This is a genomic window from Jiangella sp. DSM 45060 (genome assembly GCF_900105175.1).
GTDB lineage: Bacteria > Actinomycetota > Actinomycetes > Jiangellales > Jiangellaceae > Jiangella.
In genome coordinates, this window is record NZ_LT629771.1 from 3,894,303 (window position 1) to 4,355,675 (window position 461,373).

Consider the following 461,373-nt stretch of genomic DNA (forward strand, 5'->3'; position numbering starts at 1 on the left):
CCTCCTTGACCCGGCGGTTCTGCGAGAACACCGCCACCAGCACGGCGGTGACGACGCCGGCGACCGCACCGCCGATCACGAGGCTGCCCTGCAGCACGAACGCCACCGCCAGGCCCGGGAAGACGGCGTGCGCCACCGCGTCGCCGATGAACGCCATCCCGCGCAGCACCACGTGGCACCCGACGACGCCGCAGACGATGCTCGACATGACGGCGATCAGCAGCGCCTTGGGCAGGAACGCGAGGTCCGGGTTGGTGAGGTCGGCGAGGAACTCGGGAATCGACACGGTCTCAGACCACCTTCAGGATCTTCAGCAACGGACTGTTCTCGCCCACCCCGAACGCCCGCATCCACGGCTGCGGGTCGAGCAGCTCACTCGGCGGCGCGTCGGCCACGATCGTCCGGTTGAGCAGCGCGATCCGGGTGCAGGTGTCCAGCGCGGACACGAGATCGTGCGTGGTCATGAGCAGGATCCGTCCCTCACTGGCCACTTCGGCGAACAGGTCTGTCAGCAACTCCTGGGTGGGCAGGTCCAGGCCGGTGAACGGCTCGTCCAGCAGCAGGACGGTGGGACGCACCGCCAGCGCCCGGGCCACCAGGACCCGCTGGCGCTGCCCGCCCGACAGCTCACCCACCGGCCGCCGCGCCAGCTCGGACATGCCCACCCGCTCCAGCGCCTCGCCCACCGCCCGCCAGTCGTCCACGCCGGGCCGGCGGAACAGCCCGAGCCCGCCGGTGCGGCCGGACATGACGGCGTTCTCCACCGAGATCGGGAAGTCCCAGGCGAACTCGTGCCGTTGCGGCACGTACCCGATCCCGGAGCGTCCCAGCCGGACCGGGCGGGCGTCCACCAGCACGCGGCCCGACGCCGGCCGCACCAGCCCGAGGACGGTGCGCAGCAGCGTCGTCTTCCCCGCGCCGTTCGGCCCGATGAGCCCGACCAGTTCCCCGCCCGCCACCGTCAGGTCGACATCGCGCAGGACCGAGCGGCCACCCAGGGCGACGGCCACGCCCCGGACGTCCAGGACGCTCACGGCCGTTCCACGGACATGGCCGCGGCCCGGCGCTTGGCGGCACGGCCGCGGACCAGGACCACCACCAGCACCGCGCCGAGGACGACCGCGGCGGCTCCGGCGGCGAGAACGGCCGCCGCCGGTCCGCCGTCGTCGTCTGCGTCGCTCGCCGCAGCGTCGGTGGACTCGGCCGGCTCGGCGGCGTCGCCGGTGTACTCGGCGGCCAGCGCCTCGTCGGTGCTGGTGCCGTCGCCGACGGCGAAGCGGAGCACCTCGGTGTCCGACTCGGACTCACCCGACACGAGGTCGGCGGAGACCTCGACCGCGACCAGGTAGACGCCCGGCTCGGAGAACACCCAGTTGGCGTGCGTGTGGGTGTTCACCTCGACCCAGAGGTCCTGCGGGTACGGCTCGCGGCTGTCCCACAGCACCTCCGGCTCTCCCAGCGTCCCGCTCTGCAGGAACATGAGGACGTCACCGGGGCCCTGCACGCCGCGCAGGGTGAGCGTCGCGCCGCGGTCGATGGTGTCCATGACGGTGGGGTCCTGCGTGTTCCAGCCCACCCAGATCACGCCGGGCTGCTGGGCCTGCGGCACGACGTGCACGTCGGTGCCCGCGGCGGCGGGCAGGAACGCGTAGTCGGGGTTGTCCGGGACGGTCGTCAGCGACACGTCGCCGACCTGGAACACGGTGTCCGGCATCGTCCGCCACACCGGGACGTCCGTGGTGCCGTCGTGGACCAGCAGCGTCCACACGCCGTCGACGTAGCGCGGGCCGATGTCGACGTGGCCGTCGCTCAGCACCGCCTGGCCGGTGGCGATCGGCTGGCCGGCCTCGATCTCCTGATCCAGGCTCGGGTCCTCGGCGGCGGTGACGGGCAGCGGCGCGGCGGCCGTCGCCAGTCCGGTCAGCATCGCCGCCGCCAGGGTCCTGCGCAGCGCCGTTGGTCGTCGCGTCATTCGTCTCTCCCGGCTGGTTCGGACAGGCAGGTGTGCAGCGACTCGGCGTTGAACCGCATCATCTCGACGTAGGTGGTGACCTCGTCGTCGAACGTGTCGCCGTAGATCGCGCACACGTCCACCCCGAGGTCCTCGGCGACCTCGGTGAGGGTCGACGACCGCGCCAGCAGGTTGGGCTCGAGGAAGACCGCGGGGATGTCGAGGTTGCGGATCGTCTCGGCCAGCTTGCGGCGGTCGGCCAGGCTGGGCTCGGTCGCCGGGTTCGGCGTGACGAATCCGGATATCCGCACGTCGTAGGCGGCGCCGAGGTACCCGAACGCGTCGTGCGTGGTGATCAGGTGCCGCCGCGACTCCGGGATCCCGGCGACGGTGTCGCGCACGTACCGGTCGAGCTCCTCCAGCTCGCCGATGTAGCGCGTGGCGTTGTCCCGGTACGCGCGGGCGCCGTCGGGGTCGACGTCGATCAGCGCGTCGCGCATCAGCTCGACGTAGGAGATCGCGTTGCGCACGTTCTGCCACAGGTGCGGGTCGATCTCGCCGTGCACGTGCCGGCCGAGCACGGCCTGCGGCAGCTGGAAGATCTGGTCGCCCGGGCGGCCGAGGAACCGGAAGCCCTCGTCGGCCGGGACGTCGTGCAGGGCCTTGTTCGGCACCTCGATGACGGTGCTGGCCGGGTCCAGGACCTCCGAGTGGGCATGGTCGTCGCCGTGCGGGTCGACCAGCAGGTACAGCTCGCCGGTGTCGATGTCGACGGTGACGTCGGCGTGGCCCGCGTTCAGCACGTCGGCGTCCGCCAGGTCCGGCACGGAGTACGGGTCGACGCCGACGGCGAAGGTGAACGTCTGCTCGCCGAGGCCGACCGGCCGTTCGTCCGGAGACGCCGCGAGGCTCGCCCGCATCGTCAGGCGGTACACCCCTGGCTCGGTGAACGCCCAGCTCATGTGCGTGTGCGCGTCGGGCGGCAGGGTGGCGGTGTCGTCACGGTAGCCGTCGGCGGCGTCGAACCCGTCGGTGGAGTCCACGTAGAACGCCGGGTCGCCGAACGACTCCGTCAGGTAGGCGACGAGGTCGCCCGGCCCGTCGACGGCGGTGCCGCTGAGGTAGACGTCGGAGGCCCGGCCGGCGCCGTACTGCTCGCCGGTCCCCCGCACCCGCATGCCCAGCCAGATGGTGTCCAGCGCGACGTTCTCGACCAGCGGGATGATCTCCGCCGCGTACTTCACCGCACCCTCGGCCAGCGAGATGTTCGGCACGTCGCCGGGCAGGTTCGCGTCCAGTGCTTTGATGATCGCCTGCTGCTCCAGCAGCAGGTAGTTGCTGAACGCGACGTCGGCGTACACGACGTTGCGGATGTCGCGCAGGCTCGGCTCGTACGAGTGCGGGTCGGCCTGGTCCGGCACCAGCGACGCGACGCTCACGCGGTCGCCGCCGACGTTGCGGACGAGGTCGGCCAGCAGTCCGGTGGTGGTGATCACCTGGATGCGGTCGTCGCTGGTGCTGAGCGTGGCCGGCGCCGCGCAGGCCGTGAGGGCGAGCGCGGCGCCGGCCAGCCCGGTCGCCGCCCTAGCCGCGGACGGCACGACGATCGCGCCAGTACGCCGCCGTCGCCACCGCTCCGGCGGCGACCAGCAGCCCGCCGAGGACGGTCAGCGCCGGCGTTCCCGACGTGCCCGTGCTCGCGAGGTCGCAGTCGTCGCCCGCCGCCGGGGTGGTGGCCGGGGCGGTGGCCGACGGCGTCGCCGTGGGGGTGGGCGTGGCCGACGGGCTCGCGTCGACCGGCACGATGCGGGCGGCCGCGTCGTGAACCGCCGGCGCCACGACGCCGTCCGCCATGGCCGCGCCGTTGCGTGCTCCGGCCAGCTCACCGACGACGAACGAGTACTCGACCGGGCCGGTCGTGGCCGCGCCACCGCCGGTCAGGGCCCCGCTCACCTCGAACGTCAGCGTGTAGCTGCCCGCGGCCGAGAACGCCCAGTTGGCGTGGACGTGCTGGCCGACGCTCTGCTGCCGCGCCGGCAGCGACTCCTCCGAACTGAAGATCCGGCTGATGTCGCCGAACCCGGTCGTCTGGAACACCTCGACGGTGCCAGGACCCTCCGCGCCCACGAGCCGCAGCTCGACGGCGTCGCCGGCGAGCGTGCCCGCAGCCAGCTCCTCCGTGGACCAGCCGGCCCACACGACCTCCGGGTTCTGCGTCTCCGGTATCAGCCACAGCGGCGAGCCGGCCGACCCGAGGAACCCGTAGGTGTCGCCGCTCGGCACGGTGCTCTGCGCCGCCGGACCGACGTGGACCAGCACGTCGCCCGGATCGTAGAACGTGTGGTCGGTCGCCGACCCCACCTTGGCCCGCAGGTCCAGGCCGGAGCCGTCCAGGCGCGGCGCCAGCAGGTCGACGTGCTCGTTCGTCAGCACCACCGGATCGCCGGACGTGCCGCCCGGGTTCGACGGGTTCGCACCGGGCGTGCTCGAGCCACTGGGGCTCGGGTTCCGCGCGGGCCGCGGGACGCACACCTCGCCCGTCGGCGTGGTCGTCGGCTTCGGACCCGTTCCGCCCTCGTCGCCCCCACTCGCGCCGCCGGCCGTGCCGGCGCCGCCGTCAGCGCCGCCGTCGGCGCCGCTCTCGGTCCCGCCGTCGGCGCCGCCCCCGGTGCCGCCGGTGCCCGCGTCCGTGCCTTCGCCGCCGGTCTCGCCCCCACCGGTCTCGTGGCCACCGGTCTCGTGGCCACCGGCGTCGGCGCCGTTCTCCCCCGACTCGGTGCCGTCCTCGCCGCCCGGATCGCCCGGGTCGCACTCGCGGTCGCCGACGACGACGGCGTAGTCGACCTCGCCCGTGCTGACGTCGGTGCCGTCGGCCAGCACCGCGGTGACCTCGAACGTCAGCGTGTACTCACCCAGCTGGGTGAAGGCCCAGTTGGCGTGGACGTGCTGGCCGACGCTCTGGGTCCGCGGCGGCAGCGGGTCGGCCGAGCTGAAGATCCGCGTCGGCGCCGCGCCCAGCCCAGCGGTCTGGAACACCTCGACCTCACCCGGACCGGTGACACCGGTCAGCGTCAGCTCGACCGCGTCGCCGCTCAGCGCACCCGGGGCCAGTTCCTCGGTGGACCAACCCGCCCACACGATCGCGGGGTTCTGGGTCTGCGGGATCATCCAGAGCGGATCGCCCGCCGTGCCCAGGAACGCGTACTCCGCACCCGCCGGGACCGTGACGGCCGCCTCCGGGTCCTTCAGCTGGACCACGAGGTCGGCGGGGTCATGGAAGGTGTGGTCGGCGGCCGTCCCGACCTTGGCGCGCAGGTCCAGGTCCCCGTCGTCGAGCACGGGCGCCAGCAGGTCGACGTGCTCGTCCGTCAGCACCGTCCGCGGATCCTCGCACTGGCCCGGCGGTTCGGCGACGGTCAGCGTGTAGGGAACGGACACCGCCACGTGCGTCCCGTCGTCGGTGTAGAGCGCCGCCCGGTACTGCCGCCCGTCGTCCGCCGCCGCGGCCGTGACGGTCAGGGTGTCCGTCGTCGCCCCGTCGACGGCCTGGAAGTCCAGGGCGCCGGGCGCGCGGGTGGACCAGCGGTACGCCGTCAGCCCCGCCGGCGGGTCCTGCGTCGCCGTCAGAGTGATCTCCTCGCCCGCGGCGACCGCACCGCCGGGACCCGTCACCGTCACCGTCGTCGCCGGCGGCACGCCGTCGTCCTCGCCGACGGTGACGATGACCGGCTCGGCGGTGGAGGGCGCGTAGAACTGCGGTTCCTGCGACGTGTACGTCGCGGTGATCTCGTGCTCGCCGGGGGCGTCGAACACGACCGGCAGCGCCGCCCTGCCGTCGACGATGCCGGTCCGGCCGAGCGAGGCGCCGGCGTCGTGGAACTCGACGTGTCCGCCCGGAGGCGGCGGCGCGTTGCCGCCGGTGTCGGTCGCCACGGTCGCCTCCAGGACCACCTCGTCGCCGGCGGTCGCGTCCGGTGGCGCCGCGACGGTCGTCGTGGTCGACGCGGGCGCGGGGAGCGTCCCGTCGTCGCCGCCGACCACCCACGTGTAGTCGACCGGGCCCGACGTGACCGGCTCGCCGCCGACGGTCGCGGCGACCTCGAACGTGAGCGTGTAGACGCCCGGCTGGGTGAACGCCCAGTTGGCGTGCACGTGCGCGTTCACGCTCTGCCGCAGCGTCTTGTGGTCCTCGTCGGAGCTGAAGACGCGGATCGGCTCACCGAACGAGCCGGTCTGGAAGACCTCGACGTCGCCGGGCCCGCGCACGCCGGCCAGTGTGACGTCGACGACGTCGCCGTCGACCACTCCGGCCGCGAGCTCCTCCGTGCTCCAACCCGCCCACAGCACGTCCGGCTGCTGGGTCTGCATGACGAGCCAGGCCGAATCGGCGCCGATGAACTCGGCGTACTGCTCCGGCAGACCCGCGACCCGCCCGAGGTCGGAGAGCTGGAAGACCAGATCGTCGACCTCGACGTGCTCGACCGGCGGGCTGATCTTCGAGTTCACCGTGAGCCGCTCGCCGTCGTAGCCGACGTTGAGCGCGTCGACGTGCTCGGTCGTGAGCACCCTTCGCTCGTCGGTGCCCGGCGGCGGCCCGGGCTCGGCGCCGGCGAGCGGTACGGCGGCGGGCAGGACCGCGAGCAGCGTGGCGCTGCCGGCGACGCCCGCGAGGTTTCGGAGCAGGGAACGGTGCATGAGAACAGGACTCCTGACAGCGGCGCGGGAAGATCGTGAACCACGACGTGGCTGTCAATATAGATAACCATTCTCAATTCCGCTAGTTCTGCACCGTGCGCCCTGGTTCGCGCGGAATCACCCCGCAGCGGCGAGCGCCGCGCGGCCGGTGGGGAACGATTGGCTCGCGGCCGAGCTGCCGACGTCCGCCGCTGGAGAGGCGGGTTCAGCCCGCCCGGTCGGCCCCGAGGCGCTCGGGTCCCCGGCGCAGGGCGTGTTCGATGCGGGTGAGCGCCTCGGTGAGGATGGCGCGGGAGGTGGCGAAGTTGAGCCGGATGTGGCCGCCGCCGCCCAGGCCGAAGACGTGGCCGGACGTCACGGCGACCCGCGCGTGGTCGAGCAGGTACTGGGCCGGGCCGTCGAGCTCCGTGACGACGCCGGCCGCCCCCTGGGCGGCGTCGTCGTGCAGCCCGAGCGTCCGGCAGTCGATCCAGGCCAGATAGGTGCCCTCCGGGCGGAGGAACCGCAGCTCGGGGAGATGTTCGGCGACGAAGCCGCCGAGGGCCGCCCGGTTGCCGTCGAGGCCGGCGAGCAGCGCGTCGAGCCAGTCGCCGCCCGAGGCGAAGGCCGCGGTGTGTGCGATGACGCCGAGATGGCTGGGGCCGTGGCCGACCTCCTCCGGGATGCGCCCGAGGTCGGCCGCCGCGGCCGGGCCGGCCAGCGCCAGCGCGGCCTTCAGCCCTGCGAGGTTCCAGGCCTTGGAGGCGGACATCAGGCTGAACGCGTCGTCGGCGCCCGCGACCGAGAGGTACGGCACGAACGCGGCGCCCGGCAGGACCAGCGGCGCATGGATCTCGTCGGCGACGACCCGCACCCCGTAGCGGCCGGCCAGCTCGGCCACCGTCGTCAGCTCGTCCTCGGTGTGCACCGCACCGGTGGGGTTGTGCGGGTTGCACAGCAGGTAGACCACGCGTTCGTGCTGCCGGGAGAGCTCCCGGAAGGTGCTGTCGAGGCGGTCGAGATCGATCCGCCCGCCGGCGGTGAGCGGAGACTGCACCACCCGCCGGTCCGCGTGGGCGACGAAGGCGTGGAAGGGCGGGTACACCGGCGCGTTCACGACGACGGGGTCGCCCGGCTCGGTCACCACCCGCAGCACCTCGACGATGCCTATCATGACGTCGGGCACGACGAGCGCGCGGTCGGCCGCGACCCCGGCCCAGCCCCAGCGGTCCTTCGCGAAGCCGGCCAGCGCCTCGACGTAGCCGTCGCCGTGCGGATATCCGGTGTCCCCGAGCTCGACCGTCTCGCGGAGCACGTCGGCGATCGGACCGGCCAGGGGAACGTCCATCTCCGCGACCCACAACGGCAGCACGTCGCCGGGATGGGTGCGCCACTTGGCGCTCGTGCGCCGGCGCAGCCGGTCGATCGACAGCTGCTCGAGGGGGTTCTGCGTCACGACGAGCTCCCTTCCGGCGGCACGGGCCCCACCCTAGGGACCGACCCGCGGTGGCGCACGCCGCAGGTCGCGCACGGCCGGGATCGCCAGCAGCAGGGTGCAGGTGACCAGCGCCGTGGCCGCGGACACGAACAGCAGCGGCACCGTGCCCACGACGACCGCCAGCGGCCCCGCCACCGCCTGCCCGACCGGTTTCATCACCAGCGAGCCGGCCGCGTCGTAGGCGTGCACGCGGCCGAGGACGTCCTGCGGGATGTGCGTCTGCACGCTGGTGTGGAACATGACGATCCAGAACGCCTGGCCGGCGCCGCTCACCGCGTAGCACGCGGCCACGGCGGGCGCCGGGAGGCCGAGCGCCACGCTCAGCGGCATCAGCGTCCACAGGATGATGGCCAGGGCGCCGGCCCGGAGCGGAAACCGCGGGCGCAGCCGCGTCGCGACCAGCCCGCCCAGCACGCTGCCCGCGCCGAGCGCCGACATGACCACGCCGAACGTCGCCGATCCGTGCTCGGTGACGAGCGTGCTGTAGCCGAGGGTCATGATCGGGCCGGCGCCGGCCAGCTGCCAGAGCATGTAGACGACGATGACGCTCCACAGCCAGGTCCTGGCGCGGAACTCCCGCCACCCCTCGACGAGATCGGCCCGGAACGACGACGGTACGTCGCCGCGCCCGGCCGGGCCCATCGGGACCGACCGGAGCCGGAGCAGGCAGGCGCCGCTGACCGCGAACGTCAGCGCGTCGAGGGCGACCACCGCCGCGGGCGAGGAGACCACCAGCAGCAGACCGGCCAGCGACGGGCCGATCACGGCGGTCACGGACTCGGAGATACGCAGGGTGGCGTTCGCCCTCTGCACGTCGCGGGCGATCAGCGGGGTGATGCTGGCGATCCCCGGCTGGAAGACCGCGCTGCCCGCCCCGACCAGCGCCAGCAGCACCAGGATCTGCCACAACGGCGGCGTGCCCAGCAGGAACAGCAGCGCGAGCACCGCTTGGAAGCACAGCCGCGCCGCGTCGGAGATCACCATCAGGCGCCGCGCGCCGAAGCGATCGGACAGCACCCCGCCGAAGATGATCAGCGCGGCGAACGGCGCGATCAGCGCGGCCAGCGCGTAGCCCACGCCAGTGGCCCCGTAGCCCGCCCGGATCACAGCGGCCGTGATCGCGACGGGCAGCATGACGTCACCCAGCAGCGAGCTGGTGCGCGCGGCGAAGAACAGCCGGAAGTCCGCCGTCCACAGCCCAGCGTCAGCCACCGCTCACCGTCCTCGATGCCTCGATCACGATGAGGGCGATCCTCCCGCGTGGTGGCCTCCCAGCACTACCCGGCGGCCTCGGGCGCCGGCATCGCCACCCTGGGCGGTCGCGTCACCGACGACTCCGTCATGATGGCGGCCAGCGCACTGGCGATGGCCCGCCACTCCGGACTCAAGTGAGGATGTTCATGCCCGAACTCACGGTCGGCCTGGTCGGGGCCGGCGGCATCTCCCGTGCCCACGCCGCGGCCTGGCGCGCGCTCGGCGCGAAACTGGTGCTCACGTCGCTCGACGGCGCCGAGCGGCTGGCCGCGCAGTACGGCGGCACGGTCGCGGCATCGCTCGACGACCTGCTCGGCCGGGCCGACCTCGTCGACGTCGTCACCCCCACCCCCACCCACCGCGACATCGTCCGCCGGGCCCTCGACGCCGGGCGGGCCGTGGTGTGCGAGAAGCCGCTCGCCCGCACCGGCGCCGACGCGGCCGGCCTCGTACGTCAGGCCGCCGCCGCGGGTCTCCCGCTGTACCCCGGCCACGTCGTGCGCTACTTCCCCGAGTACGCCGCCATGCGGGCCGCCGTGGCCGCCGGGCGCATCGGCCGGCCCGCGGTGCTCCGGTTCAGCCGGGGCGGCATGTTCCCCTCGTGGGCGCCGTGGTTCTCCGACGTCGCCGAGTCCGGCGGCCTGCTGATGGACCAGATGATCCACGACCTGGACATCGCCCGCTGGGTCGCCGGCGAGGTCGTCGAGGTGTTCGCCCGCGCGCACACCGCCGAGCGCGACGGCCACCCCCTGCAGACCGCGCACGTCACGCTGACCCACGCCTCCGGCGCGCTCAGCCACGTCCAGGGGCTGTGGGGCGCGCCGCACCTCGGGTTCCGCACGTCGTTCCACGTCGCCGGCGACGACGGCGTGCTCGGCTACGACAGCGCCGTCACCCCGGCCGTCCGGCTCGATCTCGCGCCGGTGCCCGCCGGCGGCGAGGACCACCCGGAGGCGCCGACCGGCGAGAGCCCCTACCTCACCGAGCTGCGCGAGTTCGCCGACGCCGTCGCCGGCGGGCCCGCGCCCCGGGTGAGCGCCGCCGACGGCGCCGTCGCGGTCTGGCTGGCCACCGCCGCGCTCGACTCGCTGCGCTCCGGCGCCCCGGTGCGCCTCGACACCGCCGAGCTGCTGGAGGAGATCGCATGAAGGTCGCGCTGCTGTCGTTCGCCCATGTGCACGCCGGCTCGTACGCGTCGCTGTTGTCGGACTGGCCCGGGGTCGAGCTGCTCACCACCGACCCCGGCGGCGCCGCGGCGCCGCCGGGCGAGCTGCGCGGGCGGGCCCTGGCCGACCACCTGGGCGTCGCCTACGCCGATACCTACGACGACGCGCTGGCCTGGCAGCCCGACGCCGTCGTCGTCTGCGCGGAGAACAGCCGGCACCGCGACCTGACCGAGCGGGCCGCCGCCGCCGGCGCGCACGTGCTGTGCGAGAAGCCGCTGGCCACGACCGCCGCCGATGCCGAGGCGATGATCGAGGCGTGCGAGCGCGCGGGCACGTTCCTCATGACCGCGTACCCGGTGCGGTTCAGCACCGAGTTCGCCGCCCTGAAGTCCCTGCACGCCAGTGGCCGGCTCGGCACGGTCCTCTCCGCCACCGGGACGAACAACGGCCACATCCCGATCGGCGAGCGCGCCTGGTTCACCCAGCCGGAGCTGTCCGGCGGCGGCGCCCTCGTCGACCACGTCGTGCACGTGGCCGACCTGCTCGACGCGCTCCTGGAGCAGCCGGCGGTCGAGGTGCGCGCGGTCACCAACCGCATCCTGCACGCCGACCAGCCGATCAACGGCGTCGAGACCGGCGGCCTGGTCGCCGTCACCTACGCCGACGGCACCATCGCCACCATCGACTGCTCGTGGAGCCACCCCAGCAGCGCGCCGAACTGGGGCGGCCTCACCCTCCAGGTCGTCGGCACCGAGGGCGTCGCGGACATCGACCCCTTCGGCACCCACGTCGGCGGCTTCGCCGGCGGCGGACCGGCCTGGCTCTCGCTCGGCGCCGACCTCGACCGCGCGATGCTCGCCCACTTCCTCGACGGCGTCCGGTCCGGCCACGCTCCCCAGCCCGACGGCGCGGCCGGGCTGCGGACGCTGCGCATCGTGCTGGCCGCCCAGGAGTCGGCGCGCGCCGGAACCGTGGTGCCGATCCCCCAGCTCACGCCCTGACGACGGCCCCGCCTAGCCGGTCCGCTCGCGAGGGATGAGACCCGCGACGATCACGGCCACCAGACAGACGGCCGACCCGGCGAGCAGGGCCCGGACGAACCCTGCTTCGCCCGGCCAGGCGGAGGTGTTCGAGGTCGCCGCGGCGAGGAGCACGGCGGCCGCCTGTGACCCGACGGCGCCGCCGACGAGCCGCATGAAGCCGTTGACGGCAGTCGCCTCACCTACGCGGTGCGGCGGAACCGAGTCGAGGATGACGTTCGGCAGCGCGGCCAGGACCTGCCCGAGCCCGACGAAGCCGACGACCGTCCAGACGGCGACCTCGGCGAGGCCGTCGTGCCGGGCGGCCAGCCCGAGCTGACCGGTCGCGGCGATCGCGCAGCCCGCCACGACCGGGGCCTTCGGCGCGAAGCGCTGGGCGATCCGGCCCGTGATCGGCGCCACGGCCAGCATGGCGATCGTGCCCGGCAGCAGGATCAGGGCGCCCGCCAGAGCCGGCTGCCCGAAGCCGAATCCCGTGCCGCGCGGCAGCGTCACCAGCTGCGGCACCACCACGAAGATCGTGAACAGGCCGTACCCGCTGAGCAGGGCGATGACGCTCGTCGCCAGCGCCGTCCGGGTGACGAGGGCAGGGGCGGCGCCGGCCCGCCCGCCCCGCGACGCCGGAAGGGCGGGAACGACGACGCGGACCATCGCCAGGGTGACGGCGCCCATGACGACCGCCAGGAGGAAGATCCAGCGGTACGAGCCGGCGTCGACGATCAGCCCGCCGAGCACGAGGCCGATCCCGCCACCGGCCGACATGGTGCCGGTGAGGAGGGCGATGGTCACCGGACGACGCGCCTCGGCGATCGTGCCGCGGACGATGCTGTAGCAGATGGGCAGGATCGCTCCGCCCACGCCCTGGAGCCCTCGGCCGACGACCAGGCCGGCGATCGAGGACGAGGCCGCCGCGGTGGCGGCGCCCGCGGTGAACAGCGCGAGCGTGACGATCAGCAGGCGCCGGCTGCCGAACAGGTCCGACAGCCGGCCGAGTACCGGCGTCAGGACCGCCGCGGAGATCAGGTAGGCGGTCAGGACCCAGGTGGCCTGGTCGATCGTCACCTGTCGGTCGTGCGCGATCGAGCCGATCGCCGGGATCACCGCGGTCTGCGACAGCGCGAACGCCAGCACCCCGAACAGCAGGACGACGGTGGCCTGGCGCGGCCGGCCGGGTGCCATCGCGGGAGCTCAACGGGGACCGGGATACCACGGCCGGGGCAGGCCGAGGTCCTGCTGCGCGATGAGGCCCCGGAAGACCTCCACCGTGCCCAGGTACGTGGTGGTGCCCTGGGCGTACCGGTGCACCTGCTCGGCGTGCCCGTCGCCGGCGGCGTCCGCGTGCAGCAGACCGGCCGGGCCGAGCAGATCGACCAGCTCGGCGACGCCGTCGACGGTGGCCTCGGCGCCCTTGACCCGGCCGGCCGGCCCCGGCGTCGCGAGTGCGGCGGCCAGCTGCACGGCCACCCGGCCGAGCCGATGGGCGACCAGCGGGTCGTCCGCGGGCCGGACGCCGTCCGGGCCGGGCGCCGCCGCCCACGCCGCGGCCGCGGTCAGCGCGAGGTGCAGCCGGCGGGCGAAGACCGCGCCCATGGACGGGTCGTCGAGGCCGTCGCCGGCGCCGGGCCCGAGGTCGTGCTCGGCGTCGAGCGGCCCGCGCAGCACCGCCCAGCCGTCGTTCACCTCACCCAGCCGGTAGGCGTCGGGGACCCGGACGTCGTCGTAGTGGACGATGGTGGTGCGGCCCCCGCTGAGCGTCCGGACCGGCTGGATGTCGACACCGGGCGCGTCCAGCGGCAGCAGGAACATGGTGAGCCCGCGGTGCTTCGGCCGGGTCGGATCGGTCCGGGTGAGCAGGAAGCAGTACTGGCTGTCCTGCGCACCGGTGGTGAAGATCTTCGTGCCGCTGACGATCCACTCGCCGCCGTCCCGGGTCGCCCTGGTCCGCGCCGCCGCGACGTCGGAGCCGCCCTCGGGTTCGGTGTAGCCGAGGCAGAACCGCACGGATCCGCGGGCGACGCCGGCCAGGAGCTCGTCCCGGACCGCCGGGGACGCGTGGCGCTCGACCGCGGGCAGGACCAGGCGGGTGATGCCCAGCGTGGTCATCGGGACCCGCGCTCGCGCCAGTTCCAGGTCCAGGATCCGGGCGCCCAGCCGGTCCAGCCCGGCCCCGCCCCGCTCGGCCGGCCAGGTCGGCACGATCCAGCCGCGCCGGCCCAGGGCGAGATGGAACGGCTCGTCGAATCCTTCGCCGCTGGGCCGCTCCCCCTCGCCCGGCCGCTGCGTCCCGTACTCGCGGACGAGCCCGCGCACGTCTCGCCGCAGCGCCCGATGGGCGTCGTCCACGTCGATCACACCGAAGTCCACCGGCGCTCCTCTCGATCGGGCCGGCCGGCCGCCGCCAGGAGCGCCGCGCCGGCGGCGAGGACGTCCCGGGCCGGGTCGCCGGCGCGCAGCGTCCAGCCCTTGGCGCGCAGGAAATAGCGGCTGACGTCGGACTCGACGGCGAAGCCGAGGCCGCCGTGGGCATGCAGGGCCGCCGTGACGCCGTGGCTCGCGACCTCGGCCGCGTAGGCGAACGCGATCCCGGCGAGGTCCGGCTCCGCCTCGGGCTCGTGGTCGAGGAACCAGGCGGCCCGCCGGCAGAGATTCCGCGCACCCGCCACCCCGATCGCCACGTCGGCCAGCGGGAACGCGACGCCCTGCAACGAGCCGAGCGGCACACCCCGGGTCTCCCGGGTCTGGACGAAGCTCACGGCGAGCGCCAGCGCGCCCTCGGTCAGCCCGACGAGCGCCGCGGCGGTCAGCACTTTCAGCTCGCGCCGGGCCCGGTCGGCCAGTGCGTCGGCCGCGGCGACCGGAACCTCGAACCCCGGCTCGGCGCTCAGGTCCCGCCAGGCCGACGGCAGCCCGGCCTGGTTGGCGGCGTGCGGCCGCGGCCCGCCCGTGGCGGCCACGACGGCCCCGGTGCGGTGGCCGACGACCGCGTCGGCCACCGCACCTGACGACACCAGTTGCGGCGCGTCCCACCGGCCGAGCCCCAGCCCGAGAACGCACGTCCCCCGGGCCGCGTCGGCCAGCAGCGCGGCGGTGAGATCGCTGCGCCCGCACGCGGCCAGGAGCCGGGCCGCCACGACGTGCTCGACGAGCGGCACCGGGGCGATCCGCCGGCCCAGCTGCTCGGCCAGCAGAGCGGCCTCGACGAGGCCGGCGCCGTCGCCGCCGGCCTCGGCGGGCAGCGCCATCGACATCGCGCCCAGCCCGGCCGCCGCACGCCACAACCGAGGGTCGTGACCGGCCGGCTCGGCCGCGCGGACGACGTCCATCGGGCATTCTCTGGCGAAGAACCCCGCGAACAGGTCGCGGAGCTCGACCTGATCACCGTCCAGCGCGTAGTCCTGCCGCCGCAGCTCGTACGGGTCCACCCCTAACTCCCGCGCCGGAAGGCGGCCAGCCGCTCGGCGCTCTCGTCGCTGGTCGACGCGAGGCACAGCAGCTCGGTCTCGAGCGCGAGCCCGGCCTGCAGCGGCAGCTCGGCGGAGGCCCGGACGGCCTGTTTGGCCAGCGTCAGGGCGGGGCGGGCATGGCGGGTGATCCGGCCGCACAGCTCCCGGGTGGCGGCCTCCAGCTCGCCTGCGGGCACCACCTGCTCGACCAGGCCGAGCCGCAGCGCCGTGGCGGCGTCGATCCGGTCGCCGGTGAGGATCAGCCGCATCGCCTGGCCCAGCCCGACCAGCCGGGGCAGCCGCTGGGTTCCGCCGCCGCCGGGGATGATCGCCAGCGCGATCTCGGGCTGTCCGAACACCGAGTCCGCGGAGGCGATCCGCAGGTCCGCCGACATGGCCAGCTCGCAGCCGCCGCCCAGGCAGTAGCCGTCGATCATCGCGATGACCGGCACCGGGCACTCGGCGACCGCGTGGTAGACGCGCCGCTCTCTCAGCATGGCCCGCATGGCGAGCGGGTCGATCCGGTCCGTCTCGCCGAGGTCGGCGCCGGCGGCGAAGGAGCCGCCCGTCCCGGTGACCACGACCGCCCGGACGTCCGGCGTCGCGCCGGCCCAGTCGAGGCAGGCGATCAGCTCCGCCCGGGTGGCGGTGTCCAGGGCGTTGCGCTTCTCCGGCCGGTCGATGCGGATGGTGGCGACGGCGTCGTCCACCGACAGGACGACGGTGGTGGTGGCCGGCTCCGGCGGGCGACCCGCCATGGTCATTCCGCCGTGTACAGCACGATGGGCCGCGACAGCATGGCCGGGCGGTCCTGGCCGACCACGTGCACCGCCATCTCGTAGCTGAGCTTCGTCCCGCGAGGGTGCTCGTCGGCCGCGATCAGCCGGCCGCGGGACCGGATGGTCGCCCCGCTCAGGACCGGGGCGAGGAAGCGGACGGCGTCGGACCCGTAGTTGAGGATCTTGGCGTGTCCGACGACCTCGAAGTCAGCCGGCGGACGGATGCGCGGGGTGATGGCCAGCGTCAGCAGACCGTGCGCGACGGTCGTGCCGAACGGCCCGGACCGGGACCGCTCGCGGTCGACGTGGATCCACTGGTGATCGCCGGTCAGGTCGGCGAACTGGTCGATGAGGTCCTGCGTGATGTGCAGACCCTCGCTCCAGGCGCCGAACTCGCCCCCGCAGACCGCTCGAAGAGCCGGCAGGTCGTCGAACCTGATCTCGCGCATGTCTCGCCTCTTCCCGTCCGTGGATAAATCTTGCGGAAACAGTAGTTCCAGCTTGGAATCATGTGTAATGTCGTTCCAACTTCGAACTTGATAGTTCGAGCATAGAACTACCCCACGGATCGTGGCAACCACCTGAGAAGGGAGCACTCCGATGAGCAGACTCGCCGGTCGCGTCGCGATCGTCACCGGTTCCGGCCGCGGCATCGGCGCCGCCGTCGCCCAGGCCTTCGCCGCCGAGGGCGCCTCGGTCGTCGTCGCCGATCTCGGCGTCGAGCTGGACGGAACCACCGAGGGCTCCGATCCGGCGACGGAGGTGGTCGAGGCCATCACGGCGGCCGGCGGCACGGCCGTCGCCAGCCGCACCGACGTGTCCGACCACGGCCAGGCCGAGGAGCTGATCGCCACGACGATCGAGCGGTTCGGCCGGCTCGACGTCCTGGTCAACGCCGCGGGCATCCTCCGCGATCGCATGATCTTCAACATGGAGGAGGAGGAGTGGGACGCGGTCATCAGGGTCCACCTGAAGGGCGCGTTCAACACCACCAAGTTCGCCGCCCGGCACTGGCGTGAGACCAGGCGGCCGGACTGCCGGCTGATCAACTTCACGTCGGTCGCGGGCCTGCAGGGCGCCCCGTCGCAGCCCAACTACGCCGCCGCGAAGATGGGCATCGTCGGCCTGACCCTGTCGTGCGCCAACGCGCTCGGCAAGTACGGGGTCACCGCCAACTGCATCTCCCCCGGCGCCGCGACCCGGATGACCGACACCATTCCGGCCGAGGTGATGGCCAAGTACCTCGCCTCCACCCGGGACAGTGACCCCGACGGCCGCCGGCGCGCCCCCGAGAACGTCGCCGCACCCCTGGTGTACCTGGCCAGCACGGAGTCGGGCTGGATCAACGGCCGGGTCCTCGGCGCCCAGGAGTACCGCGTGTCCATGTGGTCGACGCCGCAGATCCAGCGCCAGATCGTCGGGCAGCAGCCGTGGGAGCTCGACCGCCTCTTCGACGAGATGACCCGCGCGTTCAAGCCCTACGTCGAGGGTCGCGGCCGCCTGGACGAGGCGGGCTGACCATGACGCGAGTCGCCATCGTCGGCATCCACGAGTACCCGTCCCGGCTGACGGACGGATCGGTCGACGCCCTGCGGATCAAGGCGCACTCGGCCGCCCGGGCCCTCGACGACGCCGGGCTGAGCTGGAGCGACGTCGACGCGCTGTACGACACCGGAGACGGTCTGGCCTGGCCCGGGCTGTACATGCCGGAGTACCTCGACCTCGACCTCAGGATCCTCGACACGACGGCGGTCGGCGGCAGCGCCTACGAGTTCCAGGTCGGGCACGCCCTCGCCGACCTCGGGACCGGGCGGGCCGACGTCGCGCTGCTGACCTACGGCGCCACCACCCGCAGCGCGAACCGCAAGGTCGGGCTCAACTCGGCCTCGATCCGCACCGAGCCGGACAACCCGATGACCGACATGGAGGAGTGCTGGGGCTCCACGCTGGTCGCCGACTACGCCATGGTCGCCGCCCGGTACATGCACGATCACGGCACCACCGCCGAGGACCTCGCCGAGATCGCCGTTACCGCCCGCTACCACGCCATGCGCAACCCGGCCGCGGTGCAGGCGATCAGTGACCTGAGACTGCGCCCCGGGCCGGGCGAGATCACCATCGACGACGTGCTGTCCTCGCCGCTGGTGGCCGATCCGCTGCGGGTGCTGGACTGCTGCGTGGTGTCCGACGGCGGCGGCGCGGTGGTGCTCGCCACCGAGGCGGTCGCCCGCGGCTGCCGCAGCCGGCCGGTCTGGGTACGCGGAGCCGGCCAGACGTCGCGCTTCCGCCGCAATCGCGACGACCTCACCGTCACCGGGGCGGCCCGGTCCGGTCCGACGGCCTTCGAGGAGGCCGGGATCACCCCCGAGGACGTCGACGTCGCGATGATCTACGACTCGTTCACCATCACCGTGCTGTCGACGCTGGAAGACCTCGGCTTCTGCGGCAAGGGCGAGGCCGGCGACTACATCAAGGGCGGGCGGCTGCGCTACGACCAGCCGGGAGCGCCCGCGCTCAACACCGACGGCGGCGGGCTGTCGTCCAATCATCCCGGCCAGCGCGGCCTCTTCCTGCTCATCGAGGCGGCCCGTCAGCTGCGCGGCGAGTCGACCGCCCAGGTCCCCGGGGCGAGCATCGCGGTGGCGCACGGCACCGGCGGCACCCTCGGGCGCCGGTACGCCTCCGGAACGGTCGTGCTGGGGAGGGACGCCGCATGACGACGACGCCACCGGCCCTGCCCCGGCCGCTCCCCCGGAACCCGAACCTCGACACGCGGCCGTTCTGGCAGGCCGCCCGCGACCACCGCCTCGTCTACCAGCGCTGCCGGGCCTGCGACACGGTGATCTTCTACCCGCGCGGGCACTGCACCGCCTGCACCGGCATCGACCTCGGCTGGCACGAGTCGGCGGGTACCGGAACCGTCTACACCTGCTCGGTGGTCCGCCGCCCCCTGCACCCGGCGTTCACGGACCTCATCCCGTACAGCGTCGCGTGGGTCGACCTCGACGAGGGCTTCCGGATGCTCACCCACATCGTCGACCCCGCCGGCCGGCCGATCACGTCGCACATCGGCCAGCGCGTCACGGTGCACTGGCTCGACGTCGAGGACGTCACGCTGCCGGCGTTCACCCCGGCCGCCCAGCAACCCACGGAGGACCGATGACCGGCGCCGACGACGCGACCCCGTTCGTCCAGGTCCTCGCCGGCCTCGCCGCGGCCGATCCCGAGGCGGTGGCGCTGGTCTCCGGCGGATCGACCATGACCCGGCGCGAACTGGACGAGCAGAGCAGCCGGCTGGCCCGGGTGTACCGCGACCACGGCGTGCGCTCCGGCGATCTCGTCACGATCGAGCTGCCGAACGGCCTGGACTGGTTCGTCGCCGGCCTGGCGGCGTGGAAGCTCGGCGCCACGCCGAGCCCCATCTCCCCCGGCCTGCCGCGCGTCGAGCGGGAGGCGATCCTGACGCCGGCCCGCCCGGCGCTCATCGTCGGCCTGCCCGAGGGCGAACGCAGCGAGCTGCCGTCCCTGCCCCGGGGCTACCGTCCCGGCCCCGGCGTCTCGGCGGCGCCGTTGCCGCTGGTGGTCTCGCCGGTGGAGCGCGCGCTCGCCTCCGGCGGCAGCACCGGACGGCCCAAGCTGATCCTCAGCAGCAGCCCGGCGGTCCACCACCCCGACGGGCCGATGGCCCGGCTGTTCACGCCGCGGGCCTGCGGGCTGGTTCCGGGTCCGCTCTACCACGGCATCCCGTTCGCGGCCGCCTGGCGCAGCCTGCTCGCCGGCGCGACGGCCGTCGTCCTCGACCGGTTCGACCCCGAGGAGTGCCTGCGGCTGATCCAGGAGCACCGCGTCGACCGGGCCTGGTTCGTTCCCACCATGCTGTCGCGGATCGCCCGGCTCCCCGACGACGTGCGGCTCTCGTACGACCTCAGCTCGCTGCGATTCGTGCTGACGGCGGGCGCTCCGTGCCCGGCGTGGCTGATGCGGCACTGGATCGAGTGGGTCGGTCCCGAGGTCATGCACGAGGCGTACGGGTCGACCGAGCGTCTCGGCGGCACCTTCATCACCGGCGTCGAATGGCTCGCCCATCCGGGCTCGGTGGGCCGGCCGGTGGCGAGCGAGATCAAGATCTTCGACCCGGAGTCCGGCGCCGAGCTGGCTCCGGGCGCGACCGGCGAGGTGTACCTCAGACCGGCCGGCGCGGCCAGCACCTACCGCTACGTCGGCGCCGAGGAGAACGCCTCCCGCGACGGCTGGCAGAGCCTCGGCGACATGGGCCACCTCGACGAGGACGGCTACCTCTACCTCGGCGACCGCCGGACGGACATGATCCTGTGCCGGGGCCGCAACATCTACCCGGCCGAGATCGAAGCCGCCCTGGAGTCCCACCCGCGCGTGCGCTCCAGCGCGGTCATCGGCCTTCCCGACGACGATCTGGGGCAGCGCATCCACGCCATCGTCGAGTCCGAGCCGATCGACCACGACGAGTTGCGCGGCCACCTCGCGGAGCGGCTAGCCCACTACAAGCTGCCGAAGGCCTTCGAGTTCGTCGACCGGCCGCTGCGCGACGACTCGGGCAAGGTCCGCCGCTCGGCGCTGCGGGCCGAACGCCTGCCCACGACCACGGGGAGAGGAGAAGGAGCATGACCGGTCCACTCCACGGGCTCAAGGTGATCGAGATCAGTGTCGCGATGGCCGGGCCGTTCTGCGGCATGGTGCTCGGCGACCTCGGCGCCGAGGTGGTCAAGATCGAGCGGGCCGACCGCGGCGACGACAGCAGGGACTGGCCCCCGCACTTCGCCGGCACGATGTCGCACTACTTCGCGTCGGCCAATCGCAACAAGCGCAGCCTCGCCCTGGATCTCAAGTCCGACGCCGGCGCCGGCATCGCGCGGCAGCTGATCGCCGGCGCCGACGTCGTGATCGAGAACTACCGGCTGGGCGCACTCGAGCGGGCCGGGCTGGGGTACACGGCCATGGCCGAGCTCAACCCGCGGCTGGTGTACTGCTCGATCAGCGGATTCGGGCGGACCGGGCCGCGTCGCCACGATCCGGCCAACGACCTGTTCATGCAGGCGTTCTCCGGCGGCATGAGCATCACCGGCGAGCCCGGCGGCGCGCCCGCGAAGATGGGCATCTCCGTCGCCGACATCGGCGCCGGCATGTTCGCGGCGATCGGCATCCTGGCCGCCCTCTCCGTCCGGCAGGACACGGGCCGCGGGCAGCACGTCCGGACCTCGTTGCTGGAGGGCCAGCTCACCATGCTCTCCTACCACCTGATGTCGTACTTCGCGACTGGCCAGCCGCCTCGGCGGCATGGCTCCGGCACCCAGTTCGGCATGCCCTACCAGGCCTTTCCCACGGCGGACGAATGGATCGTGGTCGCCGTCTTCAACGACGCGATGTGGCGGGCGTGCTGCGCGGCGATCGAGCGTCCCGCATGGGCCGACGACCCACGGTTCAGCACGGTGGCCGGACGGGTCGATCATCGCGAGCTCCTGGCCGCGGAGCTGACCGAGATCTTCACGACTCGCCCCGCCGCCGCCTGGGAGGAGGTCATGGTGAGAGCGGGCGTCGCGTGCACCGTGGTCAACCCCGTCGACAAGATCGTCGCCCATCCCCAGGTCCAGGCCGGTGAGATGATCACGCAGGTGGACGTTCCCGGCATCGGCCCGATGCCCATGGCCGACGTCCCCATCGACTTCAGCGCGACCCCGGGAGGCATCGCCCTGCCGCCACCACACCTGGGCGAGCACTCGCGGGCGATCCTGCGCGAGCTCGATCTCGGCGCCGACGCCATCGAGGCGCTGATCGCCGCCGGAGTCGTAGGGGCGGGCGCGCCGTCGCGTCCAGCGCGGCCGGAGTGAGCCCGGCCGCTAGTCTGGGGTCCGACGTCCTACGAGGTGCCGCAGCCATGAACCCCCCATCCGACCCACTCGTCGCCGCCATCCGCACCACGATCCGGCTGGCCCGCCTGGCGCAGCAGGTCTGCGACGAGAACGGGCTCACCCTTCCGCAGTACCGCGGGCTGAGCATCGTGGTCGCCGACCGGCGGCGGGCCCACGAGATCGCCAGCTACACGTCGACCAGCCGGCCGGCCATCGCGTCCCTGACCGCCGGTCTCGAGCGCATGGGCCTGGTCGAGCGCGAGACGGCCGAGAGCGACCGTCGCGGCGTCTACTACACCGCCACCGACAAGGGCCGGCTGCTGATCGCCGAGATCGACGCGACGATGGCGGCCAAGTTCACCGAGGTGCTCGGCGAGAACACCGCCCTCCTGCACACCCTCGCCAGCGAGCAGATCGAAGCCGCGCTCGACGCGCAGATCGCGCACGACTTCGGGCCGGAGGTCACGGCGTAGGACCGAGCCCGGAGCAGCCCGCGATCGTGACCGAGACGAGTGGGGCGCCGAGGTCGCGGACGGGAGGTCAGCCGATCGGGACGTCGCCCCGCGGAGTCGTCAGCACGGCGGAGATGCCCGGGGTGGCCGCCCCGACGACCTCGGCCCAGCCGTCGAGGCCCAGCGCCGTGAGCGCCTCGCTCACCTCGTCCGGCCGGGGGTGCCGCAACGTGAGCCGGCTCAGCGACATGGACGACGACAGCCCTGCCGCCGGGTGCGGGCTGTCCAGCCAGTCGATCACGAACGGCACGACACCGCCGAAACCGCCCTCGGGCGGGGTCAGCCGCCAGCTGAGCAGGGTGCCGTCGGACGTGCGGCGCGACATCTGCGCCACGTCGCCCGGGTCGTACCCGCGGTCGCGGGCCGCCGCGACGCGCCCGTCGATGTCGTCGGTGCGCACCGCCCATCCGACGAGCGCGGCATCTGTCAGCCCGTCGACGCGCATGGGCCGCGGCCGGGACGGCTCGGGCTGCCCGGGGTCCGGCCCGAGCAGTTCCAGGTACCGGCCGGAACCGAGCCCGACCAGGTAGTTGTGCGTGCCGCGGCCCTCGTGGCGCCCGCCGTAGACGGGCGTTGTTCCGGTCTGCGCCGCGACGTGCTCGACCAGCCGGTCGAGATCGGGGCCGGCCCACACCAGATGGTCGACGTCGACATCCATGGGCCCACGGTAGCGATCCCACGTGGCGGCCCACGAATAAGGATGGCTTATGAGATGCCTAAACCATTGCCGTCTTGCTTTTCGCCTGGCGTGCTGGCCAGAGTGAGGGGCAACGTCTACGAGCCGGAGGTCGTTCAGTGGTCAGCCACCCCACGAGCGCGCAGGACATGCGCGCCGCCGTCGTCGTCGAGCGCGGCGGTCCCGAGGGCCGCGTCGTCCAGAGTCACCCGCGCCCGACGGCCGGGCCGCGCGACGTGCTGATCCGGGTGCGTGCCTGTTCGCTCAACCACCTCGACGTGTTCGTCCGCAAGGGCGTTGCCGGCACGCACCTGCCGCTGCCGCACATCTCCGGCGGCGACATCGCCGGCGAGGTCGCCGAGGCCGGCGCCGAGGTGTCCGGCCTCGAGGTCGGCCAGCGCGTCCTCGTCGACCCGTTGATCGACGGGAAGGCGCTCGGTGAGGACCTGCAGGGCGGCCTCGCCGAGTACGCGGCGGTCCCGGCCGAGAACTGCATCCCGCTGCCCGACGACGTCGCCTACGAGCAGGCCGCCGCGCTGCCGATCGCCTACGGCACGGCCCGCCGGCAGCTGATCACCCGGGGCGGGCTGCGGGCCGGTGAGACCGTGGCGATCCTCGGCGCCGCCGGCGGCCTCGGCACCGGCGCCGTCATGATCGCCAAGGCCGTGGGCGCGACGGTCATCGCGTGCGCCAGCTCGCCGGACAAGCTGAAGCGGCTCACCGAGCTCGGCGCCGACGTCGTCATCGACAGCAGCGCCGACGACTGGGGCGCGCAGATCTGGAAGGCCACCGGCAAGCAGGGCGTCGACCTCATGGTCGACAACACCGGCGCCGCCACCTGGCAGCAGTCGATCCGCGCCACCAAGCCCGGCGGCCGGGTCGTCACCTGCGGCGCCACCAGCGGCTACGAGGTCACCCAGTACCAGCCCTACGTGTGGGTGCGCGAGCTGGACATCCGCGGCAGCAACGGCTGGCGGCGCGAGGACCTCGTCGCGCTGCTGGAGATGGTCCAGGACGGGCGGCTGGAGCCGGTCATCGACCGGGTGCTCCCTCTCGACGAGATCCGCGAGGCCGAGCGGCTCATCGAGGAGCGACTGGTCTTCGGCAAGGTCGTCATCACGCCGTGACCCCGCCCGACGCCGACACCAATCTGGCGGTCCGGCTGCTGCGCCGAGCCGCCGGCGATCCGGACCGGATCGCGATCCGCCAGGGCGACCTCGCCATCGGCTACGCCGACCTGGACCGGTCGGTCCGGCAGGCCGGGGCGGCGCTGCGTCGCGCCGGCGTCGAGCCCGGGCACCGCGTCGCCCTGCTGTTCCCCAACGACCACCGGTTCATCGAGGCGCTCCTGGCCGCGATCCGCATCGGCGCCGTCGCCGTGCCGCTCAACACCCGGGCCGGCCTGGCCTCACTGCGGCACGTGCTGGCCGACGCGGCCCCCGCGGTGCTCGTCACCCACCCCGAGCTCGCCGGGCGTGCCGCGGAGCTGGCCGGGCCGGCCGGCACACCGGTCCTCGTCGCCGACGACGGCTGGGCGGCCACGGCTCCGGCGGCGGACGACGCCGCCCACCCCGTCTCCCCCGGCGACATCTGCCTGCAGCCGTACACCTCGGGCTCCACCGGCGCGCCGAAGGGGTGCCTGCTGACGCACGGCGGCCAGTACTGGAACGCGTCGACCGTGGCCGAGGTGTGGGAGCTCACCGACGACGACCGCGGCCTCATCACCGCGCCGATCTACCACAAGAACGCGATGATCTGCGTGGTCAAGCCGCTGCTGCTGGTCGGCGGCACCATCGTCATCGGCGAGTCACCCAGTCCGGCGGCCATCCCGGCCGAGGTCGAGCGTCATGGCTGCACCTACACGACCGGCGTGCCGGCGACGTACGAGTTGCTGCTCGACAGCGGCGAGCAGGAGAAGCACGACCTGTCGACGCTGCGCTTCGTGATCTGCGGCTCCGCGCCGCTGTCCGACGAGCTCGGCCGGCGCTTCGCCGACGGGCTCGGCGTCCGGGTCATCGAGGCGTACGGGCTGACCGAGGGCGGCCCGCAGGTGCTGATGAACCCACGCGCCGGCGAGCCCCGCTACGGCCACGCGGGGCGGCCACTGCCGGGGTCCGAGGTCCGCCTCCTCGACGTCGACGACATGCCGGTGGGCGGCCTGTCCGGCGTTCCGGAGGTGCCCGTCGGCGCCGTGGGCGAGATGTGGGTCCGCAACCCCGGCGTGACCAGCGGCTACTACCACCTGCCCGCCGTGACGGCGGCCCGCATCAGCTCCGACGGCTGGCTACGCACGGGCGACCTGGCCATCGCCGACGACGACGGCTGGTACCGGGTGCTCGGCCGGGCCGACGACATGATGAACGTCGGCGGCGAGAACGTGTACCCGATCGAGGTCGAGAAGCTGTTGCTGACCATGCCGGGAGTCCGGCAGGCCGCCGTCGTCCCCGTCCCGCACCCGCGCAAGGGCCAGGTGCCCGTGGCGTTCGTCAAGGCCGACGGACTCACCGAGGACGACGTCAAGGCGTACACCCTGGCCCAGGGGGCGCCGCACGCGCACCCGCGCCGGGTCTGGTTCGTCGGCGAGCTCCCGCTGGGCGGCACCGGCAAGATCGACCGCGGCCTGCTCGTCGAGTGGGCCACCGAACGCATGAACCGAACGGAGACGACGTGACGAACGCCGAGGTCGACCGCGAGCTGGTCGAGTCCCTGCTGACCGGGCCCGCCTACCACCAGTGGCTCGGCCTGGAACTGCTCGACGCCCGGCCCGGCGGCGTGGTCATCGGCATGGCCTGCCGGCCCGACTTCGGCGGCAACACGGACGGGACGTACGTGCACGGCGGCCTGCTCGCCACGCTCGCCGACATCGCCGGTGACTTCGCCCTGGTGACCGAGCTCGGCTACGGCCTGCCCACCATCGACCTGCGGGTCGACTACCTCCGGCCGGCCCAGCCCGGCGACCACCTGCGCGCCACCGGCACGGTCGTGCGCAGGGGCCGCACGCTCGGCGTCGCCGACGTCGTCGTGACCAACGGCGACGGCCGGCAGCTCGCCGTCGCGCGGGGGTTGTACAGCACCGCGGCGCCGTGACTCACGTCGGCGCCGACACCGGGTCGAGAGCGTCCTCCGCGCGCAGCTGACGGCTGACGGCGGCCAGTGCCTGCAACGTCGTCCGGACGGCGGGCACGGTCGCCAGCGCGGGCGTCGTGTAGGCACTGATCGCGCGGACGGGTGTGGGCGTGACCGAACGCAGTTCCAGCGTGCCCAGCCGGATCGACGAGAGCATCAGGCCGGACAACAGGGCCACCCCGAAGCCCTCGGTGACCAGGCTGTGCACGGCCACGTAGTCGTCGGTGGAGAACCCGATGTCCGGTTCGAAGCCGGCGTCCTGGCAGGTGTCCATCAGCTGACGGCGACAGCGCGGGCAGCCGGCGATCCAGCGCTCCCCACGCAGCCGGCCGAACGCGATGGGCCGTTCGTCGCCGGCCAGCCTGTGGCCCTGCGGGAGCGCCAGGTGCAGCGGGTCGTCGCAGAGCGGCACCCGCAGCAGCTCCGGCGGCTCGGACTCGGGCGGACGGCGGTAGGTGTAGCCGATGACGATGTCGCACTCGCCCTGGCGCAGCAGATCCAGCGACTCGGGCGGCTCGGCCTCCACCAGGGTGAAGTGGACGCCCGGGTGGTCGCGGCCGACCATGCTCAGCGCCCGCGGCAGGATCGTGGCGCTGCTGCTGGGGAACGACGCGAGCCGCACGGTACCGGTCTCGAGATCGGTGATCGCGGAGACCTCCTTGGTCGCCAGCGCCAGCCGCGCCAGGATGGCGTCGGCGTGCCGCAGCAACACCTCGCCCGCCTCGGTCAACCGCGTCCTGCCGGGATTGCGCAACAGGATCGGCGTGCGCACCGCCCGTTCGAGCGCCCGCATCTGCTGGCTCGCGGCGGGCTGGGAGAACCCGAGCTCACGCGCCGCCGCGGAGAGCGAACCCGTCGCGGCGACCTTCTGCAGGAGCTGGAGGTGACGGATCTCGATCATGCGGGCCTCCCATAAGCAGTACCAATGCAAACGCTAACAAATATGTGTCTTCCTTTGAGGTCGCCTCGGTGTCAGGGTGGCATCATGTCTGCGCTCGACCTCCCCGAACGTCACTGGCTGAACAACGCCCTGGCCGTGCTGGAGGCGGACCACAACCGCACCGGCGACACCCATCTGCTGCGCTTCCCGCTGCCACCGCAGTGGGGCGTGGACCTCTACCTCAAGGACGAGTCGGTGTACCCGACCGGCTCGCTGAAGCACCGGCTGGCCCGTTCGCTGATGCTCTACGGGCTGATCAACGGCTGGATCAGGGAGGGCACGACGATCGTCGAGGCGTCGAGCGGCTCCACGGCCGTCTCCGAGGCCTACTTCGCGCGGCTGCTCGACCTGCCGTTCGTCGCCGTCGTCCCGCGCCGCACCAGCCCGGCGAAGCTGGCCCTGATCGAGAGCTACGGCGGGCGGTGTCATCTCGTCGACGACGCCGCGGCGGTGTACGCCGAGGCGGCCCGGCTGGCGGACGAGCTCGGCGGCCACTACCTCGACCAGTTCACCCACGCCGCGGCGGCCAACGACGCCGCCGGCACGCCGGGGCTGGCGCAGTCGATCATGGACCAGATGCGGCTGGAGCGCCATCCGGTGCCGCGGTGGATCGTCGTCGGCGTGGGCACCGGCGGCACCAGCGCGACGCTCGGGCGCTACGTCCGGCGGCACCGGCTGCCCACCGGCATCGTCGCCGTCGACCCGGAGGGCTCGGCGTACTACCAGGCCTGGCGCACGGGCGACCAGACGGTCACCACGGCCGGCTCGCGGATCGAGGGCATCGGCCGTCCCCGCGTGGAGCCGTCGTTCGTGCCCGGGGTCGTCGACCGGATGCTGCCGGTGCCCGACGCCGCCTCCGTCGCGGCCATGCTCCAGTTGCGTGGCGCCACCGGCAGCGTGGCCGGACCGTCGACCGGCACCAACCTCTGGGGCGCGTTCCAGCTCGTCTCCGAGCTCGTGCGCGCGGGGATGACAGGCAGCGTCGTCACGCTGATCTGCGATCGCGGCGACCGGTACGCCGACACGTTCCACGACGACGCCTGGCGAGCGGCGCAGGGCCTCGACCCGGAGCCGCACCTGGCCGCGATCGAGGACTTCCTCTCCGGCACGCCGGTGCTCGAGCACGTGTGACCCCACGGGCTCGCACTATCGCCCGACGAGACCGCTGCCGCCGTCGACCGGGAGGATGACGCCGGTGATCCACGCCGCGTCGGCCGACACCAGGAACGCCACGGCGGCGGCGACGTCCTCGGGCCGGCCCACCCGCCCCAGCGGGTACTCGGCGGCGCGGCGGTCCAGCAGTGCGCGGTAGTCGGCGGGGTCCATGCCGCTCTCGATCCAGATGCGGCTCTCGACCAGCGAGGGGCGGACCGCGTTGACCCGGACCCCGTCAGGGGCGAGCTCCAGGGCCAGCGCGCGGGTGAACGTCTCGACGCCGCCCTTGGCCGCCGCGTAGGCGCTCACGCCGGCCTGCGGGCTGGCGGCGATGGACGAGCTCACGGTGACGATCGAGCCGCCGCCGGCGGACAGGGCCGGTGCGAACGCCCGGCACGAGTACATCGTGCCGAGCAGGTTGACCTCGACCTGGTGGACGAGGTCGTCGGGCGCCGCCGTGGCGAGCTCGCTCCGGCCCACGATGCCGGCACAGGTGACCAGCGCGTCGACCCGCCCGGTGTCGGCGAGCACGCGTGCGGCGACGGCCTCGACGGCGGCCGGATCGCTGACGTCCGCGCCGTAGCGGGCGCTGGTGCGCCCGACCGGCAGGGCCCGGTAGCCGTCCGCCTCCAGCCGCCGGCACACCTCGAGCCCGATGCCCGCCGTGCCGCCGGTGACGACCGCCACCGGCCGCTCATCGGCCGCGGTCATGACCGGACCCGTTCGGCGTCGTCGAACATGGCGAAGTGGCGGTCGAGATGGTCCCGCGAGGGCGGGGTCGTGACCAGGCTGCCGCCGACGAGGATCAGCACGCCGACGACGCCGGCCGGGAGCGCGGGGTTCCAGCCGCCGAGGTCGAGCGGGATCCAGCCCTGGTACAGGCAGAGGAACAGGCCCTCGGAGACCACCATCGACGCCACCGCCGCGACCGCCGTGGCGCGACGCCAGTAGAGCCCGGCCATCAGCGTCGGGAAGATGAGGAAGACCGCCGGCCAGGTGATACCGAGAATGATCGACAGGATCGTGCTCGGCCCGTAGAACGCCACCAGCAGTCCGCCGGCCACCAGCAGCGGCAGCATGACCCGCGTCGTCAGGGTGAGGAACCGGTCGGACTCGTCGCCGCCGCGGCGGCGCACGACCGGGGCGACGTACTCCTTCGCCACCATGGAGCTCATGGTGAGCACGATCGAGTTCGCCGTGCTCCCGGTGGCGGCGATGATGGCCAGGATGGCGATGAGCGTCAGCCACTCGGGCAGCACATCGATGATCATCGTCGGGTAGATGGCCTCCGGGGCGTCGAAGCCGGGCAGGGTGACGACGCCGACCATGGCGATGAAGAAGGCGAAGACGTAGATGATCGCGGTGCCGAGCGGCAGCGACAGCGCCATGAACTTCAGCGTGCTGTGGTTGCGGGCCGCCATCCACCGCTGCTGCAGCTGCGGCATCGTGAAGTGCGCCGCGGCGAAGATGACCATCACCGAGATCAGGTACGGCAGGCCGAAGACCCCGTTGGGGCCGGGGACGGACAACAGCTCGGGCGACTGCTCCTCGACGGCGTCCATCAGGTCGGTGAACCCGCCGGTGGCGCTGTAGACGAGGATCAGCATGGCCACGCCGAGCAGGATGTACATCAGCGCGCCCTGCACCACGTCGGTCCACACCACGCTGCGGAACCCGCCGGACATCACGTACAGGGTGACCACCACGGCGAGGAAGACCGCGCCGGCCCAGTACGGGATCCCGCCGCCGGTCACGGCCTCGAGGGTCAGGCCGCTGCCGCGGAACTGCGCGCCCATGTACGGCACCAGCGCGACGATCATGATGATCCCGGCCACCAGCCCGACGGAGCGCGCCTGGAACCGGTCGGACAGGTACTCGGTGACGTTGACGAAGCCGTAGCGCCGGGCCACCAGCCAGATACGGGTTCCCGCGAAGTACAGGATCGGGCCGACCACGGCGGTGCTGACCACCTGGATCCACGGCCCGATGCCGTCGGTGTAGTACTGCCCGGTGATGCCGAAGTAGGAGAAGGCGCTGAACAGGGTGGCGGTCACAGTGAAGAAGGCCGGGATCTTCCCGAGCTTGCGGCTGCCGAGGACGAAGTCCTCCATCGTGCTGCTCGTGCCGCGATGGCCCAGGTAGCCCAGGTAGACCATGACGCCGGCGAAGCAGCACAGAGCGATCCACATGGCGGTGACGGACATGTCCTGCCTCTCAGCTCTCGTCGTCGGACGACGGGGAGTTGCGCCTGACGATCTCGGCGTACGGGTCCCAGCGATACGCGATCCAGGCCACGTAGCCGACGGAGCCGGCGGTCCACAGGATCCAGAAGAACAGCGAGGCCGGCATCACCCCGAGGATGATCGGCTCGTGCTCACCCTGGGGCCACGGCGCGACCATCAGGCCGGCCAGGACGAGGCCGACGACCACCGCGACGACACGGCGACGTCGGGTGCCGGGGCCGGTCGGCTGGAGATCCTCACTCACAGTGCGTGGTCCTTCCGCGCGGGGGAACCTGCTGGTCATGTCGGCGGCGCTGACGTGTCCGGACACGGTCGCACGGGTCTGCGGCCAAGGCAATCCACATGATGTTTAACTCTCCCATAGGCAGCGCTTATGTCTGGACCTGGGCCCCGTGGATGACACGCGCTCGTCACGTCGAGTCCCAGCCCACCGCGGGCGCCGCATGGGCGTCGCGCGGTGGGCCGTGGACGTGGGAGACACCCCAGCGCGTCAGGCCCTGACGCGGTCCAGCGGGAGGTGGAGGACGGGCTGCGCGCCGGACGGCGGGTCGCCGGCGGCGAGCTCCGCGATCTGGGCGGCGCTGAGCTCCTGGTCGAACATCCAGACGTCGTCGACCGCGCCGTCGAGCGGGTTGTTGATGCCGTCGACCCGGGCGCCGACGCGGATGCCGGTGAGGGCGCCGGCCGACACCGAGCCCGCGACCGGCGCCGACGTCCCGAGCGGCTCGCCGTCGACGTAGAGCGTCACGGCGTCGTCGCCGCGGGTGAGGGCCACGTGGTGCCAGGCGCCGTCGGCGTAGTCGCCGGCCGCCGCCACGAACCTGTTCTCCGCGCCGGTGTTGACGTGGCCGCGGATGCGTCCCTGCGCCGGCTCCAGCCGGATCCACCACTTCGGGTCGACGTCGCGGTTGGAGTACGCCCACAGGATGGTCTGCAGCTCCGTGCCGTCGCTGCGGAACCAGGCCGCGGCCGTGAACGGGCCGTCGCCGAACTCGAGCGCGGGATCGGCCGGGGTCTCGACGTAGTCGCCGGCGAGCTCCAGGGCGGAGCCGACGACGCCGCCGACGCGCCGCGGCGTCCCGCTGACGACGGCGTCGAGCCCGTGGCCGGACGCGTCGGGCGTGGTGCTGGGCGGCGGCGACGGCGCGTCCAGGGTCGGCACGATCACCCGGGCGAAGCTGATGCGCTGGTGGTATGTCAGCGTCGCGCCCTCGCCCAGCCGGTCGCCGTTCTCGTAGATCACGCCGAGCCGGCGGGCGTTCCCGTGGCCGTCGATCTGGACCAGGTCGGAGTAGCCGGCCGGGCCCTCGTAGACCACCGGGCCGCGCTCCCAGCTGCCGGCGTCGTCGTCGCTGGTCCACAGCGTCAGGTTCTCGCGCGCCGTCCGGTGCCCGGGCGCGGCGAACACGAGCCGCTCGCGCCGGTCGGCGTCGCGCGACAAACCCAGGATCGAGCCCTGGACGACCGGCGCCACGAGGTCGGTGATCTCCTGGTACGGCGTGTCGAACGACGCGCCGCCGTCGCTGCTGACGGTGCCGGCGCGGGCGCCGACACTGGTGCCGTTCTGGTCGCGCGCGTTGAAGTACAGCGTGCCGTCGCTCAGCTCCACGACGGTGTTCTCGTTCGGGTTCACCACGCCCTCCGGTGTGGTGTCCACGCCGCCGAGATGCCAGGTGGCGCCGCCGTCGTCGCTGTACAGCGAGTGGGCGCCGAACAGCCGGTCGTCGGTGCACGCGATGCCCGAGCCGGGCGGTGGCGCGGCCGAGTGGTTGCCGGGGACGACCAGCCGGCCGGCGTGCTCGCCCTGGGTGATCTGGATCCCGTGCCCGGGTCCGCCGACGAAGTGCCGCCAGTCGGCCGGTTTGACGTCGGCGGTGATCTCCACCGGGTCGGACCAGGTGGCGCCGTGGTCGTCGCTGTACAGGACGAACGAGCGACGGGTCTGCTCGGCGTCCGCGCGGCCGCAGCGGATGTCGTCGCCGGAGACGTCGCCGCCGGTCCGGGTGACGTTCAGGACGATGCGCCCGGTGCGCTCGTCGACGATGGGAACCGGGTTGCCGAACTTGTCCGACCCGGCGTCGGCGACCACCTGCAGCGGCCCCCAGGTGCGGCCGCCGTCGGTGGAGCGCTTGAGGACCAGGTCGATGTTGCCGTCGTCGCCCGGGCTGTCGACCCGGCCCTCGGCGAAGGCCAGCAGGGTGCCGTCCTGCGCCTGGGCGACGGCCGGGATGCGGAAGGTGTGGTAGCCGTCCTGGCCGCGGCTGAAGACGGTGCTCTGCTCGATCGCCCGCCCGGGTGGGGCGCCGGCCGCCGATGGGGACCAGCCCGCGCCGGCCGGTCCGGGCACGCCTGCCAGGGCCAGACCGGCCAGGCCGGTCGCGGCGAGCAGGCGGGTGGTGCGACTTTTCGTGGTCGACATCGTGCTCCTTCCTCTCGAGGGGTGGGGCAGTGCGTCAGAACGTCTGCCAGGTGCCGCGCGGCGGCCGCTGGCCGGCGCCGGGCCGCGACCAGTCGCAGACGCCGGACGGGAAGATCTCGAGCAGCCGGGCGTACTCGGCCGGGGTGAAGTCGACGGTGTAGTCGCTCCGGTCGACGTCCTTGCGCCGGCACGCCACGACGTCGTCGGTGAGCGGCGCGCCGGCCACCAGCCGCGGGGTGGAGTAGGCGGGGTACAGCTCGCCGCACACGCCGGCGTTGTCCGGCGTGATCGGCTGGACGATCCGCCGCGGCTCGGCGTCGCGGCTCCAGCAGGCGTCGGTCAGCCCGGCCGGTTTGGCCCGGACCACCCGCCCGTGCGTGGGCGCCGCCTCGTCGCCGGCCAGCGCGGTCAGCCACTGGTCCATGGTGGTCAGCGCGTACCGGAGGGCCGGGCTGGTCAGGCTGAACCCTCCGTACCGGCTGTCCTCGACCAGGAGGACCTGGTTGTCCGCGTCGCCGTTCGCCGCCTCCAGCCGCGCCCGGGTGGCGAACCCGTGCGTCGCCATGTGGATGTCGCCGTTCGCGGCGTCCTCGGAGTACGCGCGGTAGTCGATGATCGGCGTCGTGGCCAGGCCCAGCCCACTGGACAGGATGCGTCCGCTGTCGTACGCGGCGCGCGTGGCGATCGGGTCGGCCACCGTGCGCCCCGTGGTCGGCCGGGCGTCCGCGTCCAGCCCGCCGATGCCCTCGTTGAGGTCGAGGAACTGCTCGGCGCTGATCGCGCCGGACTCGAGCGCGGCCAGGCCGTACTGCACACCCACGTTGTCCAGCGGCCGCCGGGCGAACCCGGTGACCGGGTCGCGTCCGTACACGTTGACGGTGTGGTCGTAGACGTCCCCGCGTGCGCCGCCGGGGTTGGTCAGCGCGTCGTAGCGCAGCTGCGCCGGCAGCTCCGCGGGGAACTCGGCGGCCGGGTCGAGCCGGTTCGCGCCGGCGCTGAGGTTGCCGATGCTCTGCCAGCGCAGGAAGCCGGCGATCTGCCGCTGCTGCTCCTGGCTGAACTCGCCGGGGGCGACGTCGGTGAAGTAGTGCTCGAGCAGCCGGGCGTCGAACAGGGTGAGGTTGGTCGCCGACGCGACGTCGGGAAAGCTGCGCCCGACCACGATGCCGTCGAGCAGACCCGGATAGTTGTCGGCGATCTGATGGCTCTGGTAAGCGCCGCCCGACGAGCCCCAGCCGATGGTGAACAGCGGCTCGCCGTACCGTTCGACGAAGCGCTCCTTCACCATCATCATCGTCTCGGCCGCCAGCAGGTCGTTGCAGTTGTTGCCGAAGACGTTCAGCGACGCCGACGCGACTGCGTAGCCGCGGCCCAGCATCCGCGGGTCCAGCACGCCGCCGGTGTCCGTGCCCTGGGTGTACCAGCCGCGCCGGCAGCCGCCACCGAAGGTGTAGATCAGCCGGTCGTTCCAGCCGGGGCCGCGGCGGTCGAAGGCGGGATCCGGTGTGGCCGGGTCGTGCAGCATGGCGATCTGGTAGATCGCCCGGTTGAGCGTGCCGGTCTCGATCCGGATCAGGAACGGCACGGTCTCGCCGGTGAGGGTGGTCGTCCAGGCGAGGTCGGCGGGCCGCGCGGACGGGTCCGGCAGCGGCTTCGTCTGCCCGCCGGTCGTCCGGTACGCGTAGTCGACCCGCGTGGCGGCCGAGCAGTCGTCGTCGAGCGGCGCACCCAGCGTGCCGCCGCCGACCAGCCGGAACAGGTCGGTCGTACAGGCGAACGGCGTCTGCTGCGGGCCGCTGATCACCGGTCCGGTGGCCGGGTGGTTCGTCATGTCGAGGCGGTCGCGCTGCCGCCCGGCGGTGGCGACGAGGTGGTTGCGGCCCGGCCGCAGCCCGTCGACCAGGCCGGTGAGGGTGTGCGTGGCGGTGTCGGGCCGGAACGCGCCGGTGACGTCGGCGCCGTCGAGGGTGAGCCGCACCTCGTCCAGCGGCGTGTCGCCCGGTACCTCGGCGGCGACCAGCACGTCGCCTCCCGTGACGACCTCGGCCCGGGCCGACAGCGGCACGAGCCGCAACCCGCCGGAACCGGCGGCCACCGGCGGCGCCGAGAGCACCGACGCGAGCGCCGCGACGGCACACGCGGCGGCCAGGATGGGGCGAGAACTCATCGTGGGCCTCCGGATTCCGCGTGGACGGAGAACTCGGCCAGCTGGGTGTTGAGACCCGGCTGGCTCGGATACCACCCCTGGGTGATGTGCAGCCGCACATGACGCGCCCGCGTCGCCGGGAAGATCGTGACGTTGAGGTCGCTGGACCTCGGCGCGTCCACCACCGACGCCACGGTCGTCCACTGCTCACCGTCCAGTGACGTCTGCACGTCGTACGTGCGTGGCGCCCAGTTGCCCCGTCCGCTCGTCCCCACCGACCCCACCGCCGTGGGGAGCCCGAGGTCGACGGCGACGACCTGGGGCCGCTCGGCGGTGGGCGCCTCCCCCGGCGTCTGGCCGTTCGACGCCCAGAACGTCGACGTCTGCCCGTCGGTCAGGAACGACGGCGGACGCTGGTACTGGTAGCTCGATGCCCACACGCGCGGGTACGGGCTGCCGGTCGTGTTGAGCGCCAGGTTGCCGGAGTGCCGCAGGACGACGTGTGCCTGGCCGCGCGCCCCGTTCGAGGCCGCGACGTCGACCACGAGGCCGGACGAACCGGTCTCGTTCGCGCCGTGCAGGGTCACCGTGGTCGTCGCCGCCGCCCCGCCCGGAACCTGCAGCCGCCGTCGCTCCGGTGCGGCGTCGACGCCGTCATCGGTAGTCACGTCGACCGACACCACCACCGGCCGCGGCGAGTGGTTGGCGATGCGCACGCGCGACCGGTTGACGCCGCCGGCCGCCAGCGGCAGCTCGCGTTCGAGCGCCTCGACGGTCAGGGTCGGCTGCGGCGCGTCGACCGGTGTCAGCCGCACCGGCCCGAACAGTCCGTAGTCCATCCGCGCCCGGCCGGCCGCGCCGGTGCCCGGCGCCGCCCGGACCGCGTTGAGCAGTGTCGACGCGACGCGCACCGTCATGGTGTTCTCGCCCGGGCGCAGGAGGTGGCCCACCTCGATGTGCCGGAGGTCCTGCGGGTCCAGCGGTGGCAGCTCGGTGTCGTTCAGGGTGACGGTCGCGGTGTCGACGACGGCGCCGAGGTCGAGCTGCGCGGTGCGGACGCCGTCCCACGAGTCGTCCAGGGTGAACGTGGAGGTGTAGGTCCCGGCGCCGGACACGTCGCCGAGGTCGACGTCGTACCCGTTCGCCGGGGTGACGGCGGACCACGGCGGCAGCGCACCGTGCTCGCCGGCGGTCAGCGCGGTGGCGGGGAGCTGTGCGCGGCCGGTGTCTCCCGGCAGCCCCGACTCGCCCCGGCTCCAGCTCTCGACCTGGAGCGTCCAGTCGTCCAGGACCACCGGGCCGAGCCCGTCGTTGCGAGCGGCCACCGGGTCCGTGCCGCTGCCGGCCGGCGGGCGGAACGTGTCGTCGTCGCGCGTGGTCAGCGCGATGACCCGGGCGTCGGCGGCTTCGAGAGCGACGTCGACCACCACGCCGTCCGCGGTCCGCCGGTAGTCGGTGAGCGGCGTGATCTCGCCGGTCCACGTGTCCAGCTCGTACGGCTGCCCGTCGCCGCTGAGCGTCACCTGCTGCTGTGTCGCCCAGGACCGCTGGTTGAACAGGTAGTAGTAGTCGACGTCCGGGTCGCTGCGGCGCACGCTCAGCACGTCGGCGGAGTCGGCGGCGGGTGCGGCGGCGGGCGTCACCCCGAGGCCGGCGAGCAGGTCCGGCACGGCGTCGAGGTCCGCGACCCGGTGCACGGCGGGCTGCTCGATCAGCTCGGCCAGGACGCGGCCCAGTTCGGCGTCCTGCGCCGCCGCGTCGTGGAAGCCCGGGGTCGACGCGGGCAGGTCGCCCACGACGACGACCGGCAGGCCGTCCCCGGCGAGGTCGAGCAGGCGGCGCGCGGTGTCGACCGCCATCGTCGTCTGGTTCGCGACGACGATGGCGCGGTGGCCGCCGGCGTCCGGGAACAGCCGCCCGTCCGCCACCCGCGCGGACGGCAGCCGCAGGTGGGCCGGGCTGAGGTACTCGTAGGTGTAGCCGTGCCGCGCCAGCGCCGAGTCGCTCTCCAGCAGGGCGTCCGGTCCGGTCAGCCGGGTGGCGGGCGAGCGCAGGCCGAAGTCCTGCAGGTACAGCGCCACGTCGAAGGACGGCCGGCCCTGTCGCAGCACCAGCTGCAGCCGGCCCAGGTGGTCGTTGATCGCCCGGTAGCCGGCCCAGTTCGGCCCGCCCTTGGCGCCCCACGCCTCGGCGAACGAGGTGTTGCCGCCGTACGACATGCCCGGCCAGACGGCCTGCTGGTCCGTACCCTCCCCCTTCGTCAGGTAGGGGTAGCCGTGCCAGATCACCTGCGTCACGCCGCCCGCGTAGCCGCGGTAGACCGAGCGCAGGTTGCCCGGGTCCCGCCAGCCCCCGGCGGTCGACGCCCAGACGCTCTCCCGGGCCGCGCAGCACTCGCTGGACACCACGGGCGTGCCGTTGAGGTGCGCGCCGACGGACACCAGGCGGTACGCCTCGATGTTGTCGTAGAAGACCAGCGACTCCCCCTCGGGCACGTCGACGTGGGTCGCCGCCTCCGAGGTGTCGATGGGCCCGCCGTAGGGCTGGCTGCGCAGTGCCATGCTGCGCTCGTTCGCCCACTGCCGCAGCGGGTCGAGGCGGGCGTCGATGTAGAGGTCGTTCCACGTCTGCCGGTAGTCGGTGCGGATGCGCTCACCGCTGCCGTCGGCGAAGTCGAAGAACGCCGCCTCGGTCAGGCCGCTGGACCCCGCGCCGGCCAGCGCCGGGAGCACGGAGATCGGCGAGTAGCCGCGCCGCCGCTCCCATTCCCCGGCGAAGTCCCACGTCCACTTCTGGTTGTCGCCGAGCTCGAGCGAGTCCTCGAAGAGGTCGACCCGGCCGACGCCCTCGAGCGCCTCGCGCACCGCGGGCGTGAGGATGGACGAGTCGTAGAACTCCGCCGTGGCCTGCACCCCCTGCTCGCTGAGGTGGTCGAGGACGTAGTTCGGCTTGGTGGTCGTGAAGTTGTTGCGCGCCATGCCGTCGGCGGTCTGGACGAAGGCGATCAGCACATAGGTGTCGCCGGCGTCGCCCGGCACGTCGACCCTGAGCGTGCCGTCGTCGCCGACGCTGCCGGTGAGGTCGAGCACGCTGCCGCGATCCAGCAGCCGCGGCCCGGTGTCCTGCGTGTCGCAGGCCGGGTCGGCGCACCGGGCCAGCAGGGCGGCGACCAGCGTGCGGTCCGCGCCCGCCGGCGGCCGCGGCTCGAAGTCGTCCGGCAGGGCGCCGTCGTAGCGGGTGCCGCCGTCGAGGAACGCGTGCGCGAACACCAGCTGTTGCGCCGCACGCGGGTCGTTGACATCGGTGACCGTGGGGACGATCGCCGGCCACCGCGGGCTGATGGTGAAGTCCAGGGCCAGGTCCAGCTCGTCCGCGCGCTCGGCCATGGTCTGGACCTTCCGTGCCCACAGAGGCGAGCCCCAGCCGTACTCGGCGAGGAACCCGGGGTCGAACGCCCTGGGGCCGGTGGCGGTCGTCGTCTGAACCTCCGCGCCGCCGGCCCCGATCGCCTTGATGTCGGCCAGTTCGGCCGCCAGCTGCTCGTCGTCGGTGAAGGCCATCGGCATCCACCAGCGGTACTTCGGCCGCACCTGCGGCGGCGGGTCGGCGAACGTCTCGGCGGTCAGCGCCGGAGCGAGCTCGGCGGCGGAGGCCGGCGGGGCCGGCGGGGCCGCTTGTGTCGGGGGCCCGGCGGCCAGGACGCCGCCGATCAGCGTCGCCGCGATGGAGCTCACGGCCAAGGCTGTACGCATCGTGAGCACCTCCTCAGGCGCCGGGCGGGATGACGGCGTTCATCGGCAGGTGGGCGGTGAGACCCGGGATGCCGTTGGCGTTGCGGGTACGCAGCCGGATCAGCTCGGCGGCGGTCAGGGCGCGGTCGTAGACGCGGAACTCGTCCAGCGCGCCGTCCAGCCGGTTGGCCCCGTCCAGCCGCTGCCCGAGATAGATCGGGGTCGGATCGTCCCCGCTCACCGCCCCGGCCGCCCCGGATGCCGACGCCACCTCGACCCCGTCGACGTGCAGCGACACCGTGTCGCCCTCGCGGCGCAGCGCCACGTGGTGCCACGCGCCGTCCGCGTAGGCACCGTCGGAGGCCACGCTCGCCGAACCGCCAGCCGTGGTCACCATGCCCCGGATCCGGTCCTGGCCGGGCTCGGCCCGCAACCACACCTGCGGCGCACCGTCCATCCCGTACGCCCAGAACAGCGCCTGGTCCCGGCTCGCGTCGTCATAGCGAACCCACGTCGACACCGTGAAGTCGCCCGCACCCAGCACCGGCGTCGTCCGGAACGGCAGCTGCACCCGGCCCCGGTCCCCGTCGAACGCGAACCCCTGGCCATACCGGCCCTGCGTGGTGGTCACACCGTCGAACACCAGCGCGGAGCGGCCACGAGCGTCCGTGGTGGTGGCCGGGGTGTTCAGATCCTGCGCGGTCAGCCGGACGAACGCGATCTCGGACCGGTAGTCAGTGGTGCCGCGCTCGTAGAGCAGCCCGAGCCCGCCGCCCGGCAGCTCGACCATGTCCGAGTAGCCGCCCCAGCAGGCGCACTCCTCCACCGAGACAGCCCGGTCGTTCGTCCCGTACACCTGAACACCCTCATCGGTGGACTCCAGCGGCGTGTCCACCGACTGCCAGGTCAGCCCCTCGTCGAACGACGACCGGATCGTCGGACGGATCCGCGGCTCCACGTTCACCGACGGCGCCATGGAGATGATCTGGTTGTAGCCGTCACCCTCGTCGGTCGCCCGCACCCGCAACGCCGACGACTGGATCGGCGGCGCCTCGAAGCCCGGCTGCAGCGTGAAGCCGCTCGCGTACGTCTGGCCGCCGTCCTTGCTGATCGCGACCGCCCGGTGCGGGCGGACGTAGGGGTCGGCCTCCTCCTCGGGCGTGCCGCCGCCCCAGTTCTGCCGCGTCCACGCGAAGACGTCCCCGTTGGCCAGCTCCACCAGGCTGATCTCCTGCGGGATGAGGCCCTCGCCGGTGGCGTACCGCGCCTGAGCGCCCTTGTGCCAGGTGACGCCGCCGTCGTCGCTGTAGACGAGCATGGCGCCGAACCCGTCGCCGGGGTCGTAGTTGGCGCCCGCGACGATCCGGCCGGCGTGCTCGCCGCGGGTGAGCTGGATGGCGTGCACCGGCCCGGTGGCGTAGTGCCCCCAGGCCGGGTCGTCCAGTTCGGGCAGGGCGCGCGGCGCGCTCCAGGTCACCCCGTTGTCGTCGCTGTGCACCACGTACGGGGTGCGCGGCGCGGTCCGGTGGTTCGAGCCGGGCGTCTCCGGGTTCACCGGGTTGTGCGTGCCCAGCAGCACGATCCGGCCGTCCGGCGCGTCGGTCGCCGGCGCGCCGGGCAGCCGCCGGTACACGACCGGACCCGGGTTGCCGCGCGTCGCCGGGGCCTCGGGATCATCGGCCTCGCCGCTGACCACCGTCTGCTCCGGCAGCCACTCGGTGGCGCCCGGTGGCAGCCGCCGGACCACCGTCCGGATGTGAGACTTGTCGGCACAGGTGTGCATCCGGCGCTCGGCGAACGCCAGCAACGAGCCGTCCACCGCGCGGACGATCGCCGGGATGCGGTGGCAGCCGGACGGCACGTGCGGGGTGGAGAAGAGCACGGTGGTCCGGTCCTGGAACGGGTCCACGGTCGAGGCGGCGTCGGCCGCCGCGGGCGCGTTCTGGACCGGCGCCAACGCCAGCGTCGCGCTCACCATGGCGGCGACCAGCACCGCGCCGTAGCGGATCGAACGATGAATGGTCATGGTCCACTCCTCCTCAGGCGCCGGGCGGGATGACGGCGTTCATCGGCAGGTGGGCGGTGAGGCCCGGGATGCCGTGGGCGTTGCGGGTGCGCAGCCGGGTCAGCTCGGCGGCGGTCAGGGCGCGGTCGTAGACGCGGAACTCGTCCAGCGCGCCGTGCAGCCGGTTCGCGCCGTCGAGGCGCTGCCCCAGGTAGATGGGCGTGGGGTCGTCCCCGCTCACCGCCCCGCCCGCGCCGGACGCCGACGCCACCTGCGCGCCGTCGACGAACAGCTCGACCACATCGCCCTGCCGGCGCAGCGCCACGTGGTGCCACGCACCGTCCGCGTAGGCACCGTCGGAGGCCACGCTCGCCGAACCGCCAGCCGTGGTCACCATGCCCCGGATCCGGTCCTGGCCGGGCTCGGCCCGCAGCCACACCTGCGGCGCGCCGTCCATCCCGTACGCCCAGAAGACGGCCTGGTCCCGGCTCGCGTCGTCGTAGCGAACCCACGTCGACACGGTGAAGTCGCCCGCACCCAGCACCGGCGTCGTCCGGAACGGCACCTGCACCCGGCCACGGTCCCCGTCGAACGCGAACCCCTGGCCGTAGCGTCCGGCCGTGGTGGTGACGCCGTCGAACACCAGCGCCGACCGGCCCGGCACATCGGGCGTCGTGCCCGGCGTGTTCAGGTCCCGAGCCGTCAGCCGCACGAACGCGATCTCGGACCTGTAGTCGGTGGTGCCCCGTTCGTAGAGCAGCCCGAGCCCGCCGCCCGGCAGCGCCACCATGTCCGAGTAGCCGCCCCAACAGGCACACTCCTCCACCGAGACGTCCCGGTCGTTCGTCCCGTACACCTGCACACCCTCATCGGTGGACTCCAGCGGCGTGTCCACCGACTGCCAGGTCAACCCCTCGTCGAACGACGACCGGATCGTCGGACGGATCCGCGGCTCCACATTCACCGACGGCGCCATGGAGATGATCTGGTTGTAGCCGTCCCCCTCGTCCGTGGCCCGCACCCGCAACGCCGACGACTGGATCGGTGGCGCCTCGAACCCGGGCACGTTGGTGTACTCGCGGTGATAGGTCTCGCCGCCGTCGCGGCTGATCGCGATGGACCGGTGCGGCCGCACGTACGGATCGGCCTGCTCCTCCGGGGTGCCCGCGTTGTGGTTCTGCCGGGCCCACACCAGGATGTCGCCGTTGACCAGCTCGACCAGGCTCAGCTCGCCGAGGTTCTGCTGCTGCGAGGGCGCGTACTCGACCATGGCGCCCTTGTGCCAGGTGTCGCCGCCGTCGTCGGTGTAGGCGAGCATCAGCCCGAAGTGCTGACCGGCGGTGATGTAGTTGACGCCGGCCACGATGCGGCCGGCGTGCTCGCCGCGAGTGAGCTGCACGGCGTGCACGGGCGCGGTCTGCATGTGACCCCACGTCGGGTCGTCCAGCTCCTCGTACAGGTTGCGAGGCGGGCTCCAGGTGGCGCCGTTGTCGTCACTGTGCACCACGTACGGCGTGCGCGGCGCGGTCCGGTGGTTCGACCCGGGCGTCTCCGGGTTCACCGGATTGTGCGTGCCCAGCAGCAGGATGCGGCCGTCCGGCGCGCTGGACTCGGGCGCGCCGGGCATCCGGCGGTAGACCACCGGGCCGGGGTTGCCCCGGGTCGCGGGGGCGTCGGCGTCGTCGTCCTCGCCGCGCACGACGGTCTGCGCGGGCAGCCATTCGGTGGCGCCGGCCGGCAGCCGCCGCAGCACCACCTCCATGTCGGACTTGTCCGCGCACGTGTGCAGCCGCCGTTCGGCGAAGGCCAGCAGCGAGCCGTCCACCGCCTGCACGATCGCGGGGATGCGATAGCACCCGGACGGGACGTTCGGACTGCTGAACAGGACGGTGGTCCGGTCCGCGAACGGGTCCACGGTCGAGGCGCCGGACGACGCCGGAGCGCTCTGCAGCGATGTCAGCGCCGTGGCGGTCACGACGGCGGCGACCAGCGCCGCACGGAATCGGGTCGAACGATGAGTGGTCACGATCGTCGGGTCCTCTCTTCGTCGAGCGTCAGGGTTCGGTGCGGTACCTCTCGACGGCGCCGGCGAACAGCTGCTGCCGGGCCGCCCGGTCGTCGGTGACCACGCCGCGCTGCGGGGCGGCGTGGTCCACGTAGGTGGGCGGTGTCGCGTCGTACAGCGCCCACCGCGCGGCGGCCTCGCGCAGGCGCCGCAGCGCGTCGTCGTGCGCGGGGTCGTCGATGACGTTCGTCAGCTCGTGCGGGTCGGCGGCCAGGTCGAACAGGGCGTCGCCGGCGACGTCGGACCAGAGCAGCTTGTGCCGTCCGGTCCGGATCATGCCCGCGACGCCGTGCCGGCGGTCCTCGGCGAGGACGGCCTCGTGCCCGGCCGCCGGGTCGGTCAGGTCGGCGCCCGGCAGCGGCGCCGACGGCCGCAGGCCGCAGGTGGCGAGCACCGTCGGCGCGACGTCGATCAGCGAGACCAGCGCGTCCGAGACCTCGCCGCGTCGCCGCTGCCCCGGGAACTTGACCAGCAGCGGCACCTTCACCACCGGGTCGTACATCGGCCCGTCCTTGAGCAGCAGGTGGTGGAAGCCGAGGTACTCGCCGTGGTCGGCGGTGAAGACGATGAGGGTGTCGTCGTAGAGCCCGCGCTCGCGCAGCAGGTCGAGCAGGCGCCCGACCTCGTGGTCCAGGTGCGTGATGGTGGCGTAGTAGTGGGCCATCACCTGCCGCAGCCGCGGCAGGTCCAGCGGCGCGTAGTCGAAGTACTCCCGCCGGTGGCGCTGGTCCGCGGCCGGGATCGTGTCGGTCCAGCCCGGCAGCGGCGTCAACGCCGCCGGGTCGTAGAGGTCGTCCCACCCGGCGGGCGGGTCGAACGGGTGATGCGGTTTGACGAACGACACGTGCAGCAGGTGGTCGCCGGCCTCGGTCCAGCCGGCGATCACTCGCCGGGCCCGCTCGCCGATCCAGCTGGTGGAGTGCCACTCCTCCGGCAGGTTGGACCGGCCGGTGCCGAACGTGTCCCAGTAGGCGTCCGGCGCGCTCGCCCGGAACTCGCGCTCCTGGTCGATCAGGTCGGTCACCGGCGCCAGCCCGGCCGCCGCGAGGTCCCGGTGGTAGTCGTCGTCGTACCGGCCGGGCCCGTCCTGTTCAGCCAGTTCCAGCTGGTCGTAGCCCACGTCGAGATAGGTCGGCGTGAAGTGCATCTTGCCGACGGCGGCCGTGCGGTACCCGGCGCGCCGCAGCGCCCGCGGGAAGGTGTCGATGCCGGGCGCGAGCGTGCAGCGGTTCGTCCAGCCGCCGTGCTGGCGGACGTGCAGGCCGGTCAGCAGCGAGTACCGCGACGGGGTGCAGACCGGGAACGAGCAGTACGCCTCGCGGTGATGCACGCCGTCGGCGGCCAGCCGGTCCAGGTGCGGCGTGCGCACGTCGGGGTTCCCGGCCACGCCCAGACAGTCCGCCCGGAACTGGTCGGCCTGGATGATCAGGACGTTCGGCACCGTCAGCGGTCCTCGTCGAGGAACCCGAGCTCCGTCACCTCGGCGCGCAGCACGGCCAGCTGCTCGGGCCCGGGCGACACAAGCGGCGGGCGGCACGCGCCGCAGTCGACCCCGGTCAGCGCGCCCAGCGCCTTGAAGCCGGCCAGTTCCCCGCCGTACCGCGACGCCGCGTCGATGACCTGGTGCGCCAGCTGCTGCGCGGCCCGTGCCTGCTCCACCTCGCCGCGGGCGGCATGGTCGAGCAGCCGCCTGAACAGCGGGCCGGCGAAGTTGTACACCGACCCGATGGCGGCTCGCGCGCCCCACTGCCACGCGGCCAGCACCAGTTTGGCGACGCCGACGAACACCTCGTGGTCAGTGCCGGCGAGGTGCAGGCAGCGCTGCAGGTCGACCATGTCGTTGTGGGCGAACTTGACGCCCGCGAACGTCGGGATCTTCTCCCGCGCGACCACGAGCACGTCGCTGGCCCGCAGGTCCACCCCGGTCATCGAGGGGATGTGGTAGTAGGTGAACGGCAGTGACGGTGCGGCGTCGGCGATGGCGGCGCAGGCGTCCACCAGCGCCGCCACCGTGTCCGGACGGTGGAAGTAGGGTGCGACGGACGAGATCGCCCGGGCGCCCACGGACTCGGCGTGCGCCGCCAGCCGGCGGGCCTCGGTGAGGCTGGCATGGCCCACGTGCACGATGACGTCGAGCCGTCCGTCGGCGACCTCGCACCACCGCTCGGCCAGGGCCATCCGTTCCGCCGTCGAGAGCGAGGCGCCCTCACCGGCGGTGCCCCCGATGTAGGCCGCCGCCGACCCCCATCCGAGCAGGGCGTCGGCCTGCTTCGGCACGGTGTCGAGGGCGACCTCGCCGGTCTCGGTGAACGGGGTGAACACGGCGGTGAGCAACGCCATGTCGGGGCCGTCGGCGGAGTAGCGCAACCCGGTCATGTGGTTCCTTTCGGCAAGGTCAGCCCTTGGTGTCGGTGAGGTTGACGAAGTCGCGGGAGTCGGTGACCAGCCCGGTGATGCGTTTGTCCAGCGCGAACAGGGACGGCACGGTGGAGATGCCGATGGCCCAGGACTCGTCGACGATCGCGCTGTTCAGCGCGGCGTAGGCGGCCTCCTGGTCCTCCGGCGTCATGGCCGAGCCGGCCGCGGCCACCGCGGCGACGTACGCCGGCGGCACGTTGGGGCCGAACGTGGTGTTCGCCTCGGTGGTGAGCATCTGCCGGCCGCGGGCCACCAGCGACGGGCTCTGCAGGTTGTTCGGCTGGAACGCGACGGTGCACTGCAGCTGGCTGGCGAACAGCGCCTCGAGGTAGGCCGCCTCCTCCTGCGGGGCGATCTCTAGGTCGAAGCCGATCTTCTTCAGGTCGGCCTGGATGATCTCGAGCGTCTGGACCGCCGGCGTCCCCGAGGCCACGCCCGCGACGGCGTTGCGCACGTCGCCGGACTGCTCCAGCAGCGCCGCGGCGGCGTCCAGGTCGAACGACCCCGAGTCGAGGTAGGACGGGTCGAACGCCGGCGAGGACGGCATGAAGGGCGCGTAGACCGGGTCGCCGATGCCGAAGTTGACCTGCTCGAGGATGCGGTCGCGGTCGATCGCCCGGGCGAGCGCCTGGCGCAGCAGCTTGTTGTCGAACGGCGGGATGAGCGCGTTCATGAAGAACAGCGACATCCGGCCGTTGCCCTCCACCAGCGTGAACCGGTCACGCAGCCGGTCGGCGTGGCGGAACCCGATGTACGCGGCGCCGTCGACCGAGCCCGACTCCAGCCCGGCGATGAGCGCGTCCTCGTCGGTGAAGAAGCGGTACTCCACCTCGTCCAGGTACGGCTTGCCGGAGTCCCAGAAGTCGGGGTTCTTCTCCAGCACGAGGCGCTGGTCGCGGCGGAAGTCCGCGAGCCGGAACGGGCCGGAGCCGGCCGGCTCGTGCTCCAGTTGCTCCGGGGTGTTGCTGGCCGCCAGCACCAGCGGGAAGGCGAACATCCAGTCGAGCACGAGCGACTCGGGCGTGGGCTGCTTGAAGTCCAGCCGCACGGTCTTCTCGTCGACCGCGGTCGCCGCCGCGATGAACGCCGTCGGCTGGGCGAGGGTGAACGCGGCGTCCGGGTCCTGGGCCCGCTGGACGCCGGTGACGACGTCGCCCGCGGTCACCGGCTCCCCCGAGTGGAAGGTGGCCTGGCGCAGCGTGATCGTCACCGACCTGAAGTCGGGTGCGAACTCCCACGACTCGGCCCCGGCCGGAAGGGGCTCGTAGGTGCCGTCCGGCGGGTAGTCCAGCAGGTACGTGTAGAAGGAATGGATGTGGATGTCGGTGTTGGTGAGGTAGGGATCGAACTGCATGATCTTCGTCGTGCCGAGCGTGATCTTGCCGGTCGCGTCGCCACCCGTGCTCTCGCTGCTCCCGGAACCACAGGCGCTGAGCAGGGGCGCGCCGGCGATCGCGCCGGCCGCGAGGAACCCGGCCCGCAGCAGCGTGCGGCGGGCGATCAGGCGGGACTGGTACGGCGAAACGGGCATGATGATGCCTCCCGAGGTTCAGGACGGGTGGAGCTCAGGTCAGCCGGATACGTGGATCCAGAACGGCGTAGAACACGTCCACCAGCAGGTTGAGCAGCAGGAACGTGGCCACGACGAACAGCACACCACCCTGCACGAGGGCGTAGTCGCGTTCGCCGATCGCGGTGTAGAGCAGCCGTCCCAGCCCGGGGTAGTTGAAGACGGCTTCGATGACGACGGTGCCTCCGAGGAAGCTGCCGAGCTGGAGCCCGACGATGGTGACGGTGGGCAGCGACGCGTTGCGCAGCGCGTGGCGGCGGATCACGTCGCGTTCGGGCACGCCCTTGGCCCGGGCGGTGCGGATGTAGTCCTTGCCCATCACCTCGCCCAGCGAGGTCGCGAGGAAGCGGGCGGTGACGCTGGAGGTGTGCACGGCGATGGCGATCGCCGGCAGGATCGTGGCGTTCACGGCCCCGGCCGGGTCGCGCCAGATCGGCACGAAGTCGCTCGACGCCGGCAGCCACTGCAGCTGCACGGCCAGCACGATGATCAGCAGCAACCCGAGCCAGAACGTCGGCACCGCGAGGCCCGCCGTGAGGTAGCCCTGCAGCACCCGGCCGGCCACCGAGTGCGGCCGCAGCGCCACCACGATGCCCACCGGCACGGCGATGAGCAGGGTCAGCGTCATCGCGAACCCGGCCAACTGGATCGTCGCGGGGATGCGGTCGAGCAGCTCGCGGACCACCGGCTGGCCGGAGTAGTACGAGGCGCCCAGGTCGCCGCCCACGGCGTGACCGATCCAGGAGAGGTACTGCTCGACGACGGAGCCGTCGAGGCCGAGCCGGGCGCGGGTCGCGGCCAGCTCGGACTCGCTGGCGTCCGGGCCGAGCAGCACCGTCGCGGGGTCGCCGGGCAGCGCGAACGTGAACGCCCAGACCGCGATGGAGCCGAGCACCAGCACGACGGCGAACTGCAGCAGCCGGCGAATCAGGTGGCCGTACATCTAGACCGCACCTCCGCTCGTGACGCGCGTCCCCAGGTGCTGGCTGCCGCCGCTCACCGCCAGTTGCAGGCCGCGACCGATGCGGTCGAGGCAGAACACGGTGAGGACCAGGCAGAGTCCGGGGAACAGCCCGTAGCTCGGGCTCTGGTACAGGTACGAGCGCGCGTCCTGGAGCATGCCGCCCCACGACGGCGCCGGCGGCGGAGTGCCCAGGCCGAGGAAGGCCAGACCCGCCTCGACCACGACCGCCATCGACGCGGTGACGACCACCTGGATGACGATGGGGCCGAGCACGTTTGGCAGCACCGTGCGCAGCATGGTGTCGGGCGTGCTGGCGCCCATGCCGCGGGCCGCCAGCACGAAGTCGCGGTCGCGGATGCTCAGCGTCGCCACCCGCGTCAGCCGGGCGAACTCCGGCACCGCGCCGATGCCGATGGCGAGGATCAGGTTGAACCGGCCGGGCCCCAGCACCACGATCATGACCAGGGCGAGCAGGATCCCCGGCACCGCGAGCAACAGGTCGACCAGCCGCATCGCGACCGCGTCGACCCACCGTCCCAGGTAGCCGGCGAGCAGCCCCAGCGGCACCCCGATGCCCGCGCCGACCGCGGCGGCCCCGGCCGCGGCGATGAGCGAGGCGCGGGCGCCGTAGATCAGGCGGGACAGGATGTCGCGGCCGAGCTGGTCGGTGCCGAGCAGGTGCGCGCCGGACGGGCCCAGCAGCGGCTCGCCGTCCTGTGCGGCCGGGCCGTATGGAGCGACCAGCGGCGCCAGCAGCGCGACCGCGACCAGCAGCAGCAGGCCCACCGCGCCGACGACGGCGGACCGGGACCGGGCGAACCGGCGCAGTGCCGCCAGTCGCCGGCGTCGCGCCGGCGCGGAGGCCGGCGTGGTCGTGGGCGGGTTCGGCGCCGCGCTCATCGGGCCGCCTCCGGCGTCAGCTCGGCCGTCTCATCAGCGAAGTGGCAGGCGGTGTGCCCGCCAGCGACGAGACGCAGCGGCGGTTCCTTCTCCGCGCAGATATCGGCCGCGATCGGGCAGCGGGTCCGGAACCGGCAGCCCGACGGCGGATCGACCGGGCTCGGGACGTCGCCGCCCAGCGGCACCCGCCGCCGATCGGCCCGGCCGATGGGATCGGGTACCGGCACCGACGCCAGCAGGGCGCGCGTGTACGGGTGGCGCGGGTCGTCGTACACCCGCCGCACCGACCCGGACTCGACGATGCGGCCCAGGTACATGACGGCGACCTCGTCGGCGACCTGACGGATCACGGCGAGGTCGTGGCTGACGAACAGGTACGCCATCGACGACTCGCGCTGCAGGTCGGCGAGCAGGTTCAGCACCTGCGCCTGCACGGACACGTCCAGCGCCGACACCGGCTCGTCGAGGATCAGCAGCCCCGGCCGCGACGCCAGCGCCCGCGCGATGGCGACCCGCTGGCGCTGGCCGCCGGAGAACTCCGACGGCAGCCGGTCGGCGTGCTCCGTCCGCAGCCCCACCCGGGCGAACAGGTCGGCGACCTGGCCGCGCCGCCGGGCGTAGGGCACCCCTTGCAGCCGCAGCGGCTCGGCGACGTTGTCGCCGACGCTCAGCCGGGGGTTGAGCGAGGCGTACGGGTCCTGGAACACCATCTGCGCGCTGCGCCGGATCCGCCGCAACTCCGACCGGCCCGCGGCGCCGACGTCGCGGCCGTCGACCAGGATCTGGCCGCCGGTCGGCTCGACGAGGCGCAGGACCAGCCGCGCGAGTGTGGTCTTGCCACAGCCGGACTCACCGACGAGGCCGAGCGTGCGCCCGGCCGGCACCCGCAGCGACACCCCGTCGACCGCGTGCACCCACGCGGACGGGCGGGCGAGCACGCCCGAGCGCACCGGGAAGCGCGCCACGGCCTCGTGGACGTCGAGCACGGGCTCCCCCAGGTGCGGGGCGCCGCCGGCCTCGGGAGCGTCGGCGTCCCCGGTGCCGTCCTCCCGGGTGATCAGCGCCGCCGCCTCGGCGGGAAAGTGGCAGGCGCTGACGCCCACGCCGTCGGGGCCGGGCAGTGCCTCGGGCCGCTGCTCGGTGCAGACGGCGCGGCCGCGGGAGATCGGGCACCGGGGCGCGAAGGCGCAGCCCGGCGGGAGCTCGCTCGGGTCCGGCGGCTGGCCGGGGATCGGGAGCAGCCGGCCGGCCGCGGCGTCGAGCCGCGGCAGCGCGCCGAGCAGGGCGGCCGTGTACGGGTGCCGCGGCCGGGTGAAGATCTCGGTGACGTCGCCGGACTCCACGATGCGCCCGCCGTAGGTGACGCTGACGCGGTCGGCGGTCTCGGCGACCACCCCGAGGTCGTGGGTGATCAGCACCACCCCGGCGCCGGTCTCCTGCCGGGCCACCCGCAGCAGGTCCAGGATCTGCGCCTGCACGCTGACGTCCAGCGCCGTCGTGGGCTCGTCGGCGATCAGCACCTTCGGGCGGTTGGCGATGGCCATCGCGATCATCACCCGCTGGCACATGCCGCCGGAGAACTGGTGCGGGTACTGGTCGTAGCGGGTGTCGGCGTGCGGCACGCCGACCATGTCGAGCAGTTCGACCACCCGGGCCCGCGCCGCCGCGGCGGTCAGCGCGCGGTCGTGCACCCGCAGCGCCTCGGCGATCTGGTGACCGACCTTCTGGACCGGGTTCAGCGCCGAGATCGCGTCCTGGAAGATCATCGCGACGTCGCGTCCGAGGCGCCGCCGCAGCTCCGGCTCGGGCAGCGTCAGCAGGTCGACGTCGCCGAGCAGGGCCGCACCGGACACCCGGAGCAGGTTCGGCGTGCGGAGCAGGCCCAGCGCGGCGAGCACCGACACGCTCTTGCCCGACCCGGTCTCGCCGACGACGCTGAGCGTCTCGCCGCCGAAGACGTCGTAGCTCATGCCGTCGACCGCGCGCACCACACCAGCCGGCGTCGCGAACTCCACGACCAGGTCGCGCAGGCTCAGCACCGGCCGGCTGGAGTCGTGACCAGCCAGGACGGCCTCGTCCCGGGTCGCACCGCCGAGAGCTCCACCAGACACCCGCCGACCTCCTCGTCGCTCACCGTGGACCGCAGGTTTCTGCAAGATGTCCTACAGTTTTCGCTACCGTAGAGTCGAGGCTTGATGGTGTCAATACTCGCAAGATATCCTACAAGTCAGTTTCGACAGGGAGGGCAGCCAGAGCGTGGCGACTCAGCAGGACGACGTTGAGCCGGACTTCCGGCGACTGGACGACAGGGCTCCCCTGCACCAGATCGTGCAGCACGAGATCAGGAACCACATCCTCAAGGAGGGGCTGCGCCCCGGCGACCCCCTCAAGTCCGAGTCCGAGCTGGCCCGGCTGTTCGGGGTCAGCCGCAACTCGGTGCGCGAAGCGGTCAAGGCGCTGGAGTCCACCGGCGTCCTCGAGACGCGCCGCGGCAGCGGCGTCTACATCCGCGACTTCTCCTTCGCCCCGCTGCTCGACCACCTCCCCTACGGCCTCATGCAGGGCCACCGGGCACTGCGCGAGCTCGCCGCGTTGCGCAAGACGCTCGAGTCCGCCCTCATCACCGACGCCATGCAGGCCATGACGCCCGAGAGCGTCGCGGCCCTGCGCGAGGTCCTCGACACCATGCGCGGGCTGGCCGAACGCGGCGAGCAGTTCGCCGAGCACGACCGCCGGTTCCACCAGCTGCTGTTCCGCGATCTCGACAACACCATGCTGCTGCGGCTGTTCGACCTGTTCTGGCTGGCGTTCCACGCGGCGGCCCCGCCCACGCGCGGCCGCACGCCGATGGACGCCTACCGGGGCCACGCCGCCATCCTCGACGCCATCCTCACCGGCGATCCGGACCAGGCGCGCGAGGCGATACAGGACCACTACGTCGGCATCGAGTCCAAGCTCACCGAGGATCCCCCGCCCGACCCCGCCCCGTAGCCCCCGCCCAGGAGGTCACCCATGCCGGCCGTTCGGACCCCCGCCCCCTCCCGTTCCCGAACCCGCCGGCTGGCCGGCGGCTGCGCTGTCCTGGCCGTGGCCGCCGCGACCATGTCCACACCCGGCGGCGCCGCGGCGGAGCCCGCCGCCGCGGAGCCTGCCGCCGACGACCGGACGACGTCCTGCGACGCCGAGGCCGCGGGCTACCGGCTGGTGCGGGTGCTCGACCTGCCCACCGCCGCTAACTGGCGCGACACCACCCCGCCGTACGCGTTCGACGACACCGCCGGCCTCACGGGCGGGTTCGACCGCGTCGGCTACTGCCTGGAGCTGACTACCGACGCGGGCACGACCTGGGTGTGGACGTCGTCGGAGGCGCTCGGCGACGACCCCGCCGGCCTCGGCCTGCCGACGTACATGGAGCAGGCGCGGCACCAGTACGTCGACGACCTCACGGTCGCGTCCAACGTGCCCGGCGTGCGGCGGCTCGACGGCGGCTCCGGCTGGGTCGAGCTGTGGCCCAACCAGTACGACGGCACCGGGTCCGGGCAGGTGCCGGGCGCGTCGCGGACCGCCCGCGACTCCGACGACGCCGTCCTCTGGGCGAACGGGTACGGCTCGTTCCAGGTGCACGCGTTCGCCGATGCCCGCGACGCCCGCGGCCCGCGCGCCGCCGACGCGCCCGCCGCGACGCCGGTGCTGGCCGTCAACGCGTTCACCGCCGGGCCGCAGACCATGGACGTCGGCATCGGCGCCGCGCCCAGCGGCGAGCCCGACTGGACGTTCGCGCAGAACGCCGGCGACTACACCGGGCGCCGGCTCAGCGTCTTCGCGCGGCCGGCGCTGGTCCGGGTCGACGCCGCACCGCGGTCCCGGCAGCTGGTCCCCCGTCCCGGCCGCACCACCGGCCGTGTCACGGTTCCGGTCAGCGGCGTCGCGACGGACCCGTCCGTCGTCGCGGTCGAGCTGCGCACCACGCGCGACGGCGCGACCTCGGTCCGGCGGGCGCGGGTGTCGCCGGCGTCGCCGCGGTTCTCGTTCACCGTCTCGCTGCCGGTGGCGCTGACGTCGACCGACCTGGAACTGGTGGCGATCACCGGCGACGGCGCCCGCTCCCGGGTGAGCCGCGCGGTGGACGTCGTCGCCGGCGACGTCGTTGTCGTGCAGGGCCAGTCGAACGCGCAGGCCGGTCGGCAGCCGCGATCGACCACGTCCGACGCCGACCGGTCCCGCTGGGTCCGCACCTTCGGCACGTCGAACAACAACAATCCGCGGCTGGCCGGCGCCATCGGCGGGTGGACGTACGCCATGGGCGACGACATCCAGCGGGTCGCGGCGATCGGCCAGTGGGCGGTCCGGATGGGCCAGGTGATGTCGGCCGAGCTCGGCGTCCCGATCGCCGTCGTCAACGGCGCCCGCGGCGGACAGCCGATCGGCTACTTCGCCCGCAACGACACCGACCCCGGCGACGGCTCCACCAGCTACGGGATGCTGCTGCGCCGGCTCACCCGGGCCGGGCTGGCCGGGCCCGACGCCATCGACGTCATGCTCTGGTACCAGGGCGAGGCCGACCGCGACGACGCCGCCACCCACGTCGCCGGCTTCACCGACCTGGTCGCGGACTGGCGCGAGGACTACGGCGCCGGGCTGCCCGTCTACGTCCACCAGGTGCGCACCTCACCGTGCGGGCAGTCCGGCCCGGTGGCGCTGCGCGACGCCCAGCGGCGGCTGCCCGACACCGTCGACGGCCTGCGGGTGGTGTCGACCACCGGCCTCAACGGCCACGACGGCTGCCACTTCGACTACGTCGACGGCTACCGCACCCTCGGCGAGCACGTCGCCACCATGCTGCTCGACGACCTGTACCGCCCGGGCACGCCGTCCATCGCGCCGCCCGGCCCCGCCGCGGTCCACCGGGTCGACGACGCGCCGAACCAGCTCACGGTGACGCTGCGCTCCCCCGCCACCCCGCTGACCGTCGAGGACGGCGCGGCGGCGGACTTCCGGGTGTCCGGCGCCGTCGTCGAGTCGGTGCGCTGGCAGCGCGGGCTCGGCCTGGTCCTGACCCTCGACCGGCCGGCGCCCGCCGGCGCCTCCGTGGCCTACCTCTCCCACAACGGCGCCGGCCCCCGCGTCGTCGACGCCCGCGGCATGGGCCTGCTCGCGTTCCAGCTCACCCTCGAATAGGGCGCACAGGCGCCGCGACGGCGACGGCGACGGCGACGGCGACGGCGACGAGCTCAGGTCAGCCAGCCGCTATCGGCGATGACGGGGTCGGGGGCGACCTGGGTCTCCTCGAACGGAAGCTGCGGCCACGAGTCGGCGTCGGGATGCCGCTCGAGCTCGTCCAGTCCGAGTTCGGCGCCGGCGGCGACGAGCGCCGTCTGGAGCTCGGGCACCGGCACCGAGCGGACGTCGCGGCGTGACAGCGCGGCCAGCGCGGCGGCCGTGCCCGCGGCCTGTCCCTCGGCGATGCAGATCGGAATGACTCGCGTGGAGGCGATGGCCTCGTGCGTGGCGGAGATGCACTTGCCGGCCATCAGGAGTCCGTCGACGTCTCGGGCGATGAGCGAGCGGAGCGGGATGCCGTAGGCACGCACGTTTGTGGAGCTGACCCAGCTGCCGCTGGGCCGGTGGATGTCGATGTGGTAGCCGCCCATCGCGACGTCGTCGTCATGGCGCGCGCCGGTGACGAGGTCGTCGGCCGTCAGCAGGTAGTCGCCCATGATCCGGCGCGACTCGCGGATACCCAGCATCGGCGCGATCTCGACGAGGTGGGCCCGCTCGCAGCCGGGTACGTAGGTGCGGAAGAACCGGATGAGTTCGGGGACCTGCTCGTAGACCCGCGCGTAGGCCTCGCTGAGCGAGTCGACGTCGGTGGGGTCGAGGCCGAGGACCCGGGTCATCACGACGCTCAGCTCGTGCGGGGTCTCTCGGGTGTGGAGCTTGACGCCGACGATTCGGGTCTGTGGCACGTTCAGGTCGCCGGCGCGGCGCGCCTGTTCGACGACGCCGGCGAAGCCACCGAGGACGTAGGTGTCGACCGTCTCGAGCTTCTCGGCCATCTGGGCGAACAGGTGCGGGTAGGGAGCGAGCCACTCGCGGTAGTTGAAGGCGGGGTCCTGGCAGGCCTTGCGGAAGGCGTCGTCGTCGATGCCGCCGAGGCGGAACACCAGGGTCGGCGACTGCACCAGGCCGTCACTCGTGCGGCCCTTCTCCCAGGCCACTCCCCCGCGCGCCGCGACGTCACCGTCGCCCGAACAATCGATCACCATATGGCCCGTGATCGTCTCGCGGCCGGACTTGGACTCGATGACGACACCCGTGATCCGATCGCCGGACCTGACGGTGTCGACGAACACGGCATGCATGAGAACCGCGACCCCGGCCTCGCGCAGCAGCCGCAGGGCCAGGATCTTCCAGTAGTGCGAGTGGACGGCGGCGAGCGAGCCGCATTTCGGGTCGAGCGTGATCGGGGAGGCGTGGCCCGAGCGGGCGAGCGTCTCGACGAACTCGCCGGCCAGGCCGCGGACGACCCGCCGGTAGCTCTGGTCGTGGAATCCCAGCCAGGGCAGCGTCGCCGACACCCCGCCGACGAAGCCGGCTCGCTCGATCAGGAGCGTCCGTGCTCCTGTCCGGCCGGCCGCGAGTGCGGCGGCAATGCCGGCCGCTCCGCCTCCGACGACCACGACTTCCCATTCATCGCTGTGCATCAGGTTCGTCCTCGAGTCAGTACGGGGCAACGCGGGGCCAGGAGAGCTCCACGCCGCGTGCGACGAGTGTTCGCTGGAAATCGGCACGGCGGGCCGCGGACTGCCGGACGCCGATCGGATCGGCGCCGCCGGTGACGCAGAACGCGGCCAGCGTGCCCGCCGCCTCGCCGACGTTCCATTCGACCGGGTGGACGCGGTAACAGCCGTTCGTGATGTGCGTCGTCCCGATGTTCTTGGCGGCGGCGACGAGGTTGTCGACGTCCGGTGACAGCAGCGCGCCCAGCGGGATCTGGAACGGCCAGGCGGCGTCGTACTTGCGCTCCCCGCCGTGCGTCGACGGGTGCAGGTCGATCTTGTAGCTTCCGACGCCGACGCTGTCCTCGTACTCCCGCGCCCCGGCCGTCCCCCGCACCGACGCCGCGATGTCGTTCTGCGTGATGGTCTCGAGTGCGCGCAGACGCCGGCCCTCGCGGATGTAGGGCGCCATGGCCAGGCCGTCCTCGGTGCCCGTCACGTCGCCACGCAGGCGCAGTCCCGGGAAGCCGGTGCCGCCGTCGGCGCGCGGCGCCTCGGTCTGCAGCCAGTAGAGGAAGCTGAGGCTGAGCTGCCGGGCTCCTTCCAGGTGCGCGGCCGCTACCTCGGGCTCGACGTCGACGATGGAGCCGGCGATGTAGTCGTTCGCGGAGCAGTTGATCAGAGTGATGTCGCTGGGCGGCGCCGGGTCGAAGTTTCCGCGGGCCACGAGCCTGCGGAAGCGCCAGATGTCCTCGATCGGACTGTAGTCGCCGTTGTCGCCGAACCGCCCCTGGTGACTGGCCGAGACGATGACCGCCGGGTCGGTGGCCGGATCGGGGTTCGGCCTGAGCACGCGGCGCCCGCGTTCGGCCGGGTCGGCGGACGGCGCCGGCCAGCCGATCTGCGGCGCGGGGCGTACTGGTGCATCCGGCACCGTCCACCGGTCGTACTGGGCGGGCCGGTCGATCACGTGGTTCTCGCCGGCGACGTGGTCCATGGCGAAGCAGACGGTGAACCCCTGCATCATCTGCGGGTCGCCCACGTCGGGAGCGTCGGGCTCGCCGGTCTCGGCGGCGGACTCGGTGCCGGTGACGTACGGGATCCCGGCCAGCGCGAGCAGCTCCCCCGTCTCGGTCGCGTCGAGAACGTAGCGGCCGGTGAGCCACTCCACCGTTCCGGAGGCAGACCGGAAGGCGACACCGGTGATCCGGCTCCCGTCGCGCTGGACCCGGCAGGGCGTGAGCTCGGTGCGCACGGCCAGCCGGTTCGAGCGCTGGTGCGGCGCGAGCATCGCCTGCAGCACGGCGAGCGCGACCCGGGGTTCGTGGCACAGCGCGCTGACCGCGCCGTTTCCCGGGTTCAGGTGCAGCGCCGACCTGGCGGACTCGGACAGCGGGTACCACCGGCGGTAGTGCCGGCGGACTTCGTCGCGGAACCGGCGGTAGCTCGCGGTCGCGCCGAACTGTTCGATCCACGGGTGCTCGTCCGGCGGCACCGCCTGCGACGTGAACTGGCCGCCGATCCAGCGGGTCGCCTCGGTGAGGATGACCGTCGCCCCGGCGTCGGCGGCGGCGAGCGCGGCGGCGACGCCACCCACCCCACCGCCCACGACCAGCACGTCGGCCTCCACCAGCGTCATGCCGGCGTCCCGAGCAGCCCGAGCGTCGTCAGGACCCGGCGCACCTCGTCCGACCCGCCTGGATCGAGCGGAGGCAGCGCTGTCCCGGCGGTGTCACCGGTGATCCCGAGCTCGGCCAGCGCCGACTTGAGCGAGGTCAGCCAGAACCCGGACCGGTAGAGGGTGCACACGTCGTCCAGCCGGGCCTGCAGGGTGCCGACCTGCGCGGCGTCACCGCTCAGGCCGGCCCGCACGAGTGCGGTGGCCAGCTCCGGGACGACGTTGGCGATCCCGGGCACGGCGCCGTCGGCCCCGGCGAGGAGGCTGCGCCCGATGAGCGCCTCGGCGCCCTGAAACACCCGGAGCCCGGCGGCGCGGGCGGTCTGCGCCAGAGCGGCGTAGACGTCCCAGCTCCCGGACGACTCCTTGAGCGCCACGACAGCATCGATCGCGCCGATCTCGCGCAGCGCCCGCGGCGTGATCGGGTGGTGCGTCAGGTGCGGGATGTTGTAGACGACGAGCGGCAGGCTGGTCGCCTCGGCCACCGCGGTGACGTGGCGGATCACGGCGCCGTCGGTCTCGGCGTCGAAGTACATGGGCGCCATCACAACCAGTGCCTCCACCCCGAGCTGCTCGAGGCCCACAGCGGCGCGCACGGCCCGCTCGGTGCTCGTCTCGCCGACGCCCGCGAGCACCGGGACGGCCCCGGCCACCGCGTCGACGTAGGCCGTGGTGATCGCCGCGGCGACGTCCGGTTCCAGGGTCGGGCCCTCGCCGCAGGATCCGAGCACGAAGACGCCGGTGGCGCCGCCGCCGACGACATGGGCCGCGAGGCGTCGCACGGCGTCGATGTCCGGCCGGTGCTCGGCGGTCAGGGGCGAGACGACCGGGGGGATCATCCCCGACAGCTGCTGCGGATTCATGACGGCCCTTCTGATCGTTGCGGTCACGCCTTCACCGCGCCGGCGGTGAGGCTTCCGATGAACTGGCGCTGCATGACGAGCAGGCAGAGGATGAGCGGCACGATCGAGATGACGGTGCCGGCGGTGATCGCGCCCCACGGCGACTGCTCGACGATGCCGAAGTTGAGCTGCGAATGCAGGAAGGCCAGCCCGATCGGCATGGTGAACTGGTCCGAGTTCGTGAGCATGACCAGCGGCAGCAGGTACGCGTTCCACGCGTTCAGGAACAGCAGCAGGCCGGCCGCGCCGAGCCCCGGGCGGACCAGCGGCACGGCGACGGTCCAGAACAGCCGGAACTCGCCGCTGCCGTCCAGCCGGGCCGCGTCGAACAGCTCCTCGGGCAGTTGCGAGAAGTACTGCCGCAGCAGGAACAGCACCAGCGCGTTGGCCGCGAGCGGCAGGATCACCGCCGCCCAGGTGTTGAGCAGGCCGAACTGGCGCATGATGGTGAACTGCGGCAGCACCAGGGCGTACTCGGGAATCGCCAGACTCGCCAGGACCATCCCGAACAGCACCGAGCGCCCCCGGAACCGGTAGCGGGCGAACCCGAACCCGGCCAGCGCGGCGACCGTCACACCCAGCAGCGTCGTGAGCAGCGCGATGCCGAAGGTGTTGAGCAACCACCGCGGGATCTGCGTGTCGAAGGCGGCGACGTAGTTGTCGAGCGTCACGACCGACGGGATCAGCGCCACCTCACCGAGCCGGGTGCTCGGCTTGAGCGAGGAGATGAGCAGCCAGTACAGCGGGAACGCCGTCACCACCACGATCAGCCCGACGACGGCGCCGCGCCCCAGCCGTTGCGCGATTGCTCCGCTAGACACGGTCATCACTCCTCAGCAGGCGGCTCGCGACGGCGGTGCTGACGATGATCGCGACCGCCAGCAGCACGGAGGCGGCCGCGCCCTTGCCGAGGTCGAACTGTTCGAACGAGGCCCCGAAGATGTACATGACGGCGGTGAGCGTCGACCTGGCCGGCCCGCCGTCAGTGAGCACCTGGACCTCCGCGAACAGCTCCCACGCCGCGATGCTCGACGCGACGAGGACGAACAGCGTCACCGGCTTCAGCAGTGGGAACGTCACGTGCCGGAAGCGCTGCCAGGCACCGGCGCCGTCGAGCTGCGCGGCCTCGTAGTACTCGTCCGGGATCGACTGCAGACCGGCGTAGAGGATGACCGCGTAGTAGCCCAGCACCCGCCAGATGCGCAGCGCGATGATCGACCAAGGCGCCAGGTCGGCGTCGGTGAGGAACGGGACCGGGCCGACACCCACCAGGTCGAGTACGCCGTTCACGAACCCGACCCGTTCGTTGTAGAGCAGGTCGAAGACGAGCGCGACGGCGATCAACGACATGGTGATCGGTGCGAAGATCACCACCTGCACGAAGTTCGCCGTCTGCCGGCGCAGCTGCTTGAGCAGCACGGCGACGAACAGGCACAACGGGAGCAGGGCCAGCAGGAACCCGACCAGCATGTAGAGCGTGTTGCCCATGGCCTGCCCGAACAGCGGGTCGTCCAGGACGGTCGTGAACTTGTCGAGCCCGGCGAACTCCGGCGACTGACCGAGCGGCCAGTCCACGAACGCGATGCCGAGCGCCAGCAGTACCGACCCCGCGCCGAACGGGATGAACAGCACGAAGAACGGCGCGATGAACAGGTACGGCGCCGAGGCCGGGTACTTGCGGGCGCCGCGGCGGGCGGTCGCGGTCACAGTGCGCTGAGCTCCGCGACGATCTGCTCCACGGCTTCCTCGGGGCTCAGGTCGCCGGCGTAGGCCTGGTCGACGGCCGCGGTGATCGCCGCCTCGGTCTCCGGCCAGTGGAAGAAATGGAACGGCGGGTAGGGCACGGACGCCAGCTCTTGACGGACGTTCTGGCCGCCGAAGTACGGGTCCTCGACGTCGAGGTCGATCTCCTCCGCGGCCCGTTGGTACGAGACCAGGCCGAGGGTGTCGGCCTGCGCCTGAAGTCCCTCGGGGGTGAGCCACCACATGATGAAGTCGCGCGCCCCCTGCGGGTTGTCGGCGCCGTCGAGCCCGGCGTAGAGGCTGCCGCCGAAGACGCCCGTGCGCTGCTCCTCGCCCGCGGCCCAGGTCGGCCAGGTCACGAGCTGCCACTGTCCGGACTGCTCCGGCACGTTCTCCTGCAGGCTGGTGCTGCCGACGCCGAAGTTCATGGTCCAGCCGACGATCTCCTGGTTGCGGATCGCGTCCCAGTAGGTCGCGTCGGTCCACACGCCGTGGTAGACGAGGCCCTCCTGGTCGAGACCGACCATGAACTCGAGCGTCTGTGTCGCGAGGTCCTCGTCGACGGCCAGTTCGCCGTTCTCGTCCCACCAGGTGCCGCCGCGCGAGTTGTAGAACGCGTTGAACATGTTGGCGCCGTTGGTCGCCGGTGGCTGCACGAACAGGTACTGCGTCCCGCCGGACGCCGTCTCGAGCTCGCGCGCAACGGCGACGACGTCGTCCCACGTGGGGTTCTCGGGGATGGCGAGGCCGTGCTCGGCGAGGGCCGCCTGGTTCACCCAGAGGCCCATGTTGCCCGGTCCCATCGTGAACGAGTTGATCTCGCCGTTGCCGCCGACCAGGATGCCGTCGGCGAAGTCGTCCTCCATCGGGCCGAGTTCCTCGGACAGGTCCAGGAACTGGCCGGTGGAGAACAGCCCACCCGACTCGCGCAGCGGGAGCTGGACGACGTCCGGCAGGTCGTCGCCACCCTGCAGGGCGACGACGAGGCGCTGGGTCACGTCGGCGATCGGTATCTCCACGACCTCGACGTCGTACTGCGGGAACGCGGCGGTGAAGCCGTCCTCGATGACCGGGGGCGCGGAGCTGGAGAAGACCCAGATCTCCAGTTCGCCGGTGCTCCCCTCGTCGCCGGTCGACCCGGCGTCGTCGGAACCGCACGCGGTCAGGACGACGGCGACCGCGGCGACGCCGCACACGACGGCCTTACGTTTCCAGGCGCGGTTCATCGCTCCTCCTTGAGCTGAGAATCAGAACGAAAGGGCGCAGCGGTTCTAGAGCCGCGTGCGGATGTTCTCGAAGTGGCGGTACATCGCCTCGACCTCGCCGCTCTGCGCGGCGACCGCGTCGACGATGTCCAAATGCATCCGAGCGAGCTCCGCCGGAGTGGACGGCTCGGCGACCGTCGCACGATGCAGCCGGTGGAACATCTCCCAGAACAGATCGATCACCTGGCTGACGAGCGGGTTGTCCAGGGGTTCGTACAGGCGGCGGTGGAACCGCCGGTCCAGGGCCGCGTGCTCGTCGGGCGTGCAACCCTCGGCGCCCATGGCCGTCGCGATGCCGCGCAACTCCTCGACATCGCGACGCCGGATCCACTCCGACGCGCGGGCGATGAGCCCCTCCTCGAGGGCGGCGCGGAGCTCGAGGAGGTTCAGCAGGTCGCGCCCCTCGACCTGGAAGGCGTACGGCAGGTTCTCGAGGATCGGCGCGAACGAGAAGGGTTCGACGTAGGTTCCGCCACCGTGGCGGGTGCGCACGACACCGACGGTCTCGAGGCCCTTGATGGCCTCACGCAGCGACAACCGGCCCACGCCGAACACCTCGGCCAGTTCCGCCTCGGGAGGCAGCTGATCGCCTGCGCGCAGTCCGTGCTCGGCGATGTAGGCACGCAGCTTGAGCTGCGTTTCGCGGTACTTGGGCAGTGCGGACATGACGCGCCTTCGGGTCTCGTGACGGGACAACTGAAGACTAGGGCAAGTGCTCTGATGAATCAACCCCAGTCACTGTATTGATCAGATGAGTCGCTCGCTCATATGATGTCTGCGCCCTGTGAGCGCTCGATCCAACGACGATCGGCCCCGAGACGCGGTGAACATCGCCGGCGTGCGGCGGGGCTCAGAAGGGATTCACCATGAAGCGACGGAGCTTCCTCACCGGAGCGGCGGCCGGCATCGGCGCCGTGCTCCTCCCGGATGTCACGCGTCCCCTGCGTGCCCGGGCCCAGACAGGCGGGATGTTCGAGGACGTCGGCCAGATCTCCGCGGGTCACCACCAACTGCCCACGATCATCGCGACCGGGCCCGACGCCCTGACGATGGTGGCGCAGAGCCGGTACCCGGTCGCGGCGGGCGTGAACGTCGACAAGGGCGCCGCCGACATCGTCACCTTCCGGAGCCTGGACGGCGGCCGCACCTGGTCGCCGGGCGCGCCCGTCCACGAAGCCGGCGGGGCCGACGGCGACTGCGGGTACGCGAGTGTCGTGACGATGATCGGCAGACGCCTCACGGCCCTCTACACGGTCGGCCCGCAGAACTGGGAGCCGGCCGACCTCGTCGTGCACTGCCGCACGAGCGACGACGGCGGCCTGACCTGGTCCGAGGTGTCGCACCCGTCCGTCACCAGCGATCACGCCAACGGCCTGCCCACCAACGGCGGCAAGGGCTTCACCCTGGCGACCGGCCGGATCGTCCTCCCGGGCCGGATGTGCGTGCTCTACAGCGACGACCGCGGCCGGAGCTGGACCGCGACACCCGAGTTCGCCGAGACCGTCGAGACGAAGACCCAGCCCGCCAGGGATGGCCTGACCGCCCTCGTCCCGTGGCGGACGCGCGACAAGATCGGCCGCATGGGGCGGGTGCGGCTCGGGCACGAGTACGCCTATCGCGGGACCGTGGTCCACGACTTCGGCGCGGACACCAACCTCGGCTTCGTCCGCTACGACTACCGCACCCTGCTGATGTCGGTCACCCGGTCCAACCAGCTCTACATTCGCCGCAGCGTCGACGAGGGCCGCACGTGGATCGACGAGAAGAACATCACGGCGAGCGCGCCGAGCGCCCGCTACTCCGACATCGCCGTGACCGGCGACGGCGCCATCGTCGTCGGCTACATGAGCAACCGCCGTGTCGTCGCCAACGCCGCGCCGCTGCATGTCGTCCGCCTCGACCTCGACTGGCTGACGAGCTGACCCGAGCCCGCTGCACCCGAGGGGTGGCCCCACTCGCCGTGGAGCCACCCCTCGGCGTCAGTTCACCGGGCGACAGAGAGCTCGCTGATCTGCACGTTGCGCGCCGGGCGGATCGGGTCCCAGGTGTCGGTGATCCACAGCCGCAGATACCGCGCGGTGACCGGGGCGAACGACGTGGTGCCGCCGGTGGCGGGATGGTCGGCGACGGCGACGGTCCGCCAGGACACGCCGTCGTCCGACACGTCGATGGTGTAGTCGCGCGGGCCGAGGTGGGTCGCCCCATCGGCTCGTCCGGCGACGGTCACCGAACCGAACGTGACCGGCGCGCCGAAGTCCAGCCCGAACGTGGACGGGTTCGCCTCGGTCGGCCCCAGCCCGGCCGTCTTCCCCCAGGACGCGTAGTACGACGCCGGCGATCCGTCCACCGCCAGGTGCTCGGGGAAGCGGTCCTGGGCGGTGGTGGTCTCGGGCAGGATCCTCGGGAACCGCGTGAGCTGGGAGTTGAGCGCGAGGTTCGCCGAATGGGTCAGGGTCAGGTTCTCCGTCGCCTCCAGGCCGTTGCCGGCGCGCGCTGTCACGGCGAGGGTGCTCGTGCCCGAGGCGAGACCGGTGTTGCGCACCGCGACGGGAACCGTCACCGAGCCGCCGGCCGGAATGGACGTGGCCGCCGGAGCGGTCGCGGCGATGCCGTCCGCTCCGGTCGCGGTCAGCGTGGCGCTGACCGGACGGTCGGAGGCGTTGGTCACCAGCAGCTCGGCCTCGTTGTACCCGCCGTCGGCGACCGGCAGCGAACGCTGCTGCGCCTCGAGCGTGAGCACCGGCGCCGCGGCGGCATACGGCTCGATGGTGACGGGGCCGAGCAGCCCGTAGCGCATCCGGTCCCGGTCCCCGGCGTCGACGCCGGGAGCGATCCGGACGGCGTTGAGCAGGGTCGACGCGGCCCGCACTGTGATCGTGTTGACGCCGGGGCGCAGCCGGTCGCCGACGTCGATGTGCCTCAGGTCCAGCTGGTCGATCGGCGGCAGTTCCTCGCCGTTGACGCTCACGCGGACCGTGTCGACGACGGTGCCGAGATCGAGGCGGGCGCCGGTGACGCCGTCCCAGCCGGCGTCGAGCCGGAACTCGGCGCTGTAGGTGCCGATGCCCGAGACGTCGGCGAGGTCCGGGCCGAGCTCGGACCACGCCGGCAGCGCGCCGTCCGCGGTGGCCGTGACCTCCACCGGTCCGATCGCCGTGTGCGCCGTGTCGCCGGGCAGGCCGCTCGGGCCGGGCGTCCAACTGTCCACGCTGAGCGACCAGTCCGTGAGCCGCAACGGCTCCGGGGCGGCGCCGGAGGACGCCGCTGGCACCTCGTCGCTCGGCGCGGGGCCGCGGAAGGTGGCGTCGCGGCGCGGCGTGACGGCGATGACCTCGGCGTCGTGGCCGGCCAGCCGCACGTGGACGGTGACGGTGCCCGGACCCTCTTGGTAGTCCGAGATCGGGGTGATCTCGCCCGTCCACGTGTCGAGGCGGTACGGCGTGCCCTGCCCGGCCAGCGTCACGGTCTGCGACGTCGCGGTCGAGTGATGGTTGAACAAGTAGTAGTAGTCGACGCCTTCGGCGCGGCGGCGGACGTCGAGGATCGCGTCGGACGGCGTCGTGTGCGCGGCGGCCGCCTCGACACCCGCGCGCTCGAGTGCCGCGGGCAGCTCACTCTCATCGTCGACGCGTGTGACGCCGGGCTGGCGGAGCAGCTCGGCGATGACGGCGCGCAGCCGGACGTCCTGGTCGGGCCGGTACCCGGGGGTCGTGGCAGGCAGGTCGCCCAGGATCACCACCGGGAGTCCCCGGCGGACGAATCGCAGGATGCTGTGCGCGGCGTCCAGCGGCATCGTCGTCTGGTCGTTGAGCAGCAGGGCGTTGTAGGCCGAGGCGTCGGGGAACAGCACGCCGTCGCGGACCTTCGCGTCCTCGAGCCGCAACTGCGCCGGGCTGACGTACTCGTAGGTGTAGCCGGCCGCGGCGAGCGCGGACGAGCTGGGGATCAGGGTGTCCGACGTCAGGCCGGTCAGGCCGAGACCGAGGTCATGGCGGTAGACGGCCAGGTCGAACGCCGGCTTTCCCTGGCGCAGCACCAGCTGCATGCGGGCCAGGTGGTCGTTGACCTGCCGGTAGTCGGCCCAGCTGGGGTCGCCCTTGGCGCCGAACGCCGCCGAGTAGGAGTCGTTGCCGCCATAGCTCATGCCCGGCCACAGCGTCTGCTCGCCATGGCCGGCCACGCCGCGGCTGAGATAGGGGAAGCCGTGCCAGACGATCTGGTTGACGCCGCCGGCGTAGCCCCGGTAGACCGCCTGCAGGTTGGACCGGTCGGTCGCCTCCCCCACGGTGGCCCCCCAGACGTGTCCCCGGAACGCGCAGCACTCGTCGGAGACGACGGGCGCGCCGGACAGGTGCGCGCCGGAGGCGACGACCTTGTAGTTCTGCACGTTGCTGTGGGCGCTGTCGTTGCGGCCGAAGGCCAGCGACTCCCCCTCCGGGACGTCGACGTGGCCGGCCGCCTCGGAGCTGTCGATGGCTTCGCCGTAGGGCTGGACCCGGGTCTTCAGGTCGCGCCCGTGGGCCCAGTCGCGCAGTACGTCGAGCCGGTTGTCGATGTAGAGGTCGCTCAGGGTCTGCCGGTAGTCGTGGCGCACCCGGTCGCCCACGCCGCCGGCGAAGTCGAAGAACGGCTCCCCCGGGAATCGTCCGGGCAGGCCGCCCTGTGCGCCGGCGCCGGCCAGCGCCGGCAGGAGCTCGATCGGCGAGTAGCCCCGGCGCGTGGTCCATTCGTCGACGAAGCCCGTCGTCCACTTCTGCCCGCCCAGCTCCAGCGAGTCCTCGAAGAGCTCGGCGGTGCCCATCTCGTCCAGCAACGACCGGACGGCCGGGGTCAGGATGGCGTCGTCGTAGAAGTCGGTGCTCGCCCTGGCGCCGGCCTCGCTCAACGTGTCGAGCGAGTAGTTGTCGACGGTGGCGGTGTAACCGGACAACGTGTGCCCGTTCGCGGTCTGGTAAAAGGCGATCAGCGCGTACGTGCTGTCCGCGTCGCCCGGGAGGTCGAGGCTCAGCTCGCCACCGGCGTCCACCTGCGCCGTGACGTCGACGACGGTGGACTGGTCGAGCAACCGCCGCGACGGCTGACTCGCGCAGCCAGGGTCCTCGCACTTCGCCACCAGCGCCGCGACGAGCGTCATCCGCGCGCCTGCAGGCGGTGCGGTGTCGTAGTTGGCGGGCAGCGGCCCGGAGCGGGTCGTGCCGCCGGCGTGGAACTCGTGCGAGAAGACCAGCTTCTGCGCCGCTCGCGGATCGTTCACGTCGGCGACCGTCGGCACGGTGGCCGGCCACCGCGGGCCGAGGCTGAGGTCGAGGCTCAGGCCGTTCGCGTTCGCCGCCGAGAGCATGGTCTCGACCTTGTCCGCCCACAGTGGCGTTCCCCAGCCATACGTGCTCAGGTGTTCGGCCTCGTAGTGGCCCGGGCCGTTCGAGCGCTGAAGGCTGACCTCGGCCCCGCCCGCGCCGACCTGTCTCAGCTGCTCCAGCTCGGCGGTCAGCCGGCGGTCGTCGGTGAAGGCCAGGGGCTGCCACCAGCGGTACCTCGGCCGGACCTCGTTCGGCGGGTCGGCGAAGGTGTCCCGGGTGAGCGGCGGCGCGGAGGCCTGCCGTTGATCGGGCTCAGGCGCGGGTGCGGCGGCCCCGGCGTGCTCGCCCAGCATCTGGCTCGCGGCGACGACGGTGCTCAGCGCCAGCAGGCAGGCGACGGCGCGCAGTCGCCGTCTCGGGTAGGGGTGGGCGTGGGTCATCGGTTCACTCCGATCACATCGCTGGGACATGAGTGCGACATCGGACGCCTGCTCGTCGGCGGGGCGCACCGGGCGAATGGTCTATGCCATTCGCCCGTCGGCCACTGACCGCCTCGTTCGTGCACGCCGGCGTCCTGGCAGGTCTTGACCGTGGTGGTGCGGGCTCCTACCATCTCCGACATCTGATGAATCTTCAAGACTTCTGATGTCATTGGTCTAGAACTCTGATGACTTCGATCCTGTCCGACTGCGAGAGAGGACGGCCGCCATGGATGCCGACGACCTGACCAGACGAGCCTTCATGAAGTCGCTCGCGGCCTCGGCCGCCGTTGCCGGGTTCCTCGGCGGCACCGGTGCCGCAGCGGCCGGGCCGGCCGGAGCGCCGGCGGCCGGAGCGATCACGGCCGGCACCGGCCGGCGGATCGCGATCCGCGAGCACCACGGCGCACCGGCGATCATGATCGGCGACCAGGCGCTGCCGGCCATCGCGTACATGACGTATCTCCCGCACCGCGGGCAGTACGAGGACTTCGCCGGCGCCGGGTACGGCGTGTACAGCGTGGCCTGCTACTTCGGCGACCGCGGCATCAACTCCACCAGCGGGATCAAGCCGTTCCGGCCCGGCCTCTGGGTGGGACCCGGCGACTACGACTTCTCCGCCGTGGACGAGGACCTCGCCCGCGTCGTCGGGGCGCAACCGAACGCGCTCGTCATCCTGAGGGTCAACCTCGACGTCCCGCAGTGGTGGGAGTCGCGGCACCCCGGCGAGCTGAGCGTGTCCGCCGACGGCGGCACGCTGCGGCAGTCGTTCAGCTCGGCCGTCTGGAGGGACGAGGCCGGGCAGGCTCTCGTGGCGCTCATCAGGCACATCGCCGCCTCGCCCTATGCGGACAACCTCATCGCCTACCACCTGGGGGCGGGACAGACCGAGGAGTGGATGTACCACGGCAACCGTGACCGGCTGCCCGACTACAGCGAGCCGCACCAGCGGGCGTTCCGTTCCTGGCTGCGCCGGACGTACGGGTCCGACGCCGCGCTGCGCGCCGCCTGGCACGATCCGGCCGTGTCGCTCCCCACCGCCACCGTCCCGGACGCGGCCGCCCGGACCGGTGATTCGGCCCGGCTCTTCCGCGACCCGGACTCCGAGCAGCAGGTGATCGACTACTACCGGTTCCATTCGTACGCGGCCGCCGACGCCGTGGTCCACTTCTGCCGCACGGTCAAGAAGGAGGTCGGCGACTCCGCACTCGCCGGCGCGTTCTACGGGTACATCTTCGAGACCACCCATGTGGACGTCGGGCAGCACGCGCTGCACCACATCCTCACGTCGCCGTACGTCGAGTTCCTCGCCAGCCCGAGCAGCTACATCCGCCGCCAGCCGGGCAACGACTGGCCGTACTTCAGCCTCACCGACTCGGTCAAGCTGCACGGCAAGCTCTGGATGAGCGAGGCCGACACCCGGACGCACCTGACGGTGGGCCTGTCGATCGCTGCGCCCGAAGTCAATCCCACCGGCTCCGTCCCCGGCCCCTACGACACCGCGCTCTGGCATGGGCCGGACGATCCGCGGATCACGATGTCGTTGTTGCGGAACAATCTCGCCCGCGCCATCACCAACGGCGCCGGGCTGTGGTGGTTCGACATGTGGGGCGGCTGGTACGACGACCCGGAGATGATGGCGTTCATGGCGAAGGCACGCGACCTGGTCGCGGAGTCGCTGACCGCCGACCGCCGCTCGACGGCCGATGTCGCCGTGTTCGCCGACGAGGCCAGCATGGCCCACTTCGGCTACAGCCGGAACCACAACCAGCAGTTCCTCTACGGCCAGCGGCTCGAGCTCGGGTCGATGGGCACGCCGTACAACATCTTCCACTTCCAGGACCTGCCCGACGAGCGCACCCACGACTACTCGCTCTACGTGTTCCTCAACACCGTCAAGGTCGACCGCGACCTACGCCGAGTGGTCCAGCGGCTGCGCGATCGGGGCAAGAGCTTCGTGTGGGGTCACGGCGCGGGCTGGTTCGGCTACGGGGACACCCCCGGCGCCGGCGGCGTCACCGACCTCACGGGCGTCGAGATGACGACGACGGAGCAGGCGGCGCGGCTGCGGGTGACCACCGTCGAGAGCGCGTCCGCCGCCCTTGCCGGCATCGCACCCGGCACGACGTTCGGCACGACGAGCGCCGTCGGCGCCCCGCTGATCCATCCGACCGGCGGCAACGGCGAGGTGCTGGCCACCGTCGAGGGAACGTCGACACCCGGCGTCGTGCGGGTCGCGCACCGGCTCGGTGGTCATTCGACGTACTCGGTGGCGCCGCGGATGCCACCGCGGCTCCTTCGCAACGCGGCGAAGGAGGCCGGCGCGCATGTCTACGTCGACAGCGACGACGTCGTCTACGCCAGCCGTCGCTTCGTCGCCCTGCACGCGACCTCCGACGGCCCGCGCACCATCCACCTGCCCAGCGTGGCCGAGGTCGTCACCGACGCCTTCGCCCGCAGCCGGAGTCCGATCGCACGCCACACGGACAGGGTCACGATCGAGTGCCGCCAACATGAGACCTACCTCTTACGGCTCGAGCCGTAGCCAGTCGGCGTGGCTCGCGGGGTCGCTACCGCGCTCAACTGTCGGCGATCCGGGCCGCCGTCGCGCAGCAGTCCAGCGCCAAGCGACCGACGTCCGATGTCGAACTCCGACCCTGTGGATCGAACGTGGTGCGAGCTGGAGTGGATCAGCGTGACGCATGTGCGACTCCGCAGCGCACGCCAGCGATCGCCGCAGGTGAAAAGGTGGGCGCAGTAGGGTTCGAACCTACGACCCCTGGTTTGTAAGACCAGTGCTCTACCGCTGAGCTATGCGCCCCGTCGTCGTGCGAAGGGTCAGGGTATCGGGAGAACGGCGGGACGCCGAAATCGGTGTCAGGCGGCGCCCTCGGGTGGCGCCTTCTGTGGTTCGGACGCGGCGAGGGCGTCGGCGATGGCCGACTGCGTGGGTCTGGCCGGTGCTCGGCCGAGGACGCGGTCGATGGCGCTGGCGACGTCGGCGGAGAGGTCGCGGCTGTCGGTGCGGCGGTGCCGGCCGGGGCCGGGCATGCGGATGGCGAAGCCGCGGTCCATGGTGGTCTCGACGGCGAGGAACTCGGCCGTGGCCGACGCCTCGCAGGAGCGGCACACGGTGTGCCCGAGCCGGCGCACGAGCGTGGTGGCGCCGCAGACCGAGCAGTGGTCGAGGTCGGTCGACCAGCCCTTGTTCTGCTGGCAGTCGGGGCAGATCAGCACCTGCTCATCGGCCCGGACGCCGCGCACCCACAGGTTCGTCCCCCGGGCGGGGTCGGACTGACGGGCGCCACAGCGGTAGCACGGCACGAGCGAGCTCCCTTCCTGCTGTCGTTCTGGACCGCGGACGTCGGAGGCGCCCGGACCGTCAGGCCGCGCCGAGCGAACCCAGCACGCGCCGGTAGTCGTCGACGTCCCGGGCATCGGGAAGCGAGTTGACGACGTCCCAGCGGACGGTCCCCCCTGCGTCCACTACGAAGGTACCCCGAACCGCACAGCCGCGGTCGTGATCGAGGACACCGTACGCCGCGGCAACCGCCCCATGTGGCCAGAAGTCGGACAACAGCGGGAAATCCAGCCCGGCGCCGTCGGCGAAGACCCGCAGCGCGAACATCGAGTCGCACGAGACGGCGAGGACGTGCGCGGTGTCGCCGACGGCGGGGATCAGGGAGTCGCGGATGGCGGCCAGCTCGCCCGTGCACACGTCCGTGAACGCGAACGGGAAGAACGCCAGCACGACCGGCCGGCCGCGCAACGAGGAGAGCCGGACTGCCGAACCGTGCTGGTCCGGCAGTTCGAAGTCCGGTGCCGGGGCACCGACCAGGCTCACTTGCGGGCCGACCCCTTGGGAGCGACCAGTTTGGTGCCGGACCAGTCCTCGGCCGCCGACACGGTGGACGTGGTGGACAGGCCGGCGGTCAGCGCGGCGTCGGCGATGTCGCTGGCCTCGACGGAGCCGTCGCGGCCCACTTTCGGGGTCAGCAGCCACACGACGCCGCCGGGCGCGAGGTCGGTGGTCGCGCCGATGAGGGCGTCGGTGAGATCACCGTCGTCCTCGCGCCACCACTGCAGCACCACGTCGGCGACCTCGCCGGACTCGCCGTCGAGCAGCTCGGTGCCGGTGACTTCCTCGATGTCGATACGCAGATCGTCATCGCAGTCGTCGTCCCAGCCGAGCTCCAGGACCACCTGGTTGGGACGGAAGCCGAGCTTGGCGGCCGGCCCGTCGTTCTGGTCCGAGTGGCCCGCGATCTGGCCCACCGATCGTCCTCCTCGCAGTCGTCGCGGCCCGCCCCCTGCGTTCCGCGTTTGCTGTAGTCCACCCAAGGACGCGCCGTCGCGCAAGTGAACCCGCCAGACCAAGCCTGACACGCTTGCCCGAACGGGCCTATGGTGCCCCTGCTCAGCGCGCTTGGAAAGACGTCCGGGGGTCCGAATGTGACGTACGGCCGCCGAGCGAGCAGGATAGGGACCAGTGACCATCACGAAGGGACAGTCGTGGCTGCCGACCGCTCGCCGATCATCATCAACGGCCTTCCGAGCCAGCTCCCCGACATCGACGCCGACGAGACCCGGGAGTGGCTGGAGTCGTTCGACGCCGCCATCGACCAGCGCGGACGCAATCGCGCGCGCTATCTGATGCTGGCGCTGCTGCAGCGCGCGCAGGAGCGGCAGGTCGGTGTCCCGAGCCTGCGCAACACCGACTACATCAACACCATCCCGCCCGAGGCGGAGCCCTGGTTCCCGGGCGACGAGTTCGTCGAACGCCGCATCCGGGCCTATATCCGGTGGAACGCGGCCATGATGGTGCAGCGCGCCCAGCGGCCTGGTGTGGGCGTCGGCGGGCACATCTCGACGTACGCGTCGTCGGCGGCGCTGTACGAGGTCGGGTTCAACCACTTCTTCCGCGGCAAGGACCACGCCGGCGGCGGCGACCAGATCTACTTCCAGGGCCACGCCTCCCCCGGCATGTACGCCCGCGCCTACCTCGAGGGCCGGCTGTCCGAGAGCCAGCTCGACGGCTTCCGGCAGGAGCTGTCGCATGCGGGCCTCGGCGGCGGGCTGCCGTCGTACCCGCACCCGCGGCTGATGCCGCAGTTCTGGGAGTTCCCGACGGTGTCCATGGGCCTGGGCCCGCTGAACGCCATCTACCAGGCCCGGTTCAACCGCTACCTGCACCACCGCGGCGTCAAGGACACCAGCCAGCAGCACGTGTGGGCGTTCCTGGGCGACGGCGAGATGGACGAGCCCGAGACCATCGGCGCCATCGGCGTGGCCGCCCGCGAAGAGCTCGACAACCTCACGTTCGTCGTCAACTGCAACCTGCAGCGCCTCGACGGCCCGGTGCGCGGCAACGGCAAGATCATCCAGGAGATGGAGGCGCTGTTCCGCGGCGCCGGCTGGAACGTCATCAAGGTCATCTGGGGCCGCGAGTGGGACCCGCTGCTGGCCGCCGACACCGACGGCGCGCTGGTCAACCTCATGAACGTCACGCCCGACGGCGACTACCAGACGTACAAGGCCGAGTCCGGCGCGTACGTCCGCGAGCACTTCTTCGGCCGCGACCCCCGCACCCGCAGGATGGTCGAGGACATGTCCGACGACGAGATCTGGGGGCTCAAGCGCGGCGGCCACGACTACCGCAAGCTCTACGCGGCGTACAAGGCGGCCACCGAGCACACCGGCCAGCCGACCGTCATTCTCGCCAAGACGATCAAGGGCTGGACGCTGGGCTCGCACTTCGAGGCCCGCAACGCCACCCACCAGATGAAGAAGCTGACCGGCGACGACCTCAAGCTGTTCCGCGACCGCCTCTTCATGGAGATCCCCGACTCCGCGCTCGAGGACGTCTACCACCCGCCGTACTTCCACCCGGGCCAGGACTCCGACGAGCACGCCTACATGATGGAGCGGCGGCAGAAGCTGGGCGGCTTCCTGCCCGACCGCCGCACCACGGCGAAGCCGCTGGTGCTGCCCGGCGACAAGGTCTACGAGGTAGCCAGGCGGGGTTCCGGCAAGCAGGCGGTGGCCACCACCATGGCGCTGGTACGCCTGGTGAAGGACCTGCTGAAGGACCCCGAGATCGGCAAGCGGCTGGTGCCCGTCATCCCCGACGAGGCCCGCACGTTCGGCATGGACTCCCTGTTCCCGACGCTGAAGATCTACTCGCCGCACGGGCAGAACTACACCCCCGTCGACCGCGAGCTGTTCCTGTCCTACAAGGAGGCCAAGGACGGGCAGATCCTGCACGAGGGCATCAACGAGGCCGGCTCGGTGGCGTCGTGGACCGCGGCGGCCACGTCGTACGCCACGCACGGCGAGCCGATGATCCCGCTGTACATCTTCTACTCGATGTTCGGCTTCCAGCGCACCGGCGACGGCTTCTGGGCCGCGGCCGACCAGCTGGCCCGCGGCTTCGTCCTCGGCGCCACGGCCGGGCGCACCACGCTCAACGGCGAGGGGCTGCAGCACGAGGACGGCCACTCGGTGCTGCTCGCGTCGACGAACCCGGCGGTCGTGCACTACGACCCCGCGTTCGCGTTCGAGATCGGGCACATCATCAAGGACGGCCTGCGCCGCATGTACGGCGAGGAGTCCGAGAACATCTACTACTACCTGACGATCTACAACGAGCCGTACGTGCAGCCGGCCGAGCCCGAGAACCTCGACGTCGAGGGCCTGCTCAAGGGCATGTACCTCTACCGCCCCATGCAGACGGCGCCGGGCGACGACGTCCCGTACGCGCAGATCCTCGCCTCCGGCGTCGGCATGAACTGGGCGCTCGAGGCGCAGCAGCGGCTGGCCGAGGAGTGGCAGGTCGCCGCCGACGTCTGGTCGGTCACGTCGTGGAACGAGCTCCGCCGCGAGGCGCTCGACGCCGACGAGTGGAACCTCATGCACCCCGGCGAGGAGCCCCGCGTCCCGTACGTCACGGCGCGGCTGCGCGAGGCCCGCGGCCCCGTCGTCGGCGTCAGCGACTACCTGCGCGCGGTGCAGGACCAGATCGCGCCGTACGTGCCGGCCGACTACTCGTCGCTGGGCACCGACGGCTTCGGCCTGTCCGACACCCGGGCGGCGCTGCGCCGCCACTTCAAGGTCGACGCCCAGTCCATCGTCGTCAGCGTGCTGACGCTGCTGGCGCGGCGCGGCGAGATCCCGTGGGAGACGGTCAAGCAGGCGCACGAGCGCTACAAGCTCGACGACGTCAAGGCCACCACCGCCGAGGAGGCCGGCGGCGAGTCCTGACGGTCAGCCCGCGGCGGCGTGCATCTCCCAGACGAGCAGCTCGGCGGCGCCGCGGGCGGTCACCGTCCGGCCGCCCTCGTCGGTGAACCGGACGGCGTCGCCCTCGTCCAGGCGCCCCGCGGTCTCGACGTCGGCGCCGCCGCGGGTGACGTAGACGTGCACGAACGGCGCCGACGGCAGTGTCACCTCGTCGCCGGCCTCTAGCCGTGCGACGTGCAGGGCGGCGGCCGGCTGCCCGAGCCCGACGGCGACGTCGGCGGCGTGCCGCCGCAGCCCGCTGACCACCGGCACCAGCCCGCCGCCGGCGAGGTCCGCCGTCACGTCCGCCTGCCCGTACGACGGGTCGGCGCCCGGCGCGCCCGGCGGCACCCACATCTGCACGAACCGCGCGCCCGCGCCGGTGGCCAGCTCGGAGTGGCGGACGCCGCGGCCGGCGCTCATCCGCTGCACGACGCCTGGGACCAGCGAGCCGCCGTGCCCCGCGGTGTCCTCGTGCGCCAGCGCGCCCGACAGCACCCACGTGACGATCTCGACGTCGCGGTGCGGGTGCACCGGGTACCCGCCGTGCGGCCGCGCGACGTCGTCGTTGGCCACCACGAGCAGGCCGAACCCGACGTTGCCCGGGTCGTAGTGCGGCCCGAACGAGAACGAGTGCCGCGACACCACGCCGTCGCCGGGCGTGACGAACCGGTCCCCCGCCCGCCGGACCTCGACGCTCACAGCCCGGTGCGCGCGCCCGCCGACTCCATGCGGGCCAGCCACTCCCGCATGCGGCCGGCCGTCGGCGCCGTCAGCAGCAGCCCGGCGACGCTGAACAGCGCGCCGATGGCCACCGGCAGCCACACCCCGCGGGCGAACGAGTTGACCAGCCCGATCAGCGTCGGCAGCTCGGCGAAGACCAGGCTGATGAAGGCCGCGCTGCGCAGCTGGCCGGACGCCTTCACCTCGTCGGGCTCGGCGCTGACCGGCCACGGCCGGACGACGCGGCGCGGGACGAGGAACGCGGCGGCCAGGAAGACCACGCTCACCACGATCTGGCCGAACGCGTCGGTGCCCGTGCCCGGCTCGTCGCCGACGGTGAAGATCGCCACCATCGCGATGGCCACGACGCCGCCCAGCATGGCGAGACTCACCAACCGCAGCGCGCGGCCCAGGACGTCGGTGGGTGCGCCCTCGCCGGGCGATGTGGGGGTCGACATGGCCCGCAGCCTAGTGCCCGGCCGGATCCGGGCCCGACGCCGGACCGCCGCGATTGTGCGGTCACCACAACGGCAGCGGCCCTGGTCCACCGCCGCGGCGCCCCGGCCGCGTACGCTGCCGAGCATGCGGTCCACCTCCGACGCCGAGCTGCCCGGCGCCCACGGCACCAGCCGGCACGAGCGCTCCGTGCACCTCCTGGAGCGCGCGACCGGACGGCTCGCCACGGCGGCGATCGCCCGCATGGAGGACACCCTCAGCTGGTACCGCGCGATGCCGGCGGAGCAGCGGTCCTGGGTGGGCTTGGTGATCCAGGCCGGCATCGCCGCGTTCGTCGACTGGTACCGCAACGCCGACGAGTCCCGTCCCACCCCGACGGCGGACGTGTTCGGCACCGCGCCGCGCGACCTCATTCGCTCGATCAGCCTGCAGCAGACCGTCGAGGTCGTCCGGGTCGCGATCGAGGTCGTCGAGGACAACGTCGAGGACGTCGTCGGGCCCGACGACGTGCGCGACGTCCGCGAGGGCGTGCTGCGCTACTCCCGCGAGGTCGCGTTCTCCGCGGCGCACGTCTACGCCCGCTACGCCGAGGCGCGCGGCTCGTGGGACGCCCGGCTGGAGGCGACGGTCGTCGACTCCCTGCTGCGCGGCGAGGTCGACGAGGACGTGCGGTCGCGGGCGTCGGCGCTGGGCTGGACGGCGGCCAGCGGCGTCGTCGTCATCATCGGCCGGCCGCGGCCCGACGACGGCACCTCGGCCGACGAGATCCGCCGCTCGGCCCGGCACGCCGGATACGACGTGCTCACCGGCGGGCAGGGCGACCGGCTGGTCGCGGTGCTCGGCCGGGTCGAGGACCCGATGCAGGCGGCCACGGCCATCGTCACGCACTTCGGCCCGGGCCCGGTGGTCGTCGGGCCGCTGGTGCCCGACCTCGTCTCGGCGGCGACGTCGGCCCGGCCCGCCGTGACGGGGCTGCTGGCGGCGGCCGGGTGGCCCGACGCGCCGCGTCCCGTCGCGGCCGGCTCCCTGCTGCCCGAGCGGGCCCTCGCCGGCGACCAGGACGCGCTGAACGACCTCGTCGGCGAGCTCTACGTGCCCATCGCCGAGGCGGGCCCGGTCATCCTCGAGACGCTGGCCGCGTACCTCGAGACCGGCGCGTCCGTCGAGGCCGCGGCCCGGCTGCTGTTCGTCCACCCGAACACCGTCCGGTACCGGTTGCGGCGGGTCACCGACGTCGTCGGGCTGACCCCCACCGACCCCCGCGACTCCTACACACTGCGCCTCGCGCTGTCGCTCGGCCGGATGAATCCGCCGGTCATCGAGTGAGGGGTTGTGGGAAACCCCCAAACTTAGTGGGACGACCTTGTGACAGCGGCCGACCCCTTCTACGCCCGGGTAGCCGCGAGGCTAAAGGGGTGCTTGTGATCGTCGCCCCCGGTCAGGGGTCCCAGACGCCCGGGTTCCTCACGCCGTGGCTGGAGGACCCGTCGTTCGCGGCCCGCATCGACTGGCTGTCCGCCGTCGCCGGGCTGGACCTCGCCCACTACGGCACCGAGGCCGACGCCGACGCCATCCGCGACACCGCCGTCGCCCAGCCGCTGCTGGTGGCGTCGGGCCTGGTCGCGGCGCTCGCGCTGTTCCCGCACCCGGCCGACGGGTTCGCGGCGGTGGGCGCGGCGGCCGGGCACAGCGTCGGCGAGATCACCGCGGCCGCCGCCGTCCGCGTCATCACCGCCGAGCAGGCCATGGTGTTCGTCCGCGAGCGCGGGCGGGGCATGGCCGAGGCGGCCGCGAAGGAGTCCACCGGCATGACCGCCGTCCTCGGCGGCGATCCCGACGACGTCCTCGCGACGCTCGGGCGGCACGGCCTCACCCCCGCCAACGTCAACGGCGCCGGCCAGGTCGTCGCCGCCGGCACCGTCGCCCAGCTCGAGGCGCTGGCCGGCGACCCGCCGCAGGGCGCCCGGCTGCGCGCGCTGTCCGTCGCCGGGGCGTTCCACACCACGCACATGGCGTCGGCGGTGAAGCGGCTGCGGCACTACGCGCAGTCGATCAGCACCCACGACCCCCGCACGCTGCTGCTGTCGAACCGCGACGGCCAGGTCGTCCACGACGGCCGCCAGGTGCTCGACCGCCTGGTCGACCAGGTGTCCAACCCGGTCCGCTGGGACCTCTGCATGGAGACCATGGCCGACCTCGGCGTCACCGGCGTGCTGGAGATGCCGCCGGCCGGCACGCTGACCGGCCTGGCCAAGCGCGCGCTGCCCGGCGTCGAGACGTTCGCGCTGAAGACGCCCGACCAGCTCGACGCCGCCCGCGCGTTCGTCGAGCAGCACGGCGGCCAGCCCAGCGCGCTGGCCACCAACCCGACGTGGCGCCTCGTCATCGCGCCGGTGAAGGGCACGTTCGCCGCCGGCGGCGCCAAGACCGGCGACCACCTGGCCGCCGGCGACACCGTCGGCACTGTCAGCTCGCTGCGTGACGCCGTCGAGGTCACGGCCGGGCACGGCGGCACCATCATCGAATGGCTGGTCGAGGACGGCGATCCGGTCGCCCCCGGTCAGCCGCTGGTCCGGCTGCACCCCGAGGCGGTGGCGTGAACATGAGCGCACTCACGATCCAGTCCGAGCGGCAGCCGCGTGCTTCGCGCGTCCTCGGCATCGGCGGCTACCGGCCCACCCGGGTCGTCACCAACGCCGAGATCGTCGAGCAGATCGACTCCTCCGACGAGTGGATCCGCACCCGCTCCGGCATCGAGAGCCGCCGCTGGGCCGGTGAGGACGAGACCGTCATCTCGATGAGCCTCGCGGCCGCCCGGAAGGCGCTGGCCGACGCCGGCATCCAGCCCGAGCAGGTCGACTGCGTCATCGTCTCCACCGTCACGCACCTGTACCAGACCCCGTCCGCCGCCGCCCAGATCGCCTACGAGCTGGGCACCAACCGGGCCGCCGCGTTCGACGTCTCCGCCGCGTGCGCCGGGTTCTGCTACGGGCTGTCGCTGGCGTCCGACATGGTGCGCGTCGGCACCGCCGGCCACGTCGTCGTCATCGGCGTCGAGCGGCTGTCCGACCTCACCGACCGCACCGACCGGGGCACGGCGTTCCTGTTCGCCGACGGCGCCGGAGCCGCGGTCGTCGGACCGGCCGCCGGCGCCGCCGAGGCCGGCATCGGCCCCGTCGTGTGGGGCTCCGACGGCCAGCACCTCGACCACATCAAGCAGAAGGAGAACTGGCGCGACGCCCTGTTCGGCGAGACCGGTCCGCAGATGCCGCACCTGGTCATGCAGGGCAACCCGGTCTTCCGGTGGGCGTCGTACGAGATGGCGAAGGTGGCCCAGGAGGCGCTCGACGCCGCCGGCGTCACCGTCGACGACCTCGACGTGTTCGTGCCGCACCAGGCCAACATGCGCATCACCGACGCGATGGCACGCCAGCTCAAGCTGCCCGAGCGGGTCGCCATCGCTCGCGACATCGCCACCCAGGGCAACACCTCGGCGGCCTCGATCCCGCTGGCCATCGAGCGCATGCTCGAGACCGGCGAGGCCCAGAGCGGCGACCTCGCCCTCATCATCGGCTTCGGCGCGGGGCTGGTTTACGCCGGTCAGGTGATCCGCATCCCCTGACGCCACGCCACGTGCCCGCCCGACGGCGTGCGGGCACCTACGATCGTCACCGACCACGAATCGGTCACGAGGCATCATCCACACCAACGAGGAGAACGACAGACATGGCCACCACCGAGGAGATCCGCGAGGGTCTTGCCGAGATCGTCAACGAGATCACCGGCGTTCCCGCCGAGGACGTGCAGCTCGAGAAGTCCTTCACCGACGACCTCGACATCGACTCGCTGTCGATGGTCGAGGTGGTCGTCGCGGCCGAAGAGAAGTTCAACGTGAAGATCCCCGACGAAGAGGTCAAGAACCTCGCCACCGTCGGCGACGCCGTCACGTTCATCGAGAAGGCAGGGTCGTAAGCAGATGTCGCATTCCCAGGCACGAGTCGTCGTCACCGGGCTCGGCGCCACCACGCCCGTCGGGGGCGACGTAGCGTCGACCTGGGAGTCCCTGCTCGCCGGTCGATCCGGCGTACGCAAGCTGACCCAGGAGTGGGTCGCCGACCTGCCGGTGCAGATCGGTGCGCCGGTCGCCGTCGACCCCTCCGAGGTCCTCCCCCGCGTCGAGGCCCGCCGGCTGGACCGCTCGGCCCAGTTCGCCATCATCTGCGCCCGCGAGGCGTGGGCCGACGCCGGATTCTCCGGCAAGGCCAGTGAGGCGGGACTGGACCCCGAGCGCGTCGGCGTCGTCTGTGCCTCCGGCATCGGCGGGCTCACGACGCTGCTGTCCAACTACGACCAGTTGCTCGCGTCCGGCCCGCGCCGGGTGTCGCCGCTGGCCATCCCCATGCTGATGCCGAACAGCCCGTCCGCGAACGTCAGCATCGAGCTGCAGGCGCAGGCCGGCGCGCACACGCCCGTCAGCGCCTGCTCGTCCGGTGCCGAGGCGCTCGCCTACGCCGTCGACATGATCCGGCTGGGCCGGGCCGACGTCGTCGTCGCCGGCGGCACCGAGGCGGTCATCTCGCCGCTGCCGATCGCCGCGTTCGCGAACATGATGGCGCTGTCCAAGCGCAGCGACGACCCCACGGCCGTCAGCCGCCCGTTCGACAAGAACCGCGACGGCTTCGTCCTCGGCGAGGGCGGCGCGCTGATGGTGCTGGAGTCGGCCGAGCACGCTGCGGCCCGCGGCGCCCGCGTCTACGCCGAGATCGCCGGCGCCGGCATGAGCGCCGACGCCCACCACATCGCCCAGCCCGAGCCGACCGGCCGCGGCGTCATCACGGCGATCCGCAAGTCGCTGACCGACGCCGGCCTGTCGCCCGACGACATCGGCCACGTCAACTGCCACGCCACGTCCACCCCGACCGGCGACGCCGCCGAGTCGGTCGCGCTGAACGCCGTCTTCGGCGACCGCACGCCGTCGATCCCGGTCACCGCTCCGAAGTCGATGATCGGGCACCTGCTCGGCGGCGCCGGCGCGGTCGAGTCGCTGGCCACGGTGCTCACGCTGCACCACGGCCTGGTCCCGCCCACGGCGAACGTCGACGACGTCGACGACGACATCAACCTCGACATCGTCCGAACCACCCCGCGAAAGCTCGACGACGGTCCGCTGGCCGCGCTGAACGACTCGTTCGGGTTCGGCGGCCACAACGTCGTCCTGGCCTTCAGGAGGACCTGATGACGGCTCTGGCAGATCGTGCGGCATCGTCCAGTTCTGCCAGCCCGGCGGCTCGGGTGCCACGGGACCAGGACCCACGGCACCCCCGGCACCGGCTCACCGCTCTCTTCGACGAGGGTTCGCTCGAGCTGATCAGCGCCGACGACCTCAGCGGCATGCTCGCCGCCGTCGGCACGGTGCACGGCACCCCGGTCGTCGCGTTCTGTTCCGACGCCACGGTCATGGGCGGCGCCATGGGCGCCGACGGCTGCCGCGTCGTCGTCGACGCGTACGAGCGGGCGCTGGCCGACGGCGTCCCGATCATCGGGTTGTGGCACTCCGGCGGCGCCCGGCTGCCCGAGGGCGTGCTCTCGCTGCACGCCGTCGGGCAGATCTTCGCCGTCATGACCCGCGCGTCGGGCACGATCCCGCAGCTGTCCGTCGTGCTCGGCCCGGCCGCCGGCGGCGGCGCGTACGGCCCGGCGCTCACCGACATCGTCATCATGGGGCCCGAAGGGCGGGTCTTCGTCACCGGCCCCGAGGTGGTCCGCTCGGTCACCGGCGAGGACGTCGACATGCTGCGCCTCGGCGGCCCCGAGCCGCACGGCCGCCGCTCCGGCGTCGTCCACGTCGTCGCCAGCACCGAGCGGGAGGCGCTGGACCGGGCCCGGTCGCTGGGTGCGCTGCTCGGCTCGCAGAGGTCGCTGGACGTCTCCGCTGTCGCCGACCGCGACCTCGGCGTGCACTTCCCGGAGTCGGCGAAGCGCGCCTACGACGTCCACCCGATCGTCGCCGATCTGCTCGACGACGACACCGGCATCGAGCTGCACCCGCGCTGGGCGCCGAACATCACCACCACCCTGGGCCGCTTCGGCGGCCGCACCGTCGGCGTCATCGCGAACAACCCGCTGCGCCTCGGCGGCTGCCTCGACTCCACGTCCGCCGAGAAGGCCGCCCGGTTCGTCCGCATGTGCGACGCGTTCGGCGTGCCGTTGTTGGTCGTCGTGGATGTTCCCGGCTACCTTCCCGGCGTCGGCCAGGAGTGGGACGGCGTCGTCCGGCGGGGCGCGAAGCTGCTGCACGCGTTCGCCGAGGCGACCGTGCCGCGGGTGACGCTGGTGACCCGCAAGGTCTACGGCGGCGCGTACATCGCGATGAACTCGCGAGCCCTGGGCGCCACGCGCGTTCTCGCCTGGCCGACCGCCGAGGTCGCCGTCATGGGCGCCGTCGCCGCCGTCCGCGTCCTGCACCGGCGGAAGCTGGCCGAGGTGGCGCCCGAGGTGCGGCCACGCGTCGAGGCCGAGCTGGCCGAGGAGCACGCCCGCATCGCCGGCGGCCTCGACCGCGCCCAGGAGCTCGGGGTCATCGACGAGATCGTCACGCCCGAACGGACCCGCTCCGCCCTCGCCCGCGCCATCGCCGACGCCCCCGAGCGGCGGGGCGCGCACGGCAACATACCCCTCTGATCTCCCCGACCCTCCCGCCTCGCCAGGGCCGTCTGGCGGGGCGGGAGTTTCGCGTCGCGCCACCCACACGACGGAGCGCCCCGGACCGCGTTGGTCCGGGGCGCTCGACGTGGTGAGGCCGCTGTATTTCCCGGTCACCGGGCCGGGGACAACCACCGATGCCGGAGCGGCCACGTCTTGAGGTGTGTTACTTGACCGTGACCATACCGAGGACTCGGCGTCTTGTGAAGGCCCTGCCGGGGATCAATTTCGCCCCGCACGCTGGCCTGCTCAGACGACCTGGTGCAGCCACCGCACCGGCGCACCGTCGCCCGCGTACCGGAACGGTTCGAGCTCCTCGTCCCAGGGCGCGCCGAGCAGCCGCCGCAGCTCCTCCTCGAGGTCGACCTCGCCCATGGCCGCCTTCACGACGGCGGCCTTGATGCGGTCCTCGGGGATCATGATGTCGCCGTGGACGCCGGTCACCGCGTGGAAGACGCCGAGCTCCGGGGTGTAGGAGTAGCGGGCGCCCTCGCAGCCGGGGCTGGGCTCCTCGGTCACCTCGAAGCGCAGGTGCATCCACCCGCGCAGCGCGGACGCGATCTTGGCGCCGGTGCCCGACGCACCCTGCCAGGACAGCTCGGCGCGATACATCCCGGGGGCGGCCGGCTGCGCGCTCCAGTCCAGCTTCACGCGCACGCCAAGAGCGCCGGCCACTGCCCACTCGATGTGTGGGCACAAAGCCGACGTAGCGGCGTGGACGTACAGAACGCCACGAGTCGTCACCGGATCCTCCTGCGGTTCGAGGGACGCCTTCCCCTGCGACCTCGTTCCGCCCAGGTGAACCTGCGACGGCTCCATTGTGCACGACGAATCTTCCCGCCGCTACGTTCCCCCGCGCCTCTCCCCCGGCGTGTCCCGGCGCGTCCGGGCGTGTTCCGGGCGTGCCCCGACGTCTTCCAGGCCCGCCCTGACGCACCCCCGATGGCCCTGCCCGACAGCTTCACGGCGTCCGACACCAACGGGATCGGCCCGGCCCGGCCCCGCCCGCCGCACCCCGACAGGTCCCGGCAACCGTCGCGGGCGGCGACAGGCGGCGACAGGCGACCTCGCGCGGCCCGGCCGCTCCAAGCACGGCTCCAACGGCTCCCGGCCGGCGCAGCCCGGGGTGGCGTCCCGTGGAGTGGTGGAGTTCGTGGCCCGCTTGAGCGTCGTCGTGTCGACGGTGGTGTTGGGCGGCCATCGTGCGACGGTCAGTGAGACCTAGCGATGGAACTCACGGAAGGACACGACGCACGATGGCCTTGGACCATGCTGCCCTACTTGAGGTGCTCGAGGTGATGCGGGCCGCTGATGTGGATGATCGGGTCCGTACCGCGGCGCAGGGGATGTATCAGGCGTTGATCGATGCCGAGGCGACGGCGGTGATCGGTGCTGGCCCGTGGGAGCGCAGCGCGGAGCGGACCGCGCAGCGCAACGGCTCGCGACCCAGGGTCCTGACCACGACCGCGGGGGATCTGGAGTTGCGGATCCCGAAGCTGCGCACGGGGTCGTTCTTCCCGTCGCTGTTGGAGCGGCGCCGGCGGGTGGACCAGGCCCTGTTCGCGGTGATCATGGAGGCGTATCTGCATGGGGTGTCGACCCGCAAGGTCGATGACCTGGTCAAGGCGCTGGGCGCGGACAGCGGGATCTCCAAGTCGGAGGTGTCGCGGATCTGCGCCGATCTCGACGAAGAAGTGGGTGCGTTCCGGGACCGGTCGCTGGGCGAGACGACCTATCCGTACGTGTTCCTCGACGCGACCTACTGCAAGGCCCGGGTGAACCGCCGCGTGGTGTCCCAGGCGGTGGTCATCGCTACCGGCGTCACCGCCGACGGGCGGCGCGAGGTGCTCGGGTTCGACGTCGGCGACAGCGAGGACGGCGCGTTCTGGACCGCGTTCCTGCGCTCGTTGAAGGCCCGCGGGCTGGGCGGTGTCCAGCTGGTCATCTCCGACGCCCACACCGGCCTCAAGCACGCCATCGCCTCGGTGCTGATCGGCGCGGCCTGGCAGCGCTGCCGGGTGCACTTCCTACGCAACGTGCTCGCCCAGGTCCCCAAGGGCAACGCCGAGATGGTGGCCGCGGCGATCCGCACGATCTTCGCCCAGCCCGACGCCGAGCACGTGCACGAGCAGTTCGACGTCATCGCCACCATGCTCGGCCGGCAACTACCCAAGGTCGAACAGATGCTGCGCGACGCCAAGGACGATCTCCTCGCGTTCACCACGTTCCCGATCAGCCACTGGAAGAAGATCTGGTCCACCAACCCGCTGGAACGGCTGAACAAGGAGGTCAAACGCCGCACCGACGTCGTCGGAGTGTTCCCCAACCCCGCCGCCCTGCTCCGCCTGGCCGGATCGGTCCTCGTGGAGGCCCACGACGAATGGCAAGTCACCGCCGAACGCCGCTACCTCTCCGAAACCTCCATGGCCCTGCTCAACGCGCCGGCAACCAACAAGGAGGTGGCCAAACCCGAACTCATGACGGCATGATCAGCACACTGACCCCGCACAGTGGTCGAAGAACTCCACCACCCAGCGGGACGTCACCCAGCCCGGCCCGCCCTGGCGGGCGCCAGCGGGCACCGGAACCGTCCGGCGGGCCCGGCCCCGCCCCGACAGATCCCAGCAACCCTCGCGGGCATCGACCGGCGACCTGGCGCGGCCCGGCCGCTCCAAGCACGGCTCCAACGGCTCCCGGCCGGCGCAGCCCGGCCCGCCCTGGCGGGCGCCAGCGGGCACCGGAACCGTCCGGCGGGCCCGGCCCCGCCCCGACAGATCCCAGCAACCCTCGCGGGCATCGACCGGCGACCTGGCGCGGCCCGGCCGCTCCAAGCACGGCTCCAACGGCTCCCGGCCGGCGCAGCCCGGCCCGCCCTGGCGGGCGCCAGCGGGCACCGGAACCGTCCGGCGGGCCCGGCCCCGCCCCGACAGATCCCAGCAACCCTCGCGGGCATCGACCGGCGACCTGGCGCGGCCCGGCCGCTCCAAGCACGGCTCCAACGGCTCCCGGCCGGCGCAGCCCGGCCCGCCCTGGCGGGCGCCAGCGGGCACCGGAACCGTCCGGCGGGCCCGGCCCCGCCCCGACAGATCCCAGCAACCCTCGCGGGCATCGACCGGCGACCTGGCGCGGCCCGGCCGCTCCCGGTACGACCCCGACAGCTCCCGGCCGGCCCGGCCGCCTGCCTGGCCGGAGCTGTCGGAACGGTCCGACGGGTCCTGGCCCCGCCCGCCGCAACCCGACAGCTGCCGGCGCGGCCCGGCTCCGCCTGGCGGGCGCCAGCGGGTATCGGAACGGTCCGCCGGGCCCTGGCCTGTCCCGTCCGGGGCCGACGGGCCCCGGTGCGGCTCGTCGGCGCCCTGGACCCGTGCTGGCGGGCATTGGCGAGTTGCGTCGGGGCCTCCGGCGAGCCAGGCCCGGCCTGGGTGCGTCGGCGGGTCCGGCCCAGCCCGGCGGCCGCCTTCGGGCCCGCGCTGCGGGCGCTGGCGGGTTGCGTCGCGGTCAGCTGCGTCCCGGGAACCCGTGCTGGAGGCCGTCGGTGACGTCCCGCTGGGTGGTGGAGTTCTTCGACCACTGTGCGGGGTCAGTGTGCTGATCATGCCGTCATGAGTTCGGGTTTGGCCACCTCCTTGTTGGTTGCCGGCGCGTTGAGCAGGGCCATGGAGGTTTCGGAGAGGTAGCGGCGTTCGGCGGTGACTTGCCATTCGTCGTGGGCCTCCACGAGGACCGATCCGGCCAGGCGGAGCAGGGCGGCGGGGTTGGGGAACACTCCGACGACGTCGGTGCGGCGTTTGACCTCCTTGTTCAGCCGTTCCAGCGGGTTGGTGGACCAGATCTTCTTCCAGTGGCTGATCGGGAACGTGGTGAACGCGAGGAGATCGTCCTTGGCGTCGCGCAGCATCTGTTCGACCTTGGGTAGTTGCCGGCCGAGCATGGTGGCGATGACGTCGAACTGCTCGTGCACGTGCTCGGCGTCGGGCTGGGCGAAGATCGTGCGGATCGCCGCGGCCACCATCTCGGCGTTGCCCTTGGGGACCTGGGCGAGCACGTTGCGTAGGAAGTGCACCCGGCAGCGCTGCCAGGCCGCGCCGATCAGCACCGAGGCGATGGCGTGCTTGAGGCCGGTGTGGGCGTCGGAGATGACCAGCTGGACACCGCCCAGCCCGCGGGCCTTCAACGAGCGCAGGAACGCGGTCCAGAACGCGCCGTCCTCGCTGTCGCCGACGTCGAACCCGAGCACCTCGCGCCGCCCGTCGGCGGTGACGCCGGTAGCGATGACCACCGCCTGGGACACCACGCGGCGGTTCACCCGGGCCTTGCAGTAGGTCGCGTCGAGGAACACGTACGGATAGGTCGTCTCGCCCAGCGACCGGTCCCGGAACGCACCCACTTCTTCGTCGAGATCGGCGCAGATCCGCGACACCTCCGACTTGGAGATCCCGCTGTCCGCGCCCAGCGCCTTGACCAGGTCATCGACCTTGCGGGTCGACACCCCATGCAGATACGCCTCCATGATCACCGCGAACAGGGCCTGGTCCACCCGCCGGCGCCGCTCCAACAGCGACGGGAAGAACGACCCCGTGCGCAGCTTCGGGATCCGCAACTCCAGATCCCCCGCGGTCGTGGTCAGGACCCTGGGTCGCGAGCCGTTGCGCTGCGCGGTCCGCTCCGCGCTGCGCTCCCACGGGCCAGCACCGATCACCGCCGTCGCCTCGGCATCGATCAACGCCTGATACATCCCCTGCGCCGCGGTACGGACCCGATCATCCACATCAGCGGCCCGCATCACCTCGAGCACCTCAAGTAGGGCAGCATGGTCCAAGGCCATCGTGCGTCGTGTCCTTCCGTGAGTTCCATCGCTAGGTCTCACTGACCGTCGCACGATGGCCGCCCAACACCACCGTCGACACGACGACGCTCAAGCGGGCCACGAACTCCACCACTCCACGGGACGCCACCAGGCCGTCGGCGGGTGCGGCTCAGCCCAGCGGCTACTCAGCCGCCCTGGTCGGCGTCGACGGGTCCGGTCCGGCCCGCTCACCGGCGCTCCACGACCTTCTGGCGTCCCTACCGGCGCAGTGGAGGCTCGATATTCAGTTCGCAGTGTCGATGAGCACCTCCTCTGCGTCGAAGTACCGGCGGATGACATCGGCGTCGGCGGCGATGGCGGGGTGGTCGGCCCAAGTGGGCGGCAGCCCGCCGAACGGCGACACCGTCAGGGTGAGACGGCCGCGGGTGGCGCGGCGCCGCCAGGTGCCGACGATCTCGCCGTCCCACAGGACGATGCCGGGATTGGCCGTCGCCGCCCAGACCTGCCGGCGGGCGGCGGGGTCGGGCAGGAGGAAGTCGCGGTCGGCCAGTTCGGTGAGCGGATCGTAGGGACCGAGCAACCGCGGCTCGCCGGGCTCCGGCGGAGCCTCGAGCAGCGAGAGGTCCGCCGCGAGCACCCAGCCACGCCGGCCATCGACCTCGACGTCGGTGAGGTCGGGCCCGGCCAGCGACCACCACCGCTTCGCCGCCGCCGGCGCGAGCGACAGCCAAGTCGCAAGGTGGGCCGGACGCACCGGCCCGGCCGCGTGGACGAATCGGCGGACGAGCTCGGCCCGCGCCGCGTCCGTCCCGCCGCCTGGACCAGCAGAGCCGCCCGCACCGCCCGAACCGCCTGGACCAGCCGATCCGCCCGCACCGCCCGAACCGGCAGCACCGGCTGAGCCGCCCGAGCCAGCCGAGCCGTCTGAACCGGCCGAGCCGCCCGCACCGCCTGAACCGGCCACACCGGCCGCGCCAACCGCACCGGCCGCCCCAACCGCCCCAACCGCGCCGCCCAGGCCGGCCCTCGCGTCGTCGGGGTCGGCGGTCAGCACCCGGAACCGGAACACCTTCGGCGACTCGACGTCGATGACGAGGGCGGCCTGCAGCGTGGCGTACCGGAACAGCGCGTCCTGCACGTGATGCACGCCGCACCCCTGACACCACGGCGCCAGCCGCCGGTCGACCCGGGGTGTGACGGCGCCGGACAGCTCGCCCTTGGTTCGCGCCACTCCGTCGGCCATGACGTCGCGCATGACGGCGGCGACGGTGTCGACGGCGGCGCCGAAGCCGGTGCCGAGGGCGGCACCGAACGGGCCGATCGCCTGCTTCGCCAATTCCGCTCCGTCGTCGATGCGCAGGGCGGCGGCCAGCAAGCCGAGGTCGTCCGATCGGTGCACATGCATGGCGGCTCGCACCGAATGCACCAGTACGCCCCGATCCGGAGCGGCCACAGACGCCCCGCGCAGGGCCAGCGCGAGCCGCGCCGAGGCACCTACCGGATGGTCCTGCACGCCCGTGAGCAGCACCGACCTCGGGCCCGACAGCCCGCCGGCCGCGGCTCGATAGGCGAGTACCTGCGCACGCGTGATCATGAGCCCACCCTGCCACCCGCCACCGACAGCCTCAGAATGCCATCCATAGTCTGTCGACCCATAGTTCCCACGACCCCGACCGTGGACGAGTGTCCACGACCGAGGAGTACGCCCGCGGCCTGCGCGAGGCGTTCGGCGCCCGGCTCCAAGAGCTGCGCGACGCCGCCGAGCCTGAGCTGAGCCAGGAGGCCCTGGCCATCGCCGCCGGCCTGGATCGCTCGTACGTCGGGATGCTCGAGCGCGCCGAGCGGACCCCGTCGATCTTCGTCGTGCACCTCCTAGCAGGGGCGTTGGGGCGATCGGCCAGCGATCTGCTGCCCGATCACCCGCCACCCGTTCTGCCCACTGTGCCCGAATAGCGCCCTCACCCAGACTCGCCGAACCCGGGCATGCTACTCATAGTCTGTAGATCTTGGAGGGGGCGACCCGCAGCGTAGACGAGTGCCCCAGCCTCCCGACGACGAGCGCCGCGCCCTCAGCGCGTTCGGCACTCGCGTCCGGGAGCTCCGCCGTGAGCTGGGCCTCAGTCAGGAGGACCTCGCCGACCGCGCCAACCTCCATCGCACCTACGTCGGCTCGATCGAGCGCGGCGAACGCAATGTGGCGCTGCTGAACATCCATCGGCTCGCCCGCGCCCTGGGAGTTACCGCCCGCGATCTGCTCTGACGCCGGCGGGTGCTCTCCATAGTCTGTCGACGAAACGATCATCATGCCTCGACGGTGAGGGGATGCCCGCACACGACGACGTCAAGACCCGCAAGGCCGAATTCCTCATGGCCTTCGGCGAGACGGCGCGCGCCCGCCGCACGGCGCTCGGACTGACGCAGCGACAGCTGGACGCCCGCATGGGCTACCGCGGCAAGTTCTCCGGCGGCGTCGAACGCGGCACCCGCAATCTGACGCTGGACAACCTCTACCTCTTGGCGGCAGCGCTCGAGACCAACCCGTGCGACCTGCTGACCGGCACCCAGCAGCCTCCGCCCGCCACCTGACGTCCGCAGCTGACGTCCGGCCCTTGCCGTCACAGACCCGGGTCGCTGTACGGACCCCAGCGCTCGAGTGAATCGAAACTGGCGTCGGCGAGCGCCGGATCGCGCAGGTCGACCACATACACCCCGCGCCACAGGTAGAAGCCGATGCCTTCCAGCAGCGCCCCCATCCGCAGGCAGGCCAGCTCGGCCGATACGCGGTCGGCGGCGGTGGCGCGGAAGTCGGCGGGCGAGAGGCGGCAGACGGCGAGCCGCGCCGTCGTGGCGAACCGCCCCAACGCCGCCGCGATCAGCGGTGCGGCCAGGCCGTGACCGCGCCACGACTCGGCCAGCTCGAACCGCTTCAGGATCACCATGCGCGGCAATCCCTCGCTGATCTGATCGTCCAGGTCGGGGACCAGGGTGCCTTCCGCGAGGTCGATGACGGTCTCGGCGATGAACTCCAGTGCCCACTCCCCCAGCTCGATGCTGTCGAGGAGGTTGCGGTCGCCGTTGAGATCGGCGACGACCAGGGCGAAGTCGCCGACGTGGCGGTGCTCAGCGCGGCACACGTCGAGCTTCCACACGTCCGCGGACACGTGCCAGTGCTCGGGAAGATCGTCCTCCTCGAGCGTCTGCCACCAGAGCATGCGGTGGGTGACGTTCAGTTCGATCGACATCGGGTTCGCAGGCAGCTCGGCCATGTCCGGTTACCTCGCTCGCACGGCATGGTGGGCAGACAGGGTCTCTGGCTGGCCGGGGTCGCAGCCGACAGGGCGATCACGAGCGGGTGTCGAGCACCTCACCACCTCGTTCGAGGTGACCGGGCGGGCTCCGGCTCTTGATCGACCATTCTCCTATGACACAGGCGATGCGCAACCTGGGGACGTGCCGTCGCCCGCCGGACCGGCGCCATAGGTCTGCCCGTGCCGCGGCGTGCGACCCCATCCCCGAATCTGCTACTCATCGTCTGTCGACTCGAAGTCTGCCACAAACCCGGATGCACGCCCACCGATTCAAGCGATTTTCGGCTACGTCGCCGTCAGACGATGGTGCCGCGGTCGATGGTGTTGCTACCCAGCCACTGGCGCCACGCGCACCCACCGCCCCAGCACGTACGCCAGCGTCGCCGCCGGCTCTCCATGCCGTCGACGCGCCGCGAGCCACCCTGACCTCATCCGACGCCGCGCACCGAGACGCAGGAGGGCCGCCGCGGACCGTGTGGTCGATGCCAACGCTCACGAGGAGCCGGCGCAGGCGTGGGTCGACGGGTCACCGGGAGCCACGAGGCAGTGTTGCCGTCACAGGCACCCCGTCGGCGCTCTGGCGAACCGAGGCGGGTCGATCGGGCCCCGGGAACGGGGCAAGATCGAGCACGTTTTGTTTAACGAAACTGATGCTCCACTTGGCAAATCTCGCTACGATTGACGGAGACCATGCCAGGGGCGAGTTCGCAGCGATGCCTGCGGTACGGATCAGGTGATGGGATCTGCAGGATTGCCGGCGTGACGGGTCCGCAAAACTGGCCCCTGGTAGATGATCTTGATTCCGGTATCTTCTGAAACTGCAGGTTCAGGTCCAGAACCATGGAGGCGGCGTCATGCCACGCAGTCGGCCCGCAGGCCGTAACTCAGACGATCTCGACCCCGAGTCCGCCGACGAGCACATCGATGTCCACGCCGCGCCCGATCCGGCCACCGCTACCCCGGAACAGGCCCGCAAGTACAACAACCGATCCGTCGAACGGGTCGTCTCGATGCTCAACGTGCTCCAGGAATCACCGGAGCCCATGTCGCTCGTCGAGATCCACCGCTCCATCCGCATGGCCAAGGCCACCGCGTTCCGCTACCTGTGGACGCTGGAGAAGCACCGCTATGTCGAGCGCGACGGCGACGGCCGCTACCGGCTCGGCCTCGGCTTCGTCGGTATGCAGTCCCGCGACCTCGAGGTCCTGCAGGACCGCGCCCGGCCATGGCTGGAGCGCTTGCGCGACGAGACCGGCGAGACCACGAACCTGGGTGTTCTCGACGGCACCGCTGTCCGCTACGTCGAGGTTGCCGAGAGCTCGCGCGCCGTGCGCATGGTGAGCGTCAGCGGCAGCCGCGACCCGCTGCACTGCACCGCGCTGGGCAAGGCCATCGCCGCACAGCTGCCCGCATCCCAGGTCACCGAGCTGCTCGAGCAGGTCGACCTCAAGCCGCGTACCAGCCGTACCATCACCTCGTCCGACCAGTTGCTCGACGAACTCGACCGCATCCGACGCCAGGGCTACGCGATCGACGACGGCGAGAACGAAGAGGACGGCCGCTGCGTCGCCGTCGCGATCCTCGGCACCCGGCTGCCCGCCGCGCTGAGCGTCAGCGCGCCGGCCAGCCGGTTCGCGATGGGCGACGTCCCGGGGGTCGCCGCCCGGCTGACCGAGATCGCCGATGCGCTGGCCGGCGACCCCAATGGCCAGAGCATCGGCGGCTGACCCGGCCCGCCCGCGGTGCGGAGGCGGGCGGCCCGGGCCGGTGGCCCGGACGAGATCGCGACGAGAGGACGGGCCAATCGACGATGGTGAACACGATCCAGCCGCGCCTGCTGGTCCACTGCCGCTCGGGCGTCGGCGAGGGTCCCGTCTACGACACCGCCACCGACACCCTGTACTGGGTCGACATCCCGGCCGGTCACCTGTGGCGCTGGGACCGCGCCAGCCGTGACGTCGCGTACCGGCAGATCGGTGAGCCCCTGGGCAGCATGGCGCTCATCGAGGGCGGCGGATACCTGCTCGCGAGCCGTCGCGGCCTCCTGGTGCTGCCCGGCTGGAACGATCTGCCCGTCCTGTGGCAGCAGATCGAACCCGATCGTGCCACCCAGTTCAACGACGGCAAGTGCGATCCGGGCGGGCGGTTCGTGGCCGGGACCGCCGCACACGACCCGCGCTTCACCGGCACGCTCTACCGCGTCGACGCCGACGGCAGCACAGCGGCGCTGGTCGACGGCATCGGCATGTCCAACGGCCTCGACTGGAGCCCCGACGGCCGCTGGTTCTACCACGCCGACACCATCGCGCAGACGGTCAACCGGTACCGGTGGGACGCCGTCGCGGGTGTCCCCTCAGATCCCGAGCCGTTCATCGAGATCCCGGCGGGCGACGGCCTGCCCGACGGCCTCACGGTCGACACCGAGGGCTGTCTCTGGCTGGCCGTCTGGGGCGCTGGCGAGGTCCGCCGCTACGCCCCCGACGGCCGCCCCCTCGGCGCCGTCTCCGTACCCACCCCGAACGTGTCCAGCTGCGCGTTCGGCGGTCCGCACGGCAACGAGCTGTACATCACGACGGCGGCCCAGGCGGCTCCGTCGTACGGCCGCCAGGGCCGGCTGGCCGGCGACGTCTTCGTCGTCACCACGCCGGTCCAAGGGCAGCCGCACAGGTCGTTCCCCCGGCACGGGATCCCGCAACGGCTGTTCGAGCCCCGGCCGTACGAGCTCGACTGACGCCGATATGCGAGCCGGGAGGCCGAGGGCCACTGCCGGACGAGGTGGTCCATGGCGGCGGGCAGCCGCCAGGACCGATCACGACGAAAACAGTCCCCACACCGTGGTGTCGATGATGGTCGCGCATTCGCGAGTCGGCGCGTTGTCGTCGACCAGCAAATCCTCGAGACGTATTCTCCTTCGGCTCATGTCGCACACTCCCAGTCGCATCACTGAGGTCAGCGTGACAACCTCCGGCCGACTCGGACAGGGAACGACTCTCACCCCGATACACGGTGCTGACCTGGTGAAACATCGACGTCAGCGGATGAACCGACTCTTTTCGCAAAGTGGACAGTGTTCGTCGCGAAGTGCACCGGCGAGGGAACGAAGGTCGCCGTAATCTCCGAGCAGGAGGCCAGCGCATTACCCCCGGAGCAGTGCCTCCGAAAGAGGTGTGTACAGACATGAACGCGGAATCGCACGGCGCACCTGAACAGCCCATCGGACAGATGATCCGCTCAGCCCGGCAGCGTCTGCGCATGAGCCAGTACACCCTGGCCGACCGCCTCGCGGCCATCTCCGGCAAGCCCACGATGGGTCGTGACCGCGTCGCCCGGTGGGAACGTGGCAGGCAGGTGCCGCGGCGCGAGTGGCGGAAGTGGCTCGCGGTGGTCCTCGAGGTCCCGGCCGAGCACCTCGACGCAGGGGCAGCCACGGCCCGGCGGCAGAGCCGGCTGGGACACGCGGTGGCGGTCGCCCCGCCACCGCAGAACGGCATCGCCCGTCGGCCGCAGGGCACGCCGGCGCTGCTGCCCGTGTTCCGATCGCGGGTCCAGGCCGGCATCCTCGCGGCCACCCTGCTGAACCCAGACCGCGCCTTCAGCCTGACGGAGCTGGCCGACCACGCCGGCGGCTCACTAGCGTCGGTGTCGAAGGAAGCCAAGCTGCTCGAGGATGCCGGCATCCTGACCAGGCGTAACGACGGCGCCATCCGGCTCATGCGGGCGGCCACCGACCGCACGACGATCGGGCCGCTCACCGAGTTGATCCGTGGCACCTACGGCGTGCCGCAGATCGTCGGCGAGGAGTTCGGCCGGGTCACCGGCGTCGCCCGCATCGCGCTGACCGGCACCTGGGCGGAGCGGTTCGCCGGCGTCGTCGGGCCGGAGCCCGACGTCATCCAGGTGCGACTGACCCCCGACGACGACCACACGCCCGGGCGGCCGGAACTCATCGCGGCGGCCCGCAGGGCCGAACGACGAATACATCGGCGGGTCGCGTTCGCTCTGATCGGGCGGCCGGACTACGGCGTCCGGCGGGTACCGGCCGGCCACGAATCGCAGCCGGCCGTGCGAACGCTCCCCCGGCCCCGGCCGTTGGAACGGCTGCGCATCCCCCGCCAGCGCGGTCGCGTGTCAGTGGTCCACGTCGCGCCGCCGGCATCAGCCGAGAGCGCGCCCGCCGCGTCCCGCGGCTGGCCGGACGGCATCGAGGTCATCGCGGAGCTGCTGGCCGGCAATCGGCTGGAGCTGTTCAGCGGGCCGGCCGCCGACGCACGGCCCTACCTCGACCTCGCCACGCACCACCTGACGGCAGCGGAGGACGTCATGGCGGCATCGGCGGGCTCGGCGTTCGTGCTGGTCTGCCAGGCGGCACAACTGGTGGGATGCGGACTGCTGGCGGCGCAGGGACTGCGGCCGGCGCCGGGCCGCGACGGCGAGGTCGTCGCACGGTCGGTCATCGCCCAGTTCGGCGACCGGTTCGGTCACCTGGAGCTTCTGCGCCAGCGGCAGCTGAGCCTGGGCCGCCCGGTCGGCCGGGACAACCGGGTCAGCGACGCCGACGTCGAGGCCGCGCTGACCGCCGTCCGGTCGCTGGTGGACGAGGCGCGCACGCTGGCGCCGCAGCTGGACCTGTTCGGCTGACGCAGGTCTGAGGCGACAGCGGGCAACGGACGCGGGACCATCACAGGCGGTCGAGTGGACGCGCTCAGATCGCCGCGTTGCCGTTCACCGCGCCAGTGTTTCCGATGGCAGCTCCCCGTACTGCTTGACGTACAAGGCGGCGAACCGGCCGGGATGGCCCAGGCCCCACCTGGCGACAACCCGGGCAACCGTCGTCGTGTCACGTTGGGAGGCGAGCAGTTCCTCACGCGCCCGCCGCATCCGCACCGACCACAGGTATTCGCGCGGTGTGACGCCGACGTGTTGCCGGAAAGCGAGTTGGAGGGCCCGCACACTCACCTGAGCCAGCTTGGCTAGGCTCGCGACAGTGTGCTCCCATTCGGGGTGGTTCTCGATCATCTCGCGGACCATGGTGACGGCACGATTCGGAATCGGACTGAGCTGCGACGCGGTCAGCAGGTGCGAGTAGTTGTGCGGCTGCGCAACGAGAAGTGAGGTCATGAGCAAGTCCTCGAGCTCAGTGAACACCAGAGGATTCGTGACCATGCTGCCGTCGGTGCGATCGAGCTCGTCGACCAGCAGGCGGAAGTGCCCCGCCCACATACGGCCGGATCCCGTGCTGATGTCCATACCGAGGTCGAACCGAAGCGGTTTCGGCAGTGGCGCGCCGGTGAGGTGACGCAGGTGCGCTTCGAGCGCCGGCCGTTCCAGGCGCAGGATGAGTTGCGCACAATCTGTCGACCAGCGCTGAGTGAGCGGGATCGTGGGCGAGACCACAGAAGCGGTATCGGGCGTGGACAGCAGTTCTTCGCCGCCGTACTGGACCAGGCTCTGGCCGGCCAGCGGCACCTGGACGACGAAGAAAGACCCTAGCTCGCCCGGTTCGATGAGTACGCCGCCACCGTAGGTCACATAGTTGGCCGCGAGGCGGTCGAGACGCTTCGTGTGCATGCGTGCGCGCACTTTCGTGCACCCGCCAGCCAGATCCAGTCGATGAGGCACGAAGACCTGGCCCACGAGGTCGCGGGCGTCGTCGAGATCCTCGGTGTAGAACAACTCGAACCGTTGCAACGGTGGTGCGATCATGGCGGGTTCCCCTGCGGATTCTCCCCGACCTCGGAGCGGGCACCCAGCCTCGGCCGCGAGAATGCCGCGCGGCGCGTCAACAGCCCTGGCCGGGCAGGACTCCGTCACGATAGCCCCGCACAGAGCCGGCCGTCACGACCGCAGAGTGTCACAGATGCAGGCCAATTGTCACAAGATCGTCGGTGTCTCGAATTGGCCCCTACCTGCGACGCTTCACGTTCGTACAAGCTTGATGACGTCGAGTCGCACCGCGCGAAGGGACTATCCGTGCCCGCGTTCATGGAGCCGTTCCGCATCAAGGCCGTCGAGCCGATACCGTTCCCCAGCCTGACCGAGCGCCGTCGCGCGCTGCGGGAGGCCGGGTTCAACCTGTTCCGGGTGCCGGCTCGCGCCATCACCATCGACCTGCTCACCGACTCGGGGACGAGCGCGATGTCAGCGGCGCAGTGGGCCGCCCTCATGGTCGGCGACGAGTCGTACGCGGGCGCGCGGTCGTACGAGCGGTTCGAGGCGGTGGTGCGTGAGCTGACCGGCTACCCGGAGGTGATCCCCGCGCATCAGGGGCGGGCGGCCGAGCGGATCCTGCTCGGCCGGTTGCTGCGGCCCGGCGACGTGTCGGTGGCGAACACGCATTTCGACACGACGCGGGCCAGCGTGGAGGCGGCCGGCGCCGAGGCCGTCGACCTCCCGGCCGAGCAGACCGGCCCGGCGCCGTTCGGCGGCGACCTGTCCGTTCCCGCGCTGCGCGATCTGCTGTCCGGGCCCGGCGGCTCCCGGGTGCGGTGCGTGGTGCTGACAGTGACGAACAACGCAGGCGGCGGGCAGCCGGTGTCGCTGGGCAACGTCGCCGCGGTCCGCGAACTGTGCGACCGGCACGGCGTGACGCTGCTGCTGGACGCGTCGCGGTTCGCGGAGAACGCCTACCTCATCACCGAGCGCGACCCGGCGCACGCCGGCCGGGCCCCCCGCGACGTCGCCCGCGAGGTGTTCGCCCTCGCCGACGGCTGCTGGGCGAGCCTGAAGAAGGACGGGGTGGCGAACATCGGCGGGCTGATCGCGCTGCGCGATGCCGAGCTGGCCCGCCGCTGCCGCGACGAGCTGATCGCCGTCGAGGGATTCCCGACGTACGGCGGACTGGCCGGGCGCGACCTGGAGGCGCTGGCCCAGGGCCTGCTCGAGGTGACCGAACCGGACTACCTGCGGTATCGCGCTCAGACGACCCGGTGGTTCGGCGACCAGCTGGCCGAGGCCGGCCTGCCCGTGCTGCAGCCCACCGGCTGCCACGCCGTGTACGTCGACGCCGCGGCCCTGCTGCCGCACGTGCCGCCGCACCGGCTACCCGCGACGGCGCTGGCCAACGAGCTGTACCTGGCCGGAGCGGTGCGGGTCTCCGAGCTGGGGACGCTGGTGTTCGGCCGACCGGCGCCGGACGGCGGCGACGATCTACCGGCGCCGCGCGAGCTCGTCCGGTTCGCGCTGCCCCGGCGGGTCTACACCAGGAGCCACCTCGAGTACGTCGCCGAGAGCGCGGCCACCGTCGTGGCGAAGGCGGCGGAGATCCCGGGCTACCGGATCGTCGAGCAGACCGGGCCGCTGCGGCACTTCACGGCCGTGCTCGCGCCCGGCGAGCCCGCCGGGCCAGCCGGGCGGCTCGAGCGGCCCGTTCCAGGTCCGACGAGGCCACGTCCAGGACCTGGCTGATCCACTGCCGCCAGTACGGGCCGGGGATGCGTTTGCCGCGCTCCCAGCGGGCGACCTCGTCGCGGGTGAGCGCGCCGTTGCCGGAGATGCGAACGAGCTCGTCGGCGACGCCGTACTGGCTGTAGCCGAGCCGGCCCCGGGCCTGGCGGATCACGGTGCCGACGGTCTCATCGGGGGACGTCGCGCCTGCGGTGCGGACGATCATCTTCACACATCGAGCCTGATCAATCGTGCGCGGGCATGCCAGGACAGAACACGAAGAGTCCTGTCCAGTTCGCGAAAAGCCGCAGGTCAGCGGGTCATCTCAGGCGAGTGCAGAAAATCGGCCCCCTCCCCATCGCGCTGCCTGGGTGTCACGCTGGATGATCGACTCCATCCCCGGGGAGGCGTACGTGAACCGCCCGCTCGTCACGCTGGTGAACCCGAATCTGGTGCACCCGCCCATCACGCCGTATGCGCTGGACATCCTCACCACGTCACTCGAGGCCGCCGGCTTCGAGGTGGACGTGGTCGACCTGACGCTGGTGCGCGACCGGTGGCGGCACACCGTCGCGGCCTACTTCGGTGAGCACCGGCCGGTGCTGGTCGGCATGACCTTCCGGAACACGGACACGATCTACCCGCAGGAGCAACGCGTCTTCCTCGACTCCCACCGCGACATCGTGCGCGAGGTACAGCGGTGGACGACGGCGCCGATCGTGGGCGGCGGGGTGGGGTTCTCGTCGATGCCGTTCGCGCTGGTCGACTGGTTCGGCATCGACTACGGCGTCAAGGGGCCGGGCGAGGTGACGCTGGTCGAGCTGGCGACGATGCTGGCCAACGACGACTCGCCGGCGAAGGTGCCCGGACTGATCATCAACCTCGGCCGCGGCGACGTCCGGCAGATCCCGCACCGCACGCAGCTGACGGCGGACGGCCGGGTCGACCTGGTGAACCGGTCGACGCCGTACACGCGGCGCTCCGGCGTGCCGGACAAGGTCGACAACCTCGCCTACTACGAGCGCGGCGGGCTGGGCAACATCCTGACGAAGAACGGCTGCACGTTCGCCTGCGCGCACTGCGTCGAGCCGGATGCCAAGGGCAACCGGTTCGCCCGCCGCGCCGAGGCTGCCGTCGTCGACGAGATGGAGCTGCTGACGGCGCAGGGCGTGCACGACCTGCACACGACCGACAGCGAGTTCAACCTCAACATCGCGCACAGCAAGGCGGTGCTGCGCGAGATCGTCCGGCGCAAGCGCACCGACCGGTACTCGCCGCTGCACGACCTGCGATTGTGGATCTACGTGCAGCCGGCGCCGTTCGACGAGGAGTACGCGGCGCTGCTGGCCGAGGCCGGCTGCGCGGGCATCAACGTCGCGCCCGACCACGTCCGCGACGACGTCCTGAACGGCTGGAAGGTGACCGGCCGCGGCACCCGGTTCTACGGCTACGCCGACGTGCAGCGGCTGTGCGAGCTGGCGACGCGGTACGGGATGCTGACGATGGTCGAGGCGCTGCTCGGCATGCCCGGCGAGACCGCCGAGACCATGCACGACTGCGTCGACGGCCTGCTCGCGCTGGACGCGACGGTGGTCGGCTTCACGCTCGGCCTCCGCGCGTTCCCGTACTCGCCGCTGGGCCGCGACCTCGCCGCCCGCAGCGGCGGCACCCGCGCCGTCCCCGGCCTGCAGTCCAACACCGCGACGGCGCCGATCCTGCTGTCGACGCTGGAGCAGTGCCACAGCCGGGTGGAATACGAGCGGCAGTTCATGTTCGACCCGATGGGCGGGTTCCGGCCGGTGTACTACTTCTCCCCCGCGCTGCCCGAGGGCGCCCGGAACACCCGCTCCGGCGACCGCTGGCTGACCAGCCTCGAGCTGCTGTGGGAGTGGGTGCCGCTGCGCGACCGCCCGCGGGTCATGCTGCCGACGGCGCCCGGCCTGACGCCGGAGGACAACAACTACGCCGACAACCCGTTCCTGCTCCGGCTGACGGAACTGGGCTACAAGGGCGCCTTCTGGTCACACTGGCCGCTGCGCGCGGAGATCATGGGCGGCACCGTCCCGGCCTGAACCCGGTGACGGTGCCGCCTGACCACGCTTCAGATGGTGCGGACGTTCTCCGCCTGCGGGCCCTTCTGGCCCTGGGTGATGTCGAACTCGACCCGGGCGTTGTCCTCGAGCGTGCGGAAGCCGCTGGATGCGATCGCGCTGTAGTGCACGAAGACGTCCGCGCCGCCACCGTCCTGTTCGATGAAGCCGAAGCCCTTCTCACCGTTGAACCACTTGACAGTGCCCTGCGCCATGCTGTGTTGCTCCTCTTCGTGGGTAAGTCTCAACCGCCGCAGACCCTAGCACGCCGCTGACCGGCCCTATTGCTGCCGCTCCCGGGCGCGTCGCTTGCCCTCGCGCATGGCGGCGACCCGCGCGACGGGAATGGTGTGGCCTTCGTCGACGAGGTCGGAGGGGAGGCGCTGGGGCGCCGGCATGGCCGCGGCCCAGGGATCGTCGCCGCCGAGGAGGGAGGGGGCGGTGTGGACGGTGAAGTCGAGCGGGGAGACGGAGTCGAGGCGGTCCCAGCCGACCGGGAACGAGACCGGCAGGCCCGGCCGCAGCCGCGGGCTGTACGCCGCGACGACGGTGGCGCCGCCGGCCCGGGTGGAGTCGAGGAACACCTTGCCGTCGCGGTCGTCCTTGATGTACGCCGTGGTGGCCAGCGCGGGGTCGAGCCGCTCGGCGCGGGCGGCCAGCGCGCGCGTGGCGGCGGCGACGTCCTCGTGGGAGTGCGGCTCGAGCGGCACGAAGATGTGCACGCCCTTCGAGCCGCTGGTCTTCACCGCGCCGGCCAGGCCGTCGTTCTCGAGGGCGCGGCGGACGAGGTGGGCGGCGGCCGCGGCGACGGCGAACGGCTCGCCCTCGGGCGGGTCGATGTCCATGATGAGGTGTGTGGGGACGTCCCACCGCTCGGCCAGCACCAGCGTCGGGTGGTACTCGACGGCCCGCTGGTTGGCGAACCACAGCAGCGTGCGGCGGTCGTTGCACAGCGCGTACGACACCTCGCGCTTGGACGCCTGCGCCCACAGCTTGACGGTCGGGATCCAGGACGGCGCGTACTTGGGCACGTTCTTCTGCATGAAGCCGGGCTGCCCGGGCCGGACCCGGACCACCGACAGCGGCCGGCCGGCCAATCCCGGCAGCAACCGCTCGTGCACGGCGTCGAGGTAGTCGACGAGGTCGCGCTTGGTGGCACCGTCGTCGGACAGCGGCTGGTCGAGGTGGGTCAGCGGGACGCCGTCGCGTTCCTCGTCGGCGCTCATGGAGCCAACCTATCCCGCGACGAGGCGCACACCCCAGGTGAGCGTCCACGTCTCGTCGGGCAGCAGCCAGCGCAGCGCCTCGCCGGTGCGCAGCGCGTTCGGCGGCGCCGTCATCGGCTCGACGGCGACGGCGTCGACGGGGCCGTCGGGGCCCGGGAAGTAGTCGGTGACCCACAGCTGGACGTAGCCGAACGCGGGCTCCTGCCACAGCTCCAGAGTGCGGCCGTCGGGCGCCCGCAGCGACGTGGTGACGACGCCGCCGGCGACGTCGAGGTCGGTGAAGCAGCCGTGCGCCGTCCCCTCGCCGGGCCGGACGCCGCCGCGCAGGTCGTGTCCGGTGCCGGTGACGTCGAACGTGCCGGTGGGGATGCTCCGCTCGTCCAGGTGGAAGGCCCGGCCGGCGGGCAGGGTGAGGGTGAGGTCGCGCGCGGGCACGTCGCCGATGCGCAGGTACGGATGCGCCCCGACGGCGACGGGCGCGGGCCCGCCGCCGGCGTTGCGGATGCGGTGCCTGACGTTGACGCCGTCGGGCGTCAGCTGGTACTCGACGGAGGTGTCCAGCGTGAACGGGTAGCCCGCCTGCGGCGTGATCGGCGCGGCCAGCGTGACGGACGCGGCGCCGCCGCCGGCCTGGGAGTAGCGGGTGGTCAGCAGCAGGCCGTGGACGGCGTGCCCGGCGGCCTCGGTGATGTTCAGTTGCTGCTCGACCCCGGCGTAGTTCCAGCGGCCGCCGTCGACCCGGTTGGGCCAGGGCACGAGGACGGCACCGGCGGCCAGCGGCGGCGGGCCGAAGGCGGTGTGCGGCTCGATCAGCTCGGTGCCGCCGACGGTCAGCGAGCGCAGCGCCGCCGCGAATTCGGACACGACCGCACGGGTGTCGCCGAGCTGGATCGCATGGGTGCTGTCCACGGGCTCTCCTCGCTCAGGTGACGGTGCCGGCCGCGGTCACTGTAGCCGGGCGCCCGATAGCCTGCCCGCGACGCCATCGACGCACGGAGGCCACGCATGCCGCTGATCGACGCGCACCAGCACTTCTGGGACCCGTCGGCGGTCGCGTATCCGTGGATGGACCCGGCCGACACCGTCATCCACCGCCGCTACGGCCCGGAGCACCTGGCGCCGCTGCTGGAGCGGCACGGCATCGCCGGGACGGTGCTGGTGCAGTCGGCCGACAGCGACGAGGACACCGACGCGATGTTCGCCGTCGCCGCGGGGTTCCCGGCCGTGCTCGGCGTCGTCGGGTACGTGCCGCTGGACGACCCGGCGCGGGCCGCGGACCGGCTCGCCGAGCTGGCGGCGCGGCCCGGCTTCGTGGGCGTGCGCAACCTCATCCACGACCGGCCGGACCCCGACTGGCTGCTGCGTCCCGAGGTGATCGACGGGCTGCGGCTGCTGGAGCGCGCGGACGTCCCGTTCGACCTGGTCGCGGTGCTCCCCCGGCACCTCGAGGTGCTGCTGGAGCTGAGCGAGCGGCTGCCTGAGCTGCGCGTCGTCGTCGACCACCTGGCCGCGCCGCCGTTCGGCGCCGACCCCGGGCCGTGGCGCGAGCGGCTGGCCGCGGTCGCGGCGAACCCGCGGGTGCACGCGAAGGTGTCCGGCCTGTACCCCGCGCCCGGCACCGACCTGCGCCCGTGGATCGACACCGCGATCGAGCTGTTCGGCCCGGACCGCCTGATGCTGGGCAGCGACTGGCCGATCGCCGAGCGGGCCGGCGGGTTCGACCCGGTGTGGTCGGCGCTCGTCGCGGTCGTCGACGGGTACGGGCCGGAGGTCGCGACACCGCTGCGGTCGGTGACGGCCAGGCGCTTCTACGGGCTCGGCGAGGGCGCACGGTGAGGCCCCGTACCGGTGGCCGGCGGGGCCTCGTCGCTGCTCGGGTAGTTTTCCCGTATGCAGAATCCCGCGGAAGAGCAGAACCCGTTCGACACGATCAGTGAGCTGCCCTACCGGCTGCCGCCGTTCGACCGCATCGAGAACGCCCACTACCGTCCGGCGTTCGAGCGCGGCATGTCCGACCAGCGGGCCGAGGTCGAGGCCATCGCCACCGACCCGGAACCGCCGACGTTCGAGAACACGGTCGTGGCGCTCGAACGCTCGGGGCAACTGCTGCAGCGGGTGGCCGCGGTGTTCTTCAACCAGGCGTCGTCCGACAGCGACGACGAGATCCAGGCCATCCAGGCCGAGGTGTCGCCGAAGCTGGCGGCACACTCCGACGCCATTCACCTCGACGGACGGCTGTTCGCGCGCATCGACGCGCTGCTGGCGTCGGCCGACGACCTCGACGCCGAGTCGCGGCGGCTGCTGGAGCGCACCCACCTCGCCTTCGTCCGCGCCGGCGCCGGGCTGAGCGCCGAGCAGCAGGAGCGACTGCGCGCCGTCAACGAGGAGCTGTCCGGCCTCGAGACGGCGTTCCAGAACAAGCTGCTGGCCGACACCAACGCCTCCGCCGTCGTCGTCGACGACGCCGCGCAGCTGGCCGGGCTGTCCGCCGACGCCGTCACGGCCGCCGCCGAGACCGCCCGCGAGCGCGGCCTCGACGGCAAGTACGTCATCACGCTGGTGCTGCCCAGCGGCCAGCCGGTGCTGACGTCGCTGACCGACCGCGGGCTGCGCGAGCGCATCCACCGCGCGTCCGTCGGCCGCGGCGCCAACGGCAACGAGCACGACACCCGCGAGACGGCCGCGCGCATCGCGACGCTGCGGGCCGAGCGGGCCGCCCTGTTCGGCCACCCCGACCACGCGACGTACGTGCTCGAGGACCGCACCGCGAAGACCCCGGCCGCCGTCCACGACATGCTCGGCAAGCTGACCCCGGCCGCCGTCGCCAACGCGCACGCCGAGGCGGCCCAGCTGCAGGCCGCCATCGGCGACGAGTTCGAGCTGCGGGCGTGGGACTGGGCGCACTACTCCGACCAGGTGCGGCGCGCGACGTACGACATCGACGCCGCCGAGCTGCGGCCGTACTTCGAGCTGAACCGCGTGCTGCGCGACGGCGTCTTCTTCGCCGCCGAGAAGCTGTACGGGCTGACGTTCACCGAGCGCGACGACCTCGTCGCCCACCACCCCGACGCCCGCGTCTTCGAGGTGTTCAACGCCGACGGCAGCGGGCTGGGCCTGTTCATCGGCGACTTCTTCACCCGCGACTCCAAACGCGGCGGCGCCTGGATGAACTCGTTCGTCGACCAGTCCGCGCTGCAGGGCACCCAGGCCGTCGTCGTCAACAACCTCAACATCGTCAAGCCGCCGGCCGGCGAGCTCGCGCTGCTGACGTTCGACGAGGTCAACACGATGTTCCACGAGTTCGGCCACGCCCTGCACGGCCTGTTCTCCGACGTCACGTACCCGACCTTCTCCGGCACCCACGTGCTGCGCGACTTCGTCGAGTTCCCGTCGCAGGTCAACGAGATGTGGGCGGTCTGGCCGGAGGTGCTGGCCAACTACGCCGTCCATCACGAGACCGGCGCGCCGCTGCCGCAGGACCTCGTGCGGCGGCTGCTCGACTCCCAGATCTGGGGTGAGGGCTTCGCGACGACGGAGTACCTGGCGGCGACGCTGCTCGACCTCGCGTGGCACGAGCTCCCGGCCGGGACCGTCGTCGACGACCCGCTGGCGTTCGAGGCGGCCGCGCTCGAGCGGGCCGGCGTCGCGTTGGACGCCGTGCCGCCGCGCTACCGCACGTCGTACTTCGCGCACATCTTCGCCGGCGGCTACAGCGCGGGCTACTACTCCTACATCTGGAGCGAGGTGCTCGACGCCGACACCGTCGAGTGGTTCAAGGAGAATGGCGGCCTGCGGCGCGAGAACGGCGACCACTTCCGGCGCACGCTGCTCTCCCGCGGCGGCAGCGTCGACGCCATGCAGGCCTTCCGCGACTTCCGCGGCCGCGACCCGCAGATCGAGCCGCTGCTGGTCCGCCGCGGGCTCACCCAGTAGGCACGTAGGGTCGGGGCATGGACAGCGTACGCATGGTGGAGCAGTGGCCGGCCGGGCACGCGGCGACGGCGGTCGTGCGCGCCGACGGCAGCCTGGCCGGCGCGCACGGCGACCAGCAGCGGCAGTTCCGGCTGGCGTCGGTGACGAAGCCGCTCACCGCGTACGCCGCGCTCATCGCCGTCGAGGAGGGCGCGGTGCACCTCGACGACCCCGCGGGTCCCGAGGGCTCCACCGTCGCGCACCTGCTGGCGCACGCGTCCGGGCTGGCCTTCGACGAGCACAAGGCGGCCTGGGCGCCCGGCCGGCGGCGGCTCTACTCCAACTCCGGGTTCGAGCAGCTGGCCGACCACGTCGCCAAGCGCTCCGGCATCCCGTTCGCCGACTACGTCCGCGACGGCCTGCTCGGTCCGCTCGGCATGACCGGCACGGTGTTCGAGGGGTCGCCGGCGTCGGGGGCACGGTCGACGGTGGCTGACCTCGCGCGGTTCGTCGCCGAGCTCATGGCGCCGGCCCTGCTCGACCCGGCCACCGTCGAGCAGGCCACGACGGTGCGGTTCCCCGGACTGGACGGCGTGCTGCCCGGGTACGGCATGCAGCGGCCGAACGACTGGGGGCTGGGCTTCGACATCCGCGACGGCAAGTCGCCGCACTGGACCGGCGCCACCAACTCGCCGCGCACGTACGGCCACTTCGGCCAGGCGGGCACGTTCCTCTGGGTCGACCCCGACCTCGGTGCCGCCTGCGTCGCGCTGGCCGACCGCGACTTCGGCACCTGGGCGGCGGAGGCCTGGCCGCCCTACAGCGACGCGGTCGTCGCCGAGCTGCGGGCCTGACGCCCCTACAGGACGTCGCCGAGGGTGTCGGCGGTGAGGACGCGGGCGGTCCAGCTCTCCAGCTGCGCGCTGGAGGCGGCGTGCACGGTGTCGAGGGTGCTCTGTGCGAGCGGGCCGAACTTGAGGGTCAGCAGCTGGACGAGAGCCTCGGCGCGACCTTCGGCGCGGCCGCGGACCTCACCTTCGGCGCGGAGCATGTCGGCAGTGGTCACGTATGCCTCCTCCTCTTCTGGTCCTAGTTGCGTGAACAGCTGGTGCAGTTGATCGGCAGGCGTCTCGCCTACGGTCTCAATGTACGTCAGCAGTGCGAGAAAGTCGTCGATGCCGCCCGCGCGGGTCAGGATCTGGCGCAGGTCGTCGGCCCAGTCCCGCAGGTCGTCGTCGAGACGGGGATTGCCGGCGGCGATCTTGAGCAGCAGCAGCGCGATCCGGGCGGGTGGAGTGAGTGGCCGAGCCCGCAGCGCCCGCCGGTCGAGACGGGCCAAGTCGTCGAGCAGGAAGCGGAACCGGGGCAGGTGCTCCCGGGCCGCGTCGATGACCTCACCGTCGAGATCGAGCACATCCACGATGTCGGCCGGGCCACTCCACGGGCGGCGGTTGTGGTGCACGACCAGCGGGATCACCGCGGGCAGGCGGGTCGCATCGGGATGCTCGGCGAGGTACCGCTCCCAGATGCGCACGACGTAGCGGAGCATCCGGAACGGCATCAGCGGATCGGTGCTGCTCTGGTGTTCGATCAGGACATAGAGGAACGCCTCGCGCCCCTCGACGGGTGCGGTGAACAACAGGTCGGAGTGCCGCCAGCGCAGCGCAGCGTCGACGAAGCTGCCGGAGACTCGGGCCAGCCGGTCGAGGTCGAGCCGGTCGGCCACACCGGCCGGCAGGACCGCACGCAGCTGTGATGCGGCGTTGACGGGTTCACCGAGGACCCGTCGAAACACCGCATCGTGCGGATTCGGCTGACTGGACATGGTGGGAAAGGTACGGGGCGGGACTGACAGGGTCGGGCCGCGGCTAGGGCAGAATGCGTCCGGTGCGCATCGGGATCCTGGGGCCGCTGGAGGTCCGCGCCGACGACGACTCGCCGGTGTACGTGGCCGGCGCGCGGCTGCGCACACTGCTCATCATGCTGGCGCTGGCGCCGGGGCGGCTGGTGCCGATCGCCCAGCTGATCGACGGCATCTGGGGCGACGAGCCGCCGGCCGGCGCCGCGAACGCCCTGCAGGCGCTGGTGTCGCGGCTGCGGCGGGCGCTGCCGGGGCTGGCCGTCGAGTCGCACCCGTCCGGCTACCGGCTGGCGCTGGACCCGGACGTCGTCGACGCGGGGCGGTTCGAGCGGGCGGCCGCGGCGGCCCATGCTGAGGGCGACGACGCGGCCACGGAGGACGGTCTGCGGGCGGCGCTGGCGCTGTGGCGCGGGCCGGCGCTGCTGGACGTCACGGAGTCGGAGTACTTCGCGCCGGCCCGCGCCCGGCTGGAGGAGCTGCGGCTGACGGCGACGGAGGACCGCGTCGAGGCGGCGTTGCGACTGGGCCGCGGCGCCGAGCTGACCACGGAGCTGACGACGCTGGTGGCCGAGTACCCGCTGCGTGAGCGGCTGGTGGGCCAGCTGCTGCGGGCGCTGGCCGCGGCCGGGCGCCCGGCGGCGGCGCTGGCGGCGTACGAGCGCACCCGTGAGGCGCTGGCCGACGAGCTGGGCACCGACCCGTCGGCCGAGCTGGCCGCGCTGCACACCGCCATCCTGCGCGGCGAGCTGCCGCCCGCCGAAGAGCCCGCGTCCGTGCCGGTGCCCGCGCCCGCACCCGCCGACCGGCCGGCGCCGCGGACCAACCTGCGGGCCGGGCTGACCAGCTTCGTCGGCCGCGACGCCGACGTCGCCCAGGTGCGCGCCCTGGTGGGCGAGTACCGCCTGACGACGCTGACCGGGCCGGGCGGGTCGGGCAAGACCCGGCTGGCCGGCGAGGCGTCGCGCGGGCTCGTCGAGGCGACGCCCGACGGCGTGTGGCTGGTCGAGCTGGCGCCGGTCGGGTCGGGCGCCGACCTGCCCGCCGCGGTGCTCAGCGCCCTCGACCTGCGCGACCAGATGTTCCCCGCATCCGCCGACGACAACACCGCCGACCGGCTCGTGGCGGTGCTGCGCTCGCGCACCGCGCTGCTGGTGCTGGACAATTGCGAGCACGTCATCGACGCCGCGGCCGGGCTGGCCGAGCGGCTGCTCGGCGAGTGCCCCGGCCTGCGCGTCCTCGCCACCAGCCGCGAGCCGCTGGGCATCACCGGCGAGGCGGTCTGGCCGGTGGAGCCGCTGGCGCTGCCGCCCGAGCACGACGGCGCCGCCGGCGACCTGCTGTCCTTCGACGCCATCCGGCTGCTGGCCGACCGCGCCCGCGCGGCGCGTCCCGGCTTCACCGTCACCGACGCCGACGCGCCCGCCGTCGCCCGCATCTGCCGCGCGCTCGACGGCATGCCGCTGGCGATCGAGCTGGCCGCGGCGCGGCTGCGCACGATGACGGTCGAGCAGCTGGCGGCCCGGCTGGACGACCGCTTCCGGCTGCTCACCGGCGGCAGCCGCACCGCGCTCCCCCGGCACCAGACGCTGCGCGCCGTCGTCGACTGGAGCTGGGGGCTGCTGCCCGAGCGGGAGCGGGCCGTGCTGCGCCGGCTCGCGGTCTTCGCGCACGGAGCGACGGCGGAGGCGGCGGCGCGGGTCTGCGGCGACGGCGCCGACGTGCTGGACGAGTTGGTCGCGCTGAGCGACAAGTCGCTGCTGACGGTGCACGACGACGGCGACGCGCCGCGGTACGCGATGCTGGAGACGATCAAGGCGTACGGCCTCGAGCGGCTCGACGACGCCGGCGAGCGCGACACCGTCCGCCGGGCCCACCTCGGCTACGTCACCGACCTCGTCGAGCGGGCCGAGCCGCACCTGCGCCGGGCCGAGCAGCTGGAGTGGCTGCGCCGGCTGGGCGCCGTCCACGACGACATCGCCGTCGCCCTGCGCGGCGCCGTGGCCGCCGGGGACGCCGGTGCGGCGGTCCGGCTGGCGACGGGCGCCATGTGGTATTGGTGGCTGTCCGGCCACCGGGCCGAGGGCAGTGAGCTGACGACGGAGGCGCTCGCGGTGCCCGGCGAGGTCGACGACACCGTCCGGGCGACCGCCTATGCGGGCCTGGCGATGATCGCCACGGCCGGCCTCGGCGACGAGCGGGAGGTCAAGGCCTGGGTCGAGGAGGCCGAACGGCTCTGCGGCGGCAACCGGAGCAACGCGCTGCTGCGCATGGTCGGCGGCCTCGCCGACTTCATGCGCTACGGCGACGACCTCTTCGCCGCGTCGATGGCGAAGCTGCTCGACGACGAGGACCCGTGGATCCGCGCGCTGGGCCGGCTCAACCACGTCCGGCTGCTGCCGTTCGGCGAGCGGCGTGCGCCGTGCGAACTGGCGCTGGCCGAGTTCCGCGGCACCGGCGAGCGCTGGGGCATCTCGTTCGCGCTGACCACGCTGGCCGACCTGCTCGCGAGGCAGGGCGACCTGGCGGCGGCACTGGGCCACTACGAGGAGGCGGCCGTCGCCGCCGGCGCGGTCGGCACCACCGAGGACCTCGTGTTCATGCGCGGCAAGGAGGCGCAGCTGCGCTGGCTGCTCGGCGACGCCGACGGCAGCGCGGCGGCGCTCGCCTGGGCCGAGCAGGAGGCGGCCGGCCTGGCCTGGCCGGACTCCGTCGCCGGGCTCGCGTTGTACGGCAGCGACCTCGCCCGCTGGGCCGGCGACCTCGGCGCCGCCCGCAGCGAGCTGGACCGGGCCGAGGCGCTGCTGGCGACGATCTCCGTCCATCCGCTGTTCTGGGCCATGGTGCACGACTCGCGCGGCCACCTCGCCGCCGGCGAGGGCGACCTGGCGACGGCGGGCAGCGAGCGCGCGGCGGCGGCCGGCCTGGCCCTGACCATCGGCGACGAGGAGGTCCTCGGCCGGGCGCTGGTCGGTCTCGTCGACCACGCGCTGCGGCTGGACCGGCCCACCGACGCCGCCCGGCTGCTGGCGGCCACGACAGTGCTGGCCGGCGGCCTGGACCGGTCGCGCGCCGAGCCCGGCGCCGTCGAGGCGGCCGTGCGTGCCGCGCTCGGCGACGAGGCCGCCGCCGAGCTGACCGCGGCGGCCGAGCGCGAGCTCGCGGCCCTGGACGCGACGACGGCCACCTCGCGGGTGCGCGAGCTGGCCGTGTCGGTGCTGGGCCGCGAGGTCAGCGGACCGGAGGACGGCGGAACAGCTTGAGCGCCCAGAGGTAGCCCGCGATCCCGATCGCCGCGGTCCAGGCCAGGGCGATGACGGCGTCGTTGCCGATCTCGGTACCCAGCAGCAGGCCGCGCACGGTCTCGATCACCGGGCTGAACGGCTGGTACTCGGCGAACCAGCGCAGTCCGGCCGGCATGGAATCCGTCGGGACGAACCCGCTGCCCAGGAACGGCAGCAGCACCAGCAGGGTGGGCAGGTTGCTGGCCGTCTCGACGCTCTTGGCCGCGAGTCCCATCGCGACGGCGAGCCAGGTCAGCGCGATGGAGAACAGGCAGATCAGGCCGATCGCGGCGACCCACTCGGCCGCGTTGCCGTTCGTCCGGAACCCGATCAGCAGGGACACCACGATGACGATGGCCAGGCCGACCAGCGTCTGCAGGAAGCTGCCGATCACGTGCCCGGTGAGCACCGCGCCGCGCGAGATGGCCATGGTCCGGAACCGGGCGATGATCCCTTCGTGCATGTCCATGGCGACGGAGATGGCGGTCCCCTGCACCGAGGCCGACACCGTCATGAGGATGATGCCGGGCACCAGGTAGTTGATGTAGTCGCCGCGGTCGCCGGCCGGGCCGCCGAGCCCGGCGCCGAGCGTCTCGCCGAAGACGTAGGCGAACATCAGCAGGAAGATCACCGGGATGCCGATCAGCTGCAGGGTCATCGCCGGGTAGCGCAGCCAGCGGCGCATGTTCCGGCGCAGCATCGTGCGCGAGTCGCGGGCGGCGAGGGTGAGCGCGCTCATCGGACGAGCTCCTTGTCAGTGGGGCGACCCGTCAGCGCGAGGAACACGTCGTCGAGGTCGGGGGTGTGGACGGTGAGCGACGCGACCTCGATCGAGGCGACGTCGAGGTGGTCGAGGACGGCGCGCAACGAGTGCACGTCGCCGTCGCTGGGGATCTGCAGGGTGAGCGCGGCGTCGTCGCGGGTGGATCCGGCGAACGTGCGGGCGGCGTGGTCCAGCTCGGCCGGGTCGGTGAACTGCAGCCGCAGGTGCCCGCCCGGGATCAGCCGCTTGAGCTCGTCGGACGTGCCCTCGGCGACGATCTTGCCGTGGTCGAGCAGCGCGATGCGGTCGGCCAGCTCGTCGGCCTCCTCCAGGTACTGCGTGGTGAGGAAGATCGTGACGCCGCCGGCGACCAGCTCGCGGATCGCCGTCCACATGGTGCGCCGCGTGCGCGGGTCGAGGCCGGTCGTCGGCTCGTCCAGGAAGATCACCTTCGGGTCGCCGACCAGCGTCATCGCCAGGTCCAGCTTGCGGCGCATGCCGCCGGAGTACAGCGACGGCGGCTTCCTCGCGGCGTCCACGAGGTCGAACCGCTCCAGCAGCTCGGCCGTACGGCGGCGGCCCTCGCGCCGGTCCAGGTGGTGCAGGTCGGCCATGAGGAGCAGGTTCTCCTCGCCGGTGAGCAGGTTGTCGACGGCGGAGAACTGGCCGGTGACGCCGATCGCGCCGCGCACGCCGTCGGCGTCGGCGCCGAGGTCGTGGCCCGCGACGCGGACGCTGCCGCCGTCGCTCTGGATCAGCGTGGAGAGGATCTGCACGGTGGTCGTCTTGCCGGCGCCGTTCGGGCCGAGCAGCGAGAAGACCGTCGCCTCGGGGACGGTGATGTCGATCCCGTCGAGGACGGTCAGCTCGCCGTACGACTTGCGCAGGCCGGTCGCGGCGACGGCCGTCGGGCGGTCGAGTGTCATGGCTCCTCGTTTCGTGGTGTCGCGGTGCTGGTGCGACCACACTGGGCCGAGCCCCTGATGCGGGCGTGAGACCGCGCTGACACGGCGCTGACACGGATGTGTGCTGAGGGTCAGTAGGCTGTGCCGGTGCCCCTTCTCCCGTCCTTGGCCGTCGCTGCGTTGCTCCTGGGGGCACCCGCCGACGGCGCCGCCGAGCCGCCGGCCGGCACCGTCGACGCGATGATCGAGCAGTTGCGCGACGACCCGATCCTGGTGCAGCCGTCGATGGCCATGGGCGATTCCGGCCTGGCGCACGACCTGCTCACCGAGGCGGCCGCCGACGCCGGCGTGCCGGTGTACGTCGTGCTGGCCGACACCCCCACCGACCTCGCCGGCACCGACTCGATGTCGGAGCAGGCGGCCGCGCTGTTCCGCGCCGAGCTGGGCGACGGGCTCTACCACGTCGAGTTCCGCGACGGCATCTCCTACACCCGGTCGTGGGGCGGCGGCGAGCTCGACGACGCCTACCTGGCGCCGGTCACGTACGCGATCGAACGGGCCGAGTCGAACGCGGCAGGCGAGTACCCGCGCGCGTCGGCCCTGCTCGAGGCGGTGCTGACGGTGCGCTGGGCGGCCGCGCCCCTCGACGAGCTGCCCGACTCCGTTGTCGACGACTACGCGGCGCAGCCGTGGGCGTTCGTCGCCGAGACCGACTACGACCGCGCCGACTCGGCGGCCGCGCGCTGGGTGGCACTGCTCGCCACGACGTTCGGCCTGCTCGTGGCCGGGGCGATCATCACGCCGGTCGTGCTCCGCGCGAAGCCCGCGACCGGCCGGGGCGGCGCGACGGGACGGCGGCGCGGGTCGGCGAGTGTGTCGGTGCCCGCCCGTAGGGTGGGCCCCACCCGGGCCGGGAGGGGTCTACCTACCACGTCCGCCGTGCCTGATGACATCGCCGCCACGGCCACGCGCCAGCTCGACGACGCGCGGCGGCGGCTGGCCGGGCTGTCGCCGGAGCAGCTCACCTCACCCGCCGGCACGGCCGCGGCCGACGCCCTCGAGGCTGGCGACCTCGTGCTCGCCACCGGCGACCCGCTCGACGCCGTCGGGGCGACGGTGCTGGCGGCGGTCGCCGTCCGCGAGACGGAGCGGGCCACGTCGCCGAAGCGGGAGCCGTACCGGCCGTGCTTCGTCAACCCGCTGCACGGCGAGGCCCGCAACACCGTGCGCATCGACGGCTCGTCCATCGACGCCCCGGTGTGCCGCGACTGCAACCGCGACCAGGACCGCTTCCTGGCCGTCAGGCGGCGGCTGCGCGGCTCGATGCCGTACGTCGAGACGTCCACCGTGTGGGCCCGGACCGGGTTCGGGGCGCTGGTCGGCGACCTCGCCGCCCAGGTCCTCGACGATCGGAGCGCGCGCCGATGAGACGGTGGATCGCGGGACTGCTGATCACGCTGGTCGTCGCGGCGGGCGGGGGCGCCCTCGCCTGGTGGCTGGCGACGCCCGACGTCGTGCCCGAGCGGCCGGTGCCCGAGCGGGCGCGGGCCGCGGCGGACGTGCTCGGCGACGCGCACGTCTACGTCGACCCGAGCGCCGCGGGCACGTACACCGACGCCGAGCTCGCCCAGCTGGAGGCGGCGGCCGCCGCGTCCGATCCCCAGGTCTTCGTCGTCGTGTGGCCGGCCAGCCGCGAGGCCGGCTACGGCTCGCCGTCCGACGTGCTGCACCGCATCGGCGACCTCACCGGACGGCACGGGCTGTACATCCAGGTCGACCCCGGCGTGGAGCTCTACACCAGCGACGTCGGCATCGAGGGCGAGCACTACTCCATCTACTCCGCGGTGGCCGACGCGACGCAGACCGAGGCGCCGGCGGTACTGCAGGCGATCGACGAGAACGACGGGCGGGAGTACGAGGTGGGCGAGGACACCAGCAGCCAGTACTGGGGCGGCACCGGCGGCACCATCGCCGCCGGCCTGACCATCGGCGGCCTCAGCGGCGTCGGCGCGGGGCTGCTCGGGCTGGCCGTGTGGGCGTTCGTGCGGCATCGGAGGGCGGCATGAGCGAGGTCGCCTACGAGCCCGACGCGGCGGCCATCGCGGCCGACCTCGCCGACGACGGCGTACACGTCGACGCGTCCCTCGCCGGGCACTTCACCACCGAGCAACTGGACGCCCTGCCCGGCCTGGTCGACGACGCCGCCCAGCCGGTGTACGTGCTGGTGGTGCCGCTGACCTACGACTCCGATGTGTCGGGCAACCAGCTGGTGTCACTGGTGCACCGCCAGTTCGACGAGAACGGCGTCTACTTCGTCGCGCAGCACTCCGGCTCCGACAAGTGGCGGGTCGAGTCGACCAGCTACAACGCGGTGACGAACAACGAGGACGCGCTGGCCACGTACGTCGCCGGCGACCGGTACCCGAGCGACCTCGCGCTCCAGGTGACGGAGACCGTCGAGGTCTTCACCAGCGGCGACGCCGAGCAGCAGTACGAGGAGCAGTTCCCGGAACGGCGCGACACCGTCACCAGCAGCGGCGACGACTCGTCGCAGGTCCTGGGGATGGACCCGCCGGTCGCGATCGGCCTCGGCGTCGTCCTCGTCGTGGCCGTCGCGCTGTGGCTGCTGCGGCGGCGCCGTCCGCGCGGCGAGGTCGCGCTGAAGCGGCGGGCGCTGCGGCGCATCTCGTCCGCGCAGACCCACGACTGGCGGCGCCGGGCCGAGACCGAGACCGCCGCGCTGGGCGAGCGCATCCAGGCGCTGGAGATCGAGCACGGCGACGACGGCGCCACCTGGGCGGCCGCGCTGGACCACTACCAGGCGGCGACGGCGATCCTGGACCGCTCCGACGCGGCGGCCGACTCCATCGGCGCGCTGGTCCTGGCCCGCCGCGGCGACGACGCGCTCAGCGCCGCCGCCGACGGCCGGTCGTGGACGCCCGCGGCGGCCTGCTTCTTCAACCCCCTTCACGGCCCGGCGACGACGAAGGCGCCGTGGAAGACCTCGGCGGGCACCCGCGACGTGCCCTGCTGCGGCGCCTGCCGCCGCGACCTCGGGAAGCGGCGCGAGCCGGAGATCCTCGACCTCCCTACCGGCGACACCGTCGTCCACTACATGGACGCCGGCGTCGAGCCCTGGGCCTCGACGGGGTACGGCGCGCTCGCCCCGGACCTGCTGGACCGCCTGCAGGAGCGGCCCCGCTAGGTGCGAGAACGGAGCGCCGGTGACGACCTACGACGAGGCCGAGATCGCGGATCGGCTCGATCCGAGGGAAGCCGCAGGGTGGGACGACCTACGGGAACGTGCTCGCGACGACGGCGTGGCCTGGGCGGCCACGCTGCCGGGCAGCGGTCGCTGATGGCCTGGATCGTGCGCCGTCGATCTACAGTTCGGAGCCGGCTCCGGCGACCTGGTTCGGGCGGAGTGAGCGGTCAGGCGCTCCTGGTGATCAGCGGGGCGCGGCGAGGTGGTCCGCCAGGATGGCGGTGACCGACAGCACGGTGTCGAAGTCCGGGACGAGGCGGGTCTTCGTCAGCGCGAAGGCGATCCCCCGAGCGGGGTCGGCGTAGGCGTAGCTCCCACCCCCGCCCGGCCAGCCGAACGCCACGGAGTTCTCCTCGGCGGGAGCGCCGATCCGGCCGATCGGGACGCCCAGCGCCATGCGCGCCGGAGTGCCGAAGACCTGGTCCGTCCCCTCGAACGCGGGCGCGGACAGCTGCGCCAGCCGCGCGGGGTCGACGAGCGTGCCCTGCAGCACGGCGTCGTACATCGCGGCGAGGCCGTGCGCGGTGGCGATGCCGACCGACGGGATGTCGGCGCGCAGGATCTCGCTGCTGTTGCCGAAATCGGCGCTCGGCCGGCTCTCCCACGGCGCGAGGATCGCGTCCTCGTCATCCGGGCCGGGCGGCCAGGGCCGCTGCTCCAGCCGCGCCAGCCCCGGCAGTGCCTGCTCCGGAGCGGCGAAGTAGAGCTGCCCGTCAAGACCGAGCGGCGCCGTGATCCACTCGCGCAGCAGCTCGTGCATGGGCCGTCCGGTCGCGCGGCGGGCCAGCTCGCCGACGAGGTAGCCGAAGGTGTACGAGTGATAGCCCACGGCCGCGCCCGGCCGCCAGCACGGCTCGGCGGCGGCCAGCGACTCGCAGACCCTGGACCAGTCGGGCAGCTCGCGCGGGGTGATCTCGCGCGGCATGGCCGGAAGACCGACGGTGTGGGTCAGGACGTGGCGCAGGGTCGCCGTCGCCTTGCCGTGGACGCCGAACTCGGGCCAGAGGTCCGTGACCGGGCTGTCGACGTCGAGGAAGCCACGCGCGACGAGCAGGTGGGCGAGCGTGGCCGACACGTTCTTGCCGGTGGAGAAGCTGAAGATCGGCGTGCCGGAGGTGAGCGGCCGCCCGGTGGCGACGTCGGCCGTGCCGGCCACCGCGTCGACGATCAGCGCGGCGTGCTGGTAGACGGCGACCTGCACGCCGGACTCCGCGCCGGAACCGACCAGCGCGTCGAGGTGACGCTGGATCCGGTCCTGTAGCTCACTCATGGGTGCCTAGGTGGTCGTCAGCGTCAGTTCGAACGTGTACATCGACGCCCGGTAGAGGTGCGAGCCGTACTCGACGGCGCGGCCGGTCTCGTCGTAGGCGACGCGGGTCATGGTGAGCAGCGGCGCGCCGGAGTGCTCGCCGAGCAGCCGGGCCTCGGCCGCCCGCGCCGACCGTCCGCCGATGGTCTGGGTGGCGATCTTGAGGTTGACGCCGGCGGCGCGGATGACGGCGTACAGGCCGGTCCGCTCCAGCGACTCGGCGTCGAGCCGGACGATGGCCGTCGGCACGTAGTTGCTCATGATCGACAGCGGCTCGTCGCCGGTGAAGCGCAGCCGGCGGACGGCGTAGACGGTGTCGCCGGCGGACAGGCCGAGCGCCTCGGCCACCACCTGGCTCGGCTCCTGCACCTCGAACGACAGGATCTCGGTGCGCGGGTGCTTACCGGCCGCCGTGAGGTCGTCGTACAGGCTGGACAGCTCGACCGGGCGGCGCACCTTGGGCTGCACCACCTGGGTGCCGACGCCGCGCTTGCGCACCAGCAGGCCGCGGTCGACGAGGTACTCGATGGCGCGGCGCATGGTCGGGCGGGACAGGCCGAGCTGGTCGGCCAGCTGGATCTCGTTGTCGAGCCGAGTGCCGGGCGGATACGCGCCGGACTCGATCAGCTGCTCCAGATGCTGCGCCACCTGGAAGTACAGCGGCACCGGGCTGGTGCGGTCGACCACGAGCTCCGGGATCCCCTCGGTCACGCCGTACCCCCTCGCCTCGCTGCTACGTACGTCAGTATGTTAGGACATTTGGCGCACGGATCGCGTGACCGACAAGCTGAGGTCCCAGTGAGGTCACAGCTCACAGAAGGTCTAGACCTCATCAGAAAGTCATGACAATCTGACAGCCGGACATCGAGGTTCGGTTGCTCTGGAGGGATCGATGAGGATCAACACCGGGCTCGGCGGCACGGCCGGCCTGCTCGCGGCGGCGCTCGTCCTGGCGGCGTGCGGTGGCGACGACGACGGCGGAGGCTCCGCCGGCGGCGACCCCTCGCAGAACGCCGAGGCCACCGAGGTCACGCTGACCATCACCGACAACGCCATCGCCGGCGGCAAGAACTCCGAGGGCGCGGCGTGGATCACCGACTACGTGATCCCCGAGTTCACCGCCATGCAGGAGGAGAAGGGCGTCGACGTCACCGTCGAGTTCGAGGAGAACGGCGTCGACGACGAGGACTACAAGACCAAGATCGCCCTCGACCTGCAGTCGGGCGGTGGCGGCGACATCATCAGCATCGACGGCATCTGGACCGGCGAGTTCGCCGAGGCCGGCTACATCAGCCCGCTCTCCGACGTCGTGGGCGACGCCGCCGACGACTGGGACGGCTGGGACCAGATCCCCGAGGCCGTCCAGCAGGCGATGTCGTTCGACGGCCAGGCCTACGGCATCCCCGTCGGCACCGACGGCCGCGTCATCTACTTCAACAAGGACCTGTTCGCGCAGGCCGGGCTGCCGGAGGACTGGCAGCCCACCAGCTGGGACGAGATCCTGGAGGCCGCGCGGGCGCTCAAGCAGCTCGACGGCGTCACGCCGCTGCAGGTCAACGCCGGCGTCCCGATGGGCGAGGCGACGACGATGCAGGGCTTCCTGCCGCTGCTGGCCGGCACCGGCGAGGAGATCTGGGCCGACGACACCTGGACCGGCGCGTCCGACGGCGTCACCGAGGTGCTCGACTTCTACGGCCAGGTCTACGGCGACGAAGCGCTCGGCGACCCGCTGCTGCAGCAGGAGGCCCAGGGCCGCGACACCTCCTTCCAGCTGTTCGCGTCCGGCCAGCTGGGCATGCTGATCGAGAGCGACTACCTGTGGCGCTCGGTCATCAACCCCGACGGCGGCATCGCGCCGATGGCGAACCGCGACGAGGTCGTCGGCTGGGCGAAGATCCCGGCCCGCGAGCCCGGCGCCGGCCTGAACGGGCAGGACTTCGTCAGCATGTCCGGCGGCACCGGCCGCGTCATCAACCCGAACACCGAGTTCCCGCAGCAGGCGTGGGAGCTGCTCGCGTTCATGAACTCCCCCGAGGCGTTCGCGGCGCAGATCGAGATCGCCGGCGCCCGCATCACCCCGCGCGACGACGTCAACGCGCAGGCCCTGGCCGGCGACCCGCTGATGGAGTTCATCGCCTCGGACGTGCTGCCGATCACGGCCTACCGCCCGGCGCTCGCGATCTACCCGCAGGTGTCGGTGGCGCTGCAGAACGCCACCGCGGCGGTGGCGTCCGGCACGTCCGCCGAGGACGCGGCGACGGCCTACCAGAGCGAACTGGAGGGCATCGTCGGTGACGACGGTTCCATCGCCGACTGACGTCGACCCGGCGGGCGCGCCCTCTCCGGAGGGTCGCGCCCGCCGGTCCCGCGCGGTCGACGACGGTGACGCCGCCGGTCTCGGGCGCTGGCGGGCCACCGGGTTCGTCGCGCCCGCGCTGCTGGTCGTCGCGGTCTTCCTGGTCTTCCCGGCGATCTGGACGCTCTACCTGGGGCTGACCAACTGGCGGCTGACCGGGCTCGCCGCGGCCGAGCCGGAGTTCGTCGGCACCGAGAACTACACCGACGCGCTGAGCGACCCGGCGTTCCGCAACTCGCTGATGCTGACGCTGGCGTTCGTGTTCTTCTCCGCGATCATCGGGCAGTCGGTCCTCGGCTTCGCGCTGGCGTGGACGGCGCGCCGGCTGCGGCCCGCCGTGCGCTCGGTGCTGGAGACCGTGGTCCTGCTGGCGTGGATCATCCCGGCGTCGGTCGTCGCGTTCCTGTGGCTGGCGCTGCTGGACCGGCGCGAGGGCACGCTGAACGCGCTGCTCGGCACCGACGGCACGGCGTGGCTGCTCGAGTACCCGATGCAGTCGATCATCGTCTTCAACATCTGGAACGGCACCGCGTTCTCGATGCTGCTGTTCAGCTCGGCGCTGGCGTCGGTGCCGCCGTCGCAGTTCGAGACCGCCAAGATGGCCGGCGCCGGCACCCTCGCGACGCTGCGCGACGTCGTGCTGCCGAACATCCGCGGCCACATCCTCACCAACACGCTGCTGATCACGTTGTGGACGTTCAACGTGTTCGCGCCGTACCTGATCACCGCGGGCGGGCCGCAGGGACGCACCGAGATCCTCGGCATCTACATCTACCGGGTGGCGCTGCGCGACGGCGCGCTCGGTGAGGGCGCGGCGCTGTCGCTGATCATGATCATCATCAACCTGATCGTGGCGTCGGTGTACCTGCGACTGCTGAGGGAGCGCCGGTCATGACGGTTCGTGAGGCGCTGGGGACCGTCGGCCGGTACGTGTTCGTCGGCTTCGTGTTCGTGTTCTTCGCGCTGCCGCTGCTGTGGCTGCTGACGGCGCCGTTCGACGCCGCGCCGTCGGTGCAGGTGTCGCTGCCGGACTTCACGCTGGAGAACTTCCGCACGTTGTGGGACAACCCGTACGCGATGCGGTCGCTGGGCAACTCGGTGATCATCGCCGCCGGGACGATGGCGATCACGCTGGTGCTGGCCGCGCTGGCGTCGTACGCGCTGTCCCGGGTCCGCATCCCCGGCCGCGACACCCTGCTCTACCTGCTGCTCCTGCTGTCGTCGATCGTCACCGGGACGGCTGCCATGGTGCCGACGTTCCTGCTGATGACGGAACTGGGGCTGATCGACCGGCAGCTCGGCGTCGTGCTGGTGCTGACCGGCGGGCTGCTGCCGACGGCGATCTTCATCCTGAAGGACTTCATGGACTCGACGCCGCGCTCCTACGAGGAGTCGGCGCGGGTGTTCGGCGCGTCGTCGCTGCAGATCCTGCGGCACGTGGTGGTCCCGATCGCGCGGCCCGGGCTGGCCACGATCGCCGTGTGGGCCGTGGTGCAGGTGTGGGGCAACTTCCTGGTGCCGTTCATCCTGCTCCGCTCCCCCGACCGGCAGCCGGCCGCCGTCGTCATGTTCACCTTCTACACCGAGGGCGGGCAGCCCAACCTCGCCCTGATCTCCACGTTCTCCCTGCTCTTCTCCATACCGGTGGTGCTCATGTACTTGTTCGTGAACCGCCGGTACGGCTTCCGCTTCCACGGAGGGATCAAGCGCTGATGGCGGCGATCACCACGCACGAACTGGTCAAGGAGTACCCGGGCGGCGTCCGCGCCGTCGACGGGCTCGACCTCACCATCGAGGACGGCGAGTTCTTCGCGCTGCTCGGCCCGTCCGGCTGCGGCAAGACGACGCTGCTGCGCACGATCGCCGGGCTGGAGACGGCGACGGCCGGTGGCCTGTCCATCGGGACGCGCGACGTGACGAACCTGCCGCCCGGCGAGCGCCGCGTCGCGATGGTGTTCCAGGACTACGCACTGTTCCCGCACATGACGGTCGCGGACAACATCGCCTACCCGCTGAAGATCCAGAAGGTGGACCGGTCGTCGCGGCTGGCCACCGCGGAAGAGGTCGCTGCCGGGCTGTCGTTGGGTGGGCTGACGGCGCGCCGGCCCGGGCAGCTGTCCGGCGGGCAGCAGCAGCGCGTGGCCCTCGCGCGCGCCGTCGCCAGCAAGCCCGACGTGTTCCTGTTCGACGAGCCGCTGTCGAACCTCGACGCGCGGCTGCGGCTGGAGGCGCGGACGTTCCTCAAGCGGCTGCAGGGCGACCTCGGCGTCACCACCGTGTTCGTCACGCACGACCAGGCGGAGGCGCTGGCGCTGGCGGACCGCATCGCGATCATGCGGTCGGGGAAGATCCAGCAGGTCGGGTCGCCGCGCGACGTGTTCCGCCGTCCCGCCAACACGTTCGTCGCCGGGTTCGTCGGGTCGACGCCGATGAACCTGCACCCGGGGGTCGTCGAGGGGTCCACCGTGCGCGTGGCCGGTGCGGCGCTGCCGCTGCCGCCCGGCGTCTCGGGCCTGGCCGACGGCGCGTCGGTGATCTGGGGCGGGCGGCCCGAGTACCTGCGCTGGTCGGCGTCGGCCGTGCCGGACGCCATCGGCGGCACCGTCACCGTCGTCGAGAACCTCGGCGCGTCGGTGCTGGTCACCGTCGAGGCCGGGGACGGCCTGCCGGTGCAGGTGGTCGTCGACGAGGACGAGGAGCCGGCGCCCGGCGCCCCGGGCTGGGTGGCCGTCCGGCCGGACCGGACGCTGCTGTTCGACGCCGAGACCGAGCAGCTGCTGGAGTCGGTGGCGGCCGCGGCATGACGGTGCTGCTGTCGCGGCGGCTGTTCCCGGCGGACCGGGCGGAGTCGCCGTACCTGTCCGTGCCGTTCTCGGTGCCCGACGGGACGTCGTCGGTGCATGTCTCGCTGGAGTACTCGGGCGAGGGCGCCGTCATCGACCTCGGCTGCTCCGGCGCCGCGGGCTGGCGTGGCTGGTCCGGTGGCGCGCGGCGGCGGTTCACCGTGACGCTGTCCGCCGCGACGCCCGGGTACGTGGCCGGTGAGCTGGAGCCGGGCGAGTGGTCGGTCGTGCTCGGGCTGTACCGCGTGCCGAAGGCGGGTGTGCCGGTGTCGGTGGACGTCGTGCTGGACGATCCGTCGTCGCCGCTGGACCCGGAACCCGAAGGCCCGCCTCCGCTGCCGTCGTCCGCCCGCCCGCCGCGGCGCGAACTGCCCGCCGACGCCGGGCTGACCTGGCTGGCCTGCGACTTCCACGCGCACACGCTGCACTCCGACGGCTCGCTGCCGGTGGCCGGGCTGGCCGCTCTTGGTTCGGCCGCCGGGCTGGACGTCCTCGCCGTCACCGACCACAACACCGTGGCGCACCACGCTCTGCTGCCGTCGGTGGGATCGCGGTACGGGCTGACGCTGCTGCCCGGCCAGGAGGTGACGACGGACCGCGGTCACGCCAACGCGTTCGGGTTCATCCCCTGGGTCGACTTCCGTCAGCCGCCGTCGACCTGGGTCTCCTCCGTCGACGCCGCCGGCGGGCTGCTGTCGATCAACCATCCGCTGGCCGGCGACTGTGCGTGGCACCATCCGCTGGACGTGCGGCCGCCGCTGGCCGAGATCTTCCACCACTCCTGGATGGCGCGCGAGTGGACCGGGCCGCTGGCGTGGTGGACGGCGTGGGGGCTGTCGACGGTGCCGATCGGCGGGTCGGACTTCCATTCGCCGGCGGACGGCCGGCCGCTGGCGCAGCCGCTGACGTGGGTCGCGGCGGCCTCGCCTGCGGTTCCCGACGTGCTGGACGCGCTGCGGGCCGGGCGGACGTCGCTCTCGTGGGGCGTGGCGTCGCCGGCCGTGCTGCGGGTGGACGGCGAACTGGTCGCGGTGGGTGGGGACGGACTGTTGCTCGCGGACGTGTGGGGGCGGCGCCGGGTGGTCCGGGGCGAGCTGGCCCGCTTCCCCGGCGCCGAGGGCCCGCACCGCCTCGAGACCCCCGCCACCGCCGCCGTCGTCGCAGTGACTCCGTAGCCGTCCGCCGCCGCTGACCCGTTCCATGATCATCAATGATCCAACCACCTATAGGGGGTCGGATCATTGATGATCATGGAGAACCAGACACGCCGTGGCGGAAGACGCGGACGAGGGTCTCGGTGGCTTTGTGGCGGGGCAGGGTGCCGGCGGACACGGACTCGGCCGTGACGTAGATGAGCGAGTACATGACGCCGATGACGAAGGTGGGGTCGATGGCCGGGTCGAGGTCGCCGGAGGACTGGGCGGCGCGGATGAGGTCGGGGAGGGTGTCGTCGTCGCTGTCGTCCCAGTGCGGGTTGCCCTCGAACCGGACCGGGTCACTGAACAGGAACAGAACGTGGTCGGCGAGGTCGACGACGGCGCCCATGATGTTCTCGATCGTCTCGATCGGGGTGGACGAAGCGGCGACCGCGGCGCCCCAGGCCTCGCCCATCCGGGTCTGCGAGTCCAGCAGCAGCGCGTCGACGAGGGCCTGGCGCTCGGGGAAGTAGCGGTGCAGCGTGCTGCGGCTGACCTCGGCGCGGTCGGCGATGTCGCCGAGGGACGCGGAGAAGTCGCGGGCCCAGAGGGTGGCCGCGGCCTCGAGGATGGCCCGCCGGGTGCGCTGGCGTACGCCGGTGTCGGTCGTCGTCACGCTCGCTTATATTACACAGCTCCGCCATAATAGAACACTGAACCTTGAGAATGAGACATCGATGTGTCATTCTGACTGCATGACGGACGATCGACCGACCCCTGACCTTCCCACCAGCGCCAAGGTCCGCCTGCTCTGGGGCTACGCCCGCCCGCACAAGCGCATCCTGATCATCGGACTGGTGCTGGGCCTGCTGGGCACCGGCGCGGAGCTCGTGACCCCGCTGGTGACGAAGAGCGTCCTGGACGGACTCGAGGTGGACGCGTCGCTGCGGGGGCCGGTGACGCTGCTGGCCGTCCTACTGGTCGCGGGCGCCGTCATCGGGCTGGTGCAGACGATCCTGCTGGGCACGCTCGCCGAGCGGATCATCCTGGCCGCCCGCACCGGCATGGTGCGACACCTGCTGCGGACGAAGGTGACCGAGCTGGGCATCCGCAGCGCGGGCGAGATGGTCACCCGGGTCACGTCCGACACCATGCTGATCCGCGAGGCCACGACGTCGAGCATCGTCAACGGCGTCAACGGGCTGGTGGGGCTGGCCGGCGCGCTGGCCCTGATGGCCTACCTCGACCTCGTGCTGCTGGGGACGACGCTGGGCGTCATCGTCGTGGTCGCGATCCTGGCCTCGCTGTTGATGCCCAAGCTCGCGAAGGCACAGCAGGAGGCCCAGGAGGAGGTCGGCGCGCTGGGCGGGCGGCTGGAAGGAGTGCTGCGCGCGCTGCGCACCGTCAAGGCGGCCCGGGCGGAGGCCCGCGAGACCTCCCGCATCGCCGGGCACGCCGAGCGGTCGGCTCAGAAGAGCATCCGTGCGGTCCGGCTCGAGGCGTGGGCGTGGACCATCACCGGCGGCGGCATCAACCTCGCCGTCATGCTGATCCTCGGCGTCGGCGCCTACCGGGTCGCGGCCGGCGACATGACGGTGACGACGCTGGTCGCGTTCCTGCTGTACGCGTTCCAGCTGATGATGCCGGTCATGCTGCTGACGATGAGCCTGACGTCGGTGCAGTCCGGCCTCGCGGCGGCCGCCCGCATCGGCGAGATCGACGCCATGGCGACGGAGTCGGACGAGCCGGGCGCGGGCCCCGCGGCGGGGACGCCGACGGCCGGCGCCGCGCTGGAGCTGCGCGACGTCGAGTACCGCTACTCCCCCGAGTCCGCGCCGGCGCTCGACGGCGTCAGCCTGACGATCCCGCGGCACGGGCACACCGCGATCATCGGGCCGTCCGGCGCCGGCAAGACGACGGTCTTCTCGCTGCTGCTGAAGTTCCTGCAGCCACAGCGCGGCGAGATCGTGCTCGACGGCCGCCCGTTCGCCGAGTGGCGGCTCTCCGACCTGCGCAGCCGCATCGCCTACGTCGAGCAGGACACCCCGCTGGTGCCCGGCACGCTGCGCGAGAACCTGCGCTACGCCGCGCCGGAGGCCACGGAGGACGAGCTGTGGGCGGCGCTCGCGACGGTCCGGCTCGATCACCGGGTCCGCAGCCTCGACGACGGCCTCGACACCGTGCTGTCCCCGACGACGATGTCGGGCGGCGAGCGGCAGCGGGTCGCGCTGGCCCGCGCCCTGGTGGCCGACGCCGAGCTGCTGCTGCTCGACGAGGCGACGGCGCAGCTGGACGGCCTCAGTGAGGCGGCCGTCGCCGAGGGCATCCGCCGCCAGGCCGCCACCGGCGCCGTCGTGACCATCGCGCACCGGCTGTCGACCGTCATCGACGCCGACCAGATCGTGCTGCTGGAGGCCGGCCGAGTCCGCGCCGTCGGCACCCACGAGCAGCTGCTCGGCGCCGACGAGCTCTACCGCGAGCTGGTCGCGGCGCTGCGCATCGCCACCCCCGAGCCGGCGGCGGTCACGACGCCGACCGCCTGACCCTGCCGCGGTTCAAGATCACGCCCCATCTATGCTCGAACGACCACATTTCCAGCAACTTCACCACCTGTCACACCATGTGGCCTTCGAGTAGAGAGCACCCTTGTGAATCGACGACGCACGTTCGCCGTCGCCGTCGCCGCAGCGGCCCTGACCGGGCTGCTCGGCACGGCTCCCGCCCCCGCCGCACCCACCCCCGCCGCGGACCCGGCCGACCCGGACCGGACCGCCGCGATCGACGCCTTCCAGCGAGCGTTCCCCGGCGTCGACGACGCCGAGGCGCTGCGCCGCATCGACGCCGAGGACGAGCGGGTCGCGCTGCTCGAGCAGCTGGCCGAGCAGTCGCCCGGCACCTACGGGGGCGCCTGGTACGACGGCGCCACCGACACCCAGCACCTGTTGTCGACGACACCGGCGGCCGCGGCCGAGTTCACCGAGGCCGCCACCGGCCGCGGCATCGACGTCGCCCTCCACGACGCCGACTTCAGCCTGGCCACGCTGCTGGCCGAGCGCGACCGTGTCAACGACGGCGCTCACCCGGACGTCCCGGCGGGCGCCACGGCCGGGATCGACCTGAAGGGCAACCGCGTCGTCGTCGAGCTGCCGCTGCGCACGCTGTCGGCCGTGCGCACGGGCGACGTCACTCTGCCGCCCACCATGCGGGCCACGGCGCGGCGGGTGCGCGTCGACGGCTCCGAGGCGTGCGACAGCCTGTACCGCTGCGGCCGCCCGCTGCGCGCCGGCGTCGAGCTGTGGCGCGGGCCGGACAAGAACTACTTCTGCTCGGTCGGGTTCACCGCCGACTCCACCACGAACAGCCGCAAATGGATGCTCACGGCCGGTCACTGCGGCCTCCTCGACAGCCAGTGGGGCCACGGCACCCAGGCGATCGGCCCCATGCGGGCCCGCTACAACAGCGGCGATGCCGACGCCGCGGCGGTGCGCATCGACAACGCGTACTGGCTGGAGAACGCCACGTGGGGCTGGCTGTACCACGAGAACCCGTCGAACCAGCGGCTGCCGGTGACCGCGCGCATCACGTCAGAGACCAGCATGCAGCCCGGCCAGACGGTGTGCATCGCGGCGCGCTCCAGCGTGTCCGGCATCCGCTGCGGCGTGCTCGGCGACGTCAACGACCCCGAGGCCCGCAACCTGGCCCGGGTCGACGGCATCGACACCTGCCCGGGCGACAGCGGCGGCGCCTGGTACCGCTACACGTCCACCGGCCGCATCGCGTACGGCATCCACCACGGCGGCAAGATCCAGCCGTCGACCTGCCACGGCGAAGACGTGTCGCTGTTCAGCACGCTGCCCGACATCACCGACCACATCGGCGTCATCGTGCACACGCGCTGACAGCACCTACGACACCCTGATCGTCGCGATCTCCCACGGCCCGAGCTCGACGTCGACGCGGTCGCCGTCGACGGGAAGCGGCTCCAGCGCCCGGCCCAGCAGGTCGGTGCGCCAGGCCGTGACGAACGCCCCGGTGACGGTGGCCGTCGTCGGCGCGGCGGACATGGCGACCAGCCGCAGTTCGGTCTCGTCGCCGCGGGACCGGATCGACGACGCGACGACGCCCGGCCCGCTCACGCCCAGCCCCGACGACGGTGGCGGGAGCTCGCCGCCCGCGGCGGCCAGCCCCGGCACCACCTGCGCGTCGTGGCGGAACTCCTCGGCCAGCCGGGGCGCCGACGCCGGTCCCCAGCCGCCGGCCCGCGGCACGACCGCCAGCCGCGCCCGCACCGGCACGCCGACGTACTGGGCGCCGGGTACCGGGAACTCCGACCCGGCCGGCTCGTCGCGCAGCGGGTGCAGGTTGACGCTCATCCAGCCGACCGCGCGCAGCAGCGTCAGCGCCAGCTCCGCGCCGTCGCCGGCCAGTTCGTACTCGGTGACGTGGTCGAGCAGCACGGTCGCGGGGCCCGCGGACACGAACGCCGACGCCGGGAACGTCGGCAGCGGGTACTCGCCCCAGCCGCCCTCCGACGTCAGCCCGCGCGCCGTCACCGCGAACTGCCCGTCGGCCGCCGACTCGGTGACCGGCGCGGGCAGCGGCACGTGCAGCCGCACGCGGTGGTCGCGGGCCGGGTTGACGAACGAGACGTCCAGCCGGACGTACGGCTCGCCGGCCCGCAGCTCGACCAGGGTCGTCACCTCGACCGGCACGGTCTCGGCGGCGCGCACGTCGAGGTCGGCGGACAGCGACACCGGCCAGTCGTAGCGGCGGACCACCCTCAGCACGCCGCGCAGCGGCCCGCCCTCGTCCACCGTCACGATGACCGAGGACGGCTTCTCGACCAGCACGTCGGCGGCGGGCGGGCCGTAGTTGTAGCTGTCGCCGCGGTCGCCGCCGGACACCAGGCGGCCGACGCCGCTCAGCTCGGTGCCGTCGGCGCCGCGCACCGTCAGCGTGCCGTCGTCCGCAACGTCGACGCGCACGTCGGCCGAGGTCAGCGACCGGTCCGTCACCTCGACACCCGAGGCGCCGGCCTCGGCGGAGTCCTGGGACGTCCGCACCGCGACCTGCCCGGACGCATCCAGCTGGACCGCGGCGAGCACCCGGCGGCGCTGCTGCGCGACCGTGCGCACCCGCCACTCCCCCGGCGCATGCGCGGCGGCCGCGGCCAGCTCGGCCCGCAGCGCCGCGAGGTCGAACTCCGGCGTCGACGGCACCCGCGCGACCGCGAAGTCGAGCGTCCCCGGCGTGACGGCGTACGACTCGATCTGCTGGCCGAACAGCTCGCGGCCGTGGATGCGCCGGATCACCTTGTCGAGGTCGGCGGCGGCCAGTTTCTCGTCACCCAGCAGGGTCGACGAGCGGCTCAGCTCCTGCACCGGCAGCGCCGTCCCGTCGGGCAGCGCGGCCGTCACCGGGCGGTCGGTGAGCGGCGCGGGGACGTCCAACTCGGCCAGCACGGTGCGCGGCCAGGGGACGGTGTTGACGACGGCGTGCGCGTCGGCCGGCACCCGCGCGGCGACCGACCGGAGCACCGCGGTGCGCACGGCGCGCCCGGCCTGCTCGGCCTCGGCCAGCCGGGCCGCGACCTGGGCGGCGGTCTCGTCGACGCCGCAGCCGGTGACGGAGTCGTGCGCCGTGGACTCGACGATCTTCCGCCAGGCCAGCAGGAACGCCTCGCGGTAGTCGGCGGACGGCTGGAACTGCGCGGCCAGCGCCTCGGCCTCGCCGACGACGCGCTCGGCGCGGGCCATCGCCTGCTTGAGCCCGACCCGGATCGAGATGACGCCGGGCAGGATGTTGCCGCGTGCGTGGCTGCGCAGCTCGCCCACCACGACCGGCAGGCCGGGGTCGTCGGGCCGGAACCGGGTGACGTACTCCGCCAGCCCGGACACCGTCAGCCCGGCGCCGCCGGGACCGCGGACGAGGTCCATCAGGTCCGGCCGCGGCGCGGAGTGGTCGGTGCCGAGCATGCCGAGCACCGGGTCGGCGCCGAACCACGAGCGGGTCTCGGCGCGGTAGGCGTCCACGGCCGGGCCCAGCCGCGACGGGATCGCGAACAGGTCCAGCGCGTTGCCGTAGCCGTCGAACAGGTACTCCACCCGCACCGAGCTGCCGTCGGGCGCCTCCCAGCGGAACCCGTGGGTCGTCAGCGCGCCGGGCGCCCCACGCCAGAGGGCCGCGTGCTCGATGCCGGCCCGGGCCAGGAGCTGCGGCACCTGGGCGGTGTGGCCGAACATGTCGGGCAGGTAGCCCACCGGCATCGCCCCGCCCAGCGCCTCGGCGCCCTGCCAGCCCAGCTCGAGGTTGCGCACGATCGTCTCGCCGGAGCACAGGAACTCGTCGAGCAGGATGTACCAGGGCCCGATGGACAGTCGCCCCTGCCGGACCAGCTCGGCGACGCGGTGGCGGTTCTCCGGGCGCAGCTCCAGGTAGTCGTCGACGGCGGCGAACTGGCCGTCGAGGGTGAACCGGAAGTCCGGATCGGTCTCGGCCCGCTCGATGACGTCGTCGAGGACGTCGGCCAGTTTCAGCCGGAACACCTGGAACGGCTCGTACCACTCGCGGTCCCAGTGGGTGTGCGGTACGAGGACGATCTCGGGCTCGGTCACGCGCGTGCCGCCTCCCCGCCGACCGGCTCGTCGCCGGCCAGCAACCGGATGATCCGCTGGCTGGTCAGGATGTCCGCACGGCCCTCGGCGACACCGGCCCGCGGCCGCTCGCCCGCCGTCACCATGCGGTGGAAGTCTGACAGCTCGTTCTCGAACGACTCGCCGGTGGAGGTGAACACCGAGCGGACCTCGCCGCCGGCCGCCGTCCCCGCGGGTGGCGCCTCGACCACCTCGAGCCGGGTCGGGTTGTTCAGCACGTACGGCGTCCCGAAGGTCACCCGCAGCGAGCCGCTGCCGTGGTGCACCGTCAGCGTCTCGGTGTACGCCGGGTAGTCCGGCAGGTAGTGCCAGCTCATCCGGGCCCGGACGGCGCCCGGCAGCTCGCCGGTGACCTCGACCGACCCGGGTTCGCGGCCCGGCTCGGCGCCGGCCGGCCATTGCCGCGCGCCGTCCACCGTCACCAGCCCGCCGAGCACCGCCCGCAGCAGCGAGGTGTCGTGCACCAGGCTGCCGAGGACGACGTTCGCGTACAGGTGCCGCAGCCGGTCGGACGTGCCGGCGCCGATCGCGGCGTCCAGCAGCCGCCCGGACTCCGCGGCCAGCCGGCTGACGGCGTCGGGGTCGACGTCGAGCGGGGCCGGGCGCAGGTTGGCGAACGCCAGCTGCGAGTCACCCGTCGGGTGCAGCACCTCGACCTCGACCGTGCGGACGTCGTCGACGCCGGCCAGCCGCTCGCTCAGCTGCCAGACGGCCTCGTCGTGCTCCTTCATGTACGCCAGCAGCAGCGCCGGCCGGCCCAGCTCGTGCTCGGCGGCGGCCAGTGCGTCGGCCTCGGCGGCGGTGTACGTCAGCGGCTTCTCGCAGAAGACGGCGACGCCGGCCCGCAGCGCCCGAAGCGCGGCCTCGCCGTGCGAGCCGGAGGTCAGCAGGACGACGCCCTCGGCGCCGCTCTGCTCGATCATCGTTCCGGCGTCGGCGTAGCGGCGCTCCTCGGGGACGCCGTACTGCTCACCGACGGCGGTGCGCAGCGACGGCGCGAGGTCGCAGACCGCGACCAGCTCGAACAGGTCCCAGCGACGGGCGATCAGCGGCAGGTGGACGGACTGCGCGACGGCGCCGAGGCCGGCGACGGCCAGCCGGACGCGGTCGCTCACGGCAGCCACCGGCGCAGCGCCTCGCGGTTGGCGCGCTGGTCGTCGATGACCCGCTCCGGCGGGTCGGACGGCGACGGCACGACGTCCTGCTCGACCACCAGCCAGCCGTCGAAGTCGCTCTCGAACACCGCATCCATGAAGCCGTCGAGGTCGAGGTCGCCGGCGCCCAGCTCGACGAACGCGCGCCGCTCCCAGACGTCGCGCATGCCGCCCTTCTCACGCAGCACCTGGTCGAGCACGGCGGTGCGGGCGTCCTTGAGGTGCAGGTGGTTGATCCGCGAGCCCCAGCGCCGCCAGCCCTCGACCGGGTCGCCGCCGCCGATGAGCAGGTGGCCGCTGTCGAAGGTCAGGCCGACGTCGGTGCGGGCCAGGAACTCGTCGATCTCGGCGGGCGTTTCGACATACGTGCAGGCGTGGTGGTGGAACGTGGGCTCCAGGCCGGCGGCGCGCACCCGCGCGGCGGCGGTCTCGACGTTGCGCGCCAGCCGTCCCCAGCCGGCGTCGTCGAGCGCCAGGCCGGGCGCGGCGCCGCCCGGGTTGGCGCGGCGCAGGTCGCTGCCCATGTCGGCCAGCGTCGGCAACGGCGTGCGGGCCGGGTCCAGCTCGGCCGCCGCCACGAAGATCTCCAGCGCGTCGTCGAGGCCGGGCAGCGCCGCCCGGAACGCGTCGTCGTCGGTGAACGGCAGGTCGACCCACCCGCCCACCAGCACCAGCTCGTACTCGCGCAGCCGGCGGCGCAGCTCCTCGCCGCGGCCGAGCCAGCCGACCGGGCCGAGGTCGACGCCGTCGTATCCCAGGTCGCGCAGCGGGCGGAGAATCTCCTCCGGGTCCGGCAGCGGCTGGTCCGCCGTCAGCTCGAAGACGCCGAAGCTCACCGGTGCCCCGGCAATGCCCTTCATCGCCACCATTCCCCAATCATCGGCGCTGACTTTGTCCTGACAACAGTACGTACAGTCAGCCTGCCATGTCCGACGGGGTCCGCGATACGGTCGCCGCGGGCAACGCGCTCTGCCCTGCGTCGCGTCTTTATCATGAGATTTCTCTCCTGCCCAGGGGGTGCCGGAATCTTTGTGGGGTCTCGTGCGTTGTGAACGTATGTTCGTTGATCGTGCGGGTACGGTCCGGACGCCGACTCGACACCGAGGGGGATCCATGGCAGCTGCACCGAAGGCCACCAGCGCGACGCCGCGGCGCCGCCAGGCGCGCTCCGAGGGCGAGCCCGACCTCGTCGGCCGCTACCTCGCGCAACTGGGCTCGACGCCGCTGCTCACGGCGGCCGAAGAAGTCGACCTGGCCAAGCGCATCGAGACCGGTGTGTACGCCGAGCAGTTGCTGGCCGGTGCCGTGCCCTCCAAGCGCAAGCTGACCCCGTCCTACAAGACCCAGCTCGACGTCCTGGTCCGCGACGGCGAGGCCGCCCGCGACCACATGATCCGCGCCAACCTGCGGCTGGTCGTGTCGGTCGCGCGGAAGCTGTCCGGGCGCGGGCTGCCCTTCCTCGACGTCATCCAGGAGGGCAACCTCGGCCTCATCCGCGCGGTCGAGAAGTTCGACTACGCCAAGGGCTTCAAGTTCTCCACCTACGCCACGTGGTGGATCCGCCAGGCCATCCAGCGCGGGCTGGCCGAGCAGACCCGCACCGTGCGGCTGCCGGTGCACGTGTCCGAGACGGTGGCCAAGCTGCACCGCATCGACCGCGACCTCCAGCGGCTGCTCGGCCGCGACCCCACGGTCGACGAGGTCGCCGAAGAGGCCGGCCTGCCAGTCGAGAAGGTCGTCGAGCTGCGCCGTGTCTCCCGCGACCCCCTCAGCCTCGACACCCCCATCGGCGACGACGGCGAGTCCAGCATCGGCGAGCTGATCGAGGACGACGACGCCGTCCAGGCCTCCGACCTCGTCGAACGCCGGGCGCTGAGCGAGCAGCTACGCAGCGTCCTCGACTCCCTGCCCACGCGTGAGGCGAAGATCATCGGCATGCGCTACGGCCTGGTCGACGGCCACGAGCACACCCTGCAGGACGTCGCCGACGAGGTCGGTGTGTCCCGCGAGCGAGTGCGCCAGCTCGAGAAGCACGCGCTCATGCTGCTGCGCGACCCCCGGCGCAACGAGTCGCTGATGGCCTGGGCCAGCTAGGGCCTGTTGAGCACGCCCCGGGCACCCGGGTGCCCGGGGCGTCGGCATGCCGGCGTCGCGGCGCCGGGCACCGAGCCGCGCGCTCGATGACGCCCACGACATCATCCCTGTGCGGGGTTCGACGCGCCTTTGCAATGAGCACCGATACGCATCGATGCGTATCGGTGCTCATTGCAAAGGCCCCCGGACGGTACGACCCAGCGATGCCTTCACTCGGGCGGCGTGAGCAGCCCGTCCACGTCGAGCACCTCGCCGGTGGCGATGGAGCGCCAGATCGCCTCGCCGGTCGCCACCGCGCGGGCGCCGTCGGCGGAGTCGGCGAGCAGCCCGAGGTCCAGCGACTCGCGGCCCGGCCCGACGAACAGGTCGTGCCGCAGCAGCGGGTCGGCGCCCTCGTGGCCGCCGGCGACCGTCGCGACCTCGATGGTGCGCGCCTCGCCGAACAGCGGCCGGTACGTGATGTCGTCCGAGCCGGGCAGCGCCCCGCCACCCGGCAGCCGACTGTGCAGCGTCTCGATCTGGCCGTGGGTGCCGTTGATGGTGACCCGGTAGCCCTCCCACGGCGACGAGAAGTCGATCGTGTACGAGAGCGCGATGCCGCCGCGGTACGCGACCAGCGCGCTGTAGGTGTCCTCGACGTCGATCTCGTCGTCGTAAAGGTACATGTCCTGGCCCGCCGGGTACTGGTGGCCGTAGGACAGCCCGAACAGGCCGACGCGATCGGCGGCGGCGCCGTCGGGGAAGGTGTTGCTGCCCAGCTGGGCCTGGTAGTACGGGTCGTTGTCGCGCAGCGCGGCGCCGGTGAGCGGCGCGCCGTTCTCGTCGCGCGGGCGGTGCGGGCTGTCCGGTCCGTAGTAGTGCCGGCCGCCGATCGCGAACACCCGCTCCGGCACGTCGTCGAGCCACCACGACACGAGGTCCAGGTGATGCGTGCTCTTGTGCACCGACAGGCCGCCGGACAGCTCGCGGCGCCGGTTCCAGCGCAGGAAGAAGCTGGCGCCGTGCCGGATGTCGACGTGGTAGTCGAGGCTGACGTGCGTCGGCCGGCCGATGGCGCCGTCGAGGATGAGCCGCTTGATGGTGCGGTGGCGCAGCGTGTATCGCAGGTTGTGGGTGACGCGCACCGTCGCCTTCGACGCCTGCTCCGCGGCCAGCACGGCGGCGGCGTCGGCGGCGGTCGTGACCATCGGCTTCTCGACGATGACGTCGACGTCGCGGCGCAGCGCGGCCAGCACGTAGGCGGCATGCGTGTGGTCCGGCGACGCCACCACGACGACGTCCGGCCGCACCTCGTCGACCATGCGGTCGAAGTCGTCCGGCGAGTACCACGCCAGCGGCGCGTGCCCCGGCGGCAGCAGCGACTCGTTGAACGCCGTCACCCGCGCCTCGTCCGGGTCCACCACCGCGACGACGTCGGCGTGCTCGGAGTAGTCCTCGGCGTTCTCGCCGTAGCCGAGCGCGGTGTCCGCGCCGCCCAGCGAGCCGAGGATGGGCCGCACGAAGCTCGCGACCCCGCGGTTGGACAGTCCGGCGATGGCGTAGCGGGTCATGGCCAGAACCCTTGCAAGGTTCGACTGCAAGTGTCAAGGCAATCTTGCAGTATGGGAAGCAAACGGGCAGTTCACAGCGAGACAACCGATTGCGATAGTGTGCTGCGGTGACTTCCACGCGGCTCGGCTTCGCACCCAACCTGGACGGCTACGTGGACGCCGCCCTCGACCTCCAGCGCCACGTCGAGGGGCGTACCCGGCGGCGGCTGGCGGAGTGGGAGGAGCGGGCCGCGCGGATCGCGTCGGCGGCGTCGGGCGCGCGGGCCGCGTCGGAGGCGGACGTGCGGCGCGAGGGCGAGCGGGTGCGGGCGGCGGTGCTGCGCGGCCTCGGCGGTCTGCCGCCGTCGGACGGGACGGCGCCGCCGGTGCGCTGGTGCGGCATGGTGTCCGGCCTGCCGGACGACGCGGGGTACGGCATCGAGCGGCTGATCATCGAGACCGCACCCGGCGTGCACGCCACGGCCAACCTCTACCGACCCACCGGCGACCGACCCGCTGGCGACCAGACGGCCGACCTCGGCCGATCCGCCGGCGACGCGACGTTGTCGGTGCCCGCCCGTAGGGTGGGGGCCCTCCCGGCCGGGCGGGGTGACACTCCTGCCGTCGTGTTCGTGTGCGGGCATGCCGACGAGGCGAAGGCGTATCCGCAGTACCAGGCGGTGTGCGCGCGGCTGGCCCGGGCCGGTCTGGTTGTGCTGGCGCTGGACCCGTTCGGCCAGGGCGAGCGGCTCGGTTACCTCGACGACACCGGGCGCCCGCTGGTCAACCCCGGCACCGCCGAGCACACGTACGCCGGCCTGCAGTCGTGGTGGCTGGGGCAGTCCCCGCGCGCTGGTTCGTGCACGAGGTGCGCCGGGCGATCGATCTGCTCGAGACGCTGCCGGGGGTCGACGGAAGCAGGATCGGCCTGACCGGCAACAGCGGCGGCGGCTGGCTCACGACGCTGGCGACGGCGGTCGAGCCGAGGATCGCCGCGGCCGCGCCGGCCACGTTCGTCACGTCGCGGGGCCGGTACCTCGACGGCGGGCAGCACCAGGACGCGGAGCAGGTCCTGCTCGGCGGCACCGAGCACGGCGTCGACCACGCCGACCTGCTGGCCGCCGCCGCGCCGCGGCCCGTGACGGTGCTGGCGGCGGAGTACGACTTCTTCCCGATCGAGGGCACCAGGGAGACCGTCCGGCGCGCCCAGACGACCTACGCGGCGCTCGGCGCACCCGACGCGCTCACGCTGGTCACGGCCGCGACGACGCATCAGTACGCGCCGGAGCTGGCCGCCGCGGCCACCCGGTTCTTCTGCACGGCGTTCGGTCTGCCGGCGCCGGACGACGAGACGGAGCCCGGCACGCTTCGCCTGGAGGCGCTGGCCTGCGGCGACACCGGCGAGGCGGCGGTCCTGCACGACCTCACCGCGGCCGGCTACCGGGAACCCCGCGAACCGGCCGACCCCACCGACTGGCTGCGCGACCGGATCACCGCCGGCCGCGACGTGCCGGACGAGCCCGGCGTGCGGTGGCTGCCCGGCCCGGCCGGCAGCCGGCACGGCTTCTGGCGCACCGAGACCGGCCTCTGGAACGCCGGCGTCCTGCTCGCCGACGAGACCGACGCCCGCCCGGGGCTGCGCCTCGTCCTGCTGCACGACGGCACCGCCGAGGCGACCACCGACCACCCGGTGCTGACCAGAGCCGCCCGCGACGACCGCGTCGGCGGGCCGCTGCTGGTCCTCGACGTCCGCGGGGTGGGCGCGCTCGCGCCGCGCGACCGGTCCGGACGGTCCCCGCTGAGCCACGACTCCACGATGTACAAGCTGCTCGCCGACCTGCTCTGGCTGGACGACAGCCTGGCCGCGGCCCGCGCGTTCGACGTTACCCGCGCCATCGACGTCATGCTGGCCGGGCACCCGGACCGGCCGGTGCACATCCACGCGGCCGGGCTCGGCGCCCACCATGCGATGCTGGCCGCGGCCGTCGACCCCCGCATCGTCGACGTGACGGTGTCCGACCCGGTGGTCGACCTCGACCGGATCATGACCACGCGGCTGCACGACGACGGACGGGGAGCGTGGCACGGCGTGCTGCCCGGCCTGGCCGTGCACGCGCCGGGACGACGGCTGCACGACCTGCTCGGCACCCGGCTCAAGGAGGTTCCATGACGCTCGACGCCCGCACCGCCCTCACCGGCCCGACGCCGGTCGACTGGCTGTTCACCGGCGACAGCATCGTCGCCGCGGCGAAGTGGACCGGCGTGCACCGCGGCTACGCCGACCTGTTCGCCGAGCGGGTCCGCTACTGGCTCGGCCGCCGCGACGACACCGTCCTGAACACGGCGGTCAGCGGCTGGCGGGTGCCGAGGCTGCGCGACGCGCTGGAGACGTCGGTGCTGCGGCACGCGCCGCACGTGGCGATCATCGGGCTGGGCAGCAACGACGCCAACGACGGGCCGGACGGGCGGGCGGCCTTCGTCCGCGAGTACACCGACGTCGTGCGGCGCATCCAGGCGACCGGCACCGACGTCGTGCTGCAGACGCCGCCGACGGTGGCGCCGACGCAGGCGCAGGCCCCGCACCTCGACTCCTACGCCGACGCCGTCCGCGAGGTGGCCGCCGACACAGGCGGCCACCTCGTCGACCACCACAAGACCTGGACGGCGGACGGCGACGAGGCGCTCGCGCTGCTGGTCGACGGGCTGCACCCGGGCCCCGAGGGGCACCAGAAGCTGGCCCGCGACCTCCTCACCGCCCTCGGCGACACCCACCCCACCTGGACCTGACGCGCCGCAAGCCGGGCAGCCCAGCCAGGTCGGCGGGCGGGGAACGCCGTCAGGGGTAGGCTGCGGGCGTCCGAGCGAGGCACGAGCGAGGCGGGCGGAGACGGCGTTCCCCGCCCGCCGACCGGACCGGCCCAGCGGATCAGGCCGCGGAGTCCTCCGGCTCGTACGCGACCCGCGAACGGGTGCCGCGCTCGCGCGGATCCGCCACCGGCACCGCCGACAGCAGCGCCCGCGTGTAGCCGTGCCGCGGCTCGGCGAACACCTGCTCGGCAGGTCCTTGCTCGACCATGACGCCGAAGTACATCACCGCGACCTGGTCGCAGATCCGCTCCACCACGGACAGGTCGTGCGAGATGAACAGGTAGGTGAGGCCGAGGTCGCCCTGCAGCTCGGCGAGCAGCTCGAGGATCTGCGTGCGCACCGACACGTCCAGCGCCGACACCGCCTCGTCGGCGACGACCAGCCGCGGCTCGGTGATCAGCGCGCGGGCGATGCCGATGCGCTGCCGCTCGCCGCCGGAGAACGCGTGCGGGTAGCGGCCGGCCATCGAGCGCTTCAGCCCGACCCGTTCGAGCATGTCCTCGACCCTGCCGTCCAGCTCCGATCCGGACGCCAGCCCGGCGACGCGCAGGGGCTCGCCGATGACCTGGCGGACGGTCATGCGCGGGTTGAGCGAGCCGTAGGGGTCCTGGAAGACCATCCGGATCTGCCGGCGGAACGGCAGCAGCTCCTTCTCGCTGAGCCGGGCGAGGTCGGTGACGCCGCCGTCGGCGCCGGCGTACAGCAGCTTGCCCGCGGTCGGTCGGTAGGCGCGCAGCACGCACCGGCCCAGCGTCGTCTTGCCGCAGCCGGACTCGCCGACCAGCCCGACGGTGCTGCCCTCGGGGATGTCCAGCGTCACCTTGTCGACGGCGTTGACCCGCTCGGTGCGGCGGCGGCCGAACATGGTGCCGGCCGCGGCCTCGAACGTCATCTCCAGGTCCTCGATCCGCAGCAGCGGCCGCGGCGACGCCTCCGCGGCCGGCTCCGGCTCCGGTGAGGGCGCCGCGACGGCGCCGCGCTGCGGCAGTGCGGCCAGCAGCTCCTGCGTGTACTCGTGCCGCGGGTGGTGGAAGATCTGGTCGACCGGGCCGTGCTCGACCACCTTGCCGTGTCGCATGACGACCACGTCGTCGGCGATCTCGGCGACCACGCCGAGGTCGTGGGTGATGAACATCAGCGTCATCCCCAGCGACTGCTTCAGCTCGGCCAGCAGGTCCAGGATCTGCGCCTGGGTGGTGACGTCGAGCGCGGTGGTCGGCTCGTCGGCGATCAGCAGCGACGGGCGGCAGACCAGCGCCATCGCGATCATCGCCCGCTGCCGCATGCCGCCGGAGAGCTGGAACGTGTACGCGCCGAACCGCTCTTCGGGCCGCGGGATGCCGACCCGGCGCAGGTCGTCGATGACGCGTTCGCGAGCGGCCGCCGGCGACAGCCGTTCGTGCAGTTCCAGCAGCTCGCCGATCTGGTCGCCGATGGTGTGCACGGGGCTCAGCGACGACATCGGTTCCTGGAAGACCAGGCCGATGTCGCGGCCGCGGATCGACCGGATGCCCGGGCCGGTGGCGTCCAGCGCGGCGAGGTCGACGACGGCGCCGTCGGGCGTCGGGCGGTACAGCACCTGGCCGGAGTCGACCCGGCCCGGGTGGTCGACGACCTGGATGATCGACCGGGCGGTGGCCGACTTGCCCGAGCCGGACTCGCCGACGATGCACGTGGTGGAGCCGCGGCGGATGCGCAGCGAGACGTCGTCGACGGCGTGCACGGCGCCCTCGTCGGTGTGGAACGTCGTGCACAGGTTCCGCAGCTCGAGGATCGCGTCCGGGTCCATCGACTCGCCGACGGTGGCCGCGGCGATCTCGCGGACGGCGTCTCGCTGCAGGTTGCGACGGCGCCACCTCATGTCGTCCTCCTTCCGTACGGGTCGGCGGAGTCTCGCAACCCGTCGCCGACGAAGTTGAACGCCACCACCGCCACCACGACCGCCAGACCGGGCAGCAGCAGCCACGGCGCCGTCGCCACCACCTGCACGCTCTGCGCGTCCTGCAGCAGCACGCCCCACGAGACCGCCGGCGCCCGCAGCCCGAGGCCGAGGAACGACAGCGACGTCTCGGCGAGGATCATCGCCGGCACCGCGAGGCTGACCGTCGCGATGATGTGCGAGAGGAACGACGGCAGCATGTGCCGCGAGATGATCCGCCGCGTGCGCACGCCGTCGAGCTTCGCGGCCAGCACGTAGTCCTCGGTGCGGGTCTGCAGCAGCCGGCCCCGGATCACGCGGGCCAGACTGGTCCAGCCGAGCAGCGACAGGATGATGGTGATCATGAAGTAGGTGCGGGTGGGGCCCCACTGCGGCGGGATGGCGGCGGCGAGGCCGAGCCACAGCGGCAGCGTCGGTATCGACATGATCAGCTCGATGATGCGCTGGATCACCGAATCGATCCAGCCGCCGAAGTAGCCCGAGATGCCGCCCAGCACCAACCCCAGCACCAGGGAGATCGCCACCCCGGCGAGGCCGAGCGAGAGCGAGATCTGCGCCCCGTAGATGATCTTCGACAGCAGGTCGCCGCCGGTGCGGTCGGCGCCGAGCAGGTAGAACCGCTCCCCCGGCTCGGTCGGCCCGAACAGGTGGATGTTCGTGTCGATGACGCCGAGCAGCGAGTACTCGTCGCCGCGGACGAAGAAGCCGAGGTTGACCACCCGGCTGGTGTCCTCCTCGAACACCCGGGCCAGCGTCTCCGGGTCGGTCGATCCGGTGGTCGGGTGAACGTAGAACCCCTCGGAGAAGGAGAAGCTGGGCAGCTGCGGCGGCTGGTAGGCGTGGTCGGCGCTGGTGGTGTCCTTCGAGAACGGCGCGAAGAACCCGGCGAAGATCGCCACGACGTACATCGCGATCATCACGTACAGGCCGGCCATGGCCAGCTTGTGCCGGCGGAACCGCCACCAGATCAGCTGGCGCTGCGACGCGACGCTGACGTCGGCGGCGTCGCGGCCGGTCTCCGTGGCCGGGTCGCCGGGCGTCTCGACGTCCTGGCTGGGCAGTTGGTCGGTGCTCATCGGCCTCACGCCTTCCCGAATCGCACGCGCGGGTCGATGGCGGCCAGCAGCAGGTCGGAGATCAGCGTGCCGATGACCGTCAACACCGCGATGATGAGGATGATGCCGCCGGCGAGGTACATGTCCTGCGACTTCAGCGCCTCCAGCAGCAGCGGCCCGATGGTGCCCAGCGCCAGCACCTGCGCCACGATGATCTCGCCGTCGAACAGCGACGGCAGGTGCCAGCCGGCGGTGGAGATGAACGGGTTCATCGCGATGCGCACCGGGTACTTCGTCACGAGCCTGCCCTCGGACAGCCCCTTCGCCCGCGCCGTGATGACGTACGGCTTGTTCAGTTCGTCCAGCATGTTCGCCCGGGTCACCCGGATGATCCCGGCGGTGCCGGCGAGGCCGATCACCACCACCGGGATCCACAGGTGGCCGAGCAGGTCGACGAACTTCCCGACGCCCCACGGCGCGTTGACGTACTCCGGTGAGAACATCCCGCCGACGCTCTGGTCGAACAGCGCGAACCCGAGGTACGCCAGCACCAGCGCCGCCAGGAACTGCGGCACCGCCAGCGCCACGAACCCGATGCCGGAGATCGTGTAGTCGCCCCAGGTGTGCTGCTTGATCGCCGAGTAGATGCCGGCAGGCAGGGCGATCGCCCAGGTGAACATCAGCGTGGCGATGCCCAGCGCCAGGGTGAGCGGCAGCCGGTCCGCGATCAGCGTCGACACCGGCTGCTGGAACTGGAACGACAACCCGAAGTCGCCGTGCAGCACGATGTTGCCGATCCACTTGATGTACTGCACCCAGAACGGGTCACCGATGCCGTAGCGATCCCGCAGCGCGTCCATCTGCGCCTGGTCGACGCTCTGACCGGCGGCCTCGAGCCGGGCCACCTGGGTGCTGAGGAAGTCGCCGGGCGGCAACTGGATGATGAAGAACGCGATCATCGAGATCGCGATCAGAGTCGGGATCACATGCAGGACCCGCATCGCTATGAAGCGCCACATCAGGGCGAGAGTCCTTTCGTCACTCGGCGAAGTAGAGCTGCTCCGGCTTGGAGATCCCCTCACGGCCGTAGTAGAAGGACAGCTTCGGCTCGTCGTCGCGGACGTTCTTCAGCGCGGTCTTCGCGATGACCGGCTGGAACGGCAGCCCGACCAGCCCGATCGCGTAGACGTTCTCGTCGTGTTGCTGCATGATCGCCCGGCCGGCCTCGATCCGGGCGTCGTCGGAGTCGGCGGTGCGCATGGCGTCCCAGGTGTCCATCAGCTGCTGGAACTCCGGGCTCGGCTGCATGCCCTCGGCCCCCGACGTCGAGTACCACTTGCCGTAGGCCGGCGCGGTGTGGCTGTTGTCGGCGGTCGGGACGAACCAGACCGGCTCGAGGTCGAAGTCGTCGGACGGGTGTGCGACGCCGTCGAAGTCGAAGTCGTTGGCCATCCGGATCTCGGTGTACAGGGTCTGGTCGACCGGCCGGCTGACGACCTTGATGCCGATCTCGGCCCAGTTCTTGCGCACCATCTCGAACACGTCGGTCGGGGCCAGCCCGGCGTCGAAGTCGAGGTAGGTGATGACGAACTCCAGCGGGGCGCCGTCGGCGCGCAACCTGGTGCCGTCGCCGTTGCGCTGGGTCAGCCCGATCTCGTCGAGCAGCCGGTTCGCCTCGTCGACGTCGTACTCGATGAACCGCTCACCGCTGCCCTCGACGTAGTAGTCGGAGGACTCGGTGGCGATCGGGTGCCGGATGACGCCCAGCCCGCCGAGCAGGGTGTCGTTCATCTCCTCGCGGTTGACGGCGTGCGAGAGCGCGGCCCGGAACCGGACGTCGCCGAACAGCTCGCGCAGCACGGGGTCGGCGTGCGAGAGGTTCGGGCAGATCGCCATCAGGCCGGCCGACGGCTGCCAGCGCAACACCTCGAACGCCTTCTGCTCGGCGTTCTGCAGGTACACCTGGGTGGAGTTGTAGCCGAGGTAGAAGCCCTGGAAGTCGAGGTCGCCGTTGGCCGCGCGCAGGTCCAGCGCGTCCTGGTCGAGCACCTGGATCTGCATGGTGTCGATGTAGGGCAGCTGCCGGCCGTCGGGGTCGGTCTTGTAGTAGTACGGGTTGCGCTCCAGCGCCGCGGTGCCGCTCTGCGCGTTGGCCGGGCTGGTGACCAGGAACGCGCCCAGGACCGGCCGCTCGACGTTCGTCCACCAGTTGTCCCGGTCGAAGAAGTACTGGTCCCAGGTGTCGAACCCGGCCGCGCTGGCCGCGGCGGTGACGGTGGCGGGGTCGGCGAGGTCGGCGTGGAACTGCTCCATGTAGTGCTTGGGCTTGAGGAACTGGAAGCTCACGCCGGGGTGACACAGGAACTTCTCGAACAGCGCGAACGGCTGGGTGAAGTTGATGATCACGGTCAGCTCGTCCGGCGTCTCGATGGTCGGCCGGGTCTGGCCGGCGTCGGAGAACCAGAACGCCGGCGACGGGAACAGCACGTCGTGGTTGAGCACGTGGTCGACGGTGAACTTGAGGTCCGCGGACGTGAACGGCGCGCCGTCGGACCACTTGAGGCCCTCGCGCAGCACGAACGTGTAGGTGCGGTTGTCCGGCGACTTCTCGAAGCTCTCCGCCAGGCTGGGCTGCGAGCCGTCGGCGGCCTTGTTCCACTCGATCAGGCCGGCGCTGGCGAAGGCCTGCAGCGCGCCGTCGTGCGTCGGCGTGGTCTGCGCGCGGCGCAGGTTGCCGCCGAAGCGCCCGACGCTGTCCCACGGCTCCACCACCATCGGGGTGGACGGCAACCGCTCGGCCAGCGCGGGCAGCTCGCCGGCGTCGACCCGCTCGGTCAGCATCGGCGACTCCAGCACGTCCGGGTCGCCGCCGGCGGAGCCGAACGGGTTGGGCGACTCGTCACCGCCCGAACACGCGGCCGTGCCGAAGACCGCGAAGGCGGCCGCAAAGCCGCCACCGGCCTTCAGCAACATCCTGCGCGAGACCACGATCTGTTCTGCCGACATCGGCAACTCCTCACTGTCCGGTGCTCATTCAGCAGGTCCGTCGCCCACCAGGGCGTTGACGCCGTACGCGGCGCCGCGGCGAGTCAGGCGTTCACCCAGATCAGGAACGCCGGTCGCGGAAGCGTTGGGGAGAACCTACCGACCGCAAGCGGTTGCCGCAATAGCAACAGGTTGCTGTTTCATTGCAACAGCGGCCGGTTCGGGGCCATCTCACCCTTCCCCGGGCGCCCAGGCCGGATCGAGCGGCTGCTGCGTCTCGAAGTCGGAGGTGACGTCGACGAACCGGCGCTGCGCCCCGGACTCCGCCACGGCCGCCGCGACGTCCAGCACATGCGCCGCGACCTCGGCGTTCGCCCGGTGCGGGCGGTCCGCCGCGATGGCCTCGGCCAGCTCCGCGACGCCCAGTCCGCGGCCCAGGCGGGCCCCTTCGGTGGGCACCTCCCGCCAGTCGTCGGTCCCGGCCGGGCAGAGCCGCAGCGGGCCGTCGAAGCGGTTGGGGTCTGGCAGCCGCAACGTGGCCTCGGTGCCGCCGATCTCCAGGAATCCGTGCCGCTTGCGCGGCGAGTCGAAGCTGAAGACGGTGGTCGCGACGGCGCCGGAGGCCAGCTCCAGCACGGCCGTGGTGTGCGTCGGCACCTCGGCGGCGAACCGCGTGCCGGCCCGCGGCCCGCTGACGACGACGCGTTCGGCCGGACCGTCGCGCTCCATCGCGGCGACCCGCCGCACCGGCCCGAGCAGCACCGTCAGCGCCGTCAGGTAGTACGGGCCCATGTCCAGCAGCGCGCCGGCGCCGGCAGCGAACAGGAACTCCGGCGCCGGATGCCAGCGGTCCGGCCCGGGGTCCTGGAAGCAGGCGATGGCCGACACCGGCCGGCCGATCGCGCCGGAGCGCACCAGCCGCAGCGCGGTCTGCACCCCTGCGCCGAGGAAGGTGTCAGGCGCGCTGCCGACCCGCCGCCCGGCCTGCCGCGCCGCGTCGAGCAGCAGGTCCGCCTCGGCCCGCGACCGTGCCAGCGGCTTCTCGCCGTAGACGTGGTGCCCGGCCCGGAGCGCGGCGACGCCGACCTCGGCGTGCGCGGCGGGGACGGTGAGGTTGACGACGATGTCGACGTCCGGGCGGCCGATGACGTCCTCCGGGCCGCCCGCGTGCGGCACACCGGCCGCGTCCGCCGCCGCCCGGGCCCGCTCGACGTCCAGGTCGCCGCAGGCCACGACGTCGAAGCCGGGAACGCGCGGCAGGTTCTCCAGGTAGGTCCGGCTGATCGTGCCGCAGCCGACGACGCCGATGCCGACGCGCGCGCTCACGCCGCCACCGCCTCGTCGAGCCGGGCGAGGGCCGCCCGGTTGCGGGCCAGCAGGTCCAGCACCGGCCCGGCACAGCGGTCGATCTCGAGGATCCGCGCGGCTCCGGGCGGCGCCGCGGCAAGGACGGCGGCCACCGGCAGGGTGCCGCGGCCCAGCTCCACCTGGTCGGCGGCGACGTCGCCCGGGCCGTCCTTGACGTGCACGGAGCGGACGCGGTCACCGAGCCGCTCCAGCAGCGCCGCGACGTCCGCGCCGCCGACGTGCGCCCAGTAGAGGTCGACCTGGAAGCCGACCTCCGGTGGCGTGGCGTCGGCCAGCACGTCCAGACCGTGCCTGCCGTCGGGCAGCAGCGCCAGCTCCCAGTAGTGGTTGTGATAGGCCAGCGCGAGCCCGGCCCGCGCGGCCTGCCGCCGCCACGCGGCCAGCCGGGCGCCGACGCGGCGGATGCCGTCGGCGTCGGCCCAGTCCTCCGGCTCCGAGCGCGGGATCACCAGCGTGTGCGCGCCCAGCGCGGCCACCCGGTCCAGCGTGGCGGGGTCGGTGTCGCGGGCGTGGACGCTCGGGATCGCGAGGCCGTGCCGCTCGGCGTCGGCGCGCAGGCCGGGCACGTCGCTCAGGTCGTACGGCTCGACGGCGTCGATGCCGGCCGCGGCCAGCGCGGCGAAGGCGCCGGCCCGGTCACCGGCGTCGCGCAGCGAGTACAGCTGCGCGCCCACCTGCGCGCTCATGCCGGCTGCCCGGCGTCGAACCAGGCCCGCACCTCGGCGTCCAGCGGCGGCACGTCCAGCGCGCCGCCGCCCGAGCGCAGCGACGTCGTGGCCGTCGCCGCCGCGGCCACCGCGGCCCGCGCGTCGACCGGCGAGGTCTGCGTCGTTCCGCCCTCCCGGACGAACCGGAGGAACTCGCGCAGCAGCGCCGGGTCGGCGCCGTGGTGCCCGCCGGGCGCATCGGGGATCGGGAACGTCTCGTCGCCGTCGGGCGCGAACTCGGTGCGCCGGTTCCACAGCCGCACGACGCCGCCCGGGCCGAGGCCGAAGTTCTCCAGCCGGCCCTCGGTGCCGATGACGGTGTAGTTGCGCCAGTAGTCCGGCGTGTAGTGGCACTCGGAGTAGGTGGCGTACACGCCGTTGTCCAGCGCCATCGTCATCATCGAGAGGTCCTCGACGTCGATCACCGGGTTCAGCCCGGTCTGCGCCAGCGGCGGCCAGTTGCGCTCGCGGTCCAGCCACTCGGTCACGACCTGGCCGGTCCGGTCCTGCCGGTCGGCGACCTGGCCGTACACCGTCAGCCCGCCCATCGCGCTGACCCGGCTGGTGTGCCCGCCGGCCAGCCAGTGGATGACGTCGATGTCGTGCGCGCCCTTCTGCAGCAGCAGCGAGTTCACCTTGGACCGCTCGGCGTGCCAGTCCTTGAAGAACCGGTCGCCGCCGTCGCCGACGAAGTAGCGGCACCAGATCGCCTTGACCTCGCCGATCCGGCCGCCGGCGATCAGCTCGCGCAGCAGCATGATGACCGGCATGTGCCGCATGTTGTGGCCCACGTACAGGCGGCTGCCGGTGCGTCGTGCGGTGGCGAGGATCTGGTCGGCCTGCTCGACGGTGATCGCCAGCGGCTTGTCGACGAACACCGCGACCCCGGCCTCGAGCAGGGCGCACGCGTGCTCGGCGTGCAGGTGGTCCGGCGAGGTGACGAACGCGGCGTCGACGCCGACGTCGATCAGCTCGTCGACGGTCGCGGTGGCCGCGACGCCGGGCCCGAACCGCTCGGCGGCGCGGTCACGGGCCCGCGGCAAGGGGTCGCACGCGGCGACGACCTGCGCCGACGGGTCCAGGTCGGCGGCGGTCTTCGCGATGATCCCGCGGTTGCCGTTGCCCACGACGCCGAGCCGCAGCGGGGCGTCCGGGCCGAGGGCGGGACGGTTCGAAGTGGTTGACGGAGCAGCCATGCCCAGGGACGCTACGTGACGCAAACGGTTGCCGCAAGGAACCATTGACGATCATGGCGACATGCAGTGTGAACGTGTCGCAAAATCGCTCGGGTGCGCTACGCTCGGCGTGTTTGCAGCACGATGCACCCCCGCGACCACGCAGGAGGAGACACCGATGAGCGTCACGCTCGCCGACATCGCGCGGGCCACCGGCCTGTCCGCCTCCACGGTCTCGCGCGCGCTGTCCGACCCCGACAAGGTGAACCCGCGCACCCGCGACCGCGTGCGCAAGATCGCCCAGGACATGGGCTACGTGCCGAACCAGGTGGCGCGCTCGCTCACGTCCGGGCGCAACGACCTCATCGGGCTGATCGTGCCCGACATCGCGAACCCGTTCTTCCCGCCCATCATCAAGGCCGTGCAAGCGCGGGCCAGCGCCAAGGGCAAGACGGTGCTGATCGCCGACGTCGACGAGCACCCGTCCGACGAGATCCAGCGCGCCCGGGTCATGCGCAAGCGGGTCGACGGCCTGGTCGTCGTGTCGCCGCGCACCCCCGACGACCGCCTCGACCAGCTGGCCGAGCTGCGTCCCATCGTGTTCGTGAACCGCGAGGTCAAGGGCGCGGCGAGCGTCATCATCGAGGACACCGAGGGCATGCGCGAGGCGGTCGAGCACCTCACCGCGCTCGGGCACCGCCGGGTCGGCTACCTCAACGGCCCGCGCCGCTCGTGGTCGAACACCCAGCGGCAGAACGCCGTGCGCGAGGCGTGCGCGGCGCACGGCGTCGACCTCGTCGAGTTCGGCCCGTTCGAGCCGCAGATCCAGGCCGGCGTGCGTGCCGCCGACCTCGTGCACGCTTCCGACGTCACCGCCGTCATCGCCTACGACGACATGATCGCGCTCGGCCTGATGGCGCGGCTGAACGAGCGCGGCGTGCGAGTCGGCCCCGACATCAGCGTCATCGGCATCGACGACAGCCCGATGTCCGGCATGGCCTACCCGACGCTCACCTCCATCCACGTGCCCGGCTCCGAGGCCGGCGCCCGCGCCGTCGACATCGTCCTCGACCTCGCCGACACCGCGGGCGACGCCGAGCCGTCCGTCGTCCAGCTGGAGACCCGGCTGATCGTGCGCAGCTCCACCAGCCCCGTCCGCGAGCGCTAACTCAGCTCCCCCGCCGTCGCGGCGGCGCCGTGGCGGGCCAGGTCGTCCAGGCACCGGGCGACGTCGGCCACCCAGGCGTCGTCGGTGGCCAGGTCGTCCGGGACGACGGCGGCAATGCGCAGCACCCGCGCGACGTCCGACGGGAGGACGGCGCGCAGGGCGTCGCGGGCCGGGTCGGTGACGGTGAGTGGGCGGCCGTCGTCGGAGCGGCCGGCCAGGACGAAACGCAGCCAGGCCGCCACCACCAGCGTCGCGGCGGCCGACGGACGACCGGCGGCGCGGGCGGCGAGGAGCGTCGGCAGCACCCGGACCGGCAGCTTCTGCGATCCGTCCGCCGCCACCTGGTCGCAGCGATGCCCGAGCGCCGGGTTGGCGAAGCGCCGCAGCACCGACGCCGCGTAGGCGGGCAGGTCCCAGCCGGGCGGCGCGTCGATGGTGGCCAGCACGTCGCGGTGCAGCGCCTCGACCGCGCCGCGGATCGCGGGGTCGGCGACGGCGGCGGCGATGGTCTCGTGCCCGGCCAGCGCGCCGAGGTAGGCGATCATCGAGTGCGCGGCGTTCAGCACCCGCAGCTTGGCCGTCTCGTGCGGTCCGACGTCGGCGACCAGCTCCGCGCCGGCCAGCTCCCACGGGGGCCGCTCGCCGGCGAAGTCGTCCTCGATCACCCACTGGCTGAACGGCTCGGCCGCGACCACCGCGTCGTCGGCGGCGCCGGTCAGCCGGAGCGCGTCGGCCCGGTCGGCCGGCGTGGTGGCCGGGACGATGCGGTCGACCATGGCGGACGGGAACCGGGCCGACGCCGCGATCCATCCGGCGAGGTCGCGCGCCAGCGGCGCCGGCAGCCGGGCCACGAACTCTCCCACCAGCGCACCCAGCCGCCGGCCGTTGCCGACCAGGTTGTCGCACGACAGCACCGTCACCGGGCCCGCGCCGGCCGCCATGCGCCCGTGCAGCCCGGCGGCCAGCAGCCCGAGTCCGGTCCGCGGCCGCTCCCCCGCCGCGACCGCCGCGACGTCGGCGCGCACGGCGTCGTCGTCGAGCAGCGCGCCGGTGACGGGGTCGGCGAGGTAGCCCTTCTCGGTGATCGTCAGCGTGACGACGCCGACCGCGGGGTCGGCGAACCGGGCGGCGACCGCGGCCCAGTCCGTCGGCGCGTGCCACGCCTCGGCGACGGACCCGACGACGTGCGCCGTCACCCGGTCACCGGAGCGGTCCAGCACCGTGAACAGCCCGTCCTGCCGGCGCAGCGCCGCGACGACGTCCGCCGAGCGCGGCGCCACCTCGACGATGCCCCAGCGCGGGTCGCCGGTCGCGGTTATCGCGCGGTCGGTGTAGACGGCCTGGTGCGCGCGGTGGAACGCGCCGACGCCGAGGTGGACGACGCCGGGCCGCGGCGCGGGCGTCGTCCGGGACAGCCGCGGCACCGTCACATCACCGCGCCGAGCTGCCACGGTGCGAACTCCTCGTCGCCGAAGCCGAGCGCCTCGCTGGCGGTCTGCCGTCCGGACGCGGTGGCGACGACGGCGTCGAAGATCTGCCGGCCCAGCTCGTCCAGGCCCATCTCGCCGTCGGCCACGGCGCCGCAGTTGAGGTCCATGTCCTCGGTCATGCGCTGGTAGACGGCGGTGTTGGTGGCCAGCTTGAGGCTGGGCACCGGCTTGCAGCCGTACACCGAGCCGCGTCCGGTGGTGAAGCAGACGATGTTCGCGCCGCCGGCCACCATGCCGGTGACGGAGACCGGGTCGTAGCCGGGGGTGTCCATGAACACCAGGCCGCGGCTGTCGACGCGCTCGGCGAACCGGCGCACCGCGCGCAGCGGCGTCGAGCCGGACTTCGCGACCGCGCCGAGCGACTTCTCCAAGATCGTGGTGATGCCGCCCTCCTTGTTGCCCGGCGACGGGTTGTTGTCGAGGCTGCCGCCGTGCTTGGCGGTGTACTCGCGCCACCAGGCGATGCGCTCCAGCAGCGCGTCGGCCACCTCGCGCGACTCCGCCCGGGCGGCCAGCAAGTGCTCGGCGCCGTAGATCTCCGGCGTCTCGCACAGCACCGCGGTGCCGCCCTGCGCGATCAGCAGGTCGGCGGCGACGCCCAGCGCCGGGTTCGCGGTGATGCCGGAGTAGCCGTCGGAGCCGCCGCACTTCAGCCCCAGCACCAGCTCAGACACCGGCACCGGCTGCCGCTGGACGTCCAGCCGGTCCAGCACGTCGGCGACGGCCTGGACCCCGGCCCGGACGGCGGCGGCGGTGCCGCCGGCCTCCTGGATGGTCATGCCGACGACGGGGGTGTGCTCGGGGAGGTCCAGCTCGGCGATCTGGTTGACCTCGCAGCCCAGCCCGAGCACGATCAGCGCGCCGAAGTTCGGGTGGTCGGCGTAGCCGGACAGCGTCCGCTTGAGCAGGTCCAGGCCCTCGCCGTCGGAGGCCAGGCCGCAGCCGCTGCCGTGCGTGATCGCGACGATGCCGTCAACGCTCGGGTGCGCCGCGAGCCGTCCGGACATCCGCACCTGGTCGGCGATCAGCTTGGCGACGGTGGCCGAGCAGTTCACCGACGTGATGATGCCGACGTAGTTGCGGGTGGCGACCCGGCCGTCGGCGCGGACGATGCCCTGGAAGGTCGCGGCCGGCACCGGCTCGGGCACGACGCCGCCGCCGATCGCGACGTCCTGGTCGACGGTGTCGTGGTAGCCGAGGTTGTGCAGGTGCACGTGGTCGCCGGGCTCGATCGGCGTCGTCGCGTGCCCGATGACCTGGCCGTACTTGAGCACCGGGGCGCCGGCACCGACGGCGCTCAGGGCGACCTTGTGGCCGGCCGGGACGAGCTGGCGGCTGACCAGCCCGGTACCGGGCACCGGCGTGCCGGCGGGCAGCGGGTCGAGCGTCACCGCCACGGAGTCGTCGGCGCGCAGCCGCACCAGCCGGGTGGGTTCGGGTGTCACAGGGGTCCTCCAGATGGTGATGCCGGCAGCCAGCGGCCACGCAGCACGGTGGCCCAGGGCCGGAAGCCGGGGTCGAAGATCGCCAGGTCGGCGTCCATGCCGGCGGCGACGGCGCCGCGGCGCGCGGACAGCCCGGCGACGGCGGCGGGCCGGCTGGTGGCGGCGGCGACCACCTCGGCGAGCGGCCAGCCGAGGTCGTCGTGCAGGTGGGCGAGCATGTCCGGGAGCGTGCTGGTGCTGCCGCCGAACGCCTCGGCGCCGGCCACCATGCCGACGCCGTCGCCGACGACGCACTCGACGGTGGCCAGCCGGTAGCGGTACCCGGCGGGCATGCCGGTGCCCGGGGTGCCGTCGGAGACCACGACGAGGCGGTCGCCGGCGCAGCGCCGGGCGATCTCCAGCAGCTCGGGCGGGAGGTGCCGGCCGTCGGCGATGACCTCCGCGGTGAGGTCGGCCGCGGCCAGCGCGCCCTCGAGCAGGCCGGGGACCCGCCAGGGCCCCTCGCGGCGGGTGGTGGACTGCCCGCTCCACAGATGGGTGACGTGCGTCAGCCCGGCGCCGGCCGCCTCGGCGAGCTGCCGCGCCGTCGCGTCGCTGTGCCCGGCCGCGACGACGACGCCCGCGGCGGCCAGCCGGCGGGTGGCGTCGACGGCGCCGGGCAGCTCCGGCGCGAGCGTGATCATCCGCAGCGTCGCCGCGTGCTCCAGCAGCACGTCGACGTCGCGTGAATTCGGCGGGGCCAGGACGGCGGGGTCGTGCGCGCCGCACTGGGCGGCCGCGAGGAACGGGCCCTCCAGGTGGACGCCGAGCACCCGGGCGGCGTCGGCGGGCGTTCCGGCGACGAGGCCGGACAGCGCCGCGACGCGCGCCGCCAGCACGTCGACCGGCGCCGACACCAGGCTCAGCTGGACGCTGGTGACGCCGGCCGCCGCGAGGTGCCGCAGCACCGCCGTCACCCCGGCCTCGCCGGCGTCGTCGAAGGCGTGGCCGGCGGCGCCGTGCACGTGCAGGTCGATCAGCCCCGGCGTGACGATGCGGCCGCCGACGTCGACGATCCGGGCGTCCGGCGGCACGGGCCCGGCGCCGACGGCGACGATGCGGCCGCCGTCGGCCAGCACCGTCCGGTCCGGCTCGACCCGGCCGTCACTCACCACCGTGGCGTGCGTCAGCGCCAGCATCGCTGCCACCTTTCAGCAACCGTTTGGATCGGGCTCAGCCGACCGGGACCTCCAGCTGACCGGCCGACTCGGGGTCGAGGAACAGTGTCGCGTGCCCTGCGGTCCGCAGGATGGTGGCGGGGCAGGCCGGGCTGATCTCGTCGCGCAGCGCGGCCGCGACCGCCGCCGCCTTGCGCTGGTCAGGCGTGCAGACCAGCACCTGCGTGCCGGACAGCAGCGCCGGCACGGTGAGCGAGATCGCGGTGGCCGGCACGGCGGCGTCGTCCGGGAAGTGACCCTCCCCGACCTGCTGCGCGCGCGACTCCGGCGTCAGCGTGATGACCCGGGCCAGCCGCTGGTCGGCGAAGTCGGCCTCGTTCGGCTCGTTGAACGCGATGTGGCCGTTCTCGCCGATGCCCATGCAGATGAGATCCAGCGGGCCCTCGCGCAGCAGGTCCTCGTAGCGCCGGCACTCGGCCTCGGCATCGGGCGCGTCGCCGTCGATGTAGTGCACCCGCTCGGGCTGGAACGGCTCCTCGATGCGCTCGCGGATCCAGCGCCGGAAGCTAGCCGGGTGGTCGGCGTCGATGCCGACGTATTCGTCCAGGTGGAACGCGGTCACGCGGTCCCACGGGACGTCCTGCGACCGCAGCGCCTGGACGAACGCGAACTGCGAGTTGCCGGTGGCGAAGACGGCGCGGGCCCGGCCGGTCCGGGCGACGGCGTCGCGGATGACGGCGGCCGCGCGCTCCGCTGCCGCCTGGCCCATCTCGGCGGTGCCGGAGTGCACCTCGACCGCGAGCTCGCCGGCCTGGAACTGGGTGATCGGTTCGGACACAGAGACCCTCCTGTGGGCATCGCTGGACGACGTCGCTGCAACCCTACTGCAAGTATTGACACAAATGCACAACCGCTTGCAGTATCGTCCGCACCCACCTCGCTCCCAGGTCTTGGAGGATCGATGAGCTCCCTTCCGGATGCCCGCCCCGACCGCACGGAGAACCACACCCTCACCCGCCGCGCCTTCACCGCGGCCGGCGCGCTCGCCGGCGTCGGCGCCTTCGTCGCCGGATCGCCCGCGTTCGCCGCCGTCCGCCGCGGCACCGCCGACGCCCTGGTCCCCGCGTTCCCCGGCGCGCTGGGCTGCGGCATGTACACCACGGGCGGCCGCGGCGGCGACGTCTACGAGGTGACCAACCTCGACGACTCCGGGCCGGGGTCGCTGCGCGAAGGGGTGAAGGGCAGCAACCGCACCGTCGTCTTCCGCGTCTCCGGCACCATCTACCTCAGCTCGCGCCTGGACATCAGCGGCTCGAACCTCACCGTCGCCGGCCAGACCGCGCCCGGCGACGGCATCTGCATCGCCGGCTACCCCACCCGCATCGCCGGGCAGAACGTCGTCGTCCGGTACCTGCGCTGCCGCATGGGCGACATCGCCGGCATCACCGAGGACGCGATGTGGTTCCGCCGCACCGCCGACGTCGTGCTGGACCACTGCTCGCTGACCTGGAGCACGGACGAGGCGCTGTCGCCGTACGAGAACACCCGGGTGTCGGTGCAATGGTGCATCGTCGGCGAGAGCCTGACGATGTCGGTGAACCCGGAGGGCAGGCACGGCTACGGCGGCATCTGGGGCGGCGAGAACGTGTCGTTCCACCACAACCTGATCATCCACAACTCCAGCCGCAACCCGCGGTTCGCGCCGGTCAACGCCACCGGACCGGACTACGCGCTGACCGTCGACCACCAGAACAACGTCATCTACAACTGGGGCTTCAACTCCGCGTACGGCGGCGAGGACTCCGCCGGCATCAACCTGATCGGCAACTACTACCGGCCCGGGCCGGACACGCTGGCCGAGGTGCGCGACCGCATCGTCGAGCCGACGGTGAGCACGCTCGGCGGGCCGGGGACCTGGTACGTCGCGGACAACCACATGGACGGCTCGCCCGAGGTGACCGCCGACAACACGCTCGGCATCGACGGCGACGTGCCGATCACGCTGCGCACCACGCCGGTGCCGTTCCCGCAGCCGCTGCCGGCCGAGGCGGCGACCGTCGCGTTCGATCGGGTGCTCAACGAGGCCGGCGCCATCCTGCCGCGCCGCGACTCCGTCGACGCCCGGCTGGTCGAGGACGTGCGGCGGCGCACGGGCCGGCTGATCAACTCGCAGACCGAGGTGGGCGGCTGGCCGTCGCTGGCCTCCGTCCCGGCTCCGGCCGACAGCGATCACGACGGCATCCCGGACGCGTGGGAGACGGCAAACGGGCTGAACCCGAACGACCCGGCCGACCGCAACACCGTCGGCGCCGACGGGTACACGAACCTCGAGCGCTACCTGAACTCGATCGGTGGCCCCGCGTCGTCGAACCCGTCCGTCACGCTGCTGCAGCCGGGAACGAACGCGCTGGTGGCGGCCGCACGCACGACCGGGCGGGTGGTGCTGAACGCGACCGCGACCGGCCACGGCGCCGCCATCGACCGGGTCGAGTTCTACGCCGGCGACGAGCTGATCGGCACCGCCACCAGCGCCCCCTACCGCGTCGAGTGGACCGGCGTCGCCGACGGCAGCTACTTCGTCACCGCCCGCGCCGTCGACACCGACGGCAACGCCACCTCGACCACCTCCACTCCGGTGCACGTCAACCGGATCACCCGCACCGCGCCCTGGGTCGGCGCCGACGTCGGCTCGGTGCCGGTGCGCGGCGCCACCTCGGTGTCCGGCGACGCGGTGACGGTGAAGGGGTCGGGCGCGATCGGCGGGACGGCGGACAGCTTCCGGTTCGCGTTCCAGCGCCGTGACGGCGACTGCGAGATCGTCGCCCGGATCGACGCCATCAGCAAGGTGTACCCGGAGGTGGCCGCCGCGGTGATGGTCCGCGCCGACCTCGCGCCGTCGGCGCCGTTCGCGATGATGGAGCTGACCTACCTGGGCAGCGGCAAGGTGTCGCGGTTCTCGGTCCGCTCCGCGCACGGCGCCGAGGCCGTCGTCACCCAGTACCCGGCCGTCCCCGAGGAGGTGCCGATCGACACCCCCTACTGGGTCCGCCTCACCCGCCGCGGCGCCACCGTCACCGGCGCCGTCTCGCCCGACGGCGTGACGTGGCACGAGGTCGGCGCCGCGGACGTCGCCCTGCCGCCGTCGGCCTTCCTCGGTCTCGCCGTCGACGGCCACCAGGAGAACACGGCCAACGCCCGCTACACCACGGCCACGTTCGGCGCGGTCACCGTGCGCTGACCAGCGCCGTCAGCTCGTCGTCGGGAAGGAGTAGCTGGCCGCGATCGAGTGATCGACTCGCGGCCAGCGCGACGTCACGACCTTGGCGCGGGTGTAGAAGGCGATCCCCTCGGGGCCGTGGACGTGCGACTGGCCGAACAGCGAGTCCTTCCAGCCGCCGAACGAGTAGTAGGCCATGGGCACCGGGATCGGCACGTTGATCCCGATCATGCCGACCTTGACGCCGCGCTGGAACCGCCGCGCCGCCTCGCCGGAACCGGTGAAGATGGCGGTGCCGTTGCCGTAGGGGTTCGCGTTGATCAGCGCGATCGCCTCGTCGACGTCGTCGGCGCGGACGACCGACAGGACCGGGCCGAAGATCTCGTCTCGGTAGACGTCCATCGACGGGGTGACGCGGTCGAGGACGGTGGGCCCGACGAAGAAGCCGTCCTCGTGGCCGGGCACGACCAGCCCGCGCCCGTCGACGGTGACCTCGGCGCCCTGCCGCTCGCCGCCGTCGATGTAGCCGGTGATCCGGTCGCGCGCGGCGGCGGTGACGACGGGGCCCATCTCGCTGGCCTCGTCGCGGCCGGGCCCGACCCGGACGGCGGACGCCTTGGCCGCCACCGCCTCGACCAGCCGGTCCGCGCCGCTGCCCACCGCGACCGCCGCCGAGATGGCCATGCACCGTTCCCCCGCCGACCCCATGGCCGCCGCGATCAGGTGGTCCGAGGCGAAGTCGAGGTCGGCGTCGGGCAGCACGACGGCGTGGTTCTTGGCGCCGCCGAGGGCCTGCACGCGCTTGCCGTTGGCGCTGGCCCGCTGGTGGATGTACTTGGCGATGGGGGTGGAGCCGACGAACGAGACGGCGGCGACGTCGGGGTGGTCCAGCAGCGCGTCGACGGCGGACTTGTCGCCGTTGACGACGCTGAAGACGCCGTCCGGCAGCCCCGCCTCGGCCCACAGCCGGGCCACCAGCTGCGACGCCGACGGGTCCCGCTCGCTCGGCTTGAGCACGAACGCGTTGCCGCAGGCGATGGCGACCGGGTGCATCCACATCGGCACCATGACCGGGAAGTTGAACGGGGTGATGCCGGCGACGACGCCCAGCGGCTCGCGGAACCCGTACACGTCGACGCCGGTGGACACCTGGTCGGAGTAGTCGCCCTTGAGCAGGTGCGGGATGCCGCAGGCGAACTCGATGACCTCGATGCCGCGCTGCACCTCGCCGAGCGCGTCGGAGACGACCTTGCCGTGCTCGTCGGCGATGATCTCGGCCAGCTCCCGCGCGTGCCGGGTGACCAGCTCGCGGAACGCGAACAGCACCTTGGTGCGCTTGGTGAGCGACGTCTGCGACCAGCTCTCGAACGCCTTGGCGGCGGCGGAGACGGCGAGGTCGACGTCGGACGGCTCGGCGAGCAGCACCTCGGCCTGCTGCTGCCCGGTGGCCGGGTTCCACACCGGCGCCGTGCGGGTCGACCCGGCCCGCGTCGTGGCGCCGTCGATCCAGTGCTCGATGGTCCTCATGCGTGGTTCTCCTCCGTCTGCCGCCCCAGCAGCGGCCGCTGCGCCTTCTTGTGCTGCTCGTACTCCGCGCGTGCCGCGCGGGTGGTGTCGAGCGCCGCCGTCTCGCTGACGGGGACGTCCCACCAGGAGTCGCTGTCCGGCGCGCCGGCCAGCGGGTCGGTCTCGACGTGGATGAGGATCGGGCCGCCGTCGGCCGGCGCCGCCTTCGCGTCGCGCAGCGCCGCGCGCAGCTCGTCCACCGTCGCCACCCGGACGACGGTGACGCCCAGGCTGGCGGCGTTGGCGGCGAGGTCGACCGGGAGCACGTCGCCGTCGAGCCGGCCGGACCGGTCGCCGCGGTAGCGGTAGGCCGTGCCGAACCGCTGCGACCCGAGCGACTCGGACAGCGAGCCGATGGACGCGAACCCGTGGTTCTGCACCAGCACGACGACGACCTTGACGCGCTCCTGGACGGCGGTCACCAGCTCCTGCGCCATCATCAGGTAGGAACCGTCGCCGACCATGACGAACACGTCGCGGTCGGGTGCGGCCATGCGGACGCCGACGCCGGCGGCGATCTCGTAGCCCATGGTCGAGTAGCCGTACTCGACGTGGTAGCCCTTCGGGTCGCGCGTGCGCCACAGCTTGTGCAGCTCGCCGGGCATCGACCCGGCCGCGTTGACGACGACGTCGCGCGGCCCGCTGACTTCGTTGACGGCGCCGATGACCTCGGTCTGCGCGGGCAGCGGCTGGCGGCCCGCGCCGTAGGCGGCGGTGACGACGGCGTCCCACTCGCGGTTCGCGGCGGCCGCGGCCTCGCGGTGGGCGTCCGGCGCCGACCAGCCGGCCAGCTCGGAGGTCAGCGCCTCGAGCGCGGCCCGGGCGTCGGCCACCAGCGGCAGCCCGGCGTGCTTGACGCCGTCGAACCCGGTGACGTTGACGTTGACGAACCGCACGCCGGGGTCCTGGAACGCCGTCCGCGACGCCGTCGTGAAGTCGCTGTAGCGGGTGCCGATGCCGATGACGACGTCCGCCTCGCGGGCGAACCGGTTCGCGCCGGGCGTCCCCGTCGCGCCGACGGCGCCGAGCGCGAGCGGGTGGTCGTACGGCAGGCTGCCCTTGCCGGCCTGCGTCTCGGCCACGGGGATGCCGGTGGCCTCGGCGAACGCCCGCAGCGCGTCCGTCGCCTCGCTGTAGACGACCCCGCCGCCGGCGACGATCAGCGGCCGCCGGGCGGTGCGCAGCAGCGCCACCGCGCGGGCCAGCGCGGCCGGCTCGGGGACGGCTCGCGGCACGTGCCACACGCGTTTCGCGAACAGCTCGGCCGGCCAGTCGTACGCCTCGGCCTGCACGTCCTGCGGCATCGCCACCGTGACGGCGCCGGTCTCGGCCGGGTCGGTGAGCACCCGCATCGCGCCGAGCAGCGCGGCCGGCAGCTGCTCGGGCCGCCAGACGCGGTCGAAGTACCGCGACACCGGCCGGAACGTGTCGTTGACGGTGACGTCCGGCCCGTGCGGCTGCTCGAGCTGCTGCAGGACGGGGTCGGCGACCCGCGTCGCGAACACGTCGCCGGGCAGCAGCAGCACCGGCAGCCGGTTGATCGTCGCCAGGGCGGCGCCGGTGACCATGTTCGTCGCGCCCGGCCCGATCGACGACGTGCAGGCCAGCGTCGACAGCCGGTTGCGCATGCGGGCGTAGCCGACCGCCGCGTGCACCATGCCCTGCTCGTTGCGGGCCTGGTGGTACGGCAGCGCGTCGGGGTCGGCCAGCTCGGCCTCCAGCAGTGCCTGGCCCAAGCCGGCCACGTTGCCGTGCCCGAAGATGCCGAAGCAGCCCTCGATCAGCCGGTGCTCGACGCCGTCGCGCTCGGTGAACTGCGCGGCCAGGAACCGGACGGTGGCCTGCGCGACCGTCAGCCTCATCATCGCTCCTTCCCCATGGGCAGCCGTGGGTCGGGCGCCTGCGCCGCCCACTCGTCGCGGACCCAGGCGTGCGCCGGGTCGTCGCTGATCAGCCACTCGCGGGTGGCGCCCGGACCGGCCATGACGTTCAGGTAGTACAGGTGGTACCCGGGCGCGGCGACGGACGGGCCGTGCCAGCCGTGCGGCACCAGCACGACGTCGCCGGTGCGCACCTCGGCCAGCACGTCGATCGGCCGGTCGTCGGTGCCGTAGACGCGGTGGAAGCCGAACCCGGCCGGGTCGCTGACCTCGAAGTAGTAGATCTCCTCCAGCTCCGACTCGACGCCGGGGAGGTCCTCGTCGTGCTTGTGCGGCGGGTACGACGACCAGTTGCCGGCCGGCGTGACGACCTCGACGGCGATCAGCCGGTCCGCGTCGAACGTGCCGGCCGAGCCGAAGTTGTGCACCTGGCGGGTGGAGCTGCCGGCGCCGCGGATCTCCACGGCGACGTCGCTCGCGGGCAGGTAGCGGGCGGCCAGCCGGTTCGTGCAGGGCGCGGCCGGCAGCGCGAACCGGGCGCCGTCAGCGTCATGACCGGCTGCGGTGACGGTGACGGACGAGTCGCGCGGCACGTAGACGGTGTCGGACGGGCCGCTGAACACGTCGGGTCGGCCGGCCAGCTCGAACCGCTCGCCGTCGACGTCCACCGTGCCACCGCCGTTCAGCGGCAGCACGAACAGCTCCTCGGCGCCGGTCTCGAACGTGTGCGACTTCCCGGGGCCCAACTCGAGCACCCGCAGCGACGTCCACCGCCAGCCCTCGACGGTCGACGGGGTCAGCTCGACGGCGTACGGGCCGCGCGCGGCGGTCCCGGCCGGGTGGTACCAGCTCATAGCAGGCTCACCGCCGTGTCGACCGCCGCCGCGACGTCGCCGTCCGGCGGGTACAGCAGCGTCCGCCCGACCACCAGGCCCAGCGCCGTCGGCAGCCGCAGCACCTTCTCCCACTGCCGGAACGCGGCGTCGGGGTCGTCCGGGACCTCGCCTCCGAGCAGTACCGCCGGCAGCGTCGACGCCGCCAGCACCCGCTCCATGCCGGCCGGGTCGTCGTCGACGACGGGCAGCTTCAGCCAGGTGTAGGCGGACGTGTTGCCCAGCCCGGCCGCGACCGTCACCGACCGGATGACCGCCTCGGTCGACAGGTCGTTGCGCAGCCGGCCGTCGTCGTCGCGGTAGGAGATGAACGGCTCGATCAGCGCGATCCTCCGGCGCTCGGCGAGATCGTCGACGGCGTGCCCGCAGGCCTGCAGCGTCGGCGCCGTCGCCGGGTCGGCGGGGTCGATGCGCAGCAGCATCTTGCCCATCTCGAAGCCCATGGCGTCGATGCCGCCGGCGTCGTAGCCGGTGAAGCGGTCGTCGATCTCGAAGACCGTGCCGGCCAGGCCGCCGCGGTTCATCGAGCCGACCACGACCTTGTCGTCCAGGGCGCCGAGCAGCAGCAGGTCCTCGAGCACGTCGGCGGTCGCCAGCACGCCGTTGACGCCGGGCCGGCTCAGCGCGACGACCAGGCGGTCCAGCAGCTCGCCGCGGTCGGCCATCGCCAGCGGGTCGGGCCCGGCCCGCAGCGCGCCGCGGGCCGGGTGGTCGGCGGCGATGACCATGAGCTTGCCGGTCGGGCCGAGCAGCGACGCCGGGCGCTTGCGGGCGGCGGCGGCCGCGGCGATCGCCTCGGGCCGGTGGATGCGCGTCTCGACGATGGTGCGCACGTGGTCAGCGGACATCGGCTGCCTCCAGGAACGCGGCTACCTCGGCCGTCGTCGGCATGGCGTCGGAGCAGGCCAGGCGGGTCGCGACGATCGCGCCGGCCGCGTTGGCGAACCGCACGGCCTCGCCGAGGGTGCGCCCGTCGAGCAGCTGATGGCACAGCGCGCCGCCGAACGCGTCGCCGGCGCCGAGGCCGTTGAGCACGTCGACGAGGATCGGCGCGACCTCGTGCTCGCCGGTGTCGTCGACGGCGAGCACGCCCTTCGGGCCCTGCTTGACGACGGCGGCGGCGACGCCGTGCTCCTCGCGCAGCGCCTTCGCCGCCGCGTGCGGGTCGCGGATGCCGACGGCCGTCTCGGCCTCGTCGACGTTGCCGACGGCGTGCGTGACGTGCCGGAGCGCCTCCTGGACGATCGGCCGGGCGGCCTCGCGCGACTCCCAGAACATCGGCCGCCAGTCGAGGTCGAGGACGGTGATGCCGTTGCGGCCGCGCGCCTCCAGCGCGGCCAGCGTCGCCGACCGGCTCGGCTCCTGGCACAGCCCGGTGACCGTCGCCCAGAAGATGCCGGCGTCGCGGACGGCGTCGAGGTCCAGATCGTCGGTGTGGATCTGCAGGTCCGGCGCGGTCGGCGTGCGGCCGTAGAAGTAGATCGGGAAGTCGTCCGGCGGGAAGATCTCGCACAGCGTCACGGGCGTCGCGAGGTCGTCGACGGCCGTCACGAAGCGGTCGTCGACGCCGTACCCCGTCAGCGCCCGGTGGACGAAGCGGCCGAGTGGGTCGGCGCCGGTGCGGGTGATGACGGCGGAGCGGCGGCCGTGCCGCGCGGCGGCGACGGCGACGTTGGTGGCCGAGCCGCCGAGGTACTTGGTGAACGTCGTGACGTCCTCCAGGCCCACCCCGGCCTGATTGGGGTAGATGTCGACCCCGACGCGGCCGATGGTCAGGACATCGTCGCTCATGCCCTGACCTCCTCGATCGTCACGACCCGGTTCTGCCGGCGCGAGAGGGTGGCGGCCTCGGCGACGTAGAAGCTCTCCAGCGCGTCGGCGACGGTGCACGGGCTCTCCCGCTCGCCCCGCGCGACGTCGACGAAGGCGGCGATCTCGGCCTCATAGGCGGGCCGGAACCGCGACCAGAACTCACGGAACGGCGTGCCGCCGGGGAACGTGACGCCGGGCTCGGCGGAGGTCAGCGCGGCGTGCTCGTCGAGCCCGACGACGTGGGTGCCGGCGGTCCCCGCGACCTCCATGCGCACGTCGTAGCCGGCGCCGTTGTAGCGCGAGCCCTGCAGCGTCGCCAGCGTGCCGTCGTCCAGCGTCAGCACGGCCGCCGACTCGTCGACGTCGCCGCTGGCGGCGAAGACCTCGGCGCCGCGATTCGCGCCGGTGGCGTACACCGTCGTGACCTCGCGGCCGGTGACCCAGCGCAGGATGTCGAAGTCGTGGATGTGGCAGTCGCGGTAGATGCCGCCGGAGGTGGGGACGTACGACGGGTGCGGCGGCTCGGCGTCGGCGGTGACGAGGTGCAGCCGGCGGACCTCGCCGAGCGCTCCCGTCCGCACCGCGTCCCGGGCGGCGGCGTAGCCGGCGTCGAACCGGCGCTGGAACCCGATCTGCGTCGCGACCCCCGCGGCCTCGACCGCGGCCAGGACGGCGCGCGTCCCGGCGACGTCGGGGGCGACCGGCTTCTCGCAGAACACCGGCAGCCCGGCGTCGGCGGCGGCGATCATCAGCTCGGCGTGCGCCGACGTGGCGGCCGCGATGACGACCGCGTCGACGTCCGTGAACGCCTCGGCCGGCGTGGCGACGGCCTCGACGCCCAGCTCGGCGGCGACCTTGCCGGCCCGGACCGGGTCGGCGTCGGCCACCCGCACCGCCGTCACCGCCGGATGGTCGCGCACCACCTGCGCGTGCGCCGCCCCGATGCGGCCGACCCCGACGAACCCCACACGCATGCCAGCTCCCTCCACTTTGTCTAGACAAACTAACATACTGACGAACGCTCCTCGTGTCGTCCTGCGACCCGCGACAGGCCGCGAGGTCTATCGTGGAAGCGCATTCCTTCGGACGACGGGAGAGTCATGGCCGAGCAACCGCGCGGTTCGGTCACGCTGATGGACGTCGCGGCCCGCGCCGGCGTCTCGCTGGCCACGGCGTCGCGCGCGTTGAACGGCAGCACCCGCAAGGTCGGCGACGACCTGCGCGAGCGCGTGCTCGCCGCCGCCCGCAGCCTCAACTATGCCGCGAACGCGCAGGCCCAGGCCATGGCGCGGGGGCGCACCAACGTCGTCGGCCTGGTGGTGCACGACATCGCCGACCCCTACTTCTCCTCCATCGCCGCCGGCGTCATGGAGGCCGCCGAGGGACACCACGTCCTCGTCACGCTCGGCAGCACGCTGCGCCGGCCCGAGCGCGAGGTCGACTACCTCGTCGCGCTGCGCGGGCAGCGCAGCCGCGCCGTCATCCTCGCCGGCAGCCGCATGGACGACAGCCCGGTCGCCGAGGCGCTGCGCCGCGAGATCGACATCTTCGAGAACGACGGCGGCAACGTCGTCGCCATCTCGCAGAAGCAGCTGCCGGTCGACACCGTCGTCATCGAGAACCGCCTCGGCGCCCGCGACCTCGCCACGTCGCTGGTCGGGCTCGGGTACCGCCGCTTCGGCGTGCTGGCCGGTCCCGACGCCATGCTGACGGCGCGCGACCGCGTCCACGGGTTCCGCGAGGGACTCGGCCGCTCCGGCATCGACCTCGACCCCGCGTTCGTCGTCCACGGCGCGTTCACCCGCGACGGCGGCTACCAGGCCATGAGCGCGCTGCTCGGACGCATCGGCGAGCTCGACTGCGTCTTCGCCGTCAACGACGTCATGGCCGTCGGCGCCATGGTGGCCGGGCGCGAGCACGGCCTCGAGGTCCCGCGCGACCTCGGCCTCGCCGGCTTCGACGACATCAGCACCCTGCGCGACGTCAACCCGGCCCTGACGACGGTCCGGCTCCCGCTCGAGAAGGTCGGCTCGTCGGCGTTCGAACTGGTGCTGAGCGCGGCCGACCGCACCAAGCCGCGGACCCGGCGCATCAAGGGCGAGGTCGTCCTCCGGCAGAGCACCCGCACCGTCGCGGACTGACCGGCAGCGCCACGCCCGGCCGTTCGCCGGTTTCCCGCCCACACCCCCACACCCCACACCCCCACGCCAAGTTGATCTTGGAGCAAGCGGCGAGTTTCCGCCCGATTCGCCCGATTGGTTCCGCGGTTTCTCCAAGCTCAACTTGGCGTCGGGCGTGGATGGTGCGACGTGCGGAGTCGGCCGCGCCGCCACCGCACCGGCCGCACCACGGGACTCCGCGTCCTGGTCTGGCGTGACGTCCTGGTCTCCCGTCGCGAGCACGAGCCGATATCGATCGTTTCGCGTCACGGCAGACCAGCACGCGACGCCAGACCGACCGGAGCGCCACGCCCGGGCCGTCCCCGGATTTCCCGCCCATCACCGGGTAAGCGCCTTCCCTATTTGGCCAGATGACACGACGAATTCGGCCCGAACCGCCTGCCACCTGGCGACATCCCCGTCGCACCAGAGGTTGCGCGCCCGCGCCGCCACGCCGTACGGTGTGTGGGCAAGCGCTTTCCACAGGAGGTGGCATGGCAGTCAAGTCGCTCGGTGTCGTGATGAACGGCGTCACCGGCCGCATGGGTTACCGGCAGCATCTGGTCCGGTCGATCCTCGCGATCAACGAGCAGGGCGGGGTCGAGCTGTCCGACGGCTCCCGCGTCACGCTCGACCCGCTCCTGGTGGGCCGCAGCGACGAGAAGCTGCGCGACATCGCGACGCGGCACGGTCTGGAACGGTGGACCACCGACCTCGACACCGCGCTCGGCGACGCCGCCAACGTCGTCTACTTCGACGCCCAGTTGACCTCCGTGCGCGAGGAGGCGATCGTCAAGGCGATCGACGCCGGCAAGCACGTCTACACCGAGAAGCCGGTGTCCGAGACCGTCGAGGGCGCGCTGACGCTGGCGAAGCGGGCCAAGACGGCCGGCGTGAAGAACGGCGTCGTGCACGACAAGCTGTTCCTGCCCGGGCTGCTGAAGCTGCGCCGGCTGATCGACAGCGGGTTCTTCGGCCGCATCCTGTCGGTGCGGGGCGAGTTCGGCTACTGGGTGTTCGAGGGCGACTGGCAGCAGGCGCAGCGGCCCAGCTGGAACTACCGCAGCGAGGACGGCGGCGGCATCGTCGTCGACATGTTCTGCCACTGGGACTACGTGCTGACGAACCTGTTCGGCCGGGTCGAGGCGGTCACCGCGCGCGCCGTCACACACATCCCGGAACGGTGGGACGAGCACGGCCGGCGCTACGACGTCACCGCCGACGACGCCGCGTACGCGATCTTCGAGCTGGCCGGCGGCGTCGTCGCGCAGTTCAACTCGTCGTGGGCGGTGCGCGTGCACCGCGACGAGCTGCTGGAGCTGCAGGTCGACGGCACGCTCGGCAGCGCCGTCGCCGGGCTGCACCACTGTGTCATCCAGCCGCGCACCGCGACGCCGCGGCCGACGTGGAACCCCGACCTCGCCGACGAGCAGCGCTACCGCGAGCAGTGGCAGGACGTCCCCGACAACGCGCCGCCGCAGAACGGCTTCAAGGCGCAGTGGGAGCAGTTCGTCCGGCACGTCGTGGAGGACGGCCCGCACCCGTACGACTTCCTCGCCGGCGCCCGCGGGGTGCGGCTCGCGCAGGCCGGGCTGCAGTCGTCCGACGACGGCTGCCGGGTGGAGCTGCCGGAGCTGACGCTGTGACCGGCCTCGAGCTGCGGCTGCCCGGCGCGGACGGCAAGCTGCGGACGTACACGATGAACACGCCGGGCGCGTGGACGCGGCCGGCCGCGCCGTTCGCGTCGCGGGTCGCGTTCGCCGCCGCGCACGTCGTCGCCGACCCGCTGGGCGAGAACCGGCCCGGCGCGCCCGCCGTCGTCGACTGGGAGCACACGCTGGCGTTCCGGCGGCACCTGTGGTCGTACGGGCTGGGCGTCGCCGAGGCGATGGACACCGCGCAGCGCGGCATGGGCCTGGACTGGGCGGCCACGCAGGAGCTGATCCGGCGCAGCGCGGCCGATGCGCGGTCCGCGGGCGGGCGCATCGCGGCCGGCGCGGGCACCGACCAGCTCACCGGCACCGCGTCCCTCGACGCCGTCGTGGCTGCCTACGAAGAGCAGCTCGGCGTCGTCGAGGACGCCGGCGCGCAGGTCATCGTCATGGCCAGCCGCCAGCTGGCCGCCGTCGCCACCGGCCCGGACGACTACCGCAAGGTCTACGACCGGCTGCTCGAGCAGGCGTCGGCGCCGGTGATCCTGCACTGGCTGGGGCCGATGTTCGACCCCGCGCTGGCCGGCTACTGGGGCGACGCCGACGCCTCGGCCGCCGCCGATCACGTCATCGCGCTGATCGAGGACCACGCGGCGAAGGTCGACGGCATCAAGGTGTCGCTGCTGGACGCCACGTTCGAGGAGGCGCTGCGGTCGCGGCTGCCCGCCGGCGTCCGGATGTACACCGGCGACGACTACCACTACCCGGAGCTGATCCGCGGCTCGTCCGACGCGCTGCTCGGGATCTTCGCGGCCATCGCCCCCGCGGCGTCGGCGGCGCTGCAGGCGCTGGACCGCGGCGACGTCGCCGCCTACGAGGCCGCCTTCGCGCCGACCGTCCCGCTGGCCCGTCAGGTGTTCGGCGAGCCCACCTATTACTACAAGGCCGGCATCGCGTTCCTCGCCTGGCTGTCCGGCCTGCAGCCGGGGTTCGTCATGGTCGGCGGGCTGCAGAGTGCGCGGTCGCTCCCCCACCTGGTGCGCACGTTCGAGCTGGCCGACGCGGCCGGCCTGTTCCCGGACCCGGGGCTCGCGGCCGCCCGGTTCACGTCGCTGCTGTCGGCCTACGGGGTGGTGTGATGGACCGGCTGTCGTTGAACCAGCGGACCACCGAGCGGTGGTCGGTCGCCGAGGCCGTCGACGGGTGCGTCCGGGCCGGCATCGGCTCGATCGGGCTGTGGCGCGAGCCGGTGCAGTCGTGCGGCGTCGCGGCGGCGGCCCGGATGGTCGCCGACGCCGGGCTGCGGGTGTCGTCGCTGTGCCGGGGCGGGTTCATCACCGCGTTCCCCGGCCCCGAGCGCGACGCCGCCCTGGACGACAACCGGCGGGCCATCGAGGAGGCCGCGCTCCTGGGCGCGGACTGCCTCGTCATGGTGGTCGGCGGGCTGCCGGACGGGTCGCGGGACCTCGCCGGCGCACGGGCTAGGGTCGCCGACGGCATCGGCGCGCTGGTCCCCGACGCCGAGGCCGCGGGCGTCCAACTGGCGCTGGAGCCCATGCACCCGCTCTACTGCGCCGACCGCGGCGTGCTGTCGACGCTCGACCAGGCCCTGGACCTGGCGGCCCCCTTCGCCCCGTCCTCCGTCGGCGTCGTCGTCGACACCTTCCACGTCTGGTGGGACCCGGTCGTCGAGGCCGCCATCGCCCGCTCGGCGGGGCGCATCTCGAGCTTCCAGGTCTGCGACTGGATCACCCCCTTCCCCGCCGACGCCCTGCTGTCGCGCGGCATGATGGGCGACGGCCACATCGACTTCCGGTACTTCCGCCGGCTGGTCGAGGCGGCCGGCTACGACGGCCCCATCGAGGTCGAGATCTTCAACGCCGACCTCTGGGCCGCCGACCCCGACGAGGTGGTCGCCCTCATGCGCAAGCGCTACGAGGAACACGTCCTCGGCTGACCCGAACCGATTGGGAACCGGACCCCCTCGCCTGCTAAAGTTCAGCGTCGGCCGGAACGTTCGGTTCGCCGATCCCGCATAGCTCAATTGGCAGAGCATCTGACTGTTAATCAGAGGGTTCCTGGTTCGAGTCCAGGTGCGGGAGCCAAGTACAACTGACCAGCGCAAATGCCCGAAGAGGGCAGGAGCGCTGGTCTTGCATGCCGTCGTCACAGCATCTAACTTAGCGTCTATGACGGACGCCAACAAGGCACTCCTGCGGTCGTTCACCCGCTCGCTGCGCATCGCCAGGCGCTCTGATCGGACCATCCAGTCCTACGCTGAGTCCGCCGACCTGCTGGCAGCCCTCTACCCCGGCGTCGACTTCGAGTCCATGACTCGCGAGCACGTCGAGACGTTCATCGAGGACCAGCTCTCCCGGCACAAGGTGACCACTGCCAGTGTGCGCTACCGGAACCTGCGGCGGTTCTTCAACTGGATGGTCCACGAGGACTACATCGAGCGCTCTCCCATGGCCAAGATGACCGAACCCTCGGTCCCCGAAGCCCCCGTGCCGATCCTCACTGAGGCCGAGCTGCGAGCCCTGTTGAAGGCCACCGGAGGCAAGGACTTCGAGAGCCGGCGCGACCACGCCATGATCCGGCTCTTCCTCGACACCGGGATACGCCGCGCCGAGATGGCGCGACTGTCGCTGGACGATGTGGACCTGGACGTGCACGACGTGATCCACGTGGTGGGGAAGGGCAACCGGGGTCGTGCGGTCCCCTTCGGGGCCAGGACTGGTCAGGCGCTCGACCGCTACTTGAGGGAGCGGTCGAAGCATCCCAAAGCTCGTCTCGTGGTCGAGCGCGACGGAGAGATGGTCACTCCGTTCTGGCTCGGGCAGAAGGGAGCCATGACCGACAGCGGCATCCAGCAGATGCTCAAGCGCCGAGGAGCCCAGGCCGGTGTACCCGACCTCCACGCACACCGGTTCCGGCACACGTTCAGTCACCAGTGGAAGGCGGCCGGCGGCGACAGCAACGACCTGATGCGCCTGACTGGCTGGCGCTCCCCCGCGATGGTGGCGCGCTACGGTGCCAGCGCCGCTGACGAACGGGCGCACACGGCTCATCGCAGGCTCTCCCCCGGCGACCGGCTCTAGGCCGCTCGGGCGCGGCTGGACTTGTACGCCAGGCTCGTCATGTGCTTGCGTCTGGCGCTCTCTGCGAGCTTGCGGCGGGTGCCCTCGGGCAACAGGCCGTCGGGGTCCACCTCGCGCTCGAACCGGGCCAGCAGGCCATCCTGACCCCGCCTGGCGTTCGCCGTGCGGTTGGCCTCCCTGCTCCACCTAGCGTGGGCGGCCAAACGTGCCCTCATGGTGCGCTGCTCCGGGGTCAGGGTCTTGGGTGCGGCCATGCTGGCGCGCCTCCCTCTCGGGTAGGCGCACCGGCCTCATGCGCAGGATGCTGGGCGCGACTCCAGCCTTGATCCGCTAAGCCTCGTGGTCAGTGATGCGTGTGCCGCTGGCGACGCAACGGTGCGTCGTGCTCACAGCGACGAGAGCCTTCAATGGACCCGCAGTCCCACACGCGGCCGGCGAACCGGCCGCACGCAGAGCAACGCAGAACCGCCACGGGGCGGCCTGGCTTGGTCCACGTTGTGCTCACACACAAAGCGTGACAGAGGTTGCATAGCGCTCGCAACCGACATCGACGGCGCAGGCCAAGGGGCGAACGCCTGGCGTCAAACGCCGTACATGCGGCGCTCCTCGGGAGTCATGATGGCCACCAACTCTTGCCACGTGATGACGCGCTTGTGGTCGCACGGCTCGCAACCACAGCCCTCCTTGACCACGTACCCTGGCGAGCATGTGATGCATGAGGGTGGGCAGGTCCATGCCCTCACTGGCCGCCTTCTCGCGGGCCATGGACACCAGGTCATCGTTGAGCAGGCCCGCCCGCCGTAGGCCGCAGAACGTCAAGCACGGAGTTCTCCCCTGTCGTTGATGGATGCCCCCCGAGGCTGGGAGATCGTGGCACCCACCGGCAGGAGTCAGGCAACGGGTTCGGGGAAACGCGGGCTACAGCCAGTCCTGTTTGCCCAACCATGTGCGTAACGTGTTGCGGTTGACGCCCGCGAGGGCGGCAGCCTGAGATTCTGAGATCTCACCCGCTTGGACCAGTCGCACGGTGGCAGCTCGAAGCTGCTCCGTGACCTCAGCCCGCTTGCGTGTCAGTGCCTCGCGCTCGGTGGCCAGGCGTCGAACCTCGCGCATGAGCTGGTCGTCTGGCACGTCGGTCATTGTGTCACCCCCGCTCAGCTATCGTCACAAGCAAGGGACCGGGCAGCTAGCCTCTGCCCGGTCCCGATCCCTTGCGCTCAGACGGCAGCCCGGCTGCGCTCGATTGCGGCGATCTCGGCGTTCATGCTGTCCAGCTCGGCCTCCATCTCGCGGATCGATGCCATGATCTGAGCCAGCTCGCCGTCGTCCTCGGACCCGTGCGCGGCCCGCTCGTCGGCGGGCAGCATGGCCAGGCACTCGGTCCAGGAGAGGACAGGCTTGCCGCCCCAGCAGCTCTCGTAGTAGGCGTCAGCGTCGAAGGTGTCTGCGGTGTTGATGTGCTTGGCCATGATGTCCTCCTGCGGTGGTGTGTTGCTGTCTAGGACTAGACAAGCACACCATGCGCCGACCTGTCTAGTACTAGACGCCTACGAGTTCATGGCAGCAGGTCAGCGGTGCTAGAAGGGCTGAATGTACGGGCGCGTAGCCTCTTACGCGTACAAATAATGGTGGGCGCGTTGCGCCATGCACCCAGGAATATTGATAACCAGTCTCAATACCCCTGCATCGGGTGTCATGAGCGTAGGCTTTGACGCTACTGTCATGCCACTTGCCGGCACATAGAGGGCCTAGGCCCGTGACCAGGGGTGTAAGTGAACCTGTGGGTCCAGCGTCGCCCTGGCCTGGCGTTCTGGCTCCGTTCTCGGCGTGTCGCGCGGCGTGTCGCCCGCTGACCAGGGGTTTTCTGCCACTTTTGGCAGGATCTTGACCCCCCGATGCTTAATCCCGGCCCGCGCTCTACATACTGAGGGCACTTCCAAATGTGCGTCAAACTTTGGGTTTCTGGCCCCGTGGTCCACACGTTAAACAGCCCCGCAATATGCCCTGCAAACTGGGTGGTAGGGGGTGCAAATACCGGGTACCAAAGAGGGTACAAACTAGGGGGTAGTAATCCTTGGCCCTGAACCCCCGCATCTAGGCCCCCAACAGACCCCGCATCGGGGCTCCTGGCTCTAGGGACGGCCGGGCTTGCGCCCGTCCTAGAACCTGGTGGGCACTCCATGGGAGATCTTCCGAACGTTCGGAAGATCTGTAAGCAATCGCCACGCGGCGGTAATCCAGGAGCGTTCGGTACTCAACGCCGATCTCGTCGGCGTAGTTTTCAGCGGCGACGGATGAAGAGAATGGGCCATGGTCACCGAGGCTCTGAGGTCGTCGCGCCAGCGGCGGCCGAAGAGCCGAGGGTACCGAGCAAGGAGCCTGGCCCTAGGGGACTGCCTGGCGGCAGCCCTTGCCGAGGTGCTAGGTCAAGGGCCTGGTCCAAGCGCTAAGTCTGGGGAGGGCGGTTACGCCCGACCCCTTGGCCCGGACCTTCTCCTTTCTCTGGTCGCTGCAAGCGGACCCCGACGGAGTCGGGTCCGCGCCTAGGACTCCTGGTGGCGCCGTCCAGCGCCCGGCGTACGCCGGTCAGCGCGCGGCGGGTCCTGGCAGACGGAGGCTAGACCTTGGCCATGGCTCTGGGGTCGCCTACGGGCGCAAGCGCCCTCGGCTCCCAGCATTAAGGCTTAGGTGACCATGCGGCGGCGGGCAGCGGCCTCGGCGTACGCCGGCCCCGCGATGCGCCGGGGCATGGCTCTAGGTGCGAGCGCGGCGAGCCGTAGGCGAGCTAGCGAGCCTTGGGACAAGGACAGGTTCTCTATAGGCGGTGTCCCATGTCCCAGCACCATTCCCGCAGGTCGAATCCAGAGTGCATGTTCTTAGTTCCTGGTCCGGAGTCGTTAGCTTGCAAGCGCTAATCACCGCATGGGACAATTCTATTGAGAGCAAATCGGGGGAGGTTGTCATGGGCAAGCAGAGCTATGAGCGCGGCCCTTTGCGAGCCGTTCTGGCTCGCAGTGTGAACATGTCGTCTTGCCGGGTTCCGGGGTGTAACCACGAGCATCGGCGCTCTGTTGTGCTGAACGGGATTCTGCACATCCCGGCCTGATCACTCCCGGTTATCAGCTCTTCGTCATTGATCAGAGGCGCGCCGTCGAGCGCGCCCATTGTGAAACGGGGAACACATTGTTGGGACCGCTGGAGGCTGTCATGGTGAGAGACATCGAGATCCCTGACGAGCCGCCTTTCATCATCGGTGAACTGGTGCACGAATCGGCCACGCTCTTGTACGGGCGACCCGAGGCGGGGAAGTCGTACTACGCCATCTCCATCGCCGCCGCTGTCACCACTGGATCGCCGTGGCTTGGTAAGCCGACGCAACAGCGTCGGGTGTTGTTCCTTGGGTTAGACCCTGGGCAGAACCGACAGACGCGCCGCCGTGTGGAACTCCTGCCCGCTGACGCCAACTTCCTGGTCTCCACGGTGCGGCCGGGGAAGGACGATGCCTGGTGGTCCGCCTTCGCGGACTGGGCTCAGGGCGAGGGCATCGGCCTGGTGATCGTCGACAACCTCAAGCGGCTGCTCTCTCGGGGCTCGGTCAATGACGATGCCGCCGTGGGCGAGGTGCTTGACCACCTGGACATGCTCGTGGACCGGGGCATTGCCGTGCTCCTGATCCACCACCAGGGCAAGGCCGGCGAGTCCGGACAGCCCAAGACGACGCCGATGGGCGCCAGCTGCATCGAGGGCTGGGCGCGGCACCTGATCCGCGTTGAGCGCCAGTCCGGCACACGCAAGTGTGACCTCATCGTGGAGGGCAACGACGTCGACCCGTTCAGCGTGACAACGATCCACGTTCCCGAGGGAGACGGCGAGCACGGCGCCTTCTTCACCGTTGCCGGTTCGGCGTCGTCGAGCAAGGTCAGCAGGATCGAGCAGGAGGTCACTCGTCCGGACTCGATGGTGCGGATTGCTCGCGCTGTCCTGGACGCGGGGCAGACGTTCATGAGCGTCAATGCCGCTGCGCGCCACCTCGCGGAGGTTGGCGTTGAGGGCGAGGAACCTCGCAACACAGAGGCATGGAAGAAGGCACTCCAGCGCGGCGTGTTCAAGGACCTGTACCTATTGGGCGGCAACGGCCAGCCCGTGCAGGCCGGTCCGACGCTTCAAAGCGTCGCGACGTGGAGGAAGCCCTCCGAAGCTGCCGCCTGATCCTCCAGCACCACCCCTGTGAATGCAGCCGGTAGCCACCCCGGCCGATACGTAGCCAGACCTGAAGCCAATGGAGAACTGAATGAGTGAGCCCTTGGGCGAGGACAAGGTCACGTTGTGGCCAGCTGTCGAGCGATGGCTGCGAACCGTGCTCCCGGAAGCCTCCGACACGTTCCGTCGCCGTCTGGTCCGCGCGATCATCGCCGCGGCTCGCAAGGTCGAGGACGTCGACCCCGGCGACGCCGCACAGCAGGGCCTCATGTGGATCGAGCGCAGCCCGGAGAAGTTCGCCCGATGGGCCGACGAGGGCAAGCCCGCCCGCTTCCTGCGGCGGGCGCTCAAGCGCAAGATGCGGGAAGCCTGTCAGGCGGAGCACCCGCGAATGGGCAACCTGCGGGTACGCATCCCTGACGAGGGAGCCTGGGATGATGCAGGCGCCTTGTCGGACGTCGAGATCGGCTGGGCCTACGCCACGGGCGAGGCGGACACGATCGAGGACGGACGCGAGCCAGACCCCCTCTACCGCCGCCACGTCATCCACCACGCGACAAACACAGCCGCCATCAACGCGATCCTCACCGATGCCGGCGAGGTCATCCCGGCAGGCACCCGGCGGGACTTCGACGTGATCCGCGTCGGCGGTCGTTGGGTCGAATCCCCGGTGTGGATCACGTCCATCACGGGTGACCGGTACCTGATCGGCCGGCTTCACCCGGCCGACAAGCACGCCAAGCCGTACTGGACCCGGATTACCGCTGAGCGGTACGAGACGCAGCGCGAGCGTGATGTGCTCGCCGCTGCGCTGGCGACGTTGACCACACACGAACGCCGGTTGCTGGCGGACCGATACGCCTCGGGAAAGAAGAAGCCATTCAGGGACATTGCTGAATGGAATGGGATTGACAAGGACACTGCGAGATCCCACATTCGGACAGCTGAGACCAAGGTCACAAAGTTTGTTGCCGAGAATGACTTGCCTTTCGGTGAAACGTAGGGCAATTCGTCACCCAGTAGAGTGAAGGGGAAAGCCCGGCTTCGGCCGGGCTTCTTCATTTCCACAGGCTCCACTGCGGATTGGCCGGCCCTGCGGTGAGTATCAAGTTACCGGCATGAGCGGGTGCGCATTCCTCCGTGCGTTACTCAGGCAACCAATGAGGAGAAGCCAATGACCGACGTGACGACGATGACCGAAGGCGAATTGAATGCTGGCGATTCACCCAGGGATTCCGACCACGGGACGCCATTGGATGTCCGAGATCTCGCGGACGACGCCAGCAAGCGCAAATTCAGGCAGGAGATCGGTCGCCTCACTGAGAGAGTCGGGAGATTGAAGGCGGCACTGCGTGAGTGCATGACGCATCGCGACGAGCACAAGAAGCAACGTGACGAAATGCTCGAAGCATGCGACCTCATGAGGGCCAGTTACCGGGCTCTTGAATCGCGTCTTGAAGAGGCGCTTGTGGAGAACTACCAGCTCCGCGCAGAACGACAGTCCAGGGAAGAGGCGGCCCCCGCATCCAGCGGGGACACCGCCGCCCAGGACTGAACCCCAAGAACTTGCCGGGCGCCCGTGGTGTGGGGTCCAGGCGCCCGGCAACCAGACCCCACATGGACCCCAAGGAGAACGAAGTGACCGAGTACCAGATTCCGGACATCCCGTCTGATTGGGAAGCCCAGACCGACGACGAGGCATGGCTGGCCGACAAGCTCAAAGCGTCGAACGCTGAGCTTGAGCGACTCCGCACCCAGGCTCAGGCGCCTGAGACAGCGGCCGTCGAACAGCAGGTCGCCACGCCGGCCGTGGATGAGTCCGCGCTACGGCAGCAGGTTGCCGAGGCCAAGTCGTACGAGGACTTGAACGCGGTCCTGGCTGGTGCCGCAGCGCCCTCGCGGCTAACGACGGAGCAGGTCGTTGCCCAGCGTCAGGCTGGCATGACCGAAGCCCTCCAGGCGGACTCGAAGGAGTCCTTCTATGCCGCGCTTGAGCGGTCGGGCAACGCTGGGAGCCAGCTCCGGTGACCACGGTGACGATCGACCTTGGTGCGACCCCCGAGCCGTTCGACGAGGCGGCGTGGCGTCGGCGCCTGACTGGCGTAGAGCGGGATCGCTACTACGAGCTGATGTCCGAGATGCAGGCCGCCCGCGAGGCGGCCCGGCTGTGGGATCAGGTCGAAGCCGGCATCGAGGCCTACGAGATCCTGACCTGCAAGGCGGTGACCGCATGACGTTCGCAGTGATCGTTGCGCCGCCGCACGGCAACCGTGGTGACAAGATCGAGACCGAAGCGGTCGGCGGGTTCGCCTCCGCCGAAGAGGCCAGGGCCTACGCCGCCCACGCCCACGCGAACCTTGATCACTGGCTGCGGTCCGGTTCCGACCTCCGGAGCTACCAGCCGATGGTGATCGAGGTCGCCGACCACGGCGACACCTCATGGCCGAAACGCTGGGCCGATCTGGTGAAGCAGCGTGAGGCGGTTCGGCGCGAGGAAGAGGAGCGCCAGGCAGTCGAAGCGGAAGAGCGCGCAAAGGCCGCCAAGGAACGCGAGATTGTCGAGCGGGCCGTTGCGCTCCAGCAGGAGGCTGCCGCCCAGGAGAAGGCGCACTTCCTCGATCTCGCCCGCGCTGAGATTGAAGGCGTCAAGGCGAAGGCCGCTAAGAAGTGACCTACTCGTTCGAGGTCGAGTACGCGAAGATGCAGGAGCGGAAGCGACTGCGTGAGATCGCCAAAGGCGACCAACGCGAGGCATTCGAGCAAGACGCTTGGCGACAGGCACGCTTTCTCGAAGCGCTCGGCTACGAGCCGCCACAGGCGACGGTTGAGGAAATCCTCGAAGAGCTGACAGGCGAACACAACTACTAATGGCTTGACCCCACATCGACGGGTGTGGGGTTCCGAGGCCCAGGGTTCTTGGCGATTGTGCCGACCCTGGGCCTCGGCCATTCCGGAATGGACATGATGAACAGATCTAGCACCTGGTGGGCGAATAGGGTCGGCGAAGCCGCCGCTGCCACCGTTTCCCCCGTCCAGCGTCAGCCGCTTTTCGGCGTCGCGCACGATATCGGCACGATGACCAGCCTCACGCCGTCGCAGCGTCAGGCTGCGCTAAACGCCATGCAAACCGTCTCTGAGGACGAGGCGCTGCGCCAGCAGCAGCTTCAGGGCATGCTCGGCTGGTTCGATGACCTGACCTCGCGCGTCCGTGGCCCCAAGAAGCGGACCATCTTCGACCGCATCCGTGACACGACGGCTTCGGCCTTCGGCGCTGTCGGTGATGCCCTCGGTGCGGTCAAGGGTGGCCTGGAGTCGGCCAACGAATGGCAGGCCGACCTCCTTGGCTACGGCGATGCCCAGGACCGCGCGCGGGAGATCTCCGGCGAGGGCCTGGAGAAGTACGACAAGTACGTCGCCACCCCGGTTGAGCGGGGTCTCTCCACCCCGCTCCAGCTCGGGAACATCCTGGACGAGGCCCAGCGCAACGAGTCGTGGTCGGACAGCTTCGAAGCCCTCCTGGATGGCACCACGTACGAAGAGGCGTGGCACCGCACGGAGGACGCCACCTTTGGTCAGTCCGTGGCGGACATGTTCACCGACCCCGAGATGCGCGAGCAGGCGTACGAGGCCGGTTTCGGTGAGGATGGCCTGCCGCTGGACGCGAACTACCGGGAACTGCGCCAGAGCAACACCGCCTACAACTTCGTCAGCGGAACCGCGGACTTCATGCAGGAATGGTTCCTCGACCCGCTGACCGTGGCCACCGCTGGTGCCGGTCGCATGCGCGCCACCATCGTGGGTGACCTGGACCGGATGCCGCGCGGGAGCGCGGCCACCATGCGCCGCATTGTCAGCGCCCCTGATGACGCCCTGGAGTCCCTGCGAGGCCGCGCCTGGAATCCGGTGGCCCAGCGTTCCCTCCAGCTCCGTGAGCGGATCGGCCAGCTCCGTGACCAAGTCCGGGCCGGCGAGATGGACCAGACGGACTTGATCGAGAACGTCCGTGCCTTCCGCACGGACCCCACAGCCGCGGCTCTGTTCTACGACTTGTCTCGGGCGCGCAAGTGGGACGCTGACAACCTGGCTTACGTGGACGAGTTCGACGACGACGTGTTCTATCACGGCGTCGGAGCGATCCTCGGCAGCCCAACGTCGATGGACAAGCTGCGGGTCGCGTTCGGTGACCCCGGCCGGCAGATCGCAGACCAGATCGACGTCTTGCAGAACAAGAGCCTCCCCGCCCTGGACGATGAGGTCAGGCTTGCTCAGACTCGCTTCGAGGATGCCCTGACCGACCCGAACATCTCGGGCTTCCAGGCGTACGACCGTGCGTTCAACGCCCAGAAGGACATCGCGACCCTTCGCCGCGAGGGCGAAGGTCTCCATGCGCAACTGGAGGAGTACGAGTCCTACGGCCGGTTCATCAACAGCCTGGACGACCGCATCGCGGGGGCCTCGACCAACGTCGTTCCCACGGCTACCGGCTCCATCGTCGACACCGCCTCGCACACGTACCGCTCGGGTCCGCATGGTCGGGTGGCGACCGTACTCAAGTACCCGTTGGCGGCTCTGCGGAGCCGGCCTGGGGTCATGGACCTCAGCCGCAACATCTACCAGGAGTCGGCGGCCTACCTGACCGAGGCCGGCGCCATCGCCGGCAACAAGGGTTTGGAACGGGTCATCGCCGCGAACGGCGGGAACCTCGACCTGGACGGCTGGCACCGGAAGCTCACCAACCACGCGGCAAGCGCCTCCAACGACGTCCAGCGCCGGGCGGTGGCCGCTCAGGTGGAGATGTCTGGCATTGACCTCGTGGCGGCCAAGCACGGCCTGACCGGTGACGAGGCCCGCGCTATCGCCTCCATGTACAACCGGCGTCGACACGAGCTGTTCCGCGACATCGAGCGCCAGGGCGCTGAGAACCGCGCCTACAGCGCGGCTGCTGAGGGCGAGACCATCAAGTACCGCTACTCGAACAACGGCGCCGAAGAGACCATCGAACTCCCGCTGACGCTGACGCAGCTCCAGAACACCTTCATGCCTATGGACTTGAAGGCCCTCGACAACATCCTCACGCAGCACGCGGGAGGGCTTCGGGGTCAGCTCGCCCGCAAGGGTGAGCAGGCCGACTGGGTGTACAACCTGTTCGCTCAGTACTGGAAGCCGATGGTCTTGTTCCGTGGCGGCTACGTGGTGCGCAACGTGGCTGACGAGAGCTTGCGCGCCGTCGCTGCTGCTAACTCGCTCCTGGCGCTGCCAGACATGGCCAAGGCCGGTCTCATCGGCATGGCCAACCTCGCGCCTCGCACGCTGAACCGGGTGTCGCGGACGTGGAACCGGGCAGAGCGGCGACGCTACCGGCGTCGCCAGCAGCAGAACCCGCTCATGGTCCGCGAGGGTACTGAGTGGGTCTACGAGGTCAACCCCGACCGGCTCAAGTCGGTGGAGAAGAACCTCACCCCGGTCGAGAAGTACAACAGGTTGCGCCTGGCTGCCGGCGCCAGTGGCAAGCGCCCGCCTCGCGCTCCTGCCGTGGTGTCCAAGCTTCAGACTGCGGCCGACGGCGGGCAGCCGTTCGCGTTCGATGTGGCCAGCAACAAATCTCGAGATTTGAGTACGGTCACCCGGCTTGAACTGGATGACGCCGTGGTCCCGGACGTCGCGGGCATCGCCCGCTACGCCGAAGAGCACTCGGACCTGCTGTCGCACGCTGACGGCGTGCTGACCGTGACCCCGGTCAAGGGTGGGTTTCAGGTCGGCATCGGCCGCCGTGGCGCCCGCTACGCCAACCTGTTCAGCACGATCGACCAGATCGGCTCCCGTGCTGGGACGGTCAAGGGCGTCAAGGGCGCGAAGCTCCAGCACACCGGAGCCTTCGAGCGGGGCTACGGCGACAACTTCCGTTCGGTCGCGTCGAGCGCCCCGTTCCACCGCGTGATGACCTCGACCTACGAGTCGGAGCTTCGGCGCCTGCGAACTGAGGCCGGCCGTGGAGTGTCTTCCACCATCGGTGAGCAGGACCACGCCGCGACGTGGTTGCGGATCATCAACGACCAGCTCCGCCAGGACCCCGCCGTCCGGGCCAGGCTCGAAGGCAAGTCCCTCGACACGTGGGTCAAGGGTGAGGGCAGGGAGCACGCCAGCCGCATCCCGTGGCGTAGTGCCCAGCCCTACGTCTGGGAAACGGAGCTGGACAACCACCTGAATGCCCTGCTGCCGACTGAGGCTCTGCGGGCCAGGGTGATCTCCGGCGAGGAGATCACGGAGCTGGATCTTCAGCGCATCATCGACTCGCGTCCGATGGATGCCCCGAAGGCGCTGGACTCCAACGCCGTCGACATGTCGGTGGGTGGTCGCCTGTCCCAGATGCTCAGCGGCGCCAGGGACAAGACGTACAACTTCCTGGCCACCCTGCCGACGGATGCGCTCGTGCGGCATCCGTTCTTCAACCGCATGTACAAGAACCGGCTCAAGGCGGCGGCGGACACCCTGGGTGCCGATGAGTTCGTGGAGAAGGCGACGCTCCAGACGATGGAGCGCCAGGCCCGCGAGTATGCGCTGAGGCAGACCCGGCGCTACATGTTCGCAGGCGACGAGATGACCGGCCTCACGCACAACCTTCGACACCTCACGGTGTTCATGGGCGCGTGGCAGGAGTCGCTGATCCGCTGGGCACGCATCCTCTCCGAGCGGCCCGAGCAGTTCGTCAGGCTCTACGCGAACGGGTGGCAGCAGATCGACGACACCGGCTTCGTCGAGTTCGTTGACGCGAACGGCCTCGGCAAGGACGACCCCGACCATGGGTCGCTGGACTACATCCGCGTGCCGTGGGCGGATGACTCGCTGAGGTTCTTCGACAAGCTGATGCCTGGTGACCAGAGCGCCGCGGCTGAGGTCTTCTCAGACTTCAAGATCAACAAGAACGGTTTGAACACCGTCATCCAGGGCAACCCCTGGTGGCTGCCGGGAACGCATCCCTTCGTTCAGGTGGCCGCCTCGTGGTACCTCAAGGACCATCCGGATCTTGCCGATGAGAACTCCTTCAGCTCGTTCCTGACGAAGTACCTCACGCCCCTGGGGCCGGTCGGGCTCAAGGAGACGTTCCTCCCTGCTGCCTGGCAGCAGCAGACGCTCCGCTACCTCCAGGGTGCGGACGATCCGGTGTTCAACCGGCAGATGCTCACCAGAGTCCACCAGCAGCGCCTAGCCGACTGGGAGGCCTCCGGCCGGCAGGGTCCGAAGCCGGAAGCGCAAGAGTCCCTGGACATCGCCAAGGGCGCTCAGGCTGCCTGGATCGTGGCCCGGTTCATGTCCCCGGCGTCGTTCACGCCCGAGGTCAAGGGTCAGTTCTACATCGACCAGGCGAACAAGATCCAAGCCGAGCTTGGGTACGACGACAAGGCGTTCCTGACGTACCTCAACGAGTTCGGCGATGACCAGTACATGTGGTGGCAGAGCACCACGCAGAACCACACTGGCGTCCCGGCCACTTCGTCAGGGTTCAAGCAGTCCGAGAAGTACAAGGCCCTCATCGAGCGCAACCCCGAACTGGGGTTGCTCCTGGTGGGCCTGGGCACCGAGACGGACGAGTTCAACTATCAGGTCTACCGGCATCAGTCCGAGACGCCGATCTCTGGCCTCGACTCCACCACACAGCGGTCACCGCTCGGTCCCGAAGCGGCCGCAGCCGCTGCTGAGGAGCGCAAGGGCTGGTCGGAGTGGCAGTACTGGAACAACAAGATCGACGCCGAGCTGTCGGCCAGGGGCCTTCGCTCCGTCGAACAGCGTGGAGCTGGGGACCTGAAGCAGCTAAAGGCGATCCTCCGCGATGACATCGCCACACGCTACGACGGCTGGCGCGAGGCCATGACCGCCTTCGACACCGACAAGTCCTACGGAATCGTCAACTCGGTCCGCCGCCTGATCGACTCCGGGGACGCTCCGGACCGGCCGGATTGGCGTGGGCTTGAAGAGTTCGTGGATTGGCACGACCGGATAGGTGCCGAGCTTGACGCCCGGTCCATGCTCGGTGGCTCCCGCAACATCGAGGCTGAGTCCAACCTCGACCTGCTGTACGCCTACCACGTCAAGGTCGGTGAGCTGAAGCAGGAGAACTTGATGTTCGCCGAGGTCTACGACCGCTTCCTCGACAACCACTCCATGACCCTCGGTTCAGGTCTATAACCACAAACCCCCAACCGCAAGGCCCGGAACGCTTCGTGCGTCCGGGCCTTTCCCATGCCCTCATTAAGGAACTCAATGGGTACCAGCGTTCGCTACGACGGTGCATGGCGCCGTATTTCGGGCGGCGATCCGCCTAGGGGCGGAGCACCGATCGATCCTGACGGCCCTCTGGACATTCCGTTCTCGGGTGGCCCTCTGTCGGATTACGTGCGGAACCCGACAGCCTTCATTGACCCTTTAGCGATGTCGCCCGGCTGCCGCATCCCGACCGAGGCCCTGGAGGTTCTAACTCCGGCCCAGGCCCGCACCAGGGCGATGAATACCGGTCGCCTGGACGGCGTACTGATCAATTCTCGCCTACAGATGAACGAGCCCTTCTGGGGTGATGTCGTGGGTGAGGACATCGTCATTTATGGCGATGCCGCTATCGGGGCCACCGATGGCTCCACGGTAGGCACGGGCTACGGCATCGAGGCGTGGTGGTCCAGCTCCTCCGTGTTGCCGCCCGCCGGCAAGCGTCCGCACTTCAAGCACATCACCATCCTGGGCAAGGCGGCCCAGCCTGGCTACGTCTTCAACGCCAGCGCCAACCCATACACGCAGCGCGGGATCATCGGCGGTCCCATTCGGCTGTCTGGCGTGCTCGTCCGAGGTTGCGGAGCATCCGCCCTGCTCCACACGCGGGACGTGCTGATCGAGCGGTTCAGGTTCATGGACTACACGCGAGGCAGCGGAACCTCACACGTCGGCGGCATGCAGGTCACTCACGCCAACGGAACCGCGATCTTCCGTGATGGACATATCAGCGGCTATTTCGGGCCGAACGCCGGCTTCAATGCCGAGGTCGGCCAGCATATCGGCTCTGCCTGCATCCAGAACGGCTCGACCCTGCAAACACAGATCAACCGGATGCTATTCGAGAATGTCGCCTTGTCCGGTGGCAGTTACGGAATCATCGGCCCGAGTGGCTGGAGAGGTGGCGTCACGCCACCCTCTGACGGCTTGGTATCTGATTCAGGCTGGGCCGCTCTACGGCACTGTAAATCCCTTCGCGATCACCGAGAGAGCGGCGTAGCCGCGGCCGGGAATCTCGGTGAATTCGACATGGATGAAACCAACGTCTACGCCGACAACGGCGCCCCCTGGTAAGGACATAATTCAATGGCTTTCATTGCAGCAGAAACCAACATCGGCGGCTCCGATGTTCCAGGCATCACCGTCCTGGTGCCGGCAGCCGCCTCGGCGGGTGACCTGCTCATCGTCACGGTCACCCTCCAGGCGGATGAGGTCACGAGCGTCACCTCTGGTTTGACCCTGGTTACCGAGTCATCTGGCACTACTCAATCCGCCGGTCGCATCGAGGTCTACAAGGGCACGGTCACATCCGGCGGCGCGCTGGACCCCGGTGACACTATCCTGCTCACCATTCCGTCTAGCTCCCCGTGGGCCGTTTCCTGCGAGGCGTACGACGACGATGACGTGCTGGATTTCGCGGTCAGCTACCCCGCGTCAGGCAGCGTCTCGACGGTGACCTCGCCGGGTGCAACGGCAACTCAGCCGTGCATCGCCAAGCACATGTACGGCGTCATCTCCGCTGCCTCTGTCACCGGTTCGCCGATCACCTGGACGGCGCACGCCAGCACGACCAAACGCGTAGACGTGTGCTGCACTAACGCTGTGGCCGGGGGTACCCGCCAGGGCCTCCACATGACCGCAGACGAGACAGTCTCCGGTGCGGGTGCTGTATCCGGTCGGCTCGCCACGCCGTCGTCCAACGTTCAGGGTCAGTCCATCACCCTTCTCATCGGCACAGCCGTGGCCCAGCCCACGGCCAACGCCGGCCCGGATCAGTCCGTCGCCGCGAGCGCTGTCGTCAACCTTGACGGCTCCGCCTCAGGCGGAGCGGGCGCACCGTTCACCTACCAGTGGACGCAGACCTCGGGCACCGCTGTCACGCTGAACGACGACACGGCCGAAAACCCGACCTTCACCGCTCCGGCCGCCAGCTCCGTGCTGGTCTTCAGTCTGGTGGTCGAGGACGTCAGCAGCGTTCCGTCCCCGGCGGACACGGTCACCATCACGGTGACCGGCGCTGAGGACATCGCGGTTCCCGTTGCTGACGTGGATGTCGCTGGCTGGACCTTTGTCGGCGCCGCCACTGCGTGGCAGGCGCTGTCCGATGGGACGGACGCCACCTACATCGTCAGCCCCGAGAACCCGACCGACGAGGACTGCCGTGTTGACCTGTCCGAGCTGACCGACCCCGATTCCGGGGATACCGTCCTGATCCGCGTGCGTGCCAGGCGGCAGGATGCCGCCAGCGCGACCGTGGGCGTTCAGATCGTTGAAGGTGCCAGCACGGTTCGAGCGACACTCACGGCTCAGGCCATCGCTTCCGGGGACACCTTCACGGAGTTCACGTATCAGTTCAGCCCTGCTGAGATCACGGGCGTTGTTGACTGGGCCGACTGTGCCGCCGTCCCGATCGTTACGGCGGTGGCGGCATGAGCGCGCCGCAGGTCGACATCTCGCAGATCACGGTGGAGCGTGCCGCGCCATACGTGGACATCTCTCAGGTCATCGTGGAGCGCGTCCCGGCCGATGAGGACGAGTCGTGAACCTCATCCAGTACTGCGAGACGCATCGTTCCCCGCACTGCAAGCCGGCCAAGTGCCCCGACGTCCGGCTCTACCACTGGCACCCGGCCACTCAGCACGAGGTGACGTGTCAGGGACCGCACTGCGGGAAGACCTTCACTGCCTCCCGCTCGACAGCCAAGTACCACGCCGATAGCTGCCGTCAGGCAGCCAACCGAGCCAAGCCGCGGTTGTCACGCTAAGCCCCCTGAAATAGGGCGCCGGGTACTCGCGTACCCGGCTGCCCTGCCAGGCGTTTCTGGCCCCACGGAGCGCCGGAAACAGGGGGTCTGCCCCCGCCTTAGCGTGACGCCTGGACCTCCAGGGGGACCACTCATGAACCGCCAACTCGTGATGCCGCCGAGAGCCATCGCGGCGTACGCCCACTACCTCAACGTCCCCGTCCGGGACGACGGGGTTGTCGTGGTCTGCGCCGAGCTGTGCCGGCCGATCTCATGCCGGCACGACCGGCTCACTGTCACACCGAAAGCCCAGGAGGAGAACCGTGCCCGAGTACCGATGGAGCCCACTGACACTGGGACGCCTGACCGAGTGCCCAGTGTGCGGACCCCCGGACGATGGAGACGAGCGCTCGACTGGCTGGCGGTGGCGCTGGGGCTCGGCTGACCCGAGTACTGCTGAGCGGGTCTGTGCATGGCACCTCGACCTGAGCGATTGGGCCGGCCAGTTGGGCCGGCTCCGCTGGCCCACACGGCTCGTGGTGCAGGGGCGTCGCAGGGTCGAGGGCAGTCGCAACTTCGTGTCGTTCACGTGGCACCCGGACGACTGGGAGGGCTCCAGCGGGAGCCCCACCCATGACGAAGCGGTCAGGGTCGAGGAAGTCAGCACCCTGGTCTACCCCATCGATGAAGAGGCCGACCTAGTCGCGGCGTAGCTCGCGGCGCACGTCCTCGGCACGAACCCACGCCAACACCTCCTGTCGAGGCCAGGACGGCGACGTGCCGGGGACCTCGAAGCTGACCATGACGTGGGTAGTCGTCCATCGTCTCGCGGTGGCGGCCTTGAACAACTCCCCGATCTCGGCGTCGACCAGCCGCACGAAGCACGGGATCGCGTCCTGGTTCCGCGCCGGGATACCCTGCGGTGGGTGCTCTTCGTTCGCGTACCGCCCTGCCATAAAAGCCAGAATAGAACTAGTGTTCGACTCTAGTCGAACGCTCCGACACTCTCGTCCGGGCACATGGCACTACCGGCCGCCGTGACGATGGATGCGTCCGCCTGGGCGCCCTGGCGGGCCGTCTCGGACATGAACCCATCCGCCGACCCGCCCTTGCTGAACCACGTGCATACCTCGATGCCTGCATCGATGAGCATCGCCTCGACGTCCGCATGTTCGCCCTGCAGTGCCATCGACCAGATGGGGTCCAGGAGCGAAAGTGCGTTCAGGTAATCGGCCTGCTGGTCAACTGTCGGCCGGTACTCGTCGGATGAGCATCCCGACAGTGCCAAGGCGACGCCAACCCCCATGATCCACAGTGCCCTCATGATGCCCCCCAGCTCATGACGATGACCTGCACGCTACTCCGCAGGTCGGACACATCAGAGACGCAGAACGCCCCTTCCCGGTTGACGCTGGGAAGGGGCGTTCTTTGCGTGTGGGCTAGGCAGTTGCGCGCTCGTAGATGGTGCGCACGGTCATGGCCGACCACCGCTTGGCCCGCCGGGGCTTGCGCCCCTCCTGGTCCAGAGTGGCTGCGATGGTGCGGTACGAGGTGCCGGCCTGGCGTAGCTCGACGATCCGGGCCTTGGTCACCTGCTCGACCGGGTCGGGCACCTCGTCTCGATCCCGGCCCTTGCCGTGGCCCTTGTACCCGAACGCGTAGCTGCCGGTCGCCTTCTTGCCAGCGGCGGCCTTCGCCGCCCGGCCGTCCTTGAGCCGCTTGACCACCATCAAGCGGTCAAGCTCGGCGAACACCCCGACCATCAGGCGCATGGCCGTGCGCATCGGGTCGGACGGGTCGTCCTGCATGACCTCGCCCTGGTCAGCCGTGAACACCCGGTAGCCCCGGCACCACACGGCGGCCAGGATCGCCTCCTGAGTGGTCACGGCACGGGCCAGGCGGCCCAGGTTGGCCACGATGAGGCCGTCAGCGCGTTCGAGGTCTTGGAGGGCGGCGGACAGTCCAGGGCGGTCCACGGCATCGGTGGCCCCAGAGATGGCGTCCTGGTGCCAGGAGATCACCTTGTGGCCGTTGGCCTTGGCCCAGCCCTTGATGTCCGCACGCTGAGCGTCCGGGCCGTAGGCGTCAAGCTGCCCGTTGCTACTCACCCGGAGGCAGGCCACGAGCTTCATCGCTGAACGTCCTTCGGGTGTGGGCTCATGTACCGGACCCGGCCACCGCACTTAGGGCAAGTGTCCGTGTGGCTGCCGCGAGAAACCGAGCCGCCGGGGCATGTGCAGATGTGCTCTGCGTAGCTAGGACGGTCGTAACCGTCCCAGATAGGGTCATCGTCAAGCCACCGGAACAGTCTTCTGAGCATGTCGCCTCCCTCAGATCCGAAGATCGACGACACAGCTCCTAACTGTTGTTCTCTCGCTCCCCCGATTCCTGCGTTTCCGCAGGTAAGCATGCCATTCGGGCAATGCTGACTGTTAATCAGAGGGTTCCTGGTTCGAGTCCAGGTGCGGGAGCCAAGGACATCTGACCAGTGCAAACGCCCGAAAGGGCGGAGGGCTCCTGACGCACGAAGGGGACCGGCTCTCGCCAGTCCCCGTTCGCTCCCTGGCGGCCCGGTGGTGAGCCGGCCCGGCCCAAGGTCACATCCGAATCAAGAACGCCACCGCGAACAACGGCCAGAGATCCCGAAGGATCTGACCCATGATCTTGGTGTGACGGCGGAACCTCTCCAAGCGCTCCAGCGTCGTACGTCCTCGCCTGCTGTAGTGGCTCACTAAGGATTCCTCCTGAGTGCTGAGGGCACCGAGTGGACCGCGTCAACAGTCCGCCCGGTAGCCCATCTCTGGACTACTTCGGGCGGATTCCCGATGTAGTTAGCTGATCAGCATGACACTGAGCCATGTTCCCCGTCAACGGGTAGGCTTGGTCATGGCTGGGTTAGGTGCGTCAACACCAGTGATCCCAGCTAAGCCCTGGTGCGTGCTGTAGTGGCTCCGCGCCAGGGCTTCTTCATGACCGCCTACCTTCCAGGTCGCGGGGCGACTCGCCAGACGTCCTAGCTCGGACCCACGCGAGCATGACTGAGTTGGGGAACGCCTGGTCAGCATGATCGACGAAGGACACCATCACGTGAGTGCGCGTCCAACTCCAAGCCTCACCCGGCAGGTATCGCTCCCCAAGTTCGGAGTCCACCAAGCGCACGAAGATCGGCCGTGACCGCCATCGCCGCAGCGATGGCGGTCACGTGGGTTGACCTGAGTCAGCGAAGCCAGAACGAGTAGAGGTCGGCGCCGGTGATCTCGAACCGGATCCGCACCTCCTGACCTTGCAGGGCCGACAGGTCGCGCTTGCCCGACCACGCCAGCACGCCGTCCAGGGTGTCCTTGCGCACGCGCACCGAGTCGGCCAGCGAGTAGCCCGGGATGACCGCGGCGTTCTCGTCCAGCAGTTCGGCCCGCACGCCGCCCTGACGGGCCGACGGCGCCACGTTCACGTGCAGCGACGACCCGTCGACCGTCACCGGCATGGTCGTCAGGAGCCCCGGCCGGTCGCCGGCGTTGCTCATGGAGACGAACCCGTCACGGCGCCAGGTGGCGATCGACGTGGTGGTGCGGCGGTCGAAGGTGCCGTGGGTGCCGTCCCAGCCGGTGTAGAAGACCCGGACCGTGGAGTCGTCGATGACGGCCTGCGACGAGGCCATGACCATGCCGTCGTCCCGATCGCCCGCGGCAGTACGCGGGATGAGCGGGTCGCGCGACGGACGGTTCCAGCCGGAGTCGAGGTCACGGCTCGCGGCCACCTGCACCTCGATCGTGCCGTCGCCTCCGCTGCCCGGGACGCCGGTGCCGGTGACCTCGTACATGGCCGGAAGACCGATGAAGATCCCCTCGTAGGCGAACGACGGCAGGCTGTACACCTGCATGTCCGAGGCGCCGCTCGCCGTGGCCTGAGCCTTGTCGCGGACGTCGGCCTCGAGCGACACCACCGGGTCGGTGAACGTCACGAAGTCGTCGGAGAACGAGATGAACTGCACCCGGTTCTCGGCGCCCTGCTGGTTGGGCGGCATCGGCTGCTTGGTGATCGCGTAGTAGCGCTGCTCGTAGGGGTCGTAGCCCAGGTTCTGCACGTCGCCGTTCGGGATCACCGGGTTGGCGGCGTTCGGCGTCCAGTGGATGCCGTCGGGCGAGGTGTAGGCGTGGTAGCCGCGCGGGTTCGGCTTGAACGCCAGCATCTTGTACCGGCGGTCGGGATCCGGGTCGGCGGGATCGTAGAGCACGGTGCCCGGCGCGTCCGTGGAGTAGATGTTGTTCGCCGTCGAGCCCTGGTACTCGTGCAGGCCCAGTTCGGGCTTGGTCCAGCGCACGCCGTCGACGCTCTCGGCGTAGAGCCCGTAGTTGTGGAAGTCGACCAGGCTGAAGGTGCCGTACCAGGCCTGGAACTTCCGCAGGTCGGGGTTGTAGAGAACGGTGTTGCTGTAGACGTAGTTGTTCGCCTCCCACGGCTTGTCCGCGGTCAGCGTGGGCGCGCTGCGCCGCGGCGGGTGCACGACGCGCTCCACGTCGGGCGACCTCGTGGCGATCCGGTAGTCGTCGACGAACAGTTCATGAGCGCCCGAGAGCGTGGGGTCGTAGTCGTCACGAGGGCCGGTGAGGGTGACGTCATCGATCAGGCTCACGCCGGCCGTCGTGGAGCCGCCGTAGAGCATCACCCGCATGCGGGTGGCGCCCATCGGCGCCTTCGCCGTCACGACCTGCTCGGTCCACTCCGTGAGCGTCCCGGGCCGTGTGTCGGCGGTGCCGACGAGCGCCCCGGCGTCGTCGTGGAAACGGATCGTCAGCCAGGCGGTCGTGCCGGACAGCGTCCGCATCCAGGCCGAGGCGCGCACGTCCTGCCCGCCGAGAACGTCGACGAACGAGCTCTGCAGGCAGACGATGCCCCCGGCGGTCGGGTCGGTGAGCTTCGCGCTGCGCTCACCCGAATGCGCGTCCTCGGTGGTCGGCTCCACGGTGGTGCCGCAGGCCGGTGACGTCAGCGGGAACCACCCGGCGATGGCGCCGTCCGCGGTGACGTCCTCGAAGCCGGGGTTGTCGATGCCGGCTTCGATCGCTGCGACGTGTGCCTCATCGGCCGGGCCTGCCGCGTCGGTACCGGATGCGGGCTGCACCATGCCTGCCGCGAGCGCGGTCGAAACCGCGATGATCCCCGTTCTTACGGCGAATCGTCTCATCATGCCGCGCAGTCTGGCAGACCACGGCACCCTTTGAAATCGATGGTTCCAGCTGCTGAAACCCCTAGCGGCGCACCGGGTAGCGCAGGTGCAGGGCCCGGCGGCCCTGCACGACCGCCGGGTCCTCGAGCAGCTGGTGGCCGCCGCCGAGGGTCGAGAAGTACGGGATGCCTTCGCCGAACAGCACCGGCACCAGGCTCACGCACACCTCGTCGAGCAGGCCGAGAGCCAGGGCCTGCTGCGTGACGTTGGCGCTGGCGATCGTGACGTCCTTGTCGCCGGCGATCTGCTGGGCCCGCTCGACCGCCGCCGCGACACCGTCGACGAAGGTGGTGGTGGGCCAGCGTTCGGCGGCGTCGGCCGGCGGCTGGTGCGTCACCACGACGACGGGCGAGCCGGCCGGGTGCTTGTCGCCCCAGCCGTCGGCGATGTCGAACAGCCGTCGGCCGGCGATCAGCGCGCCGACGTTCTCGGTGAGGTCGCGCAGCACCGTCGCACTCGCGTCGTCGACGGCGAAGCGGACGGTCTCGTTGGGGTTGTCGACGGCGACGTCGCCGGCTTCGTACCACTCGAACAGCTCGCCGATGCCGTCGTCGGGCTGGGCGATGAAGCCGTCGAGGGACATCGTCATGTGGCTCAGGACCTTGCCCATGGGGACCTCCTCGGTTTCCAGTCTGTACCGACCGCGTGCGGCCGGAGAACTCATCGCGGCAGTGCCGACCAGAGGCCGCAGCGGTGGTCGTCAGCGAACGGCGTCGGCGCGACGGCGGCGGACGACAGGCCGAGCACAGCGCCGGTCGCACCGAACTCGGGCCAGACCGGCCGGCCGGGGCCGTTCGGGTCACCGGTGCGGGCGAACGCCGTCCAGTAGTCGATCATCGTCGCGGACAGCCGCTGCTGGTCCGCGTCGAGCGGCGGGTACGGATCCCACGCCATGTCCAGGTCCCACAGGTACGACAGCTCCAGCCCGTGGAACGCGCCCATCGGGAAGCCGTCCTCGACCTCGCCGCTGTCCTCGGCGAACTCGTAGGCGTAGACCGGCTGGTGGGCCGCGGCGTCCTCGGCCGTGCGCAGCACCGGGCAGGTTCCGATACGGCCGCCCCAGTCGGTGAGCACGGTCGCCAGCGCGACCGCCGGGTCGTCGCCCGGCGGGTACTCGGCCAGCACCGTCTCCGCGTCGGTGCCGAACAGGCCGGTCAGCGCGGCGCGGTAGTCGTCCGCCGTCACCGTCTCGCCGACGACGAAGGCGCGCATCTCGTCCCGCGCGGCGCCGACGAGCAGCGGCACCCGCGCCGCCGACCCGTCCCGCAATGCGTCACCCGGCTGGACGGGCAGCGACTGCGTCCCGGCGACGGGGTTCCACGGGCCGTCCGCCACGCGCGACGTCAGTTCGGTACCGGTCCGGGCCAGGACGCGGACCAGCTGCTCCGGCGCGACATCGCGCAAGCATGCGGCGGCGTCGGCGTCGGCGTCGGCCGCGTCGGCCGCGTCGGCCGCGTCGGCCGCGTCGGCGTCGGCTCCGGCGGCGTCGGCGCAGCCGAGGTCGGCCGTCGCCCGCTCGCCGAACGCCTGCGCCGCGGCGAGGTCGGGCACGGGGTTGTCGCAGGCGCCGCTCTGCACGATCGCCCGGTCGAACAGGCCGCGCGCGTCGGGCGAGACGAGCTGGGCGCACACCGAGCGGGCCCCCGCCGACTGCCCGGCCAGCGTGACGTTGCCCGGGTCGCCGCCGAACCGGGCCGCGTTGCGACGCACCCAGCGCAGCGCCGCCGCTTGGTCCATCAGCCCGTAGTTGCCGCCCGCCGCGTCCAGTGCCGGCGCGGACAGGAACCCGAGCGCGCCGAGCCGGTAGTTCACGCTCACCACGACGACGTCGCCGGCGGTCGCCAGCCGCGCCGCGTCGTACTCGCGGGCGCCGCCGCTGGTGAAGCCGCCGCCGTGCAGCCAGACCAGCACCGGCAGCCGGTCGCCGCGCCCGGCCCGCGCCGGCTCGGCGCCGCTTCGCACCGGCTCGGCGCCGCTTCTTGCCGGCTCGGCGCCGCTTCTTGCCGGCACGGTGACGTCGAGGTACAGGCAGTCCTCCTGCCCGACGATGCCCTGCATGCCGCCCTGCGGACAGTACGGGCTCGGCGTCGTCGCGTCCCTGACCCCGCGCCACGGCCGCACCCCGGCGGGCGGCCGCCAGCGCCGCTCCCCCACGGGCGGGGCCGCGTACGGGATGGCGGAGTAGCTGACGTGGTCGTCGGCGACGGTGCCGCGCAGCCACCCGGAATCGATCCGGACGACGCCCGGCTCCGGCCACCCGACGTCCGCGGCCGCCGCGGGGGCGGCGGTGACGGCTGTGGCCGAGGGGGCGGTGACGGCTGTGGCCGGGGCGGCGGTAGCGGCCGTTGCCGGGAGGGCGGCGGCGACGGTGGCGAGGAGGGCGGTGCTGACGGCAACGGCGGGCAGGGATCGGAGGAGAGCACGCATCGACATGGCGGTCAGTCTTCGTGGCCGGGGCCGGCGGCGCGTCCGTCCAGCGGACCCATTTCCAGTACGTCGAGCCGCGTACTCCGTACGGCGATCCGCGTACGCTGACGCCGTGACCAGGTACGTGATCGGCGCCGACGTCGCGTTCCGGCTGGCCGCCGAGCGGAGCACCGTCGCGGCCGAGCACCAGCTCGTCGCGCCGACGCTGCTCCGGTCGCAGCTGCTGGCCGACCTGTACCAGGCGGTGCTGCGGGGTGAGCTGTCCCGCAAGGAGGCCGACGCCCGCCTCGACTACGTGCGCGGGCTGCGCATCCGTCTCCTCGGCGACCGCGTGCTGCAGGCCGTCGCGTGGACGATCGCGGCCGACCTCGGCTGGCCCGACACCTACGCCGCCGAGTACGTCGCATTGACCCGCCTGCAGGCCGACGCCTTCGTCACCCTCGACGCCGCCCTCGCCGAGGCGGTGCGCGACGTCGTCACCGTGGCCCCCTTCGAGTCGTTGCTCTGAATCGCGCCTTGCGAAAACAGTGTCCGCAGGACACTATTGTTCTCCATTGAAATAGTAGACCGGCGGACACAGTGACGCCGCCGTGAGGAGGAGGACGCCATGACAACCGGCAGCGGCAGGGTGACCTGCGATCTCTCGATTACCGCCGACGGCTACTCGGCCGGGCCGGGCCAGACCGAGGAGCGCCCGTTCGGCGCCGACGGTGGTGACGGCTGGGGCAGCAGGCTGCACGCATGGATGTTCGACGACCCCGAGCAGAGCCGGGCCGAGATCGACCAGATCAACGCCGCCCAGGCGTTCGTCATGGGCCGCAACATGTTCGGTCCCGTGCGCGGCGAGTGGGATCGCGAGTGGAACGGCTGGTGGGGCGACAACCCGCCGTTCCACGCCCCGGTCTTCGTGCTCACCCACCACCCGCGCGACCCACAGCCGATGGACGGCGGCACGACGTACCACTTCGTCACCGACGGCATCGAGCGGGCGCTCGAGCAGGCCCGCGCCGCGGCCGGCGACGGCGACGTGTCGATCATCGGCGGCGCGGCCACGATCAACCAGTACCTCACCGCCGGCCTCATCGACGAGCTGCGCCTGCACGTCGTGCCGATGACCCTCGGCGCCGGCACCCGCCTGTTCGACGGTGTGCCATCGCTGCGGCTGGAGCAGGTGGGGTCGCGCGCCGCGGCCGGCGTGACGCACCTGACCTATCGCGTGCTGCACTGAGCCATCCGCGCCCAGCTCGCTGCGCTGAGCTCGGGTCGGAGCGGCCAGGTCAGGGAACTCCCGTGACCAGACCGGACGCCGACCAGCGCGACGCGCGGCAGCCCAACGCCAGGCAGACCAAGGCACGGCCCGCCGGCCGACGCCGATCAGCGCTCCGCGCCCGGTCGCCGTGCGCCCTGTCGACGTGCGCCCAACCGGCGCGGGCGAGCCGGCGCAAGTCTGGCCTCCGCAGGGCGGGCCGGCGCGAGTCGGGCCGGCGCAGTGCCGGCCGGCTCGCCAGCCCGACCGACACCAGCGCGGCGCACACCAGGCGCGCGGCAGGCCGAGCCGGGGCGGGCGGCCAACACGGCGCGCGGACGGCCGCCCCGACCGAACACGGCGCGCGGCAGACTGGCAGGCGCCCATCAGGGCGGGGCGGAGCGGGCCAGCGCGATGCGCCGTCGTCCGTCCCGACCCAACACGGCGCGCGATGAGGCGGCGCCGATCAGGGCGGGGCGGGCTCAGGGCGGCTCCGCGAAGGTGTCGGCGGCCGCCTGGATGCGGGCGAGGTAGCCGCGCCACGCCTCGTCGTCGCCGAAGTCGTCGTGGTCGGGACCGCCGCGGCCGTCGATGAGCTCGCGGACGATGTCGGCGTGGCCGGCGTGCTGGGCGGTCTCGGACAGCATGCGGATGAGCAGCACACCGAGCGTGGTGTCGGCCCGCTCGGCCGGCCAGTGCGGCACCCGTCCGGGCGCGTCGAGGTCGAGCTCGGCCAGCGTGGCGTCGCCGTGGGCGCAGGCGCGGTGGTACAGCCCGAGGATGTACTCGCTGGACTGATCGGGCGTGACCCACATGTCGGCGCCGTCCCAGATCGAGCCGTCTTCCTCCCACGGCAGCGTCTCGGGTGGTGGCCGGCCGAAGGACGTGCCGAGGTAGACGTACTCGCCGCCGGCGACGTGTTTGACCAGCCCGAGCAGGTTGGTGCCACTGGGCGTCAGCGGCCGGCGCAGGTCGTACTCGCTCAGCCCGTCGAGCCGCGAGAGCAGCCCGGCACGCGCTTGCCGCAGTTTGTGGTGCAGCTCCGACTTGAGATCCGCCATGGACCCACCCAACCACCCGGCACCGACAAGGTCGGCGAGAATCGGACGGGTGAACGCCTGGGACCAGGACGGCTTCGGCGTCCGCGTCGACTGGGGGCCGGCCGGCGCGCGGCGGCTCGCTCTCCACGTCGCCTGCCTGGTCGTCGTCGACGTGCTGTCGTTCACGACGGCGGTGTCGGTGGCGGCCGACGCGGGCACGACGGTGTATCCGTACGCCTGGCGCGACGAGTCGGCGGCGACCTACGCGGACACCGTCGGCGCCCGTCTGGCGGTGGGCCGGCGGGCGACCACCGCGGCGCATCCGTGGTCGCTCTCGCCGGCGGCGCTGCGGGCGGCCCCGGCCCCGTCGCGGCTGGTGCTCCCGTCGCCGAACGGGTCGGCCATCGCGGCGGCGGCGCGGGACGACGGCGCGGTCGTGGTGGCGGGCTGTCTGCGCAACGCGGCCGCGGTCGGGCGGTGGCTGACGGCGTCGGGCTACGGCGCGGCGGACCGGCCGGTCGCCGTCGTCCCGGCGGGCGAGCGCTGGCCGGACGGCAGTCTGCGCCCGGCGCTCGAAGATCTGCTCGGCGCCGGCGCCATCGTCGGCGCCATCGGCGGCGGGCACCTCTCCCCCGAGGCGATCGCCGCCCGCGCGGCTGCCGACGCCGTCGAGGATCTGGGCGCGACGTTGCGGGAGTGCGCTTCGGGCCGCGAGCTGATCGCGTACGGCTTCCCCGCCGACGTCGCGATCGCTGCTGAGCGCGACGCCAGCGACCTGGTGCCGGTGCTGACGGACGGCGGGTTCAGCGCGGCGTGATCGACGCGGCTCGTACCGGCGTCGTGCGGAGGACGATGCGACCGGCGATGAGGTAGGTATGACCCGCCCCTCGAGGGAGGGTGCCCACCCTACGGGCGGGCACCGACAACGTCGCCGCGCTTGGGCGGCGCCGCCCGACCGGCTCACCATCGCGGCCGCGCCGCCCGAACGGCCGGGCCGCCGTGCGGCCGTGCGGCCGTGCGGCCGAGCCGCCGGACGCACGAGCCGAACCGCCCGCGTCGCCGTGCCGCCGAGCCGCCGGACGCACGAGCCGAACCGCCCGTGCCGCCGAGCCGCCGAGCCACCCGAACCGCCGGACGCACGAGCCGAACCGCCCGTGTCGCCGTGCCGCCGAGCCGCCGGACGCACGAGCCGAACCGCCCGTGTCGCCGAGCCGCCGAGCCACCCGAACCGCCGGACGCACGAGCCGACCCACCCGTGCCGCCGCGCGGCCGAGCCACCCGAACCGCCGGACGCACGAGCCGAACCGCCCGTGTCGCCGTGCCGCCGAGCCGCCGGACGCACGAGCCGAACCGCCCGTGTCGCCGTGCCGCCGAGCCGCCGGACGCACGAGCCGAACCGCCCGTGTCGCCGTGCGGCCGAGCCACCCGAACCGCCGGACGCACGAGCCGACCCACCCGCGCCACCGACGGCCGAGGCGCCGAGGCGCGGCACCGGCGACCTGGTGCCAGCGCTGACGGACGGCGGGTTCAGCCGGGCGTGACCTCTCGGAACGCCGCCGCGATCCGGTCCAGTCCGGCCGGCACGTCCGCCGCGTCGATCGCCCCGTACCCGAGCACCAGCCCCCCGCGCCCGCCCGCCTCTGCCCGATACCGGCCGAGCGGCTCGACGAGCACCCCGCCGGCCCGCGCCCGCCCGGCCACCGCGTCCGCCACCGCGTCCGCCGTCGCGGCGTCGCCGGAACGCAGCAGCGCGCACACGTGCAGCCCGGCCGCGGTGGCGTCCCGTGGAGTGGTGGAGTTCGTGGCCCGCTTGAGCGTCGTCGTGTCGACGGTGGTGTTGGGCGGCCATCGTGCGACGGTCAGTGAGACCTAGCGATGGAACTCACGGAAGGACACGACGCACGATGGCCTTGGACCATGCTGCCCTACTTGAGGTGCTCGAGGTGATGCGGGCCGCTGATGTGGATGATCGGGTCCGTACCGCGGCGCAGGGGATGTATCAGGCGTTGATCGATGCCGAGGCGACGGCGGTGATCGGTGCTGGCCCGTGGGAGCGCAGCGCGGAGCGGACCGCGCAGCGCAACGGCTCGCGACCCAGGGTCCTGACCACGACCGCGGGGGATCTGGAGTTGCGGATCCCGAAGCTGCGCACGGGGTCGTTCTTCCCGTCGCTGTTGGAGCGGCGCCGGCGGGTGGACCAGGCCCTGTTCGCGGTGATCATGGAGGCGTATCTGCATGGGGTGTCGACCCGCAAGGTCGATGACCTGGTCAAGGCGCTGGGCGCGGACAGCGGGATCTCCAAGTCGGAGGTGTCGCGGATCTGCGCCGATCTCGACGAAGAAGTGGGTGCGTTCCGGGACCGGTCGCTGGGCGAGACGACCTATCCGTACGTGTTCCTCGACGCGACCTACTGCAAGGCCCGGGTGAACCGCCGCGTGGTGTCCCAGGCGGTGGTCATCGCTACCGGCGTCACCGCCGACGGGCGGCGCGAGGTGCTCGGGTTCGACGTCGGCGACAGCGAGGACGGCGCGTTCTGGACCGCGTTCCTGCGCTCGTTGAAGGCCCGCGGGCTGGGCGGTGTCCAGCTGGTCATCTCCGACGCCCACACCGGCCTCAAGCACGCCATCGCCTCGGTGCTGATCGGCGCGGCCTGGCAGCGCTGCCGGGTGCACTTCCTACGCAACGTGCTCGCCCAGGTCCCCAAGGGCAACGCCGAGATGGTGGCCGCGGCGATCCGCACGATCTTCGCCCAGCCCGACGCCGAGCACGTGCACGAGCAGTTCGACGTCATCGCCACCATGCTCGGCCGGCAACTACCCAAGGTCGAACAGATGCTGCGCGACGCCAAGGACGATCTCCTCGCGTTCACCACGTTCCCGATCAGCCACTGGAAGAAGATCTGGTCCACCAACCCGCTGGAACGGCTGAACAAGGAGGTCAAACGCCGCACCGACGTCGTCGGAGTGTTCCCCAACCCCGCCGCCCTGCTCCGCCTGGCCGGATCGGTCCTCGTGGAGGCCCACGACGAATGGCAAGTCACCGCCGAACGCCGCTACCTCTCCGAAACCTCCATGGCCCTGCTCAACGCGCCGGCAACCAACAAGGAGGTGGCCAAACCCGAACTCATGACGGCATGATCAGCACACTGACCCCGCACAGTGGTCGAAGAACTCCACCACCCAGCGGGACGTCACCCCGGCCGCCGACGGCACCGGCTCGAGGTACGGCGCCAGCGCACCGTCCAGCCCGGCCAGCAGCGCCGACCGCCGCTCGCCGTAGACCTTCGCCGTCCGGCGGATGTGCCGCGCCAGCAGTCCCTCGTCCATGAACCGGGCCAGCGCGGCCTCCGTCGCGACCGGACCGTGGCCGTCGGCCAGGCTGCGGGCCGTGCGCACGGCCCGGTGCAGCCCCGGCGGCACGACGACGAAGCCGAGCCGCAGCCCCGGGAGCAGCGTCTTCGAGAACGTCCCGACGTAGACGACGCGCCCGCCGGCGTCGAGTCCGTGCAGCGGCTCGAGCGGCCGGTCGGCGAAGCGGTACTCGCTGTCGTAATCGTCCTCGACGATGCCCGCGTCGTGCGCGCCGGCCCAGGCCAGCAGCTCGAGCCGGCGCGGCAGCGACATCGCGACACCGAGCGGGAACTGGTGCGACGGAGTGACGTACACCAGACGCGCCTCGGCCGGCAGCCGCGACACCACCAGCCCGTCGCCGTCGACGGGCACGCCGACGACCCGCGCGCCGTACGCCGCGAACGCCTCCCGCGCGGGCGGATACCCCGGCTCCTCGACGGCGACGACGTCACCCGGCGCGAGCAGCACGCGCGCGACGAGGTCGAGGGCCTGCTGGGCGCCGCCGGTCACGACGACGTCGTCGGCGCCGGCCCGCACCGACCGCGCGTAGCCGACGTACCGGGCGACGGCGTCGCGCAGGCCGGGATGGCCGGCCGGGTCGGCGTAGCCGGCGGGCTCGCGTCCGTGCCGCCACTCGGCCGCGATCAGCCGCCGCCAGGTGTCGTACGGGAACAGCCGGGCGTCCGGCACGCCGACGGTGAAGTCGTACCGTGCGGCCGCCCGCGGCCCGGGCGACCACGGCGCCGCCACCCAGCCCGGCCGCGGCCGCAGTCCCCCGTCGCGCGGGGCCGGCGACGCAGCCCCGCCCGCCTGCCCCACCGCGCCCGCGCCCACATCCACGCCCGCGCCCGCGCCCGCCGCGACGAACGTCCCGGCGCCGACCCGGCCCTCGAGGAAGCCCTCGGCGGTCAGTCGCTCGTACGCCGTCGCCACCGTGCCGCGCGACACGTCCAGCGTGCGGGCCAGCTCGCGCGACGGCGGGAGCCGGTCGCCGGGCCGCAGCCGCCCGTCGCGCACGCCGTCGCGCAGGGACCGGTAGATCCGCGCGACGAGGTCGCCGCGGCCGTCGAGGCTGACGTGGAACTCCATTGGACCAATCAACTGGGCGTGAATTGTCACTGTGGCGAGACCAATGTAGCGCCGTACGGTGACGCCATGACACGCATGGACATCGCCGCGCTCGCCCCCGCGGCGTACAAGGCACTGATCGCCCTCGACAGCCGCTCCCTCCAGGGCGACCTCCCGCCCGGCCTGCTCGACCTCGTGAAGCTGCGGGTCAGCCAGATCAACGGCTGCGCCTACTGCGTCGACTCGCACAGCCACGACGCCGTGAAGGGCGGCGAATCCCCGGCCCGCGTCTACGCCGTCGCCGCCTGGGACGAGGGCCCGGCCTTCACCGAGGCCGAGCGGGCGGCGCTCGCGCTGGCGGAGTCGATGACGCGGCTCAGCGAGGGCGCACCGCGCGTGCCGGACGACGTCTGGGAGCGGGCCCGCGCCCACTACGACGACGCGCAGCTCGCCCAGCTGATCATGGTCATCACGACGATCAACGCGTGGAACCGGGTCAGCGTCGCCGTCCGCATGACCCCGGAGTCGTTCGCCTGAGTACCTTGCAGGTATGGGTGACGAGGACGCCGCGGTCGTGCGGGCCGTGGGTGCGCGGCTGCGTGGGCTGCGGCACCGGTCCGGGCTGACGCTGGCCGAGCTGTCCGGACGCACCGGCATCACACCGAGCACGCTGTCGCGGCTCGAGACCGGCCGGGTGCAGCCGACGCTGGGTCAGCTGCTGCCGCTGTCGCGGGCGTACGGGGTGCCGATCGGCGAGCTGGTCGACGCGCCCAGGGTCGGTGATCCGCGCGTGCACCTGCGGCCGGTGCGGCGGTTCGGCCTGACGTTCGTGCCGCTCACCCGGCAGGCGGGCGGCGTGCAGGCGTACAAGGTGCTGTACCCGCCGGCGGCGACGCTGCCGCCGCCGGAGCTGCGCACGCACGACGGTCACGAGTGGTTCTACGTCCTCTCGGGCGCCGTCCGCCTCGTCCTCGGCGGTGACGAGCACCTGCTGCGGGCCGGCGAGGCGGCCGAGTTCGACACCCGGACGCCGCACTGGATCGGCAACCCGGCCGACGGCGGTCTGGCGGAGGTCATCGCGATCTTCGGCACCCAGGGCGAGCGCGTCCACCTGCACGACACCTGACCCCGTTGCAGATCTGCACGACGGCGGGCGTCCGGGCCCGCGGGGCGCGGACACTGGCGTCATGGCACCCGAACGACGACGCGACCAGCCCCCGCCCCGGACCGGCTCCGACTCCGGCTCCGGCTCCGGCTCCGGCGAGAAGGACGTCCTCACCGGCTTCCTGACGTACCTGCGCGAGAGCGTCCTGGCCAAGGTGGACGGGGTCCCGGAACCGGAGGTCCGCACGCCGGGCGTCCCGTCCGGCACGAACCTGCTCGGGCTGGTCAAGCACCTCGCCCACGTTGAGCGCGCCGTCTTCCTCGGCGAGCACGTGCGCAGCTGGCCGGCGACCTTCCACGCCGGTCCGGACGAGACCGTGGCGAGCGTCGTCCAGGACTACCGCGACGCCATCGCCGCCGCCGACCGCGCCGTCGCCGCGTGCCCCGGCCTCGAGCACCCCTCGCACACCGGCCGCCGCGCGCCGTCGATGCGATGGGCGCTGACCCACCTGATCGAGGAGACCGGCCGCCACGCCGGGCATCTCGACATCCTCCGCGAGCTGATCGACGGCCGGACCGGACGGTAAATCGCTCGCCCGGACCGCGGCCCACACGCGACCATGCCGGCATGTCCAACGTCGAGTACGGCGACCCCGAAGTGGCGCTGCCCAACGAGATCCTTCGCTCGGTGGTCGGTTCCGGCGTGCACGGCATCGTGATCGCCGGCACCGACGATCACGACGAGATGGGCGTCTACATCGAGCCGCCCGACCGCGCCGTCGGGCTGCTGCAGCGGCAGCCGCACTACATCTGGCGCACACAGCCCGAGGGCGTGCGTTCCGGCCACGGCGACACCGACCTCGTCCTCTACTCGCTGCGCAAGTACCTCAAGCTGGCGCTCAAGGGGAATCCGACCGTGCTGCTGCCGCTGTACGCGCCGGACGCCGACCTCGTCGTGCGCACTCCCCTGGGTGACGAGCTGCGGGCGCTGGCCGGCGAGTTCTTGTCGCGGCAGGCGGTCGAGCGGTTCCTCGGCTACATGCACGCCCAGCACGAGCGCATGCTCGGCACCGGCAAGCGCAACCGGGTGTCGAACCGGCCCGAGCTGATCGAACGGCACGGCTGGGACGTCAAGTACGGCAGCCACGCGCTGCGGCTGGCCTACCAGGGCCGCGAGATCGCGCTGGACGGGCGGCTGAGCCTCCCGCTGCGCCCGGACGAGCGTGCGCGGGTGCTCGCGGTGAAGCGCGGCGAGGTGGCCCGCGACGAGGTGTCGGCGGAGATCAGCGCGGTCGAGGCGGAGGTGCGGACGGCCCTTGCCGGCGGCCGATCGCCGCTGCCGGAACGGGCCGACCACGACCGCATCTCCGCGTGGGCCGTCGAAGCGCAGCGGCGGCACTGGGGCTGGACGGCCTGATTCGCCGGCGTCGGCGCCGGCGTCGGGTTCGAGGGGGGCCGGGTTCGGGACGTCAGACGACCGGGAGGCCGGGGCGCCGCCGGGCCAGCCCAGCCGGCGGCGTCCCCAGCCCGGCCACCCAGCCGGGCCACCCGCCCGGTCGGCGCTGGTGACCGGCCTGGTCATCGGGGCGAAAGCGGGTATTGACGACCGTTTCGCGGTGAGTCATCCTGGGGTCGTCAGGCCCAATTCGTGTGAACGGCCCCCGATCCGCGCGGCACTTTCTCGCCGCCAGAACCGCCGGCCGCTGGGTGGCCGGCAATTCGCGTCGGCGCCACATAGGAAATCCCGGTCTGGGTCGACGTGCGCCCGGCATCGACGCTCCGTTCTCGGCGGCGGAGTGGGCCGGTCGCGGACTGGAGGGGTGCCGTGACTCCCGCGTTCACCGGACTGCGCTCGCTCGCGCGACTGCGCCGCTGGCTGCTCGGACCGGAGCAGCCGAACCTGAGCCTGCGGCTGTCCGCCGGCGTGGTGGCGGTGCTGGCGCTGCTCGTGATGGCGAGCGTTCGCTGAGGTAGGTAGACCCCGCCCGGCCCGGGTGGGGCCCACCCTACGGGCGGGCACCGACAGACTCGCCGCACGACGTGGTCGACGCGTGCCGCACGACGTGGTGGACGCGTGCCGGTCGACGGGGGCTGCGCGGGCTGCACGACGTGCTGGACGCGTGCCGGTCGACGGGGGCTGCGCGGGCCGCACGATGCGGTGGACGGGTGCCCGACGACGTGGGGTGCGCGGGCCGGTCGGAGCTGCCGTCGCAGCGCCGGCCGACTGCGGTACGGCCGGCGACGCGATCCGCGGGTGGCGCGGATCAGGGCGCCTACCGGCGACGATGCCGCCGTCACACCAGCGCGGCGCCGGACCGCCGGCCACTGGAACCTCAGCCGCCGGAGCCCCGGCCTGACGAGCGCCCGGCGCGCCCGGCCCAGCCGGCCCGACGAGCGCCCGGCCCATCCCGAACCGGTGGCGGACGGGTGACCGGAGCAGGACCGGTGGACGTGAACCGGTGTCCCTCGCGGCGCATGTGACCACCTCACCTCGGACGAGCGTCATCGCCCGGCGGCCATGCGGACCGCCGGTTGCGCTCGTCCGTGGTGGCGCGCCACAGGCTCCGGCCCTGCCCTGCGGTGACCCACACCACTGACGACTGGGACCGTACCGACGGCCGGTCACTGACACAACCGTTACCTCACGGTAACTTGCAAAAGTCCTTCGCCGCTCGACCTAAGTCCTCGACCGGACGGCCGCCCACCATGGCGCCGGCGGGAAACCGTCCCTACCGAACGCCAACACAGGCGACACCTGCGTCTTTTCGGCCGAATCGGATCTGGAACGCAGACGGCGCGAAGCGTTACCGGCCGGAGCATTTGTCGACGAACGTGAAACTTTCCGTTGACGTGCATGCAAAAGCCCCTTTACTGTGCGGAGCCATGTACGGGTCGGAGTGGATCAGCGACCGTCGGGGGTCGTCCATGCCCTGCGGTGGTGATGCCGGCCCCACCCCCGGTCTCCGGTGCTGGCGCCCCGGGACTCACGGAATGGAGACCCCATGGCTGACAACCCCGTCCGACGTGGCTGGCTAGGGCACCTGACCCGCCGGTCGGTGCTGGCCGGCGCGGTCGCGAGTGCGGCCTTCCCCGCCGTCGCCGCGGCCTCGAGCGCGGCGACCGCGAGCCCCGCGCCGGGAACGCGCACGGCCCGGGCGAGCGGCACGACCCACCGCGTGACGATGTACGCCGAGGCGCTGCCCGGCGGGCTGATCGGCTATGGCCTGGCGCCCGGCGAGGCGACCATCCCCGGCCCGCTGCTGGACATCGTCGAGGGCGACACCTTGGAGATCACGCTGGTCAACACGACCGACCAGCGGCTGTCCATCCACCCGCACGGCGTCGACTACGACGTCTTCTCCGACGGCTCCGCGTTCAACGCGTCCTACAACCTGCCGGGCGAGACCCGCACGTACGTGTGGCGCACCCGCGAGCGCACGACGACGGGCGGACGGGCCTGGCTGCCGGGCAGCGCGGGCTACTGGCACTACCACGACCACGCCTACGGCGACCACGGCACCCAGGGCCTGCAGAAGGGCCTGTACGGCGGCCTGATCGTCCGCCGCAAGGGCGACCTGCTGCCGGACAAGACGTTCGTCGTCGTGTTCAACGACATGACGATCAACAACAAGATGGCGCCCGAGACGCCGATGTTCGACGCCGTGCTGGGTGAGCGGGTGGAGTGGCTGGCGATCGGCCACGGGAGCATGGAGCACACCTTCCACGTGCACGCCCACCGGTGGGCCGACAACCGCACCGGCTACCTCGACGGCCCCAACGACCCCACCCCGGCCGTCGACAACAAGGACCTCAACCCCGGCAGCTCGTTCGGGTTCCAGGTGATCGCCGGCGAGGGCGTCGGCCCCGGCGCGTGGATGTACCACTGCCACGTGCAGTTCCACTCCGACGGCGGCATGTCCGGCGTCTTCCTGGTCCGCAACGAGGACGGCAGCATCCCCGACCACGCACAGGAGGCGATCGACCGCTACCACGCAGGACACGGAGGAGGACACGGGGGCCACGCCGGCTAGGCGGGACCGCCCGCACCACCACTGACATCCAGCAGGGCCGAGAACGCACAGGCACGAGCGCACCTCGATCGAAGGAGCAACGATGAGACGCACCAGCCTCGTCCGTCCGGGAGGAGGGCCACCGGCGAGATCCGCACGGTGGCGCCGGACGATCGTCCTGGCGAGCACGGCCGTCCTGGCGCTGAGCGTGACCGCGCTGCCCGCGCAGGGGCAGCCGGAGCCGGAGCCGGCCGAGCCCTCGCCGAGCGCCTCCAGTGCGCCGGCCGTCAAGGCCTCCAACACCGCCGACGACGCCAGCCCCGCCGCACGCCAGGCGCTGGCCGCCGCGAAGGCCAACGCCGCGGACGGTGCCGCCAAGGTGCTGGTCTTCCACGGCGCCGCCGCCGAGCAGGACGACCCCGTCGCGGCCGCAGTCGCGGCGGTGCAGGAACTGGGCGCGGCCAGCGGCATCGGCGTCGACGTGTCGTCGGACCCCGCCAGCTTCTCCGCGGACACGCTGGCCGGCTACCGCGGCGTCGTGTTCCTGTCCGCGATCGGCACCGAGCTGTCGCCGTCCCAGGAGGACGCGCTCGAGGCCTACATCGAGGACGGCGGCGGCTTCCTCGGCATCGGCGACGCCTCGCGCGCGCAGGAGCGGTCGGAGTGGTTCACCGGGCTGATCGGCAGCCGGCCGGTCGGCGCGCTGCCCGACTCGCTCGACGTCGCCTCCGTCAGCGCCACCGCCAACAACCCGCCGAACGAGGACGCGCCCAAGGTGGTCGACGGCAACGTCAACACCAAGTGGCTGGGCTTCGTGCGGACGGCGCAGATCACCGTCCGGCTGACCGAGCCGGCCGCGGTGAACCAGTACGCGCTGTCGTCGGCCAACGACTCCGCCGGCCGCGACCCGCAGGACTGGACCCTGCAGGGCTCGAACGACGGGACGACCTGGACCGACATCGACCGGCGGACCAACGAGGACTTCCCGGAGCGGTTCCAGACCAAGGCCTACGAGATCTCGAACACGACGGCCTACGAGTACCTCCGGCTGGACATCACCCGCAACTCCGGCGACACCATCACGCAGCTGGCCGAGCTGCAGTTCTTCGCCGGCGACATCATCGAGCCGCCGCCGGTGCCGGCGCTGGAGGCCACCGTCAGCATCGTCGACCGGCAGCACCCGGCCAACGACGGGCTGCCGCTGGAGCTGACGCTCACGGACCGCTGGACCAACTGGGCGCCGAACCCGGTCGGCACGGTGCACACCGTCGCGCAGGTCCAGGAGAACACCTATGACCCGGGCGAGGGCGCGAACGGCGCGTTCCACCCGGTCTCGTGGTGCCGTGACTACGACGGCGGCCGCTCGTTCTACACGAGCATGGGCGGCGCGGAGCAGAGCTGGAGCAACGCCGAGGTCCGCAGCCACATCACCGGCGCGCTGCAGTGGACCACCGGTCTCGTGCGCGGCGACTGCCAGGCCACCATCGGCGCGAACTACGAGATCGAGCGTCTGACGGCGCAGAACCAGCCGGGCCAGCTCGACCAGATCGGCGAGCCGCACGGCCTGGACGTCGCCGCCGACGGCACCGTCTTCTACATCGGCAAGGCGGCCTGCGCCACCGGCCCGATCGCGTCGTGGGACGACCCGAACGTCGGGCGCGGCTGCGGCACGATCCACCAGTGGGACCCGGAGTCCGGCGACGTCACGCAGCTGGCCTCGCTCGACGTGTTCGGCAACCGCGGCAGCGGGAGCGAGCTGGTGAAGGCCGAGGACGGCCTGGTCGGCATCGCGCTGGACCCGGCGTTCATGGACAACGGCTGGATCTACACCTACTGGATGCCGTACGAGTCGCTCGACCGTGAGCGCCGCGTCGGTGACCGGACCATCTCGCGGTTCACCTACGACCACGAGACGCAGGAGCTCGACCTCGACAGCCGCAAGGACCTGCTGTCCTGGGAGACCCAGATCCACAGCTGCTGCCACGCCGGCGGCGGCATGGACTTCGACTCCGACGGCAACCTGTACGTCGGCGTCGGGGACAGCAACTCCTCCGGCGGCTCCAGCGGCTACTCCGGCAACAACTGGACGCAGGAGTTCGGCGGGTACTCGTTCCAGGACGCGCGCCGCACGTCGGGCAACACGAACGACCTGAACGGCAAGATCCTGCGCATCCACCCGGAGGCCGACGGGACGTACACCATCCCCGAGGGCAACCTGTTCACCGGTGAGGAAGAGGGCGGCGGCAAGACCCGCCCGGAGATCTACGTCATGGGCGTGCGCAACATCTCGACCCTGTACGTCGACCCGGTGACGGACTACCTGCACGCCGCCTGGGTCGGCCCCGACGCCGGCGGCCCGAACGCCGACCTCGGCCCGGCCAAGTACGAGACGGCGACGATCATCACCTCGGCGGGCAACCAGGGCTGGCCGTACTGCATGGGCAACCGGCAGCCGTACCGCGACCGCAGCAACACCGACGCGTCGGTGCTGACCGACTGGTACGACTGCAAGGGCAACCTGATGAACACCTCGCCGCGCAACACCGGCCTGGTCGACATCCCGGACGCCCGCGACAACATGATCTGGTACTCCCCGCAGGGCGGTAACCCGGACTTCCCGGACCGCGGCGACGGCATCCCGACGTACGACAACGACGACGCCACCTACGGGTTCCCGTACATGCGCAGCGGCGGCTGCCAGGCCGTCATGACCGGCCCGACGTTCCGGGAGTCGCTGGTCGACACCGACAGCGGCATCTCGTGGCCGTCGTACTGGGAGGGCAAGTGGATCCTCGGTGACAACTGCGGCTCGAGCAGCCGGATCGCCGTCACCGTCGACCCTGAGGGCATCGAGGAGCAGGCGCCGCCGCTGTTCGCGGAGGACCTGCGCCCGATCATCCCGCACGGCGCCGGCAGCAACCAGCTGAACAGCTGGATGATGACGTCGCGGTTCGGCCCGGACGGCGCCCTCTACATGTCCGACTACAGCGGCGGGTTCTTCAGCCTCACTCCGAACCAGAAGCTGCTCCGCGTGGTCTACAACGGCGGCCCGGCCACCCCGGTGGCGACGGCGTCGGCGACGGCCGTGCAGAACAAGCCGCTGACCATCGCCTTCACCGGCGCCCGCTCCGGCGGCGTGTCCTACGCGTGGGACTTCGGCGACGGCGCGACGTCGGACGAGGCGAACCCGCGGCACACCTACGCCGCGGTGGGCAGCTACACCGCGACGCTGACGGTGACGTACGCCGACGGCGAGACCATGACCACCGAGGTCGAGGTCACCGTCGGGTGCGCGGTGCCGGACGACCGCTCCACGGTCTTCCTGCGCGACACCGACACCGGCGTGACGAACGACGTCGTCGGCGAGGGCTGCACGATCAACGACCTCATCGACGACGAGAGCAGCTGGCCGAACCACGGCCAGTTCGTCCGGCACGTCACCGACACCGCGAACGGCCTGGCCGCCGACGGCGTCATCACGGCGCGGGAGAAGGCCACGCTGTCGCGGCTCGCGGCGCAGTCCGAGATCGGCACGCCCGGCGACACCGGCTGGGACGCCATCTTCGACGGGACCGCTCAGTCCCTCGAGGGCTGGACCCAGGCGCCCGGCGGCTTCTTCGAGCTGCAGGACGACGGGACGATCATCAGCCGCGGCGGGCTGGGCATGCTCTGGTACGCCGAGAAGGAGTTCGCGGACTACTCGATCCGGCTGCAGTTCCGTGACGTGTCACCCGGCACGACGCGGGCCAACAGCGGTGTGTTCATCCGGTTCCCGAACCCGAACCAGCCGCTGGCGGAGCGTCCGGAGTGCGGTCGCGTCGGTTCCGCGGCGAACTCGCCGGCCTGGGTCGCGATCTACTGCGGCCACGAGATCCAGATCTACGACGGCGAGACCGGCGAGCCGCAGAAGACCGGGTCGGTCTACAACTTCGATTCGATCCAGCTGCCCGGTTCCGGCGCCACTCCGAAGGGCGAGTGGAACGACTACGAGATCCGGGTCGAGGGCCAGCACTACACGATCATCCGCAACGGAGTGGTGATCAACGAGTTCGACAACGTGCCTGGCATCGAGTCGTCTCGCGCGGGTGACCCGCCGACCGACCTGCGCCAGTTCCTCAGCGGATACGTCGGGTTGCAGAACCACGGCAACAACGACCAGATCGAATTCCGCAACATCCGAGTCCGGGAGCTGTAGGACCCCGGCGGCCGGCTGGACGGGCGCGACCTCACCCCCCGGGTCGCGCCCGTTCCGGCGGGCCTCGGCCGCCGGGACGCTCGGCGTCTCGCGGATTCACGAAAGAGGTGCGGCACTTCATGCTTCAACGACTCTGGGCGGACCTCACCGGCCGCCATCCTTCGACGGGCCGGTCCGGCCGCCGGCGGGTGACGCCCCAGGGCGTCGTCGTCGCGGTGCTGACCACGGCCCTCATGGCGGCCGGCCTGGCGCCGGCGGCGGCCGCGCTGCGCGGCGCACCGGCGCCCGCGTCGTCGTCCGTCTCCGGCAGCAGCGAGACGGCGGCCGCGCAGACCCTGACCTGGACCGCGAACAACAGCGTGACGGCGTACGCGTCGGCCCCGACCACGGCGGTCGCCGGGCCGACGACGATCGTCTTCGAGAACAGCGTGGCCACCGGCAACACCAGCGGCATGCCGCACACGCTGACGTTCGAGACCGGCGACCCGCAGTACAACCAGGACGTCGACCTCAACCTCACGGCGAACCCGTTCGACCCGAACGGCGGCCGGTACGAGGCCGAGGTCACCCTGACCCCGGGCGTGTACAAGTTCTACTGCGCATTCCCCGGCCACGGTTCGATGACCGGCCTGCTGGTCGTCACCGGCGGTACCGAGGACACCACCCCGCCTGAGGTGACGGCGACGGTGACCGGCGACCAGAACGCCGACGGCGACTACGTCGGCTCGGCCACGGTGACGGTGAACGCCACCGATGCCGGATCGGGCGTCGACACCATCGAGTACGAGATCGACGACACCGGGTTCAAGCCGTACACGGGCCCCGTCACCGTCTCCGAGATCGGCGACCACTCGGTGCAGTACCGGGCGACGGACAACGCCGGCAACACCTCACCGGACGGATCGGTGCAGTTCAGCGTCGTCGAGCCCGAGCCCGACGACACCACGCCACCGGACATCTCGGCGGCGGTCGCCGGCGAACAGGACGACCAGGGCAACTACATCGGGTCGGCGACGGTCACGGTGACGGCGACGGACGCGGAGTCCGGCGTCGCGTCGGTCGAGTACAACCTCGACAACGGCGGCTGGCAGGCGTACACCGCACCCGTGCAGGTGACGGCGATCGGCGCGCACACGCTGCAGTACCGGGCCACGGACAACGCCGGCAACGTCGCGCCGGTCGAGTCGGTGCCGTTCACCGTCGTCGAGCCGGAGCCCGACGACACCACCCCGCCGGACATCTCGGCGACGGTCACCGGCGACCAGAACGCCGACGGCGACTACGTCGGGTCCGCGACGGTCACCGTCACGGCGACGGACGCGCAGTCCGGCGTCGCGTCGGTGGAGTACAGCCTGAACGGCGCCGCGTTCGCCCCGTACACCGCGCCCGTCGTGGTGTCGTCGATCGGCGACCACACGGTGCAGTACCGGGCGACGGACAACGCGGGCAACGTCGCGCCCGTCGAGGCCGTCCAGTTCACCGTCGTCGAGCCGGAGCCCGACGACACCACCCCGCCGGAGGTCGCGGCGGCCGTCGCCGGCGAGCAGAACGACCAGGGCGACTACGTGGCGTCGGCGACGGTGACGATCACGGCGACCGACGCCGAGTCGGGCGTCGAGTCGATCGCGTACGCCCTGGACGGCGGCTCGTTCCAGCCGTACACGGCGCCGGTCGTGGTCTCGGCCGTCGGCGACCACGTCGTGCAGTACCGGGCCACGGACAACGCCGGCAACACCTCGCCGGTCGAGTCGGTGGCGTTCACCGTCGTCGAGCCGGAGCCCGACGACACCACCCCGCCGCAGACGTCGGCCACTGTCACCGGTGACCAGAACGCCGACGGCGATTTCGTGGGGTCGGCCACGGTGACGATCACCGCGTCGGACGCGCAGTCCGGCGTCGCGTCGATCGAGTACAACCTGGACGGCGCGGGCTTCACCGCCTACACGACGCCGCTGGTCGTCAGCGCGCTCGGCGACCACACCGTGCAGTACCGGGCCACGGACAACGCGGGCAACCTCGCGCCCGTGCAGTCGGTGGCCTTCACCGTCGTCGAGCCGGAGCCCGACGACACCACCGCGCCGGACGTGTCCGCGGCCGTGGCCGGCGACCAGAACCCCGACGGCGAGTACGTCGGGTCGGCGACCGTGACGATCACGGCGACCGACGCCGAGTCGGGCGTCGAGTCGATCGCGTACGCCCTGGACGGCGGCTCGTTCCAGCCGTACACGGCGCCGGTCGTGGTCTCGGCCGTCGGCGACCACGTCGTGCAGTACCGGGCGACCGACAACGCCGGCAACACCTCGCCGGTCGAGTCGGTGGCGTTCACCGTCGTCGAGCCGGAGCCGGACGACACCACCGCGCCGGAGACGTCTGCGGCCGTGACGGGCTCGCAGAACCCGGACGGCGACTACATCGCGTCCGCGACGGTGACGATCACGGCGTCGGACGCGCAGTCCGGCGTCGCGTCGATCGAGTACGACCTCGACGGCGCCGGCTTCACCGCCTACACGGCGCCGGTCGTGGTCTCGGCCGTCGGCGACCACGTCGTGCGGTACCGGGCCACGGACAACGCCGGCAACGTCGCGCCGGTCGAGTCGGTCTCGTTCACCGTCGTCGAGGTGGAGCCGGACGACACGACGCCGCCGGCGGTCTCCGGCGTGGTCTCGGGCGAGCAGAACGCGGACGGCGCCTACGTCGACTCCGCGACCGTGACCGTCACCGCGACGGACGCGGAGTCCGGCGTCGCGTCGGTCGTCTACTCGCTCGACGACGGGGCGTTCGTCCCGTACACCGCGCCGGTCGTCGTCGGCACCGTCGGCGAGCACACCGTCCGGTACCGGGCGACGGACAACGCCGGCAACGAGTCGGAAGTGGGGTCGGTGACGTTCACCGTCGTCGAGCGCGACGGCGACGCCTGCCCCGACTCCGACACCCGCCCGACGGTGGTCATCGGCGGCCTCGACTCGCTCGTGGCCAACGTCGACCGCGGTGACGGCTGCACCGTCAACGACCTCATCGACGACGAGGGCGAGTGGCCGAACCACGGCGCGTTCGTCCGGCACGTCACCGAGGTCGCGAACCAGCTGGTCACCGACGGCGTCATCACCAGCCGGGAGCGGGGCATGCTGACCCGCACCGCGGCCGCGTCCGACGTCGGCACCACGCCCCCGGCCGAGGCGGTGGCGGCCAAGGCGGCGGCCACGGCGGAGCCGGCCGAGCCGTCGATCGAGGAGGCGCTCGAGCACGCCGGGCACCACTAGGAAGGAGACCACGGACGCCCCGGGGACCGCAGCCCCGGGGCGTCCGCGCGTTCAGCGGCGTGGGGCCGGGGACGCCAGCAGGGGTAGGCACGGGCGTCCGAGCGAGGAACGAGCGAGGCGGGCGGGGCTGGCGTCCCCGGCCCCACGCCCGCACGCGACCGCACGGTCGGTTCAGCGCCGGATCCGCCGGCCCAGCCACCCGTCGTCCGTCGCCACCACCCGGCCGACGACCGCCGTCACGAGGAAGCAGAACGCGACCACGTACAGCCAGGCCAGGTACGTGAACGCGACGCCGATGGAGCCGAACCGGTCCGCGCTGGATTCCAGCGCCCGCGGCAGCCACACCGCCGACGCGGGGCGGACCGCGATCATCGTCACGGCGAACAGCAGCGCGCCGGGCAGCAGCAGCCGCGGCCGCACGGCGCCGGCCAGCAGCACCCACGGCAGGAACAGCGCGACACCCGTGTCCGCCGCGAACGCCGTCGCCGACTGCCACGCCCGCGGCTGCGGCAGCCCGTCGGCGAACGCCGCCAGCTGCCGCACCACCACGATCGCCAGCGCCAGCCCGACGACCGCGGCCAGCCAGCGCCAGGCCGAGCCGAGCCGGTTGCGCGGCCGCGGCAGCGACCACACCGCCGTGAACGCCCGCGTCACCGCGCGCGACAGGCTGGTCGCCGAGATCAGCACGATCAGCACACCGGCCACCCCGAACGCCGCACCCGACGACCCCTCCACCGCGTCGTCCAGCACCGCCTTCGACTCGTCCGGGATCCGCAACGCCTCCGCCGTCGCGTCCGACGCGCTCGCCCCGGCCCACGTCGCGAACAGGATCAGGATCGGCAGCACCGAGCTGAACAGCTGCGCCGCCACCGTCATCGCCCGATCGAACACGTCGATGCGCACACACCCGGCCGCACTGGTGATCGCGATCCGCCCCGGCCAGCGGTGCAACAGCCAGGCGGGCGCCCGGATCGGCTCGTTCTCCTCCATCGACACGGCCCATCCCACCTCGCCGCGCCCCGTTCCGGCCCACCCGCCGCGGGTGATGTCCGGCCGCCCGGCGAGGATGTGTCCATGGCCTTGGCGACGGCGTTCACGGACCTGTTCCACGTGCGGCACCCCATCGCGCTCGCGCCGATGGGCGGCTCGGCCGGCGGTGCGCTGGCCGCGGCCGTGTCGCACGCCGGCGGCTTCGGCATCCTCGGCGCCGCATTCGGCGACCGCGAGTGGCTGAACCGCGAGGTGCCGATCGTCGCGTCGCGGCCCGGACTGCCGTGGGGCGTCGGGTTTCTCACCTGGGGGATCCAGGACGGTGCGGTGGAGCACGTCCTGGAACACGGCCCGCGGGCCGTCATGCTGTCCTTCGGCGACCCCACCCCCTACACCGAGCGGATCCGCGCGGCCGGCGCGGCGCTGATCCTGCAGGTCACCGACCTCGAGGAGGCGAGGCAGGCGGTCGATCTCGGCGCCGACGTCATCGTGGCCCAGGGCACCGAGGCCGGCGGGCACGGTGCCCGGCGGGGACGATCCACGCTGTCGTTCGTGCCCGTCGTGGTCGACCTGGCGACACCGGTGCCGGTGCTGGCCGCCGGCGGCATCGCCGACGGCCGTGGCGTGGCAGCCGCTCTGGCCCTGGGCGCGGCCGGCGCGCTGATCGGCACCCGGTTCCAGGCGACGGCCGAGGCGCTGGTCGACCCCGGTATCGCCCAGGCGATCGTCGACGGCTCGGCCGAGGACACCGAGCGCAGCGCCATCCTGGACCTCGCCCGCGGCTCAGACTGGCCGTCGCGGTATCTGGCGCGCACGCTCGGCCACCCGTATCTCGACCGATGGCGCGGCCGCGAGACCGACCTCGCCCGCGACGCCCAGGCCCGGCAGGACTACCAGGCCGACGTCGCGCGCGGCGCGATTCCCCCACTCCCCGTCTGGGCCGGCGAGGGTGTCGACCTCATCACCGACCTCCCCTCCGCCGGCGACCTCGTCGCCACGCTGGCCACCCAGGCCGAGGACGCACTGGCCCGAGCGGCCCGCCGACCGCCGCCGGGGTAAGGTTCTCGGGCGCGAGCGTGTGCTCGCCGCTCCCGGGGCGGTAGCTCAGCCGGTTAGAGCAGGGGACTCATAATCCCTGGGTCGTGGGTTCGAGTCCCACCCGCCCTACACAGATTCGCCCAGCTCAGAGCGCACCTAATCCCTGAAGCCAGCGCAGCATGTCGCTGCGTGGTGCCTCTCGTGGTGCGAGTTGCCGTAGGATCGCCTCATGACGGCTCGCTCAGCGCCTCGCCGACGCTCCCGGGGGCAGGTCGAGGTACTGCCCTCTGGCGCACTCCGGGTCAAGGTGTATGCCGGCCGCGACCCTGTCTCCAAGCGCAGGTTCTACCTGACCGAGACGGTGCCACCTGGTCCGAAGCAGGAGCGAGAGGCCGAACAGGCACGCACAAGGCTGCTGAATCAGGTCGACGAGAAGCGGAATCCCAAGACCCGCGCCACTGTCGATCAGCTGATGGTGAAGTACCTCGACGTCCTCGATGTGGACGTGCAGACCATGCGCGGCTACCGGTCGAAGTATCAGAACCACATAAAGCCCCTGATCGGCTCGTTGCCGCTCAACCGCCTCGACGTCGAGGTGCTCGACTCTTTCTATTCGCAACTTCGGACGTGTCGAGACCACTGTCGCGGCCGGACCTACATCCAGCACAGGACCGACCGGACACACCAATGTGACGAGCACGAAGGCAACAGATGCCCTCGCAACAACCCAGAGGGCTGCCGGCGATGCCGCCGCATGTGCAAGCCACACGTCTGCAAAGGTCTCGGCAACTCGACGATTCGGCAGATTCATTGGATCCTGAGCGGCGCCCTCGAACGCGCCGTGGTCTGGAAGTACCTCTCGGTCAACCCCGCCGAGCAGGCCGACAAGCCAGGGCTACCCACTCCGAACCCCCAGGCCCCAACTGTGGCCGAGTCGGCCCGGCTGATCCTCGCCGCCTGGGAAGATGATCCGGAGTGGGGCGCGCTCGTGTGGACCAAGGCGACGACCGGTAGCCGGCGCGGGGAGATGCTCGCCCTACGATTCTCCGATCGCGAGCGCCGGCCCGACACAACATCCGTTCTTAAGGTCGAGCGGTCGATCTTCATCAACGATGACGGCCTTCTCGAGGAGAAGGACACGAAAACCCACCAGCAGCGACGGATCGTTCTCGATCCTGAAACGGACGCGGTCCTCGACGAGGTCGAGGACCGTGCGCGCCGCCGAGCCGCGCTTGCCGGAACTGACTTCGATCCCAATGCGTACATGTTCTCGCCATCGCCGGACGGCAGCATTCCTCTGCATCCGGACAGCGTTTCGAAGCGGTATGCGAGGCTCGCGAGACGCCTCGGGATCGATACGACGCTGAGAAACATGCGCCACTACAACGTCACCGAGCTCATAATGGCCGACGTCAACATCCGCACCGTTGCCGGCCGCGCCGGGCATAGCGGCGGCGGAACGACAACACTTCGGGTCTACACGGCGTGGTCATCGGAAGCCGCCCAACGCTCGGCCGGCATCCTCACACCCCGAATGCCACCCCGGCCCAGTTCGCACGAGTTCGAACACGACCCAGCGAAAGGCGCCCTACCGAGCCCAATCGACGACGATCTCCAGCCCTATCAGCGGATTGCGGCAGACCTTCGCGGGGCCATCGACAGCGGCATCCTTGCACCAGGCGACCGCCTCCCACCGGAAACCGCTCTAGCCGCCCGCTACGGCGTCGCGGCGAGCACGGCCCACCGCGCGATCGCCGCGTTGGTTGCGGCCGGGCTCGTTAGTCCCGCGCGAGGCAAACGTCCCACGCTTGTAATCAGTCTTGCGGCCGACGCTTCAGAGGAATCTGCCAGCGTCCTGCAGTTGAGACCGCACGCTTCCACAGACTGAAGCTAAGCCTTTGCGGCGGCGGCTTAACAGCGGGTGGGCACGGCGGGTGTCCGAGCCGCTTCGGCACTTGCGTCATGCCGCCGCGAACGTGACGCCCGGTCTCCAGCTGAGCAAACAGGCGGGTTCGTCGTGTGCCTTTCGGGGCGATCTTCGCCTTCGGCCGTCACCCGCGACTCAGCGCCGAAAACTCCGTGGCCCGCATCGGCGCAGCACGGGACACTTGGGTCTGTGACCGATGACCAAGTCTCCCGCCCACCGAGTGATGGAACGGTCGCGGCGAGCGGCGCCGCGCAGGCTCGGCTGCTAGAGCTCGCCGAGCTGTGCCACATCTGCCGGGTGGCATTCCATTTGACTGCCGATCGATTCCACTGGCGGCCCGCACTGGGGTCGGCGGCGGAGGTGCTGGCGGCGGCTCTGCCGAGTCCAGATCCGCTTCTGGCAACGCCGCGCATAGAGACCGGGCATCGACTGGTTGCGGGTGTCGTGCAGACGTACCTCCTCACTGCGGCTGGTCACCTTGGTGCACTGTCTGCCCTTTACCGCACCGGTGAGGTGCTGTTCACGCCGGGGATGGTGGTTCGCGGGGTCATCGAGTGCAGCGCCCGTGTCGTATGGGTGCTCGGCGACCGGGGCGACGTGCCAGAGGAACTACTGGTCCGCGGGTACCTCGAGGAACTTCTGAGCGCTGAGGAGGCTAAGAAGGCAGCCGGCCGGCTCGGCGGGAAGTCGACCGACCGGTACAAGAAGCTGGAGAAGACCTACAAGGATCTGAAGACGGAGATCGCCGGGCGGTTCCCAGGCACAACCCTTGATGACCTCAGCCGGTGGATGCTGGGCGGGCAGACCTTGGCGAGGCCGAGCGAGGTAGTTACCTGGATGTACGGGTTGCTGGAGCGTCACGCAGGTTCGATGGTCACCAGCAAGATGTCGGAGGGCATCTACGACTACTTGTCGAACGTGACTCACCCGACGCTGTACCCGACTCGCGATCTCCGTGAGTGGGTGCCGTCGCCGGATCATCCCGACGAGCTGGTCACCATCCTTCACGTGGAGACCGATTTCGTCGAGCGACAGACGGTGGCTGCGGTGCTCGCGTACTACAACGCGTTGTCGTCCGTTACGTCCTACTTCGGGTGGAGCACCGACATCCATGACCAGCTCACGGAGGCGATCGATCGGGTTCTTCCGGGTGTCCTGCAGGACCCAAAGTAGCGCCGGCCGGCCCTCGGGGGCGGCTCTGTGGCGTGGCTCGCGGCAGCGCGCGGAGTTGGGATGCTCCCCATCGGGGTGGCATCCGGTCAGATCCTCGCCGCCTGTCGTCGACGCCGACGCCGACCCGAACTCAAGAGTTGATCTTCGTACACAGGCCATCTAATTCCGCCCATTCCGCCGCCAACGCCCGTAGCTAACGTCGATCAAGCCCATGACGCCCGCGGAGGCGTTGCAACCCGCCATCATGGTCGCGCCGCTGGAGAGCGAGCGGTTGAGCTCCGCAGCCGCCAAGGCTCGCGGCCCTCTTCGCCGACTGGGAGGACAACTACCAGCACCTGGCACCTTGTTCGCGCTGAGCCTGCGGACTCGATGTCAGCCTTCGATCGCAAGCTTCGCCGACCTCCGAGCGCGTCGGCGGCGGAGCTGGTGCCACGGCGGGTCCAGGTAGTCCAGCACTGCGGCCTCGAGCGCCTTCAGCCGATCGGTCAGCGCGCGGTCCGGGACGACGTGGCCGACCTCTTCGTCGATGTACTCGGTCGCTTGCCAGATGCTCTCCATGGTGGTGCGGAGCGACGCAACCATGAACTGCGGCACGCCGGCAGACCGCAGCGTGGCGCAGAGCCGACCCAGCTCGGCGTCAGCCTCCGGCCAACCGGACTCCACGTTCGTCGGCATCCACATGATGCGGCGCAGGCCGGCCATCTCTGTGGCGGCCTGGCGTCGCAGCTCACCCCGCTTATCCACCTTGCTCGACGCGAGGCCGAGGGCGAAGGTCGCGACGGGCAACAGCTGGTCGAGCAGCTCGGAATCCACGACGGGCAGCGTAAGGTTCCGCATCGCAGACACACACTCAACACACGCTGCACGCGTTGCGATCGGGCGGGAAACATAACGTCATCGAACGGTGGGACCTAACGATTACACCAAAAGTGCGACATCGCTCTAGACGTAGGAATCTTCGCTGCTACTGTAAAAAATACGCGGACAGTCGTCTGCTGGTGGAAACATCAGCACCCGCATCGGCGGCTGTAGCCGGCTGACGCGTGATCAGAGGGCCGCCACCCACGGGTAGGCGGCCTTCGTCATGTCGTTGTACGGGTGCAACTTGAGGCCGTACGACGTGAGCGGCGCAGAGCCCCGGCGATACAGCAGCGGTGCGAGTTCCTGGAGGTAGCGCTGCTCAGTGTTCCCGAACCGGTCCTTCTCGAACGCCAGGGCCGTTGCAGATGCGACGCTGTCCGCGAGCTGCAGGTACTCGTTCCGACTCGGCTGATCGAGCGAACCGCCCGCCGGGTCGAGCGCCGGCCAGGCGATCTTGCAGGCCCCGTCGGGTTGACGGCGCAGCCGCTCCTCGTAATCGCGCAGCTTGGCGAGCTTGAAGCGCCGGATGTGAGCGAGGGTGTACTTCAGCTCGGCACCCTGGTCGCGAGCCAGCCACGACAGGCGCTCGAGGAGGAAGCGGAACGTGTACAGGTACGCCTGGTCGTCGTTCAACTGGGTCGACGCCGTCAGTGCGCGCTTGCAGACCACCACGTTGGAGACGGTCATCCAGTCCTGCGCTCCGATGGACTTCGCGACATGCAGGCGCTCGGGGTGGTGCTTAACGTTCCTCCAGTGCATGGTCTGGCCCGGCGCACGGCCGAGCTCCGACCGCAGAGACGCCAGGAAGGCCCTCGCGCGCGGCAAGTCACTCTCGTCAATGACGACGGCGGACATCACGAAGTGATCGCTCGACTTCGGACTGCTCGAACGCTGCCCGGACTCGTCGATATACGCGTGTATCACGGGCCGCGTCGACTGGACCACGAGGGGTAGGATACGCCCGCCGATCACCAACGTCCCAATCGTCACGGGGAAGATCAATATCGGCCTAGACCACCCGAAACGCTCCCTAGCAGGGCCCGTGCCGATGGGTGCGACGCGAACCGAGTTAGTGTCCGATAATCGGTACCGTCCGTGTCGCGTCAAGGCAGGGATCTTTGGTGGGCGCCATCGGGTCTGGCGGTCATGTCCCATCAGCCGGCGCGCGTACGTCGACAAGATCCTGGACCAACTTTCCCCGCGGTCGCTGCCGTCGCTGTCGATGCCCGGCCCGCGTCCTGCCACCCCCCGAACAGCGGTGGGCCAGTGGCGCATAGCGCTGCGCAACGCGGCCGCCCCGGGTGCCAACTACGCGCTCGTACTCCGGGACGACGGCTTTCGGCCATCGACATCCCGGCTGAACCTGGTCGAGATCTTCCTCGGGATCATCACCCGCCAAGCCATCCGACGCGGCACCTTCGCATTCGTCGAGGACCTCATCAGGACGACCGAGACTTGCTGCCAGTCAGTTCATCAGCGCAACGCTCAGGACCGCGATCAGCGCCAGCACGAAGAGGATTCCCGTCGCGCGCAGCCACCTCGTGCCTAGATGGCACAGGCCGAGGCCACGGGATCGGCGGGCCGTCAGGGCGACGAAGAAGAATGCCACGACGCCGGCGCAGCCGAATGCGACGATGCCCATGCCGAGGGCACCGCCAACCGCTTCAGGATCGCTCAGCGCGTACACCTTCGTCCGTCTTTACGTGGTCAGGTCGTTGCTCCTGCGCATCCTCGTCCAACTGCATGGCGCGGAGGGCGGCGAGTCGCCGCCGCCCGGTGGCTGGCGAGACGTTCAGGAATCGAGCGACGTCGTTGCCGGTCACACTACGGCCAGCGGCCCGCTCGGCGGCGAGCCACGCGCCGAGTTCCGGTTCGACGGCGGCCCGTCTCGGCGTCCCGGTTCGCGCTCGTCCGTGTGCTTCGGAGGTCACCTGGACGGGCGCGCTTGCCATTGCACGATCGGCCGCAGCCACTGCGCGGCTCACTCTGCCCCGCGCAGTGGTGTTGGAGCTCGGTGCTGCTCTCCTTGCTGAGTCCGAGCCATCCGACCAGCTTGCGGGCGGCGGGGGCGGTGAAAGCAGAACCACGAGAAGGTGGCTGGCGAGCAGCAAGGCCACCGCCGGCACCGCGCTCACGATGCTGGCCACCGTGACGCTGACCGCTGCTCGATTCGCATGGCCGCTGGCGTGCAGCGCGTTGCCCGCCACGCTGATCGCAGCGAAGACGATCAACGTGGCCCAGGGGTACCAGGTGACGCGCGGGCCGCGGTCGCGCAGGGCCACCGCCGCCGCTGTCGCGAGGAGGATGAAGCCGTCGACGATCAACGGCCACAGCCAGGCGATCGAGCGGTTGAGGCCGGCGACCGTGGCGAGCTCGCGCAATGCGTCGAAGCTGAGCGTGAACGCACCGATGGCGAGCGCCACTACCGTTGCGGCGATCATCGCGATCAGCCGTCTCGATGGCGCAGTTGCGCCGAATCCGCGCACGCGTGCGCGTTGCGCTCGCTCACGCGTCCGGTACTCCCCCACGGTGGGCTCGGAGCCACTGCGCGGCACGCGACCGCTCGGGTGAGCGACAAGTCGATCGCTCGCCGCATCGTTTGCGTGCGCGGCGACCGTCCCTGCGTTCAGCGTCTCGATGCTCATACACCGCTCCACTCCGGATTCATGCCAGCGCTCACCTGAGCGCCGCTCACCTATTGGGTGGCCCCTGCCGCGCACAATCTGCGAGGGAGTCTCGGTCTTGACCGTGCGTGCGCACGTGACGAAGGTCCGGAGGCCGACGATGGCCTAACGGCACGGCTCAGCGAGCCCGTGACGGCCGCGACGCCCGTGCCGAAGACTCAGCGAGCCCGTGACGGCCGCGACGCCCGTGCCGAAGACTCAGCGAGCCCGTGACGGCCGCGACGCCCGTGCCGAAGACTCAGCGAGCCCGTGACGGCCGCGACGCCCGTGCCGAAGACTCAGCGAGCCCGTGACGGCCGCGACGCCCGTGCCGAAGACTCAGCGAGCCCGTGACGGCCGCGACGCCCGTGCCGAAGACTCAGCGAGCCCGTGACGGCCGCGACGCCCGTGCCGAAGACTCAGCGAGCCCGTGACGGCCGCGACGCCCGTGCCGAAGACTCAGCGAGCCCGTGACGGCCGCGACGAGCACGAAAGTGCCTTACACCTCTGGCATCGAGTCGTCTAAGCCGTTTGCGCCCAAGTGTGACTGTGCGCGGCAGGGGCCACCCAATGAGTATGAGGGAGATCCGGCGAGGCCAGAAGCGGTGCTGGAACTGTGGCGAGGGATTTGAGCCGGAGCGCCTCACACAACGGTGGTGCAGTGATGACTGCCGCTTCGCAGCGGCGCGTAGACGGTCCCGGGAACGCAGGAAGGAGCAGCGGGCCGAGGCACAGGTGGCCGACCGGTGGTGTGCGTCCTGCCCGAAGCTGTTGGCCGGGAAGCGATCCGATGCGCGCTACTGCTCGGATCGCTGCCGCTGGCGGGCGTTCAAGGCCGCTCGGGCTGAGCGCGCGGGAGAGCGTGAGGTCGCTGGTGTTGAGCGGCTGGTGGTCTGCGCGATGTGCCCGACTGTGTTCCCTGCGCGGCGATCTGATGCGCGGCATTGTTCTGATCGGTGCCGAAAGCGCGCGCAGCGTGCCCGGGCTGTTGGTGAGCGCGTGTGATCTCGATCAAGGAGCTGCACGCTGGCGATGGCTACCGGTATCTGCTCAGGGGAGTCGTGGCCGACAGTGATCAGATGCCGGGTGTCGCGGCGGTGACGGCGTACTACACCGAGGCCGGTAACCCTCCCGGTCACTGGGTGGGATCCGGGCTGGTTGGCCTCGACCGTGGTCATGGCCTGGCAGTGGGCACGCAGGTGACTGAGGAGCAGATGGAGCGCCTGTACCGCTCGGGCGCGGACCCGGTCACCGGTGACCAGCTGGGTCAGGCGTACCGGGTGCCGAAGTCTTTCGACGACCGTGTCGCTGCCCGCGTGGCGGCGTTGCCCGCGGCGATGCCGGCGTCTGAGCGGAACCGGATGGTTGAGCAGATCGAGGCGGAGGAGCGGTCGCGCCGGGTTGGTCGTCCTGTGTCGGGTTTCGATGTGACGTTCTCGCCGCCGAAGTCGGTCAGCGTCATGTGGGCATTGGCCGATCATGGCGTGCGGGAGCAGATCTATGAGGCCCACCGGGAGGCTGTGGCCGACGTGATCGCCACGATCGAGCGGGAGGTTGCCCGGACCCGGATCGGGACCAACGGTGTGGCGCAGGTGGAGACCGCCGGGGTGATCGCGGCAGCATTCGATCACTGGGACTCCCGCGCCGGCGATCCGCAGCTGCACACCCATGTGGTGATAGCGAACAGGGTGCAGGGTCCGGACGGGAAATGGCGGACGCTGGACTCGCGTGGGTCGCTGTTCCCGGCCACGGTGGCGATGTCCGAGCTGTACGACAATCTGCTCGCCGACCACGTCACGGCCAGGCTCGGGGTCGGCTGGCGGGTGCGGGGTCAACCTGCGAAGTCGAAGAACACCGCGTGGGAGCTCGACGCGGTGTCGGATGACTTGGTCGCGGCGTTCTCCACCCGGTCGTCGGAGATCGAACGCGAGGCCGATCGGCTGATCGCCGACTACCGCAAGCGGCACGGCCGATCCCCCACCGACAAGGTCAAACTGCGGTTGCGGCAGATCGCGACGTTGGCGACCCGGCCGGCGAAGGAGATACGCACCCTGAGCGAGATGGCACACGACTGGCGCGACCGGGCGGCCGCGGTCGTTGGTCAGGATGCGCTCACCTGGATGCGGGCGGCGATCGAGAGTGCGACCGCACCGTCACGGCGCCCTCCGCTGCTGCGGGTCGACGACTTGGCCGTGTCGCCGCAGGCATCGCGCCGCAGCCGCCGGCCCAGTGAGCCGCCGGAGCTGGAGAAGCTCGCTCACGCTGCGTTCGTCGAGTTGGCGACCGAACGGACGACGTGGAAGACGTGGAACATCCGGGCTGCTGCGGCGCGGGCGGCGATGCGACACCGGATGGTGACCCCGGACGAGCGGGAGAAGCTGATCGCCGCCGTGAGCGCGCGGGTGGCGGAGATGTCGGTTGAGCTGACCCCATCGGTGACGGCCTTCACTCCGGCGGTGTTCACCCGCTCCGATGGGACGTCGATGTTCGTCCGCACGCACGCCGGCCTGTTCACCTCAGCGGAGGTCCTCGCTGCTGAAGAGCGACTGCTGAGCGCCGGGCGGTCTACGAACGCCGCGACGGTCAGCAGCGCGACCGTGGAGCGGGTCCTGGCGGCACCGACGGCGGACGGGTACTTCCTGGCCGACGACCAGGCCGACGCCGTGCGCGACATCACGGCCAGCGGCCGCCGCCTCGACATCCTGGTCGGCCCCGCGGGTGCCGGGAAGACCACCACCCTGACCGCCCTGCGTGCGGCGTGGGAGCTCGACCATGGGGAGGGGTCGCTGGTCGGGTTGGCACCGTCGGCAGCCGCGGCGGACGTCCTGGCCGAGTCGCTGGGCATCGCGACGGACAACACCGCGAAGTGGCTGCACGAGGCGGCCCGGCTACCCGACACCCGCAAGGAGATCGCCCACCTCACGGAGGTCCTGCAGCTCATCAACGCTGACGACCCGGCCTGGCGGAAGCACCTGGCCCGCTCCACCGAGGTGACTGACCGGGCCGCTGACTGGGCGGCGTTCATCGGGGCCGACAAGCCCCAGACCTGGTCCGTGGCACGGGGCCGAGGCGCCATGAAGAAGAGGCTGGAAAAGCTCCGCGCTGAGGAGCAGCGGTGGACCTTCCGGCCGGGGCAGCTGGTGGTGATCGATGAGGCGTCTCTGGCCGGAACCCTAGCCGTCGACGACCTCGTGACCCGCGCCACCCACGCGGGGGCCAAGGTCCTCATGGTCGGCGACTGGGCCCAGCTGGCGTCGGTGGACGCCGGCGGCGTTTTCGGCATGCTGGTCCGCGATCGCGGCGAAGGCCTCGCCCCAGAGTTGACCGGGGTGCGCCGGTTCACGCACGAGTGGGAACGAACAGCCAGCGTGCACCTGCGCCTGGGTGACACGTCGGCGCTGGACTCCTACGACGCCCACGGCCGCCTGGTCGGGGGCACCGGCGAGGACATGCTCGACGCCGCCTACCGGGCGTGGCGAGGTGACGAGCAGGCCGGACTCCAATCGCTGCTCATCGCCGGTGACAACACGACCGTGACCGACCTCAACCGCCGGGCGCGCGCCGACCGGGTCGCGGCCGGTGAGATCGACGAGGACGGCGTCAGCCTTCGCGACGGCACCGTCGCCGGCGTCGGGGACCGCATCATCACCCGGGATAACCAGCGCCGCCTGGTCGCAGGCAAGGGCTGGGTGAAGAACGGCGACACCTGGCACGTAAAGGCCGTCCACGGAGACGGCTCACTGACCGTGCGGCGAGCGAAGGGCCGCGGCACGATCACGCTGCCGGCCAGATATGTGGCCGACAACGTCGAACTGGCGTACGCGGTCACCGCGCACCGCGCCCAGGGCGCAACCGTGGACACCGCGCACGCCCTGGTGACCGGGGCGACCATGATGCGCGAGATCCTCTACGTCGCCATGACCCGCGCCCGCTCGGCCAACACCGCCTACGTGGTGACCGACGTCGACGAGGAAGAACGGCACCTGCGCGACGCCGATGATCCCGCCCCGACCGCCCGGTCAGTGCTCACCACGGTGCTGCGCCGCCAGGGCGCGGCGCTCTCGGCACGGGAGACCGCACGCGCCGAGGCCGAGAAGGCGCTGTCGATCGGGCAGCTCGCGGCCGAGTACGACACGCTGCATCGGGCCGCCGTCGCCGACCGGCAGGCCGCGCTGCTGCTGTCGTGCGGAGTGCAGCCTGCCGAGGCCGCCGACTCTGAGCACCTGGTCGCGCTCGCCGCCGCTGTGCACCGCGCCGACGCCCACGGGCTGAAACCGGACACGGTGCTGCCCAAGCTGGCGGCCGCCCAGCCGATTCCGGACGACGCGGACCCGGTGCGTGTACTGGCCGCCCGGGTCGCGCGGTGGACCGACCACGCCATGGAGGCCGCGCCCAGCGTCGTGCGGCGGCAACGTCGGCTGATCGCCGGCCTGGTCCCCGCGGCCGACGGCGTCACCGACCCGCAGATGCAGCGGGCGCTGACCGAGCGGGAGACGCTGCTCGAGGAGCGGGCCGCGACGATCGCCAGGCGGGCGATCAGCGAGCGCGCGCCGTGGCTGCGGTCTCTCGGGGCGGAACCGGTCAACGACGCGGAGCAGGCGCGCTGGCGCCGGTGCGTCGAGATCGTCGCCGCCTACCGCGAACGTCACGACATCACCGATACCGCATCCCCTGTGGGCGACCCCGGCTACAACTGGACACAGCGACACGACTACCGGCAAGCGGCCAGCGCTGTCCAGGCGGCCCAGCAGGCGGCCGGGGTGCTCAGCGAATCGACCGCGCAGCAGCAGGCCGCGCAGCAGTCGCCCCAGCAGCACACCGGTCGGGACCTCTGAACCACCGGGGGGAACGGTCATTCACAGACGTGCGGGAGGGCCGGCCGGGATCTTCCCGGCCGGCCCTCCCGCTCTCAGATCAGATTGACACCGATGCTGCAGGCGGCGCCTGTGGTGACGCCCTCCGGCTCGACGAACCGGAACGGCTTCGTTGCGCCGACGCGGCGGTGGCCGCCGCCGCACAGTAGTCCAACCCGGCCTCGACGGCCGCGGCCACCAGCGGTCCGAGATCGGCCGACCCGTTGTCGAGCGCACGGTTGGCGGCCCAGAACAGGGCGTTGTTGCGGTTGCCCTCGGGGGCGTTGCGGACGTGATCGACCAGGTAGGGCATGCGGCGGTCGGCTGAGGCATGCCCATGGACGGGGGCTGGCGGCGTCGGCGTCGGCGGCTGGAGCAGGTCGCGGGCCGCAGCCCAGCTGAAGGCCTGGACTCGGTCGGGGTCGCGGACTTCGATGGTCTCGTACCGGCGCGGCCCACGGTCGCGGTCGACGATCGACGGCGGGAGCAGGACGTACCCGCCGGCACCTCGATAGTCGATCTTGTGTCGGTACAGGGCGTGGTTGCCTTCGTCGGTGCCGGCGAAGTACAGGTGTAGGCCGCCGCTGGGGGTCTGGACGGCGTGGGACCAGCCCTCCAGCAGCCCCGCCTGCTTGAGGCGACGCAGCGCGGGGTATCCGGATTCGCCGTTCTTCATGTCGACGTCGAGGACGTCCCACAGCGGCGTCCCGGTGGGCATGGCGAGGTTGGCGTTGGGCCAGGTCCGCCACCAGGCTCGGACCTGGCCCAGGTCGGTGGTGGCTTCTTCGAAGCCGTGTTCGGTCAGCGGGTGCTTGGCGCCAGGCCAGCAGGGGAAGACGGGGATTCCGGCGGCCGCGAAGGCCACCGCTTCGTCGCCCATGGTCATGGCGAGACACCTCCTCCGAGGTGGGGTCAGTCGGGTCTGGTCAGCCCAGTCAGCGAGGACAGGTAGGCGTTGAATTCGGCCGCCCAGCCCGAGCGGTCGGGATCGTGGAGCCAGCCCTGCGGCTTGATGGTCCGCTCGCCGGGCGATCCACCGAGGCGGCCCACCCAGTCCTTCAGCCGGATCCGGGTGTTGAAGAACGTCATGTGCCAGTCGGCGGCCGCCGAGGCGGCCTGAGTCTGGTCGTAGGCGACGTCCCAGGCGCCCTTGAGGGCGGACAGTTCCTCGACGAGGGCGCCGTGGCGCCACCAGTCCGCCGGGAGTTCCCGGGAGTCCAGGACGTATCGGTTGCCGAGCCAATGAACCCACTTGGCAAGCTCCACGAGCTTCTTCGCCGTCGTGGTGTCGTCCAGGTCGGCCCACCGGATGGGGCGGGGGATCGTCGACCCGAGCGTGTCCTTCATCAGCGCGTCCAGCTGCTCCGGGGTCAGACCATCGCCGGGGCCGTCAGGGATGTCGGTCATCGTGCTGCACTCCAGTGCTCGCGTGGGTGGTCAGTTCCAGTGACGTCTCCCCCGGGGGTGGGGCGCGTGGCCGCGGCCCACCCCCGGCATTGGTAGACGAACCTGGCTCACACCGCCACGCCGTTGCCCGCCGTGCTGGTGGCCTGCTGAGGCCACCGCGGCCGCGAGTGCGTGTCCGCCGCCGGGGGCGGCGGCGGAGCCGGCACCGTGGCCGGCTGCTCGGCCTCCTGCGACGGAGCATCGACACCCGCGGCACGGTCGGCCTGCCGGGACCGGTCGATCGTGACCGTGACCAGGCGGGGATCCGGTGCCACCAGCCTGGCTACGATCTGGGTACCGGTCCGCTTATCGCCGCCTTGGCTCTCATAGGTGGTGAGCCGCAGCTCACCGGCCACGATGACGGGATCGCCCTTGCGGAAGAGCCGGGCGAACGTCTCGGCCGAGCGGCCGAACACGACGACGTCGTGGAACACCGTCTGCTTGGTGATCCACTGCCCGTCCGGGCCCTGGGCGCGGTCATCGACGGCCAGCCGGAAGTTCAGGCGCGGGTTCGCGCCGGCGACGAGCTTCGGGTCGGTCGCGATCCGCCCGGCCGGACTGGCCGGGAAGGCGTTACTCATGGTGGTCTCCTCCCACCTCGGGTGTTGGTCACTAGTAGGGGTGGCCCCTGCCGCGCACATTCACCCCGAACGCGAGGTCTCGTGCGTAAGCGTGGGTCCGGGGCGTCAGATGCCCAAGGTTGGCGGTGCCGGGCGGACCGGCTGCCGTTCGGTTGCGCCGTGGAGACGCATCCGGTGTTCCTCACGCTCGAAGGCCATGAGCTCGGCTGCGCGGACGTGCCGTGACCGGATGGCTCCAGCTGCCAGATCGAGGGCGTCAACGGCGTGGGTGAGTTCCGCTGCGGCGGCAACGAGTGGGTCGATGGTGCTGTGCGGCGCGCTCACCACGACGGAGAGACGCACCAGTTGGTGTGCAAGCTGCCCGGACCGCATCGTGATCGTGCTGGTGAGCGCGGCGGCGCTGGCCACCTCCTCTGGAGTGCTGCAGGTGAGTCCGTGCCCGGCGCGGGTGATGGCGGAGGCGGCGGATCTGAAGGTCTCGGGGATCACGTCCTGGTGGCCGTCGGGCTCGGCGGCGGCGTCGAGTTGGATCTGAGCTTCGACGATGTGGCTCTGCGCCGCATCGACGACCCGGCCGATCGAATCCGGTGTGCCCGCAACGGCGGCGCACGTGCGGCGCAGCATGTCAGTGAGGCGGGCAGTGGCCATCATGATTCTCGTGGCGGCGTAGGCGTACGGCCGTAGCTCACCGGGCGTGTGAGGCACCGCCTGCTCGGCGGCGGCGCCGACCGCGATCGCGGCCAGAACGAAGTCGTAGTGATTGTTTCGGGCTGGGCTGCTCGGCACTACGTCCTGCCCGTCGGCGTGGGCGGCCATGGCGTTCCCTTCGCTCAGGTGACTGTGTCGGCGTAGGGGTGGCCCCTGCCGCGCACACTTCGGTCACAGACCCAGCGCAGGTCCGGGTTTGCCGAGTTGGGTCTGCGGTCGAAGCGCCCGCGGCGCCGGGCGGGGAGTGTCCATGTCCTCTCCGGTGATCGCCGCCGCAACGGCGGCCATGAGGTCCCGCGCCGCGGGCGGGGTGACGGCGTTTCCGGCCATCCGGACTCGCTCGCGCCGGTTGCCCTCCCAGCGGTAGTTCTCGGGGAAAGCCATACCGGCGGCGACCTCGTGGGGCTCGAGCATCCGGAACATGCAGTCGTCCACCATCGCCTCGGCGCGCTCGATGTCGCCCGACGTCGGTCGGGCGCCAGAGTCTTGGGTGATGACCGACTGGTGACCGGCGGTGGTGAGGGTCCGGAGCACTTCGGACGGCGGGGTCATGTGCTCGCCGCCGTCGCCCCGGGAGCCGTTGTTCCGCATCACCAGGGCGTAGGCGTCGCGGGTGGTGAGCGCGCGCATCGCCTCGGCCGTGGGGCGGGCGTCGTCGTTCCACGACCCGCCGGCGGGCGTGACGAGTGCGTGGCGGTCGACCGTAGTGATGGTCGACAGCGCCTCGACGATCTCGCGGGCCTGGCCGTTGCTGTAGTACGGCGCGAGTAGCGACATGTTCCCGGCGTTGGCTGCGAGGGTGCGCAGCACCTCGTCAGGGATCGTGGTGTGCCGGGCCGGGTCGCCGCCGTCGATGCCGTAGTGGCGGGTGATCAGCGCGTGGTGGTTCCCGGCCGCCGTCACTGTCGCCATGGGGTCACCTGTCGGCCTGGCCGTCGATCCGCCGCCGCGCAGCTCGGCGATGAACGGCATCAGCGCCAGCGCGGTCTCGGCCCGCGTCGTCATGGTCCGCAGTGGGTCGCCCGCGATCCGGGCGTCCTTGCCGTCGCGGCCCTCGACGGGCACCACGAGTGCCTTGCTGGCGGTCGTGTGCAGCGTCCGCAGCACGTCATCGACGGACCAGGTGCGCACACCGGGTCGCCGCTCGTATGTGTTCCCGGCGGCCTCGGCGATGAACGGCAGCCAGTACTTGGCGATGCCGGCGGCGATGCGCGCGCGGGTCTTGTCGGCCAGTGGTTTGTCCCGGTCGCCGATGCGCTGTCCCTGGATGCTCCAGTCGATCGCGGCGGCCGCGGGCAGCCAGCCGGGCTCGACGGTGGTCCCGCATGCGGCGTGGACGTACACGTATTGGGCTCGGTATCGGCCGACGTTCCGTCCGGGTTTCCACGCCTGCTGGGACTCCACGATGGCGTCGCAGGGTGGGCAGTACGCCTGCGAGCGCATGAATCTGTCGATGTCGGGTGCGCGTTCGCCCTTGCGCCAGCACACGACGTACAGCCGGTCGCGGGACTGCGGTGCCGGGCTCCCGAGCGCCTGGGCGTGCATGCTGTTGAGGCTGACGACCTTGAATTGATAGCCGAGGTTCGCGAGGTCGTGGCGCCAGATCCGCCACGCGTTGCGATACTTCGCCTGGGTGGCGATGTCCACGACGTTCTCGATGACCATGGCGCGGTAGCGGTGGTGTTCGGCGAACCGGAGCACGTCGAACATCAGCAACCGGCTGCGGGTCGCGGCGTCGTCGGACAGCGGGTCTTCGAACAGGCCCTCCTCGATCGCCGGGCGGGCGGCCGCTCCGGCGGCCTGCGACCATTTCGTGCATTCCGGTGAGGCCCAAAGGATGTCGGTGCGTGCGAAGTTGCGGGGGTCGTCTTCGTGGAGGTCGACGTGTTTGTGCACGGTGTGGGGGTGGTTCGCGTTGTGGACGTCGAGGGCGAGTTTCCAATGGTTGGCCGCCTCGACAACCCGGATACCGGGGACGGCGATCATGCCGGTCGAGGAGCCGCCGGCGCCGGCGAACAGGTCCGTGACCGTGAGGTTGTACCCGGCGGTCGGGACCAGAACGGCCAACGGCGGGACGATGGGCTGGCCCAACAGTTGCGCGATGTGCCGTCTGAGGTCGAGCGTGGTCGACTGCATTACGGGTCTCCTGTTGTGCGTTGAGCGGCGCAGGGAGCGGTTGACTCTGTCGCCTTTTGGGGTGGCCCCTGCCGCGCACAAGACGGATCAGAGACCCAGGTCCGGCCCGGGCTGTCCGAGTTGCTTCCTGGGTGGCTGTTGCGCGCCTGGCCTGCGACTGGGCGGCAGGGCCGGGGGCGGCTGGGTTTCCGCCGCCGCCTCCCCTGCGGCCTGGTCGGTCATGGCTGCGACGATCCGGTCGAGTGCTTCGCGAGCCTCGTGCAGCGCTGCGGCGTGTTTGAACGGCGCTTCGAGCGCGGTTTCGGCGTCCTGCTGCTCGTTGACGGCGTCGACGCGCATCCGGTCGGTCTCGGCCAGGTCCGCCGGGATCGCCGCGACCCGGTTCTCCAGCACGCGCACGGTGCCAATGCCGTGGCCATCGGTGATCGTGGCAACCGTCACCGACGCGTCGCTGAGCGGCACGCCGCGCAGCCGCAGCTCGACCCGAGCGGGCTGCCCGAGGACGCTGCCCGGTGGCAGGTAGGTGGCTTCGATGGTGTGCCCGGCGATCTCGCCGAGGACACCGAGGTCGGCCTGCCGATACGGGTTGCCCGGCAGGTGTTGGGTGGCCCACCGGGCGATAGCTGCTGCGGCGTCGGTGCGTTTGGTGACCCGGGTCCCGTCGACGGTCATGGCGAAGGCGTCGCCGGCCACGGGGATGGTGCGGGCGATGGCGGCCTCGAGGATCGGCCGCTGCTGGTCGAGGTCGCGGATCCGGGCGGCGGCGAAGTTGCGGCGCTGGCGAAGGTTGTCCTGCTGGCGGTGGTGGGCACGGCGCAGGCGATCAAGGCGGGTGAGTTCGGCGTGGGCGTTGGCGCGCTCCAGGATGAGCGGGTCTCCGGCGGCGAGGGCTTTGACCTCGGCGAAAGACAGGGCGTTGTCGCCGACGTCATCGATGGCGCGGACGTCGAGGCGGCCGCGCATGATCTGGGCGATGAACTTCGCTTTGCGTTCGACGGTCTGCCAGAGGTAGCCGTCGAAGCTGCCCTCGGTGACGTATCGGTAGATCTGGATCTCGGCGTTCTGATTGCCCTGGCGTTTGATCCGCCCGTCGCGCTGGGCCAGGTCGGCCGGCCGCCAGGGGCAGTCGACGTGGTGCAGCGCGACCGCCCTGGCCTGGACGTTGGTTCCAACGCCCATCTTCGCCGTCGACCCGAGTAGCACTGCGATGTGCCCAGCCCGGGCGGCGGCGAACAGTCGGGCTTTCTCGGTGTCGTTGCGGGCCTCGTGCATGAACCTGACCTGCTCGCGCGGCAGTCCGCGGCGACCGAGCAGGTCCCGCAGCTCGTCGTAGACGTTCCAGTTCTCCTGCGGGGTGCCGAGGTCGCAGAACACGATCTGCAGCGCGCCCGGCGCCGGCGAGTACTCCTCGGTGCCCGGAGTCAGGTACCGGGCGTCGCGGTGATGGGCCCAGATCCTGGCGACGTTGTCGGCGACAACGTCGAGCTTCGTCGCGTCAGCGAGTGGTCGGTGGCCGGAGACCAGACGCATGTCCAGGGCAGCCTTGCGGCCGTCGGTGCTGATCTTCAGCATGTTGTCCGTGCTGCTGTCGACCTGGCGGTTCTTCACACGTTCCGCCCGCTCGCCGAGATCAGCCACATAGGCGGTGAGTTCGTCCGACGGCGGCACCACGGTCGTGACCGGTGCTCGTTCCCCGTCTTCGCGGACGGCGAGGTCCGGGGTGGGGAGGTTGAGGTCCTCGGCGGTCTTGACGTCGGCGAAGACGTGCCACATGCGCAGCATCTCGGGGACGTTCTGGAACTTCGCGAACCGGGTCTGCAGCCGGTAGCCGCCGGCCGGGGCCATCTCGATCTCGGTGACGGTCTGCCCGAAGGTGGCCGCCCACGAGTCGAAGTCACCCACGCCGGCCTCGTCGAGCAGGTCCGGGCGCAGGAAGCGCTGCATCACGTGCGCTTCGGTGACGGAGTTGGCGATCGGTGTGGCGGTGGCCGCCGTGATGACGCGGTCCCCGTGCTGGTCGCGCAGGTACTCGGTCTTCATGTGCAGGTCGCTGGCGCGGCGGCTGCCGACGATCGCGGCGTCGCGGATGTTGGAGACCGTGCGCAGGTTCTTGTAGTCGTGCATCTCGTCGACGACCAGGTAGTCGATGCCGGTCTGCTCGAAACTGATGCCCGGGTCGCGGGGCCCGTCCAGGCGTTCCTTCAGCCGCTCCTCAGCGGCCAGCACGGCCCTCTCCAGCCGTTTCACGCTCAGCCCGTGGGACTCGCGGGAGTTGGCCAGCATCGCTCGCAGCGCGTCCATCTCGCGCTCCTGATACGCAGCCTCGACATCGGGAGACACCGGGATGCGTTCGAACGCCCCACGGGTCATGATGACCGCGTCCCAGTCGTTGGTGGCGCAGCGTGCGACGAACAACCTGCGCTGATCGCCGCGAAGGTCATCGCTCGACGCGGCCAGGATGCGGGCCGTCGGGTAGAGCTGCAACCACTCACGGCTGAACTGCTCGAGCATGTGGTTGGGCACGATCACGCAGGGCTTGCGGACCATGCCCAGGCGCCGCAACTCCATCGAACCCATCACCATCTCCGCGGTCTTCCCGGCGCCGACCTCGTGGAACAGCCCGACCGCGGGTTCGGCGAGCATCCGCGCCACCGCGGTGCGCTGGTGCTCACGCGGAGTGAACGTCGCGGCCAGTCCCGGCAGGGTCAGCCGCTGCCCCTCGGAGGCGTAGTCGCGCAACACGATGGTGTTGAACCGGTCGTTGTACTCGCGCTGCAGCCGGGCCGCCCGCTCCGGGTCCTCCCACACCCACTCGGCGAACCGTTCCTGAAGCAGCCTGGCCTTCTCCTGCGCGGCCGCGGTCTCGACTGGGTTGATCACCCGCCCGCCGTCCTCGATCTCGTCGGTGACCTGGATCGGGCGCTGTTCCAGCGTCGCCTTCGCGATCGCCGTCGCCGGCATCCGCTCGGTGCCCCACTCCTCGCTGGCCGCGACCGACCACTTGTTCCCGCGCACCTCCCAGATGGCGCCGCCGGGGTGCTCGACCTGGACCGACGGATCGTTCAGCAGCTCGGACAGGAACCGCTCATGCGTGGCGGCGTCGATCCACGCCGCACCCAGCCGGGCCTCGATGTCGCCCGGCCCGAGGTCACCGGGCTGGACCTGACGCAGCGCGGCCACGTTCACCGCGTACCGCTCCGGGTCGGCCTCGACGGCCGTGACGGCGGCGTCGAGTTTCTGCCGGACGTTGCCAGACAGGTACTCCGCAGCGGTGAGCAGCTGCTTCGTCTGCGGGTCGTCGTACACGAGTTCGCCCAGCATGGCGCGGGCTTCGTCCTCGCCGACCCCGAGCAGTTGTGCCACCTGCATCAGGTCGACGCGGCCGTGCGCGTCCAGCACGACGGCCAGCGCCTCCTGCGGAGTGTCCGCTCCCAGGACGGGCACGCGGGGCGCGACGACTCGTTGTGTCATGATCGTGGCCGGGGTGGCGGTCTGGGAGGCGTCGTCGAACACCTCCAGCCCCTTCACCAGCGCGGCGAACGGGTCGGTGCGGAAGATCCGCATCACCGGCGGCGCGACCCGCGACGGCCGGGGCTCCCCGGTCGCGGGGTCGACGCGGCCGGTGGTCCGGGTGGTGAACCGGTTGATCGGCCCGTACCGGTCCACGTAGCGGTGGTACTGGTCGGCCAGGTCCGCTCGCAGGGCGGCGATCTCCGGGGTGTCGTCGAGGTCGGCGGCCTCGGCCGTCAGCAGCGCTCGGGCGACGTCGCGCAGCCCCAGCAGGGCCCGCAGTTCCCGCCGCTGGGTGGTCGGGACCGGGCGGTCCTCGAGCATGCCGTCGGTCACGACGCTGAACGTGTTGTCTTCGTTCGCGACCAGGTGCCCGTCCCACAGACCGTCCGGGGCCAGCGCCGCCGGCCGGGCCTCACCCTGCATCGCCGGCCTGCGGGCCGTCATCTGCAGGCTGTCGGTGCGGGCCGCCTCGGCGACGCCGGCGAGCGCCCCGGCGAGGCGTGCTGGCGTCTGGGCGAGATCGGCGCGCACGTGCAGGGTCTGCGCCCCGTACATGCCGAGGCCGACACCGAGATCCCCGAGGATCCGCTCCGGGTGGTGATCGAAGTAGGAGTTCACCCGGACGATCTCGCCGTCGACCTTGCGGGCGGTGACGGTCTCCCACAGCGTCGACCTCGGCGGGGTGTCGCGGTCGCGGCGGCGGAACACCAGCAGGTCCGTCACCACCTCCGTGCCCGCGGCGCGGCGGTGCGCACCGGACGGCATCCGGACCGCGCCGACCAGGTCAGCTAGGGCGTTCATCTCCCGCCGCGCGGCCGGGTTCTGCGCGTCCAGAGTGAAATGGCTCGTCAGCACAGCCACCAGCCCGCCCGGTCGGGTGAGGCCGAGGGACTTGATGATGAAGTGGTTGTGCAAAGCGTGGCCGCCGGCGTTGTGCTTCGGGTCGTGCAGGCGGACATCACCGAACGGGACGTTCCCGATGACGGCGTCGAAGTGCCCGTCCGGAAAGCGGGTGTCGGCGAACGACTCCGCCCGAACCTGCGCGCCCGGATACAGCGCGGCCGCGATCGCGGCGCTGGTCGGGTCCAGTTCCACCCCGGTCACACGCGCTGCGGTGGGCGCAAGGCCGATGAAGGTCCCGGACCCGCAGCCCGGCTCCAGCACCTCCCCGCCGGCGAGCCCGAGGCCGGCCAGCAGGTCCCACATCGGTTGCACGTAGGCCGGATCGGTGTAGTGCGCGTTGATCGTCGTGCGGCGCGCCGCCGCGTACGCCGAGTCGCCGAGCACCGACCGCAGGTACTCGCGCTCGCGCTGCCACTCGGACGCCTGCTCGTCGAACACCTGGGGCACCGCACCCCAGCTCGACCAGCGCGCCAGCACGCGGCGCTCCTCGTCGCTGGCCTGCCGCGCCTCCCGCTGCAGCAGCTGCACCAACGCGATCGCGTCGAGGTTCGCCCGCACCCGCGCCCGTGCACCCGACGGCGCGAGATCGTCCTGCCGCAGCGGCCGGAACGCCGCTACGTGGTCGGCTGGTCGTCGTCCTCGTTCGCCGCCCGATGGATCGCCCACAGGAATTCGTCGGTCCGGCTCGGCGGATCCGGCTCGTCCGTCGAGGCCTCCAGCCACACCAACTCGGCCAGAGCCATCTCCTCGGCCTGCAGGCGCGTCATGTTCAGCCGACCCACCTTCGCCAGGTAGTCCTCGCCCGGCACGTCCGGGCCCGCCAGCTGGTCCTGCAGCTCCTGCACCCGCCCCTCCACCTGCTGACCCAACGTCGAAAAGAACGCCGTCGGATCCTCCAGCTCCGCCACCCGCTGCGGGGCGACCTGCTGCCAGTGCTCCATCGCCAGCCGGCCGTACCTGTTCATCGCGCTCACTCTCCGAATCTGCCCACAACGATTCCAGACTCATCTGCCCGTCGATCTGCTTCTTGCGGCGAGCCATCAGCCCTCACGTCCCTCTCAACCAGTCGGTTCGAGAAGGGGTGGTGGCCCCTGCCGCGCACAGACCTACGGCGCAGGACCGTCTCGCAGTCGGTGCAGCGCGTCGACGAGGTGCTGCAGGCGCCGCTCTGCGGTCACCCGCGAAGCCGGATCCGCGGAGTCCAGTAGATCGACCAGGCAGGCCGCGACCGGAGCCGACCGTCCAGCGACCAGACCGCTCACGGCACCGACCACATCCGAAACGATCCGCAGTCTGACCGGCCCGGTCGGCTCCGCCTCGAGCCCATGGGCCGCGATCACAGTGCCCGCGTCGGCCTCTCGCACGTAGGCGTCGATCCCGTCACTGGGCCGGGCTGCGAGCGAGCCTGCCGCCGCAAGGCCGCGGGCACCTCCGATGCTCACTCTGCCGTCACTGAGAAGGCGGTACGCGATCGTCTCGGTGGCGGTGTAACGCCTGGTCACGGCGCGGCTCGCAAGCCACGACCGCCACCGATCCCCGCCAGGCGCGCGCCGCAGGTTCTCCACCAGGCGGCGCCGGGAACCTCCGACCATGCCAGCGGCGAGATCGGCTAGGGCACTGACCGGTGGCAGGTGCGGGTCGGAGGTAAGAGCGTCTATCGCAGTGATCACCCGCCAGGCATGCGGAGGCGCCAATGGACGGCCAGGGCCGAGCGCATAGGACCCCCGTTCTCGGATCGCGGTTGCGTCCACGAGCCACACCCCGGACACGCGCTCGCCGGGCAAGGCACCCGAACGCAGGAGTTGACGCACGCGGGCCTCGGACCGGCCAAGCCGGCGCGCAGCCTCGCCAACGCCGATCAGCTCCATGCGGTAATTCTTCCGTACGCAGAAGGTTTACCGCACGAGCTTGGCGGGTGAGCAGCGAATGGCTCGGGGTGTTGCGGTCTCCTTGGCCAGCGTAGGGCGCTTGCGGGCGAGCAGCCCCTTAGTGGAACTCTGCGCGAAGGCGGGCGCGGCCGATTGCCGCCATCCTCGATCGCCGGTGACGAGGTTGCCGCCGACTGTAACGTCGACGATTGCGTCCCACGGCTTGGTGTCGGTGGTCAGCATGGAGGGGGCCATCGAACCACCAGGTCACCGCCTGAGCGCTGTGGCAGCACGCCGTCCACTCGACAACCCCGTCGTCGACCAGGTCGCCACGGCGCACGTCTTTGGCGAGCGTCGGGTCCCCGCGCTCCTCGGGCTTGTCGCACATGAGTATGACGACGACCCCCGACAATTGCGGCCGTCAGGCAGATAGTTCGCGTGTCGACGTTCCCGCACGGGATTGTCGACCTACAGACCCTTGAACGCGTGATGGCCGAAGCGTGCCCTCTCGCGTCCACTCGCAAACGAGCTCCGGCCGAAGGGTCCAAGGGATCAGCTACATCAGCTTAGTTCACCTCAGCGGGACTGTTGATGCGTCGACACCGACGTTCTTGTAACCGCATGCCTTTAGGAGGGCTTCCACCGAGCTCATGTTGTTTTCCGCATGCAGCAATGGCCCTAATCGCACCGACTTTATTGGCAACTTGTCAGCCTCCACGATGCCATCATCCACATACCAGACTCGACCTTCCTTAGATGCCGACGCGACCGCTAGCCTCGCATACCTTGAAATCCCGTATTGCCCGGCACGGAAGGACAGATGCGGACCGGCCCAGGCAAAGGTAACGACAGTTCGCGCTTCCCTCTCACCGGCGAATCCGGGCTCCTTGATCAGTTGAGCAATTTTTTCCAGGGCAACGTGAACCGCAACTTCATATTCCTGTCTGTTGAGGTCCCATTGCTCCTCGCTTGAGGATGCATTCTCGAAGTACTCGGCAGAGCGATCCGCCCATTCAAGAAGGTCAACCATCGCAGCATCCTTCTCCTGATCGGAATACAGCACCTTCAGCCACGGACTTACCATCACCGAATCACGCATCAACTCGCCGAGATTGAGCGCATTTCGCCGCTCAGATTTCTTCTCGATTCGCTTACCTTTTGCGAGAACGGCGAGGGATGTTCCTGGATCGAGCTCAATCGCGTAGCCCCGCCCTCCAGCTGCATAGAGGCGCCATTGATTTGCGTCATCGCCGATCGTTGAAGACGACACGACGAATGCTTCCGTCTGAGATGGGCCGCCGACCGACCCGTCTTCACCAGCAAGACGTCGCAAGTAGCTTACCGTCTTGCTATCGCTCTGCTGGTCCAGCCAGTTGCGAATAAATTTCCATCCTTGCTTGATCTCAGCGAGGTCGTTAAGACTTGAGGCCTCGGATGCTCGCAGCGTGCCGCTCTCTACAATCCCGAGAAGTCCATCCGCGCTCGTATAATGATATACACTACGGCTTGCCTTGCCGATAGTCGACGGATTCCATTGCGACGCATCAAAGTCCATGATCGAGCAGCGTACGGCATTTCACGATCGAAGTGAGCCCCTGGTTCGTCGGGCCGCTGGCCGAGAAGCGGACTGTTGTCGACGGCCACTGGCTCGAGTTGTGCCTGGAGCGCGCGACGGTCCGTCAACTTCACGCCAGCGCCTACGCGGCCGGCGTACCGGGACACACCCCTTGACGTCGTAGTAGCCAACAGCATGTGCGCCGAAGAAGCTGCGGAACGGAGGCTTCCCCTCCAACCAACCGCCAATGACGGATTCCCGACGTAGCCAGTTCTTGATCTTCAACCAGTCACCGGTGCGCCTTCCGGGCTCATAACAGCTACGCAGCCGCTTGGCCACGATTCCCTCCAAGCCTTGCTGCGCCGATGCCTTGAGAAGGTCTGCGCCGTCACCGCCGTGGTAGGCCGGCGCCTGCCATGACGGGTCGGCCGGCATGAGTTGTTCGAGCTCCGAGCGGCGTTGCTCATCGGGCACGGGCAGATCCCCCCTCGGCCAGCAGCGGAAGTCCCCTAGACCGTCGGGGCACACGTGATCCCAGGTCCCGAGACGTCCACCCCCGAACGCCGGCGCCCCGCGAATCACGCTGCCATCGCCGTTCAGCCGGGCGTGTCGCAGCCGCGACTGGGACTGGCGCATGCGAGCACACTCCCGCCGGCCGTAAGGGGCTAGCCGTCCGTCGGGTTGACCGGCTCGGACTGGTAGACGTCGTCCGGCTTGACCCAGACGCCCCGGCCGGGCAGTCGGCCGCCGCTGTCGTCGACCTGGACGTATCTGTGTGAGCCGCCCCAGCGCGTCAGAGTGCCCGTCAGCCAGGCCTCGCCCACGTCGCCGGCCTCGTCGGCCCAGACGATGCGGACCCTGACGCGGCGCGGATCAGGTTGATCGGGGTACCTCGCGAGGTCGTCCGGGACGTGTCGGTTGAGCACGTCGCGCCACCGCCGCACATGCGGCGGCTGCTCCGGGTCTACCATGCCCATAGGATAGAACACATGTTCGATGATCGGTTCTGTGGTGAGGCATGCGTGCCCGCGAAGGGTGGTTCATCGTGGGATGGGACAGCAGGTCCGATGTGCCATGGAGCGAGTTCGAGCGGGCGCTGACGTGGGGCAGCGGATGGCGCAGCGACGGCGCGAAGCTCCCGCCCCGGCCGAAGCTCGACCCGCAGACGACGTCGCCGCGGCTGCCGCCGGCGGTGCCGTGGGCAGAGCTGCATTGCCACAGCGCGTACTCGTTCTTGGACGGCGCGTCCGATCCGGAGGCTCTGGTGGCCGAGGCCGTCGCGCAGGGCATCGGGACGCTGGCGATCACCGACCACGACGGCATGTACGGGGTGGTCGAGTTCGCCGCGGCCGCGCGGGCGGCCGGGATCAGGACAGTGTTTGGCGCCGAGCTGAGTCTGGAGCTCACCCAGCGACAGAACGGCGTCCCGGACCCGGAGGGCCGGCACCTGCTGGTGCTGGCCCGAGACGCCGACGGCTACCGGCGGCTGTCGGCGACTATCTCGGCGGCGCAGCTGCGCGGCAGCAAGGGCCGCCCGGTCTACGACCTGGACGAGCTGGCTGGCGCCCCCAACGGCCGGTGGGTGATCCTGACCGGCTGCCGCAAGGGCCTCGTCCCCGCGGCGCTGGCCGCCGGCGGCCCGGCCGCCGCCAAGCGCGAACTGGATCGCCTAGTCGAGATGTTCGGCCAAGAGAACGTCAACGTGGAGCTGATCGACCACGACCAGCCGCTCGACGACGACCGCAACGACGCCCTGTTCAAGGTCGCCGGTGAGGTCGGGGTCGGGGTGGTGGCGTCAAACAACGTCCACTATGCCGCGCCGCGTGATCGGCGGCTGGCGCAGGTGCTGGCCTCGGCCAGAGCGACCACGAGCCTGGCCAGGCTCAACGGGTGGCTCCCGGCCGCCGGCGGTGCGTTCATCCGGTCCGGTGAGGAGATGCAGGCGCGGCTGGCCCGTTACCCGGGTGTGCTAGAAGCCACCGTCGCGCTGGGCGAGTCATGTGGGTTCGACCTGGCCCTGATCCAGCCCGAGTTGCCCGACCGTGAGGTCCCGTCCGGGCACACCGACGCGAGCTGGCTGCGCCACCAGGTCGCCGTCGGCGCCGCCGCCCGGTACGGGCCGCCCGGACCGGCGACGGAGCGCGCCTACGCACAGATCGAGCACGAGCTCGACGTGATCGAGCGGCTGAATTTCTGTGGCTACTTCCTGATCGTCCACGAGCTCACCGAGTTCTGCCGCCGGGAGGGCATCTTGTGCCAAGGCCGCGGCTCGGCCGCGAACAGCGCGGTCTGCTACGCCCTCGGGATCACCGCCGTCGACCCGGTCGAGCACGGGCTGTTGTTCGAGCGGTTCCTCACAGATGCCCGCACCGGCCCGCCGGACATCGACATCGACATCGAGAACGCGCGGCGCGAGGAGGTCATCCAGCACGTCTACGCCAAGTACACCCGCGAGTACGCCGCCCAAGTCGCCAACGTCAACACCTACCGGCCGAAGCTAGCGCTGCGCGACGTCGCCCGCGCGCTCGGCTACAGCCCCGGCGCCGTTGACGGCTGGACCAAGCACCTCGGCCCTCACGGCGACGTGCCCGGCGACGTCGGCATCCCCGACAAGGTCACCCACCTGGTCGAGCAGCTGCTGCGGCTGCCGCGGCACCTCTCCATCCACTCCGGCGGGATGGTGATGTGCGACCGGCCCATCGGTGAGGTCGTCCCGGTCGAGTGGGCCACCATGCCCGGCCGGTCGGTGCTGCAATGGGACAAGGAATCGTGCGCCGGCGCCGGGCTGGTGAAGTTCGACCTGCTCGGCCTAGGGATGTTGTCTGCGTTGCGGGAGTCGTTCGACCTGCTCCGCGAGCACCACGACGTCGACGTCGAGCTGCACACCGTGCCCGGCGGGGACCGGGCCGTGTACGACATGATCTGCGACGCCGACACGATCGGGACGTTCCAGATCGAGTCGCGCGCCCAGATGGCCACCCTGCCGAGGCTACGGCCGAGGACCTTCTACGACTTGGTCGTCGAGATCGCGCTGATCCGGCCCGGCCCGATCCAGGGCGGCTCGGTCCACCCCTACCTGCGCCGGCGCACGGACCGCGAACCGATCACCTACCCGCACCCCAGCTTCGAGAAGGCGCTGGCCCGCACGCTGGGGGTGCCGCTGTTCCAGGAGCAGATGATGCAGCTGGCGATGGACTGTGCCGGGTTCTCGCCGGCCGAGGCCGACCAGCTGCGCCAGGCCATGGGCGCAAAACGGTCGGAGGAACGGATCGCGGCGCTGCGTGACCGGTTGATGTCCGGGCTGGCCGCGCACGGCATTCCCGACGCCGTCGCGGAGGACCTCTACGGCAAGTTGTTTGGGTTCGCGTCCTACGGGTTCCCCGAGTCCCACGCCTACAGCTTCGCGTACCTGGTCTACGCCAGCGCCTGGCTGAAGCGGCACTATCCGGCCGTGTTCACCGTGGCGCTGCTGAACAACCAGCCGATGGGGTTCTACTCGCCGCAGACGCTCGTCGACGACGCGCGTCGCCACGGCGTCACCATCCGCGGCGTGGATAACAACGCCAGCGCGGCGAAGGCCACGCTCGAGGAGCACGTCCCTGTCCGGCCCGGGCACCCGCATGCCCCCGACGGCGAGCAGCCGGCCATCCGGCTCGGCCTGGCCGGTGTGCGTCACCTCGGCGGCGACGTTGCCGAACGGATCGCCGCGGGCCGCCCCTACACCGATCTCGCCGACCTGGTCCGCCGCGCGGAGGTCCCGCAGCGCGCACTGGAGGCTCTCGCGACCGCGGGTGCGTTCGATTGCTTCGGCCTGGACCGGCGCGCGGCGCTGTGGAAGGTGGGCGCCGTCGCGCGCATCCGTCCCGGCCAGCTGCCTGGCACTACGCCCAGCGACGTCACCCCACCGGCGCTACCGGAGATGACTGCGGTCGAGCAGACCTTCGCTGACCTCTGGGCCACTGGAGTCTCACCTGATAGCCATCCCGTCCAGCACATCCGCGGCCATCTCACTGCCGCCGGCGCCACACGGGCCGGAGAACTGCACAGCGTCCGGGCCGGGCAGCGGGTCCGCGTCGGTGGCCTGGTCACCCACCGCCAGCGGCCACCCACCGCCGGGGGCGTGACGTTCATCAACCTCGAAGACGAGACCGGGATGGTCAATGTCATCTGCCCGGCTGAGACGTGGCAGGCCCAGCGCCGGGTCGCGTTGGATTCAAACGCCCTGCTCGTCGACGGCATCGTGGAACGTTCCGACGGCGCCACGAACCTCATCGCCGGTCGCCTGTCTCCGCTGCGCGTCAGTAGCGCGGCCCGCAGTCGGGACTTCCGCTGAGCCTGTTCCCAGTGGGCGGGCAGCGGGCGGACGTCAAGACGGCGCCGAGGCCTCCTGATCCGGGGCGGACCGGCGCCAGTAGGTCGGTGAGGCCGGGCAGAGCTGGCAGGCCGGGATCAACGGCTCGTTGACTTGGCCGGGGTAGTGCTCGCCGCAGCAGCGCATGTCGATCGCCATGGGGTTGCTCGCTCTCAGATGGCCCTGGCCGCCGGGAGGTGGGCAGGGGGCGGGACCTGGCGACGGGCCGGTGCCGCCGGGATGGTGCCGCCGAGTTGACGGATCCGGTCCTCGAGTTGGCGTACCCGGTGCGCGCGTTTCGCCGCGGTGGCGGCGTCGCCGCGCTGTTGTTCCTCGGTGACCAGGCGCCGGTAGCGGGTGAGCGCGGCCAGCGCCTCGGGCAGGGTCAGGCTGCTGATCTCGATGAGCGCCATCAGATTCCCTTCACAGCGTGGACGGGTGTCGCCGGGTCCGCGGGTGTCGTGGCCCCGGCCGGACGGCGAGGTCGTCCGCCCAGTGTGGAAGGCGGCGTCGTTCCCGGACGACTCGCAGCTCCGGCTTCCGCCCCGGCCGTCACGCCGTCGCCCCTCGCGTTAGCGATCCTCAGCAGCACGTCGGCATGGCACGGCTCGTCGAGTGGGCACCAGCACGCGAGGTCCCGGCCGCCGAGTTCGCGGCGGGCGGCCACGGCCCAGGCGGGCCGGTCACCGTTGGCCTTCACGAAGGCCGCGACGGCCCCGGCGCGGTCGGCAATGATTTCGCCGGTGACCGGGTCGGCGTCGCCGATTCGGAACGGGTTGCCCCAGGCGGTCGGGCGGGCGACGACGATGACGTTGGGGTGGTCGGCGCGCCAGGGCCGCTGTCGGCTCATCTGGACCCGCTGCGGATCGCGGGCCACAGGTGCCACCTCGCCGAACAGGGCGAGCTGCAGCGGCTCTCCCGAGGTCACCGTGTCGCCATCCGGGCAGGTGCCAAGCTCGGCATGAGCGCGCTTGGCCTGCATGAGAGCACCCGTCTCGCGCGGATAGCTGATGGGGACCGCGCCGAGCCCGATGGCCTGGTTCCGCTTGGTGTCGACGAGGTCGAAGTGCTCGCGGTGCGTTCCCGGGCACTGGAGCCACTCGGGGTGCATGTCCAACTGGGCGGCGAAGGCCATCAGCTCGTGGTGGGTGTCGGCGAACAGGTGGGACCAGGTGCCCCACGTGCCGGTGACACGCGCTCGGCGGCGCATATCGTCCACGTAGACGGTCACGACGCCACCACCCGGGCGACGGCTTCGGGCACGTCCGGGAACTGCCTGGCAGCGGCGGCGCTCACGCGGTCTCACCGTCCATGGGGCCGGTGATGATCGCCCCGCAACTGATCATGAGTTCGATACGCGCCTCGACCAGGAGCTGCGAGAGACGAGCGAGATGGATGACGTGAACGTCCTCGCGTGTGCCCTGATTGTCGGCGAAGAGCTCGACGATCGCCGCGTGGTCCAGAACGATACCCACCAGGTTCTGGGTCGCCCCGAGCATCTCGAGGAGGCGGCGGAGCATGAGGACTCGGTCGTGAGGGTAAGCAACATCGGCCTCGAAGGCTGCCAGTTGCAGCGCCGTGGTCGCGCTCTCGATGTGGGAGGTCGCTGCATCGCCGGTCGAGCCCGGCTCGTGCTTGGTCATCGGAGCACCGCCTCGTGCTCGGGCACGTCGAACAGGGCGGGCTGGGTCGCTGCGGCGGAGGCGTCGACGCAGCGCTGGAAGGCGGCGTCGCGCACGGCTTCGGCCTCGCGGACGCCGATATCGGTGTCGTCGGGGATGCCTCGGGCGGCAGCGACCGCACGGCGACGCTGCCGGTAGACGGTCTCCGCGGCGCACAGGGCGTCGCGCTCGGCGCGGGGCAGGTCGAGCACCCATTGCTTGATCCGGGACCACTTGAGCACCGCGATGGTTTCGCCGGTGGGTCGCTGCTCCAGCTCGATGCCCAACCTGGTGGTCTGGTACCAGGGGCCGTCCTTCCACAGCGAGGATCCGCCGCGGAAGCTCTGGATGAAGCGCGAGATGGCGCCGTCGGGGTCGGTCACCAGGGCGCCGCCGGGCCAGCCCTTGAAGTAGTGCCGGATGATCTTCAGTTCGACCGGAGCCAGGTCGCTATCCATGGGTTGGGTCTCCTCCGTGCTCATGGGTGGTTGTGCGTCTGTTAGGTGGGTGGCCCCTGCCGCGCACATCACCCGGCGGCAGAGCGAGCGGGTGCGGCGTGCCGGCGCGCCACGACCTCGACGTAGCCGCAGTTCCCACACACGTAGATCACGCGGTCGGGCAGTTGCCGGCCGCGGTCACCGGTGAGCTCCTCCTGCGGGGTCGGTCGCTGACAGGTGACGCAGTCGCGTTCCACCATCGGGGGCCTCCTACGGGCTCAGTTGCTCCATACCTGTAGGGGTGGCCCCTGCCGCGCACATTCGGCGCGGGCAGCGACTTCGCCGACGACGGGGCCTGTCCGGTCACCTTGTGGTGAGGTAGGAACTGGGTCGCTGATGCAACACGTCGTCAACCGCGGGAGTGAGCATGGAGCTTCAGCCGGAGCTGATGCAGGAGATCGGCGCGCGGCTGATCGATGACGCGCCAGACGGCTGGGCACGGATCGAGGTCAAGGTCACCGCCGCCGGCGAACGTGCCGACATCTCGATGGTGGTGACGATGCCTGACGGCACGGTGGTACCGGTACGCATGGCGGTGCCGCAGACGGCCGCGGCGATCATGCGCCTGCGCACCGAGGTGTACCAGGAGGACATCGGGACCTGGTACAACGCCGTCATCGTCATCGACGAGGACCAGCGCATGCAGATCCAGTACGACTACGACAACCCGCCGTTCGGGCCCTACGACGTGACCGCCGCCAACATTGCCGATCAGATCGCTGAGCTGTTCGACGACCTCCTCGAGGACCACAGGGCGCTCCCGCGGCTGCCGTGGAACCTGCCGGACTGGCACCCGGCCAGCATCACCGATCCCGCCAGACTCGGTGGCGCCGTCGAGGGCGTCATGGTGGCCGCGGCGCCGGCCGGCTGGACCCGTCTGCACGTCAGGTACGAGGCGGCAGCAGATGTCATCGTCACCACGTTCTCCATCACCATGTCCGACGGCACGGTGCTGCAGCGCCTGTCGCTGCCCGGTCTGGGCGACGACGTGATCGCAGCGTCCAGGCGGGCGTACCACCAGCGTGAGAACCGGCTCTGGTACCGCGCGTCGTTCGACCTCGAGAACGGCGCAGACCTCCGCGTCGACTACGAGCAACGCGAACCCTTCGGCGGCGTCTACGACCCCGACGGCTGGGGCGACGGCGGCGCAGACCCGGAGCTGCTCCGCCGGGACCACGAGATGTTCCCCGTGCCGCTCGACCAACTGCCGTACTGGCACCCGGCCAAGTCGCGCGACTTCGCCCTCGACCGGGATCTGCTCGACCAACTCCGCGGGGCCCTGCTGGCCGCCTCACCAGGTCCGTGGTACCGACTCATCCTGGACGTCCGGGCCGTCGCCGACGTCATCAAGACCCGCCTCGTGACCAAGATCGACCGGTGGGACTACGACATCTCCGCCGAACTCGACGAGCACGGAATCCAACTGATGCAGGCAATCCGTGCCAGCGCATACCGGACCCGCCCGGCCAAAGGCGCCTGGTACGCCGCGCAGTTCGCCCTCGCCAACCCACGCATGATCGCCGCGACACTCGACTACGACGCCCCTCCATCCTGGGACTTCCCGGACCTCCCACAGGAGGACTCCCCCGCCACCAGCGAGGACGTAGCTCCCACACCCGACGTCGACGCCGACCTTGTGCGACGCGACCATGAGATGTATCCGCGCGATCCCAACCACTTGCCCGAGTAGCATCCCGCGCGCAAGGCACCGCCTCGATGACCAGGCGATATGGCGAGACCCTACCTTGACGGACATTTCGCCTGCCGACACGGCTGCTTCATGCTGATTCGCCGAGCGGGCGAATCAATGCCCACGCAGGCGGCGCCCGTCATCCCCCATCGACGTCGCCGGCCTCCGCCATGTCGGAGTTCTGTCCGGGGTCCGCGCTATCGCCAGCCCGCTAGGTGTCCGCGGCGTCGTCACCTGGTGCCGGCCGGCGTTCGGTCACGAAGCTGCCCTTGGCCGGCCACGTTCTGATGAGCCCGCGCTCCCGCAGGACGTCGAGTGCGCGGCGCACGGTGCCGAGAGCGACACCGTAGGTCTCAGCCATCTCCGAGGCGCTCGCGAGCCGGCTGCCGACGGGGATCTTGCCGGTGTCGATCTGTTGCTCTACGTGGTCGGCGAGCCGGATGTAGACGTAGCCGGGAAGGTCCGGGCTCGGATCGAAGTCGACGGGCACGGATCGAAATCTAGAGCGGCGCTGAGCTGCGGGTTTCGGTGGGACGGGGCATGCCGGGTCATACCGAGGCATGCCGAGTCATGGCGAGGCCTATAGCTTTTGTCCGCACCCTGTGCGACCTTTGAGTTTTGTAGCTAGGTATTCGAAGAGCCCTTCCCCGGGGGATCGGAGATCACATCGTGTTGTCTCGTTTTCGTCATATGGCGTTTCAGATCCCGTCACGGCCGGCGCCGGTCATCGAGATTCGCGGCCTGGACGGCCTGCACGTCACCGAGGGGCGGGACCGGTTCGCGACGATCGGCCCGCGCGGCTGGACCGAGATGGTGCGTCAGCTGGGCTACAAGCCGATTGGCCGGTGGACCAAGGTGCCGCCCGACTACGCCATAGCCCCGCCCGGGGCGGCGCACATGTGCCGGGTGGAGCCGGCCCCGGTGCTCGACGTCGCCGGGTACGCTGCCGCTCACCTGGCCGCTGGTCTGCTGCCCACCTGCGCGGCGTCGACCTCGCTCACTCGGGCACTCGTCGCTGAGCTCGGCGGCGACGAGTTCGGATTCAGTGTCGGCGACGTCGTCGAGTGCGAGTACGTCGGCGCCCACCGCGGACCCCACCACGGCCTGGGCCAGCCCGGCCGCTTCGCCGGCGTCGACGAGCGATACCAGCTGTGGACCTGGCTGCTCTGGTCGGGCGACCAGGTCACCGTCTCCGAGGCTCTGCTCTGCGGGGCCGAGGAGAAGCAGCCGGGCGGTGCCGGCGACCCGTGCGCGCTGCCGCTGGGCCACGACGACGCCAGCCCGCCGCACTCCTGGCAGCTCACGATCTTCAACACCTTCAGGCCGGGCGTCCGCAGAGCAGCTGCGCGCCGCGACCCCCAGCTGCGCTGGCCTGGGAAGCGTTGACCCGGCGCTGCCGACGTCGTTGACGTCTACACGTCAACCTGACGGTCGCGGCGGCCCGGGCGCGGGTCGTCGGGCAGCATTGGGGTTGATCACGGATCCGCGCCTGGCGCGGGGGAGGGAGACCCGGCGCCGATGAGTCCGCGCGGTCATCTGACTATTGCCGAGCCGCAGGAGCCGGCCACGGACCAGCATCCGGGGGAGCCCGTCGCGCTGGACGCTGAGGTCGGGGACGCGCTGCAGGAGAGCCTCGAGGCGGTCGCGCCGGGCGGGTGGCGGCGACTCGTGCTGAGCGTGAGCGCGGGGGCGAACAACATAGAGTCTGAGCTGTCGGCGTTCGTCGACGGCGGCGACGAGCCCCGCTCGGTCGCCTGTGACGTGTTCGATCTGGTCGAGGAGCTGCGCCACGACCACTTCCGGCAGGGCGCCGGCACCTGGTACAACGCGACGTTCAGCCTCGAACGTGGCGGCCAGCTGGTCGCCACGTTCGACTTCGACTACCCGCCGTTCGGCGGGATGCACGACCCGGCCGAAGCCTCCGAAGACGAGGAGGAGGGCGACGCCGACGACTTCCAGCTCATCGAGGACCACCGGGTCTACCCGCGCGTCCTGGACCGGTTGCCGGCCTGGCATCCGGTCGCGCTCGAGGCGCGATCGCCGGCGCCGCTGATCGAGGCCGCCCAGGCCGCGATGCTCGCCGCCGCGCCGGCAGGGTGGCGGCAGCTCACCATGGCGATGAGCGCGGCCATGTACTACACCGAGACCACCATCACCACGGTGATGCCCGACGGCACCACCCACAGCGCGGCCGGGCCCCGGATGAACGGCCGACTCGTCCGGGCCGCCCGCGCCGCGCACCTGGCCCGGCACGGCCGGCCCTGGTACACCGCCACGATCACCCTCACCCCCGACGGCGACGCCACGGCCACCTTCGACCACGAGAACCCGCCCTTCGGCGGCCTCTGGTCCGCGGACAACCCGGCCGGCGACGCGCACCCAGAGATGCTGCGCGCCGAACACGAACGCCTCTACACCGGCGACCTCGACCAGCTGCCCGCCTGGCACCCCGCCCACACCCGGCCGTGGGGCGTGAGCATCTACTGGCTGGACATGCTGAGCCAGTGCGCCGAAGACGCCGCACCGGACGGCTGGCGGCACCTGGTCCTCGACGTCGAGGCCGCCTACCCCACCGTGCGGGTCCGGCTGCGCGACATCGCCGGCGAGAACCCCGACACCGACTACGCCGCCGCGTACGAGGCCGACGCCGAGTCGGTCAAGATCACCAACGAGGCCCGGTTCAACGTGCACGTGTACGCGCCCGTACCGGGCACCTGGTACAGCGCCCGGTTCGTGATGGACCAGCCCGACCACCCCGACCGGATCCTCGTCGACGAACTCGACTTCACCACCCGCCCGTTCACCAAGATCCCCCGCCCCGGCGACGACCCGGACAGCGACGAGCACCGCGACCTCCTGCGCCACGACCAGTGGCGCCACCCCCGCGAGCGCCACGAGCTGCCAGCCTGGCACCCGTCGCTCGACGACGACGCTTGACGTCTACACGTCAACGCCCGGAGGCGGAGCACCCTCCGCCCGGGGCGCCGGCAGAAAACGCGCTCGGGATCCCGAGCGCGTTTTTACGGGAGGATGCCGCTGATCCCCGGTTGCGATGACGACGGCGACGGCCGCGACGCGGCGCCACTGCCCTGACGGACTGCTCCTGTACATGAACATGTACGGAAATGTGTACATGTTCATGTACAGTCTTCAGTATGGCCGTTCCCGAGATCTACACCGTGTCCGACGCCCGCAAGAACCTCCCGGCCCTGATCGCCTCGGTCTCGGCCGGGCGCATGCCAATGATCGGAGCGCACCGCAAGCCCGCGGCCGTGCTCATGCACCCGAGCACGCTCGACGTGTTCACGCCGCTGCTTGACGGCCTGGCCGAGCAGGTCGCCCGCGAGCTCATCGACGACCAGCGCCGCGGCGACATCGCGCCGGGGGATCCGCTACACCCCGGCGACCCGGCCGGCAAGGTCCTGGCCTGGCTCTGGCTCACCGGCCAGCACAGCCGGCTCACCGAGCACGTGGCCAGCATCGTCTACTACATGCGGGTCAAGCACGCCCGCGACGACAAGCCAGCCCTGCGGTTCTCCGACCTGCTCGCCGGCATCGAGTTCGCCCTGCCCAACGACTTCCCCCGCGACCAGGTCGAGCAGCTGCTCCACGTGCTGCGTGAGAACTTGCCTGGCCGGTTCAGTCACGACGTCGACGAGCAATAGGCTCCGCGCAGTGCTGGCGTCGTAGTTGCGCTGCGTGTACGCGTCGGTGTTGCGCTGCGTGTACGCGTCGTAGTTACGGCATAACTCTTGCAGTTATAACTGAAACCGTGGACACTCGTATCTGTACACCAAATCGGAGGTCACGATGTCCACCCTTACGGTGACGCCCATCCAGGAGCAGCTGGCGCGCGACTTCGTCGCGAAGACCCCGGACCCTCGTTTCACCGCAGCCAGCAGGGAAACGAAGGCAAAGGCAAGAGAGGTACCCGCCGAGCTCACCGCACTCTTGCGCAGCGTGCTCGAGGCCGTGGCGAGAGGAGACGGCGTGACGCTGCAGACACTGCCGAGCGAGCTCAGCACTACGGCGGCCGCCGAGCTGCTGGGGGTGTCCCGGCCAACGCTCATGCGGATGATCCGCGGCGGCGAGATCGCAGCCCACAAGGTCGGGAGCCATCATCGTCTCAACCTCGTCGACGTCCAAGACTTTCGCCGTGCGCAGCTCGCCCGCCGTCGTGCGGCGTTCGAGGAGCTTCGCCAGCTCGACGACGAGCTGGGCCTGGAATAGTCGTCACCCACCGCTAGCCTGCGGTGGGTGACGACTCGCGCACTCGTTGATGCCAACGTCTTGTACTCCAGGACGCTCCGTGACTGGCTGATCATGATCCAGCTGGAATCGGAGGGAGGCATCTACGAGCTGTGCTGGACCGAGGACATCTTGGCCGAGGCCATCACCCGGTTCCGCGACCACAACCCCACGGTTCACGGTCGGGTGATCGCCAAGATGCACGACACGGTCACCGAGTATCTCGGCGTCGGCCGGATCGATGATTACCGCATCGACGGCTCCTTTCCCGGCGCCGACCCCCACGATCAGCATGTGCACGCGGCCGCGATCGCCGCCGGCGCGACCTACCTCATCACCGATGACCCCGGCTTCCGATCGCCGGGCATCGACCTGGACAGCCTCCCGTACGAGGTGCACACGCCCGACAGCTTCCTGGTCCTGGTTGACGACTCCGCACCGCACGACGTCAGGGCGGTGACCCGGGACCAGGAACGCTACTGGGACCGGAAGCCGGGATCCAAGACCCTGGTTCAGGCGCTGCAGGATGCCGGCTGCCCGGACTTCGCGCAGCGAGTGCTGGAACATCTGTGCCAGCTGCCGGCGGACGACACGCCCACCTGACCGCGCCGCGCTGAGTATCCCCCGGGGGATAGCCACGCGCCGAGACTCACCAGGCGCGGCCGCGCATGACGTCGATGACGTCGCCGGGGTGCAGGTGGCGGATGTAGCGGTCGGTGGTGGCCAGGGAGCCGTGGCGCAGTTGGCCCTGGATGACGTGCATGGGCACGCCGTCCTGGGCGAGGCCGAAGGCGAGGGAGTGCCGCAGCCCGTGGGGGTGGACGCGCTTGTCGATGCCGGCCTTCTCGCCGAGGCGGGCCAGCGCGGCCCGCACATACCGGGGGTCGAGGGGCCGGCCGACGCGTTCGGCGGTGTACTGGGCGAAGATCGGGTGCCGGCCGGTGAGGCCGAGCTGCCGGCGGCGGTCGAGCCACCGGTCCAGCAGTGCCGCGCCGCTGGGGTCCAGGCCGACGGTGGCGGTCGTGCCGCCCTTGCCCTCCCGGACGCGGACGGTGCCGCCCTGGGTGTCGGCGTCACGCGGGTACAGCGCCAGCGTCTCGGCGATGCGCAGCCCGGACCCGTAGAGGACGCCGATGATCGCGCGCAGCCGGATCCCCGAGTTCGAGCGGTTCGACGCCGCGGCCACCAGCTGGCCGATCTCGTCCTCGGTCAGCGGCTCGGCCACGAACGTCCGGCCCGCGTTCGTCGGCGGACTCACCATCATGCCTCCCAACCCAATGAGTACCGCTTATCCCCAGAAGCGGTACTCATCCACACCCCACCAGGTGGGTGCAGGCAAGACCGGTACTATTCCGGCCGCTCACCGGCCGATGTCGAGACCGTACAACCAGCCACCGACAGGCTGCTTTCACGTGCGCGTCACTGGATGAGTCCACCCGCAGGCGTAGCGTCCTGGCCGACACCTGTGAAGGGAGCATCCAGTGTGGGCCTCGTTGGTCGTAGCAGGTCTCGCCCTGTTCTTCACCATCGGATCGTTCTGGTGGCTCTACGCGCGCCGCGGCCCGCTGCAGATCTCAGAGCCACACACTTTCGCCGCCTACGTCAGTGACAACGACGTGCGCATCAGGTTGCCGCTGGTGATGTACAACACCGGCGCTGTGCCGATCGTCGTTCAGAACCTCCGCATGGTGTTCCCCGAGGACAACGCACCCCTCGACTACCCCTGGCGCAACACTCGCACTCAGCTCACCCCCGCCTCCGGCGACAACGACGATCTCCCTGCCGTCTTCGCCGTTCCCGGGCGTCAAGTGGTCCAGAAGTTCATCGAGTTCGGCGGCCCGTTCCCCGGTTTTGTTCCCGTCGGCCGCGATGTCACCGCCGGCATCGAAGCCAAGCTCGGACACCGCGACACGTGGCAGCACCTGCTCACGTTCACCCTGCACATGCAGCACGTCGCCCAGAAGGGCATCTACCTCGCCCACAGCAACTCCCGCACCCCCTGCACACCCGACGAGGCCGAGCGCGCCAACGAGGTCGCGAAGGAGCTCCTGGAGAAGATGAGAGCCCGGCATCCAGGGTTCGGCCAGGCCGACTCCGTCGACGCATCCGACTAGGGCGCGACCCTCCCCGCCGCCCACCCGGACTGGGGTCCGGGGCAGTCGTCGTCGTCGCGGCGGCTGCTGACGCGTCGACGACCCCTTACGACCGCAGGTGCTGGAGATCCACGCACACAAACGGGAACTTGAGCGACGCCTTGGGGTCGAGGACGACAGCACGAGCACCTAGCCCGACCGCCCGTTGCTCCCCACCAGGTGCCGGCCCCCGCCGCTCCATCATGCGTCGGCGAGCAGGTCCATCGAGCTCTTCCCGTCACCTAGCCGCTCGTCGATCTTGTCGTGCCAGCGCTTATGCCGGGAAAGGTCTGCGACCTGCGCAGTGCAGATGCCACACACGCCGGGGATCACCTTCTGTTTGGCCATGCCGGCGGATCGTAGCGTGCCGCTCTCGCACGCGTCAGTCGCCGAACGACCGCCGACCCCACCAGGTGCATAGGAGCGGTACTCATCGGCCCGCGCCGTCGTTGCCTAGTACTAGGCAGGCGGCTTCTTGTCTTGTACAGTACTAGGCAACGGATGGAGGCAGGGATGACGACACAGCGACACGAGCTGGAAGCCTGGCTCGGCGACGACCTGGCCGGCCTGACGACCGAACAGGTCGACCAGCTGATGCTGATCGTCGAGGCGATCGAGCAGATGTACCCCGGCGCCGACGACGAGGACGAGCGCCGCGAAGCCCTTACCGCGGCGACTCAGTTCCTCGCCGGCGAAACCACGCTGGCCGAGGCTGCCGCGCGCCGGGCTTCCGCCCGGCTGGCGGTCGAACAGGCCACCGCCGCGCTCCGCACGGTCGTTGTGGCGGCCGCCCTCGACGGCCGATCGGACAACTCCATCACCACCGAGACCGGGCTGTCGCGCGAGACGGTCCGGGCATGGCTCGGCCGCACCGGCGAGATGGCCCGCGACGTGCGCGGCGCAGCCAAGGACGCTCGCGAGCACCCGGACGACCCCGACGTCGTGCAGAACCGCGACAAGCTCATCCGGATCGCCCGTGCCGGCGGCCGGAGCTTCTCCGATCTGCACTTCGTGACCGGCCTGGAACTGTCCGACCTCCGCCGCATCGTCGGCGAGCCGACCTGACCCCAGCACCGGGCGAGAGCCCACTATCCCGGATCGGCGTTGGCGCCTCGGTCACGGGCGAGGATCGTCGCGGCGTCCGTCAGGTCCTCGGCGGCCGATCGAGCGGCCGCACCGGCGGCGGCGATGTGTCCGCCGATCGTGATGTGAGCCGGCAGCTGGTCGCGCGTCTGGTCGGTCGCGGCCGCCAGGGCTTCGGCCTGGCTGGCCAGCGCGCGCAGTGTCGCCGGGGTCACGTCCGGCGCTGTGGTGCTCTGGGTGGCGGCGTGCTCGGCCACCAACTGGTCCCAGGCCGGCGGGTCTTCGCCGAGTTGGCGGATGTGCCGGTCGGCGACCATGCGCTGCAGGGGTTCGTCGGCGGCCCAGATGAGGGAGTCGATGGCGCGGATGGCGGCGGCGACCTCGAGGAGCGCGTTCTCCGACATCGTCAGGTGGGCGCGCTCCGTGTCGCGGGCGGCGCTGGGCGCCTCGACGGCGAGAACGTGCGCTGCGCGCTCAACCAGGACCACCCAGCAGTCCAGGTTCTTCCGGACGGCGTCGACGAACTGTTCGACATCCAGGGTCTCGGCGGGCCACCTGTTGGGACCTATGACCTCGTTCAGCAGGTCGCGTGCGTCATACAGGTTGTCGATCGGGCCGTTCATCGCACCTCGCCCGGTCTCGCGGAGGACTGGCCAGCGATGGCGGTGACGGTCACGACGCCGCCGTAGAGCACCTGCATCGCCAGGACGGCGCCGGCGCAGCGGGAGCACAGACACTGCGGCCGCGACGACATCTCCATCTGGCCCGGCGGGTAGACGGCGGTGGCGATCATGTCGGCGTCGTACTCCCGGCACACGTCGCAGTCGTTGCGCTGGTGCGGGTACGCCAGCCGGATCGGCTCACTGCTGGTCATGGCCGCTGCTCCGGGGTCGCGGCCGCGAACGCGAGTGCCCTGGTGATTGTGCGCACCAGGTGCCCGGCCTCCTCGGTCACGTCGTGCGCCTGGCTCCACACCATGCGCGCACCGTAGGTGTAGAGCGGGTTGCCGTGGCCGTCGTGCTCGATCTTGCCGCTGAGCGGCGCCAGCGAGATGTCGCGGAGCGCTTCCAGGACCTCGCCGGCGGCGACGAGCCGCTCCGGGCCGACGGCCTCCAGCAACGCCCGGCCGACGAAGGCCAGCGCCTCGGCCTCGTCCTGGCGCAGCTGTCCATCCTTCTCCTCGATCGTCATGCTGGCGTTGGTGACATGGTCGGCGCTCATCGTGTGTCCTCCGGGTCGTGGTTGGCGGCTCGGACCGGTGTGACCACCGCGCCGTCGAGCCGCTCGCGGGCGTCCATCGCGTGGCCGGCGCACATCGGAACGCCGTCGCCGTTCGCGTCACGCACGTCGAACGCGACCGGCTCGCTGCACGGCAGGCCCAGTCGGTCGTAGCCCCACGACCGGCCGCAGTCCAGGACAGCGCACCAGCGCGGCCGCCACTCGATCGCAGCGTGTTGCCGTGCTCCGGGCAGACACCCCAGTCCGCACCGCAGGTCGACCGGCCCCGCACCCAGGCCAGGTCACTGGCCGTCGCGACGGGCTCGCGCGCGATCTGGGCCGCAGTGCCAGCGGCGTCGTCCAGCCGGAACCCCGCGAACCGGGTGGACTCGTTCGGGTCGGTGCGCAACCGGTCACGGACGGCGGCGAGCTCTGCTGCCAGGGACTCGGCCTGTCCGACCAGGCGCCGCAACTTCGCCGGCGTCACCGCATGGTCGGTGCTCATCATCGCCACGTCTCGTTGGCCGCCTGCCGGGAGATCCCGACCGCCGCGCCGACGCGCTCCCGCCGCTTCTGGGTATCGGTCATTCCTGTGCGTCTGCGCGCCACTTGGGGGTGTCCTTCCAGATTCGTTGACCGTCAGATCCCGGGCACCGGCCGGCTCGGCGCCATCTGGGTGTGAGTTGCCCGAGGCGGAGCGGCTGGGGGCGCCGGATCCGTGAGGTAGGCGCGGAACGCCCGGGCGCCAGGCATGTCAGCCGGCGTTCTGCCCGGGTGTTCTCGTGGTGCCAGTCCGGTCGCTGGGACGACCGTGGACTGGGTGATCACCTCGAACAGGCGCCTTGCGAGAGGGTCAGTGCGAGCGGCGTCGGGGTCGCCGGTCCAGCCGATCGTCACTTCAACGGGTGCCCGCAGTCCCAACTGCTTGGCGATCTCCTGGGCCGCGTGAGTGAAGTTCCGGGCGTAGTCGGCCTTCTGCGCGGCGTACTCGTCTTGGACGGCTCGGATCGTGTCGTTCACCCGTTGCCGCAAGTCGTCGGGGATGGTCTCACCACTGAACTGGAGTCCCTGGAGGACGTAGTGGTAGTTGTCCTGCAGCCCGAAGCCGTCGAACTGGTCGTTGACGTCAAGTAGCAGCTTGATCGGCTCAGAGCGGTGAGTGGGCAGCGGGTCCGGGACGGTGCTGCCGAGCAGGCCTGCCACTGCGGTGGTGTTCAGGGTGACTGGTTGGCCGGCGAGCAGTTGCTCGATCCCGCCCAGGTTGCGGGCCACGTCGGTGAGCGCGGAGGCGAGTTCGTCGGCGAAGTGAAACGGCGCATTGCCCTCGTCGTCGATGAGGCGGCGGACGTCGTCGGCGAGTTCGGTCATGGTGTCGACGACCAGGTCGTAGCGACTCTCGTCGGAGCCGAGGCGCTGGCCGGCGCCAATCGCGACGAGGCTGGTGACCAACGCGGTTCGGGTGTCGGATCGCTGGCCTTCGAACAGGACGTTCGTTCCGCCGATGCGGGTGTTGACGGCCGCGAGGATGCATGCGAGGTCGTCGGCGAAGCTGAACGGTCGTTCGCCGACGTCGGTGAGGTACCGCTCCCGCGCGAGTTCGGTCAGGGTGAGGGTGACCTTCTCGGTCGGCCGAAGGGACTCGTACGGGATGCCGTAGTCGGTCATGGTTCGTCCTTCCGTTCCGGTGGGGTTGTCAGATGCCGAGCGCCGGGTTACTGGTCATCTGGGTCGGCTGGCTGCGAGTTGTCCGCGGGGATGCCGTGGGTGCTCGATGGCGGCCTTCCACGGCGCGTCGCATCTGGTCGAGGCGGATGCTCCGCAGTACCGCGGCGCGGTCCTTCTCGGGGACCTCGGCGAGTTGAAGCCGGTCGGTGATGTCGCGGAGTCGTGCGGCGTCGTCGTCCGCGCTGTGCGGGAGGCGGTGGTGGTCTTGCCAGACATGCACGAGGGCTTTTTCAAAGCCGTGATCGGGCATGGAGAGGTGATTTGATCGCCACTCGGCGTGCTCGATCGGGTAGTTAGTGTTCAGCCAGGCTTCGGCCTGGGCGAGCCGGGCTCGTCGTCGGTCGAGCAAGTCCGTGCACTCGGCGCGCAACTCCGACGTCAGCGTTTCGATGGTGAGGGCCGTGTGGCCGTTCTCGCCCGTCGCAGCGCGCCACAGCCCGAGCAACTGCGTGCGATCGTGCGCAGCCTCGCCATCGGTGACGACGAATTCGTAGGCGTATTCCCAGACGGTCGAGAGGCCGGGATCGGACACGCTGAGCCACGCGCGCGCCTGTGCCGTCTCGACGTCGTCGCGCTGCTGACCGCTCATTCCGTCGTACCTGCGCGATCGCCATTTCTCGACGATCTCCCACTGGAGCCTGTCCGAAAGTGCCGCCGCACCCGCCTGGAACAACTCGGTGAACCGTTGCTCCAGGGCTCTGTGCTGCGCCTGGTCGGTGGTCTTCATCCAGGCCCAGGCTTGGGCTCGGTGGAGCGGGTCCGTAGTGGTGTCGTTGCCGAGCAGTTGTGCGAGCGCGGTGGCTGGTTCTGTGCTCGCTGGCCCACCGAGCAGTGCCTGATTCCCGCCGACCTCGTTGCTGACGGCGGCCAGGATCTGCGCGACGTCGTCGGCGAACGCCCGGCCCGCAGTGAGGTCGTGGCGGACCAGCGCGGTCAGGGCGTCGACGGCGGCGCCGACGTACGGAGCCGGCGCCCGCACGGGGGTGTCGCCGGCGCCCCTTGCGCGCACCGCGTGTGTAAGCCTGAAGAGGTCGCTCGTACGGGCGGAGTAGCCCGCCGCGGCGGCGATCGGATCTGCGTCGAAGGGGCCGTCGGCGACGTAGCCGACGCTGGCGGCCCGGCGTGTCTGGTCGAGGATGATCGCGAAGTCATTGACGAAGTCGCCGCCGTCGCGGCCGGTAGCGATCTGAGCGACGCCGTTGAGCGCTTCGACCGCGTTCGCGACGAGGCCTGCGTGGCTGGTCATGGGTGTCGTTCTCCCTCTGGATCGGCGCCGGCGGCGCGTTGGCGTTGTCGCCGCAGGATGGTGATGAGTTGTGTGGTGGCGGCGGCGCGTGGGAGCTTCCGCCAGTGCCTTGAGCCGTCGAGGACCTGGTGGAGGCGTTCGTGGCAGGTCCGGCACATCGGGACCAGGTCGCGATGGTGTTCGCGGCCGAGGTTCTCGTAGGTGGCGTGGTGCAGGTCGCCGCTGGTGAGAGTCCACTCCGTTCCGCAGACCGCGCATCGGGGTGCGCGGCCGGTGGCGGTGACTTCGTCGTGGTACCAGCGCTCGCGGCGGCGCCACCACCTGGGAGAGGCCATGTATTCCGCGTAGCGGCGCCGGTAGGCGGCTCGCCGGGCGTCTCGGCGAGCGAGCGGGCGGAGCGGTCTCATGGTCGTCCTGTTCCGGTGGGTGGGTCATCCACGAGGGTGCGGAGGATCCGGACGCTGCGGGCGACGCGGACCTGGTCGGTGACCTGCTCGGCGCTGTAGTGGTCCAGGATGGCCAGAGCGCACCGGGCGGCCTGATGCGGCGGGTGCGGCGCGTGGTCACCGACGTCGATGCGTTGTCCGGTTGGTTGGCCGTCGACCAGGGCGTCCATGGCGTCGCCGACGACAGCTAGGGCTAGCAGGTCGTGGAGGCTTCTGGTCGGCGTGTCGAGGATGTAGGCGGCCGAAGCGAGAATCTGCCAAGCCTCCCGGATCGGCCCCGGCTCGGTGGACGTCGTCATCGGGTCACCTGCGCAGAGGGGGCGCTGCTCTGGGCAGCGAAGGCGTCGCTGATCAGGTCGGCGACGGCATCGCGTGCGGCCGTGATCTCGTCGGCGTCGGGACGTCTTCTCCAGTCGGTGAGGCTGAGCATGATCGGCGCGGCCGAGCGCAGCATCAGCAGCCCAGTGCCGAACGGCAGGGTGCGGATCCGGGCGGCATCGAGGATCGGGACGCGCCGAAGAGATACCTGCCGTGAGCGGGACCCGTCGCCGCGGCCGGTCGACCGAGACAGCGACACGGTCTCCTCGTCGCGTTCGCCGATGAGCGTGACGAGGTCCTGCAGGTCCTTGGGTGTGGAGCCGCCACCGAGGATCACCTTGGCGATCGCGGAATCCCAGATCGCGTGCGCCAGGTTCTCGCCGTAGCCATCGCGGATCTGCGCGACCGACTGGAACACGGCGGTGGTGACCATCCCGCTGCCGCCACCCTCGGACATGAGCGACGGCAGCGACGAGATCGCGAGGAAGTTGTGCAGCTCGTCCAAGATCAGGTTCAGTGGTGGGTCCAGCCGCGCTCGGGGCGAAGCGGCGGCGAGACGGCGGGCCGTCTCCACCAGGTCCTCGATCAGCGCGTTGATGAGCGCGCCAGCGTTGCCGGCGCCGTTGGACGTGCCGATCAGATAGAGGGTGCCCTTGTCGCGCAGGAACCGGACGGGGTCGAACTCCTCCCCCGGCGACGGCGACACCGCGGCCAGCACCTTCGGCGCCGCGAGCGCACCCAGCGCGGAGCGGACGCCGAGCCAGATGGAGTCGCGGGTGCGCTGGTCGGCGGTGGCGGCGGCCTCGAGGGCGTCACCCCAGCCGTAGGCGGCGCGGGGGTTGTCGGCGAGGATCCGCGCGGCCTCGAGCGCGGCGACGGGGTCGAGGGACCACCGGTACAGGTCGCGCGGGGTGTGCCCGGCCAGCGCGGCGGCGTGCAGCATGCCGCGCAGGACCGCCTCGGTCTGGCCCTGCCAGAAGGCGCCGTTCTCCACGCCCTTGCCGCCGACCCCGCTGCCGGCGGCCAGGCCGCGCGCGCGGACCATCGCGGTCTCGGGGTCCTCGCATCCGCGCACCGGGGACCAGCGCAGCCCATTGGAGATCCCCGGCGCGAGACCCTGCGGGTCGAAGACCGCCACCGGGCCGACCTTCTCGCGGGCGGCCATGGTGGCGGTCAGGTTGTCCGGCCGGGTGCTGTTCGTGACGACGGCACCCGGGGCGTCCAGGATCATCGGGATGACCAAGTGCAGGCCCTTCCCCGACCGGGGCGGCCCGACGATGACCCGGGAATCCTCGACCGGCGACCAGACGGCGACACCACGCGAGTGGCCGAGCAGCTGCCCGCAGTCACCAGGCCCCGCCTTCTGGAGCCCGGGGCGCAAGTGCGTAGCCCGGGCCATCAGACTGCGCTCGCCGGCCGCGCGCAGCACCTCGCTGCGGGTCGCGGTGCCGGCCGGGTAGCCGATGCTCGGCGGCCGCGCGCCGCCGCGGCGGCGCCACACGAAGTGCGCGGCGATCGTCAGAACGGCACCCGTTGCGATGACGATCCCTGTGATGGCCCACACCAGGACGGGTGACGGCATCGGCGTCGCCCACGCGGCGGCCGGGTCGGCGGGCTGACGCACCGCTGCCCAGGCGCGGGAGGCGGCGAACGCCGGTACCGTGTGCCCCGTGGTCACGGCCGCCAGCGCCGCACCGCACCAAGTGAGCAACAGTACGGTGGCCACGGCGCCCACGCTGATCAGACCGACGATGGCTACGGTGTCATCGCGGCTGGCCCCCAGCGGTTCGGATGCCATCCTGATCACCGTCCGTCGGCGTGCATGCGCTGGTCTGTGTCTGTGAGCGCCACTTCGGCGTCGGTGAGAGTGTTCTTCACGACGACGGAGCGGTTGCCGACGCGCCAGAGCCCGATGCCGCGGTCCAGGCCGGGCAGCATCCCGGCTTCTTCGCTGTTGAGGCCGACGACGTCGGCGGTGGTGCGGATCTGGTCGGCCTTCTGCCGGTAGATGATCCGGGTGGCGGTGTCAGCGATCAGGCCTTCGGCCAGCGCTCGCTGCTCACTGCCCGCGTCGCCGACGGCGGAGCCGTCGCTGTAGCGGTGCATGATGGCGACGTTGGAGATCCCGAGACCGCGGGCGAGCTTCCACTGCGACTGCATCCTCCGCAGCAGCGGCAGCTCTCGCATGATCCGCCACGCCTCGTCGTAGACCATGAATCGGCGCCCGCCGCCGGGATCGCGGACGGCCGCTTCCATCCACGACGACGCGCACGTCATGACCAGCGGCATCGCCGGGTTGGACTCGCCGAGGCGGGAAATGTCGACGCTCATCGCCGGCAGGGCGGGGTCGAACGCGACGGTGGAAGGCTGGTCGAACATGCCGGCCAGCTCGCCGGAGACCATGACCCCGAGCAGGTGGCCGAGTTCGTGGCCGGCGTCGCGGAGACGGTCGTAGCTGTCGAACCCGAGCTGCAGCGGCCGGGCCTGGTCGGGGGCGAACAACAGCGACACCACATGCGGGAGCAGCGGCACGGTGTTGTTCTCGGCCGCGGTGTCCAGCGCGATCGCCAGCGCGGTGTGCTCGGTCGGCGCGAGAGCACGGCGGCCGAGCCACTCGGCCAGCGAGCGCAGCAGCTCCAGCCGATGTGCCCTCACCTCGCGGGCCCAGTCCTCGTCGCTGAGTCCAACCGGCCGCAGGCCCTCGTCGAGGGGGTTGATCCGGTTGGGCAGCCCGGGGCCGACGGCGATGACCGCGCCGCCCAGCGCCTGGACGAGCGGGGTCCATTCGCCCTTGACGTCGCCGGGCACGTAGGCGCGGTGGCCGCCGCAGGCGCGGGCGCGGATGACCATGGACTTGAACAGTGCGGACTTGCCGGACCCGATCTCCCCGACGAGGAAGATGTTGGGGTTGGTCAGCACGCCGGCCTCGTACAGCACCCACGGGTCGAAGAAGAACGACCCGGCCGTGTAGACCTCGGTGCCGATCAGCATGCCGTCCGCGCCGAGGCCGCCTTCGGCCTGGAACAGGTAGACGCCGCCCAGGTTGCGGGTAGTGGCCCGGTGGGTGGGGACGGTGAACCGGCGCCGGTTGCGCAGCGCGTGCGGCCGCTGCTCCCCCGCCGCCGAGATGGCGCGGCGTATCCGCTCCTCTTCGGCGGCCGCGGCGCGCCGCGCCGCCGCGGTGGCGGCGCCGTGCTGGCGGGCGCCTCGCAGCAGCTCCCGCTCGGCGGCGCGCCGGGCCCGGCGCTGCGCCATCGTCTCCCGCTGCGGGATCATCAGCGAGGACGTGGTGACCTTGCGGTGGGTGCTCATCGAAGCCCCCGCCCCAGCGGCAGCGCCCCGCAGGTGAACGCCTCCGCCTGTTCCCCGTACAGCACCCGCAGCTCGCAGTGCGCCTTCGCCGCGGCGGTGGTGATCTGCTGGACCGAGGCCCGCAGCTCATCCAGCGTCCACGCCGACACCACGACGAGCCCGGCGTAGTCCATGTCCCCAGCGCCGGAGGCGAGCTCGACCTCGCGGCGGCGGGTGTCGTTCCACTCGCGGCGATCCGATTCGGTCTCCAGGATGTCGCGGCGGGCCCGCTGCCGGGCGTTGGACTCGTGGTCGACCAGCTCGGCACGCACGGCGCGCAGCGCCTTCCCGGTCGGGACCGGACGGAAGATCGTCGACACCGCCCGCCGCACACCGGAGGTGAGCAGCAGCGGCCACAGGAAGTTGACCGCGACCTGGATGCGGGGCCATTCGGCTACCCACAGCACGCAGTGGTAGGCCGAGTCGGCCTTGAGGTGGTCCCACTCCTCCTCGACCGCGAGCGGGCCGGCGTGCTCGGTGACCCGGCCGATATCGTGCTTGGCCAGCCCGGGCAGAGAGGCCGGGTCGTAGGCGCCGCGCAGCACGACGGCCAGGTCGGCACTGGACAGGCACCCGTCCGGGCGGACGTCCATGCCCGACAACCGCGAGGTCAGCATGCCGATCTGCTGAGCCAGCACCTCCGCCGCGCCCGGCACCCCGCCGCCGGCGTCGCGGATGGCGCGCCCGGCCTTGCGCATGTCCAGCACCAGCGTCAGGGTCGTCTCGTGCCGCTCCGACGCCGGCGTCGCCGCGGCGAGTAGCTGCTTGTAGGAGGCGACCTCCCACGAGTCGTCGTCGCGGCCGTGCTTGCGCCAGTACGCCTCGGCGGCAACCCCGGACTCAGGCAGGGTGCGCTCGAGCACCTGGATGCGGGCGATGCCGGTGTCGGCCGTGCAGAACTCGGCCAGGATCGACCCCCACGCGTCGGCACGGCGGTCCTGCTCGGCTGGTTCGGCCAGCGTCCACGCGCCGGGCACGACCCGCAACGTGGCGGCCAAAGTGCGGGCGTGCGGGTCGTGCACCATCACCGCGCCGGTCGCCTCATGCACGACCCGCCGCAGCGCGGCCGCCGCCCCGGGCAGTGCCAGCGTCCCGTCCGGTCGCGGCTTCGAGGTCTGCTTGCGGAACGAGGTCTGCCGGGCGCGGCGGCGCCGGTGAAACGACACCACCAGCGGCAGCCAGTCGCCCAGCTTGCGGCCCTTCACGCTGACGAAGGCCAGCACCAGCGGCGGCGCCCACGCCGGCGACGTGAGCAGCGCCAGCTGGAACTGCCCGACGTACAGGCTGGGGATGAATACCAGCAGGGCCAGCCCGACGTAGATCAGCTGCGGCAGATACAGGCCCAGCAAGATCCCGCGTTGCGGGCGTCGGCCGAACTGCACCCGCCGGTCAGCGGTCTCAACAGTCACTGATCGTCACCTCCTCGAACTCGTCTGTCTGTTGGGGTGCTGATGGCTGGTCAGATGCCGGTGCCGGCGTTGGCGAAGAACGCGATGATCGCGTTGGCGCCGCCGATGACGACGGCGGCCGCGGCCGACCACATGACGCCGGACTTCGCGGTGTCGGCGAAGCCGCCGCGTCCGGTGACCTTGGAGAAGCCCAGCGCGACGGCCGAAACGACCAGCGCTGCGACGCACAGGACCAGGGCCCAGAACACGAACGCGCCGACACCGGTTTGCAGCACGCTCAGACCGGGCAGGCCGGTGGTGTTGGGGCTGATCCCCGGGTTGGTGTTGGCCTGGATGTTGCTCGCCAGCGCGGTGAGAGTGGACATGTCGCGATTCCCTTCGGTGATCGGGTGCCGCCGGGTGTCGGCACCTCTCGCACATAGGGGTGGCCCCCGCCGCGCACATTCGCGTTCAACGCCGCGCCGACGCGGCGCCGGGCGAGGGCACTGGTCACGAATGAGCCGGTGACCTGGCGCGCTGGGCACCTGGTCACCGGCTCAGTCGTGCGTGCTGTAGCCGGAGCGGCGACGCCTGCCGCCCACTGAACTCATGGGCCGGCGACCACCGGGTGGGCGATGGTGACGTCCTTGCCGTAGTGGGAGAGCCGCTGCGCCCTGGCGACCGCCGATGCGAGGGCCTCCGCGAGCTCGGCGGCCGTGTCGGGATGCAGGGCGGACAGCGGGCGCTGAGCAGCGTTGGAGGAGGTAACCTCGACCCGGACGTCGGCACCGCGGCGGTCGTCCTGGATGAGGTTGACCCCGACCATGCCCTCGCGACGACCGCGGCCACGAATGGACTCGAGGTAGAGGCGGTGGGTCGCGTGGTAGCCGGTCTCATCGCACCAGCGCAGCGAGCACTCGGTGTCGCGGTCGGTGATCAGCGGGACCACCGCGCCTTCAAGACGGCGTCCGCGACCGGGGTCAACGTGCCGTCGGGTTGTAGCAACGTGGGCGCGTCGAGGTAGTCGGCGAGCTTGTCCAGCTCCTGGACGACGTCGTCGTCGTACCAGCCGTGGAAGTAGGTGTCGTTCACGTACTGGATGACGTCCGGGGTCCACTCGGCGCGGCGACCGGCACGGGCCATGTCGGTGATCTGCTCTGCGGCGCGGAAGGCGTCCGCGACGGTCATGGCGAAGTCGAATACCTGCTCCTGGCCGTCGTTCTTCAGGTGTACGCGGATGATGGGCATCGTGCCGGGTTCGGCGTGCACGGTCATGTGGCCGGTGGAGTCGTCGACGAACCACGACCAGGTGGTCACGCCGGGTGCGCGGGTCGGTACGTTCTGCATGGGTCTTCCTCCTGCTTGTTCAGGTGGGGATCAAGTCCTCGTGCCGGTGTGGCTGCACCGGCGCGAGGGCGCACGGTCTGCTGAATCGGACGGGCGGCTCCTTTGGGGTAGGGGTCAATAGGTCGGGGGTGCCCAGCCGGCGTATGGAAGGTTCCAGGCGCCGTCGGTGAGCTCGCTGGTGGGGACGATGTAGACGCCGCCGCGGCGGCCGGTCTGTTCGTCCAGGACGTCGTTGCTGATGGCCAGTCCGTCGCCGAGGTAGACGGCCACGTGCCCGGAAGGCACGTTGTCGTAGAACAGCAAGGCTCCGGGCGGCGGAGGGCTGCCATCGGTGACGGCCGCGCCGGTGGCGACGTAGGTGCGCCACTGGTCCAGGGCGGTCACGAAGCCGGAGAACTGACGGCCGTGCACCCTGGCCGCCAGTTGTGCGCACAGCCGGTAGTAGTGCGTGGCGCCGAAGTACGGGTCAGGAAGCCCTGCGGCGTTGGCGTCGGCGAAGGCCTGGGCCCGCGCCATCAGGGCGGCAGGATCGGCGACCAATGGCGGCGGGTCCTCGCCGCTCCATTCCGAATCGCAGGTTCCGCCGTCAGGCGGCTGCGGGGCGAGGTCGCCGCGGATTTCGGCCAGCCAGGTCCAGGCGTCGTCCTCCCATGTCGCGTATGCGTCGGGGTAGGCGCTGACCTGCACGGCCTGCGCCGCCTCGGTGAGTGGCATGTGCTCCCAGCCGGGGATGTCGAGCAGGCCGGGTTGCCCGCCGGCGCCGCCGGTGTAGAAGAACCGCGACGACGTCGGCGGGTGGGTGCGTTCCTCGAAGGTGCCCCAGGGTGCGCGCTGCTGGAACAGCCCGACGGAGTCGCGGTCGCCGTGGTCGAGGTTGCGCAGGGTGGACTCTTGCGCGGCGGTCGCCAGCGCGACGGCGAGGCCGAAGTCGGGCACGCCGAGCTGTTCGCCGACGGTGACGATCGTGCGCGCGTTGCTGGACTGATCCTCGTCAAGGTCGGTGATCGGTGCGCCGTCTCCGGGCACGCACCACTGACTGTCCTCGCCGCCGCCCTCGCCGGCGCCGCCTGCGCCGAGAACGCCCGCCGCGGTGAGCACCACCGCCACGGGAAAGGCGATGAGTTTCTTCATGGCTGTTTCCCTCGTCAGTTCGGCCGGGTCAGGTCCGGTCCGGTGCGCTCGGCCGCCGCCGGTCCGCCGCCGGGCTCAGGTGCCGGCCGTTGCGCCGGCGGCGAGGCGGGCGTGGAGGACGGGCCCGCAGGACTGTGCGGAGCGGCCGTTGGCCTGATTGTGGATGCGGGCGCGGCAGGACGATCTGCGGAGGCCGTTGCGACGCCACCCGGTGCTGCGGTCGCGGCTCCTGTGGCGCGGCCAGCACCGCGCCCAGCGGGCACCGGTGCGGCCGTGGAGGATCCGCCACCGCCACTCGCGCCGCTCCCCGGCGGGCGCCCGCCGGTGCCATTCGGCGGCGTCTCCGGCGGCTGGGTGTCTCCTCCCCCGGTGGCTGCGGCGGCGCCTCCGGTTCCGGTCGCGGGCTGGCCGGATGGCGGTGCCGGGGTGGACCGGGTGCCGCCTCCGGCCGTCGCGCCGCCGTTGACCGTGGAGGCGGCGGACGAGCGGGTGTGCATGATCTGGGCCGGGTTGGCTCGGCCGGCCACCTGCGCGCCGCGGGCGGCTGCGGCGGTGCCGGCGCCGTGCAGGTGTCCTGCCTCGATCTCGTCGCCGATGAAGCTCATGAACTTGAAGCAGGCCACGGGGACGAGCGCGGCGAGCATCAGCATCAGCGTGGAGGTGAGCAGCACGCCCACCACGCCCGCGCCGTCGGTGCTGAAGCTGAGGCTCTCCAGCCCGGATACGCCCAGTCCGAACACGATCATGACGGCGAGCTTGGTGAAGATCAGCGCGACCACCAGGCTGATCCACTTGCGGAACCAGCCATGTGTCTTGTCCCAGGCCAGGCCCATGATGGCCAGCGGGCCGATGACGACGGCGATGTCCAGGAGCATGGTGCGCACCAGCAGCGCGGCGAACACGGCCAGTGCCCCGAACACGAGGAAGATGCCGAACACGATGAACCCGAACGCGCCGGCCACGACCGAGCCGCCACCGAGGACGGCGTAGTTGGCGCCGTCCTGGCCGGGCATCGCGCCCGCGGTGTCCAGGACGGTGGACAGGATCTCGGTGAAGCGATCCCCCACGGAGTCCAGGTCACCGAAGGTGATCGCGGTCAGGTCGTGCGAGACGCCGTCGACGGCGGTGGTGAACAGGTGGATGATCGGGACCGACGCGGCCGTGCCGAGCACCGCGACACCGGCCAGGACGACCGCTTTGGGGATCCCGGCGCCACTGCGGTTGCGCAGAAGGAGGGTGACGATCTGGATGACCAGGAACCCCACCGTGATCGGCAGCGCGATGCCGAACACGCGGCCGGCCCACTCGTAGACGAACGAGGCATCCGTGTGCGGGGACGTGGTGGTGGTGATGAGGTTCCAGATCCACGACATCAGCGACATCGCGAACCCGAACACCGCGCCGGCCGCGGCGGTAATCATGTCCTCGAACCAGCCACCGGGGCCCTCGAGGATGGTGCAGCCGCCGCCGATGATCGGGACCTCGCAGACATCGAACGCGGGCATCATCGCAGGACCTCCTGGGGGATGCCGACCAGCGAGCAGGTGCCGCCGGGCGGGCAGAAGCTGAAGACCGTGAGCAACCGAGGCGTGGACGAGCTGGCGCGGTCACCGTTCTCGGCGTTGAACCGGGTGGTCTGCGTGCCGGCGACGGTGCGCACGGCGTAGCCGTCGGGGATCCGGTCGCGGACGTCGTCGACGACGTCGGGTTCCCACACGTGCTCGACTTCGAAGGTGTTCACCTGGCCGTAGTCGCGCTGGCGCAGCCACTGGTAGTCATCGGGCAGCGCCGCCGCGATCACGGGTTCGATCCGTACCCGGGACTCGCCGACCGCCTCGTCGGAGACCTCGCCGAGCAGCAGAGCCAGGTAGTCGTCGCGGGCGTGGTCACGCGGGTTGGTCCCGAGCACGAGCTCGGCGACGCTGGCTGCGTACTCGTCGGGCGAATCGGTGTCGGCGACCCCGTCCGGCGGCGACGTCGGCTGCGCCGTTGGCTCCGTCGGCTGCAGCGAGGGTGTCGGCGCCGACGTGCCGGTGGACGGTGTTCCCGGCACCTCATGCTGAGCGCCGGGGTCGGGGCCGCTGTCGGAGGTGCCGCCGCTGAGTAGGCCCAGCACGAGGACGACCAGCAACAGTACGGCCAGTGCCCCTGTCCCCCACCGGGCGGTGGCGGGCAACGCCGACCACCTCTGTCGAATGACCTGCATCGTGCTGCCTCACTTCCGACGAGACGTTCCTGTCAGAAGTAGGGGTGGCCCCCGCCGCGCACATTTGACGGCCACACCACGAAGAACCGCCCTCCCAGGTCGCCGACAGGCGGGCCGGGAGGGCGGCTCAGGTCGTCACCGGCAGTGGACTACTCCAGTGGCGCGTACGCCGGGTGCCAGTCCGGGAGCTCGTCGACCTCCCGTGGATACATCTCGTGGTCGCGCTGGATCAACTCCCACTCCTGCGGACCCCAGAAGCCGGCGAACGGCGGCGCCTCGTAGTCGTACCAGCGACCCATGTTCAACCGCGGTCGCTCGATGGTGATGATCGCCGCGTACCAGGCGCCAGTGTTGTGGTCATACATCGACTGCCGCAGCTCCAAGCACGCATCCTCAAGCCCGGGGAGGTAAAAGTGGCGATCCTCAGGAGTGTCGTCCTCCTGGAACGTCGCCACGACGGACGTACGGACCGTGTCGGCCGCAGCGGTGATCCGCAGAACTATCTTGGACCACCAATCGTCTTCCACCGGCATCCGGTCCACCACCGCATACCCGAGCTTCAGTAGCGGGTCGTCGATCTCGTGGCGCGGACCGTCGAGCTGCAGCACCGGCGGCGGGTCTATGCTCCCCGGGTGCCATTCGGGCATGTGCTCCCGATCGCGCGGGAACATCTCCTGGTCATCATGCATGTACGACTTCAACAACGAGGGCGACTCGACGTGCGCCGGCGGGTTCTCGTAGTCGTAATCCGTCCGCAGCTCACCGTCGCTGTGGTCCACGACGAATGTCGCGTTGAACCAGGCGCCCCTCCCCTGCCTGGTCGTCAAGCGCCGGACCTCACGCAGCCGTGCGACCAGCTGCTGGTGGTACTCGGCGACCCGGGGCGAGTCGACCGCACCGTCGGGGCGCACCACAGTCGCCTTCGCTTCGACACTTCGGCCGGCGGCCGACACGACCAATGTGACCTTGCTCCATGGCGCCCTGACGTGGAGCTGGTTCGGAGAGTCGGCCTTGGTGGCCATGCCGAGCATGAACTGCTTGATCCAGTTGAACGGGCTGTGGTTCAGCGGCTCCTCGAGCTGCCTGGTCATAACCGGCTGTGGGATCGGCTGACGGTCGTCGCCGCGAACCGGATGCCAGGCTGGCAACCGATCCTCCTCCCGGGGAAATAGCTTGTGGTCGTCCACCAGCAGCTCGTCCACCGGCCATACCCCGCCGGTGCTGTCCCACCTGCGGCCGAACGGCGGAGTGTCGTAGTCCAGCTCCGCTCGCGGAGTCGCCGTCCCGCTATCCAGGGTGAAGATGGCGTTGTACCAGGTGCCCTTGCCGGGGCGCGCCATGTCCTGTCGCACCTTGCGGACCGCGTCCGCGTCGCCGGACTCCACACGAATCGGCGTCCACTGACGACTCCAAGTGCCGTCGGCATGCTCCACCGTTAGCAGCATCGCCAACCCATCGCCCGCACCGGTCACATTCAGCACCAGCCGTGTCCAGTCCAGGTCCTCTGCGGGGCCGGTCATGACGTCCTCGATCTGACTCAGCTGAGAGTCCGTCGGCTGGTTCGGGTCGGGCGGCGGTTCCGGCAGCCGCCACGCCAGCCACCGGCGCTGGCTGCTCGCCACGTGCCACGCCGGCAAATGATCGGCGTCCCGAGGGAACATCTGGTGATCGTCTTTCAACGAATACTCGTCGACCACCCCGTCGAACGGAGGGTGATCCCAATCGGCGCACTGAGTAAGCCCGCCGGCCTCTGTCAAGGTGAACGTGGCGTTGTACCAGGTGCCGGCGTCAGGTAGGTACATGACCGCTCGGGTGCCATGGATCGCACGTCGAAGACGCAGATCATGATCTTGGTCTTCGAGTTCCACCCGCGTTCTGACCACGTCGCCGTCGAGCAAGAACCGCTGAACGAACGCGACATTGTCCGCTGCAGCAGACACTTCGAGAACGGTCCTAGTCCAGTCATCGGGCGCTTCGAGGCGCATCGCGGCCTCGAGCTCGCCAAATTCGGTGCCGTGTGCCTCTTGATCCAACTGCGCGTTCACACCGATCCTCCCGCCGAGCCCACCGGTCCTCCTACCTCTGCAACGAAATGCCTACTGCCAATGCTGCCCCGGACGGGCGAGGAATGAGCAACTACGCGGCAACTCCCAGTGCCAACTCCAGCTGTCGCGGTCTTCCGTCCCAGAGGTCGTTGCGGAGCCAGGGTTCGACGAGCGCGCGCACCTTCCGCACCGACTGCGGGTGGGCCTCAGCGATCTTGGCCGGTCGGCCGTCCTGAGCGGCCTGACGGAGCGCGAGCCAAGCAGATCCGGCGGCGCCGTGCCGGCGAGATCCGATCAGCAAATCCATCAGCGCCCGCACTTGCGTCCTGCTCATCTGCGCGGCGAGGCGGACATCTCGATAGGCCACGTGATGAAGCCAGCTTCGCCGGACCCCGTGCTCAAGCAGTTCCAACGCCCCCTCGATCGCGTCCCGTGCGGCCCGCGCCGGTGCACCAGCTGCGACGAGTTCGGCGTGCAGAGCCTTCAGCCCCTCATCCCATTCGAATTGAGCGGTCTTTCGGGCATCGGCCGACCCCCACGCGTCCTGGACCCGGGCCTCGATCTCAGCCCAATCTCCGTACCTGCTCACGGTCTTGGACCCATGCTTCTCCACCTCGCGGCGCGCCACACGGCTACCACTCAGCAACTCGGCGGCGCGGACTTCATTGCGCGCTCGACGAAGCAGCGCGGTCGTGACCACGCCCCAAGGACTACCAGCACCGATCACCGAATCCCGCCGGGACGACAACACCTCCCAGGCAAACGAGACCATGTCATCAGGCAGGCTCTCTTCGCGGATATCGGACGTGCGCTGGACTCTGGCGGCGAGCGTCACCGCTCGTCGGCGGACCTCCGCGAGAATGAGCCGGCCCGCCGGACCGTTCCAACCGCCGCGCGTGGGCAGCAGGACCAACGCCTCACGAAGGCCCTCGTCTGTACGGATATCCGTGATCACGATCGATCACTCCGCGCGCGAGACACGAAGCCGCCAGCGACGGGGCCTACGCCCCGACGTGCTGCGATCGCCTCCATCGCGACGGCGAAGTAGCCATCACCGAGGCGGATCAGATCCGTGACATCAACGGCAGTGTCGTCGCCGCCTGACCACAGATTCCTGCCCAACGCCAGCAGGGCGCGCTCTCCAGAAGACCACGTGCCTTCGGCGAGGATCCCGGCCCAGTCGATCGCCTCGCGCCGATCATCCACGTGGGACCACGCACGCTGATCGTCAACGAAGACTCGATCACACAAGATCACGACCGCTGCGGCCGCCTCGTTGTCTCCTGCCACCGCGCGGCGTAGAAGCCACCAAGTCGGCTGCTCAGATCCCTCGGCGAGCGCAGGGTGCTGCGTAGAATCGGACATGCTGAACCTCTCCGGAGGTTTGGAAAGGCGCGGGGGCGAACGGTTGGTAGCCAGTGGCGCCCCCGCGCCGGCTAAAGGATCCGGTGTGCTGCGGCGTGGGTCAGGCCGCGCTCGGTGGGACGTAGTCAGCTGCGTCCACGGGAGCCTGCGACGCGGTAGCCGCGTCGACCATGGCTTCAAGTGCCTTCGCCGGCACGATGAGCCGACCCCGGATCTTGATGGCCGGGAACTCTTCGTCAGCTATGGCGCGGTAGACGGTCATTGTCGACATGCCGAGCATGCGCGCCACTTCCGCGACGCTGTAGAAGCCGGGCGCATCCGCGCCCACATGACCAGCTGTAGCCCTGCGCATCGCAGCACCTCCTTGACTTAGGTTGACTCATGTTAACTGATGTCACTGGAGCTCGCAATCCTCTGCGGACGACGTGACTTGCGTCAAGGAGGTCGGCTAGCCTCTAGCGATGACAGTCAGGCGTGACGACCCGCGACCGGCATATATGCAGGTCGCCGCCTTCATCGAACAAGCCATCGCGGCCGGCGACTACCCGCCCGGAGGACGGCTGCCCTCGGGACGCGATCTTGCGAAGCGCCTGGGGGTCGCCTTGAACACGGTCCAACATGCGATTCGGCACCTCAAAGACCAGAGCGTGCTGGTGTCCGTCCCACCCCGTGGCGTCTTCGTCGCCTCGGCCGACCTTGCAACCAAGCAATCCGCGGACGATGCCGAGATCATCCGCCAGCTCGGCGTGATCCAGGAGGCGATGGAGACCTTGACGCAACGCGTCGCGGCGCTCGAGCAGCTGATTGGGGGTACCGATCCAGAAGCTGGCGAGTGATGCCGTCGACCGCGTCGGCCAGGACGTCGAACTGCTCCAGAACTTCATGCAGCTTGGCGAGTAGATCTTCTCGGCCCGGGGGATCGCGACGACCCTCACAGCCGACGGGTGGATTGGTACTGTTCATGACTAACAGTCAACTAACGCCAGCGACAGGGGGCCATGCAACCGCACTGCAGTGGCACTGCAGTCCGCCTGCAGGGAGGCTGACTTGTTCGTCGTAGACGTCTGGACCGGAGCACGCGCAGCGGTGCTGCGACAGATTGCCCTTCGCATGTCGATCGAGGAGTTTGCAGAAGCGCTCGGAGTCGCCTCGCGGACCGTCTCGAACTGGGAGAAGGATCCAGCACTTGTTCCCAGGCTCGAGGCTCAACGGATTCTAGACACGGCTCTGGAGCAGCTGACGCCCGCCGCGCGGGAACGCTTCAAGATCGTTCTCGCCGCTGAAGGGGGCCCATCGAACGGGACCCGCCAGGACGAGCCCGACGATGCGCTGTCCCAGGCCGAACGGGGCGTTCGGTCCGACGCCATCCGCCTTAGCTCTCGCGTAGGCAGCGAGACACTCGAGGTACTGACCGACGGCATAGTTGAGATTGCGCGGGACTATAACAACAGGCCGCTCGTCACCAACTTCACGGACCTTCAGAAACTGCACAAGCAATCCACCTACCTCATGGAACACGCACGGCGACCCGCTGAGTTGCATGAGCTCTTCGTCATCAGTAGCCAAGCGATGGCTCTGATGGGTTCGGTCGCATTTGATCTTGGACGTTGGCGAACTGCAGAGCGGCTCATCACCGTCGCTAAGGGCTACGCAGAGGGTGCTGGCCATCGGTCCTTGGAGGCCTGGTCCCTCGGGCTACAGGCCACTATCGCATTCTGGGACCAGCGACCTGCCAACGCGTTGGAGCTCGTGGAACACGGACTGGAACTGGCGCCTCCCGGAACGTCGCGCACCAGGCTGCGGCACATCGCGGCCCGCGCGCACGCGGTCGCCGGGGACAAGTCGAGCGCGACCTTGTCCCTGCGAGCCGCCGAAGACGATCGGGCAGCGGCCGATGGTCACCACGATCTACTCCATGACTCCGTCGGCGGGGAGTTCGCATTCGACGACCTGCGCGCGGCGGCATGCGAGACGGCCGTGTTCCTCGCTCTCCGAGATGGAGAGCGCACAGAGGTGGCCGCAAGCAAGGCCGCACAGGCGCTCGAAGGGTCGTCGGCAACGGAGGCCCGGAATGCCATAGCTCACGGTCTCCGGATTGATCGCGCCGCCGCATGGATCTTGCTGGGAGACATCGGCACTGCAGAGGAAGCCTTGGGGCCGATCCTGGACGCCGAGCGCGAGCAGAAGGTCTCAGTAGCCGGCCGCCTCGCGAATATTCGGCAGCTGCTTTCGGCGCACGAGCATCAGAGCAACAAGGATGCTCAGAGGCTCGGATCCAACGTCACGGAGTGGCTAGGCGAGCCCGACGGCATCACTCCGGAGAGCTGACAGCTGCCAGCACGAGACTTTCCCGCTCGGCACTCAGACCGATCTCTGCCGCACGTTCATGGCGTCCGCCCGCGGGCTCCCGCGACATCCACGCCCAAGTGTCATGGACCGTGTCGAAGATTGGGCGACTGCGAAGGCCGGCGGAGAGGGCCATGGTGGAATCGACCCGCCAAACGCCCGGATGGCTCCGCCACAACGGCAGCTCTGACCATTGCCTGACGCCAAGCTCGATCAACCTGACGTCGGGTACCCACGCCAACGTCGCAGTGCTCTGCGTCACGTCGACACAGGCAGCGAGTAGGTCGCCGAAGGTCCGGCTCCCGATGGGTGCCGTCACGTTGAACGCTCCCGACAGGCCGGAAGTAGCGCACATCAGCGCAAAGTGGGCAAGGTCGCGGACGTCGATGGGCTGAATGCCCCGCTCGGGCTCGCCGGGAGCGACGACAGTGCCACCTGCTGCCACTCTTCGCAACCACCAAGGCAACCGCCCAACGTACTCGCGAGGACCGAGTACCACGCCGGGCCGGAGGATTGCCGATCTATCGGAACCGAATGCCGCACGCACCGCGGCTTCACAGCCCGACTTCTGGTAGCCGTATCGCGTCGGACCGTTCTCGACGTCGACACCGAAGTCCGGACCCGCGTCAGGCGGGCACTCAAGCAGCGCCGACGCCTCGGTCAATTCCTGCTGTGGCCAGCCGGCGTACACGCTTACGGTGGACACGAAGATGCAACGGGCCACTACGGGCTCAAGGAGTCGCATCACGGTCAAGGTGTTCCGCGGCACGTATCCCGATGTGTCGACGACCACGTCCCAGGAGCCGGACTGCGCCAGCCGTTCGACGTCACGGGCGCTCTCGCGATCGCCCCGAACGACCTCCACACCAGGAACATCGTCGCCCGTCTGCCCGCGATTGAAAGTTGTGACCCGAACGCCTGCAGACAAGAAGGCTTCGACGATCGCCCGCCCCACAAACGCCGTTCCGCCCAGCACAAGTACCTTCACGAGGCGATGATGCCATGCAGCAGGAGTGCCGCTTGAGGTACAGCAGGTCGAGTCGGTTTTGATCCTGAGCCTCGGCGGAGTCGGTGCGGGTGAAGGGCCTGGCGCAACATTTCGCGAGCTCGCCCGAGTAGCCCTGGGCGGATTCGCGTGGAACCGGTCGAGGCCGCGGAGAGTTGGATGAGCCGCTGGAAGGGCGCGGCGGTATGTAGGTTCTGAGCTGGCGCCGACCTCCCTGCGTCGGGTCGATGAATCGATCTCGCGCCGAGCCAGTCGACTCCAACCGCAGCCATGCAGCGCGGAGCGGCTCATACTGGAGCCGGGGGGTGGTTGGATGCGGTCGTTCGCAGTAAGGCCGCAGCCAACCTGGGCCGCAGCGACAGCCTGTGGGCAGCCGCCGATGAACGGCCAGCGGGTCTGCATGATGCACGGCAGCAAGAGCCCGCGCGCGCTCGCGGCCGCGGCTCGGCGGCTCGAGGAGGAGCCGGCCCGCGCGGCGGTCGTGACCTACGGCTGGCCGTCGACGTGTCACCGACGGAGGCGCTGCTCGACGAGGTCCGCTGGACGGCCGGGCACTGCGCGTGGCTGCGGGCGCGGGTGCAGGAGGTCGAGCAGCGCAACCTCGCCGTCGGCGTCACAGAGCAGAAGATAGACCCTGCCGGCGGCAAGACGGTCACGATCAAGTCCGTCCCGAACGTGTGGCTGGACCTGTACGACCGCGAGCGCAAGCACCTCGTGGCCGTGTGCGCGGCGGCGATCCGCGCCGGCGTCGAGGAGCGGCGGGTGCAGCTGGAGGAGCGGCAGGGCGCGCTGATCGGTGACGTCATCGGTCGGATTCTGGACGCTCTGGATCTGTCGGAGGCTCAGCAGGCGCGGGTGCCGGAGGCGCTGCGGGCTCAGGTCCAGGTCCTGGCTGGGGGGAAGGCCGCCGCGTGATCCACTCCGACAAGCTCTCCCACCACCCGCGGTGCGGGGGAATGCCGACCACGTTGAGCCGGCCGCTGCGCACCGTGCCGCGGTGCTCCAACCATGTCATCAGGAAGCTCCACACCGCGTTCACCATCTCGACGTCGCCGTGGTGGACTGCGATCCGCACGCGGCTCGGTATCCGGCGGACCTGGAAGGCCAGGCGCCTGTCCCGCCACCCGCACCTGAGCGAGATTCGGACGATCTGCTCGCGCATGAGGGGTTGGAGTTGCTCGACGTGCTCCCGAGTGCGCTTCTCTGGCGGCGTCGAAAGGGTCCTTGCCATACGGCGTCCGTCTTCGACGAGGAGCAGGAGGGTCTGCACTGCCTCGACGAGCTCCCGCTGCCTCGTGTGCCGTGCCTGCAACCAGAAGGCGAACAGCGCAGCGAGGAACGCACCAGGGATCGCCAGCGCGCCGTTAAGGAGGCCCTCCCAGGTGATGTCGCCCGTCTCGATGCCGAGGAAGCCGGTCTGGGTCACCCGCGCACCGTACTCGCAGACCCGGACACATCGGCCCTGCGAGGTGGCCCCAACCTTCACGATGAGCCGGCGTGACTCTCAATGAGCGCATCTGATGCGTCCTCGCAGCTCAAAGCCTCCGGACGTGATGTGGGATGATCCCCTACACCCCATGGAGCCTAATCAGCGGGTCCGGGGTTCGAGTTCCTGATCGCGCAGTTCCACACGGGTCCGTAGCTCGGACCAGCTGACTGAAGCGCCCCAGAGGCCATGCTCTAGCTCCTGAGCACGCCGTGGTGCCATTCGTGGTGCGAAATTGAGTCCAGCAAGGCGGTCAGGTGTGGTTGGAGATGCCGGCGACCTGAGTGTTGGCGCCTGGAGTTGCTGTTGTGAGGATTGCCGTGGCTCTCATAATCCCTGGGTCGTGGGTTCGAGTCCCACCCGCCCTACCAGCGCGTTTCCAGGTGCCCGCGGCTACGACCGCGTCATGGCGGACTGAAGCTTCTCCTGCGGCAGGTAGGCGCCCTGCTTCCGCAGCGATTCCACGAGAACGGCCGTGTCGAGGTCCGGAGCCGACCGTCCGGTCCGGATGGACTGGACGGCGGCCGTACCCGCGGCTTGGCCCATCATCGACGCGGCGGGCTGGACGCGGATCGAGCCGTGCACCTCGACGTCGCTGGAGGCGCACCGTCCGGCGACCCACAGGTTCGACCAGCCGCGTGGCACCAGGATGCCGTAGGGAATGCCGAACGCCTCACCGGGCAGGAGCCGCTTCTGATGCTCGACCTCGGCGCGGAAGCGCTGGTACTCCTCATCGCTGGTGTCGTAGGGATGGATGTCGACGAACTTGTTGAACAGCGCGATCTGGTCGGGGAACTTGCGGCGCCCCAGGTAGTCGTCGATGTCGAGCTCGTACTCGCCGACGATGCGACGGCTCTCCCGCACGCCGATCAGCGAGGCGGTGATCACGAGCTCGACGTTCTCGAAGCCCGGAACGTAGTTCCTGAAGAACTGCCAGTACTCGTGGGCCAGACGCCGGCCGAGCATCACGCCGTCGCTCAGCTGCTTGACCTCGAGCGCGTTCATGTCGAACAGATGCCCCCCGTTGAGATAGCCGACCTGATCACCCACCCTGGACATGCCCGGAAGATGCTTGTCCGGCTGGGTGAAATGGCCGTCCTCGATCGCCTGGAACAGATACTCATCGTGCCGGTGCATCCCCCGGCCCGGCCGCGGCACGATGCGATCCCAGTCGATTCCGGCGAAGAGTGAAGGCAGCGTGGCCGGCATGATGTGCGGGGTGTCGCGGCCGGCCTCGCGCACGTCGACGCCGACGAGGTCGGAGAGGATCGCGTCGCCGGTGGCGTCGATGAAGGTCTTGGCCTTCACGTAGCGGTAGCCCTCGACGTTGGAGATCACGACGCCGTTGACCCGGCCGGTCTCCTGGTCCGCGTCGGCATCGATCACGCGTGAGAAGAAGCGGATCTCGACGCCGGCGTCGGCGGCGAGCTCGTCGAGGAGCAGCTTGTAGCCCTCGACGCGGAACGGCGTCCACCGGTGATAGCCCTTGACGTGACTCTCGACCTCGAGCCCCGGCTTCAGGAACCCGCGTTCGCCGAGCGTGAAGATGATCTCGCGCATGAGGCCGCCGACGAGCATCTCCTCGCCGTTGCCGACCGGGTCGAACGCCGTCACCAGCCCCGACGTGCCCATCCCGCCCATACAGCCGGTCGACTCGACCAGCAGCACCTTGGCCCCCAGCCGGGCCGCGCAGATCGCCGCGGCGGACCCGGCCGGGCCTCCACCGGCGACGACGAGGTCGTAGCCGTCTTCCATCGGTATGTCGCGGACGAGGCGATATGCCGACATCGAAACACCTCCGAGTGTGTGCGGGAGAGGGCGGAGTCAGGCACAGAAGGGCGCGTCCGAGTCCCAGCGGTTGAATCGGCCGAGGTCCTTCTCGGCGAGCCGGTCACGAGCCGCGATCCAGTCGGCCTTCCATTGTTCGAACGTCGTCGGGCGCTGCCGCGTGGGCTCCGGGCTCCGGAGCAGGAAGCTCGGAAACCCGGGCCGCCCGGTCGGCGCCGGCACCGCCTGGTATCTCAGGTCCATGCTGAGTCTGACCTGATCGGTCGTCCGGTTGGGCAGAGCGGCATGGGGTGTGCGCGAGTGCATGAACAGGACGCTGCCTCGTCGCATCGGCAGCGGAATCGGCTCAGGCGCCGGCAGGAGCGGCGCCGGAATGCGCAGAGCGCCGTCGTCCGGGCAGTGCTCGAGGAGCGACGATCCTCGTGGTTGTGGCACGACCTGGAGGCACCCGTTCGTCGCGTCGACGTCGACGAGCGGGATCCAGACCGTCAGGATGTCGACGTCGTCGGCCTCTTCGACCAGCACGCCGTTGTCCTGATGCCAGGGAACGTCTCCGAGGAACACGTCGGCTCCCTGGGCCAGCCCGGGCGGAACCTTCGCACGCGTATGGCCGACGGGACTCAACCACACCTCGTCGCCGAGCACTTCGCTGACGAGATCGAGGAGCTGGGCGTCTCGGAGGAGGGCGAACGGCTCGGGCGCCAGCCACATGGCCGTGGTCTCGCGCACCCGTCCCACCGGCAGGCTGACGTCGAGGACGCGCCCGATCCAGGTCACTTCACGGCGCGCGAGCTCGATGATCTGCTGCTGCAACGATGACGAGGCGAAGGTCCGTGGCAGCTGCCCGGCCTCGCGAGCCAGCTCCGCGAAGTGCGTGAGCTGACGAGATGCCGCGTCCAGCACGGGATCGAGTACCCGGGTCGGATCGATGACGTCCTCGATCACGGCATAACCGCGCTCGTCGAGAGCCTGCCGTAGGTCGCCCCGGAGCGCGGAACGCACATCCATGCTGCCGTCCGTCCGGGTAGGGGAATCACTCATGACTCGAACAGTCCTTTCTGCGTGAATCACGCTTCCACCGCCTGCGTGGGGAGGACGCTCACGTAGCGCCGCTGGTGGTAGACGAGTGGCGGTCCCGCACTGACGACCCGACCGCGGATGACTTCGCAGACGGCGATGTCGTGGTCTCCGGCCGTGACGAGATCGACCCTCTCGCACACCAGCCACGCGGTGACCGCACCGAGGACAGGAACCCCGTCGACCCACGTGAACAGGTGTCCTGCCGGTTCGGCCGACTGCTGGACCAACGACCGAGCGAAGAACTCCGCAACGCCGTCCTGCCGATCGGTGAGGATGTTCACGCCCAGCCGGTTCGCCCTCGAGAGCGCCCGCCAGACCGAACTCCGTGAGCGCACGTTGAACGAGAGCAGCGGCGGGTCGAGACACACCGACGTCAACGACGCCACCGTCAGGCCGACCGGCTGGCCGTCACCCGTCGCCGTCACCACCGCGATGCCCGCGGCATGGCAGCGAAAGACCTGCCGAACCGTTTCCTGGCGAGACTCCGACATCTCCGTCCGATCTGATTAAGCGCATCACCTGATGCGCGTAATACGCTAGGGTCCACTACTCCGGCTGTCAAGGAATCGGTGCGAGAATCAGGCCATGGCGAAGCGCAGAGCGGACACCGACGACGCCCGGCGGCGTCCGACCCAGGCCGACGTGGCCCGCCTGGCCGGTGTGTCCCCCGCCATCGTGTCCGCCGTGGTCAACGACCGCCCGGCCGGCACCATCCGGGTCAGCGAGGCCACCCGGCAACGGGTGAGCGACGCGGTCCGGCGCCTCGGCTACGTGCCCAACGTCGCTGCCCGCAACCTCGCCCGGGGACGCAACCGCATCCTCGGGATCTTCAGCTACGAGCCGGTCTTCCCCCTCGAGAGCCAGAGTTTCTACCACGAGGTGCTCGTCGGCATCGAGGAAGAGGCCGAGGCCCGCGGCTACAACCTGCTGATGTTCTCCGCCGCCAAGAACCACGACGGCGTGCGATCCATCTACGCCGACGAGATCAACGCGCTTCAGCTCGCCGACGCATCGATCCTGGTCGGCACCCACGAACGCCGCGACGAGATCGTCCGGCTCGCCAACGAGCGCTACCCGTTCGTCATGATCGGCCGCCGCGACATCCCCGGCATCGAACCGTCCTACGTCTCCGGCGACTACGCCGGCGCCACCCGCGACGCCGTCCGCGCGCTCGTCGACCTCGGCCACCGGCGCATCGCGCTCGTCCGCGGCACGGGCCGACACGAGGCCGAGATCGACCGGCGCGCCGGATTCACCCAGGCCCGGACCGACCTGCGACTCGACCCGGCGCACACCCCGCAGCGGCTACTCGCTGACGCCCGCGACGCTCAGCACCTGTGTGCGGAACTGATCGGCGACGGCGTCACGGCGATCATCGCCGAGAACGCGATGATCGCCCGGACCCTGCAGCGTGCCGCACGCAGGTCGGGCGTGCCGATACCGCAGCAGCTCTCCCTCATCAGCCTCGGCGGCCCGCACACGAACGGCAGCCCCGGTCGTCTCGCGACCATGCTCATCCCGCGGCGCGACATGGGACGCAAGGCCGTCGAGATCCTCCTCCAGCTCCTCGACGATCCCGGCGCCGCACCCCTGCAGACCCAGCTGCCGTGCGAGCTCGAGCTCACCGGAACCGTCGGCCCACCGGCCCACTGACGCGACGACGGTGGCGAGGGGCGTCCTGGCTTCGGACGTCGTGACCGGGCCGGACGTTAGGATGGTCGAACGGTTCACCGGTCAACCTTCGAGAGGACGTCATGGGCGAGCTCGCACCACTGCCCGACCGGCCGCTGCGCCGGCGCGAACCGGCGACGGTCGAGCTGACGCGGGAGCTGCTGACGTATCTCGCGTCCGGCGACGTGACGCCGGGGCAGCGGCTTCCGGGTGAGCGAGCGCTGAGCGAGGCTCTGGGAGTGGGCCGCGCGGCGCTGCGGGAGGCCATCAAGTCGCTCATCCTGCTCGGCGTGCTGGAACAGCGCCAGGGCGACGGCACGTATCTGGCGAAGGAGCCGTCGAGCCTGCTGCCGAAGGTCATCGAGTGGGGCGTGCTGCTCGGGAACAACCAGCTCACCGACCTCATCGAGGCCCGCCAGTTGCTCGAGGTGACGTTGGCGCCGCAGGCGGCGCGCCACCGCAGCGCGGCGGCCGCGGCCCGGCTGACGCAGCTGGTCGAGGAGATGCGGGCGGCCAGCCACGACTACGACCGGTACATCGAGGCCGACGTGGAGTTCCATCTGGAGCTGGCCGCGGCGTCGGGCAACGAGGTGCTGACGGGAGTGCTGAGCAACATCCGGTCGCTGATCGAGGCGTGGGCGCACCGGGTCATCGAGTCCGCGCAGGAGACGGAGTCGTCGCTGGCCATGCACGTGCCCGTCCTCGACGCCGTCATCGAGCAGGACGAGGAACGGGCACGTGCGGCCATGCAGGCGTTGATGGACCGCGCGACCCGGCGGCTGCGGAGGTCGCTGCCGGCCGCCGAGCAGCGCGCTGTCGAGAGCTGACCTTCACCAGAGGGTCTGGCCGCCCTCGATCACCAGGTTGTGGCCGGTCATGTAGTCCGACGCGGGGCTGGCGAGGTACACGATGCCGCCCTGGAGGTCCTCGACCTCACCCAGCCGGCCGGCCGGTATCGAGCGCACCCACTCGTCGACGAGCGGGGCGAGGGCGGGCGACTGCTCGATCAGCGCGGTCCTGATGATCCCCGGCGACATGCAGTTCACCCGGATGCCGCGCGGCGCCCACTCGGCGGCCAGCGTGCGGGTGAGCGTGACGACGGCGCCCTTGGACACGTTGTACGAGACCTGCTTCTGCGGGTGCGGGACGATCAGCGAGGCCATCGACGCGGTGTTGACGATCTTGCCGTAGCCGTGCGGGAACATCACCCGCGCCTCGGCCTGGCAGGCGAGGAACACGCCCCGGGTGTTCACCGCGAAGACGCGGTCCCACTCGTCCAGCGTGGTCTCCTCCGCCGCCGAGTTGAGGTTGATCCCAGCGTTGTTGACGGCGATGTCGAGGTGGCCGAAGTGCGCGACGACCTGGGCGACGAAGGCGTCGATCTGCTCGGGGTCCGAGGCGTCGGCGCCGATGGCGAGCGCGGCGACCCCGTTCTCCACGAGCTCACCGACGACCTGCTCCGCACGTGTCGGGTCGAGGTCGATCACCGCGACGTTCGCGCCGGCCTCGCCGAGGGCGTGCGCGAACGCCCGCCCGATCCCCATGCCGGCGCCGGTGATCAACGCGGTGCGTCCGGTGAGGTCGAACCGGCCGAGGATCCCGCTCCTGCTCACTGTGCTGCCTCCTTGACGTCGTGACGGGCGCCGTCCAGAGCACCGGCCGCCGCCACGAGCTCGCGGGCGGCCCGGCCGAACAGGTCGATCGAGGTGATGAGGAACATCGACGCACCCAGAGCGTGCCATTCCTTGATCTCATGTGCGGACTTGACCAGCACCGCCGCCGCGGTCCGCTCACCGCGGACGACCTCGGCGACGACCTGTTCGACGGCGGCGCGGACCCGCGGGTGGTCGCCCTGCCCGGGGAAGCCGAGCGACGCGGACAGGTCGCCCGGCCCCACCCAGACGCCGTCGACGCCGGGAGTCGCGACCACCTCGGCGGCGTTGCGCACCCCGGCCTCGTCCTCGACCTGCACGACGACGACGGTCTGTGCGGCGACCCGGGCGAGGTACTCGTCGATCGGCTCGTCGCCGTACCGCCCGCCACGGGTGCTCACCGCGAGACCCCGTCGGCCGCGCGGCGGGTAGTGGGCGCTGGCGACCGCCTCGCCGGCCGCCGCGGCGTCGGCGACATGCGGGACGATCACCCCGGCGGCGCCCGCGTCGAGCGCCCGGAGGATGTCGAGCGGGGAGTTCGACCCGACTCGGACCAGCGCGTCGATGCCGGCGCTGCCGGCGGCGCGCAGGTGGTGCTCGAGCAGCAGATCGTCACCGGCCCCGTGCTCGGTGTCGATCACCACCAGGTCGAACCCGAGGTATCGGGCCTGCTCGACCAGCGCGGGGTTGGGCATCTTGACGATCAGCCCGAGCACCGGGTCGCGGTCCCGGAGGCGGTCCGCGAACGAACGGCTGCGGTTCGGGTCAGGCACTGCGGTCTCCTTCTGCGAGCCGGGTGACGGTGACCGCGAGGCTGGTGCGGTCGCCGACGTTGCCGGGGAACACGACGTAGGGCAGCTCCGGCCGGGAGCCGTCGAGCAGCCGCCACACCGGCACCATCCCGGGGAACAGCTGGCCGAGGACGACGGCCCGGGTCGCGCCGAGCGCCCGCGCGGGGACGTCGTGCGAGGTGATGCCGCCCTTGGCGACGAGGAAGCCCAGCTCCGTCCGCTCGGCGATCCGGCGCACCGTCTCGGTGAGGGCGGCGGCCACCCGCCCGCTGGTGGCGATCGGGTCCGCGCCGGCGACGACCTGCCGGGACGTCCGCAGCACCGTCGTGACCGACGGCACGGCGGCCCGGACGGCGGCGTGCGCCCGCCCGATCTCGGCCTCCCGCGCCGCGTCGTCGCCGTCGGCGACCACCCCGGCGTCGAGCTCGACGAGCGACACCGGCCGGCTCCGCCGCAACTCGTCCACCTGGGCGTTGGTGAGCCCGGTGTGGCTGCCGACCACGACCAGCCCGCTGGTCGCCGGCCCGGCGCGGCCCGGCCACGGCTGCGGCAGCGGCCGCCCGGCGAGGGCCCGGACGGCCGTGGGGCCGGTCCGGTAGACGACCCGCAGGCCGTCGTCCTCGGCCAGCGCGCAGCCGGCGGCCAGCGCGGCGAGGTCGCCGCCGGTCACCGCCTCGGCGATCCAGACGTCGTCGTGGTGTCCGCGACGCAGTTCGTCGCGGACCCGCTCGGGGCCGGACCCGTCGCGCAGCAGCGCCAGGTCCAGCACCCGCACCCGGGTGACGTCGTCGCGCAGCCGGCCGTGCACCCAGGCGGCCAGGTCCACGTCGTCGTAGCCGAACGCCGGGTCAGCGGCGTACTCGGTGGCGGCGGCCGGGACCAGCACGCCGTCGCCGACCCACTGCACGCCGCGAGCGGTGACCCGGCCGGCCTCGACGAACGCCGGCGCGAAGACGACCCGCTGCTGCCGCGGGGCGCCGGCCGCCGCCCGGACGGCCGCCACCTCCTCGCGGACGTGGCCGCGCAGGGTCGAGTCGCTGCGGCTCACGTACCGCACCGGACGGCCGAGCCGCTCGCCGGCCCGGCCGGCCGCCGTCGCCGCGTGCGACGTCACCCGGCTCGCCTCGGACGCGGGCAGCGCGCGGCTGTTGGTCAGCACGAAGGCGAGGTCGTGGCCCCGCGCCGCCCAGTCGAGGTCGGCCGCGGTCCACTCCCCCATGACGACCGGCACGTCGCGGACGCACTGGGTGCCGGTGGGGTCGTCGTCGATCACGACCGTCCAGGTGCGCCGCCGCGCCGCGGCGGCCCGCACGGCCGCCAGGTCGTCCGCCTCGCGCCGTGCTGTGGGCGGCCGGTCCAGCTCGGCGATCGTCACCGCCGGCCTAGTCATGGACGACCGTGTAGCCGCGGCCGATGTCCCCGGGCGCCTCGTACCCGTCCGCCGTCACGATGAGCGTGTCCTCCAGCTTCACGAAGCCGACCACCGGATCCTCGATCCAGGTCTCGATGGACAGCACGTTGCCCTCGGCCAGCGGGGTGTGCGCGTGGTCCGCCGGGTAGGGCACCGGGCCGGTCGCCGTCAGCCGCGGCACCTCGTGGGTGATCAGGCCCATGCCGTGCGCCAGGAACGTCATGGTCGCGGCGTGCGGGCTGGCCGCCACCAGGTCGGCCGCCATGTCGTAGATCGCCGACCCCGGGTTCCCGGCCCGGACCACGGTCCGGACCCGTTGCTGGACGTGCTCGATCTCGGCCATCAGCTCGACCATGCGCTCGGTCGGCTCCCCGTGGACGGCCATCCGGGCGAGGTCGCCGATGTAGCCGTCGTACATGCCGCCGCTGTCGAGCGAGAGCACCGTGCCGGGGCGCCAGGGCTCCTGCGACGGCGCCCGGTTGAGGCTCGGGCCGGTGGCGATCAGGCAGTAGTCGAAGACCAGCCCGCGGCTGGTCTGCTGGCGGCGGAACTCCTCCACGATCTGGTGCCTCGTGAGGCCCGGGCGCACCGTGGCGAAGGTCGCCAGCATCGAGTCGATGATCCCCTCCGACGCCCTCCGGACCAGCGCCAGTTCCGCGGCGGACTTCTGACCGCGCAGCGACTCCAGGATCGGGTGCGCGTCGACGAACTCGGCGTCCGGAAGCTCGCGCCGCAGCTCGTCCAGCGCGTCGGCGGGAATGAACGCGTACTCGACGGCGATGCGCCCGGTCGCGGCGCCGCGGCGGGCGACCGCGGCGGCCGCCGCGCGGGCCGAGTCGAGGCTGGACCAGCTCACGTTCTGGAGCTCGCCGACCCAGAGCGGTTGGACGTCGGTGCCCCAGTCCTCGTTGCCGCAGCCGACGTAGAAGGAGTCCTCCGGCCGGCCCGCGACGTACCCGACGACGGGCAGGTAGCGGCTGACCCCGATGGCGTCCATGCCGGCGAAGAAGAAGTAGCGGTAGCCGCCGAGCAGGTACTGGACGTTGTGCCGCGTGGTCGCGAGGACGACGTCGACACCGGCCTCCCGCAGCAGCTCGTCGAGTCGCTCGGTCGCGAACGGTGCGGACACCTGGCCTCCTGGTGGACGGTGCGACGATCGGTCAGCCATGGTTCTCCGTGCAGTCGGGCGCCTCGGGTTGCGCGGTGCCGGCCTCGATCTCCTCGATCAGCGCCAGCACCTGCGCGGCGGTGTCCGCGGTGATCAGCGGCTGCGAGGGGATCGCGCAGACGGTGGCCACGTCTTCGCCGGCGGCGAGCCGGCCGGCCACCTGGATCGCCGTCGCGCCGAAGATCTCGCTCGGATAGCTGGTGCTGGCGTCCTGGATCTCGCCGTTCGAGATCAGCTCCAGGTTGGCCGTCTGCCCGTCGCCGCCGATGACCGCCAGGTCCGTGCCGGCGGCGCGCAGCGCCTCGATCCCGCCGAGCAGCGCGATGTCGGTGTCGCTGAAGATGCCGGCCAGCTCCGGATGGGCGGTCAGCATGTTCTCGGTGAGCTTGCGCGCCTTGGTCGGGTCGCACTGGGTCTCGCCGATCTGGACCTGGGTGATGTTCGCCGGCAGCCCTTCCGCGAACGCGGAGCGCCGCCCGTCCATCTGTGCGTTGCCGATCCCGCAGCCGATCACGCCCAGCTCGCCGCCCTCGGGCAGCAGCTCGCCCATGTACTCCCCCGCGGCCCGGTAGCCGGCGGACTCGTCGTAGGCGATGTGCACCGTCGGCTCGAGGTCGGGGATCTCCTGGATCATCGAGATCACGTCGATCCCGGCTTCCTCGGCCTTGTTCAGGACGGGCGACAGCTGCGCCGCGTACTCGCCGGGGTCGACGACGATGACGTCGAAGCGCTGGGTGATGGCGTCCTCGACCTTCGCGATGATCGGCGACGGGTCGCGCCGCTGCGGGCCGGCCTGGACGTCGACGGTGATGCCCAGGCGGTCGGCCTCGGCGCGGGCGCCGGCCGCCTCGCGGCTGTACGCCTCGTCGTTGAGCGTCGGGAGCAGGTACATGACCTTGATCTCGGCGTCCTTCGCCGCCTCACCGCGCGCGGAACACGCGGCCAGGCCGCCGGCCACGGCGCCGGCGCAGATGACCGCCGTTGCGGTTCTCATCAGCTGGTTCATGGTGCCCTTCCTGGTCGGGTTAGTGTTGCGGCGATCCGACGATCATCGAGACGAGCCGGTGCTCGTTCTCCTTGCTGGCGGCGGCGTTCCCGACGACCCGTCCCTGCCGCAGGACGGTGGCCCGGTCGGCGATCTGGAGGACGTGCTCCATGTTGTGGGAGATCAGGACGACCGACATCCCCCGTTCCGGCAGCGACCGCACCAGCTCGATCACCTGCCGGCTCTCCCGGATGCCGAGCGCCGCGGTGGGCTCGTCCAGCACGACGACCCGGCTGGCGAACGCCGCCGCCCGGGCCACCGCCACGGCCTGCCGCTGGCCGCCGGACATCAGGCCGATCGGCTGGCGCGGGTCGGGGATGGTGACCTTGAGCTCGGCCGACGCCGCCTTCCAAGCCGCCAGCATCTGACGGTTGCGCAGGTAGCCCAGTGGCCCGAGCCAGCGCGGTGTTCGGTGCTCGCGGCCCATGAACATGTTGGCGAGGACGTCGAGGTTGTCGAAGACCGCGAGATCCTGGTAGACGGTCTCGATCCCGGCGTCGCGCGAGTCCGCGGGGCTGCGGAAGTGCGCCGCCTCGCCGTCGATGCGCAGTTCGCCCGCGTCCAGCTGGTGCACGCCGGCGATGACCTTGACCAAGGTCGACTTCCCGGCCCCGTTGTCGCCGAGCAGCGCGACGATCTCGCCCTGGTGGAGCTGGAAGTCGACGCCGTTCAATGCGGTGACGTGGCCGAACGTCTTGTACGCCCCGGTGATCTGCAGCAACGGCGTGGTCGTCGTCGCCGGGCTCATCGTTCCACCTCCAGCGCGGTCAGCCGCTTCACGCGTTCCTCCAGCCGCCTGCGGATCACGTCGAGCTCGAGCGCGGCGAGGACGATGACGCCGACGGCGACCTGCTGCATGTACGGGCTGACGCCGAGCAGGTCCAGGCCGTTGCGGATGGTGCCGAGGATCAGGGCTCCGACCAGCACGTTCACGACGGTCCCGCGGCCACCGAAGAGGCTCGCGCCGCCGATGACGACGGCGATGATCGAGTCCAGCTCGGCGCCCGTCCCGGCCAGCGGGGTCGCGGTGTTGGTGCGTCCGGCCGCGATGATCCCGGCGCACGCCGCGGTGACCCCTGAGATGACGAACGCCGCCATCGTGATGCGACCGACCGGCAGACCCATCCGCGTGGCGCCCTCCGGGTTGCCGCCCAGCGCGTAGAGCCACCGGCCCCACTGCGTCCGGGTCGTGACGTACCAGAGCAGCAGCCCGAGGACGCCGACGAGCAGCACCGGCGTCGGCACCGGGCCGAGCTCGCCGCCGCCGATCGTCGTGATCAGGTCCGGCAGGCCGACGACGGCGGTGCCGTCGGTGAGCAGCTGCGCCGCTCCGGCCGCCGCGCCGAGCGTGGCCAGCGTGACGATGAAGGGCTGCGGCAGCCGGCCCCACACGATCACGGCGCCGTTGATCGTCCCGATCAACGCCCCACCGAGCAGTGCGAGCAGGAGGAACTGCCAGCCGTTGCCGGTGCCGCCCACGACGGCGGCGAACACGACCGAGAACCCGATGACGGAGCCGACCGAGATGTCGATGCCCCTGATGAGCACGACGATCAGCTGGCCGAGCGCCAGAGCCATCACGATCGAGCTCTGCGCGCCGAGGTTCTGCAGGTTGCCGGAGGTCAGGAAGTACGGCGACGCCACGGTGAAGACCACCGCGAGGATCGCCAGCAGCAGCGTCGGGCCCAGACGGATCACCGCCAGCAGCAGCCGCGCGGAGGCGGCCTGCCGGCCGTCGCCCGGTGGTGCGGGCGCGTGGTCGGTGCCTGGGTCGGAGCGACGCTCGATGAACGCTCGGATCAATGGTGTCCCTCTCGGGTCATGGAGTGCCGGGCGCGGGAGCCGGGACGGCGCCGTGGCAGCCGCGGTGGATGTCGTCGTAGGCGGCACCATAGGGTTTCCGACAAGAATTGGTCAACCGGTTGACCGATCCTGTTCACGCTCCGTACGCTGACCGACGTGACGATGGAACTTGCGATCGAGGGCGGCGCGGCCGCCTTCGGACACGAACCCCCTCGGTATCCGAGCTTCTCGGCGGCGATCCTGGAGCGGCTGGTCCAGGTGATCAGCACCGGGCCGACGCAAGGGCTCTCCAAGCACCATCCGGTCGTCGGAGAGTTCGAGCGGGCGCTGGCCGAGTTCCACGAGGTGCCGCACTGCCTGAGCGCGAGCTCCGGGCACGGCGCGCTGCAGTCGGCGCTGATCGGGCTGGAGATCGCCGACGGCGATCACGTCATCACGTCGCCGTACTCCTGGGGCGCGTCGGTGTCGTGCATCCTCCACAACGGCGCGGTCCCCGTGTTCTGCGATGTGAGTGCCGAGACCGGCCTCATCGACCCGGACACGCTCGAGTCGGCCCTGACGCCGCACACCCGCGCCGTCCTCGTGCCGCACCTGTACGGGCAGGTCAGCGACATGACGGCGATCCTCGACTTCGCCGATCGCCACGGCCTGGCCGTGATCGAGGACGGCAGCCAGGCACACGGCGCCCGCCACCGCGGCCGGCGGCTCGGCTCGCTCGGCGACGCCGCCGGCTTCTCGATCAACGGCGTCAAGCCGCTGGCGACGACCGAGGGCGGCTATCTCGTCACCCGCCGCGAATCGGTCTACTGGACGCCGACCATCAGCGCCCAACATGCCGGGCGCGGCGAGCTGATCGGGCGCGCCAGTGAGCCGGGCTTCCCCGACGACCTGCGCGACCTCGTCGACACCCTCGTCTACACCTACCGGCCCAACCTCGCCTCGCTGATCCTGGCGCTGGACCAGCTGCCGCACGTCGACGAGCTCAACGCGAACCGGCGCACCAACGCGGAAGCGCTGCGGAAGAAGATCGCCGGCCTCGACCTTTTCTCCATGCCGGCCTACCCGGCCGACGACTCGCCCGTCTATCACATGGTGACGATCAACGTCCGTGTTCCGCGGTGGCGCGACGCGATCCTGCGGGCGCTGCAGGCCGAGGGTGTGCCGGCGGTCTCGTACGTGGCCCGCGGCCTCAACGAGTCGCCGCGACTGAGCCCGTCATACGCCGGACCGAAGGTGATGTGGACGGGCGCCATCCGGCGCTCCGGGTACGACGCGACGGCGGCGGATCTGCCCGGTACGCGGGCGAAGGTGGCCGCGTCGATCGAGATCCCGTGGAACTACGTCGAGGAGAACGAGGACCTCACCACCGACCTGGCGCTCGCCTTCACGAAGATCCAGGCCAACACCGACGCGCTGCGGCGGCTTGCCGCATGACCAGCCGGCTCGCACGCGCCGCGGCCGGGCCGCACGACGGCTACCGCTCCCGCTTCCACGGCCAGATCATCGACGTCCACACACACTTCTCCGTCGGTGCCGGCGACGCGGCCGTCGCCGCCGTGCGGGCCGCGGGCCTCGGCGGGCTGGTCAACCTCGTCGGAGCCTGGCCGCCGCAGCCGTTCGAGGAGTGGCGGGCCGGCTGGAGCGGCGACCGCGCGGTCGCCGGGATGGTCCTCTTCCACGCTCCCGATCTCGCGGGCATCGGATCCCCCGACTTCGAGCGGAACCTCGCCGACGACGTCCGGCGCGCCTTCGAACTGGGCGCCCGCGGCCTCAAGATCTGGAAGCAGCTGGGCCTCTGGCTCACCGACGCGCGCGGCGACCGGGTCGCCGTCGACGACGAGCGGCTGTCGCCGATGTGGGAGTGCGCCGCGCGGCACCGGCGTCCGGCCGGCATCCACATCGCCGACCCGCAGCCGTTCTTCCAGCCCGTCGCGCCGGACAACCCGCGCTACACCGAACTGCTGGAACGACCCGACTGGTCCTTCGCCGGCGAGGAGTTCCCCAGCCTGGAGACGCTGCACGACGAGTTCGAGCGGCTGGTGTCGGCGCATCCGGCGACGGACTTCGTCGCGCTGCACGGCGGCTGCTTCATCCCGTTCGATCGCCTGCACCGGATGATGCGGCGGTACCCGAACCTCTGGCTGGAGACGTCGGCACGCGTCCTCGACCTCGCCCAGGAGCCGGCGGCGGCCCGTGCACTGCTGTGCGACTTCGCCGACCGGGTGCTCTTCGGCAGCGACTACGCGCGCATGGCCGGGTGGCTGGACCAGCCGCTGCCCGGCGAGTACCCCGACCTCACCCGGGCCTTCTACGCGCGGAACCTGGCCTTCTTCGAGACCGGCCTGGACGGGATCGGCAACCCGTTCCCGTTCCAGTCCGAGACGACGGTCCGCGGCCTGGACCTGCCCGACGACGTCCTGGAGAAGTTGTACTTCCGCAACGCGCAGCGGCTGCTGGACCTCCCGGCTACCTGAGCACGGAATCGACGAAGGTGGCGAGGTTGCGGCGGGCGCGGGCGATCTTCTCCTCGACGGGGGTGGTCTCGATGGGCTGGACGGCGACGACGGCCTTCTTGCGGCCGCGGACGTAGAGCGAGCAGGCGAGGTCGGCGCAGACGTACTGGCCGACGCTGTTGCCCTGGCGGCCGGCCTCGCCTGCGCGGCGGGCGGTCATCAGCGTGACGCCCCCGCCGCTGTGCGCCGTCAGGCACAGCGAGCACATGCTGCTGCTGGTGAAGCCGCGGCCGGACTTCGGGTTCGCCCGCATGGTGACGCCGAGCAGCCCGCCGTCGTCGCGCTCGGTGACGAGGTAGGCGCGGTCGAGAGCGCCGGGGTCGCGCCAGCCGAGGAAGTCGAGGTCGTCCCAGGGTCGTTCGTCGAGGTCGCGCGGAACGGTCAGCCGCTGGGCCTCGCCCTTGGAGCAGTTGACGAAGCAGCGGCGGATGTCGCGCTCGGTGATCGGCCTCATGCCTGCGACGCTAACTCCGCCCGATTTCCGCGGGCAACGCATTTACCGGCGGCCGGGGCCGTCACGCGAACAGGATGCGGCGGGCGACGGCCCGGCCGGGCGGCGTGCGCAGCAGCGCGAACCCCGCGGCCGCGGCGGCCGGCGTGCGCACCCGGGCCAGCCCGTGCCGCAGCGCGAGCCGGCCGCGGAAGCGGGCCCGCAGCTGGCCGCCGTCGTAGTGGGCGAGGGCGTCGGGGCGCCCGGCGCGCAGGGCGTCGTCGAGGACGGAGGCGGCGTGCTCGGACAACCGGAGGCAGGGGTCGAGCCCACCGGCCGTCAACGGTGAGACGGCGCCCGCGGCGTCGCCGACCAGCAGGCCGTCGGGGCCGCCGATGCGCCGCAGCATGCCGCCGACCGGGATCGGGCCGCCGCGCCGCTCGACCTCGGCATCGGCCGGACGCCGCAGTCCCTCGAGGCCGGGCGCCGCGGCGCTGAACCGGGCCAGCGCCCGGCGCATGCCGTCAGGGAAGCGGTCGGCGTACCCGGCGACCCCGACGTGCGCGTGCCGGCCGTCGTCGACGACCCAGGCGAGGTAGCCGGGGGCGAGCGCGGGGTCGACGACGCAGTGGAAGGTCGGCGGCCGCTCCCCCGCCGGGACGGCGAACACCTCCTCGGCGCCGGTGAGCAGGTGCTCGTTGCGGTCGAGGCCGAGGTCGCGCGCCACCCGCGAGCGCGCGCCGTCGGCACCGACGACGAACCGTGCCCGCACCCGCAGCAGCCCGTCCGGCCCGCTGAGCAGGTACGACGACCGTCCCCGGCCCTCGTAGCGGGTGCCGAGCAGCACCCGCACGCCCGCCGCTGCCGCCGTCCGCGCGCCCGCCGCGTAGAGCGCCGCCATGTCGCCGACGCGGTACTCGTCGCGCTCGCTGACCAGCGTGACGGGGCTGCGCCGGCTGGGCGGGTAGAGGACGACGCGGCGGATCGGCGGGCCCAGGTGCTCGGGCGGCAGCGCGAAGTCCTCGAGCGTGCGGCGGACGAAGATCCCGGTGGTGCGGACGGCGCCGCCGAGCCGCGCCCGCCGCTCGGCCAGCAGCACGTCGTGACCGGCCCGCGCCAGCAGCGTCGCCGTGTGCAGCCCGGCCAGCCCGGCGCCGACGACCAGCACGTCGGCCCTCACTCGTCACCGTCCGGGACCCACTCGAGCAGGTCGCCGGGCTGGCACCCGAGGACCCGGCACATCGCCTCCAGCGTGCTGAACCGGACCGCCTTCGCCCGGCCGTTCTTCAGGACGGCGACGTTGGCCGGCGTCAGCCCGACCCGCTCCGCGAACTCGCCGACGCTCAGCTTCCGCTTCGCCAGCTCGACGTCGATGCGCACGACGATGGGCATCAGATCACCGCGTCCATGTCCGAGCGCAGCGTGGTGGCCTGCCGGAGCAGCGCCCGCATGACGATCATCAGCAGCACCAGCGCTCCCCCGGCCAGCACGACCCCGAACAGCAGCACCGGCAGCCCCGGCCCGTCGACGAGCACGCTGACGTAGACGAACGCGGCCAGCAGCAGCCCCCACGCGACGGCCATGGTCGCCACGATCGCGTTCACCCAGACGAACGCGGCCTCGCTGAAGATGCGCCCGGCCCGGACCATGCCGAGCAGCCGCCACGTGCAGACGATGACGACCTGCACGCAGACCAGCTCGACGACGGAGAACGCCAGCGCCGGCCACTGCAGGAACGCGAGGTCGGGCTCGTCGTCGGCCAGGGACGCGAGCGTCGGCGGCAGGACGGCGACCTGCGCCACGACCAGCCCGGCGAACAGCAGGACGAGCAGGACGCGGAGCGGGCCGACGGCCCGGTGGGTGGACGGCATGCACCGACTGTCGTCCGATATCCATCGAAAGTCAATAGATTTCGCTCGATGCTCCGCCGGCGGCCGCGGGCTGCCGGCGGGGAATCCCACGGGCCGCGAACAGCGCGGCCAGCGCGAGCAGCGCCAGCAGCGAGAGCGCCGAGCGCAGGCCGTCGACGCGCGCCTCGGCGTTGGCCTCGACGACCGCCGTGGTGACGTCCGCGGGGGCGCCGGCGTCCTCGAGCGCGCTGGTCAGCTGGTCGTCGGAGACGAACGGCACGCCGCCGGCCAGCTCCGCCTCGGCCTGGGTGGTCAGCTGCGCCGGGACGGCCGGGTCGTCACGCACGTTGATGAAGAACGACGTCGTCAGCGCCGCGATCAGCACGGCGCCGGCCAGCGCCGTCCCGATCGACGACCCCAGGAACATCACGCTGTTCTGCACGCCGCCCACCTCGTCGCTGCGCTCGTCCGGCACCGACGACACCGTGACGCTGCCCAGCTGCGACGCCAGCGCGCCGATGCCGAGCCCGGCCAGGATCAACGGCCAGCTGACGATCTCGGCACCCGCGTCGGCGTCGAGCACCGCGACCAGCCACACGATGCCAGCGCCCATCGACAGGAAGCCGGCCCGCACGACCAGCCGCGGCGACGCGCCGGGCACGAGCTTCGGGATCCCGAGCGCCGTCGCGAGCAGCGCCAGCGACAGCGGCAGGATCCGCACGCCCGTCTCGATGGCCGACAGCCCCAGCGCGACGGAGAGGAACAGCGGAACGGTGAAGAACACGCCGGCCAGCACCACGTACTGGAAGAGGAACGAGACCAACCCCGCCCGCAGGACGCCGTTGCGCAGCAGCGCCGGGTCGAACAGGATCGCCTGACCGGCGTCGCGCCGCCGCCGTTCCCAGGCAGCGAACCCGAGCAGCACCAGGCCGCCGCCCAGTAGCAGCCAGATCACCGGCGACAGGCCCAGCCACTCCGGCGCGTCCGGCTTCGGGTTGACGAATCCCCAGGTGCCGGAGCGGATGACGGCGAAGACGACGAGGCCGAGCCCCAGCGCCGACAACACGGTGCCGACAACGTCCAGCCGCGCCGAGCGGTCGCCGGGCGCGTCGGCCAGCCGCCGCGTCAGCACCAGGATCGCGCCGACGATCAGCACCTCGCCCGCGAACACCCACCGCCACGACGCGTACGTCGTCAGCGCCCCGCCGATCAGCGGCCCGAGCGCGACGGCGATCGCGCCGGCCGCCGCCACCAGGCCGTACGCCCGCGGCCGGGCGCCGCGGTCGAAGTTCGCCGCGATCAGGGCGACGATCGCCGGCATGATCAGCGCCGCGCCGACACCCTCCAGCACGGACCAGCCGACCAGCAGCACCGCCAGGTTCGGCGCCAGCGACGTCGTCAGCGATCCGCAGCCGTAGACGACGCAGCCGATCGCGAACGCGCGCTTGCGGCCCAGGATCTCGCCGATCTTCCCGCCGGTGATCATCAGCGATGACATCACCAGCGTGTAGAACGTGATGGCGGACTGGATCCCGGTGACCGTCGTGCCCAGGTCCGCCGCGACGGTGGCGATGGACACGTTCATGACCGAGCTGTCCAGCGCCATCAGGAACTGGCCCGACGCCAGCGTCAGCAGGATCAGCCCCGACGCGGCCGGCGCCACGCCGCTCGTGACCGGCCCTCTGGACTCCACCATGAGGCACCCCCGTCCAGGACTCGCACCTCAGCGTGCCCTGGACGGGGCGGTCCGTCCTCACCCGTCGCGTGGGAGAGCGGACGGGGCCGGCCTCAGCTCGCCGGGCCGGTGCCGACGTTGAGGATGTTGCCGTCGGGATCCTTGAACCAGGCGCCGCGGAACGGCCCCAGCTCGGCGATGCCGTTCTCGTCGGTCTTGAGCCCCGGCAGGTCGTACTGCTCGAACGTGACGCCCTTGCCCGCCAGCTCCGCCACCGTCGCGTCGGCATCCTCCACCATCCACGTCGCCACCGTCTGCGTCGCGCCGCCGGCGAACTCGCTGGCGTAGAGCAGGAACCGGGTGCCGCCGGAACTGTAGAGGATGCCGCCGGCGGCGTCCTCCATCTCGGGACTGAACCCCAGGGTCTTCTCGTAGAAGGCCCGTGCCCGCGCGAGGTCGCCCGTCGCGATCGTCGCGTAGACCGGATAGTCATTCAGCATGACCACCACCCCCCACCCCGAACGTACGCCCGTCCCGACGCGATGGCCAGGGGTGACGCCGGTCAGGACACGAGCCCGAACCCGCCGGTCCAGCTGATCTTCTCGGTCGCGGCGAGACTGATCTGCAGGAATCCCAGCGCCTCCAGCTCGCGGGCCCGCTTCAACGACCCCACGTCGACCGCGCGCAGGCCGCCGGCGGTCACGACGCCGGCGAGCGCGGTCTTCGCGTCCCCGTCGTCCCCGGCGATCAGCACCGTCGTGGTCAGCGGGCCGACGCCGCCGCCGGCGAGCGTGCCGGCGAACGTCGTGTTGAACGCCTTCAGCACGCGTGCGCCCGGCAGCCGGGCGGCGATCTGCGCGGCCGACGACGAGTCCGGCGGCACCACGAGCCCGTCGAACGTCTCGATGTCGAGCGGGTTCGTGATGTCCACGACGATGCGTCCGTCCAGGTCGGCGCCCCGCCTCGCCAGGACGTCGTCGACCGCGGCATACGGCACCGCCAACACGACGATGTCGCCGACCGGCCGGATGCCGTGGTCGTCGGTGCCGAGGAGCTCGACGGTGCTGCCGCCCTTGCGGGCCAGGTCGGCGATGGCCTGGCCCATGGCGCCGGTGCCGATGATCGTCAGGTGTGCCATGGTGTCCTCCTCCCTCGAGTACACACCCGCGACGCCGCCCATGCCCGCGTGACGCGGGCGGCTCCTACGACAGGCCGACCGTCACGCCGCCTGAGAACAGCGAATCGTGCAGTTCGACGGCCGCGGGGACCGCGTCTGCCGGGATGTCGAAGACGACCGTTCCCGTCAAGGTGTTGCCGGGGTTGATCTCCTCGTAGAGCGACTGCGACTCCGGGAGGTAGAGGGCGGCCTCGGTGTCGGCACTGGCCTTCCGGCCCTCGGTGTCGACGAGGTACTGGTTGTCGCCGAAGAACGAGCTGGCCTCGTCGCCGTGGTTCGTGACCGTGATGGTGACGTAGACGAAGCGGCCCTGCGGGCTGGTGCCGAAGGCGTCGGTGCCGATGCGCTCGGGGCCGTCCTCGACGGACTCCACGACGAAGGTGAAGTCACCGTCCTCGGCCGGGTCGCCGATGCCGGGCCCGGCGTCCCCCTCCGCCTCACCGCCGTCCTCCTGGCTCGCCGTTGCCGGCGTCTCGTCATCGCCACCGGTGGCGGCTTGGATGATCATGATCAGGACGATCACGCCGACGACCAGGAGGAACGCGTTGCGGACGCGGTGCCGCTTCTTCGGCGGCTCCGGCGCCACGACGACGGTCGCCGGCTGGCCGACGGGCGGCGCGCCCGGCGCCACTCTCGGCCGGGTCGCGCCGGTCCAGCGCGTGCCGTCCCACCACCGGTCCACCGTCGGGTCCTGGCCGTCCTGGTACCAGCCCTCGGGCGTGTGCTGCTCGTTCATGGATCCCCCCTGCGTTGTAGGTCCCACCCGAAATGCGCAGGCCACGCCCCCTGCGAGGCCTGCTGAGCGGACGCTACTCGCGGGTTCGGACACAATTGCCCGCGCCGATGTCCGGGTCAGGACGTCCCGGACGCGGCCGCGGCCACCTCGTCCGGCGTGCCGAGCCGGTGGACGGAGACGGCGGCGGCGACCCGCTCGCGGGCGGCCTCCCCCGCGCGGTCCAGCGCCTCGGTGTGCGTCGGCCCGGGGGCGAGCGCGTTGACCGTACGCCGTCGGCGGCGTGGTCGAGCGCGGCGGTCTTGGTGAGCCCGATCAGCCCGTGCTTGGCGGCGACGTACGGGGCCAGCCCGGCCACCGCCTCCAGGCCGGTCGTCGACGCGACGTTGACGATGGCGCCGCCGCCCGACGCCGCCATGGCGGGGATCTCGGCGCGCAGCGACAGGAACGCGCCGCGCAGGCTGACCGCGAGCGTCCGGTCCCACTCGTCGACGGCGAGCCGGGCCAGCGGCGTCGGCCCGGGCCAGATCGGCCGCGACGACCAGCGGCGTCCCGCCGCCCGCCTCGATGTCCGCCCGCACGTCCGCCAGGACGCAGTGACTGTCATCCACCCTCTGGCCCAGCGCATGAGGCGCCGGCTGGCCCTGTCGCGGCCCGGCGCCGAGCGCGACGATGTCCGGATGCGCTTCTGTCACGCCCCGGAGATCTGGGCGGACCATCCCACGCTGGCCGCCGGGGTCCTCGTCGTCGACGGGGTGAGCGACCGCGCCGCGACCGGCGATGCCGTCGGCCGCCACCTCGACCGGGCCCGGACGCTGCTGGACGGCGGGCCGGCCAGCGCGCTGCCGCAGTTGCGGGCCTGGCGGCGCACGTTCGCCGCGATGGGCCTGAAGCCGACGCAGTACCGGTGTGCCGCCGAGTCGCTGCTGCGCCGCCTCGGCAAGGACGGCGACCTGCCGCGCATCCACCCGCTGGTCGACCTGTGCAACGCGGCGTCGGCGGCCGCCGCGATCCCCGTCGCCGCCCTGGACCGCGACCGCGTCAAGGGCGACCTCGAGGTCCGCCGGGCGCACGGCGACGAGACGTACACGGCGTTCGGCGGCGAGACCGAGCGGCCGGCGCCGGGCGAGGTGATCTTCGCCGACGAGGCCGGCCAGGCGCACGCCCGCCGCTGGACGTACAAGCAGAGCGGCACGTCGATCGTCCGGCCCGAGACCCGCGACGTGCTGATCGTGTCCGAGGCGCTGCACCCGGGCGCCGCCGCCGACGTCGAGGCGCTGCTGGCGGCGCTGGCGGACGACGTGGCCGCCGCCTGGCCGGGCGTGACGCCGCGGCTGACGATGCTGACGAGCGAGCGGCCGGCCGTGGAACTCGCTGGCTGACCCCGCCGCGGCTGTGATGGGGTGGCGTCGTGGATGCCGCCGCCATCGCCGGCCGCTTCGGTCTCGGCGCCCGTGCGACCCTGTCCGACGGCCCGGTCGCGCGCGGCAAGCAGGGCGCCGTCTGGCGGCTGACCACGGCAGATGGACGGTGGGCGGTCAAGGTCCCGTTCCGCCACGAGGACGAGGCCGCGCTGGCGCCCGCCGCCGCGTTCCAGGAGGCCGCCGTCGCGTCCGGCGTCCCGGCGCCGCGCATCCGGCGCACCGCCGAGGGCGCCCTGTTCGCCGTCGTCGACGGGGTCCGGCTGCGGGTCTACGAATGGGTCGACCTCGGCGCGCCCGACCCGCTGTTCGACCCGGAGCTGGCCGGCGCCGCCGTCGCCGCGATCCACCGCGTGCCGGGCGCCGAACCGGCCGCGCCGTTCACCGACCCGGACCGCTGGTACCTCGACCCCGTCGGCGCAGAGCGGTGGGACGCGCTGATCGCCGAGCTGGACGGGGCCGGCGCGCCGTTCGCCGCCGACCTCGCCGCGCTGCGCGACGAGCTGGTCGCGCTGGAGACGTGGCTCGCTCCCCCGGCCGCGCCGCGGACCTGCCACCGCGACCTCGTGGCCGACAACCTCGTCCCGGCCGCGGGCGGCGGCGTCTGCGTCATCGACTGGGAGAACAGCGGCCCGGCCGATCCGGCGCAGGAACTGGCCGTCGTGCTGTTCGAGTACGCGCGCACCGACCCCGGCCGGGCCCGCGCCCTCGTCGGCGCGTACGAGGACGCCGGCGGCCCGGCGCGCCTCACCGGCCGCGGCGACTTCTCCATGCTGATCGCGCAGCTCGGCCACATCACCGAGCTGGCGGCCACCGACTGGCTGCGGCCCAACGACCGCTCGCCCGGCCGGGCGGAGGCGGAGTCGTGGATCCGCGAGGTACTCGACGACCCGCACTCACGCGACCGGCTCGACGGGCTGCTCGCGAGCCTCACCCGCGGTGGATGAGGTGCTGACGCGTCGCCGGCCGCATGCTCGGAAGCCGGACGGAAGGACGTGATCGGCATGGCACTGGGACGACGACGCGAACGCCGGGAGGAACGCCGCGAGGAGCGGCACGGGGGCGCAGGCGTCCACTATCGAATGCGGCAACGACTGGTGTCCATCGGGGACGACTTCTGGATCGAGACCGACGACGGGCAGCGCGCGTACAAGGTGGACGGGAAGGCGCTGCGGCTGCGCAAGACGCTGATCCTCGAGGACGCCCAGGGTCACGAGGTGGCGAAGATCCAGGAACGCGTCATGCGGGTGAAGGACTCGATGGAGGTCGAGGACGCCGACGGCCACCGGATCGCGTTGATCAAGAAGGCCCTGGTCAGCCCGCTGCGCGATCGGTGGAGCGTCGAGATCAGTGGCGGGTCCGACCTCGACGTCCAGGGCAACGTCGTCGACCACGAGTACACGTTCACCGACGGCCGCACGCCGGTCGCGACGGTCTCGAAGAAGTGGTTCCGGATCGCCGACACCTACGGCGTCGAGGTCGCGCCCGGCCAGGACCCGGTGCCCGTGCTGGCGGCCACCGTTGCGCTCGACCTGATGACCCACGACCACTGAGCCGCCGGCTTCGGCGACAATCGCCGGGTGCGACTCACCGTCTTCGGCGGCTGCGGCGCCTGGCCGGCCGCCGGCCAGGCCTGCGGCGGCTACCTGCTCGAGCGCGACGGCTTCCGGTTGCTGGTGGACCCCGGCTACGCCGTGCTCCCGCGGCTGCTGGCGGCCATCGACGCCGCCGCGGTCGACGCCGTCGTCGTGTCGCACGGGCATCCCGACCACTGCGCCGACCTCAATCCGCTGCTGCGCGCCCGGGCGCTGGCCGACGACCCGCCGGCGCCGTTGCCGGTGTTCGCCCCTCGGGGCGCCGTCGACGCCGTGCTGGCGCTGGACTCCATGCGGGCGACCAGCCGGGCCGTCGAGCAGGTGCCGCTCGCCGACGGCGATCGCGTGCGCATCGGCCCGTTCGACGTCGCGGCCGCGTCGCTGCCGCACCACGTGCCCAACCTCGGGCTGCGCATCAGCGACGACGCCGGGACGCTGGCGTACAGCGGCGACGCCGGGCCGGACCGGGCCCTCGTCGAGCTGGCCCGCGACGCCGACCTGCTGCTCGTCGAGGCGACCTATCCCGACGCCGTCCCCGACGAGGACGCCGGGCTGCTGTGCAGCGCCGTCCAGGCCGCCGAGCAGGGCGCGGCCGCCGGCGCCCGGCGCATCGTGCTGACCCACCTCTGGCCCGGGCTGGACCCCGCCGAATTCCTGGCCGCCGCCGCACGCACGGGCGCGACCGGCGTCACCGTCGCCGCGCCGGGCCCGGCTCAGCCGATCGGCTCGTAGTCGAGCTCGAGGAAGTCCTCGACCTCCGCGGCCCACCGGTCGGCGACGAACGCGACGTGCACCGGGTGCTCGTTGTAGGCGTCGTAGGCCGCCTGGTCGGCGAACTCCATGGAGAAGCCGAAGGCGAAGTCGTTCTTCGGGCTGGTCTGCCGCAGCTGCTCGAACCGCTGGACGCCGGGGATGCCGGCCAGGGCGAGCGCGGCCCGCAGGAAGTCGCGTTCCTCCTGCGAGCCGGCGGGATGACGCAGGCGGAAGGCCACCGTGTGCCGGATCATGACCGGAGCCTAACGGGGCGGCGTTCCTGGTAGAACGTTCGGATGATCCCCGACGTCAGCGCCTGGCGCGGCCTGGAGCTCGTCGAGCCGATGCCCGGCGGCGCCCGGAACCCGGTGTTCCTGGCCCGCCGCGGGTCGGAACGGTTCGTCGTGCGGGTGTCCGGCCGCCCGGCGGAGTCCCTGGCCTGGGAGCTCGATCTCCTGGAGCACCTGACGGCGCATGGCGTCGGCGTCGCGGGGTTCGTTCCCGCGGACGACGGACGGCGCGACCACGGCGGCGTGCTGGTGCACCCGTTCGTCACCGGGCGCCCGCCGTCGACGGCGGACGACTGGCGGCGGGTCGTCGCGGCCGCCGGCGTCGTCCACGCGTGCACGCCCGGCTGGCCGCAGCGACCCGGGTTCGCGAGCAGCGTGGCGCTGCTGACGGCGACACGCGGCGGCGACGTCGACCTGGCGGCGCTGCCGGACGACGCCGCCGAGCTGATCAGGGACTGCTGGCGCCGGCTGCCGCCCGCGCCGCCGGTGGCCGTGCACGGCGACCTGGGCGGCGGGAACGTCCTGGTCGACGGCGACCGGGTGACGCTGATCGACTGGGACGAGTCGCGGGCCGACCTCCCGTGGCTCGACTTCGCCCACCTCCCCGGCGAGATCGACGTACCGGTGCCGATGGACCGTGCGGACCTCGCCACCGCCGGCGTCGCTTGGGAGGTGGCCACCTGCTGGGCCGCCGAGCCGGAGTACGCCGCACGCCGGCTCACCGAACTGCGCGCTCGCACCGGCCGCTGAGGCCCGGCGTTCCCGCGGCGTCAGCCGCAGTGGATGCGGGTGCGGGTGGCCGTCGTCCAGTCGACCACGCCCTTGATGTTGACGCAGCGGTTCGACATGTCCACGCCCGCCGGGGTGTAGACCGGGCCGGCGTAGTAGCCGTACATGCCGCCGTCGCAGCCGACGCTGCTGGGGCAGGACGGCGCGGAGTAGCCGTACGGCCAGATGCTCGCCTCGGTGTACAGCCGCTCCCCGTAGGTGGCGCTGGAGTGGTTGACGACCATGCAGTTGCGCTTCGCCGTGCTGGACCAGTAGACGTCCATGTAGCCGAGCACCGGGGACGAGCCGATCGGGTAGTGGCCGATGTGGCGGTACGACGAGCCGCATGGACCCGCCATGACGCTCACTCGTCCGTCGCCGCCGACGGTGGGGTCGGACTCTCCGCCGGCGGCCGCGGGGACGGAGAGACCGAGGAGCAGGAACAGAACGAAGGCAAGTGCAGAGATGGCGCGTTTCATCCGGCAGTTCCTCCTTGCCCTGCGACAACCGGATTGTCACGAACGACCCTGTCGGACCGGCCGCCCGAACGCAAGATCATTTCAGCATCGATCTCACAACGGCGGTGGATTCAGGGCGTTCCGCACCTACGACGCCCGCGTCACACCGTCGGATCGGCCCCGTCGGGCAGCACGGCCACGCAGTCGATCTCGACCTGGATGAACGAGAAGTGGTTCCCGACGGTGGTGCGCGCCGGGTACGGAGGCTGGAACGTCTGCGCGTACAGCTCGTTGAAACGCGGCCGCGCCTCCTCGTCGCGCAGGAACGCCCGCACCTGCACGACGTCGCGCAGGGTCGCGCCCGCGGCGGCGAGGATCTGCTCCACGTTGCGGATGGTGCGGTGGAACTCGCCGTCGAACGTGTCGGCCACGATCCCCACGCCCGGCTCCGTCGACACCTGGCCGGACACGAACAGCAGCCGCCCCACCCGCACGGCCGACGACAACGGGATGGGCGGCGGGTTGTCGGGGTCGGGCTCGATGTGCTCGATCACGCGGGCGCTCCTCGCTGGGTGGACTGACCTCGCCACCCTCATGTGGCACGCCGTTCCATGTCAACTCGGAACGCCGCGATAGCGGATAGACTTCCGCCATGGACGACGATCTGCCGGAGCGGCTGCGCATCCGGCTCCGGGCGCAGCGGCACCGGCGCGAGCTGAGCCTCGAGGCGCTCGCCGCCGCCAGCGGGGTGAGCCGCAGCATGATCTCCGACATCGAGCGCGGTGCCAAGATCCCCACCGTCATCGTGCTGGCCAGGCTGGCGACGGCGCTGGGCGTCACGGTCGCGCGGCTGCTCGGCGAGGACCGGCCCGAGCGGGTGGTCGTCCGCCACCGGGCCGAGCAGCGGGCCATCACCGACGCCGACGGCTGGCAGCGGCGCATCCTCTCCCCCACGCTGCCCGGCGTCGAGTTCGAGTTCATCCGCACCACCGTCCCGGCCGGGGTCACACTTGGCTCGTTCGCCGCGCACGCGCCCGGCTCGCGCGAGTACGTCGCCGTCGAGAGCGGGGAGCTCACCGTCACCGTCGACGGCGTCGGGCACCGGCTGAGCGCCGGCGACGCGCTGTACTACGCGGGCGACGCGGTGCACGAGTTCGCCAATCCCGGCGCCACCGAGTGCGTCTACTACACCGCCATGCACGTCGCGAAGGAGCCCGCATGACCATCGAACGGCTCGACCCCGCCGTCCTGCCCGCGGCGACCGGTAACTACACCCACGGCACGCTGGTCACCGGCGCCCGCCGCACGGTCTACGTCAGCGGCCAGGTCCCCTGGGCCGGCGACGACGGCCGGGTGCCGCCGGAGTTCGACGACCAGTGCCGGCTGACGTGGCACAACGTGCTCGCCGTGCTGGCAGAGGCCGGCATGGGCGTCGAGCACCTCGCCAAGGTCACCACCTACCTGGCCGACCGCCGCTACCGTGAGGCGAACAGCCGCATCCGCCAGGAGGTGCTCGGCGACCACATGCCGGCGCTGACCATCATCATCACCGACATCTACGCCGAGGACTGGCTGCTCGAGATCGATGCCGTCGCCGTCGGGAGCTGAGCGGCGCCTAGGCTGACGGCCGTGGAATTTCGATCCGCCACCCGCGCCGACCTCGACGCCGTCGTCGCACTGCTCGCCGACGACGTGCTGGGGAAGGCGCGCGACGCCGCCACCGTCGACGAACGGTACGAGCGCGCCTTCGCCGCCATCGACGCCGACCCACGCAACGAGCTGGTCGTCGGCGACGACGGCGGCGAGGTGGTGGCGTGCCTGCAGCTGACCTTCATCCCAGGGCTGGGCCGGCACGGGGCCGAGCGCTGCCAGGTCGAGGCGGTCCGGGTCCGGTCCGACCGGCGCGGCGACGGCGTGGGCGGACGGCTGATGGCCTGGGTCGTCGACCGCGCCCGCGAGCGCGGCTGCGCCGTGGTCCAGCTGACCACCGACAAGTCCCGCGCCGACGCGCACCGCTTCTACGAGCGGCTCGGCTTCGTTGCCAGCCACGAGGGCATGAAACTCGCCCTCTGACGGGCGCACGCCGGCGCCGCCCGCGGCCGCCACACCCCGTCAGCGCACGCGGACGGTGACGGGGACCCGCAGCTCGGGTGCGCCCGGATCGGACGTCGCCACCAGCAGCGTCGCGTGGTGCGTCGATCCCGCCGCCAGGTCGCCGGCATCGACGTTCACCGCCAGCCGGAGCCGCCCGCCGGCCGCCACCGAACCGCTCGCCGCTCGCACGTCCAGCCAGGGCACGTCGGTCGCGATGCCGGCGCACCGTTCGCCGGGCACCGGCAGGAAGCGGGCGCGGTCCAGCCCGCCGCCCATGCCGCCGAGCGACCAGATCTCGCCGCCGGAGTGCGCCTGCGTGCAGAACCCGGCGGGTGCGGCGTTGACGGGCGACGGCAGGTCCGCGGCGGGGTCGATGCCCCAGGCGCCGCCGGACCAGCCGCTCAGATCGAGTCGCTGCACCGTGGCCGTCGGCAGGCGGCCGTACGGCGGGTCCTCCCGCTCGCCGCCGACGACGTAGAGCGCTTTGTCCGTGGCGATGAGCGCGGCGCCGGCCCGCGGCTCGGCCAGGGCCGGCCCGGTCGTCCACACACCGGTGCGCAGGTCGAGCCGCTGGACGACGTCGCTGACGACGCCGTCGGCCGTCAGCCCGCCGGCCAGGTAGAGGTACGGCCCGGCCTGCGTGAACGCGGGGTCCCGGACGGGGTGCGGCATCGGCTCCTGCGGGCTCCAGGTGCCGGCCGCGACGTCGTGGACGTGGACCTCCCCGGTGACCGTGCCGTCCGAGCCGCCGCCGGACCCGCCGGTCGCGCCGCCCGCCATCCAGACCCGGCCGTCCCAGGCCGCGGCCGCGGCACTCGACGTACCGGCGGGCAGCGGCGTCCCCTCGGACCAGGTGTCGCGGGCGACGTCGTAGACGTAGTGCCGGTCGGTGTCGTCGCCGCCGAGCACGTGGATCCGGCCGGCCTCGCAGGCGGCGACCGCGCTGCGCCCGGCCTCGGGGATCGGCGCCAGCTCGGTCCAGGCGTCGTCGGCGGCGTCGTACCGCCAGGTCCGGCCCGTGACCTCGATCCGCTCGTCGAGGCCGCCGACGAGGTACCCGTGGTCGGGCCGGCCCGGGCACTGGGCGGCCGCGAAGAGCATCCGCCCGCCCGGCACCGGGGCGCCGTCCGTCCAGCCGGTGGCCGCGGTCGCCGCCGCGAGCGGCCGCAGCACCTCGGCCGTCTCCGTCACCGCGTAGTCGAACGCGGCGGCGCCGTCGTTGCCGAGCTCGAGCCGCTCCACGGCGTGTCCGCGGCTGCGCACGTCGATCTCCAGGCCCGCGGACGGTACTGCGACGGCGCACGGCTCGTCCCGGCGCAGCCGCAGGTCCTTCGTCGCCATCGCCCCGGCCTGGACGGTGACCACGCCGTCGCGCGCCTGCCAGCCGTCCGCCGCCGCCGTCACCGTGACACGCCGGTCGGAGCGGTCCATCCAGTGCCGGTAGACGCCCTCGTCGTCGGTCGTGACCTCGACGTCGGAGACCGCGCCTCGCAGCCGGACCGTTGCGCCGGGCAGCGGCCGCTCCGGGCCGTCGCACCGGTCCAGGCCGGTGACGGTGCCGGTGACCAGCCCCCACGAGTCCGGCGCGGTGGCGTCCATCGCGACGGTCAGGGCCGGGATCGCAGACGGGGTGTCCTCGAGCAGCAGCAGCCGGGCCAGGTAGTCGCCGGGCTGTCCCGCGGCCGGGCCGCTCGCGTCCAGCGTGACGGTGACCTCGACGGAGTCGCCCGGCGCGAGGGTGCGCGGGCCCTCGTCGGCCGACAGCCACGGCACCGGGTCCTCGGTGGTGGTCTGGCAGTCGTCGAAGCCTGGCAGTCGCTCCACCCAGGGGAACGTGCCGGGCTGGCCCTGGGTGCCGCCGAGCTTGTAGAACCCGCAGGTGCCGGCCAGCCGGTAGACGTCGAAGATCGAGTTGGGCAGCGAGGCCCACTCCCCCGCGGCCGGGTCGTAGAAGAAGCCCTCGTTGCTGCGGTAGCCGCCGACCTGCCCGCCCGACGTCAGCAGCAGCCCGTTCGCGGCCGTGTGCGCGGTGAAGGTCACCGTCTTCGGCAGGTCCGCGATGCGGTACCAGGCATCGGTGGCCGGGTTGTAGACGTAGCCGCGGGTGCTGTGCTCGACGTGGGGAGCCTGGCCACCGGCGCAGTGGACGAGGCCGTCGATGGGACCGCAGGCCTGCCACGACGCCGGTTCCGGATAGTCGGCGACCTGAGACCACGAGTCGGCGGCGGCGTCGTAGACGTAGACGTCGCTGCTGCCGCGATCGGGCTGGTCCGCCGTCCGCCCGCCGATGACGTAGAGCTTCCCGTCGAGAATGGCCGACCCGGCCGCCGCGAAGCGCACCGGCGCGGGGGCGCCGGTCGACCAGGTGTCGGTGGCGGGGTCGTAGATGAGGACGGTGTTCGTCTCTCCGGCGCCCGCGGGTCCCCAGCCGCCCACCATGTACAGGCGGTCGCCGATGAACCCGCCCACGGGCTTGCCGCGCGGCTGCTGGAACGAGCCGGTGAACTCCCAGCGGTCCAGCGCGATGTCGTACACCATGTTCCGCTGCGACGTGCCCGACGTGCTGCCGCCGACGTAGTACAGCTTGCCGTCGTGGACGGCGGCCAGGCCGTCGGTGCGGGCGTCGGGCTTGTCGTGCAGCCGCACCCAGGCGGCGTCGCCGGGGTCGGGGGCCTCGGGCGCCGCACCGGCGACGGGGGCGAGCGGGCCGCCGTCGTCGGGCACGATCTCGCGCCGCAGCGGGGCACTCGGCAGGGCCGCGAGCGTCTCCCGCTGCTGGTCGAAGCCGGCGTTCCGCTCGGCCAGCTCGAAGGTGGCGGGCGCGGTGCCCGTGTTGGTGACCGTGACGGTGGCGGTCCGGGTGGCGCCGATCTCGACCCGCTCCTCGACGACCGGGGCGCTCACCTCGAGTTCCCCGGTGCCCAGCTCGAAGTCGGCCCGGGTGACGCTGCCGGAGTCGACGGTCACGCTCTGGGTCCGCGTCCCATGCTGGCCGAGGTCGTGCGCGGCGGTCAGCTCGTGGTCCCCGGCGCCCGCGACGAACGCCGCGTAGAAGCCGCCGCCGAGGCCCGGGTCGCCCGGCGTGGCCGTCGCGGTGACGTCGACCGCGCCGTCGGCACTGCGCAGGGTGGCGCCGTCGAGCGGCGCCCCGGTGCGGTCGTCGCGCACCTGGCCGAGCACGATGCCGCCGTCGACCGGCTCACAGCTCCGCTCGCCGACGAGCACGTCGTCGAGCTGCCACCAGCCGTTGCTCGCGGTGTCGTTGCGGTAGTGGAACCGCACCAGCACGCCGTCGACGCCACCGGCCGCCGCGAGCGGCACCCGCTCCTGCCGCGGGCCGCGCTGGTGCGCCGTCCGCCTCCAGACGTTCTGCCACGTCGCGCCGCCGTCGACCGAGACGTCCGCTTCGGCGACGCCCCGCGAGAGCAGCAGGTCGGCCCGGAACGACAGCACCGGCGCCGGCACGCCGGTGAGGTCGACCGGCGGCGACACCAGCACGGCGTCCTCGAGCCGCTGTCCGGCGGCACTGTCGATACTGGTGAACCCGCCGTCGCCGCCGGTCAGGTTGCCGCGCTGCCCGGGGTCACCGGTCTCCCAGCCGTCGCCGAGGACGGCCTCGGTGGTCCAGCCGTCCGGCAGGCCGGCCGGCTCGTCGAAGGACGCGAACCCTCCTCGGTGGCCGGGCAGGTAGCCGGGCGCCAGGCACTCGTCGGTGACGACGGAGGCGGCGAAGTCGGCCGTCAGGTCGCCGTCGCCGACCTCGACCGTGCGGCTGGACGTCGCGTAGCCGTCGGCGTGCGGCCGCACGGTGAGCGTGTACGCGGTCGACGCCGGCAACTCCACCTCGTAGCGGCCGGTCTCGGGGTCGGTCCACACGGTGCCGTGCGGGTAGCCGGCGATGCTGACGCCCGCGTACAGCGGCCAGCCCTGGCCGGAGCCGTCCGTGACGGTCCCGCTGACGGTCACCGACGGGAGCGCGGTGAGGCCGAGGTCCCGGGTCGTGGTGGCGTCCTCGGCGACGACCACCCCGCTCGCGCCGCCGGGCGCGAAGCCGTACGCCGTCACCGTCAACTCGTAGGCGCCGGCGACCAGCGTCATCTCGTAGCGGCCGTCCGGGCCGGTCACCGTCGTGCGCTGGTAGCCGTCGCTGGTGGCACGGAGCTGGACCCCCGGCACCGGCTCGCCGGTGCCGCCGTCGGTGACGACGCCCGAGAGCAGCCCGGTCGCACCGATCGGCGACGCCGTGACCGCGGCGAACGCGTCGAGGCGGCCCTCGCCGAACGCGTTGTTGCGCTGCTCGGTGCCGCCGCACTCGGCGTTCGGGGTGTCGACGGCGGTCGTGCCGAGCAGCTCGCGGGTGCCGTCGATGTCGCCGATCAGCGACGGCGCGGCCGCCCACATGAGCGCCACGGTCGCCGTCACGTGCGGCGCCGCCATGGACGTGCCGTTGGCGGTCCCGTAAGCGCTGCCGGGCACGCTGGAGCGGACCGCCACACCGGGAGCGGAAACGTCGGGCCGGATCCGCGCGTTCGGGCCGGGGCCGCGGCTGGAGAACGGCGCGATGTGGTTCGCGGCGTCGTGCGCACCGACGGCGTAGGCGCCTGGCGAGTCGGCCGGCGACCCGACGGTGGTGCAGCCGTTGGCGCCGTCGTTGCCGCTGGAGAACACCGCGAAGACGCCGGCGGCGTTCCAGGCGTCGACGATCTGGTCGTAGAACGGGTCGGCGAACCCGAGCGTGTCGGCGCCCCACGAGTTGTTGACGACATGCGGGCGCAGGTCGATGCGCGGGTTCTGGCCGTTGGTGTCGGTCGGGGCGAGGGTCCACTGGCCGGACGCGACCAACGACGTGATCGTGCAGGCCGCCTGGGCTGTGGCCTCGCAGCCCTTCGCGGCGATCCAGCGGGCGCCGGGCGCGACACCGATCGCGGTGCCGCCCTCGTCGCCGCCGGCCATCGTGCCCATCGTGTGCGTGCCGTGGCCCTGGTTGTCGCACGGCGCGGCGCTCGGGCAGACGTGGGCGGGGTCGTACCAGTGGTAGTCGTGGCTGACGGTGCCGTCGGCGTTCGCGCCGCGGTAGCGCGCCGCCAGGGCCGGATGGTCGAACTGCACGCCGGTGTCGATGTTGGCGATGACCAGCCCTTCGCCACGCACGTCGAGCTCGGACCAGACGCGGTCGGCGTTGACGGCGCCGACCCCCCATTCGGCGGCGGCCGCGGCGGCCGCCTCCTGCGCCGCCGTCGTGGCCGCGGGATCGGCCGGCAACAGCTCCGGCACGTCGTACTCGGCGACCTCGAGTACCTGGTCCACGCCCGGCTGCGCGGCGACCCGCCGGGCGATCGCCTCCGTCGCGTCGCGGACCAGGATCGCGTTGGCGATCCAGTACGCCTCGTAGTCGGCCCCGGCCGCGTCCAGCTCCGCGCGGGTGGCGCGCTGGCTGTCCGCCGCGGTCTCCTGCAGAGCGGCGACCACGGCGGCGCCGCGCTCGTCCCAGTCGTCGATCCGCGCGGCGGCGGCCAGGTCCGCGCGCTCCTCGAACGCGATCATCACGTCGGTGGTCTCGCCGGCGGCGAGCGCCGACACGACGTCGTCCTCGACCTTCGCGGTCCAGGCGTCCGCGGCGTCGCCCACTGCGGTGGCGACGCCGCCGGCCGACACCGCCGGGCCGGCGAGCATCAGAGAACCGAGGACGACGACGGCGGACGTGAGGGCGGCGACGCGGGTGCGCACGGGCATGCTCGGCCTTCCGACGCTTGCGTGAATTGCCGGTATGGTCCGCGATGCCGGATCCAGCTGTCCAGGCAGTAGGCTGGCCAGCTATGGCCATGGACAGAACTGGCCTCCCGGTCGATGCCGATGCCGATGCAGACTCCGTGGCGCTCGGCGTGCTCGGCATCGGCTCGGTCGAGGAGCGCGTGTACCGGACGCTGCTGCGGCTGCCCGGGTCGACGACGACCGAGCTGGCCGAGACCCTCGAGCTCCCCCGGCCGCGTGCGCGCCGGGCCCTGGCCGTCCTGGAACACGCCGGCCTGGTCAGCCGCTCCACCGGGTCCGTCGCCCGGTTCCTGCCGGCGGCTCCCGACGTCGGGCTGGAGGCGCTGGTCCGCGACAAGGAGGCGGAACTGGGCCGCATCCGGACGCTCGGGGCGCTGCTCATGGACGACTACCGCGACGGGCTCGAGGCGGAGCGCAACGAGCTCTGCGAGATCGTCACCGGCTCCGAGGCCGTGCTGCGCCGGTTCGACCAGCTGCAACGGTCGGCCACCAGCGAGATCCAGGTGCTCGACACCCCGCCGTACTCCGGTCCGCGCGGTCCCCGCTCCAACGACCTGGAGTTCGAGATCCTGGCCCGCGGCGTCACCTGCAAGGCGATCTACGACCGCGCGGCGCTGGAGCGCTCGCCGCTCGCGACCGACGCGATCCTCGGCTATGTCGAGGCGGGTGAGCAGGCGCGGGTCACCTCGCGACTCCCGCTGAAACTGGCCACGTTCGACCGCAAGCTGGCGTTCGTCCCGCAGTCGCTGAACCAGCGCGACGTCTCCGGCGCCATCGTCGTGCACCCGTGTTCGCTGCTGGACGTCCTGCTGTACGTGTTCGACGAGTTGTGGGAGCGCGCGACCCCGCTCACCGCGCCGGCCGAGCCGGACGCCGTGGCCCCTGGGCCGGACGACCGGCGGCTGCTCGCGCTGCTGGCCAGCGGGATGAAGGACCAGGCGATCGCCAACCACCTCGACTGGAGCTACCGCACGACCCGGCGGCGGATCGCGGCGCTGCTGGAGGAGCTGGGCGCGGAGACGCGGTTCCAGGCCGGACTGGCGGCGGCCCGCCGCGGCTGGCTCTGACCGCGTCCCTAGACTGCCGCGCATGCAGAGGTCCCGGATCGACGCCGCCATCGACGACGCCCGTACGCGGGCGGCCGAGGCCGGCATCGCGTTGCCCGCCTTCGCGTCCTGGACGCGGGCCGACTGGCTCGCCGCCGCACCGACGCCGGGCGCGCGGCCCGCACTGGAACGCGGCCTGGGCTGGGACGTCACCGACTTCGGCCGCGGCGACTTCGACCGCGTGGGCCTGGTGCTGTGCACGCTGCGCAACGGCACCCTGGCCGAGCGCGACGCCGGGGCCGGGCAGACGTACGCGGAGAAGTTCCTCGTCGCGCGCGACGGGCAGGAGACGCCGATGCACCTGCACCGGCGCAAGACCGAGGACATCATCAACCGCGGCGGCGCCGAGCTGGTCGTCGAGCTGCGCCCCGAGTCCGGCGACGGCGAGGTCGTCACGCTGGTCGACGGGCTGGAGCGGGCGGTGCGCGGCGGGTCGCCGCTGCGGCTGGAGCCCGGGCAGAGCGTGCAGGTGCCGGCCGGTGTCTACCACCGCTTCTGGGCCGACGGCGGCGTCCTGCTGGCCGGCGAGGTGTCGGCCGTGAACGACGACGTCGACGACAACGTGTTCCTCGATCCGTCGCCGCGCTACCCGTCCGTCACCGAGGACGCCACGGCGCGCTACCTGCTGGTCAGCGAGTACGCGCAGATCCTCGCTCGGTGAAAAACCCGGTGCGCCGGCCGGCCTCGGCGGACTAGCGTCCGATCATGAGCACCGACACCACGGTCGTCATCGACGAGCTGGAGATCCCGGCCTCGATGGACGAGCCCGGCGCGGCCGACTTCGCCGAGATGGTCGAGGTCCGCAACGCGATCGAGACCCAGATCATGGGTACCGACGTGCTGAACTACTCCGCTCGCGAGCTGCTGCCCGTCTACCTGGTCCAGGAGGACGAGCCGAACCGGCTGTTCGTCGCCCGCGTCGACGGCCGCATCGTCGGGCGGGCCATCCTGTCGTGGCAGACCGAGGAGGGCGCGAGCGCGTCGTGGGTCTCGGTCGAGGTGCTGCCGGAATACCGCCGGCGCGGCATCGGCACCGCTCTGCTCGACCACCTGACCACCCTCGCGCTGGCCTCCGCCCGCCCGACACTGCAGGCCGAGGCCATCCACACCCGGCCGGCGACCGGCGAGCGCGTCGACTCGCCGACCGGCTTCGGCTGGGTGTCGGCGGACGACCCCGGCGTGCGGTTCCTGCTGCGCCACGGCTACCGGCTCGAGCAGGTGGCCCGCATCAGCGCACTGCCGCTGCCGGTCGACCCCGCGGTCCTCGCGGCACAGCGGGGCGCCGCCCAGGCCGCCGCGGGCGACGACTACCGCGTCGTCGCCTGGACCGGCACCACCCCGCCCGAGCGCGTCGACGACCTCGTCACGCTGAAGACGCGCATGAGCACCGACATCCCCAGCGCCGGCCTCGAGACCACCGACGAGCAGTGGGACGCCGCCCGCCTCGCGCGGTGGGACGGCCAGCTGGCCGGCAGCGGCCGCGAGCGACTCACCGTCGCCGCCGAGCACGTGCCCACCGGCCGGCTGGCCGGCTACAACGAGCTCTACCTGCCGGCCGACCGCTCCCGCCCGGTCACCCAGGAGGACACCCTGGTCCTGTCCGAGCATCGCGGCCGCCGGCTCGGCATGCTGCTCAAGGTGGCCAACCTGCAGCGGCTGGCCGAGCTGAGCCCGTCCTCGACGCTGGTCACCACGTTCAACGCCGAAGAGAACCGGCACATGCTCGACGTCAACGAGGCGGTCGGGTTCGCGCCCATCGGCTACGAGGGCTGCTGGCAGCTCACCCCCTGACGGCGGCGGCGACGCGCTCGGCCACGGCGTGCGGCTCGGCTCCGGCCGTGTCGACGACGGTGTCGGCGGCCGGCCGCAGCCACGGCAGCGCCGCCGCATACGGCGCCAGGTGGTCCAGCCGCCACTGGCGGGCGCCGGCCTCGACGGTGTCGCCGTCGATGCGCCGCCGCAGCGTGTCGTCGTCGGCGTGCAGGAGCACGAGGTGCACCGGGAGGCCGGCCTTCTCCAGCCCCGTCCGCAGCTCCTGCCAGTACGCCTCGACCAGCACCGTCTGCGGCACCACCAGCGTGCCCCCGACGTAGGCGTGCACCTGCGCGGCGGTCTCGACGACCAGCCCGCGCCATGGTGGCCATTCCTGGAAGTCGTCGACGGGCACGGAGCCGAGCACGTGGCGCAGCATGTAGCCCACGTACTCGGAGTCGAGGATGCGGGCGTCGGGGAGCAGCGCCGTCAACTCCTTCGCCGTCGTCGTCTTGCCCGCCCCGAACGTCCCGTTCAGCCATACGATCATGCGTCCCGAAAATATCCGGTTCGCAACGGGTCTGGCCGGACGATACCCGCCTAGACTCGTGCGGGTCTGGAACTCCGATGGGGGGCCGGCCGCGCCGGCTGAGGAGTGATGGCCATGGCCATGACGCAACGCCGGCTCGGACCGCTGGTCAGCGGTCGCCGTACCAAGTGGGTCGTCCTGGTGTTCTGGCTCATCGTGCTGGGCGTCGGGTTCCCGCTGTCGGCGAAGCTCACCGGCGCGCAGGAGAACGACACCGCGTCGTGGCTGCCCGGCTCGGCGGAGTCGACCCAGGTGTTCGAGGTGCAGCAGGACGCCTTCCAGTCCGGCGAGGAACTGCCCGCCATCGTGGTCTACGAGCGGCCGGGCGGCATCACGCCCGACGACCAGGCGACGGCGGCCGCCGACGTCCAGGCGTTCGCGGACGTCGAGCACGTCAGCGGCGACATCGTCGGGCCCATCCCGTCCGAGGACGGCGAGGCGTTGCAGGTCGTCGTCCCCATCGATCCCGGCGACGGCGGCTGGTTCGCGCTCGGCGACGCCGTCGACGAGATGAACGGCATCGTCGGCGACGCACCCGACGGACTGAACGCGTACGTCGCCGGCCCGGCCGGCGTCTCCGCCGACTTCGCCGACGCGTTCGAGGGCATCGACAGCACGCTGCTCTACGCGGCGATGGGTGTCGTCATCGTCATCCTGCTGTTCTCGTACCGCAGCCCGGTGCTCTGGTTCATCCCGGTCTTCTCGGCGTTCACCGCGCTGACCGCGGCCCAGGCCGTCGTCTACCTGCTGGCCGAGTACGCCGACGTCACCGTCAACGGGCAGACCGCCGGCATCCTGCTGGTGCTGGTGTTCGGCGCCAGCACCGACTACGCGCTGCTGCTCATCGCGCGCTACCGCGAAGAGCTGCGCCGGCACGAGGACCGGCACGCGGCCATGGCGTTCGCGCTGCACCGGGCCGGTCCCGCCATCGTCGCGAGCGCCGCCACCGTCGCCGTCGGCATGCTGTGCCTGCTGGCCGCGGAGATGAACTCGACCCGCGGCATGGGCCCCGTACTGGCGATCGGCGTCATCATCGGGCTGGCGGCCATGCTGACGCTGCTACCGGCGCTGCTCGTCATCACCGGGCGGTGGGTGTTCTGGCCCCTGAAGCCGCGGTTCGGGTCGGCCGAGCCGACGGAGCGCGGGTTCTGGGCGAAGATGGGGCGCGGTATCGCGCGCCGGCCGCGCATTGTGTGGATCGGCACCTCGCTGGCCCTCGGCGCGCTGGCACTCGGGCTGCTCGGCCTCAACACCGGCGTCATCGAGAACAAGGACGCGTTCGTCGACCGGCCCGCGTCCATCACCGGTGAGGAGGCGCTGGCCCGGCACTTCCCCGCCGGCACCGGCAGCCCGGTGATCGTGGTCGCCGACGCCCCGGCGGCCGACGACGTGCGTCAGGCCTTCGAGGACACCGACGGCATCGCCGAGGTGGCCGAGCCGGTACCGCTCGGCGACCTCGCCTACATGGAGGGCACCCTCGAGGCGGCGCCGGACAGCCCAGCCGCCCAGGACACCGTCGAGGCGGTCCGCGACAGCGTGCACGCCGTCCCCGACGCGAACGCACTGGTCGGCGGCAATACCGCGATCGCCCTGGACGCGCAGGAGGCGGCCAGCCGCGACAGCGCCGTGATCATGCCGCTGGTGCTGGCCGCGGTGCTCGTCATCCTCATGATCCTGCTGCGCGCGTTCGTCGCCCCGCTGGTCCTGATCGCGACGGTCGTGTTGTCGTTCGCGGCGGCGCTCGGGCTGAGCTCGCTGATCTTCGAGCACGTGCTGGGGTTCGCCGGCGCCGACACCGCCTTCCCGCTGTTCGTCTTCGTCTTCCTGGTCGCGCTCGGGATCGACTACAACATCTTCCTCATGACCCGCGTCCACGAGGAGGCGCGCCAGCACGGCACCCGGCGCGGCGCCCTCATCGGCCTCGCCGCCACTGGCGGCGTGATCACGTCGGCCGGCCTGGTGCTGGCGGGCACGTTCGCGGTGCTGGCGACGCTGCCGGTGGTGGCGTTCGCGGAGATCGGGATCACGGTGGCGCTGGGCGTGCTGCTGGACACGCTGATCGTGCGGTCGATCCTGGTGACGGCGCTCAACCTCGACATCGGGCGGTTCATGTGGTGGCCCAGCGACCTTTACCGGCGCTCCGAGCCGCCGGCGGCGCTGGTGGCGCGGGAACCGGCTGACGTGACGGAGACGCCCCGCCCCGTGCGGTGACGGTGGCCGGTCGCCGCGGTCGCGGGCGTCAGCGGTGGCCGGCGCCCGGTCCGTCCGGCCGTCCCCTGCTACCGTTCACCGCATGTCTGCTTCGTCCGCGGCCGCTTGCGCCGCAGTGACCAGGGCGCCCCGCTAGCGGCGGGCGTTCGGCTCACACCTCTTCCTGGACGTCCAGCCGCTTCGCGATCTGACCGGAGCGGCACGTTTGTGCTGCTCGGAGCCCTTTCTGAGCGACGGAGCAGCTGATGTTTCCAAGGATCGACTCCGCACGCGCATGGCTGGTGCTGTGTGCGATGGCCATGCTGCAGTTCTTCATCGCGGTCGACGTGACCGTGGTCAACATCGCCCTGCCCGCCATCGGCGCCGGCTTCGGCGTCGACGGTCACGCCCTGACCTGGGTGGTGGTGGGGTACACGGTCACCGGGGGCGGGCTGCTGCTGCTCGGCGGCCGGCTGGCCGACCTGCTCGGACGGCGGCGCATGCTGCTGCTCGGCACCGGGCTGTTCGGCGCCGCGTCGCTGCTGGCTGGCCTGGCCCCGACGTTCGGCCTGCTGGTGGTCGCGCGGCTGCTGCAGGGCGCCGGCGAGGCCATCGCACTGCCGGCCGCGATGGCCACCATCGTCCTGATGTTCCCCGAGGGTCCCCGGCGGTCGCGGGCCCTGAGCGTGTGGGCGGCGGTGGCCAGCTGCGGTCTCGTGCTCGGGTTCGTCCTGTCCGGGATCATCACCGCCCACCTGGGGTGGCGGTGGATCTTCCTGATCGCGGTCCCGTTCATCGTGGTCGTGCTGCTGGCGGCCGTCTTCCTGGTCGACCGTGACCGGCCGGTGGCCGGGGACGCCGCGCCGCTGGACCTGCCGGGCGCGCTGCTGCTGACCGCGTGCCCGCTGCTGTTCACCTTCGGCGTGGTCGAGGCCGGTGGGTCCGGATCCGTCTGGGTGATCGCGGGGGCGCTGACCGGGGCGGTGGCCGCAGGGGCCGGGTTCGTGCGGGTCGAGGCACGCTCACGCGATCCGCTGCTGCCGCTGCGCTTCTTCGCCCACCGCACGCGGGTGGCGGCCAACCTGACCACGATGCTGCTGAGCGGGGGGTTGTCGACGTCGTTCCTGCTGTTCACCTTCTATCTGCAGGACCGGCTGGGCATCGGCCCACTGGTCGCGGGTCTGACGATGCTGCCGCTGGCCGTCTCGCTGATCGCGTTCTCCGTCCTCGTGCCCCGCCTGCTGGGCCGCTGGGGAGCACGCGCCTGCGTGCTGGCCGGCATCGGCTTCACCGCGGCCGCGATGGCCGCGATCGCGCTCGTCTCGGCCCTGGAAGCGGGAGGGACGGCGATGATCCCGGCCATGCTCCTGATCGCGGCCGGGATGGGGTTCGGCATCGTGGGACTGCAGTACGTCGCGGTCAGCGGCGTCACCGAGGACGACGCCGGGATCGCCTCGGGCATCCAGCGGGCGGCCGACCAGCTGGGCGGTGCGACCGGGGTCGCGATCTGTGTCGGGATCGGGTTCGCGCCGGCCCTGCACTCCCGCGACCCGTTCCTGGTCGCCACCCTGCTGGCCGCCGCCGGGCTCGTGGCCGGTGCGGTCGTGGCCTGGCGCCTGCCCGCGCGGGTGCCCGCACCGGACCTGCGGGAGCCGGCCGGGTAACCGCTGCAAGGATCTTGCGCAATTCTGTCGTATGCTTTCGCCCATGGCTGGACGACTGACTGAGGTGGCCGCGAAGGTCGGCGTGAGCGAGGCGACCGTGAGCCGGGTGCTGAACGGGCGCCCGGGGGTGTCCGAGGCGACCCGCGAGGCGGTCCTGACGGCGCTGGACGTGCTGGGGTACGAGCGGCCGACGAAGCTGCGGGGCGAACGGGCGCGGCTGGTGGGGCTGGTGCTGCCGGAGCTGCAGAACCCCATCTTCCCCGCGTTCGCCGACGTCGTGGGCGGGTCGCTGGCGCAGCAGGGCCTGACGCCGGTGCTGTGCACGCAGACGGTGGGCGGGGTGTCGGAGGCCGACTACATCGAACTGCTCTTCCAGCAGCAGGTGGCGGGCGTGCTGTTCGCCGGGGGGCTGTACAGCGGCCGCAACGGCGCGCACGACCACTACGCCCGCCTGATCGAGCGCAAGCTCCCGACCGTGATGGTCAACGCGGGCATCGACGAGCTGCCGTTCCCGCGGGTGAGCTGCGACGACGCGGTGGCGACGGAACAGGCGGCGGGCCATCTGCTGTCGCTGGGGCACACCCGGATCGGGCTGATCCTGGGGCCTCCGGACCACGTGCCGTCGCAGCGGAAGCTGGCCGCGGCGCACACCAGGCTGGCGGCGGCGGGCGTCGGCCTCCCGGACGACCACGTCGAGAACGCCATGCACTCCCTGGAGGGCGGCCAGGCCGCCGCCGCCCGCCTGCTCCGCCGCGGCGTCACCGCCCTCATCTGCGCCAGCGACCCCATGGCCCTCGGCGCCATCCGCGCCGCCAAGCGCGCCGGTCTGCGCGTCCCGCACGACCTCTCCGTCGTCGGCTACGACGACTCCGCGCTGATGAACTGCACCGAACCCCCGCTGACGACGGTCCGTCAGCCGATCGAGGCCATGGGCAAGGCCGCCGTCGACCTCCTGGTCGGGCTGATCAGCGGGCACCGGGTCGAGTCCGACGAGCTGCTCTTCGAGCCGGAGCTGGTGGTCAGGGGCTCGACGGCGCCACCGCCGGCACGCAACCAGACGCAGATCTAGTTATTGCAACTTTCTGTCTAACTATTGCGCGGCGATGTCGCGCTCGTTACCGTGACCGCCATGGAAATCGCGTGGTGGCGCAGCGCCGTCATCTATCAGGTGTACGTGCGCAGCTTCGCCGACGGGAACGGTGACGGCACCGGCGACCTCGCCGGCGTCCGGGCGAGGCTGCGCTACCTCGCCGACCTCGGCGTCGACGCGCTGTGGTTCAGCCCGTGGTATCCGTCGCCGATGGCGGACGGCGGCTACGACGTGGCCGACTACCGCGACATCGACCCGGCGTACGGGACGCTCGAGCAGGCCGAGCGGCTCATCGCCGAGGCGAGGGACGTCGGCCTGCGCACCATCGTCGACATCGTCCCGAACCACGTGTCCGACCAGCACGCCTGGTTCCAGGCCGCGCTCGACGCCCCGCCCGGGTCGCCGGCCCGGCAGCGGTTCTGGTTCCGGCCCGGACGTGGCCCGGGCGGAGCGGAGCCGCCGAACGACTGGAGCTCGATCTTCGGCGGCCCGGCCTGGACCCGGACGAAGAACGCCGACGGCACGCCCGGCGAGTGGTACCTGCACCTGTTCGCGCCGGAGCAGCCCGACCTCAACTGGACGCACCCGCTGGTCTGGCACGAGCACGAGCAAGTCCTGCGGTTCTGGTTCGACCGCGGCGCCGCGGGCGTGCGCATCGACTCCGCCGGGCTGCTGGCCAAGCACGCCGACCTTCCCGACGTCGACCCCGCCCACGCGCCCGGCCAGCACGTGCACACCGACCGCGACGAGGTGCACGACATCTACCGCAGCTGGCGGCGGCTGGCCGACGGCTATCCGGAGCCGCGGGCCCTGATCGGCGAGATCTGGCTGCCCGACCTCGAGCGGCTGGCCCGCTACCTGCGCCCGGGCGAGCTGCACACCGTCTTCAACTTCGACTTCCTGGTCTGCCCGTGGGAGCCGGACCGGCTGCGCGCCAGCATCGAGCGGAGCCTGCACTTCCACGACCAGGTGGACGCGCCCGCCACCTGGGTGCTGTCGAACCACGACGTCACCCGCCCGGTGACGCGCTACGGCCGGGCCGACACGTCGTTCGCGTTCGAGACGAAGCGCGCGGGCACCGCGTCGGACCTGACGCTGGGCCTGCGACGGGCGCGGGCGGCGGCGCTGCTGATGCTCGCGCTGCCCGGCTCGGCCTATGTCTACCAGGGCGAGGAGCTGGGCCTGCCGGAGGTCGAGGACATCGCGCCCGACCGCATCCAGGACCCCATGCACTTCCGCTCCGGCGGCGTCGACCCCGGCCGCGACGGCTCCCGGGTGCCGATCCCGTGGAGCGGTGCGGCGCCACCGTACGGGTTCGGCGCGACCGGCGACACCTGGCTGCCGCAGCCCACGACCTGGGCGGACCTGACGGTCGAGGCGCAGCAGCGCGACCCCGCCTCGACCCTGCGCTTGTACCGCGCCGCGCTGCGGATCCGCAAGGGCGAGCCCGCGTTCGGCGACGGCGCGCTGACCTGGCTGGACGCCCCGCCCGACGTGCTCGCGTTCCGGCGCGGCGAGGACGTCGCGTGCGTCGTCAACCTGTCGGCGGGCCCCGTCGCCCTGCCCCAGCACGAGGAGGTCCTGCTCGCCAGCGCGGACCTCGACGACGGCCGGCTCGGCTCCGACGCCGCCGTCTGGCTACGCCTGACGACCACCGACAACGGATGGAGCACGAGATGAGCAGCACACGCAGACACCTGGGCGCCGCGGCCGCGGCCGTGATGGCGTTGAGCCTGGTGGCGGCCTGCGGATCCGACGACGAGCCCGCGGCCGACGGCGGCAGCCCGGGCGGCGACGGCGGCGGCGAGCAGGTCACCATCAGCGTGAGCAACCTGCCGCCGGCGACGGAGTCGGCCACCCGCGAGGCGTTCCTCGCCCGCGTCGAGGAGTTCGAAGCGGCCAACCCGGACATCACCATCGAGCCGAGCGAGTACGAGTGGGACGTGACGACGTTCGCGGCCCAGCTCGCGGGCGGCACGCTCCCGACGACGTTCGAGTTCCCGTTCACCGACGGCCAGGCGATGATCGAGCGCGGCCAGCTGGCCGACATCACCGCCGAGGTGGAGGCGCTCCCCTACGCCGCGGAGTTCAACCCCAGCGTCCTCGAGGTCGCCCAGGACGACAGCGGCAACATCTTCGCCGTCCCGACCGCCGCGTACGGCATGGGCCTGCACTACAACCGGGCCATGTTCGAGCAGGCCGGCCTGGATCCGGACCAGCCGCCGACGAGCTGGGCCGAGGTCCGGGAGTACGCCGACGCCATCGCCGAGGCCACCGGCCAGGCCGGGTTCGCGCAGATGAGCCAGAACAACACCGGCGGCTGGATCCTGACGACGCTCACGTACGCGCTGGGCGGCCGCATGGAGGACGGCTCCGGCGACGACGTCACCGCCACGCTGGACAACGACGGCACCAAGGCGGCGCTGGAGCTGCTGCGTCAGATGCGCTGGGAGGACGACGCCATGGGCGACAACTTCCTGTTCGACTGGGGCACCATCAACCAGGCGTTCGCCGCCGGCCAGGTGGGCATGTACATCGGCGGGTCGGACGTCTACAACAGCCTGGTGACGGAGAACGGCATCGACCCGGCCGGCTACGGGCTGACGGTGCTGCCGCTGGAGGGCGGCGACGCCGGCGTTCTGGGCGGCGGGACGATCGTCGGCGTGCGGCCGGACGCCAGCGAGGCCGAGCGCGCCGCCGCGGTGAAGTGGATCGACTTCTTCTACATGAGCAAGCTGACCCAGCAGGACGCCGCACTGGCCGACGCCGAGGCGCTGGTCGCGACCGACGCGCCGCTGGGCACGCCGGCCCTGCCGATCTTCGGGGCCGAGCAGCTGGCCGAGTCCGACGCCTGGGTGGCCGACCTCGTGAACGTGCCGCTGGCGCAGATGATGCCGTTCAAGGAGAACATCCTGGACCAGCCGCTGGTGCCGGAGCCGCCGGTGCGCGCCCAGGACCTGTACGCCGAGCTGGACGCCGTCGTGCAGGCCGTGCTGACCGACGAGAACGCCGACATCGACGCCCTGCTCGAGACCGCGAACGGCAACGTCGCCGCGCTGGTCGAGGCCGGCTGAGGCACGGCACGGCCGATGGGAGGACCGAGGTGAGCGCGACCGTCCGCTGGGTCCGCGGCGGCGGGCTGAGCACGCTGCTGCTCCTGCTGCCGTTGCTGCTGGTGTTCGGCTACTTCGCCTGGTTCCCCATCGGCCGCGCCGTGGTGATGAGCTTCCAGGAGACCAACCTGGTCGCCGACCCGGCGTGGGTGGGCCTGGACAACTTCCGGCACGTCCTCGACGACCCGCTGTTCTGGACGTCGGTGCGCAACACCTTCGTCTTCACCGGGCTGGCGCTGCTGTTCGGCTACCCGGTGCCGCTGCTGCTGGCGGTCGTCATGAGCGAGCTGCGCCGCGGCCGGGGCGTCTACAGCGCGCTGGCGTACCTGCCGGTCGTGGTGCCGCCCGTGGTGGCGGTGCTGCTCTGGCGGTTCTTCTACGACGCCAGTCAGACCGGCGTCTTCAACACCATGCTGGGCTGGGTCGGCCTGGGTCCGTTCGCCTGGATCCAGGACGCGTCGACGGCGATGCCGTCGCTGGTGCTGCAGGCGACGTGGGCCAACGCCGGGGCGACGGTGCTCATCTACCTGGCCGCGCTGACGGGAGTCCGCGGCGACCTGTACGACGCGGCCGAGGTCGACGGCGCGGGGCTGTGGCGCAAGATCTGGCACGTCACGCTGCCGCAGCTGCGCGGCGTGCTGCTGATCACGTTGATCCTGCAGGTCATCGCCACGTTCCAGGTGTTCACCGAGCCGTACCTGATGACGAACGGCGGCCCGCAGAACGCCACCGTCACCGTGCTGCTGCAGATCTACAACTACGCGTTCCGGTTCGGTGACTACGGCGCCGCGACGGCACTGTCGGTGCTGCTGGCGCTGTTCCTGGCGGTGCTGTCCGCCGTCTACTTCCGGCTCACCCGGTCCTGGAGCACCACATGAGCGAGACCGTCGAGGACGAGGTCCGGGTCGCGGCGCCGGCCCCGGCCGCCCCGGCGGCGCGGACCGCCCGTCGCCCGCGGCGAGGCGCGGCCGACACCGGCGAGCGCGGCATCCTCTCCGGCTACGACCGTGGCCGCACGGGCACCCGCTGGGGCCTGCGCGTCGCCCAGGGGCTGGTGCTGGTGCTGCTGGTCGTGGCCAGTCTCGGCCCGATCCTCTGGCTGGCCCGGGCGTCGGTGAGCACCACGCAGGACACGCTGCGCACGCCGATGGCGTTCTGGCCCAGCGGCATCGACTGGGCGAACCTGTCGACGGCCTGGAACCAGGCGCAGATCAGCCACTACTTCGCCAACACCGTGTGGGTGGCGCTGGGCTCCTGGTTCGTGCAGCTGCTGGTCGCGACGACCGGCGGCTACGTGCTCGCGGTGCTGCGCCCGCGGTACGCGCCGGTGGTGTCCGCCGCTGTGCTGGCCACGCTGTTCATCCCCGGCGTCGTGGTGCTGGTGCCGCTGTTCCTGACCGTCCTCGACCTGCCGGTGGTGAACGCGTCGCTGCTCAACACGTACTGGGCGGTGTGGCTGCCGGCCGGCGCCAACGCGTTCAACGTGCTGCTGGTCAAGCGGTTCATGGACGGGCTGCCGCGCGACGTCTACGAGGCGGCCCGAATGGACGGCGCCGGCCCGCTGCGGATGCTGTGGTCGGTGGTGCTGCCGATGTCGCGGCCGATCCTCGGCGTCGTCTCGATCTTCGCCTTCCTCAACGCGTGGAAGGACTTCCTCTGGCCGCAGATCGTGCTGCCGGAGCCGACGCTGCAGCCGCTGTCGGTGCGGCTGCCGCTGATCCGCGACACCGTCGAGCTGGACGTGTTCCTGGCCGCGCTGCTGATCTCGATGGCGCTGCCGATCGCGATCTTCCTGGTGTTCCAGCGGCTGTTCCTGCGCGGCGCCGGGCTGGGCGGCGCCGTCAAGGGCTGACGGCGGCCGCCACGGCGTCACCGGCCAGGGTGACGGCGCCGACCAGCGGCGCGTCCTGGGCGAAGCGCGACACGACGACGTCGGGCCCGAACACCAGGTGGGTGCGCAGCTGCTGGGTCAGTCGTGACACGATCCGCGCGCTGGCGGTCAGGCCGCCGAACAGCACCACCCGCTCCGGGTCGAGCAGCAACGACATCGCGACGACGGCCCGCGCCAGCGCGTCGATGCGGCGGTCGACGAGGTCGCTCAGCTCCGGGCGAGCGTCGGCGACGAGCTCGGCCGCCCCGCCGTCCAGACCGTGCGCCGCCGCGAGGTCGTCCAGGACCCGCCCGCCGAAGAATGCCTCCAGGTGCTCCTCGTCCGGGTGCAGCGGTCCGGAGCCGACCAGGGTGTAGCCGATCTCCCCCGCCGCGCCGTGGTGGCCCGGCAGGACCCGGCCACCGACGACGAGCGCCGCCGCCACCCCGGTGCCCAGGCCGAGGACCAGGCCCGGATCGGCGTCGGCCAACCGGCCGTGCCGCGCCTCGGCCAGCGCGGCCGCGTTCACGTCATTCCACACGGGCACCGGCATCTCGCCGAGCCGCGCCCGCAGCGCGTCGGCCAGCCGCAGCTCACCCCAGCCCGGCACGTTCGGGGCGAGGTCGATGCCGTCGGGACGGACGACGCCCGGGGTGGCGACCCCGGCCGCCAGGAGCGGGCGGCCGGACTCCGAGACCAGCTTCTCCGCCGCGTCCAGCGCTCTGGCCAGCGCGCGTTCGGCGCCGTCTCCGGCGTGGGTGGGCAGCCGGACCCGCTCCACGATGGTGCCGTCGGGCTCGGCCAGCGCCAGCGCCATCTTGGTGCCGCCGAAGTCGATGCCCAGGATCTGTCCGGTCGAGAGAGTGCTCACGCGGCGGTCCGCTCCCGCACCACGTCGTCGAGCGTCCGCGCGGCGGCGTCCAGCCGGGACCGCAGCGCCGTCAGGTGTGCGGCGGACTCGTCCACGCGGGCCCGCAGCAGCGCTACCTGCCGCCGGACCTGCGCCGAGCCGGGGCCGTCGGCCTGCTCGCGGCGCAGCACCCGGGCGGGGTCGTTGGCGGCGGCGATGAGCTCCGTGGCCGCGTCCTCGGTGACGCCGCTCAGCCCGAGCTCCGCGGCCACCTCGAGCACCGTCGCCGTCGTCCACCGGTCGGGCGGCGACTCGCGCACCAGCCGGCCCACGACCGAGTGGGCGGCGCGGAACGGGACGCCGGACGCCGTCAGCGCGTCGCTGGCCGCCGTGGTGGTGGCGCCGGTGGCGACGATCTGCGCCGCGTCCGGCGTCGACAGCGGCTCCACCCGCGCGATCAGGCCGCCGAGCAGGCGGAAGAACCGCCGCGCGCGGTCGTTGCTGTCCCACAGCCGGGTCTGGACGTCGGTGGTCGCGTTGTTGGAGTCCTCCCACCAGGCCGCGCCGACGTTGTTGAGCACCGAGGCGGCGTCGGCCGCGGTCGCGCCGGCCATCGAGACCAGGTGCTCGACGACCACCGGGTTGCGCTTCTGCGGCATGATGCTGCTGCCCTGCGTGAACTCCGGCGGCGTGGTGATCCACTGCCAGCTCAGCCAGTCCATCAGCGTGCGCACGAACCGGGCGCCGGTGGCCAGCACCTGGGCGTTGAGCGTGGCCACGCGCATCAGGTAGTCGGCGCCGGCCACGGCCTCGTAGGAGTTCACGATCAGCCCGTCGAAGCCGAGCAGCTCCGCGACCCGCGCCGGGTCGATGTCGAGGTCGGTGCCGGCGAAGGCGCACGACCCGAGCGGCGACACGTTGATCTCGTCGAGCAGCTCCGCGTAGGCGCGGGCGTGCCCGGTGAGCGCCTCGCCGTAGCCGGCCAGCGCGTGCCCGACGGTGGTCGGCTGCGCCGGTCTCCGGTGCGTGTACCCGACGATGACGACGTCGGCGTACCGGTCCGCCGCGTCGAGCAGCGCGCCCGCGGTCGCCAGCACCTCGTCCTGCACCGCGGCCACCTGCTCGCGCAGGATCATCCGGAACACGCCCTGGTCGAGGTCGTTGCGGCTGCGGGCCAGCTGGACGTCCAGCTCCGAGGTGTCGATGCCGGCCGCGGCGGCCAGCCGCTTCTCGACGGTGAAGTAGACGTCCTCGACCGATCCGTCGTAGGTGAGCGTGGCCGGGTCGTCGGCGCGCATCGCCTCGAGGCCGCGCAGCAGCGTGGCGGCGCGCCCGGCCGGGATGAGGCCCTGGTCGGCCAGCATGACGACGTGGGCCCGGCTGGCCTCCACCATCGGGCCGTAGAGCCTGGTCACGTGGTGGTCGAACACCACGCTCAGGTGGTTCTCCTGGTAGACGGTCAGGGCCTGGTCAGCCATCGGCCTCTCCTGTCGTGCGTGGTTCGGGTAGCGGGTCGGACGTGGGTGCGTCGGGCAGCGGGGCGGCGAGCCAGGCGTCGACGAGCTCGCGCAGCCGCCGCGCGGCCAGCTCGCGGACCCGCGGGCCGGAGTCGTCGCGCACCAGCGACACGTGCCCGGACCAGCCCTCCCACGGCGTGGGCCGGGACTCGATGAGCACGTACGGGCTCGGGGTGGGCAGCTTCGGCCGTGGCGGCAGGTCGCGGGCCGCCGCCAGGTCGACGGCGTCCGGCGCGAAGCCGAGGACGCCGCTGGTCTCGTAGGCGCCGCCGTGGCCGCGCGAGGTCAGCGGTCCGAACAGCTCGGTGGTCTCCTCCGGCGTGATCAGCTGGAACCAGTTCGCCAGCAGCAGGCTGCACCGGCGCCGTCCCGACACCCACTCCATCGCCGCCCGGACGATCGACATGTTGGCGTCGTGCCCGTTGACGACGAGCACGCGGCGGAACCCAGCCGCCACGATGCCCTCGAGGACGTCGCTCAGGTAGGAGAGCGCGACCTCCGGCCGGACGCCGATGGTGCCGGGCCACGGTCGCGTCTGCCCGGGCACCGCCGTGTACGCGACGGACGGGTAGAGCACGCCGCCCGGCGCGCCGGGCGCCTCGGCCCACTCCCGCGCGAACCCGTCGGCGAGCAGCAGGTCGGCGCCCAGCGGCAGGTGCGGGCCGTGCCACTCGAACGCACCGACCGGCAGGACGGCGAGGTCGGCGCCGGCGACGACGTCCGGCCAGGCGGCGCCGGTGACCCGGGTCGCGTCGATCAGGCCGCCCACTGCGTCGCCTCCTTGGCCGAGCGCGACGTCCGGCCGTTCTCGAGCCGCCCGCTGACCAGCATGACGACGAAGATGAGCACGACCTGCAGCATGCCGTACGCGGCCGCCGTGCCCATCTCGAAGCGGTACATGCTGTTGTTGATGGCGACGGAGATCGGCTCGGTGCGCGACGTGTAGATCAGCACCGACGCCACGAACTCCCCCACGCCGTGCACGAACGCCAGCAGCGCGCCGGCCACCACGCCCGGCAGCACCAGCCGCACGGTCACCGTCAGGAACGCCCGCGGCCACGACGCGCCCAGGTTGCGGGCCGCCTCCTCCAGGGCCGGGTCGGTCTGCGCGAGGGCGGCCGACGTCGACCGGAAGACCATCGGCAGGAACCGCACGAAGTAGGCCAGCGGCATGATCCAGAACGTCGCCACCAGCACCTGCCCGAAGCTGAACGCGTTGCCGGTGCTGAACGCCGCGATCAGGTTGATGGCGACGACGGTGCCCGGCAGCGCCCAGGCGAGCATGACGGCGATGTCGAGCAGCGACCGGCCGACGAAGCGCAGCCGGCGCACCGCGTACGCGATCAGCACGCCGACGACGATGATGCCGGCCGTCGCCACGGCGCTGATCGTCACCGAGTTCCGGATCGGCTCGAAGGCGCGGGGGTCGTTGAAGATCGTGCTGAAGTTCTCCGTCGTGTACTCCGACGGGATGACCTGCGTCGTCCACGAGCCGTCGCGCGAGAACGCCACGAGCGCGATGGTCGCGACGGGCGCGAGCAGCACCGCGACACCGGCCAGCGAACCGACCATGGCCAGCCAGCGGCCGACCGGGTTGGTGACCTCACGCCGGTGGCTGGCGACGCCCTTGGACTGCGACCGGTAGCTGCGCCGGCCCTCGTACCACCGCATGGCCAGCAGGAACAGGATCGACACCACACCCAGCACCGACGCGTACGTCGACGCCAGCGGCATGTCGCCGTTGGTGCGGTTGATGTAGATCTGCATCGTCATCGTCTGGTCGACGCCGAACAGCAGCGGCGCGGTGTACGACGCCAGCGACGTCATGAACACCAGCAGCGCGCCGGACACCATGGCCGGCGTCAGCATCGGCAGCAGCACCGTGCGCCAGACCCGCAGCCGCGACGCGCCCAGGTTGTAGGCGGCCTCCTCGACGGACGGGTCCAGCCCGCGCAGGGCGGCCGACGCGGCGAGGTAGAAGAACGGGTACATCGTGAACGTGTGGACCACCAGCACGCCGGCGATCCCGCTGACCGCCAGCACCGGCTCCTCGGTTCCGAACAGCTGCTGCAGGGCCCGCGGCAGGATGCCGGTCTCGCTGTACAGCAGCTGGAAGGAGATGGCGCCGATCAGCGGCGGCAGCGCGGCGGGCACCAGGATGATCGCCTCGATCAGCCCGCGGCCGGGGAACTGGAAGCGGCGCAGCAGGAACGCCATCGCCACCCCGACCACGCCGCACAGCACGACGCTGGCCACCGAGATGAGGACGGAGTTGATCAGCGACTGGCGCGCGACGCCGCCGGCGCTGAAGAAGCCCGAGTAGTTGTCGCCGGCGTTCTCGGCGACACTCTCGGAGAACGTCGCCAGCATCGGCTGGACGATGTAGCCCCACAGCACCAGCGCCAGCGGCAGCACCAGGATGTACGGGAACCACCGCGATCCGGTGACGGCGCCGCTGCGCAGCCGCTTCGCCGTCGCGGCCGCGGGTGGTTCGTCCGCGGTGACGGTGTCCGGCTCGGTCCGCACACTCACGGCCGCACCACCCACAGATGCTCCGGCGGCAGCACGACGCCGACGGTGTCGCCGATCGCCAGGCCGTCGGGGAGCTGGACGGCGGCGACGTGCAGCGGCGTGCCGCCGAGGTCGGCCGACACGTGCGTCGACATGCCGGTGAACTCCGTCTCGAGGACGGTGGCGTGCAGCGCGCCGGGAGCGTCGGGGCCGGTGAGGCGGACGTGCTCGGGACGCACCGACACCAGCGCCAGGTCGGTCTCGGTCAGGCCGTGACCCTCCGGCGCTGCGGCCCGGAGGGTGACGCCGTCGGGGCCCGCGACCTCCACGTGCTCCGGCCCGGCGCCGAGGACCGGCAGCGACAAGACGTTGCTGCGGCCGATGAACGTGGCCACGAACCGGTTGGCCGGGCGGCGGTAGATCTCCTCCGGCGTGCCGACCTGCTGCACCGTGCCGCCGTTCATGACGGCGATGCGGTCGGACATGGCCATCGCCTCGGCCTGGTCGTGGGTGACGTAGAGCGAGGTCGTGTTGGCCTCGCGCTGGATGCGGCGGATCTCCAGCCTGGTCTCCTCGCGCAGCTTGGCGTCGAGGTTGGACAGCGGCTCGTCCAGCAGCAGCGTGCGCGGCCGGATCACCAGCGCCCGCGCCAGCGCGACCCGCTGCTGCTGCCCGCCGGAGAGCTGGTCGATGCGTCGCGACCCGTAGCCGGCCAGGTGCACCTGCTCGAGCGCCTCGTCGATGCGCCGCTTCGCCTCGGTGCCGCGCACCTTGCGCGTCTTCAGCCCGTACCCGACGTTCTGGGCCACGCTGAGGTGCGGGAACAGGGCGTAGTTCTGGAACACCATGCCGGTGTCGCGCTTGTTCGGCGCGGCCCGGGTGACGTCGTCGGAGCCGAAGTAGATCCGTCCCGACGAGGGGAAGTAGAACCCCGCGACCATCCGCAGCGTCGTCGTCTTCCCGCAGCCACTGGGCCCCAGCAGCGTGAAGAACTCACCGTCCCGGATGACCAGGTCGACCTTGTCGACCGCGGGATCGCCGGAGCGGGCGAACACCTTGCTCACCGCATCGAGCCGGACCTCGACCATGTCTCACCTTTCGTCGGGCGACCGGTGGGCGTGCCGTGAGCACGCCCACCGGTGCGCCGGGCCGGGTCAGCCCTTGTTCTTGATGTTCTCGTTCCAGTAGTTGATCCAGTCCGTCTCGTTCTGGCCGATGGTGGCCCAGTCGACGTCCATCGGCTGCAGGCCGAGGTTCGCCAGCCACTCCGGCTGCTCGGAGATCTCGACGGTCGGGATCTGGTAGTAGTCGGCGGCGAGCTCGCCGCGCAGGCCGTCGTCGAACAGGAACTCCAGGAACTGCGTGGCCGCCTCGCTGTCGCCGCCGGCCACCGCCGCGACGCCGTCGACCAGCACCGGCGCGCCGGACGCGGGCATGACGTAGCCGAAGGGCATGTTCTGCTGCTCGGCCTGGATCAGGATGTCCTGCAGGTTCCAGGCGCTGAGGACGCCCTGCTCGCGCGACATCTTCAGGTAGAGGTCGGCCGGGTTGGCCGCGTACTCGGCGGTGTTCGCGTCCAGCTGCTTCAGCCACTCGTAGCCCGGCTGCGGGTCCTGCCCGTCAGGAGACTCCTTGAGGATCATCGCGGCGTAGATCGAGCGCATGGTGCCCGACGCGGCGACGTCGCGGATGAGGATCTGGTCCTTCCACTTCGGGTCGAGCAGGTCGTCCCAGTCCTTCGGCGCCTCGTCCTCGGTGAGGGCGGCGTTGTTGTACATGATGACCTCGGGCAGCAGGATCTCGCCGAACCAGCGGCCCTCGGGGTCCTTGTGCCCGTCCTCGATGTCCGCGGCGAAGGCGGGCTCGATCGGCTCCAGCAGGTCCTCGGCCGCGGCGGCGTCCAGCCCCTGCTGGGTGCCGCCCCACCACACGTCGGCCTGGGCGTTGGACGCCTCGGCCCGGACCCGCTCGAGCACCTCCTGGGCGCCGAGGTTCAGCACCTCGACGTTGCCCGCGTACTCGGGGTACTCCTCCTCGAACCGCTCGATCACGAAGTCGGTGATGTTGGAGTCGCGGGCGCTGTAGATGGTGAGGCTGCGCGACTCCGAGCCGCCGCCGTCGGACGTGGTGTCGCCGTCGTCGCCGCCGCAGGCGGTGAGGACCATGCCGAGCGCGACGGTCGCGCCGAGCATGATGATGGGGCGTCGCATGGGTGTCCCTCCGTTGGGTGTGTGTGACGTTCTGGGCAGTCAGGCGCGCTCGCCGAGCCGGGCCGAGCCGCGCTGTGAGGTCAGATGGCCGGTACCGCCATCAGTCCGGCCGCGGTGAGTGCGGAGCTGATGGCCCCGTGCAGGGCGGCGCGGTCGCCGAGCGCGCCGCGCCGGATCTCCACCGGTGCGGGCACGTCGGCGTCGACCAGCTCCTGCAGCCGCGCGGTCGCGGCGTCGTCGAGCTCGGCGGCCGCGCCGCTGAGCAGCACCCGTCCGGGGTCGACGACGCACGCGCACGAGATGATCAGCCGCGACCACGCCACCAGCACCTCGTCGAGGTACTCGCGCGCGGTGGCGGCGCCCGGCCCGTCGCCGGCCGCGGCGGTGACGAGCGCGGTGACCGGACGGACGCCGTCGCGCTCGATGCCCGCGTCGTCGAGCCGGCGGGCGACGGCGGTCTCGGACCAGCGCGCCTCGAACGCGCCGACGCCGTCGCGGGTGTGCGCGTCGCGGTCCAGCGTCATGAAGCCGACCTCGCCGGCCGCGCTGGAGGCGCCCCGGCGGACCCGGCCGTCGAGCATGAGACCGGCGCCCACGCCGTCGGTGACGTGCAGCAGCATGAGGTCGCTGACGTCGCTGCCGGCGCCGGCCGCGTGCTCGCCGGCGACCATGAGGTTGACGTCGTTGTCGACGACGACGGACACCCCGAGGCGGGCGCGGATCCCGTCGCCTATCGAGCGCGTCTCGACGACGCCGACCGACGGCGCCAGCCGCACCTCACCGTCGGCGGTGACACCGGGCACGGCGACCGCGACGCCACGCAGCTCCGGACGGCCGGCGCCGGCCAGTCGCGGCACGACGTCGCAGATGGTGGCCACGATGTCCGGGCCGAGCGGGACGTCGTCGTGGGCGATGACGGTGCCGTCGCTGTCCGCGATCTCGCAGCTGGCCTGGTGCGGCCGCAGCGCCACCGCCGCGACGAGCTCGGCCCGCGGGTTGAACTCCAGGCGCTCCCGGGGGCGACCGGCCCGCGAGGAGTCGGCGCCCCGGGCGATCAGGTAGCCCTCGGCGATCAGCTCGCGGACCAGCGGTGTGAGGGTCGCAGGGCTCAGCCCGGTCAGCTCGGTCAGTTGTGATCGCGAGAGCAGCCGGGCCTGACGGGCCGCGGAGATGACCGCGGACCGCTTGATCTCCCGGGAACGCTCCCGCCGGACGGGGCTCGCGGGGACCTCTGATTGCGACTTCACGGTTGCTTTCTACGGCGAAGGAAGTACCGCGGTCAAGACACGGTTCGGACACGGCAGGTCTCGTCCCGTTATTTTTCGTTCTCCGAAGGAAAAAGCTCACGAACCCTTGCCAACGGGCCGGAGACGTCCCTAGGGTCGCCCTTCGAAGGCCTTCCGAGGGCGCTCGGCCGGCGTCCGCACCCGCACTGTCACCGCTGAAGTCCGGTCATGCACAGCTCATGACCCCTCCCCGCGCCGAGGTCCCTGCCGGACCCGCGGCGCGGGGAGTCCGTCGGCGTGCCGTCGCCGCCGGTCGTGCATGACCTCATGAGCATCGCGCCGTCATCGCGCGTCGTAGAGAGGGCTTACATGGACGTGAACCTGAACCGCCGCAGCTTCCTGCGTGGCACCGGCGCCGTCACCGCCGCGGCCGTCGGCGCGGCCGCCGGGTTGCGGCTGCTGACCCCCGCGGAACGGGCACTCGCCGAGCCGGGAGGTGCGGTCGACCTGGACATCCTGTACATCGGCGCCCATCCCGACGACGAGGCCGGCACGCTCGGCGCCCTGGGTCAGTGGAACGAGGACCACGGCGTGCGCGCCGGCGTCATCACGATCACCCGCGGCGAGGGCGGCGGCAACGCCGTCGGCCTGGAGGAGGGCCCGCCACTGGGCCTGCTGCGCGAGGCCGAGGAGCGCCGCGCGGTCGCCTACGCCGGCATCGAGCACATCTACAACCTCGACGGCCTCGACTTCTACTACACCGCCAGCGCGCCGCTGAGCGAGCAGATCTGGGGCCACGAGAGCACGCTGGGGCGCATCGTCCGCGTCGTCCGGGCCACCCGGCCCAGCGTCATCGTCACCATGAACCCGTCGGCCACCGACGGCAACCACGGCAACCACCAGCAGGCGGCCAAGCTCGCCGTCGAGGCCTACTACGCCGCCGCCGATCCGCGGCGGTTCCCCGAGCACGCCGACGAGGGCTTCGGCCCGTGGCGGGTCGGCCGGATCCTGCAGAGCGGCGCCGTCGGCAGCGGCCCGCTCGGCCCCGACGGCCCGGCGACCGGCTACACCCCGCGCGTCGCGTCCGACGTCGTCTTCGGCACCTGGGACGGCACCGTCTCGCAGCGCCACGGCGGCGAGCGGTGGAGCGTCGTCAAGACGTGGGCCGCGCGCGAGTACGTCACCCAGGGCTGGTCCACCCGCGCGTTCCCGCCATCGGACCCCGCGCGCATCTCCAGCCAGTGGTTCACGCTCATCGACACCCGCACGCCGTACCCCGACCCGCGCAGCGGCGGCCTGGCGGCCATCGAGGGCGCGGCCCTGCAGGCCCCCGGCGGCCTGCCGCTGGGCACCGAGTTCTACCTCGAGACGCCCGGCTTCCACGTGCTGGCCGGCACGTCCTTCGAGGTCGTGGCGCATGCCCGCGCGGCCGCCCGGCGGCCCGTGCCGAACGCGTCCGTCGCGGTCGAGGTGCCGGAGGGCTGGACGGTGAGCGGCGACGGCCGGCTCGGGACGCTGGCACCCGGCCGCGCGGCGAGCGCGACGTTCACCGTCACGGTCCCGGCAGATCTCGTGGCGGGCGAGCGGTTCGTCCTGCGCGGGACGCTGAGCACGCCGCGGCACGGCGCCGGCACCCTCGGCGAGGTGGTCGAGATCGGCGCGCCGGTGCGCGGCACCCTCGAGCCGTTGCCGGAGATCGCGCAGTTCCGCGCCTGGACCGCCGCCAACGGTGTCGAGCACCTCGACAGCCTGATCCTGCCGCTGCTCGCGATCGGCAGCGGCCGTGCCCGTGAGGTCCGCGTCGACCTCACCAACACCAGCGACCGGCCGCAGTCGGGCGCCGTCACGCTCTCGGTGCCGGCCGGCTTCGAGGTCTCCCCCGCCAGCCGGTCGTACCAGGACCTCGCGCCCGGCGCCGCCGGTGCCGTCACGTTCACCGTCACCAACACCGACCCGTCGCTGCCGACGTCGAACCGGGCGCCCAACGACGGCCGGTACCCGATCGAGATCGTCACGACCTACGACGGCGGCTCGGCCGCCCAGGACGCCGCGTTCCTGCTGGTGCCGTCGCTCGCGCTGGAGAAGGCGGCCACCGCGCCGCGGGTGTCGGGCGACGTCGACGAGAGCGAGTTCCCCGGCGCCGTCATCGACATCTCCACCCGCTGGGAGGGCGAGCAGGCGCCGGCGTCGGACATCTCCGGCCACGCCAGGATCACGTACACCGACGACGCGTTCTACGTCTACGTGAACGTCACCGACGACGTGCTCGGCTTCGTCCTGCCGCCCGAGGACACCAAGCGGCAGCGGCGCACCGACTCCGTCGAGATCAACATCGACCCGCGCGGGACGTCGGCGAACACGTCGACGGTGTTCATCGCCGGCGTCTTCCCGATCACCGACGACCCCGCCAACGGCAACCCGCCGAGCTTCCACCGCGACCGCGACAACCGGCAGGGCCCCGGCCCGGAGACCGCGCCCGGCATGGAGGTCGCGTCGCGGGTCGGCGACCCCTACACCGGGTACACGGTGGTGGCGAAGATCCCGTTCGACGTGCTGCCCGACGCGCTCGACCCGGAGCACGTCGGCTTCAACATCCTCGTCAACGACTCCGACACCCAGGACAAGAGCACGCAGACCCGCATCGGCTGGTCCACCTGGCAGGGCGTGCGGGCCGACCCGTACCGGTGGGCCGTCGTCACGCTGCCGGAGCTGGCGGCCCAGCCGTCCGCGCCGAAGGAGCCGGTGCTGCCCGACACCGCCGCGAAGAGCGTCGACTCGCCGCAGAGCATCCTGCAGTCGGCCGGCGACAACGTCCCGCTGGGCGGCTGGCGCGCGCTGGGCGACGGGTCGGTCGAGGTGCTGGCGGCGTCGGCCTCCGGCGGCTCGGTCACGGCCCGGCTGCGGACGCGGCGGGCCGGGCAGGCCCGGGTCTTCGTCTGGGACGGCGCGGCCGTGCTCGGCCGGGTCGACCAACGGCTCGCGGCCGGCCGGCACGAGGTGACGGTCCCGCTGTCGGGCGCGCCCGACGGGGCCTGGTTGCTGGTCTCGCTCGAGGCCGGCGAGGCCAACGACGCGGCGGCCTTCCGGCTCTGACCGGTGGTTCCCTCGCGGCCGGGCGGCGGCCGCGAGGGAACCCGTCCCCCTACGGAACGAGCCGGGCGGCCGACGCGGTGACGGCGCCGTCGCCGCCGAACGTCACGCGGGCGCCGAGCCAGTGGCCGTCCGGCACCGCGACGCAGCCGCCGCGGCCGGTGGTCGCCTCGGCCGTCCTCTCGCCGCGCTCGAACCGCACCGGCTTGCCCGGGAAGCCGAACCCGTTGTCCGCGTTGACCAGGCAGACCTCGTCGATACGGCCGTGCTCGCCGCGGCCGGTCTCGATGACGGAGCCGACCGCCTCCCCCGCGGCGGCGACGATCAGCGCCGGCTGGTTCGTTTGCACGCCGTCGGCGCCCATCGCGCGGGCCTGCAGGAACTGCGCGACCTCCTGCTCCGGGCCGGCGTCGTAGGCGTGCGGCATGACGATCGCACAGTTGTCGTGGGCGGCCGCGACGGACTCCGGCGTGTACTCGTCCAGCCGCGACCCGAACACCTTGAAGATCCCGGCGATCTCGTAGATCAGGACGTTCGGCTCCCACCGGTCCCGGTTGTAGATGAGCCGGGCGGCCGGCTCGGCCAGGAAGATGCGCGCGTCGCCGGAGTTGAAGATCGACTCCTCGATCAGGCCGTACTCGCCGACCAGCTCGGCCAGCTCGCCCTCCTCGGTGACCGAGCCCTTGACGTCCAGCTCGACGCCCTTCCCGGCCCGCTGGGCGAGCGCCAGCACCTCCTCCAGCGACGCGACCTGCGCGGGGTCGTAGGCGCTGCCCTTCCACGGCGCGTAGTCGGCCGCGTTGAGCGCCCTGACCTCGTCGAAGGTGAGGTCGGCGACGTTGCCGGTGCCGTCGGTGGTGCGGTCGACGGTGGAGTCGTGCAGCGCGACGAACCGGCCGTCCTTCGTCTGCTGGACGTCCACCTCGACGAGGTCGACGCCGTAGGCGAACGCGTAGGCGTAGGAGTCCAGCGTGTTCTCCGGCGCCAGCGTCAGTGCGCCGCGGTGGGCGGAGATGACGGCGTCTTCGGCGCCCGCGTCCGGTGTCCCGGCGTCGGCCCAGCGGTCCGGCTCGGGTGTCTGGTCGCAGGCCGGCGGGTCCGTCAGCGGGCGCAGCTGGGCGAGCGCCTGCCGGAACTGCTCGATCCGCGGATCCTCCTCATCAGCGCCGGCCTGTGTCGCGGCCAGGCCGGTGAGCAGCGCGAACGCGCCGGCGGCCGCCACCGTCCGGCGCAGCGTCCTCGGAGCCATGTCTGATCCTCTCGACGAGCGTGCGGGGCCTCGTCGAGTCTTCGCGCCCCCGGTGAACCCCGCGCGACGGCGACACGGCCTCCACGCGACGTTTCGGCTCCACGACACAGGGTGCGGACCGGCACCGGGCGGCGAACGACGAGCCGAGCGGAGCCGGGAGCCCGCGACGAGCGGCAAGCGGGCGGCACCTTCTGCGGCGCGAGGTTGTCGGTGCCCTTCTGCGGCGCGACGTTGTCGGTGCCCTTCTGCGGCGCGACGTTGTCGGTGCCCTTCTGCGGCGCGACGTTGTCGGTGCCCGCCCGTAGGGTGGGCCCCACCCGGGCCGGGAGGGGTCGACCTACCACGGTGCGACGAGGCAAGTGGCCCAGGAGCCGAGCGGAGTCGATTGCCGAGACGCCACCCACGGCCCGTGAGCGGCCGCGGACAAAGAGCACAGCGGAGCCGGTAGCCAACCCGAAGCAAACCCGTGACCGGCCAGCGGAGAAGAAGCCCAGCAGAGCTGGAAGCCGGGGCCCATTTTCCGGCCGCCCCCTGACGCTGCTTTGAACGGGGGCGCGGGCGGCCGGGTCAAGCGGTCACCCGTCCCGCGAAGCGCCGAACGGTCCGCTCGAGGCGGCCGACCGCGCCCCCGACCATGGAAAGCAGCAGGGGGCAGGCGAACGGTCAGAACCCAGCCAACGAGGGCCCGGCCAACCGACCCCGGCCAACACGTCAGGGCGTGTCGGGGGCCGAACCGGTCGACGGCACCTCGCTGCCGTTCACGGACGCCGCGCGGCGGAACTCGAGCACCGCCAGCACCCCCAGCACGACCAGCGAGAACGTCGCCGTCGCCAGGCCGCTGCGCCCGGCCATCACCGGCACGCCGGCCAGCAGCACGGCCACCGCGGCGACCGCCGGCCAGCCGGCCCGGTGCCGGACCCGCACACTGCAAGCCAGCAGGCCGAGCAGGAACAGCGCCGGCCCGCCCAGCACGGCCAGCGCGCCGGTGGTCCCCATCTCGTCCCCCGGGTGCGCGACCACCAGCTCGTCCCCGACGGCCATGAGGACGATGCCTGCGACGATCGGGACGTGCAGGTAGGTGTAGATGTCGCGGCCGAGCGCGCCGACGTCCTCACTGCTGCTGTGCCCGAGGCGGTGCGCGATGACCGGCGACGCGCCGGAGAAGTACAGCCACCACAGCGCCACGGAGCCCAGGAACGACACGCCCAGCGCGAGGCCGTTCTCCAGGCTCATCTCGGTGCCCGACGCGGTGACGCCGGTGAGCACGATGCTCTCGCCCAGCGCGATGATGACGAACAGCTGGAACCGCTCGGCGAAGTGGTGCCCGTCGATCGCCCACTGGCTCATCGGCGCGCTGCCGTCGCCGGGCACCCAGTACTGCGCCAGCGGTCCGGAGAGGTCGAGCGCCAACGCGACCAGCCAGAGCGGCCAGCGGGCGTCGTCGACGAGGCCGCCGGCCACCCAGAGCGGCGCGGACGCGACCGACCAGGCGAGGATGTGCCGGAAGTTCCGGTTGAACGTGCCCGGTGGCGTGACGATGACGACGAACAGGTTGCGGCCGATCTGCAGGGCGGCGTAGCTGCACGCGAACAGCAGCGCGAGGTCGCCGAAGCCCTCCGGGATCGCGACCGCCATCAGCAGGCTGGCCAGCATGACGAACGTCAGCACCAGCCGCACGGGGGCGGTCTCGGGGTCGAACCAGTTCGCCATCCAGGTCGTGTAGTTCCACGCCCAGTAGACGGCCAGCAGCATGAACGCCGTCTCGGCGGCGCCGGTCCAGGTCAGGTGGCTGGCCAGCAGGTGGTGCGAGAGCTGGGTGACGGCGAAGACGTAGACGAGGTCGAAGAACAGCTCGAAGAAGGTCGCCCGCTGCTCGAGCCCGGACCGTCGCATGATCCGGATCTGCGGGATGACCGAGCCGCTGCCCTCGGGTGTCGCGTCGGACATGAGCGGGAGCGTAGTCCTGCCGCTCGTGTCCGGCGACGCACGTTCGCTCAGCGCGTGGCCGCGCCGCGGTCGCGCAGCGCCGCGATGGCCACCGCGTCGGAGCGCTGACCTGCGACGTCGCCGGTCTCGGTGTCGATGGCCAGCTGACGGGCGACGAGGTCGAGCCGCGCGCCGTCGACCTCGGCCGGCGGGCGGTAGGGCAGGGTGAGGTCGAGGACGGCGGTCGCGGTGTCGACGGCCGCCTGCCGCACCGCCGTGGGGTCGCCGGCTCCGGACAGCCGGCCGAGCGCGTCGTCGAGCGCGGCGGCCAGCGCGGGTGGCGCGGTGTCGTCGGGCCGGTCCCGCCAGGCGGACGTCATCGCGTCGACGGAGGCGCCGACGGCGAGCCCGGCGCCCGCGTCGTCGTAGACCCGCGCCGCGCCGCCGGCCAGCTGCGTCAGCACCGCCGGGACCGCACCGGCCGCGGCGTCGGCCGGCACGGCGACGGCCACCTGGACCAGCTCGTCGGAGGTCTCGGCGCGGAACTCCCCGTACCCCGGCGCGAACACCTTGTGCTCGACGGTGCCGTCCATGAGGTGCTCCTCGGTGGCGACCGCGCCGTCGACGAGCCCGCGGGGGCCGTCGACGGTGACCGCGGCGTCCTGGATCGTGACCTCCTCGAACACGAGGTCCGGGATGTTCTCCGGCCGGAAGACGTCACCCGGACGCGGCTGCGCGGGCATGATCAGCCCGCCCGGCCCGTCGCGGCCGGCCAGCCAGCTGCCCTCGTGGTCGGCGACCACGCCCCGCTCGTAGTTGTCGACGTCCTCGCCGAGGTACCAGACACCGCCGTCGTCGTCCTGCGCGTAGTAGTCGAGTGCGACCTCGACGACGCGACCGGACCGGTAGGCGACGTACTGCGACACGACGGCGTCGATCCGCCGGCCGTCCCAGGTGATGGTGCGCGTCCGCGGCAGTGTGGTGACCTCGACGCGCAGCGGCTCGCCCTCCTCGGTGCCGAGTTGGAGGGTCTGGCCGCCGGGCGAGACCGGGAACAGCGGGTTGTCGATGACCGTCGGTTCCGAGAACGACGGCCGCGCGGTGTCGACCCGCCGGATAGGGGCGCCGGTGTCCTGGCTCGCGCCGCAGCCGGCCAGCAGCGCGCCGGCCACGGCGATCGCGAGCCCCGCCGCCGCGCGCACCGTCAGTCCTCGGTGTCGCCGGCGCCGTCGGACTCGTCGCTGAGCACGGCGAAGTCCTGGTCGAGGTGGACGTCGACCTGGGTGCCGTCGTCGAGGGTGACCTCGACCTCGTAGTAGCCCTCCTCGTCGCCGACCTCGGTGCCGGTGACGGTGCCGCCGCCGGTGTGGTCGAGGGCGGCCGCGCTCGCCTGCTGCAGCGCGTCGCCGGTGATGGGCCGCTCGCGGCCGTCGTCGTCTCCGCTCGCCGCCGCGCCCGTGGTGGCGATCGCTCCGGCCGCCACCAGCGCGGCGGCTCCGATCCATGCCTTGGTGTTCGTCATGACACGAGCGTGCATCGGCGGTGCTGAACCGGCGCTGAACGCGGCGGTCATCCAGCGGGCAGGCGGACGACGAACCGGGCGCCGCCGCCGTTGCGCTCCCCCACCTCGACGGCGCCGTCGTGGGCCCGGACCAGCTCGTCGACGATGGCCAGGCCCAGACCGGCGCCGCCGGCGTCGCGGTCGCGGGCTTCGTCGAGTCGGACGAAGCGGTGCAGCACGCGCTCGCGGTCGGCGGGCGGGATGCCGGGACCGTCGTCCTCGACGACCAGGCGGACCGTGCCGTCGCGCGACGCCACCGACAGCGCGACGACCCCGGCGGCGTGCCGGACCGCGTTGTCGCCGAGGTTGCGCAGCACCCGCCGCAGGGCGGCGGCGTCGCCGCTCACCCGGGCCGCGGCGACCCCGGTGGTGTCGACGGTGACGGCGCCGGACGCCCGGAGTCGCGCGGCCTCCTCCAGCACGAGGTCGTCGAGGTCGACGGGGTGCGCGGCGAGCCGCAGCAGGTGCTCGTCGGCGCGGGCGAGCACCAGCAGGTCCTCGACCAGCCGCTGCACGCGCAGGTCCTCGGCCAGGACGGTGCCCGCGAGAGCCGGGACGGTGGTGCGGCCGGGATGCGCCAGCGCCACCTCGGCGTGCTGCCGGATCGACGCCACCGGCGAGCGCAGCTCGTGCGACGCGTCGGAGACGAACCGGCGTTGCCGGGTCTGCGCGTCCTCGAGGCGGTCCAGCATGCGGTTCATGGTGCGGGCCAGCCGGGCGATCTCGTCGTCGCCGCGGCCGGCGGGGACGCGGCGGTGCAACTCGGCGGCGGAGATCGCGTCGACCTCGGCCCGGACCGCCTCGACCGGAGCCAGCGCCCGGCCCGTCGTCCACCACGTCGTGACCCCGACGACGGCGAGCAGGACCGGCAGGCCGACGCCGAGCAGCCGGGTCACCACCCCGGTCGCGTCGGCGACGTCGTCGGTGGACTGGCCCGCCACCACGACGGTCCGGTCGCCGGAGCGCACCGCGACCGCCAGCATGTCCTCGCCGCCGACGTCCACCCGGGCGGTGTCGCCGGGACGCACGTCGACGGCCGCGATGCCCGCCACGTTCGGGGTGGCGGCGACCACCGCACCGTCCTCGACCACCTGCACGAACCCGTCGTCGTCGGCGACCAGGCGCGGGTCGGCGGCATCCACCGACACGGCCCGAGACCGTGCCGCGTCGGCCACCTGCTCGAGCAGCGCCGACCGCATGACGACGACCAGCGCGACGCCGCCGAGCAGCAGCGCCAGCCCGGCGACCAGCACCGCCCCGGCCGTGGTGCGCACCCGGACCGAGCCCCGGCGCCCGCGCTCAGCCGCCATCGGCGGCCATCCGGTAGCCCGCGCCGCGCACCGTCTCGATGCTCCGGCGTCCGAACGGGCGGTCCAGCTTCGTGCGCAGGTGCCCGATGTAGACCTCGACGATGTTGGGGTCGCCGTCGTACGCCTCGTCCCACACATGCCGCAGGATCTCCGTCTTCGGCAGCACCTCGCCGCGCCGGCGCAGCAGGAACTCCAGCACCGAGAACTCCCGCGCGGTCAGCTCCACCTCCCGCTCGCCGCGCCACGCCCGCCGCGAGCCGGGGTCGGCCCGCAGGTCGCCCGCCTCCAGCACGACCGGCCGTTCCCGCAGGTCGCGGCGGAGCAGCGCGTGCAGGCGGGCGACCAGCACGTGGTGCGAGAACGGCTTGGTGAGGTAGTCGTCGGCGCCGGTGTCGAGGGCCTCGACCTCGTCCCACTCGCCGTCCTTGGCGGTGAGCACCAGGATCGGCGTCCACACGTCGCGCTCGCGCAGCCGCGCGCAGACCTGGTAGCCGTTGAGGCCGGGCAGCAGCAGGTCGAGCACGATCGCGTCGTAGGGGTGCTCGGTGGCCGACCACAGCCCGTCGGTGCCGGAGTGGGCGACGTCGACGGCGAACCCCTCGGCCTCGAGGCCGGCGCGGATCCCGTCGGCCAGCCGCCGCTCGTCCTCGACCACCAGGACGCGCATCGCGTCACCTCCGGTCCCGACCCTGCGGCGGCGCACCTGAACGCCCGCTGAACGCGCCGACGACGGCCCCTGCGGCCACTCGCGCCGTTCCCATACCCCCAAGTCTCACCCCGCGAGCCGCCGGTCGTCGCCGGTGCGAACCCTGGGCGAACAACGGGCGACGACCATTGCCGCCGGGAACTCCGGCAAACCAGGGTGATCCCGGCGGGGTGCCGGATCGCGTGGACCGGAAGGCGGGCATGTCGACGAGTCGGGTGGTGCGTGCGGCCGTGGCCGGCGTCGTCGCGGTGCTCGTGCTGCTGCCGGCCGCCGCGCCCGCCCTCGCGCACGTCCGCACCAGCGACGGCTGGTCCGAGATCCGCGCCGACGGCGACCACGTCCGCTACCGGCTCGGCCTGGAGTACGAGATCCTCGCCCGCGCCATCGGCATGGGCGAGCACGCGATCGAGGCGCCCGACGACGGCAGCCGCCGGGCCGAGCTGGCCGCGCAGCGCGACCTGATCGAGACCTACCTGGCCGGCCGGGTCCGGATCGTCGCCGACGAGATCGAGTGCGCGATGACGCTGGAGGGGTCGGACGTCGAGCAGCGGCCGGCCACCGACGCCACCGCCGAGGACGTCGCGTACGCCGTGCTCGACCTCGACTACGACTGCCACGGCGCGACGTCGGGCCGGTACGTGCTCGACTACTCGGTGTTCTCCGGTGCCGGCTCGGACGCCGTCGTCGACGACCACACCACCACCGTCGACTACCACCTCGGCGGCGAGCGCGGCCGGGTCGTGCTGGACGGCGCGTACCCGCGGTTCAGCGCCGGCGAGCAGTCGTTCGGCGCCGCCGCGCTGCGCTCCGTCGGGCTGGGCGCGGAGCGCGTGCTCACCGGCCTCGACCACGCGCTGTTCGTCGCCGCCCTGGCGATCGGCGCGACCAGCCTCGCGCAGCTCGCCCGCGGCGTCGCCGCGTTCGCCGTCACCACCGCCGTGGGCCTGCTGGCCGTCGTCGCCGGGTGGGTGAGCCTGCCCGGCCCGGTGACCGGCGCGCTGGTCGCGCTGTCCGTCGTCTACGTCGCCGCGACGAACCTGGTCGGGCCGGAGTCGCGCTGGCGGCTGCCCGCCGTCGCCGCCGCCGGGCTGTTGCACGGGTTCGCGCTCGCCGGCGGGCTGCGCTTCGGCGACGACCTCGGCTGGGACCTGGCGACGTCGGTCGCCGGCGTCGGCCTCGGCATCGCGCTCGGACAGGCTGTCCTGGCCGCCGGGCTGTTCGCGCTGGCCACCGCCGCCCGGCGCTACGCGTGGTTCTCGCTGGCCCACCTGGTCGCGACCGCCGTGACCGTCGTGACCGGGCTGGCGTGGTTCGTCCACCGGCTGCTGTGACCCCCTCAGTGAATGGAGACGAAGTGAGAACGCTCAGCGCACGCCTCTCCCCGGAGGCGCTCGGCCGCTACCGCCGGGCCGTCTACGCGTCGCTGGCCCTGCTGGTCGGCGTCGCGCTCATCGGCCCGGTCGCGACCGTGGTCGCCGAGACCGTCGCCGCGTCGTCGGCGCAGGTCAGCGGCGTCGTGTACGAGGACGCCAACGGCAACGACCGGCAGGACGCCGGCGAGCCGGGCGTCGAGGGCGTCAGCGTGTCCGACGGCGTCGCGCTGGTCGAGACCGACGAGCAGGGCCGCTACCAGCTGGAGCTGGACACCGCCCGGCGCGTCACCGACCTCGTGTTCATCACCCAGCCCGCCGGCTACGTCGTCGGCGCCGACGAGTTCATGACGCCGCGGTTCTACCAGTCCTTCGGCCAGGTGCCGGCCGGTGAGACGCGGACGGCGGACTTCGCGCTGACCCGCGACCCGGGCAGTCAGGGCTCGACGTTCTCGTTCGCGAACATCGCCGACCCGCACGTCAACCCGCAGCTGCCGGAGCAGATCCACGAGATCAACTCCACCTCGAACGACATCCCGTTCATCGCCGTCAGCGGCGACCTCACGAACAACGCGACCGACGCCGAGTTCACGACGTACAAGAAGGCGACGGCCGGCTCCGAGGTCCCGGTGTGGCCCGCGGTGGGCAACCACGAGTACTTCTCCGGCGGCGGCACCGGATACGCCGCGCGCATCGACAACTACCGTCGTCACGTCGGACCGGAGTGGTACTCGTTCGACTACGGCAACCGGCACTTCCTGGTGCTGGAGAACAACGGCCAGGCGCCGTTCGACGAGCAGCTCAGCTGGATCCGCCGCGACCTCGAGGCCAACGTCGGCGACAAGGAGCTGATCGTCCTCGCTCACCAGCCGATGAACGTGCCGTTCGGCTCGCCGTCGCAGTACGACCAGTACGGCGACCTGTTCGACCAGTACGGCGCCGAGCTGATGCTGGTCGGCCACGAGCACTCCAACGACGTCGAGCCGAACAGTGAGTTCGCGCCGTCGGCGAAGCACATCCAGACGGTGTCCAGCTCGTACACCATCGACAACGCCCCGCGCGGCTTCCGCTTCATCCACCTGCGCGGCGAGACCTTCGAGAACCCGTTCCGCATGTACGGCGTGGACCAGGCGCTGACGATCACCAGCCCGGCGCCGGGCAGCGAGGTCGGCGCCGACGGGAACCGCACCGGCTTCCCGGACATCCAGGTCAACGCGTACGACACCGCCGACGAGGTGGTGCGGGTCCGTTACCGCATCGACGGCGGCTCGTGGCGGCCGCTGACGCCGTCCGGTGAGCTGACCTGGCACGCGGAGTTCGCCGGCCGGGCGCCATCCCCGGGCCCGCACAGCATCGAGGTGGAGGCGGTCGACGAGGGCGGGCAGCGCTGGACCGAGTCGGCGGACTTCACCATGACGACCGAGCCGCTGGTCGCGCCGGTGGCCGGCGCCGACTGGACCCAGCACCACGGCGACCCCGGGCACACCGGCGTGGCCGCCGACGTCGTCGACCCCGGGCTGGAGCTGGCGTGGAGCTACCGCACGCCGGGCACGTTCCTCACCGGCTCTCCCACCGTCGTCGACGGCGTCGTGTACGCCGGCACCCGCGACGAGAACGGCGACGGCAACGCCGCGCTGCACGCCGTCGACCTCGCGACCGGCGAGCAGCTCTGGGAGTACCCGGTGCCGTCGTCGATCGTCGGCACCCCCGCGGTGCTCGGCGACACCGTGTTCGTCGGCACGCTGCGCGCCCAGCTGTTCGCCGTCGACCGTCACACCGGCGAGCTGGTGTGGCAGCGCGACACCGAGGACGCGCCGGAGCCGAACAACCAGCGCGCCTACGGCTACTACTCCCCCGCGGTCGCCGACGGCAAGGTGTACTGGGCCTACCAGACCCGCTACGGCGCGGGCAGCCAGGGCGCGCTGGTCGCGCTCGACCCGGCCGACGGCAGCGAGCTCTGGGCGTCGCCGCTGGCCGGCGCGACGATGAGCGACGGCACCCCGGCCATCGCCGGCGGTCAGGTCTTCGTCGGCAGCCAGACCGCCGACCAGGTGCTCGCCTTCGACGCCGCCACGGGCGTGCGCCAGTGGCAGTCGTCGGCGGTGCTCGGCGGCTGGCAGGACGGCATCCCCGCCGCCGCGGACGGCCGGGTGTTCATCGGCTCGAACAACGGCATCATCGCCCGCGACGCCGCGACCGGCCGCGACCTGTGGAGCTACCGCAGCCCGCACGCGTCGCGGGTCTCCAGCGGCGCGACGCCGTCGGCTCCGGCCGTCGCCGGCGACGTCGTCTACATGGGCTTCCCGAGTGGCGCGGTGACGGCGCTCGACGCCCGGACCGGCGCGGTGCTGTGGGACCGGCTGCTGCCCGGCGGCACCTACACCGGCGGCGTGCTGTCCTCGCCCGTGCTCAGCGGCGAGACGCTGTTCGTCGGCGCCAACAACGGCTTCTTCTACGCGCTGGACAGCGTGACCGGGCAGCCGCTGTGGCAGTACGAGATCGGCACCTGGGTCGGCTCCGGCCCGGCGGTCAGCGGCAACACCGTCGTCGCCGGCGCGTGGGACGGCAACCTCTACGCGTTCACGCCGGGCGGCGAGGCCGCGGCCCGGTGGGCGCGCGTCACCGGCACCGTGACGGACGAGGCGACCGGCGCGCCGGTCGACGGCGCCCGGGTGGTCGCCACCAGCGGCGGCCAGTCGCTGTCGACGACCACCGACTCGCAGGGCCGGTACACGCTCGGCCTGGCGCCCGGCGACTACACGGTGTCGACGGCGAAGCGGGCGTTCCTGCCGGTGGACGGCTCGACGGCGGCGGTGACGGTCGGCACGACCGGGACGGTCACCGCGGACCTCACGCTGGCCGAGGTGACCGGCCCGACGGCGGGCGCGTCCACGGTGGTACCCGACTACGGCTCGGGCAGCCCGCGCACCGACGCGGTGGCCGGCGAGACGTACCACTTCACCATGAACGAGCGGGTCCAGGCGACGATCTCGTCCCGCGCCGCGGCGAACAACCAGCCCGGCACGCTCGCCGCCGGCAGCCTCGGCGACCTGTTCCTACTCGACGGCACCGCGCAGGAGACGCTGGACTGGAGCGAGTTGATGCTGTCGCGGACGGCCGGCGGGCCCGGCACACCCGACTGGAACCGTCCGAACGACTGGCTGAACCTCACCGACATCGGGACCGAGGGCTCCGCCGTCGTGGCGTCCGGGTCGGCGAAGGTCGACCCGGACCTGAGGACGACGCTGCGCTACCGCGCGCTGGCCGACGCGCCCGTCGTCAAGATCAGCCTGGAGATCGAGAACACCGGCACGTCGGACTTCGACGGGTACTTCCAGTACCTGCTCGACCCCGACAGCGCGCAGGACGTCGCGTATCTGCCGGGCATCGCCCGCAACGACCCCGGCTACGTCACGTCCGGCTGGACGGACAACTTCGTGTACGTCGGCTCGACGACGGAGCGGCAGGTCCCGGCGCACGGCGTGGCCTGGCTGGAGGACGAGCCGCACGCGATCAGCGGGTTCGGCTACGTCACGGGCGCCTGGTTCGACGCCGCCGTCGACGCCGGGGAGACCCGTACGATCAGCTGGTACCACATCACCGACTACCCGGGCGCCGGGCACGTCTCGTCGAACGTCGCCGCGTGGGCCGACCGGCTCGACCTGCTCGACGACGAGGTGGCCGACCGGTCCCGCGTCGGCGGCACGGTGACGCAGGCCGACACCGGCGCCCCGGCGGCCGGGGTGCTGGTCGAGGCGGTGGACGCTTCCGGCGCGGTCGCCGGGTCCGCGCGGACGGGCGCCGACGGGCGGTACCTGATGGCGCTGGACCCGGGCGCGTACACGCTGCGGGTGGCGGCGCTCGGGTACGCGACGGCGACGGCGACGGCGTCGGTCGTGGCCGGTTCGACCGCGACCGCCGACCTCACGCTCGACCCGGTGACCGTGCTGGCCAGTGTGGGCCGGCAGCTCTCCGGCGGCCTCGTCGAGGGCGGCCCGCAGGACGTCGTCATGGAGAACGACCAGCTCGCGGTGGCCATCGCCAAGGTGTACGACGACGGGCAGCTGCCGGGGTCCACCGCCGGCAAGCCGGTCGACCTCGCCGTGCGCGGCCGGGCCGACCAGCTGGACTGGCTGAACCTGCCGTACATCGCCGACGAGCAGCCGACCGGCACCGAGGCCTGGCAGCAGACGACGGTCCGCACCTCCGACGTGGAGGTCGTGCAGGCCACCGGCGACGCGGCGATCGTCCGCACCACCGGGACGTCGTCGGCGCACCCCGGCGTGACCGTCGAGACGACGTACACGATCCGGCCCGGCGAGCCATGGGTGCGGGCGTCGACCGTCTTCCGCAACACCGGCTCGTCGGACCTCTCGGTGTGGGTGGGCGACGCGATGGACTGGGACGGCGCCGGGCAGCGGCACGGCGTGGCCGGGCACCCCGTCATCACCACGCCGTACGAGAGCCCGGCCGAGTACGTCCCGGCCGGGCGGTGGATCGGCGGCGCCGGCACCGACCCGCAGACCTACGGCGTCGTCTACGCGGGCGACGACGAGTTCACCGCGTACGGCAACGGGAACTGGATCATGAGCCGGTTCCCGGTGACGCTGCCGGCGGGCGGGTCGTACACGCTGGACCGGCGGGTCGTCGCGGCCGCCAACGGCGGTGCGGCGAACCCGTTCGCGGTGCTCGACCAGCTCTGACCGACTGCTCTCGTCCCCGTCGTCCGGCACGTGCCGGGCGGCGGGGACGACCGCGTTCGATGAGAGTTCGCGGCCGGGCGATGAGCTGGCGATGAGAACGCTCTCAACAACGCCGTTCTCGCTGGCTTCCGGGCGCTGACCAGGACAGATTGAGGTCGGGAAGACCAACCGACACGAAGGAGCCAGCCATGCGTTCCAGCAGGATCAGCCTCGCCGCGGCGCTCGCCGCGGCCGCCGGACTGACCGGCGCCGGCGTCGCCCTCGCCGCCCCCGCGACCGCCGTCGATGCCGTCGCCGTCGCCGCCGACGACGACGCGGGAGATGACGACGCGGGAGACGACGACGGCGGTGATGACGACGGTTCCGGCGACGACGGCGACGACGGCCAGGCGCCGAGCGGCGGCGTGAACACCGGCGTCACCGCGAGCGACGACGACGGCTCCGGCGACGATGACGGGGACGACGACGGCGGGCAGGCGCCCAGCGGCGGCGTCGACACCGGCGCCGGCGGCACCGCCGACGGCGACCTCGGCTGGCTGGCGCCCGGCGCGCTGGTCGGGCTGGCCGGCGTCGGCGGCGCGGGCCTGCTCTGGCGCCGGTTCCGGACCGAGAGCTGACCGGCGCCGTGCACCGGACCCGCGACGGCTGCCGCCCCGGGCGGGTGGCGGCCGTCGCGGCCCTGGCCGTCCTCCTGGCGGCGGCGTGCGGCGGCGACCCGTCCGGCACGAGCACGGACGCAGGCGCCGCGACCGCGCCCGCCGTGCCGGTCGCGCCGACCACCGCACCGCCGAGCGAACCGCCCAGCACCCCGTCGGCCGTCCCCGTGACGGAGCAGCTGGCCGACCCGGTCGCGGTGACCGTCCCGTCGGCCGGCATCGACACCGACGTCGTCCCGATCGCCGTCGACGGCGACAACGTCCTCGTCCCGCCCCCGTACGGCGACGCCGGCTGGTGGCAGGCGGGGCCAGAGCCGGGCGAGAACGGCGCGGCGGTGATCGCGGGCCACCTCGACAACCGCGACGGGCCGGACGTGTTCTACCGGCTCGGCGACGTCGCGCCGGGCGACGAGATCGTCGTCACCCGCGCCGACGGCGGCACGTCCGCCTTCCGCGTCGTCGAGGTCGGCCAGTACTCGCAGGACGACTTCCCGACCGACGCCGTCTACGGCGGCCCGGACGACCGGCCGCTGCTGCGGCTGATCACCTGCGGCGGCGAGTACGACCGCGAGCTGGGCCGCTACCGCGACAACGTGGTGGTGTTCGCCGAGCCGGCCTGAGGGCCGTCCGCACGTCCGGCCTTTCGGAGGTGTCGCCACGTTCTGCGACACTGACGGCATGCGCGCAGCGCGGCCGGTTCCGCTCGCGCTCGCCGCCGCTCTGCTGGTGGCGACCGGGTGCGGGTCCGGCGACCCGGGCACCAGCACGGGCGAGCAGGCATGTGCCGCCCCGGCCACCGTCGTCGCGGCCGAGACGGTCACACCGGGCCAGACGGTCCTGGTCACCGGGCTCGGGCTGTGGACCGGATGCGTCGACAGCGGCGCGGCCGCCGAGGATGGCCCGGTCGTCTACGACGGCTCGGACGTCGATCCGGAGCTGCTCACCGGGCAGGCCGTCACCTGGCGGCAGGGCGACGACGTCGTCGAGCTGGCGGTGGTGGACGCGGGAGTGGACGGGTCGGCGGCGGCCGTAGTGACGATCCCGGCCGGCGCCCGGGACGGGACGGGTGAGCTCGCGGTCGGCATCGCCACGCCCGTCGTGGTCAGCGTGGTGGGTCCGTAGCCGGCAGGGTCGCGGCGAACATGGCGACGAAGCGGTCCATGGCGGCGTCGACGGCGGCGCGGTCGCCGGTGGCGAGGAGGTCCAGCAGCAGCCCGCGGCCGACCGCGACCCCGAGCCGGGCCTGCGCCCGAGCGACGTCGGGCGCGACGCCGGCCCGCTCCATGGGCGCGGCCAGGGCCTCCACCCAGGTGTCGACGACGCCGTCGAGCAGCGGGAGCGCCGCGGGGTCGCCCTGCAGGGCGCGGCCGTAGAGCTCGAAGAACAGCCGCTCGTTCGGCCACAGCGCCGGGTCGGACACCCGGGTCCAGAACCGCCGGCCCGCCTCGACCGGGTCGTCCGCGGCGGCCAGCTCGGCCAGCAGCTCCCGCTGCCGCTCCTCGACGGTGCGGGCGACCTCGACGAACAGGCCCTCCTTGGAGCCGAAGTGGTAGATCAGCATGCGGTGACTGGTGCCCAGCGCCGAGGCGATCTGCCGCAGGCTGCGCTCGCCCATCCCGTTCGCCGCGACGTACTCGATCGCGGCCCGCAGCAACCGCTCCTTCCCGCCACCCGCCTCTGTCATGCCTCAGATCGTACCTGTACCATTTGGTACATGGGTGAACAACGCATCGACGTCACCGCCACCACGACGGCCCCGGCCTCGGCCGTCTACGCCCTGCTGCGCGACGGCGCGAGCTGGCCGGTCTGGTCGCCGCTCGGCTCGTTCGAGCTGGAGTCGCCCGGCCCCGAGGGCGGCGAGAGCCTCGGCGCGGTCCGGATCTTCCGCACCGGCCGCATCACCAACCGCGAGCGCATCGTCGAGCTGGTGCCGGACCGGCGGTTCAGCTACGCGCTGCTGTCGGGCATGGCGATCAAGGGCTACCGCGCCGACATCGACCTCTCCGAGGGGCCGGACGGCACCACCATCCGCTGGCGCTCGTCGTTCCGGGCCAAGGTGCCCGGCTTCGGCGGCGTCTACCGGCGCGCCCTGACGAAGTTCATCCAGCAGTGCGTCGACGGCCTCGCGAAGCACACGGCCACCCGCCTGACACCCTGAGACGAGGGCGCCACCAACGCTCGCCGGAGGCTGGTCGCGGTCCCACCGCATCCGTTATGGTGCGAACCGGGCAGGCGGGTCCGGCGACGGCCCGTCCCGTGGTGGCGCACACGAAGGGTGCCCGGCCGTGCCACACCCGCCCCGCACCGGCGACCGGCCCGACGACGTCGCGGCGCCCGCGTTCGTGGGCCGCGAGCGCGAGACCGCCGTTCTCGCCGGCGCGCTCGCACAGCCGCCGGCCGTGGTGCTGCTGGAGGGCGAGGCCGGCATCGGCAAGAGCCGCCTCGTCCACGAGTATGTCGCCGCCGGCCCGCCCGGCGCGCTGGTCGCGACCTGCCCGCCGTTCCAGGAGTCGCTGACGCTCGGGCCGGTCGTCGACGCCGTCCGGCAGAGCCGCGCGGGTGCCGGGCTGCCGGGGCTGCGGGTCAGCGCGCTGGTCGGAGCGTTGCGGCCGCTGTTCCCGGAGTGGGACGCCGTCCTGCCGCCGGCGCCGGAGCCGCTGGACGACCCGCAGGCCGCCCGGCACCGCATCTTCAGCGCTCTCGCCGAGCTCATCGACAGGCTGCGGGTGCGCGTGCTGGTGGTCGAGGACGTGCACTGGGCCGACCGCGCGACGCTGGAGTTCCTGCTGTTCCTGGTGGCGCGGCGGCCGCCGCTGAGCCTGCTGCTCAGCTACCGGCCCGAAGACGTCGCTCCCGGCTCGCTGCTGCTGCGGCTGTCGTCGCGGCTGCCGGCCGGCTGGACGCAGCTGCGGCTCACGCTGCCGCCGCTGGACGTGGCCGCGACGGCCGGGCTGGTGTCGTCGATGCTCGGCGGCGAGCGGGTCTCCGACGCGTTCGCCGCGTTCCTGCACGACCGCACCGACGGCGTCCCGCTCGCGCTGGAGGAGTCGGTGCGGCTGCTGCGCCAGCGCGACGACGTCGTCCGGCACGACGGCGAGTGGATCCGGCGCAGCCTTGACGAGCTGGCCGTCCCGCCGACCGTCCGCGACTCCGTCCTGGAGCGCGCCCAGCGGCTCGCCCCGGCGGCCCGCCGTGCGGCCGAGGCGGCGGCCGTTCTGGCCGAGCCGGCCGAGGAGCGGCTGATCGCCGAGGTCGCCGGGCTGACGGCGGCGCAGGCGCGCGACGCGCTGGCCGAGGCGGTGCGCAGCGGCCTGCTCGCCGAGGGCGACCGCGGCCGGCTGGCGTTCCGGCACGTGCTGGTCGGCCGGGCCGTGTACGACGCGATGACCGGGATCGAGCAGCGCCGGCTGCACCAGCGGGCCGGCGCCGCGCTGGAACGGCAGCGGCCGCGGCCGGTCGTGCAGCTGAGCCGGCACTTCCAGGCCGCACACGACGTCGAGAAGTGGTGCGCGTACGCCGAGCAGGCGGCCGCCCACGCCGCCGCCTCCGGCGACCACACCACCGCCGTGACGCTGCTGGTGCGGCTGCTGACGACGGCGCCGGTGCGCACGCCCGCCGCGGTCCCGCTGGCGGTCCGGCTGGCCACCGCGGCCAGTGACCGGCGCGAGCCGGTCGACGACCTGCACCACGAGGCGATCCGGACGCTGCGCGACGTGCTGGCCCGCGACGACCTCGCGCCGCGTGCGCAGGCGGAGATCCGCAACCCGCTCGGCCGGCTGCTGCTGCAGGCGGGCGAGTTCGAGCAGGCGCACGCCGAGCTGGCCCGCGCCGTCCCCGACCTCAGCCACGACCCGGTCGAGGCGGCCCGCGCGATGACCTACCTCGGTTACCCGCTGCAGGGCCCCTGGCCGGCCGCCGTCCACCTGGGCTGGCTGGAGCGGGCGGCGGAGGTGGCGTCCGGCATCGGCACGCCGGCCGACCGGCTGGCGCTGACCGCCGACCGCGCCGCGGCACTGGTGACGCTGGGCCAGGAGCGGGGGTGGGCGGTCGCGGCCGAACTGCCTGACGACGTCACCGATCTCGAGGGCGCCCGGCAGCTGGCCCGCGGCCTGGCCAACCTCGCCTACGTCGCGACGGGCTGGGGCCGATACGACGACGCCCAGGCCCGGCTGGACACCGCGACGGAGCTGGCCGGGCGCACCGGCTACGCGCGGCTGAACGCCAGCGTGCAGGCGATCCAGGCGCACCTGGACTGGTACACCGGGCGGTGGGACGGGCTGTCCGGGCGGGTGGCGGCGCTGATCGCCGACAGCGGCCTGGCCGCCATGGGCGGCCTCGAGCCGTTCCTCGTCGACGGCCTGCTGCACGCGGCCGGCGGGTCGCCGCGCCGGGCCGAGCAGCGCTTCCGCGGCCTGCTCGCCGACGCGCCGGCCGACAGCATCGCCGTCCTCCCGGTATCGCCGGCCGCGGCCCTGGCCGCGCTGCTGCTGGCCGCCGGTGACGTCGACGGCGCCGCGGCCGCCACGGACGAGCCGATGCGCACGATCGGCGCCAAGCAGATGTGGGTGTGGGCCAGCGACCTCGCCCGGATCCGGCTGGACGTGCTGCTGGCGGCCGGTCGCGCGGCGGAGGCGGCCGAGCTCGTGGCGGCGTACGAGCGCGGCCTCGGCGACGTCGACGCGCCGGCGTCGCGGGCGGCGCTGCTGACCTGCCGGGCCGGGCTGCTGGCCGCCGGCGGCGACGTGACGGGCGCGGCCGGCGGCTACGCGGCGGCCGCGGCGGCGTGGGCCGCGCTCCCCCGTCCGTACGACGCCGCACTGACGCTGGAGCGGCAGGCGCGCTGCCTGCTCCGCGCGGGCCGCTCCGACGACGGCGCCGCGCTGCTGTCCGACGTCTTCCACGCCCTCGCCGGCCTCGGCGCCCGTACCGACGCCGCCCGCATCGGCACCGAGCTGCGCGGGCTCGGCGTACAGGTGCGGCGGACCTGGCGACGCGGCCGGCGCGGCTACGGCGACCAGCTGTCGCCGCGCGAACTGGAGGTCGTGCGGCTGGTCGTCACCGGCCGCACCAACCGCGAGATCGCCGGCGCGCTGTCGCGCTCGCCGAAGACGGTGGCCGGGCAGCTCAACTCCGCCATGCGCAAGCTGGGCGTCACGTCGCGCACCGCGCTGGCCGTCAAGGCGCTCGAGGCCGGGCTGCTCCCCGCCGATAAAGATTAGGTCGATAGCCCGGGTACAAATCGGGCGCACCGGTCGAGACTCTCCTGACGACTCCAGGTCGAGACACAGGAGAACACCCGGATGACCACGCCCGACCCGCACGAACGGGTGCCGGACGACGCCCCGCAGGACGCCCCGGAGTCCGAGCCCGACCCGGCCTCGCCCACCCCCGGACCGGCCCGCCGCCCGGACGGCTACGAGCCGCTCTGAGCCCGGCCCGGCGCAGCACCGACACGAGGAGTGACGATGGGAAGACTGCGACGCGCGACCACGGCCCTGGCCTCGGCCATCGGCCTGACCTGCACCGCACTGGTCCTGTCCGGAGCGACGACGGCGGGCGTCGAGGCGCCCGATCCGGCCCCGCCCGGCAGCGGCGGACCACCGTCGGCGCTCGCCGGCCTGGACCAGCAGACCTACCAGCTCACCCTCGTCACCGGCGATCACGTGACGGTCGAGCGGACGGCCCCCGGCGACTACGACGTCCAGGCGCAGGCGGCCGAGCGCCCGGACGGTTCCGTGCCCGGGATCCAGGTGACCAACCACGGCGACGGCGACGCGCTGTACGCCATCCCGGACGACGTCGCCGGGCAGATCGAGTCCGGCCTGCTCGACGAGAAGCTGTTCGACGTCGCCTACCTGGCCGAGAACGGCTACGCCGATCGCGCCGACCTGCCGCTGATCGTCGAGTACGCGGGCGCGCAGGACGCCCGCAGCCTGACCGGCCGCACCGCCGCGCTCGCGGCGACGGCCACCAGCGTCCCGCTGGACAGCATCGACGCCGCCGCGGTGACGGTGCCGCTGGCCGGCGCCGCCGACTTCTGGGCGTCGCTGACCGGCGGACGGAACCGGCTGGCGGCCGGCGTCGAGCGGGTCTGGCTGGACCCCGCGGTCTCCGTCAGCCTGGACGAGAGCGTCCCGCAGATCGGCGCCGACGAGGCCCGGGCGGCCGGACTGGACGGCGCCGGCGTCACCGTAGCGGTCCTGGACACCGGGATCGACCCGACCCATCCGGACGTCGCCGGCCAGATCGTGGCCAGCCGCAGCTTCATCCCGGAACAGGAGGTCGCCGACGGCCACGGGCACGGCACCCACGTCGCGTCGACCGTCGCCGGCACCGGCGCCGCCTCGGAGGGCCGCTACACCGGCGTCGCGCCGGGCGCCGACCTCGTCGTCGGCAAGGTGCTGTCCGACGCCGGCAGCAGCGTCGGCTCGTCGGTCATCGCCGGCATGGAGTGGGCCGCCGTCGAGCAGGACGCCGACATCGTCAGCATGAGCCTCGGCGGCGGACCGACCGACGGGACGGACCCGCTGAGCCAGGCCGTCAACACGCTGTCGGAGCAGACCGGCGCGCTGTTCGTCATCGCCGCGGGCAACAACGGCCGCGACTTCACCGTCGCCTCCCCCGGCGCCGCGGACGCGGCGCTGACCGTCGGCGCCGTCGACAAGCAGGACGCGCTCGCCTCGTTCTCCAGCCGCGGACCCCGTCGCGGCGACTACGCGATCAAGCCCGAGATCACCGCACCCGGGGTGTCGATCGGCGCGGCCCGCGCGGCCGGCACCAGCATGAACGGCGCGGTGCACATCGACGACCACTACACCCGGGTCAGCGGCACCTCGATGGCGACGCCGCACGTCGCAGGCGCCGCCGCGATCCTGGCGCAGCAACACCCGGACTGGACCGGTCCGCAGCTGAAGTCGGCGCTGGTGGCCAGCGCCGAGGACGGCGGGTACACGGTCTACGAGCAGGGCGCCGGGCGGCTGGACGTCGCACGGGCGGTCGGCCAGCAGGTCCAGGTGAGCCCCGCGACCGCCGACTTCGGCTTCCTGCGACTGCCAGTCGAGGGCGACCCCCTGACCCGGACGCTGACCTACGCCAACCCCACGGACCAGCCCGTGACGCTGGACCTGACGGTGGCCGCGCGCGACGACGACGGTCCCGGGGTGCCGGACGGCGCCGTGCGGCTGGACCGCGACACCGTCGAGCTGCCGGCCGGCGGATCGGCCCCGGTCGTCGTCACGTTCGACCAGAACGCCGTGGCGCCCGGCGTCTACACAGGCGGCGTCGTGGCGACCGCGGACGGCGTCAGGCTCACCACGCCGCTCGGGATGACCATCGGCGAGCAGCTGCACACGATCACCGTCCGCCAGCTGCACTCCGGCGACCCGGACGGCTGGAACCCCAGCAGCGTGACGCTCGCGCCGATCGACGGCGACGCCACGCCGTCGACCCGGGACGGCTGGGTCTCGCGCGGCGGCGGTGTCGACGTCCGGACCCCGGACGAGTGGGCGGCAGGCGTGGAGTTCCAGGTGCCGACCGGCACCTACATCGCCTTCACCAACTCCGTGCAGTGGTACGACACCGAGACCGGCGGCACGAACTGGGGCACCCTCGTCGATCCCGAGGTGGAGATCACCGGCGACGCCGAGATCGTGCTGGACGCCGCCGACGCGGAGAAGCTCAGCTTCGACACCCCGCTGCCGGCCGAGGGCCACCAGCGCCGGATGGTGATGCAACGCTGGGTGCCCGACCACGTGGCGGCCGGCGGCGGGTTCGTGACGCTCGCGGAGAACCCGACCTCGGCGAACGGGCGGGTCGACTACTGGCTGACGCCGACCGACGAGGTGGAGACCGGCGAGTTCCGGATGATCGTCGAGAGCACGCTGGTCGCGCCGGACCTGTCGATGCGGGCGGCCGGGCACGACGACCTCGCGCTGCGACCGGAGTACCCCGAATGGGGCAAACCGTTCGCGACCGTCGGACCGCCCGGCTTCACCGTCGGCGAGCCGGCCGTCGACGGCGTCCCCGCCGCGGCCGCACCCGGGCCGGTCGTCGCGAGCGGGGCGCCGATCGAGCTGTCGGTGCGGGTGACGAACCCGGCGGGGTCGTCCACCTGGACCGAGCTGGGAGCTCGCACGCCACTCGGCGCCGGGACCTGCGCCACGGACACCCTCGGCGGCGGTCAGTCGACCACCTGCGGCCTGAGCACGACGGCCGTGGCCGGGCCGCAGGCGGTGCCCGTCATCGTCACCGGCACCACTCCCGACGCGGTCGGCCGGCCGGTGCCGCTGGCCGGCGTGGCCGTGGCCCACTACACCGGCGCGGCGGACCCGAACAGCCCGCCGCCGCCGTCCGGGACCGCCGTCGCGATCGTCGCGACGACCGCGTCCGGCCAGGCCGCGCAGCGGTCGCCGGGCCCGGACCTGGAGACCGGGACCGACGTGACCATCGCGGCGACGGTCCGCAACACCGGGACCACGACGCTGCGCGAGGTGGTCACGGAGAGCGACCTGGGAGCGCTGAGCTGCATGCGGCAGGAGCTGGCGCCGGGCGAGGAGACGACCTGCTCGGTGACGGCGCCGGTGACGGACGGACGGTCCGCGGTCGCCGTCACCACCGTCGGCCGGGACACCGAGGGCGCCGCTGGCGCCGCTGCCATCGCCTACTACGCCGGCCGGACCAAACCGGCGATGTTCTCCGGGCGCCAGGAGCTCGACGTCGTGGACGCCGGGTTCGGCACGCCGGACGAGCTCGCCGAGCTGGACCTGAGCGGAGCGCTGGTGCTGCTGCGGGCCGACCCGGCGCGGTTCGACGGCCAGCCGAGGCACTGCTGGCCCGCCGTCGAGGCGGTGGACGCCGTGGTGGCGGCGGGCGCCGCCGGCATCGCGATGTCGCCGAACGAGGAGCACGTCTTCGCCGACCTCCCGGGCTCGTCCCTGGACGGCAGCGTGTGGTGCGAGGTGGCGCCGCTGCAGAGCTCGACCGTGGTGAGCCAGTTCGACGACGCGATGGCCCAGGTGCCGCTGGTCTACCTGCCGTTCGACCAGGGCGCCGCCCTGCGCGAGCTGGCCGGCGACGGCCTGCGCCTCACCGTCGAGGGGACGCCCGTCACGCCGTACTACTACCAGCTGCGCCCGGCGCTGGACGGCGCGATCCCGGACTCGCTGCACTTCACCGTCGACGAGGACGACCTGGTCACGATCGACCACCGGATCCATGCCGGTGCGAAGACGGGCATCGGCGTGACGATGGCGTCGTGGCGGGCCGCCGACTCGGCGGCCGGGCCACGCACCACCGGCACCCAGGCGCTGCCGCCGTTCGCCACGACGGCGCCGTGGGAGGTGACCGAGTTCTCCTGGCCGCTGGACCCCGACACCGTCGTCCGTCACGAGGTGCAGGACTTCGGCTCGCCGGCCGGGCGGCAGGTCCGCTACGACGTCTTCGACGAGCCCACCCGCACCACGATGGTGTGGAACGACTCGCCGCCGGTGCCCGCGCCGGTGCCGTCGCCGGCCGGGACCGCGCCGGTCGGATACCAGACGCACGGCTACCTGCCGTCGGACCTGGCCCCGTGCGCCGGCTGCCGGGAGGGCGACGTCTTCTACCCGCACCTGCGCTACACGGCGTCGTCCGACCCGGGCCAGATCGGCTGGGACCAGGTCGGCCAGTTCGGGCAGCTGGCCAACGACCGGAACACCCACCTCTACCGCGATGGCGTCGAGGTCGCGGGCGGGCCGGACCCGGTGGGGCGGACGCTGCTCGCGTACCAGTTGCCGCCGGAGCCGGCCGACTACCGGCTGACCCACCGGTTCGGCCCGACGGAGACCGCGTGGGAGTTCCGCTCCGGCACGGCCGACGAGGACCTGCTGGCCGACCCGTACGTCTGCGACTCCGAGTGGATGACCCGGGTGTTGAAGCGCCCGCCGCTGGGCACGCCGTGCCGGCCGGAGCCGCTGATCTTCCTCCGCTACGACCTCGGGCTGGACCTGACGAACCGGGTGGAGGCGCCGGGCCCGCAGCGGATCACGGTGACCACCGACCGCCAGCCGTCGCGGCGGCCGCAGCCGGAGGTCGAGGGGCTGCGCCTCTGGGTCAGCTACGACCAGGGCGGTGAGTGGACCGAAGCCCGCGTCCGTCCCCGCGGCGACGGTGAGTTCGAGGTGACGGCGCTGCACCGCCCCGCCAACCGCCGCGCCTCGGACGTCGTCAGCCTGCGGGTGGAGGCCTGGGACGAGGCCGGCAACCGGGTCGAGCAGACCATCCGCGACGCCTACCGCCTCACCGACCGGGAGGACGCCGCCGGGCCGCGCTGACCTGATCCGCACCAGCCGAGCCGGTCGGGCCGCACCGCAGGCGGCCCGGCCGGCTCACTCCACCTCGTTGCGGACCAGCGCGACCGCGGCGTCGACCCGGGATTTGGTGGCCGGGTCGCGTAGGTCGATGCCGGAGTCGACCTGGACGGTCCAGGCGATGTCGTCGTCCGGCGTGCGGCGGCCGGTGACGCGGACGCCGCGGCGGCCGTCGACGGGGACGTGGCGGCTGATGACGACGCTCTGGGTGACCTGCTCGCGGACGACGTCGACGAGGCGGCGCGGGGACTCGAGCGCCACCCGGTGCCGGGCCCGGCGCCCGCGCGCGTCGGGCACCTCGGTGACGACCAGCAGCTCGGCGTCGCCGTCCCAGGACGCGGTCTCGACGGCCGTCCAGGGGATCGAGGTGTCGCGCAGCAGCAGCCGGTGGGTGGTGGCGGCGACGTCGCCGTCGGGGCCCGCGCCGGAGGCGAGCACCCGCTCCCCCGGCTCGAGCCCGTCGACGGCAGGGGGACGACCACGGCGCAGCTTCACGAGCATCAAGCGTAGGGGGTGTCTGACGGATATTGGTCGATCCGCCGCCGAAGATCCGTCAGACACCCCCTGGGTCAGCCCAGGTAGTCGCGCAGCTCACTGGCCCACTCGTTGCGCCGCAGCTTCGTCAGCGTGCGGTGCTCGATCTGCCGGACCCGTTCGCGCGTGACGCCGAACTCGCGGCCGACCTCCTCGAGCGTGCGGGTGCGGCCGTCGTGCAGGCCGTAGCGGAGCCGGACGACCGCCCGCTCGCGCTCGCTGAGGCCGTCGAGGACCTGCTCGACCTGGTCGCGCAGCAGCAGCTGGGCGACCAGCTCGTCGGGCGAGAGCTCGTCGGTGTCCTCGACGAAGTCGCCGAACGTGTTCTCCGACGACTCGCCGACCGGCAGCTGCAGGCTGACCGGCTCCTCCGAATACGAGAGCAGCTCGACGACGCGGTCGGCGGGCAGCGAGGTGGCGGCGGCCAGCTCCTCGACGGTGGGGTCGCGGGCCTCGCGCTGGGCCAGCGTGCGCAGCACGCGCAGCACGCGGTTGAGCTCGTCGACCACGTGGACCGGCAGCCGGATGGTGCGGCCCTGCTCGGCCAGCGCCCGGCTGATGGCCTGCCGGATCCACCACGTGGCGTAGGTGGAGAACTTGAACCCGCGCGCGTGGTCGAACCGCTCGACGGCGCGGATGAGGCCGACGTTGCCCTCCTGGATGAGGTCGAGCAGCGGCAGCCCCCGCCGGGTGTAGCGGCGCGCGATGGAGACGACGAGGCGCAGGTTGGCCTCGATGAGACTGGCCTTGGCCCGCTGGCCGAGCCGGACCACCTCGGCCAGCGCGTCGACGTCGGCGCCCGCGTCGCCGGTGGCCAGCCGCTCGCCGGCCAGCAGCCCGGCCTCGATGGCGCGGGCCAGCCGCACCTCCTCGGGCCCCGTGAGCAGCGGGATGCGGCCGATCTCACGCAGATAGCGGCGGGTGAGGTCGGTGCCGCTGCCGGGCCCGGGATCGGACAGCCGCGGCGCCGGCGCCGCGGCCGGCTCGTCGTCGTCGACGACGGTCGTGGGCACAGCATCGCCCGGCCTGCTGACCTCGGAAAGATCACCGTCCGGCCGTCCACGCTGGGACGGCAGCGCGCGACCCTCCGCCCTCGATCGGATCACCGGCACCACCTCGGTCCCCCAAGTGTGCCCCGCCGAGGTGCCCCGCAGCTACCCTTCCGGCCGAATCGAAGATCATCGACATCCGGACGAAACAGGGCGGCGACCCGCCGAAGCGGACCGCCGCCCTGTCCAGAGCGCCCGGTTTCAGCGCATCCGCAGCTCGGTCAGGTACCGGTAGCCGACCTCCGCCGTCTGCAGCGGGGTGACGTCCGGGGTGTCGTTCTCGACGATGTACTCCAGCACGCGGTGCGCGCGGAAGATCGTCGCGAAGTCGATGTGCCCGGTGCCGAGGTCGGCCATGTCGCCGCCGGACAGGTGCCGGTCCTTGACGTGGTACTGCAGCGTCCGCTGCGGCGCGGCGTCGATGACGTCGATGGCGAACTGCTCCGACTCCGAGACCGGCACGCCGGTGTTGATGCCGCCGGTGACCGCCCAGTAGAGGTCGACCTCGAGGTGGACGAGCTTCGGGTCCAGCTCCGTGGTCAGCACCTCCCACGGGGTGACGCCGCCGCCGAGGTCGGTGGTGAACTCGTGCGCGTGGTTGTGGTAGCCGTAGCGCAGCCCGTACCGCCGCGCCAGCGCCGCCTCCTCGTTCATCTGCTCGGCCCACAGCTGCCAGTCGGACAGGCTGTCCGAGGCGAGGAACGGGACGACGATGAAGCGCTGGCCGAGCGTGGCGGCGTTCTCCAGCTTCGCCTCCAGCGACGCCTGGTCGGCGCTGATGCCGTCGTGGCTGGACGAGCACGAGATGCCGATCTCGTCGTAGAAGTCACGCAGCTGCGCGGCGGTGCGGCCGAAGTACCCGAGCGCCTGCTCGACCTTCGTGTAGCCGTAGTCGGCGATCGAGCGCAGCGTCGCGTCGTAGAGGGCGCCGGGCGCCAGCGCGTCGCGCACCGTCCACAGCTGGATGCTGATGGCGCCGCGGGGCACGATCTTGCGGCCCGTGGGCTGGGCGCCGGCCGACGCGGGCAGGGCGCCGGCCAGCCCACCGGCCAGCACGCCGCCGGCGGCCGCGGCCGCGCCCAGCAGGAACGAGCGCCGGCCCAGCCCGCGGCGGGCCAGCGACTCGTCAAGGGCACGATCGCCGTCGTATCCGTAGCACATCGGGTGCTCCTTTCGGGGGTGGTCTGCGGAGGTCTAGTCGGTGGAGCTGAACGCGGCGTCGAAGGCCGCAGCGGGCGCGTCGAACAGGTTCGACCGGACGAACTCGAGGGCCTCGGGGGCGCCGCGCAGCCGGTCCATGCCGGCGTCCTCCCACTCGACCGAGATGGGGCCGTCGTAGCCGATCGCGTTGAGCATGCGGAACGACTGCTCCCAGGGCACGTCGCCGTGGCCGGTGGAGACGAAGTCCCAGCCGCGCCGCGGGTCGGCCCACGGCAGGTGTGAGCTGAGCCGGCCGTTGCGGCCGTTGCCGAGCTGCTTCTTCGTGTCCTTGCAGTCGACGTGGTAGATGCGGTCGCGGAAGTCCCACAGGAACGCGACGGGGTCGAGGTCCTGCCACACCATGTGGCTGGGGTCCCAGTTGAGCCCGAACGCCTCGCGGTGCCCGATCGCCTCCAGCGTCTGCACCGTGGTCCAGTAGTCGTAGGCGATCTCGGACGGGTGCACCTCGTGCGCGAACCGCACGCCGACCTCGTCGTACACGTCGAGAATCGGGTTCCAGCGGTCGGCGAAGTCGCGGTAGCCGGCGGCGATCATGTCGTCGGAGGCCGGCGGGAACATCGCGACGTACTTCCAGATCGCCGAGCCGGTGAACCCGACGACGGTGTTCACGCCGAGCCGGGCGGCCGCGCGCGCCGTCACCTTCATCTCCTCGGCGGCGCGCTGACGGACGCCTTCGGGGTCGCCGTCGCCCCAGATGCGGTCCGGGAGGATGGCGCGGTGCCGCTGGTCGATCGGGTCGTCGCAGACGGCCTGGCCCTTGAGGTGGTTGGAGATCGCCCAGACCTTCAGGCCGTTCTTCTCCAGGATGTCGTGCCGCGACTTCACGTAGGCGTCGTCCTCGGCGGCGCGCCACACGTCCAGGTGGTCGCCCCAGCAGGCGATCTCGAGGCCGTCGTAGCCCCATTCGCCGGCCAGCCGGGCGACCTCCTCGAACGGCAGGTCGGCCCACTGCCCGGTGAAGAGGGTGATCGGTCGTGCCATGGGTGTCTCCTATCGGTTACGTGCGGGCGTGCTGAGCCCGGCCAGCTCGAGCATCAGGTCGCGGACGTCGGTGGCGGCGAGCTGGTCGCGGGCCGTCGACGGGTCGCTGCACAGCAGCACGGGCCCGTCGGCGGGGTCGTCTGGCAGCCGGCCGTGCGTGCCGCGGACCCACTGCCCGTCCAGCGGCACGACGTTCATCGCGTAGCGCAGCCCCAGCTTCTTCTTCGCCAGGTTCGCGCCCGCGCGCAGCTTGACCCGCGGATCGGCGGGGTCGAGGAACAGCTCGGCAGGGTCGTAGCCGGGCTTGCGGTGGATCTCGACGCCGCGGGCGAAGTCGGGCGCGCGGTCGTCGTGCAGCCAGTAGTAGTAGGTGAACCAGGCGCCGAGGTCGGCCACCAGCACCAGCTCGCCGGAACGCTCGTGGTCCAGCCCGAACTCGCGCTGCGCCTGCTTGTCCAGCACGAGGTCGACGCCGGGCAGCGCCTCACACTGTTCCCGGACGGCTTCGAGGTCGGCGGGGTCGCGCACGTAGACGTGCGCCACCTGGTGGTCGGCGACGGCGAACGCCCGCGACGCCCACGGGTCCAGGTACTCCATGCCGGCCTGCGTGTAGACGTCGAGCAGCCCGGCCTGGCGCAGCGCCCGGTTGACGTGCACCGGGCGGCTGGCCGGGCCGATGCCGTACTCGCTCAGCGCGACGACGGTGACGCCCTGGTCGCGCGCCTCGGTGAGCAGCGGCGCCAGTACCCGGTCGACGTCGCGGGCGGCGGCGACGGCCTGCGGGCTGTGCGGCCCGAACCGCTGCAGGTCGTAGTCGAGGTGCGGGACGTAGGCGAGCGTGAGGTCGGCCTGCGGCATCAGCCGGCGGGTCGCCTGCACGATCCACTCCGACGACTTGATCGACGCCGTCGGGCCCCAGTACTGGAACAGCGGGAACTCCCCCAGCGACCGGGTCAGCTCGTCGTGCAGCGCCGGCGGCCGGGTGTAGCAGTCCGGCGACTTGCGGCCGTCGGCGTGGTAGATCGGCCGCGGCGTCACCGTCCAGTCGGTGTCGGCGCCCATCGCGTACCACCAGCACACGTTCGCGACGGTGTACCCGGGGCGAGCCTGCCGGGCGAGGTCCCACACCTTCTCCCCCCGCACCAGCCGGTTGTGCTGGCGCCACAGGTAGATCTCGCCGAGGTCGCGGAAGTACCAGCCGTTCCCGACGACGCCGTGGTCGCGCGGCATCGCGCCGGTGAGGAACGTCGACTGGACCGAGCAGGTCACCGCGGGCAGCACCGTGCCCAGCGCCGCCTGCCAGCCGTCGCCGGCGATCGCCCGCAGGTTCGGGGTGTGCTCCAACAGCCGCGGCGTCAGGCCGACGACGTCGAGCACGAGCAGCTTGTTCACGCGATCTCCTCCATACCGATCTCCGCCATCCGGTCCGCGACCCAGCGCAGTTCCGCCGCGAGCCCCGCCACCAGCCCGTCCGGGCCGTCCGGCCGGCGCCCCGCGGGCAGCACCGACCAGGTGTACGTCTCGACCTCCACGTGGTCCGTCACGGCCCGCGACCCGCCGAACAGCCCGCGCAGCGTCGCCGTCAGGTGCTCCTGGGTGGCGGTCAGCGGCGGCTCGGGCTGTTCGTGCACGGGCACGTGGAAGTGCACCCGCCACGGGCCGTCGTCGGGGAACGCCGCCGACGACAGCGCGACGGGCAGGTCGTCGGCGCCGACCACCTGGCCGCGGGTACGCACCCGGGTCTGGTGCAGGAACCGGTCCTCGGCGTAGGCCGCGAGCGCCTTGCGCGCGGCCGGGTCGGACGGGTCGGCCACCTCCAGCGCGGCCGACGCCTGCGTCTTGACGACGGACAGCCCGGCCGCGTCGAGCACGGCCAGCGCGGCCGCCGGCTCCTCGAACTGGGTCGCCAGGTGGCAGGCGTCCAGGCAGATCCCGATGCGGTCGGTGTCGACGCCACCGAGCTGGGCGGCCGCTTCGCCGACGGTCTCGACGACGCAGCCCGGCTCGGGCTCCAGCGCGACCCGGACCGTCCGCCCGGTGTCCGCCTCGACCTTCGCCAGACCGTCGGCCAGCTGCGCCAGCCGTTCCGCCGCAAGCCCGCGGCGTGCGTCGTCCCACGGCGTGCGCCAGGCCAGCGGCAGGCTGGACACGCTGCCGCGGACGGCGTCGTCGGGGAGCAGCGCGGCCAGCACCCGGGCGCAGTCCAGCGTGTACGCCAGCCGCTGCGACGTCAGCCAGTCCGGGTGGTAGACCCCCAGCTTGACCCGCGGGTCGTGGAAGCCCTGGTACGGGAAGGCGTTGAGCGTCACCACCTCCAACCCGCCCGCGGCCAGCGTGGCGCGCAGCCGGTCCAGGTCGCCGCGGCCGGCGTCGGAGGCCAGCCGGGCCACGACCGGGGCCGGCAGCCACAGGCCGAGGCCGAGCCGGGCCACCCCGAGCCGGGCCCGCGCGCCGGCGCCGTACCGCGTCACCTGGTCCAGCAGCGCCTCGACGTCCTCGGTCGGGTGGACGTTCGTGCAGTACGCGAGGTGGACGACGGTGCCGTCGCGGTGCCGGAACCGCATCACGCCTCCGGGCGCTGGCCGCGCAGGATCGAGTTGCCCTCGTAGGTGGCCGTCCGCCCGCCCGTCCCGGCGAGGTCCACCTCGTCCAGCAGCAGCCGGCCGCTCTGCCCGTAGAACGCGACCGGGTTCTGCCAGAGCACGCGGTCGGCGTCCTCGGCGGTGAACCCCTCGGCGAGCATGGCCCGGCCGGTCTTCACCGTCTTCAGCGGGTCGCTGTGCCCCCAGTCGGCGGCGGAGTTGACGATCATCCGGTCCAGGCCGCGGTCGGCGAGGATGCGCACCATGCGGTGCTCGTCCATCTTGGTGTCCGGGTAGATCGAGAAGCCCATCCAGCAGCCCGAGTCGGCGACCATGCCGACGGTGGTCTCGTTGAGGTGGTCGACGAGCACGCGTTCCGGCGCCAGCCCGCTGGCCGCGACCAGCTCCAGCGTCCGCCGGGTGCCGGCCGCCTTGTCGCGGTGCGGCGTGTGCACGAGCACCGGCAGGTCGTGCTCGCCGGCCAGCTCCAGCTGCCGGACGAACACCTTCTCCTCGTCGTCAGTCATCGAGTCGAAGCCCAGCTCGCCGACCGCGACGACGCCGTCCTTGGCGAGGTAGCGCGGCAGCACCTCGAGCACGCCGTGGCAGCGCGGGTCGTTGGCCTCCTTCGGGTTCAGCGCGATGGTGCAGTGGTGCCGGATGCCGAACTGCGCGGCCCGGAACCGCTCCCAGCCGACCAGCGCGTCGAAGTAGTCGACGAACGAGCCGACGTTCGTGCGCGGCTGGCCGAGCCAGAACGCCGGCTCGGTGATGGCCCGCACGCCCGCGGCGTACATGCGCTGGTAGTCGTCGGTGGTGCGCGAGGTCATGTGGATGTGGGGGTCGAAGATGCGCATGGTCAGGCCTCCTGCGGCGGGACGGGGAAGCGGCCGGCCACGGCCTCGGGGTGACGGCCGAGGATGCGCCAGGCATCGCTGGGCACCGACCGCCCGGCGGCGACGCGCTCGTTGCCGTAGTCGGCCACCATGCGGGCCAGCTCCTCGTCGGTGCGCGCGTCGAGCTCGGCGACGGCGTCCAGCGGCACGCCGACGAACAGGCACTTCAGCACGCCCTGACGCCAGGCGGCGGCGTCCAGGTGCGCCGCGGCGTACGGCCCCAGCGCGGCGGCCACCAGCCGGACGTCATTGGTGCGCAGCGCGTCGGCCACCAGCGGCAGCCCGGCCTCGCCGAGGTCCAGCAGGGCCAGCGCCCGCAGCACCGCCCGTTTCTCGTCGGCGTCGCCGTACCGGTACAGCTGGCCGACCTCCTCGACCAGCGCGGCCCGCTCCAGCCGGGCGGCCGCGGCCACCAGCAGCGCCGCGCGGGCCTCGTCCTCCAGCCGCGGGCTGCGCAGGCCGTCGGGGTCGGACGGGTTGGACGGGCCGCGGGCGACCCGCCGTCCGACCGCCGGGAACAGCACCGAGACCCGCCGGGGGTCGGTCTCGACCTCCGCCAGCAGCTCGGCCAGCCGCTCGCGTGCGGCGTCGTCCAGGTGCGGGGTGGTTCGATCGATCGTCGCGCTCATGACGTTGCCTCCTCTCCCCCGTGTCCCATGGCGGCCAGGGCCTGCGCCTCGGCCGCCCGCAGTGCCTCCAGCGAACGGCGCGCGACGACGGGCGCGGCGTGCCCGTGCCGCGGCAGCTCGACGGCGGCCAGCCCGCCGTAGCCCACCTCCAGCAGCGCACCCAGCGCCGCCGGCAGGTCGACCTCGCCCTCACCGAACTCCAGGTGCTCGTGCACACCTTCGACCATGTCGTCGACCTGCACGTTCGCCAGCAGGCCCCCGGCCTGGCGGACGCAGTCGGCGACGCTGCCGGTCTCGTTCGCGACGACGTGCCCGACGTCCAGCGTGACCCGCAGCCGCTCCGGGTCGCCGAGCCGTTTGCGCAGCTCCAGCACGCCGCCGACGGTGTCGACGAACATCCCGGGCTCGGGCTCGAACGCGCACACCATGTCGCGCCGCTCCGCCTCCTCCAGCACGGCCGCGACGCCGGACGTCACCCGCCGCCAGCCCTCGTCGGCGCCGACGCCGTCGGGCAGCGTGCCGGACCAGAACGACACCGCCTCGGCGCCCAGCTCGGCGCCGATGCGGACCGCCCGGCACAGCAGGTCGACCCGCCGCTCCCGCCCGCTGTCCGAGACCAGGTTCGGCTCGTGCTTGCGCCACGGGTCCAGCACATAGCGCGCGCCGGTCTCGATGACCACTGCCAGGTCCAGCTCGGCCAGCCGCTGCCCGACCGCGACGGTGCGCGCGGACAGGTTCGGCGCGAACGGGTCGAGGTGCGGGTGGTCCACAGTGAGTGCGACGCCGTCGTAGCCGAGCCCGGCGATGACGGCGAGCGCGTCGTCCAGCCGGTGGCTGCCGAAGCCGTTCGTCCCGTAGCCGAACCGCAGACCGGGAGTCATGTCGGCGACACCACCTTCGACAGCGCCCGCACCGCCGGTCCGATCCCGACGACGGCGGCGGCCAGCGCGACCGCGCCGGACCTGGCCAGCAGCGCCGACTGCAGCGGGATGACGCCCCGCACCCCCGCGCCCGTCGCGGAGCGGACGGTGGCCGCGTCAGGTGTCCGCGACGCGTCCAGCTGCGCCCTCCCGACGGTGGCGACGTATGTGCCCGCGGCGACCACGGCGGCGGGACGGACCGGGACCACGGCGGCGGCCGCGGCTGTCGCGGTCGCACCCAGAGCCACGCGGGCCGACGACACAGACCCGCCGTGGACCTCGCCGCGGCTCAGGACGGTGACGCCGGCGGTGTGGGTGGCGACCGCTAACGCCGGCAGCGCGGCCGCCCGTTCGCGGCCGCCGGCCCCGAGCAGGACGTCCAGCCCGCGCGCGGCCGCCATGACGACGGGGCCCGCGGGCGTCGGCTTGGCCAGCAGGTCGTACGTCCACACGGCCGCGGCCAGCGGGACCGCGACCCGCAGCGCCCGCCGTCCGCCGGCCACCGCCGCCAGCCCGAGGCCGGCCGCCGTCAACCCGGCCGCCAACCCCAGCGCCTCCGACGGGGTCACGCGCCCGGACGGGATCGGCCGCTCCGGCCGTTCGACGCGGTCGAGGTCGCGGTCGGCGTAGTCGTTCAGGGCCATGCCGGCCCAGTACAGGCAGGCCGAGGCCAGCGGCGTGACCGCGGTCCGGGCCCCGTACGGGAACCCGGCCGCGGCCGCGCCGGCCAGCGAGTCGCCCGGCACGGTCAGCGCCGCGGGCGCCCGCACCAGCTCGGCGATGTCGCGCAGCCTCATGTCGTGCCCCGGCCGGCCCGCTCGCACCAGGCGACCAGCGACTCCCACTGGGTGCTGAGCGCGTGCACGTCGCTGGCGGCCGGGTCCTTGAAGAAGAACCCGAGCTGCGGCATCGGACCGGCCTCGCCCAGCTCGTGCGCCCGCGCCACCAGCCGGACGAGATCCAGCACCAGCGGCGCGGCCAGCGACGAGTCGCAGCCCGACCAGGTGAACTGCATGGACATCCGGGTGCCGAGGAAGCCCTCGAACGACACCAGGTCCCAGGCGGTCTTCCAGTCGCCGAGGTCGGGGACGTAGTCGATGTGCAGCGGCCCGTCGACCGGGTGGCCGAGGATCGACTCCAGGCCGTTGGCCTTGGTGGCGATCTTGCTGGCCGCGTTCGTCGGGTCGGCCAGCGTCTGCCCGTCGCCACCGCCCAGCAGGTTGACCGACGACCACGACCGCACCTTCAGCGCGCGCATCGCGAACATCGGCCCGAGCACGGTCTTGACCAGCGTCTCGCCGGTCTTGGCGTCCGAGCCGGCCCACGGGATGCCGCGGTCCACCGCCAGCTCCTCCAGCGCCGGGACCCGCGGCCCCGGGCTCGGGGTGAACGCGACGTACGCGCAACCGGCCCGGAACGCCGCGTACGCGTACAGGGAACTGCCCGGCAGCGGCGCCTCGCCCGCGTCCAGCGCCGCCTCCAGCGCGGCGAGCGTCGCCAACGCGGGGACGTCGCCGGCCGGCGGCTCGGTGCTGGACACGTCTACGACGACCACACGGTCCAGGCCGTGCTCGTCGCGGAACGCGCGCAGCTCGGCCTCGACCCGCTCCGCCGCCGACCGCTGCGTCCCCTGACCGGGGACGACGCCCGGCCGGATCCGCTCGTCGGCCGCGGCGAGGTCGCCGGCCAGCACGGTGGCCAGTGCGGGCGGGAACACCCCGCCCGCACTCAGCTCCTCGGCCCGCTTGCCCAGGGTGCCCTCGGCGACCTCGTGGCCGCCGACGACGATGCCGTCCAGCGCCGGCAGCCCGGCCGCAGCGACCTCCGGCAGCTCCGACACCATGCCGACGTGCCCGGCCAACCGGGACCGGATGGCCAGCAGCCCGACGGTGGTCGTGGTGGCCACCGACCCTCGGGCACCGACGAACCAGATGCCGACGCCGCTCATGCCCGGCCTCCTTCGGAGGAACCCGCCGCGAAGGTGGCGCCCCGGTGCCGGCGCGGAGCGCGTCGCACCGGCACCGGGGCCGGGAACCGGCGTTGGCCGGCTCCCCGTCGCCCATGAGAGCCCGGCCCGGCGATCCGGGGCAGGGCCGAGGTGCCCTGGTCGCGGGTTCCGTTCCGGCGCGGTGCGCCGGACGGCAGCAGAACTCTCATGGTGACGTCTCCTCGGGGTGGGGGTGGGGGACTCGTTACTCGATGGCGGGCAACTCCCTGCCCTCTGTACGGTCCGGGTCGCCGTCGAGACGGCCCGTCCCGGTGAGCGCTTCGCCACCGTTGGCCCGGACACCGGCCGCCGCCTGCCGTGGCGTGCCGCCGAGCCGGATGATCATCGCGTCGGCATCGCGCAGCAGGGTGCTCTTCGCCCCTGCGTCGGTGACCTTCGCGTTGACCGTGCTCTTGAACGTCTCCAGCGCGATCACGGCCCGCTCCTCGCGGCCCATGCCCTCCTGGCGGCGCGCGGTGGCCAGCGACCTCTGCAGGTCCTTGGCCACCTGCGACGTGATCGTGCCGGCCGTCTGGAACCGGGTGATCAGGCTCTCCATGTCGGCGAACGACGTGGTGGAGAAGAACACCAGCTCCTGGACGGTCTCGTTGCCGGCCGCGTCGGCCGCCGTGACGACCAGCTCGTGCAGACCGAGCGGGATCGTGTGCAGCGCGACCACGGCGCCGGACTGGATCGGCGCGCCGTCCAGCGTCCCGGTCGTGCTGACCGGGCCGTTGTCGGTGGCCGTCCAGGTGACGGTCAGGCTCTGGCTGTCGCCGTAGAGCTGGCCGTGCGCGACGCCGCTGACCACCAGGACCGGCGCGGTGCCGTCGACGGTCACCGTGACCGCCTTGGCGTCCTCGACGTTCCCGGCCGCGTCGGCCGAGCGGTAGCGCAGCTCGTGCTCGCCGTCGCCGCTGACCGCGACCGGACCGTCGTACGCCGTCCAGTCGCCGCCGTCGAGGGACCACTCGGTGGCCGCGACGCCGGACGTGGCGTCGGTGGCCGCCAGCGTCACCGAGACCGGCGCCGTGCCCTCCGCCGTGGCGGTGCTGACCGGCGGGGTGGCGTCCTTGCGGACGGCCGCCGCGACCGGTTCGGACACGTTGCCGGCGGTGTCGGTGCCGCGGAACTCCAGCGCGTGCTCGCCGTCGGCGTCGACGACCACCGCACCGGTGTACGGCGTCCAGTCGCCGCCGCCGACGCGGTACTCCAGCGCGACCTCGCCGCCCTGGTCGTCGGTGCCCACCGCGGTGACGGACACCGGGCCGGTCCACCAGCCGTTCTGGCCGGTCGGCTCGGCCGGGTCGAGGGCGACCTCGACCGTCGGCGCCGTCTCGTCGACGAGCTCCTGGATGCGGACGTTGCGGAAGTAGTTCTGGTCCGCCGCGCCGTGGTTCTGGATGCCGATGTAGCTGGGCTGGTTCATCCGGTTCGGGTCGGTGTCGGTGTAGTCGTTGATCAGCGCACCGTTGAGATACACCCGGATGCGGTCGCCCTGGACCACGATCTCGTACTCGTTCCACTCGCCCGGCGGGTTGAGCGCCGCGTCGCGAGCGGCCTGGTCGGCGCCTTGGAACGCGTAGATCGCACCGGTGGTGCGGTCGGGCGCGTCGGTGGCGTCGATCTGGATCTCGTGGCCCTGGTCGACGGCGACCCACGGGTCGTCGCCCGGGTCGGGGAACCCGACGAAGACGCCGGAGTTGTCGTCGCCCGGCATCATCCAGTCCAGCTTGAGGCTGTAGTCCTCGTAGGCGTCCGCCGAGTACCAGTACAGGCCCATGCCGCCCTCGGACAGCAGCGTGCAGTCCTCGGTGAGCGTGAACCCGCCCGGGCCCGCCATCCGCCAGCCCGCGAGGCTCGCCGCGGTGCCGTCGAAGAGGCTGGTGTAGCCCTCCTCCGGCGCCGTCGGCTCGCACGCCTGCTGGCCGCCGTCGACGTGGAAGTAGTCGAACGTGACCGGCTTCGGCGCCGACTGGGACGTGCCGATGGTGAACAGGCCGACCCGGGTGTCGCCGCCGGACAGCGCGGCGTTCGTGACGGCCTCGCCGAACGGCGTCCAGGTCTGCCCGTCGGCGCTGTAGGCGCCGGTGTAGGTGTCGCCCGAGCGGGACAGCCGCAGGTGCCACACGCCCTGGCTCAACTCCGTGACCTGGGGCTGCGGGTTCTGGATGACGGCGTCGACCTCGCTGCGCAGCTCGATGCGGCGGGCCACCGGCTGTCCGGCCGGGTTGTCCACCACGAAGTCGAGCTTCACGTAGTTGTCGTCGTCGCCGTAGACGATCAGACCGCCCTGCTGGTACTGCTCGACCAGCGCCGAGCCGTCCACCAGCGTCTCGATGGTCCATTCATCGCCCTCGGGCGCCGGCTGGAGCATGAAGTTCCCCGGCGGCGGCGTGGTGTCGCCGGTGTAGATGTCGCCGTTCGAGGTGTCGATCTCCAGCTTGCCGCCGGCGACGCGGTAGGCGTCGGCGTCCGGTCGCAGCACGGTCCAGCGGCAGCCGTCCAGCGCGGCGCCGTCGAACTCGTCGTCCGGCGTCGGCGGCGTGGCGGTGTCGTCGGGCGTGATGTGGAACGAGTCGAACCGCACCTCGGTGACCGGCTGACCGGTGCCGGCCAGCGCGACCAGGCCGATCTTCGGGTTCTCGATGCCGGCCAGGCTCTTCGTCTGCGGCATCTCGGTGAAGGTCACGCCGTCGGCGCTGTACGCGGCGCGCAGGTTCGTGCCGTCGCTGATGTAGCGCACCCAGACGGTGTCCGGGTAGGCGGCGCCGAGGTTGGCGGTGTTGCTCTCACCGACCTCGTTGGGCGCGCCGTTCTCCTCGCGGATGAACTGGAAGATGCGCGCGGCCGGGTTGCTGACGCCGGTGTCGCGGCCCTCGAGCACCATCTTGGCGTAGTTGTCGTCGTCGCCGTAGATGATCAGACCGGCCTGCTGGTAGGCCCGGTAGGCCTGCATGGTCAGCTTCGCGGTCGCGGTGAACGGCCCGTCCGGCAGGTCCTGCAGGACGATGTTCGGCGTGTCGGTGTTGTTGGTGCCGTAGATGTCGGTGCTCGTCGTCGGCAGCACCAGGCTCCCGTCTGCGACGACGAGGTCCTGGTTCTCCCGGACCACGGTGGTCCAGCGGTCACGGTCCAGCGACGTGCCGTCGAACCCGTCGGAGCGCCCGTTCAGGCAGACCGGCGGCTCGGTGACCACCGGGTCGACCTCGATGGTGACGTGCTCGGTCGCCGCGGCGCCGCGCGCGTCGGTCACCGTGACGGAGGCGTCGTAGCTGCCCGCCTCGGTGTAGGTGTGCGCCGCCGTGGGACCGGTGGCGGTGCCGCCGTCGCCGAAGACCCACGCGTAGCTGAGCGGGTCGTCGCCCTCGGGGTCGGTGGCGGTGGCCTCGAACGCGACGTCCAGCGGGACGGTGCCGCCGGCCGGCGTCGCGGTGACCTCGACGTCGGGGCGCTGGTTGTCGGTGACGCCGCGGCCCTCGAAGTCGATCCAGTTGACGTTGAGCTGGCCGGACACGTTGACGAAGTACAGCGGGCCGCTGTCGGTCGTCGTCGCGCCGCTGACCGCGCCGCTGAAGTCGTCGTAGGTCTGCCAGTCGCCCGTGGGCTGGACCGTGATGGTGGCCACCGCCGGCCCCTCGGGCGAGCCGGTGCGCACCTCGACCGTCGACGCGCCGGACGGCGTGGCCGCCCGCAGCGTGATGCTGTCGATGTTCGTGAGGTTCATCGGGTCCCAGGCCCACCAGTCGCCGGGCTCGATGAACCCGATGTTCTGGCCGCCGCCCAGGACGTCGCCGGTGGTCTCGCGCTGCACGCCCGGGTCGCCGCCGGACGTGGAGCCCTCCAGCCTGCCGGTCAGGTCGAAGTGCTCGGCCTCACGCCGCTTCGGCTGCAGGACGAACACCTCCTGCCCGGTCAGCGGACTGACGTTCGGCGCGCCGTCGTCGGTGTAGGTGAAGGTGACGGTGCCGAAGATGTTCGCGCCGACGTGGCCCTCGTCGCCGGGCAGCGGGAACACGCCTTCGCAGCCGAAGTACTCGGCGTACTCGTGCGAGTGCTCGTCGTGCCCGAGCGCCGGCTGGGTGACGATGCGCGGGCACTCGGCCTGGCCGTCCTCGGCGTCGGTGGCGCTCACCTCGTACCGGATGGTGTCGCCGAACTCGAAGAACCCGCCGTTCGGCGGCCACGCCACGTTGACGTCCGGCGCGGTGTTGCCGGCCGCGACCTCGACGTTGGCGATGTCCTGCAGGCCGTCCGCGTCGGTGACGGTGAGCGCGACGGTGTAGTCGCCGGCCGTCGTGTAGGTGTAGGACGCCTCCGGCTCGGTGGAGTCGGTGCTGCCGTCGCCGTCGAAGTCCCACGCGTAGGTGATCGGCCCACCCTCGGGGTCGATCGACGCGGAGCCGTCGAAGCTCACCTCCAGCGGCAGCGGGCCGGACGTCGCGCTGGCGCTGATCCGCGCCACCGGCGCCCGGGTGCCCTGCACGTAGTCGATGCGGTAGACGCCGGAGTCGGCGTTGTTGCCGCCGAACCCGCTGCCCCACTCGATCACGTACAGCGCGCCGTCCGGGCCCCACTGCAGGGCGTGCGGGCGGGCGAACGGCCAGTCCGGGAAGACCGCGTTGATGTCCGTGACGGCGGACCCGGTCTGGTCGAGCTGGAACGAGTAGAGGTTGCCCTGGTTCCACTCGCCGAAGATCGCCTTGCCGTCCCAGTACGCCGGCCACTTGCGGTCCGACACGAGGTCGGGGTCGTAGCGGTACACGCCGCCGGCCATCGGAGCGCCGCCGCCGCCGATCTCCGGGAACAGCGGGTTGGTGGAGTAGCCGTACCAGACCTCGGCCTCGATGGCGCCCGGCAGCTGGGTCAGGCCGGTGTTGTTCGGCGAGTCGTTCACCGGCGCGTCACAGTCGAACGCGGCGCCGGAGGCGTTGGTGGCGAAGTCGAAGTCGATGTACGGCGTGTTGTCGCCCACGCAGTACGGCCAGCCGTAGAAGCCGGGCTCGTCGACGATGTTCCACTCGACCCGGCCGTCCGGGCCGCGGCTGGGGTTCGCGCTGCCGGCGTCGGGCCCGTAGTCGGCGACCATGAGCTTGTTCGTCGCCGGGTCCAGGCCGATGCGGAACGGGTTGCGGAAGCCCATCGCGAAGATCTCCGGACGGGTCTGCGCGGTTCCCGGCGCGAACAGGTTGCCCGACGGGATCGCGTAGCCGCCCTCGTCCAGCGGGGTGATGCGCAGCACCTTGCCGCTCAGGCTGTTCGTGTTGGCCGACGTGCGCTGCGCGTCCCACAGCTCCCGGCCGGGCCGCTCGTCGATCGGCGCGTAGCCGCTGGACGCGAACGGGTTCGTGTTGTCGCCGGTGGTGAGGTACAGGTTGCCGTCGTTGTCGAACTCCAGCGCGCCGCCGGCGTGGCAGCACTCCACCCGGTTCGTCGGGTACTCGATGATGACGGTCTCGCTGGCGAGGTCGAGCGTCTCACCGGTCAGCGTGAACCTCGACACCCGGTCGATCGCCTCGCCGCCCGCCGGCGCGTACGTCAGGTACACCCAGCCGTTGGTGGTGAAGTCCGGGTCGAGCGCGATGCCCATGAGGCCGAACTCCTGGCCGGTGTACACGCTCAGGGTGCCGGCGGTGGTGGCCGAGCCGTCCGGGCGGATGAGCCGCACCGCGCCGTTGCGGTCGATGTAGAGGACGCGGCCGTCGTCGGCGACCGCCAGCTCCATCGGGTTGCTGGTGCTGTCGTCCAGCGTCACCTTCTCGAAGCTGTCCGGCTTGCTGGCCGAGCAGTCGGCCGGCGTGACGCCCGCCGCGGTCTCGATGCCGCCGAGCAGCAACTGCAGGAAGTCGGGGTCGGCGTAGGACTCCTGGGTGTGGCCGAGGCCGGTGTACCAGGACCGGCCGCCGTCGTAGTCCTGGCACCAGGTGATCGGGTGGTCCGCGCCCATGGCGCCGCCGCCCGGCGAGTACGACGTCTCGTCCAGCGACGTCAGCACGTGCACGTCGCCGCGCGGGTTGGTCTGGTAGTTGTACCACTCGTCGAACCGGGACCAGAGCGGGTCGAGGTGCTGGGTCGACGGGTGCGCCGGGTCCTCCACCTTCACCGTCGCGGTCTGGTTCTGCGGATGGCTGGCGAAGTAGGCGCCAACCAGTTCGCCGTACCACGGCCAGCTGTACTCGGTGTCGGACGCGGAGTGGACGCCGGCGTACCCGCCGCCGTTCTGGATGTACCGCTCGAACGCCGCCTGCTGCTCGGTGTTGAGCACGTCACCGGTGGTCGACAGCCAGACGACCGCGTCGTACTGGGCGAGGTTCTCGTCGGTGAACGCCGCGGCGTCCTCCGTCGCGGTGACGTCGAACTCGTGCGCGGTACCCAGCTGCTGGATCGCCGCGATGCCCGCGGGGATGGAGTCGTGCCGGAACCCCGCCGTCTTCGAGAACACCAGGATCGAGTAGCCACCGTGGCCCGGGTGGGCGGCCGCCGGAGGCGCCATCGCGGCCACCGCCAGCGGCACCGTCGTCACGACGGCGGCACCTGCGGCCAATAATCGCCGCGCCCATCGGCGGGCGCGTTGCGCGGGATGACTCACCACAGTCTCCTTCGACTGTCGGGAACGGATGATGCGCTCCGTGCCCGGGGTCGCCCCCGGTGGTACTACTCGGCCCTGCGTTGGTGTGCTCAGGCGGGTGCGGGGACCTCCGTCCACGCGCTGCCCGCGGCCGCGCTGTCCTCGACGGCCGCGAGGACGCGCTGCACGACCAGGCCGTCGGCGAACGACGGCGCCGGGTCGCGGCCCTCGCCGATCGCCGTCAGCAGGTCGACGGCCTGGTGGGTGAACGCGTGCTCGTAGCCGAGCCCGTGCCCCGCGGGCCACCAGGCGCTGACGTACGGGTGGCTGGGCTCGGTGACCAGCACCCGCTTGAAGCCGGCCAGACGGTCGTCCTCGGTGTTGTCGTAGACGTTGAGGACGTTCATGTCCTCGAAGTCGAACGCGAGGCTGCCCTTCGACCCGTTGATCTCGATGCGGATCGCGTTCTTGCGCCCGCTGGCGAAGCGGGTCGCCTCGAACGAGGCCACCGCTCCCCCGGTGAACCGGGCCAGGAACAGCGCGGTGTCGTCGACGGTGACCGGCCCCATCTCGGCGTTCTCGCCGGCCGTACCGGCCAGGCCGGTGAAGGAGTCGGGGATGGGGCGTTCCTTGACGAACGTCTCCAGGATCGCGCTGACGCCGGTGATGCGCTCGCCGGTGATGAACTGGGTGAGGTCGACGATGTGCGCGCCGATGTCGCCGAGCGCGCCGGACCCGGCCCGATCCTTCTGCAGCCGCCACGACAACGGCGCAGCCGGGTCGGCGATCCAGTCCTGCAGGTACTGCGCGCGCACGTGGTGCAGCTGCCCCAGGCGCCCCTCGGCCACCAGCTGCCGGGCCAGCGCGATGGCCGGCACCCGGCGGTAGGTGAAGCCGACCAGGCTGCGGACCCCCGACTCCGCCGCCTTCTCCGCCGCCTCGACCATGGCCTCGGCCTCGGCCACGGTGTTGGCGAGCGGCTTCTCGCAGAGCACGTGCTTGCCGGCCTCGAGGGCCGCGATCGCGATCTCCGCGTGGGTGTCGCCGGGCGTGCAGACGTCGACCAGGCCCACGTCGTGGCGGGCGATCAGCCGCCGCCAGTCGGTCTCGACGCTCTCCCACCCGAAGCGTCTCGCGACGTCGCCGGCCGCCTCGGCGTTCCGGCCGCCCAGCGCCACCAGGCGCGGGACGACGGGAACGTCGAAGAAACTCGGCGCGTTGCGCCAGGCCTGGGAGTGGGCCGCCCCCATGAACGCGTAGCCCACCATGCCGATACCGAGGATGGGCGTGTCGTCAACCGTCATGTGCTGTGCCTTCCGTTGTATCCCCCGTCGGTGACGGGTGCTGGCGGGGCCGGCGCCGGCCCCGCCACTCACCGCGTCCTGATCAGGATTCGAACCCCAGGGGGAGGTACTGCTCGACGTTGTCGGCGTTGACGACCGGAGCGTTCAGCACGATCCGGCGCGGTACCTCGACCTGGACCAGGTCCGACATCCCCTTGTTCTGCGCCAGCAGCCGGGCCAGCCGGATGCCGTCGGCAGCCTGCGTCGGCGGGTAGAGGATGGTCGCCTCCATCTCGCCGTCCTGGATCCACCGCATCGCGTTCGCCGAGCCCGCGCCGCCGATGAAGAAGAACTCGTCGCGGCCGGCGTTGTCGAACGCCTGCTTGACGCCGACGCCCTGGTCGTCGTCGTGGTTCCAGATGATGTCGATCTGCGGCGCGGCCTGCAGCAGGTTGGCGGCCTGCTCCTCGCCGGACTCGACGGTGAACTCGGCGGCGACGCGGTTGTCGACGGTCTGCCCGCACGCCTCCAGCGCGTCGGCGAAGCCCTGCGAGCGGTCCTGCGTCAGCGGCAGCGAGTCGATGCCGGCGATCTCGGCGATCACCGGGTCGGCGATGCCGTTGTCCTCGACCAGCTGACAGGCGTAGGTGCCGGCCGAGACCCCCATGCCGTAGTTGTCGCCGAGGATCGTGGTGCGCGCGGCGAACGGCGTGGAGAACTCGCGGTCGACGTTGACGACCGGGATGCCGGCGTCCATCGCCCGGGTGGCCACCTCGGTGAGCTGCGCGCCGTCGGTGGGCAGCAGCACGATCGCGTCGACGCCCTCGTTGATGAACGTCTCGATCTGGCTGATCTGCAGGTTCGCGTCGTTCGTGGCCTCGGCGGTGCGCAGCTCGACGTCCTCGTACTTCTCCGCCTCGGCGATGGCCGAGTCGTTGACCGCGGCCAGCCAGCCGTGGTCGGCCTCGGGGCCGGAGAAGCCGATGACGACGGTCTCGCCGGGCTCGTCGTTGCCGCCGGAGGGAGCCTGGGCGTTGGTCTCCGCCGCCGGCTCGTTCTCCTCCTCCGGTTCGTTGCTGGTGCAGCTGGCCACGAGGGCCCCGGCCGCGAACACGGCGGCCGTGGCCGTCAGCAACCGGCGGGGCCGGTTCGTACGTACCGACATGGGTCTCTCCTCGTATCGATGCGGTCCCGGACTGCCCGTCCGGCGGGTGCGCTCTTGGGGGTGGGCTCTGAGGGCTAGGTCGAGTCGCTGCCGCGGACCGCGACCCGTTGCTGCAGGAACACGGCGATCACGATGATCGCGCCCTTCGCGACCGCCTGGGTGGAGCTGTCGAGGTTGTTGAGGGTGAACACGTTCGTCAGGGTGTTGAAGATCAGCACGCCGATGACGGTGCCGACGATGGTGCCGCGGCCGCCGGTGAGCAGCGTCCCGCCGATGACCACGGCGGCGATCGCGTCCAGCTCCCAGAGCTGGCCGTGGGTGGCGCTGCCGGTGGTGGTGCGGGCCGCCAGCATGATCGCGGCGATGCCGCAGGCGAGGCCGAGCACGACGTACAGCAGGACGGTGTGCCGCTTGACCGCGATGCCGGCCAGCCGCGCCGCCGTCGCGTTGCCGCCGACGGCGATGGTGCGCCGGCCGAACGTGGTGCGGTTGAGCAGCACCCAGCCGATGGCGCTGACCACGGCGAAGATCCAGACCAGCACCGGCACGCCGAGGAAGTCGCCGTTGATGAAGTCGACCAGCCCGCGGACGTCGATGATCTGGGTGCGCTTCTCGGAGATGATCTCGGCCAGGCCGCGGGCGGCGGCGAACATCGCCAGCGTGGCGATGAACGGCGCCATCCTGCCGTACGCGATGAGGATGCCGTTGACGAGGCCGCAGCCGACACCGACCGCGCAGGCCACGAACACCATGATCAGCCAGTGGGTGTCCTCGGCCATCGTCTGCGTCGCCAGGGTGGTGGCCCAGACCGACGAGAGCGCGACGATGGCGCCGACGGAGAGGTCGATGCCACCGCCGATGATCACGAATGTCATGCCGATGGCGACGACGCCGATGCTCGAGGCCAGGCGGAGGATCGTCAGCATGTTGTCGGTGCTGGCGAACCGGTCGCCGGCGGTGGCCACGCCCACGGCGCAGAGCACGAGCAGCGCGATGACCAGGCCGAGGTTCCGGCCGAACGGGCTGCTCATGAACCGGACGAAGCCGGACTGGGTCTCGCCCTCGGCCGCGGCGGCCGCCTCGATGCGGCGGTGCTCGTCGGCGGGCGGGGTGGTCGGCGGTGCGGACGGAGTCTGGTCGCTCACGCTGCGCTCCCTTCCATCACCAGGTCGAGGACCCGGTGCTCGTCGATGTCGTCGGCCGGCCCGGTGTGCACGACGACCCCTTCCCGCAGGACCAGCACCCGGTCGGCCAGGCCGAGCACCTCGGGGACCTCACTGCTGACCAGGACGACGGCGACACCGTCGTCGGCGAGCCGGCGGACGAGCGCGTAGATCTCGCTGCGCGCACCCACGTCGACCCCTCGCGTCGGCTCGTCCAGCAGCAGCACCCGGCACTCCCGGAGCAGCCACCTGGCGAGGACGATCTTCTGCTGGTTGCCGCCCGACAGGGTGCGGACGGCGCGGTCGACGTCGGGCGGGCGGACGTCGAGCGACTTCACGTGCTCGGTGGCGGCGCGCTTCTCGTCGCCGCGGTTGATGAAACCGCCACGGGCGAAGCGGCCCATGGTGGCGAGGCTGACGTTGCGGTAGATGGCCTCGTCGAGCAGCAGGCCCTGGCTCTTGCGCTCCTCGGGGCACAGCCCGACGCCGGCGCCGACGGCCGCGCGGACCGACCCGTTGCGCAGCGTCCGCCCGTCGACGCTGACCGACCCCGACGACGCCTTGCGCGCGCCGTAGACGGTCTCGAGGATCTCCGAGCGCCCGGACCCGACCAGCCCGGCCAGCCCCACGATTTCGCCGGCCCGCACCTCGAAGTCGACGCCGCTGAACGCCTTGCCTGCGGAGAGGTCGCGGACCGCCAGCACGACCGAGCCGTCGCCGTCGCGGGACTGCCGCTGCGGGAACACGTACTCGATGTCGCGGCCGGTCATGCGGCGGGTGAGCTCGCGGGTCGGTGTGTCGCGGGCCGGCAGGCCGGTCGCGACAGTGCGGCCGTCCTTGAGGACGGTGACGCGGTCGCCGATCTGGCGGATCTCCTCCAGCCGGTGCGAGATGTACACGACGGCGACGCCCTCGGCCTGGAGGTCGCGGATGACCTTGAACAGCCGGGCGACCTCCTCCTGGTCGAGGACCGCCGACGGCTCGTCCATGATGATCAGCTTGACGTCGTGCGACAGCGCCCGCGCCATGCTGACGATCTGCTTGCCGGCCGCCGACAGCGTGCCGACCTCGCGGCGCGGCGAGATCTCCGGGTGGCCGAGCCGGGCCAGCAGCGCCGCGGCCTCCTTCTGGGTGTCGCCGCGGCGGGAGAAGCCGGCCGCGGCCAGCTCGTGGCCGAGGTAGATGTTCTCGGCGACGGACAGCCCGTCGACGAGGTCGAGCTCCTGGTAGATGGTCGCGATGCCGTGCTTCATCGCCGCCATCGGCGTGGTGAGCCGGATGGCCTCGCCCTGCCAGCGGATCTCGCCCTCGTCCGGCTGGTGGGCGCCGGCCAGGACCTTGATGAGCGTGGACTTGCCGGCGCCGTTCTGGCCGAGCAGGCAGTGCACCTCGCCGGCGCGGACCTCGAGGTCGACGCCGTCGAGGGCCCGCACGCCCGGGAAGACCTTGACGATGCCGGTCATCTGCAGCAACGGGTCGCTCACGCCATACCTCCGGGAAGTGGGGCCGGGACGGTGGCCACGGACGCGGGGTCGGTGAAGACGGCCTCGAGGGCGACGTGCGCGCCGCCGCGGCAGGCGGCGGTGAAGCCCAGCGCGGACAGCTCGATGCGGCAGCCGCCGCGGGCCGGCGCGACGACCCGCTTGTCGAGCTCGGTCTCCATGGCCGGGAGGAAGAACTCGCCGAGCGCGGCGAAGTAGCCGCCGAGGACGATCACCCGCGGGTTGAAGAGGTTGACCAGGATGGCCGCGCCGAGTCCGAGCGTGGTGCCGACCGCCTCGATGCCGCGCAGCGTGCGGCCGTCGCCCAGCGACGCGCGGCGGCGGATCTCGGCCAGCCGGACCTCGAGGTCGACCGACGGGTCGGTGACCGGGTCGTCCTTGTCGGCCACCTCGCGCAGCAGCGCCGCCAGGCCGACCGACGCCTCCCAGCAGCCGAGCTTGCCGCAGCCGCAGCGGTGGGCGGGGTCGCCGATGGGCATGTGCCCGATCTCGCCGCCGTAGCCCTCGGTGCCGCGCAGCAGCACGCCGTCGGAGATGACGCCGCCGCCGACCCCGGTCTCGCCGGTGACGTAGACGAGGTCGCCGGTGCCGGCCGAGGAGCCGACGGCGTGCTCGGCCAGCGCGCTGAGGTTGGCGTCGTTGTCGACCCGGATGGTCGCGGCCGGACCGGCCAGCCGCGCGGTCAGCTCGTCGGCGATGCGCACCTCGCGCCAGCCGATGTTCGGCGCGTGCCGCAGCACGCCGGGCGCGGTCTCGACCATGCCCGGGATGCCGACGGTGATGCCGCCGACGTCATGCCCCTGGGCCGCGGCGGCGTCGACGGCGGCCGCGATGGCCGCGGCCAGCTCGTCGAGCGTCTTCTCCACGCCCAGCCTCGGCACGTCGAGCGGGGTGCGGACGTAGCTGACCTGCTCGCCGCGCAGGTCGAGCACGAGCACCGCGACGTAGTCGACGTTCACCTCGGCGCCCAGCCCGCAGATGCGCCCGTCGATCTCCACCGTCTGCCCGGGCCGGCCCACCCCGCCGCCGCGCTCGACATCGCCGTCGCGGACCAGGCCCAGCTCGCCGAGCTCGGCGACCAGGCTCGAGACCGTGGCCTTGTTGAGGCCGGTGTCGGCGGCGATGCGGGCCCGCGAGCGCGGCCCGTGGTCGCGGAGATCGCGCAGGACCATCGCCAGATTGTGCCGGCGCAGGAACACCTGGTCGGCGGGTGCGGACGCGTCCGTCATGGGTGCCCCCTCTCCCGGCGTGACCTGCATCACGAGTGTTCGTCGGTTGGGACAACAAACTAGGAAGGGCGGCCAGTCGAGGTCAAGGGTTACGAACGAGTTTCTTCCGGTGACCAGCCGATGACGCTCGAACAACCGGCGGGACGGCCGTGGCGGCCGGATCGGCGGGATGATCGGGTCGATACCAGGCCATATGCGCTCTGAGCTGCGGGTTGGCGGCGCTGATGCGCTGGAGGGGACGGGGCGCCCGGCCGGTGGGCGGAGGAGGTCACGGTTCGGCAACATCCGGCGCCCGGGCGGCAGAACGTCAGCACTCAAGCCAGGTTTCACGCATCTCGGCGACGAACTTCCCACCGTGACTGGACAAAGTGGCGAACCGATTCAAGATCGGCGCGGCGACCGCCTACCATCGCGCCCATGCACCGCAGCCGCCTCTCCACCCTGCTGATCGACGCACCGGCCGCCGAGGCCGCACGGAGCGTCGCGTTCTGGACCGCCGCGCTCGGCACCACCAGCCAGAGCCCGCCCGGCGAGCCGCAGTTCCACGGGCTGCCCGGCGTCGTCCCCGGCCTGGTGACGGCCGTCCAGTCGCTCGAGGACGGACCGTCGCGCTACCACGTCGACATCGAGACCGACGACGTCGCAGCCGAGGTGGCCCGGCTCACCGGGCTCGGCGCCGTCGAGGTCGGCGAGTGGCAGGGCTGCCACACGCTGCGAGCGCCCGGCGGGCACCTGCTGTGCGTCATCCCGGTGCACAGCGATCCGGCCGAGTTCGCCGCCGCGGCCACGGCCTGGGAGTAATGGACGCGCGGGCCGGCCGGGTTCTCGCCCCGTGGACGAGAACCCGGCCGGGGTGTGCGTCCGGACGATCAGGGCGTCAGCCCTCCGGAACCAGCACCACCTCCGCGCTGTCGGTCAGCGCCGGCACTCCCTCGCCGGGGTCGTCGGTGTAGGTGACGTTGAAGACGCCGGTCAGGTTGTCGCCCGGGTCGTGGCCGCCCGGCAGCGTCGTCAGCAGCGTGCCGCTGCAGCCGAGCGCCGTCGTCTGCGGGTGACCGTGGGTGTCGTGGCCCAGGATGTACGTCACGCGCACCCGCGAGCAGTCCACCGGCTGGTCGTCGGTCACCTGCACCTCGTACGCCACCTGGTCGCCGAAGCTGAACGTGTCGCCTGACTGCGGCGTCACGAACTCGACCTGCGGCGTGAGGTTGCCGACGATGACGTCGACCTCCGCCGACGCCGACTTGTGGCGGTGCTTGCCGCCGAGGTCGGTGACCTTCAGCGTCGCGTGGTACAGGCCGTTCTCCTCGTAGGTGAAGGACGGGTTCTTCTGCCGCGAGTCGACCTTGCCGTCGCCGTCGAAGTCCCACTCGTAGCGCAGCCGGTCGCCGTCGGCGTCGGCCGTGCCCTCGCTGGAGAACTGCACCGCCAGCGGCGCGAGCCCCTCGGTGACGTCCGCCGCGACGACGGGCGTGGGTGTGTGGTTGCCGCCCACGCCGATGTAGTCGATGCGCGACAGCTGGGCGTCGGGGTTCTCGGCGAAGTAGCCGTCGCCGTACTCGAGGACGTAGAGCGCGCCGTCGGGGCCGAACTCCATGTCCATCGGGTTGTCGGTGACGATCGACGGGACGATGCTCTCGATCGCCTCGACCTCGCCGTCGTCGAGGTGGATGCCCTTGATCCAGTCGCGGGTCCACTCGTAGGCCAGCGGGATGCCGTCGTAGTACTCGGGCCAGGCGATCGGCGCCCGCCCGCGGGTGGTGTTCGGGTCGAAGTCGTAGGCCGGGCCGCCCATCGGGCCGATACCGCCGGTGCCGAGCTCGGGGAACTCGGCGGACTCGCCGTACGAGTACCAGATGTCCGGCTGCGTCACGGGCGGCAGCTCGGTCAGGCCGGTGTTGTGCGGCGACTCGTTGACCGGCGCCGCGCAGTCGAACGGCGCACCGGACACACCGGTGGCGAAGTCGTAGTCGACGTAGGGCAGCTCGGCCGTCGCGCAGTACGGCCAGCCGTAGTTCGCCGGTTCGCGGACCACCGTCCACTTGCCCTGGCCGGCCGGCCCGCGAGCGGGATCGGCCTCGCCCGCGTCGGGCGAGTAGTCGCCCACGTAGACGTCGCCGGTATCGGGCTGCACCTCGAGGCGGAACGGGTTGCGCAGGCCCATGGCGTAGATCTCGGGCCTGGTGCCCGCGGTGCCGGGCTCGAACAGGTTGCCGTCCGGGATGGTGTACGAGCCGTCGTCCTGCACCGTGATGCGCAGGATCTTGCCGCGCAGGTCGTTGGTGTTGGCCGACGTGCGCTGCGCGTCGAACGCCGGGTTGCGGGTGGCCCGTTCGTCGATCGGCGCGAACCCGTCGGACTCGAACGGGTTGCTGTCGTCGCCGGTGCCCAGATAGAGGTTGCCGGCGTCGTCGAAGGCGATGTCGCCGCCGACGTGGCAGCAGATGCCGCGGTCGACGGGGACGTCCATGATGTGCTGCTCGGTCGACAGGTCGATCTGGTCGCCGGTCAGCTCGAACCGCGCCAGCGTGATGTGCCCCTCGAACGGCTCCCAGTCCGCGGGCACGCCGTCGAACAGCGCGTCGCCCTCGTTCACCGTCGGGGTGTCGGGGTCGTCGAGCGGGGTGTCCAGCGGCGGCGAGTAGTACAGGTAGATCCAGTTGTTGGTGGTGCCGAAGCCGGGGTCGACGGCGATGCTCTGCAGCCCCTCCTCGTCGTGCTGGTAGACGTCGAGCTCCGCGGCCAGCGTGTTGAGCCGCGTGTCGGGGTCGTGCAGCCACACCTCGCCGGCACGGGTCGTGTGCAGCACCCGGCCGTCGGGCAGGACCACGAGGTCCATCGGCTCGCCGGGGGTGTCGTTGAGGGTGACCTTCTGGAACGCCGAATCCGGCGGTGCCGCGTCAGGTGCCCCGGACGCGGCGAGGCCCGGTGCCGCGACGAGCGTGGACGCGACGAGCGCCCCCACGGCCATCACTACGGCTTTGCGCATGCTGCCCTCCGATCACGGTTCGGAAGGCCTCAGATAAACGTCCTGTTTCCACTATGTCAAGACGTTTGAAACAGTTTCGTCATTCATCGTGCAATCTGAGCGGTGAAGTGACGAAAGTGCCTGATGTCCGTGCGTGGCGAGGCGCCGGTGAGCCGGCCCGCGGCCGGCCCACCGGCGTTCTCCCCGACGTGATCAGGCGCTGAGCTGGGCGGTCAGCACCTCCCCGTGGTGCGTGAGCACGGTCCGGGCCGCGGCGTCGGTGACGAACGAGGCGCTGCCGGCGGTGGACAGGAACTGGGCCAGCGACCGGACGGCGCTGTCGTTCCGGCCAGCGTCGGCGTTGCGGACGGCGGTAGCGAGATGCAGCCGCAGCCGGCTCTCGCCCGCGTCCGTCAGCACGCCCGCGGCGGCGTAGTGATCGACGATCGCGGTGAGGTCGGCCAGCGACGTCGTGACGGTGAACGCCGCCGCCGCGGTGCCCTGCCGGCCGGCGGTGTCGGTGGCCGTGGCGGCCAGCGTGTGCTCGCCGACGGTCAGGGTCCACAGCTGCACCGTCGCACCGGACTCCAGCGGCGCGCCGTCCAGCGTCCCCGTCACCGAGGCGATCCCGGAGACCGCGTCGGTGCCGGTGAACGACGGCGTGAGCGTGCCGCTCGCCGGGTAGCCGCCGCCGTTCTCGACCCCGCCGATCGACGCGACCGGCGCGGACTTGTCGATGCGCACCGTGACCGAGCCGACGGACGACACGTTGCCGCCGTTGTCGGTGGCCCGGTAGTGCACCGTCGTGGCGCCCTCGGCCGTGATGGTCAGCGGGTTGTTCGCGTTGGCCCAGGTGGCGCCGCCGTCGGTGGAGCGCTGCCGGCTGGCGACGGTGCCGTTGTCGGTGGCGTTGACGGTCAGCGTGACGTCGCCGGTGTACCAGCCGTTCTGGCCGGTCGGCGCCGCCGGGTTGAGCGCGTGGCTCACCGAGGGCGGGGTCACGTCGGCCACACCGTCGCCGACGAAGCGGACCTCGTCGAGCTCGAACCCGCTGGTCGACGTCAGGTAGAGCCGGCCAGAGCCCGCCGGCGGGTTCGTCAGCGCCTGCTCCACCTCGAACCAGCCGGTCCGGTTGCGGAACGAGAGCTGCGCGAACGGCGGCGCCTTCGGGTCGTTCCAGCGCAGGTGCAGCGTGCCCCGTCCCCAGGCACGGGCGACGAGCCCGTCGATGTTGACCAGGTTGACGGGGTCGAACGCGATCCAGTCACCGGCGTCGAACGACGTCACCTTGCGCAGGCCGCGCGCGTCGGGGTCGTCGGTGACCTGCACGCCGCTGCTCGCGTCGAACCACTCCGCCTGCTGCGTCTTCGGGTTCAGCAGCAGCGACGCCTCGCCGCGGGCCGGCGGGACGCCCAGGTGCCCGCCGTCGGTGTAACCGACCACCAGCGCGCCGTAGATGTTCTCCGTCTCGCCGTGCTCCGGCGCGTCGGCCGGCGTCGGGACGCCGAACGTGCAGCCGGTGCCCGAGCTGAGCGGGTGCGCGTGCTCGTCGTGCCCGAGGCCGAACGCCCACGTCGCCCGCGAGCAGACCGGCGTGTCGCCGTCCTCGGGGTCGCTGACGGACACCGTCACCGGCACCGCCTGGCCCCAGTCGAAGAAGCCGCCGGTCGGGGTGTCGAGCGTGACCGCCGGGGCCACGTTGCCGACCGTGATCTGCGACGACCGGACCCCGAACTTGCCGGACGGGTCGGTCACGCGCAGCGCCGCGTTGTACTGGCCCAGCTCGGTGTAGGTGTGCGTGACGGTGACCCCGGTGGCGTCGAACGCGCCGTCGCCGTCGAAGTCCCACTCGTAGGTCAGCGCGGCGCCCTCCGGGTCGGCCGACGCCGACGCGTCGAACGTCACGGTCAGCGGCGCGCTGCTGCTGGAGATCGGGTCGGCGGTGTAGCGGGCCTGGGGCGACTTGTTGCCCTCGGCGTAGTCGACCCGGTAGAGGCCGGCGTCCGGGTTCTGCCGGAAGAATCCGTCACCGTACTCGAGCACGTACAGCGAGCCGTCCGGCCCGAACTCCATGTCCATGACGTTGTCCCAGATCGGCTGGGCGACGTGGTTGAGGTGCGCGTTCGGCAGGAAGTCGGTGATGCCGGTGACCGGGCCGTTGGCGGCGAGATCCAGCGTGAACGCCGCGACGTAGTCCTGGGAGAACTCGGCGAAGAACGGGTGGCCGTCCCAGAACGCGGGGAACTTCGCCGGCGACGGGTTGTCCGCGTCGTACCGGTACACCGGGCCGCCCATCGGGCCCTGGCCGCCGCCGCCGAGGTCGGTCAGCTCCGGCCACGGCTGGTGGCTGGCGTTGTCGCCGTAGTACAGGTGCGGCGCGGTGGCCGGCGGGACGACGTCGAGGCCGGTGTTCCAGCGCGAGTTGTTCTCGGCGCCGACCTCGCAGTCGAACCACGCCCCGGGCGTCGCCGTCGCGTAGTCCCACTCGTTGTAATTGGCGTTCGGGCCGTGGCAGTACGGCCAGCCGCCGTTGATCGGCTGCAGCGTGGACTGCCACTCGACGTAGCCCATCGGGCCGCGGTTCGGGTTCGGCGCACCGGCGTCCGGCCCGTAGTCGCCCCAGACCAGCGCGCCGGTCTGCACGTCGTAGTCGATGCGGAACGGGTTGCGCACGCCCATGACGTAGATCTCCGGGCGGGTCCGCTCCGTGCCCGGCGCGAACAGGTTGCCGTCCGGGATGGTGTACGACCCGTCGTCCTCGACGTGGATGCGCAGGATCTTGCCGCGCAGGTCGTTGGTGTTGCCCGGGCCGCGGCGGGCGTCGAAGCCCGGGTTCATCCCCGGCGCGTCGTTGTTCGGCGCCATGCCGTTGGCGCCGGGTGTGCCGGCCGGCGTGTTGTCGCCGGTCGACAGGTACAGGTTGCCGTCGGCGTCCCACGCCATGTCACCGGCGACGTGGCAGCACTGGCCGCGCTGCGTCTCGATCTTGATGATCTGCTGCTCGGTCGACAGGTCGAGCGAGTCGGTGGCCTCGTCCCACTTGAACCGCGACAGGACGTTGTAGCCCTTCCAGCGGTCCCAGTACGACTCGGTCTCGCCGGCCGGCAGCGAGTTCGGCGCGTTGCCCGACGGCGTCGTCTGCGGATACGGCGCCTCCATCACCCGCGGCGCGTACAGCAGGTAGACCCACTGGTTGACCGCGAAGTCCGGGTCGATCGCGATGGTCTGCAGGCCGTCCTCGGAGTTGGCGTACACGTCGATCGTGTTGATGACCCGGGTGATGCCGGTCGACGGGTCGGTCAGCCGGACGTCGCCGTTGCGGGCCGTGTGCAGGACCCGGCTGTCCGGCAGGATCGCCAGGTCGATCGGCTCGCCGGTGTTCTTGCTGAGCAGGATCTTCTCGTAGTTGTCCCAGTCCAGCGCGGGGTCGTCGGCGGTGGGGTCGTGGCCCTCGTGGGCGGCCGCCGGAGCCGTCGCCGTCAGCGCGGCCACGGGCAGGAGCAGGGCGAGGGATGCGGTCAGGATGCTGCGGATGCGGCGCATGGGGGGGTCCTCTCGTCAGCCGCGCAGGCCGTAGATGGCGTCGAAGCTGCGTTCGGCCGCGCCCAGCGCGCCGCCGGCGTCCGGCGACGTGTTCGGCGCGTTGTCCTGCTCGTACAGCGAGTAGTGCCGGCCGCGGGAGCCGATGCTGGTGTAGAACCGCTGGAAGTCGATGTCCCCTGCGCCGAACTCGACGATGTCGTACCCGTTCGCCGCCGCCGAGCGCCGTCCGTCCTTGGCGTGGAACAGCGGATAGCGCAGCCGGTTCGCCACGACGTAGTCGATCGGGTCGAAGCCCGGCGCGATGTGCTGGCCGACGTACGCCCAGTAGATGTCCATCTCGAGGAAGACCAGCTTCGGGTCGGTCTCCGACAGCAGCAGGTCGTACAGCCGCACGCCCGGGTCGTCGGCCGCCATCCGGAACTCGTTCTGGTGGTTGTGGTGGTACCAGCGCAGCCCGCGGGCCTGCGCGGCCGCGCCGAACGCGTTGAACTCCGCGGCCGCCGCCCGGTAGCCGGCCACCGTCCGGTTCGCCGCCGTCACCGGCTCGTTCGCCGTCCCGATGAACGGCAGGCCGAGGATCTCGGCGCGGTCCAGCTCGAGCTCCATGTTCGTGCGGAACGCGTTCAGCCCGACGTGGCTGCCGATGCCCGTCAACCCGTTGTCGTCGAGCAGCCGCCTGATCTGCTGCACCGTGATGCCCGGCTCGGCCGGCGAGCTGTAGCCGGCGAACTCGACGTTCTTGTATCCCAGCCGGGCCAGCTCCTCGAAGACGACCCGGAAGCCGAGCGACGAGACCAGGTTGCGGATGGTGAACAGCTGGATGCCGATCTTGCCGGGCGGCACCAGCATGCCCTTGGCCGCGTTCGCGGCGGACGGAGCGGCCAGACCCGCCGCCGTCACCGCCATGGTCGTGCCGGCGACGGCGCCCAGGAACTGCCGCCGGTTGATCTCGGGACGTGCCATCTCGTACTCCTCGTTGAGTCGATCGACCGCTGTGCGGGATCGGTGACGGGATGCCAAGTGCGCGCCGAGCGATGCCCCCTCCCTCCGCCCCGGTGCCCGTGCGAACGCGCGAAGAAAACGGCCCGAACCGGCCGTTGATCACGCAAACTAGACGTCCGGAGAGACCCTGGTCAACGGTTTGCGGCGAACTTTCGCAACTTGACGTGGTAAGTAACGCGGTCCGCCGGGGATAGTGGGCGTTGGCACCCCTGGGCAAGGATGTGGTCGGGTCGGGTGACGTGGGCGCCAACTGTTGGCGCCCAGGCCACCGCCATTCCAGACAACCCCCGGCCTCAGCGAGGGGCCGCCGTCGTCAGGGAGCGGCGAAGATCGCGTCGCTGATCAGCGCCGCCGCTCCCACGACACCCGCGTCGTCGCCCATCTCGCTGAGGACGACGGGGAGGTTGCCGGTGGCCAGGGGCAGCGAGCGGCGATAGACCACGCCGCGGATCTCGGCCAGCAGCGGGTGCCCGAGCCGCGCCACCCGGCCGCCGATGACGATGAGGCCGGGGTTGAAGAACGACACCAGGCTGGCCAGCACCCAGCCGACCCGGTGGCCGCCGTCGCGGATCATCTGGACGGTGTAGGGGTCGCCCATGGTGACCGCCGCGGCGACGTCGGCGCCGGTCAGCTCGCCCTTCTCGGCGAGCAGCGACGCCAGCGCCGGGGACCGTCCGCCGCGCGCGGCCGCCAGGGCGTCGCGGGCCAGGGCGGAGCCGCCGAAGAAGGCCTCGAGGCAGCCGGTGTTGCCGCACGCGCAGGTGGGGCCGAACTCCTCGACCCGGATGTGCCCGATGTCGCCCGCGCAGCCGTCGACGCCGCGGTAGAGCTGGCCGTCGACGACGATGCCGCAGCCGATGCCGGTCCCGATCTTCACGAACAGGAAGTCGCGGGCGTTCTTGGCGACGCCGGAGTGCTGCTCCCCCAGCGCCATGACGTTGACGTCGTTGTCGAGCAGCACCGGGCAGCCCAGCTCGCGCGCGAGCGCGTCGCGGACGGGGTAGCCGTCCCAGCCGGGCATGATGGGCGGCGAGACCGGCATGCCGCCGTGGAAGTCGACCGGGCCCGGGACACCCACGCCGACGCCCGCGGGACGGGTCACGCCGTGCTCGGCGAGCACCTTGTGGGTCAGCTCGAGCGCGCTGGCCAGCACCGGCTCCGGGCCGAGGCGGACGTCCATGTCGATGGAGCGCTGCCCGAGCACCGTCAACCGGCCGTCGGTGAGCGCGACGGACACGGTGGTCGCGCCGATCGCCACCCCCACGAAGCGGACGTCGGACGAGAGGTCCACCAGCGTCGAGCGGCGCCCGCCGCGCGACGCGGCGGGACCGGCGCCCTCGGCCAGGCCCAGCTCGGTGAGACGGCTGACCTCACTGGCCATGGTGGTGCGTGAGACTCCGAGCCGATCGGCGAGCTCCACCCGGGAGAGCGGCCCCTCGTCGCGCAGCAGCTTCAGGACTTTCGCCTGGGTCGCCGTCTCCGGGCGGCCGGCGAGCGTGTGCGCCATGGGATAATCGTGCCACACTTTCGCCGCTACACCGCGAAAGTCGTCTCCCATCGTGAGCGCGGACGTCTCAGGCTTCGGTCCCGGCGATGCCCTCCAGCTCGTCGAGGATGAGGTTGGCGCCGAGCACGCCGATTCCCAGCATCCAGGTGTCGTCCTCCACCTCGTGCACGTCGCCCGCGGCGATGGCCGGCAGGCCGGTCCAGAGCCGCTCGACGGCCGGGCGGGTGGTGGTCCGCGGGTCGCCGTAGCTGGTGTGGATGACGAGGTCGCCGTCGATCTGCTCGAACTCCTCGGGGCTCAGCTCGGCCATCGAGTACTCGTTCCACGTGTGGTCGCCGAGGTCGAAGCCGGCCTCGGTGAGGATCGAGCCGGAGAAGGTGTCCGGCCCGTACAGGCGGAAGTTCTCCGGCAGGAACCGCACCATCGACACCGTCCGGCCCGCGGCGCCGACGGACTCGCCGATGGCGGCGGCCCGCTGCGCGAACTCGTCCAGTAGCGCCTGGGCGTCGTCCTGGCGGTTCAGTGCCGCGCCGACGATCTCGACCTGCTCCTTCCAGTTGGTCCCGGAGTCGGCGGAGAACACCGTCGGCGCGATCTGGCTCAGGTCGGCGTACAGCTCCTCGTGCCGGACCCGGGCGCCGATGATGAGGTCGGGCTCCAGCTGCGCGACGGCCTCGACACTCGGTTCGACGGTGAGGCCGACCGTCTCGACGCCGTCCAGGTCGCCGAGGTAGTCGGGGTAACCGGCGCCGGCCTCGGCCTCGGTGGCGCCGACCGGCGTGACGCCGAGCGCGACCGCGGCGTCCAGGTGCGGCGAGTCGAGCACGACGACCCGAGAGGGCTCGCCCGGCAGCTCCGTCGTCCCCATCGCGTGCTCGACGGTGTACCCGGCGGCGCCGCTCGCGTCCGCCGCCGGCTCGTCGTCGGAACCGCAGGCGGTCAGGGCGAGAGCGAGGACGGCGACGGCGGAAGCGGCGCGGAGGCTGCGGGGCACGAGGGTCATGCCCCGCAGCCTATCCAGCCGAGTTAGGTCAGCCTTATCTACCCTCCGGTGTGGTTCGCGTGGTCCTCCGGCTTCGGCTCGAAGCCGACGCCGCCGTGCGGGTCGACCTCCTCGCCGGGCCGGGTCGGCAGCGTGATGTGGACGTGGCCGTTGCCGGCGTCGATGTTGAGGACGTCGAGCTGGGTCGCGGCCACCGACCACGCGGCCACCGCCTGGTCGCGCAGCCGCCCGGCCAGTTCCAGCAGCCGCTCCTGCTCCGGACCGGCCGGCGCCGCGACGGCCGACTCGTACGCCGTCGCCGCGGAGCCGAGCAGGTCGATCGCCAGCAGCAGCCCGTTGCGGGTGGTGTTGAACTCCGTCGACCCCGACGGCGGGTCGCCGAAGGTGCCGATGGCGGCGCCGACGGCCGAGTGCCAGGCGGCGGGGCTGACGGCGGGCGAGACGACCCCCTGCCCGCCGGACGGCACCACCATGTGCAGGCCCTCGATCACGTTGAGCAGCCCGGCGTGCGCCGCGGTGGTCTGCTCGGTCAACTGGCCGATCAGCTCGACCTGGCGCACCTCCTCCTGCGCCTCCAGTTCGGCGACGCGATCGGCCACCGGGTCGCCGTCGTCGCCGCCGCTGAGCACCAGCGTCGCCAGGACGATGTTGACGGCGGCGAGGGCCACCGCCACGGCGATCCAGAAGCCCCGGCGCCGGGGCGGGGACTGCTGCCCCGGCGCCGGGGACGAGGACCGGCCGGCACCGGTCCCCCGTCCGCCGCGCGCGCTCGGTCTCCGTGATTCGTCGCGTCGGTTCGCCACGTTCGCAGGACGTTGAGCTTGCACGGTGACGTCTCCCTTCCTCTGGGTGGTTTAGAGCCGCGCCCGCAGCGCGTCGCTCATGCGGAGCAACTCGGCGCGGACCGCCTCGTCCTGGACCGTCGACGCCACGGCGTCGTAGCGGTCCAGCGAGCCCTCGGCCGGCCCGGTCTGGCCGTCGCCGGCCAGCCGTGCGGCCATGGACAGGTGCTGGGTGAGCTGACGTTCCTGCTGCCGGTTCAGCGCGCCGGCCGCGTAATGGTCGGCGACCAGCCGGGCGCCGGACTCGAACGTGAACTCCTGGACGCGGACGTTCCGGAAGTACACGTCGTCGCCGTTGCCGTGGTTCTGGATGCCGACGAAGCTCGGCTGGTTCATCCGGTTCGGGTCGGTGTCGGTGTAGTCGTTGATCAGGACATCGTTGAGGTACACCCGGATCCGGTCGCCCTGGACCACGATCTCGTACGCGTTCCACTCACCTGGCGGATTGAGCGCGGCGTCACGAGCGGCGACATCGGCCGACTGGAACGCGTAGATCGCACCGGTCGTGCGGTCCGGCGCGTCCGTCGCGTCGATCTGGATCTCGTGGCCCTGGTTCACCGCCAGCCACGGGTCGGTGCCGGGGTCGGGGAACCCGACGAAGACGCCGGAGTTGTCGTCGCCCGGCATCATCCAGTCCAGCTTCAGCGAGTAGTCGGTGAACGCCTGGTCGTACCAGTAGAGCCCCAGCCCGCCGTACGAGACCAGCTCGCAGTCGGCGTGCAGGAACCCGCCCGGACCGGCCATCCGCCACGCCGCCAGGCTGTCCGCCGTCCCGTCGAACAGGCTCTGGTAGCCCGCACCCGGGTCGGTGGGGTCGCACTGGACGACCGGCGCGTCGCCGAACGTGAACCGCTCGAACGTGGCCGGCTGGCCGACGCCGTTGAACGCGGCCAGCCCGATCCGCGCGCCGGGCAGCCCGGACGTCGGGCGCGGCCGGCCGAACGCCGTCCACTCCTCGCCGTCGGCGGACCAGTACGCGGTCAGCGTCGCGCCGTTGCTGACGATCTTCACGTGGGCGTTCTCGTTGATGCCCTCCGGCAGCGGCCCGGAACGGTCCAGCGCGGCGTCGAACACCGCCTGCCCGCCCTGGTTGAGCCCGAACTCGAACCGCCAGCCGACACCTGGGATGTTGATGAGCACGGCCTTGGCGAAGTTCTGGTCGCCCGCGTGGACGATCACCCCGGCCTGCTCGTAGTCGCCACCGGCCGGGAGAGCCAGTTGAGTGGACGCCTCGAAACCGGCCGCCGGGTCGGCGATCGGCTGCAGGACGACGTTGGCGGCGGTGGTGTTGCCGCCGAACATGTCACCCTCGAGCGCATCGATCTGCAGGCGTCCCTCGCCCACCACAAGATGCTCGGCGTTCGGCCGCAGGATGGACGTCCACCGGCAGCGGTCCAGCGCGGTGCCGTCGAACTCGTCGTTCGGGTCCACCTCGGCGCCCGGGTCCTCGCAGGCCGCCGCGTCGGAGCTGAACGTGAACGCGTCGATGTCCATCAGCCCGCCGCCGCTGCCCTGGAACACCAGGTAGAGCGGCCCGGTCCCGGTGCCCGGGTCGGTGACCGGGACGGGTTCGAGGTCGACGTAGTTGTCGGGGCTGCCGGTGTGCGGCACCTCGACGGTGGCCGCGAGCGGACCGTCGGGTGCGCCGGTGCGCACCTCGACGGTGCCGCCGGGACCGCCGGCCGAGACCCGCATCTGCACCGACTTCGCACCGGCCAGGTCGTACGGCTCGAACGAGATCCAGTCGCCGGGGTCGATGTAGCCGACCCGGGCGCCGCCCTCGGCCGCGCCGTGGCTGACCACCTGCACGCCGTTCTGCGCGGAGAAGTGCTCGGCCTGGCGGTGCCGCGGCTGCAGCACCAGCTCGGCCGTCCCCGTCACCGCGACGGTGTCGGGCGACGGCGGCGTGTCGGTGTACTCGGCCAGCAGCAGCCCGAAGATGTTGTCGTCGGTGCCGTGCGCGCCGTCGGTCCCCGTGGAGATGCTGCCGGAGCAGCCGGTGACCGACTCGCCGCCGTGCGTGTGCTGGTCGTGGCCGAGCGCGAACGTCACCTCGACGTCGGCGCAGTCGACCGGCTGTCCGTCCGGGTCGGTGACGCTGACCTCGAACGCGACGTCCTGCCCGAAGCTGAACAGGCCGCCGTTGGGCGGTGACACGAACTCCACGACCGGCGCGGTGTTGCCGACGACGACGTGCGCCGTGGCCACGCCGGTGTTGCCGTCGGAGTCGGTGACGGTCAGCGTCGCCGTGTACTCGCCGTTGGCGGTGTACGTGTACGACGCCGCCGGCTCGGTGGAGTCGACGGTGCCGTCGCTGGTGAAGTCCCACGCGTAGGTGAGGACGTCACCGGGGTCGGGGTCGGCCGAGCCCTCGGACGAGAACTGGACGGTCAGCGGCGCCAGGCCGGACGTCGGCGTCGCGGTGGCGACGGCCGACGGCGAGCGGGTGCCGGCGACGTAGTCGATGCGGTAGAGCGCGGAGTTCTCGTCGCCGTTGAAGAACCCGGTGCCGTAGTCGAGGACGTACAGCGAGCCCTCGGGGCCGAACTCCAGGTCCATCAGCTGCGTGTTCTGCATGAAGCCGGAGAACGCGCCGATGCGCGCCGGCCCGTCGTCGCCGACGGTCATGTTCTTGATCCAGCGGCGGCCGAACTCGTAGGCGAAGAACTGCCCGTCGTAGTACTCGGGGAACTTCGTCTCCGACTCCAGCGCCGGGTCGTAGCGGTACACCGGGCCGCCCATCGGCGACTCGCTGCCGCTGCCCAGGTCCGGCACCGAGCCGCCGTCGTACGGCAGCCAGGCGGCGACCGCCGGCGGCACCGTCGGCAGGCCGGTGTTCAGCGCGGAGTCGTTCGCCGCGCCGCCCGCGCAGTCGAACTTCGCGCCGACGGGGTCCTGCGTGCCGTCGTTCGGGTCCTGCTGGCCGGTGTTGGGGTCGATGCCGTAGTACGAGGTGAAGTCGCGGTCGGCGTAGGTCTCGGCCTCTGTGTTGCGGCCGGTGCAGTAGGGCCAGCCGAAGTTGCCCGCCTCGGTGACCCGGTTGAACTCGACCTGCCCGCCGGGCCCGTACTGGTTCGGCCCACCGGAGTCGGGGCCGTAGTCGCCGACCCAGACGTCGCCGGTCTCCTGGTCGACGCTGATGCGGAACGGGTTGCGGAAGCCCATCGCGTAGATCTCCGGCCGGGTCAGCTCCGTGCCCGGCGCGAACAGGTTCCCGTCCGGGACCGTGTACGACCCGTCCTCCTGGACGGTGATCCGCAGGATCTTGCCGCGCAGGTCGTTGGTGTTGCCGGAGGTGCGGCGCGCGTCGAACTGCGGCGCCCGCGTCGTCCGGTCGTCGATCGGCGCGTACCCGTTGGACTCGAACGGGTCGGTGTCGTCGCCCGTCGACAGGTAGAGGTTGCCGTCGGCGTCGAAGTCGATGTCGCCGCCGTGGTGGCAGCAGTTGCCGCGGTCCTGCGGGACCTGCAGGACCACCTGCTCCGACGCCGGGTCCAGCACGCCGTTCGCGAACCGGAAGCGGGACAGGTTGTTGTGGCCCTCGTACGCCTCCCAGATCGACGGGTCCAGGCTGGAGTGCGCGACCTCGCCCGGGGGTGTCGAGAGCGGCGGCGAGTAGTAGAGGTACACCCAGCCGTTGGTGGCGAAGTCCGGGTCGAGGGCGATGCCCTGCAGGCCGTCCTCGCGGAAGTCGTACACCGGGATGTCCGCCGCCAGGGTGGTCTGCCCGGCCGCCGCGGTGTAGAAGACCCGGCCGTCGCGCGACGTGTGCAGCGCGCTGCCGTCGGGCAGGACGGCGACGCCCATCGGCTCGCCCATCTCCTGCGGCCCGCGGGCCAGCGTGATCTGGTCGAAGTTCTCCGTGACGGTGGCGCCGCAGTCGGCGTCGACGGTGCCCGCGGCGGTCTCGATGCCGCCGGCGAGGTGCTCGCGGAACTCCGCCTCGGCGTAGGACTCCTGGGTGTGGCCGCCGCCGGTGTACCAGGACCGGCCGCCCTCGTAGTCCTGGCACCACGCGATCGGGTGGTCCGCGCCCATGACGTCGCCGTCGTAGCTGTCCGGGTCCAGCGACGCCAGCACGTGCACGCCGCCGCGCGGGCTGGCCCGGTAGTCGTACCACTCGTCGGTGCGCTCCCACCGGTCCGGCAGGTGCGCGGTGGACGGGTGGACGCGGTCCTCGACGACGACGGTGGCCGGCTGGATCTGCGGGTGCGACTGGAAGTACGCCCCGACGAGCCCGCCGTACCACTCCCAGTCGTACTCGGTGTCCGCGGCCGCGTGCACGCCGGCGTAGCCGCCGCCGGCGGCGACGTAGCCCTCGAACGCGGCCTGCTGCTCGTCGTTCAGCACGTCACCGGTGGTGGACAGCCAGACGACGACGTCGTACTGGGCGAGGTTCTCGGGCGTGAAGGCGCCCGCGTCCTCCGTCGCCGTCACCTCCCAGCCGCGCTCGGCGCCCAGTTCCTGGATGGTGGCGATGCCGGTCGGGATGGAGTCGTGCCGGAACCCGGCGGTCTTGCTGAACACGAGGACGTGGGTGCCCTCGTGCATGGTCTCGACATCTTGGGTGACGACGGGCGCGGCGGCCGCCGGCGCGGTCGTCGCGGCAAGTGGCAGCAGCAGCGCTCCGGCTGCGGCGATCGCCGCGGATCTGAGCAGGGGTCGTCTCGATTGGCGTGGCAACGGTGCCTCCTCGAATGTGGTGCGTGCGCCCCTTGCTCCCCCGTCCACCCGCCTCGGCCGCGAGTGTGTGGTGCCGGTGCCGGGCGGCGGTGACGATGACCACCGCCGCCCGGCACGTCTCACTGCTGAGGTGTCACAGCTGAGCCCGCAGCGCGTCGGCGTAGGCGAGCAGCCAGCCGCGCGCGGTCTCGTCCGTCACCCCCTCGGCGATCGCGACGAACCGGTCCAGCGACACCGTGGCGCCGTCCGTGACGCCCTGCCCGGCCAGCCGCTCGGCGTTGGCCAGGTGGGTGGACAGCTGGACGCCCTGGTTCCGGTTGACGGTCCGGTCGTCCCGGTACCGCTGCACCAGCGCCTTCGCGCCGTCGTAGGTGGCGACCACCTCGAACGCGACGGTCGTCTCCGCGGCGTTGCCCGCCTCGTCGACGGCCGTGGCGACCAGCGTGTGCGCCCCCAGCTCCGGTGTGACGGTGGCCGGGTTCTCCACCGCCGCGCCGTCCAGCGTGAGCGACACCGGCACCTCGCCGGACACGTCGTCCGTCGCCGTGGCGCTCAGCTCCAGCGCGGTGGCCAGGTCGTAGCCGCCGCCGTCGGCGACGCCCTCGACCGTGATCACCGGCGGGGTGGTGTCCGGCTGCTCCGTGGTGACCCGGAAGTAGTCGAACGCCACCGTGACCGGCTGGGTCTGCTGCGGGCCGATCGCCATCAGGCCGAACGAGGTGAGCTCGGCGTCGTTGGTGACCGGGTCGCCCAGCGAGGTCCAGTTGACCCCGCCGTCGCTGATCTCCGCCGCGTAGGTGTCGCCGCTCTTCGTCATCCGGAGGTAGAACCAGCCGCTCTCGCTGGTCTCCGGGATGTCGATGTTGCGGTTGCCGCCGTTGCCGAACTGGCCGCCCTTCTCCGAGACCAGCTCGGCCCGGAGGTCGGTCGGCGACGTGGCGCCGTTGTTGGCGACGACGTCGAACTTCACGTAGTCGTCATCGCCGCCGTACACCATGAACCCGGCCAGCTGCCACTGGTGCAGCATCGTCGGCGTCAGCCGCGTCTCGATCGTCCAGTCGCCCTCCGGCACCCGCTGCAGGATGAAGTTGCTCGGGTCCTCGTTGGCGGCTCCGTTGATGTCGCCCGGCTGGGTCTCGATCTGCAGCCGCCCGTCGGCCACCGAGGCCGCCGACGAGTCGTAGCGGACCACCGAGTTCCACCGGCACCCGTCGATCGCGGCGCCGTCGAACTCGTCGGACGGCTCGCGCGAGCCGTCGTCGTCGGCGACGTCCGGCGTGATGGTGAAGTGGTCGAAGACCGCGTTCACCGAATGCGCCGCCGTGTCGCCGGCCGCCATCAGGCCGATCGTCGAGTCGTCGATCACCTGCGCCGCGCCGGCCAGTGCCGTCCACGTCTCGCCGTCGGCCGAGTAGGCCGCCGTCACCTGCTCACCGTCGCTGGCCAGCCGCAGGTGCGCCGTCGACGGGAAGTCCGCCGGCAGCGTGACGTTGGCGTGCCAGGTGCGGGTGCCGCCGGCCTCGGTCTGGAACTCGAGGATCCGGCTGCCCGAGCTGGTGCGGGTGAAGGCCAGCTTGACGTAGTCGTCGTCGGTGCCGTGCATCAGCAGGCCGGCGTGCTGCCACTCGCGGGTGTGCTCCACCGAGACCGCGGTCTCGACGGTCCACTCCCCGTCGCGGGTGGGCTGGCCGACGTAGCTGATCGGGCCCTCGACGGCCTCGTTGATGTCGCCGTTGGTGACCGGCAGCACCAGGCCGCCGTCGGCGACGCTCACCGGGAGGCCGTCGGCGCCGCGCACCGTCGTCCACCGGCGGGCGTTGAGCTCGGACCCGTCGAACTGGTCCGACCCCGTCATCAGGCAGACCGGCGGCTGCTCGGGCTCCGGGTCCGGTCCGGGCAGCCCGTCCACCAGCGTGAAGTCGGTGAACGTCGCCGTGGTGCGGGCGGTGCTGCTGTGCGCGGTGACGGCCAGGCCGATGTCCTGGACGTCGGCCGCCCCGGTCAGCGTGACCGGCTCGCCCACCTGCGTGAACGTCTCGCCGTCACGGCTCCAGTACGACGTGTACAGGTCGCCGTCGCGGACGATGCGCACCCACGCCGGGTAGCCGTGCTGGCCGGCGCCGGTACTGGCGTCGAGCTGGCCGTTGCCGTCGCTGTCGCGCAGCCACTCGAACGAGTTGCCCGCCCGCATCGTCATCGCCGCGTAGCCCGGCGAGACGCCCGGCTGCGTGACGTCGTTGCGGACGATCAGGCCGGCCTTGGCGGAGTTGTTCGAGTTGGTCTGGCTGACCACCTTCGCCGTCGCCGTCCACTGGTCGCCCGTGGCCCCGGCCGCGCCGGGCAGGTACACGGCGCTGTACTCGTCCGTCCCCTGCCACATGTTGCCGCCGCCGGACTCGACCACCCAGGTGTTGTTGTCCGGACGGTCGAAGGTGCCGTTCGCGCTGGCGTGCGAGAACGTCAGCCAGTCGCCGAACAGGTCGCCGACCTCCACCTGGACGATCCGCGACGTCGTCGTGGCGCCGTTGTCGTTGGTGGCGACCGCGGTCAGCCGGTAGCGCTGCTCCTCGGTCACCGTCCAGGTGGCCTCGTACGGCGCCTCGGTGTCGACGCCGATGGACTCGTCGCCGACGAAGAACTCGACCTGCGTGATCGTGTTCTCCGCGTCGGCGGCCTCGGCCGTGACCTGGACGTCGCCCAGCTCCAGCTCGTCGGACGGCGTCGGCGCCGTGATGGCGACCGTCGGCTTCGTCGTCGTGGCCGCGCCCTTGCCGTCGGCCTCGACGAAGTTCAGCCGCCGCTCGCCGGCGCCCGGGAACACGGCGTAGAGCACGAAGCTCTCGCCCGGGTCGTCGACCTCGACGCGGACGTCGGCGTAGCTGCCCGACCCCGTCGCCGGGACCTCGCCGGTGCCCAGCAGCGGGCCGTCGGGCGCGTCGCGACGCAGTTCGATCGGGCCGCCGGTCACCGACGACGCCCGCAGCACGAGCGCGTCGACGTTGTACAGGTTGACCGGGTCGTACGACGCCCACGCGCCGTCCTGGCCGGACACCGCGGTGCCGTGCCCCTCGACGTCGCGCGACGAGCCGGTGGTGACGCCCTCGGCGTCGTCGTAGAACTCGGCTTCGCGCTGCCGCGGGAACAGCAGCGATGTGTCCTCACCGGCCAGGGCGGGGATGCCCCCGGCGCCGCCGCCATCGGTGTAGCGGGCGTTGAGGATGTAGAAGACGTTCATGTCCTCGCTGTGGCCACCGCCGAGCGCCGTCTGTACCTGGCCGGTCCGCCCGCTGAGCGGGTCGGCGGGGTGCGGGTGCTCGTCGTGTCCCAGCGCCGGCTGGATGATGACGTCCTCGTCGGCGATCTCCGCGTCCTCGGCGTCGGAGACGGTGACGTCCCACGCCACGGTGTCGCCGAAGTCGAAGAACGAGCCGTCCGGCGGCAGGTTGAAGTCGACCTCGGGCCGGGTGTTGCCGACGGTGATCGGCACCGTGGTGGTGCCGGTCTTGCCCGCCGGGTCGGTCACCGTGAGGCGGGCGTTGTAGACGCCGTTCTCGGTGTAGGTGAACGACGCCTGCGGGTCGGTGGAGTCGACGGTGCCGTCGCCGGTGAAGTCCCACTCGTAGGTGAGCGCCTCGTTCTCCGGGTCGGTGCTGCCGGTGCCGTCCAGCTGGACGGCCAGCGGCGCCTGGCCGGAGTCGGGCGTGGCCGTCGCGTGCGCCACCGGCGAGCGCGAGCCGGACACGTAGTCGACGCGGTACAGGCCCGAGTTCGGGTTGTCGCGGCCGAAGCCGCCGCCCCAGTCGAGCACGTACATCGAGCCCTCGGGCCCGAACGACGAGTCGATCGGCGCCATCCACTGCTCACCGGGCAGGAACGGGTTGATCTTCTCCAGCGCGCTGGTCTCCTCGTTGAGGTCCAGCGAGTACATCTTGTTCTTCGCCCACTCGTAGAAGAACGGCTTGCCGTCGTAGTACTCCGGGAACTTGGTGTCCGACACCAGGTCCGGGTCGTAGTCGTAGAACGGGCCGCCCATCGGCGCCAGCCCGCCGCCGGCCGGGATCACCGACGGGACGGACGAGGTCTGGTAGCCGTACCACATCTCCGGCTCCTGGGCCGGGGGCAGCTCGGTCAGGCCGGTGTTGCGGACGGAGTCGTTGACCGGGTTGTCGCAGTCGAACGGCTCACCGACGGTGACCGGGTTGGTGCGGTAGTCGACGTCCAGGTACGGCGTGTTCGGGCCGATGCACAGCGGCCAGCCGTAGAAGCCGGGCTCCTTGATCAGGTTCCACTCGACCATGCCGGCCGGGCCCCGGTTCGCGTTGTTGCTGCCGTTGTCCGGGCCGTAGTCGGCGACGCCCAGCCAGCCCGTCTCCGGGTCGACGGAGAACCGGAACGGGTTGCGGAAGCCCATCGCGAAGATCTCCGGGCGGGTGCCCTCGGTCCCCGGCGGGAACAGGTTGCCCTCGGGGATCGTGTAGCCGCCGTCCGGCTGCGGCTGGATCCGCAGGATCTTGCCGCGCAGGTCGTTGGTGTTGGCCGACGTCTCACGGGCGTCGTGGAACGTGCCGTCGCGCTCGGACAGCGGGGCGTAGCCGCCCGACGGCTCCGAGTGCGGGTTCACGTCGTCGCCGACGGACAGGTAGAGGCTGCCGTCGGGGCCGAACTCCAGCCCGCCGCCGGTGTGGCCGGGCTCGTCCGGGAGCCGGCGGGCCGGCACCTCGAGCACGACGACCTCCGACGCGGGGTCGATCTGCGAGCCCGCGCCGACGGTGTAGCGCGACAGCGTGCTGACGAAGTTCGCCGGATCGGTGTCGTCGGCACTGGCCTTCGAGTGATAGACGAACAGGTGCCCGTTCTCGGCGAAGTTCGGATCCAGCGCGATGCCCAGCAGGCCGTCCTCGCCGCCGGAGTACACCGGGATGGTGATGGCCGTGGACGTGACCTGGGTGGCCGGGTCGTAGACGCGGATCTGCCCGCGCACGAGCTCGGTGAAGAACACGCGGCCGTCGGGCGCGACGTCCATCGCGAACGGCGCGCTGGTGTTCTGGTCCAGCGGCACCCGCTCGAACTGCTCCCACACGGTGCCGCCGCAGTCGCCCTCGGCCACGCCCGCGGCCCACTGCACGCCGCCGACGATGTGCTGGACGAAGTCCGGCTCCTGCGTGTAGTGGGCGCCGAAGTGGCCCATCGCGGTCACCCAGGCGCGTCCGCCGTCGTACGGCTTGCACCAGGAGATCGGGTGGTCGTACCCCTGGGCGTTGCCGCCCGGGTCGTAGGTGGTCTCGTCCATGGTCGCCAGCACGTGCGCCGTGCCGCGGACGTTGGCCGAGAAGTTGTACCACTCGTCGGCGCGGTTCCAGCGCTGCGGCAGGTGCGTCGTCGACGGGTGCGCGCCGTCCTCGACGCGGACGGTGCCGGGCAGGCCGGGGCTGGTGCCGGTGGCCGCGTGGCCCGGCATCAGCGCGCCGATCAGGTTGTCCCACCAGGCGTAGTTGCCGCGCATGTCCGCGGCGTTGTGGATGGCGACGATGCCGCCACCGGCCTGCTGGTAGCGCTCCATGGCGGCCTTCTCCTCGGCCGTCCACGGGTCGCCGGACGCCTGGAACATCACCAGCGCGTCGAAGTGGGACAGGTCCTCGTCGTTGAAGATCGACGAGTCCTCGGTGTGCTCCGAGGAGATGCCGGCGGCCTCGAACGCCGCCTGCAGCACGGGCACACCCTGCGTGATCGCCTCGGTGTGCCGGAACTGCGTGGTCTTGGTGAAGATCAGGACGTGCGCTGCTTCACCGTGCTCACCTTCGTGAGCCGACGACGGCACTGCCGTCAGGAGTGGTATCGCTAACACAGCGGCGAGGGCGACGGCCAGGAGCCGAGCCCATCGCCGGCGTAGAGCCACGATCATGGGGGTTCCTCCAGGGAAGTGCGACTCTGCTACTCGAAACCCCGCGGCGTGCCGGCGCCGGCGGTCGGACGATGCTGCTCAGACGGGCTGCTGCGGTACCACTCCCCTCAGGAAGGACAGGCCGTCGACGGCGATCGCGTCCTGGCTCGCGGCCAGCGGCCGCCAGATGGACGCCGCGGTGGCGATGGTCGCGTTGTCGGCGGTGAAGGACTCGATGACGAGCGGGCCGGTGTAGCCCGCCGCGTCCAGCGCGGCGACGATGCCGGGCCAGTCGAGGTGGTCCGCGCCCGGCGCGCCGCGGTCGTTGGCGCACACCTGGACGTGCGCGATGCGGCCGGCCGCCCGCGCGATCGCTCCGGTGACGGACTGCTCCTCGATGTTCATGTGGTAGACGTCCAGCGCCAGGCCGATGCCGTCGGCCGGCAACCCGTCGATCGCCTCGAGCGCCTGGTCGACGGTGTTGATCAGGCTGGTCTCGTAACGGTTCAGCGGCTCGACGGCCACGGTGACGCCGGCGGCGCGGGCGTGCTCGACGACCGGGCCGAGCCCGTCGCGCAGCTCGGCGTAGCGGTCCGCGCGCTCGGACGGCGTCATCCGCCAGGTCCGCCCGACCGACGCGTACGCGGGTCCGGCGATGGCCGGCGCGCCCACCGTCGCGGCGACGTCGACGACGTGGCGCAGGTAGTCACGGGTGCGTGCGACGGTGTCGTGGTCCGTCGCGACCAGCTCGCGGCCGTCGCCCATGACCAGCGCGACCGCCGCCGACAGGCCGTGGTCGCCCAGCACCTTCGCCGCCCGGGCGGGGTCCCAGTCGCCCGGGTTCTCGACCGGCAGCTCGACGACGTCGAAGCCCCAGCCGCTGATCCGCGGCGCCAGCTCGGCCAGCGCGGCGTCGGTGAGCGGCGACGTCCACACCCACGTGTTGACCCCGAACGCTCTGCTCACGTGCGGACTCCTCTCCCCGCCGTGCCCCGCCGGCCGCGGTGCGCGCGGCCGGCGGGGTGGCGACTCGGTTCAGGCGGTACCGATCAGCGGTCCTGCCAGGCCGCCGGGAAGCCCGGCAGGTCCTCGCCGCCGAACTTGGCGTAGTGCAGGCTGGGCATGTCGGCGTTGCGGTCGAGGAACTCGTCGCGGTCGTCCTCGGTGATCTCGTCCTGCGGGAGCACCCACTCCACCGGCACCTGCTCGCCGGCCCAGATCATCGTCGCGGCGAGGATCGGGGTGCGCCACTGGAAGTTCGAGTAGACCGGGGCGACCGCCGTCATGCCGGTCTCCTGCCACTTGCGCAGGAAGCTCAGCTCGTCCTCGCCGACCATGACCGGGTAGTCCTTGCCGGAGTCCTCGAACGCCTCGACGGCCGCGACGGCGCCGTCACCGGCGTCCATCCAGATGCCGTCGACGTCGCCGCGCTGCAGGTACTGCGTGACGATGTTCTTGATCTCCGCGCCGTCGCCGCCGGTGAACTCGTCGCCGAGGATCTCCAGCTCGCTGTCGGCGAAGATCTCCTGCGCCGCCGCCCAGCGGTTCTCCAGCACGTCGACACCCGGCAGGATCCGCAGCGCCAGCACCTTCGAGCCCGGCTCCAGGTTCTCGACCAGGAACTCCGCGCCGTCCGCGCCGTAGGCGTAGCCGCCGATCGGGTGGATGAACGTCGCCATGCAGTCGGTGTTGACGCCGCGGTCGAACACGATGACCGGGACGCCGCTCGCGCAGGCCGCCTCGACCGCCGGCGTCAGGGTGGCCGTCGTCGACGGCGAGATGATGATGGCGTTGCAGTCGCCGGCGTCGATGAACGCCTGGATGTCGGAGATCTGCTTGTTGTCGTCGTCGGCGGCGTCGGAGACCCGGAACTCGCCGATCAGGCCCTGCTGCTGCAGCACCTCGACCTGCTGCTGCATGGTGATCCAGCCGGTGACCCGCCACGGGTTGCTGACCGAGGCGTTCGAGAAGCAGAGCGTGTTGCCGTCCTGCGCGTACTGCGCGGTGTCGACGTACTCGGGCTCGATCGCCTGCAGCCACGGGGTGGCCGGGTCGCCCTCCGGCGCGATGTCGCGCTGGGCCAGCTGCCGGTCGTAGTCGGCGCGGACGAAGAACTCACCGTCGGCCGTCTCGTCCTCCGGCTCCTCGCCCTCGGCGCCCGGGTCCTCGCCGGCCGCCTCGGTCTCCTCGGGCGCCGCGGTGTCGGACGGCTCGTCGGTGGTGCAGGCCGCGAGCGTCAGGGCCGCGGCAGCGGCCGCCGCCAGTAGAGCGCGCGTAGTGCGCATCGTTCCCCCTCCTTGGGTGACGAATCAGGCTTCGTTCGTGTGCGGTTGGGACGGGACTTCCTGGTGGTGCCGGGGACGCGCCCTCTCACGGGCCGCGTAGGCGACGGCCGCGATGATGATCACGCCTTGAACCGCCGGCCGGATGGTCGACGGCATGCTCAGCTGGTTGAACAGGACGAACAGGGCCTCGAGGGTGAGCGCGCCGGCCATCGCCGCCACGACCCAGCCGCGGCCGCCGCCGAGCGCGGCGCCGCCGAGCACCACCGCCGTGATCGCGGTGAACTCCAGACCCTGCCCCACCTGCGCCGTGACACCGGCGTAGCCGCCGATGAGGATCGCCGCCAGCGTGGCCAGCACGCTGGAGATGACGAACGCCAGGGTGCGCACCCGCCAGACCCGGACGCCGGAGAACCCCGCGGCGTGCTCGTTGTCGCCGGTGGCGATCAACGTGCGGCCGTACGAGCTGCGCATGACCGCCACGGCGATGATGACGATCCCGACCAGGATCATCAGCGCCCACGGCAGTTGCCGTACGACCGACATGTCGATGCCGCCGCGTCCGGGCTGGCGGAACGCCTCGGACAGTGCGCCGGTGGGTGCGCCGCCGGTCCACAACCGGATCGCGCCGTAGAGCACCAGCATCATGCCGAGCGTCGTGATGAACGACTGCACCTTGAGCAGCGTCGTGATCAGCCCGTTGACCAGGCCGACGAGAATGCCGAAGCCGAGCATCAGCAGGATGACGGGGACCGTGCGGCCCTCCTCGCCGTCGATCAGCGCGGCGGCGATGACCACCTGCGCGCCGACCAGCGACCCGACCGACAGGTCGAACTCGCCGGACACGATGACGAAGTACTGGCCGATGGCCAGGATCATCAGCGGTGCGGCCTGCTTGAGGAACGCCATCAGCGACGGCGGTTCGGCGAAGCTCGGGTTCACGATGAAGATCGCCGCGAACACGACGATGAGCAGGGCGAACACCGTGGCGCTCCCGCCGCCGAAGACCCGCGCGAGCAGGTCGCCGGCCCGCGAGCCGGCGCTGCGCTGCGGCGCGGGCTGCTGCGTGGTGACGGTCATCGGGGGCCTCCCGCGAGCTCTGGCGTCGGCTGATCGGGCCTCGGTTCCGGTGGCGCGGAGCCGCCGCTGCCGCCGTCACCGCCGAACCTCACGCGGCTGGCCTTCCGGTCGATCTGCCGGCGGGCGTAGATTGCGACGGCCGCGACGATGATGGTGCCGCGCAGCACGTCCTTGAAGAACGGGTCGACCGCGAGGATGTTGAAGACGGTGTCGAGCACGGCCAGGATCAGCACGCCGGCGATCGTCCCGGCGATGCCGCCGCGGCCGCCCAGCAGCAGCGTCCCGCCCAGCACCACCGCCGCGATCGACTCCAGGTCGTAGCCGGAGTTGTAGACCAGCGCGCTGCCGGTGCCGAAGCGGGCAGCGATCAGCAGGCCGGCGATGCCCGCCGCGATCGAGCAGAGCACGTGCGCCGTCACCAGCACACGGCCGGTGCGGATGCCGGACAGCCGCGCGACGTCGGCGCTGCCGCCGACGGCGAACATGTGGTAGCCGGTGCGGGTCTTGCGCAGGAACAGGATGCCGGCCACCGCGACGATCAGCATGACCAGCGTCGACACCGGCACCGGGCCGATGCGGCTGAAGCCGAACTGCTGGAACGAGCTGGGCACCGCGCCGGCCGGGCCCTGGTACTCGGTGTCCAGGTAGCCCTTGATGATGAGGCCGACGCCGAGCGTCGCGATGAACGGGTTGACCTTCAAGACCGAGACGATCAGGCCGTTGCACAGGCCGATCCCGCCGGCCACCACCAGCACGGCGAGGATCGCCAGCGGGACCCGCGCGGGGTCGCCGTTCATCGTCGTCGCCGCGATCAGGCTGCTCAGTGCCATGACGTAGCCGACGGACAGGTCCAGCGACCGGCACAGGATGACCAGCGTCTGGCCGATCGCGACGAACCCGAGCAGGCTGGACCGGCTCAGGATGTCGCGGGTGTTGGCGATGCTGAACAGGTTCTGGTCGTCCAGCGCCACCAGGATCGCGCCGATGACGAGCACCCCGGCCAGCGCCAGCCACACCAGCTCCGTGGCGCCCAGCCGGCGCCGGGCGGGCTTGCCGGTCCCGGTGACCGCGACCGCGCGGCTCATCGCTGGGTTCCTTCGGTCTCGTGGCCCGTGGCCAGTGCCATCACGGTCTCCTCGTCAGCGCCGGCCGGCAGCTCGCCGGCGACGCGGCCGTCCCGGAGGACGACGATGCGGTCGGCCATCCCGAGCACCTCGGGCAGCTCGGACGAGATCATCAGGATCGCCACACCCTGCGCCGACAGCTCACGCATCAGCGTGTAGACCCGCTCCTTCGCGCCGACGTCGATGCCGCGGGTGGGCTCGTCGAGCACGATCGCCTTCGGTTCGGTGGCCAGCCACTTGGCCAGCACGACCTTCTGCTGGTTGCCGCCGGACAGGAACCGCACCTCCTGGCTGCTGCCGCGCGAGACCAACTCCAGCGACGACAGGATGCCCGGAATGCGGCGGGCGCCCTGCGACGCGCGGCGCGGCAGGACGGCGTCCAGCACCAGCCGGGCGTTCGCGGCGATGGACTGGTTGAGCACCAGGCCCTCGCCCTTGCGGTCCTCGGTCACCAGCGCCAGCCCCGCCCGCACCGCCTGACGCGGCGATCGCGCGGTCAGCGGGCGCCCGTCCAGGGACACCGTGCCGCGGGTGAACCGGTCGACGCCGAACAGGGCGTGCGCGATCTCGGTGCGGCCGCTGCCCTGCAGCCCGGCCAGCGCGACGATCTCGCCGCCGCGGACCTGCAGGTCGATGCCGTCGAGCTGCTCGTTGCCGCCACCGCGGATCTCGAGACGGACGTCGCCGGCCTCGGTGCCGGGCAGCTTGTCCGGGAAGAAGCTGGCGATCGGGCGGCCGACCATCTTGCGGACCAGCTCGTCCGAGCTGATGTCGGACGTGGCGACGGTGTCGACCAGCGCGCCGTCCTTGAGGATCGTCACCCGGTCGGACAGGTCGAAGATCTCCTTGAGCCGGTGCGAGACGTAGAGGATGGCGACGCCGCGCTCCTTCAGTTTCCCGACGAGGCGGTAGAGCAGCTCCACCTCCTCGTCGGCCAGCGCCGCGGTCGGCTCGTCCATCGAGATGATCCGCGCGTCGTAGGACAGCGCCTTGACGATCTCGACGATCTGCTGGCCGGCCACCGACAGCGAGCTGACCCGGGTCTCCGGCCGCAGCCAGGTCAGCCCGAGGTCCTCCAGCAGCGCCGCGGTGTCGGCGTTCATCCGGCCGGCGTCGACCAGCCGGTTGCGGCGCGGCTCGCGGCCGAGGAACACGTTCTCGGCGACGGTGCGCTCCGGCAGCAGGTTGAACTCCTGGAACACGGTCGACACGCCGGCCTGCTGGGCCAGCAGCGGGTGCTCGAACCGGACCTCGTCGCCGTCCAGCTCGACGCTGCCGCCGTCGGCCTGGTAGACGCCGGCGAGGATCTTCATCAGCGTCGACTTGCCGGCGCCGTTCTCGCCGATCAGCGCGTGCACCTCGCCCGCGCGCAGGTCGAGGTCGACGCCGTGCAGCACCTGGACGCCGAGGAACGACTTCTCGATGCCGCGCATCCGCAGCAGCGTCGTGGTGGTACCGGCCGCACCGGTCATTCGGGCACCTCCACCCAGTCGCTCTCGCGGGCGGACGTCACGACGGCCTCGGCCAGCCGAGCGGCGCGCAGGCCGTCGTCGAACGTGGGCAGGCCGTCGGGGACCTCGCCGCCGATGGCCGCCTGGGTGTCGGCGACGAACGCGTCGAAGCAGTCCTGGTAGCCCTGCGGGTGGCCGGCCGGGACCCGCGCGTACCGGGCGGCCGGCGAGCTGAGCGTCTCGGGGTCGCGGACCAGCTGGCTGCTGCGCTCACGTCCGCCCCACCACAGCTGCTCGGGGTTCTCCTGGTCGAACGAGAGCGAGCCGCGCGAGCCGGAGACCTCCAGCAGCAGCCGGTTCTTCCGGCCCGCCGACACCTGGCTGACGACGACCGAGCCGATCGCGCCGCCGCGGGTGGCGAACTGGACGATCACGACGTCCTCGGTGGTGACGTCGCGCAGCGTCTCGACGCCGCGCAGTTTGTTCACCGTCGACGACTGCGCCGACAGCCGCGCGATGCGCTCCCCCGTCACGAACTCCAGCAGGTCGCACCAGTGCGAGCCGATGTCGCCGAACGCGCGGGTCGGGCCGCCGAGGCGCGGGTCGACCCGCCAGTTGTCGTCGGTGGGGTGCAGCAGCCAGTCCTGCAGGTAGCTGCCGTGGGCGAGGAAGATGCTGCCGACCTCGCCGGCGCGGACCCGCTCGCGCGCCTCGCGGACCATCGGGTGGAAGCGGTAGACGAACGGGACGGCGGCGACGCGGCCGGCCTCGCGGGCGGCGGCCGTCATCGCGGCGGCGGCGTCGGTGGAGGTCGCGAGCGGCTTCTCGCACACGACGTGCTTGCCGGCGGCCAGCGCGGCGAGCACGACCGGCTCGTGCAGGTGGTTGGGGGTGCACACGTGGACGACGTCGACGTCGGCGCGGTCCAGCAGGTCGTCGAGGGTCGCGTAGACCGCGTCGGCCTGCAGCTCGCCCTGCGCCGCCGCCGCGCGCTCCGGGGTGGAGCCGACCGCTCCGACCACCCGGCCGCCGGCCACCTGGACCGCCCGCGCATGCACACGGCCCATGAAGCCGGTCCCGACGATCGCTGCCCGGTACCCCGTCTCGGGGAAGGAATCCGCACCGGCCGCGCGGTCTGTGATCGGAGTCACTGCCATGGCAGAGGAACTTAGAGGCACTTTTGCATGTACGTCAAGCAAAAGTTGCACGGCTGTTACCGCATGTGCGGATGTTGCACAGAGAGAAGTCTGGTGTGTTTCACTAGTGGCATGCTCGAAGGCGTAGGCGTCACGACGTCACGGCCGGCATACGTCCAGCCAGACGGCGCTTCCATGTACTCGGCGGGGTCGCTGTTCCAGTTGCTGCGCGACGGCCGGCCGCGCACGCGTGCCGAACTGGCGGCCGAGACCGGCCTGGCCCGCTCGACCGTCACCCAGCGCGTCGACGCCCTGCTGGCGAGCAACCTGATCGGCCCGGCCGACAAGGCCGCCTCCACCGGCGGCCGGCCGCCCACCCGGTTCGCCTTCAACCCCAACGCCCGGTACGTGCTGGCCGCCGACATCGGCGCCACGCACGCCCGGCTGGCGCTCACCGACCTCGCCACCCAGGTGCTGGCCCAGTCCGCCGACGACCTCCTCGTCGCGGCCGGCCCCGAGACCGTCCTCGACTGGGTCGACCGCGTCGGCCACGAGCTCATCCGCGAGGCCGGCCGCGACCCGTCCGACCTCCTCGGCGTCGGCCTCGGCCTGCCCGGCCCGGTCGAGCACTCCACCGGCCGCCCCGTCAGCCCGCCGATCATGCCCGGCTGGGACGGCTTCGACGTGCAGGGCTACCTGCAGGACCGGTTCGGCGCGGTCTCCCTCGTCGACAACGACGTCAACATCATGGCGCTGGGCGAGCACCACGTCGCGTGGAGCGGCGCGCCGCACATGATGTTCGTCAAGGTCGCCACCGGTATCGGCAGCGGCCTGATCAGCGACGGCCGACTGCACCGCGGCGCCCAGGGCGCCGCCGGCGACATGGGGCACCTGCAGCTCCCGCACGGCACCGACGTCGTCTGCCGCTGCGGCAACACCGGCTGCCTCGAGGCGGTCGCCAGCGGCGCCGCCATCGCCGCCAAACTGTCCGCCAACGGCACCGAGGCCTCCACCAGCTTCGACGTCGTCGCGCTGGCCCGCGGCGGCAACATCGAGGCGCTGCAGCTGCTGCGGCAGGCCGGCCGCGACATCGGCGAGGTGCTGGCCGCCGCGGTGAGCCTGTTCAACCCGTCCGTCATCGTCATCGGCGGGTCGCTCTCCCAGGCCGGCGAGCACCTCATCGCCGGCGTCCGCGAGATCGTCTACCGGCGCTCGCTGCCGCTGGCCACGCAGGACCTCCGCATCGTCCAGTCCAGCACCGGCGACCGCGCCGGCATCATCGGCGCCGCCGTCATGGTCATCGACCACGCCCTCGCGCCGGCCCAGGTCGACCTGCTCATGGCCGCCGCCCTGAGCTGACCCCGTCGCCCGCCACCGCACCGGGTAGCCTCGCGGCAGGACCTCGTCCCCCCGGGAAAGGCGCCGCACCGTGGTCGAGCCCTCGTCGCGCTCCTACAGCGAGACCGTCAAGCGCGGCGGCCCCCGGTCCGCGCTGCGACTGGTCGACCGTGGCGAGGACCCGCGTGTCCTCTCCGCGGACCCCGACGATTTCCTGAAGCCGCCCTCGGTGCCGCTGGCAGTGCTGGGTTTCCTCATCCTGACGGCGTTGTCGGTGCTGGGCGTCCGGTTCATCACGATGGCCCTGTGGACGGACGACCCCATCCTCCCGTGGTTCTGGAACGTGGCCTGGCTGATCGTCCCGTGGGTGGTGCTGGGACCGCTCTGGGGGTGGTGGATCCGGCGGCAGCTGCGCCGGCCGAAGCTCCGTCGCGGCTGCGAGGCGTTCGCCACGATCGCGAGCGGGACCGGCCCGGAACGCGGGCGAGCCACCTGGGTCTCCTACCCGACGGGCGATCCCACCTCCCGGCGGTCCGTCACCGTCCTGGTCGTCGTCGACGCGCCCGGCGGTGAGGCGGTCTTCGCCGACGCTCGTTCTCGGAGCAGGCCCGGCCACGGCCTGTTCACCATCGGCGACCCGGTGTGGATCTGGCGAGGCGGCGACGGCTGGGTGTTCGGCCAGGTCGCGCGGCACGGTGACGACCCGACCTACTCCCCGGCCGACGAGCCGCGCATACCGACCTTCGAGGAGCTGAACGGGGGCAGGAGCCCCGAGTTCTTCGTCGCGGAACTGTCCGAGCTGGCCGCGCGGTATCGCGCCGGCTCCCTCACCCGGGACGAGTACGAGGCGGCCAAGAACCGGCTGCTGGGCATCTGATCGGCGAGGCGCCGAGCCCCTCGGCGTGCGGCCGCCACCCGGCCGCCTCACCGGCGCCGGTCCGGACACCCGCCACCCGGCCGGACGTCGTCGCCCATCGCCCAGCCCCGCGTCGTCACCCGATCACCACCGGGCCTGGCACCCGCCACGTGGCGCCACCCGGGCCACGCACCACCACCCGATCACCACCAGGCCTGGCACCGCCGCGCGGCTCCACCCAGGGGGCCGCGCGCCGCGATCCAGCCGGTCAGTTCTCCGCGAGCAGTTGCTCGAACGGCGTCGGCACGGCGAACGGGTCGGCCGCCTGGCGCGGCTCGCGGTCACTGACCAGTTCGGCGAACTCGCGGGCGCCACGCTCGATGCGCCGCGTCAGCCCCGTCGGGACCGCGCCGTCGCCGTCACCCGCGTTCTCCGCACCCCAGTCGGAGGTCGCCGCGTACACCGCCGTCGGCACGACGATGGCGTGCAGGTACGTGAACAGCGGCCGCATCGCGTGCTCCAGCGCCAGCGAGTGCCGCTCCGTGCCGCCGGTGGCGCCCAGCAGCACCGGCATCCCGTCGAGCGCGTCGGCCTCGACCACGTCGAAGAAGGTCTTGAACAGGCCGCTGTAGGAGGCGGTGAAGATCGGCGACACCGTGATCAGCCCGTCGGCCGTCGTCACAGCCTCGATCGCCTGCTCCAGCGACGCGCTCGGGAAGCCGCTGAGCAGGTGGTTCGTCAGGTCGTGCGCGTGCTCGCGCAGTTCGACCACGCGCAGGTCGACGTCGACGTCGCGGGCGGCGAACTGGCGGCCGGCCGCGTCGGCGAGCCGGTCGGCCAGCAGCCGGGTCGACGACGGCTGGCGCAGGCCCGCTGACACCACCGCGATGCGCCGCGTCGTCGTCATCGGGCGGCCTCCGCGTTCTCCGCCGTCCGGCCGGTGACGTCGTCCTCGGCGTGCACCGTCGCGTCGCGCGCCCCGCCCGCCGCCGCGACCAGCGACCCGTGCGTCGGCGCGTCGGGGATGTGCGCCGGGCGGCCGTTCGCCATCTCGCGGCGCAGCACCGGCACGACCTCGGTGCCGAGGATCTCGATCTGCTCCAGGACGATGTCGAGCGGCAGGCCCGCGTGGTCCATCAGGAACAACTGGCGCTGGTAGTGCCCGACGTCGTCGCGCATGGCCGCGTACCGGTCGATGACCTGCTGCGGGCTGCCCACCGTCAGCGGCGTCTGGTCCATGAACTCCTCCAGCGAGGGCCCGTGGCCGTACACCGGCGCGACGTCGAAGTACGGGCGGAACTCGCGGATCGCGTCCTGCGAGTTGGGCCGCATGAACACCTGCCCGCCGAGCCCCACGATCGCGGTGTCGGCCGGGCCGTGGCCGTAGTGCTCGAAGCGTCGGCGGTACAGGCCCACCATCTGCTTCGTGTGCGACATCGGCCAGAAGATGTTGTTGTGGAAGAACCCGTCGCCGTAATAGGCGGCCTGCTCGGCGATCTCCGGGCTGCGGATCGAGCCGTGCCACACGAACGGCGGCACGCCGTCCAGCGGCCGCGGTGTCGACGTGAAGCCCTGCAGCGGGGTGCGGAACCGCCCCTGCCAGTCGACGACGTCCTCTCTCCACAGGCGGTGCAGCAGCGCGTAGTTCTCCACAGCCAGCGCGATGCCGTCGCGGATGTCCTTGCCGAACCACGGGTACACCGGGCCGGTGTTGCCGCGACCCATCATCAGGTCCACCCGGCCGTCGGTGAGGTGCTGCAGCTTGGCGTAGTTCTCCGCGATCAGCACCGGGTCGGTCGTCGTGATCAGCGTCGTCGCCGTCGAGAGGATGATCCGCTCGGTCTGCGCGCCGATGTAGGCGAGCGTGGTCGTCGGCGCCGACGCGATGAACGGCGGGTTGTGGTGCTCGCCGGTCGCGAACACGTCCAGGCCCACCTCCTCGGCCTTCCTCGCGATCGCCACCGTCGCCTTGATCCGCTCGTTCTCGGTAGGCGTCCGCCCCGTAGTGGGATCGGTGGTCACGTCCCCCACCGTGAAGATCCCGAACTGCATCTCGCGTCACTCCCTCTCGCCGACTGTTGACGTGTCAACAAAATCTAACCGCCACAACCGGCCGGCGTGTGCCCGTATTCCAGAGTGTCACGCCCAGCGTCGCTGTGCAGCCACCCGGACCCGCCGTGGCGTGCGGCTACACGCCCTCCCCCGGCGCCGCGCTGGCCGCCCCTCGCTGCCCCGTCCGCCGCCCCACGAACACAGCGCGGGGCCCGCACGCCATCGCCGTCCGGCTCCGCGACAGGCCCGCCGGGCGTCGCGCCGCCCCGTCAGCCGCAAGCACAGCCACTCAAACAGGCACCCGCGGCCACCATCAGTCGCCAGCCCTGCCACCCACAGATGCCCGCAGCCACCAGCCCAGCACCGCCACCGACACAGACGCCCGCAGCCGCCAGCATCTCGACTCGCACACACTCGCGGCCGCCGTCGCCGTCAGCCGGCCGGATCCGCCGTAGCGTGCGCCTGCACGCCGTCCGCGACGCCTCGCCCCGAGCCGCCACCGCCAGTCGTCCACCGTCAGCCCCACCCAGCTGCCCAGACGCCCGCGGCCACCGTCAGCCGTGCAGCCGTTCCCGCGCCGCCGCGTACGCCTCGCGCACCCCGGCACCCGCCGCCGCGTCGACCGTCGTCTCCAGGTCGAGCGGCCAGGGCGGCGGGGTCGCGGCGCCCGAGAGCGCCCACGCCGCCTGCCGAGCGGCGCCCAGAGCGACGTACTCGCCCGGGGCCGGCACGACGACCGGCGTCCCGAACACCTCCGCCGCGACGGCCCGGACCGCGGCCGACTTCGCCGCGCCGCCGATCAGCAGCACCCGCCGGACCGTCACCCCCTGCGCCGCTAGCGCGTCCACCCCGTCGGCGAGCCCGCACAGCATGCCCTCGACCGCGGCCCGGGCCAGGTTCCGCGGCGTCATCGCGGCGCGCGTGAGGTTGACCAGCGAGCCGGTCGCGTCCGGCAGGTCCGGCGTCCGCTCGCCGTCGAGGTACGGCAGCAACACCAGTCCGCCCGCGCCGGACTCCGCCTCCAGCGCGAGCCGGTCCAGCCCGGCGAGGTCGGTCCCGAGCAGCGTCGCGGCGGCCGTCAGCACACGCGCCGCGTTGAGGGTCGCGACCAGCGGCAGGTGCCGGCCGGTCGCGTCGGCGAATCCGGCGACGGTGCCGGTGGGGTCGGCGACCGGCTGCTCGGCCACCGCGAACGCCGTCCCGCTGGTCCCGAGGGAGACGACCACGTCGCCGGGCTCGAGCGTCAGCCCCAGCGCGGCGCCCATGTTGTCGCCGGTGCCGGGCGCGATGGCCGCGCCGGACGCCGTCGAGCCCGTCACCTCGGCCGGACCCGCGACCCGAGGCACGCCGATGGCCCGGCCGAAGCCGAGTTCCAGCAGGTCGGGACGGTACTCGTTGGTCGCGGCGGACCAGTAGCCGGTGCCGGAGGCGTCGCCGCGGTCGGTCACCGCCTGCTCGGGCCGGCCGGCCAGCCGCCAGCTGAGGTAGTCGTGCGGGAGCATGACCTGCTCGACGCGGGCGGCGTGGTCAGGTTCGTGCCGGGCCAGCCAGCGGAGCTTGGTGACGGTGAAGCTGGCGACCGGCACCAGTCCGACGGCCTCGGCCCACGCCGCGGGGCCGCCGAGTTCGGCCGTCAGGTCGCGCGCGGCGCCGGCCGAACGTGTGTCGTTCCACAGCAGCGCGGGCCGCACCACCTCACCGGCCGCGTCGAGGACGACCATGCCGTGCTGCTGGCCCCCGACGGCGACCGCGGCGGCACGTCCGAGCAGCCCGTCGCCGGCCCGTTGCAGGGCGTCCCACCAGGCGCGGGGGTCGACCTCGGTGCCATCGGGATGGTCGGCGCGGCCGGTTTCGACGACGGCGCCAGAGTCGGCGTCGACGAGCACGACCTTGCAGGACTGAGTGGACGAATCGACGCCGGCGACGAGGGTCATGCCCGCATCATGCCCGTCGCGACCGGGTGTGCGCGACGGCGGGTTCGCCGTTACGCGGTGGGCGCGGCCGCCCGGCTGTACGCCTCCGTGAGGGCGCCGTCGAACACCTCGACCGGCTGCGCCCCGGCGACGCCGTGCGTGCGGCCCATGACGAAGAACGGCACGCCGCTGGCGCCGAACTGGCGGGCGAGGTCGATCTCCGCCCGCACGTCGTCGGCGTAGTCCTCGCCGTCGAGCACCCGGCGGGCCTCGTCCTCGGGGACGCCGACCTCGGCGGCCAGCCGGACCACGTTCTCGGGGGTGCCCAGGTGCACCGACTCGATCAGGTGCGCCCGCATCAGCCGTTCGTGCAGCTGCGGCCCGGCCCCGTGCTCGCGGGCCAGGTGCGCCACCCGATGGGCGTCGAACGTGTTGGCGACGCGCGCGGTGTCGAGGTGGTACTCGAGCCCCTCGGCGGCGGCGAGCGTGGTGACGCGCTCGTTCATCTCCACGACCTGCTCGGCGCTGACGCCGTACTTCGTCCGCAGGCTCTCCGACACCGGGCCGTCCGCGCCCTGCGGCGTCGACGGGTCCAGCTGGAAGCTGCGCCAGACGATCTCGACGTCGCCGGCGTGGTCGAACCGACCCAACGCCGTCTCGAGCCGGCGCTTGCCGATGTAGCACCACGGGCAGACGAAGTCCGACCACACCTCGACCAGCACTGTCACGTTCTCCTTGCGTTCGTTGTGGCGTTCGTTGTGGCGTTCGGGGCGCGATCAGAGGGCGCAGAAGCCGTCGGCGCACTCGCCGTCCGCGCTGTCGGCGGCGCCGAGGACGATCAATCCGGGCGGCGCGGCGGCCGCCTCCTCCGCGTCGTCGACGGCGGTCGTGGTGTCCCGTGGCTCGCTCATGATGATTGAAGCGTCAACGGGTTGTGGGGCATTCCCACGCGGCGGCGTCGTGTTGGAGAATCCACCGTGCACACCACAGAGCAGCGAGCAGAGATCCGCCGGCGCTTCGCCGCCGTCGACACATCGAACGTCGCCGACGCGCTCGACGCCCTCGGCCGGCCCGACCAGGGGCTGGCGCCGTCACTGGCGGCGGTGTCGGGCACGCGGGTGGCCGGTTGGGCCTACACGATCCGCGGCCAGATGCGCCCGTACGCCGGCAGCGGCGACGCCGCGAAGATGGAGGCGTGCCAGGGCGTCGGGGCCGACGAGGTGGCGGTCTGGGCCGGTGACGGGCACGGCGTCTGCTACTTCGGCGAGTTGATCGCGCTGGGCCTGCGCGAACGCGGCTGCGTCGGCGCCGTGGTCGACGGTGGGGTGCGTGACCTGCGGTGGCTTCGGCAGCACGACTTCCCGGTGTTCGCGCGGTACCGGACGCCGGTGCAGTCGATCGGCCGGTGGGCCGTCACCGGCTGGCAGGAGCCGGTCTATCTGAGCGGCGCGACGACGGCGTGGGTGCGGGTTGCGCCTGGCGACTTCGTCCTCGCCGACGACGACGGCGGCATCGTGGGGCCGTCCGGCCTGGTCGAGGACGTGCTGGACGCGGCGGAGCGGCTGACCACGACGGAGGTGTCGATCCGGGCAGCGCTCGCCGAGGGCCTCACCCTGGCGGAGTGCCTGGCCCGGTTCGGCCACGTCTAGCCGCCCAGTCCACAGGGTCGGCCAGTTCGCTTCGTTATCCACAGTGTCCGATTCGTCCCCAGCGGGCTGCGCCGCGAACCGGCAGGGTCGTACCATGACGATCCACGAAGGAGCAGTCCATGAACATCGCGCAGACCTGGACGTTGATCGGCGGCTTCATCGCCGTCATCAGCATCATGTTCACGATGCTGATGCGCCTGATCGACGCCAGGGTCGGCGGGATCGAGAGCAGGTTCGACAGCCGCTTCGACGCCATCGACCACCGCTTCACCGCGATGGACGAGAAGTTCGACGCGCGCTTCCATTCCATGCAGGCGCAGTCCGAGGCTCGCTTCCAGTCCATGGATGCCAAGTTCGGCGCGATGGACGCCAAGTTCGACTCCATCCGCACCGAGATGAACACCCGATTCGACGAGGTCAACCGCCGCATCGACCACCTCGACGGCGACGTACAGGCGTTGACGCGGCACGTGTTCCACCGTGAGGACGGCTGACCGCAAGGCCGCCATCGACGCCGACCGCGGTCGCCACCAGCGGTGCCGAGCGCCAACCGTGAGCGCCGGGCGGCAGCCGGCGCAGCGGCCGTCAGCCGGGCAGCGTCGGTCCGAACGCAGGCCGAGCTGCGGCGAGCTCCAGCCAGCGGAAGCGGCAGTGAGCGGCAGCCGGCCGCAGCGGTCGTCAGCCGGGCTGGGCCGGTCCCCCAGCGCCGACCGGCCCAGCGGCGACGGTCAGCCAGCGGCCGGGGCGTCAGCCGGCGGCGCCGATGCCTCGCTCGCGCAGGTCGCGACGGTGCTTCTCGAGCGCCATGAGCTCGCCGAACAGCCGGTTGTAGACCTCCACCTGCGCCGACGGGTCGGTGCGTTGCAGCTTGGCCTTCAACGCGACCAGCTGCCGCGACACCCACACCTCGTGCAGTCGCAGGACGACGGAGTCGGCGTAGCGCTGCACGGCGTTCTCGTCGACGGGCATGGCTTCGACGGCGAGTTGGGTGGCGATGTGCCGGGCGGCGTCGTCGGGGGCGACGGCGAGGAGCGCCTCGACCCATTCATGCCCACCGGCCTGCGTGGCGCAGCCGCCGGCCTTGGAGACGGTCTCGCGGACGGAGCGGTAGGCGGGCGAGAGGAACGCCTCGGGCGCGAGGTCGTCGAAGGTGGGGCCGGCCAACGCGGGCCGCTGGACGGCAACGCGCAGGGCGGCGCGCTCGAGCTCGAGCGTCTGCGGGTCGACGTTGCCGTGCACCGGGACGCCGAGCGCCTGCTGCCCGGCCGGCGGCGGCGCGGCGGCCCGGCCACGTCCGGCGGCGGCGCGACGGTCGGGAACGCCGGCGGCGGCGCGGACCCGCGACACGACGTCGCGCTCCCAGTTCTCCGAGTGGCCCAGCGGCGGGCCGACCCACCCGGAGAGGCGGACGGCGTACTGGTCGCGGACGGAGCGGTCGCGGATGCGGGCGATGAACGGGATCGCCTTGTCGAGGGCGTGCGCCCGGCCCTCGGCGTTGTCGAGGTCGTACTCGTCGATCATCGACCGGATCGCGAACTCGAACAGCGGCCGGTGCCGGGCGATCAGCTCACGCACGCCCAGGTCGCCGGAGTTCTGCCGCCGCTCGCACGGATCGAGGCCGTCGGGGTCGATGGCGACGTAGGTCTGCCCGACGAAACGCTGGTCGCCCTCGAACGCGCGCAGCGCCGCCTTCTGGCCCGCGGCGTCGCCGTCGAAGGTGAAGATCACCTGGCCGCGGTACTCGTCCTGGTCGCGCAGCAGCCGGCGCAGGATCCGCGCGTGGTCCTCACCGAACGCCGTCCCGCAGGTGGCGACGGCGGTGGTGACGCCGGCGAGGTGACAGGCCATGACGTCGGTGTAGCCCTCGACGACAACGGCCTGCGAGGTGCGCGCGATGTCCTTCTTGGCGAGGTCGACGCCGTAGAGGACGTGGCTCTTCTTGTAGATGGGCGTCTCGGGGGTGTTGAGGTACTTGGCCTCGATGCGGTCGTCGTCGTAGAGGCGGCGGGCGCCGAAGCCGACGACGTCGCCCATGAGGTCGTGGATCGGCCAGACCAGTCGGCCGCGGAACCGGTCGTACGGCGCGTTGCGGCCCTGCGCGACCAGCCCGGCGGTGATGATCTCGTGGTCGCTGAAGCCTTTCTGCCGCAGGTGCTTGCGCAGCACCTCACCGCCCTGCGGTGCGTAGCCGACGCCGAAGCGCTCGGCGGCGGCGTGGTCGAACCCGCGCTCGTCGAGGAACTGCCGCCCGGCGACGGCCTCCGGCGACCCGGCCAGCGCCTCGGCGTAGAACTCCGCCGCGACGCGGTGCGCCTCGACCAGCCGGGTGCGCTGCTCGCGGTTCTGCCGCGGCGCCGGCCCGCCGGACCCGGTCTCCTCGTACCGCAGCTGCAGCCCGACCTTGTCGGCCAGCCGCTCGATCGCCTCCGTGAACGACAGCTGGTCGATCTTCTGGACGAAGCTGATGACGTCGCCGCCCTCGGAGCAGCCGAAGCAGTGGAAGAACCCGCGGGCCGGCGTGACGTGGAATGACGGCGACTTCTCGTCGTGGAACGGGCACAGCCCTTTGAGCGACCCGCCGCCGGCATTGCGCAACGCGACGTACTCGCCGACGATGACGTCGATCCGGGCGCGCTCGCGGATGGATGCGATGTCCTCGTCCCGGATGCGACCTGCCACGCGCCCGAGTCTACGACCGCCGCCGCTCCCGGCCCATGCGACCGGCGGTCCTGGGTACGGACGCCGATATGCCGGAGCTTCCCGACGTCGAAGGGTTCCGCCGGGTGCTGCGCCGGGCGGCCGGCCGGACCATCGACCGCGTCGACGTGACCGACCCCGGCGTCCTGCGCGGCGCCGACCCGGCCGAGCTGCGTCATGCGCTGGTCGGGGCGGCGTTCGCCGCACCGCGTCGGCACGGCAAATGGCTGGTCGGACCGGTGCGGGCCGAGCGCCGGCATCGGGCGGACGAACCGAGCGTGGTGTTCCACTTCGGCATGACCGGCTCGCTGATCTGGACGAGCGGCGACACCGAGCGGCACCGCCACGACCGCGTCGTCGTCGCCGCTGGATCGCGCGAGCTGCGCTACCGCGACCTGCGCAAGCTCCAGGGCATCCGGCTGCTCCCGGACGACGACGGCGTCACGCAGCTGCTGCACGGCATCGGCCCGGACGCTGCCGGAGTGGACGGCGCCGAGCTGGACGAGCGGCTCGGACGGCGCAGTCGCCGGCTCAAGTCCGCGCTGACCGACCAGGGCGTCGTCGCCGGGATCGGCAACCTGCTGGCCGACGAGATCCTCTGGCAGGCTCGGATCCACCCCAGCCGCGAGACCCTGGACCTCACCGCCACCGACCGCCGGCGGCTGCACGACCGACTCCAGGGCGTGCTGCGGCGATCGATGAGGGTAGGCCGGGTGCCGGGATGGCCGAGCTGGCTCACCGGACACCGCGACGACCCGGACGGCGTCTGTCCCCGCTGCGGCACCCGGCTGCGGCGCACCCGGATCGGCGGCCGGACGACGGTGTGGTGCCCCCGCTGCCAACCCACCTGACGCCGCCCCGCCAGCGACACCGCCTGGCAAGCGCATCGTGGCCTGCGCCTGTCGCGGCGCGCGGGCATGGATGGGCGCTGTTGCGGGGCGGTCGGGCCCGGGCGAACGTGGGCCGCGGCGCGTGGTAGGCATGACCCGCCCGGCCCGGGTGGGGCCCACCCTAGGGGCAGGCACCGACAACATCGAATCCACGGGCGAGGCGCGACCAGCGAGCCGCCAAAGCCCACGAGCGAGGCGCGGCCAACGAGCAGCCCGGGCCCACGAGCGAGGTGCGGCGAGCGCGCGTGACGGGCGCTGCTGCGGGGCGGTCGAGCCCAGGTGAACGTGGGCCGCGGCGTGAACGCGCGTGGTAGGCATGACCCTCCCGGCCCGGGTGGGGCCCACCCTACGGGCGGGCACCGACAACCTCGCGCTCACAGGCGAGGCACGGCCAACGAGCGACCCAGCCCACGCACGACGCGAGGCGCCGCCAGTGAGCCGCCCTGGGCCATGGATGCGGCCGGTCAGCCGACAGGCCTTGACCAACGTCCGCGCGGCCTCATCGACGGGCGGCGTGAGGGTCGGCGGCGGCGCGTCAGCCGGTGAGGCGGGCGTGCAGGGCGACCGCGGAGCCGTCGGTGAGAGAGGCGACCTGGTCGACGATGACGCGCAGGCGGGCGGCGTCGTCGGGGGCGGTGGCCCAGGACTCCTGGAAGGCCGGCTCCAGCGACTCCGGCGCCCGCAACCGCAGCGCCGACACCAGCTCCTCGATCAGCTCGCGCTGGCGGGCGTAGATCGGCGCGCGGTCCGACGCCGTCATGACGTAGACGGCGGCCAGGCCCTTGAGCACGGCCACCTCGGCGCGCGTGTGCCGCGGCACCACGAGGTCGGCGGCGTAGCGGGTGAGCCGCCCGCCGCCGTAGGCCGCGTGCGTGGCCCGCTCGGCGTCGTCGCAGAAGCGGCCGATGAGCTGGCTGGTCATGTCCTTCAACGCGGCCAGCGAGCGGAGCCGCCCGTCGTAGGAGCCGACCCAGTAGGGCAGGGTGCGCAACCGGTCCAGCGCCTCGGTGACCTCGTCGACCGGCGCGTCGGGCAGGTACCACTCGCGGGTCAGCGCGGCGACCCGCGCCCGCTCGTCGGCCTCGTCGAGGCGCGACCCGAGCTGCAGCCAGCCGCCGACGACGGCGTCCTCGACGTCGTGGACGCAGTAGGCGACGTCGTCGGAGAAGTCCATGACCTGTGCCTCGAGGCAGCGGCGATCGCCGGCGGCGCCGTCGCGCAGCCAGCCGAACACCTCGGCGTCGTCGGCGTAGACGCCGAACTTGCGGCCGTCGCGCTCGCCGCGCCGCCACGGGTACTTCGTCGACGCGTCGAGGCTGGCGCGGGTGAGGTTGAGCCCGGCGGACCGGCCGTCGGGGTGGGCTGCCTTGGCCTCCAGGCGGGTGAGCAGCCGCAACGTCTGCGCGTTGCCCTCGAATCCGCCGATGCCGGCCGCGATCTCGTCCAGCACCTGCTCGCCGTTGTGCCCGAACGGCGGGTGACCGAGGTCGTGCGCGAGGCAGGCGGCGTCGACGACGTCGGGGTCACAGCCGAGCTCCTTGCCGAGCTCGCGGCCGACCTGCGCCACCTCGAGCGAGTGGGTGAGCCGGTTGCGGACGAAGTCGTCGCTGCCGGGCGCCACCACCTGCGTCTTGGCCGCCAACCGCCGCAGCGACGCCGAGTGCACGACGCGGGCGCGGTCGCGCTCGAACGCCGTGCGGACCGCCCGCTTCGGTGGCTCGGCCGCCCACCTCTCGCGGTCGGCGTCGTCGTAGCCGCTCATCACTGCCAGAGGTTACGCGGCCCGCGGCCACCGCGCGTTCGGTACCCTGGCGCCACCGTCACCGGGGGGAGTGGCCGCATGAGCGTCCCGTCCAGTTTCGCCGTCGTGGGCGGCGGCATCGTCGGCTCGGCCGTCGCCCGCGCGCTGGCCCGATCGTCCGACGCCGCCACCGTCACCGTGCTGGAGAAGGAGGCCGAGCCGGCCCGCCACCAGACCCGCCGCAACAGCGGCGTCGTGCACGCCGGCATCTACTACGCGCCCGGCTCGGCGAAGGCCCGGTTCTCCCGCCGCGGCGTGGGGCTGCTGCGCGACTACTGCGCGGAGCGGGGCCTGACGTACGACGAGTGCGGCAAGGTGATCGTCGCGCTGGACGAGTCGCAGCGGCTGCGCCTCGACGACCTGCACGACCGGGCCGTCGCCAACGGCGTCCCCGGCGTGCGGATGCTCGACGCCGACGCGCTGGGCGAGCTGGAGCCGCACGTGCGCGGCGTCGCCGGGCTGCACTCCCCCACGACGGCGATCGTCGACTTCGCCGCGGTGGCGGCCGCGTTGCTGGCCGACGCCGCCGATGCCGGCGCGACGGTGCGGACCGGGTTCGAGGTGACGCGGTTCCACCAGTCCGACGACGAGGTGCGGGTGACGGCCGCGTCCGGCGAGACGCTCGCCTTCGACCGCGTCGTCGTGTGCGCCGGGCTGCAGTCCGACCGGCTGGCCCGCATGGCCGGCGACGACCCGTACCCGCGCATCGTCCCGTTCCGCGGCGAGTTCGCGCTTCTGCGCCCGGAGCGGCGGCACCTCGTCAACGGGCTGGTCTACCCGGTGCCCGACCCGCGCTACCCGTTCCTCGGCGTGCACCTGACGAAGCGGGTCGACGGCGAGGTGATGGTCGGGCCGAACGCCGTCCTCGCGCTGGCCCGCGAGGGCTACCGCAAACGCGACGTCGACCCGGCAGAGCTGATCCGGCTGGCCCGCTGGGACGGCTTCCGGCGGTTCGCGTGGGCCAACCGGCGTACGGCGATGAACGAGCTGTACGGCTCGATGAGCCGGCGCCGGTTCGCGGCGGCCGCCCGGCAGTACCTGCCCACGCTGACGGCCGCGGACCTCCTGCCCGCGCCGTCCGGCATCCGGGCGCAGGCCATGGACGCCGACGGCACCCTGGTCGACGACTTCCGGTCCAGCCGCCGCGGCAACGTGCTGTGCATCCGCAACGCGCCGTCGCCGGCCGCGACCGCCTGCCTCGCCATCGCCGACGATGTGACGGGCGAACTGCTGGCCGGCTGAGGGACGACGCGGGCCCGGGAACGGGTCAGGCGCCCGGCCCTGAGGACCGAGCGCCTGACCGGACGAGCGGGTGTTACGGCTTCACGAACCGGTGCCGCAGCGCGAGCAGACCGGCGACGACCAGCGCACCGGCCAGCGCCAGCAGGCCCGCAGGCGAGCCACCGGTGTCGGGCAGCTCACCGCCCGGCGTCTCCGACGGAGACTCGCTCGGGGTCAGCGTCGGCGACTCCGACGGCGTGCCACTCGGCGACTCGGACGGCGACTCGCTCGGGGTCTCCGACGGGGTCTCGCTGGGCGATTCCGACGGCGACTCGCTCGGGGTCTCCGACGGCGACTCGCTGGGCGACTCGGACGGCGTCGGCGTAGGCGTCTCGGTGGGCTCCTCGTCCTGGTAGCCGCACACGAACCAGTGGCTGATCCCCGGGTACTGGGTCTCGCCGTCGAGTGGCGGCGAGTGCAGTTCAGTCCACGGCGACTCGGTGCCCTCGACGGCGTAAAGGGTGTAGGCCGGACCGCCCTTCACCACGATCGCCGTGATGACGTAGGAGTCGTCCAACTGCACGACGTCGAGGAACTGATCGTCGTCACCGTAGACGGTTCCCTCGATGACGCCCTCTGGGAACTCCTCGCCCTCGGGCTCGGAGTCGAACAGCGTCTCGCCGGGGGTGAGCAGGCCGGCCAGGGCGGCGTTGGCGAGGAACGCCTCGTCCTCGCAGTCCTGAGCGTTGCCCTGGAAATAGTTGTGTGGATGGTCGTTCGGGTGCTCGACTTCGTCACCGGCGGCCGCCGGGACTGCGGCCCCCAGGGCGATCGCCGCGCAAGCTGCGGCGATGAATGTGATGCGACGCACGATATGCCCCTCGAATGAAGTGTTCACTGCATGACACAGGCCGCTGCGGAGGCAGACGGAACATATCGGACCTCCGCCCGGTAGGGCAACACAGCACGCAGAGACACGCCGGGCGCACGACCACGGAGGTCGTGCGCCCGGCGGCGTCGGCGATCGTTACGGCTTCACGAACCGGTGCCGCAGCGCGAGCAGACCGGCCGCGACCAGCACGCCGGCGGCCATCAGCAGGACCATCGGCGACGAGCCGGTGTCCGGCAGGTCCTCGCCCGGGGTCTCCGACGGCGACTCACTCGGCGTCTCCGACGGCGACTCCGACGGGGTCTCACTCGGGGTCTCCGACGGGGTCTCACTCGGGGTCTCCGACGGGGTCTCGCTCGGGGTCTCCGACGGGGTCTCCGTCGGCGGCTCGGTGGGGGTCTCCGTCGGAGGCTCGGTCGGCGGCTCCGTCGGCGGCTCGGTGGGCTGCTCGTCGAAGTGGACCTTGCAGATCGTGTAGTTGCTGATCTGCGCGGGCTCGCCGGACGCGTTCTCCGGCGCGTGCAGGTGGGTCAGGTCCGGGCCGAGGTAGACCGCGGTCTGCGGGCCACCCTTGACCAGGACGGCGAGGTCGATGCCGCTGGCCTCACCCTCGGGGGTGAGGACGACGTCGAGCCACTGGTTGTCGTCGGACAGGGTCACCGTGAACCAGCCGTGCTCGATGATGTCCGGCACATCGGCACTCTCTTCCCAGATGACGTCGCCGTCGACGATGCCCTCGCAGGACTTGACGTTTCCGTCGAGAATCTGGTCGGGCTCGTTGTGGTCGGCGGCAGCGGGAAGGGTGCCGAGCAGTGCGGCACCGACGGCTACGGCAGGCAAAACGGCAGCAAAGTACGCAAGACGGCGCATGATGCCTCTCGATGTATTAAGACGCGCAAATTCGACAGAATCGGACGGAGGCTATCGGATCAGCCCACTTGGTCGCAATTCGTCTCACATGTCCGTTCAGCGGCTGTCGCTGCCCTCCGTGACCAGGGCGGCCCGCCCCGCTTCGAGCCGCGCGACGGGCACGCGGAACGGTGAGCAGGACACGTAGTCGAGCTTGATCGACTCGAAGAAGTGGATGGAGTCAGGGTCGCCGCCGTGTTCCCCGCAGACGCCCAGCTCCAGATCTTCCCGAGTCTCTTTACCCTCCCACGCGGCGATCGAAACCAACCGGCCCACACCGTCGGCGTCGATCGACTCGAACGGGCTCACGCCGAAGATGCCGCGCTCGAGGTAAGCCGGGAAGAACGTGGCCTCGACGTCGTCGCGGGAGAAGCCCCAGGTGGTCTGGGTGAGGTCGTTGGTGCCGAAGGAGAAGAACTCGGCCGCCTCGGCGATGGCGTGCGCCGTCATCGCCGCGCGCGGCAGCTCGATCATCGTCCCGATCGGGAACCGCAGGGTGGTCCCGGTCTCGGCGGCGACCTCGGCCACCGTCGCCTCGGCCATGTCGCGGATCGCCTCCAGCTCCTGGACGGCGGCGACCAGCGGGACCATGATCTGCGGCCGCGGGTCCAGCCCGCGCGCGAGCAGCGACGCCGCCGCCTCGGCGATGGCCCGCACCTGCAGCTGGAACAGCCCCGGCACGACCAGCCCGAGCCGCACGCCGCGCATGCCGAGCATGGGGTTCTGCTCGTGCAGCCGCTGCACCTCGGCCAGCAGCGCGGCCGCCTCGGCGTCCGGCGCGCCGGTCGCGTCACCCACGGCCACGCGGACGGAGAGGTCGGTGACGTCGGGCAGGAACTCGTGCAGCGGCGGGTCCAGCAGCCGGATCGTCACCGGGAAGCCGTCCATGGCCTCGAGGATCTCGGTGAAGTCGGCGCGCTGCAGCGGCCGCAGCTCGTCCAGTCCGGCGTCGCGCTGCTCGGCCGTGCGGGCGAGGATGACCCGCTCGACGATCTTGCGGCGGGCGCCGAGGAACATGTGCTCCGTCCGGCACAGCCCGATCCCGGCGGCGCCCAGCTCGCGGGCCCGGCGGGCGTCCTCGCCGGTGTCGGCGTTGGCGCGTACCTCCATGCGGCGGCGTTCGTCGGCATGACGCATGAGCCGCAGGACGGCGGCGACCACCTCCTGCCGGACGGTGTCGCCGTCGGTCGGCGGCGCCGCCTCACCGTAGAGCGCGTCGACGACCGCCGACGGCACCACCGGGACGGCGCCCAGGAAGACCTCGCCGGTGCCGCCGTCGATGGAGATGACGTCGCCCTCGACGACGCGGGCGCCGTCGGGCGTCGTGAACTCGCGCGCCCGCGGGTCGACCCGCAACGCCTCGACGCCGACGACGCAGGTGCGGCCCATGCCGCGGGCGACGACGGCGGCGTGCGACGTCTTGCCGCCGCGCGACGTCAGGACGCCGCGCGAGGCGACCATGCCGCGCAGGTCGTCGGGGTTGGTCTCGCGCCGGACGAGGATGACGTCGTCGCCCTGCTGGGCCCACTCGACCGCCGTCGCGGAGTCGAACGCGGCCTTCCCGACGGCGGCGCCCGGGCTGGCCGCCATGCCGCGCGCGATCGACGTCCGCGCGGCGGCGGGGTCGAACTGCGGGAACATCAGCTGTGCCAGGTGCGCGCCGGTGACCCGCGCGAGCGCCTCGTCCTCGTCGATGAGGCCCTCGTCGACCAGCTGGCCGGCGATGCGGAACGCCGCGGCCGCCGTCCGCTTGCCGACCCGGGTCTGCAGCATCCAGAGCTTGCCGCGCTCGATGGTGAACTCGATGTCGCAGAGGTCGCGGTAGTGCTTCTCCAGCGTCTCCATGATGTCGAGCAGCTGGTCGTACGAGGCCTTGTCCAACCGCTCCAGCTCGGCCAGCGCCAGCGTGTTGCGGATGCCGGCGACGACGTCCTCGCCCTGCGCGTTGGGCAGGTAGTCGCCGTAGACGCCCTGCTCGCCGGTGGCGGGGTCGCGGGTGAACGCGACGCCGGTGCCGGAACCGGCGCCGAGGTTCCCGAACACCATGGCGACGATGTTGACGGCGGTGCCGAGGTCGTCGGGGATGCGCTCCTGACGACGGTAGATGCTGGCCCGCTCGGTGTTCCACGACTCGAAGACGGCGCGGACGGCGAGGTCGAGCTGGGCGCGCGGGTCCTGCGGGAACTCCGTCCCGGCCGCCTCGCGGACGATCGCCTTGAACTCGGTGACGAGGTCGCGCAGGTCGTCGACGGTGAGGTCGACGTCGGACTCGGCGCCGCGGTCCTTCTTGCGCGTCTCCAGCGCGTGGTCGAAGCGCTCGCCGTCGACGCCGAGCACGGTCTTGCCGAACATCTGCACGAGGCGGCGGTAGGAGTCCCACGCGAACCGCTCGTCGCCGGCGACCGCCGCCAGCCCGGTCACCGAGATGTCGGTGAGCCCGACGTTGAGGACGGTGTCCATCATCCCGGGCATCGAGAACTTGGCCCCGGAACGCACCGACACCAGCAGCGGGTCGGTCGCGTCGCCGAGCCGCTTGCCCATCTGCGCCTCGAGGCCGGCCAGGTGCCGGTCGACCTCGTCGGCGAGGCCGTCAGGCTCGCGTCCGGTCGCCAGGTACGTGCGGCATGCCTCGGTGCTGATGGTGAAGCCCGGTGGAACGGGAAGTCCCAGTGAGGTCATCTCGGCGAGGTTGGCGCCCTTGCCTCCGAGCAGGTCGCGTTGGTCCCTGCTGCCCTCGGTGAAGTCGAAAACGTACTGCACAGGCCGGCCCTCCGTGTCGCGTACGGCATCCAACGTGCGAAGTTGCGCGGAGCCTAACGACGCGCGCCGAACGGCCGCTTGGACCACTTCCGGACCAATCGCACGGAACGCGAGCGCTCCCGCGACCCGTACATCTGTGACCGCGTCCGACCCCACCGCCATGGTGGGCGGCGCGTGACGCACGGCACACGCACTGGTACGGACCTCTCCCTACCAGTGGATGTGGTCCTGGTCTGATGTGACGTCCTGGTCTGCTGTGACGCCACGGGGCCGATTCCGGCGACCTCGCGCGACGACCGACCAGGACGTGACGTCAGACCAGGAGGCGCGGGCGCCACCACGGGAACGGTTCCTGACGCACCGGACACCGCTCGATCACGGCCGCGAAGCGCTCCGCCAGTTGCTTCCGGTCGTGGCGCGCCAGCTCCCAGCCGTAGCGCACCACCTCCAGACCGGCCTCACGGAGCTTCCACTCGCATTCTCGCTGGTCGGCCACCACTCGTCCGGCGTCCGGACGGTTGTCGTACTCGAGTGATCCGTCCCGTTCGAACGCCAGCCACCGGTCCGCGAGGAGGTGGTCGACGCGATAGCGGCCGGCCGCGGTGTCGATCCAGGCGTTCGACGCGGGCGCTGGCAGGCAGTGCTCGATGAAGGCCAGCCGTCCCAGCGACTCCAGCGGGCTCTCGGCGTACGGATCGGCATGCTCGATCACCCAGGAGGCATCGCGGCTGCCACGCCAGCCCGACTCGGCATCCAGCACCGCCCGCAGCTCTGCCGCCGTCATCGACGTAGACAAGTCGGCATCGGCAACGACCAGGGCGTCGGCACGAGGTGCCGTCCGTGCGATGTCGACGACAGTGCGAGCGAGCGAGGTCAGCCGGCAGCCGTCGTGAAACGCGCACTGGTCCCGAGCAGCGCGGCCACCCGCACGGCGCCGTAGCGGCTGTTCACGGCCGAACCCGCGCCGTCGGCCAGGTAGACCAAGGGCTGGTCGGGCGGCGCGCCGATGGCGGGCAGGCCGTGCACGACCGCCGCGCGCGAGCCGCTGCACAGCCCGGCCCGCTCCAGCCGTCCCAGGCGTTGCCGGGTGATCCGCCGCGACTCCGCCTCAGCGAGGGAGAAGACACCGTGACCAGCGCGGAGCAGGCGGGTGATGTCGCCAGGCAGTATCGGCCGAGGTCAGCCGGACGAGGACGTCCCGCCGGGGAGGTCTTCGCCGATGGTGTCGCTGAGCTGGTCGACGTTGAAGACGAGCCAGACGAAGATGCCGGCCGCGAGCGCGGACACGATGATGGTGCCGAGCGAGAACTTCGAGTGCACGGCCTTGTAGATGACGAACACGATGGCCACGGTGACGGCGACTGTCCGCAGCACCGGCTGCAGGTCGACGGCGGTCGTCGTGGCCCAGTCGAGGATCCCTGCCTGCATGCCTTCGAGGATACGGACGGGTCCGCTCCCCCGCCGCCCCTCGCCCATTTCGCGGGACGAGGGTCAGCGGGCGGGGCGGGGGATGCCGGCAGGGGTAGGCGCGGGCGTCCGAGCGAGGAACGAGCGAGGCGGGCGGGGCCGGCATCCCGCGCCCCGCCCACATCACCGTCAGCGGAAGTTGGTGAACTCCTCCATCGCGATGACCGGCTTCACCGCCGACTGGACCTGCGGCGTGACGAAGGCGTCGCGCAGCAGGTCGTCGGCCAGGGCGTTGCCGATGGCGCCCATGATCATGCCCTGATCGAGCGACAGGAAGTACTCGTCGACGGTGCCGGTGTCGACGTTGACGGCGTCGCGGAAGCCCCAGTCGGAGTAGATGTCGAAGTCCCGCTCCAGGTTGGCGAGGTTCTCCATCGTCTCCTCGGGGGCGTAGCGCAGCGCCAGGAACGACGCGTGCGGCGTGACGACGCCGTTGGTGTAGTCCTCGGGCTCGGGCAGCGGCTGGGCCGGCTTGTCGCAGCCCTCCCAGCCGTAGTCGACCAGCGTCGCGTCGTTGTTGGACGGGTAGCCGTTCGGGTCCATCCCGATCGCCTCGACGCCGTAGACGTTGTAGCCGCCGTTCGTGTTGTTCGACGGCGAGAAGCCCCAGTAGCCGTACTGTGCCTCCTCCAGGCCGTGCTCGATGTGCGCCTGGACGTAGTTCGGGTGGTTGACCGCCCAGCTGCGCCGGCCCCAGCTCTCCTCGGGCACGAACAGCGTCGGCATCAGCGCCTCGAACATGCTGCCGCCCCAGGCCGGGACGATCTCCATGCCGCGGTACTGGTACGCGCCCTCCCAGACGTCCTGGCCGAGGTAGCTGCGGTGCTCGCCGACGGACTTCTGCTCGGTCCAGTTCCAGTCACAGGTGTTCGGGAAGCTGCGGAAGGTGCCGAAGTAGGCCTTGCGCGGGATCTCGCGCTTGGCCATGCCGATGTAGGTGGCGATGCGGCTCTCGCTTACGAGCGTGTCGTAGCAGCACGGCGCGGCGCCGGTGCTGGGCGCGTAGTGGAACAGGATGCGGTTGACCTCGGGCCGGTAGTAGAACCCGAAGTCCATGCTGTCGAACAGCTCGCCGGCCGGCTCGGCCAGCTCCGGTACCGCCTCGCGGACGACCTGCAGGCCGGTCGCGAGCCAGCCATTGTCGACCGACGAGTAGTGCGGGACGACCGTGCTGCCGTCGTCAGGCCAGACGGTGATGATCTCGCCGGTGCGGTGGTCGTACCAGTTGAAGAACTGGCCGCTGCCTTCGTCGCGGTCCAGCCCGGCGAGGGTGTCGAGCGTGACGGACAGCCGGTCGACCAGCTCGTCGCGGTCGATGATGTCCAGCTCCTCGGCGACGACGGCGCTCCACATGTAGGCGCCGATGTTCGTCGTCGACGTCTGGACGCTCCTCGTGCCGTCGGCCTTCAGCTTGTCCGCGGGCATCCCGCTGGCCTCGTCGGTCATCGCGACGAACGAGGCCCAGGTGTCCTCGGCGTAGCGCTGCAGGGCGGCGCGGTCGGCCCGCGAGAGGCCGTCGCCCGGCCGGTCCGCGGACGCGGACGCGGCCGACGGCGCGGGCGGCGCGGCCTGGGTCGGCAGCGCCAGGCCGGCCACCAGCGCCGTCGCGGCGACCGCGGCGACCGCCTTCAGACGTGGTCGTAGCTGCATGGATGGTCCTTTCCGGGGTTGACGGACGGGGTCAGCTGCGGGCGGCGGCGTCGATGACGGCCGCGCGCTCGGTGCGGGTCAGCACGCCGTCATGCACGAGGTGCTGGGTCACGCTGCGGACGTGCATCAGGAACCGCCCCTCGTTCGGCCACTCCTTCTCGTCCTCGATGAGGTCCTCGACGGTGCATCCGTCGGCGCGCTCGTGGTTCGTCACGCCGGAGTCGACGTCGCGGATGACGACCGTCGGGCTCTCGTCGGAGTCGGGGCAGGCGTCCGGCGGTCCGGACTCCAGCACGTGGAACCAGTCGAACGCGACGGTGGTGGCCTGCGTCTGCTCCTGGCCGAACGCGTACAGCCCGACGTCGGCCGTGGCGAGGCGGTCGTTCTCGATGACGCCGACCTGCTCGAAGGTCACGCCGTCGGCGCTGTAGTACCCGGTGTACGTCGAGCCGGACTTCTCCAGCCGCAGCCACCACGTCGTCACGCCGTCGGGCAGGGTGACCTCAGGGAACGCTGGCTGGAAGATGTCGTCGATCTCGTGGCGCATCTCGATCTTGCGGGCGCACGGCTCGCCGACCGGCGACGTGCCGACGTAGTCGAGCTTGAGGAAGGTCTGGTCGCTCTCGTAGACCAGCAGGCCGCCCTGCTGCCAGCGCTCGCAGACGTCGCCGGAGACCCGGGTCTCGACCACCCAGTCGCCCTCGGGCATCGTCTGCAGCATGAGGTTCGGCGCGTTGTTGTGCTGGTCGAACAGGTTGGTCGGAGTGGTGTCGATCTTCAGCTGACCGCCCTCGACGCGGAACCGGTTGAGGTCGGGCCGGACGACGGCGTCCCAGCGGCAGCCGTCCAGCCGGTCGCCGTCGAACTCGTCGTCGGGCGCCGGGTCGCTGCCCGGGTCGGCGCACTCGATCGGCGGCGACGCCTGTGGCACGGCCTCGACGCGGACGGAGTCGTGCGCCGCCGATCCCGCGGCGTCGGTGACGGTCACCGTCGGGCGGTAGACGCCGGACAGTTCGTAGGTGTGCGTGACCTGCGCACCCGTGGCCGTCGTGCCGTCGCCGAGGTCCCAGGTGTAGGTGAGGTCCTGACCCTCCGGGTCGGTGGCCTCGGCGCTCAGCGTCACCTCGTAGGGCAGCTCGCCGGACGGCGGCGTCGCCTCGACCGACCAGATCTCCGGCCGCGCGTCGACCGACACGCCCTTGCCGCGGAACTTCAGGTAGTTGAGGTTGAACAGGCCGGTCGAGCCGGGCTCGTGCCGGAAGACGAAGAACAGCTCGTGGGTGCCGCCGGGGTCCTCGACCGGGACGGTGACGTCCTTCCAGGACTGCCAGCCGCCGGTCGGCTCGATGAACCCGCTGTCGCCGACCAGCGGGCCGTCGGGCGCGCCGGAGCGGATCTCGATGCGACCGCCGCTGCCACCCGACGCGAACCGGTAGGTGATCGCGTCGATGCCGGCGAGGTTCATCGGGTCGTAGGAGATGTAGTCGCCGTCGTCGATGAACCCGATGTTCTGCCGGCCGCCGCGCGGGTCGCTGGTGGCCTCGAGCTGGATGCCGCTCATCGTCTGGAAGTGCTCGGCCTCCTTGAGCTTCGGCTGCAGGACGTGCAGGTCGCGCCCGGTCAGCGCGCCGACGCCGGCGCCGCCCTGATCGGTGTAACGGGCCTCCAGCACCCAGAACAGGTCCTCGCCGGCCGGGTGCCCGGCGTCGGTGCTGGTGGCGACGGCGCCCTCGCAGCCCGGCAGCACCTCGACGGGGTGCGCGTGGCCCGCGTGCCCGAACAGCACCTGCAGGTCGACGCCGTCGCAGGAGATGCCGTCGCCGGTCGAGCCGTCCTCGGCGTCGGTGACGTCGATGCCGTACGCGATGTCGTCGCCGAAGTCGAAGAAGCCGCCGTCGGCGGGCGGGTCGAGCGTGACCTCCGGCGCCGTGTTGCCGGCGGTGATCTGGACGGTCTGCGAGCGGGTCGCGCCGTCGTCCGCCGTCACCGTCAGACGGGCCGAGTACTGGCCGGCGACGGTGTACGTGTGCTCCGGGTTCGGGTCGGTGGACTCCGCACCGTCGCCGAACGCCCAGTGGTACGTCACCGGCAGGCCGCTCGGGTGGCCGGATCCGTCGCTGCTGAACCGCACCGTCAGCGGCAGCGCGCCGGACGTCGGGTCGGCGGCCGCCTGCGCGACCGGCCGGGTGCCCACGCCGGTGTACTCGATGCGGTAGATGCCGGAGTCGGCGTTGTCGCCGCCGAACCCCGTCCCCCACTCGATCACGTACAGCGCGCCGTCCGGGCCGAACGTCATGTCCATGGGGCGTAGGAAGTCCATGCTGGTGAGCAGCGGATTCACGTCGTGGACGGCGTCGCCGTCGAGGCGGAACTCCCAGACGTCGTTGTCGAACGGCCGCACGTAGCCGTCCTCGGTGTTCGTCCACTCGTAGAACAGCGCGGCGCCGTCGTAGTACTCGGGCCACTTGACGTCGGAGTCCAGCGCGTCGTCGTAGCGGTAGACCGGGCCCGCCATCGCGCCGCCGCCGGTCCCCATCTCGGGCGTGTTGGTGCCGGTCTCGGAGCGGCCGTAGTAGATGTCGGGCGCCGTGACCGGCGGGAGCTGCGTCAGGCCGGTGTTGTTCGGCGAGTCGTTGACCGGGTTCGCGCAGTCGAACGGCGGGCCGGCGGTGCTGGTGGCGAAGTCCCAGTCGCGGAACGGGCCGGCGCCGTGGCAGTACGGCCAGCCGTAGTTGCCGGCGGCGGTGATGCGGTTCCACTCGACCTGGCCCTCGGTGCCGCGGTCCGGGTCCGCCTGCGGCGCGTCCGGCCCGTAGTCGCCGACCAGCAGCGCGCCGGTCTCGCCGTCGACCTCGATGCGGAACGGGTTGCGGAAGCCCATCGCGTAGATCTCCGGGCGGGTCTGCGCGGTGCCGGGCGCGAACAGATTGCCGTCGGGGACGGTGAAGCTGCCGTCGGGCTCGGGGTGGATGCGCAGCACCTTGCCGCGCAGGTCGTTGGTATTCGACGAACTGCGCTGGGCGTCGAACGAGGCGCGGCCGGGCCGCTCGTCGATGGGCGCGTAGCCCTCGGACTCGAACGGGTTGGTGTCGTCGCCGGTCGCCAGGTACAGATTGCCGGCCGCGTCGAAGCTCAGCGAGCCGCCCGCGTGCCCGGACACCGCCCGGTCGACCGGCACCTCCAGCAACTGCACCTCGCTGGCGAGGTCGAGCGTCGTGCCGGTCAGCGTGAACCGCGACAGCCGCTGCTCGGCCTCCGTGCCGTCCGGCGAATAGTAGAGGTAGAGCCAGCCGTTGTTGACGAAGTCCGGGTCCAGCGCGATGCCGAGCAGCCCGTCCTCGCGCTGCGTGTACACGTCCAGCGTGCCGACGACGGTCGTCTGGCTGCTCGCCGGGTCGATCATCCGGACCTCGCCGGCCCGCTCGACGTAGAACACCCGCCCGTCCGCCGCGACGTCCAGCTCCATCGGGTTCGCGGTGCCGGTGTCGAGCGGGACCTTGTCGAAGCTGTCCCACGACGTGCCGCCACAGTCGGCCGCCGTCGCGCCCGCCGCGGTCTCGATGCCGCCCAGCAGGTGCTGCAGGAACTCCGGCTCGGAGTAGCTCTCCGTGGTGTGGCCGCCGGCGGTGTACCACGAGCGCCCGCCGTCGTAGGTCTGGCACCAGGCGATCGGGTGGTCCAGGCCCATCGGGTTCGCCTCGGGGTCGTACGTGCTCTCGTCGAGGCTGGCCAGGACGTGCACGCTGCCGCGCGGGTTGGTGCGGAAGCTGTACCACTCGTCGAAGCGCTGCCAGTCCTGGGGGAGATGAGCCGTCGACGGATGGGTGCGGTCGGCGACGGTGACGGTGGCGTCCTGGTTGCGCGGGTGCCCCTGGAAGTAGGCGCCGACCAGCTCGCCGTACCACGGCCAGTCGTACTCGGTGTCGGACGCGGCGTGCACGCCGGCGTAGCCGCCGCCCGCTTGGATGTAGCGCTCGAACGCCGCCTGCTGCTCGTCGTTCAGCACGTCACCGGTGGTCGACAGCCAGACCACCGCGTCGTACTGGGCGAGGTTCTCGTCGGTGAACGCGGCGGCGTCCTCGGTGGCGGTGACGGTGAACTCGTGCTCGGCGGCCAGCTGCTGGAGCGCGGCGATGCCGGCCGGGATGGAGTCGTGCCGGAACGCGGCGGTCTTGCTGAACACGAGGATCGAGTAGCCGCCGTGGCCCGGGTGGGCGCCGGCCACGGGCGCCTGTGCGCCGAGCGCGGCCAGCAGCCCGGCGATCAAGGCGACGACCGCGACGAGGGCGGACGGTCTGCGCGGGTGCCGGGCGCGCCGGCGTGGTCCGGGCTGAGCCATGAGCGGTTCCTCTCCGTCGAGTCCCCCTGCCCCCCGTGCCGTGCCCGGCCGACGTCGAATTCGTGTGCCCGCCCGCCGAATGTAACCGGTATCAGTAACCGGTTACGAGGAGAGAGTTCCGTACCGAATGTCCGGTGTCAAGAGGTCGGCCGGCAGCCGGGTTCCATGATCAGGGCGACCCGAGCGGGTGTCAGCCGCCGGAGATGTCGAGCTCGGCGTCGGCGAGATCGCCGGTGACGCCGTCGGTGTCGTCGAGCCAGCCGGCGGGAAGGGCGACCTTGCGCGGACTCCCCTGCCGCCCCCGCGGCTGGCCCAGCTCGGCCTCGGGGTACGGCTGGGACGGGTCCAGCTCGGCCAGCAGCGCGTCGAGGTCGGCCAGCGTCGACACCATGCCGAGTGAAGCGCGGACCTGGGAGCCGGCGATGAAGCCCTTGAGGTACCAGGCCATGTGCTTGCGCATGTCGCGCAGCCCGCGGTCCTCACCCATGAGCTCGGCGAGCAGCTCGGCGTGGCGGCGCATCATGGCGGCCACCTCGCCCAGCGACGGCAGCGACGGCGCGGGCGCGCCAGACAGGACGGCCGCCAGGTCGCGGAACAGCCACGGCCGCCCTAGACACCCCCGGCCGACGACGACGCCGTCGGCGCCGGTGGCGTCGAGCATGCGGACGGCGTCGGCGGCCTCCCAGATGTCGCCGTTGCCGAGCACCGGGATGCCGACCTGCTCCTTCAGCGCGGCGATGGACGACCAGTCGGCCTCGCCGGAGTAGTGCTGGACGGCGGTGCGCCCGTGCAGCGCGATGGCGGCGCAGCCGGCGTCCTCGGCGATGCGCCCGGCATCGAGGTAGGTGAGGTGGTCGTCGTCGATGCCCTTGCGGGTCTTCATGGTGACGGGGATGCCGTACGGGCCCGCGGCGGCGACGGCCGAGCGCAGGATGGCCTCGAGCAGCCCGCGCTTGTACGGCAGCGCCGCACCGCCGCCCTTGCGGGTGACCTTGGGCACGGGACAGCCGAAGTTGAGGTCGACGTGGGCGACGCCGAAGTCGCCGGCCAGGACCTTGACGGCCTCGCCGACGTAGTAGGGGTCGACGCCGTAGAGCTGGACCGAGCGGACGTCCTCGTTGTCGGCGAAGACCAGCATGTTCAGCGTCTTCTCGTCGCGTTCGACGACGCCGCGGGAGGTGATCATCTCGCACACGTACAACCCGGCGCCCTGCTCGGCGCAGAGCCGGCGGAACGCGGCGTTGGTGACGCCGGCCATCGGCGCGAGCACGACCGGCGGGCCGACCCGCAGCGATCCCAGCCGCAACGGGGCGACGGACGGCACGGTGGTCAGCACGTGGGCAGCCGTTCCCCGAGATACGCCTCGACGCGGTCGATGCCGATGCGCTCCTGGTGCATGGTGTCGCGGTCGCGGACGGTGACGGCGTCGTCCTCGAGCGTGGCGAAGTCGACGGTGACGCAGAACGGGGTGCCGATCTCGTCCTGACGGCGATAGCGGCGGCCGATGGCGCCGGCGTCGTCGAACTCGACGTTCCAGCGCGAACGCAGCCGGGTGGCGAGATCGCGCGCCTTCGGCGAGAGGTCGGCGTTGCGCGACAGCGGCAGCACGGCCACCTTCACCGGCGCCAGCCGGGGGTCGAGGCGCAGCACGTGCCGGGTGTCGACGCCGCCCTTGGCGTTGGGCGCCTCGTCGACGTCGTAGGCGTCGAGCAGGAACGCGAGCACCGAGCGGGTCAGCCCGGCGGCCGGCTCGATGACGTACGGCGTCCAGCGCTCACCCTTCTCCTGGTCGAAGAAGCTGAGCTCCTGGCCGGAGTGCTTGGCGTGCGTCGTGAGGTCGAAGTCGGTGCGGTTGGCGACGCCCTCGAGCTCGGCGAACTCGGTGGCGCCGAAGCCGAAGCGGTACTCGATGTCGACGGTGCGCTTCGAGTAGTGCGAGAGCTTCTCCTTCGGGTGCTCGTACCGGCGCAGGTTGTGCTCGGACAACCCCAGCCCGAGGTACCAGTCCCACCGCTCCTGCAGCCAGTACTCGTACCACTGCTCGTCGGTGCCCGGCGCGACGAAGAACTCCATCTCCATCTGCTCGAACTCGCGCGTGCGGAAGATGAAGTTGCCCGGCGTGATCTCGTTGCGGAACGACTTGCCCACCTGCGCGATGCCGAACGGCGGCTTCTTGCGCGAGGAGTTCATGACGTTGACGACGTTGGCGAAGATGCCCTGCGCGGTCTCGGGCCGCAGGTAGTGCAGCCCCTCGTCGGACTCGACCGGGCCCAGGAACGTCTTGAGCAGGCCGTTGAACATGCGCGGCTCGGTCCAGGAGTCCTTCGCGCCGCAGGTGGGGCACGGCACCTCGGCCAGCCCGCCGGCGACCGGCAGGCCGGTGCGGGCGGCGTGCTCTTCCTCCAGCTGGTCGGCGCGGTGGCGGCGGTGGCAGGACTGGCACTCGACCAGGGGGTCGACGAACTCCTCGACGTGTCCGGACGCGACCCACACCTCGCGCGGCAGGATGACCGCGGAGTCGAGGCCGACGACGTCGTCGCGCTGCTGCACCATGGAACGCCACCACTGGCGGCGGACGTTCTCCTTCAGCTCCACGCCGAGCGGCCCGTAGTCCCAGGCCGAGCGCGTACCGCCGTAGATCTCACCCGTCGGATAGACGAAACCACGGCGCTTGGCGAGGGAGACGATGGCGTCGACGGGCGCAGGCACGGTGGTCACTCCATTCGGGGTCTCGGCGTCCTGGTCAAGCTTCGAGGGTAGACGACATGGGCTTGCGGCGCCGTCCAGCCGGCCGGGCCGATCGTCCCCGGACGGCCAGGACCGCCAGCAGCGTCGTGACCGGCACCGCGGCGATGATGCCGAGGCCGCCGACCAGCGCGCGGACGATCTCCTGCGCCACCGCCTCGGTCGTGATGACGTCGGTCACACTCTGGCCGGCGACGCTGAACAGCATGAGCAGCGGCAGTGAGGCGCCGACGTAGGCCAGGACCAGCGTGTTCACGGTCGCCGCGACGTGCTCGCGGCCGATGCGCAGCCCTGCGCCGAGCAGCGACCGCCGCGACGCCGTCGCGTCGGCGGCGGCCAGCTCCCACACGGCGGCGCTCTGCGTGACGGTGACGTCGTCGAGCACGCCGAGGGCGCCGATGACCAGCCCGGCCAGCAGCAGTCCGCGCAGGTCGATGTCGGCGTTGACGGTGCCGAGGTACGACGACGCCTCGCCGGCCAGCCCGGTGAAGCTGGCCAGCGACGTGAACAGCGAGCCGAGCACCCCGGTGAGCGCGAGGCTGACCAGCGTGCCGATCAGCGCGACGGACGTGCGGATGGACAGCCCGTGCGCGAGGTACAGCGTCACGATCATGATCAGCGACGCCCCGACGACCGCCACCGGCAGCGGCGACTCCCCCGTCAGCAGCGCCGGCAGCACGAACACCAGCAGCACGACCATCGAGACGCCCAGCCCGCCGAGCGCCGCCAGCCCCTTCCAGCCCGACAGCACCACGACGGCGACGGCGAACAGCCCGGCCAGCCAGAGCAGCGGCACGTCGCGCTGGAAGTCGAGCACCTCGTAGCGGGTCTCCAGCGGCGCGTCGGGCAGCGCGCTGAGCACGACCGCGTCGCCGTCGTGGAACTCGGGCGCGCCGACGCCGAACGGCAGCGGCACGACGGTCTCGGTGCCGTCGTCCGGCCCGGCGTCGACGCGGACCCGCGCCTGCAGGCACTCGGCGGCGGTGTCCTCGCCCTCGGGCGTCGGCGGGGTCTCGACGACGTCCTGGCACGGCTCGACGGCCAGGATGGTGCCGTCGGTGCGGACGCCGGCCTGGATGCTGGGCGGGTCGCCGTCGGGCCAGAGCACGATCAGCCCGGCGATGGTGGCCAGGACCAGCGGGATCAGCACGGCCAGCACCAGCCGGCGCACGTGCGGCCCGGCCGGTGGCGCGGGTTCGGTGCCGTGGACGTGCACGGCGTTCACGCGCGCTCGCCGCGGTCGAAATCAGTGGGGACGACGGGAGCGGCGGCCTGGCCGAGCCCGACCTCGTCGGCGTCGGCGGCCCGGACGCTCGCGCCCGTGTGGTCGACCGTCGCGACGACCTCGAACGCCGTCGGCTCGTCGATGGCCAGCGACAGCAGCGGCACCGCCTCGAGCTTGGCCTCGTACGACGACAGCGCGCGGCGGTACGAGCCGACGTTCTCCCACTCGCTGCTGACCACCCACAGTTCGGGATCGTCTGCCGCGCGGCCGACGTGGCCGCCGCGCCAGCCGGGCCGGGTCGCGAGCACCTCGAGTGCGCGCCGGGCGCGGTCGCGGAACGGCACCGCGTCCGTGGGCGGGACCCGGTAGCGGGTGACGACGAGCATCGTGATCCTTTCGAGGCCAGGGCCAGCAGAGGCGGAGCCTCGACTCTGTCAGAGCCATGCAGCAGTATGTCGACCAACCACCGTACGATGATGCGGCCGAGTAGGTCGGACACACCCGAAGGATTCTCCAGTGCCGCAGAACCGCCAGCCACGCCGCAACCCGAATCGCCGGCCCGCCGCGCCCGGCGCCGGGTCGCGCGCGCCGCGGTCCGGCGGCAGCCGCCGCCCCGCCCCGTCCGGCCCGCCGCCCCGGTCGAGCGCGCGGGCCCGCATCGAGGCGGTCAGCTACCCCGTCCTGGTCAAGCTCACGGCCGCGCCCAAGTGGCTGCTCGGCATCGTGACGGCGGGCATCCTGCTCGGCGGCCTGCTGGCGCCGTCGCCCATCGGCCCGGCGCTGCTCGGTCTGGTGGTGCTGTTCCTGGCCTGGCTGCTGGTGCTGGCGTGGCCGCGGCTCGCCGCCGGGCAGCGGCTGAGCAGAGGGTTCATCGTGGTGGCGCTCGGCGGCCTGGTCATCGCCCGGGCCGGCGGCTGGCTGGCCTGACCTCGTCGTTCTTCCCGCAATCCGATGGGTGCCGGTCTGCGTAAGTTAGGTTAGGCTATTCTCGCCTCCGCTTCGCCGGATCGCACCCATCGAGGACACCATGACCCGCCGCCGCTCCCGCACCGCGCTCGCCGCCGGCCTCGTGGCCGCTGTGCTCGGCCTCACCGCCTGTTCCGACGACGGCGCGGAGCCCGACGCCGTCGCGGGCGCCTCCGACGACGCCCTGGTCGTCTACAACGCCCAGCACGAACAGCTCACCCAGGAGTGGGCCGACGCCTTCACCGACGAGACCGGCATCGAGGTCGTCCTGCGCAACGGATCCGACTCCGAACTGGGCAACCAGCTGGTCCAGGAGGGCGACCAGTCGCGGGCGGACGTGTTCCTCACCGAGAACTCCCCCGCCATCTCGCTGGTCGAGAACGCCGGCCTGCTGGCGCCCGTCGACCAGACCACGCTGGACCAGGTGCCCGCACAGTACCGGCCCTCGTCGGGGCGGTGGACCGGCATCGCGGCCCGCTCGACCGTCTTCGTCTACGACCCGGACGAGCTGACCGAGGCCGAGCTGCCCGCGTCGATCACGGACCTCGCCGGACCCGCGTGGAAGGGCCGCTGGGGCGCGGCGCCGGGCGGTGCGGACTTCCAGGCGATCGTCTCGGCGATCCTGGAACTCGAGGGCGCCGACGCCACCAGCGCCTGGCTGGACGGCATGAAGGACAACGCCACCGTCTACCAGAACAACATCGCGACCATGAAGGCCGTCAACGCCGGCGAGATCCCGGGCGGCGTCATCTACCACTACTACTGGTACCGCGACCAGGACGGCACCAAGGAGAACAGCGGCAACACCCAGCTGCACTACTTCCGCAACCAGGACCCGGGCGCGTTCGTCAGCGTCTCCGGCGGCGGCGTCCTCGCCTCCAGCCAGAACCAGGACGACGCGCAGGCCTTCCTGGCGTTCCTCACCGGCAGCACCGGCCAGGAGATCCTCGGCACCGGCTACAGCATGGAGTACCCGGTCGCGAGTGGTGTCGCCGCCAACCCCGCGCTGCCGCCGCTGGACACCCTGCAGGCGCCGCAGGTCGACCCGTCGGCGCTCAACAGCGTCGAGGTCACCGATCTGATGACGGACGCAGGGCTGCTCTAGGGGTCACACCGTGACCGTCACCTCCGTCCAGACACCGCGCCGCGCGGGCGGGGCGTCGCGCCCGCCGGTCGCGCTGGTCGTCGTCGCGGCGGCGCTGGCGGCCGTCCTGCTGGTGCCGCTCGGCTACGTCGTCTCCGTCGTCCTCGACGTCGGCTGGGACACGCTGGAGCCGCTGATCTTCCGGCCGCGGGTCGGCGAGTTGCTGGTCAACACGGTTCTGCTCGTCGTGCTGGGTGTGCCGCTGACGGTGCTGCTGGGGGTCGGCGGGGCGTGGCTGGTGGAGCGGACGACGCTGCCGGCGCGGCGGTTCTGGGCGGTCGTGCTGGTGGCGCCGCTGGCGATCCCGGCGTTCGTGAGCAGCTACGGGTGGGCCAGCGCGGTGCCGTCGATCCACGGGCTCGGCGGCGGCCTGCTGGTGTCGGTGCTGGCGTACTACCCGCTGGTGTACCTGCCGGCGATGGCGGCGATCCGCGGGCTGGACCCGGCTCTGGAGGAGTCGGCGCGCTCGCTCGGGCTGGGCTCGTGGGCGGTGTTCGGGCGGGTCGTGCTGCCGCAGCTGCGGCTGGCGATCCTGGGCGGCGGGCTGATCGTCGCGTTGCACCTGCTGGCGGAGTACGGGGCGTTCGCGTTCATCCGGTTCGACACCTTCACCACGGCGATCGTCGTGCAGTACCAGTCGACGTTCGCCGGTCCGGCGGCCGGCGCCCTTGGCGTCGTGCTGTCGGTGCTGTGCCTGTCGCTGCTGATCGCCGAGGCGGGCGCGCGCGGGCGGGCCCGGTATGCCCGCATCGGGTCGGGCGCGGCGCGGACGGCGGTGCCGCAGCGGCTGGGGGCCTTCACGCCGCTGGCGCTGCTCGGGCTCGCCGCGCTGGGCGTCGCCGCCGTCGCCGTCCCGCTGGCCAGCGTCGTGCGCTGGCTGGGGCGGGGTTCCGGCTGGACCCAGCCGGAACTGCCGTCGGCGCTGACGCAGACGGTGCTGCTGGCCGGCGGCGGCGCGCTGGCCGCCGTGCTGGTGGCGCTGCCGCTGGCCTGGCTGACGGCGCGGCACCCCGGCCCGCTGGCCCGGCTGCTCGAGGGCACGTCGTACGTCGCCGCGAGCCTGCCCGCGATCATCGTCGCGCTGGCCCTGGTGACGGTGACGCTGCGGGTGCTGCCGGGGCTGTACCAGACGGCGTTCACCGTCGTGCTCGCGTACGTCATGATCTTCCTGCCGCGGGCGCTGGTGCCGCTGCGCTCCGGCATCGCGCAGGCGCCGGTGGCGCTGGAGGAGATGGCCCGCTCGCTCGGGTACCCTCCGCTGCTCGCGCGGCTGCGCGTCACCGTGCCGCTGCTGGTGCCGTCGCTGGCGGCGGGGGCCGCGCTGGTCGGGCTCGGCGCCGCCAACGAGCTGACGGCGACGCTGCTGCTCGCGCCGAACGGCACCCGGACGCTGGCGACCCAGTTCTGGTCGCAGGCCTCGGCGATCGACTACCCGGCGGCCGCGCCGTACGCCGTCCTGCTGATCCTGCTGTCGGTGCCCGCGGTGGCGCTGATGTTCGCCCAGTCACGGAGGTGGGGGGCCCGATGACCACACTGTCGCTGACCGGCGTCGCCAAGTCGTTCGGCCGGGTCGAGGTGCTGCGGGACGTGTCGCTGACCGTGCCGGCCGGCACCCGCACCGCCGTCGTCGGCGCGTCCGGCAGCGGGAAGAGCACGCTGCTGCGGCTGATCGCCGGCTTCGAACGGGCCGACTCCGGATCGATCGGCCTCGGCTCGACGACGCTGGCCGCGCCCGGGCGGTTCGTCGCCGCCCACCGCCGCGGCATCGGCTACGTCGCCCAGGACGGCGCGCTGTTCCCGCACCTCACCGTCGAGCAGAACGTCCGGTTCGGGCTGCCCCGGCGCCGCCGCGACCCCGGCCGCGTCCGGGAGGTCATGGAGCTGGCGTCGCTGGACCCCGAGCTGGCCGGGCGGTACCCGCACCAGCTGTCCGGAGGACAGCAGCAGCGGGTCGCGCTGGCCCGCGCCCTCGCGCCCCGTCCCGCCGTCGTCCTCCTCGACGAGCCGTTCAGCGCCCTCGACACCGGCCTGCGCGAGCAGACCCGGCAGGCCGTCATCGACGCGCTCGAGGCCAGCGGCGTCACCACCGTGCTGGTCACGCACGACCACGACGAGGCGCTCTCGTTCGGTGGGCAGATCGCGGTCATCGCCGCGGGCCGGCTGGTGCAGTCCGGAGCGCCGGCGGCCGTGTTCGACAACCCCGTCAGCACCGATCGCCGCCTTCCTCGGCGCGGCGATCGTGCTGCCCGCGGCAGTGGCCGACGCCGGCGGCGTCGACTGCGCCCTCGGCCGGGTCGCCGTCCGGCACGACCGCACCGGCGGATCGGCGGCCGGTGGCCGGGTGCTGCTGCGGCCGGCGCAGCTCGGGATCGGCCCCGCCAACGGCACCCACAACGCCGTCGTCGAGGACGTCCGCCCGCGGGGGTCGCACGCCGAGCTGCTACTGCGCACCGCCGGGGCGGCGCCGGTGCTGATCCCGCTGCGGGTGCCGGCGCACGAGGGCTCCGGCTACCACGCCGGCATGCCCGTCTCCGTCACCGTCACCGGCGGCGGGGTGCTGTACCCGGCCGGGTGACGGCACGCAGGGTAGATTGTCTCAATGGATGACGAGGCGGCGGCGATGGCCGCGATCGAGCGGATCATGGCCAAGGAGAACCAGCGCCAGGCCGACCAGACCACCGACGACGACGGGCGGCCGCTTCCCCGGCTCGACCTCGACGACCCGGCGGCGACGGACGATCCGTTGCTGCGGGTGGGCTATGCACTGCTCCCGCACCTGCCCGGCGGCTGGCTCACGGCCGTGCTGAACGTCGCCGCGGCGGCCGACGACGTCCGAACCTGGGCCATGGTCACGAAGCCCGGCGTGGGACCGTCCCGCTACGAGCACCTGCGCTACCTGCCCGACGTCGCGGCGGAGGCGGCGGCACTGCGCCGGTCGATGTACGACCCGAGCCGCGGCGCCTGGTACAACCTCATGCTCCGCCTCAACGCCAACGGCACCCTGGTCACCCGTTTCGACCACGACGGGCCGCCGTTCCTGCATTGGGGCGCGCGCGAGGTCGAGCTGGTCAGACGCGACCAGCAGCTGTTCCCACGGCCGTTCGACCGGCTCGCCACCTGGCACCCAGCCCGCTGACCAGCCCGGCGCACCACCAGAGGGCCACGCCGGCGGAGAGGGAGGCGACGACGGCGAGGACGGGGTGGACGTCGACGAGGCGGGGGTAGACCTGCCAGTGGGTGAGGTAGATGTACAGCGAACCGCCCGCCAGCGCGCCCACCACCCGGTGCAGCGGCGCCGGGCACGGCACCGTCGCGGCCCACACCAGCAGCGCCACCCCGGCGACGATCGCCAGCTCGCGCGCGGGGTTGCCGAAGAACCCGGGCACCGTCGCCACCAGCACCACCGTCAGCCCGGCCCGCTGCCACCACACCGACGCCCGCGCCGCCGCCCACCCGAACGCGAACAGCCAGAACACCGGCATGGTGTGCGGCACGCCGAGGTCGACCACCTCGTACCGCCCGAGCAGCCCGAACCCCAGCAGCACGACCGGGAACGCGAACGGGAAGCGCCGCTCCAGCCGGTCGACGAACGGGACGGCGAGCAGGGCGGCCAGCACGACGAGGATGTAGACCAGCACCTCGACGAACCAGAAATGCCAGTCCGACGTCCACGACGGCGGCCCGAACAGCCCGTTGAGCAGTAGCACGTTCAGCGGCCCGTACTGGTCGGTGAGCAGCACGACACCGCCGATCCAGGCCACGCTGGGGACGACGATCCGCGCGACGCTGACCGCCTGCTGCCGTAGCCGCGTCACCCGGTCGGCGGCGGTCAGGCGGAACCGGGCGAACCCGAACCCGGCCGCCGCCACCAGCACGTGCGCCCCGCCGAGCAGCGTGAACAGCCCGGCGTGCGTGCCGACGACGCCGACGATCGCCAGGGCCCGCAGCGCCACGCCGGTCTCGACGCAGCGGACCCGCCACCGCCCGCGAGCGGCGACGGCGGGCGCGGCGGCCAGCTCGCGGATCGGCGTCACGTGCCAGTTCGCGGGGACGACGCCCAGCTCGTCTTCCAGCCGGATCGACACCTCGACGTAGGACAGGGAGTCGCCGCCGAGGCCGGTGAAGGTGCTGTCGAGGGTCGCGTCGGGGCGCCCGAGCAGGTCGGCGTAGAGCGACCGCAGCCGCTCCGGCAACGGCCCGGCGGCGGCGTCCGGCGGCCCGGCGGGCGCTGCCGCCGCGGCCCGCACCAGCTGACCCAGCGCCGGGTGGTCGACCTTCCCGCTGGCCAGCCGCGGTGTCTCCGCGACGGTGACGGCGGCGGCCGTGACGGCGCGCGCGGGCAGCCCGAACCGTCCGGCGATCTCGTCGCGGACGGCCGAGGGCTCCGCGCCGTCGACCGCGACCAGCAGCTCGCCGTCCGTCCCCGTGCACCGGACAGCCACCCCGGGACGGGTCAGCGCGGCCTCGACGTGGGCGAGGTCGACCCGCAGCCCGGCGATCTTCACGAACCGGCTGCGCCGCCCGACGATCTCGTACAGCCCGCCGGTGCGCCGGGCGAGGTCACCGGTGTGCAGCGCGGTGACGGTGCGCCCGAGCGCGAGGTCGGCCGGCGACGTCGCGTACCCGAGCATGACGTTCGGGCCGTGGTAGACGAGCTCGCCGACGTCCGGCGACGTCGCCTCGGGCGCGGGCACAAGGGTGAACGAGCCGCCCGGGATCGGCACCCCGACGGCCGACGGATGCTCGGCGGCCAGCGATGGCGGCAGGTACGCCATCCGCGCGGTCGCCTCGGTCTGCCCGTACATGACGACGAGGTCCCACCCACCCCGCCGCCCCAGCTCGGCGTACCGGCGCACGTGCGCCGGGTCGAGCCGCCCGCCGGCCTGTGTGACGTACCGCAGCCGCGGCAGCCGCATGCCGGCGAACCCGACGCGGTCGAGCAGGTCGAACGTCAGCGGCACCCCGGCCAGCGTCGTCGCGCCCTCGGCCCGGAACAGGTCCCAGAAGCAGGCGTCGGCGACGGAGAGGTCGGTGAGCACGACGGCCGCACCGGCCAGCAGGTGCGTGTTCACGACGGACAGTCCGTACACGTAGTGCATCGGCAGCGTCGTGATCGCGCGGTCGGTGTCGCGGATGCCCAGGAACGACACGATCGACTCCGCGTTGGCCTGCACGTTCTCGTGCGACAGCCGGGCCAGCTTGGGCGATCCGGTCGACCCGGACGTCGGCATCAGCAGCGCCAGCTCCGGGTGCGGCTCGTGCGCGGACCCGTCCCGCCGCACGTCCAGCTCGCCGCCGGACAGCAACACGGCGTCGGGGTCGTAGGCGGCCGCGACTGCGCCGGCCTGCGCGGGCGGAACCAGCAGCGCGACGTGGCCGGCGGCCAGCGCGGCAAGGTAGGTGACCAGCGACGTCGCGTCGTTCGCGGCGCTGACGAGCACCAGCTTCCGGCCGTCGCCGAGCCGCCGCGCCGTCGCGCCGACGCGCTGGGCCAGCTCGCGGTAGATCCAGCGCTCGGCGCCGGCGACGACGGCGAGCCGGTCGCCGTGACGGGCGAGGTCGCGCGCGAACGGGACCGCCGCGGGCGCCGCCCCCGCGGGCGCCGCCCCCGCGGATCTCCGGGGCGGCGGCAGGACGACCGTCATGTCCGCCCCCAGCGCCGTCCGATAAGGCGAGCCTTACCTTAAGGGCCGGGAGGCGGACATTTCAACACCGGTCCGGGCTACCCGGTCGTGACGGTGACCGGGGCGGACGCCGGGCCGGCCAGCGCCGGACGGCCCGGGTCGGGCTCGGCGAACGCGTACACGCGGAACGCGTACGCCGTCGCCGGCGCGAGGCCGGTGACCTCCAGCGACGTCGCGTCCGCGCCGGTCCGGCCGGCCAGCGTCCACAGTTCGGTCCCGGCGGCGCGCACCTCGACGTCGTAGCCGTCGGCGCCGTCCGCCGCGGCCCACGAGACCAGCGCCGACGCCGGGCCGGACGCCTGCGCCGTCACGTCCGCCACCGCGCCGGGTACCGCGTCGCGGGTGACCATGATCGCGTCGGCGATGACGAACCCGTCCGCCGCGTTGGACAGCTCCACCCGCCCGGCCGCGCCCGCCTCGAACCGGAACGCGCCGAGGTCCACCCAGACCGCCGGCCGGTCGTCGCCGACGACCCGGCCCTGGCCGCGCTGGTCGACGCGGACCGTCGTCGCGCCGTCGGCGTGGCGGACGGTGAACGGCGCGTCGGAGGCGCGGTTGGCGTGCGCGACGGTCCTGGCGAGCACGTGGTACTCCCCCGTGACCGGGACGTCGACCTGCCAGCCGGCGACGCGGTCGCCGGTACCGGCCGGCGCGGACCGGTAGCTGACGCCGTAGTACGGGTGGCCGGCCTGCCCGGTCGCCCGGCTCCACGTGCCGGTCATCCGGAAGGCGCCGACCGACTCGTCGTCGACCACGACGTCGCGGTGCGCCTCGTCGGACGGGTGCTCGGCGGCGATCAGCGTCAGCTCGTCCGGCGCGATCGTCGTGCCGCCGAGCCGGCCGGGCTCGAGCAGCGTGAACCGGATCCGGTGCAGGCCGCGGCCGAGCGCGACGGTGCCGTGCTGGTAGGTCTGGTAGGCCGAGCCGGTGTCCAGGCTCGGGTCGAGCACACCGTCCGGCAGCGGCCGTCCGTCGATGCTGACCTCGATCCGGCCGGCATCCTGACCGCGGGCGTACCGCACGGCGACGTCGAACGCGCCCTCGTCGCGGGCCAGGCGGAACGGCAGCTCCAGGTAGTCGCCCGGGCCGGTCGCGGCGTACGTCAGGGCGGCGCCGCCGCGGGCGTTCTCGTCTTCGACGGCCTCGGGCCGTGGCCACGCGACCCGCTCGCGCACGGTCTCGTCCAGCGGCAGGTGGACGACGGCGCCGGCGGCACCGTCCGCGGCGCGCGACGCGGCCAGGGCCGCGATCTCGTCCGCCGTCAGCACCCGGTCGTACAGCCGGACCTCGTCGACGCCGCCGGTGAGCCGGTTCGCGCCGTCCGGCCGCTGCCCCACGTGGATGCCCTCGCGGGCGCTGAACGCGAGGTCGCCGGTCGGGGACGCCGCCTGGGCGACCCGCACGCCGTCGACGTACAGCTCGATCATGCCGCCGCCGCGAGTCAGGGCCGCGTGGTGCCATGCGCCGTCGGCGTAGGCGCCGGGCGCGCTGAGCGACGCCGTCGCCTGGCCGGTGTCGACCAGCGCCTGGAGGCGGCCGTTGCCCGGCTCGGCACGTAGCCACCACTGCGGCGTGGCCGAACCCCAGCCGTACGCCCAGAGGATCGACTGGGTGTCCTGGCCGCTGGTGCGGAACCAGGCCGACGCGGTGAACGTGTCGCCGGCGGCGCGGACCGCGTCGGTCGCGGGGAGCTCCAGGGCGTCGTCGCCGTCGAGCGCGAGCCCGCCGTCGTCGGCGGCCGGAGCGCCGGTGACGACCGCGTCGTTCCCGCCCGCGACGTCCGGACTGACGGTCTGCGTGGCCGGCTCCCCGGCGGGCGGGCGGACCTTCGCCCCCGCGGTGTCGCCGAGCTCGACGGCGTGCTCGGCGAGGTCGCCGCCGTCGCGGCCGTTCGTCAGCCAGGCGAGGTCGAACCGAGCCATCACCAGCCGCGCGGGCGAGCCGAGGATCTCGCCGTCGCGGCCGTAGAACAGCAGGATCGTGCCGTCGGACAGCACCGCGAGGTCGGAGTAGTACGACGGCCCCGGGTTGACGATGGTGTCGTAGCGGTAGGTCGCGCCGTCGTCGTAGCTGACGGAGACGGTGAGCGCCTCGCGGCGGGCGGAGTCCGGGCGGGCGTGCAGCAGCCGGCTGACACCGTCGGGGCCGTCGAACCGCAGGAACCCGGCGTCGACGGCGGTGTACCGGCCGGTCGCGGGCTCGAGCACCGGGTCGGACCAGGTCTGCCCGCCGTCGGTGCTGACGGCGCTGATCCGCTGCCGGTGCCCGCCCGCCGCCGACCGCCCGTTGACGACGACGGCGCCGTCGCCGCGATCGTAGACGCGGCTCTCGTTGATCGGGTAGTTGACGTCGACCGGGATCGGCTCGCCCGCCTGCCAGCTGGCGCCGTGGTCGTCGCTGTAGATCACCGAGACGCCGTACAGCCGCTCCGGTGTGGTGTGGCCGACGACCTCGCGGCGGTGCAGCACCTGCATGACCAGCCGGCCGTTCTCCAGCTGGATGCCGTGGCCGGGGCCCGGTCCGTGCAGCGTCCAGCCGTACGGGTTGCCGGCGAACAGCTCGTCCAGCTCCACCGGCGCGCTCCACGTGACGCCGTCGTCGGCGCTGCGGCTCAGGTAGAGCTCCTGGCGGTCGCCGGAGCAGCCGGTGTTGCCCGGGTCCAGCAGCGACAGGCCGAAGAACAGGAAGATCTCGCCGGTTTCCTGGTCCACGACCGGCGTCGGGTTGCCCCACGACTGCCCGTCGACGGACGGGACGACGATGCGGCTCGGCTCCCAGCTGTCGCCGCCGTCCGTGCTGCGGCGCAGGACGATGTCGCGCGGCCCGGCGTCGCAGACCTCGTGGCGGCCCTCGGTGAACGCCAGGATCGTGTCCGACGGCGTCACCGCGAGACCCTGCACGTGGTAGCTCTCGTGCGGGCCGGCCGCCGAGTCCCACAGCACGGTCTCGTCGAACGTGCCCGGCCGGTCAGTCGCTGTGGCTGTTGTGGCCGACGTGACTGGCGTCATGGATGGGGCCGAGGTGATCGCCGAGAGTGGCGAGGCGACCGTGCTGGCGGGCAGCCCACCCGCGAGCCCCGCCGTCGCCGGAGCGGCGGCCGCCGCCGAGGTCGCTCCCAACGTCAGGACGGCGACGAGCGCCGCCGCCGTCCGCACCGCCGGGCTCCACCGGCCCGCCGTCCGCACCGTCCGGTTCCGACCACCCGGAGACCGGCCCGCCGCCGGGTCTCGCCGGTCCGACACGCGACCCCGGCTCGCCGCCGGGTCCCGCCGGTGCGACACGCGACCCCGGCCCGCCGCCGAGTCCCGCCGGTCCGAGCCGTCCCGCCGGCCCGCCGCCCGCCACGTCCACCCTCGCACGCCGCCTCCTAATACGTATAAATAGGATGCGGACGACGTTACCGGGACGCTTCGGACCGGAGCAATGGCTCGCTCGCGCACCGACCGGGGTGCGGCTGAGCAGCGGTCACCTCGCAGCGGTGACCGGATTCGCCATCAGGAGGCGGCGCAGCGCGGGCAGGTGCCGAAGATCTCCAGCGTGTGCGACACCTCGGAGTAGCCGTGCTGGTCGGCGACGGACTTGGCCCAGCGCTCGACCGTGGGGCCGGCGATCTCGACCGTGGCGCCGCAGGACCGGCAGACCAGATGGTGGTGGTGCTCCTCGCGGACGCAGCGCCGGTAGACCGCCTCGCCGGCGTCGGAGCGGAGGACGTCGACCCGGCCATCGTCGGCGAGGGTCTGCAGGGTGCGGTAGACGGTGGCCAGTCCGACGCCGGCGCCACGGTCGCGCAGCAGGGCGTGCAGCTCCTGGGCGCTGATGAAGTCCTCGGTCTCGTCGAGCACCTCGTCGACAGCGGCGCGCTGCCGCGTCCGGCGGTGCTCCTTGGCCGGCTGTTCGCGTACCGTCACCTGGGTCGCTCCCTGTCGATTCTCATTACCAATGAGAGTCTAGCTCCGATCACCCTTCGGCGACGAGCGGTCCGCGCACAGGCGGACGAGGCGGTGGCCCGCAGCGCCCCCGCGGGACGCGCCCTCGCGCCGCGAGCCACCGCACCCCCGTGAGCACGCCTCCCGGCGCACCCGTGAGCACGCCTCCCGGCGCACCCGTGAGCGCACCTCGCGGCGCACCCTGGGCGCGGCCCTCGGCGACCGCACCCACTCCCCCAACGCGCGAGCCCCGCCGGGACGTTCCGAACCCGACGTTTTGACAATGGTTGTCAGTCTTGATGAGAATGTGTCCCATGAAGAACCGTCGTGCGGCGATGGCCGCGTTGAGCACCGCCGCCCTCGCCGGGCTCGTCCTCTCGGGCTGCGGCGACGACGCCGGCACCGCGAGCGGCGGCGACGGCCTCACCGTCGCCGCGTCGTTCTACCCACTGGCGTTCGTCACCGAACGTGTCGCGGGCGACCACGCCACCGTCGACAACCTCACGCAGGCCGGCGGCGAGCCGCACGACCTCGAGCTGACCGCCCGCCAGGTCGGCGAGATCTCCGACGCCGACCTCGTCGTCTACCTGGCCGGGTTCCAGCCGTCCGTCGACGAGGCGGTCGAGCAGAACGCCGAGGACCGCGCCGTCGACGTCGCGGGCCTGGTCGAGCTGCTCGACGAGCCGGAGCACGGCGACGAACACGAGGACGAGCACGGCGACGAGCACGAGGACGAGCACGCCGACGAGGAGAGCCACGAGGGCCACGACCACGGCGACCTCGCCGGCGACCCGCACATCTGGCTCGACCCCACGAACCTCGAGGCCATCGCGTCCGCCGTCGCCGACCGGCTGGCCGAGGCCGACCCGGACAACGCCGACGACTACCGCGCCAACGCCGACGCCCTCAACGCCGATCTGCAGGAGCTGGACCAGGAGTTCGAGACCGGCCTGGCGCAGTGCACGCAGCGGGTGTTCGTCGTCGCGCACGAGGCGTTCGGTTACCTCGCGCACCGGTACGACCTCGAGCAGATCGGCATCTCCGGCATCGACCCGGAGGCGGAGCCGTCGCCGGAACGGCTGGCCGAGGTCCACGACGTCGTGCGGGAGCAGGGCGTCACGACGATCTTCTACGAACGCCTCGTCAGCCCGGACGTCGCCGAGACGCTGGCCGGCGACCTCGGTGTGCAGGCCGCGGTGCTCGACCCGATCGAGGGCCTCACCGACGACACCGCCGACCAGGACTACTTCAGCCTGATGCGGGCCGACCTCGAAGCGCTGCGCGCCGCCAACGGGTGTACGTGAGTACCGTGACCCCCATGAGATCAGCCGTCGTCGACGTCCGCGGGTTGCGGGTCGAGCTCGACGATCGCCCGGTGCTGCACGGCGTCGACCTCAAGGTCGTCGAGGGCGAGGTCGTCACCCTGCTGGGCGCGAACGGCTCGGGCAAGTCGACGCTGGTCCGCGCGGCGGTCGGGCTGGTGCCGGCCGCCGCCGGCGAGGTGCGGCTGTTCGGCACGCCGCTGCGGTCGTTCCACGACTGGTGGCGGGTCGGCTACGTGCCGCAGCGCACGACGGCGGCGGGCGGGGTTCCCGCAACGGTGCGCGAGGTCGTCGCGGCGGGGCGGCTGGCCCGGCGCAAGCTCTTCCGACCGGCCCGCAAGGCCGACCGCGCCGCCGTCGACGCCGCGATCGAGCTGGTCGGGCTGTCCGAGCACGCCGGACGCAGCGTCGCCAACCTGTCCGGCGGGCAGCAGCAGCGGGTGCTGATCGCCCGCGCCGCCGCGTCCGAGCCCGACCTGCTGGTCCTCGACGAGCCCAACGCCGGCGTCGACCACCGCAGCCAGGAGGCGTTCGCCCGCGCGTTGCGCACGTTCGTCGCGTCCGGCCGCACGGTGCTGCTGGTGCTGCACGAGATGGGACCGCTGGCGCCGCTGGTCGACCGCGGCGTCGTGCTCGACGGCGGCCACGTCGTCCACGACGGCCCGCTGCCGACGCCGTCGATGACGCTGACCGGTCCACCCGACCACCACGACGACCACCGCGAGGACCACGGGGCGGGCCTGTTCGGATGAGCTTCCTCGACTACGACTTCATGCAGCGGGCGCTGATCGCGGCCGTCCTCACCGGCCTGGCCGCGCCCGCCGTCGGCACCTACCTGGTGCAGCGGCGGCTGGCGCTGCTGGGCGACGGGCTCGGGCACGTCGCGCTGACGGGTGTCGCCGTCGGCCTGCTGACCGGCTGGGCGCCGGTGTGGACGTCGGTGGCGGTGGCCGTGCTCGGCGCGCTGGCGATCGACTACGTCCGGGCCAAGGGCCGGGCCTCGGCCGACGTCGCGCTGGCCATGCTGTTCTACGGCGGCATCGCCGGCGGCGTGCTGATCACCGGGCTGGCCGGCAGCACGGCGGCGACGCTGAACACGTACCTGTTCGGTTCCATCACGACGGTCTCGCAGGACGACCTGTGGGTGGTCGCCGTCCTGGCCGCCGTCGTCATCGCGCTGGCCGTGGGACTGGCGCCGCAGCTGTTCGCGATCTGCCAGGACGAGGAGTTCGCCCGGGTCAGCGGCCTGCCGGTGCGCCTGTACAGCATGCTGATCGCCGTCATGGCCGCCGTCACCGTCACGGTGGCCATGCGGACGGTGGGGCTGCTGCTGGTCAGCGCGCTGATGGTGGTGCCGGTGGCGACGGCGCAGCAGCTCACCCGCAGCTTCCGGACGACGTTCGCGCTGGCCATGGTGCTCGGCGTGGTGCCGTCGCTGGGCGGCGTCGTGTTCTCCTACTACGTCGACGTCGCGCCGGGAGCGAGCATCGTCGTCGGGTCGCTGATCGGGTTCGTGCTGGCCTGGCCGGCCGGTTCGCTGCTGCGCCGGCGCCGGGCCCGCCGCTCCGTCAACGGCGAGGACCCTCGGGTCACCGGGGCGCACGTCACCGCCGAGCGGCACCAGCACCAGCACGACCCCGAGTGCGGCCACCCCACCGTCGAGCACGGCGACCACACCGACTACCTGCACGACGGCCACCTGCACGCCGCGCACGGCCGCCACTACGACGAGCACTAGGGCTTGCGCCAGACCGACACGTGACTCTCGCTCTCGGACGTGAAGGGGCTGCGGTCCCAGTCCGCCCAGCGGTGCTCCAGCTCCAGCCCGGCCAGCTGCGCCATCAGGTCGCACTCGGACGGCCAGACGTAGCGGAAGTTGCTCTCCCCGCGCCGGTACGAGCCGTCGGCCTCGCGGGAGAAGTGATGCGACGTGCCCTGCTGGGTGACGAGGTCCATGGTGTCGAAGCCCAGGTGGTCCGGGCCGACGTCGAACGGGACGGCGGACTGGCCGGGCGGGAAGCGGCGCAACGGCGGCACCCACAGCTCGATCACGAACCGGCCGCCGGCCGCCAGGTGCCGGGCGGCGTTGCGGAAGCAGGCCGCCTGCTCGGCCTGGGTGCGCAGGTTGGAGATCGTGTTGAACACCAGGTAGACCAGGCCGAACTCGCCGTCGACGCGGGTGGTCGCCATGTCGCCCACGACGACCGGGATACCGGCCGCGCCGGGCTTGCGGCGAAGCTGGTCCACCATCGGCCCGGACAGGTCGATCCCGGTGACGGGGACGCCGCGCGTGTGCAGCGGCACGGCGACGCGGCCTGTGCCGATGGCGAACTCCAGCGCGGCCGAGCCTCCGGCCAGGGAGGCGAGCAGCTCGACGGCGGGGTCGAGCCGTTCGGGCACGAACATCTCGGCCGAGGTCTCGTCGTAGCGGCGGGCGGTCTCCTCGTCCCATACATCGCTCGTCATGGCGAAAGTGTGGCGCTCTTCCGCGACGTTGTCGGTGGCATGGCCCACAATGGGGGCGATGGACGGGGGAATCGAGGACCTGCTGCGCGAGCAGGCGCCGCAGGTGCTGGGTGCGCTGGTGCGCCGCTACGGCCACTTCGACGCCGCCGAAGACGCCGTCCAGGACGCGCTGCTCGCGGCCGCCGTCCAGTGGCCCGACGACGGCGTTCCCGACAACCCGCGGGCGTGGCTCATCACCGTCGCGTCGCGCCGGCTGACCGACCAGCTGCGCAGCGAGTCGGCCCGGCGGCGGCGCGAAGAGAACGCCGCCGCGCTCACGCCGTCCGACGGTCAGTTCACCGCCCCGCCGGCCGACGAGCAGCCGCCCGACACCGACGACACGCTGACGCTGCTGTTCATGTGCTGCCACCCGTCGCTGTCGGCGCCGTCGCAGGTGGCGCTGACGCTGCGCGCCGTCGGCGGCCTCACCACCACGCAGATCGCGCGCGCGTTCATGGTGCCCGAGACCACCATGGGGCAGCGCATCAGCCGGGCCAAGCAGAGCATCAAGACCGCCGGCGCCCGGTTCGACCTCCCACCCGAGGAAGACCGCGCCGAGCGGCTGCGCGCCGTCCTGCACGTGCTCTACCTCATCTTCAACGAGGGCTACACCGCCACGTCCGGCGCCGACCTGCAGCACGTCGAGCTGGCCGCCGAGGCGATCCGGCTGACCCGCCAGGTGCACCGGCTGCTCCCGCGCGACGGCGAGGTCACCGGGCTGCTGGCGCTCATGCTGCTCACCGACGCGCGGCGCACGGCCCGCACCCGGCCCGACGGCAGCCTGGTGCCGCTGGCCGAGCAGGACCGCACCAGCTGGGACAAGGCCGCCATCGACGAAGGCGTCCTGCTGGTCACCGACGCGCTGCGCCACGGCGACCTCGGCCCGTACCAGGTGCAGGCGGCCATCGCGGCGGTGCACGACGAGGCGCCGGCCGCCGACGACACCGACTGGCCGCAGATCGTCGCGCTCTACGAGGTGCTGGCGCGCATCGCGCCCAACCCGATGGTGACGCTCAACCACGCCGTCGCGGTCGCGATGGTCGACGGGCCCGAGGCCGGGCTGGCGCTGCTCGAGACGCTGGCCGACGACAGCCGGCTGGCCGAGCACCACCGGCTCGAGGCCGTCCGCGCGCACCTGCTCGAGATGGCCGGCGACGCCGCCGCGGCACGGGCCGCGTACCGGCTGGCCGCACAGCGCACCACGAGCCTGCCCGAACAGCGCTACCTGGAAGACAAGGCGGCGCGGCTCACCGCGCCGGAATGATCAGATGGAAACAAAAATGAGGTTAGCGATTTCAGCCAGTGGTTTCCCGCACATAATGTGGTCATCAGGAATGCCGCGGTCGCGAATGTGCCCGCTGAACGGCGGACATGCCTGTCAATTTTCAGGTCGTTGCACGAGAACAAGTGAATCGTCGGTGTTCAGAGGAGTTGTCATGAACGCGTCGGAGGGGCCCGCGGAGCGGCACCCGATCGGGTACTGGCTCAAGCTGGTCGATCGCCTGATCGATCAGGGCTTCGACGCCGTCCTGGGCAGCGCCGCCGTCACGCCGCGGCACTGGCAGATCCTCAACCTGCTCGAGAACGGCCCGGCCACCTACGCGCAGATCGACGACGAAGCGGCGCTGTATCTCGCGCCGCACATGCCCACCGTCCGCCCTGTGGCCGACGACCTCTGCAACCGCGGCTGGGCCACCCCCGTCGGCCCCGACCGCGTCATGCTCACCGAGACCGGCGCGAAGGCGCTCACCGACATCCAGTCCCGGGTCGCGGCCGACCGTCAGCGGATCACCGAGGGCATCACCGACGACGAGTACCGCGCGGCCGTCGAGGTGCTGGCGCGCATGGCGACCAACCTGGGCTGGCGCGAAGAGCGCGACATGGGGCCGGTCTGACGGCGGTTCAGACCGCGTTCAGACGGCGGGCGCGGCGGGGTCGGCGCCGCCGTAGCGGCGGTCGCGCCGTGCGTACTGCTCGATGGCCGTCCACAGCTGGCGGCGGTCGAAGTCGGGCCACAGGGTGTCCATGAACACCATCTCGGCGTACGCCGACTGCCAGAGCATGAAGTTCGACGTGCGCTGCTCCCCCGACGGCCGGACGAACAGGTCGACGTCGGGGAGGTCGGGGTTGTAGAGGTAGCGGCCGAGGGTCCGCTCGTTCACCTTGTCGGGCCGCAGCCGCCCGGCGGCGACGTCGGCGGCCATCGCGGCGGCGGCGTCGCCGAGCTCGGCCCGGCCGCCGTAGTTGACGCAGAACTGCAGCGTGATGACGTCGTTGTCGCGAGTGCGCCGCTCGGCGTCCTGCAGTTCGCTGATGACGCTCTTCCACAGCCGCGGCCGCCGGCCGGCCCACCGGATGCGCACCCCGAGCGCGTCGAGCTCGGCGCGGCGGCGCCGGATGACCGTGCGGTTGAAGCCCATGAGGAAGCGCACCTCCTCGGGCGAGCGGCGCCAGTTCTCGGTGGAGAACGCGTACACGGACAGGCAGCGCACGCCGATCTCGATGGCCCCGTGGATGACGTCGAGCAGGACCGCCTCGCCGGCCTCGTGGCCCTTGGTGCGCGGCAGCCCGCGGGCGTTCGCCCAGCGGCCGTTGCCGTCCATGACGAGGGCGACGTGGGCCGGCACCAGGTCCGGCGGGACGGGCGGCGGGACGGCTCCGGACGGGTGCGGCGTGGGCGAGGTGTAGGTGCGCTTCACCGCTCCACCAGGCCGAGCGAGCGCAGCCCGCGCTCGAGGTGCCACTGCAGGAAGGCCGCCGTGATGCCGCTGGCCTCGCGCCGGGCCCGCGGCTGGCTGGAGTCGGCGACCGGCCAGTCGCCGGTGAGCAGCGCCGCCAGCAGCGCGATGGTGTCGCCGGCCGGGGCGACGGTGCCGGCCGGCCGGCACGAGCCGCACACCATGCCGCCGGCCTGGACCGAGAACAGCCGGTGCGGTCCCCGGGCGTCGCAGCGGGCGCAGTCCTCGAAGCTGGGCGCGAACCCGGCGATGGACAGCCCGCGCAACAGGAACGCGTCGAGCACCAGCCCGGGGTCGTGGGTGGCGCCGGCCAGCGTGCGCAGCGCGCCGACCAGCAGCAGGTACAGCTGCACGGCCGGCTCGCGCTCCTCGGCCGTGAGCCGTTCCGCGGTCTCGAGCATGGCGGTGCCCGCGGTGTAGCGGCCGTAGTCGTCGGTGATGTTCATGCCGTACGGCGCGATGGTCTCGGCCTGCGTGACGATGTCGAGCGTGCGGCCCGTGGCGAACTGGCAGTCGACGTGCATGAACGGCTCGAGCCGCGCGCCGAACCGGCTGGTGGTGCGCCGCACGCCCTTGCCCACGGTGCGGATGCGGCCGTTGCCCCTGGTGAGCAGCGTGACGATGCGGTCGGCCTCGCCCAGCTTCTGGGTGCGCAGCACGACCCCTTCGTCACGGTAGAGACTCACGCGCCCTCCTGACCAGCACCCACGTCGTCACTGTAGTCCGTGCCGCCGACAGACCGGCGGACACCCGCTGTCGTGTCCGGGCGCTATGCGTAGTACGCGTAGGTCGCGTTGACCTGACTGGTCCAGAAGGCGAGCTTCTGATCCGCCGTCGGCTTCGGCGGCAGGAGCTTCAGCTCGACGGCGAGCCGGTAGAAGCCCGCTCAGCCAGGAACTCGGTCGTCGCGACCACCAGGTCGTTCCATTCGAGTTCGTCCCGGCCCCAGATTATGGGGTCGGGCTGGTGAGCGGGCCGGACACATCCGTCGCACCGTCAGTCCAGCAGCTCGTGCCCCAGCGACACGACGGCGACCACGATGATGAGGCTGCGCAGCACCCAGTCGGGCAGGGCCTTGGCCAGCCGTCCGCCGCTGTAGCCGCCGATGGTGGCGCCGACCGCCATCACCGCGACGGCGAGCCACTCGACGTCGGCGTGGCCGAGGAAGTAGGCGATGGTGAAGCCGGTCGCGGCGGTGACGTTGACCGTCAGCGTCAGCAGGTTCTTGATCCCGTTCGTGCTGTTCAGCGGCCGCCCGCTGAACGCGCTCAGCGCACCGAGCAGCAGGATGCCCTGCGCGGCCGCGAAGTAGCCGCCGTAGATGGAGCAGCCGAGGATCGAGACGCGTAGGCCCCGGCTGCCGAACGGGTTGTCGCCGGCGCGCGAGGCCGCGCGCGCACGGGCCATGGCCGCGAGCCGGGGCTGCACGATCACCAGCAGCAGCGCGAACCCGATGAGGATCGGCACGATGACGTCGAGGGCGCCGGAGCTGGTGGTGAGCAGCAGGACGGAGCCGATGACGCCGCCGATGACGGAGATGTAGCGCAGCGCGCGGATGTGCCGGCGGTCCTCGCGCAGCTCCTTGCGGTAGGCGAGGGTGCCGCCGAGCGCGGACGTCACCATGGCGATGGTGTTGGTGGTGACGGCCGCGGCGGGGTCGAGGCCGAGGGCGAGCAGGACGGGCAGGGTGACGAGGGAACCGGAGCCGACGGCGCCGTTGATCGACCCCGCCGCCAGGGCAGCGAGCAGCAGCAGGCAGAGCTCTATTGCGGACATGACTCTCTTTCAGCCGGCGCTCCGGCTACTGACCGGTGAACTCCAGCAGGTCCCTGGAGTGGTCGATGTGGTTCAGCATGAGGTCGCCGGCGAGGTCGGCCTCGTGGGCGGCGACGGCGTCGAGGATGGCCCGGTGCTCCGCCCACGAGGACGGCGCCCGGTTGGCGATGATGGTGGAGAGGTACCAGCCGGCCCGCCGCTCGAGGTCGGCGAGCAGCGCCAGCGAGACGCGGTTGGCGCCGATCTCGGTGATGGCCCGGTGGAACGCGCGGTTCAGCTCGAGCAGCCGCCGCGGGTCGTCGCCCCGGCTCGACGCCTCGAGCCCTTCCGCGTAGATGGCCTCCAGCCGCCGCACACCGTCGTCGTCGACGTTCTGGGCGGCCAGCCGGCAGCTGTCGGACTCGAGGAGGGCCCGGACGTGGAACACCTCGCGCGCCTCGCGGGCGGTCGGCTCGTGCACGAACGCGCCGCGTCCGGCCCGCAGGTCGACGAACCCGGCGACGGACAGCGACTGCAGCGCCTCGCGCACCGGTTGCCGGCTGACGCCCAGCAGCTCGGCGATGGACTCCTCGGCCAGGTGCTCGCCGGGCGCCAGCTTGCCGAAGACGATCAGCTCCTCGACGGCCTGGCGCACCTGCTCGCGCAGGCTGGCCCGGCGCATGACCGGGACGTCGCCGCGGGACAGCTGCCCGGCGACGCCGGGTCGCACGTCGAGGGAGTCGGAGGCGGCCATGGCTCAGAGTCCGGCAACGAGCTTGCCGAGGTCGGTGCGCGCGGTGCCGGGCAGCCACTGCGCCTCGAGGCGGACGCCCTGCTCGGACAGCTCGCGCCAGATGGCGATCTCGTCGTCGGTGGCGTGCACCTCTTTGGTCAGCCGCTGCCGGCCCGGCCCGGTGTGCACGTTGCCGACGTTGACCTCGGTCATCTTCAGGCCGGCGTCGCGCAGCGCCTTCAGCTCCGTGGGCCCCTTGACGACGATGATCGTCTTCACGTCGGACGTGGACTGCTCGACGATGCGCGCGGAGTCGGCGATCGTCAGGATGTCGGCGCGAACCCCGGCCGGCACCGCGAGGAGCATCAGGTTCTTCTGCGTCGGGTTGGCCGCCGTGGCGTCGTCGGCCACCAGGATCTGCTGGATTCCCAGCGCCTGCGTCCATCCCATGACGACCTGGCCGTGGATCAGCCGGTCGTCGACGCGGATCAGAGCGATGTCCATCTCGTTCCTCTCTAGGGCCTTTCCCATTGTCCATGCAGGATGGAGTGGATGATCGCCGCCTCGTCGTCGACGACGATCAGGTCGGCCCGCAGCCCCACGGCCACGGCGCCGCGGTCGGTGAGCCCCAGCGACCTCGCCGGGTGCCGCCCGGCCGTGTCGAGCGCCAGCGGCAGCGGCACGCCGGCCGCGAGCAGCACCCGGACGCCGTCGATCAGCGTCGACGTGCTGCCGGCGATGCCGCCGGTGTGCGTGAAGGCGCGGCCGCCGGTCATCCGCACCGGCGTGCCGTCCCAGCGGTGGTGGTCGCCGTCGGGCAGGCCGGACACGTCGGTGCCGTCGCTGACCAGCATCAGCCGGTCGCGCACCCCGGGCAGCGCGGCGAGCGCGCCGAGCAGTTCCGGCGCGACGTGCAGGCCGTCGGCGACGACCTCCAGGTGGACGGGCTCGGCGGCGAGCAGTGCCGGCACCGGGCCGGGGCTGCGGTGGTGGATCGGCGGCATGGCGTTGAACAGGTGGGTGGCCCGCCGGGCGCCCCACTCGACGGCCGCGCGGGCCTGCTCGAACGTGGCGGCGGTGTGGCCGACGGAGACCCGCACGCCGGCCGCCGCGAGGGTGCGGACGGCGGCCTCGGCGTGCGGGAGCTCCGGCGCGACGGTGACGACCCGCAGCGCGCCGCCGGCCGCGTCGAGCAACGCGGCGACGCGCTCCGGCGACGGCTCGACCAGGTGCTCCTGCTGGTGCACGCCGCGGAAGTCCGGGCTGAGGAACGGCCCTTCCAGGTGGACGCCGAGCAGGTCGGCGCCGCCGGGGCCGGCCGGCCCGGTCAGCGCGGCCAGCCCGCGCACCGACTGCAGGACGCGGTCGAACGGCACCGACGCGGTGGTGGCGACGAACGACGTGACGCCGGCCGCGCGCAACCGCCGTCCGATCGCCGCTACCGAGTCCGCGTCGGCGCTCATCACGTTGTGCCCCAGGCCGCCGTGCACGTGGGTGT

377 protein-coding genes, 4 tRNA genes and 3 pseudogenes (2 of these 384 running past the window's edge) are annotated in these 461,373 nt (G+C 72.0%); 150 read left to right on the plus strand and 234 right to left on the minus strand.

The genetic code is table 11. The features are described from left to right. The 7 genes from BLU82_RS17530 to BLU82_RS17560 form a co-directional block, all read right to left on the minus strand. On the minus strand, positions 1-286 hold the start of the coding sequence (locus BLU82_RS17530; protein ID WP_092622431.1) for an anchored repeat-type ABC transporter permease subunit. Its footprint begins 602 nt before the window's first position; 286 of the gene's 888 nt are visible here — the first part of the coding sequence; its start codon is at positions 284-286; its stop codon lies beyond the left edge, outside the window. Positions 287-290: 4 nt separating this feature from the next. Beyond that, positions 291-1,034 (minus strand): anchored repeat-type ABC transporter ATP-binding subunit, encoded by a 744-nt coding sequence (locus BLU82_RS17535; RefSeq protein ID WP_092622432.1) that lies wholly within the window; start codon positions 1,032-1,034, stop codon positions 291-293. Beyond that, positions 1,031-1,972, minus strand: a complete 942-nt coding sequence (locus BLU82_RS17540; RefSeq protein ID WP_197682284.1) for a choice-of-anchor M domain-containing protein — start codon at positions 1,970-1,972, stop codon at positions 1,031-1,033. The genes BLU82_RS17535 and BLU82_RS17540 overlap by 4 nt, the downstream gene beginning before the upstream one ends. Continuing rightward, on the minus strand, positions 1,969-3,522 hold the full coding sequence (locus BLU82_RS17545) for an anchored repeat ABC transporter, substrate-binding protein (RefSeq protein WP_370246323.1): 1,554 nt from the start codon (positions 3,520-3,522) through the stop codon (positions 1,969-1,971). The genes BLU82_RS17540 and BLU82_RS17545 overlap by 4 nt, the downstream gene beginning before the upstream one ends. A gap of 13 nt (positions 3,523-3,535) precedes the next feature. Further along, positions 3,536-6,646: a choice-of-anchor M domain-containing protein gene (locus BLU82_RS17550; protein WP_092622435.1), complete on the minus strand. Its 3,111-nt coding sequence runs from the start codon at positions 6,644-6,646 to the stop codon at positions 3,536-3,538. A gap of 205 nt (positions 6,647-6,851) precedes the next feature. Further along, a complete protein-coding gene (locus BLU82_RS17555; RefSeq protein ID WP_092622436.1) occupies positions 6,852-8,081 on the minus strand; it encodes a MalY/PatB family protein in 1,230 nt (409 codons plus the stop codon). Between the two features lie 33 nt (positions 8,082-8,114). Further along, positions 8,115-9,335, minus strand: a complete 1,221-nt coding sequence (locus BLU82_RS17560; protein WP_092622437.1) for an MFS transporter — start codon at positions 9,333-9,335, stop codon at positions 8,115-8,117. Between the two features lie 51 nt (positions 9,336-9,386). On the opposite strand from BLU82_RS17560, the gene BLU82_RS36005 reads away from it, so the two are divergent. From BLU82_RS36005 to BLU82_RS17570, 3 genes are read left to right on the plus strand one after another with little or no spacing between them, the layout of a single operon-like run. Beyond that, positions 9,387-9,515 (plus strand): hypothetical protein, encoded by a 129-nt coding sequence (locus BLU82_RS36005; RefSeq protein WP_255367079.1) that lies wholly within the window; start codon positions 9,387-9,389, stop codon positions 9,513-9,515. 8 nt (positions 9,516-9,523) lie between these two features. Further along, complete coding sequence (locus BLU82_RS17565) at positions 9,524-10,525, plus strand: Gfo/Idh/MocA family protein (protein WP_092625953.1); 1,002 nt, start codon at positions 9,524-9,526, stop codon at positions 10,523-10,525. Then, positions 10,522-11,544 (plus strand): Gfo/Idh/MocA family protein, encoded by a 1,023-nt coding sequence (locus tag BLU82_RS17570; protein WP_092622438.1) that lies wholly within the window; start codon positions 10,522-10,524, stop codon positions 11,542-11,544. The genes BLU82_RS17565 and BLU82_RS17570 overlap by 4 nt, the downstream gene beginning before the upstream one ends. A 12-nt stretch (positions 11,545-11,556) precedes the next feature. On the opposite strand, the gene BLU82_RS17575 is transcribed toward BLU82_RS17570, so the two are convergent. From BLU82_RS17575 to BLU82_RS17595, 5 genes are read right to left on the minus strand one after another with little or no spacing between them, the layout of a single operon-like run. Next, positions 11,557-12,762 carry an MFS transporter gene (locus tag BLU82_RS17575; protein WP_092622439.1) on the minus strand — a complete coding sequence of 402 codons (1,206 nt, stop codon included), beginning with the start codon at positions 12,760-12,762 and terminating at the stop codon, positions 11,557-11,559. 9 nt (positions 12,763-12,771) lie between these two features. Continuing rightward, on the minus strand, positions 12,772-13,947 hold the full coding sequence (locus tag BLU82_RS17580; RefSeq protein ID WP_092622440.1) for an acyl-CoA dehydrogenase family protein: 1,176 nt from the start codon (positions 13,945-13,947) through the stop codon (positions 12,772-12,774). Beyond that, positions 13,932-15,005 (minus strand): acyl-CoA dehydrogenase, encoded by a 1,074-nt coding sequence (locus BLU82_RS17585; RefSeq protein WP_172885635.1) that lies wholly within the window; start codon positions 15,003-15,005, stop codon positions 13,932-13,934. Before BLU82_RS17585 ends, BLU82_RS17580 begins: the two co-directional genes overlap by 16 nt. A 2-nt stretch (positions 15,006-15,007) precedes the next feature. Then, positions 15,008-15,784: an enoyl-CoA hydratase/isomerase family protein gene (locus tag BLU82_RS17590; protein WP_157741080.1), complete on the minus strand. Its 777-nt coding sequence runs from the start codon at positions 15,782-15,784 to the stop codon at positions 15,008-15,010. Between the two features lie 2 nt (positions 15,785-15,786). Next, the gene (locus BLU82_RS17595; RefSeq protein ID WP_157741082.1) at positions 15,787-16,254 is read right to left on the minus strand and encodes a MaoC family dehydratase; all 468 of its coding nucleotides are present in this window, start codon (positions 16,252-16,254) and stop codon (positions 15,787-15,789) included. A gap of 151 nt (positions 16,255-16,405) precedes the next feature. Between BLU82_RS17595 and BLU82_RS17600 the strand changes: the two genes are divergently transcribed. The 6 genes from BLU82_RS17600 to BLU82_RS17625 are packed head-to-tail and all read left to right on the plus strand — an operon-like array spanning position 16,406 to position 22,163. Then, the gene (locus tag BLU82_RS17600; RefSeq protein ID WP_092622444.1) at positions 16,406-17,323 is read left to right on the plus strand and encodes an SDR family oxidoreductase; all 918 of its coding nucleotides are present in this window, start codon (positions 16,406-16,408) and stop codon (positions 17,321-17,323) included. Between the two features lie 2 nt (positions 17,324-17,325). Continuing rightward, entirely contained in the window at positions 17,326-18,522 is a 1,197-nt protein-coding gene (locus BLU82_RS17605; protein WP_092622445.1) for a hypothetical protein, read from the plus strand. Further along, positions 18,519-18,968, plus strand: coding sequence for a Zn-ribbon domain-containing OB-fold protein (locus tag BLU82_RS17610; RefSeq protein ID WP_092622446.1), 450 nt, complete (start codon positions 18,519-18,521; stop codon positions 18,966-18,968). Before BLU82_RS17605 ends, BLU82_RS17610 begins: the two co-directional genes overlap by 4 nt. Next, positions 18,965-20,449 carry an AMP-binding protein gene (locus BLU82_RS17615; protein WP_092622447.1) on the plus strand — a complete coding sequence of 495 codons (1,485 nt, stop codon included), beginning with the start codon at positions 18,965-18,967 and terminating at the stop codon, positions 20,447-20,449. The genes BLU82_RS17610 and BLU82_RS17615 overlap by 4 nt, the downstream gene beginning before the upstream one ends. Continuing rightward, positions 20,446-21,669 carry a CaiB/BaiF CoA-transferase family protein gene (locus BLU82_RS17620; RefSeq protein WP_092622448.1) on the plus strand — a complete coding sequence of 408 codons (1,224 nt, stop codon included), beginning with the start codon at positions 20,446-20,448 and terminating at the stop codon, positions 21,667-21,669. Before BLU82_RS17615 ends, BLU82_RS17620 begins: the two co-directional genes overlap by 4 nt. Before the next feature lie 47 nt (positions 21,670-21,716). Next, the gene (locus BLU82_RS17625; protein WP_092622449.1) at positions 21,717-22,163 is read left to right on the plus strand and encodes a MarR family winged helix-turn-helix transcriptional regulator; all 447 of its coding nucleotides are present in this window, start codon (positions 21,717-21,719) and stop codon (positions 22,161-22,163) included. A gap of 67 nt (positions 22,164-22,230) precedes the next feature. On the opposite strand, the gene BLU82_RS17630 is transcribed toward BLU82_RS17625, so the two are convergent. After that, positions 22,231-22,860: a VOC family protein gene (locus BLU82_RS17630; RefSeq protein ID WP_092622450.1), complete on the minus strand. Its 630-nt coding sequence runs from the start codon at positions 22,858-22,860 to the stop codon at positions 22,231-22,233. A gap of 137 nt (positions 22,861-22,997) precedes the next feature. Here BLU82_RS17630 and BLU82_RS17635 point away from each other — a divergent pair, with 137 nt between their 5' ends. The 3 genes from BLU82_RS17635 to BLU82_RS17645 are packed head-to-tail and all read left to right on the plus strand — an operon-like array spanning position 22,998 to position 25,965. Further along, positions 22,998-24,005 carry a zinc-binding dehydrogenase gene (locus tag BLU82_RS17635; RefSeq protein ID WP_197682286.1) on the plus strand — a complete coding sequence of 336 codons (1,008 nt, stop codon included), beginning with the start codon at positions 22,998-23,000 and terminating at the stop codon, positions 24,003-24,005. Further along, a complete protein-coding gene (locus BLU82_RS17640; protein ID WP_092622451.1) occupies positions 24,002-25,549 on the plus strand; it encodes a class I adenylate-forming enzyme family protein in 1,548 nt (515 codons plus the stop codon). Before BLU82_RS17635 ends, BLU82_RS17640 begins: the two co-directional genes overlap by 4 nt. Beyond that, positions 25,546-25,965 (plus strand): PaaI family thioesterase, encoded by a 420-nt coding sequence (locus BLU82_RS17645; protein ID WP_092622452.1) that lies wholly within the window; start codon positions 25,546-25,548, stop codon positions 25,963-25,965. The genes BLU82_RS17640 and BLU82_RS17645 overlap by 4 nt, the downstream gene beginning before the upstream one ends. Position 25,966: 1 nt before the next feature. Here the strand turns inward: BLU82_RS17645 and BLU82_RS17650 are convergent, their stop codons facing one another. After that, positions 25,967-26,905, minus strand: a complete 939-nt coding sequence (locus BLU82_RS17650) for a LysR family transcriptional regulator (protein WP_092622453.1) — start codon at positions 26,903-26,905, stop codon at positions 25,967-25,969. Between the two features lie 84 nt (positions 26,906-26,989). Between BLU82_RS17650 and BLU82_RS17655 the strand changes: the two genes are divergently transcribed. Beyond that, a complete protein-coding gene (locus BLU82_RS17655; protein ID WP_092622454.1) occupies positions 26,990-28,075 on the plus strand; it encodes a PLP-dependent cysteine synthase family protein in 1,086 nt (361 codons plus the stop codon). Positions 28,076-28,090: 15 nt separating this feature from the next. On the opposite strand, the gene BLU82_RS17660 is transcribed toward BLU82_RS17655, so the two are convergent. The 14 genes from BLU82_RS17660 to BLU82_RS17725 form a co-directional block, all read right to left on the minus strand. Beyond that, entirely contained in the window at positions 28,091-28,810 is a 720-nt protein-coding gene (locus tag BLU82_RS17660; RefSeq protein ID WP_092622455.1) for an SDR family NAD(P)-dependent oxidoreductase, read from the minus strand. Then, positions 28,807-30,303, minus strand: a complete 1,497-nt coding sequence (locus BLU82_RS17665; RefSeq protein WP_092622456.1) for a sodium:solute symporter — start codon at positions 30,301-30,303, stop codon at positions 28,807-28,809. Before BLU82_RS17665 ends, BLU82_RS17660 begins: the two co-directional genes overlap by 4 nt. 10 nt (positions 30,304-30,313) lie before the next feature. Beyond that, positions 30,314-30,586 (minus strand): hypothetical protein, encoded by a 273-nt coding sequence (locus tag BLU82_RS17670; protein WP_092622457.1) that lies wholly within the window; start codon positions 30,584-30,586, stop codon positions 30,314-30,316. A 246-nt stretch (positions 30,587-30,832) separates the two neighbouring features. Continuing rightward, positions 30,833-32,761 (minus strand): sialidase family protein, encoded by a 1,929-nt coding sequence (locus tag BLU82_RS17675; RefSeq protein ID WP_092622458.1) that lies wholly within the window; start codon positions 32,759-32,761, stop codon positions 30,833-30,835. A 34-nt stretch (positions 32,762-32,795) separates the two neighbouring features. Beyond that, on the minus strand, positions 32,796-34,928 hold the full coding sequence (locus BLU82_RS17680; protein WP_197682287.1) for a DUF6351 family protein: 2,133 nt from the start codon (positions 34,926-34,928) through the stop codon (positions 32,796-32,798). After that, positions 34,925-38,641, minus strand: a complete 3,717-nt coding sequence (locus BLU82_RS17685) for a glycosyl hydrolase (protein WP_172885636.1) — start codon at positions 38,639-38,641, stop codon at positions 34,925-34,927. The genes BLU82_RS17680 and BLU82_RS17685 overlap by 4 nt, the downstream gene beginning before the upstream one ends. Positions 38,642-38,672: 31 nt before the next feature. After that, complete coding sequence (locus BLU82_RS17690) at positions 38,673-40,664, minus strand: sialidase family protein (RefSeq protein ID WP_092622460.1); 1,992 nt, start codon at positions 40,662-40,664, stop codon at positions 38,673-38,675. Between the two features lie 13 nt (positions 40,665-40,677). Next, positions 40,678-42,669 (minus strand): sialidase family protein, encoded by a 1,992-nt coding sequence (locus BLU82_RS17695; RefSeq protein ID WP_092622461.1) that lies wholly within the window; start codon positions 42,667-42,669, stop codon positions 40,678-40,680. Between the two features lie 28 nt (positions 42,670-42,697). Continuing rightward, positions 42,698-44,149, minus strand: a complete 1,452-nt coding sequence (locus BLU82_RS17700) for a sulfatase-like hydrolase/transferase (protein WP_197682288.1) — start codon at positions 44,147-44,149, stop codon at positions 42,698-42,700. Between the two features lie 2 nt (positions 44,150-44,151). Further along, complete coding sequence (locus tag BLU82_RS17705) at positions 44,152-45,084, minus strand: dihydrodipicolinate synthase family protein (protein ID WP_092622462.1); 933 nt, start codon at positions 45,082-45,084, stop codon at positions 44,152-44,154. A gap of 19 nt (positions 45,085-45,103) precedes the next feature. Further along, positions 45,104-46,657, minus strand: coding sequence for an ABC transporter substrate-binding protein (locus tag BLU82_RS17710; RefSeq protein ID WP_092622463.1), 1,554 nt, complete (start codon positions 46,655-46,657; stop codon positions 45,104-45,106). Positions 46,658-46,691: 34 nt separating this feature from the next. Continuing rightward, complete coding sequence (locus tag BLU82_RS17715; protein ID WP_092622464.1) at positions 46,692-47,639, minus strand: ABC transporter permease; 948 nt, start codon at positions 47,637-47,639, stop codon at positions 46,692-46,694. Then, positions 47,640-48,560 carry an ABC transporter permease gene (locus BLU82_RS17720; RefSeq protein WP_092622465.1) on the minus strand — a complete coding sequence of 307 codons (921 nt, stop codon included), beginning with the start codon at positions 48,558-48,560 and terminating at the stop codon, positions 47,640-47,642. It abuts the gene before it with no gap. Continuing rightward, positions 48,557-50,671 (minus strand): ABC transporter ATP-binding protein, encoded by a 2,115-nt coding sequence (locus BLU82_RS17725; protein WP_197682289.1) that lies wholly within the window; start codon positions 50,669-50,671, stop codon positions 48,557-48,559. Before BLU82_RS17725 ends, BLU82_RS17720 begins: the two co-directional genes overlap by 4 nt. A gap of 145 nt (positions 50,672-50,816) precedes the next feature. Between BLU82_RS17725 and BLU82_RS17730 the strand changes: the two genes are divergently transcribed. Next, entirely contained in the window at positions 50,817-51,551 is a 735-nt protein-coding gene (locus tag BLU82_RS17730; protein WP_197682290.1) for a FadR/GntR family transcriptional regulator, read from the plus strand. Positions 51,552-51,572: 21 nt separating this feature from the next. Continuing rightward, entirely contained in the window at positions 51,573-53,738 is a 2,166-nt protein-coding gene (locus BLU82_RS17735) for a sialate O-acetylesterase (protein ID WP_092622466.1), read from the plus strand. Positions 53,739-53,791: 53 nt separating this feature from the next. Here BLU82_RS17735 and BLU82_RS17740 read toward each other — a convergent pair whose 3' ends face one another. The 7 genes from BLU82_RS17740 to BLU82_RS17770 are packed head-to-tail and all read right to left on the minus strand — an operon-like array spanning position 53,792 to position 61,596. Beyond that, positions 53,792-55,264 carry an FAD-dependent oxidoreductase gene (locus BLU82_RS17740; protein ID WP_197682291.1) on the minus strand — a complete coding sequence of 491 codons (1,473 nt, stop codon included), beginning with the start codon at positions 55,262-55,264 and terminating at the stop codon, positions 53,792-53,794. A 16-nt stretch (positions 55,265-55,280) separates the two neighbouring features. Further along, positions 55,281-56,918 (minus strand): FAD-dependent oxidoreductase, encoded by a 1,638-nt coding sequence (locus BLU82_RS17745; protein WP_172885637.1) that lies wholly within the window; start codon positions 56,916-56,918, stop codon positions 55,281-55,283. Then, positions 56,915-57,820 carry a dihydrodipicolinate synthase family protein gene (locus BLU82_RS17750; RefSeq protein ID WP_092622468.1) on the minus strand — a complete coding sequence of 302 codons (906 nt, stop codon included), beginning with the start codon at positions 57,818-57,820 and terminating at the stop codon, positions 56,915-56,917. The genes BLU82_RS17745 and BLU82_RS17750 overlap by 4 nt, the downstream gene beginning before the upstream one ends. Before the next feature lie 23 nt (positions 57,821-57,843). Next, positions 57,844-58,680 carry a carbohydrate ABC transporter permease gene (locus BLU82_RS17755; RefSeq protein ID WP_157741086.1) on the minus strand — a complete coding sequence of 279 codons (837 nt, stop codon included), beginning with the start codon at positions 58,678-58,680 and terminating at the stop codon, positions 57,844-57,846. Further along, on the minus strand, positions 58,673-59,566 hold the full coding sequence (locus BLU82_RS17760) for a carbohydrate ABC transporter permease (protein ID WP_092622470.1): 894 nt from the start codon (positions 59,564-59,566) through the stop codon (positions 58,673-58,675). The genes BLU82_RS17755 and BLU82_RS17760 overlap by 8 nt, the downstream gene beginning before the upstream one ends. Further along, positions 59,563-60,828: an ABC transporter substrate-binding protein gene (locus BLU82_RS17765; protein ID WP_092622471.1), complete on the minus strand. Its 1,266-nt coding sequence runs from the start codon at positions 60,826-60,828 to the stop codon at positions 59,563-59,565. The genes BLU82_RS17760 and BLU82_RS17765 overlap by 4 nt, the downstream gene beginning before the upstream one ends. A gap of 45 nt (positions 60,829-60,873) precedes the next feature. Next, positions 60,874-61,596 carry a FadR/GntR family transcriptional regulator gene (locus tag BLU82_RS17770; RefSeq protein WP_157741088.1) on the minus strand — a complete coding sequence of 241 codons (723 nt, stop codon included), beginning with the start codon at positions 61,594-61,596 and terminating at the stop codon, positions 60,874-60,876. 137 nt (positions 61,597-61,733) lie between these two features. Here BLU82_RS17770 and BLU82_RS17775 point away from each other — a divergent pair, with 137 nt between their 5' ends. After that, on the plus strand, positions 61,734-62,789 hold the full coding sequence (locus BLU82_RS17775) for a sialidase family protein (protein ID WP_092622473.1): 1,056 nt from the start codon (positions 61,734-61,736) through the stop codon (positions 62,787-62,789). Positions 62,790-62,851: 62 nt separating this feature from the next. On the opposite strand, the gene BLU82_RS17780 is transcribed toward BLU82_RS17775, so the two are convergent. Next, positions 62,852-66,607, minus strand: coding sequence for a glycosyl hydrolase (locus BLU82_RS17780; protein ID WP_172885638.1), 3,756 nt, complete (start codon positions 66,605-66,607; stop codon positions 62,852-62,854). 268 nt (positions 66,608-66,875) lie between these two features. On the opposite strand from BLU82_RS17780, the gene BLU82_RS17785 reads away from it, so the two are divergent. Next, positions 66,876-69,191, plus strand: a complete 2,316-nt coding sequence (locus BLU82_RS17785) for a beta-galactosidase (protein ID WP_092622475.1) — start codon at positions 66,876-66,878, stop codon at positions 69,189-69,191. Positions 69,192-69,395: 204 nt separating this feature from the next. On the opposite strand, the gene BLU82_RS17790 is transcribed toward BLU82_RS17785, so the two are convergent. The 4 genes from BLU82_RS17790 to BLU82_RS17805 all read right to left on the minus strand — a co-directional run bounded on the left by BLU82_RS17790 (position 69,396) and on the right by BLU82_RS17805 (position 70,921). Beyond that, positions 69,396-69,467: transfer RNA gene (locus tag BLU82_RS17790), tRNA-Val, on the minus strand. Positions 69,468-69,523: 56 nt separating this feature from the next. Then, entirely contained in the window at positions 69,524-69,970 is a 447-nt protein-coding gene (locus BLU82_RS17795; RefSeq protein WP_143045052.1) for a hypothetical protein, read from the minus strand. Positions 69,971-70,028: 58 nt separating this feature from the next. Continuing rightward, positions 70,029-70,490, minus strand: a complete 462-nt coding sequence (locus BLU82_RS17800) for a peroxiredoxin (RefSeq protein WP_092622476.1) — start codon at positions 70,488-70,490, stop codon at positions 70,029-70,031. Next, complete coding sequence (locus tag BLU82_RS17805; protein WP_197682292.1) at positions 70,487-70,921, minus strand: DUF3052 domain-containing protein; 435 nt, start codon at positions 70,919-70,921, stop codon at positions 70,487-70,489. The genes BLU82_RS17800 and BLU82_RS17805 overlap by 4 nt, the downstream gene beginning before the upstream one ends. A 237-nt stretch (positions 70,922-71,158) precedes the next feature. Between BLU82_RS17805 and aceE the strand changes: the two genes are divergently transcribed. Then, positions 71,159-73,906, plus strand: coding sequence for a pyruvate dehydrogenase (acetyl-transferring), homodimeric type (gene aceE / locus BLU82_RS17810; protein ID WP_092622477.1), 2,748 nt, complete (start codon positions 71,159-71,161; stop codon positions 73,904-73,906). Positions 73,907-73,909: 3 nt separating this feature from the next. Here the strand turns inward: aceE and BLU82_RS17815 are convergent, their stop codons facing one another. Continuing rightward, positions 73,910-74,626, minus strand: coding sequence for a pirin family protein (locus tag BLU82_RS17815; protein WP_092622478.1), 717 nt, complete (start codon positions 74,624-74,626; stop codon positions 73,910-73,912). Next, the gene (locus tag BLU82_RS17820) at positions 74,623-75,105 is read right to left on the minus strand and encodes a hypothetical protein (protein WP_092622479.1); all 483 of its coding nucleotides are present in this window, start codon (positions 75,103-75,105) and stop codon (positions 74,623-74,625) included. The genes BLU82_RS17815 and BLU82_RS17820 overlap by 4 nt, the downstream gene beginning before the upstream one ends. A 124-nt stretch (positions 75,106-75,229) precedes the next feature. On the opposite strand from BLU82_RS17820, the gene BLU82_RS17825 reads away from it, so the two are divergent. From BLU82_RS17825 to BLU82_RS17850, 6 genes are all read left to right on the plus strand, one after another. Further along, entirely contained in the window at positions 75,230-76,429 is a 1,200-nt protein-coding gene (locus BLU82_RS17825) for a CdaR family transcriptional regulator (RefSeq protein ID WP_092622480.1), read from the plus strand. 89 nt (positions 76,430-76,518) lie between these two features. Continuing rightward, a complete protein-coding gene (locus tag BLU82_RS17830; RefSeq protein ID WP_092622481.1) occupies positions 76,519-77,703 on the plus strand; it encodes an acyltransferase domain-containing protein in 1,185 nt (394 codons plus the stop codon). A 2-nt stretch (positions 77,704-77,705) separates the two neighbouring features. Then, positions 77,706-78,725 (plus strand): beta-ketoacyl-ACP synthase III, encoded by a 1,020-nt coding sequence (locus tag BLU82_RS17835; RefSeq protein ID WP_092622482.1) that lies wholly within the window; start codon positions 77,706-77,708, stop codon positions 78,723-78,725. 104 nt (positions 78,726-78,829) lie between these two features. Continuing rightward, positions 78,830-79,075, plus strand: a complete 246-nt coding sequence (locus BLU82_RS17840) for an acyl carrier protein (RefSeq protein WP_069110874.1) — start codon at positions 78,830-78,832, stop codon at positions 79,073-79,075. Positions 79,076-79,079: 4 nt separating this feature from the next. Next, positions 79,080-80,339 carry a beta-ketoacyl-ACP synthase II gene (fabF, locus tag BLU82_RS17845; RefSeq protein WP_092622483.1) on the plus strand — a complete coding sequence of 420 codons (1,260 nt, stop codon included), beginning with the start codon at positions 79,080-79,082 and terminating at the stop codon, positions 80,337-80,339. After that, positions 80,339-81,784, plus strand: a complete 1,446-nt coding sequence (locus tag BLU82_RS17850) for an acyl-CoA carboxylase subunit beta (protein WP_092622484.1) — start codon at positions 80,339-80,341, stop codon at positions 81,782-81,784. Before fabF ends, BLU82_RS17850 begins: the two co-directional genes overlap by 1 nt. A 270-nt stretch (positions 81,785-82,054) precedes the next feature. Here the strand turns inward: BLU82_RS17850 and BLU82_RS17855 are convergent, their stop codons facing one another. Further along, the gene (locus tag BLU82_RS17855) at positions 82,055-82,549 is read right to left on the minus strand and encodes a DUF3145 domain-containing protein (RefSeq protein ID WP_172885639.1); all 495 of its coding nucleotides are present in this window, start codon (positions 82,547-82,549) and stop codon (positions 82,055-82,057) included. 512 nt (positions 82,550-83,061) lie between these two features. Here BLU82_RS17855 and BLU82_RS17860 point away from each other — a divergent pair. After that, positions 83,062-84,294 carry an IS256 family transposase gene (locus tag BLU82_RS17860; protein WP_092619626.1) on the plus strand — a complete coding sequence of 411 codons (1,233 nt, stop codon included), beginning with the start codon at positions 83,062-83,064 and terminating at the stop codon, positions 84,292-84,294. Positions 84,295-85,397: 1,103 nt separating this feature from the next. Here the strand turns inward: BLU82_RS17860 and BLU82_RS17865 are convergent. Together BLU82_RS17865 and BLU82_RS17870 are read right to left on the minus strand one after the other, a co-directional pair. Further along, positions 85,398-86,630, minus strand: a complete 1,233-nt coding sequence (locus tag BLU82_RS17865; protein ID WP_092619626.1) for an IS256 family transposase — start codon at positions 86,628-86,630, stop codon at positions 85,398-85,400. A 265-nt stretch (positions 86,631-86,895) separates the two neighbouring features. Further along, positions 86,896-88,206 carry a DNA glycosylase AlkZ-like family protein gene (locus BLU82_RS17870; protein ID WP_092622486.1) on the minus strand — a complete coding sequence of 437 codons (1,311 nt, stop codon included), beginning with the start codon at positions 88,204-88,206 and terminating at the stop codon, positions 86,896-86,898. A gap of 89 nt (positions 88,207-88,295) precedes the next feature. Here BLU82_RS17870 and BLU82_RS17875 point away from each other — a divergent pair, with 89 nt between their 5' ends. The 3 genes from BLU82_RS17875 (at position 88,296) to BLU82_RS17885 (ending at position 89,198) form a co-directional block, all read left to right on the plus strand. Next, complete coding sequence (locus BLU82_RS17875) at positions 88,296-88,565, plus strand: helix-turn-helix domain-containing protein (protein ID WP_069110878.1); 270 nt, start codon at positions 88,296-88,298, stop codon at positions 88,563-88,565. 82 nt (positions 88,566-88,647) lie between these two features. Beyond that, positions 88,648-88,872 (plus strand): helix-turn-helix transcriptional regulator, encoded by a 225-nt coding sequence (locus BLU82_RS17880; RefSeq protein WP_069110879.1) that lies wholly within the window; start codon positions 88,648-88,650, stop codon positions 88,870-88,872. 62 nt (positions 88,873-88,934) lie between these two features. Beyond that, positions 88,935-89,198 carry a helix-turn-helix domain-containing protein gene (locus BLU82_RS17885; RefSeq protein ID WP_092622487.1) on the plus strand — a complete coding sequence of 88 codons (264 nt, stop codon included), beginning with the start codon at positions 88,935-88,937 and terminating at the stop codon, positions 89,196-89,198. A 29-nt stretch (positions 89,199-89,227) separates the two neighbouring features. On the opposite strand, the gene BLU82_RS17890 is transcribed toward BLU82_RS17885, so the two are convergent. After that, a complete protein-coding gene (locus BLU82_RS17890) occupies positions 89,228-89,878 on the minus strand; it encodes a hypothetical protein (RefSeq protein WP_092622488.1) in 651 nt (216 codons plus the stop codon). Positions 89,879-90,774: 896 nt separating this feature from the next. Between BLU82_RS17890 and BLU82_RS17895 the strand changes: the two genes are divergently transcribed. From BLU82_RS17895 to BLU82_RS17905, 3 genes are all read left to right on the plus strand, one after another. Further along, the gene (locus tag BLU82_RS17895) at positions 90,775-91,647 is read left to right on the plus strand and encodes an IclR family transcriptional regulator (RefSeq protein WP_092622489.1); all 873 of its coding nucleotides are present in this window, start codon (positions 90,775-90,777) and stop codon (positions 91,645-91,647) included. A gap of 83 nt (positions 91,648-91,730) precedes the next feature. Next, on the plus strand, positions 91,731-92,651 hold the full coding sequence (locus tag BLU82_RS17900) for an SMP-30/gluconolactonase/LRE family protein (protein ID WP_092622490.1): 921 nt from the start codon (positions 91,731-91,733) through the stop codon (positions 92,649-92,651). Positions 92,652-93,142: 491 nt separating this feature from the next. Next, positions 93,143-94,558 (plus strand): helix-turn-helix domain-containing protein, encoded by a 1,416-nt coding sequence (locus BLU82_RS17905; RefSeq protein WP_255367080.1) that lies wholly within the window; start codon positions 93,143-93,145, stop codon positions 94,556-94,558. A gap of 84 nt (positions 94,559-94,642) precedes the next feature. Here the strand turns inward: BLU82_RS17905 and BLU82_RS17910 are convergent, their stop codons facing one another. Continuing rightward, positions 94,643-95,623 (minus strand): AraC family transcriptional regulator, encoded by a 981-nt coding sequence (locus BLU82_RS17910; RefSeq protein ID WP_092622492.1) that lies wholly within the window; start codon positions 95,621-95,623, stop codon positions 94,643-94,645. A gap of 267 nt (positions 95,624-95,890) precedes the next feature. On the opposite strand from BLU82_RS17910, the gene BLU82_RS17915 reads away from it, so the two are divergent. Continuing rightward, positions 95,891-97,324: a tryptophanase gene (locus tag BLU82_RS17915; protein ID WP_197682295.1), complete on the plus strand. Its 1,434-nt coding sequence runs from the start codon at positions 95,891-95,893 to the stop codon at positions 97,322-97,324. Here the strand turns inward: BLU82_RS17915 and BLU82_RS17920 are convergent. Further along, positions 97,227-97,529 (minus strand): helix-turn-helix transcriptional regulator, encoded by a 303-nt coding sequence (locus BLU82_RS17920; protein ID WP_092625971.1) that lies wholly within the window; start codon positions 97,527-97,529, stop codon positions 97,227-97,229. The two genes, BLU82_RS17915 and BLU82_RS17920, sit on opposite strands and share 98 nt — an antisense overlap. A gap of 157 nt (positions 97,530-97,686) precedes the next feature. Between BLU82_RS17920 and tsrT the strand changes: the two genes are divergently transcribed. Continuing rightward, positions 97,687-99,375 (plus strand): tryptophan 2-C-methyltransferase, encoded by a 1,689-nt coding sequence (tsrT, locus tag BLU82_RS17925; protein ID WP_157741092.1) that lies wholly within the window; start codon positions 97,687-97,689, stop codon positions 99,373-99,375. A gap of 29 nt (positions 99,376-99,404) precedes the next feature. Here tsrT and BLU82_RS17930 read toward each other — a convergent pair whose 3' ends face one another. From BLU82_RS17930 to BLU82_RS17940, 3 genes are all read right to left on the minus strand, one after another. Then, positions 99,405-99,608 carry a cold-shock protein gene (locus BLU82_RS17930; protein WP_053205609.1) on the minus strand — a complete coding sequence of 68 codons (204 nt, stop codon included), beginning with the start codon at positions 99,606-99,608 and terminating at the stop codon, positions 99,405-99,407. Positions 99,609-99,674: 66 nt separating this feature from the next. Further along, positions 99,675-100,619 carry a DNA polymerase domain-containing protein gene (locus tag BLU82_RS17935; RefSeq protein WP_092622493.1) on the minus strand — a complete coding sequence of 315 codons (945 nt, stop codon included), beginning with the start codon at positions 100,617-100,619 and terminating at the stop codon, positions 99,675-99,677. A 9-nt stretch (positions 100,620-100,628) separates the two neighbouring features. Further along, positions 100,629-101,528, minus strand: a complete 900-nt coding sequence (locus BLU82_RS17940) for an aldose 1-epimerase family protein (protein ID WP_092622494.1) — start codon at positions 101,526-101,528, stop codon at positions 100,629-100,631. 96 nt (positions 101,529-101,624) lie between these two features. On the opposite strand from BLU82_RS17940, the gene BLU82_RS17945 reads away from it, so the two are divergent. The 3 genes from BLU82_RS17945 to BLU82_RS17955 are packed head-to-tail and all read left to right on the plus strand — an operon-like array spanning position 101,625 to position 105,385. After that, the gene (locus BLU82_RS17945; protein WP_092622495.1) at positions 101,625-102,455 is read left to right on the plus strand and encodes an amidohydrolase; all 831 of its coding nucleotides are present in this window, start codon (positions 101,625-101,627) and stop codon (positions 102,453-102,455) included. A gap of 54 nt (positions 102,456-102,509) precedes the next feature. Further along, entirely contained in the window at positions 102,510-104,552 is a 2,043-nt protein-coding gene (locus BLU82_RS17950; protein ID WP_092622496.1) for a M3 family metallopeptidase, read from the plus strand. A gap of 17 nt (positions 104,553-104,569) precedes the next feature. Continuing rightward, the gene (locus tag BLU82_RS17955) at positions 104,570-105,385 is read left to right on the plus strand and encodes a serine hydrolase (protein WP_092622497.1); all 816 of its coding nucleotides are present in this window, start codon (positions 104,570-104,572) and stop codon (positions 105,383-105,385) included. 5 nt (positions 105,386-105,390) lie between these two features. On the opposite strand, the gene BLU82_RS17960 is transcribed toward BLU82_RS17955, so the two are convergent. Next, a complete protein-coding gene (locus BLU82_RS17960) occupies positions 105,391-106,356 on the minus strand; it encodes an Rpn family recombination-promoting nuclease/putative transposase (RefSeq protein ID WP_092622498.1) in 966 nt (321 codons plus the stop codon). A 62-nt stretch (positions 106,357-106,418) separates the two neighbouring features. Here BLU82_RS17960 and BLU82_RS17965 point away from each other — a divergent pair, with 62 nt between their 5' ends. Then, a complete protein-coding gene (locus BLU82_RS17965; protein WP_092625975.1) occupies positions 106,419-109,652 on the plus strand; it encodes a BTAD domain-containing putative transcriptional regulator in 3,234 nt (1,077 codons plus the stop codon). Here BLU82_RS17965 and BLU82_RS17970 read toward each other — a convergent pair. Beyond that, on the minus strand, positions 109,621-110,412 hold the full coding sequence (locus tag BLU82_RS17970; RefSeq protein WP_092622499.1) for an ABC transporter permease: 792 nt from the start codon (positions 110,410-110,412) through the stop codon (positions 109,621-109,623). The genes BLU82_RS17965 and BLU82_RS17970 overlap by 32 nt on opposite strands. Continuing rightward, entirely contained in the window at positions 110,409-111,362 is a 954-nt protein-coding gene (locus BLU82_RS17975) for an ATP-binding cassette domain-containing protein (protein WP_092622500.1), read from the minus strand. The genes BLU82_RS17970 and BLU82_RS17975 overlap by 4 nt, the downstream gene beginning before the upstream one ends. A gap of 126 nt (positions 111,363-111,488) precedes the next feature. Here BLU82_RS17975 and BLU82_RS17980 point away from each other — a divergent pair, with 126 nt between their 5' ends. The 4 genes from BLU82_RS17980 to BLU82_RS36010 are packed head-to-tail and all read left to right on the plus strand — an operon-like array spanning position 111,489 to position 114,700. Continuing rightward, positions 111,489-112,769 (plus strand): hypothetical protein, encoded by a 1,281-nt coding sequence (locus tag BLU82_RS17980; RefSeq protein ID WP_157741094.1) that lies wholly within the window; start codon positions 111,489-111,491, stop codon positions 112,767-112,769. Further along, complete coding sequence (locus BLU82_RS17985) at positions 112,766-113,407, plus strand: hypothetical protein (protein WP_092622502.1); 642 nt, start codon at positions 112,766-112,768, stop codon at positions 113,405-113,407. Before BLU82_RS17980 ends, BLU82_RS17985 begins: the two co-directional genes overlap by 4 nt. Next, on the plus strand, positions 113,404-114,546 hold the full coding sequence (locus tag BLU82_RS17990) for a hypothetical protein (protein ID WP_092622503.1): 1,143 nt from the start codon (positions 113,404-113,406) through the stop codon (positions 114,544-114,546). Before BLU82_RS17985 ends, BLU82_RS17990 begins: the two co-directional genes overlap by 4 nt. A gap of 19 nt (positions 114,547-114,565) precedes the next feature. Beyond that, positions 114,566-114,700 (plus strand): hypothetical protein, encoded by a 135-nt coding sequence (locus BLU82_RS36010; protein ID WP_255367081.1) that lies wholly within the window; start codon positions 114,566-114,568, stop codon positions 114,698-114,700. A 90-nt stretch (positions 114,701-114,790) separates the two neighbouring features. On the opposite strand, the gene BLU82_RS17995 is transcribed toward BLU82_RS36010, so the two are convergent. Continuing rightward, positions 114,791-115,876: a serine hydrolase domain-containing protein gene (locus BLU82_RS17995; RefSeq protein ID WP_092622504.1), complete on the minus strand. Its 1,086-nt coding sequence runs from the start codon at positions 115,874-115,876 to the stop codon at positions 114,791-114,793. Positions 115,877-115,882: 6 nt separating this feature from the next. Next, on the minus strand, positions 115,883-116,626 hold the full coding sequence (locus BLU82_RS18000) for a GntR family transcriptional regulator (RefSeq protein WP_092622505.1): 744 nt from the start codon (positions 116,624-116,626) through the stop codon (positions 115,883-115,885). A 181-nt stretch (positions 116,627-116,807) separates the two neighbouring features. On the opposite strand from BLU82_RS18000, the gene BLU82_RS18005 reads away from it, so the two are divergent. Genes BLU82_RS18005 through BLU82_RS18025 form a run of 5 tightly spaced genes read left to right on the plus strand, consistent with a single transcriptional unit; the run spans position 116,808 to position 122,289 of the window. Then, on the plus strand, positions 116,808-118,232 hold the full coding sequence (locus BLU82_RS18005; protein WP_092622506.1) for an extracellular solute-binding protein: 1,425 nt from the start codon (positions 116,808-116,810) through the stop codon (positions 118,230-118,232). Further along, positions 118,207-119,166 (plus strand): carbohydrate ABC transporter permease, encoded by a 960-nt coding sequence (locus BLU82_RS18010; RefSeq protein ID WP_092622507.1) that lies wholly within the window; start codon positions 118,207-118,209, stop codon positions 119,164-119,166. Before BLU82_RS18005 ends, BLU82_RS18010 begins: the two co-directional genes overlap by 26 nt. After that, complete coding sequence (locus BLU82_RS18015) at positions 119,163-119,984, plus strand: carbohydrate ABC transporter permease (RefSeq protein WP_092622508.1); 822 nt, start codon at positions 119,163-119,165, stop codon at positions 119,982-119,984. Before BLU82_RS18010 ends, BLU82_RS18015 begins: the two co-directional genes overlap by 4 nt. Further along, on the plus strand, positions 119,984-121,075 hold the full coding sequence (locus tag BLU82_RS18020; RefSeq protein ID WP_092622509.1) for an ABC transporter ATP-binding protein: 1,092 nt from the start codon (positions 119,984-119,986) through the stop codon (positions 121,073-121,075). The genes BLU82_RS18015 and BLU82_RS18020 overlap by 1 nt, the downstream gene beginning before the upstream one ends. Then, on the plus strand, positions 121,072-122,289 hold the full coding sequence (locus tag BLU82_RS18025; RefSeq protein WP_172885640.1) for a CehA/McbA family metallohydrolase: 1,218 nt from the start codon (positions 121,072-121,074) through the stop codon (positions 122,287-122,289). Before BLU82_RS18020 ends, BLU82_RS18025 begins: the two co-directional genes overlap by 4 nt. Positions 122,290-122,362: 73 nt before the next feature. On the opposite strand, the gene BLU82_RS18030 is transcribed toward BLU82_RS18025, so the two are convergent. After that, positions 122,363-122,926 carry a TetR/AcrR family transcriptional regulator gene (locus BLU82_RS18030; RefSeq protein WP_197682297.1) on the minus strand — a complete coding sequence of 188 codons (564 nt, stop codon included), beginning with the start codon at positions 122,924-122,926 and terminating at the stop codon, positions 122,363-122,365. 79 nt (positions 122,927-123,005) lie between these two features. On the opposite strand from BLU82_RS18030, the gene BLU82_RS18035 reads away from it, so the two are divergent. Together BLU82_RS18035 and BLU82_RS18040 are read left to right on the plus strand one after the other, a co-directional pair. After that, positions 123,006-124,793, plus strand: coding sequence for an ABC transporter ATP-binding protein (locus BLU82_RS18035; protein WP_092622510.1), 1,788 nt, complete (start codon positions 123,006-123,008; stop codon positions 124,791-124,793). A 105-nt stretch (positions 124,794-124,898) separates the two neighbouring features. Beyond that, positions 124,899-126,149, plus strand: coding sequence for a S1 family peptidase (locus BLU82_RS18040; protein ID WP_092622511.1), 1,251 nt, complete (start codon positions 124,899-124,901; stop codon positions 126,147-126,149). Positions 126,150-126,155: 6 nt separating this feature from the next. Here the strand turns inward: BLU82_RS18040 and BLU82_RS18045 are convergent, their stop codons facing one another. Genes BLU82_RS18045 through BLU82_RS18055 form a run of 3 tightly spaced genes read right to left on the minus strand, consistent with a single transcriptional unit; the run spans position 126,156 to position 130,926 of the window. After that, a complete protein-coding gene (locus tag BLU82_RS18045; RefSeq protein WP_197682298.1) occupies positions 126,156-128,864 on the minus strand; it encodes a glycosyl hydrolase-related protein in 2,709 nt (902 codons plus the stop codon). Further along, the gene (locus BLU82_RS35160; protein WP_197682299.1) at positions 128,861-130,018 is read right to left on the minus strand and encodes a Gfo/Idh/MocA family protein; all 1,158 of its coding nucleotides are present in this window, start codon (positions 130,016-130,018) and stop codon (positions 128,861-128,863) included. The genes BLU82_RS18045 and BLU82_RS35160 overlap by 4 nt, the downstream gene beginning before the upstream one ends. Next, the gene (locus BLU82_RS18055; RefSeq protein ID WP_197682300.1) at positions 130,015-130,926 is read right to left on the minus strand and encodes a sugar phosphate isomerase/epimerase; all 912 of its coding nucleotides are present in this window, start codon (positions 130,924-130,926) and stop codon (positions 130,015-130,017) included. Before BLU82_RS18055 ends, BLU82_RS35160 begins: the two co-directional genes overlap by 4 nt. 244 nt (positions 130,927-131,170) lie before the next feature. Here BLU82_RS18055 and BLU82_RS18060 point away from each other — a divergent pair, with 244 nt between their 5' ends. Further along, positions 131,171-132,151 (plus strand): sigma-70 family RNA polymerase sigma factor, encoded by a 981-nt coding sequence (locus BLU82_RS18060; RefSeq protein WP_092622514.1) that lies wholly within the window; start codon positions 131,171-131,173, stop codon positions 132,149-132,151. Positions 132,152-132,360: 209 nt separating this feature from the next. Here BLU82_RS18060 and BLU82_RS18065 read toward each other — a convergent pair whose 3' ends face one another. Beyond that, on the minus strand, positions 132,361-133,701 hold the full coding sequence (locus tag BLU82_RS18065; protein ID WP_092622515.1) for a Gfo/Idh/MocA family protein: 1,341 nt from the start codon (positions 133,699-133,701) through the stop codon (positions 132,361-132,363). Between the two features lie 107 nt (positions 133,702-133,808). Between BLU82_RS18065 and BLU82_RS34760 the strand changes: the two genes are divergently transcribed. From BLU82_RS34760 to BLU82_RS18080, 3 genes are read left to right on the plus strand one after another with little or no spacing between them, the layout of a single operon-like run. Continuing rightward, entirely contained in the window at positions 133,809-134,612 is an 804-nt protein-coding gene (locus tag BLU82_RS34760) for a hypothetical protein (RefSeq protein WP_092622516.1), read from the plus strand. Beyond that, positions 134,507-135,850, plus strand: a complete 1,344-nt coding sequence (locus tag BLU82_RS18075; RefSeq protein ID WP_172885641.1) for an acetylxylan esterase — start codon at positions 134,507-134,509, stop codon at positions 135,848-135,850. The genes BLU82_RS34760 and BLU82_RS18075 overlap by 106 nt, the downstream gene beginning before the upstream one ends. Then, positions 135,847-136,467, plus strand: a complete 621-nt coding sequence (locus BLU82_RS18080; protein WP_092622518.1) for an SGNH/GDSL hydrolase family protein — start codon at positions 135,847-135,849, stop codon at positions 136,465-136,467. Before BLU82_RS18075 ends, BLU82_RS18080 begins: the two co-directional genes overlap by 4 nt. Before the next feature lie 139 nt (positions 136,468-136,606). Here the strand turns inward: BLU82_RS18080 and BLU82_RS18085 are convergent, their stop codons facing one another. The 7 genes from BLU82_RS18085 to BLU82_RS18115 form a co-directional block, all read right to left on the minus strand. Continuing rightward, positions 136,607-138,337 carry an ABC transporter ATP-binding protein gene (locus tag BLU82_RS18085; protein ID WP_092625983.1) on the minus strand — a complete coding sequence of 577 codons (1,731 nt, stop codon included), beginning with the start codon at positions 138,335-138,337 and terminating at the stop codon, positions 136,607-136,609. A 68-nt stretch (positions 138,338-138,405) separates the two neighbouring features. After that, positions 138,406-139,563: an ABC transporter permease gene (locus tag BLU82_RS18090; RefSeq protein ID WP_092622519.1), complete on the minus strand. Its 1,158-nt coding sequence runs from the start codon at positions 139,561-139,563 to the stop codon at positions 138,406-138,408. Between the two features lie 5 nt (positions 139,564-139,568). Then, positions 139,569-140,561: an ABC transporter permease gene (locus BLU82_RS18095; RefSeq protein WP_092622520.1), complete on the minus strand. Its 993-nt coding sequence runs from the start codon at positions 140,559-140,561 to the stop codon at positions 139,569-139,571. Between the two features lie 19 nt (positions 140,562-140,580). Next, positions 140,581-142,548, minus strand: coding sequence for an ABC transporter substrate-binding protein (locus tag BLU82_RS18100; protein ID WP_092622521.1), 1,968 nt, complete (start codon positions 142,546-142,548; stop codon positions 140,581-140,583). Positions 142,549-142,758: 210 nt separating this feature from the next. After that, positions 142,759-143,853 carry a Gfo/Idh/MocA family protein gene (locus BLU82_RS18105; RefSeq protein WP_092622522.1) on the minus strand — a complete coding sequence of 365 codons (1,095 nt, stop codon included), beginning with the start codon at positions 143,851-143,853 and terminating at the stop codon, positions 142,759-142,761. Continuing rightward, entirely contained in the window at positions 143,850-144,581 is a 732-nt protein-coding gene (locus tag BLU82_RS18110; protein ID WP_092622523.1) for a sugar phosphate isomerase/epimerase, read from the minus strand. Before BLU82_RS18110 ends, BLU82_RS18105 begins: the two co-directional genes overlap by 4 nt. Further along, positions 144,578-145,798, minus strand: a complete 1,221-nt coding sequence (locus tag BLU82_RS18115; protein ID WP_092622524.1) for a Gfo/Idh/MocA family protein — start codon at positions 145,796-145,798, stop codon at positions 144,578-144,580. The genes BLU82_RS18110 and BLU82_RS18115 overlap by 4 nt, the downstream gene beginning before the upstream one ends. Positions 145,799-145,955: 157 nt before the next feature. On the opposite strand from BLU82_RS18115, the gene BLU82_RS18120 reads away from it, so the two are divergent. After that, complete coding sequence (locus BLU82_RS18120) at positions 145,956-146,945, plus strand: LacI family DNA-binding transcriptional regulator (RefSeq protein WP_092622525.1); 990 nt, start codon at positions 145,956-145,958, stop codon at positions 146,943-146,945. On the opposite strand, the gene BLU82_RS18125 is transcribed toward BLU82_RS18120, so the two are convergent. From BLU82_RS18125 to BLU82_RS18140, 4 genes are read right to left on the minus strand one after another with little or no spacing between them, the layout of a single operon-like run. Beyond that, a complete protein-coding gene (locus BLU82_RS18125; RefSeq protein WP_092622526.1) occupies positions 146,942-148,396 on the minus strand; it encodes a mannitol dehydrogenase family protein in 1,455 nt (484 codons plus the stop codon). The genes BLU82_RS18120 and BLU82_RS18125 overlap by 4 nt on opposite strands. Further along, entirely contained in the window at positions 148,372-149,880 is a 1,509-nt protein-coding gene (locus BLU82_RS18130) for a UxaA family hydrolase (RefSeq protein ID WP_092622527.1), read from the minus strand. The genes BLU82_RS18125 and BLU82_RS18130 overlap by 25 nt, the downstream gene beginning before the upstream one ends. Next, complete coding sequence (locus BLU82_RS18135) at positions 149,877-151,058, minus strand: N-acetylglucosamine-6-phosphate deacetylase (protein WP_092622528.1); 1,182 nt, start codon at positions 151,056-151,058, stop codon at positions 149,877-149,879. Before BLU82_RS18135 ends, BLU82_RS18130 begins: the two co-directional genes overlap by 4 nt. Positions 151,059-151,092: 34 nt before the next feature. Next, positions 151,093-151,875 (minus strand): glucosamine-6-phosphate deaminase, encoded by a 783-nt coding sequence (locus tag BLU82_RS18140; protein ID WP_092622529.1) that lies wholly within the window; start codon positions 151,873-151,875, stop codon positions 151,093-151,095. Between the two features lie 123 nt (positions 151,876-151,998). On the opposite strand from BLU82_RS18140, the gene BLU82_RS36160 reads away from it, so the two are divergent. Beyond that, positions 151,999-154,275 (plus strand): Ig-like domain-containing protein, encoded by a 2,277-nt coding sequence (locus tag BLU82_RS36160; RefSeq protein WP_092622530.1) that lies wholly within the window; start codon positions 151,999-152,001, stop codon positions 154,273-154,275. Positions 154,276-154,284: 9 nt separating this feature from the next. Here BLU82_RS36160 and BLU82_RS18150 read toward each other — a convergent pair whose 3' ends face one another. The 6 genes from BLU82_RS18150 to BLU82_RS18175 are packed head-to-tail and all read right to left on the minus strand — an operon-like array spanning position 154,285 to position 161,379. After that, positions 154,285-155,781, minus strand: a complete 1,497-nt coding sequence (locus BLU82_RS18150; RefSeq protein ID WP_092622531.1) for a CoA-acylating methylmalonate-semialdehyde dehydrogenase — start codon at positions 155,779-155,781, stop codon at positions 154,285-154,287. Beyond that, positions 155,778-157,682 (minus strand): 3D-(3,5/4)-trihydroxycyclohexane-1,2-dione acylhydrolase (decyclizing), encoded by a 1,905-nt coding sequence (gene iolD, locus BLU82_RS18155; protein WP_092622532.1) that lies wholly within the window; start codon positions 157,680-157,682, stop codon positions 155,778-155,780. Before iolD ends, BLU82_RS18150 begins: the two co-directional genes overlap by 4 nt. Continuing rightward, positions 157,682-158,554 carry a 5-deoxy-glucuronate isomerase gene (gene iolB / locus BLU82_RS18160; protein ID WP_092622533.1) on the minus strand — a complete coding sequence of 291 codons (873 nt, stop codon included), beginning with the start codon at positions 158,552-158,554 and terminating at the stop codon, positions 157,682-157,684. The genes iolD and iolB overlap by 1 nt, the downstream gene beginning before the upstream one ends. Continuing rightward, positions 158,551-159,441 carry an aldolase gene (locus tag BLU82_RS18165; RefSeq protein ID WP_092622534.1) on the minus strand — a complete coding sequence of 297 codons (891 nt, stop codon included), beginning with the start codon at positions 159,439-159,441 and terminating at the stop codon, positions 158,551-158,553. The genes iolB and BLU82_RS18165 overlap by 4 nt, the downstream gene beginning before the upstream one ends. Then, the gene (iolC, locus tag BLU82_RS18170) at positions 159,431-160,384 is read right to left on the minus strand and encodes a 5-dehydro-2-deoxygluconokinase (protein ID WP_092622535.1); all 954 of its coding nucleotides are present in this window, start codon (positions 160,382-160,384) and stop codon (positions 159,431-159,433) included. Before iolC ends, BLU82_RS18165 begins: the two co-directional genes overlap by 11 nt. Next, the gene (locus BLU82_RS18175; protein ID WP_092622536.1) at positions 160,381-161,379 is read right to left on the minus strand and encodes a Gfo/Idh/MocA family oxidoreductase; all 999 of its coding nucleotides are present in this window, start codon (positions 161,377-161,379) and stop codon (positions 160,381-160,383) included. The genes iolC and BLU82_RS18175 overlap by 4 nt, the downstream gene beginning before the upstream one ends. 126 nt (positions 161,380-161,505) lie before the next feature. Between BLU82_RS18175 and BLU82_RS18180 the strand changes: the two genes are divergently transcribed. The 6 genes from BLU82_RS18180 to BLU82_RS18205 all read left to right on the plus strand — a co-directional run bounded on the left by BLU82_RS18180 (position 161,506) and on the right by BLU82_RS18205 (position 167,317). Next, entirely contained in the window at positions 161,506-162,546 is a 1,041-nt protein-coding gene (locus BLU82_RS18180; protein ID WP_092622537.1) for a LacI family DNA-binding transcriptional regulator, read from the plus strand. 512 nt (positions 162,547-163,058) lie between these two features. After that, complete coding sequence (locus BLU82_RS18185) at positions 163,059-164,210, plus strand: Gfo/Idh/MocA family protein (protein ID WP_092622538.1); 1,152 nt, start codon at positions 163,059-163,061, stop codon at positions 164,208-164,210. Then, positions 164,207-165,355 carry a dihydrodipicolinate synthase family protein gene (locus BLU82_RS18190; protein WP_092622539.1) on the plus strand — a complete coding sequence of 383 codons (1,149 nt, stop codon included), beginning with the start codon at positions 164,207-164,209 and terminating at the stop codon, positions 165,353-165,355. The genes BLU82_RS18185 and BLU82_RS18190 overlap by 4 nt, the downstream gene beginning before the upstream one ends. Further along, a complete protein-coding gene (locus tag BLU82_RS18195) occupies positions 165,355-166,173 on the plus strand; it encodes a sugar phosphate isomerase/epimerase (protein WP_092622540.1) in 819 nt (272 codons plus the stop codon). The genes BLU82_RS18190 and BLU82_RS18195 overlap by 1 nt, the downstream gene beginning before the upstream one ends. A 72-nt stretch (positions 166,174-166,245) precedes the next feature. Further along, positions 166,246-166,321, plus strand: a tRNA-Asn gene (locus BLU82_RS18200). An 84-nt stretch (positions 166,322-166,405) separates the two neighbouring features. Beyond that, positions 166,406-167,317: a tyrosine-type recombinase/integrase gene (locus BLU82_RS18205; protein WP_092622541.1), complete on the plus strand. Its 912-nt coding sequence runs from the start codon at positions 166,406-166,408 to the stop codon at positions 167,315-167,317. Here BLU82_RS18205 and BLU82_RS18210 read toward each other — a convergent pair. The 3 genes from BLU82_RS18210 to BLU82_RS18220 form a co-directional block, all read right to left on the minus strand. After that, on the minus strand, positions 167,314-167,532 hold the full coding sequence (locus BLU82_RS18210; RefSeq protein ID WP_197682302.1) for a hypothetical protein: 219 nt from the start codon (positions 167,530-167,532) through the stop codon (positions 167,314-167,316). The two genes, BLU82_RS18205 and BLU82_RS18210, sit on opposite strands and share 4 nt — an antisense overlap. Before the next feature lie 703 nt (positions 167,533-168,235). Then, on the minus strand, positions 168,236-168,448 hold the full coding sequence (locus BLU82_RS18215; protein ID WP_172885642.1) for a hypothetical protein: 213 nt from the start codon (positions 168,446-168,448) through the stop codon (positions 168,236-168,238). Positions 168,449-168,534: 86 nt separating this feature from the next. After that, positions 168,535-168,786, minus strand: a complete 252-nt coding sequence (locus tag BLU82_RS18220) for a hypothetical protein (RefSeq protein WP_092622543.1) — start codon at positions 168,784-168,786, stop codon at positions 168,535-168,537. 1,738 nt (positions 168,787-170,524) lie between these two features. Here BLU82_RS18220 and BLU82_RS18225 point away from each other — a divergent pair. The 10 genes from BLU82_RS18225 (at position 170,525) to BLU82_RS18270 (ending at position 182,209) form a co-directional block, all read left to right on the plus strand. After that, positions 170,525-171,526, plus strand: coding sequence for an AAA family ATPase (locus BLU82_RS18225; RefSeq protein ID WP_092622544.1), 1,002 nt, complete (start codon positions 170,525-170,527; stop codon positions 171,524-171,526). Positions 171,527-171,608: 82 nt separating this feature from the next. Then, complete coding sequence (locus tag BLU82_RS18230) at positions 171,609-172,520, plus strand: hypothetical protein (RefSeq protein ID WP_092622545.1); 912 nt, start codon at positions 171,609-171,611, stop codon at positions 172,518-172,520. A 171-nt stretch (positions 172,521-172,691) separates the two neighbouring features. Then, positions 172,692-173,072 carry a hypothetical protein gene (locus tag BLU82_RS18235; RefSeq protein ID WP_092622546.1) on the plus strand — a complete coding sequence of 127 codons (381 nt, stop codon included), beginning with the start codon at positions 172,692-172,694 and terminating at the stop codon, positions 173,070-173,072. An 83-nt stretch (positions 173,073-173,155) separates the two neighbouring features. Further along, on the plus strand, positions 173,156-173,545 hold the full coding sequence (locus BLU82_RS18240; protein WP_157741098.1) for a hypothetical protein: 390 nt from the start codon (positions 173,156-173,158) through the stop codon (positions 173,543-173,545). Further along, a complete protein-coding gene (locus BLU82_RS18245) occupies positions 173,542-173,751 on the plus strand; it encodes a hypothetical protein (protein ID WP_092622548.1) in 210 nt (69 codons plus the stop codon). Before BLU82_RS18240 ends, BLU82_RS18245 begins: the two co-directional genes overlap by 4 nt. Beyond that, entirely contained in the window at positions 173,748-174,188 is a 441-nt protein-coding gene (locus BLU82_RS18250) for a hypothetical protein (protein ID WP_092622549.1), read from the plus strand. Before BLU82_RS18245 ends, BLU82_RS18250 begins: the two co-directional genes overlap by 4 nt. Beyond that, positions 174,185-174,385, plus strand: a complete 201-nt coding sequence (locus BLU82_RS18255) for a hypothetical protein (RefSeq protein ID WP_092622550.1) — start codon at positions 174,185-174,187, stop codon at positions 174,383-174,385. The genes BLU82_RS18250 and BLU82_RS18255 overlap by 4 nt, the downstream gene beginning before the upstream one ends. A gap of 87 nt (positions 174,386-174,472) precedes the next feature. Continuing rightward, positions 174,473-179,701 (plus strand): hypothetical protein, encoded by a 5,229-nt coding sequence (locus BLU82_RS18260; protein ID WP_157741100.1) that lies wholly within the window; start codon positions 174,473-174,475, stop codon positions 179,699-179,701. A 75-nt stretch (positions 179,702-179,776) separates the two neighbouring features. After that, positions 179,777-180,850, plus strand: a complete 1,074-nt coding sequence (locus BLU82_RS18265; protein WP_157741102.1) for a hypothetical protein — start codon at positions 179,777-179,779, stop codon at positions 180,848-180,850. A 12-nt stretch (positions 180,851-180,862) separates the two neighbouring features. Beyond that, entirely contained in the window at positions 180,863-182,209 is a 1,347-nt protein-coding gene (locus BLU82_RS18270) for a hypothetical protein (RefSeq protein ID WP_092622553.1), read from the plus strand. 1,008 nt (positions 182,210-183,217) lie between these two features. On the opposite strand, the gene BLU82_RS18280 is transcribed toward BLU82_RS18270, so the two are convergent. The 3 genes from BLU82_RS18280 to BLU82_RS18290 all read right to left on the minus strand — a co-directional run bounded on the left by BLU82_RS18280 (position 183,218) and on the right by BLU82_RS18290 (position 184,651). Beyond that, positions 183,218-183,475: a hypothetical protein gene (locus tag BLU82_RS18280; protein ID WP_092622555.1), complete on the minus strand. Its 258-nt coding sequence runs from the start codon at positions 183,473-183,475 to the stop codon at positions 183,218-183,220. 29 nt (positions 183,476-183,504) lie between these two features. Then, on the minus strand, positions 183,505-183,843 hold the full coding sequence (locus BLU82_RS18285; RefSeq protein WP_092622556.1) for a DUF732 domain-containing protein: 339 nt from the start codon (positions 183,841-183,843) through the stop codon (positions 183,505-183,507). Positions 183,844-183,958: 115 nt separating this feature from the next. Next, positions 183,959-184,651, minus strand: a complete 693-nt coding sequence (locus BLU82_RS18290) for a recombinase family protein (protein WP_092622557.1) — start codon at positions 184,649-184,651, stop codon at positions 183,959-183,961. A 254-nt stretch (positions 184,652-184,905) separates the two neighbouring features. Here BLU82_RS18290 and BLU82_RS34235 point away from each other — a divergent pair. Beyond that, a tRNA-OTHER gene (locus BLU82_RS34235) sits at positions 184,906-184,993 on the plus strand. A 743-nt stretch (positions 184,994-185,736) separates the two neighbouring features. Here BLU82_RS34235 and BLU82_RS18295 read toward each other — a convergent pair. The 3 genes from BLU82_RS18295 to BLU82_RS18305 all read right to left on the minus strand — a co-directional run bounded on the left by BLU82_RS18295 (position 185,737) and on the right by BLU82_RS18305 (position 190,179). Beyond that, positions 185,737-187,707, minus strand: coding sequence for a hypothetical protein (locus BLU82_RS18295; protein ID WP_157741103.1), 1,971 nt, complete (start codon positions 187,705-187,707; stop codon positions 185,737-185,739). 61 nt (positions 187,708-187,768) lie between these two features. Continuing rightward, the gene (locus BLU82_RS18300) at positions 187,769-188,356 is read right to left on the minus strand and encodes a dihydrofolate reductase family protein (RefSeq protein WP_092622559.1); all 588 of its coding nucleotides are present in this window, start codon (positions 188,354-188,356) and stop codon (positions 187,769-187,771) included. A gap of 50 nt (positions 188,357-188,406) precedes the next feature. Beyond that, on the minus strand, positions 188,407-190,179 hold the full coding sequence (locus BLU82_RS18305; RefSeq protein ID WP_197682303.1) for a carboxylesterase/lipase family protein: 1,773 nt from the start codon (positions 190,177-190,179) through the stop codon (positions 188,407-188,409). A 106-nt stretch (positions 190,180-190,285) separates the two neighbouring features. Between BLU82_RS18305 and BLU82_RS18310 the strand changes: the two genes are divergently transcribed. Both BLU82_RS18310 and BLU82_RS18315 read left to right on the plus strand, forming a co-directional pair. Next, complete coding sequence (locus BLU82_RS18310) at positions 190,286-190,681, plus strand: type II toxin-antitoxin system VapC family toxin (RefSeq protein ID WP_092622560.1); 396 nt, start codon at positions 190,286-190,288, stop codon at positions 190,679-190,681. 99 nt (positions 190,682-190,780) lie between these two features. Beyond that, positions 190,781-191,401, plus strand: coding sequence for a dihydrofolate reductase family protein (locus BLU82_RS18315; protein ID WP_092622561.1), 621 nt, complete (start codon positions 190,781-190,783; stop codon positions 191,399-191,401). A gap of 500 nt (positions 191,402-191,901) precedes the next feature. Here the strand turns inward: BLU82_RS18315 and BLU82_RS18320 are convergent, their stop codons facing one another. After that, on the minus strand, positions 191,902-192,480 hold the full coding sequence (locus BLU82_RS18320; protein WP_092622562.1) for a DinB family protein: 579 nt from the start codon (positions 192,478-192,480) through the stop codon (positions 191,902-191,904). Between the two features lie 49 nt (positions 192,481-192,529). Between BLU82_RS18320 and BLU82_RS18325 the strand changes: the two genes are divergently transcribed. Then, positions 192,530-193,276, plus strand: coding sequence for a 2-phosphosulfolactate phosphatase (locus BLU82_RS18325; protein ID WP_092622563.1), 747 nt, complete (start codon positions 192,530-192,532; stop codon positions 193,274-193,276). A 710-nt stretch (positions 193,277-193,986) separates the two neighbouring features. Here the strand turns inward: BLU82_RS18325 and BLU82_RS18330 are convergent. Continuing rightward, complete coding sequence (locus BLU82_RS18330; protein WP_092622564.1) at positions 193,987-194,217, minus strand: hypothetical protein; 231 nt, start codon at positions 194,215-194,217, stop codon at positions 193,987-193,989. A gap of 146 nt (positions 194,218-194,363) precedes the next feature. On the opposite strand from BLU82_RS18330, the gene BLU82_RS18335 reads away from it, so the two are divergent. Next, entirely contained in the window at positions 194,364-195,596 is a 1,233-nt protein-coding gene (locus BLU82_RS18335; protein ID WP_092619626.1) for an IS256 family transposase, read from the plus strand. Here the strand turns inward: BLU82_RS18335 and BLU82_RS18340 are convergent, their stop codons facing one another. Continuing rightward, the gene (locus BLU82_RS18340) at positions 195,597-196,898 is read right to left on the minus strand and encodes a PLP-dependent aminotransferase family protein (protein WP_092622565.1); all 1,302 of its coding nucleotides are present in this window, start codon (positions 196,896-196,898) and stop codon (positions 195,597-195,599) included. Between the two features lie 66 nt (positions 196,899-196,964). Between BLU82_RS18340 and BLU82_RS18345 the strand changes: the two genes are divergently transcribed. From BLU82_RS18345 to BLU82_RS18375, 8 genes are all read left to right on the plus strand, one after another. Continuing rightward, positions 196,965-197,414, plus strand: coding sequence for a carboxymuconolactone decarboxylase family protein (locus BLU82_RS18345; protein WP_197682304.1), 450 nt, complete (start codon positions 196,965-196,967; stop codon positions 197,412-197,414). A gap of 13 nt (positions 197,415-197,427) precedes the next feature. Beyond that, positions 197,428-198,003 (plus strand): helix-turn-helix domain-containing protein, encoded by a 576-nt coding sequence (locus BLU82_RS18350; protein WP_092622567.1) that lies wholly within the window; start codon positions 197,428-197,430, stop codon positions 198,001-198,003. A 61-nt stretch (positions 198,004-198,064) separates the two neighbouring features. Then, positions 198,065-198,568: a DinB family protein gene (locus tag BLU82_RS18355; RefSeq protein WP_172885644.1), complete on the plus strand. Its 504-nt coding sequence runs from the start codon at positions 198,065-198,067 to the stop codon at positions 198,566-198,568. A gap of 41 nt (positions 198,569-198,609) precedes the next feature. Further along, a complete protein-coding gene (locus tag BLU82_RS18360) occupies positions 198,610-199,398 on the plus strand; it encodes a DNA polymerase beta superfamily protein (protein WP_092622568.1) in 789 nt (262 codons plus the stop codon). A 408-nt stretch (positions 199,399-199,806) separates the two neighbouring features. Then, positions 199,807-199,950, plus strand: coding sequence for a hypothetical protein (locus BLU82_RS34240; RefSeq protein ID WP_157741104.1), 144 nt, complete (start codon positions 199,807-199,809; stop codon positions 199,948-199,950). Positions 199,951-200,983: 1,033 nt separating this feature from the next. Further along, positions 200,984-202,012, plus strand: a complete 1,029-nt coding sequence (locus BLU82_RS18365) for a multicopper oxidase domain-containing protein (RefSeq protein ID WP_092622569.1) — start codon at positions 200,984-200,986, stop codon at positions 202,010-202,012. An 82-nt stretch (positions 202,013-202,094) separates the two neighbouring features. After that, a complete protein-coding gene (locus tag BLU82_RS18370; RefSeq protein WP_092622570.1) occupies positions 202,095-206,186 on the plus strand; it encodes a ThuA domain-containing protein in 4,092 nt (1,363 codons plus the stop codon). A 119-nt stretch (positions 206,187-206,305) separates the two neighbouring features. After that, positions 206,306-209,446 carry an Ig-like domain repeat protein gene (locus BLU82_RS18375; RefSeq protein ID WP_197682305.1) on the plus strand — a complete coding sequence of 1,047 codons (3,141 nt, stop codon included), beginning with the start codon at positions 206,306-206,308 and terminating at the stop codon, positions 209,444-209,446. A gap of 171 nt (positions 209,447-209,617) precedes the next feature. Here BLU82_RS18375 and BLU82_RS18380 read toward each other — a convergent pair whose 3' ends face one another. After that, entirely contained in the window at positions 209,618-210,436 is an 819-nt protein-coding gene (locus BLU82_RS18380; protein WP_092622572.1) for a YhjD/YihY/BrkB family envelope integrity protein, read from the minus strand. Positions 210,437-210,520: 84 nt separating this feature from the next. Between BLU82_RS18380 and BLU82_RS18385 the strand changes: the two genes are divergently transcribed. The 4 genes from BLU82_RS18385 to BLU82_RS18400 all read left to right on the plus strand — a co-directional run bounded on the left by BLU82_RS18385 (position 210,521) and on the right by BLU82_RS18400 (position 214,574). Continuing rightward, complete coding sequence (locus BLU82_RS18385; protein WP_092622573.1) at positions 210,521-211,495, plus strand: nitronate monooxygenase family protein; 975 nt, start codon at positions 210,521-210,523, stop codon at positions 211,493-211,495. A gap of 34 nt (positions 211,496-211,529) precedes the next feature. Next, positions 211,530-211,603, plus strand: a tRNA-Ile gene (locus BLU82_RS18390). A 100-nt stretch (positions 211,604-211,703) separates the two neighbouring features. Further along, on the plus strand, positions 211,704-213,362 hold the full coding sequence (locus BLU82_RS18395) for a GntR family transcriptional regulator (protein ID WP_092622574.1): 1,659 nt from the start codon (positions 211,704-211,706) through the stop codon (positions 213,360-213,362). 228 nt (positions 213,363-213,590) lie between these two features. Next, entirely contained in the window at positions 213,591-214,574 is a 984-nt protein-coding gene (locus BLU82_RS18400) for a hypothetical protein (protein ID WP_197682306.1), read from the plus strand. 372 nt (positions 214,575-214,946) lie between these two features. Here the strand turns inward: BLU82_RS18400 and BLU82_RS18405 are convergent, their stop codons facing one another. The 4 genes from BLU82_RS18405 to BLU82_RS18420 all read right to left on the minus strand — a co-directional run bounded on the left by BLU82_RS18405 (position 214,947) and on the right by BLU82_RS18420 (position 218,080). After that, the gene (locus BLU82_RS18405) at positions 214,947-215,387 is read right to left on the minus strand and encodes a hypothetical protein (RefSeq protein ID WP_157741106.1); all 441 of its coding nucleotides are present in this window, start codon (positions 215,385-215,387) and stop codon (positions 214,947-214,949) included. 234 nt (positions 215,388-215,621) lie between these two features. After that, positions 215,622-216,380 (minus strand): DUF3800 domain-containing protein, encoded by a 759-nt coding sequence (locus BLU82_RS18410; protein WP_157741107.1) that lies wholly within the window; start codon positions 216,378-216,380, stop codon positions 215,622-215,624. A gap of 520 nt (positions 216,381-216,900) precedes the next feature. Further along, entirely contained in the window at positions 216,901-217,122 is a 222-nt protein-coding gene (locus tag BLU82_RS18415; protein WP_092622577.1) for a hypothetical protein, read from the minus strand. Continuing rightward, positions 217,100-218,080 (minus strand): DUF2637 domain-containing protein, encoded by a 981-nt coding sequence (locus BLU82_RS18420; RefSeq protein ID WP_092622578.1) that lies wholly within the window; start codon positions 218,078-218,080, stop codon positions 217,100-217,102. Before BLU82_RS18420 ends, BLU82_RS18415 begins: the two co-directional genes overlap by 23 nt. 1,019 nt (positions 218,081-219,099) lie before the next feature. On the opposite strand from BLU82_RS18420, the gene mobF reads away from it, so the two are divergent. After that, the gene (gene mobF, locus BLU82_RS18425) at positions 219,100-222,933 is read left to right on the plus strand and encodes a MobF family relaxase (protein WP_092622579.1); all 3,834 of its coding nucleotides are present in this window, start codon (positions 219,100-219,102) and stop codon (positions 222,931-222,933) included. A 79-nt stretch (positions 222,934-223,012) separates the two neighbouring features. Here mobF and BLU82_RS18430 read toward each other — a convergent pair whose 3' ends face one another. The 12 genes from BLU82_RS18430 to BLU82_RS18480 form a co-directional block, all read right to left on the minus strand. Continuing rightward, complete coding sequence (locus BLU82_RS18430) at positions 223,013-223,837, minus strand: bifunctional DNA primase/polymerase (RefSeq protein ID WP_092622580.1); 825 nt, start codon at positions 223,835-223,837, stop codon at positions 223,013-223,015. Positions 223,838-223,863: 26 nt separating this feature from the next. Then, positions 223,864-224,358 carry a hypothetical protein gene (locus BLU82_RS18435; RefSeq protein ID WP_092622581.1) on the minus strand — a complete coding sequence of 165 codons (495 nt, stop codon included), beginning with the start codon at positions 224,356-224,358 and terminating at the stop codon, positions 223,864-223,866. Between the two features lie 107 nt (positions 224,359-224,465). Further along, positions 224,466-224,978: a single-stranded DNA-binding protein gene (locus tag BLU82_RS18440; protein WP_157741108.1), complete on the minus strand. Its 513-nt coding sequence runs from the start codon at positions 224,976-224,978 to the stop codon at positions 224,466-224,468. 105 nt (positions 224,979-225,083) lie between these two features. Further along, positions 225,084-225,794 (minus strand): hypothetical protein, encoded by a 711-nt coding sequence (locus tag BLU82_RS18445; RefSeq protein ID WP_092622583.1) that lies wholly within the window; start codon positions 225,792-225,794, stop codon positions 225,084-225,086. A 63-nt stretch (positions 225,795-225,857) separates the two neighbouring features. Next, the gene (locus tag BLU82_RS18450; RefSeq protein ID WP_197682307.1) at positions 225,858-227,903 is read right to left on the minus strand and encodes a DNA cytosine methyltransferase; all 2,046 of its coding nucleotides are present in this window, start codon (positions 227,901-227,903) and stop codon (positions 225,858-225,860) included. A 6-nt stretch (positions 227,904-227,909) separates the two neighbouring features. After that, the gene (locus BLU82_RS18455) at positions 227,910-232,796 is read right to left on the minus strand and encodes a methyltransferase domain-containing protein (RefSeq protein WP_197682308.1); all 4,887 of its coding nucleotides are present in this window, start codon (positions 232,794-232,796) and stop codon (positions 227,910-227,912) included. Between the two features lie 56 nt (positions 232,797-232,852). Beyond that, entirely contained in the window at positions 232,853-233,203 is a 351-nt protein-coding gene (locus tag BLU82_RS18460) for a TnpV protein (protein ID WP_157741109.1), read from the minus strand. A gap of 141 nt (positions 233,204-233,344) precedes the next feature. Continuing rightward, positions 233,345-234,106 carry a helix-turn-helix domain-containing protein gene (locus tag BLU82_RS34245; protein ID WP_157741110.1) on the minus strand — a complete coding sequence of 254 codons (762 nt, stop codon included), beginning with the start codon at positions 234,104-234,106 and terminating at the stop codon, positions 233,345-233,347. Between the two features lie 27 nt (positions 234,107-234,133). Next, positions 234,134-234,349, minus strand: a complete 216-nt coding sequence (locus BLU82_RS34250; protein ID WP_157741111.1) for a hypothetical protein — start codon at positions 234,347-234,349, stop codon at positions 234,134-234,136. A gap of 328 nt (positions 234,350-234,677) precedes the next feature. Beyond that, positions 234,678-235,661, minus strand: coding sequence for a DUF2971 domain-containing protein (locus BLU82_RS18470; protein ID WP_092622587.1), 984 nt, complete (start codon positions 235,659-235,661; stop codon positions 234,678-234,680). A gap of 21 nt (positions 235,662-235,682) precedes the next feature. Then, positions 235,683-236,297 carry a hypothetical protein gene (locus tag BLU82_RS36360; RefSeq protein WP_092622588.1) on the minus strand — a complete coding sequence of 205 codons (615 nt, stop codon included), beginning with the start codon at positions 236,295-236,297 and terminating at the stop codon, positions 235,683-235,685. A gap of 29 nt (positions 236,298-236,326) precedes the next feature. Then, the gene (locus BLU82_RS18480; protein ID WP_157741113.1) at positions 236,327-236,632 is read right to left on the minus strand and encodes a hypothetical protein; all 306 of its coding nucleotides are present in this window, start codon (positions 236,630-236,632) and stop codon (positions 236,327-236,329) included. A 47-nt stretch (positions 236,633-236,679) separates the two neighbouring features. Here BLU82_RS18480 and BLU82_RS18485 point away from each other — a divergent pair, with 47 nt between their 5' ends. Continuing rightward, positions 236,680-239,994: an error-prone DNA polymerase gene (locus tag BLU82_RS18485; protein ID WP_092622590.1), complete on the plus strand. Its 3,315-nt coding sequence runs from the start codon at positions 236,680-236,682 to the stop codon at positions 239,992-239,994. Between the two features lie 191 nt (positions 239,995-240,185). Here BLU82_RS18485 and BLU82_RS18490 read toward each other — a convergent pair whose 3' ends face one another. The 6 genes and pseudogenes from BLU82_RS18490 to BLU82_RS34255 all read right to left on the minus strand — a co-directional run bounded on the left by BLU82_RS18490 (position 240,186) and on the right by BLU82_RS34255 (position 242,370). Next, positions 240,186-240,425, minus strand: coding sequence for a hypothetical protein (locus BLU82_RS18490; protein ID WP_092622591.1), 240 nt, complete (start codon positions 240,423-240,425; stop codon positions 240,186-240,188). 155 nt (positions 240,426-240,580) lie between these two features. Next, a pseudogene (locus BLU82_RS36365) lies at positions 240,581-240,862 on the minus strand (DUF4326 domain-containing protein); the annotation flags it as partial. 141 nt (positions 240,863-241,003) lie between these two features. Continuing rightward, positions 241,004-241,318 (minus strand): annotated as a pseudogene (locus BLU82_RS36370) (DUF4031 domain-containing protein); the annotation flags it as partial. Then, positions 241,305-241,655 carry a hypothetical protein gene (locus BLU82_RS18505; protein WP_092622592.1) on the minus strand — a complete coding sequence of 117 codons (351 nt, stop codon included), beginning with the start codon at positions 241,653-241,655 and terminating at the stop codon, positions 241,305-241,307. The gene BLU82_RS18505 and the pseudogene BLU82_RS36370, both read right to left, overlap by 14 nt. After that, complete coding sequence (locus tag BLU82_RS18510; RefSeq protein WP_157741114.1) at positions 241,652-242,155, minus strand: hypothetical protein; 504 nt, start codon at positions 242,153-242,155, stop codon at positions 241,652-241,654. Before BLU82_RS18510 ends, BLU82_RS18505 begins: the two co-directional genes overlap by 4 nt. A gap of 44 nt (positions 242,156-242,199) precedes the next feature. Then, positions 242,200-242,370: a hypothetical protein gene (locus BLU82_RS34255; RefSeq protein ID WP_157741115.1), complete on the minus strand. Its 171-nt coding sequence runs from the start codon at positions 242,368-242,370 to the stop codon at positions 242,200-242,202. 167 nt (positions 242,371-242,537) lie between these two features. Between BLU82_RS34255 and BLU82_RS18515 the strand changes: the two genes are divergently transcribed. Beyond that, positions 242,538-243,860 carry a hypothetical protein gene (locus BLU82_RS18515; RefSeq protein WP_092622594.1) on the plus strand — a complete coding sequence of 441 codons (1,323 nt, stop codon included), beginning with the start codon at positions 242,538-242,540 and terminating at the stop codon, positions 243,858-243,860. A gap of 211 nt (positions 243,861-244,071) precedes the next feature. Here the strand turns inward: BLU82_RS18515 and BLU82_RS18520 are convergent, their stop codons facing one another. Beyond that, a complete protein-coding gene (locus BLU82_RS18520; protein ID WP_197682311.1) occupies positions 244,072-244,350 on the minus strand; it encodes a winged helix-turn-helix domain-containing protein in 279 nt (92 codons plus the stop codon). 200 nt (positions 244,351-244,550) lie between these two features. On the opposite strand from BLU82_RS18520, the gene BLU82_RS18525 reads away from it, so the two are divergent. The 5 genes from BLU82_RS18525 to BLU82_RS18545 all read left to right on the plus strand — a co-directional run bounded on the left by BLU82_RS18525 (position 244,551) and on the right by BLU82_RS18545 (position 248,711). Further along, entirely contained in the window at positions 244,551-245,246 is a 696-nt protein-coding gene (locus tag BLU82_RS18525; protein ID WP_092622596.1) for a hypothetical protein, read from the plus strand. Positions 245,247-245,378: 132 nt separating this feature from the next. Further along, positions 245,379-246,797 (plus strand): hypothetical protein, encoded by a 1,419-nt coding sequence (locus tag BLU82_RS18530; protein ID WP_092622597.1) that lies wholly within the window; start codon positions 245,379-245,381, stop codon positions 246,795-246,797. A 218-nt stretch (positions 246,798-247,015) separates the two neighbouring features. Further along, positions 247,016-247,525 (plus strand): type II toxin-antitoxin system Phd/YefM family antitoxin, encoded by a 510-nt coding sequence (locus tag BLU82_RS18535; RefSeq protein WP_092622598.1) that lies wholly within the window; start codon positions 247,016-247,018, stop codon positions 247,523-247,525. 145 nt (positions 247,526-247,670) lie between these two features. After that, positions 247,671-248,090 carry a helix-turn-helix domain-containing protein gene (locus tag BLU82_RS18540; protein ID WP_092622599.1) on the plus strand — a complete coding sequence of 140 codons (420 nt, stop codon included), beginning with the start codon at positions 247,671-247,673 and terminating at the stop codon, positions 248,088-248,090. A 27-nt stretch (positions 248,091-248,117) separates the two neighbouring features. Then, a complete protein-coding gene (locus BLU82_RS18545) occupies positions 248,118-248,711 on the plus strand; it encodes a PIN domain-containing protein (protein ID WP_092622600.1) in 594 nt (197 codons plus the stop codon). Between the two features lie 46 nt (positions 248,712-248,757). Here BLU82_RS18545 and BLU82_RS18550 read toward each other — a convergent pair whose 3' ends face one another. Next, complete coding sequence (locus BLU82_RS18550; RefSeq protein ID WP_092622601.1) at positions 248,758-249,372, minus strand: site-specific integrase; 615 nt, start codon at positions 249,370-249,372, stop codon at positions 248,758-248,760. A gap of 217 nt (positions 249,373-249,589) precedes the next feature. On the opposite strand from BLU82_RS18550, the gene BLU82_RS18555 reads away from it, so the two are divergent. Further along, entirely contained in the window at positions 249,590-250,222 is a 633-nt protein-coding gene (locus BLU82_RS18555; RefSeq protein WP_092622602.1) for a hypothetical protein, read from the plus strand. A gap of 219 nt (positions 250,223-250,441) precedes the next feature. Here the strand turns inward: BLU82_RS18555 and BLU82_RS34260 are convergent, their stop codons facing one another. Then, positions 250,442-250,588, minus strand: coding sequence for a hypothetical protein (locus tag BLU82_RS34260; RefSeq protein ID WP_157741117.1), 147 nt, complete (start codon positions 250,586-250,588; stop codon positions 250,442-250,444). A 165-nt stretch (positions 250,589-250,753) separates the two neighbouring features. Between BLU82_RS34260 and BLU82_RS18560 the strand changes: the two genes are divergently transcribed. Continuing rightward, entirely contained in the window at positions 250,754-251,305 is a 552-nt protein-coding gene (locus tag BLU82_RS18560) for a hypothetical protein (protein WP_092622603.1), read from the plus strand. Between the two features lie 23 nt (positions 251,306-251,328). Here BLU82_RS18560 and BLU82_RS18565 read toward each other — a convergent pair whose 3' ends face one another. From BLU82_RS18565 to BLU82_RS18655, 19 genes are all read right to left on the minus strand, one after another. Next, the gene (locus tag BLU82_RS18565; RefSeq protein WP_092622604.1) at positions 251,329-251,946 is read right to left on the minus strand and encodes a hypothetical protein; all 618 of its coding nucleotides are present in this window, start codon (positions 251,944-251,946) and stop codon (positions 251,329-251,331) included. Continuing rightward, positions 251,943-252,197, minus strand: coding sequence for a hypothetical protein (locus tag BLU82_RS18570; RefSeq protein ID WP_092622605.1), 255 nt, complete (start codon positions 252,195-252,197; stop codon positions 251,943-251,945). The genes BLU82_RS18565 and BLU82_RS18570 overlap by 4 nt, the downstream gene beginning before the upstream one ends. Then, positions 252,194-252,544 (minus strand): hypothetical protein, encoded by a 351-nt coding sequence (locus BLU82_RS18575; protein ID WP_092622606.1) that lies wholly within the window; start codon positions 252,542-252,544, stop codon positions 252,194-252,196. The genes BLU82_RS18570 and BLU82_RS18575 overlap by 4 nt, the downstream gene beginning before the upstream one ends. A 636-nt stretch (positions 252,545-253,180) precedes the next feature. Continuing rightward, positions 253,181-254,206: a hypothetical protein gene (locus BLU82_RS18580; protein ID WP_092622607.1), complete on the minus strand. Its 1,026-nt coding sequence runs from the start codon at positions 254,204-254,206 to the stop codon at positions 253,181-253,183. 28 nt (positions 254,207-254,234) lie between these two features. Next, the gene (locus BLU82_RS18585) at positions 254,235-255,512 is read right to left on the minus strand and encodes a hypothetical protein (protein WP_092622608.1); all 1,278 of its coding nucleotides are present in this window, start codon (positions 255,510-255,512) and stop codon (positions 254,235-254,237) included. Between the two features lie 403 nt (positions 255,513-255,915). Then, positions 255,916-256,257, minus strand: a complete 342-nt coding sequence (locus BLU82_RS18590) for a hypothetical protein (RefSeq protein ID WP_092622609.1) — start codon at positions 256,255-256,257, stop codon at positions 255,916-255,918. Then, entirely contained in the window at positions 256,254-258,002 is a 1,749-nt protein-coding gene (locus BLU82_RS18595; RefSeq protein ID WP_197682312.1) for a type IV secretory system conjugative DNA transfer family protein, read from the minus strand. The genes BLU82_RS18590 and BLU82_RS18595 overlap by 4 nt, the downstream gene beginning before the upstream one ends. A gap of 77 nt (positions 258,003-258,079) precedes the next feature. Then, positions 258,080-259,588, minus strand: a complete 1,509-nt coding sequence (locus BLU82_RS18600; RefSeq protein ID WP_092622610.1) for a hypothetical protein — start codon at positions 259,586-259,588, stop codon at positions 258,080-258,082. Beyond that, on the minus strand, positions 259,585-261,036 hold the full coding sequence (locus BLU82_RS18605) for an SCO6880 family protein (protein WP_157741118.1): 1,452 nt from the start codon (positions 261,034-261,036) through the stop codon (positions 259,585-259,587). Before BLU82_RS18605 ends, BLU82_RS18600 begins: the two co-directional genes overlap by 4 nt. A 50-nt stretch (positions 261,037-261,086) precedes the next feature. Then, the gene (locus tag BLU82_RS18610; RefSeq protein WP_092622612.1) at positions 261,087-261,401 is read right to left on the minus strand and encodes a DUF6112 family protein; all 315 of its coding nucleotides are present in this window, start codon (positions 261,399-261,401) and stop codon (positions 261,087-261,089) included. Positions 261,402-261,622: 221 nt separating this feature from the next. Further along, the gene (locus BLU82_RS18615) at positions 261,623-261,964 is read right to left on the minus strand and encodes a hypothetical protein (RefSeq protein ID WP_092622613.1); all 342 of its coding nucleotides are present in this window, start codon (positions 261,962-261,964) and stop codon (positions 261,623-261,625) included. Then, positions 261,952-262,362 (minus strand): hypothetical protein, encoded by a 411-nt coding sequence (locus BLU82_RS18620; RefSeq protein WP_092622614.1) that lies wholly within the window; start codon positions 262,360-262,362, stop codon positions 261,952-261,954. The genes BLU82_RS18615 and BLU82_RS18620 overlap by 13 nt, the downstream gene beginning before the upstream one ends. Before the next feature lie 114 nt (positions 262,363-262,476). After that, positions 262,477-263,493, minus strand: a complete 1,017-nt coding sequence (locus BLU82_RS18625; RefSeq protein WP_092622615.1) for a hypothetical protein — start codon at positions 263,491-263,493, stop codon at positions 262,477-262,479. 14 nt (positions 263,494-263,507) lie between these two features. Further along, the gene (locus tag BLU82_RS18630) at positions 263,508-265,001 is read right to left on the minus strand and encodes a type IV secretion system protein (protein WP_092622616.1); all 1,494 of its coding nucleotides are present in this window, start codon (positions 264,999-265,001) and stop codon (positions 263,508-263,510) included. Next, the gene (locus BLU82_RS18635) at positions 264,998-265,669 is read right to left on the minus strand and encodes a hypothetical protein (protein ID WP_157741119.1); all 672 of its coding nucleotides are present in this window, start codon (positions 265,667-265,669) and stop codon (positions 264,998-265,000) included. The genes BLU82_RS18630 and BLU82_RS18635 overlap by 4 nt, the downstream gene beginning before the upstream one ends. Positions 265,670-265,848: 179 nt before the next feature. Then, the gene (locus BLU82_RS18640; protein ID WP_092622618.1) at positions 265,849-267,744 is read right to left on the minus strand and encodes a hypothetical protein; all 1,896 of its coding nucleotides are present in this window, start codon (positions 267,742-267,744) and stop codon (positions 265,849-265,851) included. A gap of 91 nt (positions 267,745-267,835) precedes the next feature. Continuing rightward, complete coding sequence (locus BLU82_RS18645; protein ID WP_092622619.1) at positions 267,836-268,699, minus strand: hypothetical protein; 864 nt, start codon at positions 268,697-268,699, stop codon at positions 267,836-267,838. Then, complete coding sequence (locus tag BLU82_RS18650) at positions 268,696-269,109, minus strand: hypothetical protein (RefSeq protein ID WP_157741120.1); 414 nt, start codon at positions 269,107-269,109, stop codon at positions 268,696-268,698. The genes BLU82_RS18645 and BLU82_RS18650 overlap by 4 nt, the downstream gene beginning before the upstream one ends. 100 nt (positions 269,110-269,209) lie before the next feature. Next, a complete protein-coding gene (locus tag BLU82_RS18655) occupies positions 269,210-269,461 on the minus strand; it encodes a helix-turn-helix domain-containing protein (RefSeq protein WP_092622621.1) in 252 nt (83 codons plus the stop codon). Positions 269,462-269,570: 109 nt separating this feature from the next. Here BLU82_RS18655 and BLU82_RS18660 point away from each other — a divergent pair, with 109 nt between their 5' ends. After that, a complete protein-coding gene (locus BLU82_RS18660; protein ID WP_092622622.1) occupies positions 269,571-269,945 on the plus strand; it encodes a GntR family transcriptional regulator in 375 nt (124 codons plus the stop codon). 274 nt (positions 269,946-270,219) lie between these two features. Next, positions 270,220-271,437 carry a helix-turn-helix transcriptional regulator gene (locus BLU82_RS18665; RefSeq protein ID WP_157741121.1) on the plus strand — a complete coding sequence of 406 codons (1,218 nt, stop codon included), beginning with the start codon at positions 270,220-270,222 and terminating at the stop codon, positions 271,435-271,437. Here BLU82_RS18665 and BLU82_RS18670 read toward each other — a convergent pair. Then, a complete protein-coding gene (locus BLU82_RS18670) occupies positions 271,421-272,443 on the minus strand; it encodes an NAD-dependent epimerase/dehydratase family protein (RefSeq protein ID WP_092622624.1) in 1,023 nt (340 codons plus the stop codon). The genes BLU82_RS18665 and BLU82_RS18670 overlap by 17 nt on opposite strands. A 522-nt stretch (positions 272,444-272,965) precedes the next feature. Between BLU82_RS18670 and BLU82_RS18675 the strand changes: the two genes are divergently transcribed. Further along, a complete protein-coding gene (locus BLU82_RS18675; RefSeq protein WP_092622625.1) occupies positions 272,966-273,376 on the plus strand; it encodes a hypothetical protein in 411 nt (136 codons plus the stop codon). Positions 273,377-274,340: 964 nt separating this feature from the next. Here BLU82_RS18675 and BLU82_RS18680 read toward each other — a convergent pair. The 3 genes from BLU82_RS18680 to BLU82_RS18690 are packed head-to-tail and all read right to left on the minus strand — an operon-like array spanning position 274,341 to position 277,306. After that, positions 274,341-275,735, minus strand: coding sequence for an FAD-dependent oxidoreductase (locus tag BLU82_RS18680; RefSeq protein WP_092622626.1), 1,395 nt, complete (start codon positions 275,733-275,735; stop codon positions 274,341-274,343). A 36-nt stretch (positions 275,736-275,771) separates the two neighbouring features. Continuing rightward, entirely contained in the window at positions 275,772-276,743 is a 972-nt protein-coding gene (locus BLU82_RS18685) for a phytanoyl-CoA dioxygenase family protein (RefSeq protein ID WP_157741122.1), read from the minus strand. 59 nt (positions 276,744-276,802) lie between these two features. Then, positions 276,803-277,306 (minus strand): flavin reductase family protein, encoded by a 504-nt coding sequence (locus tag BLU82_RS18690; protein WP_092622628.1) that lies wholly within the window; start codon positions 277,304-277,306, stop codon positions 276,803-276,805. Between the two features lie 94 nt (positions 277,307-277,400). Here BLU82_RS18690 and BLU82_RS18695 point away from each other — a divergent pair, with 94 nt between their 5' ends. Both BLU82_RS18695 and BLU82_RS18700 read left to right on the plus strand, forming a co-directional pair. Beyond that, positions 277,401-278,468, plus strand: coding sequence for a LacI family DNA-binding transcriptional regulator (locus BLU82_RS18695; RefSeq protein ID WP_092622629.1), 1,068 nt, complete (start codon positions 277,401-277,403; stop codon positions 278,466-278,468). A gap of 101 nt (positions 278,469-278,569) precedes the next feature. Then, on the plus strand, positions 278,570-279,313 hold the full coding sequence (locus BLU82_RS18700; RefSeq protein WP_092622630.1) for a FadR/GntR family transcriptional regulator: 744 nt from the start codon (positions 278,570-278,572) through the stop codon (positions 279,311-279,313). 3 nt (positions 279,314-279,316) lie between these two features. On the opposite strand, the gene BLU82_RS18705 is transcribed toward BLU82_RS18700, so the two are convergent. From BLU82_RS18705 to BLU82_RS18735, 7 genes are read right to left on the minus strand one after another with little or no spacing between them, the layout of a single operon-like run. Continuing rightward, entirely contained in the window at positions 279,317-280,099 is a 783-nt protein-coding gene (locus tag BLU82_RS18705) for an SDR family NAD(P)-dependent oxidoreductase (protein WP_231947530.1), read from the minus strand. Beyond that, positions 280,096-280,911 carry an HpcH/HpaI aldolase/citrate lyase family protein gene (locus BLU82_RS35720; RefSeq protein ID WP_092622632.1) on the minus strand — a complete coding sequence of 272 codons (816 nt, stop codon included), beginning with the start codon at positions 280,909-280,911 and terminating at the stop codon, positions 280,096-280,098. The genes BLU82_RS18705 and BLU82_RS35720 overlap by 4 nt, the downstream gene beginning before the upstream one ends. Continuing rightward, entirely contained in the window at positions 280,904-282,319 is a 1,416-nt protein-coding gene (locus BLU82_RS18715) for a four-carbon acid sugar kinase family protein (protein ID WP_092622633.1), read from the minus strand. The genes BLU82_RS35720 and BLU82_RS18715 overlap by 8 nt, the downstream gene beginning before the upstream one ends. Next, positions 282,312-283,508 carry a Xaa-Pro peptidase family protein gene (locus BLU82_RS18720; RefSeq protein WP_092622634.1) on the minus strand — a complete coding sequence of 399 codons (1,197 nt, stop codon included), beginning with the start codon at positions 283,506-283,508 and terminating at the stop codon, positions 282,312-282,314. The genes BLU82_RS18715 and BLU82_RS18720 overlap by 8 nt, the downstream gene beginning before the upstream one ends. After that, on the minus strand, positions 283,501-284,502 hold the full coding sequence (locus BLU82_RS18725; protein WP_157741123.1) for a sugar ABC transporter substrate-binding protein: 1,002 nt from the start codon (positions 284,500-284,502) through the stop codon (positions 283,501-283,503). The genes BLU82_RS18720 and BLU82_RS18725 overlap by 8 nt, the downstream gene beginning before the upstream one ends. 31 nt (positions 284,503-284,533) lie before the next feature. Then, positions 284,534-285,301 (minus strand): ATP-binding cassette domain-containing protein, encoded by a 768-nt coding sequence (locus tag BLU82_RS18730; RefSeq protein WP_092622636.1) that lies wholly within the window; start codon positions 285,299-285,301, stop codon positions 284,534-284,536. Next, on the minus strand, positions 285,298-286,356 hold the full coding sequence (locus BLU82_RS18735; RefSeq protein WP_157741124.1) for an ABC transporter permease: 1,059 nt from the start codon (positions 286,354-286,356) through the stop codon (positions 285,298-285,300). The genes BLU82_RS18730 and BLU82_RS18735 overlap by 4 nt, the downstream gene beginning before the upstream one ends. 162 nt (positions 286,357-286,518) lie before the next feature. Between BLU82_RS18735 and BLU82_RS18740 the strand changes: the two genes are divergently transcribed. Together BLU82_RS18740 and BLU82_RS18745 are read left to right on the plus strand one after the other, a co-directional pair. Further along, positions 286,519-287,790 carry a DegT/DnrJ/EryC1/StrS aminotransferase family protein gene (locus BLU82_RS18740; protein ID WP_092622638.1) on the plus strand — a complete coding sequence of 424 codons (1,272 nt, stop codon included), beginning with the start codon at positions 286,519-286,521 and terminating at the stop codon, positions 287,788-287,790. Further along, entirely contained in the window at positions 287,787-288,830 is a 1,044-nt protein-coding gene (locus tag BLU82_RS18745) for an amidohydrolase family protein (protein ID WP_092622639.1), read from the plus strand. Before BLU82_RS18740 ends, BLU82_RS18745 begins: the two co-directional genes overlap by 4 nt. Here BLU82_RS18745 and BLU82_RS18750 read toward each other — a convergent pair. The 9 genes from BLU82_RS18750 to BLU82_RS36375 form a co-directional block, all read right to left on the minus strand. Further along, complete coding sequence (locus tag BLU82_RS18750; RefSeq protein WP_092622640.1) at positions 288,823-289,323, minus strand: FBP domain-containing protein; 501 nt, start codon at positions 289,321-289,323, stop codon at positions 288,823-288,825. The genes BLU82_RS18745 and BLU82_RS18750 overlap by 8 nt on opposite strands. A gap of 61 nt (positions 289,324-289,384) precedes the next feature. Next, positions 289,385-290,479 carry an NAD(P)/FAD-dependent oxidoreductase gene (locus BLU82_RS18755; RefSeq protein ID WP_092622641.1) on the minus strand — a complete coding sequence of 365 codons (1,095 nt, stop codon included), beginning with the start codon at positions 290,477-290,479 and terminating at the stop codon, positions 289,385-289,387. Next, a complete protein-coding gene (locus BLU82_RS18760; RefSeq protein ID WP_069110975.1) occupies positions 290,476-290,691 on the minus strand; it encodes a helix-turn-helix transcriptional regulator in 216 nt (71 codons plus the stop codon). Before BLU82_RS18760 ends, BLU82_RS18755 begins: the two co-directional genes overlap by 4 nt. Then, positions 290,691-291,170, minus strand: a complete 480-nt coding sequence (locus tag BLU82_RS18765; protein ID WP_092622642.1) for a DUF2975 domain-containing protein — start codon at positions 291,168-291,170, stop codon at positions 290,691-290,693. Before BLU82_RS18765 ends, BLU82_RS18760 begins: the two co-directional genes overlap by 1 nt. A gap of 31 nt (positions 291,171-291,201) precedes the next feature. Next, positions 291,202-292,845 carry an MFS transporter gene (locus BLU82_RS18770; protein ID WP_092622643.1) on the minus strand — a complete coding sequence of 548 codons (1,644 nt, stop codon included), beginning with the start codon at positions 292,843-292,845 and terminating at the stop codon, positions 291,202-291,204. A gap of 92 nt (positions 292,846-292,937) precedes the next feature. Continuing rightward, positions 292,938-293,324: a VOC family protein gene (locus BLU82_RS18775; RefSeq protein ID WP_092625999.1), complete on the minus strand. Its 387-nt coding sequence runs from the start codon at positions 293,322-293,324 to the stop codon at positions 292,938-292,940. A 62-nt stretch (positions 293,325-293,386) separates the two neighbouring features. After that, positions 293,387-293,962, minus strand: coding sequence for an NADPH-dependent F420 reductase (locus BLU82_RS18780; protein ID WP_092622644.1), 576 nt, complete (start codon positions 293,960-293,962; stop codon positions 293,387-293,389). A 64-nt stretch (positions 293,963-294,026) separates the two neighbouring features. Continuing rightward, positions 294,027-294,737 (minus strand): DUF4352 domain-containing protein, encoded by a 711-nt coding sequence (locus tag BLU82_RS18785; protein ID WP_092622645.1) that lies wholly within the window; start codon positions 294,735-294,737, stop codon positions 294,027-294,029. A gap of 73 nt (positions 294,738-294,810) precedes the next feature. Further along, positions 294,811-295,362, minus strand: coding sequence for an SDR family NAD(P)-dependent oxidoreductase (locus BLU82_RS36375; RefSeq protein WP_370246186.1), 552 nt, complete (start codon positions 295,360-295,362; stop codon positions 294,811-294,813). A 52-nt stretch (positions 295,363-295,414) separates the two neighbouring features. Here BLU82_RS36375 and BLU82_RS18795 point away from each other — a divergent pair, with 52 nt between their 5' ends. From BLU82_RS18795 to BLU82_RS18810, 4 genes are read left to right on the plus strand one after another with little or no spacing between them, the layout of a single operon-like run. Beyond that, a complete protein-coding gene (locus BLU82_RS18795) occupies positions 295,415-296,116 on the plus strand; it encodes a phenylalanine--tRNA ligase beta subunit-related protein (protein WP_092626001.1) in 702 nt (233 codons plus the stop codon). A 29-nt stretch (positions 296,117-296,145) separates the two neighbouring features. Continuing rightward, positions 296,146-297,102: a phosphotransferase enzyme family protein gene (locus BLU82_RS18800; protein ID WP_092622646.1), complete on the plus strand. Its 957-nt coding sequence runs from the start codon at positions 296,146-296,148 to the stop codon at positions 297,100-297,102. 57 nt (positions 297,103-297,159) lie between these two features. Beyond that, a complete protein-coding gene (locus BLU82_RS18805; protein WP_197682317.1) occupies positions 297,160-297,708 on the plus strand; it encodes an LURP-one-related/scramblase family protein in 549 nt (182 codons plus the stop codon). Between the two features lie 27 nt (positions 297,709-297,735). Continuing rightward, positions 297,736-298,482: an MBL fold metallo-hydrolase gene (locus BLU82_RS18810; RefSeq protein WP_092622648.1), complete on the plus strand. Its 747-nt coding sequence runs from the start codon at positions 297,736-297,738 to the stop codon at positions 298,480-298,482. On the opposite strand, the gene BLU82_RS18815 is transcribed toward BLU82_RS18810, so the two are convergent. Further along, a complete protein-coding gene (locus tag BLU82_RS18815; RefSeq protein WP_092622649.1) occupies positions 298,464-298,757 on the minus strand; it encodes a Dabb family protein in 294 nt (97 codons plus the stop codon). The genes BLU82_RS18810 and BLU82_RS18815 overlap by 19 nt on opposite strands. A 42-nt stretch (positions 298,758-298,799) precedes the next feature. Here BLU82_RS18815 and BLU82_RS18820 point away from each other — a divergent pair, with 42 nt between their 5' ends. Next, a complete protein-coding gene (locus tag BLU82_RS18820) occupies positions 298,800-299,543 on the plus strand; it encodes a phosphotransferase (protein WP_092622650.1) in 744 nt (247 codons plus the stop codon). Between the two features lie 20 nt (positions 299,544-299,563). Here BLU82_RS18820 and BLU82_RS18825 read toward each other — a convergent pair whose 3' ends face one another. After that, on the minus strand, positions 299,564-300,040 hold the full coding sequence (locus BLU82_RS18825) for a hypothetical protein (RefSeq protein ID WP_197682318.1): 477 nt from the start codon (positions 300,038-300,040) through the stop codon (positions 299,564-299,566). A 140-nt stretch (positions 300,041-300,180) separates the two neighbouring features. Next, positions 300,181-300,573: a RidA family protein gene (locus tag BLU82_RS18830; RefSeq protein ID WP_157741126.1), complete on the minus strand. Its 393-nt coding sequence runs from the start codon at positions 300,571-300,573 to the stop codon at positions 300,181-300,183. 98 nt (positions 300,574-300,671) lie between these two features. Between BLU82_RS18830 and BLU82_RS18835 the strand changes: the two genes are divergently transcribed. From BLU82_RS18835 to BLU82_RS18845, 3 genes are read left to right on the plus strand one after another with little or no spacing between them, the layout of a single operon-like run. Continuing rightward, positions 300,672-301,241 carry a helix-turn-helix domain-containing protein gene (locus BLU82_RS18835; RefSeq protein WP_092622652.1) on the plus strand — a complete coding sequence of 190 codons (570 nt, stop codon included), beginning with the start codon at positions 300,672-300,674 and terminating at the stop codon, positions 301,239-301,241. Beyond that, a complete protein-coding gene (locus tag BLU82_RS18840) occupies positions 301,238-301,627 on the plus strand; it encodes a RidA family protein (protein ID WP_092622653.1) in 390 nt (129 codons plus the stop codon). The genes BLU82_RS18835 and BLU82_RS18840 overlap by 4 nt, the downstream gene beginning before the upstream one ends. Before the next feature lie 12 nt (positions 301,628-301,639). Beyond that, positions 301,640-302,092 carry a GNAT family N-acetyltransferase gene (locus tag BLU82_RS18845; RefSeq protein WP_092622654.1) on the plus strand — a complete coding sequence of 151 codons (453 nt, stop codon included), beginning with the start codon at positions 301,640-301,642 and terminating at the stop codon, positions 302,090-302,092. A 39-nt stretch (positions 302,093-302,131) separates the two neighbouring features. Here BLU82_RS18845 and BLU82_RS18850 read toward each other — a convergent pair whose 3' ends face one another. After that, complete coding sequence (locus tag BLU82_RS18850; RefSeq protein ID WP_092622655.1) at positions 302,132-307,846, minus strand: S8 family serine peptidase; 5,715 nt, start codon at positions 307,844-307,846, stop codon at positions 302,132-302,134. A gap of 89 nt (positions 307,847-307,935) precedes the next feature. On the opposite strand from BLU82_RS18850, the gene BLU82_RS18855 reads away from it, so the two are divergent. From BLU82_RS18855 to BLU82_RS18865, 3 genes are read left to right on the plus strand one after another with little or no spacing between them, the layout of a single operon-like run. After that, the gene (locus tag BLU82_RS18855) at positions 307,936-308,952 is read left to right on the plus strand and encodes a helix-turn-helix domain-containing protein (RefSeq protein ID WP_157741127.1); all 1,017 of its coding nucleotides are present in this window, start codon (positions 307,936-307,938) and stop codon (positions 308,950-308,952) included. Between the two features lie 22 nt (positions 308,953-308,974). Beyond that, a complete protein-coding gene (locus tag BLU82_RS18860; RefSeq protein ID WP_092622657.1) occupies positions 308,975-309,652 on the plus strand; it encodes a D-lyxose/D-mannose family sugar isomerase in 678 nt (225 codons plus the stop codon). Positions 309,653-309,696: 44 nt separating this feature from the next. Beyond that, positions 309,697-310,782, plus strand: a complete 1,086-nt coding sequence (locus BLU82_RS18865; protein ID WP_092622658.1) for a GNAT family N-acetyltransferase — start codon at positions 309,697-309,699, stop codon at positions 310,780-310,782. On the opposite strand, the gene BLU82_RS18870 is transcribed toward BLU82_RS18865, so the two are convergent. After that, entirely contained in the window at positions 310,772-311,293 is a 522-nt protein-coding gene (locus tag BLU82_RS18870) for an AAA family ATPase (protein WP_092622659.1), read from the minus strand. The genes BLU82_RS18865 and BLU82_RS18870 overlap by 11 nt on opposite strands. 120 nt (positions 311,294-311,413) lie before the next feature. Here BLU82_RS18870 and BLU82_RS18875 point away from each other — a divergent pair, with 120 nt between their 5' ends. The 7 genes from BLU82_RS18875 to BLU82_RS18905 all read left to right on the plus strand — a co-directional run bounded on the left by BLU82_RS18875 (position 311,414) and on the right by BLU82_RS18905 (position 321,241). Then, positions 311,414-313,543, plus strand: a complete 2,130-nt coding sequence (locus BLU82_RS18875) for an MMPL family transporter (RefSeq protein WP_092626005.1) — start codon at positions 311,414-311,416, stop codon at positions 313,541-313,543. 293 nt (positions 313,544-313,836) lie between these two features. Beyond that, the gene (locus BLU82_RS18880; RefSeq protein WP_092622660.1) at positions 313,837-315,186 is read left to right on the plus strand and encodes an MFS transporter; all 1,350 of its coding nucleotides are present in this window, start codon (positions 313,837-313,839) and stop codon (positions 315,184-315,186) included. Positions 315,187-315,229: 43 nt separating this feature from the next. Beyond that, positions 315,230-316,255: a LacI family DNA-binding transcriptional regulator gene (locus BLU82_RS18885; RefSeq protein ID WP_092622661.1), complete on the plus strand. Its 1,026-nt coding sequence runs from the start codon at positions 315,230-315,232 to the stop codon at positions 316,253-316,255. Between the two features lie 60 nt (positions 316,256-316,315). Beyond that, entirely contained in the window at positions 316,316-317,956 is a 1,641-nt protein-coding gene (locus tag BLU82_RS18890) for a glycoside hydrolase family 13 protein (RefSeq protein ID WP_092622662.1), read from the plus strand. After that, complete coding sequence (locus tag BLU82_RS18895) at positions 317,953-319,350, plus strand: ABC transporter substrate-binding protein (protein WP_197682321.1); 1,398 nt, start codon at positions 317,953-317,955, stop codon at positions 319,348-319,350. The genes BLU82_RS18890 and BLU82_RS18895 overlap by 4 nt, the downstream gene beginning before the upstream one ends. A 29-nt stretch (positions 319,351-319,379) precedes the next feature. Continuing rightward, complete coding sequence (locus BLU82_RS18900; protein WP_092622663.1) at positions 319,380-320,267, plus strand: carbohydrate ABC transporter permease; 888 nt, start codon at positions 319,380-319,382, stop codon at positions 320,265-320,267. After that, on the plus strand, positions 320,264-321,241 hold the full coding sequence (locus BLU82_RS18905; protein ID WP_092622664.1) for a carbohydrate ABC transporter permease: 978 nt from the start codon (positions 320,264-320,266) through the stop codon (positions 321,239-321,241). The genes BLU82_RS18900 and BLU82_RS18905 overlap by 4 nt, the downstream gene beginning before the upstream one ends. On the opposite strand, the gene BLU82_RS18910 is transcribed toward BLU82_RS18905, so the two are convergent. From BLU82_RS18910 to BLU82_RS18940, 7 genes are all read right to left on the minus strand, one after another. Beyond that, positions 321,231-322,130, minus strand: coding sequence for an ROK family protein (locus BLU82_RS18910; RefSeq protein ID WP_197682322.1), 900 nt, complete (start codon positions 322,128-322,130; stop codon positions 321,231-321,233). The two genes, BLU82_RS18905 and BLU82_RS18910, sit on opposite strands and share 11 nt — an antisense overlap. Beyond that, the gene (locus BLU82_RS18915; protein WP_092622665.1) at positions 322,127-323,587 is read right to left on the minus strand and encodes an argininosuccinate lyase; all 1,461 of its coding nucleotides are present in this window, start codon (positions 323,585-323,587) and stop codon (positions 322,127-322,129) included. The genes BLU82_RS18910 and BLU82_RS18915 overlap by 4 nt, the downstream gene beginning before the upstream one ends. Then, a complete protein-coding gene (locus BLU82_RS18920; protein WP_092622666.1) occupies positions 323,580-324,395 on the minus strand; it encodes a creatininase family protein in 816 nt (271 codons plus the stop codon). The genes BLU82_RS18915 and BLU82_RS18920 overlap by 8 nt, the downstream gene beginning before the upstream one ends. Beyond that, the gene (locus tag BLU82_RS18925) at positions 324,383-326,152 is read right to left on the minus strand and encodes an iron ABC transporter permease (RefSeq protein ID WP_092622667.1); all 1,770 of its coding nucleotides are present in this window, start codon (positions 326,150-326,152) and stop codon (positions 324,383-324,385) included. Before BLU82_RS18925 ends, BLU82_RS18920 begins: the two co-directional genes overlap by 13 nt. 2 nt (positions 326,153-326,154) lie before the next feature. Continuing rightward, positions 326,155-327,225 carry an ABC transporter ATP-binding protein gene (locus BLU82_RS18930; protein WP_092622668.1) on the minus strand — a complete coding sequence of 357 codons (1,071 nt, stop codon included), beginning with the start codon at positions 327,223-327,225 and terminating at the stop codon, positions 326,155-326,157. A 66-nt stretch (positions 327,226-327,291) separates the two neighbouring features. Continuing rightward, on the minus strand, positions 327,292-328,347 hold the full coding sequence (locus BLU82_RS18935; RefSeq protein WP_092622669.1) for an extracellular solute-binding protein: 1,056 nt from the start codon (positions 328,345-328,347) through the stop codon (positions 327,292-327,294). Positions 328,348-328,427: 80 nt separating this feature from the next. Then, a complete protein-coding gene (locus tag BLU82_RS18940) occupies positions 328,428-329,594 on the minus strand; it encodes an ROK family protein (RefSeq protein WP_092622670.1) in 1,167 nt (388 codons plus the stop codon). A gap of 348 nt (positions 329,595-329,942) precedes the next feature. On the opposite strand from BLU82_RS18940, the gene BLU82_RS18945 reads away from it, so the two are divergent. Beyond that, positions 329,943-332,666: a sugar-binding protein gene (locus BLU82_RS18945; protein WP_092622671.1), complete on the plus strand. Its 2,724-nt coding sequence runs from the start codon at positions 329,943-329,945 to the stop codon at positions 332,664-332,666. 49 nt (positions 332,667-332,715) lie between these two features. Here BLU82_RS18945 and BLU82_RS35170 read toward each other — a convergent pair whose 3' ends face one another. From BLU82_RS35170 to BLU82_RS18975, 6 genes are all read right to left on the minus strand, one after another. Beyond that, positions 332,716-333,912, minus strand: coding sequence for a glycerophosphodiester phosphodiesterase family protein (locus BLU82_RS35170; RefSeq protein ID WP_092622672.1), 1,197 nt, complete (start codon positions 333,910-333,912; stop codon positions 332,716-332,718). Positions 333,913-334,623: 711 nt separating this feature from the next. Beyond that, positions 334,624-335,859 carry a low temperature requirement protein A gene (locus tag BLU82_RS18955; RefSeq protein ID WP_092622673.1) on the minus strand — a complete coding sequence of 412 codons (1,236 nt, stop codon included), beginning with the start codon at positions 335,857-335,859 and terminating at the stop codon, positions 334,624-334,626. A 47-nt stretch (positions 335,860-335,906) separates the two neighbouring features. After that, a complete protein-coding gene (locus BLU82_RS18960) occupies positions 335,907-337,040 on the minus strand; it encodes a hypothetical protein (RefSeq protein ID WP_092622674.1) in 1,134 nt (377 codons plus the stop codon). 2 nt (positions 337,041-337,042) lie between these two features. Continuing rightward, entirely contained in the window at positions 337,043-337,360 is a 318-nt protein-coding gene (locus tag BLU82_RS18965) for a PepSY domain-containing protein (RefSeq protein ID WP_092622675.1), read from the minus strand. 47 nt (positions 337,361-337,407) lie between these two features. Continuing rightward, on the minus strand, positions 337,408-338,709 hold the full coding sequence (locus BLU82_RS18970; RefSeq protein ID WP_092622676.1) for a cell wall metabolism sensor histidine kinase WalK: 1,302 nt from the start codon (positions 338,707-338,709) through the stop codon (positions 337,408-337,410). Next, positions 338,699-339,376, minus strand: coding sequence for a response regulator transcription factor (locus BLU82_RS18975; protein ID WP_092622677.1), 678 nt, complete (start codon positions 339,374-339,376; stop codon positions 338,699-338,701). Before BLU82_RS18975 ends, BLU82_RS18970 begins: the two co-directional genes overlap by 11 nt. Positions 339,377-339,615: 239 nt before the next feature. Between BLU82_RS18975 and BLU82_RS18980 the strand changes: the two genes are divergently transcribed. The 5 genes from BLU82_RS18980 (at position 339,616) to BLU82_RS19000 (ending at position 347,266) form a co-directional block, all read left to right on the plus strand. Beyond that, on the plus strand, positions 339,616-340,746 hold the full coding sequence (locus BLU82_RS18980; RefSeq protein WP_157741128.1) for a HupE/UreJ family protein: 1,131 nt from the start codon (positions 339,616-339,618) through the stop codon (positions 340,744-340,746). A gap of 23 nt (positions 340,747-340,769) precedes the next feature. Further along, positions 340,770-345,488, plus strand: a complete 4,719-nt coding sequence (locus BLU82_RS18985) for a PQQ-binding-like beta-propeller repeat protein (RefSeq protein WP_172885645.1) — start codon at positions 340,770-340,772, stop codon at positions 345,486-345,488. Between the two features lie 188 nt (positions 345,489-345,676). Then, entirely contained in the window at positions 345,677-346,105 is a 429-nt protein-coding gene (locus tag BLU82_RS18990; RefSeq protein ID WP_092622679.1) for a hypothetical protein, read from the plus strand. Positions 346,106-346,113: 8 nt separating this feature from the next. After that, the gene (locus BLU82_RS18995) at positions 346,114-346,764 is read left to right on the plus strand and encodes a class F sortase (protein ID WP_197682324.1); all 651 of its coding nucleotides are present in this window, start codon (positions 346,114-346,116) and stop codon (positions 346,762-346,764) included. A gap of 58 nt (positions 346,765-346,822) precedes the next feature. Continuing rightward, a complete protein-coding gene (locus tag BLU82_RS19000) occupies positions 346,823-347,266 on the plus strand; it encodes a hypothetical protein (protein WP_092622680.1) in 444 nt (147 codons plus the stop codon). Here the strand turns inward: BLU82_RS19000 and BLU82_RS19005 are convergent. Continuing rightward, the gene (locus BLU82_RS19005) at positions 347,247-347,828 is read right to left on the minus strand and encodes a TetR/AcrR family transcriptional regulator (RefSeq protein ID WP_092622681.1); all 582 of its coding nucleotides are present in this window, start codon (positions 347,826-347,828) and stop codon (positions 347,247-347,249) included. The genes BLU82_RS19000 and BLU82_RS19005 overlap by 20 nt on opposite strands. 30 nt (positions 347,829-347,858) lie before the next feature. On the opposite strand from BLU82_RS19005, the gene BLU82_RS19010 reads away from it, so the two are divergent. The 4 genes from BLU82_RS19010 to BLU82_RS19020 all read left to right on the plus strand — a co-directional run bounded on the left by BLU82_RS19010 (position 347,859) and on the right by BLU82_RS19020 (position 356,454). Next, positions 347,859-348,302, plus strand: a complete 444-nt coding sequence (locus BLU82_RS19010; protein WP_092622682.1) for an SRPBCC family protein — start codon at positions 347,859-347,861, stop codon at positions 348,300-348,302. A gap of 127 nt (positions 348,303-348,429) precedes the next feature. Beyond that, positions 348,430-351,363 (plus strand): AAA family ATPase, encoded by a 2,934-nt coding sequence (locus BLU82_RS19015; protein ID WP_092622683.1) that lies wholly within the window; start codon positions 348,430-348,432, stop codon positions 351,361-351,363. 81 nt (positions 351,364-351,444) lie between these two features. Beyond that, on the plus strand, positions 351,445-351,573 hold the full coding sequence (locus tag BLU82_RS36015; protein ID WP_255367082.1) for a hypothetical protein: 129 nt from the start codon (positions 351,445-351,447) through the stop codon (positions 351,571-351,573). 36 nt (positions 351,574-351,609) lie between these two features. Continuing rightward, the gene (locus BLU82_RS19020; RefSeq protein ID WP_092622684.1) at positions 351,610-356,454 is read left to right on the plus strand and encodes a S8 family serine peptidase; all 4,845 of its coding nucleotides are present in this window, start codon (positions 351,610-351,612) and stop codon (positions 356,452-356,454) included. A 54-nt stretch (positions 356,455-356,508) separates the two neighbouring features. Here the strand turns inward: BLU82_RS19020 and BLU82_RS19025 are convergent, their stop codons facing one another. The 17 genes from BLU82_RS19025 to BLU82_RS19105 form a co-directional block, all read right to left on the minus strand. Continuing rightward, the gene (locus BLU82_RS19025) at positions 356,509-356,985 is read right to left on the minus strand and encodes a hypothetical protein (RefSeq protein ID WP_157741129.1); all 477 of its coding nucleotides are present in this window, start codon (positions 356,983-356,985) and stop codon (positions 356,509-356,511) included. 74 nt (positions 356,986-357,059) lie between these two features. Beyond that, positions 357,060-358,139, minus strand: coding sequence for an RNA polymerase sigma factor RpoD/SigA (locus tag BLU82_RS19030; protein WP_370246187.1), 1,080 nt, complete (start codon positions 358,137-358,139; stop codon positions 357,060-357,062). 135 nt (positions 358,140-358,274) lie between these two features. After that, positions 358,275-359,234, minus strand: a complete 960-nt coding sequence (locus tag BLU82_RS19035; RefSeq protein WP_092622686.1) for a sugar phosphate isomerase/epimerase — start codon at positions 359,232-359,234, stop codon at positions 358,275-358,277. A gap of 33 nt (positions 359,235-359,267) precedes the next feature. Further along, positions 359,268-360,275: a sugar phosphate isomerase/epimerase gene (locus BLU82_RS19040; RefSeq protein ID WP_092622687.1), complete on the minus strand. Its 1,008-nt coding sequence runs from the start codon at positions 360,273-360,275 to the stop codon at positions 359,268-359,270. Positions 360,276-360,284: 9 nt separating this feature from the next. Beyond that, complete coding sequence (locus BLU82_RS19045) at positions 360,285-361,667, minus strand: nucleotide pyrophosphatase/phosphodiesterase family protein (RefSeq protein WP_092622688.1); 1,383 nt, start codon at positions 361,665-361,667, stop codon at positions 360,285-360,287. Continuing rightward, the gene (gene eboE / locus BLU82_RS19050) at positions 361,664-362,839 is read right to left on the minus strand and encodes a metabolite traffic protein EboE (protein ID WP_092622689.1); all 1,176 of its coding nucleotides are present in this window, start codon (positions 362,837-362,839) and stop codon (positions 361,664-361,666) included. The genes BLU82_RS19045 and eboE overlap by 4 nt, the downstream gene beginning before the upstream one ends. Next, positions 362,839-363,714, minus strand: coding sequence for a TatD family hydrolase (locus BLU82_RS19055; RefSeq protein ID WP_092622690.1), 876 nt, complete (start codon positions 363,712-363,714; stop codon positions 362,839-362,841). The genes eboE and BLU82_RS19055 overlap by 1 nt, the downstream gene beginning before the upstream one ends. 2 nt (positions 363,715-363,716) lie before the next feature. Continuing rightward, entirely contained in the window at positions 363,717-364,382 is a 666-nt protein-coding gene (locus tag BLU82_RS19060) for an EboA domain-containing protein (RefSeq protein WP_092622691.1), read from the minus strand. Then, positions 364,379-365,263 carry a sugar phosphate isomerase/epimerase gene (locus BLU82_RS19065; RefSeq protein ID WP_092622692.1) on the minus strand — a complete coding sequence of 295 codons (885 nt, stop codon included), beginning with the start codon at positions 365,261-365,263 and terminating at the stop codon, positions 364,379-364,381. Before BLU82_RS19065 ends, BLU82_RS19060 begins: the two co-directional genes overlap by 4 nt. Beyond that, entirely contained in the window at positions 365,260-366,099 is an 840-nt protein-coding gene (locus tag BLU82_RS19070; RefSeq protein WP_092622693.1) for an SCO3242 family prenyltransferase, read from the minus strand. The genes BLU82_RS19065 and BLU82_RS19070 overlap by 4 nt, the downstream gene beginning before the upstream one ends. Beyond that, the gene (locus BLU82_RS19075; protein WP_092622694.1) at positions 366,096-367,250 is read right to left on the minus strand and encodes an inositol-3-phosphate synthase; all 1,155 of its coding nucleotides are present in this window, start codon (positions 367,248-367,250) and stop codon (positions 366,096-366,098) included. Before BLU82_RS19075 ends, BLU82_RS19070 begins: the two co-directional genes overlap by 4 nt. 244 nt (positions 367,251-367,494) lie before the next feature. After that, positions 367,495-373,782 (minus strand): ThuA domain-containing protein, encoded by a 6,288-nt coding sequence (locus tag BLU82_RS19080; RefSeq protein ID WP_092626018.1) that lies wholly within the window; start codon positions 373,780-373,782, stop codon positions 367,495-367,497. A 185-nt stretch (positions 373,783-373,967) separates the two neighbouring features. Next, positions 373,968-375,161, minus strand: coding sequence for a Gfo/Idh/MocA family protein (locus tag BLU82_RS19085; protein WP_092622695.1), 1,194 nt, complete (start codon positions 375,159-375,161; stop codon positions 373,968-373,970). Positions 375,162-375,243: 82 nt separating this feature from the next. Continuing rightward, a complete protein-coding gene (locus tag BLU82_RS19090; RefSeq protein ID WP_092622696.1) occupies positions 375,244-376,305 on the minus strand; it encodes a substrate-binding domain-containing protein in 1,062 nt (353 codons plus the stop codon). 74 nt (positions 376,306-376,379) lie between these two features. Then, entirely contained in the window at positions 376,380-377,450 is a 1,071-nt protein-coding gene (locus BLU82_RS19095) for an ABC transporter permease (RefSeq protein WP_197682326.1), read from the minus strand. Next, positions 377,447-378,931, minus strand: a complete 1,485-nt coding sequence (locus BLU82_RS19100) for a sugar ABC transporter ATP-binding protein (protein WP_092626022.1) — start codon at positions 378,929-378,931, stop codon at positions 377,447-377,449. The genes BLU82_RS19095 and BLU82_RS19100 overlap by 4 nt, the downstream gene beginning before the upstream one ends. Before the next feature lie 17 nt (positions 378,932-378,948). Continuing rightward, positions 378,949-380,199, minus strand: a complete 1,251-nt coding sequence (locus tag BLU82_RS19105; RefSeq protein WP_172885647.1) for an ROK family transcriptional regulator — start codon at positions 380,197-380,199, stop codon at positions 378,949-378,951. A 417-nt stretch (positions 380,200-380,616) separates the two neighbouring features. Between BLU82_RS19105 and BLU82_RS19110 the strand changes: the two genes are divergently transcribed. Next, on the plus strand, positions 380,617-381,000 hold the full coding sequence (locus BLU82_RS19110; protein ID WP_092622697.1) for a VOC family protein: 384 nt from the start codon (positions 380,617-380,619) through the stop codon (positions 380,998-381,000). A gap of 76 nt (positions 381,001-381,076) precedes the next feature. Here the strand turns inward: BLU82_RS19110 and BLU82_RS19115 are convergent, their stop codons facing one another. The 14 genes from BLU82_RS19115 to BLU82_RS19180 all read right to left on the minus strand — a co-directional run bounded on the left by BLU82_RS19115 (position 381,077) and on the right by BLU82_RS19180 (position 408,722). Beyond that, positions 381,077-383,188, minus strand: a complete 2,112-nt coding sequence (locus tag BLU82_RS19115; protein ID WP_092622698.1) for a PQQ-dependent sugar dehydrogenase — start codon at positions 383,186-383,188, stop codon at positions 381,077-381,079. Positions 383,189-383,380: 192 nt separating this feature from the next. Next, entirely contained in the window at positions 383,381-386,710 is a 3,330-nt protein-coding gene (locus BLU82_RS19120; protein WP_092622699.1) for a PQQ-dependent sugar dehydrogenase, read from the minus strand. Between the two features lie 15 nt (positions 386,711-386,725). After that, a complete protein-coding gene (locus BLU82_RS19125; protein ID WP_092622700.1) occupies positions 386,726-387,673 on the minus strand; it encodes a sugar phosphate isomerase/epimerase in 948 nt (315 codons plus the stop codon). Between the two features lie 352 nt (positions 387,674-388,025). Continuing rightward, positions 388,026-389,219, minus strand: a complete 1,194-nt coding sequence (locus tag BLU82_RS19130; RefSeq protein ID WP_069113636.1) for an ROK family transcriptional regulator — start codon at positions 389,217-389,219, stop codon at positions 388,026-388,028. A gap of 67 nt (positions 389,220-389,286) precedes the next feature. After that, on the minus strand, positions 389,287-390,222 hold the full coding sequence (locus tag BLU82_RS19135; protein WP_092622701.1) for an ABC transporter substrate-binding protein: 936 nt from the start codon (positions 390,220-390,222) through the stop codon (positions 389,287-389,289). A 38-nt stretch (positions 390,223-390,260) separates the two neighbouring features. Next, on the minus strand, positions 390,261-390,896 hold the full coding sequence (locus BLU82_RS19140; protein WP_092622702.1) for a hypothetical protein: 636 nt from the start codon (positions 390,894-390,896) through the stop codon (positions 390,261-390,263). A gap of 180 nt (positions 390,897-391,076) precedes the next feature. Then, on the minus strand, positions 391,077-395,747 hold the full coding sequence (locus BLU82_RS19145; protein WP_197682328.1) for a ThuA domain-containing protein: 4,671 nt from the start codon (positions 395,745-395,747) through the stop codon (positions 391,077-391,079). Positions 395,748-395,880: 133 nt separating this feature from the next. Next, entirely contained in the window at positions 395,881-401,565 is a 5,685-nt protein-coding gene (locus BLU82_RS19150) for a ThuA domain-containing protein (protein WP_172885648.1), read from the minus strand. A gap of 162 nt (positions 401,566-401,727) precedes the next feature. Beyond that, the gene (locus tag BLU82_RS19155) at positions 401,728-402,594 is read right to left on the minus strand and encodes a sugar phosphate isomerase/epimerase (protein ID WP_092622705.1); all 867 of its coding nucleotides are present in this window, start codon (positions 402,592-402,594) and stop codon (positions 401,728-401,730) included. An 83-nt stretch (positions 402,595-402,677) separates the two neighbouring features. Next, the gene (locus BLU82_RS19160) at positions 402,678-403,913 is read right to left on the minus strand and encodes a substrate-binding domain-containing protein (RefSeq protein ID WP_092622706.1); all 1,236 of its coding nucleotides are present in this window, start codon (positions 403,911-403,913) and stop codon (positions 402,678-402,680) included. 24 nt (positions 403,914-403,937) lie between these two features. Next, a complete protein-coding gene (locus BLU82_RS19165) occupies positions 403,938-404,990 on the minus strand; it encodes an ABC transporter permease (RefSeq protein ID WP_092622707.1) in 1,053 nt (350 codons plus the stop codon). Continuing rightward, a complete protein-coding gene (locus BLU82_RS19170) occupies positions 404,987-406,075 on the minus strand; it encodes an ABC transporter permease (RefSeq protein WP_092622708.1) in 1,089 nt (362 codons plus the stop codon). Before BLU82_RS19170 ends, BLU82_RS19165 begins: the two co-directional genes overlap by 4 nt. Beyond that, positions 406,072-407,586: a sugar ABC transporter ATP-binding protein gene (locus BLU82_RS19175; RefSeq protein ID WP_092622709.1), complete on the minus strand. Its 1,515-nt coding sequence runs from the start codon at positions 407,584-407,586 to the stop codon at positions 406,072-406,074. Before BLU82_RS19175 ends, BLU82_RS19170 begins: the two co-directional genes overlap by 4 nt. Further along, entirely contained in the window at positions 407,583-408,722 is a 1,140-nt protein-coding gene (locus BLU82_RS19180) for a Gfo/Idh/MocA family protein (RefSeq protein WP_092622710.1), read from the minus strand. The genes BLU82_RS19175 and BLU82_RS19180 overlap by 4 nt, the downstream gene beginning before the upstream one ends. Positions 408,723-408,833: 111 nt before the next feature. On the opposite strand from BLU82_RS19180, the gene BLU82_RS19185 reads away from it, so the two are divergent. After that, complete coding sequence (locus tag BLU82_RS19185; protein WP_197682330.1) at positions 408,834-410,060, plus strand: ROK family transcriptional regulator; 1,227 nt, start codon at positions 408,834-408,836, stop codon at positions 410,058-410,060. Between the two features lie 70 nt (positions 410,061-410,130). After that, entirely contained in the window at positions 410,131-410,916 is a 786-nt protein-coding gene (locus BLU82_RS19190; RefSeq protein WP_092622712.1) for an SHOCT domain-containing protein, read from the plus strand. Between the two features lie 247 nt (positions 410,917-411,163). Here the strand turns inward: BLU82_RS19190 and BLU82_RS19195 are convergent, their stop codons facing one another. The 5 genes from BLU82_RS19195 to BLU82_RS36020 all read right to left on the minus strand — a co-directional run bounded on the left by BLU82_RS19195 (position 411,164) and on the right by BLU82_RS36020 (position 415,771). Beyond that, positions 411,164-411,802: an FMN reductase gene (locus BLU82_RS19195; protein ID WP_092622713.1), complete on the minus strand. Its 639-nt coding sequence runs from the start codon at positions 411,800-411,802 to the stop codon at positions 411,164-411,166. Further along, positions 411,799-412,947: an LLM class flavin-dependent oxidoreductase gene (locus BLU82_RS19200; protein WP_092622714.1), complete on the minus strand. Its 1,149-nt coding sequence runs from the start codon at positions 412,945-412,947 to the stop codon at positions 411,799-411,801. Before BLU82_RS19200 ends, BLU82_RS19195 begins: the two co-directional genes overlap by 4 nt. A gap of 554 nt (positions 412,948-413,501) precedes the next feature. Continuing rightward, positions 413,502-414,881, minus strand: a complete 1,380-nt coding sequence (gene xylB / locus BLU82_RS19205; protein WP_092622715.1) for a xylulokinase — start codon at positions 414,879-414,881, stop codon at positions 413,502-413,504. 50 nt (positions 414,882-414,931) lie between these two features. Further along, complete coding sequence (locus BLU82_RS19210; RefSeq protein WP_197682331.1) at positions 414,932-415,588, minus strand: DsbA family oxidoreductase; 657 nt, start codon at positions 415,586-415,588, stop codon at positions 414,932-414,934. Between the two features lie 48 nt (positions 415,589-415,636). After that, positions 415,637-415,771: a hypothetical protein gene (locus tag BLU82_RS36020; protein WP_255367083.1), complete on the minus strand. Its 135-nt coding sequence runs from the start codon at positions 415,769-415,771 to the stop codon at positions 415,637-415,639. Positions 415,772-415,837: 66 nt separating this feature from the next. On the opposite strand from BLU82_RS36020, the gene BLU82_RS19215 reads away from it, so the two are divergent. After that, complete coding sequence (locus BLU82_RS19215) at positions 415,838-416,509, plus strand: RraA family protein (RefSeq protein ID WP_092622717.1); 672 nt, start codon at positions 415,838-415,840, stop codon at positions 416,507-416,509. A gap of 119 nt (positions 416,510-416,628) precedes the next feature. Next, positions 416,629-417,003: a hypothetical protein gene (locus BLU82_RS19220; protein WP_092622718.1), complete on the plus strand. Its 375-nt coding sequence runs from the start codon at positions 416,629-416,631 to the stop codon at positions 417,001-417,003. A gap of 253 nt (positions 417,004-417,256) precedes the next feature. On the opposite strand, the gene dnaG is transcribed toward BLU82_RS19220, so the two are convergent. Beyond that, positions 417,257-419,188: a DNA primase gene (gene dnaG / locus BLU82_RS19225; protein WP_092622719.1), complete on the minus strand. Its 1,932-nt coding sequence runs from the start codon at positions 419,186-419,188 to the stop codon at positions 417,257-417,259. Positions 419,189-419,256: 68 nt separating this feature from the next. On the opposite strand from dnaG, the gene BLU82_RS19230 reads away from it, so the two are divergent. Beyond that, positions 419,257-420,057, plus strand: coding sequence for an Fpg/Nei family DNA glycosylase (locus BLU82_RS19230; RefSeq protein WP_092622720.1), 801 nt, complete (start codon positions 419,257-419,259; stop codon positions 420,055-420,057). 574 nt (positions 420,058-420,631) lie between these two features. On the opposite strand, the gene BLU82_RS19235 is transcribed toward BLU82_RS19230, so the two are convergent. Further along, positions 420,632-421,858, minus strand: coding sequence for a deoxyguanosinetriphosphate triphosphohydrolase (locus tag BLU82_RS19235; RefSeq protein ID WP_092622721.1), 1,227 nt, complete (start codon positions 421,856-421,858; stop codon positions 420,632-420,634). Between the two features lie 78 nt (positions 421,859-421,936). Here BLU82_RS19235 and lhgO point away from each other — a divergent pair, with 78 nt between their 5' ends. Beyond that, complete coding sequence (gene lhgO, locus BLU82_RS19240) at positions 421,937-423,139, plus strand: L-2-hydroxyglutarate oxidase (protein WP_092622722.1); 1,203 nt, start codon at positions 421,937-421,939, stop codon at positions 423,137-423,139. Positions 423,140-423,212: 73 nt separating this feature from the next. Here lhgO and BLU82_RS35175 read toward each other — a convergent pair whose 3' ends face one another. The 12 genes from BLU82_RS35175 to BLU82_RS19295 all read right to left on the minus strand — a co-directional run bounded on the left by BLU82_RS35175 (position 423,213) and on the right by BLU82_RS19295 (position 439,488). Beyond that, a complete protein-coding gene (locus BLU82_RS35175; RefSeq protein ID WP_157741130.1) occupies positions 423,213-423,989 on the minus strand; it encodes an LPXTG cell wall anchor domain-containing protein in 777 nt (258 codons plus the stop codon). A 156-nt stretch (positions 423,990-424,145) separates the two neighbouring features. Further along, a complete protein-coding gene (locus tag BLU82_RS19250) occupies positions 424,146-424,847 on the minus strand; it encodes an LPXTG cell wall anchor domain-containing protein (protein WP_092622723.1) in 702 nt (233 codons plus the stop codon). A 126-nt stretch (positions 424,848-424,973) separates the two neighbouring features. Then, positions 424,974-427,676 carry a pyruvate, phosphate dikinase gene (ppdK, locus tag BLU82_RS19255; protein WP_231947533.1) on the minus strand — a complete coding sequence of 901 codons (2,703 nt, stop codon included), beginning with the start codon at positions 427,674-427,676 and terminating at the stop codon, positions 424,974-424,976. 313 nt (positions 427,677-427,989) lie between these two features. Further along, positions 427,990-428,436 (minus strand): hypothetical protein, encoded by a 447-nt coding sequence (locus BLU82_RS19260; RefSeq protein WP_157741131.1) that lies wholly within the window; start codon positions 428,434-428,436, stop codon positions 427,990-427,992. Positions 428,437-428,549: 113 nt separating this feature from the next. Continuing rightward, positions 428,550-428,702 carry a hypothetical protein gene (locus tag BLU82_RS34270; RefSeq protein ID WP_157741132.1) on the minus strand — a complete coding sequence of 51 codons (153 nt, stop codon included), beginning with the start codon at positions 428,700-428,702 and terminating at the stop codon, positions 428,550-428,552. 153 nt (positions 428,703-428,855) lie between these two features. Continuing rightward, entirely contained in the window at positions 428,856-429,104 is a 249-nt protein-coding gene (locus tag BLU82_RS19265; protein ID WP_092622726.1) for a hypothetical protein, read from the minus strand. Between the two features lie 168 nt (positions 429,105-429,272). After that, entirely contained in the window at positions 429,273-430,793 is a 1,521-nt protein-coding gene (locus tag BLU82_RS19270; RefSeq protein ID WP_092622727.1) for a glucoamylase family protein, read from the minus strand. A gap of 31 nt (positions 430,794-430,824) precedes the next feature. Beyond that, complete coding sequence (locus BLU82_RS19275) at positions 430,825-435,132, minus strand: ThuA domain-containing protein (protein WP_092622728.1); 4,308 nt, start codon at positions 435,130-435,132, stop codon at positions 430,825-430,827. Positions 435,133-435,322: 190 nt separating this feature from the next. Continuing rightward, complete coding sequence (gene dusB / locus BLU82_RS19280) at positions 435,323-436,468, minus strand: tRNA dihydrouridine synthase DusB (protein ID WP_197682332.1); 1,146 nt, start codon at positions 436,466-436,468, stop codon at positions 435,323-435,325. Continuing rightward, positions 436,462-437,841 (minus strand): glycine--tRNA ligase, encoded by a 1,380-nt coding sequence (locus tag BLU82_RS19285; protein ID WP_092626028.1) that lies wholly within the window; start codon positions 437,839-437,841, stop codon positions 436,462-436,464. The genes dusB and BLU82_RS19285 overlap by 7 nt, the downstream gene beginning before the upstream one ends. Before the next feature lie 34 nt (positions 437,842-437,875). Continuing rightward, the gene (locus BLU82_RS19290) at positions 437,876-439,102 is read right to left on the minus strand and encodes a YibE/F family protein (RefSeq protein ID WP_092622729.1); all 1,227 of its coding nucleotides are present in this window, start codon (positions 439,100-439,102) and stop codon (positions 437,876-437,878) included. Next, the gene (locus tag BLU82_RS19295; protein WP_092622730.1) at positions 439,099-439,488 is read right to left on the minus strand and encodes an antibiotic biosynthesis monooxygenase; all 390 of its coding nucleotides are present in this window, start codon (positions 439,486-439,488) and stop codon (positions 439,099-439,101) included. The genes BLU82_RS19290 and BLU82_RS19295 overlap by 4 nt, the downstream gene beginning before the upstream one ends. Before the next feature lie 130 nt (positions 439,489-439,618). On the opposite strand from BLU82_RS19295, the gene BLU82_RS19300 reads away from it, so the two are divergent. The 6 genes and pseudogenes from BLU82_RS19300 (at position 439,619) to BLU82_RS19320 (ending at position 444,348) form a co-directional block, all read left to right on the plus strand. Continuing rightward, complete coding sequence (locus BLU82_RS19300) at positions 439,619-440,029, plus strand: DUF6703 family protein (protein WP_092622731.1); 411 nt, start codon at positions 439,619-439,621, stop codon at positions 440,027-440,029. 100 nt (positions 440,030-440,129) lie between these two features. Further along, complete coding sequence (locus BLU82_RS19305; RefSeq protein WP_092622732.1) at positions 440,130-441,173, plus strand: iron ABC transporter substrate-binding protein; 1,044 nt, start codon at positions 440,130-440,132, stop codon at positions 441,171-441,173. Positions 441,174-441,183: 10 nt separating this feature from the next. After that, positions 441,184-442,740 carry an iron ABC transporter permease gene (locus BLU82_RS19310; protein ID WP_092622733.1) on the plus strand — a complete coding sequence of 519 codons (1,557 nt, stop codon included), beginning with the start codon at positions 441,184-441,186 and terminating at the stop codon, positions 442,738-442,740. Next, positions 442,737-443,162 (plus strand): annotated as a pseudogene (locus BLU82_RS36380) (ATP-binding cassette domain-containing protein); the annotation flags it as partial. The gene BLU82_RS19310 and the pseudogene BLU82_RS36380, both read left to right, overlap by 4 nt. 391 nt (positions 443,163-443,553) lie before the next feature. Further along, positions 443,554-443,787, plus strand: a complete 234-nt coding sequence (locus BLU82_RS36385) for a TOBE domain-containing protein (RefSeq protein WP_370246324.1) — start codon at positions 443,554-443,556, stop codon at positions 443,785-443,787. A gap of 24 nt (positions 443,788-443,811) precedes the next feature. Then, the gene (locus BLU82_RS19320; RefSeq protein WP_092622735.1) at positions 443,812-444,348 is read left to right on the plus strand and encodes a hypothetical protein; all 537 of its coding nucleotides are present in this window, start codon (positions 443,812-443,814) and stop codon (positions 444,346-444,348) included. Here BLU82_RS19320 and BLU82_RS19325 read toward each other — a convergent pair. The 3 genes from BLU82_RS19325 to BLU82_RS19335 all read right to left on the minus strand — a co-directional run bounded on the left by BLU82_RS19325 (position 444,281) and on the right by BLU82_RS19335 (position 450,804). Continuing rightward, positions 444,281-446,857, minus strand: a complete 2,577-nt coding sequence (locus BLU82_RS19325; protein ID WP_092622736.1) for an AMP-binding protein — start codon at positions 446,855-446,857, stop codon at positions 444,281-444,283. The genes BLU82_RS19320 and BLU82_RS19325 overlap by 68 nt on opposite strands. Positions 446,858-446,934: 77 nt before the next feature. Next, positions 446,935-449,838 (minus strand): exo-alpha-sialidase, encoded by a 2,904-nt coding sequence (locus BLU82_RS19330; protein ID WP_172885649.1) that lies wholly within the window; start codon positions 449,836-449,838, stop codon positions 446,935-446,937. Positions 449,839-450,390: 552 nt separating this feature from the next. Further along, the gene (locus tag BLU82_RS19335; RefSeq protein ID WP_092622738.1) at positions 450,391-450,804 is read right to left on the minus strand and encodes a Fur family transcriptional regulator; all 414 of its coding nucleotides are present in this window, start codon (positions 450,802-450,804) and stop codon (positions 450,391-450,393) included. A 332-nt stretch (positions 450,805-451,136) separates the two neighbouring features. On the opposite strand from BLU82_RS19335, the gene BLU82_RS19340 reads away from it, so the two are divergent. The 3 genes from BLU82_RS19340 to BLU82_RS19350 are packed head-to-tail and all read left to right on the plus strand — an operon-like array spanning position 451,137 to position 453,882. Next, positions 451,137-452,126, plus strand: a complete 990-nt coding sequence (locus BLU82_RS19340) for a metal ABC transporter substrate-binding protein (protein ID WP_092622739.1) — start codon at positions 451,137-451,139, stop codon at positions 452,124-452,126. 14 nt (positions 452,127-452,140) lie between these two features. Next, a complete protein-coding gene (locus tag BLU82_RS19345; RefSeq protein WP_092622740.1) occupies positions 452,141-452,896 on the plus strand; it encodes a metal ABC transporter ATP-binding protein in 756 nt (251 codons plus the stop codon). Next, the gene (locus BLU82_RS19350; protein WP_092622741.1) at positions 452,893-453,882 is read left to right on the plus strand and encodes a metal ABC transporter permease; all 990 of its coding nucleotides are present in this window, start codon (positions 452,893-452,895) and stop codon (positions 453,880-453,882) included. The genes BLU82_RS19345 and BLU82_RS19350 overlap by 4 nt, the downstream gene beginning before the upstream one ends. Here BLU82_RS19350 and BLU82_RS19355 read toward each other — a convergent pair. Beyond that, positions 453,879-454,610 carry a class I SAM-dependent methyltransferase gene (locus tag BLU82_RS19355; RefSeq protein ID WP_092622742.1) on the minus strand — a complete coding sequence of 244 codons (732 nt, stop codon included), beginning with the start codon at positions 454,608-454,610 and terminating at the stop codon, positions 453,879-453,881. The genes BLU82_RS19350 and BLU82_RS19355 overlap by 4 nt on opposite strands. A gap of 58 nt (positions 454,611-454,668) precedes the next feature. On the opposite strand from BLU82_RS19355, the gene BLU82_RS19360 reads away from it, so the two are divergent. Both BLU82_RS19360 and BLU82_RS19365 read left to right on the plus strand, forming a co-directional pair. After that, positions 454,669-455,913: an RNA polymerase sigma factor gene (locus BLU82_RS19360; RefSeq protein ID WP_092622743.1), complete on the plus strand. Its 1,245-nt coding sequence runs from the start codon at positions 454,669-454,671 to the stop codon at positions 455,911-455,913. Positions 455,914-456,085: 172 nt separating this feature from the next. After that, entirely contained in the window at positions 456,086-456,544 is a 459-nt protein-coding gene (locus tag BLU82_RS19365; RefSeq protein ID WP_092622744.1) for a MarR family winged helix-turn-helix transcriptional regulator, read from the plus strand. A gap of 18 nt (positions 456,545-456,562) precedes the next feature. Here BLU82_RS19365 and BLU82_RS19370 read toward each other — a convergent pair whose 3' ends face one another. The 6 genes from BLU82_RS19370 to nagA form a co-directional block, all read right to left on the minus strand. Beyond that, a complete protein-coding gene (locus tag BLU82_RS19370) occupies positions 456,563-457,348 on the minus strand; it encodes an isoprenyl transferase (protein ID WP_231947534.1) in 786 nt (261 codons plus the stop codon). Further along, the gene (gene recO / locus BLU82_RS19375) at positions 457,345-458,073 is read right to left on the minus strand and encodes a DNA repair protein RecO (RefSeq protein WP_092622746.1); all 729 of its coding nucleotides are present in this window, start codon (positions 458,071-458,073) and stop codon (positions 457,345-457,347) included. Before recO ends, BLU82_RS19370 begins: the two co-directional genes overlap by 4 nt. 310 nt (positions 458,074-458,383) lie before the next feature. Beyond that, complete coding sequence (locus BLU82_RS19380; protein ID WP_092622747.1) at positions 458,384-459,163, minus strand: sulfite exporter TauE/SafE family protein; 780 nt, start codon at positions 459,161-459,163, stop codon at positions 458,384-458,386. A gap of 25 nt (positions 459,164-459,188) precedes the next feature. Then, a complete protein-coding gene (locus BLU82_RS19385) occupies positions 459,189-459,896 on the minus strand; it encodes a GntR family transcriptional regulator (protein ID WP_092622748.1) in 708 nt (235 codons plus the stop codon). A gap of 3 nt (positions 459,897-459,899) precedes the next feature. Then, on the minus strand, positions 459,900-460,379 hold the full coding sequence (locus BLU82_RS19390) for a PTS sugar transporter subunit IIB (protein WP_157741134.1): 480 nt from the start codon (positions 460,377-460,379) through the stop codon (positions 459,900-459,902). Between the two features lie 11 nt (positions 460,380-460,390). Further along, a protein-coding gene (gene nagA / locus BLU82_RS19395) for an N-acetylglucosamine-6-phosphate deacetylase (protein ID WP_092622750.1) crosses the window boundary here: on the minus strand, positions 460,391-461,373 show its 3' portion. Its footprint extends 184 nt past the window's final position; 983 of the gene's 1,167 nt are visible here — the last part of the coding sequence; its start codon lies beyond the right edge, outside the window; the stop codon is at positions 460,391-460,393.

What these genes read in the sequence shown, in the direction of transcription:
- BLU82_RS18835 (WP_092622652.1), top strand. Translation starts at nt 300,672, where the DNA reads ATGGACGACGATCTGCCGGAGCGGCTGCGCATCCGGCTCCGGGCGCAG.
- BLU82_RS18565 (WP_092622604.1), bottom strand. Translation starts at nt 251,946, where the DNA reads ATGAACGGCCCGATCGACAACCTGTATGACGCACGCGACCTGCTGAAC.
- BLU82_RS18335 (WP_092619626.1), top strand. Translation starts at nt 194,364, where the DNA reads ATGGCCTTGGACCATGCTGCCCTACTTGAGGTGCTCGAGGTGATGCGG.
- xylB (WP_092622715.1), bottom strand. Translation starts at nt 414,881, where the DNA reads ATGACCCTCGTCGCCGGCGTCGATTCGTCCACTCAGTCCTGCAAGGTC.
- BLU82_RS19385 (WP_092622748.1), bottom strand. Translation starts at nt 459,896, where the DNA reads ATGGCCGCCTCCGACTCCCTCGACGTGCGACCCGGCGTCGCCGGGCAG.
- BLU82_RS18285 (WP_092622556.1), bottom strand. Translation starts at nt 183,843, where the DNA reads ATGAGGGCACTGTGGATCATGGGGGTTGGCGTCGCCTTGGCACTGTCG.
- BLU82_RS34255 (WP_157741115.1), bottom strand. Translation starts at nt 242,370, where the DNA reads ATGGTGGAACGCGACTGCGTCACCTGTCAGCGACCGACCCCGCAGGAG.
- BLU82_RS18085 (WP_092625983.1), bottom strand. Translation starts at nt 138,337, where the DNA reads ATGGACCCGGACGCGATCCTCGAGCTGCGGAACCTGTGCACGACGTTC.
- BLU82_RS19110 (WP_092622697.1), top strand. Translation starts at nt 380,617, where the DNA reads ATGCACCGCAGCCGCCTCTCCACCCTGCTGATCGACGCACCGGCCGCC.
- BLU82_RS18110 (WP_092622523.1), bottom strand. Translation starts at nt 144,581, where the DNA reads ATGAGCGCGCAGGTGGGCGCGCAGCTGTACTCGCTGCGCGACGCCGGT.
- BLU82_RS18360 (WP_092622568.1), top strand. Translation starts at nt 198,610, where the DNA reads ATGTCCAACGTCGAGTACGGCGACCCCGAAGTGGCGCTGCCCAACGAG.
- BLU82_RS19390 (WP_157741134.1), bottom strand. Translation starts at nt 460,379, where the DNA reads ATGGACATCGCTCTGATCCGCGTCGACGACCGGCTGATCCACGGCCAG.
- BLU82_RS19085 (WP_092622695.1), bottom strand. Translation starts at nt 375,161, where the DNA reads ATGACGGTTGACGACACGCCCATCCTCGGTATCGGCATGGTGGGCTAC.
- BLU82_RS18020 (WP_092622509.1), top strand. Translation starts at nt 119,984, where the DNA reads ATGGCGGCGATCACCACGCACGAACTGGTCAAGGAGTACCCGGGCGGC.
- BLU82_RS17990 (WP_092622503.1), top strand. Translation starts at nt 113,404, where the DNA reads ATGAGCGAGGTCGCCTACGAGCCCGACGCGGCGGCCATCGCGGCCGAC.
- BLU82_RS18870 (WP_092622659.1), bottom strand. Translation starts at nt 311,293, where the DNA reads ATGATCGTATGGCTGAACGGGACGTTCGGGGCGGGCAAGACGACGACG.
- BLU82_RS17750 (WP_092622468.1), bottom strand. Translation starts at nt 57,820, where the DNA reads ATGAATCCGCAGCAGCTGTCGGGGATGATCCCCCCGGTCGTCTCGCCC.
- BLU82_RS18895 (WP_197682321.1), top strand. Translation starts at nt 317,953, where the DNA reads ATGAGCAGCACACGCAGACACCTGGGCGCCGCGGCCGCGGCCGTGATG.
- BLU82_RS18120 (WP_092622525.1), top strand. Translation starts at nt 145,956, where the DNA reads ATGAGCGTCACGCTCGCCGACATCGCGCGGGCCACCGGCCTGTCCGCC.
- BLU82_RS19350 (WP_092622741.1), top strand. Translation starts at nt 452,893, where the DNA reads ATGAGCTTCCTCGACTACGACTTCATGCAGCGGGCGCTGATCGCGGCC.
- BLU82_RS19185 (WP_197682330.1), top strand. Translation starts at nt 408,834, where the DNA reads ATGCTCGAAGGCGTAGGCGTCACGACGTCACGGCCGGCATACGTCCAG.
- BLU82_RS18370 (WP_092622570.1), top strand. Translation starts at nt 202,095, where the DNA reads ATGAGACGCACCAGCCTCGTCCGTCCGGGAGGAGGGCCACCGGCGAGA.
- BLU82_RS17775 (WP_092622473.1), top strand. Translation starts at nt 61,734, where the DNA reads ATGAAGCGACGGAGCTTCCTCACCGGAGCGGCGGCCGGCATCGGCGCC.
- BLU82_RS19090 (WP_092622696.1), bottom strand. Translation starts at nt 376,305, where the DNA reads ATGTCGGTACGTACGAACCGGCCCCGCCGGTTGCTGACGGCCACGGCC.
- BLU82_RS19325 (WP_092622736.1), bottom strand. Translation starts at nt 446,857, where the DNA reads ATGACGGTCGTCCTGCCGCCGCCCCGGAGATCCGCGGGGGCGGCGCCC.
- BLU82_RS18935 (WP_092622669.1), bottom strand. Translation starts at nt 328,347, where the DNA reads ATGCGACGCCCCATCATCATGCTCGGCGCGACCGTCGCGCTCGGCATG.
- BLU82_RS18700 (WP_092622630.1), top strand. Translation starts at nt 278,570, where the DNA reads ATGGGCGAGCTCGCACCACTGCCCGACCGGCCGCTGCGCCGGCGCGAA.
- BLU82_RS17595 (WP_157741082.1), bottom strand. Translation starts at nt 16,254, where the DNA reads ATGCGCGAGATCAGGTTCGACGACCTGCCGGCTCTTCGAGCGGTCTGC.
- BLU82_RS17705 (WP_092622462.1), bottom strand. Translation starts at nt 45,084, where the DNA reads ATGACCGGGTTGCGCTACTCCGCCGACGGCCCCGACATGGCGTTGCTC.
- BLU82_RS17655 (WP_092622454.1), top strand. Translation starts at nt 26,990, where the DNA reads ATGTCTGCGCTCGACCTCCCCGAACGTCACTGGCTGAACAACGCCCTG.
- BLU82_RS18725 (WP_157741123.1), bottom strand. Translation starts at nt 284,502, where the DNA reads ATGAGAACCGCAACGGCGGTCATCTGCGCCGGCGCCGTGGCCGGCGGC.
- BLU82_RS19340 (WP_092622739.1), top strand. Translation starts at nt 451,137, where the DNA reads ATGAAGAACCGTCGTGCGGCGATGGCCGCGTTGAGCACCGCCGCCCTC.
- BLU82_RS17650 (WP_092622453.1), bottom strand. Translation starts at nt 26,905, where the DNA reads ATGATCGAGATCCGTCACCTCCAGCTCCTGCAGAAGGTCGCCGCGACG.
- BLU82_RS19070 (WP_092622693.1), bottom strand. Translation starts at nt 366,099, where the DNA reads ATGAGGCTGCGCGACATCGCCGAGCTGGTGCGGGCGCCCGCGGCGCTG.
- BLU82_RS36360 (WP_092622588.1), bottom strand. Translation starts at nt 236,297, where the DNA reads ATGCGCCAGTCCCAGTCGCGGCTGCGACACGCCCGGCTGAACGGCGAT.
- BLU82_RS17780 (WP_172885638.1), bottom strand. Translation starts at nt 66,607, where the DNA reads ATGACCCACGCCCACCCCTACCCGAGACGGCGACTGCGCGCCGTCGCC.
- BLU82_RS18650 (WP_157741120.1), bottom strand. Translation starts at nt 269,109, where the DNA reads ATGTCCGATTCTACGCAGCACCCTGCGCTCGCCGAGGGATCTGAGCAG.
- BLU82_RS18825 (WP_197682318.1), bottom strand. Translation starts at nt 300,040, where the DNA reads ATGAAACGCGCCATCTCTGCACTTGCCTTCGTTCTGTTCCTGCTCCTC.
- BLU82_RS17835 (WP_092622482.1), top strand. Translation starts at nt 77,706, where the DNA reads ATGAGCGCACTCACGATCCAGTCCGAGCGGCAGCCGCGTGCTTCGCGC.
- BLU82_RS17630 (WP_092622450.1), bottom strand. Translation starts at nt 22,860, where the DNA reads ATGGATGTCGACGTCGACCATCTGGTGTGGGCCGGCCCCGATCTCGAC.
- BLU82_RS17905 (WP_255367080.1), top strand. Translation starts at nt 93,143, where the DNA reads ATGATCCGCTCAGCCCGGCAGCGTCTGCGCATGAGCCAGTACACCCTG.
- BLU82_RS17625 (WP_092622449.1), top strand. Translation starts at nt 21,717, where the DNA reads ATGAACCCCCCATCCGACCCACTCGTCGCCGCCATCCGCACCACGATC.
- BLU82_RS19265 (WP_092622726.1), bottom strand. Translation starts at nt 429,104, where the DNA reads ATGCAGGCAGGGATCCTCGACTGGGCCACGACGACCGCCGTCGACCTG.
- BLU82_RS18850 (WP_092622655.1), bottom strand. Translation starts at nt 307,846, where the DNA reads ATGCCCGTGCGCACCCGCGTCGCCGCCCTCACGTCCGCCGTCGTCGTC.
- BLU82_RS18720 (WP_092622634.1), bottom strand. Translation starts at nt 283,508, where the DNA reads ATGGCTGACCGATCGTCGCACCGTCCACCAGGAGGCCAGGTGTCCGCA.
- BLU82_RS17735 (WP_092622466.1), top strand. Translation starts at nt 51,573, where the DNA reads ATGCCGGCCGTTCGGACCCCCGCCCCCTCCCGTTCCCGAACCCGCCGG.
- BLU82_RS17550 (WP_092622435.1), bottom strand. Translation starts at nt 6,646, where the DNA reads ATGCACCGTTCCCTGCTCCGAAACCTCGCGGGCGTCGCCGGCAGCGCC.
- BLU82_RS19175 (WP_092622709.1), bottom strand. Translation starts at nt 407,586, where the DNA reads ATGACCGGTGCGGCCGGTACCACCACGACGCTGCTGCGGATGCGCGGC.
- BLU82_RS17715 (WP_092622464.1), bottom strand. Translation starts at nt 47,639, where the DNA reads ATGTACGGCCACCTGATTCGCCGGCTGCTGCAGTTCGCCGTCGTGCTG.
- BLU82_RS18260 (WP_157741100.1), top strand. Translation starts at nt 174,473, where the DNA reads ATGGACATGATGAACAGATCTAGCACCTGGTGGGCGAATAGGGTCGGC.
- BLU82_RS18480 (WP_157741113.1), bottom strand. Translation starts at nt 236,632, where the DNA reads ATGGTAGACCCGGAGCAGCCGCCGCATGTGCGGCGGTGGCGCGACGTG.
- BLU82_RS18975 (WP_092622677.1), bottom strand. Translation starts at nt 339,376, where the DNA reads ATGCGCGTCCTGGTGGTCGAGGACGAGCGGCGGCTGGCCGACGGGATC.
- BLU82_RS17825 (WP_092622480.1), top strand. Translation starts at nt 75,230, where the DNA reads ATGCGGTCCACCTCCGACGCCGAGCTGCCCGGCGCCCACGGCACCAGC.
- BLU82_RS17615 (WP_092622447.1), top strand. Translation starts at nt 18,965, where the DNA reads ATGACCGGCGCCGACGACGCGACCCCGTTCGTCCAGGTCCTCGCCGGC.
- BLU82_RS18375 (WP_197682305.1), top strand. Translation starts at nt 206,306, where the DNA reads ATGCTTCAACGACTCTGGGCGGACCTCACCGGCCGCCATCCTTCGACG.
- BLU82_RS17590 (WP_157741080.1), bottom strand. Translation starts at nt 15,784, where the DNA reads ATGGCGGGTCGCCCGCCGGAGCCGGCCACCACCACCGTCGTCCTGTCG.
- BLU82_RS18525 (WP_092622596.1), top strand. Translation starts at nt 244,551, where the DNA reads ATGGCGTTTCAGATCCCGTCACGGCCGGCGCCGGTCATCGAGATTCGC.
- BLU82_RS18295 (WP_157741103.1), bottom strand. Translation starts at nt 187,707, where the DNA reads ATGATGAGACGATTCGCCGTAAGAACGGGGATCATCGCGGTTTCGACC.
- BLU82_RS18570 (WP_092622605.1), bottom strand. Translation starts at nt 252,197, where the DNA reads ATGACCAGCAGTGAGCCGATCCGGCTGGCGTACCCGCACCAGCGCAAC.
- BLU82_RS18280 (WP_092622555.1), bottom strand. Translation starts at nt 183,475, where the DNA reads ATGGCAGGGCGGTACGCGAACGAAGAGCACCCACCGCAGGGTATCCCG.
- BLU82_RS18685 (WP_157741122.1), bottom strand. Translation starts at nt 276,743, where the DNA reads ATGGATGTGCGTTCCGCGCTCCGGGGCGACCTACGGCAGGCTCTCGAC.
- BLU82_RS18065 (WP_092622515.1), bottom strand. Translation starts at nt 133,701, where the DNA reads ATGACCCGCTACGCCATCGCCGGACTGTCCAACCGCGGGGTCGCGAGC.
- BLU82_RS19075 (WP_092622694.1), bottom strand. Translation starts at nt 367,250, where the DNA reads ATGAGCGGCGTCGGCATCTGGTTCGTCGGTGCCCGAGGGTCGGTGGCC.
- BLU82_RS18250 (WP_092622549.1), top strand. Translation starts at nt 173,748, where the DNA reads ATGACGTTCGCAGTGATCGTTGCGCCGCCGCACGGCAACCGTGGTGAC.
- BLU82_RS17605 (WP_092622445.1), top strand. Translation starts at nt 17,326, where the DNA reads ATGACGCGAGTCGCCATCGTCGGCATCCACGAGTACCCGTCCCGGCTG.
- BLU82_RS17885 (WP_092622487.1), top strand. Translation starts at nt 88,935, where the DNA reads ATGCCCGCACACGACGACGTCAAGACCCGCAAGGCCGAATTCCTCATG.
- fabF (WP_092622483.1), top strand. Translation starts at nt 79,080, where the DNA reads ATGTCGCATTCCCAGGCACGAGTCGTCGTCACCGGGCTCGGCGCCACC.
- BLU82_RS17710 (WP_092622463.1), bottom strand. Translation starts at nt 46,657, where the DNA reads ATGCCCGTTTCGCCGTACCAGTCCCGCCTGATCGCCCGCCGCACGCTG.
- BLU82_RS19105 (WP_172885647.1), bottom strand. Translation starts at nt 380,199, where the DNA reads ATGACGGACGCGTCCGCACCCGCCGACCAGGTGTTCCTGCGCCGGCAC.
- BLU82_RS18785 (WP_092622645.1), bottom strand. Translation starts at nt 294,737, where the DNA reads ATGAACGAGCAGCACACGCCCGAGGGCTGGTACCAGGACGGCCAGGAC.
- BLU82_RS19180 (WP_092622710.1), bottom strand. Translation starts at nt 408,722, where the DNA reads ATGGCAGTGACTCCGATCACAGACCGCGCGGCCGGTGCGGATTCCTTC.
- BLU82_RS19020 (WP_092622684.1), top strand. Translation starts at nt 351,610, where the DNA reads ATGGGAAGACTGCGACGCGCGACCACGGCCCTGGCCTCGGCCATCGGC.
- BLU82_RS18805 (WP_197682317.1), top strand. Translation starts at nt 297,160, where the DNA reads ATGGCACTGGGACGACGACGCGAACGCCGGGAGGAACGCCGCGAGGAG.
- BLU82_RS17950 (WP_092622496.1), top strand. Translation starts at nt 102,510, where the DNA reads ATGCAGAATCCCGCGGAAGAGCAGAACCCGTTCGACACGATCAGTGAG.
- eboE (WP_092622689.1), bottom strand. Translation starts at nt 362,839, where the DNA reads ATGCGGTTCCGGCACCGCGACGGCACCGTCGTCCACCTCGCGTACTGC.
- BLU82_RS18440 (WP_157741108.1), bottom strand. Translation starts at nt 224,978, where the DNA reads ATGAGTAACGCCTTCCCGGCCAGTCCGGCCGGGCGGATCGCGACCGAC.
- BLU82_RS18860 (WP_092622657.1), top strand. Translation starts at nt 308,975, where the DNA reads ATGCAGAGGTCCCGGATCGACGCCGCCATCGACGACGCCCGTACGCGG.
- BLU82_RS18005 (WP_092622506.1), top strand. Translation starts at nt 116,808, where the DNA reads ATGAGGATCAACACCGGGCTCGGCGGCACGGCCGGCCTGCTCGCGGCG.
- BLU82_RS18750 (WP_092622640.1), bottom strand. Translation starts at nt 289,323, where the DNA reads ATGAGGCCGATCACCGAGCGCGACATCCGCCGCTGCTTCGTCAACTGC.
- BLU82_RS36015 (WP_255367082.1), top strand. Translation starts at nt 351,445, where the DNA reads ATGACCACGCCCGACCCGCACGAACGGGTGCCGGACGACGCCCCGCAG.
- BLU82_RS18775 (WP_092625999.1), bottom strand. Translation starts at nt 293,324, where the DNA reads ATGCTGAATGACTATCCGGTCTACGCGACGATCGCGACGGGCGACCTC.
- BLU82_RS18770 (WP_092622643.1), bottom strand. Translation starts at nt 292,845, where the DNA reads ATGGTGGAGTCCAGAGGGCCGGTCACGAGCGGCGTGGCGCCGGCCGCG.
- BLU82_RS18320 (WP_092622562.1), bottom strand. Translation starts at nt 192,480, where the DNA reads ATGGCGGATCTCAAGTCGGAGCTGCACCACAAACTGCGGCAAGCGCGT.
- BLU82_RS18590 (WP_092622609.1), bottom strand. Translation starts at nt 256,257, where the DNA reads ATGACGACGTCCACCGAGCCGGGGCCGATCCGGGAGGCTTGGCAGATT.
- BLU82_RS18135 (WP_092622528.1), bottom strand. Translation starts at nt 151,058, where the DNA reads ATGCTGGCGCTGACGCACGCCACGGTGGTGAGTGACGGCCGGGTCGAG.
- BLU82_RS18575 (WP_092622606.1), bottom strand. Translation starts at nt 252,544, where the DNA reads ATGAGCGCCGACCATGTCACCAACGCCAGCATGACGATCGAGGAGAAG.
- BLU82_RS17960 (WP_092622498.1), bottom strand. Translation starts at nt 106,356, where the DNA reads ATGTCCAGTCAGCCGAATCCGCACGATGCGGTGTTTCGACGGGTCCTC.
- BLU82_RS36020 (WP_255367083.1), bottom strand. Translation starts at nt 415,771, where the DNA reads ATGAGCGAGCCACGGGACACCACGACCGCCGTCGACGACGCGGAGGAG.
- BLU82_RS17665 (WP_092622456.1), bottom strand. Translation starts at nt 30,303, where the DNA reads ATGTCCGTCACCGCCATGTGGATCGCTCTGTGCTGCTTCGCCGGCGTC.
- BLU82_RS18510 (WP_157741114.1), bottom strand. Translation starts at nt 242,155, where the DNA reads ATGAGCACGGAGGAGACCCAACCCATGGATAGCGACCTGGCTCCGGTC.
- BLU82_RS18880 (WP_092622660.1), top strand. Translation starts at nt 313,837, where the DNA reads ATGGCCATGCTGCAGTTCTTCATCGCGGTCGACGTGACCGTGGTCAAC.
- BLU82_RS17860 (WP_092619626.1), top strand. Translation starts at nt 83,062, where the DNA reads ATGGCCTTGGACCATGCTGCCCTACTTGAGGTGCTCGAGGTGATGCGG.
- BLU82_RS17900 (WP_092622490.1), top strand. Translation starts at nt 91,731, where the DNA reads ATGGTGAACACGATCCAGCCGCGCCTGCTGGTCCACTGCCGCTCGGGC.
- BLU82_RS18730 (WP_092622636.1), bottom strand. Translation starts at nt 285,301, where the DNA reads ATGAGCCCGGCGACGACGACCACGCCGTTGCTGCAGATCACCGGGGCG.
- BLU82_RS18080 (WP_092622518.1), top strand. Translation starts at nt 135,847, where the DNA reads ATGACGCTCGACGCCCGCACCGCCCTCACCGGCCCGACGCCGGTCGAC.
- BLU82_RS19220 (WP_092622718.1), top strand. Translation starts at nt 416,629, where the DNA reads ATGAACATCGCGCAGACCTGGACGTTGATCGGCGGCTTCATCGCCGTC.
- BLU82_RS18890 (WP_092622662.1), top strand. Translation starts at nt 316,316, where the DNA reads ATGGAAATCGCGTGGTGGCGCAGCGCCGTCATCTATCAGGTGTACGTG.
- BLU82_RS18165 (WP_092622534.1), bottom strand. Translation starts at nt 159,441, where the DNA reads ATGTCCGCTGACCACGTGCGCACCATCGTCGAGACGCGCATCCACCGG.
- BLU82_RS17570 (WP_092622438.1), top strand. Translation starts at nt 10,522, where the DNA reads ATGAAGGTCGCGCTGCTGTCGTTCGCCCATGTGCACGCCGGCTCGTAC.
- BLU82_RS18690 (WP_092622628.1), bottom strand. Translation starts at nt 277,306, where the DNA reads ATGTCGGAGTCTCGCCAGGAAACGGTTCGGCAGGTCTTTCGCTGCCAT.
- BLU82_RS19065 (WP_092622692.1), bottom strand. Translation starts at nt 365,263, where the DNA reads ATGACTCCCGGTCTGCGGTTCGGCTACGGGACGAACGGCTTCGGCAGC.
- BLU82_RS19275 (WP_092622728.1), bottom strand. Translation starts at nt 435,132, where the DNA reads ATGGCTCAGCCCGGACCACGCCGGCGCGCCCGGCACCCGCGCAGACCG.
- BLU82_RS18665 (WP_157741121.1), top strand. Translation starts at nt 270,220, where the DNA reads ATGTCGATCGAGGAGTTTGCAGAAGCGCTCGGAGTCGCCTCGCGGACC.
- BLU82_RS17740 (WP_197682291.1), bottom strand. Translation starts at nt 55,264, where the DNA reads ATGCACAGCGATGAATGGGAAGTCGTGGTCGTCGGAGGCGGAGCGGCC.
- BLU82_RS17820 (WP_092622479.1), bottom strand. Translation starts at nt 75,105, where the DNA reads ATGTCGACCCCCACATCGCCCGGCGAGGGCGCACCCACCGACGTCCTG.
- BLU82_RS18355 (WP_172885644.1), top strand. Translation starts at nt 198,065, where the DNA reads ATGGCACCCGAACGACGACGCGACCAGCCCCCGCCCCGGACCGGCTCC.
- BLU82_RS18300 (WP_092622559.1), bottom strand. Translation starts at nt 188,356, where the DNA reads ATGGGCAAGGTCCTGAGCCACATGACGATGTCCCTCGACGGCTTCATC.
- BLU82_RS19080 (WP_092626018.1), bottom strand. Translation starts at nt 373,782, where the DNA reads ATGGCGCCTCCGGCGGCCGCCCACCCGGGCCACGGTGGCTACTCGATC.
- BLU82_RS18025 (WP_172885640.1), top strand. Translation starts at nt 121,072, where the DNA reads ATGACGGTGCTGCTGTCGCGGCGGCTGTTCCCGGCGGACCGGGCGGAG.
- BLU82_RS17975 (WP_092622500.1), bottom strand. Translation starts at nt 111,362, where the DNA reads ATGACACTCGACCGCCCGACGGCCGTCGCCGCGACCGGCCTGCGCAAG.
- BLU82_RS17970 (WP_092622499.1), bottom strand. Translation starts at nt 110,412, where the DNA reads ATGAGCGCGCTCACCCTCGCCGCCCGCGACTCGCGCACGATGCTGCGC.
- BLU82_RS19100 (WP_092626022.1), bottom strand. Translation starts at nt 378,931, where the DNA reads ATGACCGGCATCGTCAAGGTCTTCCCGGGCGTGCGGGCCCTCGACGGC.
- BLU82_RS18585 (WP_092622608.1), bottom strand. Translation starts at nt 255,512, where the DNA reads ATGACCAGCCACGCAGGCCTCGTCGCGAACGCGGTCGAAGCGCTCAAC.
- BLU82_RS18970 (WP_092622676.1), bottom strand. Translation starts at nt 338,709, where the DNA reads ATGGCGGCTGAGCGCGGGCGCCGGGGCTCGGTCCGGGTGCGCACCACG.
- BLU82_RS17785 (WP_092622475.1), top strand. Translation starts at nt 66,876, where the DNA reads ATGGATGCCGACGACCTGACCAGACGAGCCTTCATGAAGTCGCTCGCG.
- BLU82_RS19270 (WP_092622727.1), bottom strand. Translation starts at nt 430,793, where the DNA reads ATGCAGCTACGACCACGTCTGAAGGCGGTCGCCGCGGTCGCCGCGACG.
- BLU82_RS18345 (WP_197682304.1), top strand. Translation starts at nt 196,965, where the DNA reads ATGACACGCATGGACATCGCCGCGCTCGCCCCCGCGGCGTACAAGGCA.
- BLU82_RS35170 (WP_092622672.1), bottom strand. Translation starts at nt 333,912, where the DNA reads ATGGCTCCGAGGACGCTGCGCCGGACGGTGGCGGCCGCCGGCGCGTTC.
- BLU82_RS18625 (WP_092622615.1), bottom strand. Translation starts at nt 263,493, where the DNA reads ATGAAGAAACTCATCGCCTTTCCCGTGGCGGTGGTGCTCACCGCGGCG.
- BLU82_RS18365 (WP_092622569.1), top strand. Translation starts at nt 200,984, where the DNA reads ATGGCTGACAACCCCGTCCGACGTGGCTGGCTAGGGCACCTGACCCGC.
- BLU82_RS17890 (WP_092622488.1), bottom strand. Translation starts at nt 89,878, where the DNA reads ATGGCCGAGCTGCCTGCGAACCCGATGTCGATCGAACTGAACGTCACC.
- BLU82_RS18875 (WP_092626005.1), top strand. Translation starts at nt 311,414, where the DNA reads ATGACGCAACGCCGGCTCGGACCGCTGGTCAGCGGTCGCCGTACCAAG.
- BLU82_RS18715 (WP_092622633.1), bottom strand. Translation starts at nt 282,319, where the DNA reads ATGACTAGGCCGGCGGTGACGATCGCCGAGCTGGACCGGCCGCCCACA.
- BLU82_RS18620 (WP_092622614.1), bottom strand. Translation starts at nt 262,362, where the DNA reads ATGCAGAACGTACCGACCCGCGCACCCGGCGTGACCACCTGGTCGTGG.
- BLU82_RS36375 (WP_370246186.1), bottom strand. Translation starts at nt 295,362, where the DNA reads ATGCGCTGGGCCAGAGGGTGGATGACAGTCACTGCGTCCTGGCGGACG.
- BLU82_RS18060 (WP_092622514.1), top strand. Translation starts at nt 131,171, where the DNA reads ATGGCAGCTGCACCGAAGGCCACCAGCGCGACGCCGCGGCGCCGCCAG.
- BLU82_RS18225 (WP_092622544.1), top strand. Translation starts at nt 170,525, where the DNA reads ATGGTGAGAGACATCGAGATCCCTGACGAGCCGCCTTTCATCATCGGT.
- BLU82_RS18470 (WP_092622587.1), bottom strand. Translation starts at nt 235,661, where the DNA reads ATGGACTTTGATGCGTCGCAATGGAATCCGTCGACTATCGGCAAGGCA.
- BLU82_RS19235 (WP_092622721.1), bottom strand. Translation starts at nt 421,858, where the DNA reads ATGAGCGGCTACGACGACGCCGACCGCGAGAGGTGGGCGGCCGAGCCA.
- BLU82_RS34245 (WP_157741110.1), bottom strand. Translation starts at nt 234,106, where the DNA reads ATGGAGCTGATCGGCGTTGGCGAGGCTGCGCGCCGGCTTGGCCGGTCC.
- BLU82_RS17660 (WP_092622455.1), bottom strand. Translation starts at nt 28,810, where the DNA reads ATGACCGCGGCCGATGAGCGGCCGGTGGCGGTCGTCACCGGCGGCACG.
- tsrT (WP_157741092.1), top strand. Translation starts at nt 97,687, where the DNA reads ATGATCGACTCCATCCCCGGGGAGGCGTACGTGAACCGCCCGCTCGTC.
- BLU82_RS18315 (WP_092622561.1), top strand. Translation starts at nt 190,781, where the DNA reads ATGACAACCGGCAGCGGCAGGGTGACCTGCGATCTCTCGATTACCGCC.
- BLU82_RS17945 (WP_092622495.1), top strand. Translation starts at nt 101,625, where the DNA reads ATGCCGCTGATCGACGCGCACCAGCACTTCTGGGACCCGTCGGCGGTC.
- BLU82_RS17565 (WP_092625953.1), top strand. Translation starts at nt 9,524, where the DNA reads ATGCCCGAACTCACGGTCGGCCTGGTCGGGGCCGGCGGCATCTCCCGT.
- BLU82_RS17765 (WP_092622471.1), bottom strand. Translation starts at nt 60,828, where the DNA reads ATGAACCGCGCCTGGAAACGTAAGGCCGTCGTGTGCGGCGTCGCCGCG.
- BLU82_RS18100 (WP_092622521.1), bottom strand. Translation starts at nt 142,548, where the DNA reads ATGTCGGCAGAACAGATCGTGGTCTCGCGCAGGATGTTGCTGAAGGCC.
- BLU82_RS18220 (WP_092622543.1), bottom strand. Translation starts at nt 168,786, where the DNA reads ATGGCCAAGCACATCAACACCGCAGACACCTTCGACGCTGACGCCTAC.
- BLU82_RS19360 (WP_092622743.1), top strand. Translation starts at nt 454,669, where the DNA reads ATGGACGGGGGAATCGAGGACCTGCTGCGCGAGCAGGCGCCGCAGGTG.
- BLU82_RS18580 (WP_092622607.1), bottom strand. Translation starts at nt 254,206, where the DNA reads ATGACCGACTACGGCATCCCGTACGAGTCCCTTCGGCCGACCGAGAAG.
- BLU82_RS19005 (WP_092622681.1), bottom strand. Translation starts at nt 347,828, where the DNA reads ATGACAGAGGCGGGTGGCGGGAAGGAGCGGTTGCTGCGGGCCGCGATC.
- BLU82_RS18740 (WP_092622638.1), top strand. Translation starts at nt 286,519, where the DNA reads ATGGAACTTGCGATCGAGGGCGGCGCGGCCGCCTTCGGACACGAACCC.
- BLU82_RS18385 (WP_092622573.1), top strand. Translation starts at nt 210,521, where the DNA reads ATGGCCTTGGCGACGGCGTTCACGGACCTGTTCCACGTGCGGCACCCC.
- BLU82_RS19115 (WP_092622698.1), bottom strand. Translation starts at nt 383,188, where the DNA reads ATGCGCAAAGCCGTAGTGATGGCCGTGGGGGCGCTCGTCGCGTCCACG.
- BLU82_RS18815 (WP_092622649.1), bottom strand. Translation starts at nt 298,757, where the DNA reads ATGATCCGGCACACGGTGGCCTTCCGCCTGCGTCATCCCGCCGGCTCG.
- BLU82_RS18535 (WP_092622598.1), top strand. Translation starts at nt 247,016, where the DNA reads ATGGCCGTTCCCGAGATCTACACCGTGTCCGACGCCCGCAAGAACCTC.
- BLU82_RS36160 (WP_092622530.1), top strand. Translation starts at nt 151,999, where the DNA reads ATGAGCTCCCTTCCGGATGCCCGCCCCGACCGCACGGAGAACCACACC.
- BLU82_RS18515 (WP_092622594.1), top strand. Translation starts at nt 242,538, where the DNA reads ATGGAGCTTCAGCCGGAGCTGATGCAGGAGATCGGCGCGCGGCTGATC.
- BLU82_RS18955 (WP_092622673.1), bottom strand. Translation starts at nt 335,859, where the DNA reads ATGTCCGACGCGACACCCGAGGGCAGCGGCTCGGTCATCCCGCAGATC.
- BLU82_RS17575 (WP_092622439.1), bottom strand. Translation starts at nt 12,762, where the DNA reads ATGGCACCCGGCCGGCCGCGCCAGGCCACCGTCGTCCTGCTGTTCGGG.
- BLU82_RS18990 (WP_092622679.1), top strand. Translation starts at nt 345,677, where the DNA reads ATGCGTTCCAGCAGGATCAGCCTCGCCGCGGCGCTCGCCGCGGCCGCC.
- BLU82_RS18765 (WP_092622642.1), bottom strand. Translation starts at nt 291,170, where the DNA reads ATGCCGTCCACCCACCGGGCCGTCGGCCCGCTCCGCGTCCTGCTCGTC.
- BLU82_RS17995 (WP_092622504.1), bottom strand. Translation starts at nt 115,876, where the DNA reads ATGAGTGAGCTACAGGACCGGATCCAGCGTCACCTCGACGCGCTGGTC.
- BLU82_RS18915 (WP_092622665.1), bottom strand. Translation starts at nt 323,587, where the DNA reads ATGGCTGACCAGGCCCTGACCGTCTACCAGGAGAACCACCTGAGCGTG.
- BLU82_RS18855 (WP_157741127.1), top strand. Translation starts at nt 307,936, where the DNA reads ATGGACAGAACTGGCCTCCCGGTCGATGCCGATGCCGATGCAGACTCC.
- BLU82_RS18430 (WP_092622580.1), bottom strand. Translation starts at nt 223,837, where the DNA reads ATGACCATGGGCGACGAAGCGGTGGCCTTCGCGGCCGCCGGAATCCCC.
- BLU82_RS18630 (WP_092622616.1), bottom strand. Translation starts at nt 265,001, where the DNA reads ATGATGCCCGCGTTCGATGTCTGCGAGGTCCCGATCATCGGCGGCGGC.
- BLU82_RS19035 (WP_092622686.1), bottom strand. Translation starts at nt 359,234, where the DNA reads ATGTGCTACGGATACGACGGCGATCGTGCCCTTGACGAGTCGCTGGCC.
- BLU82_RS19200 (WP_092622714.1), bottom strand. Translation starts at nt 412,947, where the DNA reads ATGCAGTTCGGGATCTTCACGGTGGGGGACGTGACCACCGATCCCACT.
- BLU82_RS18205 (WP_092622541.1), top strand. Translation starts at nt 166,406, where the DNA reads ATGACGGACGCCAACAAGGCACTCCTGCGGTCGTTCACCCGCTCGCTG.
- BLU82_RS19380 (WP_092622747.1), bottom strand. Translation starts at nt 459,163, where the DNA reads ATGTCCGCAATAGAGCTCTGCCTGCTGCTGCTCGCTGCCCTGGCGGCG.
- BLU82_RS19040 (WP_092622687.1), bottom strand. Translation starts at nt 360,275, where the DNA reads ATGGCACGACCGATCACCCTCTTCACCGGGCAGTGGGCCGACCTGCCG.
- BLU82_RS17720 (WP_092622465.1), bottom strand. Translation starts at nt 48,560, where the DNA reads ATGAGCGCGGCGCCGAACCCGCCCACGACCACGCCGGCCTCCGCGCCG.
- BLU82_RS18490 (WP_092622591.1), bottom strand. Translation starts at nt 240,425, where the DNA reads ATGGCGCTCATCGAGATCAGCAGCCTGACCCTGCCCGAGGCGCTGGCC.
- BLU82_RS18150 (WP_092622531.1), bottom strand. Translation starts at nt 155,781, where the DNA reads ATGAGGACCATCGAGCACTGGATCGACGGCGCCACGACGCGGGCCGGG.
- BLU82_RS18185 (WP_092622538.1), top strand. Translation starts at nt 163,059, where the DNA reads ATGGCAGTCAAGTCGCTCGGTGTCGTGATGAACGGCGTCACCGGCCGC.
- BLU82_RS18780 (WP_092622644.1), bottom strand. Translation starts at nt 293,962, where the DNA reads ATGGCACACCTGACGATCATCGGCACCGGCGCCATGGGCCAGGCCATC.
- BLU82_RS18180 (WP_092622537.1), top strand. Translation starts at nt 161,506, where the DNA reads ATGGCCGAGCAACCGCGCGGTTCGGTCACGCTGATGGACGTCGCGGCC.
- BLU82_RS17600 (WP_092622444.1), top strand. Translation starts at nt 16,406, where the DNA reads ATGAGCAGACTCGCCGGTCGCGTCGCGATCGTCACCGGTTCCGGCCGC.
- BLU82_RS19165 (WP_092622707.1), bottom strand. Translation starts at nt 404,990, where the DNA reads ATGACCGTCACCACGCAGCAGCCCGCGCCGCAGCGCAGCGCCGGCTCG.
- BLU82_RS18600 (WP_092622610.1), bottom strand. Translation starts at nt 259,588, where the DNA reads ATGAGCACCCACCGCAAGGTCACCACGTCCTCGCTGATGATCCCGCAG.
- BLU82_RS18340 (WP_092622565.1), bottom strand. Translation starts at nt 196,898, where the DNA reads ATGGAGTTCCACGTCAGCCTCGACGGCCGCGGCGACCTCGTCGCGCGG.
- BLU82_RS18380 (WP_092622572.1), bottom strand. Translation starts at nt 210,436, where the DNA reads ATGGAGGAGAACGAGCCGATCCGGGCGCCCGCCTGGCTGTTGCACCGC.
- BLU82_RS18760 (WP_069110975.1), bottom strand. Translation starts at nt 290,691, where the DNA reads ATGCCCATCGTCGTGCGCATCGACGTCGAGCTGGCGAAGCGGAAGCTG.
- BLU82_RS19170 (WP_092622708.1), bottom strand. Translation starts at nt 406,075, where the DNA reads ATGAGCCGCGCGGTCGCGGTCACCGGGACCGGCAAGCCCGCCCGGCGC.
- BLU82_RS18460 (WP_157741109.1), bottom strand. Translation starts at nt 233,203, where the DNA reads ATGAACAGGTACGGCCGGCTGGCGATGGAGCACTGGCAGCAGGTCGCC.
- BLU82_RS18680 (WP_092622626.1), bottom strand. Translation starts at nt 275,735, where the DNA reads ATGTCGGCATATCGCCTCGTCCGCGACATACCGATGGAAGACGGCTAC.
- BLU82_RS18560 (WP_092622603.1), top strand. Translation starts at nt 250,754, where the DNA reads ATGACGACACAGCGACACGAGCTGGAAGCCTGGCTCGGCGACGACCTG.
- BLU82_RS18695 (WP_092622629.1), top strand. Translation starts at nt 277,401, where the DNA reads ATGGCGAAGCGCAGAGCGGACACCGACGACGCCCGGCGGCGTCCGACC.
- iolD (WP_092622532.1), bottom strand. Translation starts at nt 157,682, where the DNA reads ATGAGGCTGACGGTCGCGCAGGCCACCGTCCGGTTCCTGGCCGCGCAG.
- BLU82_RS18930 (WP_092622668.1), bottom strand. Translation starts at nt 327,225, where the DNA reads ATGGTCGAGGTCCGGCTCGATGCGGTGAGCAAGGTGTTCGCCCGCTCC.
- BLU82_RS17910 (WP_092622492.1), bottom strand. Translation starts at nt 95,623, where the DNA reads ATGATCGCACCACCGTTGCAACGGTTCGAGTTGTTCTACACCGAGGAT.
- BLU82_RS17870 (WP_092622486.1), bottom strand. Translation starts at nt 88,206, where the DNA reads ATGATCACGCGTGCGCAGGTACTCGCCTATCGAGCCGCGGCCGGCGGG.
- BLU82_RS19130 (WP_069113636.1), bottom strand. Translation starts at nt 389,219, where the DNA reads ATGGCGCACACGCTCGCCGGCCGCCCGGAGACGGCGACCCAGGCGAAA.
- BLU82_RS18290 (WP_092622557.1), bottom strand. Translation starts at nt 184,651, where the DNA reads ATGAAGCTCGTGGCCTGCCTCCGGGTGAGTAGCAACGGGCAGCTTGAC.
- BLU82_RS17680 (WP_197682287.1), bottom strand. Translation starts at nt 34,928, where the DNA reads ATGAGTTCTCGCCCCATCCTGGCCGCCGCGTGTGCCGTCGCGGCGCTC.
- BLU82_RS18420 (WP_092622578.1), bottom strand. Translation starts at nt 218,080, where the DNA reads ATGAGCATCGAGACGCTGAACGCAGGGACGGTCGCCGCGCACGCAAAC.
- BLU82_RS18305 (WP_197682303.1), bottom strand. Translation starts at nt 190,179, where the DNA reads ATGTCGATGCGTGCTCTCCTCCGATCCCTGCCCGCCGTTGCCGTCAGC.
- BLU82_RS18115 (WP_092622524.1), bottom strand. Translation starts at nt 145,798, where the DNA reads ATGGCTGCTCCGTCAACCACTTCGAACCGTCCCGCCCTCGGCCCGGAC.
- BLU82_RS18980 (WP_157741128.1), top strand. Translation starts at nt 339,616, where the DNA reads ATGTCGACGAGTCGGGTGGTGCGTGCGGCCGTGGCCGGCGTCGTCGCG.
- BLU82_RS18095 (WP_092622520.1), bottom strand. Translation starts at nt 140,561, where the DNA reads ATGTGGCGCTTCATAGCGATGCGGGTCCTGCATGTGATCCCGACTCTG.
- BLU82_RS18610 (WP_092622612.1), bottom strand. Translation starts at nt 261,401, where the DNA reads ATGTCCACTCTCACCGCGCTGGCGAGCAACATCCAGGCCAACACCAAC.
- iolC (WP_092622535.1), bottom strand. Translation starts at nt 160,384, where the DNA reads ATGAGCGACGATGTCCTGACCATCGGCCGCGTCGGGGTCGACATCTAC.
- BLU82_RS18270 (WP_092622553.1), top strand. Translation starts at nt 180,863, where the DNA reads ATGGCTTTCATTGCAGCAGAAACCAACATCGGCGGCTCCGATGTTCCA.
- BLU82_RS18905 (WP_092622664.1), top strand. Translation starts at nt 320,264, where the DNA reads ATGAGCGAGACCGTCGAGGACGAGGTCCGGGTCGCGGCGCCGGCCCCG.
- iolB (WP_092622533.1), bottom strand. Translation starts at nt 158,554, where the DNA reads ATGAGCTGGTACCACCCGGCCGGGACCGCCGCGCGCGGCCCGTACGCC.
- BLU82_RS18865 (WP_092622658.1), top strand. Translation starts at nt 309,697, where the DNA reads ATGAGCACCGACACCACGGTCGTCATCGACGAGCTGGAGATCCCGGCC.
- BLU82_RS18745 (WP_092622639.1), top strand. Translation starts at nt 287,787, where the DNA reads ATGACCAGCCGGCTCGCACGCGCCGCGGCCGGGCCGCACGACGGCTAC.
- BLU82_RS19345 (WP_092622740.1), top strand. Translation starts at nt 452,141, where the DNA reads ATGAGATCAGCCGTCGTCGACGTCCGCGGGTTGCGGGTCGAGCTCGAC.
- BLU82_RS18965 (WP_092622675.1), bottom strand. Translation starts at nt 337,360, where the DNA reads ATGACGAACACCAAGGCATGGATCGGAGCCGCCGCGCTGGTGGCGGCC.
- BLU82_RS19000 (WP_092622680.1), top strand. Translation starts at nt 346,823, where the DNA reads ATGCGCGCAGCGCGGCCGGTTCCGCTCGCGCTCGCCGCCGCTCTGCTG.
- BLU82_RS18230 (WP_092622545.1), top strand. Translation starts at nt 171,609, where the DNA reads ATGAGTGAGCCCTTGGGCGAGGACAAGGTCACGTTGTGGCCAGCTGTC.
- BLU82_RS17675 (WP_092622458.1), bottom strand. Translation starts at nt 32,761, where the DNA reads ATGTCGACCACGAAAAGTCGCACCACCCGCCTGCTCGCCGCGACCGGC.
- BLU82_RS18350 (WP_092622567.1), top strand. Translation starts at nt 197,428, where the DNA reads ATGGGTGACGAGGACGCCGCGGTCGTGCGGGCCGTGGGTGCGCGGCTG.
- BLU82_RS17745 (WP_172885637.1), bottom strand. Translation starts at nt 56,918, where the DNA reads ATGACGCTGGTGGAGGCCGACGTGCTGGTCGTGGGCGGTGGGGTGGGT.
- BLU82_RS17895 (WP_092622489.1), top strand. Translation starts at nt 90,775, where the DNA reads ATGCCACGCAGTCGGCCCGCAGGCCGTAACTCAGACGATCTCGACCCC.
- BLU82_RS19230 (WP_092622720.1), top strand. Translation starts at nt 419,257, where the DNA reads ATGCCGGAGCTTCCCGACGTCGAAGGGTTCCGCCGGGTGCTGCGCCGG.
- BLU82_RS18505 (WP_092622592.1), bottom strand. Translation starts at nt 241,655, where the DNA reads ATGACCAAGCACGAGCCGGGCTCGACCGGCGATGCAGCGACCTCCCAC.
- BLU82_RS19135 (WP_092622701.1), bottom strand. Translation starts at nt 390,222, where the DNA reads ATGACCCTCGTGCCCCGCAGCCTCCGCGCCGCTTCCGCCGTCGCCGTC.
- BLU82_RS34260 (WP_157741117.1), bottom strand. Translation starts at nt 250,588, where the DNA reads ATGGCCAAACAGAAGGTGATCCCCGGCGTGTGTGGCATCTGCACTGCG.
- BLU82_RS18655 (WP_092622621.1), bottom strand. Translation starts at nt 269,461, where the DNA reads ATGCGCAGGGCTACAGCTGGTCATGTGGGCGCGGATGCGCCCGGCTTC.
- BLU82_RS18445 (WP_092622583.1), bottom strand. Translation starts at nt 225,794, where the DNA reads ATGGCCGCCCACGCCGACGGGCAGGACGTAGTGCCGAGCAGCCCAGCC.
- BLU82_RS18395 (WP_092622574.1), top strand. Translation starts at nt 211,704, where the DNA reads ATGACGGCTCGCTCAGCGCCTCGCCGACGCTCCCGGGGGCAGGTCGAG.
- BLU82_RS18090 (WP_092622519.1), bottom strand. Translation starts at nt 139,563, where the DNA reads ATGAGCACCGACCAACTGCCCAGCCAGGACGTCGAGACGCCCGGCGAC.
- BLU82_RS18175 (WP_092622536.1), bottom strand. Translation starts at nt 161,379, where the DNA reads ATGCGTGTGGGGTTCGTCGGGGTCGGCCGCATCGGGGCGGCGCACGCG.
- BLU82_RS17540 (WP_197682284.1), bottom strand. Translation starts at nt 1,972, where the DNA reads ATGACGCGACGACCAACGGCGCTGCGCAGGACCCTGGCGGCGGCGATG.
- BLU82_RS18195 (WP_092622540.1), top strand. Translation starts at nt 165,355, where the DNA reads ATGGACCGGCTGTCGTTGAACCAGCGGACCACCGAGCGGTGGTCGGTC.
- BLU82_RS19365 (WP_092622744.1), top strand. Translation starts at nt 456,086, where the DNA reads ATGAACGCGTCGGAGGGGCCCGCGGAGCGGCACCCGATCGGGTACTGG.
- BLU82_RS19305 (WP_092622732.1), top strand. Translation starts at nt 440,130, where the DNA reads ATGACCCGCCGCCGCTCCCGCACCGCGCTCGCCGCCGGCCTCGTGGCC.
- BLU82_RS18055 (WP_197682300.1), bottom strand. Translation starts at nt 130,926, where the DNA reads ATGGTGGCGATGAAGGGCATTGCCGGGGCACCGGTGAGCTTCGGCGTC.
- BLU82_RS18540 (WP_092622599.1), top strand. Translation starts at nt 247,671, where the DNA reads ATGTCCACCCTTACGGTGACGCCCATCCAGGAGCAGCTGGCGCGCGAC.
- BLU82_RS19010 (WP_092622682.1), top strand. Translation starts at nt 347,859, where the DNA reads ATGGGTGAACAACGCATCGACGTCACCGCCACCACGACGGCCCCGGCC.
- BLU82_RS17935 (WP_092622493.1), bottom strand. Translation starts at nt 100,619, where the DNA reads ATGAGCGCCGACGAGGAACGCGACGGCGTCCCGCTGACCCACCTCGAC.
- BLU82_RS17690 (WP_092622460.1), bottom strand. Translation starts at nt 40,664, where the DNA reads ATGACCATTCATCGTTCGATCCGCTACGGCGCGGTGCTGGTCGCCGCC.
- BLU82_RS17955 (WP_092622497.1), top strand. Translation starts at nt 104,570, where the DNA reads ATGGACAGCGTACGCATGGTGGAGCAGTGGCCGGCCGGGCACGCGGCG.
- BLU82_RS18660 (WP_092622622.1), top strand. Translation starts at nt 269,571, where the DNA reads ATGACAGTCAGGCGTGACGACCCGCGACCGGCATATATGCAGGTCGCC.
- BLU82_RS17920 (WP_092625971.1), bottom strand. Translation starts at nt 97,529, where the DNA reads ATGATCGTCCGCACCGCAGGCGCGACGTCCCCCGATGAGACCGTCGGC.
- BLU82_RS19195 (WP_092622713.1), bottom strand. Translation starts at nt 411,802, where the DNA reads ATGACGACGACGCGGCGCATCGCGGTGGTGTCAGCGGGCCTGCGCCAG.
- BLU82_RS17850 (WP_092622484.1), top strand. Translation starts at nt 80,339, where the DNA reads ATGACGGCTCTGGCAGATCGTGCGGCATCGTCCAGTTCTGCCAGCCCG.
- BLU82_RS19355 (WP_092622742.1), bottom strand. Translation starts at nt 454,610, where the DNA reads ATGACGAGCGATGTATGGGACGAGGAGACCGCCCGCCGCTACGACGAG.
- lhgO (WP_092622722.1), top strand. Translation starts at nt 421,937, where the DNA reads ATGAGCGTCCCGTCCAGTTTCGCCGTCGTGGGCGGCGGCATCGTCGGC.
- BLU82_RS18015 (WP_092622508.1), top strand. Translation starts at nt 119,163, where the DNA reads ATGACGGTTCGTGAGGCGCTGGGGACCGTCGGCCGGTACGTGTTCGTC.
- BLU82_RS18210 (WP_197682302.1), bottom strand. Translation starts at nt 167,532, where the DNA reads ATGAGGGCACGTTTGGCCGCCCACGCTAGGTGGAGCAGGGAGGCCAAC.
- BLU82_RS19295 (WP_092622730.1), bottom strand. Translation starts at nt 439,488, where the DNA reads ATGCTCGTCGTCACCCGCTACCGGGTCCCGCCCACGGACGCGGTGCCG.
- BLU82_RS19160 (WP_092622706.1), bottom strand. Translation starts at nt 403,913, where the DNA reads ATGCGCACTACGCGCGCTCTACTGGCGGCGGCCGCTGCCGCGGCCCTG.
- BLU82_RS18840 (WP_092622653.1), top strand. Translation starts at nt 301,238, where the DNA reads ATGACCATCGAACGGCTCGACCCCGCCGTCCTGCCCGCGGCGACCGGT.
- BLU82_RS18035 (WP_092622510.1), top strand. Translation starts at nt 123,006, where the DNA reads ATGACGGACGATCGACCGACCCCTGACCTTCCCACCAGCGCCAAGGTC.
- BLU82_RS19060 (WP_092622691.1), bottom strand. Translation starts at nt 364,382, where the DNA reads ATGAGCGCGACGATCGATCGAACCACCCCGCACCTGGACGACGCCGCA.
- BLU82_RS17930 (WP_053205609.1), bottom strand. Translation starts at nt 99,608, where the DNA reads ATGGCGCAGGGCACTGTCAAGTGGTTCAACGGTGAGAAGGGCTTCGGC.
- BLU82_RS17620 (WP_092622448.1), top strand. Translation starts at nt 20,446, where the DNA reads ATGACCGGTCCACTCCACGGGCTCAAGGTGATCGAGATCAGTGTCGCG.
- BLU82_RS17985 (WP_092622502.1), top strand. Translation starts at nt 112,766, where the DNA reads ATGAGACGGTGGATCGCGGGACTGCTGATCACGCTGGTCGTCGCGGCG.
- BLU82_RS18885 (WP_092622661.1), top strand. Translation starts at nt 315,230, where the DNA reads ATGGCTGGACGACTGACTGAGGTGGCCGCGAAGGTCGGCGTGAGCGAG.
- BLU82_RS17610 (WP_092622446.1), top strand. Translation starts at nt 18,519, where the DNA reads ATGACGACGACGCCACCGGCCCTGCCCCGGCCGCTCCCCCGGAACCCG.
- BLU82_RS18550 (WP_092622601.1), bottom strand. Translation starts at nt 249,372, where the DNA reads ATGATGGTGAGTCCGCCGACGAACGCGGGCCGGACGTTCGTGGCCGAG.
- BLU82_RS18485 (WP_092622590.1), top strand. Translation starts at nt 236,680, where the DNA reads ATGCGTGCCCGCGAAGGGTGGTTCATCGTGGGATGGGACAGCAGGTCC.
- BLU82_RS18265 (WP_157741102.1), top strand. Translation starts at nt 179,777, where the DNA reads ATGGGTACCAGCGTTCGCTACGACGGTGCATGGCGCCGTATTTCGGGC.
- BLU82_RS18820 (WP_092622650.1), top strand. Translation starts at nt 298,800, where the DNA reads ATGATCCCCGACGTCAGCGCCTGGCGCGGCCTGGAGCTCGTCGAGCCG.
- BLU82_RS18795 (WP_092626001.1), top strand. Translation starts at nt 295,415, where the DNA reads ATGCGCTTCTGTCACGCCCCGGAGATCTGGGCGGACCATCCCACGCTG.
- BLU82_RS18435 (WP_092622581.1), bottom strand. Translation starts at nt 224,358, where the DNA reads ATGACCGACATCCCTGACGGCCCCGGCGATGGTCTGACCCCGGAGCAG.
- BLU82_RS19055 (WP_092622690.1), bottom strand. Translation starts at nt 363,714, where the DNA reads ATGCGCATCTTCGACCCCCACATCCACATGACCTCGCGCACCACCGAC.
- BLU82_RS17840 (WP_069110874.1), top strand. Translation starts at nt 78,830, where the DNA reads ATGGCCACCACCGAGGAGATCCGCGAGGGTCTTGCCGAGATCGTCAAC.
- BLU82_RS18945 (WP_092622671.1), top strand. Translation starts at nt 329,943, where the DNA reads ATGGACGTGAACCTGAACCGCCGCAGCTTCCTGCGTGGCACCGGCGCC.
- BLU82_RS18530 (WP_092622597.1), top strand. Translation starts at nt 245,379, where the DNA reads ATGAGTCCGCGCGGTCATCTGACTATTGCCGAGCCGCAGGAGCCGGCC.
- BLU82_RS18235 (WP_092622546.1), top strand. Translation starts at nt 172,692, where the DNA reads ATGACCGACGTGACGACGATGACCGAAGGCGAATTGAATGCTGGCGAT.
- BLU82_RS17865 (WP_092619626.1), bottom strand. Translation starts at nt 86,630, where the DNA reads ATGGCCTTGGACCATGCTGCCCTACTTGAGGTGCTCGAGGTGATGCGG.
- BLU82_RS19125 (WP_092622700.1), bottom strand. Translation starts at nt 387,673, where the DNA reads ATGGCACGTCCCGAGATCAACCGGCGGCAGTTCCTGGGCGCCGTCGCC.
- BLU82_RS19320 (WP_092622735.1), top strand. Translation starts at nt 443,812, where the DNA reads ATGGATGACGAGGCGGCGGCGATGGCCGCGATCGAGCGGATCATGGCC.
- BLU82_RS34250 (WP_157741111.1), bottom strand. Translation starts at nt 234,349, where the DNA reads ATGCTGACCACCGACACCAAGCCGTGGGACGCAATCGTCGACGTTACA.
- BLU82_RS19120 (WP_092622699.1), bottom strand. Translation starts at nt 386,710, where the DNA reads ATGCGCCGCATCCGCAGCATCCTGACCGCATCCCTCGCCCTGCTCCTG.